437 protein-coding genes, 3 tRNA genes, 3 pseudogenes, 1 CRISPR repeat array and 3 riboswitches (2 of these 447 only partly in view) are annotated in these 461,373 nt (G+C 47.9%); of the genes and pseudogenes, 150 read left to right on the top strand and 293 right to left on the bottom strand.

The features are described 5' to 3' along the window. The 4 genes from AOA63_RS14510 to AOA63_RS14495 form a co-directional block, all read right to left on the bottom strand. Positions 1-700, bottom strand: partial view of an SLC13 family permease gene (locus AOA63_RS14510; protein ID WP_053960375.1) — the 5' portion only. 794 nt of this gene lie to the left of the window's left edge; the window shows 700 of its 1,494 coding nt (coding positions 1-700); its start codon is at positions 698-700; the stop codon falls past the left edge of the window. A 325-nt stretch (positions 701-1,025) separates the two neighbouring features. Further along, positions 1,026-1,955: a carbohydrate kinase family protein gene (locus AOA63_RS14505; RefSeq protein WP_171822731.1), complete on the bottom strand. Its 930-nt coding sequence runs from the start codon at positions 1,953-1,955 to the stop codon at positions 1,026-1,028. Next, complete coding sequence (locus AOA63_RS14500; protein ID WP_053960374.1) at positions 1,948-3,351, bottom strand: purine-cytosine permease family protein; 1,404 nt, start codon at positions 3,349-3,351, stop codon at positions 1,948-1,950. Before AOA63_RS14500 ends, AOA63_RS14505 begins: the two co-directional genes overlap by 8 nt. A gap of 265 nt (positions 3,352-3,616) precedes the next feature. Continuing rightward, the gene (locus tag AOA63_RS14495; protein WP_053960373.1) at positions 3,617-4,888 is read right to left on the bottom strand and encodes a PLP-dependent aminotransferase family protein; all 1,272 of its coding nucleotides are present in this window, start codon (positions 4,886-4,888) and stop codon (positions 3,617-3,619) included. Positions 4,889-5,527: 639 nt separating this feature from the next. Here AOA63_RS14495 and AOA63_RS14490 point away from each other — a divergent pair. The 8 genes and pseudogenes from AOA63_RS14490 to AOA63_RS14455 all read left to right on the top strand — a co-directional run bounded on the left by AOA63_RS14490 (position 5,528) and on the right by AOA63_RS14455 (position 14,851). After that, positions 5,528-6,961, top strand: a complete 1,434-nt coding sequence (locus AOA63_RS14490) for a PLP-dependent aminotransferase family protein (RefSeq protein ID WP_053960372.1) — start codon at positions 5,528-5,530, stop codon at positions 6,959-6,961. A 93-nt stretch (positions 6,962-7,054) separates the two neighbouring features. After that, positions 7,055-8,184: pseudogene (locus tag AOA63_RS20465) on the top strand (trans-sulfuration enzyme family protein). A gap of 368 nt (positions 8,185-8,552) precedes the next feature. Then, positions 8,553-9,347, top strand: a complete 795-nt coding sequence (locus tag AOA63_RS14480; RefSeq protein WP_197648400.1) for an SDR family oxidoreductase — start codon at positions 8,553-8,555, stop codon at positions 9,345-9,347. 904 nt (positions 9,348-10,251) lie between these two features. After that, positions 10,252-11,487, top strand: a complete 1,236-nt coding sequence (locus AOA63_RS14475) for an ABC transporter substrate-binding protein (protein ID WP_242848345.1) — start codon at positions 10,252-10,254, stop codon at positions 11,485-11,487. An 85-nt stretch (positions 11,488-11,572) separates the two neighbouring features. Beyond that, on the top strand, positions 11,573-12,448 hold the full coding sequence (locus AOA63_RS14470; RefSeq protein WP_053960370.1) for a branched-chain amino acid ABC transporter permease: 876 nt from the start codon (positions 11,573-11,575) through the stop codon (positions 12,446-12,448). Continuing rightward, positions 12,441-13,397: a branched-chain amino acid ABC transporter permease gene (locus AOA63_RS14465; RefSeq protein ID WP_082343998.1), complete on the top strand. Its 957-nt coding sequence runs from the start codon at positions 12,441-12,443 to the stop codon at positions 13,395-13,397. Before AOA63_RS14470 ends, AOA63_RS14465 begins: the two co-directional genes overlap by 8 nt. Next, positions 13,387-14,100, top strand: a complete 714-nt coding sequence (locus AOA63_RS14460) for an ABC transporter ATP-binding protein (protein ID WP_053960369.1) — start codon at positions 13,387-13,389, stop codon at positions 14,098-14,100. The genes AOA63_RS14465 and AOA63_RS14460 overlap by 11 nt, the downstream gene beginning before the upstream one ends. Positions 14,101-14,146: 46 nt before the next feature. After that, positions 14,147-14,851, top strand: coding sequence for an ABC transporter ATP-binding protein (locus tag AOA63_RS14455; protein WP_053960368.1), 705 nt, complete (start codon positions 14,147-14,149; stop codon positions 14,849-14,851). Positions 14,852-15,008: 157 nt separating this feature from the next. Here the strand turns inward: AOA63_RS14455 and AOA63_RS14450 are convergent, their stop codons facing one another. The 6 genes from AOA63_RS14450 to AOA63_RS14425 all read right to left on the bottom strand — a co-directional run bounded on the left by AOA63_RS14450 (position 15,009) and on the right by AOA63_RS14425 (position 21,538). Continuing rightward, positions 15,009-16,256 carry an amidohydrolase family protein gene (locus AOA63_RS14450; RefSeq protein ID WP_053960367.1) on the bottom strand — a complete coding sequence of 416 codons (1,248 nt, stop codon included), beginning with the start codon at positions 16,254-16,256 and terminating at the stop codon, positions 15,009-15,011. A gap of 194 nt (positions 16,257-16,450) precedes the next feature. Beyond that, positions 16,451-17,284 carry a 2Fe-2S iron-sulfur cluster-binding protein gene (locus AOA63_RS14445; protein ID WP_053960366.1) on the bottom strand — a complete coding sequence of 278 codons (834 nt, stop codon included), beginning with the start codon at positions 17,282-17,284 and terminating at the stop codon, positions 16,451-16,453. A gap of 29 nt (positions 17,285-17,313) precedes the next feature. Beyond that, entirely contained in the window at positions 17,314-18,537 is a 1,224-nt protein-coding gene (locus tag AOA63_RS14440) for a complex I 51 kDa subunit family protein (protein ID WP_053960365.1), read from the bottom strand. Then, positions 18,534-18,983, bottom strand: coding sequence for an NAD(P)H-dependent oxidoreductase subunit E (locus AOA63_RS14435; RefSeq protein WP_053960364.1), 450 nt, complete (start codon positions 18,981-18,983; stop codon positions 18,534-18,536). The genes AOA63_RS14440 and AOA63_RS14435 overlap by 4 nt, the downstream gene beginning before the upstream one ends. Positions 18,984-19,000: 17 nt before the next feature. Beyond that, on the bottom strand, positions 19,001-20,959 hold the full coding sequence (gene fdhF, locus AOA63_RS14430) for a formate dehydrogenase subunit alpha (RefSeq protein ID WP_082343997.1): 1,959 nt from the start codon (positions 20,957-20,959) through the stop codon (positions 19,001-19,003). 198 nt (positions 20,960-21,157) lie between these two features. Further along, a complete protein-coding gene (locus tag AOA63_RS14425) occupies positions 21,158-21,538 on the bottom strand; it encodes a zinc ribbon domain-containing protein (RefSeq protein ID WP_082343996.1) in 381 nt (126 codons plus the stop codon). A 214-nt stretch (positions 21,539-21,752) separates the two neighbouring features. Between AOA63_RS14425 and AOA63_RS14420 the strand changes: the two genes are divergently transcribed. Further along, positions 21,753-22,097, top strand: coding sequence for a rhodanese-like domain-containing protein (locus AOA63_RS14420; RefSeq protein WP_053960362.1), 345 nt, complete (start codon positions 21,753-21,755; stop codon positions 22,095-22,097). 103 nt (positions 22,098-22,200) lie between these two features. Here AOA63_RS14420 and AOA63_RS14415 read toward each other — a convergent pair whose 3' ends face one another. Next, entirely contained in the window at positions 22,201-23,547 is a 1,347-nt protein-coding gene (locus AOA63_RS14415; RefSeq protein ID WP_053960361.1) for a GH1 family beta-glucosidase, read from the bottom strand. 267 nt (positions 23,548-23,814) lie between these two features. On the opposite strand from AOA63_RS14415, the gene AOA63_RS14410 reads away from it, so the two are divergent. The 7 genes from AOA63_RS14410 to AOA63_RS14380 all read left to right on the top strand — a co-directional run bounded on the left by AOA63_RS14410 (position 23,815) and on the right by AOA63_RS14380 (position 32,790). After that, the gene (locus AOA63_RS14410; RefSeq protein ID WP_053960360.1) at positions 23,815-24,648 is read left to right on the top strand and encodes a class I SAM-dependent methyltransferase; all 834 of its coding nucleotides are present in this window, start codon (positions 23,815-23,817) and stop codon (positions 24,646-24,648) included. Positions 24,649-25,260: 612 nt separating this feature from the next. Then, on the top strand, positions 25,261-26,556 hold the full coding sequence (locus AOA63_RS14405) for an MFS transporter (protein ID WP_053960359.1): 1,296 nt from the start codon (positions 25,261-25,263) through the stop codon (positions 26,554-26,556). A gap of 170 nt (positions 26,557-26,726) precedes the next feature. Next, complete coding sequence (locus AOA63_RS14400; RefSeq protein ID WP_053960358.1) at positions 26,727-27,518, top strand: DeoR/GlpR family DNA-binding transcription regulator; 792 nt, start codon at positions 26,727-26,729, stop codon at positions 27,516-27,518. A gap of 106 nt (positions 27,519-27,624) precedes the next feature. Beyond that, positions 27,625-28,818 (top strand): four-carbon acid sugar kinase family protein, encoded by a 1,194-nt coding sequence (locus tag AOA63_RS14395; RefSeq protein ID WP_053960357.1) that lies wholly within the window; start codon positions 27,625-27,627, stop codon positions 28,816-28,818. A 2-nt stretch (positions 28,819-28,820) separates the two neighbouring features. Beyond that, entirely contained in the window at positions 28,821-29,837 is a 1,017-nt protein-coding gene (gene pdxA / locus AOA63_RS14390) for a 4-hydroxythreonine-4-phosphate dehydrogenase PdxA (protein WP_053960356.1), read from the top strand. A 289-nt stretch (positions 29,838-30,126) separates the two neighbouring features. Then, entirely contained in the window at positions 30,127-30,777 is a 651-nt protein-coding gene (gene pdo / locus AOA63_RS14385; protein WP_053960355.1) for a protein disulfide oxidoreductase, read from the top strand. Between the two features lie 150 nt (positions 30,778-30,927). Then, positions 30,928-32,790, top strand: a complete 1,863-nt coding sequence (locus tag AOA63_RS14380) for a WD40/YVTN/BNR-like repeat-containing protein (RefSeq protein ID WP_053960354.1) — start codon at positions 30,928-30,930, stop codon at positions 32,788-32,790. Between the two features lie 43 nt (positions 32,791-32,833). On the opposite strand, the gene AOA63_RS14375 is transcribed toward AOA63_RS14380, so the two are convergent. Next, a complete protein-coding gene (locus AOA63_RS14375; protein WP_053960353.1) occupies positions 32,834-33,733 on the bottom strand; it encodes a LysR family transcriptional regulator in 900 nt (299 codons plus the stop codon). Between the two features lie 127 nt (positions 33,734-33,860). Continuing rightward, complete coding sequence (locus tag AOA63_RS14370) at positions 33,861-35,132, bottom strand: MFS transporter (RefSeq protein WP_053960352.1); 1,272 nt, start codon at positions 35,130-35,132, stop codon at positions 33,861-33,863. Between the two features lie 263 nt (positions 35,133-35,395). Here AOA63_RS14370 and AOA63_RS14365 point away from each other — a divergent pair, with 263 nt between their 5' ends. Continuing rightward, positions 35,396-35,626, top strand: coding sequence for a DUF2249 domain-containing protein (locus tag AOA63_RS14365; protein ID WP_053960351.1), 231 nt, complete (start codon positions 35,396-35,398; stop codon positions 35,624-35,626). Positions 35,627-35,730: 104 nt separating this feature from the next. Here AOA63_RS14365 and AOA63_RS14360 read toward each other — a convergent pair whose 3' ends face one another. The 4 genes from AOA63_RS14360 to AOA63_RS14345 all read right to left on the bottom strand — a co-directional run bounded on the left by AOA63_RS14360 (position 35,731) and on the right by AOA63_RS14345 (position 39,876). Continuing rightward, positions 35,731-36,762, bottom strand: a complete 1,032-nt coding sequence (locus AOA63_RS14360) for an alpha/beta hydrolase (protein ID WP_053960350.1) — start codon at positions 36,760-36,762, stop codon at positions 35,731-35,733. A gap of 196 nt (positions 36,763-36,958) precedes the next feature. Beyond that, entirely contained in the window at positions 36,959-37,300 is a 342-nt protein-coding gene (locus AOA63_RS14355) for a DUF6582 domain-containing protein (RefSeq protein WP_053960349.1), read from the bottom strand. 130 nt (positions 37,301-37,430) lie between these two features. Beyond that, positions 37,431-38,432, bottom strand: coding sequence for a cytochrome d ubiquinol oxidase subunit II (cydB, locus tag AOA63_RS14350; protein WP_053960348.1), 1,002 nt, complete (start codon positions 38,430-38,432; stop codon positions 37,431-37,433). A 40-nt stretch (positions 38,433-38,472) separates the two neighbouring features. Next, positions 38,473-39,876 (bottom strand): cytochrome ubiquinol oxidase subunit I, encoded by a 1,404-nt coding sequence (locus AOA63_RS14345; protein WP_053960347.1) that lies wholly within the window; start codon positions 39,874-39,876, stop codon positions 38,473-38,475. A 679-nt stretch (positions 39,877-40,555) separates the two neighbouring features. Here AOA63_RS14345 and AOA63_RS14335 point away from each other — a divergent pair. Continuing rightward, positions 40,556-41,917, top strand: a complete 1,362-nt coding sequence (locus tag AOA63_RS14335) for a DUF2079 domain-containing protein (protein WP_171822729.1) — start codon at positions 40,556-40,558, stop codon at positions 41,915-41,917. A 41-nt stretch (positions 41,918-41,958) separates the two neighbouring features. Here the strand turns inward: AOA63_RS14335 and AOA63_RS14330 are convergent, their stop codons facing one another. Next, positions 41,959-43,089, bottom strand: a complete 1,131-nt coding sequence (locus tag AOA63_RS14330; RefSeq protein ID WP_053960344.1) for an anhydro-N-acetylmuramic acid kinase — start codon at positions 43,087-43,089, stop codon at positions 41,959-41,961. A gap of 191 nt (positions 43,090-43,280) precedes the next feature. Between AOA63_RS14330 and AOA63_RS14325 the strand changes: the two genes are divergently transcribed. From AOA63_RS14325 to AOA63_RS14305, 5 genes are read left to right on the top strand one after another with little or no spacing between them, the layout of a single operon-like run. Beyond that, positions 43,281-44,894, top strand: a complete 1,614-nt coding sequence (locus AOA63_RS14325; protein ID WP_053960343.1) for a spore germination protein — start codon at positions 43,281-43,283, stop codon at positions 44,892-44,894. After that, positions 44,887-45,978: a Ger(x)C family spore germination C-terminal domain-containing protein gene (locus tag AOA63_RS14320; RefSeq protein ID WP_053960342.1), complete on the top strand. Its 1,092-nt coding sequence runs from the start codon at positions 44,887-44,889 to the stop codon at positions 45,976-45,978. The genes AOA63_RS14325 and AOA63_RS14320 overlap by 8 nt, the downstream gene beginning before the upstream one ends. 50 nt (positions 45,979-46,028) lie before the next feature. Then, positions 46,029-47,096: a GerAB/ArcD/ProY family transporter gene (locus AOA63_RS14315; RefSeq protein WP_053960341.1), complete on the top strand. Its 1,068-nt coding sequence runs from the start codon at positions 46,029-46,031 to the stop codon at positions 47,094-47,096. A gap of 48 nt (positions 47,097-47,144) precedes the next feature. Beyond that, entirely contained in the window at positions 47,145-48,620 is a 1,476-nt protein-coding gene (locus AOA63_RS14310) for an FMN-binding glutamate synthase family protein (protein ID WP_053960340.1), read from the top strand. Then, complete coding sequence (locus tag AOA63_RS14305; RefSeq protein ID WP_053960339.1) at positions 48,613-49,785, top strand: NAD(P)/FAD-dependent oxidoreductase; 1,173 nt, start codon at positions 48,613-48,615, stop codon at positions 49,783-49,785. The genes AOA63_RS14310 and AOA63_RS14305 overlap by 8 nt, the downstream gene beginning before the upstream one ends. A gap of 79 nt (positions 49,786-49,864) precedes the next feature. Here the strand turns inward: AOA63_RS14305 and AOA63_RS14300 are convergent, their stop codons facing one another. After that, on the bottom strand, positions 49,865-50,809 hold the full coding sequence (locus tag AOA63_RS14300) for a hypothetical protein (protein ID WP_053960338.1): 945 nt from the start codon (positions 50,807-50,809) through the stop codon (positions 49,865-49,867). Further along, entirely contained in the window at positions 50,790-51,449 is a 660-nt protein-coding gene (locus tag AOA63_RS14295) for a cytochrome b N-terminal domain-containing protein (protein WP_053960337.1), read from the bottom strand. Before AOA63_RS14295 ends, AOA63_RS14300 begins: the two co-directional genes overlap by 20 nt. A 279-nt stretch (positions 51,450-51,728) precedes the next feature. On the opposite strand from AOA63_RS14295, the gene AOA63_RS19420 reads away from it, so the two are divergent. Next, positions 51,729-51,983: a DUF2249 domain-containing protein gene (locus AOA63_RS19420; protein WP_053960336.1), complete on the top strand. Its 255-nt coding sequence runs from the start codon at positions 51,729-51,731 to the stop codon at positions 51,981-51,983. Positions 51,984-52,080: 97 nt separating this feature from the next. After that, positions 52,081-52,794 carry a hypothetical protein gene (locus AOA63_RS14285; protein ID WP_053960335.1) on the top strand — a complete coding sequence of 238 codons (714 nt, stop codon included), beginning with the start codon at positions 52,081-52,083 and terminating at the stop codon, positions 52,792-52,794. A gap of 3 nt (positions 52,795-52,797) precedes the next feature. Here AOA63_RS14285 and tnpA read toward each other — a convergent pair. Next, a pseudogene (gene tnpA / locus AOA63_RS19070) lies at positions 52,798-53,213 on the bottom strand (IS200/IS605 family transposase). A 53-nt stretch (positions 53,214-53,266) separates the two neighbouring features. Between tnpA and AOA63_RS14275 the strand changes: the two are divergent. From AOA63_RS14275 to AOA63_RS14265, 3 genes are all read left to right on the top strand, one after another. Further along, on the top strand, positions 53,267-54,577 hold the full coding sequence (locus AOA63_RS14275; protein WP_053960333.1) for an RNA-guided endonuclease InsQ/TnpB family protein: 1,311 nt from the start codon (positions 53,267-53,269) through the stop codon (positions 54,575-54,577). A gap of 23 nt (positions 54,578-54,600) precedes the next feature. After that, positions 54,601-55,107 (top strand): GGDEF domain-containing protein, encoded by a 507-nt coding sequence (locus tag AOA63_RS14270; protein ID WP_347474806.1) that lies wholly within the window; start codon positions 54,601-54,603, stop codon positions 55,105-55,107. A 134-nt stretch (positions 55,108-55,241) separates the two neighbouring features. Continuing rightward, positions 55,242-55,892 carry a Crp/Fnr family transcriptional regulator gene (locus AOA63_RS14265; protein WP_053960331.1) on the top strand — a complete coding sequence of 217 codons (651 nt, stop codon included), beginning with the start codon at positions 55,242-55,244 and terminating at the stop codon, positions 55,890-55,892. 53 nt (positions 55,893-55,945) lie between these two features. Here the strand turns inward: AOA63_RS14265 and AOA63_RS14260 are convergent, their stop codons facing one another. Together AOA63_RS14260 and AOA63_RS19065 are read right to left on the bottom strand one after the other, a co-directional pair. Beyond that, the gene (locus AOA63_RS14260) at positions 55,946-57,346 is read right to left on the bottom strand and encodes a glutamate decarboxylase (RefSeq protein ID WP_053960330.1); all 1,401 of its coding nucleotides are present in this window, start codon (positions 57,344-57,346) and stop codon (positions 55,946-55,948) included. Between the two features lie 247 nt (positions 57,347-57,593). Further along, a complete protein-coding gene (locus tag AOA63_RS19065) occupies positions 57,594-58,100 on the bottom strand; it encodes a DUF2249 domain-containing protein (RefSeq protein ID WP_082343992.1) in 507 nt (168 codons plus the stop codon). 346 nt (positions 58,101-58,446) lie between these two features. Here AOA63_RS19065 and AOA63_RS14250 point away from each other — a divergent pair, with 346 nt between their 5' ends. Then, positions 58,447-59,712: a hypothetical protein gene (locus tag AOA63_RS14250; protein WP_139061623.1), complete on the top strand. Its 1,266-nt coding sequence runs from the start codon at positions 58,447-58,449 to the stop codon at positions 59,710-59,712. Positions 59,713-60,116: 404 nt separating this feature from the next. Here the strand turns inward: AOA63_RS14250 and AOA63_RS19060 are convergent, their stop codons facing one another. The 3 genes from AOA63_RS19060 to AOA63_RS14240 form a co-directional block, all read right to left on the bottom strand. Then, complete coding sequence (locus AOA63_RS19060; protein WP_082343991.1) at positions 60,117-60,884, bottom strand: RNA-guided endonuclease InsQ/TnpB family protein; 768 nt, start codon at positions 60,882-60,884, stop codon at positions 60,117-60,119. Beyond that, positions 60,877-61,149 (bottom strand): helix-turn-helix domain-containing protein, encoded by a 273-nt coding sequence (locus AOA63_RS19055; RefSeq protein ID WP_197648397.1) that lies wholly within the window; start codon positions 61,147-61,149, stop codon positions 60,877-60,879. Before AOA63_RS19055 ends, AOA63_RS19060 begins: the two co-directional genes overlap by 8 nt. 79 nt (positions 61,150-61,228) lie before the next feature. Continuing rightward, positions 61,229-62,554 carry a hypothetical protein gene (locus AOA63_RS14240; protein WP_053960328.1) on the bottom strand — a complete coding sequence of 442 codons (1,326 nt, stop codon included), beginning with the start codon at positions 62,552-62,554 and terminating at the stop codon, positions 61,229-61,231. Positions 62,555-62,892: 338 nt separating this feature from the next. Here AOA63_RS14240 and AOA63_RS14235 point away from each other — a divergent pair, with 338 nt between their 5' ends. Together AOA63_RS14235 and AOA63_RS14230 are read left to right on the top strand one after the other, a co-directional pair. Further along, positions 62,893-63,813, top strand: coding sequence for a hypothetical protein (locus AOA63_RS14235; RefSeq protein WP_053960327.1), 921 nt, complete (start codon positions 62,893-62,895; stop codon positions 63,811-63,813). A gap of 288 nt (positions 63,814-64,101) precedes the next feature. Next, the gene (locus AOA63_RS14230) at positions 64,102-65,133 is read left to right on the top strand and encodes an NAD(P)-dependent alcohol dehydrogenase (RefSeq protein WP_053960326.1); all 1,032 of its coding nucleotides are present in this window, start codon (positions 64,102-64,104) and stop codon (positions 65,131-65,133) included. 39 nt (positions 65,134-65,172) lie between these two features. On the opposite strand, the gene AOA63_RS14225 is transcribed toward AOA63_RS14230, so the two are convergent. The 5 genes from AOA63_RS14225 to AOA63_RS14205 all read right to left on the bottom strand — a co-directional run bounded on the left by AOA63_RS14225 (position 65,173) and on the right by AOA63_RS14205 (position 70,018). Next, complete coding sequence (locus tag AOA63_RS14225; protein ID WP_053960325.1) at positions 65,173-65,949, bottom strand: enoyl-CoA hydratase/isomerase family protein; 777 nt, start codon at positions 65,947-65,949, stop codon at positions 65,173-65,175. Positions 65,950-66,190: 241 nt separating this feature from the next. Next, entirely contained in the window at positions 66,191-67,120 is a 930-nt protein-coding gene (locus AOA63_RS14220; RefSeq protein WP_053960324.1) for an NAD(P)-dependent oxidoreductase, read from the bottom strand. A 306-nt stretch (positions 67,121-67,426) separates the two neighbouring features. Continuing rightward, positions 67,427-68,812 (bottom strand): APC family permease, encoded by a 1,386-nt coding sequence (locus tag AOA63_RS14215; protein WP_053960323.1) that lies wholly within the window; start codon positions 68,810-68,812, stop codon positions 67,427-67,429. A gap of 322 nt (positions 68,813-69,134) precedes the next feature. Next, positions 69,135-69,575 carry a cyanase gene (gene cynS / locus AOA63_RS14210; protein WP_053960322.1) on the bottom strand — a complete coding sequence of 147 codons (441 nt, stop codon included), beginning with the start codon at positions 69,573-69,575 and terminating at the stop codon, positions 69,135-69,137. Between the two features lie 77 nt (positions 69,576-69,652). Next, the gene (locus AOA63_RS14205; RefSeq protein ID WP_053960321.1) at positions 69,653-70,018 is read right to left on the bottom strand and encodes a group I truncated hemoglobin; all 366 of its coding nucleotides are present in this window, start codon (positions 70,016-70,018) and stop codon (positions 69,653-69,655) included. A 351-nt stretch (positions 70,019-70,369) separates the two neighbouring features. Here AOA63_RS14205 and AOA63_RS14200 point away from each other — a divergent pair, with 351 nt between their 5' ends. The 4 genes from AOA63_RS14200 to AOA63_RS14185 all read left to right on the top strand — a co-directional run bounded on the left by AOA63_RS14200 (position 70,370) and on the right by AOA63_RS14185 (position 74,966). After that, positions 70,370-72,505 (top strand): molybdopterin oxidoreductase family protein, encoded by a 2,136-nt coding sequence (locus tag AOA63_RS14200; RefSeq protein ID WP_053960320.1) that lies wholly within the window; start codon positions 70,370-70,372, stop codon positions 72,503-72,505. A gap of 18 nt (positions 72,506-72,523) precedes the next feature. Continuing rightward, entirely contained in the window at positions 72,524-73,102 is a 579-nt protein-coding gene (locus AOA63_RS14195; protein ID WP_053960319.1) for a precorrin-2 dehydrogenase/sirohydrochlorin ferrochelatase family protein, read from the top strand. A gap of 116 nt (positions 73,103-73,218) precedes the next feature. Beyond that, a complete protein-coding gene (locus AOA63_RS14190) occupies positions 73,219-74,457 on the top strand; it encodes an MFS transporter (RefSeq protein ID WP_053960318.1) in 1,239 nt (412 codons plus the stop codon). Between the two features lie 188 nt (positions 74,458-74,645). Beyond that, a complete protein-coding gene (locus tag AOA63_RS14185) occupies positions 74,646-74,966 on the top strand; it encodes a transposase (RefSeq protein WP_053960317.1) in 321 nt (106 codons plus the stop codon). A gap of 63 nt (positions 74,967-75,029) precedes the next feature. On the opposite strand, the gene AOA63_RS20240 is transcribed toward AOA63_RS14185, so the two are convergent. Beyond that, a complete protein-coding gene (locus AOA63_RS20240) occupies positions 75,030-75,206 on the bottom strand; it encodes a hypothetical protein (protein ID WP_242848344.1) in 177 nt (58 codons plus the stop codon). A 219-nt stretch (positions 75,207-75,425) separates the two neighbouring features. Here AOA63_RS20240 and AOA63_RS14180 point away from each other — a divergent pair, with 219 nt between their 5' ends. After that, the gene (locus AOA63_RS14180; RefSeq protein ID WP_053960316.1) at positions 75,426-76,484 is read left to right on the top strand and encodes an anthranilate phosphoribosyltransferase; all 1,059 of its coding nucleotides are present in this window, start codon (positions 75,426-75,428) and stop codon (positions 76,482-76,484) included. On the opposite strand, the gene nirD is transcribed toward AOA63_RS14180, so the two are convergent. Both nirD and nirB read right to left on the bottom strand, forming a co-directional pair. After that, a complete protein-coding gene (nirD, locus tag AOA63_RS14175; protein ID WP_053960315.1) occupies positions 76,472-76,837 on the bottom strand; it encodes a nitrite reductase small subunit NirD in 366 nt (121 codons plus the stop codon). The genes AOA63_RS14180 and nirD overlap by 13 nt on opposite strands. Before the next feature lie 53 nt (positions 76,838-76,890). Then, a complete protein-coding gene (gene nirB, locus AOA63_RS14170; protein ID WP_053960314.1) occupies positions 76,891-79,296 on the bottom strand; it encodes a nitrite reductase large subunit NirB in 2,406 nt (801 codons plus the stop codon). 338 nt (positions 79,297-79,634) lie between these two features. Here nirB and AOA63_RS14165 point away from each other — a divergent pair, with 338 nt between their 5' ends. The 3 genes from AOA63_RS14165 to AOA63_RS14155 are packed head-to-tail and all read left to right on the top strand — an operon-like array spanning position 79,635 to position 82,971. Next, positions 79,635-81,116 carry an HlyD family efflux transporter periplasmic adaptor subunit gene (locus AOA63_RS14165; RefSeq protein WP_053960313.1) on the top strand — a complete coding sequence of 494 codons (1,482 nt, stop codon included), beginning with the start codon at positions 79,635-79,637 and terminating at the stop codon, positions 81,114-81,116. Further along, positions 81,113-81,802, top strand: coding sequence for an ABC transporter ATP-binding protein (locus AOA63_RS14160; protein ID WP_053960312.1), 690 nt, complete (start codon positions 81,113-81,115; stop codon positions 81,800-81,802). The genes AOA63_RS14165 and AOA63_RS14160 overlap by 4 nt, the downstream gene beginning before the upstream one ends. Beyond that, complete coding sequence (locus AOA63_RS14155) at positions 81,799-82,971, top strand: ABC transporter permease (protein ID WP_053960311.1); 1,173 nt, start codon at positions 81,799-81,801, stop codon at positions 82,969-82,971. The genes AOA63_RS14160 and AOA63_RS14155 overlap by 4 nt, the downstream gene beginning before the upstream one ends. A gap of 618 nt (positions 82,972-83,589) precedes the next feature. Here the strand turns inward: AOA63_RS14155 and AOA63_RS14150 are convergent. The 20 genes from AOA63_RS14150 to AOA63_RS14060 form a co-directional block, all read right to left on the bottom strand. Next, positions 83,590-85,041 carry an APC family permease gene (locus AOA63_RS14150; protein WP_053960310.1) on the bottom strand — a complete coding sequence of 484 codons (1,452 nt, stop codon included), beginning with the start codon at positions 85,039-85,041 and terminating at the stop codon, positions 83,590-83,592. 62 nt (positions 85,042-85,103) lie between these two features. Continuing rightward, positions 85,104-86,222, bottom strand: a complete 1,119-nt coding sequence (locus AOA63_RS14145; RefSeq protein WP_053960309.1) for a DUF1641 domain-containing protein — start codon at positions 86,220-86,222, stop codon at positions 85,104-85,106. A gap of 70 nt (positions 86,223-86,292) precedes the next feature. Beyond that, positions 86,293-86,793 carry a hydrogenase maturation protease gene (locus AOA63_RS14140; RefSeq protein WP_197648396.1) on the bottom strand — a complete coding sequence of 167 codons (501 nt, stop codon included), beginning with the start codon at positions 86,791-86,793 and terminating at the stop codon, positions 86,293-86,295. After that, positions 86,790-87,107, bottom strand: coding sequence for a hypothetical protein (locus AOA63_RS14135; RefSeq protein WP_053960308.1), 318 nt, complete (start codon positions 87,105-87,107; stop codon positions 86,790-86,792). The genes AOA63_RS14140 and AOA63_RS14135 overlap by 4 nt, the downstream gene beginning before the upstream one ends. Then, positions 87,097-88,077 carry a hypothetical protein gene (locus AOA63_RS14130; protein ID WP_053960307.1) on the bottom strand — a complete coding sequence of 327 codons (981 nt, stop codon included), beginning with the start codon at positions 88,075-88,077 and terminating at the stop codon, positions 87,097-87,099. The genes AOA63_RS14135 and AOA63_RS14130 overlap by 11 nt, the downstream gene beginning before the upstream one ends. Before the next feature lie 4 nt (positions 88,078-88,081). Next, positions 88,082-88,732: a DUF6084 family protein gene (locus AOA63_RS14125; RefSeq protein ID WP_053960306.1), complete on the bottom strand. Its 651-nt coding sequence runs from the start codon at positions 88,730-88,732 to the stop codon at positions 88,082-88,084. Then, positions 88,729-89,349 carry a DUF5947 family protein gene (locus AOA63_RS14120; protein ID WP_053960305.1) on the bottom strand — a complete coding sequence of 207 codons (621 nt, stop codon included), beginning with the start codon at positions 89,347-89,349 and terminating at the stop codon, positions 88,729-88,731. The genes AOA63_RS14125 and AOA63_RS14120 overlap by 4 nt, the downstream gene beginning before the upstream one ends. Before the next feature lie 12 nt (positions 89,350-89,361). Beyond that, complete coding sequence (locus tag AOA63_RS14115; RefSeq protein ID WP_053960304.1) at positions 89,362-90,264, bottom strand: NifU family protein; 903 nt, start codon at positions 90,262-90,264, stop codon at positions 89,362-89,364. A 54-nt stretch (positions 90,265-90,318) separates the two neighbouring features. Then, positions 90,319-91,131: a hydrogenase nickel incorporation protein HypB gene (gene hypB, locus AOA63_RS14110; RefSeq protein WP_082343988.1), complete on the bottom strand. Its 813-nt coding sequence runs from the start codon at positions 91,129-91,131 to the stop codon at positions 90,319-90,321. A 56-nt stretch (positions 91,132-91,187) separates the two neighbouring features. Then, a complete protein-coding gene (locus AOA63_RS14105; protein WP_053960302.1) occupies positions 91,188-91,580 on the bottom strand; it encodes a hydrogenase maturation nickel metallochaperone HypA in 393 nt (130 codons plus the stop codon). 9 nt (positions 91,581-91,589) lie between these two features. Next, entirely contained in the window at positions 91,590-92,684 is a 1,095-nt protein-coding gene (gene hypE, locus AOA63_RS14100; RefSeq protein ID WP_082343987.1) for a hydrogenase expression/formation protein HypE, read from the bottom strand. Positions 92,685-92,742: 58 nt separating this feature from the next. Continuing rightward, the gene (gene hypD, locus AOA63_RS14095; protein ID WP_053960301.1) at positions 92,743-93,867 is read right to left on the bottom strand and encodes a hydrogenase formation protein HypD; all 1,125 of its coding nucleotides are present in this window, start codon (positions 93,865-93,867) and stop codon (positions 92,743-92,745) included. 15 nt (positions 93,868-93,882) lie between these two features. Next, positions 93,883-94,566, bottom strand: coding sequence for a D-sedoheptulose-7-phosphate isomerase (locus AOA63_RS14090; RefSeq protein ID WP_053960706.1), 684 nt, complete (start codon positions 94,564-94,566; stop codon positions 93,883-93,885). Continuing rightward, positions 94,566-94,823: a HypC/HybG/HupF family hydrogenase formation chaperone gene (locus AOA63_RS14085; RefSeq protein ID WP_053960300.1), complete on the bottom strand. Its 258-nt coding sequence runs from the start codon at positions 94,821-94,823 to the stop codon at positions 94,566-94,568. Before AOA63_RS14085 ends, AOA63_RS14090 begins: the two co-directional genes overlap by 1 nt. Further along, positions 94,820-95,404 carry an SIS domain-containing protein gene (locus tag AOA63_RS14080; protein WP_053960299.1) on the bottom strand — a complete coding sequence of 195 codons (585 nt, stop codon included), beginning with the start codon at positions 95,402-95,404 and terminating at the stop codon, positions 94,820-94,822. Before AOA63_RS14080 ends, AOA63_RS14085 begins: the two co-directional genes overlap by 4 nt. A 31-nt stretch (positions 95,405-95,435) precedes the next feature. After that, the gene (locus tag AOA63_RS14075; RefSeq protein ID WP_020375840.1) at positions 95,436-95,708 is read right to left on the bottom strand and encodes a HypC/HybG/HupF family hydrogenase formation chaperone; all 273 of its coding nucleotides are present in this window, start codon (positions 95,706-95,708) and stop codon (positions 95,436-95,438) included. A 47-nt stretch (positions 95,709-95,755) separates the two neighbouring features. Continuing rightward, entirely contained in the window at positions 95,756-98,068 is a 2,313-nt protein-coding gene (gene hypF / locus AOA63_RS14070) for a carbamoyltransferase HypF (protein ID WP_053960298.1), read from the bottom strand. A 41-nt stretch (positions 98,069-98,109) separates the two neighbouring features. Further along, positions 98,110-98,223, bottom strand: a complete 114-nt coding sequence (locus tag AOA63_RS20610) for a DUF6893 family small protein (protein ID WP_020375838.1) — start codon at positions 98,221-98,223, stop codon at positions 98,110-98,112. Between the two features lie 85 nt (positions 98,224-98,308). Next, complete coding sequence (locus tag AOA63_RS14065; RefSeq protein ID WP_053960297.1) at positions 98,309-100,120, bottom strand: nickel-dependent hydrogenase large subunit; 1,812 nt, start codon at positions 100,118-100,120, stop codon at positions 98,309-98,311. A 19-nt stretch (positions 100,121-100,139) separates the two neighbouring features. Further along, positions 100,140-101,156, bottom strand: a complete 1,017-nt coding sequence (locus AOA63_RS14060) for a hydrogenase expression protein HypE (RefSeq protein WP_028963327.1) — start codon at positions 101,154-101,156, stop codon at positions 100,140-100,142. A gap of 722 nt (positions 101,157-101,878) precedes the next feature. Between AOA63_RS14060 and sor (AOA63_RS14055) the strand changes: the two genes are divergently transcribed. After that, on the top strand, positions 101,879-102,799 hold the full coding sequence (sor, locus tag AOA63_RS14055; protein WP_053960295.1) for a sulfur oxygenase/reductase: 921 nt from the start codon (positions 101,879-101,881) through the stop codon (positions 102,797-102,799). Positions 102,800-103,040: 241 nt separating this feature from the next. Then, positions 103,041-104,534: a CRISPR direct-repeat array (repeat unit 30 nt; unit sequence GTTTCAATTCCTCATAGGTAGGCTACAAAC). 309 nt (positions 104,535-104,843) lie between these two features. On the opposite strand, the gene AOA63_RS14050 is transcribed toward sor (AOA63_RS14055), so the two are convergent. The 5 genes from AOA63_RS14050 to AOA63_RS14025 form a co-directional block, all read right to left on the bottom strand. Then, positions 104,844-106,601 (bottom strand): EAL domain-containing protein, encoded by a 1,758-nt coding sequence (locus AOA63_RS14050; protein WP_053960294.1) that lies wholly within the window; start codon positions 106,599-106,601, stop codon positions 104,844-104,846. A 288-nt stretch (positions 106,602-106,889) separates the two neighbouring features. Next, positions 106,890-107,732 (bottom strand): Dam family site-specific DNA-(adenine-N6)-methyltransferase, encoded by an 843-nt coding sequence (locus tag AOA63_RS14045; protein WP_053960293.1) that lies wholly within the window; start codon positions 107,730-107,732, stop codon positions 106,890-106,892. Between the two features lie 504 nt (positions 107,733-108,236). Beyond that, entirely contained in the window at positions 108,237-108,842 is a 606-nt protein-coding gene (locus AOA63_RS14035; protein WP_053960291.1) for a LutC/YkgG family protein, read from the bottom strand. A 20-nt stretch (positions 108,843-108,862) separates the two neighbouring features. Further along, positions 108,863-110,329 (bottom strand): lactate utilization protein B, encoded by a 1,467-nt coding sequence (locus tag AOA63_RS14030; protein ID WP_053960290.1) that lies wholly within the window; start codon positions 110,327-110,329, stop codon positions 108,863-108,865. Then, a complete protein-coding gene (locus tag AOA63_RS14025; RefSeq protein ID WP_242848343.1) occupies positions 110,330-111,169 on the bottom strand; it encodes a (Fe-S)-binding protein in 840 nt (279 codons plus the stop codon). It abuts the gene before it with no gap. Positions 111,170-111,491: 322 nt separating this feature from the next. On the opposite strand from AOA63_RS14025, the gene AOA63_RS14020 reads away from it, so the two are divergent. The 3 genes from AOA63_RS14020 to AOA63_RS14010 all read left to right on the top strand — a co-directional run bounded on the left by AOA63_RS14020 (position 111,492) and on the right by AOA63_RS14010 (position 114,147). Beyond that, positions 111,492-111,860 (top strand): VOC family protein, encoded by a 369-nt coding sequence (locus AOA63_RS14020; protein ID WP_053960289.1) that lies wholly within the window; start codon positions 111,492-111,494, stop codon positions 111,858-111,860. Between the two features lie 260 nt (positions 111,861-112,120). Continuing rightward, positions 112,121-112,429, top strand: a complete 309-nt coding sequence (locus AOA63_RS14015) for a hypothetical protein (RefSeq protein ID WP_053960288.1) — start codon at positions 112,121-112,123, stop codon at positions 112,427-112,429. Between the two features lie 53 nt (positions 112,430-112,482). Then, the gene (locus AOA63_RS14010) at positions 112,483-114,147 is read left to right on the top strand and encodes an IS1634 family transposase (RefSeq protein WP_171822757.1); all 1,665 of its coding nucleotides are present in this window, start codon (positions 112,483-112,485) and stop codon (positions 114,145-114,147) included. A gap of 296 nt (positions 114,148-114,443) precedes the next feature. Here the strand turns inward: AOA63_RS14010 and AOA63_RS20065 are convergent, their stop codons facing one another. The 8 genes from AOA63_RS20065 to AOA63_RS13970 form a co-directional block, all read right to left on the bottom strand. After that, complete coding sequence (locus tag AOA63_RS20065) at positions 114,444-114,701, bottom strand: hypothetical protein (protein WP_053960286.1); 258 nt, start codon at positions 114,699-114,701, stop codon at positions 114,444-114,446. Between the two features lie 622 nt (positions 114,702-115,323). Further along, positions 115,324-116,208 carry an ABC transporter permease gene (locus AOA63_RS14000; protein WP_053960285.1) on the bottom strand — a complete coding sequence of 295 codons (885 nt, stop codon included), beginning with the start codon at positions 116,206-116,208 and terminating at the stop codon, positions 115,324-115,326. Further along, positions 116,201-117,154, bottom strand: coding sequence for an ABC transporter permease (locus AOA63_RS13995; RefSeq protein ID WP_053960284.1), 954 nt, complete (start codon positions 117,152-117,154; stop codon positions 116,201-116,203). Before AOA63_RS13995 ends, AOA63_RS14000 begins: the two co-directional genes overlap by 8 nt. A 19-nt stretch (positions 117,155-117,173) precedes the next feature. Continuing rightward, positions 117,174-118,784: an ABC transporter substrate-binding protein gene (locus AOA63_RS13990; protein WP_053960283.1), complete on the bottom strand. Its 1,611-nt coding sequence runs from the start codon at positions 118,782-118,784 to the stop codon at positions 117,174-117,176. Next, positions 118,774-119,487, bottom strand: coding sequence for a DUF1028 domain-containing protein (locus AOA63_RS13985; RefSeq protein WP_053960282.1), 714 nt, complete (start codon positions 119,485-119,487; stop codon positions 118,774-118,776). The genes AOA63_RS13990 and AOA63_RS13985 overlap by 11 nt, the downstream gene beginning before the upstream one ends. A gap of 37 nt (positions 119,488-119,524) precedes the next feature. Continuing rightward, positions 119,525-120,688: a M20 metallopeptidase family protein gene (locus AOA63_RS13980; protein WP_053960281.1), complete on the bottom strand. Its 1,164-nt coding sequence runs from the start codon at positions 120,686-120,688 to the stop codon at positions 119,525-119,527. Between the two features lie 326 nt (positions 120,689-121,014). Next, on the bottom strand, positions 121,015-122,652 hold the full coding sequence (locus tag AOA63_RS13975; protein WP_053960280.1) for a helix-turn-helix domain-containing protein: 1,638 nt from the start codon (positions 122,650-122,652) through the stop codon (positions 121,015-121,017). 641 nt (positions 122,653-123,293) lie between these two features. Next, positions 123,294-124,784 (bottom strand): PucR family transcriptional regulator, encoded by a 1,491-nt coding sequence (locus AOA63_RS13970; protein ID WP_053960279.1) that lies wholly within the window; start codon positions 124,782-124,784, stop codon positions 123,294-123,296. A gap of 157 nt (positions 124,785-124,941) precedes the next feature. Between AOA63_RS13970 and AOA63_RS13965 the strand changes: the two genes are divergently transcribed. Continuing rightward, on the top strand, positions 124,942-126,228 hold the full coding sequence (locus tag AOA63_RS13965) for a cytosine permease (RefSeq protein WP_053960278.1): 1,287 nt from the start codon (positions 124,942-124,944) through the stop codon (positions 126,226-126,228). Then, positions 126,225-126,956: a biuret amidohydrolase gene (biuH, locus tag AOA63_RS13960; protein ID WP_053960277.1), complete on the top strand. Its 732-nt coding sequence runs from the start codon at positions 126,225-126,227 to the stop codon at positions 126,954-126,956. Before AOA63_RS13965 ends, biuH begins: the two co-directional genes overlap by 4 nt. A 410-nt stretch (positions 126,957-127,366) precedes the next feature. On the opposite strand, the gene AOA63_RS13955 is transcribed toward biuH, so the two are convergent. The 4 genes from AOA63_RS13955 to AOA63_RS13940 are packed head-to-tail and all read right to left on the bottom strand — an operon-like array spanning position 127,367 to position 133,397. After that, positions 127,367-128,944 carry a hydantoinase B/oxoprolinase family protein gene (locus tag AOA63_RS13955; protein ID WP_082343984.1) on the bottom strand — a complete coding sequence of 526 codons (1,578 nt, stop codon included), beginning with the start codon at positions 128,942-128,944 and terminating at the stop codon, positions 127,367-127,369. A gap of 37 nt (positions 128,945-128,981) precedes the next feature. After that, positions 128,982-130,964, bottom strand: a complete 1,983-nt coding sequence (locus AOA63_RS13950) for a hydantoinase/oxoprolinase family protein (protein WP_053960275.1) — start codon at positions 130,962-130,964, stop codon at positions 128,982-128,984. Positions 130,965-130,987: 23 nt separating this feature from the next. Further along, entirely contained in the window at positions 130,988-131,794 is an 807-nt protein-coding gene (locus AOA63_RS13945; protein WP_053960704.1) for a putative hydro-lyase, read from the bottom strand. 46 nt (positions 131,795-131,840) lie between these two features. Next, the gene (locus tag AOA63_RS13940) at positions 131,841-133,397 is read right to left on the bottom strand and encodes a purine-cytosine permease family protein (RefSeq protein WP_053960274.1); all 1,557 of its coding nucleotides are present in this window, start codon (positions 133,395-133,397) and stop codon (positions 131,841-131,843) included. Between the two features lie 608 nt (positions 133,398-134,005). Here AOA63_RS13940 and AOA63_RS13935 point away from each other — a divergent pair. Both AOA63_RS13935 and AOA63_RS13930 read left to right on the top strand, forming a co-directional pair. Continuing rightward, positions 134,006-134,818: an SPFH domain-containing protein gene (locus AOA63_RS13935; protein WP_082343982.1), complete on the top strand. Its 813-nt coding sequence runs from the start codon at positions 134,006-134,008 to the stop codon at positions 134,816-134,818. Between the two features lie 769 nt (positions 134,819-135,587). After that, on the top strand, positions 135,588-136,520 hold the full coding sequence (locus AOA63_RS13930; RefSeq protein WP_139061619.1) for a hypothetical protein: 933 nt from the start codon (positions 135,588-135,590) through the stop codon (positions 136,518-136,520). 94 nt (positions 136,521-136,614) lie between these two features. Here the strand turns inward: AOA63_RS13930 and AOA63_RS13925 are convergent, their stop codons facing one another. From AOA63_RS13925 to AOA63_RS13875, 11 genes are all read right to left on the bottom strand, one after another. Then, a complete protein-coding gene (locus AOA63_RS13925) occupies positions 136,615-137,544 on the bottom strand; it encodes a tetratricopeptide repeat protein (protein ID WP_053960273.1) in 930 nt (309 codons plus the stop codon). A gap of 463 nt (positions 137,545-138,007) precedes the next feature. Further along, positions 138,008-138,607: a glycosyltransferase family 2 protein gene (locus tag AOA63_RS13920; RefSeq protein ID WP_053960272.1), complete on the bottom strand. Its 600-nt coding sequence runs from the start codon at positions 138,605-138,607 to the stop codon at positions 138,008-138,010. Positions 138,608-138,627: 20 nt separating this feature from the next. Beyond that, positions 138,628-139,602, bottom strand: coding sequence for a glycosyltransferase family 2 protein (locus AOA63_RS13915; protein ID WP_053960271.1), 975 nt, complete (start codon positions 139,600-139,602; stop codon positions 138,628-138,630). A gap of 276 nt (positions 139,603-139,878) precedes the next feature. Further along, positions 139,879-140,613, bottom strand: a complete 735-nt coding sequence (locus AOA63_RS13910; protein WP_139061618.1) for a CatB-related O-acetyltransferase — start codon at positions 140,611-140,613, stop codon at positions 139,879-139,881. Between the two features lie 192 nt (positions 140,614-140,805). Continuing rightward, positions 140,806-142,470, bottom strand: a complete 1,665-nt coding sequence (locus tag AOA63_RS13905; protein WP_171822756.1) for an IS1634 family transposase — start codon at positions 142,468-142,470, stop codon at positions 140,806-140,808. 175 nt (positions 142,471-142,645) lie between these two features. Further along, positions 142,646-142,894, bottom strand: coding sequence for a hypothetical protein (locus tag AOA63_RS20060; RefSeq protein ID WP_053960268.1), 249 nt, complete (start codon positions 142,892-142,894; stop codon positions 142,646-142,648). A 536-nt stretch (positions 142,895-143,430) separates the two neighbouring features. After that, on the bottom strand, positions 143,431-143,703 hold the full coding sequence (locus AOA63_RS19830) for a hypothetical protein (RefSeq protein WP_053960267.1): 273 nt from the start codon (positions 143,701-143,703) through the stop codon (positions 143,431-143,433). After that, positions 143,704-144,555: an aminoglycoside 6-adenylyltransferase gene (locus AOA63_RS13890; RefSeq protein WP_082343981.1), complete on the bottom strand. Its 852-nt coding sequence runs from the start codon at positions 144,553-144,555 to the stop codon at positions 143,704-143,706. Positions 144,556-145,154: 599 nt separating this feature from the next. After that, positions 145,155-145,230: transfer RNA gene (locus AOA63_RS13885), tRNA-Lys, on the bottom strand. A gap of 10 nt (positions 145,231-145,240) precedes the next feature. Then, positions 145,241-145,317 (bottom strand) — tRNA-Met (locus AOA63_RS13880). A gap of 1 nt (position 145,318) precedes the next feature. Next, positions 145,319-145,395 (bottom strand) — tRNA-Met (locus AOA63_RS13875). A gap of 165 nt (positions 145,396-145,560) precedes the next feature. Here AOA63_RS13875 and AOA63_RS13870 point away from each other — a divergent pair. Both AOA63_RS13870 and AOA63_RS13865 read left to right on the top strand, forming a co-directional pair. After that, the gene (locus AOA63_RS13870) at positions 145,561-145,776 is read left to right on the top strand and encodes a hypothetical protein (RefSeq protein ID WP_053960266.1); all 216 of its coding nucleotides are present in this window, start codon (positions 145,561-145,563) and stop codon (positions 145,774-145,776) included. Positions 145,777-145,869: 93 nt separating this feature from the next. Continuing rightward, positions 145,870-146,070, top strand: coding sequence for a Spo0E family sporulation regulatory protein-aspartic acid phosphatase (locus tag AOA63_RS13865; RefSeq protein ID WP_053960265.1), 201 nt, complete (start codon positions 145,870-145,872; stop codon positions 146,068-146,070). A 22-nt stretch (positions 146,071-146,092) separates the two neighbouring features. Here the strand turns inward: AOA63_RS13865 and AOA63_RS13860 are convergent, their stop codons facing one another. Next, positions 146,093-146,293 carry a hypothetical protein gene (locus AOA63_RS13860; RefSeq protein ID WP_053960264.1) on the bottom strand — a complete coding sequence of 67 codons (201 nt, stop codon included), beginning with the start codon at positions 146,291-146,293 and terminating at the stop codon, positions 146,093-146,095. Positions 146,294-146,514: 221 nt separating this feature from the next. On the opposite strand from AOA63_RS13860, the gene AOA63_RS13855 reads away from it, so the two are divergent. The 6 genes from AOA63_RS13855 to csrA are packed head-to-tail and all read left to right on the top strand — an operon-like array spanning position 146,515 to position 150,313. Next, complete coding sequence (locus tag AOA63_RS13855; RefSeq protein ID WP_171822728.1) at positions 146,515-146,850, top strand: DUF327 family protein; 336 nt, start codon at positions 146,515-146,517, stop codon at positions 146,848-146,850. A 19-nt stretch (positions 146,851-146,869) separates the two neighbouring features. Then, the gene (locus AOA63_RS13850) at positions 146,870-147,199 is read left to right on the top strand and encodes a hypothetical protein (RefSeq protein WP_053960262.1); all 330 of its coding nucleotides are present in this window, start codon (positions 146,870-146,872) and stop codon (positions 147,197-147,199) included. Between the two features lie 18 nt (positions 147,200-147,217). Next, complete coding sequence (gene flgK, locus AOA63_RS13845; RefSeq protein ID WP_053960261.1) at positions 147,218-148,621, top strand: flagellar hook-associated protein FlgK; 1,404 nt, start codon at positions 147,218-147,220, stop codon at positions 148,619-148,621. A 48-nt stretch (positions 148,622-148,669) separates the two neighbouring features. After that, positions 148,670-149,569: a flagellar hook-associated protein FlgL gene (gene flgL / locus AOA63_RS13840; protein ID WP_053960260.1), complete on the top strand. Its 900-nt coding sequence runs from the start codon at positions 148,670-148,672 to the stop codon at positions 149,567-149,569. Positions 149,570-149,601: 32 nt separating this feature from the next. Continuing rightward, the gene (gene fliW / locus AOA63_RS13835) at positions 149,602-150,063 is read left to right on the top strand and encodes a flagellar assembly protein FliW (RefSeq protein ID WP_053960259.1); all 462 of its coding nucleotides are present in this window, start codon (positions 149,602-149,604) and stop codon (positions 150,061-150,063) included. Continuing rightward, complete coding sequence (gene csrA / locus AOA63_RS13830) at positions 150,044-150,313, top strand: carbon storage regulator CsrA (protein WP_053960258.1); 270 nt, start codon at positions 150,044-150,046, stop codon at positions 150,311-150,313. Before fliW ends, csrA begins: the two co-directional genes overlap by 20 nt. On the opposite strand, the gene fliN is transcribed toward csrA, so the two are convergent. From fliN to AOA63_RS13815, 3 genes are all read right to left on the bottom strand, one after another. Further along, the gene (gene fliN / locus AOA63_RS13825; RefSeq protein ID WP_053960257.1) at positions 150,261-150,662 is read right to left on the bottom strand and encodes a flagellar motor switch protein FliN; all 402 of its coding nucleotides are present in this window, start codon (positions 150,660-150,662) and stop codon (positions 150,261-150,263) included. The two genes, csrA and fliN, sit on opposite strands and share 53 nt — an antisense overlap. A 42-nt stretch (positions 150,663-150,704) precedes the next feature. After that, complete coding sequence (locus tag AOA63_RS13820) at positions 150,705-151,619, bottom strand: flagellar motor switch protein FliM (RefSeq protein WP_082343979.1); 915 nt, start codon at positions 151,617-151,619, stop codon at positions 150,705-150,707. A gap of 83 nt (positions 151,620-151,702) precedes the next feature. Beyond that, positions 151,703-152,179 carry a flagellar basal body-associated FliL family protein gene (locus AOA63_RS13815; protein ID WP_053960255.1) on the bottom strand — a complete coding sequence of 159 codons (477 nt, stop codon included), beginning with the start codon at positions 152,177-152,179 and terminating at the stop codon, positions 151,703-151,705. Between the two features lie 89 nt (positions 152,180-152,268). Between AOA63_RS13815 and AOA63_RS13810 the strand changes: the two genes are divergently transcribed. Next, entirely contained in the window at positions 152,269-152,826 is a 558-nt protein-coding gene (locus AOA63_RS13810) for a lytic transglycosylase domain-containing protein (protein WP_053960254.1), read from the top strand. Here AOA63_RS13810 and AOA63_RS13805 read toward each other — a convergent pair. The 11 genes from AOA63_RS13805 to AOA63_RS13755 form a co-directional block, all read right to left on the bottom strand. Beyond that, the gene (locus AOA63_RS13805) at positions 152,823-153,599 is read right to left on the bottom strand and encodes a flagellar hook-basal body protein (protein WP_053960253.1); all 777 of its coding nucleotides are present in this window, start codon (positions 153,597-153,599) and stop codon (positions 152,823-152,825) included. The genes AOA63_RS13810 and AOA63_RS13805 overlap by 4 nt on opposite strands. 93 nt (positions 153,600-153,692) lie before the next feature. Further along, positions 153,693-154,421, bottom strand: coding sequence for a flagellar hook-basal body protein (locus AOA63_RS13800; RefSeq protein ID WP_242848342.1), 729 nt, complete (start codon positions 154,419-154,421; stop codon positions 153,693-153,695). 86 nt (positions 154,422-154,507) lie between these two features. Beyond that, the gene (locus tag AOA63_RS13795; protein ID WP_053960251.1) at positions 154,508-155,416 is read right to left on the bottom strand and encodes a MinD/ParA family protein; all 909 of its coding nucleotides are present in this window, start codon (positions 155,414-155,416) and stop codon (positions 154,508-154,510) included. Beyond that, positions 155,409-156,515, bottom strand: a complete 1,107-nt coding sequence (gene flhF / locus AOA63_RS13790) for a flagellar biosynthesis protein FlhF (protein ID WP_053960250.1) — start codon at positions 156,513-156,515, stop codon at positions 155,409-155,411. Before flhF ends, AOA63_RS13795 begins: the two co-directional genes overlap by 8 nt. Continuing rightward, positions 156,512-158,548, bottom strand: a complete 2,037-nt coding sequence (flhA, locus tag AOA63_RS13785) for a flagellar biosynthesis protein FlhA (protein WP_053960249.1) — start codon at positions 158,546-158,548, stop codon at positions 156,512-156,514. The genes flhF and flhA overlap by 4 nt, the downstream gene beginning before the upstream one ends. A gap of 3 nt (positions 158,549-158,551) precedes the next feature. After that, positions 158,552-159,649, bottom strand: a complete 1,098-nt coding sequence (locus tag AOA63_RS13780; protein ID WP_053960248.1) for an EscU/YscU/HrcU family type III secretion system export apparatus switch protein — start codon at positions 159,647-159,649, stop codon at positions 158,552-158,554. Then, positions 159,646-160,422, bottom strand: a complete 777-nt coding sequence (locus tag AOA63_RS13775; protein WP_053960247.1) for a flagellar biosynthetic protein FliR — start codon at positions 160,420-160,422, stop codon at positions 159,646-159,648. Before AOA63_RS13775 ends, AOA63_RS13780 begins: the two co-directional genes overlap by 4 nt. 54 nt (positions 160,423-160,476) lie before the next feature. Beyond that, entirely contained in the window at positions 160,477-160,749 is a 273-nt protein-coding gene (locus AOA63_RS13770) for a flagellar biosynthetic protein FliQ (RefSeq protein ID WP_053960246.1), read from the bottom strand. An 11-nt stretch (positions 160,750-160,760) separates the two neighbouring features. Further along, complete coding sequence (fliP, locus tag AOA63_RS13765; RefSeq protein WP_053960245.1) at positions 160,761-161,525, bottom strand: flagellar type III secretion system pore protein FliP; 765 nt, start codon at positions 161,523-161,525, stop codon at positions 160,761-160,763. Beyond that, positions 161,522-161,881 carry a flagellar biosynthetic protein FliO gene (fliO, locus tag AOA63_RS13760; RefSeq protein ID WP_171822727.1) on the bottom strand — a complete coding sequence of 120 codons (360 nt, stop codon included), beginning with the start codon at positions 161,879-161,881 and terminating at the stop codon, positions 161,522-161,524. The genes fliP and fliO overlap by 4 nt, the downstream gene beginning before the upstream one ends. Before the next feature lie 544 nt (positions 161,882-162,425). Next, entirely contained in the window at positions 162,426-162,626 is a 201-nt protein-coding gene (locus AOA63_RS13755) for a hypothetical protein (RefSeq protein WP_139061617.1), read from the bottom strand. 147 nt (positions 162,627-162,773) lie between these two features. Here AOA63_RS13755 and AOA63_RS13750 point away from each other — a divergent pair, with 147 nt between their 5' ends. The 4 genes from AOA63_RS13750 to AOA63_RS13735 all read left to right on the top strand — a co-directional run bounded on the left by AOA63_RS13750 (position 162,774) and on the right by AOA63_RS13735 (position 166,628). Then, positions 162,774-163,514, top strand: a complete 741-nt coding sequence (locus tag AOA63_RS13750) for a GntR family transcriptional regulator (RefSeq protein WP_053960243.1) — start codon at positions 162,774-162,776, stop codon at positions 163,512-163,514. 190 nt (positions 163,515-163,704) lie between these two features. After that, positions 163,705-164,394, top strand: coding sequence for a carbohydrate ABC transporter permease (locus AOA63_RS13745; protein ID WP_082343978.1), 690 nt, complete (start codon positions 163,705-163,707; stop codon positions 164,392-164,394). 4 nt (positions 164,395-164,398) lie between these two features. Further along, a complete protein-coding gene (locus tag AOA63_RS13740) occupies positions 164,399-165,217 on the top strand; it encodes a carbohydrate ABC transporter permease (protein WP_053960241.1) in 819 nt (272 codons plus the stop codon). A gap of 100 nt (positions 165,218-165,317) precedes the next feature. Next, positions 165,318-166,628 carry an ABC transporter substrate-binding protein gene (locus tag AOA63_RS13735; RefSeq protein WP_053960240.1) on the top strand — a complete coding sequence of 437 codons (1,311 nt, stop codon included), beginning with the start codon at positions 165,318-165,320 and terminating at the stop codon, positions 166,626-166,628. A gap of 112 nt (positions 166,629-166,740) precedes the next feature. On the opposite strand, the gene AOA63_RS13730 is transcribed toward AOA63_RS13735, so the two are convergent. From AOA63_RS13730 to AOA63_RS13635, 20 genes are all read right to left on the bottom strand, one after another. Further along, positions 166,741-167,031 carry a hypothetical protein gene (locus tag AOA63_RS13730; protein ID WP_053960239.1) on the bottom strand — a complete coding sequence of 97 codons (291 nt, stop codon included), beginning with the start codon at positions 167,029-167,031 and terminating at the stop codon, positions 166,741-166,743. Between the two features lie 46 nt (positions 167,032-167,077). Next, positions 167,078-167,413, bottom strand: coding sequence for an ArsR/SmtB family transcription factor (locus AOA63_RS13725; protein ID WP_053960238.1), 336 nt, complete (start codon positions 167,411-167,413; stop codon positions 167,078-167,080). Between the two features lie 632 nt (positions 167,414-168,045). Next, positions 168,046-169,308: a flagellar hook protein FlgE gene (locus AOA63_RS13720; protein ID WP_053960237.1), complete on the bottom strand. Its 1,263-nt coding sequence runs from the start codon at positions 169,306-169,308 to the stop codon at positions 168,046-168,048. Between the two features lie 58 nt (positions 169,309-169,366). After that, on the bottom strand, positions 169,367-169,864 hold the full coding sequence (locus AOA63_RS13715) for a hypothetical protein (protein ID WP_053960236.1): 498 nt from the start codon (positions 169,862-169,864) through the stop codon (positions 169,367-169,369). Beyond that, positions 169,864-170,286 carry a flagellar hook capping FlgD N-terminal domain-containing protein gene (locus tag AOA63_RS13710; RefSeq protein WP_053960235.1) on the bottom strand — a complete coding sequence of 141 codons (423 nt, stop codon included), beginning with the start codon at positions 170,284-170,286 and terminating at the stop codon, positions 169,864-169,866. Before AOA63_RS13710 ends, AOA63_RS13715 begins: the two co-directional genes overlap by 1 nt. Before the next feature lie 68 nt (positions 170,287-170,354). Continuing rightward, positions 170,355-171,518 (bottom strand): hypothetical protein, encoded by a 1,164-nt coding sequence (locus AOA63_RS13705; RefSeq protein ID WP_139061616.1) that lies wholly within the window; start codon positions 171,516-171,518, stop codon positions 170,355-170,357. A gap of 225 nt (positions 171,519-171,743) precedes the next feature. After that, positions 171,744-172,370, bottom strand: a complete 627-nt coding sequence (locus AOA63_RS13700) for a PilZ domain-containing protein (RefSeq protein WP_242848341.1) — start codon at positions 172,368-172,370, stop codon at positions 171,744-171,746. Further along, the gene (locus AOA63_RS13695) at positions 172,294-172,803 is read right to left on the bottom strand and encodes a flagellar FliJ family protein (RefSeq protein WP_171822725.1); all 510 of its coding nucleotides are present in this window, start codon (positions 172,801-172,803) and stop codon (positions 172,294-172,296) included. Before AOA63_RS13695 ends, AOA63_RS13700 begins: the two co-directional genes overlap by 77 nt. Next, a complete protein-coding gene (locus AOA63_RS13690; RefSeq protein WP_053960231.1) occupies positions 172,796-174,151 on the bottom strand; it encodes a FliI/YscN family ATPase in 1,356 nt (451 codons plus the stop codon). Before AOA63_RS13690 ends, AOA63_RS13695 begins: the two co-directional genes overlap by 8 nt. Next, positions 174,138-174,803, bottom strand: coding sequence for a hypothetical protein (locus AOA63_RS13685; protein ID WP_139061614.1), 666 nt, complete (start codon positions 174,801-174,803; stop codon positions 174,138-174,140). Before AOA63_RS13685 ends, AOA63_RS13690 begins: the two co-directional genes overlap by 14 nt. 19 nt (positions 174,804-174,822) lie before the next feature. Continuing rightward, entirely contained in the window at positions 174,823-175,830 is a 1,008-nt protein-coding gene (gene fliG, locus AOA63_RS13680) for a flagellar motor switch protein FliG (RefSeq protein ID WP_053960229.1), read from the bottom strand. Further along, positions 175,823-177,385, bottom strand: a complete 1,563-nt coding sequence (gene fliF / locus AOA63_RS13675; RefSeq protein ID WP_053960228.1) for a flagellar basal-body MS-ring/collar protein FliF — start codon at positions 177,383-177,385, stop codon at positions 175,823-175,825. The genes fliG and fliF overlap by 8 nt, the downstream gene beginning before the upstream one ends. 15 nt (positions 177,386-177,400) lie before the next feature. Then, positions 177,401-177,703, bottom strand: a complete 303-nt coding sequence (fliE, locus tag AOA63_RS13670) for a flagellar hook-basal body complex protein FliE (protein WP_053960227.1) — start codon at positions 177,701-177,703, stop codon at positions 177,401-177,403. 7 nt (positions 177,704-177,710) lie between these two features. Beyond that, positions 177,711-178,124 carry a flagellar basal body rod protein FlgC gene (gene flgC, locus AOA63_RS13665; RefSeq protein ID WP_053960226.1) on the bottom strand — a complete coding sequence of 138 codons (414 nt, stop codon included), beginning with the start codon at positions 178,122-178,124 and terminating at the stop codon, positions 177,711-177,713. A 3-nt stretch (positions 178,125-178,127) separates the two neighbouring features. Continuing rightward, complete coding sequence (locus AOA63_RS13660) at positions 178,128-178,490, bottom strand: flagellar basal body rod protein FlgB (protein ID WP_053960225.1); 363 nt, start codon at positions 178,488-178,490, stop codon at positions 178,128-178,130. A gap of 117 nt (positions 178,491-178,607) precedes the next feature. Then, positions 178,608-179,357 (bottom strand): flagellar motor protein MotB, encoded by a 750-nt coding sequence (locus AOA63_RS13655; protein ID WP_053960224.1) that lies wholly within the window; start codon positions 179,355-179,357, stop codon positions 178,608-178,610. Next, positions 179,354-180,187 (bottom strand): motility protein A, encoded by an 834-nt coding sequence (locus tag AOA63_RS13650; protein WP_053960223.1) that lies wholly within the window; start codon positions 180,185-180,187, stop codon positions 179,354-179,356. The genes AOA63_RS13655 and AOA63_RS13650 overlap by 4 nt, the downstream gene beginning before the upstream one ends. Positions 180,188-180,228: 41 nt before the next feature. Continuing rightward, on the bottom strand, positions 180,229-180,804 hold the full coding sequence (locus AOA63_RS13645; protein WP_139061613.1) for a hypothetical protein: 576 nt from the start codon (positions 180,802-180,804) through the stop codon (positions 180,229-180,231). Positions 180,805-180,901: 97 nt separating this feature from the next. After that, the gene (locus AOA63_RS13640; protein ID WP_053960221.1) at positions 180,902-182,074 is read right to left on the bottom strand and encodes a tetratricopeptide repeat protein; all 1,173 of its coding nucleotides are present in this window, start codon (positions 182,072-182,074) and stop codon (positions 180,902-180,904) included. 14 nt (positions 182,075-182,088) lie between these two features. Further along, the gene (locus tag AOA63_RS13635) at positions 182,089-182,547 is read right to left on the bottom strand and encodes a FliM/FliN family flagellar motor switch protein (RefSeq protein WP_053960220.1); all 459 of its coding nucleotides are present in this window, start codon (positions 182,545-182,547) and stop codon (positions 182,089-182,091) included. A 443-nt stretch (positions 182,548-182,990) separates the two neighbouring features. On the opposite strand from AOA63_RS13635, the gene AOA63_RS13630 reads away from it, so the two are divergent. After that, positions 182,991-183,614 carry an SCO family protein gene (locus AOA63_RS13630; protein ID WP_053960219.1) on the top strand — a complete coding sequence of 208 codons (624 nt, stop codon included), beginning with the start codon at positions 182,991-182,993 and terminating at the stop codon, positions 183,612-183,614. Between the two features lie 42 nt (positions 183,615-183,656). Next, the gene (locus AOA63_RS13625; protein ID WP_053960218.1) at positions 183,657-184,583 is read left to right on the top strand and encodes a hypothetical protein; all 927 of its coding nucleotides are present in this window, start codon (positions 183,657-183,659) and stop codon (positions 184,581-184,583) included. On the opposite strand, the gene AOA63_RS13620 is transcribed toward AOA63_RS13625, so the two are convergent. From AOA63_RS13620 to AOA63_RS20235, 3 genes are all read right to left on the bottom strand, one after another. Continuing rightward, complete coding sequence (locus AOA63_RS13620) at positions 184,580-184,960, bottom strand: FxsA family protein (RefSeq protein WP_053960217.1); 381 nt, start codon at positions 184,958-184,960, stop codon at positions 184,580-184,582. The two genes, AOA63_RS13625 and AOA63_RS13620, sit on opposite strands and share 4 nt — an antisense overlap. A 75-nt stretch (positions 184,961-185,035) precedes the next feature. Beyond that, entirely contained in the window at positions 185,036-186,214 is a 1,179-nt protein-coding gene (locus AOA63_RS13615) for an MFS transporter (RefSeq protein ID WP_053960216.1), read from the bottom strand. Between the two features lie 104 nt (positions 186,215-186,318). Continuing rightward, positions 186,319-186,672 carry a hypothetical protein gene (locus AOA63_RS20235; protein WP_242848340.1) on the bottom strand — a complete coding sequence of 118 codons (354 nt, stop codon included), beginning with the start codon at positions 186,670-186,672 and terminating at the stop codon, positions 186,319-186,321. A 235-nt stretch (positions 186,673-186,907) separates the two neighbouring features. Between AOA63_RS20235 and AOA63_RS13605 the strand changes: the two genes are divergently transcribed. Continuing rightward, a complete protein-coding gene (locus AOA63_RS13605; RefSeq protein ID WP_053960215.1) occupies positions 186,908-187,213 on the top strand; it encodes an MTH1187 family thiamine-binding protein in 306 nt (101 codons plus the stop codon). 265 nt (positions 187,214-187,478) lie between these two features. Continuing rightward, the gene (locus AOA63_RS13600) at positions 187,479-188,543 is read left to right on the top strand and encodes a hypothetical protein (protein ID WP_053960214.1); all 1,065 of its coding nucleotides are present in this window, start codon (positions 187,479-187,481) and stop codon (positions 188,541-188,543) included. Positions 188,544-188,828: 285 nt separating this feature from the next. On the opposite strand, the gene AOA63_RS13595 is transcribed toward AOA63_RS13600, so the two are convergent. From AOA63_RS13595 to AOA63_RS13585, 3 genes are read right to left on the bottom strand one after another with little or no spacing between them, the layout of a single operon-like run. After that, on the bottom strand, positions 188,829-189,962 hold the full coding sequence (locus tag AOA63_RS13595; protein ID WP_053960213.1) for a hypothetical protein: 1,134 nt from the start codon (positions 189,960-189,962) through the stop codon (positions 188,829-188,831). Beyond that, on the bottom strand, positions 189,959-190,576 hold the full coding sequence (gene dcd / locus AOA63_RS13590; RefSeq protein ID WP_053960212.1) for a dCTP deaminase: 618 nt from the start codon (positions 190,574-190,576) through the stop codon (positions 189,959-189,961). The genes AOA63_RS13595 and dcd overlap by 4 nt, the downstream gene beginning before the upstream one ends. Continuing rightward, positions 190,570-191,349, bottom strand: a complete 780-nt coding sequence (locus AOA63_RS13585) for a hypothetical protein (RefSeq protein ID WP_053960211.1) — start codon at positions 191,347-191,349, stop codon at positions 190,570-190,572. Before AOA63_RS13585 ends, dcd begins: the two co-directional genes overlap by 7 nt. A gap of 182 nt (positions 191,350-191,531) precedes the next feature. Here AOA63_RS13585 and AOA63_RS13580 point away from each other — a divergent pair, with 182 nt between their 5' ends. Together AOA63_RS13580 and AOA63_RS13575 are read left to right on the top strand one after the other, a co-directional pair. Continuing rightward, positions 191,532-192,179 carry a DUF1054 family protein gene (locus tag AOA63_RS13580; RefSeq protein ID WP_053960210.1) on the top strand — a complete coding sequence of 216 codons (648 nt, stop codon included), beginning with the start codon at positions 191,532-191,534 and terminating at the stop codon, positions 192,177-192,179. After that, positions 192,176-192,586, top strand: a complete 411-nt coding sequence (locus AOA63_RS13575; protein ID WP_053960209.1) for a thioesterase family protein — start codon at positions 192,176-192,178, stop codon at positions 192,584-192,586. The genes AOA63_RS13580 and AOA63_RS13575 overlap by 4 nt, the downstream gene beginning before the upstream one ends. Positions 192,587-192,590: 4 nt before the next feature. Here AOA63_RS13575 and AOA63_RS13570 read toward each other — a convergent pair whose 3' ends face one another. Then, the gene (locus AOA63_RS13570) at positions 192,591-193,580 is read right to left on the bottom strand and encodes a LysR family transcriptional regulator (RefSeq protein WP_053960208.1); all 990 of its coding nucleotides are present in this window, start codon (positions 193,578-193,580) and stop codon (positions 192,591-192,593) included. 171 nt (positions 193,581-193,751) lie between these two features. Here AOA63_RS13570 and AOA63_RS13565 point away from each other — a divergent pair, with 171 nt between their 5' ends. The 4 genes from AOA63_RS13565 (at position 193,752) to AOA63_RS13550 (ending at position 198,805) form a co-directional block, all read left to right on the top strand. Then, complete coding sequence (locus AOA63_RS13565) at positions 193,752-195,500, top strand: 2-oxoacid:acceptor oxidoreductase subunit alpha (protein WP_053960207.1); 1,749 nt, start codon at positions 193,752-193,754, stop codon at positions 195,498-195,500. Beyond that, positions 195,500-196,363 carry a 2-oxoacid:ferredoxin oxidoreductase subunit beta gene (locus tag AOA63_RS13560; RefSeq protein ID WP_053960206.1) on the top strand — a complete coding sequence of 288 codons (864 nt, stop codon included), beginning with the start codon at positions 195,500-195,502 and terminating at the stop codon, positions 196,361-196,363. The genes AOA63_RS13565 and AOA63_RS13560 overlap by 1 nt, the downstream gene beginning before the upstream one ends. A 105-nt stretch (positions 196,364-196,468) precedes the next feature. After that, positions 196,469-197,491 carry a radical SAM protein gene (locus AOA63_RS13555; RefSeq protein WP_053960205.1) on the top strand — a complete coding sequence of 341 codons (1,023 nt, stop codon included), beginning with the start codon at positions 196,469-196,471 and terminating at the stop codon, positions 197,489-197,491. A gap of 33 nt (positions 197,492-197,524) precedes the next feature. Beyond that, positions 197,525-198,805, top strand: a complete 1,281-nt coding sequence (locus AOA63_RS13550; RefSeq protein WP_053960204.1) for a hypothetical protein — start codon at positions 197,525-197,527, stop codon at positions 198,803-198,805. Positions 198,806-198,877: 72 nt separating this feature from the next. Here AOA63_RS13550 and AOA63_RS13545 read toward each other — a convergent pair whose 3' ends face one another. The 4 genes from AOA63_RS13545 to AOA63_RS13530 form a co-directional block, all read right to left on the bottom strand. Beyond that, on the bottom strand, positions 198,878-200,104 hold the full coding sequence (locus AOA63_RS13545) for an MFS transporter (RefSeq protein WP_053960203.1): 1,227 nt from the start codon (positions 200,102-200,104) through the stop codon (positions 198,878-198,880). Between the two features lie 77 nt (positions 200,105-200,181). Continuing rightward, positions 200,182-200,889: a DUF6062 family protein gene (locus AOA63_RS13540; protein WP_139061612.1), complete on the bottom strand. Its 708-nt coding sequence runs from the start codon at positions 200,887-200,889 to the stop codon at positions 200,182-200,184. 376 nt (positions 200,890-201,265) lie between these two features. Next, positions 201,266-201,799 carry a TQO small subunit DoxA domain-containing protein gene (locus AOA63_RS13535; protein ID WP_053960201.1) on the bottom strand — a complete coding sequence of 178 codons (534 nt, stop codon included), beginning with the start codon at positions 201,797-201,799 and terminating at the stop codon, positions 201,266-201,268. A gap of 41 nt (positions 201,800-201,840) precedes the next feature. Next, a complete protein-coding gene (locus AOA63_RS13530; RefSeq protein WP_053960200.1) occupies positions 201,841-202,407 on the bottom strand; it encodes a TQO small subunit DoxD in 567 nt (188 codons plus the stop codon). Between the two features lie 330 nt (positions 202,408-202,737). Between AOA63_RS13530 and AOA63_RS13525 the strand changes: the two genes are divergently transcribed. Further along, positions 202,738-203,388, top strand: a complete 651-nt coding sequence (locus tag AOA63_RS13525) for a helix-turn-helix domain-containing protein (RefSeq protein ID WP_053960199.1) — start codon at positions 202,738-202,740, stop codon at positions 203,386-203,388. Positions 203,389-203,435: 47 nt separating this feature from the next. On the opposite strand, the gene AOA63_RS13520 is transcribed toward AOA63_RS13525, so the two are convergent. Both AOA63_RS13520 and AOA63_RS13515 read right to left on the bottom strand, forming a co-directional pair. Beyond that, positions 203,436-204,704, bottom strand: coding sequence for an amino acid permease (locus AOA63_RS13520; RefSeq protein WP_053960198.1), 1,269 nt, complete (start codon positions 204,702-204,704; stop codon positions 203,436-203,438). Continuing rightward, on the bottom strand, positions 204,701-205,639 hold the full coding sequence (locus tag AOA63_RS13515; protein ID WP_053960197.1) for a GntR family transcriptional regulator: 939 nt from the start codon (positions 205,637-205,639) through the stop codon (positions 204,701-204,703). The genes AOA63_RS13520 and AOA63_RS13515 overlap by 4 nt, the downstream gene beginning before the upstream one ends. Before the next feature lie 184 nt (positions 205,640-205,823). Between AOA63_RS13515 and AOA63_RS13510 the strand changes: the two genes are divergently transcribed. Further along, positions 205,824-206,282, top strand: a complete 459-nt coding sequence (locus tag AOA63_RS13510) for an HAD hydrolase family protein (protein ID WP_053960196.1) — start codon at positions 205,824-205,826, stop codon at positions 206,280-206,282. 4 nt (positions 206,283-206,286) lie between these two features. On the opposite strand, the gene AOA63_RS13505 is transcribed toward AOA63_RS13510, so the two are convergent. Then, on the bottom strand, positions 206,287-206,784 hold the full coding sequence (locus tag AOA63_RS13505; RefSeq protein WP_053960195.1) for a GAF domain-containing protein: 498 nt from the start codon (positions 206,782-206,784) through the stop codon (positions 206,287-206,289). A gap of 116 nt (positions 206,785-206,900) precedes the next feature. Between AOA63_RS13505 and AOA63_RS13500 the strand changes: the two genes are divergently transcribed. The 3 genes from AOA63_RS13500 to AOA63_RS13490 are packed head-to-tail and all read left to right on the top strand — an operon-like array spanning position 206,901 to position 211,386. Beyond that, positions 206,901-208,619 (top strand): DNA repair helicase XPB, encoded by a 1,719-nt coding sequence (locus AOA63_RS13500; RefSeq protein ID WP_053960194.1) that lies wholly within the window; start codon positions 206,901-206,903, stop codon positions 208,617-208,619. Next, on the top strand, positions 208,616-210,349 hold the full coding sequence (locus tag AOA63_RS13495; RefSeq protein ID WP_053960193.1) for a helicase-associated domain-containing protein: 1,734 nt from the start codon (positions 208,616-208,618) through the stop codon (positions 210,347-210,349). The genes AOA63_RS13500 and AOA63_RS13495 overlap by 4 nt, the downstream gene beginning before the upstream one ends. Continuing rightward, positions 210,346-211,386 (top strand): hypothetical protein, encoded by a 1,041-nt coding sequence (locus tag AOA63_RS13490; protein WP_053960192.1) that lies wholly within the window; start codon positions 210,346-210,348, stop codon positions 211,384-211,386. Before AOA63_RS13495 ends, AOA63_RS13490 begins: the two co-directional genes overlap by 4 nt. A 10-nt stretch (positions 211,387-211,396) precedes the next feature. On the opposite strand, the gene AOA63_RS13485 is transcribed toward AOA63_RS13490, so the two are convergent. Beyond that, entirely contained in the window at positions 211,397-212,437 is a 1,041-nt protein-coding gene (locus AOA63_RS13485; RefSeq protein WP_053960191.1) for a rhodanese-like domain-containing protein, read from the bottom strand. Further along, positions 212,412-213,605, bottom strand: coding sequence for a thiolase family protein (locus AOA63_RS13480; RefSeq protein WP_053960190.1), 1,194 nt, complete (start codon positions 213,603-213,605; stop codon positions 212,412-212,414). Before AOA63_RS13480 ends, AOA63_RS13485 begins: the two co-directional genes overlap by 26 nt. Before the next feature lie 60 nt (positions 213,606-213,665). On the opposite strand from AOA63_RS13480, the gene AOA63_RS13475 reads away from it, so the two are divergent. After that, a complete protein-coding gene (locus AOA63_RS13475; RefSeq protein ID WP_082343974.1) occupies positions 213,666-214,190 on the top strand; it encodes a flavin reductase family protein in 525 nt (174 codons plus the stop codon). Here AOA63_RS13475 and AOA63_RS13470 read toward each other — a convergent pair. The 3 genes from AOA63_RS13470 to gmk are packed head-to-tail and all read right to left on the bottom strand — an operon-like array spanning position 214,187 to position 216,145. Then, positions 214,187-214,453, bottom strand: a complete 267-nt coding sequence (locus AOA63_RS13470) for a hypothetical protein (RefSeq protein WP_053960188.1) — start codon at positions 214,451-214,453, stop codon at positions 214,187-214,189. The genes AOA63_RS13475 and AOA63_RS13470 overlap by 4 nt on opposite strands. 15 nt (positions 214,454-214,468) lie before the next feature. Next, the gene (locus AOA63_RS13465; protein WP_053960187.1) at positions 214,469-215,545 is read right to left on the bottom strand and encodes a glycosyltransferase family 4 protein; all 1,077 of its coding nucleotides are present in this window, start codon (positions 215,543-215,545) and stop codon (positions 214,469-214,471) included. Next, positions 215,546-216,145, bottom strand: coding sequence for a guanylate kinase (gene gmk, locus AOA63_RS13460; protein WP_053960186.1), 600 nt, complete (start codon positions 216,143-216,145; stop codon positions 215,546-215,548). A gap of 409 nt (positions 216,146-216,554) precedes the next feature. On the opposite strand from gmk, the gene AOA63_RS13455 reads away from it, so the two are divergent. Then, positions 216,555-218,450: a glycosyl hydrolase family 18 protein gene (locus AOA63_RS13455; protein ID WP_053960185.1), complete on the top strand. Its 1,896-nt coding sequence runs from the start codon at positions 216,555-216,557 to the stop codon at positions 218,448-218,450. 227 nt (positions 218,451-218,677) lie between these two features. On the opposite strand, the gene AOA63_RS13450 is transcribed toward AOA63_RS13455, so the two are convergent. The 7 genes from AOA63_RS13450 to AOA63_RS13420 all read right to left on the bottom strand — a co-directional run bounded on the left by AOA63_RS13450 (position 218,678) and on the right by AOA63_RS13420 (position 225,558). Next, entirely contained in the window at positions 218,678-219,634 is a 957-nt protein-coding gene (locus AOA63_RS13450) for an NAD(P)H-dependent flavin oxidoreductase (protein ID WP_053960184.1), read from the bottom strand. Beyond that, positions 219,631-220,020: an HIT family protein gene (locus AOA63_RS13445; protein WP_053960183.1), complete on the bottom strand. Its 390-nt coding sequence runs from the start codon at positions 220,018-220,020 to the stop codon at positions 219,631-219,633. Before AOA63_RS13445 ends, AOA63_RS13450 begins: the two co-directional genes overlap by 4 nt. A gap of 169 nt (positions 220,021-220,189) precedes the next feature. After that, a complete protein-coding gene (locus AOA63_RS13440) occupies positions 220,190-220,960 on the bottom strand; it encodes a glucosamine-6-phosphate deaminase (RefSeq protein ID WP_053960182.1) in 771 nt (256 codons plus the stop codon). 22 nt (positions 220,961-220,982) lie between these two features. Further along, the gene (locus AOA63_RS13435) at positions 220,983-222,587 is read right to left on the bottom strand and encodes a glycoside hydrolase family 3 protein (RefSeq protein WP_082343972.1); all 1,605 of its coding nucleotides are present in this window, start codon (positions 222,585-222,587) and stop codon (positions 220,983-220,985) included. Between the two features lie 21 nt (positions 222,588-222,608). Beyond that, positions 222,609-223,799 (bottom strand): exo-beta-N-acetylmuramidase NamZ family protein, encoded by a 1,191-nt coding sequence (locus AOA63_RS13430; protein WP_053960180.1) that lies wholly within the window; start codon positions 223,797-223,799, stop codon positions 222,609-222,611. Between the two features lie 53 nt (positions 223,800-223,852). Next, positions 223,853-224,554: a PIG-L deacetylase family protein gene (locus AOA63_RS13425; RefSeq protein ID WP_053960179.1), complete on the bottom strand. Its 702-nt coding sequence runs from the start codon at positions 224,552-224,554 to the stop codon at positions 223,853-223,855. Between the two features lie 38 nt (positions 224,555-224,592). Continuing rightward, positions 224,593-225,558 carry a GNAT family N-acetyltransferase gene (locus tag AOA63_RS13420; RefSeq protein ID WP_053960178.1) on the bottom strand — a complete coding sequence of 322 codons (966 nt, stop codon included), beginning with the start codon at positions 225,556-225,558 and terminating at the stop codon, positions 224,593-224,595. A 294-nt stretch (positions 225,559-225,852) separates the two neighbouring features. On the opposite strand from AOA63_RS13420, the gene AOA63_RS13415 reads away from it, so the two are divergent. Continuing rightward, positions 225,853-227,058, top strand: coding sequence for an IS110 family transposase (locus tag AOA63_RS13415; protein WP_053960177.1), 1,206 nt, complete (start codon positions 225,853-225,855; stop codon positions 227,056-227,058). A gap of 159 nt (positions 227,059-227,217) precedes the next feature. Here the strand turns inward: AOA63_RS13415 and AOA63_RS13410 are convergent, their stop codons facing one another. From AOA63_RS13410 to AOA63_RS20385, 6 genes are all read right to left on the bottom strand, one after another. Beyond that, positions 227,218-228,279, bottom strand: a complete 1,062-nt coding sequence (locus AOA63_RS13410) for a GNAT family N-acetyltransferase (RefSeq protein ID WP_053960176.1) — start codon at positions 228,277-228,279, stop codon at positions 227,218-227,220. A 100-nt stretch (positions 228,280-228,379) separates the two neighbouring features. Beyond that, positions 228,380-229,426: a serine hydrolase domain-containing protein gene (locus tag AOA63_RS13405; RefSeq protein ID WP_053960175.1), complete on the bottom strand. Its 1,047-nt coding sequence runs from the start codon at positions 229,424-229,426 to the stop codon at positions 228,380-228,382. 419 nt (positions 229,427-229,845) lie between these two features. Beyond that, the gene (locus AOA63_RS13400) at positions 229,846-231,174 is read right to left on the bottom strand and encodes an ABC transporter substrate-binding protein (RefSeq protein WP_082343970.1); all 1,329 of its coding nucleotides are present in this window, start codon (positions 231,172-231,174) and stop codon (positions 229,846-229,848) included. Between the two features lie 193 nt (positions 231,175-231,367). After that, positions 231,368-232,111 carry a carbohydrate ABC transporter permease gene (locus AOA63_RS13395; RefSeq protein WP_242848338.1) on the bottom strand — a complete coding sequence of 248 codons (744 nt, stop codon included), beginning with the start codon at positions 232,109-232,111 and terminating at the stop codon, positions 231,368-231,370. A gap of 474 nt (positions 232,112-232,585) precedes the next feature. Next, entirely contained in the window at positions 232,586-233,494 is a 909-nt protein-coding gene (locus AOA63_RS13390; protein ID WP_053960173.1) for a carbohydrate ABC transporter permease, read from the bottom strand. Positions 233,495-233,580: 86 nt separating this feature from the next. Further along, complete coding sequence (locus tag AOA63_RS20385) at positions 233,581-233,715, bottom strand: hypothetical protein (RefSeq protein WP_278276982.1); 135 nt, start codon at positions 233,713-233,715, stop codon at positions 233,581-233,583. A gap of 236 nt (positions 233,716-233,951) precedes the next feature. On the opposite strand from AOA63_RS20385, the gene AOA63_RS13385 reads away from it, so the two are divergent. After that, on the top strand, positions 233,952-234,845 hold the full coding sequence (locus AOA63_RS13385; RefSeq protein WP_053960172.1) for a MurR/RpiR family transcriptional regulator: 894 nt from the start codon (positions 233,952-233,954) through the stop codon (positions 234,843-234,845). 515 nt (positions 234,846-235,360) lie between these two features. Beyond that, entirely contained in the window at positions 235,361-236,719 is a 1,359-nt protein-coding gene (locus AOA63_RS13380; RefSeq protein WP_053960171.1) for an O-antigen ligase family protein, read from the top strand. Between the two features lie 90 nt (positions 236,720-236,809). Here the strand turns inward: AOA63_RS13380 and AOA63_RS13375 are convergent, their stop codons facing one another. Both AOA63_RS13375 and AOA63_RS13370 read right to left on the bottom strand, forming a co-directional pair. Then, a complete protein-coding gene (locus tag AOA63_RS13375; protein ID WP_053960170.1) occupies positions 236,810-237,406 on the bottom strand; it encodes an alpha/beta hydrolase family protein in 597 nt (198 codons plus the stop codon). 402 nt (positions 237,407-237,808) lie between these two features. Further along, positions 237,809-238,375, bottom strand: coding sequence for a hypothetical protein (locus AOA63_RS13370; protein WP_053960169.1), 567 nt, complete (start codon positions 238,373-238,375; stop codon positions 237,809-237,811). A gap of 85 nt (positions 238,376-238,460) precedes the next feature. On the opposite strand from AOA63_RS13370, the gene AOA63_RS13365 reads away from it, so the two are divergent. Next, the gene (locus AOA63_RS13365; protein ID WP_053960168.1) at positions 238,461-238,841 is read left to right on the top strand and encodes a hypothetical protein; all 381 of its coding nucleotides are present in this window, start codon (positions 238,461-238,463) and stop codon (positions 238,839-238,841) included. A gap of 8 nt (positions 238,842-238,849) precedes the next feature. Here AOA63_RS13365 and AOA63_RS13360 read toward each other — a convergent pair whose 3' ends face one another. Together AOA63_RS13360 and AOA63_RS13355 are read right to left on the bottom strand one after the other, a co-directional pair. After that, on the bottom strand, positions 238,850-240,004 hold the full coding sequence (locus tag AOA63_RS13360; RefSeq protein ID WP_053960167.1) for an aminotransferase class V-fold PLP-dependent enzyme: 1,155 nt from the start codon (positions 240,002-240,004) through the stop codon (positions 238,850-238,852). 23 nt (positions 240,005-240,027) lie between these two features. Then, positions 240,028-241,713: a M14 family metallopeptidase gene (locus AOA63_RS13355; RefSeq protein WP_053960166.1), complete on the bottom strand. Its 1,686-nt coding sequence runs from the start codon at positions 241,711-241,713 to the stop codon at positions 240,028-240,030. Between the two features lie 237 nt (positions 241,714-241,950). Here AOA63_RS13355 and AOA63_RS13350 point away from each other — a divergent pair, with 237 nt between their 5' ends. Genes AOA63_RS13350 through AOA63_RS13340 form a run of 3 tightly spaced genes read left to right on the top strand, consistent with a single transcriptional unit; the run spans position 241,951 to position 245,019 of the window. Next, positions 241,951-242,805: a deoxyribonuclease IV gene (locus AOA63_RS13350; protein WP_171822724.1), complete on the top strand. Its 855-nt coding sequence runs from the start codon at positions 241,951-241,953 to the stop codon at positions 242,803-242,805. 50 nt (positions 242,806-242,855) lie between these two features. Next, complete coding sequence (locus tag AOA63_RS13345; protein ID WP_053960165.1) at positions 242,856-243,746, top strand: diacylglycerol/lipid kinase family protein; 891 nt, start codon at positions 242,856-242,858, stop codon at positions 243,744-243,746. Positions 243,747-243,783: 37 nt separating this feature from the next. Then, on the top strand, positions 243,784-245,019 hold the full coding sequence (locus AOA63_RS13340) for a glycoside hydrolase family 1 protein (RefSeq protein ID WP_053960164.1): 1,236 nt from the start codon (positions 243,784-243,786) through the stop codon (positions 245,017-245,019). On the opposite strand, the gene AOA63_RS13335 is transcribed toward AOA63_RS13340, so the two are convergent. From AOA63_RS13335 to AOA63_RS13310, 6 genes are all read right to left on the bottom strand, one after another. Next, a complete protein-coding gene (locus AOA63_RS13335) occupies positions 244,976-245,488 on the bottom strand; it encodes a hypothetical protein (protein ID WP_053960163.1) in 513 nt (170 codons plus the stop codon). The genes AOA63_RS13340 and AOA63_RS13335 overlap by 44 nt on opposite strands. A 157-nt stretch (positions 245,489-245,645) precedes the next feature. After that, positions 245,646-246,617: an NAD(+)/NADH kinase gene (locus tag AOA63_RS13330; protein ID WP_053960162.1), complete on the bottom strand. Its 972-nt coding sequence runs from the start codon at positions 246,615-246,617 to the stop codon at positions 245,646-245,648. 12 nt (positions 246,618-246,629) lie between these two features. Further along, positions 246,630-247,070 carry a MarR family winged helix-turn-helix transcriptional regulator gene (locus tag AOA63_RS13325; RefSeq protein ID WP_053960161.1) on the bottom strand — a complete coding sequence of 147 codons (441 nt, stop codon included), beginning with the start codon at positions 247,068-247,070 and terminating at the stop codon, positions 246,630-246,632. Positions 247,071-247,275: 205 nt separating this feature from the next. Then, positions 247,276-248,055 carry an ABC transporter ATP-binding protein gene (locus AOA63_RS13320; protein WP_053960160.1) on the bottom strand — a complete coding sequence of 260 codons (780 nt, stop codon included), beginning with the start codon at positions 248,053-248,055 and terminating at the stop codon, positions 247,276-247,278. 75 nt (positions 248,056-248,130) lie between these two features. Next, positions 248,131-249,195, bottom strand: a complete 1,065-nt coding sequence (locus tag AOA63_RS13315) for an ABC transporter substrate-binding protein (protein ID WP_139061609.1) — start codon at positions 249,193-249,195, stop codon at positions 248,131-248,133. Between the two features lie 198 nt (positions 249,196-249,393). Next, positions 249,394-250,248 carry an ABC transporter permease gene (locus AOA63_RS13310; RefSeq protein ID WP_053960159.1) on the bottom strand — a complete coding sequence of 285 codons (855 nt, stop codon included), beginning with the start codon at positions 250,246-250,248 and terminating at the stop codon, positions 249,394-249,396. Between the two features lie 90 nt (positions 250,249-250,338). Further along, a riboswitch (cyclic di-AMP (ydaO/yuaA leader) is annotated at positions 250,339-250,462 on the bottom strand. A gap of 210 nt (positions 250,463-250,672) precedes the next feature. Here AOA63_RS13310 and AOA63_RS13305 point away from each other — a divergent pair. Further along, on the top strand, positions 250,673-251,314 hold the full coding sequence (locus tag AOA63_RS13305; protein ID WP_053960158.1) for a histidine phosphatase family protein: 642 nt from the start codon (positions 250,673-250,675) through the stop codon (positions 251,312-251,314). Positions 251,315-251,354: 40 nt separating this feature from the next. Here the strand turns inward: AOA63_RS13305 and AOA63_RS13300 are convergent, their stop codons facing one another. Further along, on the bottom strand, positions 251,355-251,651 hold the full coding sequence (locus AOA63_RS13300) for a hypothetical protein (protein ID WP_053960157.1): 297 nt from the start codon (positions 251,649-251,651) through the stop codon (positions 251,355-251,357). 199 nt (positions 251,652-251,850) lie between these two features. On the opposite strand from AOA63_RS13300, the gene AOA63_RS13295 reads away from it, so the two are divergent. Further along, positions 251,851-252,816 (top strand): ABC transporter substrate-binding protein, encoded by a 966-nt coding sequence (locus AOA63_RS13295; RefSeq protein ID WP_053960156.1) that lies wholly within the window; start codon positions 251,851-251,853, stop codon positions 252,814-252,816. 150 nt (positions 252,817-252,966) lie between these two features. Here AOA63_RS13295 and AOA63_RS19405 read toward each other — a convergent pair whose 3' ends face one another. Then, on the bottom strand, positions 252,967-253,275 hold the full coding sequence (locus AOA63_RS19405; RefSeq protein ID WP_206742831.1) for a hypothetical protein: 309 nt from the start codon (positions 253,273-253,275) through the stop codon (positions 252,967-252,969). 23 nt (positions 253,276-253,298) lie between these two features. After that, positions 253,299-253,586, bottom strand: a complete 288-nt coding sequence (locus tag AOA63_RS19400; protein WP_139061607.1) for a hypothetical protein — start codon at positions 253,584-253,586, stop codon at positions 253,299-253,301. A gap of 326 nt (positions 253,587-253,912) precedes the next feature. Here AOA63_RS19400 and AOA63_RS20230 point away from each other — a divergent pair, with 326 nt between their 5' ends. Then, positions 253,913-254,158 carry a flagellin gene (locus AOA63_RS20230; protein ID WP_278277072.1) on the top strand — a complete coding sequence of 82 codons (246 nt, stop codon included), beginning with the start codon at positions 253,913-253,915 and terminating at the stop codon, positions 254,156-254,158. Positions 254,159-254,220: 62 nt separating this feature from the next. On the opposite strand, the gene AOA63_RS13290 is transcribed toward AOA63_RS20230, so the two are convergent. The 10 genes from AOA63_RS13290 to AOA63_RS13245 all read right to left on the bottom strand — a co-directional run bounded on the left by AOA63_RS13290 (position 254,221) and on the right by AOA63_RS13245 (position 264,535). Next, positions 254,221-255,063 (bottom strand): SDR family oxidoreductase, encoded by an 843-nt coding sequence (locus AOA63_RS13290; protein WP_053960155.1) that lies wholly within the window; start codon positions 255,061-255,063, stop codon positions 254,221-254,223. A 56-nt stretch (positions 255,064-255,119) separates the two neighbouring features. Further along, a complete protein-coding gene (locus AOA63_RS13285) occupies positions 255,120-255,458 on the bottom strand; it encodes a NifB/NifX family molybdenum-iron cluster-binding protein (RefSeq protein ID WP_053960154.1) in 339 nt (112 codons plus the stop codon). 15 nt (positions 255,459-255,473) lie between these two features. After that, positions 255,474-256,412 (bottom strand): MBL fold metallo-hydrolase, encoded by a 939-nt coding sequence (locus tag AOA63_RS13280; RefSeq protein ID WP_053960153.1) that lies wholly within the window; start codon positions 256,410-256,412, stop codon positions 255,474-255,476. Positions 256,413-256,529: 117 nt separating this feature from the next. Further along, entirely contained in the window at positions 256,530-257,759 is a 1,230-nt protein-coding gene (locus AOA63_RS13275) for a helix-turn-helix domain-containing protein (protein ID WP_139061606.1), read from the bottom strand. 51 nt (positions 257,760-257,810) lie between these two features. Next, the gene (locus AOA63_RS13270) at positions 257,811-258,770 is read right to left on the bottom strand and encodes a glycosyltransferase family 2 protein (RefSeq protein WP_053960151.1); all 960 of its coding nucleotides are present in this window, start codon (positions 258,768-258,770) and stop codon (positions 257,811-257,813) included. Beyond that, positions 258,757-259,815, bottom strand: coding sequence for a glycosyltransferase family 4 protein (locus tag AOA63_RS13265; protein ID WP_053960150.1), 1,059 nt, complete (start codon positions 259,813-259,815; stop codon positions 258,757-258,759). The genes AOA63_RS13270 and AOA63_RS13265 overlap by 14 nt, the downstream gene beginning before the upstream one ends. Before the next feature lie 56 nt (positions 259,816-259,871). After that, positions 259,872-260,963 carry a glycosyltransferase family 4 protein gene (locus tag AOA63_RS13260; RefSeq protein WP_053960149.1) on the bottom strand — a complete coding sequence of 364 codons (1,092 nt, stop codon included), beginning with the start codon at positions 260,961-260,963 and terminating at the stop codon, positions 259,872-259,874. Next, entirely contained in the window at positions 260,963-262,171 is a 1,209-nt protein-coding gene (locus AOA63_RS13255; RefSeq protein WP_053960148.1) for an ABC transporter ATP-binding protein, read from the bottom strand. The genes AOA63_RS13260 and AOA63_RS13255 overlap by 1 nt, the downstream gene beginning before the upstream one ends. Beyond that, positions 262,172-263,032, bottom strand: a complete 861-nt coding sequence (locus AOA63_RS13250) for an ABC transporter permease (RefSeq protein ID WP_242848336.1) — start codon at positions 263,030-263,032, stop codon at positions 262,172-262,174. A gap of 117 nt (positions 263,033-263,149) precedes the next feature. Then, a complete protein-coding gene (locus AOA63_RS13245; RefSeq protein ID WP_053960147.1) occupies positions 263,150-264,535 on the bottom strand; it encodes a DUF2079 domain-containing protein in 1,386 nt (461 codons plus the stop codon). Positions 264,536-264,816: 281 nt separating this feature from the next. Here AOA63_RS13245 and sor (AOA63_RS13235) point away from each other — a divergent pair, with 281 nt between their 5' ends. From sor (AOA63_RS13235) to AOA63_RS13210, 6 genes are all read left to right on the top strand, one after another. After that, entirely contained in the window at positions 264,817-265,737 is a 921-nt protein-coding gene (gene sor / locus AOA63_RS13235; RefSeq protein ID WP_020375642.1) for a sulfur oxygenase/reductase, read from the top strand. Positions 265,738-265,907: 170 nt separating this feature from the next. Beyond that, positions 265,908-267,062 (top strand): aminotransferase class I/II-fold pyridoxal phosphate-dependent enzyme, encoded by a 1,155-nt coding sequence (locus AOA63_RS13230; protein ID WP_053960145.1) that lies wholly within the window; start codon positions 265,908-265,910, stop codon positions 267,060-267,062. Between the two features lie 153 nt (positions 267,063-267,215). Further along, complete coding sequence (locus AOA63_RS13225) at positions 267,216-269,045, top strand: M61 family metallopeptidase (RefSeq protein WP_053960144.1); 1,830 nt, start codon at positions 267,216-267,218, stop codon at positions 269,043-269,045. A 56-nt stretch (positions 269,046-269,101) separates the two neighbouring features. Beyond that, positions 269,102-270,247 carry a glycosyltransferase family 4 protein gene (locus AOA63_RS13220; RefSeq protein WP_053960143.1) on the top strand — a complete coding sequence of 382 codons (1,146 nt, stop codon included), beginning with the start codon at positions 269,102-269,104 and terminating at the stop codon, positions 270,245-270,247. A gap of 13 nt (positions 270,248-270,260) precedes the next feature. Then, entirely contained in the window at positions 270,261-271,637 is a 1,377-nt protein-coding gene (locus tag AOA63_RS13215) for a UDP-glucose dehydrogenase family protein (protein ID WP_053960142.1), read from the top strand. A gap of 49 nt (positions 271,638-271,686) precedes the next feature. Next, on the top strand, positions 271,687-272,640 hold the full coding sequence (locus AOA63_RS13210; protein ID WP_053960141.1) for an NAD-dependent epimerase/dehydratase family protein: 954 nt from the start codon (positions 271,687-271,689) through the stop codon (positions 272,638-272,640). A 106-nt stretch (positions 272,641-272,746) separates the two neighbouring features. Here AOA63_RS13210 and AOA63_RS13205 read toward each other — a convergent pair whose 3' ends face one another. The 6 genes from AOA63_RS13205 to AOA63_RS13180 all read right to left on the bottom strand — a co-directional run bounded on the left by AOA63_RS13205 (position 272,747) and on the right by AOA63_RS13180 (position 279,386). Further along, on the bottom strand, positions 272,747-274,039 hold the full coding sequence (locus tag AOA63_RS13205; RefSeq protein WP_053960140.1) for an arsenic transporter: 1,293 nt from the start codon (positions 274,037-274,039) through the stop codon (positions 272,747-272,749). Between the two features lie 38 nt (positions 274,040-274,077). Beyond that, entirely contained in the window at positions 274,078-274,419 is a 342-nt protein-coding gene (locus AOA63_RS13200; RefSeq protein WP_082343964.1) for an ArsR/SmtB family transcription factor, read from the bottom strand. Positions 274,420-274,491: 72 nt separating this feature from the next. After that, on the bottom strand, positions 274,492-276,054 hold the full coding sequence (locus AOA63_RS13195; RefSeq protein ID WP_242848335.1) for a S53 family peptidase: 1,563 nt from the start codon (positions 276,052-276,054) through the stop codon (positions 274,492-274,494). Positions 276,055-276,156: 102 nt separating this feature from the next. After that, on the bottom strand, positions 276,157-276,633 hold the full coding sequence (locus AOA63_RS13190; RefSeq protein WP_053960138.1) for a hypothetical protein: 477 nt from the start codon (positions 276,631-276,633) through the stop codon (positions 276,157-276,159). A gap of 123 nt (positions 276,634-276,756) precedes the next feature. Continuing rightward, positions 276,757-278,160 carry a sugar transferase gene (locus AOA63_RS13185; protein ID WP_053960137.1) on the bottom strand — a complete coding sequence of 468 codons (1,404 nt, stop codon included), beginning with the start codon at positions 278,158-278,160 and terminating at the stop codon, positions 276,757-276,759. Between the two features lie 143 nt (positions 278,161-278,303). Beyond that, a complete protein-coding gene (locus tag AOA63_RS13180; RefSeq protein WP_139061603.1) occupies positions 278,304-279,386 on the bottom strand; it encodes a DUF3048 domain-containing protein in 1,083 nt (360 codons plus the stop codon). 175 nt (positions 279,387-279,561) lie between these two features. Between AOA63_RS13180 and AOA63_RS13175 the strand changes: the two genes are divergently transcribed. Next, the gene (locus AOA63_RS13175) at positions 279,562-280,695 is read left to right on the top strand and encodes a geranylgeranyl reductase family protein (RefSeq protein WP_053960136.1); all 1,134 of its coding nucleotides are present in this window, start codon (positions 279,562-279,564) and stop codon (positions 280,693-280,695) included. Here AOA63_RS13175 and AOA63_RS13170 read toward each other — a convergent pair. The 6 genes from AOA63_RS13170 to AOA63_RS13145 all read right to left on the bottom strand — a co-directional run bounded on the left by AOA63_RS13170 (position 280,684) and on the right by AOA63_RS13145 (position 287,532). Next, complete coding sequence (locus AOA63_RS13170) at positions 280,684-281,814, bottom strand: glycosyltransferase (protein ID WP_053960135.1); 1,131 nt, start codon at positions 281,812-281,814, stop codon at positions 280,684-280,686. The two genes, AOA63_RS13175 and AOA63_RS13170, sit on opposite strands and share 12 nt — an antisense overlap. Then, positions 281,814-282,740: an NAD-dependent epimerase/dehydratase family protein gene (locus tag AOA63_RS13165; RefSeq protein ID WP_053960134.1), complete on the bottom strand. Its 927-nt coding sequence runs from the start codon at positions 282,738-282,740 to the stop codon at positions 281,814-281,816. Before AOA63_RS13165 ends, AOA63_RS13170 begins: the two co-directional genes overlap by 1 nt. 53 nt (positions 282,741-282,793) lie before the next feature. Then, complete coding sequence (locus tag AOA63_RS13160; RefSeq protein ID WP_053960133.1) at positions 282,794-283,897, bottom strand: glycosyltransferase family 4 protein; 1,104 nt, start codon at positions 283,895-283,897, stop codon at positions 282,794-282,796. Positions 283,898-284,003: 106 nt separating this feature from the next. Continuing rightward, the gene (locus tag AOA63_RS13155; RefSeq protein ID WP_053960132.1) at positions 284,004-285,110 is read right to left on the bottom strand and encodes a glycosyltransferase; all 1,107 of its coding nucleotides are present in this window, start codon (positions 285,108-285,110) and stop codon (positions 284,004-284,006) included. Then, positions 285,110-286,570, bottom strand: a complete 1,461-nt coding sequence (locus AOA63_RS13150) for an O-antigen ligase family protein (protein WP_053960131.1) — start codon at positions 286,568-286,570, stop codon at positions 285,110-285,112. The genes AOA63_RS13155 and AOA63_RS13150 overlap by 1 nt, the downstream gene beginning before the upstream one ends. A 23-nt stretch (positions 286,571-286,593) precedes the next feature. Then, positions 286,594-287,532: a glycosyltransferase family 4 protein gene (locus AOA63_RS13145; RefSeq protein ID WP_053960130.1), complete on the bottom strand. Its 939-nt coding sequence runs from the start codon at positions 287,530-287,532 to the stop codon at positions 286,594-286,596. Positions 287,533-287,987: 455 nt separating this feature from the next. Between AOA63_RS13145 and AOA63_RS13140 the strand changes: the two genes are divergently transcribed. Both AOA63_RS13140 and AOA63_RS19990 read left to right on the top strand, forming a co-directional pair. Further along, on the top strand, positions 287,988-291,284 hold the full coding sequence (locus AOA63_RS13140; RefSeq protein ID WP_053960129.1) for a glycosyl hydrolase family 18 protein: 3,297 nt from the start codon (positions 287,988-287,990) through the stop codon (positions 291,282-291,284). An 82-nt stretch (positions 291,285-291,366) separates the two neighbouring features. Further along, positions 291,367-292,029, top strand: a complete 663-nt coding sequence (locus tag AOA63_RS19990) for a hypothetical protein (protein WP_197648395.1) — start codon at positions 291,367-291,369, stop codon at positions 292,027-292,029. On the opposite strand, the gene AOA63_RS13130 is transcribed toward AOA63_RS19990, so the two are convergent. From AOA63_RS13130 to AOA63_RS13045, 18 genes are all read right to left on the bottom strand, one after another. Further along, a complete protein-coding gene (locus AOA63_RS13130; RefSeq protein WP_053960127.1) occupies positions 292,006-293,082 on the bottom strand; it encodes a glycosyltransferase in 1,077 nt (358 codons plus the stop codon). The two genes, AOA63_RS19990 and AOA63_RS13130, sit on opposite strands and share 24 nt — an antisense overlap. Further along, complete coding sequence (locus AOA63_RS13125; RefSeq protein WP_053960126.1) at positions 293,079-294,317, bottom strand: glycosyltransferase family 4 protein; 1,239 nt, start codon at positions 294,315-294,317, stop codon at positions 293,079-293,081. Before AOA63_RS13125 ends, AOA63_RS13130 begins: the two co-directional genes overlap by 4 nt. Before the next feature lie 297 nt (positions 294,318-294,614). Then, complete coding sequence (locus tag AOA63_RS13120; protein ID WP_053960125.1) at positions 294,615-294,989, bottom strand: hypothetical protein; 375 nt, start codon at positions 294,987-294,989, stop codon at positions 294,615-294,617. A 113-nt stretch (positions 294,990-295,102) separates the two neighbouring features. Beyond that, on the bottom strand, positions 295,103-297,004 hold the full coding sequence (locus AOA63_RS13115; RefSeq protein WP_053960124.1) for a PrkA family serine protein kinase: 1,902 nt from the start codon (positions 297,002-297,004) through the stop codon (positions 295,103-295,105). 1 nt (position 297,005) lies between these two features. Then, entirely contained in the window at positions 297,006-298,355 is a 1,350-nt protein-coding gene (locus tag AOA63_RS13110) for a SpoVR family protein (protein WP_053960123.1), read from the bottom strand. 39 nt (positions 298,356-298,394) lie between these two features. Further along, positions 298,395-299,435: a DUF444 family protein gene (locus AOA63_RS13105; protein WP_053960122.1), complete on the bottom strand. Its 1,041-nt coding sequence runs from the start codon at positions 299,433-299,435 to the stop codon at positions 298,395-298,397. A 440-nt stretch (positions 299,436-299,875) separates the two neighbouring features. Further along, entirely contained in the window at positions 299,876-301,354 is a 1,479-nt protein-coding gene (locus AOA63_RS13100; RefSeq protein ID WP_053960121.1) for an MFS transporter, read from the bottom strand. Further along, positions 301,351-301,812 (bottom strand): MerR family transcriptional regulator, encoded by a 462-nt coding sequence (locus AOA63_RS13095; RefSeq protein ID WP_053960120.1) that lies wholly within the window; start codon positions 301,810-301,812, stop codon positions 301,351-301,353. The genes AOA63_RS13100 and AOA63_RS13095 overlap by 4 nt, the downstream gene beginning before the upstream one ends. 112 nt (positions 301,813-301,924) lie before the next feature. Continuing rightward, positions 301,925-302,458, bottom strand: coding sequence for a chromate transporter (locus AOA63_RS13090; protein ID WP_053960119.1), 534 nt, complete (start codon positions 302,456-302,458; stop codon positions 301,925-301,927). Positions 302,459-302,485: 27 nt separating this feature from the next. After that, entirely contained in the window at positions 302,486-303,622 is a 1,137-nt protein-coding gene (locus AOA63_RS13085; protein ID WP_053960118.1) for a hypothetical protein, read from the bottom strand. Positions 303,623-303,715: 93 nt separating this feature from the next. After that, positions 303,716-304,309, bottom strand: coding sequence for a sugar transferase (locus AOA63_RS13080; RefSeq protein WP_053960117.1), 594 nt, complete (start codon positions 304,307-304,309; stop codon positions 303,716-303,718). 1 nt (position 304,310) lies between these two features. Then, positions 304,311-305,468, bottom strand: a complete 1,158-nt coding sequence (locus tag AOA63_RS13075; protein ID WP_053960116.1) for a DegT/DnrJ/EryC1/StrS family aminotransferase — start codon at positions 305,466-305,468, stop codon at positions 304,311-304,313. Continuing rightward, positions 305,461-306,522 carry a non-hydrolyzing UDP-N-acetylglucosamine 2-epimerase gene (wecB, locus tag AOA63_RS13070; protein ID WP_053960115.1) on the bottom strand — a complete coding sequence of 354 codons (1,062 nt, stop codon included), beginning with the start codon at positions 306,520-306,522 and terminating at the stop codon, positions 305,461-305,463. Before wecB ends, AOA63_RS13075 begins: the two co-directional genes overlap by 8 nt. Positions 306,523-306,525: 3 nt before the next feature. Beyond that, positions 306,526-307,641: a DegT/DnrJ/EryC1/StrS family aminotransferase gene (locus AOA63_RS13065; protein WP_139061601.1), complete on the bottom strand. Its 1,116-nt coding sequence runs from the start codon at positions 307,639-307,641 to the stop codon at positions 306,526-306,528. A gap of 58 nt (positions 307,642-307,699) precedes the next feature. Continuing rightward, the gene (locus AOA63_RS13060) at positions 307,700-308,425 is read right to left on the bottom strand and encodes an acyltransferase (protein ID WP_053960114.1); all 726 of its coding nucleotides are present in this window, start codon (positions 308,423-308,425) and stop codon (positions 307,700-307,702) included. Continuing rightward, on the bottom strand, positions 308,422-309,456 hold the full coding sequence (locus AOA63_RS13055; RefSeq protein ID WP_053960113.1) for a Gfo/Idh/MocA family protein: 1,035 nt from the start codon (positions 309,454-309,456) through the stop codon (positions 308,422-308,424). Before AOA63_RS13055 ends, AOA63_RS13060 begins: the two co-directional genes overlap by 4 nt. 54 nt (positions 309,457-309,510) lie before the next feature. Continuing rightward, on the bottom strand, positions 309,511-310,857 hold the full coding sequence (locus AOA63_RS13050) for a nucleotide sugar dehydrogenase (protein ID WP_053960112.1): 1,347 nt from the start codon (positions 310,855-310,857) through the stop codon (positions 309,511-309,513). Beyond that, a complete protein-coding gene (locus AOA63_RS13045) occupies positions 310,841-312,742 on the bottom strand; it encodes a polysaccharide biosynthesis protein (protein ID WP_053960111.1) in 1,902 nt (633 codons plus the stop codon). The genes AOA63_RS13050 and AOA63_RS13045 overlap by 17 nt, the downstream gene beginning before the upstream one ends. A gap of 304 nt (positions 312,743-313,046) precedes the next feature. Between AOA63_RS13045 and AOA63_RS13040 the strand changes: the two genes are divergently transcribed. After that, positions 313,047-313,307, top strand: coding sequence for a hypothetical protein (locus AOA63_RS13040; RefSeq protein WP_053960110.1), 261 nt, complete (start codon positions 313,047-313,049; stop codon positions 313,305-313,307). Between the two features lie 41 nt (positions 313,308-313,348). Here AOA63_RS13040 and ftsH read toward each other — a convergent pair whose 3' ends face one another. Next, positions 313,349-315,151 (bottom strand): ATP-dependent zinc metalloprotease FtsH, encoded by a 1,803-nt coding sequence (gene ftsH, locus AOA63_RS13035; RefSeq protein ID WP_053960109.1) that lies wholly within the window; start codon positions 315,149-315,151, stop codon positions 313,349-313,351. 173 nt (positions 315,152-315,324) lie between these two features. On the opposite strand from ftsH, the gene AOA63_RS13030 reads away from it, so the two are divergent. Beyond that, a complete protein-coding gene (locus AOA63_RS13030; RefSeq protein WP_053960108.1) occupies positions 315,325-315,855 on the top strand; it encodes a hypothetical protein in 531 nt (176 codons plus the stop codon). A 27-nt stretch (positions 315,856-315,882) separates the two neighbouring features. On the opposite strand, the gene AOA63_RS13025 is transcribed toward AOA63_RS13030, so the two are convergent. Continuing rightward, complete coding sequence (locus AOA63_RS13025; protein ID WP_053960107.1) at positions 315,883-317,202, bottom strand: transglycosylase SLT domain-containing protein; 1,320 nt, start codon at positions 317,200-317,202, stop codon at positions 315,883-315,885. Between the two features lie 258 nt (positions 317,203-317,460). Between AOA63_RS13025 and AOA63_RS13020 the strand changes: the two genes are divergently transcribed. The 4 genes from AOA63_RS13020 (at position 317,461) to AOA63_RS13005 (ending at position 320,863) form a co-directional block, all read left to right on the top strand. Further along, a complete protein-coding gene (locus tag AOA63_RS13020) occupies positions 317,461-317,904 on the top strand; it encodes a MarR family winged helix-turn-helix transcriptional regulator (RefSeq protein ID WP_053960106.1) in 444 nt (147 codons plus the stop codon). 225 nt (positions 317,905-318,129) lie between these two features. Further along, positions 318,130-319,020, top strand: a complete 891-nt coding sequence (locus AOA63_RS13015) for a glycosyltransferase family 2 protein (RefSeq protein WP_053960105.1) — start codon at positions 318,130-318,132, stop codon at positions 319,018-319,020. A 265-nt stretch (positions 319,021-319,285) separates the two neighbouring features. After that, on the top strand, positions 319,286-319,897 hold the full coding sequence (locus AOA63_RS13010; protein ID WP_053960104.1) for a TetR/AcrR family transcriptional regulator: 612 nt from the start codon (positions 319,286-319,288) through the stop codon (positions 319,895-319,897). A gap of 54 nt (positions 319,898-319,951) precedes the next feature. Next, positions 319,952-320,863, top strand: coding sequence for a glycosyltransferase family 2 protein (locus AOA63_RS13005; RefSeq protein WP_053960103.1), 912 nt, complete (start codon positions 319,952-319,954; stop codon positions 320,861-320,863). Between the two features lie 26 nt (positions 320,864-320,889). On the opposite strand, the gene AOA63_RS13000 is transcribed toward AOA63_RS13005, so the two are convergent. Both AOA63_RS13000 and AOA63_RS12995 read right to left on the bottom strand, forming a co-directional pair. Continuing rightward, on the bottom strand, positions 320,890-321,864 hold the full coding sequence (locus AOA63_RS13000) for a Gfo/Idh/MocA family protein (RefSeq protein WP_053960102.1): 975 nt from the start codon (positions 321,862-321,864) through the stop codon (positions 320,890-320,892). 232 nt (positions 321,865-322,096) lie between these two features. Beyond that, a complete protein-coding gene (locus tag AOA63_RS12995; protein ID WP_053960101.1) occupies positions 322,097-323,320 on the bottom strand; it encodes an MFS transporter in 1,224 nt (407 codons plus the stop codon). Positions 323,321-323,425: 105 nt separating this feature from the next. On the opposite strand from AOA63_RS12995, the gene AOA63_RS12990 reads away from it, so the two are divergent. Then, positions 323,426-323,914, top strand: a complete 489-nt coding sequence (locus tag AOA63_RS12990) for a hypothetical protein (protein ID WP_053960100.1) — start codon at positions 323,426-323,428, stop codon at positions 323,912-323,914. Between the two features lie 93 nt (positions 323,915-324,007). On the opposite strand, the gene AOA63_RS12985 is transcribed toward AOA63_RS12990, so the two are convergent. Next, positions 324,008-324,934, bottom strand: a complete 927-nt coding sequence (locus tag AOA63_RS12985) for a hypothetical protein (RefSeq protein ID WP_053960099.1) — start codon at positions 324,932-324,934, stop codon at positions 324,008-324,010. An 85-nt stretch (positions 324,935-325,019) separates the two neighbouring features. After that, the gene (locus AOA63_RS12980; protein ID WP_053960098.1) at positions 325,020-326,120 is read right to left on the bottom strand and encodes a hypothetical protein; all 1,101 of its coding nucleotides are present in this window, start codon (positions 326,118-326,120) and stop codon (positions 325,020-325,022) included. 153 nt (positions 326,121-326,273) lie between these two features. Here AOA63_RS12980 and AOA63_RS12975 point away from each other — a divergent pair, with 153 nt between their 5' ends. After that, the gene (locus tag AOA63_RS12975) at positions 326,274-328,046 is read left to right on the top strand and encodes a cation:proton antiporter (RefSeq protein ID WP_053960097.1); all 1,773 of its coding nucleotides are present in this window, start codon (positions 326,274-326,276) and stop codon (positions 328,044-328,046) included. On the opposite strand, the gene AOA63_RS12970 is transcribed toward AOA63_RS12975, so the two are convergent. Both AOA63_RS12970 and AOA63_RS12965 read right to left on the bottom strand, forming a co-directional pair. Next, positions 328,047-329,015: an N-acetylglucosamine kinase gene (locus tag AOA63_RS12970; protein WP_053960096.1), complete on the bottom strand. Its 969-nt coding sequence runs from the start codon at positions 329,013-329,015 to the stop codon at positions 328,047-328,049. It abuts the gene before it with no gap. Beyond that, positions 329,012-330,334, bottom strand: a complete 1,323-nt coding sequence (locus AOA63_RS12965) for a 6-phospho-beta-glucosidase (RefSeq protein WP_053960095.1) — start codon at positions 330,332-330,334, stop codon at positions 329,012-329,014. The genes AOA63_RS12970 and AOA63_RS12965 overlap by 4 nt, the downstream gene beginning before the upstream one ends. A gap of 222 nt (positions 330,335-330,556) precedes the next feature. Between AOA63_RS12965 and AOA63_RS12960 the strand changes: the two genes are divergently transcribed. The 4 genes from AOA63_RS12960 (at position 330,557) to AOA63_RS12945 (ending at position 333,394) form a co-directional block, all read left to right on the top strand. Further along, positions 330,557-331,072 (top strand): NYN domain-containing protein, encoded by a 516-nt coding sequence (locus AOA63_RS12960; RefSeq protein WP_020375586.1) that lies wholly within the window; start codon positions 330,557-330,559, stop codon positions 331,070-331,072. A 321-nt stretch (positions 331,073-331,393) separates the two neighbouring features. Beyond that, positions 331,394-332,590, top strand: a complete 1,197-nt coding sequence (locus AOA63_RS12955) for a transglutaminase-like domain-containing protein (protein ID WP_053960094.1) — start codon at positions 331,394-331,396, stop codon at positions 332,588-332,590. A 77-nt stretch (positions 332,591-332,667) separates the two neighbouring features. Continuing rightward, on the top strand, positions 332,668-332,949 hold the full coding sequence (locus AOA63_RS12950) for a hypothetical protein (RefSeq protein ID WP_053960093.1): 282 nt from the start codon (positions 332,668-332,670) through the stop codon (positions 332,947-332,949). A gap of 115 nt (positions 332,950-333,064) precedes the next feature. Beyond that, the gene (locus AOA63_RS12945; protein ID WP_053960092.1) at positions 333,065-333,394 is read left to right on the top strand and encodes a hypothetical protein; all 330 of its coding nucleotides are present in this window, start codon (positions 333,065-333,067) and stop codon (positions 333,392-333,394) included. Positions 333,395-333,400: 6 nt separating this feature from the next. On the opposite strand, the gene AOA63_RS12940 is transcribed toward AOA63_RS12945, so the two are convergent. The 5 genes from AOA63_RS12940 to AOA63_RS19825 all read right to left on the bottom strand — a co-directional run bounded on the left by AOA63_RS12940 (position 333,401) and on the right by AOA63_RS19825 (position 337,465). Next, positions 333,401-334,153, bottom strand: a complete 753-nt coding sequence (locus tag AOA63_RS12940) for a glucose-6-phosphate isomerase family protein (protein ID WP_171822721.1) — start codon at positions 334,151-334,153, stop codon at positions 333,401-333,403. 59 nt (positions 334,154-334,212) lie between these two features. Continuing rightward, complete coding sequence (locus tag AOA63_RS12935; protein ID WP_053960090.1) at positions 334,213-334,506, bottom strand: hypothetical protein; 294 nt, start codon at positions 334,504-334,506, stop codon at positions 334,213-334,215. 370 nt (positions 334,507-334,876) lie between these two features. After that, positions 334,877-335,041 (bottom strand): zinc ribbon domain-containing protein, encoded by a 165-nt coding sequence (locus AOA63_RS19040; RefSeq protein WP_278277071.1) that lies wholly within the window; start codon positions 335,039-335,041, stop codon positions 334,877-334,879. Between the two features lie 504 nt (positions 335,042-335,545). Beyond that, the gene (ylbJ, locus tag AOA63_RS12930; protein ID WP_053960089.1) at positions 335,546-336,799 is read right to left on the bottom strand and encodes a sporulation integral membrane protein YlbJ; all 1,254 of its coding nucleotides are present in this window, start codon (positions 336,797-336,799) and stop codon (positions 335,546-335,548) included. Positions 336,800-337,288: 489 nt separating this feature from the next. Continuing rightward, positions 337,289-337,465: a hypothetical protein gene (locus tag AOA63_RS19825; RefSeq protein WP_171822720.1), complete on the bottom strand. Its 177-nt coding sequence runs from the start codon at positions 337,463-337,465 to the stop codon at positions 337,289-337,291. A 152-nt stretch (positions 337,466-337,617) separates the two neighbouring features. On the opposite strand from AOA63_RS19825, the gene AOA63_RS12925 reads away from it, so the two are divergent. Beyond that, positions 337,618-337,857, top strand: a complete 240-nt coding sequence (locus AOA63_RS12925; protein WP_053960088.1) for an AbrB/MazE/SpoVT family DNA-binding domain-containing protein — start codon at positions 337,618-337,620, stop codon at positions 337,855-337,857. Beyond that, positions 337,854-338,243, top strand: coding sequence for a type II toxin-antitoxin system death-on-curing family toxin (locus tag AOA63_RS12920; RefSeq protein ID WP_053960087.1), 390 nt, complete (start codon positions 337,854-337,856; stop codon positions 338,241-338,243). Before AOA63_RS12925 ends, AOA63_RS12920 begins: the two co-directional genes overlap by 4 nt. Before the next feature lie 100 nt (positions 338,244-338,343). Here AOA63_RS12920 and AOA63_RS12915 read toward each other — a convergent pair whose 3' ends face one another. The 11 genes from AOA63_RS12915 to AOA63_RS12870 form a co-directional block, all read right to left on the bottom strand. Beyond that, positions 338,344-338,538, bottom strand: a complete 195-nt coding sequence (locus AOA63_RS12915; RefSeq protein ID WP_053960086.1) for a hypothetical protein — start codon at positions 338,536-338,538, stop codon at positions 338,344-338,346. Positions 338,539-338,776: 238 nt separating this feature from the next. After that, complete coding sequence (locus AOA63_RS12910) at positions 338,777-340,036, bottom strand: NRAMP family divalent metal transporter (RefSeq protein WP_139061600.1); 1,260 nt, start codon at positions 340,034-340,036, stop codon at positions 338,777-338,779. Between the two features lie 190 nt (positions 340,037-340,226). Next, positions 340,227-340,403: a hypothetical protein gene (locus AOA63_RS19820; RefSeq protein ID WP_171822719.1), complete on the bottom strand. Its 177-nt coding sequence runs from the start codon at positions 340,401-340,403 to the stop codon at positions 340,227-340,229. Between the two features lie 87 nt (positions 340,404-340,490). Then, complete coding sequence (locus AOA63_RS12905; RefSeq protein ID WP_053960084.1) at positions 340,491-341,840, bottom strand: NRAMP family divalent metal transporter; 1,350 nt, start codon at positions 341,838-341,840, stop codon at positions 340,491-340,493. Positions 341,841-342,049: 209 nt separating this feature from the next. Next, positions 342,050-342,221: riboswitch (M-box (ykoK) riboswitch) on the bottom strand. A 122-nt stretch (positions 342,222-342,343) separates the two neighbouring features. Further along, the gene (locus tag AOA63_RS12900; RefSeq protein ID WP_053960083.1) at positions 342,344-343,126 is read right to left on the bottom strand and encodes a hypothetical protein; all 783 of its coding nucleotides are present in this window, start codon (positions 343,124-343,126) and stop codon (positions 342,344-342,346) included. Positions 343,127-343,162: 36 nt separating this feature from the next. Next, on the bottom strand, positions 343,163-344,137 hold the full coding sequence (locus AOA63_RS12895) for a GGDEF domain-containing protein (protein WP_053960082.1): 975 nt from the start codon (positions 344,135-344,137) through the stop codon (positions 343,163-343,165). Positions 344,138-344,199: 62 nt separating this feature from the next. Next, on the bottom strand, positions 344,200-345,057 hold the full coding sequence (locus AOA63_RS12890; protein WP_053960081.1) for a patatin-like phospholipase family protein: 858 nt from the start codon (positions 345,055-345,057) through the stop codon (positions 344,200-344,202). Positions 345,058-345,115: 58 nt separating this feature from the next. Then, positions 345,116-345,463: a hypothetical protein gene (locus AOA63_RS12885; protein WP_053960080.1), complete on the bottom strand. Its 348-nt coding sequence runs from the start codon at positions 345,461-345,463 to the stop codon at positions 345,116-345,118. Between the two features lies 1 nt (position 345,464). Further along, positions 345,465-346,130: an endonuclease III gene (gene nth, locus AOA63_RS12880; RefSeq protein ID WP_082343960.1), complete on the bottom strand. Its 666-nt coding sequence runs from the start codon at positions 346,128-346,130 to the stop codon at positions 345,465-345,467. Continuing rightward, positions 346,123-346,584: a peroxiredoxin gene (locus AOA63_RS12875; protein ID WP_053960694.1), complete on the bottom strand. Its 462-nt coding sequence runs from the start codon at positions 346,582-346,584 to the stop codon at positions 346,123-346,125. The genes nth and AOA63_RS12875 overlap by 8 nt, the downstream gene beginning before the upstream one ends. A gap of 116 nt (positions 346,585-346,700) precedes the next feature. Beyond that, positions 346,701-347,789: a M24 family metallopeptidase gene (locus AOA63_RS12870; RefSeq protein WP_053960079.1), complete on the bottom strand. Its 1,089-nt coding sequence runs from the start codon at positions 347,787-347,789 to the stop codon at positions 346,701-346,703. 255 nt (positions 347,790-348,044) lie between these two features. On the opposite strand from AOA63_RS12870, the gene AOA63_RS12865 reads away from it, so the two are divergent. The 8 genes from AOA63_RS12865 to AOA63_RS12830 all read left to right on the top strand — a co-directional run bounded on the left by AOA63_RS12865 (position 348,045) and on the right by AOA63_RS12830 (position 356,607). Further along, a complete protein-coding gene (locus AOA63_RS12865; protein ID WP_139061599.1) occupies positions 348,045-348,827 on the top strand; it encodes a hypothetical protein in 783 nt (260 codons plus the stop codon). 54 nt (positions 348,828-348,881) lie between these two features. Beyond that, complete coding sequence (locus AOA63_RS12860; RefSeq protein ID WP_053960077.1) at positions 348,882-349,412, top strand: TetR/AcrR family transcriptional regulator; 531 nt, start codon at positions 348,882-348,884, stop codon at positions 349,410-349,412. A 62-nt stretch (positions 349,413-349,474) separates the two neighbouring features. Next, positions 349,475-351,547, top strand: a complete 2,073-nt coding sequence (locus tag AOA63_RS12855; protein ID WP_053960076.1) for a YhgE/Pip domain-containing protein — start codon at positions 349,475-349,477, stop codon at positions 351,545-351,547. Positions 351,548-351,685: 138 nt separating this feature from the next. Beyond that, complete coding sequence (locus AOA63_RS12850) at positions 351,686-352,951, top strand: EAL domain-containing protein (protein ID WP_053960075.1); 1,266 nt, start codon at positions 351,686-351,688, stop codon at positions 352,949-352,951. A gap of 317 nt (positions 352,952-353,268) precedes the next feature. Continuing rightward, complete coding sequence (locus AOA63_RS12845) at positions 353,269-353,817, top strand: macro domain-containing protein (protein WP_053960074.1); 549 nt, start codon at positions 353,269-353,271, stop codon at positions 353,815-353,817. Between the two features lie 11 nt (positions 353,818-353,828). After that, on the top strand, positions 353,829-354,833 hold the full coding sequence (locus tag AOA63_RS12840; RefSeq protein ID WP_053960073.1) for a hypothetical protein: 1,005 nt from the start codon (positions 353,829-353,831) through the stop codon (positions 354,831-354,833). Between the two features lie 47 nt (positions 354,834-354,880). Then, positions 354,881-355,087 carry a hypothetical protein gene (locus AOA63_RS12835; RefSeq protein ID WP_053960072.1) on the top strand — a complete coding sequence of 69 codons (207 nt, stop codon included), beginning with the start codon at positions 354,881-354,883 and terminating at the stop codon, positions 355,085-355,087. 53 nt (positions 355,088-355,140) lie between these two features. Next, positions 355,141-356,607, top strand: a complete 1,467-nt coding sequence (locus AOA63_RS12830; protein ID WP_053960071.1) for a sodium:solute symporter family protein — start codon at positions 355,141-355,143, stop codon at positions 356,605-356,607. On the opposite strand, the gene AOA63_RS12825 is transcribed toward AOA63_RS12830, so the two are convergent. The 4 genes from AOA63_RS12825 to AOA63_RS12810 all read right to left on the bottom strand — a co-directional run bounded on the left by AOA63_RS12825 (position 356,573) and on the right by AOA63_RS12810 (position 360,484). Further along, positions 356,573-357,106, bottom strand: coding sequence for a mismatch-specific DNA-glycosylase (locus AOA63_RS12825; protein ID WP_053960070.1), 534 nt, complete (start codon positions 357,104-357,106; stop codon positions 356,573-356,575). The two genes, AOA63_RS12830 and AOA63_RS12825, sit on opposite strands and share 35 nt — an antisense overlap. Positions 357,107-357,141: 35 nt before the next feature. Continuing rightward, the gene (locus tag AOA63_RS12820; RefSeq protein ID WP_171822718.1) at positions 357,142-358,014 is read right to left on the bottom strand and encodes an NAD(P)/FAD-dependent oxidoreductase; all 873 of its coding nucleotides are present in this window, start codon (positions 358,012-358,014) and stop codon (positions 357,142-357,144) included. A gap of 168 nt (positions 358,015-358,182) precedes the next feature. Continuing rightward, positions 358,183-359,055 carry a hypothetical protein gene (locus AOA63_RS12815; RefSeq protein ID WP_053960068.1) on the bottom strand — a complete coding sequence of 291 codons (873 nt, stop codon included), beginning with the start codon at positions 359,053-359,055 and terminating at the stop codon, positions 358,183-358,185. A 109-nt stretch (positions 359,056-359,164) separates the two neighbouring features. Beyond that, positions 359,165-360,484, bottom strand: a complete 1,320-nt coding sequence (locus AOA63_RS12810; protein ID WP_053960067.1) for a cytochrome P450 — start codon at positions 360,482-360,484, stop codon at positions 359,165-359,167. Positions 360,485-360,780: 296 nt separating this feature from the next. On the opposite strand from AOA63_RS12810, the gene AOA63_RS12805 reads away from it, so the two are divergent. Together AOA63_RS12805 and AOA63_RS12800 are read left to right on the top strand one after the other, a co-directional pair. Beyond that, entirely contained in the window at positions 360,781-362,520 is a 1,740-nt protein-coding gene (locus AOA63_RS12805) for a WD40/YVTN/BNR-like repeat-containing protein (protein WP_053960066.1), read from the top strand. A 141-nt stretch (positions 362,521-362,661) separates the two neighbouring features. Beyond that, positions 362,662-363,096: a hypothetical protein gene (locus AOA63_RS12800; protein ID WP_053960065.1), complete on the top strand. Its 435-nt coding sequence runs from the start codon at positions 362,662-362,664 to the stop codon at positions 363,094-363,096. 190 nt (positions 363,097-363,286) lie between these two features. On the opposite strand, the gene AOA63_RS12795 is transcribed toward AOA63_RS12800, so the two are convergent. Both AOA63_RS12795 and AOA63_RS12790 read right to left on the bottom strand, forming a co-directional pair. Beyond that, on the bottom strand, positions 363,287-364,594 hold the full coding sequence (locus AOA63_RS12795) for a PQQ-binding-like beta-propeller repeat protein (protein ID WP_053960064.1): 1,308 nt from the start codon (positions 364,592-364,594) through the stop codon (positions 363,287-363,289). Between the two features lie 134 nt (positions 364,595-364,728). Next, positions 364,729-366,768 carry an ATP-binding protein gene (locus AOA63_RS12790; protein WP_053960063.1) on the bottom strand — a complete coding sequence of 680 codons (2,040 nt, stop codon included), beginning with the start codon at positions 366,766-366,768 and terminating at the stop codon, positions 364,729-364,731. Positions 366,769-367,383: 615 nt separating this feature from the next. Here AOA63_RS12790 and AOA63_RS12785 point away from each other — a divergent pair. Together AOA63_RS12785 and AOA63_RS12780 are read left to right on the top strand one after the other, a co-directional pair. Next, positions 367,384-367,725, top strand: coding sequence for a winged helix-turn-helix transcriptional regulator (locus tag AOA63_RS12785; protein WP_053960062.1), 342 nt, complete (start codon positions 367,384-367,386; stop codon positions 367,723-367,725). Positions 367,726-367,910: 185 nt separating this feature from the next. Further along, positions 367,911-368,249 (top strand): DsrE family protein, encoded by a 339-nt coding sequence (locus AOA63_RS12780; protein WP_020375550.1) that lies wholly within the window; start codon positions 367,911-367,913, stop codon positions 368,247-368,249. 173 nt (positions 368,250-368,422) lie between these two features. On the opposite strand, the gene thiC is transcribed toward AOA63_RS12780, so the two are convergent. Both thiC and AOA63_RS12770 read right to left on the bottom strand, forming a co-directional pair. Next, positions 368,423-370,168, bottom strand: coding sequence for a phosphomethylpyrimidine synthase ThiC (gene thiC, locus AOA63_RS12775; RefSeq protein ID WP_053960061.1), 1,746 nt, complete (start codon positions 370,166-370,168; stop codon positions 368,423-368,425). A gap of 90 nt (positions 370,169-370,258) precedes the next feature. Continuing rightward, a riboswitch (TPP riboswitch) is annotated at positions 370,259-370,366 on the bottom strand. A 594-nt stretch (positions 370,367-370,960) separates the two neighbouring features. After that, a complete protein-coding gene (locus tag AOA63_RS12770) occupies positions 370,961-371,413 on the bottom strand; it encodes a signal peptidase II (RefSeq protein ID WP_053960060.1) in 453 nt (150 codons plus the stop codon). A 142-nt stretch (positions 371,414-371,555) separates the two neighbouring features. Between AOA63_RS12770 and AOA63_RS12765 the strand changes: the two genes are divergently transcribed. Both AOA63_RS12765 and AOA63_RS12760 read left to right on the top strand, forming a co-directional pair. Continuing rightward, on the top strand, positions 371,556-371,870 hold the full coding sequence (locus tag AOA63_RS12765; protein WP_242848334.1) for a BlaI/MecI/CopY family transcriptional regulator: 315 nt from the start codon (positions 371,556-371,558) through the stop codon (positions 371,868-371,870). Then, a complete protein-coding gene (locus AOA63_RS12760; RefSeq protein WP_053960058.1) occupies positions 371,839-372,717 on the top strand; it encodes a M56 family metallopeptidase in 879 nt (292 codons plus the stop codon). Before AOA63_RS12765 ends, AOA63_RS12760 begins: the two co-directional genes overlap by 32 nt. A gap of 61 nt (positions 372,718-372,778) precedes the next feature. On the opposite strand, the gene AOA63_RS12755 is transcribed toward AOA63_RS12760, so the two are convergent. From AOA63_RS12755 to AOA63_RS12745, 3 genes are all read right to left on the bottom strand, one after another. Then, complete coding sequence (locus AOA63_RS12755; RefSeq protein ID WP_053960057.1) at positions 372,779-373,702, bottom strand: hypothetical protein; 924 nt, start codon at positions 373,700-373,702, stop codon at positions 372,779-372,781. A gap of 137 nt (positions 373,703-373,839) precedes the next feature. Next, positions 373,840-374,457: a hypothetical protein gene (locus tag AOA63_RS12750; RefSeq protein WP_053960056.1), complete on the bottom strand. Its 618-nt coding sequence runs from the start codon at positions 374,455-374,457 to the stop codon at positions 373,840-373,842. Between the two features lie 117 nt (positions 374,458-374,574). Next, positions 374,575-375,483 carry a LysR family transcriptional regulator gene (locus AOA63_RS12745; protein ID WP_053960055.1) on the bottom strand — a complete coding sequence of 303 codons (909 nt, stop codon included), beginning with the start codon at positions 375,481-375,483 and terminating at the stop codon, positions 374,575-374,577. Positions 375,484-375,728: 245 nt separating this feature from the next. On the opposite strand from AOA63_RS12745, the gene AOA63_RS12740 reads away from it, so the two are divergent. Beyond that, positions 375,729-376,541: a hypothetical protein gene (locus tag AOA63_RS12740; RefSeq protein WP_053960054.1), complete on the top strand. Its 813-nt coding sequence runs from the start codon at positions 375,729-375,731 to the stop codon at positions 376,539-376,541. A 496-nt stretch (positions 376,542-377,037) separates the two neighbouring features. On the opposite strand, the gene AOA63_RS12735 is transcribed toward AOA63_RS12740, so the two are convergent. Beyond that, a complete protein-coding gene (locus tag AOA63_RS12735; RefSeq protein ID WP_053960053.1) occupies positions 377,038-377,736 on the bottom strand; it encodes an alpha/beta hydrolase family protein in 699 nt (232 codons plus the stop codon). A gap of 200 nt (positions 377,737-377,936) precedes the next feature. Between AOA63_RS12735 and AOA63_RS12730 the strand changes: the two genes are divergently transcribed. Next, the gene (locus tag AOA63_RS12730; RefSeq protein WP_053960052.1) at positions 377,937-378,806 is read left to right on the top strand and encodes an alpha/beta fold hydrolase; all 870 of its coding nucleotides are present in this window, start codon (positions 377,937-377,939) and stop codon (positions 378,804-378,806) included. 27 nt (positions 378,807-378,833) lie between these two features. Here AOA63_RS12730 and AOA63_RS12725 read toward each other — a convergent pair whose 3' ends face one another. Further along, entirely contained in the window at positions 378,834-379,223 is a 390-nt protein-coding gene (locus tag AOA63_RS12725; protein WP_053960051.1) for a hypothetical protein, read from the bottom strand. A gap of 238 nt (positions 379,224-379,461) precedes the next feature. Here AOA63_RS12725 and AOA63_RS12720 point away from each other — a divergent pair, with 238 nt between their 5' ends. Both AOA63_RS12720 and AOA63_RS12715 read left to right on the top strand, forming a co-directional pair. Continuing rightward, a complete protein-coding gene (locus AOA63_RS12720) occupies positions 379,462-380,208 on the top strand; it encodes a G1 family glutamic endopeptidase (RefSeq protein WP_053960050.1) in 747 nt (248 codons plus the stop codon). 188 nt (positions 380,209-380,396) lie between these two features. Then, positions 380,397-380,813, top strand: a complete 417-nt coding sequence (locus tag AOA63_RS12715; RefSeq protein WP_053960049.1) for a universal stress protein — start codon at positions 380,397-380,399, stop codon at positions 380,811-380,813. A 96-nt stretch (positions 380,814-380,909) separates the two neighbouring features. Here AOA63_RS12715 and AOA63_RS12710 read toward each other — a convergent pair whose 3' ends face one another. The 10 genes from AOA63_RS12710 to AOA63_RS12665 form a co-directional block, all read right to left on the bottom strand. Continuing rightward, positions 380,910-381,140 (bottom strand): hypothetical protein, encoded by a 231-nt coding sequence (locus tag AOA63_RS12710; RefSeq protein ID WP_020375533.1) that lies wholly within the window; start codon positions 381,138-381,140, stop codon positions 380,910-380,912. Between the two features lie 18 nt (positions 381,141-381,158). Further along, positions 381,159-381,737 carry a hypothetical protein gene (locus tag AOA63_RS12705; protein WP_053960048.1) on the bottom strand — a complete coding sequence of 193 codons (579 nt, stop codon included), beginning with the start codon at positions 381,735-381,737 and terminating at the stop codon, positions 381,159-381,161. Between the two features lie 12 nt (positions 381,738-381,749). Then, complete coding sequence (locus tag AOA63_RS12700) at positions 381,750-383,681, bottom strand: cytochrome c oxidase subunit I (protein WP_431607702.1); 1,932 nt, start codon at positions 383,679-383,681, stop codon at positions 381,750-381,752. 69 nt (positions 383,682-383,750) lie between these two features. Continuing rightward, positions 383,751-384,569, bottom strand: coding sequence for a cytochrome c oxidase subunit II (locus AOA63_RS12695; RefSeq protein WP_053960046.1), 819 nt, complete (start codon positions 384,567-384,569; stop codon positions 383,751-383,753). Positions 384,570-384,593: 24 nt separating this feature from the next. Beyond that, positions 384,594-385,241 carry a twin-arginine translocation signal domain-containing protein gene (locus AOA63_RS12690; RefSeq protein ID WP_053960045.1) on the bottom strand — a complete coding sequence of 216 codons (648 nt, stop codon included), beginning with the start codon at positions 385,239-385,241 and terminating at the stop codon, positions 384,594-384,596. Positions 385,242-385,683: 442 nt separating this feature from the next. Further along, positions 385,684-386,205 (bottom strand): sulfocyanin-like copper-binding protein, encoded by a 522-nt coding sequence (locus AOA63_RS12685; protein WP_053960044.1) that lies wholly within the window; start codon positions 386,203-386,205, stop codon positions 385,684-385,686. 155 nt (positions 386,206-386,360) lie between these two features. Then, the gene (locus AOA63_RS12680) at positions 386,361-387,578 is read right to left on the bottom strand and encodes a hypothetical protein (RefSeq protein WP_053960043.1); all 1,218 of its coding nucleotides are present in this window, start codon (positions 387,576-387,578) and stop codon (positions 386,361-386,363) included. Positions 387,579-387,655: 77 nt separating this feature from the next. Then, complete coding sequence (locus AOA63_RS12675; RefSeq protein WP_053960042.1) at positions 387,656-387,868, bottom strand: hypothetical protein; 213 nt, start codon at positions 387,866-387,868, stop codon at positions 387,656-387,658. A 102-nt stretch (positions 387,869-387,970) separates the two neighbouring features. Next, positions 387,971-389,035, bottom strand: a complete 1,065-nt coding sequence (locus tag AOA63_RS12670; RefSeq protein WP_053960041.1) for an AIR synthase-related protein — start codon at positions 389,033-389,035, stop codon at positions 387,971-387,973. Between the two features lies 1 nt (position 389,036). After that, positions 389,037-389,267 carry a hypothetical protein gene (locus tag AOA63_RS12665; RefSeq protein ID WP_053960040.1) on the bottom strand — a complete coding sequence of 77 codons (231 nt, stop codon included), beginning with the start codon at positions 389,265-389,267 and terminating at the stop codon, positions 389,037-389,039. A gap of 333 nt (positions 389,268-389,600) precedes the next feature. Between AOA63_RS12665 and AOA63_RS12660 the strand changes: the two genes are divergently transcribed. Beyond that, positions 389,601-389,987, top strand: a complete 387-nt coding sequence (locus AOA63_RS12660) for a hypothetical protein (protein ID WP_053960039.1) — start codon at positions 389,601-389,603, stop codon at positions 389,985-389,987. Between the two features lie 17 nt (positions 389,988-390,004). Continuing rightward, entirely contained in the window at positions 390,005-390,541 is a 537-nt protein-coding gene (locus AOA63_RS12655) for a manganese efflux pump (protein WP_053960038.1), read from the top strand. Positions 390,542-390,548: 7 nt separating this feature from the next. Here AOA63_RS12655 and AOA63_RS12650 read toward each other — a convergent pair whose 3' ends face one another. After that, positions 390,549-391,229 (bottom strand): HAD family hydrolase, encoded by a 681-nt coding sequence (locus AOA63_RS12650; protein ID WP_053960037.1) that lies wholly within the window; start codon positions 391,227-391,229, stop codon positions 390,549-390,551. Positions 391,230-391,323: 94 nt separating this feature from the next. Here AOA63_RS12650 and AOA63_RS12645 point away from each other — a divergent pair, with 94 nt between their 5' ends. Continuing rightward, entirely contained in the window at positions 391,324-391,902 is a 579-nt protein-coding gene (locus AOA63_RS12645) for an HPP family protein (RefSeq protein ID WP_171822715.1), read from the top strand. Here AOA63_RS12645 and AOA63_RS12640 read toward each other — a convergent pair. Further along, positions 391,899-393,038, bottom strand: a complete 1,140-nt coding sequence (locus AOA63_RS12640; RefSeq protein WP_053960035.1) for a hypothetical protein — start codon at positions 393,036-393,038, stop codon at positions 391,899-391,901. The two genes, AOA63_RS12645 and AOA63_RS12640, sit on opposite strands and share 4 nt — an antisense overlap. A 432-nt stretch (positions 393,039-393,470) precedes the next feature. On the opposite strand from AOA63_RS12640, the gene AOA63_RS12635 reads away from it, so the two are divergent. Together AOA63_RS12635 and AOA63_RS12630 are read left to right on the top strand one after the other, a co-directional pair. Further along, positions 393,471-394,919 (top strand): cryptochrome/photolyase family protein, encoded by a 1,449-nt coding sequence (locus AOA63_RS12635; protein ID WP_347474805.1) that lies wholly within the window; start codon positions 393,471-393,473, stop codon positions 394,917-394,919. 83 nt (positions 394,920-395,002) lie between these two features. Next, positions 395,003-395,227: a hypothetical protein gene (locus AOA63_RS12630; protein WP_053960033.1), complete on the top strand. Its 225-nt coding sequence runs from the start codon at positions 395,003-395,005 to the stop codon at positions 395,225-395,227. A 13-nt stretch (positions 395,228-395,240) separates the two neighbouring features. Here the strand turns inward: AOA63_RS12630 and AOA63_RS12625 are convergent, their stop codons facing one another. Further along, the gene (locus AOA63_RS12625; RefSeq protein WP_053960032.1) at positions 395,241-397,580 is read right to left on the bottom strand and encodes a penicillin acylase family protein; all 2,340 of its coding nucleotides are present in this window, start codon (positions 397,578-397,580) and stop codon (positions 395,241-395,243) included. A 179-nt stretch (positions 397,581-397,759) separates the two neighbouring features. On the opposite strand from AOA63_RS12625, the gene AOA63_RS12620 reads away from it, so the two are divergent. From AOA63_RS12620 to AOA63_RS12605, 4 genes are all read left to right on the top strand, one after another. Continuing rightward, a complete protein-coding gene (locus AOA63_RS12620) occupies positions 397,760-398,329 on the top strand; it encodes a DUF2231 domain-containing protein (RefSeq protein ID WP_053960031.1) in 570 nt (189 codons plus the stop codon). Between the two features lie 195 nt (positions 398,330-398,524). Continuing rightward, positions 398,525-399,184, top strand: a complete 660-nt coding sequence (locus AOA63_RS12615; RefSeq protein ID WP_053960030.1) for a DnaJ domain-containing protein — start codon at positions 398,525-398,527, stop codon at positions 399,182-399,184. Between the two features lie 183 nt (positions 399,185-399,367). Next, a complete protein-coding gene (locus AOA63_RS12610; protein WP_053960029.1) occupies positions 399,368-400,120 on the top strand; it encodes a glycosyltransferase family 2 protein in 753 nt (250 codons plus the stop codon). Between the two features lie 91 nt (positions 400,121-400,211). Next, a complete protein-coding gene (locus AOA63_RS12605) occupies positions 400,212-401,255 on the top strand; it encodes a GGDEF domain-containing protein (RefSeq protein WP_139061598.1) in 1,044 nt (347 codons plus the stop codon). Positions 401,256-401,266: 11 nt separating this feature from the next. Here the strand turns inward: AOA63_RS12605 and AOA63_RS12600 are convergent, their stop codons facing one another. The 3 genes from AOA63_RS12600 to AOA63_RS12590 all read right to left on the bottom strand — a co-directional run bounded on the left by AOA63_RS12600 (position 401,267) and on the right by AOA63_RS12590 (position 403,985). After that, positions 401,267-402,574, bottom strand: coding sequence for a hypothetical protein (locus AOA63_RS12600; protein ID WP_053960027.1), 1,308 nt, complete (start codon positions 402,572-402,574; stop codon positions 401,267-401,269). A gap of 209 nt (positions 402,575-402,783) precedes the next feature. Continuing rightward, on the bottom strand, positions 402,784-403,410 hold the full coding sequence (locus AOA63_RS12595) for an anti-sigma factor domain-containing protein (protein WP_053960026.1): 627 nt from the start codon (positions 403,408-403,410) through the stop codon (positions 402,784-402,786). Beyond that, positions 403,398-403,985 carry an RNA polymerase sigma factor gene (locus AOA63_RS12590; RefSeq protein ID WP_053960025.1) on the bottom strand — a complete coding sequence of 196 codons (588 nt, stop codon included), beginning with the start codon at positions 403,983-403,985 and terminating at the stop codon, positions 403,398-403,400. Before AOA63_RS12590 ends, AOA63_RS12595 begins: the two co-directional genes overlap by 13 nt. Before the next feature lie 287 nt (positions 403,986-404,272). On the opposite strand from AOA63_RS12590, the gene AOA63_RS12585 reads away from it, so the two are divergent. Continuing rightward, positions 404,273-404,503 (top strand): capping complex subunit for YIEGIA, encoded by a 231-nt coding sequence (locus AOA63_RS12585; RefSeq protein WP_053960024.1) that lies wholly within the window; start codon positions 404,273-404,275, stop codon positions 404,501-404,503. On the opposite strand, the gene AOA63_RS12580 is transcribed toward AOA63_RS12585, so the two are convergent. The 4 genes from AOA63_RS12580 to AOA63_RS12565 form a co-directional block, all read right to left on the bottom strand. After that, positions 404,500-404,922 (bottom strand): c-type cytochrome, encoded by a 423-nt coding sequence (locus AOA63_RS12580; protein ID WP_053960023.1) that lies wholly within the window; start codon positions 404,920-404,922, stop codon positions 404,500-404,502. The two genes, AOA63_RS12585 and AOA63_RS12580, sit on opposite strands and share 4 nt — an antisense overlap. Further along, entirely contained in the window at positions 404,919-405,893 is a 975-nt protein-coding gene (locus tag AOA63_RS12575) for a metallophosphoesterase family protein (RefSeq protein ID WP_053960022.1), read from the bottom strand. Before AOA63_RS12575 ends, AOA63_RS12580 begins: the two co-directional genes overlap by 4 nt. A 105-nt stretch (positions 405,894-405,998) precedes the next feature. Next, positions 405,999-407,687: a sulfocyanin-like copper-binding protein gene (locus AOA63_RS12570; RefSeq protein WP_053960021.1), complete on the bottom strand. Its 1,689-nt coding sequence runs from the start codon at positions 407,685-407,687 to the stop codon at positions 405,999-406,001. 216 nt (positions 407,688-407,903) lie between these two features. Beyond that, positions 407,904-408,743 carry a hypothetical protein gene (locus tag AOA63_RS12565; RefSeq protein WP_053960020.1) on the bottom strand — a complete coding sequence of 280 codons (840 nt, stop codon included), beginning with the start codon at positions 408,741-408,743 and terminating at the stop codon, positions 407,904-407,906. Between the two features lie 302 nt (positions 408,744-409,045). Here AOA63_RS12565 and AOA63_RS12560 point away from each other — a divergent pair, with 302 nt between their 5' ends. Continuing rightward, positions 409,046-409,435 carry a response regulator gene (locus tag AOA63_RS12560; RefSeq protein ID WP_053960019.1) on the top strand — a complete coding sequence of 130 codons (390 nt, stop codon included), beginning with the start codon at positions 409,046-409,048 and terminating at the stop codon, positions 409,433-409,435. On the opposite strand, the gene AOA63_RS12555 is transcribed toward AOA63_RS12560, so the two are convergent. After that, on the bottom strand, positions 409,383-410,996 hold the full coding sequence (locus AOA63_RS12555) for a sensor histidine kinase (protein ID WP_053960018.1): 1,614 nt from the start codon (positions 410,994-410,996) through the stop codon (positions 409,383-409,385). The genes AOA63_RS12560 and AOA63_RS12555 overlap by 53 nt on opposite strands. Before the next feature lie 77 nt (positions 410,997-411,073). Continuing rightward, a complete protein-coding gene (locus AOA63_RS12550; RefSeq protein ID WP_171822713.1) occupies positions 411,074-411,940 on the bottom strand; it encodes a sensor histidine kinase in 867 nt (288 codons plus the stop codon). Positions 411,941-412,131: 191 nt separating this feature from the next. Here AOA63_RS12550 and AOA63_RS12545 point away from each other — a divergent pair, with 191 nt between their 5' ends. From AOA63_RS12545 to AOA63_RS12535, 3 genes are all read left to right on the top strand, one after another. Further along, positions 412,132-413,151, top strand: coding sequence for a hypothetical protein (locus AOA63_RS12545; protein WP_053960016.1), 1,020 nt, complete (start codon positions 412,132-412,134; stop codon positions 413,149-413,151). Positions 413,152-413,206: 55 nt separating this feature from the next. Beyond that, positions 413,207-414,700 carry a nitrilase-related carbon-nitrogen hydrolase gene (locus tag AOA63_RS12540; RefSeq protein ID WP_053960015.1) on the top strand — a complete coding sequence of 498 codons (1,494 nt, stop codon included), beginning with the start codon at positions 413,207-413,209 and terminating at the stop codon, positions 414,698-414,700. 238 nt (positions 414,701-414,938) lie between these two features. After that, complete coding sequence (locus AOA63_RS12535; protein ID WP_053960014.1) at positions 414,939-415,532, top strand: HNH endonuclease; 594 nt, start codon at positions 414,939-414,941, stop codon at positions 415,530-415,532. A gap of 20 nt (positions 415,533-415,552) precedes the next feature. Here the strand turns inward: AOA63_RS12535 and AOA63_RS12530 are convergent, their stop codons facing one another. Next, the gene (locus AOA63_RS12530; RefSeq protein WP_139061597.1) at positions 415,553-415,963 is read right to left on the bottom strand and encodes a hypothetical protein; all 411 of its coding nucleotides are present in this window, start codon (positions 415,961-415,963) and stop codon (positions 415,553-415,555) included. A gap of 442 nt (positions 415,964-416,405) precedes the next feature. On the opposite strand from AOA63_RS12530, the gene AOA63_RS12525 reads away from it, so the two are divergent. Further along, positions 416,406-418,058: an APC family permease gene (locus tag AOA63_RS12525; RefSeq protein WP_053960012.1), complete on the top strand. Its 1,653-nt coding sequence runs from the start codon at positions 416,406-416,408 to the stop codon at positions 418,056-418,058. 62 nt (positions 418,059-418,120) lie between these two features. On the opposite strand, the gene AOA63_RS12520 is transcribed toward AOA63_RS12525, so the two are convergent. The 3 genes from AOA63_RS12520 to AOA63_RS12510 form a co-directional block, all read right to left on the bottom strand. Then, complete coding sequence (locus tag AOA63_RS12520; RefSeq protein WP_242848333.1) at positions 418,121-419,734, bottom strand: L-lactate permease; 1,614 nt, start codon at positions 419,732-419,734, stop codon at positions 418,121-418,123. 123 nt (positions 419,735-419,857) lie between these two features. Beyond that, on the bottom strand, positions 419,858-421,432 hold the full coding sequence (gene aceB, locus AOA63_RS12515) for a malate synthase A (RefSeq protein WP_053960010.1): 1,575 nt from the start codon (positions 421,430-421,432) through the stop codon (positions 419,858-419,860). A gap of 253 nt (positions 421,433-421,685) precedes the next feature. Beyond that, positions 421,686-422,123 (bottom strand): MarR family winged helix-turn-helix transcriptional regulator, encoded by a 438-nt coding sequence (locus tag AOA63_RS12510; RefSeq protein ID WP_053960009.1) that lies wholly within the window; start codon positions 422,121-422,123, stop codon positions 421,686-421,688. 446 nt (positions 422,124-422,569) lie between these two features. Here AOA63_RS12510 and AOA63_RS12505 point away from each other — a divergent pair, with 446 nt between their 5' ends. Next, on the top strand, positions 422,570-423,691 hold the full coding sequence (locus tag AOA63_RS12505) for a hypothetical protein (protein WP_053960008.1): 1,122 nt from the start codon (positions 422,570-422,572) through the stop codon (positions 423,689-423,691). 167 nt (positions 423,692-423,858) lie between these two features. On the opposite strand, the gene argS is transcribed toward AOA63_RS12505, so the two are convergent. The 4 genes from argS to AOA63_RS12485 all read right to left on the bottom strand — a co-directional run bounded on the left by argS (position 423,859) and on the right by AOA63_RS12485 (position 427,740). Further along, a complete protein-coding gene (argS, locus tag AOA63_RS12500; RefSeq protein WP_053960007.1) occupies positions 423,859-425,526 on the bottom strand; it encodes an arginine--tRNA ligase in 1,668 nt (555 codons plus the stop codon). Positions 425,527-425,542: 16 nt separating this feature from the next. After that, the gene (gene speB / locus AOA63_RS12495) at positions 425,543-426,400 is read right to left on the bottom strand and encodes an agmatinase (protein ID WP_242848332.1); all 858 of its coding nucleotides are present in this window, start codon (positions 426,398-426,400) and stop codon (positions 425,543-425,545) included. After that, positions 426,397-427,209, bottom strand: a complete 813-nt coding sequence (gene speE, locus AOA63_RS12490) for a polyamine aminopropyltransferase (RefSeq protein WP_053960006.1) — start codon at positions 427,207-427,209, stop codon at positions 426,397-426,399. Before speE ends, speB begins: the two co-directional genes overlap by 4 nt. A 69-nt stretch (positions 427,210-427,278) precedes the next feature. Beyond that, on the bottom strand, positions 427,279-427,740 hold the full coding sequence (locus AOA63_RS12485; protein ID WP_020375487.1) for a pyruvoyl-dependent arginine decarboxylase: 462 nt from the start codon (positions 427,738-427,740) through the stop codon (positions 427,279-427,281). A gap of 330 nt (positions 427,741-428,070) precedes the next feature. Between AOA63_RS12485 and AOA63_RS12480 the strand changes: the two genes are divergently transcribed. Further along, on the top strand, positions 428,071-430,131 hold the full coding sequence (locus AOA63_RS12480) for a transglycosylase domain-containing protein (protein WP_242848331.1): 2,061 nt from the start codon (positions 428,071-428,073) through the stop codon (positions 430,129-430,131). On the opposite strand, the gene AOA63_RS12475 is transcribed toward AOA63_RS12480, so the two are convergent. From AOA63_RS12475 to AOA63_RS12460, 4 genes are all read right to left on the bottom strand, one after another. Continuing rightward, entirely contained in the window at positions 430,128-430,988 is an 861-nt protein-coding gene (locus tag AOA63_RS12475; RefSeq protein ID WP_053960004.1) for a PhzF family phenazine biosynthesis protein, read from the bottom strand. The genes AOA63_RS12480 and AOA63_RS12475 overlap by 4 nt on opposite strands. Positions 430,989-431,033: 45 nt before the next feature. After that, positions 431,034-432,122, bottom strand: a complete 1,089-nt coding sequence (locus AOA63_RS12470; RefSeq protein WP_053960003.1) for a molybdopterin-dependent oxidoreductase — start codon at positions 432,120-432,122, stop codon at positions 431,034-431,036. A 61-nt stretch (positions 432,123-432,183) separates the two neighbouring features. Continuing rightward, entirely contained in the window at positions 432,184-432,378 is a 195-nt protein-coding gene (locus AOA63_RS12465) for a hypothetical protein (protein ID WP_053960002.1), read from the bottom strand. Beyond that, a complete protein-coding gene (locus tag AOA63_RS12460) occupies positions 432,375-433,097 on the bottom strand; it encodes a VIT1/CCC1 transporter family protein (protein WP_053960001.1) in 723 nt (240 codons plus the stop codon). The genes AOA63_RS12465 and AOA63_RS12460 overlap by 4 nt, the downstream gene beginning before the upstream one ends. A gap of 229 nt (positions 433,098-433,326) precedes the next feature. Between AOA63_RS12460 and AOA63_RS12455 the strand changes: the two genes are divergently transcribed. Then, on the top strand, positions 433,327-434,772 hold the full coding sequence (locus tag AOA63_RS12455; RefSeq protein ID WP_171822712.1) for an MFS transporter: 1,446 nt from the start codon (positions 433,327-433,329) through the stop codon (positions 434,770-434,772). Here AOA63_RS12455 and AOA63_RS12450 read toward each other — a convergent pair. From AOA63_RS12450 to AOA63_RS12420, 8 genes are all read right to left on the bottom strand, one after another. After that, complete coding sequence (locus AOA63_RS12450) at positions 434,738-435,346, bottom strand: GNAT family N-acetyltransferase (protein WP_053959999.1); 609 nt, start codon at positions 435,344-435,346, stop codon at positions 434,738-434,740. The two genes, AOA63_RS12455 and AOA63_RS12450, sit on opposite strands and share 35 nt — an antisense overlap. Before the next feature lie 87 nt (positions 435,347-435,433). Next, a complete protein-coding gene (locus tag AOA63_RS12445; protein ID WP_053959998.1) occupies positions 435,434-435,820 on the bottom strand; it encodes an Hsp20/alpha crystallin family protein in 387 nt (128 codons plus the stop codon). A 322-nt stretch (positions 435,821-436,142) separates the two neighbouring features. Next, on the bottom strand, positions 436,143-437,057 hold the full coding sequence (locus AOA63_RS12440; RefSeq protein ID WP_242848330.1) for an acetamidase/formamidase family protein: 915 nt from the start codon (positions 437,055-437,057) through the stop codon (positions 436,143-436,145). Between the two features lie 179 nt (positions 437,058-437,236). After that, positions 437,237-437,623 (bottom strand): Hsp20/alpha crystallin family protein, encoded by a 387-nt coding sequence (locus tag AOA63_RS12435; protein ID WP_053959996.1) that lies wholly within the window; start codon positions 437,621-437,623, stop codon positions 437,237-437,239. A gap of 267 nt (positions 437,624-437,890) precedes the next feature. Beyond that, entirely contained in the window at positions 437,891-438,370 is a 480-nt protein-coding gene (locus AOA63_RS12430) for a universal stress protein (protein WP_053959995.1), read from the bottom strand. Between the two features lie 183 nt (positions 438,371-438,553). Next, positions 438,554-440,152, bottom strand: coding sequence for an APC family permease (locus AOA63_RS12425; protein ID WP_242848329.1), 1,599 nt, complete (start codon positions 440,150-440,152; stop codon positions 438,554-438,556). A 126-nt stretch (positions 440,153-440,278) separates the two neighbouring features. Next, positions 440,279-440,452 carry a hypothetical protein gene (locus tag AOA63_RS19815; protein WP_171822711.1) on the bottom strand — a complete coding sequence of 58 codons (174 nt, stop codon included), beginning with the start codon at positions 440,450-440,452 and terminating at the stop codon, positions 440,279-440,281. Between the two features lie 2 nt (positions 440,453-440,454). After that, entirely contained in the window at positions 440,455-440,754 is a 300-nt protein-coding gene (locus AOA63_RS12420; RefSeq protein WP_053959994.1) for a hypothetical protein, read from the bottom strand. A 314-nt stretch (positions 440,755-441,068) separates the two neighbouring features. On the opposite strand from AOA63_RS12420, the gene AOA63_RS12410 reads away from it, so the two are divergent. Further along, positions 441,069-441,647 (top strand): hypothetical protein, encoded by a 579-nt coding sequence (locus AOA63_RS12410; RefSeq protein ID WP_053959992.1) that lies wholly within the window; start codon positions 441,069-441,071, stop codon positions 441,645-441,647. Positions 441,648-441,724: 77 nt separating this feature from the next. On the opposite strand, the gene AOA63_RS12405 is transcribed toward AOA63_RS12410, so the two are convergent. From AOA63_RS12405 to glpK, 4 genes are read right to left on the bottom strand one after another with little or no spacing between them, the layout of a single operon-like run. After that, positions 441,725-442,111: a PTS-dependent dihydroxyacetone kinase phosphotransferase subunit DhaM gene (locus AOA63_RS12405; protein ID WP_053959991.1), complete on the bottom strand. Its 387-nt coding sequence runs from the start codon at positions 442,109-442,111 to the stop codon at positions 441,725-441,727. Positions 442,112-442,113: 2 nt separating this feature from the next. After that, a complete protein-coding gene (gene dhaL / locus AOA63_RS12400) occupies positions 442,114-442,737 on the bottom strand; it encodes a dihydroxyacetone kinase subunit DhaL (RefSeq protein WP_053959990.1) in 624 nt (207 codons plus the stop codon). Next, on the bottom strand, positions 442,727-443,740 hold the full coding sequence (dhaK, locus tag AOA63_RS12395; protein ID WP_053959989.1) for a dihydroxyacetone kinase subunit DhaK: 1,014 nt from the start codon (positions 443,738-443,740) through the stop codon (positions 442,727-442,729). The genes dhaL and dhaK overlap by 11 nt, the downstream gene beginning before the upstream one ends. Positions 443,741-443,751: 11 nt before the next feature. Then, positions 443,752-445,260 (bottom strand): glycerol kinase GlpK, encoded by a 1,509-nt coding sequence (gene glpK, locus AOA63_RS12390; RefSeq protein WP_053959988.1) that lies wholly within the window; start codon positions 445,258-445,260, stop codon positions 443,752-443,754. Positions 445,261-446,588: 1,328 nt separating this feature from the next. Here glpK and AOA63_RS12385 point away from each other — a divergent pair. Beyond that, positions 446,589-447,053, top strand: coding sequence for a hypothetical protein (locus AOA63_RS12385; RefSeq protein ID WP_053959987.1), 465 nt, complete (start codon positions 446,589-446,591; stop codon positions 447,051-447,053). 621 nt (positions 447,054-447,674) lie between these two features. On the opposite strand, the pseudogene AOA63_RS12380 reads toward AOA63_RS12385, so the two are convergent. Beyond that, a pseudogene (locus AOA63_RS12380) lies at positions 447,675-449,339 on the bottom strand (IS1634 family transposase). A 103-nt stretch (positions 449,340-449,442) separates the two neighbouring features. Further along, positions 449,443-449,715 carry an HPr family phosphocarrier protein gene (locus AOA63_RS12375; RefSeq protein WP_053959986.1) on the bottom strand — a complete coding sequence of 91 codons (273 nt, stop codon included), beginning with the start codon at positions 449,713-449,715 and terminating at the stop codon, positions 449,443-449,445. Between the two features lie 308 nt (positions 449,716-450,023). Here AOA63_RS12375 and AOA63_RS12370 point away from each other — a divergent pair, with 308 nt between their 5' ends. Next, positions 450,024-451,646, top strand: coding sequence for a putative PEP-binding protein (locus tag AOA63_RS12370; RefSeq protein ID WP_053959985.1), 1,623 nt, complete (start codon positions 450,024-450,026; stop codon positions 451,644-451,646). A gap of 57 nt (positions 451,647-451,703) precedes the next feature. Here the strand turns inward: AOA63_RS12370 and AOA63_RS12365 are convergent, their stop codons facing one another. The 3 genes from AOA63_RS12365 to AOA63_RS12355 are packed head-to-tail and all read right to left on the bottom strand — an operon-like array spanning position 451,704 to position 454,736. Beyond that, on the bottom strand, positions 451,704-452,531 hold the full coding sequence (locus AOA63_RS12365; protein WP_053959984.1) for a carbohydrate ABC transporter permease: 828 nt from the start codon (positions 452,529-452,531) through the stop codon (positions 451,704-451,706). Next, positions 452,528-453,475, bottom strand: a complete 948-nt coding sequence (locus tag AOA63_RS12360; protein ID WP_242848328.1) for a carbohydrate ABC transporter permease — start codon at positions 453,473-453,475, stop codon at positions 452,528-452,530. The genes AOA63_RS12365 and AOA63_RS12360 overlap by 4 nt, the downstream gene beginning before the upstream one ends. After that, positions 453,465-454,736 (bottom strand): ABC transporter substrate-binding protein, encoded by a 1,272-nt coding sequence (locus tag AOA63_RS12355; protein WP_053959982.1) that lies wholly within the window; start codon positions 454,734-454,736, stop codon positions 453,465-453,467. The genes AOA63_RS12360 and AOA63_RS12355 overlap by 11 nt, the downstream gene beginning before the upstream one ends. Before the next feature lie 180 nt (positions 454,737-454,916). On the opposite strand from AOA63_RS12355, the gene AOA63_RS12350 reads away from it, so the two are divergent. Further along, entirely contained in the window at positions 454,917-457,859 is a 2,943-nt protein-coding gene (locus AOA63_RS12350; protein WP_053959981.1) for a substrate-binding domain-containing protein, read from the top strand. Between the two features lie 125 nt (positions 457,860-457,984). Here the strand turns inward: AOA63_RS12350 and AOA63_RS12345 are convergent, their stop codons facing one another. The 3 genes from AOA63_RS12345 to AOA63_RS12335 form a co-directional block, all read right to left on the bottom strand. Next, complete coding sequence (locus AOA63_RS12345; protein ID WP_053959980.1) at positions 457,985-458,860, bottom strand: patatin-like phospholipase family protein; 876 nt, start codon at positions 458,858-458,860, stop codon at positions 457,985-457,987. Between the two features lie 98 nt (positions 458,861-458,958). Further along, positions 458,959-459,609, bottom strand: a complete 651-nt coding sequence (locus AOA63_RS12340; protein ID WP_053959979.1) for a hypothetical protein — start codon at positions 459,607-459,609, stop codon at positions 458,959-458,961. 380 nt (positions 459,610-459,989) lie between these two features. Then, a protein-coding gene (locus tag AOA63_RS12335; RefSeq protein WP_242848327.1) for an MMPL family transporter crosses the window boundary here: on the bottom strand, positions 459,990-461,373 show its 3' portion. It continues 776 nt past the right edge of the window; the window shows 1,384 of its 2,160 coding nt (coding positions 777-2,160); the start codon falls outside the window, past its right edge — the gene reads right to left on this strand; the stop codon is at positions 459,990-459,992.

Genomic DNA, 461,373 nt, shown 5'->3' with positions numbered 1-461,373 from the left:
CGCCAGCCTGATGATTTAATTGGTGAGCGACAATGACATTGGGCATCGAGCCCGTCAAAAACAAGGGACCTGCAAAGACCGCGGCGAATCCCACCGCGCTCATCGTCATCGCCTGCCGCGCCCGGTGCCCTTTGTCCCCGGGTTCTAATAACGCATTGGTACCTTGCACAATTGGCAAAAAGATCGCCGCACGGGCAACGATCGCCGGAATGATCACGGCCGTTGCCGTTTGCGCAAGAATATAGGTCTTCAGAAAACTCGAGAGCTTGGGTTTAGCCCACGACATAATTGTCAAGGCGATGCGTCGGTCCAAGTGACGGGCATTGAGAGCAGAAGCAATCAAAAATGACCCAATCACAAGCAGTGAGGTATTACTCGTAAACCCCGCAAAAGCCACAGATTTCGATGTTGCCCCACTCAGATAAAGTAACACCGGAATACTCAGACCCGATATGGCCTTGGGTAGCGCACCCGTAATCCACACCGTACAGGCCCATAAAGTGACAGCCAACGTCGCCCGTTGATGAGTATCTAGTTGAGAACCGAGAGGAAGCCATTCCAACACAGCAAAGAAAATGGCGAACGCTGCCGCCAATCCCAACCACGTCGTCCACGCAACCTCCACATGTCGAACAGGAAGCATTTCCACTGTTCCCGACTCTTGCGGGACTACTTCTAACTCTGGCGACAGTCCTTCCATTTATACCCCTCCCAGGACAACCAAAATGATCTATAGATTATCGGCATTGTATGGTTTATCGATAGATTGGTTCGCTTCTGCTGTCTCATGAGATGTTATCTTTATAACTAGTTCTTTGTTACTAGTTATGATTCTAGTTATACTTGTAACATGTATTCATGTTTAGTCTCAACCTTTTTTAAAGTAAAATTTTTAATTAACCGATTTGACAGAATATCATTACATCAATTGAGGCTTGTATTGATTAATGGATCAACGCATATAAAAACGAGAAACATAACGTTTCTCGTCGTCGCGGGCCTGATGAAACTGTTTGCAGCAAAATTTAGTTTGACATGAGCCTTTCAATGTCCTGTCGCCGAGGAGATGTTGCTGGTCCCCGCTGTTCAACTGATAGGGATGCGGCAATATTGGCAGCCCACATAGCTTTATTAACCGGCCATCCCCACATCAAAAACGCAACCAGCACGCCTGTATGGGTATCCCCTGCTCCCGTCAAATCTATGACTTGAGCGGGACGTGGGGGCACGTAAACAAGCTCCTGATTGTTGATAAACCACGCCCCGTTCTCGCCATCTCGAGCCACGACCATCGAATGGGGAGGACGTCCTGCTGCCAAAAGAGCAGTAGCTCGGGTCATTTCACGCTGATTCATCCACTGACAAATTTCCGCCCGGTTCGCTGTGATAATCCAGGCGCGGCGACGCATAAATTCAAGGTGTTCTCGCGCAATATCGCCGATCAAAGGACCCGGATCAAACACCAAGCGAATATCTTCATGCATCATTCTTAGATACTCTGCAATTGTCGCACCCGACACCGGATAAAGCAGATCATAACCGGATACATAGACCACATCTTGGCGGTTTAAATTAAGCGCCGCCAAATCCTCTGGCCGGATATGACTTTCAATACCGGGACTAGTGACAAATGTCCGCTCCCCAGAGGGCTCAACCATGGTGATAACAAAACCGGTATCACCTCTGCCATCCTCATAAACAGGAAGACAAGTAATGCCTTCTTGCCGCAATGCATCCCTGATGCGTTTGCCCATGGGTCCTGAACCGATGCGCCCAGCATATAAAGCCGGTACTCCTTGCCGTGTCACGGCCGATAACACATTAAAGCCGCCACCTGGGTAATACATCGTGTCTCGGGCCATCACATCCTCTCCAGAGAAGGGAATATGACTCACAAGAAGTTGGATATCCACAATAATGCTTCCAATAAGCACAAACTGCATATTTTTATCCATCAGTGTCCCTCGTAAATGAACTCTTCCATGACCAAAGTCCATATCCCAGCAAGCTGATAACAAAGGTCATAAGAATTTCTAAATTCGAATGCGCAAAGATCCCTTGCGCAAAAGGACCGGAAAACCACGGCGAGGAAGTGAAAAGAAGACCTACCCCAACTGAAATGATCCAAATGAACGTAGCCGGCCACTCGATAAGGTGCAGATCGGCGTCATCCCTATATAAGGGCAATCGATGGACATAGACAACCAGTTGATAGGCTAAAAAAATCCCCGCCCATGCCGCCAATCCAACCCCTAAAAGGACCACAAATGCCTCAAACGAAACGAGGAAATTCTTGGCAATAAACACGATATAAATTGTGCCAGTCACCATGATGACGGCGTCAAGCATCACCGTTTGATAACGGGCAAAGGGAACAAACAAATTCAACAAATTAAGGCCCGAAGAATATAAACTGAGATCGGCCTCTACAACTAATCCTCCAGCTGCAGTTAAAAAATAAGGAACCGTCATCCATGAGGGCATTTCCCGGCCTAGCACAGTCAAAGGATTTAAAGCCGTAGGTAATTGCGGCTCAGTAGTAGCCGCTAACATTCCTACTCCCATTAAGAAAACAAGTGGAATAAAAGCTCCCAATGTCGAGGTGGCGACAATTCTTCGGGCAGAGGCACTTCGAGGAAGATAACGGCTGTAATCGGCCGCCGTATTCGTCCAGCTTAATCCGGTACCTGCAATAATAATCGATACCGCGGGCACAAATCCCGTAATCCACGGTCCCTCCGGGTGGTGAAACACGTGTGCCCAATCCGTATGGGATAGCAGAAGTCCAGTCACCGCCAGGGTTAAGATGCCAAATACGTAACTCGCCCACTTTTGGATAATCACTAACGTGGCCTGCCCTAACAATCCGGCAACAATGCTCGCACCCACCATAATCAGGAGTGATATCCCGGCAGAAATATCCGATTGCACACGACCCCCGTCTCCAAACAAGACCATTAAGGCCAGCGTACCGATGATAACCGTAATGGTTTCCCATCCCACCAACGAGATCCAGCTGACCAAATTCGGCAGCACATTCCCATAAATACCAAAAACCGAACGGGACAATGTCATCATGGGAACCCCCCCATCACGTCCCGCCACAGAAAATGAACCAACCAATAAAAATGACAAAGACCCAACAATAATAGCCAGAAGGCTTTGCCAAAAATTGAGTCCAAAGCTAAACAGCATCGCCCCATATACCACACCGAGCAATCCCAAATTGCCAGCAAACCAAATCCAAAATAAATCTTGAATTTGACCATGGCGCTCTGAATCGGGAATAGGATCAATTCCTTGTAATTCAATATGCCAAGGGCGATTCGATACTGAATCTTGTCGATCCATGAATGCTACACCGTCTTATCAAGAAATAATGAGATGAGGGTACCGATTGTTCATAAAACGTAGCTTCACGTTCTGTCTTTGCTTATCTTGCCACGGACAGAACAGGCATCGTAAGATCTAGTCAATTTCCACAAAATTCTTTAAATCCCTAAATCAGCAAAAACTCTTGGCTTGACGCAGTATAGCATTGGCAAACGAGTTCCCAAAAAATCACAAGCGAAGACACGAGGGCTCCGCTTGTTCAAAGGGATTCTATAATTTCTTATTATTGTTGGACAGATTCTATTAATTGCTTAAGCCGCTTCATGCCTTCCCTTATGGCAACAGGAGGATACAGCGAAAAGCTGAGTCGAATATGATTTTGCCCGCCGTCTCCCACATAAAATGCTGTTCCGGGGACAAAACTGACACCCATTTTTTCACTTAACGCCATCATTTGAGAAAGGGTGGTCAGGCTTGGTAATGTCAGCCAAACAAAAAATCCTCCACTCGGTTTAGTCCACGCACACAGTGTTGAAAAATCGCGTTCCAAAGCTTCTAACATCGCATCGCGCCGACTTTGATAATGTGTTTTGAGATGGGCAATATGCGCATCATAGTCGATAGACTCTAAAAATCTGCTCAGAACTTCTTGAACAAATCCTCCATTTGCCCCTTCCGCCTTCACTTCCCGGATTTTGGCCACCGCTTCGGCAGGAGCTATAATCCAGCCCACCCGAAAACCGGGTGCGATAGTTTTGGACAAAGTATTCAAATACAGCACATGATTGGGAGAAAGTTGGCGAAGAGTGGGCAGCGTGTTCCCATCAAAACCCAAATCACCGTAGGCATCATCTTCAACAATCAGAAAATGATATTGCTGGGCTAAATGAATCAGTTGCTCTCGCCTCGATAACGTCATCGACCGGCCACTAGGATTTTGGTAATTGGGAATGGTATAAAATAACTTGGGTAAAGGTTCACCGTTTCGGCGACGATGGGCTAATTCTTCTGCGACAGCATCCACTATTAGACCATCCTCATCCATAGGAAAATCTCGTTCGACAGCGCCCCGTAGGCCAAAAATTTTAATCGCACCGAAATATGTCGGTCGTTCAAACCAGACTTCATCTCCAGGATTTAAAAAGACCCGGGCAATCAAGTCCATAGCTTGTGACGAACCATGAGTCAATACCAACTCCTCAGGCTGACAAGGAATATGGCGCCTCGCTGCTTGAATGGTTCGAATCCATTCTGGCAACCGCCTCATGCCGGATCCTCCGCCATATTGTAATGCCCTCAGCCCATCGGTCCGTAACGCCTTATCCGCAGCATCACGCAGATCCTCAAGCAAAAACAGCTCCGGATCAGGCAATCCAAAAGCCAGGGCGATGACATCCGCGTCGTTATTGACAGGTTGGGACGTAAAATCACTTGCGGCAATGCCCTTGGCAAAATCTAGGCCTCCGGCAAAAAGATTCGAAACCTGAAAGTCCAATGGGGATCGGGACAACAAGGGGTTGTGCGAAGAGGAGGATTTCATTTCTGAAACAGACATTTTCTGCTCACGCCTTTCTAATCCACGCTGTCTTTGAGTTCATTCCATGGTCTAAAAGATGATCCTGTTTCCAACTGTTTTGACATGGTACCGACACGTCAGCATATGATTTATTACAGGGATTACTCCATCATACTGCCCGTGCTCCATCACTTTTCTTTTTTAGTCTATCATTCCTCAACGTATTTCGTGCTTGTATGGAACCAAGCCTGCTCGACTTCTTCATAGGTTTCCATGTGCCACTTTGCCTATGTGTTACTAAAAACATCATGCATTTTAGCTGACTGGCTTCCCGCATTCGATTGAATGAACTTCGGACGTAAATGGGTTAACCCGACTCTTTTTGGCGTTTTACCGCAAGGTTCTTGTGATGAACGCTGTAAGACAGATTACTTGTCATAGCCCATCAATCCAGGACCCAGATCAGACGCCATACCAGAACACGGGAGCAACAACAATCTATTGCGTCTTCATGCCATGGTACCATTTCCCATGTCATCATTGCGACGTACTGGCCCCGTACGGCAGGATTTTTGTCTAAACAAAACGAATTATGTCCTCAAAGCGACAGCCTGATCACAGCCCAGCCCAACATCTCAATCCGTAATCCCTTGATTTTTGAACGAGAGGACGAAGCGCATGCGAGCATTTCAAAAAGTTGCTGAAAAAATTCGGCTAGACATTGAAAATGGTGTTTGGCGCATTGGAGACACTTTGTCCTCCGAACGGCAAATGGCTGCTCAGTATCAGGTTAGCCGGTCAACAATTCGGCGTGCGTGGGAAGAACTCGAAACAATGGGTTATATTAAATGGGATGCCTTTTCACCTCCTCAAGTCATCAATATACCGCAGTGGCCAACGGCCATCGTTCGCTCCCGGCTGACCCAATGGAGCCACCCTCAGTCTCAGCCGATATCGACTTTCTTAAGCGATTTAATGTCGGCAGCGGCCAGTCAAGCTCGCTTTAATTTTGAAATCGGGATGCCCGATGCGTCACTGCTGCCCATTTTTGAACTCGAAAGCGTTATCCGGGAACTGTTTACGCAAAGAACCCGTGAAGTTTTTTCTTACTCACCAACCGCGGGGATCGACCGCGTCCGAGAAGCAATTGCCGAAGAATTTTTAGGCCGACGAAATCTTCATCTTTCGCCAGACCACCTTCTCATCACATCGGGATCATTACAAGCCCTCGATTTATTAAGCAGTTTGTGGATACGGCCCGGCGACATTATCATCACTGAGTCCCCAACGTTTGCTGGAGCACTGCAAATATTTCGGGCACATGGCGCACAAATCATTGGGATTGACGTGGGAACTGAAGGCATTAATCCGGCGCAAATAAAAGAGGCCCTGTCACGTCATGATACGCGTTTGATGTATTTACAGCCCTATTATCAAAATCCGACCAGTGTGAGCCTGAGTGAAAAAACTCGACAAGCGATATTAGATCTCGCAATCTCCTATCATGTCCCCATCATTGAAGATGACGCCTATGGTTTTTTAGCTCCGGGTTATTCGTTACCTTTAAGAGCCTATAAGGGTGCGGAAGACCATGTAATTTATATCAACACCTTCTCCAAAATTTTGGCGCCTGGTCTTCGCGTTGGATTGATTGCGGGGCCGCCGGATCTCATTTACCAACTCACCCAAATCAAACAGTTAGGAGATTTACATACCGGGACGGTGAGTCAATTATTAGTGGAAGGGTGGTTAAGGAGCGGCAACATTGACCGGTATATAGGTGAGGTCCGTAGAGTCTATGCGGAACGCATCAAAACCGCCAAACAGCTGTTGGGGGACCTAGGCTTCCCCATTTGGGGAAATCCTCATAATGGTTTTTATGTATTTGCCCAACTTCCCGCATCCCTGAGTGCCCTCGCTTTTCATCAATACGCCGCCAAACGCGATGTTCTCTTCGCCCCGGGTCTGGCGTTTGGTACCGATGATCAATTTCGCCATTGGATAAGACTATGTGTCAGCACCGCAAATCCTATGGCTATTCACACCGGTTTTGCCCGCCTCTCAAGGCTCGTCAAAGCCTATCAAAGCACAGCTGTTTCTTCTGGTCTTTGAAAACAAACCACTTGTCACAACATGGTTCTTGTTGTGATTGTCTTTAACGCGTAAAGTGCACCCTAAGAGTTAAAGGAGGAAAAGTCCGTGGATATGTTAACGAAACTCATTCACAACCCCGCCTTGATGGACAAACACACAGGGGCCAGCAGCATTCCCATTTATCACGGCTCAACATTTCATCAGGATTTGGCGGATACAGATCCCCAATGGATATATAGCCGTATTGGCAATCCCACCCGCCGAGCTTTGGAAGATACGATTGCGGAATTAGAAGAAGGCGTTCGGGGTTTCGCCTTTGCTTCCGGTATGGCAGCTATTGCCGCCGTCTTCATGTTACTGAGCCAAGGCGACCATATTATTTTGCCTTACGATCTTTATGGCGGCACTTATCATCTGATGACAACAATGGTGGAACGATTTGGTCTCTCAGCGAGTTTTGTCGACATGACAAACTTAACGGATGTTGAAAACGCCCTTACCCCGCGCACCCGTGCATTGTATATTGAGACGCCATCCAATCCTCTTATGAAAATTACCGATATTCGCGCCATTGTGCAGATCGCTCAACATCACCAGTTATTAACCATTGCTGATAATACGTTTATGTCTCCCTACTTGCAACGGCCTTTAACGCTGGGATGCGATATCGTGATCCATTCCGCGACCAAGTTCTTGGGCGGCCATAGCGATGTGGTGGCAGGACTCGTGGTCGTAAAAGATCATCAACTAGCCGACAGACTTGCCCATATCCAAAAAGATTGGGGCGGAATATTAGGCCCCGATGACAGTTGGCTAGTGATTCGCGGGATGAAAACATTAGGCATCCGCATGGATCGGGCTCAGCAAATGCACAATATCTTACCCGATGGCTAAAAAGCCAACCCCAAATTGCGAAGGTATATTACCCCGGATTGCCTGGTCATGATGGGACAGCGCTTCACCATTCCCAAGCACTGGGACCAGGATGCGTATTTTCCTTGCGTTTTCAGGATCCTGATTATTGGAAGACATTTGTTAACCGTCTCCATTACGCCTTATATGCTGTAAGTTTAGGCGGTGTGGAAACTATCGTGAGCCATCCTGCCACTATGTCCCACAGCAGTCTTACAGAAGAAGAACAGCGTCAACAAGGCATTACGGATGATTTATTGCGCGTATCTATGGGTATCGAAAGCCTTAATGATTTACTCGCGGATTTTCAACAAGCGTTAGAGGGTTAGAGGTTTGTCAAAAAATTTCATTAAGCTTCGCCTCTTCAAACTCAACTTTCGCAGGGGAAAACTTCTAAAACATTATTATCACGCCATTTTTTGGTGTTTATCTGATCGCTTGACATCAAAAATTTGCGAGCGGAAAAAGCATGGAACCTTAATGGACGATATCCTTTAATGGCTGGGCACAGTTGAATTCTTGAATCGAACGGTCAATGGTGTTCATATTTTTTCTCTACCATTATAGGAACGCTGGGTTGATGCACTATGATCACCAAGCGAATGTCTATGCCGGTGTCGCTATTTTTTCTGTATGGGGTGAACACACTCCATCTCTGATAGTGCGTGTTCAGCATTTCCGCAAAGGGGATGTTTAAATGCAACGATTAACCAAAAAGATTGCGATTGTGACCGGTGCGAGCCGAGTAAACGGGATCGGCACGGCCATTTGTCGTGAGTTAGCCCGAAACGGAGCTGATATCTTTTTCACGCATTGGACCAGATATGATCGCCAGATGCCCTGGTTCATGGATGAGGACGTCGCGTGGTCACAACATCTGATGCAAGAGATCCGTAGTGCGGGCGTGCGATGTGAGTCAACGGAATTGGATTTGTCGGAACCCGATGCACCCCGTTTGCTCCTCCATGAAGTTCACAAGAAATTGGGCTCTCCATCGATTCTTGTGAACAATGCAACACATTCCGTTGATGTGGATTTTCGGTCGATGACGGCGGCCATTCTCGATGCGCATTACCATGTGAACGTCAGAGGAACGTGTCTATTGGCTGTAGAGTTTGCTCGTCAAATCGAGGGTAAACATGGTGGGCGAATCATTAACATGGTATCAGGGCAAGACAAGTCCCCGGAACCCGGCAATTTGGCATACGTGGCCACGAAAGGTGCGATATCCTCTTTTACCAAATCCATCGCCCTCGAATTAGCTCCACTCAAAATTACGGTGAATGCGGTCGATCCTGGGCCGACAGACTCTGGGTGGATGAGTCATGAACTGAAAACATTGTTATTGCCTAAATTCCCGATGGGTAGACTTGGGGAACCGCGTGATGCGGCCAAGTTAATCGCATTTCTTGCGAGTGATGATGCCGAATGGATTACTTACTGGTCAAATCATTCATTCAGATGGTGGTTTCTGGGACTAGCCATGGTGTAGTAGGGAATCATATTTTTCACGCACGGAGGTCTTCCCCACCTTGTGGCGTTTAGAGGCACTGCACTAGAATTTCGCCCGCTCTACGCGGTGCAGGCACTAGGATCTGCTGTCGCTTTGCCCTAACGTGGGGTGCTGCCTGGAAAAGCCTTCAATCAACAGTCTAATCCGGAGGTGCGCTCTGGCTTGGGATCACAAGGACGGTTTAATTACAAGGGTGCCGTCTTGATCTGGCCTGCAAAAAGGAGAAACCGGCCCCGGGTGTGAAGGTTGCCGCAAACGAAGCATACAAAGTCATCGAGCAGCCGTCGACGTCTGATTGACAGATGGTGTACGGCCTGGCCCACTTCCTTCTCGCCCACCATCAGACCGTGGTCAAGGCATGGTGCGATATTGAAGCATAAGAACCTGATACCAAAGCATTGAGCCCGGAGCAATCCGCACAGTTGTGCGTTCCCGCGTTTGTCTCCTCGCCGTCAGTTGACGGCGAAAAGCGGCTTCTGACGGTTTCCTCGCCGTAGGATTCGCTTGCCATGCACGATATTGCTGTGGCACTGATCCCCAAAGCAAGTTGTACGCAAGCCACCAAGTCTCGCTGCCTTCCGAAAATATGTTTCCTACACATCGTTCGGATCGAACGCGACCATATGGCCGACGATCATGATAACGTCTTCAGGACGGCGTGTTTCATTCTCTCCAATAATTTTTGGTTCTTAAGGACGCGGCTCCTTTTTGGCGCATGCTAATTTAATTGTCGCTAATTGTCGTTTTTTCACACTTCACGTGTTCACTCTATCAATATTTACATAAAGTGCTGAATAATTTTTCAATATTGTCTTATCGGATCAAGTCACTCATTTTGCAGTATTATCATCTTGTCTGTCGATTCATATAATAGGAGGCACATATGATGATTAGCCGAAAAAGCACTGCCGTCTTAGGCATCTCGGCCGCTTTGCTTTCCGCCTCATTGGCCGGATGCGGCAGCAGTTCACCCACATCCGCACCGAGTTCTCAGAACATTAAAGATATTACTATCGGCACATTGTATGCGGAATCTGGACCTTTTGCCACCTCGTCGATGCCTGAATATAACGGGTTAAAATTTTGGGCTTCCCAGGTTGACAAAAATGGCGGGGTGTTTGTTAAGGCACTGAATAAAAAGGTGCCGGTGAAAATCGTCGCCTATAATGATCAAAGTTCCCCAACAACGGCCACAACCCTTTATTCCCAGTTAATTTCCGTGAATCACGTCAACATGTTAGTCGCAGACTTTGGTTCAGTGCTAACCTCAGTAGCCGTCCCAATTGCCGAAGAAAACAAAATGCTGCTGTTTGATCAAACAGGAACGGGTGCTTCCTTTTTCACGCCATCTAATCCCTATATTGTTTTGACTTCCTTACCGACATCCGGTTTATGGCCCGACTCGTTGGCACAATATTTAATCAAGAAAGGCTATTCACGCATTGCGATTGTCTATGCAACCAACGATTTTGACCAATCTCAGGATCAAACGCTGGTCAGCAAATTAAAAGCGGCCAACATCACCCCCGTGTATAACAATGGAGTTCCAACTAGCACCTCCAGTTATTCGGTGCTGTTAAATAATATGGCCAACACCCATCCGCAAGCGGTCATTGAACTCGGATATCCCAATAATGACATCGCTTTCTTGCAGGCCCTTAAAGCCAGCGGTGACCATTTTAAGATGGTGTTTACCATATTCCCGGGTCAATTGCCACAACTTTTCCTGACGAGCAATGGCCCGAGCTCTATCAACAACATTTATACGTATCCCGCACCTCCGCTTCTCTCGTTTTCACAGGTCAATTATGGACTGAACACCAGTCAATTTGAGCAAGCCTATAAACAAGCAACAGGCCAAAGTGCAAACTTTTTAAGCATTGCAGGCTATAACACCGGGCTCATCATCCAAAAAACATTAGAAACGGCCAATAGCCTCTCCCAATTGTCGTTACGACATGCTGTTAGCCATTTTTCCGGTTCGCTGACCACATTGGATGGGACTTTCAAGATTAATTCCGAAGGGGCTCAGGTTGGGGAAACATTGCCAGTCGGCAAAATCACCACGACACCTCAAGGACAAGTTTCGGTCAAGTTTGTCACATCCCCCAATTCTTAATGGACCAAAGGGTTCCTGCAATCATCCTATCAAATCGCAATATCTGCGCACTGGGGATTGCAGGAGCCCTCAGTAGGAGGATTTTATGTTCACTTACAGTCTCATTTCCGGAATCCTATTCGGCCTGTTTTTTGGATTTATGGCCTTAGGACTCAATTTGATCTTTGGCGTCATGCAAATGGTCAATTTAGCTCATGGCGATTTTGTGGTATTAGGGGGCTATTTGGCCGTGGTTCTTTATTCTTCACTGCATCTGAATCCGGTTGTGAGCTTAGTGGTTGCGCTGCTGTTGTTTTTTGTTGTAGGCCTTCTCTTGTTTTTCCCGCTTATCCCACGTCTATCAAATTCCCGGGATCCCGAAATGCTTTCATTAATTTTGTTTTTCGGCTTGTCCCAAGTCCTCGAAGCCTTAATGGTTATCGGCTTTGGCGACAATCCCCGGTCGCTGCCCTTGTCGATTTTCGGAAATGCCCCGTGGCATTTTCTCGGACAAAGTTACCAAATCGTTTGGGTTATTACCGCGGGTGTCAGTCTTTTGATGATTGCCCTCACTTATCTCTTTTTATACTACACGCGTACCGGGCAAGCCGTCCGCGCTGTCATGGGTAACCGTGACGAAGCCATGGCTAGCGGATTGCCCGTCAAACGGACATCGGCCATTATTTTCTCGTTAGGTCTAGCTCTCGCTGCGATGTCCGGGGTACTCAGCCCTTTTATGATAGGAAGTCTTGATCCTACCTCGGGACTCGGACTTACAACCATTGCCTTTGCCATTGTGGTTATCGGCTCCTTGGGCAATCCTTTGGGATCCGTTCTCGGCGGGCTTGTTTACGGCATCTCATTAATGTTGATGCAAACCTATTTATCATCATGGTCCGTTCTCGTCCCTTATCTACTCTTACTCATCATTGTGTTAGTGAAGCCCTCAGGCTTATTAGGTAAGGGGGTACGCCATGCTTAATTCGTTAGCTTCCCGTTCAAAACAAAACGCCTCCAAAAGACTTTTGGCAAACAGCCTTGTCCCTTTGCTAGTCTTGGCAGGATTTTCTTTATCCCCTTTGGTGTACGCAAACCATACCATTTTATTTCAAATGATGGCCTTTATGGCGCTCGCACAAGGGGTAAATTTACTTTATGGTTTCACAGGCTATTTACCTTTTGGATATGTTGGATTCTTTGGTATTGGGGCTTATGGCATGGCCATGAGTATTCAATTGTGGCATTTTCCCGGCCTCTTGGCCGTGCTGATGGGTGGCCTCTTATCGGTTATCATCGCGATTATCTTTTCACCGCTTTTACGTCTATCAGGAGCCTATTTCGCGATTAGTTCTTTAGCAGCTTCAGAAGTGCTGAGCAATGTCGTGTCCAATTCGCAGTTGACGCATCTCACCGGCGGCCCTTATGGGGAATCTCTGACACAGAGTTATCATCCTCTTACTTCGTATGTCGCCATGGTAGTAGTACTAGTATTAACAACTGTTCTGTTAATTGTGATACGTAATGCACCTTTTGGTCGCGCCCTCATGGCCATTCGCGAGGATCCAGTAAGCGCGGCTATGGCGGGAATCGCTGTAGTACGCTCGCGATCTGTGGTTTGGCTCCTTTCCGCCTTAATCGCCGGGCTCACCGGAGCGATATTCGGGTGGCATTTGTCCGTCTTTTACCCCAGCACGGTATTTGATTTGAATATTAGTATTTTGGCGATTGTCTTCACATTATTTGGGGGTTCTGGCACCGTAACCGGTCCTGTTTTGGGGTCTATTGTCCTTTATGGGCTCTATAACGCGATCGGAATTTCTGAACCGCAATATTTTCAATTGATCTATGGGCTGCTCATTATGGCGCTCGTTTTGTTCTTACCAGGCGGCGTCGTATCGTTAATTCAGCGGAGGGGAAATTATGTCCCATGAACCCTTAATGACCGTGACCAATATTATTAAGAAGTTTGGCGGTTTTCGTGCGTTAGATGGCATTAGCCTGGACGTGCAACCCGGAGAAATTCTGGGACTGGTCGGACCCAATGGTTCGGGAAAAACCACGCTGATCAATGTCATATCGGGGCTTTACTATCCGGATTACGGGTCCATTCTTTTTCAAGGGGTTGACATCGCGCGCGTTCCCATGCATAAACGCGCGGGTTTAGGCATTAATCGGACCTTTCAAATTCCCAAACCTTTTAAGTCCTTGACAGTGCAAGAAAATGTAAATTTAGCCTATCACTATAGTAAAAAGTCCGTCATGACTCCGGACGAGGCGCTCGAATTCGTCAATTTGATCGATTACCGGGATCATTTGGCATCCCAATTGAACAGCAGCCAGCAGAAATTATTAGATCTCGCCCGCGCATTGACGACGGGACCGAAATTGCTTCTAATCGATGAATTGGCAGCAGGACTTAATCATCAAGAACTCGAGACTGTCGCCAATCATTTAAAGAGTTTATCAAAGCAGGGCATCGCTTTGATTGTTGTTGAACATCACCTCGGATTTGTTAATCAATTAACGGAGCGCGTCATTGTCATGAATGCTGGCAAAGAAATTTTTCAAGGTTCATTAAGTCAAGCAGCTCAAGATCCCACGGTAGCTGCCGTCTATTTGGGAACGGGAACGTAAAAATTTTCTGCTCCGGTTATTTTTCTAAGAAAGGCGTCGATGCAAAATGGCCCTCTTACAGGTTTCAGCGCTTCATGCTGGGTATCATTCACTGAATGTGTTACACGACATTCATCTAGACGTGCAACCCGGACAACAAGTGGTTCTGTTAGGAGCCAACGGCGCAGGGAAAACCACACTATTAAAATGTCTTATTGGTCTTATTCCCACCTCATCCGGACACGTCACCTGGTCCGATCACGATATCACCCATTGGGCTCCCAGCGAACGGGTCAAAGCGGGACTCGCCTATCTTTCCGAGGTAGGGGTCATTGCCAGTTTAAGCGTGGAAGACAACTTAAATATCGGCGGCTACTATTTAAGCCGCCAAGAACGCCGCAAGCAACGGCAAAGACTCCTTGAACAACTACCGCTGTTATATGACAAACGTAAGGACCCAGCGGGGAGTCTCAGTGGTGGCCAAAGGAAAATTCTAGGCTTTGCCAAAGTCTTAATGGGCAAGCCGCGGCTTATATTGATGGATGAACCGTCTTCTGGGCTGGCTCCGGTCATGGTGAATGAAATGATTAACATGCTTAAAACCTACCGGTCTTCTGGCCCGGCGTTTCTCATTGCCGAACAAAACATTAAATTTTTAGAGGGAACCGATGATGTTTATGTTTTAGACAACGGGCAGATTCGTTTTCACGGCACTCCCGGGGATCTGGATGCCGATGCCCATGTGAAATCGGCGTACTTTGGGTTGAATTAACCTCGTCGTTACTATTTTTTCGGAATAACAAGACATCGCGCAATAAAGAGTCAGATCTCAGCTATCGGGATCTGACTCTTTATGCCGGATGGTGACGCGGCATCTCATGGCAGAACCTTATTAGCCATGACAGCCTCGGGATTGCTGATGCGAAGGGTTAATCAACAATGACCCTGCGGCGGCTAATCAAGCGTCCTTGTTTAAACACAGCCCGTGCTGCTGGCATGTCTGAGAACACTTGATGAGCTGAAGAGACAGGCAAAACCAGCAAATCGGCTAGGCGAGAGGGTACAAGAGGATTTTCATCACCCTTTAACCACAGGCGGGGAATATAAGAAATAGCCCGTAACACATCGATTTCATCTCTCGGCTGTAATTGCGCCGCATAAAGAGCCAAAGAAGCAACCTGTAACAGATCCCCATTACCCCAGGGATGAAACAGATCTTGCATATTATCAGAAGCCAAAGCCACATTGACCCCCATGTCTTTCCACACCCTCATGGGCGTTATGCCTCGCCAGGTTAAATATGGTGACTCGCGCCCTTGGAGATAGCAATTGGTTTGGGGCAAACTCACAATGTGAATTTCCGCTTCGCCCACAGCACGGGCAATGCGGCGTTGTATGGCCTGATCTTGGGTTCCTATGGCCAGAACATGGCTCGCCACGACAGATCCGGAAAATGATCGCCGCAAGACCTCATCGGTTAGCCATTCTAACGTCTTGACCTCAGGATCCAATGTTTCATCAATATGCAAATCCACTCCTAAGCCTAACCGGGTCGCTTGGTCTAAAATCCACTGGATATTCTTCACCGGATCGGGAGACAGCCAAGGAGCTCCCCCTAACGCCGACAAATTACCCCGCATCTCACATAAATGTTTTGACCAGGTCGCATCGATTTCACCGGGGCACATTAAGACGAATTGTACCTCAATTTTGTCTTTCATGGCCTCTTTGGCGGCCATCATCGCACTGAATATTCCACTGAGCCGAACCAAATCCGGATAATAGGAATCAATATGGGTTCTGACGAGGGTGGTTCCATAGGACACCATTTGTTTAAGAATGGACATCACGCGCTCATAAACACCGTCTGGTGTTTGGGGAGGCACTTGCCTAAATTCGCGAATGGCCGCTTGTACCGTGCCATCTGACGTCATAGAAGCTTGATAAGTTTTCGCCTTATCCAAATGCGTGTGAGCATCCACCAGCCCAGGAAGTACGAGCCCTTCTTCTCCATCCCATATTCCCTCGCCTTTGATATCTGAAGCCCATATCGAGGGCACATTTTCAGGCTTTTCATGGTAAGGCTCAATCTGGGTGATCTGCCCGTCATCATTCCACCGAATATTCACCAATTCTCGGGGATTATCCACTAAATGAACCCGATATAACACGGGCATGGGTTATTTCTCCTTGTCCTAAGCTTGCATACTAGGATCATGATAGACCACCATCCTTTAAAAGGATTGGTCTATTCACCAATTTTTCTCCTAGCTTTAAAGTAATGGACACGGTGCCTGCCCCGAAATCACAAAGCTTGATGCCACAACACATTGCAGCATCAAGCATTTTTCAAGCGATATATCCTTTTTAGTCAGTCTTCCTGCTGCACAAAATCATACCCGTAGCGTCCTTTAACACACAACATGCCGTGGGTCACGGGATGATCAAATGGTGATGTCACTTTGACGATATCATTACCTAAAACATGTAACTCCAAATCACATCCGACCCCACAGTACGTACAAATCGTTTCGGTCACATGGATTTGAGCTTCATCCCATTGTCCCTCTTGGCGCAGTTGCCATTCCTTCTTGCCCATCAGGGCACCCGTAGGACAAACCGCTACACAATTTCCACAAAAGACACAATCAGAATCCGTAAGCAGTCGGTCCGTACCCGGATCGATATGGGCATCGAGACCTCGACCTGCGACAGCAATGGCAAATGTGTTTTGGGCGTCACTTCCACAGGTGTTAACGCAGCGGTAGCATAAAATACATTTATCGAGGTCGCGGATATACAAATCATTGTCATCTTTGAGACCGACATGTTCTTGTTGGGCATCGTAGAAGCGGTGGATATCAGCTTGTGTTTGAACAATCAAATTTTGTACATCCGGAGCCAACCCAATATCCACCGCCGATGCTAATAATTCAGCAACGGTTTTGCGAGCATTTTTGACCCGTTCGGTATCGGTATGAATCTTCATCTGATCTTCGACAGGTCGTGAACAGGACGCCACAAGCGCCCGTGAACCCTCTACTTCCACCACACAGGCGCGGCAAGCATTGGCGGGCGTGAGATTAGGATGCCAGCACAAAGTCGGAATGGATATGCCAACCTGTTCACAGGCCGCACGGATGGTCGTGCCGGCTAAAACTTCTACAGGTTGTCCATCAATCACAATCGAAACGGTGTTTGCCATAAACGTTGATTCCTCCTTCCCCGTCTGAATTACAGGGTCTCGGCATGAATTAATTGGGGTCGGTCCAGTAGCGATAGTAATGCTATAGGAGCCGTCTGCCCTAATCCGCAAATCGAGGCATCCCGCATGGCCATGCCTAATGAACGGATATTTTGCGCCTCCTCGAAAATTTGCGGATGACGAACGAACTCTTTGATGCGCTGTGTGCCAATCCGGCATGGCACACATTGTCCGCAGGATTCGTCGGCAAAAAAACGTGCCAATCGTTCAACCACGCCAAGGAGATCGACGGTGTCATCAAAGACCATCATGGCCCCAGAGCCAATACTTGCTCCGTAACGGGCCAACGAAGGATAATCCAAAGTCGCTTCCGCAATTTCATCCGGAGTCAAAAATGTTCCAGCAGCTCCCCCAATCAACACAGCTCCCAACTTTTCGCTTCCACCTACACCACCACCGAGTTCTGACGCCAATAAAATATCAGACAAGGCCGTACCAAATGGCACTTCATAAACGCCAGGATGTTTGATATGCCCACTTAAAGCAACCAACTTGGTTCCGGGATTTTGTTGGGTCCCTACTTCACGAAACCAGTTCACATCATGACCCAACAACAAAGCAACATTCGCCAACGTCTCAACATTTTGAATCAGCGTGGGAGCGCCAAAGACACCATGCACCGTAGGAAATGGTGGTTTCACGCGCGGTTCTGGCCGTTTTCCCTCAATGCTGTTAAAAAGGGCGGTTTCTTCTCCCGCTACATAGGCTCCAGCACCGCGTCGAATCTCAATATCCACGCCGCTCTCTGGCCCGACCCATCCATGTTTTTGCAACAGGTCGACGGCCTCCGTTAACAGTTTTTCCTCTTGGCGATATTCGCCCCGAATATAGCAATAAGCGTGAGTGGCTCCGACGGTTTTAGCCGCCAAAATGAGTCCCACCAACGGTCCCAGAGGGTCTTGTTCAATCAGCACCCGATCTTTAAATGTTCCTAATTCACTTTCATCTGCATTCATGATGGCATATTTGATTGAACCCGGTGCCTCTTTCACACTGCGCCACTTGCGGCCGGTCGGAAATGCAGCTCCTCCTCTTCCCGTAATTCCACTGGCTTCTAGTTCGGCAATGACTTGGTCGACATCGGCTTTCAATATGCGCTCATAAGCCTTATCAAATCCACGCTCTCTCAGGCGTTCAATACTGACAGGGGGCGTCTTAGGATTATCCGGCAGTAACCTACGTACCGAGATCATGCTTGCCCTCCTTTCAGTTGAGACTGAATTTTTTCCACAGTGGCTTTTGTCATCACATGATCGCCCACCAAAGCTGCAGGCGCATGATCACACTGCCCTAAGCACAAGGTGGATGTGACCTTAACAGTGTGCGGGTCTACCCCTTCCGCCACCTTTTGGCTTAAGGCATCTGCCCCATATAACTGACAAATCACATCGTGACATATTTGTACCGGTACACGAGCCGGCTGCTCCCAGGAAAACAGTGCATAAAAGGATGCAACCCCATAGACTTCTGCATAGGGAATTGACATCTGGCGAGATAGTTCGCCAATGATGTCAGGATTTAAATAATGAAAATGCTCATAAACGCGCCATAAAGCCGGTAATAGCTGGTCACGTGTTTTGGGGATAGACTCCAAAAGCTGCTCAATCTTGATTGCCACAGATAATTCTTGGTCTCTCATAACCTGCCACCTCGATTTTATCTATCCTGAATTTGTGCAGGCACCACGGCATGGATCTGATGACCCGACTCTTCAACCCTATCCACGGGTTCGACGCGCACCGCACAGGCTTTAAATTCCGCGGTACCGGAAACCGGATCGGTCGCATCAATGGTTAACTGATTGGTGTCGACAATATCGGGAAAATGAAATGTCATAAAGACCGTTCCGGGCTGTACCGTCTCGCTAATCTGAATAGGCACGTGAACTTGTCCTCGTCTGGATGTCACGCGCACCATCTCGTTATCGGTTAACCCAAGTCGGTTCGCATCATCTGGATGAATTTCCATCCATTCTCCACGGTGGGGATGGGGGTAAATTTCTGATTGCACGCCAGTATTGAAGAATCCTAGACGCCTGCCTGTGGTCAGTAAAAAGGGGTAATCCTCCGTGGGGAGTTCCACAGGAGGTTGCCAGTCTACGGGAGTAAATGGCGCCGGATTTCCGACGTTCTCTTCCCATAAACGGGTGTGTAATGTGCGGGTCCCAGGATGATTTTCGTCGGGACAGGGCCACTGAATTCCTTTCTCCTTGGTGAGGCGCGCATAGGTCATACCATGAAAATTCGGGGCCAGTTGACGCATCTCATCGAACACTTGCTCAGCGGTCATCTCGGCCCAGGAATAGCCCATAGCATTAGCTAAATGGGTCACAATCCATAGATCATCTTGAGCATCACCAGGTGCCTTTCGTGCGGCACGCACGCGCTGCACCCGCCGTTCACTATTCGTATAAGTGCCATCGCTTTCGGCAAATGAGGCCTTGGCTGGCAGCACCACATCCGCCATTTGTGCTGTCGCCGTTAAAAAGATGTCCTGAACCACCAGCATGTCTAACTGCTGCAGTAACTGACGGACATGATGGCCATTGGCATCCGAATCGACAGGATTCTCGCCAATAACGTAGAGCCCTTTCAGTTCTCCTTGTTCCATCGCTTCAAACATCTGCGTTTGATTAAATCCCGGAGTGCCAGAAATTTTTACTCCCCAGGCGCTTTCAAACCGTGCGCGCACAGCATCTTGACGAATGTCTTGAAATCCGGGTAAACGGTCCGGTAAGGCGCCCATATCTCCGCCGCCCTGGACATTATTTTGCCCGCGCAAGGGATTCAAACCGCATCCTTCTCGCCCCACATGGCCTGTCAGCAAAGCCAGATTGATCAAAGCAAACACATTATCTACGGCATTATGATGTTCGGTAATTCCTAAAGTCCAACCGATCATTGCGCGATGAGCTTTAGCATAGTCTTTAGCAACACGTTCAATCTCGTCAGCAGCAATACCGGTAATGAGTGAGGCCCTCTCTGGGGTCCATGAAGCCACGCTAGCAGCGAATTCCTCAAATCCTGTGGTCGCCCGTTTGACAAAATCTTGATCCCATAAACCATCGCGGATAATGACATGGGCCATCGCATTGAGCAAGGCAATATCGGATCCAATCGCAATAGCCAAATGCGTATGGGCTTTTTGAGCCGTTAAGGTCCGTCTGGGATCGACCACGACCAATGTCGCACCATTATGAACCCCTTTCATAATATGGTGAAAAATAATCGGATGAGCTTCCGCCGCATTTGACCCCACCAACATAATAAAATCGGTATGATGAAATTCATCATACGAATTCGTTCCCGCACCACTGCCAAAGACTGTCGCGAGACCCGCGACGGAGGGAGCATGTCACGTGCGGTTACACGAGTCTACATTATTCGTACCAAAGACCACACGAGAAAATTTTGAGGCTAAGTAGTTTAATTCATTCGTAGATTTCGAACAACTAAACACCCCCAGACCTTTTGATCCATATTGCGATTTAATCTGTTGGAATCCTTTCGCTGCCACATTCAAAGCCTCTTCCCATGTTGTGGGTTCAAGATGTCCGTTTACACGAATCAAAGGCGTGGTCAGTCTCGTCAATATTTGCCGTGAAACAGTTGCCATTTCTATCACCTTCCTTAGTCTCCCATAACAGCCTAAGAGCCCATTATTTGAGAAGTGTCATGACACTTGCTTTTAATAATGTAATGTCCTACGAAATACCTACGAACATCATACCATTCACATAACACTCGGTATTTTCAAAATTTTTTCTTGGCGCCCATATAAATCGTCTTAAATGTCTACAGTTCATCACAAACCTTAGGTAAGAGGATTGCCACAACTCGGGCAAAAACGAGCGGATTGACTGATTGCTGCACCGCAGGCAGGACACGTGGTTTTGTTCTCGACTGATAATGCATCTTCTAATGATTTTTGGGATTGCTTCAGGGTTTCTTCACACTGCGCAATGGTCATGAGAAGGGGTGCAACTGTTTCGCTTTGTCGACTCACACTTCCCGTTTTCACTAAAAGTTCATGACAAGCCCTGCCTAAGTGTTGATAGGCTTCCGCCAACCTATTTTGATCGGACTTTACTTGGGCTCGCAATTTGGTCAACGTAAGTTGATAGTCGACTTCTTGCGCTGCATTGTTAACCGCTGATAATGCTTTGTCTTTCAGGCTCTTCCAGTCGGGCATCATCGACAACCCCTCTCATCAATTGTTAGGACTCAGCGCATATTATTGGTACTATTGTTGATCATGATCTCGAAAAAGGCGAGAGACAATGGGGGGGATTTTTCTGAAAATATTCCCGCCTTCAGTGACCTGCCGTCAACAGGAATAAAAATAAAGTTGAAAATCTCAATGAACCATGTATGGATAGACCAGACTCAACGGAAAGGATATCAAAGTCGTGAATCTGTTGAACCTATTTCGCCATCCCAAGAACCTCGCCGATTTAACTCCTGATGAGCTCGAAGTGCGTTTAAATGATCCGGACACCATCATTATTGATGTGCGCACTCCCCGTGAATTTCAATCAGGGCATATTAAAGGCGCTATCCCTATTCCCCTAGGACATGAAAGCATTATCGCCAGCCGGTGGCCGCAAGATGCTCCTTTGATTTTCATCTGCAAAACAGGGCACAGAAGTCAAGCGGCTGCAGCGACGGCCTTTAAACTGGGTTACACAAATATTTCTCATCTTCAAGGCAGTATGGATCGTTGGAAACGTGAGGGTAAGCCCGTCACTAAATAAGCGCCACAATGTTTGTCATAGCCTCGATTCTTTTTCGGAACAGATGAGTTAAACCATACGCATCAATGCACTACTCATAAACAAACCATGATACACATCCGGCTTAACGATGATGATATTCTTGGAAATCGCGAAGAAACCGGCTATAGGCCAAACCGCTATCCTTGACGATGCGTTGTTGCGTCGGATAATCAACATAGACAATACCAAAGCGTTTGGAATAACCTAAAGCCCATTCGAAATTATCCAAAAATGACCACAAATAATAGCCTTCAACTGGCACACCTTGGTCAAGACTAGCCGCTAGAGCATTCCAGTGCATCTCTAAATAGTGTTGACGCGAGGTATCATGAACCTGTCCATCTTGAACCACATCATCATAAGCGGCGCCATTCTCCGTGATGACAATGGGAATGGGTCCATAATCGTGATGGATTCGGGTAAGAAGATCCGTTAAACCTTTTGCGTCCACCGGCCAGCCCATCGCGGTAATCGGCTCTTCAGGTAATATTACTAACGAGGTATGAGAGATTTCTTCCGTATTCCAGCGAACGCGGTGGGGAGCATAGTAATTCACACCCAAAAAGTCTAAAGGCTGCCGAATGAGGTTAAGATCACCCTCCACAATAAATTTGTCGTCTGGCGGTAAGATTTCATCAAGTTCTTGAGGATACGTCCCTTTAAAAACAGGGTCTAAAAACCAGGTATTATGAAATGCATCATGCAGTCGTTGCGCTCTAAGGTCCTCCTCTTGAGAAGAAGCGGGGTAAACGGGATGAAGATTTAACGTAATACCAATACGCCCTTTGCCCATGCCGCGGTAAGCTTCGACGGCCAATCCATGAGAAAGCAACAAATGATGGGCAACTTTACGAGCTACATGTGCTTGCTTGAGACCTGGGGCATGCCGCCCTTGAACATGCCCTGCGACAGTCGTCACCCACGGTTCATTATGGGTAATCCAAGCGTGAACCCGGTCGCCTAATTTATCAAATACTGCCTCGGCATAATCCCTAAAATAAAAGGCCGTATCTCGGTTCATCCATCCTCCTTTATCTTGAAGGCCTTGAGGTAAATCCCAATGATATAACGTTACTAAGGGCTCAATATTTTCCTGCAATAACTGGTCAATCAATTGATCATAAAAGTCTAGACCCCGACTATTTTTCTGGCCATATCCCATAGGAAAAACGCGGGGCCAACTGATTGAAAACCGGTAATGCGCGATGCCTAATTGGCTCATCAAATGGATATCCTCGGGCATACGGTGATAATGGTCGCAAGCAATATCGCCGGTATCTCCATGAAGAATTTTACCTGGCGTATGGGAAAATATATCCCAAATAGAGGCTCCTCGTCCGTCTTCAGTCACAGCCCCCTCAATTTGATAAGCGGCGGTGGCGACCCCCCAAACAAAGTTTGCCGGAAAGCGTTTCACTAATGATGTCATGATTCTTAACCTCTCTACATATTGCTATATTTTCCCCGGAGGCTAACGCCCAATTGGTTATATAATGCCATAATCCAGTCATCCAAATATCACAAGCGCTGTCTCATTTGGGGATTTTAAACGAAGAACTAGATATTGATCATCAACGTCTCATATCACGCTCAAGATTGCTACGAACATTCGTCATTTCATACATATTATCCGGCTACCATCGCTATTGTCTGAAATTTTTTGGTAACATGAAAAAAATTAGGGGGTTGTGGTATTATGTCCTATCATTTTTCAGATCCTGAATTTCTTCGAGAGGCGTATGGTACCGAAGAAGGTCTCATGATTCGTATTGAGGCTCAACAGCGATATAATCTTCAGCCGCGCAATATTTTTGACTCGATGACGGAACATGCCATAACCCTAGTTCAACCGCAAAGCATACTAGATATTGGCGCCGGAACCGGGGCATGGTACCCATGGATTAGGAAATATGCCGGTACTTCCTGCCTTTATGAAGCTATCGATCAAGCCCCGGGTATGGTAAAGCATCTTGAAACAAAACTGAAAAATGACCCACTTAGTAAAGTTTACATCGCCGACGTGGCCACTCTTTCTTATGCCCCCGAATCTTTTGATTGGATCGGAATGCATTTCATGTTATACCATGTTCCCAATATCGGCAGCGCCTTAGAAACAGCATGGAATCTCTTACGTCCTGGCGGTCTACTATTAACCGCCACGAATGGCGCCAACAGTTATTCTGAAATGATTCATTATCATGAAAGTGCGGTAAAGACATTATTGCTACCCTATTGGCCTGATAGCCGTGGTGATCGGTTTTCTCTACAAAATGGGGCGGATTTTTTCCCGCTCTCCCCCAAGAAAGTTGAATTGATGGGCGGACTTCGTTTTCCGACTTTGGCGCCGTATTTAGCGTATTATGGCTCAGGATTTTGTTGGAGTGGTATCCCCATTGAATATCATCGTCCCGAAATACGTAGCCAATTGCTTGAGATTATGGCTGAATTAGTGCGACCTCATTTTCAAAATGAAGGATATCTCAAATTGTCACAAACCAGCGGATATTTTTGGATACAAAAACATTCATAGACTAACTAGAAAACACAAATGACAGCCTAATCTCATCGTCATCATTAAAGAGCTTCAAAAAACATCATCCAGCATCGTGCCATCATATAGGAGTATTCAATCTTAATCTATAAAGTCACCTCGGTTTTAGCCTTCATAACTCCTTGCTAAAAAAGCGGCAAAGATATTATCCCTGCGTCGATATCAATATCGAAAAATGTTAGAAACCACAACCTCGAGAAAATTTCCAACTTCAAGAAAACAAAGGCCAACATATGATTATTAATCACAGCATTCCAAATTAGTTAAGATTAGAGTGATTTCCCTACATTTTTCAATTAAATCATCCTCGCCCAAAACTTTTTACGATGCCTACACCTCCTTTGATTGTCAATCAGCACTTGTTACACGATAAAGATTTAATAGTCGATTCGAAACAACACTCTTCTCATTTTTCGGATTATTTTCTTTTTAATAGAATATATTTTATTGACTCACATTGATTGTTTCAATTATGATGATGATTGAAACAATCACCAAATTTTTCTTGACTCGACCCATGATGATTCATTCGTTATTGTTTTATGAATTCTTCCAACAGATAGAAAGAGTCTTTAATTAAGGAGGGATATCATGACCAACACGGCTAATGTGACATCATCATCCGGACGCACTCGATGGCGCCGCATTATTCCTGTCGCATTTTTAATGTATACCATCGCCTATATGGACCGGATCAATGTCGGATTTGGTTTTGACGGGATGGAAAAAGGTCTTCATATCTCCGCATCTACCGCAGGACTTGCAGGAGGTATTTTCTTTTTCGGTTATCTCTTTTTGCAGATTCCAGGGGGCTATATCGCTTCAAAATTTAGTGCCAAAAAGTTTGTTTTTGCCTCTTTATTAGTGTGGGGTGTTTTCGCTGTGCTAACGGGTCTCGTTCAAAACAAGACCGAACTGCTTATCGTGCGCTTTTTATTAGGCGTCGCAGAAGGCGGAGTATGGCCTGCAACGCTTGTTCTTCTTTCGCATTGGTTTCCTCAAGATGAAAGAGCTCGAGCCAATATGTACTGGATGTTCTGTTTACCCGCTGCTGCGATTATTATGGCACCGTTATCCGGTCTCATTGTGCAACATCTATCATGGCGTTATCTTTTTGTTTTAGAAGGCATTCCTCCTTTTATCTGGGCTATCGTATGGTGGATCTTTATTGACGACTCTCCTGAAACCGCATCATTTATCAGTCCCGAAGAGCGTGCATACCTCCAAAAGAAATTTCAAGAAGATCGGGCTGCCGCTCAAGATATTTCCCCCAGTTGGAAGAAAGCTTTTAGCAATCCCAAAGTCTGGTTATTAGTGGGAATTTATTTCTTGGTTCAAGTCGGCTTTTATGGGTTTGCTTTATGGCTACCCACCGTCATTAAAAATTTAACCAAGACAGGATTTACCGAAACGGGCCTCGTCACGGCTTTACCTTATTTAGCCGCATTGATTGTGATGTGGATTAATGCCAATCATTCGGATAAAACAGGTGAACGTAAAGCTCATGTTGCCTTACCGCTCATTTTTGGCGGGTTGGCGTTGTTAGGTTCGACGTTGACCACCCAAAATATTTTCATTTCATTAATCTTTTTGATTCTGACTGAAGCGTTTATGTTGCCGTATATTGGTGTTTTTTGGACCCTACCTCCCTTATTAGTCACAGCCGAAGGTCTTGGGCCCACAATGGGGCTTATTAACGGGATTGGCAATCTCGGAGGGTTTTTTGGGCCTTTTATCGTAGGTGCATTAATCACAGCCACCCATTCCACGTTTGCAGGACTTGTCACGTTAACCGGTGTGTTAATTGTGGCCGGACTTTTGGTCTTTTCGTTACCCGTTCATGCCCCCCGTGTAGGTAAAGTCACAACAAAACCTGTTCTCCATTAAGATGTCAGGTGATTGCCTTAACTTTTAGGGCAATCACCTGTTTTGCCGTCACTCTTGTGAAATTTTTATCGAAGCGCACGCAAGCTATCCAGCTATCCAGCTATCCAAAGGATAGAATCATGCATAAACAATCAAGAGCTAATAAGTCGAGAACGAGTGAGGGAAAAGCGATGAATCAAGAGCTGAGGCGCGCACGCATTGTGGACATCATCATGAAAAATTCGGCAGTCAAAGTTGAGGACCTGGCGCAAGAATTACATGCTTCCCTCGCCACCATTCGCCGCGATTTGACCTATCTAGAAAAGCAAGGGCAGATTCTGCGCACTTTTGGAGGAGCCGTTTCAGCCCCTTCCTCCACTGAATTGAGTTTGCAAAAACGTGCGTTAACCCATCTCGAGGCCAAAGAGCACATTGCCCAAGCAGCCCTCCCGTTATTGTTAGCATCACAAACCGTCATATTAGATGCCGGAACAACCACAGGACGCTTAGCTCGCTTAATTCCCAGCGATGTTTCTCTGACGGTGATCACTAATGGTCTCAATATTCTCATGGATTTAGCCTATCAAGACCAAATTGATTTAATCGCGTTAGGGGGGAGTTTACGCCATCTTAATCAAGCTTTTATTGGTGATAGCGCCATTATGCAGCTTCAAACCTATCACGTGGATGCCTGCTTTTTGGGGGCCTTTGGACTTGATCCCGGGGTAGGTCTCACCTCACCTACAGCACCCCAAGCGTTTCTAAAACGAAAAATGGCGGAGGCAGCTAACAAAGTTTATATTCTCGCAGACAGTAGCAAATTTTCGGTGAGTTTTTCGCATGTTACTCCTTTGCCCCATGGCGTAACCGTGATTACGGAAAAAACCGTCGATAGCACTATCGCCAAAAAATTTCATGATAGGCACTGGAATATTGTCTCAGCCGATGAATTATTAGATGCACATCACGAAGGGTCTGCGTAAACCGATTGATAGCCTATCCTTATGCTTAGGCGCAAACGTTTAAACCGGGGCAAGAACAACATAAGGACAGAACAACAGTAAGCATAGAGAAAGAAGGAATCGAGAAATGGCAGCCATCGCCGTCTTTGCCGATGATTTAACTGGAGCTAATGCTTCGGCCGGTGCGCTTGCTGAGGGTCTCGGCAGACCTATTCGAGTTTATCATGATTTACCACCCCGCCCCCACGGTCCTGTCGTGTTAAATACCCAAAGCCGGGAAGATCCTTCACGGAGTGTGCTAGTATCAAAATGGACTCGGAAATTGTGGCAACACGGTTATCGTCATTTTGATAAACGCATTGACACCACACTACGCGGGCCATGTTCTTTAGAATTGGAACTCCTCATAAAGGCCCTTCCCGAACGTCCCTGGTTGGCGGTTATTGCAGCGTATCCTGGGGCCGGGCGCACCACAAGGCAAGGTCGCCAATATCTTTATGGCCGTCCCTTAACGGAGACTCTACCGGAACTAACAACCGACGTTTTAGTGGACTACCTTTTTGATGGAGACCAAAGTGTGCATATTGTAACACAGCAAGAACGAGAGATAGCGAATACTACATGGGTTAAGGAGCTTGTTAAAACCTATTCCACCGTCATTTTTGATGCCGCTTCGGAAGGCGACCTCTGTCACATTGGCGCTATTCTTGACCAAATTCGCGGTTATCTTTCTGCGCCTCTTGTGACTGTTAGCAGTGGAAGCATTTTGCCCTATTATATGACGAGCCCGCCAACAACCACCGCGATCATCATGGGAAGTCCCACACCCACCAACATTCGTCAAGTCAACTATATCCAAAATCATCATGTTCATTCCGTTCAGTGTATTTCTTTAGAAAACTCGACGGATTATCACCGGCCACAAAGCTCCATTGTTGTCCTACACTCGGGTCTTGAACCCTTAAAGGAGATGCAGCGCCAACCCATCAGTCAATATTTAGCCGAACGAGCCCTGACCCATCTCAGCGCGTTACAAGATAGCGGATGGATTCCTGAACGCTTGATTGTTACCGGCGGAGAAATGGCGCAAGCGTTTCTGATTAAATCCCAAGCACTTCATGTGAATAACTACAGGCTTGTCGCTCCCTTGGTCTCCCACGGCATCATCGAGGGTGGGATATTCGATCACTGCGAACTCATCACCAAAGGTGGACTGGTAGGAGAAGACAACCTCTTATACCTATTATCCTTAAGTCCCAAATTAGTGGCACACAAATATCCAATAAGAAAAATGAGGAAAAAAAACAAAAGGAGAGTTTAATCATGAATCAATTGACAATGCGCCCCATACGGGTAGGCATCACGATGGGCGATCCAGCAGGAATCGGTCCCGAAATTATTACCAAAGCCTTAACCGACCATTCTCATTATGAAGGGATGATTCCTGTGATTTATGGGGATCCCCTGGTTTTTAAAGAAACCTTAGCCCGGACAAAAACTTCGTTGCAATTACGCGTCATCAAAGACCCTCTTTCCGCTCAAGGACTGCACGGGACATTAGAGATTGTGCCGACCACACAGGTGAATTCCACGCCTGAATTAGGCCAAGTGAATCCCAAAGCGGGAGAGATGGCGGTTCAAGCCATTGGCGCCGCTATTCACGCGGCATTACGCGGAGAGATTGATGCAATCAATACCGCACCCATCAACAAAGAAGCGGTACGCACGGCAGGTTACCATTATCCTGGCCACACTGAAATGCTGGCTGAACTATTTTCTGCCTCCCATGTGATAACCATGTTTGTGGTAGGGAATCTTCGCGTATTTTTTTTAACCCGGCATCATCCTCTAAAAGATGCCATTGAGCTTTTAACAGTGGACCGGGTATATGAGGGAATTCGCCAAAGCATCCAATACCTAGTGGAACTCGGATTTGCTCATCCCATTTTAGCCGTTGCTGCGTTAAATCCTCATGCAGGAGAAAACGGGTTAATTGGGTCAGAAGAACAAGAGATCCTCATTCCCGCTATTAAAAAAGCACAACATGACGGTCTTTCGGTGGAGGGTCCCATCCCCGCCGACGCGGTCTTTTATCAAGCCCGCATGGGCCGGTATCATGGGGTCTTATCCCTTTACCATGACCAAGGTCATATTGCCACCAAAACCTTAGATTTTAACGGCACCGTTAGTGTAACATTAGGTTTGCCTGTGATACGAACGTCAGTGGACCACGGTACGGCTTTTGATATTGCGGGACAGGGCATTGCAGATGCTCATGGACAATCCGAAGCGCTCCGGGTCGCCAAGGAATTAACCTTGCTCAAACTCTCTCGTATTTAATCTTCTAAACAGCAGGCCAAAAGACCGTTTTAAGTTCCGTCGAAACGGTCTTTTTTTCATTCATAACCCAGTATGCCTTCCCATGGTTCCATCCACCTACTTTCGTCAAATTCCCACCAGACATCTTTTCACCCTATTTTAATCATCCTTTCTGACTGTAAGACATCGCGTATTCCACGATGTGCTAGCTTAGGCCTAATGATGCATTGACTCTTTGAGCTCAGGTGTTACCGTAACAGCATCGGGCTTATCATGACCTTGACCGAAATCTTCTCAGTGGGTGACAGATATGGCATATTTAGATGAAAAACTTCAACAACAAGTTTCTGAATTTCTTCAAGACCTCCAAGATCCCGTCCAACTTTTCATTTATCCTGGCCCCCAAGCCGAGTATTTTCAGGTGTTTTGGGATATTTCTCAAGAAGTCGCCCAGCTGACCCCTCTGTTCTCGGTGACTACATTGGAAAGTGCTCCGGAACTAGAACCCGGACATGAGACGGGGCAAAGTATCACGGGTCCTATTGGCATATTGGCCAATAAAGATCATCAGCAAACGGGCATTCGCTATGTCGGAATTCCTAGTGGTCTAGAATTTGGCACGTTTTTAGAAGATATCAAGGCACTTTCCACTCATCATGTGACGCTGAGCGAAAAGGCTCAAGAAACGTTAAAACAACTAGGGCAACCTGTCCATATTCAGGTTTTTACGACGCCGACATGCCGGTGGTGCCCCAGAGCGGTCCGCCTGGCCCATGACATGGCGCTCGTTCAACCGCAAATTACCGCCGACCTCATCGATTCCGGAACCTTCAACGAGCTTGCAGCCCGGTATGACGTCTCTAGTGTGCCGAAATCCATTTTCAATGGTCATGTAGAAATTTTGGGAGCCGTTCCCGAAAATGACTATCTTAAAGGCCTATTGAATGCCGCGTTGCACTAAGGCAATTTCCCAATCTGAAGGATTGCTTTTTGATAGGGTCATCTTAAACGAGGTGACCCTCATTTATTGTTTGAAAATGTGACCTTTTGACGCGCATTACGTTAAGTTAAGTAGGACTGAAGTGGGGCGTCGTTGAAGGAGAGTCAAACAATGAAGCGTGGGCAGGTTCTCATTTTTGGCAGTATCAGTTTACTGACTTTGGCCAGTTGTGGCATCAAACACTCGATGTCTAAACCCTTATCGTTTCAGGTTCAGCCCTTTCGTCTCAATCAAACGGCCTCAAGTATCCGGCCAGTCCTTGCACATGCAACACTGTCCCTAGCCTCAGTGCAATTTTTCACTGTCCAAGACGGCGAAGCCATTGGGGTCATTGGCCCAGTTGACGGGATATTTCAAACCACCAATGGTGGCCATACTTGGCAACAGATTTTTCATCATCCTCATATCACTCACCTCAATATGCTTAATCCTCAAGATGGATGGTTAACCACATGTTCTGATACCGCATGTTCAAATGCCAATCAATTAATGAAAACCTTAAACGGCGGAAAAACCTGGCAACTCATTTATCAGGCTCCTTCTGATGTCAGTTTAGGCGCGCCCGATTTTCTTTCGGCGACCACTGGATACATAGTCGAAACGGATTATAAGACTTTAACAACGGATTTAATGCGCACCAACAACGAAGGAAAAAATTGGTTCCCTCTCAATTCACCACTTAACCATCCAGGCATCCTGATAAATGCCGTGGATTTTCTTACAGCCCATACCGGTTGGCTTTTAGTAGGACACCAAATGGGAGCTGGAGCTGAAAGCAAATCCTTGTATTCCACTCATGATGGAGGTCAAACCTGGCAATTGTTAGCCAGTACAGGATCTTTATCCATGCCGTTATCACATCCCCCTATTCCTTTAACGGGGTATGTAGATGGAGAAGGAGCCGGTCTTCTTTTCCTCAGCCATCTTGTCGGCTATTTGCCATTAATCCGTGGGCCAATCTTGATGACAAGGGATGGAGGACGTCAATTCACACCGGTTTGGTCGAAAAATTTTGTGCCTGGTAATCAAATCATTCTCTCGATATCATTTCCCTCACCCCCAACCGGGTTCGTTCTTTCCTCTTTTCAAGGGATGAATATGTTATGGCGAACCAGCAATAGAGGGAAAACCTGGTCCGCCATTTATCCTCCCGTAACTCCTAATGGACCGATAGTATTGACTTCCCATATGGGCGTAGGCATTAGCACTCAAAGTTACCAATCCGATCTTTTAATCAGCCACAATGACGGCATGTCATGGTCGATACAACACAAATTTCCTACACTAGTGGGAACGCTAGACTTTGGACCTCATCATAGCTTATGGATGACAACTCTTAAGGGCAATTTGTGGTATAGCCTTAATCAGGGACGCACGTTTTATCACATCACGGCTCTACCTCATGACCGCATTAGCACACTCACAACCAGTGCCCAATCGATCTTGGCTGCGGTGAAGACACCGCATGGCTTTGTTCCGATGCGTTTTAGATACCCAGTATATTCTGGCGCAAAATTTCACTGGCAAATTTTGCACTGGCCGGTCAGTCCCCAGTGGATAGCTGAACCTCGTGCCCATGATATTTGGGCATTAGGGACGAACCTGGCGCAGTCCCAAGCGTCGGCACAATTTAGCCAGTCCCATCCCAGTCCCAAAGCGATTGCTCTTTATAAGATGCAGCATCCTTTACAGTTATTTCTCTATCATAAGAATACTCGGGGTCAGTGGATTCGTTACAACCTTCCTGATACTGTATCCACGTTAAATCCGCCACGCGGTCTATTTTTCCGTTCTCCGCAACTGGGATATTTTTGGACTGCCAATAAAATTTTCGTGACAGACAATGGCGGAAGGAGTTGGAATCAAATTTCTTTTCCCCAGAGCACAGCCCTGTCCTTTGTCAATTTCTTATCGTCTTCTGAAGCTTGGATGAGTTTTGACAATGGTTCCCATGCACTATTTGAAATACCTTAAACAATAATCCCCATTAGGTCGCGTACCCTTCCCATTCGTTACATCAAGGGCTTTTCAAGATGTCATGTTGCATAATATGCTGCAGAAATAACTGTGACGCACTATCGTTATCCATATCCTGTTTGCGAATCAAGTATAGATGACGCAATATCGGCCCTCCTTCCACGGATAGAATTCTCACGTGGCGATTAGTCATCATTGCCGCAATTTGCCGGGAAGCAAAACCCACTCCAATACCCGTGGCCACCGTTTCAATCAAGGCTTCATGAGAATCCACTTCGCAGACCACACGCCAATCCTGTTCTAATCCCCGCTCTCTCAAAGCAGTAATCGCTGTCAGTTGAGTGCCCGATCCCTCTTTACGCTGAACAAAAGGCAGCTGCGCAAGATCTTTTAAGGGAATGGATGTCGACCATTTTTCATATTGTGGCAGATTGGGGACAACCAATATCACTTCGTCTCGGCCTATCAATTCACTACGCCACGATTTAGACAGGGGTTCAAGTCCGACAAAACCCATTGCAGCACGGTCCTGTTCAAGGGCGTGAAAAACCATCTGGGAATTCATGATGGATACGTGGATGTGAATGTGAGGATATTGACGCAGAAAAGTTGCTACCGCCGGTAACACCAGGATTTTCGCAGGCACCGTACTGGAGGCGATTTCTATGAATCCCCTAATAGGTTCATAGTGATTAAAAGATTGCTTTAAGGCCTCCCATTCCCCCAGAACCCGTTGCGCAAACTCCAGCACTTGCATTCCTGCCGGGGTCAACTGAATAGTACCGCTAGACCGATCCATTAATGTCGTGCCTAATTCCTGTTCAAGATGTTGTAAATGACGAGAAATCGTCGGTTGACTGGTTTGCAACAGCAAGGCCGCACGGGATAAATTTCCGGTCATAGCAATCGTGCGAAAAATATGCAGATCCTCATCGGTCATTAAGGTCGTCCTTCCCTATGCAAAAAATGCATAGTTCTCAAGCAATATTTTACCTAATCCAACGAATGAGGAAAAGTTTATCAATCCTGATCAAAAATGAATCCGATCACAGTTATTGCTGACAATTTCAACGCCGGCCTTGAGCTAACCGCACGGCTTCGGGACGCCGTCTCAATCGCGCCATGGCCCACACTCCTATTGCCGGACCGATTGCAAGAACCGCCAGTACATAATGCCAACCCCAAACCGGCTCAAGCATGCCGACCAATTCAATTGAGCCAATGGTAATGAGAAATCCGACCGCCATTTGCAAGGTTAAGGCGCTCCCCTGCAAATCATGGGCACTTAATTCTGTTACGGCTGCGGAAAATTGGGCTGAATCGGCAATCACAGTAATGCCCCAAATAACAGCGATGAGAAATGTCCAAGCAGGCGCCCTGTGAAAGGTAAATCCAATGAGAATCGCCATCGTGCCACTGAGGGTCATGGCTCCCATTGTGGCGCGCGTTCGGCCAAAGCGGTCAGCTGCCCATCCTCCAAATAGGGCTCCAGCAAATCCGGCCAATCCAATAGCGATAAAACTGGCCGTTCCCGCTAATCCAATCAGAGTATTGCCATTCCAATCACGAGACCAACTGGCAACAAAAAATACAGGTAACCAGGTCCACATGGCATAAAGTTCCCACATATGACCCCAATATCCCAAGTTCGCCCACATCACCGGTCTGTCACGCAGTACTGCACCGATGCGGTTCCATCGAAATACGGGCGCAGGAAAGGTTCCAGGATGTTCTGGAACCACCCACAAAATCACACCCCAGGCAATAATAGCCAGTGTTGCGCTTCCCATTAACACCGCTTGCCAGTGCCGTAATAAGGGAAAACCCACTAGCAAATGAGGCATAGCTGATCCCATTGTTAAACCGCCAATGAGAATCCCCACGGCTAATCCGCGTTGGCGGGGAAACCACCTCGCAATCCACTGAACAGCTGTAGGATAGACAACAGCCAAAAAGGCTCCCGTTAGGATGCGTAAAGCAAAAGGTTCCCAGCCACCGTAAGGAAAAACTACCAAAAGCGCGGTGGTTGTTGCAGCGCCGAATGCTCCCCACGCCATCAAGGTACGTAAACGAAAGCGATCCGCCAAACCCAGGGTGGCACTAATTAAAGCACCTCCGACAAAGCCAAGTTGTACAGTAGCTGTAAGCCAACTAAGCAGCGTAGCCGACAAATGCCACTCGACTTGTAATGTTTTTGTTACAGCGGATGCACTAAACCACACACTCATCGCCAGCAATTCGGCAAGCGTAATCCAAAAAAGGGCTGCCCACCTTGAGTGATGGGGGGGTTGGTGCTGCGTACTGTAATCGGATTTTTGGAACTCTGTTTTTGTGAGCATGAGGCATCCTTCCCTGGGTGAAGCCGTGTGATTGTGTTACTATAAAAGTTATAGTAATTAAAGTCATTGTGCAAGGCTTTTCTAGCTCTTAAGAGATCGACAATTTTTGCTAAGCCCACAGATCAATAACAGTGAACAGCTCCGCCTTGTTGTCCAGAGGAAAATTCCCCAGGGGAAGCATAGTGTCTCGTTGCCGCTCCCGATAATGTAAAAGCCGTGGACATCTTCTCACATCAAACCTCATGATTAAGGAGTTCTGGACTATGGTCGTATTAGATTTAAAAGGGCTTCCCGCAAGCGAAAGACGCCCACGGATTGCGGAAGCAGTCAATCAACTTCAAACAGGAGAGTCAGCCATTATAGTTATTCAACATGAAGACTTTTGGACGGCTATTCCAAAAACCATTGAAGGATTTTCCGGTCAAGTCGATTTTGAGTCAATTACGTTCGAAAACAATTATCAAACCTTTAACGTCCTCGTACACAAAAAATAAAGACATCTCATAATTCTGGCCAAGAGCGAATAGTCTCTTGGCTTTGTCGTTCATCCTTTGCCGTGATACGAAAAAGATATCCCATAAAATCCGATATATTATTATCACCTTGAAAGACCTGACAAAACATATTGCGTCGCTATCCAATGTATAATCATGGTGTTGTACTCCTCTTCTCCTAACACGTCTTGTAATTCCATGTGATGACCATGACGAACCGGGATCCAAAGAAATTGGGTATGGCTTTGACGTGTCGCCAATTCTTCCATAACTGTAAACGGAGCATCCTGGTCATCGGTTCCATGAAGAAGCAAGATAGGAATGCGAAAATCCGTGTCTAATACACCTTCAATGGGATGATGCTCCCATTTGTCTCCTAAAAACTTCTTCCAGAAATGTGGCAACAACAGCCGAGACAACCACCGAGGTAATCCGGCAAACCGTTCTAGCATGTGTTCCAGTACTCTTTCACGGGGAATAAACGCCGAATCACAAACTAAAGCATCCATACCATGATGCGGCGCATTTATGGCTAACAATAAAGCCACTCCTGCCCCATAAGAAAAACCCCAGACGATTACAAAGTGATGACCCTTTTGATGTCGTGCAAAATCGATAGCGGCCTTCAAATCGAGACTCTCTAAGACGCCCGCTGATACTTTATGGGCACCAGGTCTATTTCCATAAGGATAATCAAAAGTCAGGATAGCGTAACCTTCATGATGAAGTCGAACCATTTGTCGATATGTGACGTCTTTAGCCAATTCACGAGAGTTACCGAAGCCATGAGAATAAATGACAACCGGACCTGTCAATGCCGGATCTTGCGATCCATCGTCTGGACGTGCCGGGATATACCATCCTTCGATTGGGGAACCATTCTCACTTTTCAAATGGACCGTTTCATAAAAAAGATTAGCCGCAGCAAGGGGATTGGATTCGGCACTTTCTGGTTCGGATCGCTCTATATACCACCGCATTGCATAATTGTAAACATAATAAATACTGCCACAGAGAAGAGCAAACCAGAGAATACTCCCCACAATCCACGTTGTTAATGAATACTCCATCCAAATACCCAGACCCGTGAAGAGGATGGCAATTATCCCAAAGAATTTAAATATCCGTATCAGCATACGGCGCTCCCGAAATATCTCACATTTCAATTATCGTTTTATACGATATTTATTGCACATCATCATGTCCCAATGCATTTAACTCCATGAGATTTATGATAAAGCCCTAAAAGATGCTGCCGACGTTTGATGCAAAACAAAAGCGTCCGACCGGCCATAATAGGTGGCGACGGACGCTCCAATCCTTCAACTTATTTCATTCTGAATATCCGGCACGCTCTAACACTTCACGGCTAGGTTCAATCCCAAACACCCGTTCGGCATCCACAATGCGCCGCCAAATCCGCTCTTTTGCCGCGCGCCCCAATTGATCATAGACATCCATTTGAGGAAAACGGCTAGCCGCATTTCGAGCATGTTCTGGCGTATCAATTGGTAAAGCATACCATGCTGGAATAGCGTATTGATTCCGATCAAGAGGATACCCTTTGGGTGGCGTGCGGTGTGCTCCCGGAGGTAAATCATCTTCAATTGGCGGAATTTCTTCGGGATCGAAAGATTCCCATTTGCCTTTTGCGTGCCTGTGCTCCTCGTTCATTCTGGCCACCTCTTTCTCTACGTGTTAAGCAACCCTATCATTACCTCAATCGCCCAATCCCTTTACGTTGACCGGGTTAAAATCCTTGAGCATTTCATCACGAACCGCCCAAGACGTAATAACCTGTCTTTTAATATTCTAAATGTTCTTGTGGCGTTATGCGTTTACGAAAAACCCAGTATGTCCACACTTGATAAGCGAGGACGATGGGAACCATGGTCAATGCGACGATGGTCATGACATGCAATGTATAAGGATTAGCTGCCGCGTTATAAATCGTTAAGTCGTCGTGAGAGGAAACACTTGAAATCATAACATGCGGAAACAAACCAACAAAAAATCCCGAAGTACTCAGTGCAATCATGAGAGATTGCAGTAAAAATGCCCATTGTTGGCGGTTTTGTATCATCCACCGTGCAGCAAACAGACTTAGCCATCCAAGTCCCGTCAAAAGGTCGTAAGTTGCCCGGTGATCAAGCGTCGGTAAATTTGCCGTCCATATCCCAAACGCCAGAGCCACAATCAAGACTGATGTTAACAAGGTTTTTGCCATACGTAATGACGCAGCGCGCAATTCTCCAGTCGTCTTCAACGTTAAAAAAGACGCTCCCTGTGCCAGAAAGAGAAGAAGGCTTAGCACACCCCCTAATATGGTATAAGGCGTAAGTAAACTCCAAAAGCCACCGACATCGTTCATCTGGGCATTAATGGGAACTCCTTGAAGCAAGTTGGCGAACGCGACTCCCCAGAGCAACGCCGGCAAAAAGCTGCCTGTCCTTAATAAGATGTCCCAGATTCGATGCCAACTTTCGGTGGCCATTTTACTACGATATTCAATAGCCACACCGCGAAAGATCAAACCCACTAGCATCAATACCAGGGCCAGATAAAATCCACTAAAGAGCGTGGCATACCAAAAAGGAAATGCCGCAAATAGTGCTCCACCCGCGGTAATCAACCACACTTCATTGCCAGACCATAAAGGTCCAATGGTGTTAATGGCCATGCGTCGTTCATGATCGTTTCGACTGACTAGGGGATATATCATCCCCACGCCGTAGTCAAATCCCTCGAGAATAAAATAACCGACGAACAGCACCGCGATTAAAATAAACCAAAATACATTGAGCATCGCTAATCCCTCCTTGTACCCCTTGTACCAGTACTACCTGTCATGATTTTGATCCCGCCAGTAAAATGTCTTTATCCGTGACCGATTCTGGTTGATTCGTTGTGGGATCTAAACCCATGAACGTGTACTTGCGAAATAGGTAAATCGCGGCGATCGCCATAGATCCGTAGACCAATGCAAACGCACTAAGAGACAATGCAATATCGGTTGCTGAAACACTTTGGGGTGAAGATACCCCATGGGCAGTACTGAGTAAACCATATACGACCCACGGCTGACGCCCAACTTCTGTCATAATCCATCCCGCAGAATTGGCTAAGTAAGGCAGAACCAGACTCCATTCCAAAACCCGAAGAAACCACCGTTTTTCAGCAAATCGGGACTTCTTCAACAAATACACTGCATAGGCCGCTAACGCTAACATCGCTGTTCCCGCGAAAATCATCAGACGGAACGTGTAATAAACAGGAGCTACAGGCGGCACATAATTGCCCGGACCATATTTTTTCACGTATTGGGCTTGCACTTGATGAATGCCTTCCACGGCACCACTTAAACGTTTATAGGCCAAAATAGACAACATATCAGGAATTTGAATTTGTGCATAATCCTTTTGCGCCTTTGCATCCACAATCGCAAAGACACTCCACGGAGCGTGCTGCGATGTGGTATTCCACAGCGCTTCTGCTGCGGCCAACTTCATAGGCTGCGACGTTTCAAGGTGTGTTGCTTGCAAATCCCCCACAACAATAACCAACACGGCTGAAATTAATCCCACAATTGATGCCAGTCGAAATGAAAATTTGAATAAATCGGGATAGTGATGGCGCAGTAATTGATAGGAACTAATCGCCAAAACAAAGAACGATGCGGTTAAATACGACGCCAAAATCGTGTGTGGAAATTCCACCCATAACTGAGGATTGGTCAATAGCGCTCCAAAACTCACCATTTGCGCCGTTCCATGGACCATTTGATATCCAACGGGCTCTTGCATAAACGAATTCGCCGTTAAAATCCAAAAACCGGAAGTCATCGTGCCGATAGCGACCAACCAAATGGCAAGCAAATGCACTTTTTTCGACAGTCGATCCCATCCGAAATTCCATACACCGATGAATGTCGATTCCATAAAAAAGGCTAACAATGCTTCGACAGCCAAAGGTGCTCCAAAGATATCTCCCACAAACCGGGAATAATTAGCCCAGTCCATACCAAATTGAAACTCCTGCAATAAACCTGTTACAACCCCTACAGCAAAGTTAATCAAAAATAGCCGACCCCAAAATTGAATGAGCGGTCGATATTCTTCTTTGCCCGTTCGGACATAAATCGTTTCCATTATCGCGATAAGAAAAGCCAATCCAATGGTAATGGGAACAAACAAGAAATGATACACTGTGGTGACCCCAAATTGGAGACGGGCCAAACCCAACTGATCCATATTCTCCCTCCTTACATTGGGATCTGCCTTGATAGGCAAATCCGGATATTATTAGCGTAAGATTTCGCGAGAGCAAGAAATACGGGCACCTGGGGCGGCTTCGCGTGTCCGATTGGTCCTCAGCCGTTCCTCCAAAGGAACTAGGATAGCTTGGTTTGAACACATTTCGATTCGGTAAACCAGTAATAAAGTCCGAATATGGCTTAACGAATGAAGTAGATGAATGACAATTATGTTTCCTTCATTCCAATCACCGTGTCGATTATGTTCAGCACCGTTTCGCTATCAACGGTTATTCACAACATCACAATTTCTTTATGGTGTTTGGGAAAAGCACAAATCATCAATGCCCTTTTTATGAAGGATTATCACACTGCAACACAGTCTTGTGTCGGTGATGATTGCGTCAGTGCATTTGTCGTTCACCAAAATCCAAAAGATTTATAGGTCATCGTGAACATTCAACACATCACTTCATCCTTCGAGGCTTTGACATGCAATGCGCTGAATCTTTCCACAGAGATCATGTAAAGTTTTGACAAACTTTTCCCTTTATGAAAGGGTTTTTGCCTTAATTTGTCGTATGTTAGGTAATTAAACAACATTTGTGAAATGAGGAGGTCAGAACACGGTTCAGACATTTTATACAAATCCTAAGACAACCCAAAAAATATGGTTATTGACACTCATCGTTTTCATAATCTATTGGACAGCAGCGCTTATTCGTTTGTATTCGGAGCGAGCCACGACATGGGATTTTGGGTATTATTCACAAATTCTGTGGCTGATTAATCATGGACATTGGCTGGCAAAATCGACCCTCAACGGACACGACGCACTGACGGATGCCGGATCGTGGATTCTCTATCCTATCGGTTGGGCTTATTCAATTCTTCATTCTCCGGGGATCTTATTCCTTCAATCCGCAGCGTTAGCATCAGGAATTCCTTTTTTGGCGTGGTGGATGAAAAAATATCCTGTGGGTTCCATACCCTTTTGGGGAATTCTATGTCTTTATTCAGTCTATCCGGCGGTATTGGGATCGGCGCTATTTGATTGGCATCCCGATACCTTGGCCATTCCGGCATTTTTTTATGCCGCGTGGGCCATCGAAACGCACCACACCCGCCACTTTTGGCTCTCTTGTATGTTGATGCTGTTAACTAAAGTCACGGCCGCACTGATTATAATAGGTTTGGCAGCGCCATGGCTTTTACGGCGACAATGGAAAATGGCTCTAGCCACTTTCTTAATAGGAGTTCTTCTCGCCTATGTTGAGGTCGATGTGCTCTTTCCCGCATTGGCCGGTCATCAAATGGCGCAATGGCAACAATATTACGGATGGCTTGGTCCAACGCCATTGTCCGGCATAAAAAATCTAATCCTCCACCCCGAGATTCTTTTGACCGCAGCCTTCCGGCACGTCGATATTCTGTATATTTTGCTGCTAGGAGCACCGCTAGCCTTTCTCCCGACAATATGGGGTCTCATTCGAGGAGGGTGGGCTTGGCCGGCATGGATTATGGTTGTCTTCAATGGGCTTTCGTTATTCTCTGCGCAAATGAATGCTTTTAATCAATACTCGCTACCCATTGCTCCATTTTGGTTTATCAGCCTGATTTTATTGTGGAGGCAGCTGCCTTCTCGTCCGGCCACATTTCTGATTCCCTGGGGTCTTGCCGCATTGAGTGTGGGTTTATGGGCGAAGGAAGAAAAACCCCTTATTTGGTATAACAAGAATCCGACCAGAGCCTTGGTGGATTGTCTGAGCAAGATTCCCCCTGGAGTACCGGTCTATGGGCAAAACAGCACCTTGGCAACGGTATCATCACGTTCGGTTGTACGGTTCCTTCCCTTGCCTCCTCGGCCCGCTCTACAGCTTCATACTGTCGTCATTCTTAACCAAAATGTCAATCCGGCCAACCGGTTAACCCCTCTATCTGTAGTTAACGCAACACTAAGACGTCTCAAAACCCATCCGCAATATTGGATGCTGATAGTCCATCAGGGTCCTATTTGGGTCTTTCAGCTTAAAGATTAGCATCGCGATCTCTAAGAAACCTACCACCATCATTGACATTTCTAGGGAAGAAATAAATTTCCCAAACATACTGCTTTCTTGGCACCGGTAACAGACGGCACATTGGTTGGCCGTCCTTCAAGATATTGCCAAGCGAGATAGGCGAAAGCCATCGCCTCTTTGGCGTCGCCCGGAATGTAATAATCATCCGTCTTCTGCCAATTAATTCTTCCGAGCCTAGTGGATAATTCTGTCATCAAGGTCTGATTGTGCATTCCGCCTCCGGCAACAATGAGATCATAGGGATCGAAAACGTACTGTCGAATAGATTGAGCGATACTTTCCGCGACGAAAGCTGTTATTGTCCTGAGACTATCCTCCTGGCTCATGTGCTGGCGCTGCATTTCACTGACAAGTTGCTGACAAAAATCCAAGCCAAACACTTCCCGTCCGGTACTTTTAGGAGGCGCTTGTTTGAAATATGGATGACTCATCCACTTTTTTACCAACACCGCATTGGCCTGACCCAATCCCGCAATGTGTCCGCCCTCATCAAAGGCCTGCTTTCCGTGAGAAATTAATGCGATCGTCCCGTCTATTAGCATATTGCCTGGACCTGTATCAAAGCCTATGACATCTTGGATAGCTGCATCCTGAGGAATGATGGTGATATTCGCTATGCCCCCAATATTCAAAAGGACTCGTGTTCGGGCTTTAGATCGAAACATGGCGTAGTCAAAATACGGAATTAATGGTGCGCCTTGACCTCCTACAGCCAAGTCACCCGCTCGAAAATTCGAGACGACAGGAATACCGGTCAAAGCCGCTAAGAGCGTTGCATCGCCAATTTGAAGACTAAAACCAATTTCTGGGAAATGAGAGATGGTCTGTCCATGAAACCCAATAACACGAACATCCTCTGCTTGAAGTCCTTGATAATCAAGAAGTCTCTGAACACTGTCAGCAGAATCCCGGGCCAACTGAGAGTGCACGTATCCCAATTGCCATAAAGAGATGGAAGTTTGAAAAAGCGAAAAAATGTCATGGCGCAATTTCTTCGAAAAGGGATGATAGTCAAACGCAATCAGCTGACATGTTGGCCATGGATCATCTCCCATAATCTTCACCAAAGCGGCGTCTATGCCATCAGCAGAAGTTCCCGTCATCAGACCAATCGCCCAAAAAGAGTGCACGATTATTCCTCCTAACGCGGTACATCAGATACGTCGACAAAATGCGCTTCAGATCCTTCACCAAGAGTCCTCGAACTTCTTTACTCCCACAAACTCTCATTGTTAATGGTAGCAAAAGTCTGTAGTGATTATAGTCATTGCATGGAAAAATCTTTGGGCGATCACACTAGGATCGAGGTGACAACAAACTGGTGGACGAACCGCTCAATGCTGATGCTGTAAAAGATGTAATCAAATTAGCGAAGCCGCTTCTCCAAGAATTGGAAGGCTGGACCACGTTATTATCCAAACCTCCTTATTCGCTCGTCCAATATTCGCCGGATTTGTCAGCGGTCTATGACCGTCTCAAATCGGGATTCGGCTCTAGTCCTGATGTGTTATTGCGCTGGATTATTGTGCCGGCTTGCGCCCCCAACAAAGTACTAGTGGCCAGCATTGACGGCCTGTCAGATACACAAATGGTCGATCAAGATATTATTGCACCTTTGTTGAAGACAACGGCCCCCCCTGAGTCATGGGGCGAAACCACCATCACCCCCGGACACATTCATTCGGAAACCCAGTGGGATAAGATTATTGAAGCCTTAGCGGCAGGTAATACCATCATCTTTGCCCCCGGACTAGATAAGGTCTGGGTAGTAGACACCGTAAAATACCGTCAACGCAGCATCGGACGGCCTCAAACTGAACTCAGCGTAAGAGGACCAGAAGAAGCTTTTAATGAAGTAATCCTAACCCAAATGAATCAATTACGTCAGCGTATTTTAGATCCTCAATTGCGTTTTCACAAACTGACGGTAGGAACCCGCCAACACACCACGGTGGCCCTGGCCTATTTAGAAGGCGTGGCCAACCCGTCTTTGATTGAAACCTGCTTGAATCGCTTAGAACACGTCAAAATCAGTGGTCACGCCAATTCCACATTGATTGCGGGGCTCATTCGCGACCATCCCCGCTCTATTTTTCCGACCATTCGCGCCACCGAACGAGTCGATATTGCCTGTTGGAGGCTTCTCGAGGGTAAAGTTGTGATTTTGGTCGATGGAGATCCCTTTGTCCTCATTGCTCCTGCCCCCTTAGGCGATTTTTACCGTACAGCCATGGACTATTCAGGGGCCTGGTATGATACCTCGTTTGTGCGAACAATCCGCTTATTGGGATGGATTTTGGGGATTTATTTTCCCGCGTTATATATTGCCCTTACTGAAGTCAATCCCAATTTAATTCCTTCCACGTTGCTCGTCATTACTTTAGGTGATCATGCTGCCCTGCCCTTTTCACCATTTGTCGAAGCCATCTTAATGGTGGTCATTGTTGAGATCTTACGCGAAGCGGCTTTGCGCCTTCCCAAATCGATGAGTACCACGATTGGGACGGTTGGGGCAATTGTGGTGGGAACCGCTGTAGTCAAAGCCGGATTCGTGAGCCCTCAAATTATTGTGGTCATCACGTTAACCGCATTAAGTTTTTATACCGTGCCCGTTTATGAGCTCACGGGTACGTGGCGGATTGTCAATGTGGTCATGCTTCTGGTATCGGCTGTCATGGGAATTCTGGGCATTGTGTTAGTCACGCTACTCTTAATTGGCATGTTAAGCGCCATGACTTCATTTGGCACCCCCTATTTTGAACCGGCAACACCTTTTAGACGAACTGACTGGAAAGACTACTTGATCCGCGTTCCCTGGACTTTATTGCGGACCCGCCTCTCGGCCGCACGTCCCTTGGTCATTGTAAGCAGCGAGCATGAAAAGGTGAAGGAACCAGCACATTTACAGCGGGGGCGCATGGAAGCCGGTGAATAAGAGAATTCTGAGTCATTTTCTCGTTGTCATCATGCTGTCTCTTTCCTTAACTGGTTGTTGGGATTCGAAAGCGCTGGAACACCGTGGTATTGTTTTGGCTGTTGGTGTCGACAAAACTCAAGCGCCTAATGAGTACCAATGGATCTTTGTGTTTCCCAACGTCACCTTATCTCCTAGTTCACTCAGTAGCATCAAGCCTAATCAGGAATATTACACCGTCAGCGTTCATGCCAGCACCTTTCCTCAAGCCCTCATGCGGGCCCAAGAAAAATCAAGCCGTGCGCTATATTTAGGGCAATTGCAAACTCTGGTCTGGTCCTGCCATCTTTCTTGGCCACAACTGTGGCCCATCATCAATGCCATCAATGCGGAAGGCACCGTTCCCAAAACCTATTGGACAATGGCTGCCAAAGTGCCACTGGAACCGATCGTGGAATATGTTTCTCCCCAAGTGGTTCCGCCCCGCACCTTCTTATCGGCGTACTTTGAATGCAAAAACTGTCAGCCCATTCGTCTCCGACAAAGCGGTTGGCAATTTTGGTCTAATGGCGTGAGTGCCGGAATCAGCCCCTTCACCCCATTAGTGTCTCTCACTGGAAAAGATTTTCGGATTCGGCACATCGCCGTTTACCCGACTGAAGGACGTCCTGTGATATTTACCCATCAAGAGACCCAAGGATTTGGCTATTTAACCGGACGGGTGCAAAAAACGTCTTTGTCCTTTTCCTGGAATCACGAAACAGTCAACGTAACCACGATGCATGAGCACCGCGCATTAAGTATTCACCAAATGGGACATACTTTGGATGTCAAAGAAAATATTCGCTTATCCGGATATATCGACGAGGTGTCAGGACATCAAATCATGCAGCTGTCTAGTCAACAGACGGTGATTACGGAAGCAGAACATCAGATTCTCCAGTCCTGTCTCGATGCTATTCACCGGGCCAATGTCACCAAGGTCGACCCATTTGGCTACGGCGAACGAATTTTGTGGTTTGGCACACATTCTTCATCGTTTATGCCTATTCAGGCACAAATTACGGTGACGATTTCTGTTAAAGGAGAAGGGATTTTACGGTAAGCACAGCGATTGAGCCGATTGGGGCTACAGAATATGTTCTTTATATTGCCATGTCCATTGTCACAGGGGCCATCTTCATTTGGCCCCAAGCCATTTTGCTGTTGGCAGGAGATGACACGCCGTGGGCCATATTAGCCAGCATTGCCATGGCTATCGTGATGAGCTCCTTGGCACTCATCTGGATGAAGATTACGCCCCCGGGGATTCTTACGGACCGGATGCGTCAGACGTGGCATGGTTTTGCCTGGCCGATTTTGTTCATTCATATCACCTTATGTTTGATTCTTGATGCCACGATGCTGGCACTCTTTGCGCAAATGCTGTCCGCTGTTTTCTACCCGCTCACCCCGCTTTGGGCCATGAAATTGATGATAGCTGCGGAATCCGCCTGGTTTGCCAGTCGCTCCTTTCACGTGCTCGCTCGTAATATTCAGTTTTGGTTTCCTGTGCTGATGCTGCTCCTGTTTTTGCTCATTACGATCGAATGGACAAATGTCCATTGTTGGTGGGCACTCCGTCCCTCCACTCATATTGTCGTCCATCCCCTCCTCCAAGCCATATTGAGTACTTGGTTTTTGTGGAAACAAAATGAAGTCTCGGTGACCGTGGCTCATTTTGTCCGCTCTCCCACTCAGATGCTCATTCGTAAACTAACGTTAGGAGCGATTCTCTTCCAAGGGATAGTTATTTCTTTGATTTATGTGATTACCGTAGGATCCATTGGGCCTTATGCCGTTCTCCGTCTGCGCTGGCCGCTTGTTTACGTCTTGAGCAACCAATCAAGCCACACATTTTATTTGAGCCGGCCGGGACTGATAATTTTGCTGATTTGGACAGGCGCCATTGTCTTTTATTTGGCAGCCCATTTATTTTGTATGGGCGTCAATTCATCTAAATTATTTACGAAATCCTATAATCTGACTCCCATGGCGGTATGGATTTTTTCCATTTTGGAAATCCTAATTACCTTTTTTATTCCCACACCGACCACCGCAACCCATTTATTATTAGATTTTTTCAATCCCGTCGACTTAAGTGTCAGCTTGATTGTCCTGGTGAGTTCCATTCTCATTCGGTTGATTGCTAACGCCCTGCACGCCAAACATCATCTGGCCTGATAAATCGCCGAAGACTTCAAATGACAGGGCTCTAAAGGAGAATTTATTATGTTACCAACAGTGATATGGACCGTTTTGATCGTTATCATGGTGCTGTTCATAGCCGGAATCGCTGTTTTATGGTGGCTCATTCGCTGGGTGGGGCATGGAGCAGAAAAACTGGCGGGTTCTTCCCCCCGCACCCATCTGACCGAAGTGTTTTTTGCTCTCCAAGCCTGGTCTTGGCGAGAAATTTTCTTACTCCTGCAACGTGCCCAGAATGGCAAAGCGGCAGAACATCCTATGGGGTCATTTGTTTTTCAGCCAAGCTTGCTTGATCAACTAGCCTTTGATCCGGCAACCCTGGAATTTAGGGAACCACGCACTCAAGACATCTCCTTGGCGGTAACCATCGGGCCTCGCGCCAAAAAACCGCTACAACTGGAATTGCCGGTGCTCATTGCCCCCATGGCATATGGCATGGCTCTTAGTGCCGATGCTAAATTGGCCTTGGCTCAAATTTCATCGTTAGCCGGAACTGCCACGTCTTCAGGTGAAGGTCCTTTTCTCCCTGAAGAACGGGCCTATGCTTACCGCTGGATTCTACAGTGGTCACAAGGTCCTTGGAACCATCAAAATCCGATGATCTTTTTAGCCGATATGATCGAAATTCACCTCGGTCAAGGAGCGGAAGCCGCTATTCGCATTTCGAAACACAAACACTTGCCCAAGCGTCTCAAACGCATAGCCCATAAGCAGCATATCGTGATTCATTCGGGGACCCCGTCCCTTCCCCAGATGTTATATCACATCAAATCTCTTAATCCTGATATCCCTGTTGGAGTCAAACTGCCCGCGACTAACCACGTTGAACGGGATCTGGCCATTTTAGCCTCGTGGCCGATCGATGTCATTACCTTAGATGGCCAAGAAGCCGGAAGTTCAGGAAGTCCCGCGGTAATTTCTGACCACTTTGGCATTTCCACAGCCATTGCCATCAAAAGAGCAAGGAGCTGGTTAGATGACCATGGCATTCATCATATCTCTCTGATTGCGTCAGGGGGCATCAAAGGCGCTGCCGATATGGCCAAATTACTTGCACTCGGTGCTGATGCCGTAGCAGTGGGATCGGCCATTTTGTTTGCGATGAGCCACATGCAGCTCTCCCCTTTCATGTCAACGACGCTTGAAGGAGCTAGCGCCCTGGTTTTTGCCGACAGTTCCCATCACACAAAACCCCGGTTTGACGTAGGCGAAGCCGTAGAACATGGCGTAAATTGGTTTAATGCTACGGCCTCGGAATTACGCATCATGTTAGAAGCCATGGGCCTCACCAACGTCAAGCAATTACGAACCGTGTCATTGATACCCAAAACCGAAGAGGCGGCCAGGTTATTAAATCTGAATTTGCCCTTGAATCACAAAAACCATAGTCTGGCTGCGCAATTAGACCGCGTCGTCGCCGAATATCAAGTGCTCAACCAGTTACTACTACGACAATATCGTTTATTGAATGCCCCTCAAGAGATGATGTTCCATGCATAAAGTCGTCGTTCTCGGTTCCCGTTTTGGCGGCTCTGCCACCGCCTATTGGTTACACAAACTGTTTTCCCATCATGAAATTGATGTGACCATTGTGGATCAATGGCCCATGATGACATACCGGCCTGCCATGGTGATGGCAGCAGCCGGTCATCCTCACATTGCGGATCAATGGCACATTCATATGGCCAGAAAATATGAACAAGCAGGGTTTCACTTTATTCGGGACACGATTTTCAAAATTGATCCGAGTTCGCAGCAGGTCATTTTAACGGGACATCCCCCACTGACCTATGACACCTTATTTGTGGCCACAGGGTCCGATCCCGGTTGGGCAACCATCAAAGGGCTAGGGCCCCAACGAAGCGGGGTGTGCGAAGATTACCTGGCCCGCAACACGGGATATGCCGTGCACAATCCCATTCATCATATTGTCATCGGGATTGGCTGTTTACATCAAAGTCCTTATGATCCGATTCAACTGCAAGCATCTTTAGACGTGCCCGGTTTTGAAGTGGGATTTTTGCTCGATGCCTGGTTAGCCAAGCAAAACCGCCGGAAAGGCACAGCGATTACCATACTGACGCCAGCCGGCGTACCAGGAGAATCCCTCGGGCCAAAAAGTCAAGAATTTCTGCTAAAGGAATTAAAACGGCGCGACATTCATCTTATCACCCATGCCCAATATGACCGGGTGACCCGGTCGAGCATAATCTTAAAGAATCGAGTGACCCTGGAAGCTGACCGAATGATTTGGGTCCCCCCTTATCCCGGATCCGAACTCCTGCGTTTAAGTGGACTTGATGATGGTTATGGATGGATGCCAACCAATGAATACTGCCGTCACGAAAGGTGGCCTAACATCTATGCGGTGGGCGACGTGAATCGCTCCGCATTGCCTAAACTGGGTCATATAGCCATGTTGCAAGCTAGGACTGCTGTCCATGCCTTTTGGGCAGAACGCAAACATAAAACCAGCAAGCCTTACAACCCCTATATTCTTCACGTCATGTGGCTCGGACACGGTAAGGGTATTTTCACGTTAAGTGATACCCTCTATGGAGGTAAACGACAATGGGTCAATGTCGGACGGATGGCTGCCGCCTCGAAATCCGTATTCAATTGGAGTTACCGCATTTTTGCGGGATGGATGCCCATCATGCCTTAAATGGCGAAGGTCAAAAACGGGGAGAAATCCCACGGCTGAACGATTTCTCCCCATCCATTCCCAAATACTGTGGACTCGTTTACAATTGAAAATCCTTAGCATGATATTTTTTGTAATAATCCCGCCATATCAATCGGTGAACACCTAAGTACCTCGGAAGCCGGTTCAATACAGGAATCCATGGGGCAAACATAAGAAATAAGAAGAGGACTAAACCGGATCCTAAAGCCAAGGCGTCAGCTGCCGAGGCATTGGCAATAAAAGGAATCTGATAGATAGCGGTGACAATTGTCATCCACCAAGGCCCCGGATATGGCGCATCTTCTTCATGAATAATGCCCCATTGGTTGCCTTTGAGTTCCAATTTTGCCGCGGCATCATGAAGCGGTTTGCCTTGCAAAAACAGCAGCGAGTTCTGATTATCAAACTGGTAGTCTGCCGGGCTCCGGTCTAAGGCTCCCGTCATTAATCCACTTTGTCCCAATTGCAAAAGATCCTGCATTAACGATGCAACCGGACCATAAGGAGCTGGAGGTACAATGATCTGACCATTGATGTATTTTGCTTTAGGCAACACCTGATTGTAAGCCCTTTCCCACTGTGTTTGTTGACTGGGACTGGCCGCTAAAAATTGCTGCAGTGGCGGATTGAAATGGGGATTGATAGACGCAGCATATTGTAATGGTTTGAGAATAAAATCTTCCCGCGGATAAACGGGGTGCAAGATGCCGACCCATCGTTGCACAAAATCCTGGACTGAACCATTTCCATTATTGTAAGGCGGCCCATAATTGGCAATTTCGCCTTGCCCATCTAAGTCACCCATCGCCACCTTGACGAAACCTAAGGGATGCTCTCTGGCATATTGGCTAATTTTTATCGCTGGTCGGACGGGTTCATGAAAAATTGCCGACAACAAGATGGTCAAAATCGCTATTACAATCGTGGTGCTCAGCAAGTGCTTGGCAAAATCGGCCGGAATATATTTATAGCGGTGAGTTACATCAATGTCCGGATGGTACATGAGGCACCTCCTTAGGTGAGGATGGTTTAATAACCCCTTGGGCGATCAACTCTTCATGAGTCGGATAGGGCGGCACGACGCCTTTAATACGCACCATAGCAATATGCACCGCGATGATGTAGCCCAAAACAAACGGAAACACAATCACATGCAGTCCATACATTTGACCGGCATTTAAGGTGTTAAACCAAGCGAAGCCCAACGCATTGAGCCCGTCTTTAGCCTGAACCGCATTCCATTGGGAATAAAAATCACCGCGCATAAGATAGCCTGTAAATGCCGTAGGTATCGCAACAAGAAGAGCAAGGGTACCTAATAACCAGGTTCTCTCCCGTCCTCCTCGCCAGGCTCCGGAAAAGAATACGCGCAATAGATGCATAACCATAAAGAAAAAGAACGCTTGCACAGACCAAAAATGAACACCCCGGACAAAAAACCCCAGATGAGAAATAGTCCACCACTGTGGTCCATTCGCTGCCATCACAATCCCAGAAAGCAAGAGGATCACAAAACTGGAGGCGGTTAAAGATCCTAAAGTATACATAAAGCCCGTAGCATACTCTGGCAATTCTGTGGGAAGCCAGGTATCAAGCGAAAACAATTTCCCCATCTTTTGTCGTAAAATCAGTGTTAAATTCATCAGCTTCCCTCCCTGCCATCATTTTTGCATTCATTATCGATATCAGAACAAACTTGGCGCAGGCCGACTTTTTTGAAATCGAATCATCGTGCCGAGATAGTTATAACGTATCAAATCTTGATAACAAATGTATTATTTTTACGAAATTTTGGTAGCTCTTTGGCATTGCTTCATTTAGGCATCCCAAATGGCCGATGTGTCCAGGCACAACAAGACATAAAATTGAAAAGACAAGGGATGAGAAAAACTTCCCACAAATTACCAAAGAAGGGGTGCTTCATGATTTACCAGAAAAAAGTATCTCAATTTCCCGCTAAACACCGTCATTGGCATTTACTTAAAGCCTTTGACAATCTCACAATTGGCGACACGCTCATTTTAGAAGCCAATCACAATCCCGCTCCCTTCATCCAGGAATTTCAACAACTGCGGCCAGGTGGACGTGTTCATATGGATGAAGAAGGGCCTAAACGCTGGATTTTTCGTCTTGTAAAATGGCAAGAGGATTTTGAAAAACCCATGCCACTTCTTTGACATCAAGAATGTTTCAACATTTTTGTGATTGTGTAGTAGATGTTTATTCGAAAGAATGGCATTATGAAAACGATTTGATAGACGCGGGAGAAGTGTCATGGATCACTTATCGATGCCTTGGGCTATCGTTCCTCTTTGGGCGACGTCTTTGGTTTACTTAGTATCCGGAGCCTTAATTTCAAGCTATTGGGGTAGCTTTTGGGACCGTATCGCCAGGCCAGTGGTTCTGATTATGTTTTTAGGGAGTATCTTTTGGGCGGTATTCGCCTTGTTGTTGATGAGCCAAGACGAAGAGAGTGCTCGCATCTGGAGCCGGTTTTTTCTCCCCACTGCCTATCTTACCGAAGTCGCTGTCATTGATGCCCAACTGGCATTATTACACCTGCGTAAATGGCGCCATTTTGCTGTCCTCTGGGTTATTGGCATAGCTTTTTTCATTCTCCTTAATCTCCCCGGACTTGCATGGAATCCTGTTCTCAAACCCATTCCCGACGGGTTTTGGATCGCCATCGTTCATCCTAGTTGGGCGATTATCGTCGTCAAAGTTCTGATTTATGGTGGCGGTGCCACAGCCATTGTGGGGTTGAGTATCTATTCGTTTTGGAAACGGCCACGGAAACAAAGCGTAATCTACATGTTAGCTGGATTATTGACCACTGCACTTTTCGTGCATGACATTTGGTGGATTCAACATCACCGTACTGATTATCCGACAATTTGGATTGGCGGATTATTTCTTTGGGCGATTTTATCGGGATGCGCCGTAAAACTCCGGACTGCAGGGCGGAGATATCAGGCGCTGACCCCGTAGGGGTCAATCCGGGGTTTCCTGCTGTTCGATGTATTGTTTGATGATCGACAAAGGTGCTCCGCCTGCGGATCCGGCAAAATAACTGGGGGACCAGAGGCTGCCGCCCCATAGCGCTCGCTCGATAGGGGGTCATGTTTTTGGCGGATCAGGCGGGATGAGACGCCTTGGAGGCTATTCACCCGTCGAGACAGGGCGACCTTAGGTGGGTAGGTGATCAGCAAATGCCCATGGTCCCGCTCGCCGTCGAATTCCTCTCAAGGGGCTTCAAAGTCCCGGCACACATCGGCAAACATGGTCCGCAGGTCCTCCACGATGTCTTGCGTCAAGACCCACCGCCGATACTGGGCCACAAAGACCCAGTGAACATGTCAGTGAAACACACCATGCCGGCCCGTTCGGTCATCGTTTGTTTTCACCATAGACCACGCGTATAATTACCGTAACGGTTCGTCAAGAAAGGGGGGGGTGCTCCGTGCAAGAGACGACGGTCTTCACCTATCGGGTTGCTCTGTCCCCCACGGAATGGGACAAAGCGTCGGCAGCGCGCCGCGCCGCGGGGGACTTGTGGACGCGTTTGGTCAAGATTCATCGTTTCTGTCGGCGGCGGCATTGGCCGTGGCCGACGGAATCCCAACTCAAGGCGCATTTCAAGCAACGCTTCCCGCTCCACTCGCAAATCGTCCAAGCCCTCATCGAGAAATTCTGCGCGACGATTGACGGCGTGCGCACCAAACGGCAGAACGGGGATCAGCAGGCCCGGTATCCCTGGCGGTTCCGCCGATACTTTAACCCCATCTTTAAGGGCCAAGCGCTTAAGAGGCAAGGCCCGCATCTGCTTTTACCCCGCGGACGGGGGCGTGAACCCATTCGGGTGCATCTTCCGGAGGCGATGCCTCCCGGGCGGGTGGTCCAGGCCGAGTTGGGCTTTGGGGAACTCTACATCACCATCACCCGTGAGATTCCCGATCCCGTGCCCATGGCGTCTGGCAAAGCCGGAGGGCTGGATATCGGCGTGATTCATTTGGGCATGGTAACGGATGGCCAAGAAGCCTTGGCGATTTCCGGGCGGGGCTTGCGGTCCGTGAAGCAGGGTCGGGCCAAGGCCCAAGCCAAACTCCGCAAGAAACGGGCTCGCACGCAACCCGGGTCACGACGACGCCAGCGTCTGAACCGCGCCCAATACCGCACCAGCCAGAAAGCCGAACGGGTCGCCCGCAACGCCTTGCATCATGCAGCCAATCAGATCGTCGCGTTTTGTCTCGCTTACGGCATCACCCTCTTGTACGTGGGGGATCTTGGGACCCTCAACCACCACCAACGACACCGTCGATCCCGGCGGACCAACCAAGAGGTGGGGGCGCTGGAGTTCGGGCGGTTAGAACAATACTTGGAATACAAGCTTCGTCGACATGGCATCCAGCTCGTAAAAATCCGTGAGGCGTACACGTCCCAAACGTGTCCGCATTGTGGCCATCTCACCAAGGTGGCGGGCCGCACCTACCGTTGTCGCGCCTGTGGCTATCGGGCGCACCGCGACGGCGTCGGGGCGGTGAACATCCTCAACAAGGGGATGCATGGGGCGATTCGCCCCGGGGAGTTCTTGGTACCCCAACGGATCACGTATCGCCGTCCCGTCCTTCTCAAAAGGGCGTTAAGGCGTAGTCCGGCTGAGCCCCGGGAAATTGCTGGCGGGATAAGCGGTGGCGAGTCAGGAGGGTCACTCCGAGGGTCTCACGACCCGCGACGCAGCCACGGGGGTTCCCCCAGAATCTCCGTCCTTTAGGGCGGGGAGGTTCAAGGTTTGAACTGCGCCAACAAGTCAAACGTACCCATCAACAACTGACAGTCGACGAATTAACCGGGGCAATGACTCGCAGCTTCGGACAGATTTATGCGACATCCCTACTCCAATCGACATCTCTAGGACTTTTGTTTTGTGATCTCGACCGATTTAAAGAGGTTAACGATCAGTTTGGACATGCAGCCGGCGATAATATTTTGCGTCAAACCGTTGCTCGTTTAAAAAATATTTGCCGCCCAGAGGATCAAATCATTCGCCTTGGCGGTGATGAGTTTGTGATGATTTTTCCTGGCACAGACTCTGATGATGGTGCCCAAATCCTTTCGCGTATTCAAGAGGCTATTGAAACAGTCCCCTTCACCATCTCTCCAGGGCATGTTATAAATCTCGGCATCAGTGTGGTTTGGAGTTGGGAGCCCATGGGTGGGCACTTTGATGAAGCGGTAATACGCTCGGATCATGCCATGTACCAGCAAAAGACTGGACACCATCACTACTCGACAACCTTGTGATTGGTAAACGACCCATCCTGCGCAATCGTCGATTCGCGTGTTATTCTTAAAAGCAAGTCCTGATAAGGGTATCAAAACTGATCCGCTCGCTAATTATCGCATATCAATGGATATAAATGCCGGAGGGATGACGCGTGTTACCGAATCAAATCCCGTTATTATCTTCTATCCCTGTTCCCATCTTAGAAGCGTCAAGCCTGACCCGAAAATTTACCACAGGAGAAGTAATATTTTATCAAGGAGAGGAAACTACTGGTCTTTGGATTGTCTTAGAAGGACGGATTTCGGTGGAACGAACTAGTTCTGACGGCTACGTTTTTGCGACTGGAATTTGGTTACCCGGAGACATTATTGGCATCGCCGGTCTTTGGGATAAAAGTCCCTACCCTGCTACGGCCAAAGCGATGGAAACCCCAACGAGCATCTTGTGGATATCAAGAGATCACGTAACGAATCTCCAACATCAAATCCCTGAATTTTCCATAGCCCTGTGCCGCACGCTAGCAACACGTTTAAGACTTGTTCAAGAAACCATAGCTGATACCAAAGGCCGCCCGGTTGCCGCCCAAGTTGCGGGCATTTTAAGTCTCTTGACAGAACGAATGGGTCCACATATTCGCATTACACACGAAGAACTTGCACGGATGCTTGGTGTTCAACGAGAAACGATTACGCGAACGCTCCATTTACTCTCCTCCAATCATCTCATTAGCCATGGTCATGGTTACATCACCGTTCTTGATGCCACACACCTCAAAAATTGGACAGTTCTTGATGGCTTATAGAGCCGGGACGATTTTCTACACTTACCCATTGACCTCCATCTGACCAGGACTATCTAAGGATGAAATGCTTTGTGTTGTCGCAGTGCTTGCGGAAACGGATGATCGAGCCCTTCCAAATACCCCACAGCCCGTTTTAAATCATCTAAAAAGAGCTGTGCCATGTCCATGGAAAAACTGTTTCGAACCACAACGCGCATAATCGTAATATCTTGCATCTTTGCGGGTAAGGGATAAGCGGGAACTTGCCATCCTCGTTCGCGCAGCACAAAAGACAAGTCTTCCAATGTCCATAAAGGATGCTCTTCCGGTTTTTTTCGCCATGCGAAAACGGGTAAATCTGATCCGTCAGTTATTAGTTCAAAAGGATCCATGGCTCCAATTTCTTGTGACAAAAAATGGGCCACATCCTGACAGGCCTTTTGCACCATGTGATAGCCCTGACGTCCCAAGCGCAGAAAATTATAATATTGCAGGAGAACTTGGGCACCGGGTCGAGAAAAATTGAGCCCAAAAGTGGGCATACTCCCTCCTAAATAGGACACATTAAAGATTAATTCTTTTGGTAATAGCGTCTGATCACGCCAGAGAATCCATCCTAATCCGGGGTAAACTAATCCATATTTGTGGCCCGAAGTATTGATAGAATGCACTCGAGGAAGTCTAAAATCCCATAGCAGATCGGGTTGCAAAAAAGGCGCCACAAATCCTCCCGATGCGGCATCCACATGAATGGGAACAGACATGCCCGTACGTTTCTCTAAATCGTCTAAAGCATGCGCAATACTGGCAACAGGTTCATAACTCCCCGTATATGTCACCCCTAAAATTGGTACCACGCCGATAGTATTTTCGTCTACTGCATCCAGCACACCTTCTGGCGTCAAATAGGGATGTTCAGGGGTAATATCGACATAACGCGGTTCCACTTCAAAATAATTAGCAAACTTCTCCCAAACCACTTGCACCGCAGAACTAAAGACAATATTAGGATGAAGGGTATCCTTTCCCTGTTGCCGACGAGATAGCTGCCATCGTCTTTTTAGAGCCAAACCGCCTAACATACAGGCTTCTGATGAACCGGTAGTGGAAACCCCAAGACTTTCTTCAGGATTTGGAGCATTCCACAAATTAGCAAGGATCTTGAGACACCGTTCCTCAATGGCCGCGGTTTCAGGATATTCATCTTTATCAATGATATTTTTGTTGGCCGCTTCCACATACAGTTTCTGCGCTTCCACTTCCATCCAGGTGCCCACAAAAGTTGCTAAGTTTAAACGGGCACTGCCGTCTAACGTCAATTCATCATGGACAATTTGATAGGCAGTTTCCGGCAATAGGCCTTCTTCCGCCAGATGGTATCGGGGAACCGATTCTTCTCCCCGGCGCGCAAACAGGGGGTTGATGGCGACTTCCTCTGAGATGGTTTTGCTCTTTCGTTCGGAACGCCAACTCAAGACATCCTCTCCTTTTCTTCGGTACAATGGCACGGGGAAATTTTTCTGAAAGGGATTATTTTCTAAATAATATTATAACACCCCGCAAGGCCGACAAAGGCCATCTTTACTTTTTCGCCACGGCGACAAGCAATGAGCACGCCGGAACCTGATTGCCTAGAAGCGAGGTTCAGGCGATAACAGAATTGGCCCATTTCCCTTTCAATATTTGTGATATAGCGTTTTCCGTCACCGTGATGTCTTGGGTTTAATGAACTTTGAGTATGCGGACTATCGCCGAGTCATCGTCTTGGGCCATGGTTTCATACGGAAAACCATGATCATCGAGATATTCCAATAAGAATACCGGAATGCGATCATTGTGAATAACAACGACACTGTTTAAAGGCACTTCCTCAAGAGTCGCCAAGGTTCGCTGCATGGGTTCTGGTGGAACCAGTCCCCGGTTGTCTAACAATACTTCGGGTCCATCCACACGGATCTCATAGCGTGATAAGTTACCCGAATGAGAACGATTCTGATCATGACTCAGATTTTGGGGAATAAAAGTGGTAATCATCATTTTGCCAATCTTTTCTTGCTCAATGCGATAGCCGCGTCGACGCATTTGGGAAACCAAAGGACGCGGATTAAACGAAGATTTAACAATCAAACTTTGGCCGGGCTCAAGCTGATTAACGGTATTCATCATATATCCAAATAATGACAGACCTTGTTTTAAAATACTTTTAACTTCGACCACCACGGGTTCCATAACCTTTCCCCCCATTATTCTGAAATGCTATCGATAACTCAATAATCTTTACGACAACATTACACGAACATTGCGCACGCGGTTGTGACTCTGATCACAAGGCTAAAGATACCTCAATTCACAAATTCAGAGCACTCAAATAAATTTCTAAAAAAGAGCAAGCGCTATCGCTGACCATTTAGTCTCTGCTTTCATTCGCAACGAATAGGCTGTTACATCAGAATTCATATTTTTTGTTTTCCATCTAGCAATGTGATAAATGACACAGTCTCCATCGCTTCAGACAATAAGATAAAAGTAGTCGAATACTGAAGGAAGTTGAGGTTAAGTCATGGACATTGAGACAATGAAGAAACATGCTGGAGAATATAAACCGACCATCAATATTCGCCAGTCCCCTCACTTAATAGGACCCGCCTTATTTTTTGTGGCCGCATGGTTGAGCATTTGTGCGGTGGGCTTGAGTTTATGGTTAAGACCTTCGCAGTTGTTGGAGAACGCTTTAACGACAAATTTTACCATTGTTACCGTACACATGCTTACATTAGGATTCCTCACCATGACCATGTTTGGAGTGCTCTATCAATGGTTACCGGTCGTCTTTGACGTGGTATCTGCATCGCCTTCATTCATGATTGCTCACTTTCTTGTCTATGGAGTTGGTCTGCTGTTGTTTCTCTTAGGCTTCTCTGCTCATCACGCAATGCTGCTCCCTTTCGGAGCATTGCTGATGGCTCTTAGTATTGTGATTTTTACGATTTTCGCTCTAAATCGCATCATGAGCTCAACACGTCCTTGGGATGAGTTAACATGGACTGTCTGTATCGCATTATTTTCGATTAATCTCACATGGATTTTCGGCTTGGCCATGGTTTTAGGTTTAAGTGGGCTCACGAGCTACCTACACCTATTGCCAGAGCACTTGAATGCAGCCTGGGTCGGCTGGATTATTATGCTCGTATTAGCCGTTCAAATCAAATTACTTCCCATGTTTTCTCTGGCCAAAATGCATACTCTCAGACCGTGGCTACCCATCGTTCTTGCTTTAACTGGATGGATTTTGCAATTTGCAAGAAGATGGATACCGACTCTTGCACTCCCCATCACTCTGATTTGGACCCTTACCGCACTTGTGGTATTGTGGCAAATCTATTCTTTGTCGAAACACCATCAATCTCCTAAGTGGGATACGGTTTTCATCGGCGTCGCATTAGGATGGCTTTTGTGGCTAATGGCCGCAATAGAATTATTATACGACCCCTCCTTAACAATTGCCCTACTAGTTCTCGGTGCAACCACTTTCGTTTTCACTTATCAATCGCGCATTGTTCCATTTCTTCTCTCCCTTGTCATGGTCAGGCAGATTCGTCATAAAGAATTTTCCGCATTTTTTATGGCCCAGCGATTTAATTCCCATTTACTGCCAATTATCAACGCTTCATTGGCATTTGTCATCAGTGCCCTAATAGTTTGGGGCATGATGCAACAAATCCGGGAACCTATAGCCATCGCGGGAATTGTAATTGTTTTCTGGCCATTAATCCATGTAGCCTTAATGGGATACCAGATTATTGTCCAACGAGGCTTCTTCCTCTCCCGTCATCGAGCGTAATTTAAGGAATATCGCCAAGGCCTATTGCCCGATAACCATCTCTTTTGTCTTCGCTTTAACTGACTTATCGTACTGAAATATCCTAACTTATCGTACTGAAGTATCCTACAAGATGAATTTCCGATTTTAAGGTGTCAATGTCATCTGACTTTCAATAGGCACTCGATATTAAGCCCCTAATCTCCATAGACCAAATTTCTTTGTTTTACCTCACGAAAGAAACATAACAGATGAGAGGCTTGATGCCACAATCCTTCGTACCGTTCCGATGGACTTATTCATTTCTGACCATTCCTGATCAATTCTATTGCCACCTTTCTGGTTCATCGCGCCACGGCTTCTTAGGGTCATTGGCCGGTCGTCCACCGGAGGGCGCTCCCCAGACTATCACCGAGCAGTCCGGCTTACGCCGGAACGGGTGAGGAGCCCCTCACCGAACTCTCGGCCACTCGACGTAAATTGATCGCCGCGTTCACGTCGCGGTCGTGGCGCGTATGACATTCTGGGCACGTCCACTCCCGCATAGCGAGCGGCATTTTCGGCAGTTTGTATCCACACGACGAACACGTTTTGCTGCTGGGATACCAGCGGCTCACCACAACCACCATCTTGCCGCGTTGGGCCGCTTTGTATTCGAGTTGGCGTCGGAATGCGCCAAAGGCAATGGACCGGGCTAGCGGGTGATTTTTGAGCATCCCGGCCACGTTCAGATCCTCGATGGCAATGACATCGAAACGTTCGACGAGATCGGTCGTCAGTTGATGCAACGTATTGGCCCGAATATTCGCAATCCGGGCATGGAGCCGAGCGATGCGCCGTTGGGTTTTCCGCATGGTCTCCGACCGGGGGATGCGCATTCCTTTCGGAATGGGTTCGCCGGGCTTCAGTCCGGCGCGGACTTTAGCGGCTTCCATCTGGCGACTGAAGTGTTGAGATACATGGCGGAGTTTCTTCAACGTCGCGGCATAAGCTTTCGGTCCCACAACCTTCTCTCCGGTCGAGAGGGTAGCCAACGCGGACGCACCCACATCCACTCCGACCACCGCTTGGTTTTCGCGGCGGACACTGTGCCGATCGGGAATCTCCACGGTGATACTCAGAAACCAGCGATCCGCGGTGCGTGAGATAGTTCCCTCCACGACTTTCCCGACGAACCGCAACGTTTCATGCATTCACACCCACCCCAGCTTCGGGATATGCGGCTGTCCCGGCGAAGAAATTCTTAAACGCTTGGCCCAAGTGGATGATCGCCATCTGGGGCGCATTTTTGGTGATATCTAGCATCCAAGGAAACTGCTCGCGCTGAATCGCATTCAGTTGACGCCGTAAAGCGACGTCCGACGGCTTGGGCAACGAGGAATCCGCCTTCCATGCCTCAGACTGCTGCTGCCATTGATTCAAGGCCCAGTTGTAAGCAAAACGGGCCGTTCCCGCCATCCGTGAGAATTAGACCACTGGTAGATTGTACTTGAATAGTTGCCGATGACAAGGATCGCTGCTGCCAAGGCTCTCGTGATTAGAAGAACGATCTTGATAGCGAGTTTGTCGAATCATTTTTCCGTTTGGCATTCCGATAGGGCAAAGATGCATGATATAACGCACGAGTGATATCCAAGGTTGCAATCCACATTCCAAACATGAAAATCCGAAAAAGCGCAAACCATCCCAGTGCGAGAGCCACAGCGGCCACAAATGTCGCAATGAAATAGAGAAAAAAGGCATAATGATCACGCTTCTCGTCAACTAAATCTTGAACCCGCGGCATCTTCCCTTGACCTATTTGGTTTCCGAAAACGTGTATCCAAGTGAGAAACGGCACAATTTTATAGAGCTGGGTCAAGACTAGTCCTCCTAACCAGCCATAAAGCCCTAGAAATACCACACCCAAATCAAAGGCGGTAAACTGACCACTTATGGGAATAAAAATTGCCGATATTAGCAAAATACTCAGAAAAATAAATGGACCCACAGCATAGCGCGCGTTTAACTCTAATTTCCGACGTTTACGTCGATGATACAACCTTCCAATATCCACCAAGTAAGTGGCTAAACCCACAAGCACCACAAGCCATGCCACTTCGGCGACGATATTCGCGCCAACCCAACGGGATATCCACACAGCCAAAATCCCTACTGCTGTGAACACGTAGGCAGTCCATCCCCACCATCCCCTAGGGTCATTGGATAACGTAAACATCCCTAACAGTCTATAGCTTACACCCATGGCCGTTAATGTTAACCAGCCGCCCATGCCTCCGATCACGTGAGCAGCCAACCCTCTCCCACCGATTACGTATAGAGCCGAAGAGCTAAACCATGAAGGAACCACTAGAGAAAAGGATAAAAACACGCCAGCAAATATCGTTAATATCAAAAATCCTAGTCCCGTAGCCACAAACCACGTAGGCAGTGTCCAAGGCCATGATCGTTGGAGAATGGTTCCCAGAGTTTTTAATGCTACAAGAACGCCAATAATGACGATGGTCCCGCCTAGGGGTAAAATCCAGGGAACTTGAGGCAGCGTTCCGCCGGGCGATGCTAAAAATCCCACAATCATTACGGCTAACCCCAATATGATGCTCCCTAGTGTGAAAGCGGAACCGCGTTGACTGGATAATTCGGTTTGCGTGATGATAGGCAAAAACTGATGCAAAGCGCCTAACATAGCTAGACTCAAAAAACCAATAGTAGTCAAATGAACTAGAACTAATACTGAGGGCGTCCCCAAATTCTTAAGAGGATTTCCCCAGCCCATAAACCAGCCGATCTCAGCCAGCAACAATGAAATCATACTAACCGTAAAATAATGCATGGTCCATTGAGATTCAGGAAATCGATGCATATTAATCCCTTCCCTTCAAAGAGCGCATAAGGACGTTTGATTTCTCCGGGTTCTTAAAATCCTTCATCAGTCGCTTCGCAATCAATGTACAGGTTCACGTACCAATCAACTGTGACAAAAATCACTGGCCCTCATATTTGGCATAAATCAAAAAATCTTGGCTTGTCCTTCAACCTCAATTCAGCTAGGATTTGGTGTTAAATCCAACGAAAGGAAGAGCAAAGGAAGAAAAGTCCATTTTCGTTGCAACAATTCCTCGGAGTCTTTCATCCTGAGAGATCTGTGTCACAACACGTTACGTATCTTTCTACAAAAAGGCATTGAAGGACGTGGGATTGATGCAAGGACGTTTGCTTATCAAGTACGCTGTCAGTGGTTTGTGGATTTTCGATGGGTTCTTGCAATTAAAGCCCGCCATGTTCACAAACTCTTTGATCACTCAAGTCTTCTTACCAAATCTTTTTGACCAGCCCAAGTGGCTTCATCCCATTATGCATTGGGGCATCAATCTATGGGCCCAACATGCCGTAATCGCCAATCTGCTCGCTGCCATTATCCAAATTATTATTGGGCTCCTCATCGCATTGCCGATAAAACATTGGGAAAAAACGGGCTTAGGACTATCTTTGGTGTGGAGTCTAGTTGTATGGATTTGGGGAGAAGGCATGGGCATGATTTTGACTCCCTTAGCGAATGCCATCACCGGCAGTCCCGGATCGGTATTTTTCTATGCCCTCTTTGCCTATTTGTTATGGCGCCCCGATTCCGATTGGACACAAGCCCGCTTCCTATCCCGCACACGCTGGATTCTGATTGGTCTATGGACATTGGCTAGCATCATGCAAATGCGCATGACATTTGATTATCCCCGGCAACTAGCTTTGAGTCTGCAAATGAATCAAACGTCATTGCCGATTTCCTCACTAAACACCCTGATTCAACATGTCATCATCTTCACCAGCCATAATCCTCAACTCAGTAACGCACTGCTTCTTACCGCATTTCTTGTGTTCACGCTCTTATGGTTGGTCATGCCCCTATCTCGTTTACTCATAAGCCTCTCCGTCTTATGGTGGGTATTATGGTGGGTGGTCGGAATGGATTTTGGATTTTGGGGCTCCGTTGCCACCGATCCCAATTCAGCACCTTTATGGATACTTTTAATCCTTGCGATGAACCTGTCTTTTACACCTCACGCGACAGCCTCAGACTCGGACATCTCCAGGGAGTCGGTGCTCTCTCATTCCCGCGGGGCTTAATGATTAATTAAAATAATGGGGTGTTCTTCACTTGGGTTAGATGATTCCCCTGTATACTCATGAAGATTGTTTGATAAAAAATGTTCCTTTATTTTGTATAATGATCGTAGGTGGGTTTGGGAGAAAGGCATTTCTTTCAACCCTAAGCCTTTTAAGCAAAAATAAATTTATTGAGATTCTCACAGACATATTGATTTGTCAACCATTGTCGCAATTCATTGAATTGTTTGTCGTGAAATAGGCTAATTATCATCGTTCACATCTTTCACGTAAAGGACGGGGCTACAAATGAAAGCTGGACGTATTCATGCCTATCATGAACCCATTACCATCGATGATATCGAAGAGCCGCGAATTGAGTCTGACACCGACGTCATTATCAAAATCGGCGGCGCAGGAGTTTGTCGCACCGACCTGCACATTGTCGATGGGATTTGGAAAGATGCGTTGGGAAATCCTCCCCTCCCTTACACCATTGGACATGAAAATGCCGGATGGATTGAAGCGGTAGGTTCGGGAGTGAAACACCTGCACAAAGGTGATCCCGTCATTTTGCACCCACTCATGTCTTGTGGCATTTGCCCAGCGTGCCGGGCGGGACAAGATATGCACTGTACGAATAGCCATTTTCCGGGACTGGACGGCACAGATGGCGGCTACGCAGAATATTTGAAAACTTCGGTGCGTGCCGTTATACCCTTAGCGCCCGGAACCGATCCTGTTCCTCTAGCCCCCTTTGCCGATGCCGGCATCACAGCATATCACGCCGTAAAAAAATTGGTGCCGTTAACGGTGCCGGGAACCCGCGTTGTTGTCATCGGTATCGGCGGATTAGGTCATTTTGCGGTACAAATTTTACGCGCCCTCACCCCTGCAACCATTATTGCGGTAGACAGCCAAAGAGACCGCCTGCAATTCGCCGAAGAAATTGGAGCCCATTACACCGTCTTAGCCGGAACGGATGGTGGAGTATCGGGCGTGCGGTCACTGGCCAAAGATGGTGTCAATGTCGTATTGGATTTTGTTGGAGAATCGGGGACGCCTCAAACTGCTCTCGCTATGCTCGCCAAAGGGGGGACTTATTCAGTAGTGGGTTATGGCGGTTCCGTAAACGTTCCAACCCTAGAATTTGTCAACCGGGAAATCAATATTGTTGGAAACTTGGTGGGAACTTATAACGAGCTGGCTGAACTGATGGAACTCAATCGCCAAGGAAAAGTCAAAATTACGGCCACACAGTTTCCTTTGCAAGATGCTCCCCATGTTTTAGAAATGTTAGACCGGGGACAAATAATGGGGCGTGCCGTGCTCGTTCCTTAATTGTGATTAACACTCGGTGAACAACTTTAGATGCTGATTCTAAAATCTTGTTTTCTCCAAAAATGATTGCACCGCAATATGATGCGCTTGGGTGGACGCAGCTCGGTCTTGTAGCTCTTGTTCAATTTGCAGTTGTTCAGACAAAGAATGATCGAGACTGTGGTGAATGGCCTCTTTAATCATGCCTAACGTGACGGATGGCAGTTGAGCCAGACGCTCCGCCCAACTCCAGGTCACACTATCTAACTCCTTACCAGGAATCAAGCGATTCAATAACCCCATGCTATATGCCTGTTCTCCACTAATGATATCTCCAAGGAGAGCTAATTCCATGGCCTTGGACAAGCCAACCAATTTAGGCAAAAAATAAGTCGATCCGGAATCTGGAACAAGGCCAATTTTCACAAAGGATTGTGCAAATTGCGCATTCTCCGATCCTAGTCGAATGTCACAGGCCAAGGCTAAAGACATTCCCGCTCCGGCAGCAATACCCTGAACCTTGGCGATAGTCGGTTTTGGCATGTGATATAACGTCATGATGACAGGATCATAATAACGGGTTAAATGCTCTCGAATATTGACCTCACCGCCGCGGGCAGCGAGTTCCTTTAAGTCCTGACCTGAGCAAAATCCCCTTCCAGTTCCTGATAAAATAACAACTCGAACATCATCATCATTACGGGCTTGTTCGAGTGCTTCGGCTAATTCCTGTAGCATACCATCGTTGAGTGCATTAAGGTATTGGGGACGATTGAGACTAATGTCCAATATGTGATGGCGAATATCAACAATCAGGTATTGATAGGAAGATGTCATCGGACTAAATCCTTTCGTTAGGGACAAAAAGCAAATTATTGACAATGGGGTGCGGATTCATAAACGGAAATAATCCATTGTTTCAATGACTGATTCATTGCCATGATGATAAATTTTCTCCTCAATGACCCATTAGTAACATGGGCTAAAACCGCAAGTTATCACTAAACCCGCATAAAAAGGGTGATACATCCTCATAATCTTTTGCGTGGCTTCTCTTAATTATTAGCGTACACCCAATTCACTTGTCATTCCCGTCTTTTCGCGCCATATGTCCTTCCGGTGAGCCGACAAGGGCTGACATATAATTGATCAGTTCGGCTAAATCTTCATCTCCTACGCGGTGACGCACGGCCAGTCTCAGGAGATCGGCGGTCATACTGGTTAAAGGTATAGCCGTCGCATGCTGATTGGCTAGTTCTAATGCGAGATTCAAGTCTTTCAACATCAGTTTGATCGTAAACCACGGTTCATCAGGCGGATTCTGAGCCAATGGTACTCGGTATTTCAATGCCGGAGAGGCAATAACCGAATTGAGCATGAAGTGCATGACTTTTTCACGAGGAAGTCCCGCACTTTCCGCAATCATCATTCCCTCCACAAACCCTTCTATTTGAAGAGCCAGGTTCAAATTCATTCCGAGTTTTAACGCTAAAGCTTGCCCCACCTCACCAACCCACTCAATGCGTGCAGCTAAATGCTCTAATGCGGGTCTAACCTGTTCCAGAACATCTTGGGATCCTCCGATAAACATGAGCAACGTTCCAGCCCTGGCCGCATCCACACTGCCAGCCACCGGTGCCTCTAGCCGCACTGCACCCCTTTGGGCCACCATGTCCGACATTGTGCGGCTTAAGTGAGGACTAATCGTGCTCGAATCAACCCAAATATGCTGAGGACCCAGAGCTGACAAAAGACCGTGAGCATCATGCTGCATCCCGGCAATCTGTTCGACCGCCAGATCATCGGTGACGACCGAGAATATCCACTGGCTCTTTTCGGCGAGTTCACGGGGAGATGAGGCCACTTGCACCTGCGAGGGATACTGCTGAGCAAATTTTTCTGCTTTGGGCAGCGTACGATTATACACGACCAGATTGTATCCGGCTTCAACTAAACGGGTTGCCATAGCTCGTCCCATCGCACCCAGTCCGATCATCCCATAAATCATATGATGGTCCTTTCCGCTTTAACCAGTACTGGACATATCCTTCATCTACTTCAATCTATGTTCGTGTAAGCTAGCTGACATAGAAATCGAAAATCTCCCATTTTGCGGCCCCGTATGGCTTCTCAATTACACTGACGACCAGCACGATAGGCGTGAAGGTTCTCTAATATATCTAGTTAACCATATTGTCGGAGTCTTGTCACAACTTCCGCTCAATCAATATTTAGCCCCTTCCTCGCAGCCAACAACAAAGCCTCTCACGGAATCATGGTGAGAGGCTTTGTTGAGACGTCTATCGGTATTCCATCAGCCTGCTTCTTCTTCCAATTGCAACATGCGTTCAGCATGAGCGGGATCTTTTTTGAGCTTAAGATGGACAATCCCATAGCCCAGCACACCCCAGACTAAGGCGATATAGGGCAAAATATTATAGGGATAGGCTGGAACCGGATAGAGTGAACTGTAAATGGGCCAGAACATCGCCAAGGCCCCGAGCACCGGAATAATCCGGTGACGAATCCAACTAAAGTGGGTACGGAAATAGCGGATGGCCGAAATATTGATCAAAACATATCCCACTAACAACATTAATGTGCCTAACGTTGCGACTTCTCCATAGATATTGCTCGGACCCACATTATACATCGCCGTGATAATCACAAAAGAGACAGCACTGACAAGAAAAATCGCTTTATAAGGGGTTCGGTGCACTGGATGCGTTACGCTAAAAGATGTTCCTACTGTGCCGTCCCGTGTCAGAGCAAACAACACACGCCCCGAGGCATTTAGGGACCCCAGCACACACGCAAATGCTGAAATGGTCGTCCCCACATCGACCGCAATGGCCGCCACATCTCCTAAATACCGATGGGCAAGATCATTAAGCGGCGCTCCTGACGTTTGAAAGGCTTTAATATGATTAAGTCCGAATCCAATGGTCTGCGCATAGCTGCCGAACGTAAAAAATGTTCCAGCTACGATAACAGTTCCAAAGAGTGCCCACGGCACCAATTTGCGCGAGTTTTTAGCCTCTTCGCCAAGTGTCGCCCCGCCTTCAAAACCGGCGAATGACAAAAGACCAAAAACGGTTGCGAAGCCGACACCTGACCATCCTTTCAAATTCGGCTCGAATGGTTTAAAGGAATTGCCCCCAGCACCCCCGTGCACCACAATGACAAGGGATAAAGCCGTAATAATAAGTACCGAAAGGCCTTCCATGATCAAGGCAAACCGTGCCGATAAGCGAATATCTTTATAGGCAAGATAAGTTGATAAACCAAGAGCACCCAAAGTCATTAAATACCATGGCGGCTTCAGGCCAAAATTTTGTAAGAGAACTTGAGCAATATAGCCAAACATCGCCGCCGTGCTTGCAGTAAACGTCACATAGGTTCCTAAAAGAAGCCATCCCGACAAAAATCCGGCCTTTAATCCCAGACCTAAAGAATTATACGCATATAGAGAGCCAGCATGAGGCCGCACTTTTGAAAATTCGAAAAACGACACCGCCACTAAGCCAATACCGACAAAAGCAGCGAGAAAGGCGAGAGGCACCGCTGCGCCATCAGCTTGGGCGGCATACGGCGTGTTAAAGGAAATCGCCATGGTGGGAGCAATCATCGCCAAGGACAGAGCCGCCACCTCAAAATAACCGAGATAATTCGATTTCAATGTCGAAGACAATGACTTCATAGATCTCCCTCTTTCGTGTTTTGCTAAACATCACTGTCTTATTCGTTTTTCTTTCACCGTTAATGTTATTTTTTTATCATAATCGATAACATTTTGTAATATCGTTCGTGAAACTCTGTAATAAATAACAACAATCATCGCGATCGGTGTTATATCAGCGAGGGTGTAACGATCCTGTCTGTGGATTCGTTACAGAGGACCGCAACCGGGTGTATTAAGGACAAAAACGTATTTTAATCAGACTGCCGGAATATAGACGGGAATGAACTGAGACGATTCGGGTCGTGTTATTGATTGTCTTGATGAGAGCACTGAAATCACATTACCATTTTTTATACGGCAAAAATTTACCGTTCATCGTTAACACGACACGATCTCCTGCTGGATCGGGCTTCCGGTCAATATCCATCGTGAAATCAATCGCACTCATGATGCCGTCCCCAAATTTTTCATGAATGAGCTCTTTGATGGTGTCGCCATAGACTAACAAAATTTCATAAAAACGGTAAATAGTCGGATCTTGAGGAATCGTGGGAACATTTCCTCTGTGGGGCACGATAGTCATGGCACGTAAATCTTCTGGTGGGATGTCTAAAATACCCGCTAATCGTATTACTTCATCGTCAGAACATGTCGCTTGTCCGAGACACGCAGCCGTTGTCCACACCTCTGAACGTCCGAGGGCATGAGCTATGTCAGCCCAAGTGAGTTTTAAGCGGCATTTCGCATCCAAAATTTTTTGGGTTACCATATTCCGATCCATAGGCCCTTACCTTTCCTACTTGTTCCCTGAGTGGTTTTAAGGTGTCTCAACAACAAAAGACGGAATCGGACAGACGGTTACGCGGTTACAATAGCTTCGCGCAATTGGTCGATTGTTGACAATATAATCATTCTATCGCTGTCTTCCACACCAAATTGTTCTAACGAGTCGGACAAATGCATGCTCACTGCGTGAAAGTGGTGATTATTTATTTTCAATTTTCGGTGCGCCACTTCCATATTTTTACCGTTATAGTTATTCGGTCCTCCTAAGGCGTAGGTAATAAACGCGGACATGTGCTTTTTCTGACGCTCCATGTTTACGCCTAGGAAAAAGGGTTGTAAATCTTCGTCATCAAGAACCTTTTGATAAAAAAGAGAAACTACCCCGTCTACAGCCACACCATATTTTTCATAGAGTGTTGGTGTACCTTCGCGATTCATGGCAATTCCTCCTTAATAAAAAGTAAATTGGGATAATTATACTGACATAGGAAATATTTTTTCAAGAACTTGTCAGAAATAATATGGATTATGTTATATATTTGTCAGACATCACAATTTTCTAATTGCCTTCATTTCGTTGTATTTAATTAAACATCTTAGATTGAAAAATATACTTCCCTTCGTTAAATAGCTAACACAATAAAATTTACTCTGACATAATTTTATTGAATTTATGTTAGACATTGCTAAATTTCTGTGATATTATACGCCCATATCTTACACCCCCATTGCATAAGAACACACCAAGCGCTCTAACCGTGTATATGAATCATTTAGAGGGAGGAGATTATGTCTACCGTTTATACCCCCTGCCCGTTTTGCGCCCTGCAATGCGGGGTAACCATTAAGCAAAGCCCCAAGGGACAGCGCATTGTGGGTAATCCCCATGATCCTATTAGCGAAGGACATCTTTGCCGAAAGGGATTGGCTAGCCTCGAGGTTCTCAACCATCCCCAGCGAATCGAGGCCCCACTGCTTCGTCCCCATCGTAAACATCCCCTTACGCCGACCAGTTGGACGACGGCCCTCGACGCCATAGCGGAACGTCTGCAATCTATCAAAAAAAATTGGGGACCGGACAGCATAGCTGTTTACGGTAGTGGAGCCCTGACCAATGAGACAGCTTACCTCTTAGGAAAATTTGCCCGTTTGGCCCTGGGCACTCGCGAAATCGATTATAATGGAAGATTTTGCATGTCATCAGCAGCAAAAGCCTACATTACCATGTTAGGCCTCGATCGTCCCACCGGTACTTTTGAAGATATTCGTCAAACAGAAACTCTTTTGATCGTGGGCAGTAATCTCAGTGACGCTCACCCTATGGCTATGCGTGCGATTCAACACGCCAAAACCCGTGGTGCAACCATTATTGTCATTGATCCACGGCGCACACGATTAGCCAAATCAGCCGATTATCATCTGGCCATCCGTCCCGGAACCGACGGATTTCTTGCGTGGGCGATGATGCATAGCATCATTCAACAAAACTTAGTCAACCATGATTTCGTCGCCAATCGCACACGAGGATTTGAAGAAATGGCCCAGCAAGCTCGGCATTATTCGCCCCATGTGGTCTCTTTACTAACCGGAATTTCCCCAAAAATCATTGAAACCATTTCGCGTGTCTTTGCCGCATCTTCCCGATCGATGTTGCTTCATGGTCGTGGAATGGAACAGTATCAGCACGGAGTCGAAGCGGTATCAGCATTTTTGAATGTTGTTTTGGTCACAGGGCAAATTGGCCGTCCCGGGACGGGCGCGGTCATGTTAACGGGACAGGCGAATGGACAAGGTGGACGAGAACTCGGCCAGAAATCTGACCAACTCCCAGGTTCCCGCCCCATAACCGATCCAAGTCATAGACAAGCCGTTGCCCGTGTATGGGGCGTTGATCCACAATCAATCCCTCCTGCTGGACGCTTCACTGCCAGCGAATTTTTTCCTGCGATCAATCGAGGGGACATTAAAGCTCTTATGGTTGTTGGAGCCAATCCGCTACTATCGGCGCCCGATACTTCTGAAGTCCATCGAGCCATGAAAAATCTTGAGTTTTTAGTCGTCATCGATCCCATTCTTACCGAAACCGCACAAGAAGCAGACGTTGTCGTTCCTGCTGGAGGGTTTGGCGTTGCTGAAGGCACGATTACCAATGTCGAAGCGCGGATTGTTCCAGTATTCCCCCTTTCTTCTCATCTCCAGCCACTAAATTCATGGCAAGATTGGCAAGCATTTCAAGAACTGGCCAAGCGACTAGGCTGTGCGGAATATTTTCCCTACCAAACGACGCAAGAGATTTTCGAAGAAATGCAAAAAGCGACACAAGGTGCCCCTTCAGATTACTCCGGGACATCTTGGGAAAGGATTATGGCTGGCCAAATTGCCCATTGGCCATTAACCAAGGATGCTCCTTTGGGAACCCCGCGTCTTTATGAAACCGCTTTTGCATTTCCGGATGGGAAAGCACGATTCAGTACACTCGTGCCTGGCCCCGCCACGGAACTGACAAATTCTGAATATCCGTTTCATCTGATTACAGGCCGTTTAGGCGCTCACTATAATAGCGGCGCGCAAACTCGATTCATGCCAGCTCTCAAAAAGATTCCCCCTAACACCCTATCCATACATCCAAAAACAGCTCAACAACTAGCGATTTCTGACGGTTCACCCGTGAGAGTCACGAACTCCCATGGCACAAGTCTGACATTGACTGCCCACATTACGCAAGACATACGCCAAGACACGGTATTTGTCAGTATGCATAACGAGTTGGACACGGCTGTCAATCATCTCATTCCTCTCGGCCCTTTAAGCTTATCCGGCATGCCGGAATTCAAGCACACGGTTGTATCACTAAGCCCCTTACAATCCCTCAGTGAAGAAGCGTCCACAATCATTGAAGACGTCGATCTTGAAATCACTCTTTAAGCCTTAGGAGGTGGTGACATGGCTTTATTTCCAATCATGTTGGAGATGAATCGACTCCCTGTTCTTATCGTCGGTGGAGAACAACAAGCTGAATGGAAAATCAACGTTCTTCTGGCTTCGGATGCCAACATCACCGTCATAAGCCCGATAGTCACCCTGCCTATCGAACAATGGGCAAAAATCGGAAAAATTACATGGATTCCTCGACAAGTTACGCACTCCGATTTTCAGTCTTTCCAGATTGTTTTTATCGCCACACCTGACCCCACAGAAGCAGAACAGGCATGGCAATGGGCTAAACAATATCGCAACTTAGTCAACGTCGTTGACCGACCCACGATGTGTGATTTTTACTCAACAAGCCACTTTCGTCGGCAAGACTTAGTCATCGGCATTTCAACATCCGGTAAGGCTCCTGCCTTGGCACAAGCCTTACGGCAACAGCTAGAAGATATGATTGGACCTGAATGGGCAGAGTTCATTCAGGAAATTTCTCAACTACGCAGGGCAGGCTATCCGATCTCAGCAATAAAACACCGAGCACAGGAGTTATCGGAAATCATTGCGCAAACCCCCTCTAAAAATATTTCCATATAACTTCACTAGTTCGTAATACTTCGCTAGGTCCGACAATCTTTAGAGATAAAACCTCAATCTGTTCGTGTGGAAAACGAAGAGTATCCTGACTTTTCTAATTTTGAGGAGGACGGTTCATGGTGAACCAAAATTCATTTGCCAAAACGTTAGCGTGGCCGACTTTAGGATTTTTCATAGGATTTGCCGGGTTATCCATCTATGGCCCTCTTGTTCCGAAGTTCGTTCACCTCATGCATCTCACCCCATTAGACGCGGGGCTTTTGGCGGCTGTTGCGAATTTATCGGGTTCTCTCCTTCGTTTACCTTTTGGAGCATGGGCTGATCGTCGCGGCTTTAAAATCCCCTTCTTAACATTGCTGACAGCGGCAGTTCTCGGACTATTAGGTATTGTTTGGGTCATGGCCACACACTATCCACATCATATGAACGGTCTGTTTCCGTTATTATTAATTTTAGGATTTCTTGTCGGCGCTGGCATTGCCACATTTCCCGTAGGTATTGCCCAAGTATCACAAGCGGCACCACACACTCGCCAAGGAACAGCTCTCGCATTATATGCTGGCCTCGGTAATCTCGCCCCCGGCATTTTTGCCCTGTTATTGCCGTTTGCTTTTGCCCATATTGGACTGATTCCTGCCTATAGTCTTTGGGCGCTATTGATGGTTATCGGCATAGGGATTTACGCGCGTGAATCTCCCTCTGTCGCATTGCTTAAGCCCAACAAAACCACCAGTCCTTTCTTAACAGCATTGCGCACAGCAGCCACATGGCCTCTCACATATCTTTATTTCATTAGTTTTGGTGGATTTCTAGCTCTCGTCGCCTGGTTACCATCCTTCTGGGTCGGCACATTTCATGTTCCATTAGTCAAAGCAGGGCTATTTACTTTACTGTTTACTTTAACGACATCCCTAATCCGAATCGTAGGAGGTTGGTTAGCTGATCGAATCTCTCCCATGTTCGTTATTGCAGGCTCGTTATTGGCTATCGCATTTGGTGCCGCATTTGTTACACAAAGTGGAACCGTAACGGATGCCATGATAAGCATTCTGATTATTGCTGTAGGGATGGGAATTCAAAACGGAGCTGTTTTCAAAATTGTTCCCTTCCGAATTCCCCATGCCGTGGGCGGAGCCGCCGGGATTATTGGCGGACTCGGTGCACTAGGAGGATTTATTATCCCACCAGTGATGGCGATGGTCGGTGGTGTGCATCACGCCCCTACCAGTTTTATCATTCTCACAATTTTAGCGCTGATGGGTCTTGGAGCGTTGGTCTACCTCAACCGGCCATCCCTAAACGCATCACCTGTGTTAAAATCCGAAACGGCATTGGATCTCGATTTAGAATCGTAATATCCCGCATACTGACAAGGTGTAAATTTGGGGATCCTGCCCCGAATGCGCAGCCGAGGGGCAGGCGCGGACTGAATCACCTGCGTTTCCAGATTTTGTTTGGACAATACGGCATCCCATTCGGTTTCCTAGAGATCGGTGAAAATCTATAAGGAGATTCCGAATGGGATGACTACCCCTAGTGTGCCATGACTCGATCTATTACGCAAGGCGTCTATCCGACCATACGGATTCCTGCGCGAGGCGTTGGAACGCTGCACATGGGCGCCGGTCCGCATGAGCGGACCGAAACCCGCACCAACCGTCGAAATGGCTATCGCTCCCGGACGTGGGATACCCGCGTCGGCACGATTCGATTCGCCATTCCCAAGCTCCTGCAGGGGACCGACTATTCCGAATTTCTCGAATCCCGGCGGCGCAGTGGGGAAAACCCTCGTCGGGATCATTCAAGAGACCTACGTGCGTCAGGACACGCACAGGGGATCAGTTGGTGCAATTATTGGGCATGATGGGCATCAGCCAATCACAGGTGTCCTCGCTGTGCCAAGGTCTCGACGAGTGCCTCACTCAGTTCAAACAACGTCCTTGGGAGGGGCCGTACCCATCTGAAAGTGCGCGACGGCGACCGTGTCGTCAGCATGGCCTTCGTAGTCGCGACTGGCGTCACCCCGTCGGGGGGCCACGAGAACTTGGGGTTTGACTTCGGTCTCCGTGAAGAGGGCCCCATCTGAACCGCCTTTCTGCGGCATCTTGTCATCCAAGGCCTCCGCGGAGTCCGCCGCGTTCCCCGGGGGTATTTCAGTCAAATGTCTATGGAAAAACTGTAGTCCGAGGCGGACGCGCGGCAGAAATTACCTGCAGAAGCCGAAAAACAACGCACTGAGACAGCTCTCAGGAAACGGCGCTTTTCACACCCATTTGACAAGACGTGATTTTAATGTTTTTACCTATCCCAGAAATGAGGAACGATGCGAACTGTGGAGTTACAATTTTCCGATCTACTAAAAGAAATCGCACGGGGACGAAAAGGTTCTCGCGATCTCACGTTAGAAGAAGCCCACTTGGCTGCTCGGTATATCATTGAGAACAAAGCTACTCCTGCCCAAATTGGTGCATTTTTAGCTAGCGAACGCATTAAGACGGAATCTTCTGAGGAGCTGTTCGCCTTTTCTAATGCATTGCGCTTACATGTTGTGACACTTAATTCGGATTCCGGGCGAATTGTTCAAGGTCTTGATGCGGCTGGCCCGTTCGATGGTAGACAAAATAGTTTTTTTGCAACCATCCCGGCCGCTCTGATTGTTCGTGCTGCAGGCGTTCCCATATTACTTCACGGCGTCAAAAGCCCCCTGCCTCCTAAAAAAGGCACAGGGCTTTTTGATGTCTTAACGGCTCTTCACTTGCCGTTGGGTACCAGTGCACAAGATATTCAGTGCACTTATCAACAGCTTGGCATCTCATTTCTCGATGTGGAAGCCGTGTGTGCTCCTCTTCGACGACTCCGGCCAATCCGGGAAGAACTATACTTTCGGACATTATTGAATACCGTTGAAAAGACGTTAAATCCGGCCAATCACGCGCGTCTTATCATAGGAATTTTTCATCTCACACAGCGTCGAGCCATTTTCGGTCTGTTATCCCGGATCACATATCAAGAAATTTTGATGGTACAAGGAGTAGAAGGTTCCGAAGATCTCTATGTTCACCGTCCCAGTGTTCTATGGAAAGTCACACGTGACCATACGGAAGAAATAACTATTAATCCCGGGGAAATGGGATTAATGCCAACAATAAATCGCATAAACCTTTCTCCATCCGAACAAGCTCAGGCGATACTCCATATAATATCCGGAAATCCTCATCCCTTGCGTGATCTAGTCGTGTATAATGCCGGAGTGCGGTTATGGTTTTCGCGCTGTACATCCACTTGGCAGCAAGGCGTGGAGTTGGCCCGCTACCTCTTAGACACAGGGCAAGCCCAAAAGATACTCCAAAGGTGGCAAGCATGGAAACCTTATTCAGATTGAGAGAATACCGGTTGTGAGACACCTGTGCACATAGCCAACGCCATATCGTCTAATTCAATGTAAACATGATCCTCAACGACTTTTACGGCAAAAATACTAGTCTCCCCCTGATCGGGAGCTTCAGCACAACCGCTATTCAAATTGATTTTCCAATCATGGAGCGGACAATACACGTGGTGCCCACTAACAATCCCATCAGCCAGTGACCCTTGTCGATGGGGGCACTGATTAGCGATGGCTCGAAGGGTACCGTCCCGTAGCCGGAATATGGCAAGATGGCAATTTCCTACAACCACCTTCCGTCCCGTTTGTGGTGCCACGTCAGAAACCCGCAAGACTTTAATCCATGCCATGGTGCAAAACATCTCCTTTACCAAGAGATTTTGATTATCCTGTTGCTTACTTTTTAAAATGGTTGAATGTGCACAGTCTGGAAGTAACGACGCTCTTCATCCGTACTCACAATCCTTTGCCACGGATCACGCCACCGTGATAACGTGTCTCGTAACCGCTGGGCATAAGCAACGCGTTGTTCAGTGTTTTCTAAAGTCTTACGAATTTCTTCGATTCCTACTCGTTCAACCCATGTTGCGGTTCGTTCCATATACCGGGCATTTTCCCGGTAATACTGTAAAAAGGCCAATGCCCATTCTTCAACTTCATCTTCTGTCCGTACACGTATAAGAAAATCGGCCGCACGCACCTTAGCTCCGCCATTGCCCCCGACAAAAAGATCAAAACCGCCTTCGACCCCTATGACTCCAACATCTTTGACGGTCGACTCCGCACAATTTCGTGGGCAACCCGATACAGCCATTTTGACCTTATGAGGCGTATCTAGTCCTTCTAAGGCATGTTCGAGGCGAATTCCAGCACCTATGGCATCTTGTGTCCCGAAACGGCAAAATTCGGTTCCCACACATGTTTTCACGGTTCGCATGGCTTTTCCATATGCGTAGCCAGAAGTCATACCAAGATCTTCCCAGACAGCCGGTAAATCTTCTTTGCGAACTCCCAACAGGTCAATACGTTGACCCCCCGTAATCTTGATCATGGGAACATGATATTTATCAGCGACGTCAGCAATTTTCCTTAATTGTTCGGAATTAGTTACCCCACCATAAATTCGGGGAACGACAGAAAATGTTCCATCTCGCTGAATATTGGCGTGAAGACGTTCATTAACAAGACGCGACTGGGGATCGTCGTCTGCCTTAGCAGGCCACACCATGCGTACATAATAATTCAGAGCGGGGCGACATTTTGAACATCCTTCGGAGTTTTTCCATTTCAATTGTTTCATGACGTCATGAACCTGATAGAGATGGTACGAACGAATTGCTTCGACAACCATCTCATGCGTTAAATCCGTACAGGCACACAGCCGGTTAGAATCTTCGACTTGATTCCCCGTCACATACGTCAGTAATTGGCCAACGAGAGAACGACAACTTCCACATGACCGCGAAGCTCCGGTATTTAGCCGAATCTCGTCAACAGAACTCAATCCTTTTGTCTTGATCGCATTCAAAATGGTCCCTTTAGTAACGCCCATGCATCCACAAACAATATCGTCATTGTTCCATGTCTCTACAGTCGATACGGATGCGGATTCCGCCTTATCTCCCCAAAGGCCAGCCTTTTCGAGGTCTTCCCATGTTGCCCCTTGACGTATTAATGAAGAGTATCTAGCACTATGCGTCGTATCTCCGTAGAGGATAACTCCTGTAAGTTGTTTCTGGCGGAACACCGCTTTTTTGTAGCGATTCCTCAAACCATCCATCATCACCAATGTGTTAGAGTGGTCATCGTCTTGAAAGTCACCAGCCGAAAATACTTCGACGCCCGAGACCTTTAATTTGGTGACTGGCACGGATCCTTTATAGGACTCTACGGGAATTTGCGCTAGTTTTTTCGCCAATACTTCAACCTGTTCATAGAGCGGTGCAACAATCCCATAAATGACGCCAGCATGCTCGGCACATTCTCCGACGGCCCACACATGAGCCTCCGACGTTCGCATGAAGTCATCGACTACAATTCCACGATTCACAACAATTCCTGATGCTTTAGCCAAATCCACGTTGGGTTTAATCCCCACTGCCATGACAACTAAATCCGCCTGAATCCTACGCCCATCCGATAACTCCACGAACTCAACATGATGATCACCATGGATCGCAGTGGTCTTTGCATCCATGGCTACCTCAATGCCCTGATTACGCAGTTCACGCTCTAATAGTTTGCCTGCGTGCCAGTCCAATTGGCGTTCCATGAGTGTGGAGACGGCGTGTACGACCGTGACGTTCATTCCCAATGCATTCAGACCATGAGCAGCTTCCAAACCCAATAATCCTCCACCAATCACAACGGCATTTCGTTGCTGTCGCGCCATTTGAATCATCGTTTCGCAATCATCTAAAGACCGAAAAGTCATCACTCCGGGAAGATGAGCACCCGGAACGGGAATCCGTAAGGCTGATGATCCCGTTGCCAGTACTAACTCGTCATATGCAAATTCAAAACCTTGCTCCGTTCGTATCTTTTTGTCTTTCAGATGCAGCTCGATAACTTTATGGTGGGTTTTCACAGTAATGCCATGATCGTGATACCATTGTTCGTCTTTAAGCAATAAACCGGTAGGATTAACATTTCCAGACAGTACATGAGACAACTGGATACGATCATATCCAAGAAATCTTTCTTCACCAATGATGCTTATTTCATACATATTGGGGGCAATGTCCACAATTCGTTCAGCAAGACGGGTTGCTGCCATACCATGTCCAATAATTACCAAACGCTTCATCATGCAATCCCCCAATGTTTATTTTATTAACTCATTATAACTAGCGCGATTTCCTAAATTTTTGTGCACCTTTACAAATCATTGCTCTTTTTGAAAGTTGACACGTATCGCATTAGGCCGTCAACAATTTTTAATTGTGACTTTTATTCTCGCCTTTTAATTACTGTCAATTGAGTGCATGCTGGATTATTCGTTCGATTGGCGAATTAAATTCAGTGTTTCTTCAGGATTCCCTTGTAGTTTTTTCAATCTGATGAAAGTACCCTTATGAATAGGTTTTCCATTTTTGTATGTTGTCAGTAATTTTATGAGACCCTTATAGGGCCTAGGGGAGCTTGATTATGATCCATCAGAATATACCCGCATCATCTCTGAAAAAACGTATTCTCCCATACCGGCGTGTCGTGATATTAGCTGGGGGAACCCTATTGGTCCTGTCGGCTCTTACCTACATTGTCATTCGGTCAACCCGTCCGCCGGCTCCCGCAAAATTTCTCACAGCAATGGTGCAAAAAGGCAACTTATCGCAAACCGATTCGGCCACCGGAGAAATCGTGCCGGTTGAAACTTATACTGTCTCAATTCCGGCTAACGCCTCTTTAAGCCAACTAAATGTGAGCTTAGGACAAAGTGTAAACTCGGGGCAAATTCTTGCAACCTTCAGCGATCCGGCCCTGGCCAGTCAAGTGGCCGCGCAAAATGCTGCCGTTTTAAATGATCAAAACCAAGTGAATCTCCTATCCTCTTCCACCTATAGGGCGGCTCAACAAGCCAGTATTACCCAAGCCGAAGATAATCTGCAACAAGCTGAAGACCAGTTAGCTCAGGCAAAGTCCCAAGGTGTCATCACCTCCCCTGTCGCAGGAACCCTGACGCAAGTCGCTCCCGTGGGCGAAAGCGTTTCGTCAGGACAAGTGCTCGCAACTGTGGGAGGTAAGACAATTGTCTCCCCGTGTCAAGGAACTGTTCAGAGCGTGAACGTGACCGTAGGCCAACAAATCACCACGGGCACAACGATTCTGACGCTTTCGTCCCCCAGTTTAACCAGCAAAATTTTGGGTGACGAAAGTCAAGTCGCCGGCTTACAAGCGGCGTTAGACAAAATCATGTCACAAGATAGCCAATCGCAACTTGCAGCGAGTTTAGATCAAGCTAAAGCCCAACTGGAACGGGACCAACAAACACTTCTGCAAGAACAGCAGGCGTTAGCGAACCTGGTGATCAAGGCGCCTTTCTCTGGCGAGGTCACAATGTTAAATTCTTCCGCCCAGGCCGGCGCTAAATTATTGACCTTAGACAGCGAGACCAAGATGGTTACCGTCCCCATCCCAGAAACCCAAATTAATTTGATTCATCCGGGTCAAAGCGTCTCAGTAAGTTTACCGGCCCTGGTTGGAAAAGCGGTTTCGGGCACTGTTCAAAGCATTGCCCCTATCGGCAATTACAGCAACGGGGTTGCCAATTTTCCTGTAAATGTGACATTGAACAATGTGGGCGGTATCCGCTACGGCATGAGTGCACAAGTTTCCATCGTGGTCAAAACAGTGCATAATGCTCTATTAGTTCCTCTAGCCAGTCTTCATAGCCGGGGTTCCCACAATTTTGTCGAAGTATTAGCTTCAAGTGGACAGGTAACGCGCATCCCCGTCCATGTGCTTTTGGAAAATGCCACCACAGCTGCCGTCAAATCCAAGCGGTTAAAAGTGCACGACCAGGTCATTACCGCCGTATTGACCTCACCCAGTGGGAAACTCCATCTCAAAGCCAAAGGCAGAGCTCTTCATAAAGGGAAAGCCGCGGGAAGGAAAGGCGGATCAAAATGATTCGTCTCATCTCAGTTTATAAAGACTATCATCTCGGCAAAGAAGTCTATCCGGTCCTTAAAGACATCACATTTGAAATTCCCAAAGGCATGCTCGCCGCGATCGTAGGACCATCCGGTTCGGGCAAAACCACCCTCCTCAACATTTTAGGAGGGCTCGATACCCCCACTCGCGGAGAATACTGGTTAGGAGGTGAAGATGTCAGCCATTTTAGCCGCGAACAATGGGCCCACAAGCGCAATGACACCATTGGCTTTGTGTTCCAATCGTTTCAGCTGATTCCAGGATTAACCGCTCTAGATAATGTGGCATTGCCCCTGGTGTACCGGGGTGTGCCCTTATCCCGGCGCCGACAACAGGCCAAAACGGCCTTAGAGCAAGTTGGCTTAGCTCATAGACTTCATCACCGCCCCTCGCAATTATCCGGGGGCCAACAGCAGCGTGTGGCCATTGCGCGGGCGCTGATTGGGGACCCTCCGTTGATTTTGGCCGATGAGCCCACTGGCAACTTGGATCATGCGACGGGCTTAGAGATCATGGATTTGCTGACACACTTAAATCATCAGGGAAAAACTGTGGTCATTGTCACACACAGCCAGGAAATCGCCCAAAGCTGCCATCAAAAAATCCAGATCGCAGATGGGCAAGTGATATTGACGACACGTGAGGTGAAACAGACACCATGACATGGCGAGATGGATTGATTCTAGCTTTCTTAGGATTAATGAGCAATAAACTACGGGCTATTCTCACAATGTTAGGCGTGATTATCGGAGTGGCTGCCGTGATTGTCTTAGTGGCCATTGGTCAAGGTGCATCGTCTTTAGTCACCTCCCGGATTGAAACCCTTGGAACTAACGTATTGTTTGTGTCGCCAGCCTCCGGCACGCCGTTCCCGATGAGTGAAACGACCCTGATACATCATGTCTTGCCATTTTCGGACGTGGTCGTTCCCGAGATGACAGCAGGCGCCAAAATATCAACCCTGTCCCCATCCACTCAAGTCAGCGGGCCCATCGACGGCACGACCGCCGGCTATCTTGAGCTAGGTTCTGTATCGATCGCAGCCGGTCATTTTCTGACATCACTTGAGGTCAGCCAGGATCAACCTGTCGCCGTCTTAGGGGCCAATCAAGCCACCTCTTTATTTAATGGAGAGAATCCTATCGGATCATCCATTATGATCTTAGGCCAGCAATTTCGCGTTGTCGGTGTTCTTAATCCCGTTGGTGAGGGCCCTGGCGCCAGTCAAGACAACACCATATTTATCCCGATTACCGTGAGTGAATCCTTGTTGGGAACCAATCAATTGAGCCAGGTGATCGTGAAAGCGCAAAACCCCGACCAAGCCAACTTGGCAGCCAATTATCTCACCAATCTCTATAGCAACCAATTCGGATCAACGAGTGCCGTCAGTGTTGCCTCCGAGGATCAAGTGCTTCAAACTTTACAAGCCACACGGGCCACTTTCACGGACTTGTTGGCGGGCACCGCAGGCGTGGCGTTGATTGTCGGGGGCATAGGCATCATGAATATCATGCTCGTTTCGGTGACGGAACGAACGAGAGAAATTGGTATCCGCCAAGCACTTGGCGCCACCCGCGAAGATATCCTTCTTCAGTTTCTTTTAGAGTCCATGGCAATGAGTTTGGTAGGCGGGTTAATGGGTATTCTCTTGGGTCTCGGCGTTATGCGTGTTATCCCGGTTATTTTGAAAACCCCTGCCATCTTCTCTCCGGCAGCTCTAATGCTGGGCTTTGTCTTTAGTACGGCAGTCGGTCTGATTTTTGGCCTTTATCCCGCCATCAAAGCTTCAGCCTTAGATCCCATCCATGCCCTCCGGTATGATGGTTAGATCAAAAAACTGGTGCCTTCTGCCAATGGCTTGTCTCTGTTATAGGACACGTGCAATATTGCACCACCCGTCGACTTAGCTCATTACCCTTAAGATCTTTCGCGTTCTATGGGTTATGCCATGCAAGTCCTGTCCTGTCACAGCCCATCGTCTCTGAGTAGATAACGCTTCAAGATCCCATGACTTAAACAAGTTGAGAAAGGTTGAGATTCTATATGCTTTTTCGTCGCTTGATAATTTCTATTCTATTTGTTTCCCTCCTGCCTTTAAGCCTGGCGGGATGCGGTTCGACCCAGTCGAGCCCTCCTCAGCCATCTACCAAGACCTCTATTGCACACAAATCTTCAAAAAGGCCAACACATCACCATGCTCATATTCTTCGCGTCACAGGAACAGTGTCAGAAATCTCGTCGACACAACTCGTACTCAAAACTGCCAGGGACACCATCTGGACATTTCTTTTGATGTCTCATACGAAATACCGCGCGCAAAAGACTCCAATAAAGCTCAGCCAAATCAAGGTCGGTTCGAAGGTCAGCGTGCGTGGTGTGCACAAAAAGACCAAGAATGTCGCACGAGTCGTGCACCTCTTGTGATATGAGAGGGAAAATCCTCGATCTATTGTTTGGGAGACGAGGTTTTCATCATCACCGTTTCGGGCTCAAAAATGAACAGAGTTTCTAAGCCCTCATGTTTTCTTTGAATCAGCACGAATACAAGCCCAGCTAAAAGGAGGGTTCCCACGACGCCATCCATCCCTTTGCCAATGACTTGCCCTCCATATATTAAGAAAAAGCCGGTCATCGTCAGTAACCATAGGGACGTTATCCAAGAAATGATTTGAAGAAAGCGGTGCTGATGCCCATCGAAACCGTGGGGCAAACTCATCCTATGTTGCCGGCTTAAGAACACCGATGCGGTAATACTGTCAAAAAGAAATTCCAAAACTAAGAAAAACCCCGCTGAACTTAAAACCAAGTTGAACCAGCTGGTGATCGACGTCCATAGCAAATTCACACAGACAATCCCAAACGCCACAAAAGAAGGAGTGATGACGGCCCAAATCGGTGCCTTAAAGCGGTTGAACCGCGTCAATACGGAGGGCAAGATATGATCTCGCCCCATCGCGAATAAAGCCCGGGACAAAATAAAGGTTGTTAACCATAGTGATCCAGCAGTGGATGCCAAAATGGGGATTAAGGCCCATCTTTGCACAGAGGGAATCACCATTTGGGCCCACGTCATCAATACATCCCGATGGCTTTCGAGGACAAAGAGAGGCACATTATGCAACATCACTGACCATGATAGTCCATAATAGGCTAACACCATCAAGGCCCCAATGATTCCCCCCGTCCCTGGCGTAATCCGAGGTTTTGTCGCCTCTTCGGCCGCATAACTATCGATTTCCCAGCCATCGACAATGGTTGCCGCCACCACCATGGCAATGACGATGTGTTGCCATCTGACGCTCAAATGAGCCGTATTGTCGGCGGGGGTCATGATCACCGGGTGCCAATGCCCAAGGCCTATCACCATCATTGCCGTCACACCGAGCACTTCAGCCAACAAAAACATTTGCGTAACGCGTGCTGTAACCCGGCTTCCCAAAAGCAGAACAGTAGCGGCAAAACTGATCCATAAAAGGCTAAAACCCACCACATCCCATGCGCCGGGCCGCGCAATTCCCAATAAACTGAGGCTTTGTTCAGCAGCTGGAATCATGATAGGCGGGATGGACCAAAAATAGGCCATCATCAAAATCCAGGATTGGAATTGCGAAACTCGTCTCCCTAAGACCCGCCTTGACCAATGATAGGAAGCCCCGGCGTTGGGAAAATGATGGTTCAAGAGGCGAAAAATCCAGGAACTAAAAACAAAGGGAATGGCGACAGCGAAAATGGCCCAAAGCACCTCGGCCCCTGCGAGTTGAACCAACAACTGACCGGCTGCCGCCATACTAAATAGCGGCGCCACACTGGATATAGACAAGCTTGATAGATCAGGAAGGGTTAATCCCCACACGGCAGGGCGCGTTGATTTTTTCAATAAGCCCACTCTTTTTGCCATCTTCCCCCGTAAAATCTCCCTTGTTATCCTCTTATTTTGTCATCGTGACCCCATTTCGGCGATTAAATTTCCGTCGCGGCAACTTCATGTTCTGACGTATGAGTATCCGCTTTTGGTTGTGATTTTGGCGGCAGCGTTAAAATATTGGGTAAATGGCGTAAAAACGCCATTCCCACTTTAATGCCGTCTTGAATGGCCGGATCTTTTAAGGCCCCGACTAGACGCATCGCACCATATTTGGTGGTGTCTTTTTTGGCTTCGGCTAAACTGACGTCGATAGCGAGTAACATATTTTGGGTCAGTTCCGGTAATCCGCTGTTCAAAGCCCAATCCGCAAACTCAATGCCCTTATTCGTAATAGCTGGCAATTTCGCTAACGTCTCCACATTGACGTCATCACCCGAAAACGCATCCATAATCCGTTCGATAACTTGCAAACCTCCCCGTTCTTCAAACCGGCTGAGATAATTCAGTAATTGATTGGCGGTATCGATATGATTTTCCAAAGTTTCAAGCAGGGTCAGAAGTTTAGGGTTTTTCATGGCCCGTTGGCTAAATTCCACCACTTCCGCAAATTCTTTTTGGGATAACAATTCGGTCAGTCGTAAAAGTGCGGGGGTGGCCTGTTTGACTTGTTCCGCCAAAGCCATGACTTCTTGGCTCAATACCAGCTGCATCAAAGACTCGGCCCGGGCTAAAAGCAGGACGGCATTCATCACATGTTCACTTTGCGCCCATTGCACAATTTGATCGACCATCTTATCTTGCCATGGGCTCACCTGCATGGATAAATTACGAAGGAAAGCGGCAACTTGCTTGTTGTCAGACATTTTAGCAATTTGAGCCAACAGATCGGAGGATAATTGGCCGGAAGCAATGAGATTTAAAATATCCTGAAATCCTTGAGAACCCAATATTCCCTTCGCCCAATCTCCCAAACGCGGCGACAAACTTTGCCACATTTCCCCAATCAACGTCGTGGTCCCTGCTAAGGGGAAATTCCCCTGGGTCATTTGTTGCTCGAGGACCCCGGCAAATTCCTTAACATTTTGCGCGAGCTGGTGTCCTCCTAAATCATCGATGGCATGGACCAAACTTTCAAAAATATTTTGGGCCATATCCACTAACTCAGCCTTTTCCACAGTGGCTACATCCTGCCAAGTCGATGCGGATTCTTTCATCTTCTATTCCTCCTATTCGAATGATTAAAAATTACCGAAATGACCTGGCTGCATCTTCTCCTAACAGGTCTTATTCTTCTTGTGCCAATTGATGTCCTAAGGTGGTAATGAGATGGCACGCCCCCTCTATTGCCGCCTCAACCGGAGCACTAAGCTCCATCAACCCTTCTTCAGGGCCAAATGTCAGGGGTTGACAACCCACGAGATAAACGGGAGGAAGATCAGGAACTTGCTGTTTTGCCATGACCAGGACGATTAAGGGATTAAGACTATGACCATCCATCACCGGAGCTGACGTGGGAATATCCTCCTCGGTGATATGAATAACTTGTAAATGTCCCGGTTTCTCTCCATGAGCATACGCATCCACCAAAATCACGGCTTTCCAAGGTTTATGCAAGGCATAGACGAGATCGACACTGCGAATACCAAAATCCTGAAATACCAACATCGGCATGAGAGAGGGTCGCCCAATCAAACGTCTGATGACTTCGACTCCAAATCCGTCATCGCCTAAAAAAATATTCCCAATCCCGGCAACCAAAATGGCCGGTTCCATAGAAGGGGTCATGGCCACGACACCTCATCCAAATCAAAGAAGAAACGGTGCCCCACCAATTGTTCTTGACCCAAATCACGGCCAGGATCTTCGTCGACGGTGACAACGACATAAATACGCCCTTCCCAGTCCTCTTGAATAGACTCCACCGTCGCCAGCTTGCCCGCCAGCACGGCATCAAAAATATCCTGATGCTTTTTGGGATGGAGCAGAACGTGCGCTCCGGGATGAAGTGCTCGACCGTCTAAGAAAGCCTTGATAGGAGCCTCTTTGGCATCTTGCCAAAAATCAAAGGGATTTGACGCTTCATCTCTTTCACTCATCATGGCTATTCTCCTTATCCCTCATCTTCCCGCCTATCTCACAAGACGGGGTGGACGAGTTTGGTGATACGCGGTAGGCCATACCATGTAATTGGTAAAGATCATCACGGGAGAGATTTTGGGTACGCTCCAATAACGCCTGAACTTTCGGATCGGCACGCATTGCTTCCTTTTTTTCTTCGTCGGTTAAAGTCATGATCCGCAGTGCCAGCATTTCATCAATTTCCGCACCATCAAAGAAATCTCCGGGACTGTTTTCTGCTATCGTGGGATAATCGTACAAAATAATTGGCGAGACCAAGCAAATTTTTCCATCTTGCTGATCACCGGCCAACACGGGCCACACCCCCTCTTGCGTTAATGCCCCCACTGTGTCTTCCAGAAAGCTCGGGGGATCGAGCAATGAAATCCATTTGCCCGTATCGGTCGATAAAAGCCAGTGCGTCGCAATCAGGGAGTGCCGTAGGGCTGAAGCTTCATCAAATGCCGAAATATCTGGTGTCACATTGCGAATTGTTGTGGTCAAAATCCATACGGGCTCTGGGTCGCTACGGAACAGATCTCCATCAATTTCGACGCGAAAAACGATATTTTTCACATCGCCCGCCTCCTCCAATGACGAGGGGATCTCCATCGTTTTGGCCCACGGCAATGAGGTAATAGTCCAGGTAAAATCTCGTGGCAACGCTTGTTGCCAGGGCACGGACGGGAAACTTGGCGAAAGCGGCGGCTCAGCAATTTGCAAAAAGCGTAAACGCACGGTGATGGCTAAAGAGGAGGCTTGTAATAAGGTTGTGGCCCGGCGAAACCAGGGATCTGTCGACTGAGTTCGTTGGTGATAAATCTCGGGAACAATGCGTCCAAATGTCCATCGCTGTTGATTTTTGATGGCACTGGGCCTATAGGGATATAAGGCATATCCTTCATAAAGCACGGCATCAGCAATTTTTTCGGTGTTTTGCCATAAGTTCATGAACTTAAGATCTCCTTTCCGTTTCTCGGTCAAGCAGTAACCTTAAGGCATCATCCCATGTGGACACTTCATGTTGGCTGCGGAATAGATTAAGCCGATCAAAAAGATCTTGATCAATCCGAATCCATGCCTGATGAGGATAATAAGCAGCCATGAGTTCGCGCCAAATGGTCACCGGTAATTGGAAAGCGGCTTCACAATTCCAGGAAATGGGCTGCACTTGCACCCCCAGCTGGGCATCGTGATAAAATAACGTCCCGCTAAACAAAAATTCCATGGGAATCATCCCGGTATCCAAAGACTGTAAGTATTTCACGGCTAACACATCAAAATCATAGGTACACACAACGGGCAACTCGATGGTGGTTTGATGTTCAAAGCGCGGAACAGACAAAGAAGATTGCGCCCACAAAAAATTATGCATGGTTTCATGCCATCTCTCGGGCGTGCCAAAAACATCCAGCAAGCGATTTTGCACAAATTCGGAATAGGATCTGCCCCTCGGGGCGATTTGTATTTGCACGCGCAAGATCATCGCGTGCACATGATTAACAGGTGGTGTGGTTCGAATATTAATCAGAAATTGTAGCGTCGGCATCGCCGCATTGCGGACCAATGATACGCCATCAATGGCAAATTGAACCGATTCCGTCATACTAGACCTCCTCGGGTTCCTGCCTGTTGGGCCAATTGGTCAAAGAATTGGTGAATACGGCGGGACACCTCATTTCCTCCGGAAAGGCCTTGCCAACTTAGCCGGAGCAGCCCAATGAGTTCATAAAACCGGTCCAATGGGATAAGGAATCCTTCACTCATTCCGGCAAGATCCGCGATCAGCAGGACTTCAACCTCATCGCTCACAGAGCCCAAAGCCTGTTGCAAGGAAGGTGTTAGAAACCCTTGAGAAATGGGGCCGCCACTGACGGCGCCTGCCGGACTTGGATAGAAAATCTCCGCTTGGCCCCCGCGCCGTTTAATGATACCCACGAGATGCACGGGAACCTTCATAACATCCCAAAAATCCTGACCCAATATCGCCCTATCCAGTTTCTTGATCCGAGTGGGGATGGTTTGATACTGATTTTGCCCCGGTGCATCAAAGAGAAGAGCACAGTGTGGGCACGCACAAACCACTTGAGCCGTTTGTAAACGCAATAAATGGCGGTGGTCGTGAGCAGGAATCAGACGATTGCACACTTCACAAACCTCATCCTCTCCCTTAACCGGCTCTTCGCGCACCCAATTTTTCACACGCAAAATCGATCGTCCCATATCATTTCCTCCCTATTCGGCTACAGGTATGGCAATGCGCGCGGTATGTCCTTCAAGCAAAAGCGGCAATGGCTCTAGATGCAGCGACGCTTGGGACACGGCGCGCCCTGCCTTTTTCGGCTCATACTGCGTTTGACACGACTGGCATTCTAAAATACTGGCGGATAGATCATCATTCGTGATGAGAACCAACACATTCAGACGGTGACACTGGGGACAGAAATCGTGATAGGCAAAGAACTCGTCGCCAAGACGGGCAATAATGAGAGGATGGTCCTCTAATTGGCTCTTATGCGTTTGCCCGGGCAACAAGCTGGTAATGTTGTCTAATTGAAACCATCCTTTGGGCCGTTTATTCTCGGTTGTTACTCCTTGCACTGCGCTTAATGGAATCACCACCCGCCGGGCATCATCCGGATCAATGCTTAGGACATTGTCCTCCCCTTCGACTATGAGGTCTAACATATCGGGAGCCCAGCGCATCAATTCTTGTTCAATAGCTGTCTTAATCGTGACCCTCGATGACGGGCACCCGTGGCAATGCCCTTCTAAGGCGAGTTTCACAATGCCTTGTTCCACCGAAAGTAATCGCACATTGCCGTCATGCGTCTTTAAATAAGGTCGCACGTTATCTAAAGCTTTGTGAACCCGCTCTTCAAAAGACAGTGGATGCATATTATGAATCATCAACAAGGGTCCTAACACGGGATCGTCGGCGAATTTTTGTGGCAGGTCAGGATACGAGCGGGCGTAATACATCACTTGCTCGAATCCCATGCGGTACATTTCTAGTAAATCATTCACCAATTCACCAACCTGCTGACGAAATCCAGGTACCGAGGTCTTTTCTATCGACTCGAGTCGTTGGTCAACCGCTTCAACGAGTGCTTCAAACTGGGTCGTCATGGCGTCCATTATGTCTCCCCCCTCTAATCTGTAAGCCATTTGATTCTCGGGATTTACGTCCCATTAATGGGTTGATAGCGGGTGGGTCAAGCGCGCTCGCTCTTTTTGCCATAAAAGCCACGCTATCCATTCACCCATTCCCTCACCCGTTTTCACCGAAATCGGAAGAATCTTCGCTCCCGGGTTCACTTCTTGAATCACCTGATAAAAACGCTCCCAGGACACATCTAAATAGGGAAGCAGATCGACTTTTGTGACCAATACCAAATCCGCAGTGACAAACATATCGGCATATTTAACAGGTTTATCCTCGCCCTCGGTCACACTCAATAACACAACGCGAGCATCTTCCCCCAAGTCAAACAGCGCCGGACAAATGAGGTTGCCAACATTTTCAATAAACAAAATGTCAGGCCAGGAGCTCAGATGCTGAGCCGCATGCGCGACCATATGGGCATCCAGATGGCAAACACTGCCGGTGGTGATTTGCTTGGCTTCACATCCCGCTTGCCGCAGGCGTTCGGCATCTTGGTCAGTTCGTTGATCGCCGACTAAGACCCCCATGGTGATCTGATCTTTCTGCAAACGTCCAACTGTGTGCTCTAATAAAGTGGTTTTGCCCGATCCCGGCGAACTGAGCACTTGAATCGCCGTGATACCATGCGCGTGAAAAGCCTGACGGTTTTTCTGGGCATTTTGGTTATTAACCGATAACACATCAATTTCCAGAGTTTTATGGTCGTGCCCTCCCCCTTCCTGATTTGTCGGACGAGAGCTTCCCTCTGTCCAAAAAGCATGCTCATGCTGGGCAGTCAGTTCCTGACCTTCAATGCCCACATGTTCCGCATCATTGCCACAACCACATGTTGCACACATCGTCAATACCCTCCTTGTTTTTTCTTTCTCCTCCTGCTTATCCTGGTTTATTGCGATCAGGAATTGTTGATTGTCATTTGGGTGGTGTGTGTTTCTTCTGGCGATGTATCAAGACGGGGAGCAAAGCGAAGACCTATCAAGCGAATTTGGGTACCCGCTAAAATCTTCGCGCCCATTTGTCCGCAGTCTGGACAAACATCTAAGACGTCCTTCATAGAAAAACGGGTATGACAAAAACGGCATTGTCCTTCACCGTCTTGCCATTCGTAGGTAATACAGGCCTTTTCCGCACAGCTGGCTTGCAGCACCACTTGCAACGCCAAATCCAAGGCCTCCGGCACAATTCCGCTCAGTCTCCCCACCTTCAGAACAATTTCCTCGACATTTCGCCCTTGTGATTCCTGCAAGACATATTCGCCAATGGGAATAGCCAATGACAATTCGTGCATAGTGTCCTCCTAGCAAATCCGGGGTAAGGGATCACCGACGAGCATGTCTAAGACACGCATCCCGCCAATATCGGTATGCATAAACACCATGCCCTCGGGTTCTGGTAAAACCTCTCCAATAATCTGGGCGTGGTGTCCTGATTCGTGAGAACGGATAATGGCTAATGCCTCATCTGCCACGTGTGCGTCGACAATCGCAATCAGTTTGCCTTCATTAGCGATGGTTAAAGGATCGAGACCTAATAATTCACAAGTGCCTTTGACCACGTCCTTGACGGGGATCGTCCGTTCTTGCAGTCCTATGGCCAAGCGGCTGGATTGGGTCAATTCATTTAATGTGGTCGCCAACCCGCCTCTCGTCGGATCCTTAAGGCAGTGAATAGAAGATCCTAAATGGGTGATGAGGTCATAGACGATGTGGTGCAGAGGTGCGCTATCACTTGTGATGTCGGCATCAATATCGAGACTCTCGCGCGCTAACATGACCGCAATGCCGTGATCTCCCAAATCGCCACTCACAATCACCTTATCGCCTACCCGAATGCGGTCATAGCCCAAAGAAGCCTCAGGCAATAACCGCCCAACTCCAGCGGTATTAATGTAAATACCATCCCCTTTACCGCGTGGAACGACTTTGGTATCTCCGGTAACAATCGGAACATGGGCCCGTAAAGACGCCTCGGCCATGGATTTTACAATGTCGCGTAATTCTTCAATAGGAAATCCTTCTTCTAATATGAACCCGGCTGATAATGCCAAAGGCATCGCTCCAGCCATGGCTAAGTCATTGATAGTCCCATGAACCGCTAACGAACCAATGTCTCCCCCGGGGAATTTAATCGGGCTCACTACATAGGTATCGGTCGTCAACGCGATCTTCGAAGAAGACGTATCCCACGGCATCACCGCGCTATCTTCCATCCGGTCTAAATAGGCGTTGCTTAAGGCTTGAGCAAAGACGGCATCAATCAGATTATGGGTGGCTTTCCCCCCGCTGCCGTGACTCATCGTCACGTGAGTTTCCCGTAACACCGCTCTTTTGCGTCGCGCTTCTTGGGCTTTTTCAATTTTCGCGAGAACATCGGACGCGTTCGATTCGGCCATGTTTGTTTCCTCCTCCGTACTGAGGTTCTAGTCGCCTTATCACAAGCCGGTCAAGGCATCACCACGATAAATTTTTGCGTTCTTGGGCCATGGAAAATCGGCCATAGTTGTAATACGCGGCACAAGCCCCTTCGGGAGAGACCATGCATGTGCCAATGGGTGTCTCAGGCGTACACGCCGTGCCGAACACTTTACACTGCCACGGTTTGATGACTCCTTTGAGGACCTCACCGCATTGGCACGCCTTGGGATCCGCAACGCGGACACCAGGAACATGAAACTTGATTTCCGCGTCCCAGTCCCGAAATGCATCCCGCAAGCGAAATGCACTGTAATTAATGAACCCAAGCCCTCGCCATTCAAAAAACGGCCGCAGTTCCATGGTTTCGGCCATCGCTTTTTGGGCCATGACATTGCCTTCCGGACGCACCACGCGTGTATACTGGTTTTCTACCTCGGCCCGGTCTTCGGCAATCTGTTTCACCACCATATAAATTGACTGGATAATATCGAGGGGTTCAAATCCGGCAATGACTACGGGCTTGTGATAATCACGTGCCACAAATTCATAAGGACGCATACCCACCACCATGCTGACATGTCCCGGGCCTAAAAATCCATCAAGCCGAAGATCGGGAGAATCCAGTAGTGATTTCAACGCCGGGATAATCAAAACGTGGTTGCAAAACACCGAAAAGTTCTTAATGCCTTCAGCTTTGGCGCGTAACAATGTGGCCGCAGTGGACGGCGCGGTGGTTTCCATACCCACGGCAAAGAAAACAACCTCTTTGTCCGGATGTTGTTTGGCAATCTTAAGCGCATCTAAGGGCGAGTACACAAAGCGGACATCGGCACCATCAGCCTTGATATCCAAAAGGCTGCCATGAGAACCCGGCACCCGCATCATGTCGCCAAAGGTGGTAAATATGACATCGGGCTGGCTGGCAATGGCCATGGCATCATCGACTCGGCCCATAGGCAGAACACAAACTGGGCATCCTGGCCCATGCACTAAATCGACGTTTGGCGGCAATAAATCTTCAATGCCATGCTTAAAAATCGTATGCGTATGCCCCCCGCAGACTTCCATGATTTTGATGTCGCGCCCTTTGGCCAATCGCGCAATTTCATTCGCAGTTTTCTTGGATAATTCTTCGTCTCGGTATTCATCAATAAATTGCATCAAACCACTCCCTTCCTAGGACCTTGATGTCATGAGGGCTTTGACGAGTCGGACAAGAATGTGGGCAATGGTCGCTTGTCCTTCTTGGATACGCGGTGTGTGTTCATTGCGGGCAACAAAGCAGTAGTCAATGGCCGCATTCTGGGCAAGTTTCCCGCCATCATACCCCGAAATGGCGATGGTTAAGAGACCTTGACGCTTGGCTTGAGCCAGACCCAACACGACATTTTCTGAATTACCACTTGTGGAAAATCCCATCGCGATATCCCCGGGTTTCCCGAAAGCAATCACCTGGCGGACAAACACATTCTCAAAACCCACATCATTAGCGATCGCAGTCATCGCAGCCACATCATGGGTCAACGCCAATACCGGCAAAGACAGCCCGGATGATTTGTCAAGATCCATAAAATCCGCCACCAGATCTTGACAATCGGTACTACTGCCGCCATTGCCCATGGCTAGCAACATAGCACCTTGAGCAAAACGCTCGGCCATAGCTTTAGCCGCCGTAACCAGTTGATGATGGGCATTTTGATGAATTTCGCGGCGTAAGGCGATTGTCTCTTGGCATTTTTGCCGAGTAGACATCGTGACCTGCTGCAAAACGTCGGCGACATTCACGGAAGTCTTGGGACTGGCAAACAACCCTGGATAAAATAACTGATCAAATTCCGAACCGGATTGAGACTGGCTCATCACTTGTCATTCCCTTCTGTCACTTTAGCCAGGGCAGTACCCCCATGGCATAACACGTCATCGCCCACTTGAAGATCGGGAACAAAGGTGATATCTATCCAGATGTCTTCGTTGTCTCCCCTCACGTGGGCTATCCATTGATCGGTATCAATCGCAACCACGCGAAATTTCTGCAATTCATCAGAACAGGTCACACAATGAGCCTCGTAAATCGGCAGTCCTGGAACTGCCACAAATAGAGGTGAGGAAGAGTTCATAACAGCACCTCCTGATCCAAAAACACATGCACCAGTTCGTAAAACACGTGGCATACGAGTTCATGGGTCTCTTGAATTAATAACGGATCAGGGCTATTAACCGTGAAAATAAAGTCGGCCGACGACTCCTTAAATCCCGGTGCACCCGATAACCCCAACGTCAACATCCCCATCGCTTTAGCTTGGGCAAGTCCTTGCAAAATCGATCGAGTTTGCCCATCTGTGGAAAAACCCAGCGCGATATCCTGGGATTTTGCCAAGCGTTTTAGCCCATACGCGTATTTCATATCCGAATCCGGACTGGTGAGTAAGGCATTGTTATTGCTCAGGGAAATGCCCGGCAACGCCTTATTTCCCACAATCGCCGGATGCACAAATTCCACCGCGACATGTTGAGCATCAGTGGTCCAAAAGCCGTCACCAAATGTCCAAATCCTTCCCTGATGATGAAATCGTCGGGCCATTTGATAACAAGCATGGGCAAGGCGCTCCGATTCCTTGTCAAAAAAGGCTTGAGCAATCCTCTCGGACTCGTTAAAGTACCGATCCACTATCGCGTCTAATTCCTGGTCGGTCATCATGGTCTCACCTCATCACGGAACCCTTGAGGGTTTATTCAATTTGCGAGGTATCCCACAAATCAAATTCATCATCGAGTGACGTTCCCAATTCTTGCAGCATCGCTAATGTTTCTTGGGCTTCTTGCTCATCAATTTTGCTCATGGCAAATCCGACGTGAACGAGGACCCAGTCTCCGGGTTCAATCCCCAATGACTTTAATAGCGTAATACTCACATTGCGTTTAATCCCGGTCACATCGACTTTGGCAATGTCTCGTTCCCGGTCAACAATCTCCGTAACCCGCCCAGGAATTGCTAAACACATCACCCATTCCTCCTCTTTACATTTGCCTGTATTTCTGTCTTGCGCTGTTAATTACGGGCCATCATGCACCCAATGCCAATTTGTCCTAATGCTAATCCACCGTCATTGGGGGGAACGATGTGGTTGAGATACACTTTTAATCCTCTTTCCTGTAAGTGGTTTAAGGTAAGGCGTGTCAACACTTGGTTTTGCCAGACACCCCCAGTTAGCACTACCTGATCGATTCCGTAATAGTGATGGACGAGATCGGCCGTATCAGCCGCCATGTCAGCGATGGTCTGATGAAAGCGGGTCGCCATGAAAGATAAAGATTCCCGGCGGGTGATATCGATCAAGAGTTCTTGAATCATGGGTATTGGATCCATGCGCCAATGGCCAGGACTTTCACATAAAATGGCATAGGGATAAGAAGAAACGTCTTCGTCTTGCACAGCCATCTCGCACATAATCGCCACTTCTCCTTCATAGCTGGCCCTAGGCCCTAACCCCATAAGGACACCCGCGGCATCAAATAACCGGCCCATACTCGATGTTAAGACAGAAAAAGAAGAGTGAGTTTTTCTCGCCAAGGCATCAACCTGCCACCATGGAGCGCCAATTTGCTGAATCACGGCCAGGTCTTCTGGATAATTGTCCCGGGTAAAGATTTGAGCTAACAGTGCTGACGCTATGCGCCACGGTTCTTTAATCGCCCGGTCGCCTCCAATCAAAGGCATTGGTTTTAAAGATGCTACACGCTCAAATCCGGATAAAGTAGCTAATAGCACTTCTCCACCCCAAATGGTTTTGTCCGGACCATATCCGGTCCCATCGAAGGCTAGTCCTATGACGGGACCATCTACATGATGTTCCATCATGACACTAGCAACGTGGGCATGATGATGCTGGACGGCAATGGTCGGTAGACCCATTTGTTGGGCAAAAGTCGTTGACAAGTAGCCCGGATGCAAGTCATGCACAACATATTTAGGCTTCAAATCAAACAGACGCTGAAAATGCTGAATGCCTTGCTCAAAGGCTTCATAAGCCTTCATATTTTCCAGATCACCCAAATGATGGCTCAAATAGACTTTGCCCTGTTGGTAAAACGCAAAGGTATTCTTGAGTTCGCCACCGACAGCCAGAAGAGGGGGACCTTGGATGTCACTTTCAATAATGTCTGGCACGTATCCCCGTGAACGCCGTAATAGTTGAGGATGATTGTCTGCGGCTAACTTCACAATGGAATCGTCACAGCGGATATAGATAGGTCGGTTATGATGGACAAAAGCATCAGCCACGGTTTTGAGCCTGTCTTTGGCTTCCGCGTTATCGGTGACAATGGGCTCGTCACTGAAATTGCCGCTGGTCATCACAACCACAGGTAATGGCAACAGACCGTCTAACGCCTCTAGTAACAAGACGTGCAGTGGGGTATAAGGCAGCATGACACCTAAAGTTCGATAAGCACCGGCCACATCTTGGCTTAGCAACCCGAAGTCCAACCGCTGCAATAACACAATAGGCCGTTCGACCGACGCTAATAACGCTTTTTCGCTGGCGCTGACGTGGCACAAACGCTCAACCACCTCAAGATCTTTCGCCATTACCGCAAAGGGCTTGCCGTAACGCCGCTTGCGCTGACGTAAGCGCTTTACAGCCTGCTCATCAAACGGGTTGCAGGCTAAATGATAGCCTCCTAAACCTTTGACAGCGACGATTTGGCCTGACAAAATGGCTTCAGCCCATAGTCGAAAAGGATCGCCAGAAATTTCTTGTTCCCTCTCAAAGACCACCTGCGGACCACAACGGGGACACGCATTCGGTTGAGCATGAAAACGGCGGTCCAAAGGATCGTCATACTCCCTTTGGCATTCGGGACACATCACAAAACCTGCCATCGTCGTCATGGCCCGGTCATAAGGAACACCTTGAATAATCGTGTAACGGGGCCCACAATTCGTACAATTAATAAAGGGATAGCGATAACGGCGGTCTTTAGGATTATGCATCTCTTGAAGACATTCGGGGCAGACACAGGCATCCGGTCTTACCAATGCTAAGGGATCTTTTCCCTGGACACTTTGCTGAATGACGAAGTCCTGCTCTCCCACTTGAATGGCGACAGGATCTTCCTCAATGTGGTCAATACGGGCTAAAGGCGGAGTCTTAGAAAGCAAGTGTTCGTGGAAACGCTGCAGGGCCCATGAAGGCCCTTGGACCTCAATGCACACCCCTTGACTATCATTGTAAATCCAGCCGGTAAGTCCTAAGTGTTGGGCTGCCCGGTAGACAAAGGGTCGAAATCCCACGCCTTGCACAAATCCGGCAATACGTAGACGTCGCCTTTCTGTAAAGAGATCGTCAGGATACGCTTCCATCGGCTCGCTCCCCTCACTCCGTCTTTAACCGTTTTCATGAGCTACATATTGCGCATTCGCACATAACGTTGCATATCCGGTAATGACTGCAAAATGAGTTTCCCTAGCCATATCACGAGCGCTAAAAACGCGAGCGTGAACATCATTTGGATCATGTGCGCACCTCCTTCTCCGTGATATGTCTCATGTCCCTTCAATCTGAGCTATAGCGTGATGCCGTGAGAAAAATCCTGGGAGCTTTTACTCTCCAGGGGCACAGCCGACACCATAAGTGGGAGAATGATTCACCTCAACGGTTTTGCCATTGCCCACATACATATGCACGCCACAAGGCAAACAGGGATCAAAGCTCCGGACAGCGCGCATAATATCTATGCCTTTGAAAGAATCCGGTCCATTTTCTTCGAAAATGGGTGTGCCTTGCACCGCATCTTCATACGGTCCCGGAGTCCCGTAAATGTCCCGGGGATTGGCATTCCAGGGCGTGGGAGGATAGGGGTGATAGTTCGCAATTTTCCCGTCACGAATGACGACATGATGCGACAGCACGCCCCGCACAGCTTCATGGAATCCGCAGCCGATAGCCTCTTCTGGCACTTTGAAAGGTTCCCATACCGTGGTATGGCCAGCTCTTACTTCAGCTATCGCTTGATCTAAGAAGTATAGGGCCGCCCCTGCCGCATAGGCTTGGAAGTACGTGCGGGCTCGGTCTCGTTCAATCGCGTTACTCCACTTCGGGATTTTCCATTCCAGTTGCATTTCGCCAAACGATGCCGTCTTGGGGAAATTAATTTGGACGGAGTGACCCGTAGCTTTCACCGTCCCCATATCCACAAGTCCCGCGAGTGCGGTGGCCCATAAACGAGCAATGGCCCCGCCCCCGGTATCTAATGCGAGATGATCGCCCGAGGATTTGTCATACCACCTGGGCGACATCACCCAACTGTAGTTCTTGTTAAAGTCGCGTTTTTGCGGCTTCGGAATCGTGGTTTGATTCCACGGGTGATTCTTATCAACGGGATTGCCTAAGGGATCATGGGTCACAAAGCGTTCTTCATTTTCCCAACTGCCATAATAGGACGATCCCAACAAAATGCGCATCCCGAGATTAATTTCGACCAAATCCGTGGTCAGGAGTTTGCCGTCGACGACGATACCCGGCGTCACAAACATCTTGCGGCCCCAGTCGGTCATATGCTTATAATCGTAATCGCAGGCATTGGGATCTTGGAAGGAGCCCCAACAGCCGAGCAAAATCCGGCGTTGCCCGACGGCCTCATAGCCGGGCAATGCCTCGTAGAAGAAATCAAAAAGGTCATCATGAAGAGGAACCATTTTCTTCATGAAGTCGATGTATTTCATGAGCCTTGTCATGTAGTCGGTAAATAACTGGATGGTCGGCACAGTTCCCACACCACCGGGATATAACGTGGAGGGATGAACATGCCGACCTTCCATTAAGATAAACATCTCCCGGGTGTATCGGCTTACCTGAAGCGCCTCGCGGTATAATTCCCCCGTAAAAGGATTGAGCGCCGTCATGATATCGGCAATGGTCTTGTATCCATGAATATCAGCGTGCGGAGCCGATGTTTTTTGGGCTTTTGCCCAAACACTCGGGTTGGTTTCCCGGACCATTTGCTCACAAAAATCGACACCCACCAAGTTTTCTTGGAAGATGTTGTGGTCAAACATATATTCCGCAGCTTCTCCAAGATTGATAATCCACTCGGCCAGCGATGGCGGTTTGACCCCAAACGCCATATTTTGCGCATAAACAGCGCAAGTGGCATGATTGTCCCCACAAATGCCACAAATACGACTGGTGATAAAATGGGCATCCCGGGGATCTTTGCCTTTCATGAAAATACTGTAGCCTCGAAAAATCGAAGACGTACTATGACATTCCACCACTTCACGGTTCTCAAAGTCGATTTTGGTATATATCCCTAAGCTTCCGACAATGCGGGTAATCGGATCCCACGCCATTTCGACAAGTTTCGCATTGGTGCCTGTCTGTTGACTGCTCACTTTGTCTTCCGTTGTAGCCAAATCATTGTCCTCCCTTCAATTACCATACTTTTTGATATCCTGTGGTCAGTTCAGCCCGGGCATGCCGCCAAGACGGTTCATGATTCAACGTGTCATTGGTGACAGAACGCAAATTCCGGAACAATTTCCCGTAGAGAGAGATGACAGATGACGACATCTTTCCTCCAGGGGGTTCGTCCATAAAGGGCATAAACTTGTCCGGGAAGCCGGGCATGGTACACCCGATACAAATGCCTCCGACGTTAGGACAGCCCCCAATACCCGCCATCCATCCTCGCTTGGGCACATTGCAGTTCACAACCGGACCCCAGCATCCGAGTTTGACAATACATTTGGGTGAGCCATATTCGGCGGCAAAATCGGCTTGCTCATAATAGCCAGCGCGATCACACCCCTGATGCACTGTCCGGCCAAAAAGCCATTGCGGTCGTAATTGATCGTCAAGAGGAATCATGGGAGCAGATCCCGCGGCTTGATAGAGGAGGTAAAGAATCGTTTCGGAGAGGTTATCAGGTTGAATGGGGCATCCCGGCACACACACAATGGGTACGCCCGCCTTCGATCGCCAATTCCATCCCAAATAATCCGCAATTCCCATAGCGCCCGTAGGATTGCCTTGCATGGCATGGATACCGCCATAACTCGCGCACGTGCCGGCTGCCAAAACCGCCCATGCTTTGGGTGCCAGCTTATCAATCCATTCATTGGTCGTCATAGGTTGACCGGTTTCGGGATTATTCCCCATCGCCGCCCAATATCCTTCGGCATGAATCTTCTCATTGGGAATCGAACCTTCAACCACTAACACAAAAGGGTCGAGCTCACCATTCGCGGCTTTCCACCACCATGCCATGAGTTCATCCCCATTATCGTAATCGACTAAGGGCCAGTGAAAGCGAACATTAGGAACTCCCGGCAAATATCCCAGCGCTAAATCTTCCACGCTGGGCTGGGTTGCCGCGGTTAATCCTACGGAATCGCCGTCACAGCTCAAGCCTGCATTAATCCATATCACATGGACTATCGGATCGGGCACAAAAAGTCCCCCCTTAATTTGTTAAGGTTAATGAAAACGGGATTAATCGAAGTAATAATATTGACATAACCGGATCACTAATTCATGCTAGTTAAACTTAGATGGGAGATCCGTTAACACTAATATAAACTTATCCTGAACTGTTTATCAACATCGTAAATACAATTTTCTATATTTTTTCTCTATATTGGCGATTCTCACGCATTAGTTATCACGACTTATATTTCGCTCATTTATTTCTTTCATAAGTACAGTAAAAACGACAACATTTTTCTTGTGTTATCACACTATAGTTTTTCTTCAGGCGCGGATAATTCAAATGTCCACAACGCATTCACATTGCTCAGACGAGACCCCGACGCTATCTCTTCCGTCCGAACTCCTTCTTTCCTATTACTCCAATCAGTTGCTGTCGTTTTATACTTTATTTCGACAATTCTTATGAAAGCTTCATCGGCTTCTCCTATTTGTGCGGTGTCATCAATAGACAATCTCCAATCATAATCCCCAACACCGTTTCAAAACCTTTAACATCGGCCTTAATCGGGACTTCCAGATAATATACAACTGATATGACTAGTTATCATTGAATTTCTGTATTGCACAGTTATTCAAACTTTTAAACATTAAAGTACTTATGAGATATTGTCTAGATACTACAGTCGATCAACACTGTACTCGGGTTTAGGCCCAACTTCACCAAATATGAAAGGAGACGCACTATGCCAAAACCTTTTATCGCGATTAATAGCGCAAAAGTTGCAAATCACCCCGATTCTTTTCGGCTATTCGAATCGGTGGGTCCCAAGGTTTGTATGGTCACAGCCAATCATTCCGGGTTTGTTGGGTTTCAAAACCATGTGCAAATTGGTGTTTTCCCTATGGGAGGACGATATGGCGGAGCCGAAATGGACATGCGCCAAACTCTCAATCCTCTTGGAATTCGCCAATACACCATGTGGAAGCGGTGGGAAGACCACGAGGAAATGCATGTACAGCAATTTGATTCGATTTTCCGGCTATGCTCCAGTTGTTTAGGCATGGTCATTGAAGGTCCATGGGAACCAATTTATGAAATTGTCAGCAGTGACTTGCCCGAAAACATGGCGTTAACAGATGTGCCCGCGACATTAGGCAGTCAGTTCATGGCAGGACAACCTGTTCCTGCGGTATCGATGCCCTATGGCCAACGTGTCATTGCCGCATCTGAGCACACCATTATTCCCGGGATGGAAAACGCCTTCGAATCGGCTATAGAAGATCTTATGCAAATGTTTAAGAAGGCTCCGGGATTCCTCGGCTATATGGTCCTGAAGCAAATTGGCGCATCAGCCATTGGTAGTTTGCAGCTAACGCCCGAAGGAATCCATCAAGCGTTGCAAACCCTTGGCGATTATCCACCGCGTGCACAAGCAGGAAACTTTGAGACCTTACAAGCCGCTCCGACACCCCGGGAGTATGTCGTGCACATGGAATGGCAAGACCTCGCTACCGCCCAATTCGGCATCTCCCGAGTGGTCGTCAACACGCGTTACCGAGCTCAGCATGATAAGGTATTAAAGACATTGATTAGAGGACCATACGTCACTTTATGGAGCCCGATGATGGAAGACACGTCATGGCGGGAGTACTTGCACTCGTAATATCTTAATATTGTTAATCGCAAATAGCCCCGGTTCCGTTGGGAACTGGGGCTATATACCTTCAATCTGGCAACTACACAGAAGGGAATCCCTAACTCGGCAAGTTTTTGAGAAATTGCAAGAGACATTTTGGTCAATTGACAAAGATAAGGCCGTTAACAATCAATCCGCCCACAATCACACCTCTGTGCTGATCACAAAAAAGAACGCAAATTAAGGACCACATTTTTTAAATCCCATAGTTTCAATTCCTCATAGGTAGGCTACAAACTTATATGCGCCTGATGCTATGATTTCGGACGTGAACGGTTTCAATTCCTCATAGGTAGGCTACAAACTTCCGGAGCTGGCCGCCCGCATGCAGCGTGCCGTCGAAATGTTTCAATTCCTCATAGGTAGGCTACAAACTCAGTATGGCTAACTTTATATCGTTCACTTGAGCAGGTTTCAATTCCTCATAGGTAGGCTACAAACACGTATGCGGCGGTCGTGGATGCGCGGCGGTATGCGTGTTTCAATTCCTCATAGGTAGGCTACAAACACGTTGACTTATGCGGATGTTCCCATGGATGGGCGGTTTCAATTCCTCATAGGTAGGCTACAAACGAAGAAATTCGTTGTAGAATTGCACCCCGGAAATGTGTTTCAATTCCTCATAGGTAGGCTACAAACTCAAGTTTCGGCTGCGGGCGATGTTTCGATGACGGGTTTCAATTCCTCATAGGTAGGCTACAAACTTGCTTTAATCCTAATAAGGTTTCACGCGAAATAGTGTTTCAATTCCTCATAGGTAGGCTACAAACACGGATTCCGGGCGCCATACGCGCCGCTCGACTGCGTTTCAATTCCTCATAGGTAGGCTACAAACCGCATCTACCGCGAAGTCCTGTGCCGGACCAGGACCGTTTCAATTCCTCATAGGTAGGCTACAAACGGTTCGAGGTCGCGTGGGACCCCACCGACGCGGCGGTTTCAATTCCTCATAGGTAGGCTACAAACGGCGGTGGGTTCATGAGGAAACTGGAACTTACGATGTTTCAATTCCTCATAGGTAGGCTACAAACGTAATCACGACCTCTTTTTTCTTTTGAAACACTTGCTTGTTTCAATTCCTCATAGGTAGGCTACAAACGAAAAGGCTTGTCCATGTCGTATGCCGCCGAATCCGTGTCGGTTTCAATTCCTCATAGGTAGGCTACAAACGAAAAAAGGGAACCAGTTCAACCTATGTTGAGCCGAGTTTCAATTCCTCATAGGTAGGCTACAAACGAGTTTTTTCCGCGATAGCCGGGGGCCGCTCCTGTTGTTTCAATTCCTCATAGGTAGGCTACAAACGGCGTTCAGTGTTATCCGTCGTGGAGTGAAGGCGTGGTTTCAATTCCTCATAGGTAGGCTACAAACCAGGGATATTATTGCAGGATTTGCGGGGGAATTTAGTTTCAATTCCTCATAGGTAGGCTACAAACTGGGCGGCGCCCGAGGCTTTTTGCGCGTCGGGGTTGTTTCAATTCCTCATAGGTAGGCTACAAACATGGTGTATGGTTCTATATCTATATTACATCGTCGTCAGTTTCAATTCCTCATAGGTAGGCTACAAACTTCCGCAAACTCGAAGAAAAGGGGCTTCCCGAAAAAAGTTTCAATTCCTCATAGGTAGGCTACAAACCGACCATTCGGAACGCGATTCGACGTTCCGGATGGCTCCGTTTCAATTCCTCATAGGTAGGCTACAAACCCATTTTGCTGCGCCCTGTCTAGAGTGTCAACCAGTATTTATTTGGGAATAAAAGGAAATAATATTTGTAGATTCTTCGAAACGCTTTCCCCATAAGGATTTTCGGGTTTTTCGATGTGTCGTCGATCTCCGGGGGTTTTTGCGCTACTGCCGATCGACGATAAAATTATGGTAATCGATTGGAACGAGAATCGATGTGCGTTTGACAATTGCGATGGTAGAGGGTTAAGAACTTTCTATATTCATATTTATTTTTTAGCATTGTGGTAATGTGAAAGCTAGTGACGAACCATTAATACCCTGCGCTCCCTAGTTATCACCCACCCACTGCCAAAAAGGCACATGGTTCCGGTCTCGTGCGGGACTATAGAGCCATCCTTGCGCCAAGGTGCATCCCCAAGCGCGTAAGGACTCATGTTGTGCCAGTGTTTCCACGCCCTCGCCAATGGTCTCATAACCAAAGGGCTGCCTCATGCCAATCATGGCTTGAATCAGGCCGCGTCCTGCGGGTGATTGCCAATCCTGAATAAAACTGCGATCAATTTTCACATAATCAATCGGCAGACGTTGAAGATGACTGAGGGAACTATATCCAGTCCCAAAATCATCCAAGGCGATCCGGTAACCTTGTTGTCGCAGACTCTGCAAAACAGCTCCCATATGTTCTGGATTGACTAACGCCGCGGATTCCAGAATTTCTAACCCGAGATGGTCGGGACGTACGGAGGGATAGTGGGCATGCCATTGGTCTAGCTGAGAAAATAAGTCCGACAGTAAAAGATCGGCACTCGTCACGTTCACTGACACCCGCGTGATATAACCGCAAGATGCCCACTCTTGTAGATCACGGAACACCTGTTCGATGACGGCCCAATCCAACAGGTGTAAGACATGATGATTGTGAATCGCTGGCAAAAACTCGCCCGGATAGTGTAAGTGACCATCCGCATCCCGGTAGCGCACCAAGGCTTCCCATTCGTGGACTTGTCCGCTTGCCCAATCGATAATAGGTTGATAGTTGACAACAATATCAGCAGTTCCTAAGGCCTGCTGAATGCGGTACACCCATTGGACCGTTCCCGTCAAACCTTTGACGGGATATTCAACCCAACGCTGACGGGTTCTTTTCGCCTCATAGAGCTGTTGATCGGCCCGGTGAATGACCTCCCCAACCGTGACCCCGTCACGCGGAAACAGTGCGCTCCCAAAAGAAGCCGAGACACTCATAGGAGGATGTCCCGGTATCACAATCGGCGTCTGTAAAACGTTTAGCAACTTATCAATGATGTGCGAAGCCGAGGGAATTGCTCCCCCTCCGGGTAATGCCAAAAGAAATTCATCACCCCCCCATCGTCCAAGGCAGTCACTTGCCCGTAAAACGGATCGCCATCTTTTCGCGACTTCCTGTAACACCTGGTCGCCTGCGTCATGCCCGTAGGTATCATTCACCGCCTTAAATCCATTCAAATCTGCAAATAACACTAGGATGTCTTCACGCTGGCGCATCAGCGCGAGAAGCTGTTGTTCTGTCGCCCAACGGTTCGGTAAATGGGTAAGAGGATCATGTACCGCGAAATACCCGGACTGCGTACTGCTCATCACCAATAAATCCCATGCCATCCGTTTCGCGGCAGTTTCGGCCCATAGCCAGCGGACATTTTCGGGAGTGGATGTGGAAACACTTTGGATCACATCATGAAACAGACTCCAATAAGCCGCTAAAAAGGCCAGAGAGCTCAGTCCCATCTGCACGTGTAAGGTACCAATGCGTTGCGCGATATGAATCGCCAGACGAGTAGTCGGGGAACGGGATAAACTTTTTAAATAGCGGGACACCAGACGTTGGAGTTCTGGATAGGAACTATGCGCCAAAACCAGACGGTCAAAAGTCGGATGTGCGGCTAACGTTTGAATAAAAGACGGCACGACGGACATGGCGACTTGGGTCCATGGGATCTGAGCAATTTGACGGGTATCCTGATCGGTCCACCCAATGAGTGCCAAACCCTCCGCAAGATTTTGGTCATTCAAAGACATTGGAGAACCTGTCAAAAAGATTTCGACCATGAAATCTCTCCTTAAATCAAAATAATCTGACAGCCGATGCAGACGAAATCGCCCGAATCCCGTCGAATTAACTTTAATTCTTGGTCTTGTGATAATCCGTGTCAACATTTTACGAGGATAAAGACTTGGTAACTACAATTTTTATAGTCAATTGGAAGCATTCCTATAAGAATGATAAACAACCCTGCTATTCTTCTGTTTGGGACATGACAAATCTGATAGTCTCTTCTAGTGGCGACATAGATATATGCAATGGCAATGGTTTTAGGGGATTTGTATAGAAGGATTCTATGAAACGCGACCATTTTTATCGGTTAGGGGGGTAAACAATGCTAAAAGTTCTTGAGCACCATGTCGATTATTACCGTCACAACTGATAAAACGTTGAACAGTAAAATAATCGACTGCGGCATGCTGATAGGCTTTCTCGGTGAATACGGTGGCATGATTCGAAATCAGCACAGGAATACCGTGCTCGGACAATTCTTCAGCCAAAAGGGCCAAATCCTCTTGATCACGGGACGAAAAACCTCCTGCTGCATAGCCCGTGAAGTTAGCGGTCTCAGATAGGGGCACATAGGGGGGATCACAATAAATGACGTCCCCAAGATGAGCCTGAGCCATCACCTGTCTAAAATCGGCGTGAATGAATTGGGCATCTTGGGCTTGGGCCTTCATCGCAAAATAGCGCATCTCCTCTTCGGGAAAATAGGGATGGGCATATCGGCCAAACGGCACGTTAAAAGCCCCTGCGGCATTATAGCGGCAAAGACCATTATAGCCATGACGGTTCAAATACAAAAATAACGCCGCTTTTTCCCACTCGTCATGAGAGTCCAATTGGTTAAAGCGGTCCCGTAACGTGTAATACCGTTCCGCCGCATTGTTCGCAGGAATAAAAAAGGTTCGGCAATACGCAATAAACGATTCTCCATACTGTTTAAGAGTTTGGTAAAGACGGATCACATCCCCATTACTATCGGCTAATAAAGCTTGCGGGTAGTTGGTATTGAGCCATACCGCTGCCGATCCAACAAAAGGCTCAATAAGACGGGTGCCTTGGGGAAGCCGGTCACGAATCCGGTTAATCAAGCGGTATTTTCCTCCCGCCCATTTCAGAAAAGGCTTCATAAACCACCCCAATGATTGATCGTCTGTTGTTGCTCTATCTTATCATGCTCAAGCTCTCTTCATCACTGCAGACGAAAAGAGCCCGAACCATCACACTTATTTGCCCTTCTCTCATAACGCCTGGTTTAAATTTGAAAGATGGGAATGATGATTGTTTTCTAAGCCGCCAGCTGCAAATGTTGATATGACATCCCAAAATAATGGAAGCTACCGGCATGAGGATCTGTGAAGAGCTGATCCGAGAATATGGGAAAAAGATTAATAAGTTTTTGTGCCCCAAAAAAACTTCCTACGCAGAAACACATTTCTGCGTATCGATCATCGCCCCGATCCTCATTATCACAAGAGTTTGCTATAAAAGTACTGAACTCTCTATATCTTTCACTCGAGACACAGGGCTTCATGCCGTATTTTCCTCAGGATTTTTTCAAGACAGCACCGATTGTTACTCGCCCCAATTCCGCCCTGTCACAGCGGTTTACCTCGGCTCCCATCCTTTTCGGTTCAAGGCTCTTCTTCATCCACGACAACCGCATAAACATCTTGGGGACCGTGAACACCCATAATGAGCTGTCCCTCAATATCCCCAGTCATACTGGGACCCGCAATAATTTTAAGCAAAGACGGCCAGTGTTTTTCGGTCTGTGCCTGCTGATACATCTGTGCCATCGCTTCCTGAAATGTCGGCACAATTTGTGATGCACGTAACAGGACGATATGAACCGGCGGGAGTAACGTGGGCAGTAAACTGGTGTCCTCTGTCGCTGACACCGCGATACTGCCCGCATCCGCACTAGCCCAGAGGCAAGAACTCATGCCGATGACAGCTTGCGCACAGCGTTCGCGAAAAATGCGTGGATCGTCTCCTTGCCTCCAAAAAAAGACTTGGGCGGAAGGAAGCAGGGATTTCATATCATCCTCTGTCCACCCGGGAAGATATCCCGAGACCGCAATCGGCATCAATTCTTGCCGGGACGATTGCTGCTCATCAGTATAAGCTGCAATGATCCCCTCCAGTTCACGGGACAACGCCCAAGCGTTGTTGACGTAGATAAACTTGCCCCCACCGCCCTGCCACCGTTGCCCAAATTGTTCAATGACATTATCCATAGCCGGCACTCCCCTCTCGATTACGGATTTGGCAATCCCTTTGTGGTGGATGGCTGATGATTTTTCCACCACTCATGAAAAGTTTCCGCAGCGACGGGCGGCATATCCCGGGTTTCAAACCATCCCCCAAATATTCCCGGCGCATTGTGAAGGCTTGCTTGCCCAGGCTTTTGATACCATTTTTGTCCTAACCGGGCAATGCGAATGGAGCGGTGATATCCTTTTGGCGTCATCCAAAACCGCGCCCATGTTCGCATTGTCCAGTCCTGAATTCCCTTATTCATTTGTCTTTTGACTTTAATCTGCCGGAGGGTAACGATATGCTTGGGGAGATTTATCTCCATCGGACAAGCTTCCTCACAAGCATGACACAACGTGCATAATGAGGACGGCAACTCTGGCAAGATTGTCAAGTCTGTCAATAACGGCGTTTCTACAATTCCAATGGGCCCTGGGTACACACTGCCGTAGGCATGTCCGCCCACTTGCCGAAAAACCGGACAGACATTCAAACAGGCGCCGCAACGAATGCAGGTTAACACCTCTTCAAATGGGGTATCGCGTAATGCCATCCGGCCATTGTCGACCAAAATCACATACCATTTCTCCGGTCCATCGGCCATGCCCTGCTGTTTGGGACCATGAACCATAGTGGTATATGATGACAGGTGCCGTCCAATGCCACTCATCGCGGGCTGCTGAATGAGATCGATCAATGACGCCCAGTCCTCAACAATTTTTTCGACGCCGACAATCGATACTAAAACGCGCGGCAACGAGGTAACCATATCGGCATTGCCTTCATTAGTAATGATGACGAGTGTGCCAGTTTCCGCCACCAGAAAATTACCCCCCGTGACGCCCATCTCAGCCTGTAAGAATTCTTGACGCAATCTTTCCCGGGCATAGTGCGTTAAATCTGCAATCCCATCACTAACAGGGGGTCTGATGTGATGCATGCGCGCATCTTCTTGAAACAATGCATCGATTTGCTGACGGTTACGGTGAGCAGCCGGCGCCAAAATGTGAGACGGCTTCTCGTGGGCCAACTGAATAATATATTCGCCTAAATCGGTTTCGCGCACCGTAATCCCGGCCGCTTCGAGAGCGGGATTTAACGCGATCTCTTCTGTCACCATCGACTTACTTTTGATGACCAACGAGACATGTTCTTCTTGCGCAATCTTCACAACCTTCTCTACGGCTTCTCGGGCCGTCGCAGCCAAATACGTATTCCCCCCATGGTCTTCAATGCGCTGTCTTAATATGTCTATCAGTTCCGGCAACTCATGGATCGCCTTACGCTTATGCCAGGTAGCCCGTTCTCGTGAAGCTTCAATGTCTGGATTTTTGCGGTAGGCTTCACGCTTTGCCGCCGAAAACCGTCGGGTCACCCGTCCAATGGTCTTCCGCATAATCTGATCGTTCAGGGCCTGATCCCGTCTTTCGGCCCACGGTCTGACATCATAGGGCAATTCACCTGCCATTTATTGTTCCTTCCCTCCGTATAGCATTTTTATGGTGTCGACTGTTAACCGGTTTTGATCGGCGAGGTCAATCAATTCCGCCACATGACAGACGGGAAAAGAGGAAGACGTGCGTCTAAGACGCCCTTCTAGGTGCAAAAGGCAGCCCAAGTCTGCACTCGTTAGACAGATAATCTCGTTCTTCTGATCCTGAAGCAGCTGCTGTACCGCGTCTAATTTGGCATCGGCTAGTGCTGTCGAAATCAAGGGTTCCGTAAAACTATAAGTACCGCCAAACCCACAACACTGATCCCCATCTTTGGGTTCCACTCCTTCTATACCGTAATCGCGCAGGGAAGACATAGCGTCTTCACTGTGAGCTAAAAGGCGTCTCATATGACATCCCATGTGATAGGCAGTCTTAACCTTAACTTCTGAGCTTTCTTCACTCGGTACATTGGCATGGAGCCATAGACTCAATTCATGGGTGCGTTCGCCCAATGTTATCGCCCGTTCTTTCCACTGTTGAGCAATGTCGGGCGAATCTCCATGCTCCAAGGCATCTCGATACAAAAGTTCAGGATAGGTATGCTGAATCATCGCCGCACACGATCCAGACAAGGCCACAATGTCTTGTGACGGCTCCTTCTTCTTATTTTCGAACACCTCGATGAAATGGCGGGCTAATAAAGCCGCTTCATGAGCGTAACCGGCATTATAGCTGAATTGTCCACAACAGGTTTGATCTTCGGGAAAGTCGACAGCAATCCCCCGGCGTTCTAACACATGCACCGCAGAAATAGCGGCTTCAGGCCGCACCATGTCAATCAAGCAGGTGACAAATAACTGGACCGACTTCAAAGAATGTTCACCTTTCTTTTCCAATGGGATCTATTCATCCTCCATCTTTTTATCATCTTTGTCCGTGTCATAGTCTTTATTTTCACTATCAAATCATGACGGCTTTTTTATTGGAATACCTCACTCAATACCTCTCTATTCTATCTCCCCTTATCCTTTCCATCGGTGTTGTTGTCTTACACCTCTGAGAGGCAAACACAGACACATCCACCAATGCCAGTTTACTTTTTCATTCTAGAGTTTCTCAAAGAATCCTCCATGAAATGTTAAAATATTTTTGAAGATTTGATTGTCTGTCAGTCGATGAGAGGAAAGATGCATTATGTCTTTTTCTTTTGTAGGAATTGATCACATTCAATTGGCTATTCCCGAACACGGTGAGGCAGAAGCCCGCCAGTTTTTCGGACAAATATTAGGATGGCAAGAGATACCCAAACCGGACATTCTTCGTAAACGCGGCGGCATGTGGTTTCAGTGTGGCTCTCAGCAAGTTCATATCGGCATTCAAAAGGACTTTGTCGCTGCCACTAAAGCCCATCCTGCCTTTTACGTGAAGAATCTCGACCAATTTCGTCAATATCTTGAAGCGTCCGGTATTCATCCCATCGAAGGTGAAACAGTCGCCGGAACTAAACGGTTTTACTTGTTCGATCCGTTCGGCAATCGCCTGGAATTTCTCGAATCACTCTAATCATCAATCTCACATAACGTTTTGCACAAAAATCAAGGGAAGGCCGACGATAGCATGGGGTCAGTCCACATTTAACCTTGTTGATCATGTCTAGTTGACAGCTGTGGCCAGGACAGGGACATGACTGTGTCTTTGCTGTCCCCAAAGGGCATAGTGTGCATAAAAAGAAAAGAAAGTTATCGAGTCAAATAGCCAGCCGTCTTCTCAAAGTCGGTCAACTTCTATTTCGAAAACATGAGAAAAGGAGAACAATTGCAGCCGTGCGCGATTTGGTGGAAGCCGTGTGTGTGGTGGTTTTGGAACAACTGCAAGAGTCCACAAACAGTCGATTAGGCCTTCCTGCCTATACCATCATGACGGTCTCGCCCATTGGAAATAGTATTTGTGTGGCATTTAGGCAACAAAACATTGATCCCAACCGTATCTTTGTCTGGGTCATAGAGTTTCCACCCATGCCGCAAAATCTTTGGAGTGCTGAGGCTATCATCACGGAGAACTTTCTCGAGGACATGTTAGAACTTACTTTCCGCACGTGGCGGGAACAAAAAAAATTATTTTTTTTGGGCTGATCGCAAAGGAGATTGTGTGTCGCATGGCGAAGTAATCTCTTATGAACACACCCATGCCGACACCCGTTGTTGTGGGGGCTGGACCGGTCATCCGAGCCCTCTGTGAAGAAATTGGATTCGTCGAGGCCATAAATCAGACCGTTGCGTGGGATTCGCAGCGTTGCCACCTGTCGCCCGGCGAACGGATTTTCGCGCTCGTCGTCAATTTGCTGACCGCTCGTCGACCTCTGTATCGCGTCCACGAGCCATTGCAGTTAACCGATGTGCCCTTGTTGTTTGGATCCGGCCGCACCGCGGCCGATTTTACGGATGATGCCCTCGGACGGGCTCTGGATAAAGTTGCCGCCGCCGGTGGCGCCACCGTCTTCAGTGCCGTTGCAACGCGAGCGCTCTTGCACGACCACGTGTGGACGCCCGATAGTCCGGTGTTTGTCCACTGGGATAGTACGACCCGCTCGGTCTATGGCACGTATCCGGACACCGGATCCGAGACCGGAGTGCATCCCACCTATGGCCATTCCAAGGATCATCGTCCCGATCTGCGTCAAATTCTCCTGACGCTGTTGGGGACCCGAGAAGGCATTCCGGTGGTAGGCACGGTGCAAGACGGGAATCTGAGTGATAAAACCCTCAATGCCGAGATGATTGCGGCCTTAGACGATTACTTTTCGCCTCAGCAACTGCAACAACTGGTCTACGTGGCCGATTCCGCTCTCATCACAGGTCCTAACTTAAAGGCAATGGCTGACCGTTCACTCCGCTTTCTCTCGCGTTGTCCGGAGACATTTCGAGCCGCGCACGATGCGAAGACGGCCGCCTTGGCGGCCAACGCCTGGGTTCCCCTCGGCAAAATCGGGGAGCGGGCCGATGCGGCCACCTACGCGGCCGCAGAACAGACCGGCGAAATTGAGGGCCGATCCTATCGGCTCGTGGTTTATCGCTCCGATCATCTAGCTGAGCGGAAAGCTCACACCATCGCCCGCCAGGTCGAACGGGCCCATAACCAGTTAACCCGGGCGGCGACTCGCCTCGCGGAGACCGTGTTTGCCTGTGCTCATGATGCCGAAGCGGCCGTGGCCGCTTGGCGGGCCACCGCCCAATGGCATCATGTCGAGGCGACGGTTGTCGCGGAAACGCAGGTCCCCAAACGCACAACCCGCGGGCGTCCCCGCCACGATGCCCCCGAACCGGCTACCACCACGGTATACCGGGTCCATCCCACCATTGGGGCAGTCGATGCGCAACGCGTGCAGGCGGCACAGGACCGGGCGGCGACGTTTGTCTTAATCACCAATCTGCCGGCCTCCTCCTTTGATGCCCGCCGATTACTCGAAGAATACAAAGGCCAGACGGTCATCGAACACCGTTTTCGCTTTTTAAAAGACCCGGCCTTTGTGGATGCGCTCTATGTGCAAAAGCCGGAACGGGTGGAAGCCCTAGGTTATGTGCTCTTGCTCGCCGCCTTGGTGCTCAGTCTCATCGAACGTCGGGCCCGGCAGGCCCCGCCCCTTCCCACGCCGACTCGCGGTCTGTTGGCGCGGCCCACCGGGCAGGAGGTGTTACATCATCTGCGCGGACTGATTGTCGTGCCGCTGGATGCCCAGACTCGTCAACTCTTTGTTCCGGCGGTTCATACCCAATCGGTGGCGGCCATTTTGGCCGCATTAGGTTTTACGGACACGATTTACACGCAGGTGCCCCCTAGACCCTCGGGATAAATTCCACGGCTTTCACCCATCACGTGCGGAAGAGGAGTTAGAATACGGCAGTCAAAGATGGGCTAAATATCATTGGATCGAAGCCGGGTCCTTAACATTCCTTCTCCCCCCAAAATAGCCTGTAGCCTCGTTTCATCATGACGACAAGACTCAATAACCTCATGATTGCAGTTTTTTTAAGGCTTGCTGATGTTCCGACATGAGCCTCATCATTGCTTTCTTATTTATTATGGAAGGCAAGGATTGAAAGTCACTCCAATTTCTAGGATAGACCTTAGGAAACGGGATCTATTATTTCAAGAAACAGGATATTCTTTTCGAAGTGTTTCGCATGTCCGCAATTCCGACAAAGTATTCGGCGAAATGTAGTTGTCGGAAATCTTCCTGGAAATCATGTTCAACGCCAGGATCAATCGGTCACGATCGCTAGCTTCAACGCAGATAGCCATAAGAGCCGATTCAATGGCAATGTTACCGGCCTTGACAATGTTTTCTATGGTATCAACATTCTGAATAACCGTGTTAATGTTTTCTTTAAAACGTTTTGCGGTCATGGGATTTCTCTATTGCAGTTTTTCGACGTGCTAATTGCTCAGTGGCACACGTCAATTCCTCAATCAGCATGCTCAACCACCTCTAAGTGTTCCAAATAATTACTTGACTTACCGCATCGAAGTGCTCACATGCGTGGATGTTCCTTCCCTCATCTGATTACTTATTACGCACTTCAGAAGACTTATATCTATTGGTAACCCCTTTACAGAAGAACGGAAAGGAATTTCAACATTTTACCCGGCAACATAGAAAACCGAATTGGGTTTTATTCAGTTCATCGAAACGGACCAGGCGTTAAATACCGCCGTCGATAAGACTATTGACCCATCTCAAAGATTTGTTGGAATATCTCAGGATGAAGTCACAAACCAAGAGACAGTGACCAAATGTCCAAATCATGGGACTCTCTCTGCTTAGTTATTTCTTTTACTCCCACACAAGCTTCTTCAAAACAAAGGGCTTTGGGCAGGAATAAAAACCTCATACAACTCGTAAATTCGCCCCGCGTCAATATGACAGTGGGGCGCGCAATACCACATTGATAAATTTTCACGAAGTGACTGCCTAATCATCTCGGAGCTATCGAAAGACCCCCCCCTTTACAATGCGCCTTAAGTTCTTTTAAGAATGAGAGGAATAAAGAAGTTGTTTTAAACCCAAACCGAGTAAATTGAATCCCACCACAGCGATTACGATAGCAATACCTGGAACAATGGCAACACCCGGCCGCACAGACAAATAGGTTTGTGCCTCGGCCAACATGGCCCCCCATTCAGCGGTTGGCGGTTGCGTTCCAAATCCGAGAAAACTCAGAGCGCTTGTTTGACTTATCATAAAACCGACATTCATAAACAAAGTGGAAATAATATAAGGGACTAACATCGGAAACACGTGCCGAAATATTATCCTCCATTGCGTAGCACCAATGGCTACAGACGCGGTAACAAACTCGAGTTCTTTAACCTTTAAGACTTCTGAACGAATCAGCCGGGCAAAAAACGGAACATTTGCCACCGCGATCGCCAACAATGCATGAAATGTGGATGGCCCCCAAAAGGCAACAATTAAGATGGCGAGCAAAATGAACGGAAAACTCATCAGAATGTCCATCGAACGCATGATGACCGTGTCAACAATCCAACCGGAATATCCGGCAATAACACCCATGATAACCCCCACAAAAGTTGAGATAGCGGATGCCAAGATTCCCGATAACAAAGTGGTTCGTCCCCCATAGAGAACACGTGTCCACTGGTCACGGCCTAGTTGATCCGTGCCCAACCAGTGATGCGGAGTTCCTACAGGCAGTAACGGTGCACTCAATTCTGTGATATTGGGATTTATATGGCTAATCCAAGGCGCTAAAATGCTGAGCAGGATGAGAATCACCACGATACTGCTCCCGACCACGAAATATCCATTCCGCCGAATACGCCGTGCCGATGTTGTTTCCTGTTCTAGTAAGGTCGTTTCGGGAATATTACTCACTTCTAGTCCATTAGCCATTGGCTTTCACCCGGGGATCAATTAACGGGTAAACCGCGTCAATCGCAAAGTTGACAAGAACGAATATCGTAGCCAATACAACAGACGCACCTAGAATCGTTGGATAATCCCTGGCTAAAACGGACTGCACCAACAACTGACCGATTCCAGGCCAATTAAAGATATTCTCGACCAACACATCTCCTCCAATTAAATAGTTCACTTCTAATCCCAACGTGGTAACAATGGGAATCCATGCATTCCGGAGAGCATGACGAACGGCCGCTTTATTAACGCTCAGGCCCTTAGCGATGGCTGTTCTCACATAAAGTTGGTGCCTTTCTTCAATGATGGCCACTCGGGTGAGTTGCGCAATCACGGCCCCTGGCGCCACCGCTAAGGTGGCGGCAGGAAGCACTAAATGACTCAGCAATTGTCCCAATGATCCCGACGTTCCCAACGCATACATGCCCGTAACGGGAAACCAGTGTAACTTTAAGCCGAAAATCAAAATCGCCACTAATCCCAGCCAAAATACCGGTACGCTCAGTCCGGTAAAACTGGCTACATTCGCCATCACGTCAATCCACGAGTTTTCCTTAATTCCCGCTATCACGCCCACACTGATTCCGACAACTGAGGATAAGACAAACGCGCCACTCGCTAAAATCAAGGTGTTTTTCAATTTTGCAAACACTAGGGGAGTTACGGCCTCATGTAGTTGAATCGATTGGCCCATATTTCCTCTCAGCAAATCAATTACCCATTTGCTATATTGCACAGGCCAAGGTTGGTTCAATCCCAATTGGACCGTTATCGCATGAAGCTGACTCGGCGTCGCCATGGGACCGAGTAATAATTGCGCCGGATTACCGGGGGCCAAATGGAGTGCCAAAAAGATCAGGACGGTGACGCCAAACATCACAGGAATCAACAAGAGAAAGCGACGAATTAAAAATTGAGCCATGCCTTCTCACCTCTTTCCGCTATTTCATAGAGACTCCGCGCAGATTAATGTAGAACGGAAATGTCGGATTAAGGTGAAATCCTTTTACGGAAGGGGAATAAGCCACAACCGCTTTAGCGTGGTCCACAAAAATCCATGGGGCATCGTGATTGATTAGCGCTTCGGCTTCTTGATACAATTTTGCCCGTTCGCTATCGGAAGGTGTTAATTCCGCTTCTTGCAGCAAGGCATCGACCCGAGGATCTTTATAGAAGCCCGTATTAAATCCCGGGGGCCATGACGAGGAAGCCAGCAAAGGATTTAAGACCAAAGACGGATCGACAGCAGAGTCCATCCACGACAATTCCCACATTTGGAGATTCGCCGCTTTTGCTCCTTCCGCAATTTTATTTAAAAATGTACCCCAATCGATTTGTTCAATGTTAATTTTTACTCCAATCTGAGCTAATTCACCCTGAATGGCTGTCGCCATGGATACGGGATTTTGCATACCGGATCCTGAAGTCGGAACTAGTAGTGTAGCTGTGAAGCCATTGGGATATCCCGCTTCTGCTAAAAGTTGTTTGGCTTTTTGCGGATTATAATGATAGGGATTGACATGAGGATTGTATCCCATTTGATCCGGTGACAAGGGTTGATCGGCTGGAATTCCGGTGCCGTACAAGATATTTTTGGTGATCGCTGTACGATTAATCGCATAATTCAACGCTTGACGAACTTTAACGGAGGAAAAGGGTGCTTGTAACAGATTCATCCCAATCCACCAAATATGCGGACCAGCTTGCATTTGCACTACATCACCCGCCGCACGAATTTGTGACAAATCCACGGGAGCAGGATTGACCACCATATTCACCGAACCGGATTCGAGGTCGGTCGCACGTTCTGATGATTGAACAATAGGGACAAAAACAACTTTGGATAACTGGGGTTTTGGTCCCCAATAATAAGGATTGGGTTTTAAGACAAGTTGTTGCCCTCTTTGCCATGACTCCAGCATGTATGGTCCTGTTCCAGCGCCATGCAACGAAAAAGTTTTTCCATCTTGGAGAGCGACCTTCGGATCCACAATGGCGCCAGTAAGGACGGTTAAACTTTGAAGAAATGAGGCTTCTGGCTGTTTCAGACTAAAAATTACTTTATCGTTGCCATCCGCGGTGACATTTGAGATATCCCCATAGAAAAATGCGCCAAATGGATAAGGGCCGTATTTATATCCTGGATTTTGAGGATTCAACATCCGTTCAAATGAATAGACAACACTGGCGGGAGTCAATGGATCGCCATTAGAAAATCGAACACCTTTACGTAACGTAAATGTATATTGAAGATGATTCGGAGATGACGACCACGATGTGGCCAAATCGGGAATGAGCTGTCCTTGAGAATTATACTGAACAAGTGTATCGTACATCTGATTAAGAACTTGTCCAGAATTGATATCGGTGACTTGCCCCGGGTCAAGGCTTGTTGCATCCGCTTCGTAACCAATAATTAACTTGCCATTGCTCGTCCCGCCGCTTGGAGAAGATGACGACGTTGTTGACGTGGATCCGCATCCAGCGGCAAGCAGTGACAATGACAAGATTGTCGCCATTACAATGACCCGCGATTTTGTTTTAACGTCCATCTTGCAATAACCCCCGTTTTCGAGATTCTTCAAAATCAAAGTGTCCAGCTGGACTTTCACGTGTTGGCAACATAGCAATTAAGGGAATTAACGATTCTTGGGCTACCTGGTATATTCGCCATAATTCCTGAACGGGGTCGGGATGCTCATCTACGCGCAATTCTAAGAGCGGGTAAGACTCTGTTCCAAAGACCTTAAGAGCTGCAGACTGCTTTCCACGCTTATCTCCCCCCGCCTCTTGTCCCGCTAAAAGTGCCTTAATGAGACGTTCAGCCAAACTTTCGCCTGCTGTACGCTGAAAACTTTGCTCCATGGCTAAAATCGTGTCTTCATTGACGAGCATATTACCCGCTACGGCATAGTTGGGCCCAACACGATGGCCATACCAGGTATCGCAGGCATTTCCCGAAAAAGCCGCCGCGTTCCCCCATCGATCCACAATCGCAAGCTGTCTGTAGTCAAACCCGGGGTCTAGCGTTTTAAGGAATTCGAGGGTTTCTTCCGCATTGTGATTTTGCCGCATATATTCAAGTCCCCAAATTCCCAAATAGGGATTCACAAACGATTGTGTCGCTATAGCACCAACTCCGCTTTCTACAAATGGGCACAACATGCCCACCGCGGGAACTTTTGTGGACACCGCAATACCCAATTGGCCTGTTTCAGAACATCGTGCGGTAATTGAAAACGTATTAATCTTCATCGGGTTCCTCCTTGTAATAAAGACAACCTGATTTCACTCACGGCAAAAGCAAGTACTGCAAGGCAGTTTCCGAAAGTAGTGATACCCCCAAGGGCAAAGCGTTTTCGTCGAGTGTAAAGCGGGGATGGTGGTGAGGCCAGATAGCTTCTTGTTCTTCGTTGCGGCACCCTAACATGAAAAAGGTTCCCGGACAGACTTCTTGGTAATAAGAGAAATCTTCTCCGGCCATAAGAGGCTCAATGTCCATCCATGATTGAATTCCGGGCAATCTCGCAGCAACCTCACGGACAATTGAAGTTTCACGTTCACTGTTTGTGACGCTGGGATAGCCTTCAACATAGTCTAAGACCGCATGCGCACCGTGGGCAGCACTAATATGCGCCACCAATTCTTCGAGACGGCGCCGGACTTGGCGGCGGTCTTCCACACTAAAAGTCCTGACTGTACCCGTCAGACGAGCGCGGGGAGCAATGATGTTAAAATTCGCTCCACTGTGAAAGGTGCCGATCGTCACGACAACTGGACTGCGAGGATTCATACTGCGGCTCACAATGCTTTGAATGGCCAATGTCAGTTCGGACCCCACGATAATAGGATCAATAGATAAATGGGGTTGGGAACCGTGCCCGCCTTGACCCTCAATATCAATAGTGAAACTGTCGGCATTCGCAGTCTGAGCCCCCACAACCGCTCCTACTGTACCAGTAGGCATGTCTGAAGAAAGATGCAATCCTAATACACGATCGATCCCGTCTAATACGCCATCTTGGATAAGAAGCTTTGCGCCTCCCGGTATCTTCTCCTCAGCAGGCTGAAACATTAATCGAATTCGTCCGGGTAATTGATCTTGCCTTGAGGCTAATATCTTGGCGACGCCAAGAAGAATAGCGGTATGACCGTCATGTCCGCAGGCATGCATCACGCCGTCATTTACGGATCGAAACGGCCAGTTAGATTCTTCCTGGATGGGCAAGGCATCAATATCCGCCCGTATGGCCACACCTTTCGATCCTTCACCTATATCGACAGCTACCCCTGTTTGGCCTATCCGGTAGGGTTTCAGACCTAAACTCTCTAATTGATCCAAAAGATATTTTTGGGTTTCGAATTCTTGAAAGCTGACTTCAGGATGAGCATGGAGATGTCTTCGCCATGTCGTTAACTGGGTGGATAATTCAGAGGCCTCATGGTGGATAGACATTCTGACTGAATCCTCTCCTTCATGTTGGATATGCATGAAGTATAAGGATTGTCCCCCAGTGACCGATATGGAATCCCATATAATAATGTCCCGAGTTATTTGTATGAAATTACAAGCAACATTTCTCTAAAATTGTTTGATCTGCTAATCATAATTAAAACTGCAATGAAAAATCTTAATGCATATTTATGAGACATGAGGGTTGAATGGCCTTCCATACCCTTCAATCAGTCAGGCCATTTTTTATCACATCCCTTGAAGTGGATTGAATCGGTCAAACTCCGCGGGTTTCACCGACCACAAATACAATCATAATGCCGGAAGCGTCAGCGCACCGCATAGTTGAGGGATTCCCAGTCTCCTTCCCATATCAGTGCCATCCTTAATAGCATCACATCCCGGTCGTTATCCAATGATCGTCCAAGAAGATGCGAGATTTTATCCATACGGTACCTGACAGTATTGGGATGCGTTTGCAAGACTTGGCTGGCCGCCGAATAAGAACGGTTTGAGAAAATCCAGGCGCGCAATGTCGAAAGCAGGATCTCATCGTGCCCAATAGGGCCCAGAACTTGTTGCACAAATTCATCACGCAATATTTTGGGTACGGATTCCCAGATTTTCACTTCCGGAAAATCACGCACTCTAATGGCTCGAGTATGTGATGGCACTAATAACGGATATCGTTGAAAAAAACGCCAAAGCCGTAATACGGATGCAAATTCATCACTCATGGCTAACACATGATGTTGACGTTCACTCCAAATACTCAGCCAAGAACCTTGCCGCCTCTCAAAATAATGCTGAAATCTTTCTTGATTACTAGAAGTTAAAATCAGCACGATCGTGTTTTGCATCACACTATGAGGAATGTGGAAATGATTTAACCAATCCATCCATTCTTGTGCTATCGCATCAGATAATTCGCCGTGTTGAGAAAGCATCCCAATTAAGACAAATTCCCACACCTGATTACTGAGGTGATATTGATTGGCCAAGGCATTAACCGAAAATTGGTCCCCCTCCAAAATGCGGTGAAAGAGATCCGTTTGGATGTGTCGACGTTCGCGTTCTAAAGATTGTTGGCGCAAGAGCTCAATAGCATAGAGCAGCAATGCCTGATCTACCGCAACCCGTTCAAGTCTCGTCAGAGGTCCTCCCCCAATATCCAGCGTACCGAGTTTTTGCCCTCCCGCTTGCACAATATAACTCTGGGAGGTCGTCGGCATCTCCCCCATTCTTGCGACCAGCCGGTGATTCCAATCATGCACGCTAATCGACCGGTGGTTTATTTGCCGCCATAGCGTTTGGGTCAATCCCGTGAGTCCCTCTTTTTCCGTTACCAAACTGGCTAAAAGTTGCTTTTGAATGTTGAGAGTTTTTTGCAGTTCCTGGGAAATGGCTTTGCGACGGGCATGTTCTTGCGCATTCGCCACCGCCACGGCCGCATGATCGGCCAGTGCCGTCACCACCGCTAAATCCCGTTCATTAAAATCGCGATCCGTATCATAGTTGTCGACGACAAGCACACCCACTGTCTTTTCACCGATTATCAGCGGCGCAGCCACTGAACTCCGCACCGGATTTGACGGACGCCCGACGGCTTGCCGGACCAATTGGTCATGCTCTGGACTTAAATTGCTTTGTGCGCGTCGAATTGCTTCGGGCGTAGGCAAGAGAACAGCCCGTCTTTGCGAAAAAGCTTTGCCCGTTAACGATTCCCCAGGTTTTAAGCGCACGGCTTTCATAATGTTGAGATCAAAACCGACTCCGCCCACCGGGATCAAAGCATTCTCATGGGGATCATACAAAAACACACAAGCAAAATCCGCTCCCGGAATCAAGTCCAAACTGCTTTGCAGCAAATCATGCAGTACACCGTCTAAATCGCGATGCGAGGTCAGGGTTCTGGCTACAGCCAGTAATTTCTCCATCGTCGCCGGAGGAATATCATATGGGACCATAGCGATCGCTCCCGAAAAACATCCGAATATTAATGAAATATTAATATTACCTTATCACGCTTTGCCCAAAACAACCGTAAAAATTTTAGGCAAGGATACAAATCCCTAGAGAAAAATAAGACCCGAGGATTCATTGGGAAGACTCCTCGGGTATTGTCAACAGCACTTCTTAACGACCATGTATGCTGAAACGATTAGGACCGATTTCGGCTTCTTGAAAGTGATCCACCGCCAGGAGACACGTTGCTGGTTAAAAGCTACTATTTGCTGATAATTGGGCGGTTTCGTCGTATTGGCCGCTTGGACTAGATGTTCAAGACATACTCCATCATCTGCATTGAGCCATGGATTATTGTCGTACCAATTCTCGAGTCGACGTCCCACAATGCCTTGTTTGTTCATTTCGTTCCAATGATTCTAATGAGCCGCTAAAATCCATCTCGCGAAGGGAAGCGATTTTATTTTCTTCATAAAAGCTCAGGTCTTATCCCTATTCTTGGCATAGCCACCCAAATTCGGCACGGGCAGCGCCATTTACAATGGTGTTAGCATGGTAACCACTTTACTAGAGGATACCGCCGCCGTGATTCTATCCGGACAACTTATACGTCGAGAGTCATGTTAAGAAAAAACGACCACAACTACGAGTCAAAGTATGGCATCATCCGAATGCCTAACTGCAGAACAAATTGAACTTCGGGATCATTTAAATCCATGCCCAATATTTCCTGAATACGTGCCAAACGGTATAAGACAGTATTATAGTGCGTATAAAGTTTTATGGCAGTATCCTTGACTCGCCGACATTCAAGATATGTTTTTAACGTCAATAAAAGATCTGTATTATTCTGATGGTCATATTGCAATAACGGAGCAAAGAGATTTTGGCAAAATGACGCAGCTTGTGAACTTTTGCTGAGTTCATGCAGGATCAATTCAGCTCCCAATTGATCATAAGCTAGCAAACCTGTCCCTTGTTTTTCAACAGCAATGATTCGGCTTGTTCGCGCCTCATTTATTGCCGAAGACACTTCCTGCCAGTCTGCATGTTCTGCACTCCATCCGCCTACAAACGAAATGTCTAATGCATCCAAAATACCACTAAGACGAGATGATGCGATTTCATCAGCACGCTCTATTAGGAGGATGTCATCTCCTGCTAAAGTTCCCTTCGCTGCGAGTGAAGGTTCCATTTTGACAAGTCGCGTCCACGTATGCCACAAAGCTTCATTGGAAGAAATAATGGATATCATACGGAAAGGTCGAGGCAAATAGATACCTAACCGCCTCGACCACGATTCGATTTCTTGGTTATCATAACGATGACCGTGAAACCAATCTCGAAAAAACATATCACGATATTTTTGCTCAACAGACGAAGTAATCTCCCGTTGAACGAGGATAGCCGATAGTATATTGCGAATGATATAAACGTCCCCTTGATGTCTAGGATCATTGTCTAATCGCGGGCCGAGAGCCAATAAAATCGAGCTTCCATCTGATTTCTCAGGCATCGATATGACCTTCACCATATTTTCTGAATACTTTGTCTGCACCTCCTCATGCATCCAAAGTGGCAAACTCATGGTCGATTCACCCAACCTACTACTTGCTAGCAAGTCTCCACCGGAGGAAAAGAGCCCCACAGAACGGTTAAAATGACGACTAAGTTCATGCACCACAGCTTCCAATCCATGATCGAGTCCCATCCGCATTATAGTCATTAGGTGATAATCGGAAGCGAGCCGTTCACTTAAAATATATTCAACAATTTCAAATACCGCACGAGAAAATATCACGTGCTCAGGAAGCCAAACAATTGGCAGTTGAAACTTTTCGGCAGCCTGAAGTAATTCCTTTGGTATTTCATCAACAAATCGTCCCGGTTTAAACGCCAAGGTTGCTACGCCAACATCAGCCAATTGCTGGACCAAACTAGACCACACATGAGGTTGATCCTTAAAAATGAATCCGGTCGTTATAAGGAAATCGCCAGGTTGTGCCCACATTGCGATGTCAGGAACAGCCATAACATTTGCGCTATAAACGGGACGAGTTTGTCCCCCACTGCCCACGGCAATGGTTGCTCCTTCTAGACTTGGCAAATTCAAAAGATCCCCAACCCGAACCATTCCACAACCCCCATCACAAACCTAACAAATATTTTACACAACATGTTACACATATTTCATTGTAGTCGACTAATAAATGTCACGTCTTTGATTTAATACACCGATACAATGACATGTTTATGTAATTGTGTGTAAGATTTTTGTGGAGGTGAATTCCATGGTGAACGAAGAACGAACACTGTTAGAAAACGAATTTGAACATCAACCGGTCCCGATTCCTCGACGCAAATCGCTACTATCTGTATCGTTGGTTTGGATCGGGTTTCCAATGGTCATAACTGGCGCATTGGTAGGGGGAAGTATTGTTAATGCATTAGGATTTCGCACTGGCGTTTTGGCAATGTTAATTGGCAACTTAATCCTTTTTGCTTATGTGGCTATGCAAAGTTCTATTGCTGCCAAAACTGGTATGTCATTTGCCTTGGTCGCAACACGAGTATTTGGGGCTAAAGGATATCGAGTAACATCCGGGCTATTGTCCACGATCGTTATAGGATGGTTTGCCGTACAAACTGGATTGACAGGCGCGAGTTTACATGGATCTCTGGGGACGAGTGTTTTGTGGGTTGATATTCTTGCAGGCATTCTGTTCATGATTATCACTATTATTGGTGTCCGGGCCTTGTCCGTTATCGGCGCCTTATCCGTACCTTTTTTCCTAATTATGGGCAGTTACGCAGTGAAAATTGCCCTAACCCACACCACGTGGGCCCATGTCATTCAATATTCGGGGCACGCAACGGACGGCATTAGTTTTGGTCTCGCGGTTACTATGGTGATTGCGTTATTCATTGATTCGGGAACCATGACTCCTGATTTTACTAGATGGGCTCGATCTTCCAAAGATGCTGTAATAGCAACATTTACGGCTTTCCCTTTTGCAAACTTCTTATCGATGTTTTTCGGAGCAGTTGTCACCGCGGCCGGAGCGTCTTCTAATGGAGATTTTTCCGCTGTCATAGCCCATCTCGGTCCGTTCGCGGGAATCATCGCTGCAGCCTTCTTATTTATCAATTCAGGATCCGTCTGTTCGCACTGTTTATATAATGCCGCAGTCGGATGGTCCCATATTTTAGGTAAAAAGTTACGGTGGATGGCATTTTTCCTTGGTATTGTGGGTATTACAGCTGCCGCTGCCGGAATGTGGAATTTATTGGCAACATGGTTGTCGTTTCTCGGGGTTATTATCCCCGGCATTGGAGGAACGATTATTGCTCATTTTACGGTGTTTAAGAATTCTGACGTGACGGTACCCAAAATAGCATTTATCAGTTGGGCTGCTGGAGCGATTGCATCGTTGACAGCACATTTAACTGCCCCTGGTCTCTCCGACGCGGTTATTGGAATGGTTGTGTCTTTTGGAATTTATGCACTGGCTGCTCCACAATTTGTTCGCGCTCCATCTTTAGCACAAAATATGGCATTAGAGGAGGATTTGCCATGACATATCCCACGCATCTAATTCGATCTGATCCTTATGCTTGGCCCTTTGATGCATCTCTTAGCCCGACAAATACCGCACTACTCATTATCGATATGCAACGAGATTTTTGTGGTAAGGGTGGCTATATCGATATGATGGGCTACGATATCACCTTGACCGCCCGTGCAATTCAACCTATTCAGCGAGTCTTGACTACTGTGCGACAGATACCGGGTTTTACAATTATTCATACACGCGAAGGTCATCGAGCAGATTTGTCCGATCTTCCGGCCAATAAATTATGGCGAAGTCGCCAAATGTCTGCGGGAATTGGCGATCCAGGTCCATTGGGTCGAGTTCTGGTTCGAGGAGAACCCGGATGGGATATAATTCCGGAGCTCTATCCTCAGCAAGGAGAAATGATTATTGATAAACCCGGAAAAGGAGCATTTTTCGCTACAGATTTAGATTTATTGTTAAAATTACGCAACATTAAGAATCTCATCATTACTGGTATTACAACCGACGTATGTGTCCACACAACGATGCGTGAAGCTAACGATCGAGGATACGAGTGCGTGATACTGGAAGATTGCACCGGTGCCACAGAAATCGCAAATCACCACGCTGCTATTAATATGATACGTATGCAAGGTGGTATTTTTGGAGCAGTCAGTGATTCCGACGCCGTAATCGAAACTCTTAGCGCATTTATTCCCGCAGAAAATAAAAGCCAACAAGTAGGATAAAAATCCCTAGACGTGAGAAACCGGCGGAGTAACCCATCCATTTCCCCGGTTTCTCACCATAAATACTCTAAAATCGTCATTAGGCACATTAATCCTAAGGTGACCACATGTGTTTCGAAGCAATTTGAAGAGAAGTCCATGCCACTTCGGTGTGTTCCCGACGTCCACAATGGCTGAGGAGCACTGCAGTTGTTGAAGACTGATAGATTATCTGGATACTGCAGTCGCCATCCATCTCCCATATCTCGCGCTTATTTCCAATATCCGTTTCAGATCATTCCATTTGTCCCCAACAGTCCCATGTTTTCCCGCATTGATGTCAAATATTTTCCTCGACAGGAATAACTCTTTAATTCGTTTTCATTATTCAACTTATTCCATAATATTACACACTTGCTGATGCTATTACCTTAATCCGCTTTGCCCCATCCGCCACCTCCGGGAGTAAAAATTTCCAATCGGTCACCTGTCTGCATAGTTCCCTGCCACTTACCAGGTAATGAGATGGGCTCATGAGAACCCATGGGAATCAGTTTCGCTTTTCCTCGTTTCCCCGGTTCACCTCCCCCAAGTCCATAGGGAGCAAATTCCCGGCGTTCTGATAACAAAGTGACCGTAATGGGCGTCAAAGCTTCATAGATGCGGACAATACCGTCCCCCCCCCGAAACCGTCCTTGGCCGCCACTGTCCCGACGAAGACGGTAGCTTTCGATGCGCAAGGGTAATTCACGTTCCAATACCTCTATAGGCGTGTTCATCGTATTACTCATATGCACATGAACCCCGTGAGCTCCATCCCAACCAGGACCCGCCCCGGCCCCTCCTCCAATGGTTTCATAATAGGCAAATGCGCGGGCTCTGTCGCCCTTTCGAGTGTCAAAGCCGCCTAGGGTAATGTTGTTCATGGTCCCTTGACCTGCCGCGGGAATTTTTTCCGGCAGTGCTTGGGCTAAGGCCCCGAGCACGACATCAACAATGCGTTGGCTGGTTTCCACATTACCTCCTGCCACCGCAGCCGGCACTGTGGCATCCACCACGGTGCCGGGACGGGTAACAATCGTTAAAGGCCGAAACCCTCCTTCATTGCTGGGGATATCTTCATAGACCACGGCGCGAAACGCATAAAAGGTGGCACTGACCGTAATGGCTCGAACAGCATTCACACTCCCTGCAACCTGGCCATCGCTATCCGAAAAATCAATCATCGCGTGATCTCCTTGGATCGTGATGCCGACGCGAATAGCAATATGATGATGTCCTTGGCCATCGTCATCCAAGAAATCCTCAAAGCGGTAATAGCCATCAGGAATATCTTGGATAAGACTACGAGTAACCCGTTCGGCATAATCCTGAAGACCTTTGGCATAGGCTTGCACTGCATTTAACCCGTGATCTTGGATATATGAAAGAAGGCGACGTGCTCCCACCTGGTTCGCAGCCAACTGCGCCGACAAATCGCCAAGACGCTCGTCAGGTGTTCGCACATTGCGTAATATCAGTTTCAAGACGTCCTCGTTCATCTTCCCTTGCCGTCGCAATAAGATGGGGGGAATAATCAATCCTTCCTGGTACATTTCGGTAGCCAAAGGAAGACTGCCGGGACTGATACCACCGACGTCGGCATGATGAGCGCGGTTAGCCACATAAAAGACTGGATGGTCATCTCCCTCGACAAATACCCCTTCAACCAACGTCACATCCGGCAAGTGGGTTCCTCCGTGATAAGGATCATTCAGAATCACGGTATCGCCGGGTTTTAGTACGAATTGCTCAAGGGCTGCCGCCACGCTCGCAGGCATGGATCCTAAATGAACAGGCATGTGCTCGGCTTGTGCAATAATCTTGCCATCGGTGTCAAAGACCGCACAAGAATAATCTCGCCTTTCTTTAATGTTTGGACTGTGAGAGGTGCGTTTTAAGGTTTCGCCCATTTCTTCCGCAACAGCTTGAAACAGGTGCTTAAAAACTTCTAACTTCACGGCATTCACTTCGTAGCAGCCTCCCTTCATAGGTCCAAGATGTCTGTCACTGTGGGGTAATATGAATAATCCCGTAGGTATCAACCTGGGCTTGAAACGCTGGTGGCACTAAAATCGTTGAGGTCGGCTCAATGATTAACGCCGGCCCTTCTATGTGCTGTTCTGGCCCAAGGTCTGTACGCTGATAGCATGGAGCACTCATCAGTTCTCCTGAAAACCGCATCTTGCGGGTGGTAAATGCTTTGCCCGCTGCATGATTAGGCCAAAGAGGCAAGGGTAGTGGGTCATCCAAAGACACTGAACGCACATACGCATTGACGCATTCCACCGGTAAATCTCTTTGAGATTGAAGATAATATTGTTCGTGGAGCTGATGAAAGCGCTCGGCCGTATCGGCTAAACTCCCTTGCCACGGAGTTAGAATTTCATAGGATTCTCCCTTATAGCGAAGATCTAAGAAAAAGGATGACTGAATTTGGTCACTCTCATACCCTTCACTTTGCAGTTGCCGGACGGTATGTTCTTGCAAATGATTCCATATTCTTGCCATATCTTCGGGCTCTATCTCATCCATGCGCTCTAAAATGCTCACCAAGGAATCCGCATAGGCTTGGGATCTGGCAAGTCCCTGAGCACTTAACGTACCGGCATCTAAGGGCACAAGCACTTCCTCAATGCCGAGCATATTCGCCAACTGGACTGCGTGCAGTCCCCCTGCGCCACCAAAACTAAAGAGCACAAACTGTGCGGGATCGACCCCTTTCATGGCCGTTACCCGTCGAATGGCACGTGCCATCGCCGCATTCACCACCTCAAGAATGCCTTCCGCCAACTCATCCGGGGACGTCTCGATTCCCTGTTGGCGTCCGTCATCTACCAGCAGCTCAAAAGCCTTTTCGCAGGCCCTGACATCCAAGGTCATCTTGCCCCCGAGAAAATGATCCCCGTCAAGTCGGCCCAGCAATAAATTGGCATCGGTTACCGTCACATGATTTCCACCGCGCCCGTAGCAAGCAGGACCTGGCAACGCCCCAGCCGATTGGGGACCCACTTTAAGATTTCCGCCCCGGTCAAACGATGCAATCGAACCGCCTCCCGCTCCCACGGTATGAATATCGACCATTGGTGCCCGAAGGGGAAGATGATCAAAGTGCATCTCGCGGGTAATAGGAATCCCTCCCGAAATCATCGCGACATCCGTACTGGTTCCGCCCATGTCAAAAGTAACAATCTTTTCATAGCCCAGCGCCCTGGCAATTTCCCAAGACGCCACGGCCCCGCCTGCGGGACCGGATAGCATCATGGAAGAAGGCTGATCCAAGACCCGGGCAGGGGACATATGTCCCCCAGCAGAGGACATGACCCGAAGAGAGGGTCCGGTGGCCTGAGACAACTTGTCTAAATAGCCGGAGACGATGGGTGCCACATAGGCGCTAATCACGGTCGTACTCGTTCGTTCATATTCTCGATGTTCTGGATTAACATGGGCCGAGGCAAAAATATAGGGATATTCCGTCGCAAGAGCTTTCACGATCTGCTCTTCGTGAACCCGATTAACATAAGAGTGCAAGAGGACGATGGCCAGTGCATCCGGCCTGTACGTCTTAAGACGTTGGACGAGATTATCCAATTCCCCTGAACTAAGGGATATCAGAACTTGCCCATCCCACGTTATCCTCTCGCTGACGCCAAAACGTCCGTCCCTAGGCACGAACACATCAGCTTTTTTCACGTGAAGATCATAAATACCAATCCGGTTCTGCCGGCCAATCTCAAGCACATCTTCAAACCCCGCCGTGGTAACGAGTGCGACGCGCGCTCCTTTGCGTTCTAAAAAGGCATTGGTTGCGACCGTCGACCCATGAATAATCAACGCCGAATCCACTATTTGGAGATCTTTTAATCCTTGCAACACGGCTTCTTCCGGATTTTTCGGGGTGGATAGCACCTTATGCTGACGGACATCGGTTCCATCAAATACCCAAAAATCGGTAAAAGTACCGCCAACGTCAACGCCGACACGGATCACACCATCACCATCCTCTGACCTTGTCAACCGAGAGCCATGAACTCGCAATCACGAATGTCATCATCCCGCAAATCGGTAATAAACATATGCCCAGGCGCATGGGTTATGGCAATGTCCGGTTTGATCTGCTCAATCACCGCTTGCGGAGTGACTCCGCAAGCCCAAAACACCGGCACCTCATCATCCTTTAGCTCAATGCCGTCGCCATAATCCGGATGGCTTAAATCCCAGATCCCGAGTGCGGCCGGATCGCCGATGTGCACAGGAGCTCCATGAGCCAACGGATAATGGGACGTAATATCCTGAGCTCGTGCGACCTGGTCTTTGGCAATCGGCCGCATCGAAACCACCAATGGTCCGTGAAAATCGTGTGATGGCTGACACAGTATTGACGTTTTGAACATGGGCACATTTCTTCCTTGCTCCAAATGCCGTAACCGAACCCCATGGTGCAGCAACTGCTGTTCAGTGGTAAAACTACACCCTAAAACAAAAGCCACAAAATCATCAGCCCAAATGGCCCTCAAATCAGTGGGTTCCTCCGTGCATACCCCCTTCCGGTAAACACGGTACCGGGGCAGATCGGTGCGCAAATCCGCTGTCGGTGCGACGGTGCGGGGAATAAAATCGCCGGGTTCACACCGGTCCAAAACAGGCATGGGCGCCGGATTTTTTTGACAAAATTCATAAAAGTCATCGGCCAGGTGTTTTGGCAAGATCACCAAATTGGCCTGAACATAGCCTAAAGCCATACCTGAGGTAGGACCGTTAAAAGACCCTTTGCGGATAAGATCTCGGGCTTCAACGGCCGTCAGGGAAGCCAAATCCATCATGTCATCACCCCTCAGCTTACGATTACCCCAGACGCCTTAGAAGTTAAATCGAGGGTTGTTCGACTTTGATTGTCAACTCCATATTGGGCTCAGCTTTGCACATATCATGACATTCCGCGTTCGATCCGCAGCACACAGAACATAAAGCCCCTTCATGAAAAGGACACATCACCATGTCAATCGTCTCAAAATATTCATGACACCGTATACACTGAAGCGTTGTTTCGGAAGTCTCGGGAACCGTCGCCGAAGAGGCGGTGTGATATGGCCTTCCTTTTAATGCCAAAGCAATAATGGGCGGGAAAATCAGCCCAAGACCCGCTGACACAAATGGCGCTAAACTTTCTCCTTCAGGACCTGCTATCCCAAATGCTAAAGGTGCGGCAAAAACAAGCGCCAAGAGCAGTGTTCCGACTCCCACTGGGTTAAAATGAGGAAGAAAGGCTCGCTTGTATTCATAAGGACGCGGATTAATTTTGAGTAACCACTTATTAAAGATCGTGTCCGATACCACGCTCATAGCCCAGGCAATAATAAACACACCTTCAAACGTTAGGACCTGAAGCATGTGCGCAAAAATGTTGCCCATCATCAGCAATGTGCCGAGCACTGCCGTCAGGATTCCCCACCACTGGCGTCCCGGAGTAAAGTGAAATACCCGCGAAAAGAAGTTCGAATAGGCTAACGATCCGCTGTAAACATTGATCGTATTGATTCGCAGTTGAGTAATGATGACGGTCAAGACGCCGCCAATTCCTAAAACCCCACTAAAATACGTTCCTGGATTCGTTTGATGAAATTCCAATCCAAAATATGAACCAAGAAGAACCACTCCGAGAAATGTGACAATCATCACCACATAGCCATTAAAGATCGAGCCCACGAGTTGATCTTTTTTCCGCACAAAACGTCCTAAATCGGCGCCTTGCGTCGCCATACTAATCAAGGCGAATACGGTCGCGCCCAATTGCAGAAAAATGGGTCCAGCCGACGTGGATGGGGCGTGGGCGGGCTTATAGGACAGCCAGGGAACCGGATGACTCACATGGGCCGCATGAGAAAAGACTAAGGCCACAGCTATCACATAAATGGGCAATGTGACCCACATCAGCCAGCTGAGAAAACTCATTCCCCAAATCGCTAAAACCAAAAACGTTACGCCGATAAGGAGTTCCCACACGAGAATGGGAACATGCGGAGCGGCTGTCTGAAGTGCCGCTACCAAAATCGACCCTTCAAATGCAAAGAACATAATATAGTTAAAGCTATACACCAAGGATGCAATGGCGGACCCCATAAATCCATAGCCACTGCCTCGGGTGATAAGGTCGCTATCAAGTCCTGTGCGGCTGCCGACCCAACTGAAGAAGAAACCCACGGAACCAATTAACAGGACCCCAAAAACCATTCCCCATATTGTGGGCCAAGTCCCGTATTCCAAGGTGAGCTGTCCACCCCAAGCAAGAAAAAACATCGCGGTTGACACGCCGATAAAAACGCTAAAGATACTCGACCAGTGCCAAAGGCGAAAACTTTCGGGAACATAACGCAATGCGTAGTCTTCACGGCGATCTTTAGCCGTAATTTGTTTTTGTGCCATGAAAATCTCCTCCGATGTCAAACGACATGTTGTCTATACTCATTGATTGAATGGACGTGGTACCACAAGAGGTTGTATCATTCCTCTTTAACTGTATACTTATTTAATATTGAGTATCAAGAGCCGCGTCATAAATTTGGTTATGTGAACAAAATACGCCCACCAAAAACTGTAAATATGTCAATTATCTCCATTTCCAACCAGACTCCATCGTGTTGCGGTATGCATACCATATGAATATTAATTCACTCATGGAAAATAGAGCGAGTGGGTTATGGGGCAGAGCAAACTTCAGCACGTATTCACACGGTAATCTTCTTGGGCATTCTCACCTTAATCCCCGAATCCGATCAATAATGAGTCATGTTTGTCGTCATTACGTTTCGTCGATTTTCATCGACACCTTAACCATAAACTCGCATGAGCTCTTACTCCTTAGAATTTATCAATACCCTTCGCATTCATTATTATTAGATCGCAATATTTTTAATTTTTACATCTTTGTGGCAAAAAGACGTATACTCAATGTATCTCCGCGAATGTGCGTGACGCCTCAGGAAACCCAAGATCTCATTAGAGTACCGAGTTCATATAGAAGGAGTTATCCGATGATTGATATCGCCCTTGCGGCTGTTAGTGTTGTTCTCTTGATTTATGCCATCACCTCGGTCAAAATCGTGAAACAGTGGGATGAAATGCTCGTTTTTACGCTTGGCCAATATACTCACAATCAGGGACCCGGTCTTCATATTGTGTGGAGCGGGTTTCAGCGAGCCGTTATCGTCGATAAGCGCATAACGACGACAGAATTTCGCACAGAGGGAACGCTTTCGAAGGACAAAGTTCCCGTTACATTATTAGCTGTCCTGTTTTGGAGAGTGGTCGATGTCAAGAAAGCCATGATCGAAGTGAAAAACTATCAAGCCACCATTGACTTGGCAGCACAAACCACCCTTCGCGACATCGTCAGTCGCAGTGATTTAGAACAACTGTTGTCCGATCAAAGGCGCCTAGACGAAGATATCGCCGCCCAAATCCGGGCTCGTGCCGCATCATGGGGGATTGAGGTGCAAAACGTAGAGATTCGTGATTTGGAAATTCCTGCTTCACTGCAAGACATCTTAAGCCGGAAGGCCCAAGCACAAGCCGAAAAAGGTGCGAGACGCATTTACGGAGAAGCCGAAGTCGTCGCGGCCGAGGAATTTGTGAAGGCGGCAAAATTATATGAATCGTCCACCGTTGCCTTTCGTCTACGAGGTCTTAACGTGCTGTTAGAAGCGGTCAAGTCAGATAAAAATACCTTGTTATTTTTACCTACGGAGTTAATGGATATGATGCGCTCGAATGACATCATCCCGACCGAAAATGCCACAGCCATGGCAACTGAACTGCTGAAAGAAGCTCTCGTTCAGCCTGTCTAGCATATTCGGTAGACGCCCGGCATCATTGCCATTTCCATTTATTTTATGTGGCTAAGACCTGTTGGTGGTGAACAGGTCTTCTTGTTTTGTCAGCCAATACATGATCTCAACCACTCGATTAATCTCCTGTGCAACCCATAACCTCAATGTTATTCAGGAATTCCGCTCATCAAGAACTTTATATTTCGCATCGCCGAAACTTTTCGTAAGAACCCGACCTGAGACGACAACAATGGGTAGACGATAACTGTTCATCTCGACTTACTCTCGCATTGCCTCCTGAAGATTGATTCGACTAATCTTTTAGGAACCTAATCCGGCGCAATAGCATTTGTTATTTGGGAGATGGCTGATCCCACGGCAAGTCCCGTAAATACAGATCCAGCCCACGTCCCCCATAAAATAGGAATTATTCTCATCTCCTTAGAGCCACATCCATTACCAAGGCTTTTAGTCCTACGGTTTTGCAGACAAACTTGCTATCGCCCAGAGTCGTAGCATTGTCAGCTCACGGTATTGACTTTACAAAAGCAAATTTAAGATTTGCGCTATATTTCTAAGTCTACTAGATAGGGCTTCTGTTCCAAATGGTTATGGACATCAAGATGGAACTGTTTTTAAGCGATTCCCGAGAATGACTTGTAATCTACCGGCAAAAATAATAGATTTTTCCAAAAAACTTCTTTAGCTCGATAAACCCATAAAGATATAATGATCATGTCAAATTTGTAAAAATCCACATTTTATTTTGAAGGAAAGGGAGGTCACTATGTCAATCTTTTCCACATATAGTCAACCTGAAAACCAAATCACATCCACGTTATTGGCGGTATTAAAACAATTAAGAATGCCAGTTATGCAATTTATTATCCAAACGCTCATTGAGGAACCGGAAACCGATTTGATAGTCTTTGAAAATCAACCCCAAGGAAACACGTCTCGCCCTGATGCCCGAATATCGAGCTCATTTAGCTACTGGTTCGAAGTCAAACGCGTCACAAATGCGGTAAATGAAAAACAAATTCAAGCACATATTCAACTCTTAAATAATACGGCAACAAGTCTTCAACGCCTTATCGTTCTCACACCGGATGCCACTGAACCAGCCGCGTTAGTCAAGTACCATCACCACGGTGTGGTCTGGAGTAACTTTAATACCTTGTATGATGTCCTAGTCGGTCTTCTGGATCCACAAGAATCACCATTGCGATTAACATCAACTGAACGGTATTTGCTCGTCGAATTTACCGAATTTCTTGAAGAAGCAGGGCTGATTCATCACTCCGAACCGATGGTGGTCATTGTGCCAGCTCGAGTAGCATGGAAAGACTATCATGACTATCATGCATACATTTGCCAACCAAACCGTACATTTCGAGAGGCTTCCCATATGGGATTTTATTTGAACAAAACGATTAAAAACCAAATCCCCAAGATTCTTAATCATTTGTCCAATGTGGAATTGACCCCGAGCCCTAATTCATCTGCCTCTTTGAATACTTTGATAAACGCAATGCAAAATCAGAACGATTCGCGTCTTGGCGAACGACATGACATATATTTTCTGTCGTCACCAAACGATCAAGACACGTTGACTCTTGCTAGTGATGTGGTTCATCATGGTAAACCTTTTCAAAATCAGCGATATTTTTCACTAAGAAGTTTTCGTAAACCCGATCTTACCGATACGAGCCAATTGTAAATGTGTCAAGATGCAGACGTTTTAAACTTTAAATGACACATGATTCTCATCGCCGAAGGTATGCGAAAAAAAGCATGAGATCATGTGTTTTATTCTAGGTTCGCGGCCAATGCGTCACAACCCAGGCTAATATATCTTGGCGTTTGAGCCACCACGGTACCGCCATATCAAAATAGGCCGCCGCTTCGTCTACACTGCCAACTGTGAGATAAGGCGAATCCGAAGGCAATACCCTATTAGTTATCACCTCGACGAAGTAGGGATTGGCCTCGTAAGCGTGATTCAATTGTTCTAACATATCATCGCTTTGATAATAGACAGCAACCCATAATCTTTCATAGGCCATAAACGTCGTCGTGTCTTCAGCAAATTGATCGAGCAACGCAACTAACCTATCAATATCATCCTGGTCATGAAAGAGTTCAATCAAATCGTAACGCACGGCCAAATGATCCTCAGGATCCCATTTGAGCATTTCGTTATAAATGTCTAAGGCTTCACTAAAAAATCCGCCCTCATACAAAATCCGAGCCAAGGCCATTTTGCTACGAAACCAGGGCCGCGTTTCGACGATGCCATATAATGAAGCCGGAGCGCCTTCTTTTTTTAGGGTTTCTTGATAAGGGCCAATCCATGCATCACACGCAGCCACTGCTTGTTCAAAATACCGGCGTTGTTTGCGCCATGTCGATGTGGTTTCAGCAAGAATTAAATATGCATCACTACAATGCGGATCAATCGTTAGAGCCTGTTTCGCCCATTCATACCGAGTGGGAGGCTGAAGAGACCAAGCTCCCATGACCATTTGTTGGGCCTCTTCACGGGGGCTTTCTGGCGGTATATTATTGATGGCTTGCTGTCCTTTAGGAGATAAAAGTAATTGGTTCATCTCCTCCAAAGAATCCCCAGTCCTCCCTGATCTTTCAATAAATCGAGTCATATTCGCCATCATCGCTTCCGTAGACATCGGTGCAGGTGCCAAAGACAACGAAAACGGAAGAGCAGGCATAAATTTTTTCGACATATGGCATCACTCCGTGTCATCTCATTGAATGCGTTGAATACGTTACCGATACTTAAATATCATCGCCGTAAACATGAAAACGTCATTTCCTGGTGATATGGATTTCTGAGTCTATTATCGTGGCCCTTGATTGTCATTTCCACCGACAGTCACTGCTTCCGAGAAGTTCAATATTGTCACGTCCAATGTAACAAATTATCCCAATAATCGTTCCCTGGGGACCAGAGCCTTACAGATTATGTATGGGTTTAGCGAGAATCCCAATCGATTGATTTCCTTATTAGAAAAAGCTTTGAAGAAGCTTTCAGCACCGATTTTGATCGTGCCGCATGAACTCGTATCCATGTCGGAAACATCAGCCCATGAACAAAGAACCATAAATCGGTGATGCCTGCATGCCAATCTGTCTTCATAATACGGGATAGTCCCGTTAACCACTATCCCTACTATCTTTCACGGTAAATTACTTCCCGTCAGGGTAAAATCCCCACTTTTGAAAAAATCGCTCGCGATTTTCCTTGAAATATCGACGATTCATGCGTCGAATATCCCGGAATTGACTTAATGTCGAGCTCACCCAGTGATGGAACACTGCGTCACTATCAAACCAGGTTTTCCAGCGGTTCGTATTGCGAATACGTTGCAACATGTCATCATCTTCAAAATATGCTGGCCAAAACGATTCGTCAAATTCCCCAATTTCATCAAAAAGTCGGTGATCACATAAAAAGGCACTCATTGCAAGCCGCCTTGTGGGCGGACTCACTTCGACGTGATCAGGACGACCACTCGCCAAAATCACGTTATCCCGTTGCAAATCTTCCACCAATCGTTCGATAAAGCCTGGTGCCAATCGGACGTCATCGTTAAGCACTAACACATACTGGGCCCCATCCTTTAATGCTTCACGAATTCCCCAATTCCAGCTTTTGGCGACTCCCCAGTTCTCCTCCCGGTTATCCCGAAGATAAAGAGGGAGTCCCGGGGGCAAACTAGCCAGCGTATCCACCAAGTGCGTCGCACCCATCGTCGGAATTGTCACAGCAACTGTCGCATTATCCATATTTCATCTCCCGTCCATTGCTAGTGAGTTTCCACTTTGGCGGTGGATTTGCGTAATTCTTGCGGAATCGGGGGAGGTTTTAAGATGCCTAACCAGTGATAATAAAACTCTACCGGGACTAAAAGCAGCGTTAAAATCCATGCGATGAGGTAATCGCGTGCGTTATATTTACGACCATCTAACCAATCCGCTAATCTTTTGGGTAACCCAATGAGCAATGACAAAAGCCCCAAAATCAATGCCCATGATCCGAGCCATAGGCTTAAGAGAGACAACAATTCACCTAGGATGATAAAAAGTTCCGTGGGTTGAAAACGTGGAAGATACTGGGGAGCAATATCGGGATGATTGCGAAAGAGAAATCCTTCATAGCGTTTGCGGTGCGCCTTAGAAAAATAAAAGCGCCAGCTTTCTTGCCTCGGCGGATGAAATACAACCGCGTCCCGTACAAAAATAATCCGGTAACCTGCACCTAAAACCGAAAACGCCAAATCAGAATCTTCTCGGTACGGCGATTTAAATCCCCCAACTGCTTCAATAACCGAACGCCGGTAAAACATATTAGCGGTCATAAATTGTCGTCCAAAACGATTATGAACTTGATGCGTAAAAATCGTGGCATTGCCGCTGCTTTCTACAGCGCCTTCCACGCCACCAACCCGCTCATCTGTAAATCCCTTCAATCCCTGCTCTAACCAATCCCGTGCCGGGACAGCATCCGCATCCGTAAAAGCGACGATGTTACCCCGCGCAGCTTTCCATCCCGCTTCCCGTGCCCGTCCGGGACCTCCATGGGGAACTTTCAACAACCGGATAGTCAAAGGACTATTAGTCTGAAATGACCGAATGGCTTCTTGTACATCATCTGTCGATCCGTCATCAACAATGATGATTTCATCTGGCTGCCTGGTATTCGCCGCTAATGATTCAATCGTACGCGCCACTAGGTGTGCCTGGTTATAAATAGGAATGACGACACTTACGGATTCCACCATCAATTCTCCCCGATGTTCCTAATTCACCGCATTATGACATAATATCTCAGTCATGATTAATATTCCTAACATCCCGTTGAATTCAGCATATCATCTTTGAACGACTTTACCCGCCTGAGTTTGCTCTTGGCCTAACTTTATACGACAAACAGTCATAATATCAGTATTCATAATACACTAAAGCACAAGGCAGAATCCAATACAATTCGTCACATGCCTAATTAAGCGACGGAAACCATGATATAAAATGTCATAAATTTACAGGACTAATCCCTGTTAGTCTGTTGGTCTTCGCCGTGGCAGCTTTCCCAACTGGACAAGCGTGTCTTCGGTGACGGGAGCAGTAAACAGACTCGAATGTTCTTTAATCAACTCATCATCTAACTGACTATAGTCGATGGTTGATAGGATAGCGATGATATGGTCAGGAAAGCGGTAGCGTAGAATACGAGCAGGATTTCCGGCCACAATAGCATAGGGAGGAATGCTTTGGGTAACCACGCTACGAGCCGCCACCACAGCGCCTTGACCGATCGTCACACCGGACAGGATCATCGCATCCATTCCCAGCCACACATCATCTCCCACTTGAATCGGACCTTTCGTCAAGGCTTCAAAGGACCGCAAATGAAGCACCATGGTTTCCATGGGATAAGTCGAGAGCCGCCTATAGTCGTGATTGCCACCCAAAAGAAACTGTACTCCACGTGCAATGGAGACGTAGTTGCCAATCGACAATGTTTCTGACGGATCGCCCCATGTGTGAATTTGAAGAGAACCATAAGTATGATGTCCTACCGTAACCCGATCGATTGGAAAAACATTAACCGGTAATGTAAGATTGTGCGCGTTGCGCCGTCGCCATTCGACTTGCATCGCGAGTAATCGCAAATGACTCAAAGCCTTACGGCGTATGCGCTCCCATGTCAGTGCCCAGCGTCCCATAGCATCTCCTTGATCGATTCCTCTGAGGGCATCTTGCCGCAATTTTTGCGAAAGATCAACCTTCACGGATGATGGGCCGGTGATAATTGATTACGGTCAAGTGGCTATGAACACCATGTAAGAGGACCACACAGGTGTGAGAACTACAAGAATGAATTAATTCCCTTTTGAAGTTACCAGAGGCTCGCAGAATATTCACATCTGTATAAGAGGGTATATGACTCCTCTTCCGCACGTGATGGGTGAAAGCCGTGGAATTTATCCCGAGGGTCTAGGGGGCACCTGCGTGTAAATCGTGTCCGTAAAACCTAATGCGGCCAAAATGGCCGCCACCGATTGGGTATGAACCGCCGGAACAAAGAGTTGACGAGTCTGGGCATCCAGCGGCACGACAATCAGTCCGCGCAGATGATGTAACACCTCCTGCCCGGTGGGCCGCGCCAACAGACCGCGAGTCGGCGTGGGAAGGGGCGGGGCCTGCCGGGCCCGACGTTCGATGAGACTGAGCACCAAGGCGGCGAGCAAGAGCACATAACCTAGGGCTTCCACCCGTTCCGGCTTTTGCACATAGAGCGCATCCACAAAGGCCGGGTCTTTTAAAAAGCGAAAACGGTGTTCGATGACCGTCTGGCCTTTGTATTCTTCGAGTAATCGGCGGGCATCAAAGGAGGAGGCCGGCAGATTGGTGATTAAGACAAACGTCGCCGCCCGGTCCTGTGCCGCCTGCACGCGTTGCGCATCGACTGCCCCAATGGTGGGATGGACCCGGTATACCGTGGTGGTAGCCGGTTCGGGGGCATCGTGGCGGGGACGCCCGCGGGTTGTGCGTTTGGGGACCTGCGTTTCCGCGACAACCGTCGCCTCGACATGATGCCATGGGGCGGTGGCCCGCCAAGCGGCCACGGCCGCTTCGGCATCATGAGCACAGGCAAACACGGTCTCCGCGAGGCGAGTCGCCGCCCGGGTTAACTGGTTATGGGCCCGTTCGACCTGGCGGGCAATGGTGTGAGCTTTCCGCTCAGCTAGATGATCGGAGCGATAAACCACGAGCCGATAGGATCGGCCCTCAATTTCGCCGGTCTGTTCTGCGGCCGCGTAGGTGGCCGCATCGGCACGCTCCCCGATTTTGCCGAGGGGAACCCAGGCGTTGGCCGCCAAGGCGGCCGTCTTCGCATCGTGCGCAGCCCGAAATGTTTCCGGACAACGCGAGAGAAAGCGGAGTGAACGGTCAGCCATTGCCTTTAAGTTAGGACCTGTGATGAGAGCGGAATCGGCCACGTAGACCAGTTGTTGCAGTTGCTGAGGCGAAAAGTAATCGTCTAAGGCCGCAATCATCTCGGCATTGAGGGTTTTATCACTCAGATTCCCGTCTTGCACCGTGCCTACCACCGGAATGCCTTCTCGGGTCCCCAACAGCGTCAGGAGAATTTGACGCAGATCGGGACGATGATCCTTGGAATGGCCATAGGTGGGATGCACTCCGGTCTCGGATCCGGTGTCCGGATACGTGCCATAGACCGAGCGGGTCGTACTATCCCAGTGGACAAACACCGGACTATCGGGCGTCCACACGTGGTCGTGCAAGAGCGCTCGCGTTGCAACGGCACTGAAGACGGTGGCGCCACCGGCAGCGGCGACTTTATCCAGAGCCCGTCCGAGGGCATCATCCGTAAAATCGGCCGCGGTGCGGCCGGATCCAAACAACAAGGGCACATCGGTTAACTGCAATGGCTCGTGGACGCGATACAGAGGTCGACGAGCGGTCAGCAAATTGACGACGAGCGCGAAAATCCGTTCGCCGGGCGACAGGTGGCAACGCTGCGAATCCCACGCAACGGTCTGATTTATGGCCTCGACGAATCCAATTTCCTCACAGAGGGCTCGGATGACCGGTCCAGCCCCCACAACAACGGGTGTCGGCATGGGTGTGTTCATAAGAGATTACTTCGCCATGCGAGACACAATCTCCTTTGCGATCAGCCCAAAAAAAATAATTTTTTTTGTTCCCGCCACGTGCGGAAAGTAAGATATGACGTTTCTGGGCTTGTTCATTCGGGGGAACTTTCACCTTTTCAGCGATCCCTAGGATCCGTGAATCTTAGGCTTTCTCTAAGAAAATTGAACCTGTCCAGGGAAAGTGAATCACTTCTAGCGCCATCGTCCTCGAAACAGCGGTGCCAAAGATGACCGGCCCCATACCAATCGCTACAAGCAGAAGTGGGGCTATGCGCCGCCGGGGAATGATTCTGCTGCTGCGAAAGGTGGCGATAAGGTTCCCTCCCTCGTTAAAGCCTGACACCAAGGCAAACACCGATAGACAGAAGAGCAGCACGATTGTTCCAGTCAAATGCCTTCCCGTCCCTATTCCCCTCAATGGGTTGAGGTCGCCCCTTTCAGGTTGCTATGAGTATAGAATTTTTTCGATGGTTCCTTCCAGGTTCTCTTAGCATCGAATCCTCTGCTCTGATGCTCTGAAAGACCTGCATACACACTATGTAGTATACTCAACTCTTTCTAGGTACTACCCGTTGATGTGCTCGATAGATGCGCAAACCTACTCAGAGATCGCCCCACGAAAAAAATGGCTACCTCTCGTTTCGACGATAGCGGTCGTCGGCACGTTCACCGCCTTCCCACTCGCTAGATGCCGGAATACGCCGGTCCGCTCAAGATCATCTAAGGACCTCGACTCTGCTCTACGTGCTCTCCGAAGAGGCGACAATCTGTGGCTCCCGAAGGCGTTCGGGTCAAACTGCTCCCGCAGGCGCGACCGGGGGACCCTCTTTTCCATTACCTGGAAGGTTCTTAGCCAGACGGGCCCAACATTTTCATGACCTGGTCATTGTAAGCCCGTTCGACCCACGCCGTCATTGGACAGTTCTGCTATCGCTGGAAAAGAAGCGCTATAAGGTGAAAATCATCGGCATCCGCCACCGTCTTCGCCTGACCCGACACGCGATTATAAGTGACTAAATGCACGGTCGTGCCTTCCACCTCGGTATTGTCCAAGTCCACTCCGATATGCATGAGTTCCCGCGGTCCGACGCATCCGAGAGTCGTGCGTTCCTGCTTGCATTCGATCTGTCGCTCCCAGAATCCTTGCAGGAGACTTGCAGCCGAAAATGCATTAGCAAGGCGTAGCGGATTCTCGGCCAATTATGTCACCATGTCCCACCCTTGCTGCCATACCTGGTGGTCCGGATCGCACCCGGTCCATTCGCTGAGCCGATCATTCAGGCGGGACAGTTCCGGTTCCATCGTGGCCATGATGTCCATCATAGCCGGCCCGCTCCACGGTGGATGCCACGCGCTAATCCAGGCTTGTTGGCGCGCAGTCAAAACCGACCGCGGACCTTCCGCTTTCGCCCAGTTCGCCCACAGGTCGGGCCAACGTCCGGCTTCCATATGCCATCCCGCCATCGCATACCCGGCGAGTCCAATGAGCATCTCCCGCGCATAGGATAATTCATCGCGCCGGCACCCCCGGTAGACCTCATGAGCGTACGCCAGCACTTTATAGCGCCAGCGTGCCACTTCAGCTGCCGACGGGTAGTAGGTGAACGACTGGGAGCGACGGGTTACGTCTCGTACAAGACCGTCGGGATCGTGGAGAATGCGGACGTTTTGCAAGGTGAAAGATGGCGTCAACTGGGCCACGCGGTAATAGAAGCAATCGACCTTGATGAAGCCTTCAAAATGCGCCACTGTATGGGCGACGTGCGGACCCAAATCTTCGTAGAAAAGGACGGACCCCCACCGCTGAGGGCGCACCATTTTGTTCGCCACAAAGTTTTCGATATCCTCAGCATCTACCACAACCCGCAGGTCAATGTCCGAGTAAAGGTCCGTATCTCCTGTCCCCAGTGAGCCTCCCACGAACGCCGCACGAACTCGGGAATCGCTGGTCACGTCGCGGGTAATAGCGGCAAGAAGATCCTCCCGATATTGCGGCAACGCCAAATCGCGGGCGCGATGACGGTTTAAGGACATGGCAACCACCTTTGTCATTGATAGAAGTCTCTGCCACCTATTTTGTCATGATCTGCCTCTGCTGTCACCGCTAGTGGGGACGAATGTATATCCGATGCGCGAGCATTCTTGTAGTTTATTGATTATGTCAACTCTTGCATAATACAACCGAATACTGCCTTCGCCGAGCCCCACCTGACGTGTTGAGGCTGTTCTTCCCTAACCTTGCCGAGTTCCCATTTCCGATAGAAATGCAGAGCCATCTCGTTCGTAGGGATTACGCGCTGACGCCATGGCGACGAAATACACCCTGCGCCATATCGGGTTAATTATTCTCCATACCCGTGGGCGCGACACTCAGGGAAGGGCTGCTTATTTTGGTTTTCTGGTCCAATGAAGACATGAAGACAGCTAACAAACATACATGCATGCACTCCCAGATTACCCGGAGAGCCAGCAAACGGTCTGTATTCTTAGCAATTTGTGGACAAGTTGATGCCATAAGAGAGTGTCACGACATATCCGTAAAATGGCTCTTGAATCACCTTGCTCATCCGCTCATGTCGATGGATTGGTTTTCGAGGCCAATCCGCGCAAAATAAAAAAATCCGCAATCGCTTGCGGTGTTTTGTTTTGTATGGTGGGCGCGCACGGGCTCGAACCGTGGACCCGCTGATTAAGAGTCAGCTGCTCTACCAACTGAGCTACGCGCCCAAAGCATTTATGGTAGCGGCGGGTGGATTCGAACCACCGACATCACGGGTATGAACCGTGTGCTCTAACCAACTGAGCTACGCCGCCATGGTTGCGGGGACAGGATTTGAACCTGTGACCTCCGGGTTATGAGCCCGACGAGCTACCTGGCTGCTCTACCCCGCGGCAGATATGTCTTCAATGCACAACGATCATTATAGGTAGAGAGCCTTAAAATGTCAACAACTTAAGGTATCAAAATCATCTCACACAATCTAGGATCTTCTATGTTACACTAATTATTATCAACAGTCGACCTCATGAATCCAAAGCTTATAAGGAGGGAATTCTATGATCCGCAAGGCACGTCTTGCTGGCTATGACTTTAGTATAGAAAAAAATCCTGAAGGTATTCATGTGTCTGTCAAACCGACAGAAGGACATGCAGAAGCTCAGGCGGAAGTCTTTAAGATGTTCGATCAATTCCGCAAGACGGCACGTCAAAACGGCGTCGGACCAGCCGAAATTTTCGCATACTGGGTCAAGCAACAACTCGGCATGAAATAACTAACAGATTATACCAAATATACCACGATCTTGCTTATTACCGGGATCGTGGTATACTCTTTTCAGTCAATAATTCGAAAGGAGAGACAAGCCGTGTATCCCTTGCGGAATTCCAGCGATTATCGCCGGGCTATTGAGCATATCCGGTTACTACAAGGTGTGCTAAGTACCTTAGCTAAAATTAAAGGCAATCTCGATCCTGATGTCCTCGCTGTAAGCCAGGAAATCGATGAATATGTTGTATCTGTCCAACAATACTGGCAAAAGCATGGTCAAGAAGCCCTTTTGGGGTAGCCATTCCCCAAATTAAAAGACATTAGTCACTAGCCATTGATTCTGTTTCGTCGGCAATTAACGGCTCCCTACGCAGGTACCGTACCAATAATTGATCAACTTCATTGCTCACTGCTATCAAATCACGATTATATATGTCCAAAGTCCTGGCATAAATTCGATCGAGTTCTCGTTTAAGTTTTGCAATGCGATCGAGAATTATCTGCTCGGCTTCCTCTCTCATCGGAATTACCCTCTTTTTATGTTGTAGTGTTGTTCATTAACCTTTAGAATTCGCGATTTTTTGACAGATTTCCTTCAAAAATCTACCATTCACCAACTTTTTTTACCCCAAATTCCCCGCTAAATTTCGACTCTCCTTATGGTTACCCGTACAATGAATCTATGCAGGCCAAAAGACTGTCGATGAATTCACGAATGACTCAATCTCAAATGACAGACAAAATGGTTTCGAGACCACTCGCGTCGTCTAATGAATCATCCATCTGGGCAAGACTGGATGCCCAAGAAAAACAAGTCATTGCCCAGTTGAGTCTTGAGAGTGTGAACCGGTATGTGAAGACGGTGAAGGATCTTTTGGAAGAAGCGTTAAAGGCACATCAGGTTAAAGCTGGCGCCTATTTTTCTCCATTAGGCCAGTTTCGCTACCTAGTGCGCGTTCAGGTCGTCAATAAGGAATTAGAGCGTTTACGTCAATCGTTAATGAGCCCGTCACCTCTTCACATTGTGATGAAACGGTTAGAACTGATTCGCGGTTTATTATGTGACATTTTGATGTGATTGTCAGGACAGGAGAGCCATGAACGAATTCGATGCCTTAATGAAACATCTCATGACCTTAGAAGCCTTAACTGAACAAAAAATTGATGCAGCGACAAGTCGTAATTCAAATCGCCTGGTCCAGTTGTTACAAGAGGAATTAGATTCCCTTAATTACATCAACCAACATTTGTTAGATCTCGCCACATTAAGCCCGGCACAACGGAAAGTTATTGGTCAACATGCCATGCGGTGGCAGGAGCGGACAAAATTTTTGCACGACGTTTTGCAAACCCAATTAGGATATTGTGACTTTGTGCGAATGCTCATCGGGAATTCCCATACTCAAGCCATTAATATCGATTTGTAAAAAGGAGAAGACCTCGACATGTCCTTTACCATTTTGAATATTGCTGGTCGCAGTTTGGCTGCAGAACAACTGGCTATGGAAGTAACCGGCAACAACATGGCTAATGCCACCACGCCCGGTTATCGCAGGGAGACAGCCGACCTGGTTGAAACACCCCCTATTCCTTCCGCCAATCTAAACGGCACCTTACAAGGTCAAGGAGTCAGTGTCGATGCCATTTTACGCGCCCAAGATGCATTTTTATCGCGGAGCGTTCGAACCCAATTTGGGTCCATGGGTTATTGGAAAAGCCTGAATACTGCGCTGTCCCAAATTCAAAATGTCTTCCAAGAGCCTTCGGCTAGCGGTTTATCGGAAGCAATGACAAACTTCTTTAATGCTTGGCTCACCTTGTCCCAAACGCCGAGTAGTCTCTCCGCACGTCAAGCCGTTCTCGAACAGGGAAAATCTTTAGCCAGTACATTTAACACCATGAGTAGCGAATTGAATCAAGAAATCCAAAATCTTAATAATTCCGTGACTAGCATGGTGGGAAAAATCAACACCATCACGACCCAAATTGCAAAACTCAATACGGAAATAGCTAACGTTACGGGATCAGGGGGAACTGCCAATGCATTACTTGATCAGCGTGGGCTTTTAATGGACCAATTAAGCCAATTGGTCAATATATCGTATACGGTAAATCCTGATCAAACGGTAAACATTTACCTAGGGAGCAATGCGTTAGTTGTTAATCAAAAGGCCTATTCCCTTTCCACTGGACCTAGTGCCTCACCCCCCGGGGTCGATCAAGTTTATTGGAATAACACGACTCAGCCTCTAAACAGTTCAACAGGGCTCACCAATGGTGAATTAGCGGGTCTTCTTCAGGCGGGAGGAACCGACATTCCCAACTATTTATCTCAATTGAATACACTGGCCGAATCCGTGGCCAATGCTGTCAACAGTCAACAAACCCAGGGCTATCAGCTTAACAGTAATCAAAAAGGTAGTGATTTCTTTGTGGTTCCTGCTTCCGGAATCATTACGGCCAGTAATATTCAAGTCAATCCCCAACTGACCATTCAAGGGATTGCAGCAGCGTCAAATCCCAATGCTCCCAATGATGGCAGCAACGCTGAGGCCATGGCCAATTTGGTCTATGATACCCAATCATCATTGGGCAATTACACTTTTAGCCAGTATTACACGAATCTTGTTGGACAAGTGGGCAATGACGGCCAACATGCCGAGACCCAATATAACAGTGCCAATGCCACCTTACAGGCATTAAGAAATGCTAGGCAGTCTGCAACGGGGGTCGATCTCAATCAGTCGTCGGCGCATCTCATTCAAGAACAACAAAGTTACCAGGCCGCCGCACAGCTGGTCAGTGTCGAACAAACGATCATGACCAGCTTACTACAAGCAGTTGGCTAACTTTCATACACGTGTCATGCGAAACCATTCTGATAGGAGCGATGTGTCATGGAAATTACCCCCATCGTTTTAATGAACACGTTACTTCAAAACGTGCAAACCCAATATCAACGGATTGGGCAATTACAAGAAGAAGTGTCCACCGGTCAAAGATTTCAAGTCCCATCAGACAGTCCAAGCCGGGTGACAGCCACCATGAATTTAAATACTGCTTTAGCTCAAACCAAAGCCTATGAAACAGCGGCGACCCAGGCTCAAAATTGGCTTAACACCACCAGTGGCGCATTACAAAACATGCAGACAATTTGGCAAAAAATCTTAAATATCGCAGTGGAAGCTTCTAATAACACGCTGACAGCAACAGACCGGGAAGCGTTAGCAATTCAAGTTCAGCAAGCTCAAAAGGCACTCGGGCAGCTTCTCAACACGCGTTATGAAGGAACATACATTTTTAACGGTTACAATGGCCAAACAGCCCCGATTTCTTCTTCTGGAATAACCAATTTTCCTACCACCCAGCAACTTCAAACATTTCAAATCGGTGAAAGTAGTTCGGTCACAGTGAATCTAACGGGGAATGAAAACGTCGGCCAGCCCAGTGGTTCCAATTATTTTGCTACCATCTATAACGACCTCAGCGGGCTACAATCTGCCATTACCCAAGGAGCATCTACCTCTCAAGCTTATATCAGCACACTAAAAACTGATCAGGGCTATCTTTCTACCGCTCAAAGCATTGTTGGGGGACGATTAGAACGGGTTAACCAGACGAAAACCCAGTTACAAAGCTTGAGTTTCAATCTCAATCAAACCATTGCGCAAATTTCTGGGGCTAATATGGCGTCTGTGACAGTTCAGTTGGCCCAAGAGGAACAAGCCTATCAGGCTGCGTTACAGAGTGGTGCGCAAATTTTGCCGTTGTCTCTGCTCAATTTCATTCATCCCTAAAATTCAGGGGATGCCAAAAGGGAGTCTTACAGATGATTACCAAAGAGACCATTCAAACCCGGTTTCATGGAGAAATAACTATATCCGCATCAGATATTTTGGTGATGGACCAAGAAATATTAGGCTTTGCTAAACATCGCCAATTTGTATTGTTGCCCCATCATCCCGAGAGTCCCTTCCTGTATTTGCAATCGGTGACCGATCCTCAACTCGCCTTTATTGTGATAGATCCGCTCACATTTAAACCCGATTATGTGGTACCAGAGGAAGAAGTTTCCGGATTGGGCAATCCCGAATTTTGGGCTATTCTATGTATATGTACGGTAGGTCAATCAAAAAATGGCCAAGGACTTTATGCCACTGCCAATCTCAAAAGCCCTTTGATCTTTAATCGGCAGACACGGCATGGCGGCCAATTTGTGTTATCCTTACCGTATCCGTTTGAATATCCCTTGTTTGGGGAGGCCCAAAATAATGCTGGTGCTCAGCCGTAAAATTGATGAAGCGCTCATAATTGGCAATGCAGAAATTCGCATTATTGTTTTAGGCATTCAAGGCGATCAAGTGAAATTAGGTATTGAAGCTCCCCGCCACATCACCGTGATGCGCGAGGAGCTCTTTCAAGCCCAGCAACATAATCAAATGGCGTCGTTGTCTGTGCCTCCCGAAACTTTAAACGATTTAACGGCTTCTAATCCGAAGACTCCTCTTCGTCCCCAGGAAAAGAAGCCAAAATCTCCGTAATCTTCACACCAAATTGTTCGCCGATAATGACCACTTCACCCTTGGCGACAATGCGGCCATTTAAATACACATCAACCGGTTCCCCGTAAGCCCGCTCTAACTCAATGACCGATCCCGGACCAATTTCCAAGACGTCTTGTACGGATAAGTCGGTACTGCCTAAGACCACCTCAACATCCATAGGAACATCCCAAAGGAAATCCACGGGCGAAACAGGCCGGTCCGGTTTCGGAGGCACATCTAAATCCGCAAATTCTACCGGGCGGGCCTCAAGCCCTGAATGATCGTCCAATCCTTCGGTTAATGCCTGCAATTCTTCTTTGGTTAAACGTCCCTTATTCTCACTCATATGAGATAATCTCCTTTATTCTGTTGCATCCCCGTTTCGCCATCATTCTTGGTCATTTGGATTAACGCGTCCTGTCACTCGGACAGCTAAATGGCCTCCCACTTTACCCGCCACAACATGGAATTTTTCTTGATTGGCCAAAGACAAGGTTAACGGCTTGTCATAACGATTTTTTAAAATGATAACATCACCCGGTTTCAACTGGCGAAATTCGCCCAAAGAAATCGTGGTGCGGCCCAAAACGACATCGGCGCGAACCGCACTGCGGCTCAAGAGCTTTAGCATCTCTTGGGTTTTCGGCTTGACATCTTGATCGTCTTCACGTCCCAAGGCATGGCGTCCCAGCATGAGAGCAAAAGGCTCAATGGCCGGATATGGCCACACCCATGACAAAATCCCTTTGTGGCTGTCAATAGAAATTTGTTGTTGCTGCACGACCACTAAATCCCCTTCCGAGGATATTTGGGTAAACGCCGGATTATATTCAATGGTATCGATACGGGCTTCAAACGGCATCAAAGACGACCAACTTTGACCCAGCAAGCTCAACAAGCGTTCCATAATCCGCCGGTAAATCGTCTGTTCAATCTCGGTTAATTCCCGAGTGGGAAAATGACCGAAACCCGGGCCTCCTAAAGCACGATCAATAATCGCTAAAGTCACTTCCGGTGAACTCTCGAGGAGTCCAGAACCCGATTGATTGATAGTAAATAAGGCCAGCACGCTTGGAATAGTAACCCCTTCGACATACTGCTCATAAGGCATTTGTTCAGTACTGATATGTTGGATCTGCACGGGTGTCCTCAAATAGGTGGAGAGGAAGTTCGAAGCCATCCGCAGGTACGATTCCATCATTAAAGTAATGGCGTCAAGTTGTAGGCGGCTTAGCTGGTGTGGCCTTTGAAAATCGTAGGGACGTACCTCTTTGAGATCTTTGACCAGTCCCATCCATCTCATCCCCTTCTATTGCAGGTTCTCCCCATGATTTTATTCATTTGCGGGTTCCTCCTGAAAAATCACTGTTCGGTGATTGAATAAACTTATTGCGTCATCAGTGATGAAAAATAAATCGGCCCAATGGTTCCCGGACCAAAAATGGACTCCAAGACCTCTCGCACCTGATTTTTGAAAGTCGAAATCCCACCGGATTGCGTAAATTCTTGATACGAAGTGCTCCGAGCCAAGGTAATCAGATCATTGCGAATCTTGGCATCCAGTTCTGGAGAACCGGTTCCCGTTCCCCCTGTAGCTGCCGTAGGCGACCCACCTTGAGCCGTTAACGCCTGTTTGGTCACGTTGAATTCCACATTAAAACTCACATAATGCCCTGAACTGCCGAGATTACTTTCAATCCCTGTCTCGGTCACAGAAATTGCCGTAAGCGGATTGTAAGGCAAAGACGCCACCACGGGCTTGGGACTATGGCTTAACAATGAGGGATCACCAAAAATCAGCGCGGCCGCCCCCGAACCGGCACCCAAAAGAAAAATTAAAAAATAGCTCAATATTTTTTTCACAATGAAATCCTCCTTGAAAAATCCATCTAAAATTTACAGGTTCCGTCATGACTCCCTGTACACTGAAACCAAGGAGGAGTAGACGTATTATGGAACCATTATTGTTTTGGGCTTTGGAAACATTATTGTTTAACGAGTTTCAGCCATCCTCATCGAATTCCAATTCCCCCTTTCAAAACCTGTTATCCGATATCACCAATCAGGTCTTGCCACCATCTCCCCAAGCGAACCTCTCAGGAGCCAATAATTCTGCTGGGATTGACCAAGCCATCCAACAAGCGGCTTTAAGTACCGGATTATCGCCTGCCTTGTTAAAGGCCGTAGCGATGGTGGAATCGTCGTTAAATCCTGCGGCAATAAGCTCAGCGGGCGCCATTGGGGTCATGCAACTCATGCCACAAACTGCTGAGTCCTTAGGCGTTAATCCCTATAATGCTGAACAAAATATTTTAGGCGGTGCCGAGTATCTCAAGAGCCTTTTAGACAATTTCCACGGCGATTTGACCTTAGCTCTTGCTGCTTATAACGCCGGTCCTGGAGCCGTAGACCACTTTGGAGGCATTCCGCCTTACCAACAGACCCAAGATTATGTGCAAAAGGTCTTGTCCGCCTATCAAGCCTTGGCATCCTCGCCAGAAAGCACCTAAGTGATAATTTGGGTCAACCCCTTATCTAAACTTTGGGAGATGGCGAGAATTTTGGCATTCATTTGATAGGCCCCTTGCGCTTGGATTAAATCGGTTAATTCCGAAGCCATATTGACCCCACTGGCATTCAGTGCAGATGTTTGCAAGAGCCCCGCCCCATTTTGGCCCGGTTTGACCAGCACCGGCGTACCGCTCGCCACGCTTAAACCATAGAGATTGTAGCCTGAGCTAATCAACCCGGCCGGATTGGGTATCAAAGCAACTTGCAGCTGCCCCACGGGTTTAAAAGCTTGACCCGGCAACCCCGCCATCACCGTGCCATCTGGGGTCACATACCAACTCGACCCAGCGGGAATGGTGATGGGGGGATACATCACATTGCCGTTAGGCAATTCCAAATGGCCTTGACTGTCGATTTGCAGTGTTCCTGCCCGCGTGTAACCTAAAGAGCCATTGGCGGTTTTCACCACAAAAAACCCGTTACCATCAATAGCCACATCATGGGGATTGGATGTCGCCATTACCTGATTGGAAAAAACGGGTACATTTTCTTCAAGGTGGGCTCCTGAGGTCAGGGACAATGACGGCTCAATGATTTGATTACCCACGGATCGAAATGCCGATCTAAGCTTTTCTCCCGAACTGGATGCAAGAACGCTAACGCGTTCACCAAATCCCGGCGTCTGGTTATTGGCGATATTCGTAGCAATGGCATTAAGCCACAAATTTTGGCTTTCTAGACCACTCGTGCCCGCACTCATGACACTAAACACGGTTGATTCCTCCTTCAACTCCCAAGATCTGTTACGGCTTGACAACAACAGAACCTTTAAGAACTGGGCGTTCTCCGCCTTAATTCCTCTTCACTAGGCAATAATGCTGAGAGACGCCGCCGTCTTTAAGCGACTGCTTTCTTCGTTAATGAGGGTGGTTAAAGACTGGTAAGTCTGTTCAGCTTCCAACATCGTCATAGTTTCTTGCGTCATATTGCCATTGGATGTATTAACCGCTCCTTGCATCACTTGACCGGTAAAAGGCAAGCGTCTAGGCGCCTGGTACAGACTATTGCCGAGCGCCTTAATACCTTGATTGGGCAAATCAACCAATCCTAGAGTGGCCACCACCTGACCGTTTTGCGTAATTTGTCCTTGAGCATTGACCGAAAACGGCGTAAGGCCCACGTTAATCGGCTGTCCATTAGAGGACAATACAAAAGCGCCCGAAGCCGTAACCAGCTGGCCTTGAGCATTGACCGAGAACCGTCCGTCTTGGGTATAAGCCAATCCCTTTGGGGTCTTAACCACAAAGAAGCCTTGGCCCATAATCGCCAAATCCGTATAATGGCCCGTCGTTCGCACCTGACCCGGGGTCAAATTCACTCCCGATACAACAGCCTGCTCGGTAATCACCTGCCCAATGGGGACCATACCCAAGCGCCCTTGCCCCATCACCGTTTCCGGTAATAGACCGACCACTTGACTCTGCTGGGCTAAATATCCCAAAGAATTTTGATTGGCCAGATTACCTGCCACCGTTTCGAGCACTTGATGCTGCGTTAATAAACCAGCGGCACCGGTATAGAGCGCATTCATCATCCTCACAACCTTTCATATCCGTCTCGTTTTTCTGGTTTCCCTTGCTATCGCTGTGTGAATTTCTCATAACCAGCTCTATTCGCCCTTTATCCGAATTCCTTCGGCAAGGAAGACCACAACGAGCTCATGCGGTGGACAAAGTGCCCCCAGCGTCCCCGTTTGGGCGGCTTAATGCGGTAAATCATCTGATCGGCTAAATCTCCAATATCTTGCGCAGCCATAGAATTGGGGTACAAGAGAATCAAGGGCTGCTGGCGGGACACAGCTTGTTGAGCATGCATATCTTCCCGGACAACGCCAAAGAATCCCACGGGTTGATTTAACATGCGTTCCGCCAAGTTAATCACACGCATTCCCATTTCTTCTCCGTGTTTTAAGGACTTGCTGCGGTTCATCACAAGTTGCAAGCGAACATGTCCTTGTGACTCCCAAATCGATTTAATCAAGCCATAGGCATCGGCCAATGCTGGAGGTTCAGGGTTGGTTACCACTAATGCTTCATCCGCAGCTAGCACAAATGACAGCACATTAGCAGCAATGCCAGCCCCTGTGTCCACCAATAACCAATCACATTCGCCCTCCAGGTCCTGAAATCCTTCTATGATGTCGGAGATTTCCACCTCATCGAGCGAGGCCAATTGACTTATGCCTGAAGCTCCAGGAATAATGCGCAGTCCTAGCGGCCCTTGTTGGAGCACATCTTTCATATGCACGCGTTTTTGCACCACATCCCATAAAGTAAAGCTGGGTTCATAGCCCAAGAGAATATTGATATTGGCAAGGCCCAAATCGGCATCTAATATCACGACCCGTTGTCCTCTTTGTTGTAAGGCGATAGCCAAATTCAAGGTCAGTTGACTTTTTCCGACACCTCCTTTTCCCGATGTCACAGCCACAATACGACCACCTTGACTCCGCCGCTCGAAGACCTCGTCTTGCACTTTGGCGCTTTGGCGTTTTATCCAGGCGCGCAGCTGGTCGGCCTGCTCAGCCATGATAAGCGCCCCCTTTAACCAACCACGACATTAACTGACCTTCTTCGGCACTTTCAATGTCATGAGGAACTTGTTGACCGGTGGTGACATACATCACCGGTTTTTTCAACTCTAATAAAGCGGAAAGGATGGGACCGGGAACTAAGGCCTCATCGACCTTGGTTAAGCATAATGAGACGGGAATATCTTGGGACAGTTTTTTCGCCGTATCCACAAACAATGAACGAGAATAGGTTGCGGGCATGCACAAGAGAACTTCCGTCGCTTTCGCATGTTTCACCACACTGAGTCCCGAGCGTATCCCCATCGGTTCACTAATGCTATTTCCGGGCGTGTCTATCAAGACCACATCGGCCGGATAATCTTGAATAAACTTGGGAACATCTTGAGGTCGTTTGGCAATCACCACGGGAACATCTAAAATGCTGCCGAAGGTCTGGAGTTGTTCGGAGGCTGCAACCCGAAAGGTGTCTGTCGTGATCAGAAGAACGCTCTTGCCCTCTTCTAAACCCAATTTGCTAGCAAGCTTAGCAATCGTCGTGGTTTTTCCGGCTCCTGTCGGGCCAATAAACACGACAATATGTGGGGTATCCCCAGTTAGAGGAGGAGCGAGCACAATACGCTCTTTCAAAATCTCTAGTAACTTGCTTAACTGCGCATCTTTTTCGCCCTTAGGCAGGAATCCCGTTAATTCTCTCGCCCATTTCTCATCCACTTCCAGCGATAACAAATGCGTAAAAAGCGGATGTTCTTTGCCTTTACGGGGCGTACTAACCTGGGATATTTTTTTATCCATTTGTGTTAATAAAGCCATTATTTCTTCTAACCGCTCATCACGAATTTCTGGTTCGGACGATGTGCTGGTTACAGCAATTTCCGGCCGGGAACTCTCGGTGTCCCGCACGCGATCAGGTGCCGTTGTTGACGAGGGCAGAGGATAATCAGTGGCTGCTAACACCTGATAACCCCGTTCCCAAAATTTCCACCAGCGATCTTTGGCCGGACCTGAAGATAATAGCACGGCCTCATCGCCTAATTCCCATTTTGCCCGGATGAGGGCTTCTTCGACAGTTTGGCCCGTAAAGCGTTTCACAATCATATTTCTACCACTCCCATTGTCTTAATTCCGACATCACTTTGAATTTCGGCATAGGACAAAACGGTCAAGTCCTTAAAGAGCCGTTCAGTCAAACGCTTAAAGTACAAGCGCACATAGGGTGATGAAATCACCACTTTGGGAACGCCTTGCGGCAACTTCGAAAGCTGGGTATTGAGAGCATTTACGACTTTTTGGGCAATCGTGGGATCGAGGTTCAAATAAGTCCCCCGGTCGGTTTGCTCTAAGGCCGCTTTCATTTCTTGCTCAATTGCCGGGGATAACACCACCGCATGCAAAAATCCTTGCTTAATTAACGGTTCGGTAATATGACGGGATAGCTGCTGCCTTACCTGTTCGGTTAAGAGATCGATATCCCGTGTCGTCCTCGCTCCATCCGCCAAGGCTTCTAAAATGGTCGGCATATCGCGAATGGACACTTTCTCCCTCAGTAAATTGGCTAAGACACGTTCAACTTCACCCAGTGTCAGGAGATCAGGAATCAGTTCGGAAACAACGACAGGATGCGTTAATTTAACGTAATCCACCAGTTTCTTGACTTCTTCACGGTCAAGAATTTCATGCGCGTGGTGACGAATCACTTCGGCTAAATGTGTCACCAAAATCGATCCCGCATCAATGACGGTGGCTCCAGCCAATTCCGCCCGGTCGCGGGCGTCCTCACGAATCCAATAGGCGGGCAGCCCAAAAACCGGATCCTTGGTGAGAATCGCGCCATCGATGCCAAGTTCCTGGCCTCCCATTGCCAAAAACCGATCGGGCCGGACTTCAGAGGTGGCGACACTCGCCCCCCGAATGCGGATGCGGTATTGATTCAAGGTGAGTTCTAAACTGTCGCGGACCCTGACAGGGGGCACAACCAGGCCGAGTTCGGCCGTGATTTGCCGTCTCAGCGCCATAATCCGGTCTCTTAAGTCTTGACCGGCTTGGCCGCCGACTAAGGGCACCAAACCCACACCGACCTCGAGCTCAATCACATCAAAGCCAATTAATTGCATGACCGCTTCCGGTTTCTTGGCCAATTCTTGATTTTGCTGATTTTGCCGCGCAATTTCTTGAGCTTTTTGTGCTTTTTGCCGCTGTTCGATTTGCCATCCGCCATAAAACGCTATAGATCCTAACAAAAGCGGAACAAACGGCGGCAGTCCTAAGGCGGCCATTAAAAACAGCACAATGGCGACAATGTATAAGACCCGCGGCAATTGCGTCAGCTGATTTAAGACATCTTTGTTGAGGGTCCCTTGTGATCCCGAACGGGTGACAAGAATTCCTGTCGCGGTGGATAATAAGAGCGCAGGAATTTGGGTGGTAATACCTTCCCCAATCGTTAATATCGTATAAGTGTTAAGTGCGGTAGCAATAGCTAAATGTCTTTCCGAAAGACCAATAATCAGGCCTCCGATAATATTGATAAAGACGATGATGATTCCAGCGATGGCATCCCCGCGCACAAATTTCGAGGCACCATCCATGGCCCCGTAAAAATCTGCCTCTCGCTCAATATCCTGACGCCGTTTTTTAGCCTCTTGCTCACGAATTAAACCGGCATTCAGTTCCGCATCCACGGCCATTTGTTTCCCCGGCATGGCATCGAGTGTAAACCGGGCAGCGACTTCACTCACTCTTTCGGCCCCTCGAGTAATGACCATGAATTGGATGACGATAAGAATGATGAAAATAATGATACCGACCACCACGTTATTCCCCACAACGAGCCGGCCAAAGGTCTGAATGACCGAGCCGGGATCGCCTGACAGTAATATGAGGCGAGTCGCCGTCACCTCAAGGGCCAACCGGAATAACGTGGTCAAGAGCAAAAGAGAAGGAAACACGGACAAATCCAACACTTCATTAATAAACATCGTCGACACGAGTACTGCAATCGATAGAGCAATATTGATAATGAGAAAGAAATCAAGAGCCCAGGGAGGGATGGGAATCACCAGCATTAAGATGGCAATGACCGCAGCGACCGGCACGAAGGCTTCTTTTAACAACGCTCGACTTTTGGCCATGGATTAACGCCTCCTCTCCATGCGGTGAGCCTGGCGTTTCCGGATTAAAAACGCCAAAATATCGGCCACCGCCTGATAATGTTCTTCTAAAATCACATGGCCAATCGGCACGTCGTAAAGTGAACGTGCCAGAGGAGGATTTTCCACCAACGGCACCCCATGGCGGATAGCGATTTCGCGGATGTTGTAAGCCATTTCATCTGCCCCTTTGGCAATCACCACGGGAGCCGGCATAATCTTCTCATCCCATTTCAATGCCACGGCATAGTGGGTCGGGTTGGTGATGACGACTTGTGCATTTTTCACTTGCCGCACCCCGGAACGCCAAATGCGGCGCGCCATTTCCCGCCGTTTGCCTTTAACTTGGGGATTGCCTTCCGTTTCTTTCAATTCATCCCGCACCTCTTGGGTGGTCATGCGAATTTTCAATTGAAAGGCATAGGCTTGATAAGCCATGTCTAAGACACCAATGATGAAAAAGGCGACGGACATCACTAACAGGACCTGACTTAACATATTGAGTGACGTACTTAACGCTTGACCGAGGGATTCCACCATGAGCCCCGCGTAATTGGCCAATTGTTGGCGAATAACCCAGGCGGCTAAGGCCCCCATGATTCCCACTTTTAATAGACCTTTAAAAAGCTGCCAAACACTATCTCGAGAAAACATGCGTTTGAGTCCTTCAACCGGGTTCAAACGGGTCATATCCGCTTTAAGGGCGCTGAATGACAGTCTAAAGCCTTTTTCTAGACTACTAGCGAATAATCCCGCCAGAAGTAAAGGAAGCGTCAGGGGTAATAGAATGCGGATCATTACCGAAAATGCTAAAAGCCATGCCGAAGCCATGGCCCCTTGCGGATTTTCGGCTAGTTGCAGTACCGTCGATTCCATCTCGCCTAACCTGGTTCCAGCCCATGGCAAATAGTGACGAATCACGACAAAACCCACGGCTAAAGCTAAGGCCGCCTGAAAATCTGGGCTTTTCCAGTGTTGTCCCTGTTTTTGTAATTGCTGCTTTTTATGGGGAGTGGCTTGTTGACTTTTTTCGCCAGCAGACGCGAAATAAGGACGAGGAAGGTAAAGACTCAAAACCATCATGATTTTCCCTCCAAAATCGCCAACAGCCGACTCACGTCGACAAACGCATGATTCCAAAAGTTTGGCAAGATACCCACTAATATAGGAATCATCGCCGCAAATACCAGGAGACTGACCCCGAAATTAACGGGTAAAGACAAGAAATAAGCGTTCATTTGGGGAAAAGCGCGTGACAAAATTCCTACAGCCATGTTCACCACTAACCCTGCTAACATCAAGGGGAACGCCACCAGTAACGTCATGGTCAACGCGCTTGACATCAATCCGACCACAAAGGACAAGGCAGGGATAGGAAAGGTTATAACATTAAGACCAATCGCCTGAAACGAGGCATGGAGCGCAATGACAGACAATTCCAAACCTCCTGAGCCCACAAATACGAATAAGGCCAAAAGCGTTTGCCATTCAGATAGGAATGACCCGCTCGTATCCAACGAAGGATTTGAGGTAATGGCGAGCCCTAAGCCCAGTTCGTAGGTGACCACCTGTCCTGCCATACCGAAAACAGAAAGGAATAGGGATAAAATCAGACCAATTAAAACCCCAATGGCAAACTGAATCACGAGTCCCAGAGTCCACAATAACGAGGGCATGACTGTAATTTTTAGGGTCGGCGCCAGCACGGCTGCGAGCATAATAATAATGGCCACTTTGAGCATCCTCGGCAAGTAGGCGGAACTGAGTACGGGCGCGCTAAAAACCAAGCCGCTAATGCGCGCCGCAATCAAAAAATATTCTTGGGTTAAAGTTTGAGCACTCACCGTTAATGTCATTGCGTTCTCACAGACCTTGCCTATGACCCCTTTGTCCTTGTCTCTGTACGTATGTTAGGGCAGATATGCCACATGCCAAAACGTTGATAAATCATTTTGGGTAAAGGTCACCAAAAGTCTCAGAAACCATGGTCCTGCCAAATAGAGCATGATTCCCACAACAATCAATTTGGGCATAAATGACAGCGTGAGTTCTTGAATCTGCGTGGTCGCTTGAAAAATTCCGACTAATAGACCAACGACAAGTGCGGCAATTAATATCGGCGCCAAAATAATCCCCGTCGTCATCATGGCCGACTGGCTTAAGGCAATGGCATGGTCAAACATCGATATCCCCCCTACCTAACCCCATGAAAGGACATGACCAAGGACTGCACCACTAAATTCCATCCATTCGCTAACACGAATAACAATAATTTCAATGGCAGTGAAATTAACGTGGGCGGAACCATCATCATTCCCAACGACATCAACACGGTCGATACCACCAGATCGACAATCATAAAAGGAATAAAAATATACACACCAATTTCAAAGGCTGTTTTCAATTCGGAAATGATAAATGCCGGAATAAGGGCCACCGTGGGAACCTGACTCAGGTTCTTTGGGGGCGGCACATGGTCTAGATGCAAAAATAGGGCCAAATCACTGGGACGAGTTTGGTGATACATAAACACACGTAAAGGATCTAAAGCTTTGATGGCCGCCCGGTTAAGTCCAATTTGTCCATGTAAGTAAGGGATTAAGGCTTGGTGATCAATTTGGCCAAACGTCGGGGCCATAATAAAAAAAGTCAGAAAGAGAGCCAAGCCGATTAACACTTGATTAGGAGGAGTCTGCTGGAGTCCTAAAGCACTGCGCACAAAAGCCAATACCGTAATCACCCGCGTAAACGCGGTCATCGTCAGCAAAATAGCGGGTAGAAACGACAACAGGGTCAAAAGCGCTAGGATGCTAATGACCTGAGACGGCGAACTTGCCCCGTGGGTGCTCACTGAAATTTGTGGAATCAGGGGACCTTGAGCAAAAGCCAATGGTCCCGTTGAAATGGCTAAGGTGACCGTAGCCAGCACCCAAAGCGTTCTTTTGATGCGTGTTTTCATGACTTTCCCTCGTTACGCCGAATCTTATGCCACAAATCCTCCGCAAATTGCGATAAGGTCGTTTCTTGCATGGCAATAATTGCTGGGGCTTGCTGGGCAATAACCTCTTCGTCTACTTCCAGCAGTAAGGAAATGTTTTGCTCGGTAATACCTAAAGCCACTGTCTTGTCCGCAATTTGGACGAGGGCAATCCCTCTTTTGGGACCCAGTGGCAGATAGTCAATCTGTTGAAGATAATGGGCCTGACTGACCCGCCCCCAGCCAATTTTCTTTAATAGCCGGGCCGCAAAGTAAGCCAAAGCGACCACTAACGCCATCGCCCAGAGAAAATTTAAAAAGACTCCAACAGAATTCACAGCCCTAATCCCCCTAACTTCATGGGGTATTATATAAATTTCCATGGTTCGACAGGAAATAACAAGAACGATTTTATTCAAAAAAGTTTTGTGTCCATTAGATGTTGTTGCATGAGGCACATGGGAAAATAACCACGACAAGCAATCTCTTTGCTAATTCTTAAGAGTGGTGAAAAATGTCTGAAGTGCTGATAAACCACAAACACCAAATACCTGGCAATATAATCCGAACCTCTGCACGGGAGCGTCTGCCAAATTTATTGTCCCGGCCACAATAAGGATGAGATTATGGAAATTTCATTGTGAAAGTCCTTATGCGCGGCCCAAGCAGGAAGTGCGACAGACAGCAAGTGAGCTCCTGGATACATGACCATCAGATGAGCTTGAGTACCGTGATGCTAAATTAATTCGGGGAGTTGTAGTCTAGATTGCTCCCCTATGCCCAAAAGAGATCCAGGCCTTCCGCCATCAGCAGTCCCGGCCACCCCGGACGCGGAAGATCGTAGCGTATTGGCGCGTCAGCACCCAAAGCCAGCGACCGGATTTAAAGAACCCGCGGTTGGTGTTGGAACAGTTCTGCACCGCTCGGGGACTGGCCACTGTCGAGTTCGTCGAGAAAATCGGCGGGGGCATGAACTTGTGACATATCCCGCTTGATCCCCTCTTGGCCATCGCCTAAGAAGAGGCATGCGTCGAGCTTATGATCCACCCGTGTCGGGATTTTATCATGTTCCTGATAAACCATCCCCATATTTCTTAAACTGTCTCGATGCTGCCCGAAAAAATCCTAGCTAACATTTGTAGAATTTGACAGAAATGTTGTTGCACCATTTTCAACAAAACTTGCTATAATCTGAAGACGTAAAACGTCTTACCTTTGGGAGGAAGAATTGTGACCAGTCGGTTCATTCCCCGCCAACGCCTCGCCCGGGAAAGCATTGAGGAAATCTTGATGGCGACAGCGCCGGGGGAGCGATTGCCCTCGGAAGATCAACTAGCCAAGCAACTCGGCATGAGTCGCCCCACCATTCGTTCTGCTCTCAGTGCCCTCGAGCAAGAAGGTTTGGTGATTCGAAAGCATGGAGTCGGCACATTTGCGAGTCGTCCTCCCAGAACTATGAATGCTTCATTGCAAATCCTGAACAGCGTAGCTGATATTGTGCGCGAAAATGGATATGAACCCTCAGTCATTGACATTCATATTCAACCCTTAGATTTACCCAAACATGTCTTAGAAGCCTTGTCATTGTCTCAACCCACATCCGGTTACCGGGTCACTCGCACCGTCCTCGCGGACGGCGAACCGGCTGTTTTCTTAATCGATTATTTACCGACACACATCGGGTCAACCGTCGTCGATTTATCAGGTTTTTCAGACAAAATGATGCCCGCATTAGCACAGTTAGGGATTGTCATCGCCTATGCCACAACCCGTATTTCGATCAAACGCAGTAGTGAGGAAGCAGCTCAAGCACTAGGCATTGAGCCTCATGAAGCGGTACTCTTTCTCCAACAGGTGGCCTATACACAATCGCAAATCCCTGCCATCTATAGTGTGGGATATCACCGGGAAGGTTTCATTTCATACACCATCACCCGACACACAGAATTCAAAGAGAGGTCAGAACCGTGAATGCCAAGGCGTCTTATATGCCTCGTCTAGGATTTTGGTATCTGGTACCGTCACTCAGTGTATTCACCGTGTTTTGGATTATTCCGCTATTTCTCGTCATTGGATATAGCTTTTTCCATTTCACATATGGCACCCATCCCCATTTCGTCGGGCTCACGCAGTACCAACAATTATTTGAGACGGGACTTTTTTGGCAATCGCTGAAAGTGACCTTTCTCTTCGCGATAGGCGTTGTGATTCTCGGGAGTGCTGTGTCACTATTTTTGCGGTGTTGTTATATCAAGGCATTCGCGCGGTCGGGCTATTTCGCGCATTGTTCTTTCTGCCTTATGTCATGCCCGTTGTTGCCACCTCGACGGTTTGGTTGTGGATGTATCAGCCTAATGTTGGAATAATCGACCGAATTTTCGGTCTCATTGGTCTTCCTAATAACATTGGCTGGGTTAATGAACCCACTTTGGCGCTGATTAGTGTCATTATCTACACCATCTGGTTTAGTTTTGGCTTTACCATGCTACTCTTCTTAGCCGGTTTGACCAATATCCCCAGGGAATTGCTTGAAGCAGCTCAAGTTGACGGTGCCAGTGGCTGGGCCCAGTTTTGGCATATCACCTGGCCTTTATTGTCGCCTACAACACTCTTTGTCATTGTCATTAACACCATTAATGCTTTTCAAACGTTCACCCAGATCTATGCGTTAACACGGGGAGGACCCTTAAATGGCACGACGACCCTGACTTATCTGATTTACGAAACGGCGTTTAATTATTTTCACTTTGGTGAGGCGTCTTCACAGGCTGTGATATTCTTCGTGCTCATTTTAGGCCTGACCGGACTGCAGTTTTGGGTATCACGCAAGTCCATTTATTATGGAGGCTAATACCGTGAAAAAAGGCGCACGACTTCTCATTTATCTCTTTTTAAGCGTCTGTGCGGTAATCACCATCTTTCCGATATGGTGGATCTTTGCCACATCATTAGAAACATCAGCGCGGGCCTATAGCTTTCCTGGAGCGTTGATCCCCCAAGGTGTGTTGAGTAATTATATTGCGGCATGGCATTTAGCCCCATGGTTGCGATTTCTTCTCAACTCTCTCGGCATCGGCATCGTGACCACTGTGTTAGCCTTATTGACCTCACTCTTGGCGGCATACGGTATTGTCTTTTTGTCCAGCCGCCTAACCCAATATCTCTTGGTGGTGATTTTGTCGACAATGATGATACCATTTTATTCCATCATCGTGCCGGATTACTTAATCGTCAAGGATTTGGGCTGGCTCAATACCTATACGGCACAAATTGTGCCATTTGCCGCCAATGGATTCGCGGTCTTTATGCTGGTGCAATTTATGCGCTCTCTTCCTAAAGAGCTGCGTGATGCCGCACGTATCGATGGCATTACAGATTGGGGTTATCTATGGCATGTCGTCGTCCCCAATTTGATGCCGGCCATTGCCACCGTCAGCATTTACTTGTTTCTCCTGAGTTGGAACGCATTTTTATGGCCTCTGATTGTCACCAATGGCCCACAAGTTCAACCCATCCAAGTGGGTCTGGCCAACTTTTTATCCACCGCTAACGGTACGGACTGGACGGTTTTGTCCGCTGCTGCGGCCATCACCACCGTGCCCGTGCTGATTCTTTACATGATTGCCCAAAGACAAATTGTGGAGTCAGTTAGCCGCAGCGGTATCAAAGGCTAATTTTCAATCAGTATCCGTTCATGCACGTTATCGGATGATAAGCAAACAAAGAACGAGAAATCAAAAAGCGAGAAAAACACGAATAAGGAGGAAGTCATTGATGATTAAGAAATCACATATTGCGGCTCCACTTATCAGCGCAGTGCTTTTATCTTCATTTTTAGCGGGTTGTGGGAACCAAACGGCAACACCTTCGGAACCCTCTTCCTCTAGCAAAGGGCCTGTCACCATAACGTTTTGGAATGAAATGACGGGACCTTATGAAACGGCCCTATCGGGTGAAATTCAGCAATTTGAAAAACTTCATCCCAATATTACCGTCAAGGATGTGGTCGTACCCAATGATGCCGCATTAGAACCCAAATTATTAGCCGCAGTGGTGGCTGGTGATCCTCCGACATTATCCCAAATGAATCCCCCCTGGGCGACCGGTTTCATCCAAACTGGCAGCTTGGTCAATCTCAATCCCTTCATTTCTGGTCCCCATGGTTTCTCTTTGGCTTCGTTTTATCCCAATATGCTCAAACCGGGAAAGTGGCCCAATGGCGATCAGTATTTGATGCCCTTTAATCTTGGCGCTGCCATTATGTATTACAACAAAAATGCATTCACCAATGCGGGCATTACGACACCACCCACAACTTGGACACAATTTGCCCAAGATGCCAGCAAATTGTCGGGACCGGGTAAGCAAGCCTTTGCCATCACCCTGGTGCATACTTATCCCTGGCTCGCCTTCTTTGATCAGGCCGGAGGCAATTTCGTAGGCTCAAACGGCATGCCCAATCCAGCCGCATTCGCTTCCAACGGCCCTGCCGTCAAGGCCTTAACGCTGTGGAGTAATATGGTGAAAAATGGTTCGGCAATATTAACCCATGGATATGCATCTCAAACCGATTTTGCGAACGAAACCAGTTTCATCTTAATCGGCACAACCGGATTTTATCCCTATCTGCAACAAGCCGTAGGCAACAAATTTACCATCGCGGAAGCCCCGTTACCTCACAACGTGAAACAGGCAACATCTCTTTTCGGCGGATATTTGGGTATGTTTTCTAAAGCGACTCCTGCCCAGCAACAAGCGGGATTTGCCTTTATCAAATATCTCACATCGAAAGCCGGACAGACGTATTGGATGGAACACAGTGAAGGCTATCTTCCCGTCCGCAGTGATGTGGCAGCCCAAGCTAGCCAGTTTTTGAGTACCCATCCTGCCCAACAAGTGTCACTAAGTGTCCTCAATACCGCGATTGCCGAACCCAAAGTAGCTTGGTGGGATCAATTCTCCCACGAGGTTCTCCTCAATGCCATTATCGCGGTGTTGCTCAATAAGGAAACGCCGGTCCAGGCCATGCATAGTGCTTATCAACAAGCCGTATCTCTCGCACAAAAAGACGGCACCTATCAATAATAACAGGGACAAAACGCGCCGATAGCAAACTTCTAGATCCTTACTAGCGGAGCCTCCTCAGATCCTGTCATCATCTCAGCGAGGCTTCGCTTTGTGGTATTGGAGCTTCTCTTTAATCGTTTTCTGGGGCAAGCACTTCTTGATCGCAATCGTTGAAACAGGCCTCAACGATGTCGCGCGATAAATTCTCGCCTTTCACATGAATACGCACTTCTCCATTATGATCTCGAACTTCAATATCCTTGATCTTGTCCCAAGCTTCGGAATCATGACAGCTACACTGCCCGTCTTGACACGCTTCCACCGCCTCTTGGATGACGTTGAGCGAAAAGGCATGGGGGAAAACAATCTGAACTTCGCCACCTTCTTCGATGACCTTACCGGCTTGTTTGATCTGACTCATGATCATTCTCCTTATATCGATATTTATCGATTTATCATCCAAAAAATTAGATGCGTCCCTGGGGTGGACACGCCGGATTGCCACAATTCAAATTGAGAGTGCTGAGATAATCGCGAAAAGCATTCCACATGTTCACGTTGACATGATAGTAATGATAGGTACCATAAGTTTCTTGCTCCACTAATTCCGCCTCAACCAAAATCTTTAAGTGGTGCGAAATTGTGGATTGAGACAATGGATATTTCTCCATCAAATCCGTGACACAGCACGCTGGCACTTCGTCTTGTCCCTCACATGTCGAGGTAGACGGCCCAAACAGATCACAAAATAATCGATATCGCATGTCATGGCCGAGCGCTTTAAAAATCGCTACGGGATTCATAAACCGCCCTCCTTCATCGATATCTATCGATATAATAACATAATCTGTTCATCAAGAGGACGTTAAAATGCGACTGGCAACAAACACTATGTTGATGAGCAGCAAATAAACGCCCACACGGCATCAGGCCGTGTTCGAAGATGCCTAAGGCAACGATCTCTTCCATTACTGGGACCTCAAAAATAGCTGCTGAAGACTCGTTTGAGCTACAGAATACAATGCTTCCCGATTATCCACAAAGTCCTTGGTTTATCATAAGATGTAGACGAATGTGTTTCGAACGATGTGACTTTATCTTCCCATCTTTAAAATAAGGAAAGAGATGGATTCTCTCCTGGCTCATCTTCCGAGGAATTGGAATCACATAGGTCACTCTCTTGTTATGTTAAATCTGCGGCATAATCTAGTGGATCGTTTATTTGGGATCGGTTATTGATAGACCGTACTTGTCCCAATTGGCACGGCTTCTAGTTTTCTCTTCTTGAAAACATCACTTTTTTCTTGAAGAAATCCCTTGCAGCTGAATCGTCTTGTCCCACATTAGCCATCCACTTGCACGATAATAACAAAAGAACTCCGCCAAAGAATTTCTAAGACGGAGTCCTTCTGTTTAAAGTAGAAAAAATAGGGAGTTAGGGTGCAATCGTATTCACTAAGGTGGTATCTAAGGCTTGATCAACAGAAATGACCTTGGCATTAGCTTGATAGCCCTGTTGCGCCATAATCATACTCACAAATTGATTGGCCAAAGACACATTGGATTCTTCAAGAGCACCCGATGCAATAGAACCAAATCCACCTGAAGCGGGTTGTCCAATCTTAGCAGTGCCTGAATTTGCAGATTGCTGCCATAGACTGTTACCAATATTCACAAGTCCGGCATCATTATTGAAGTTTGCCAAAGCGACTTGTGCAATAGGTTGCGTCTGCCCATTGGAAAATGTCCCGGTAATGACGCCATTTGACCCAATCGTGTAATTAGCCAAGGTTCCTTGAGGATAACCATCTGCTGTTCCTGATAATGACGTAGACGCGACATCAGACGTTAATCCTTGCAGGTTTAACGTTATTTGTTGAGGCGATGTTGACCCATCCGTTGTCGTCAGTTGCACAGTCACAGTACTACCACTGGCAATGCTACCATTACTGTTAAAGGTGACCGTTCCCGATCCCAATGAGGTGGTAGACGGCGGATCGGTAACATTTACCGTCCAAGACACTCCATTGTTGGTCGTCGCCTGAGGATCAGAGAAGGTAACATTCAAAGTGACCGGGTTTCCTAAAGAATCATAAACCGTTACAGGAACTGTTCTGCTAGTCGTATTTGAGGTCCCCGCTGGAGTCGCCAAAGACGCATTCAGATTACCTGTGACGGTCATCGTGGTCGTTGCAGATGGCAACATGGTCATATCAGGCTGAATTGTTATGGGGGCGATGTTTCCAGCCGTTTCTCCTGTCAACTTCCCATTTTGTGCGGTCCACCCCATCACAAAATAGCCTTGTGGATTAACCAGTTGCCCTTGCGCATCTAAAGTAAAATCGCCACTCCGGCTATACGCATAGCCCGTGGGCGTTTTAATCACAAAAAATCCATGCCCAGAAATCGCCATATTGGTTTTGATGCCCGTCGTTTGAAGACTTCCTTGACTCATGTTGACATCCACAGCCCCAATACCTACGGCGGCGCCTGCAGACAATTGTTCGGGATTAGTTCCTCCTAGAGTTGCCGTGGGACTTGTTCCTCCCGATAACGTTTGTTCCATAGTCTGGGCAAAACTCATGTTGCTGCTCTTATACCCTGTAGTGTTAACGTTCGCGATATTTTGGGACACAACACCCAAAAGCGCTTGTTCGGCATTAAGTCCTGATATAGCCGCATAGAGTGTTCCGGACATAAAATCTTCCTCCTATTTCCAAATTTGATTGCACGCTGATCCCCCAAGAGAGAAAGGATCACTCTTCGGCGTTTGGCATAGACAACAAACTCCAGTGCAACGGGGTGGGAGTACTCGCAGTCTGTCGAGTACTCGAAGCTTCCTCTAAATTTAAATGCCTTGCGCTATTCGCTATATCCGAGGTCCGGCTTACATAAACCACCGCGTCCACTTGCGTAATGACTTTCATGCCATTTTCAGGAGATTCAAGACTCGTAATAATCGTTCGTGACGGCGGCGCCACAATAAAGATGTGAGATCCCATGATAATAGCGGCCTGCCGTGATCCTTTTTTGTTCACCTCGTCAATGGCTTGGCTGAGTTGATTCGCATCCCTAGCACTAAGATGAATATCCCGGGTCTGCATCCGGTCTTGAGCATGCTGGCTGACTATCAGTTTTTGCTGCAACAGCGTGTCAAATCGACTAGGCTTTTCTGAAACAGCTGGCCTCCGGGAAGTCTCGGTGATACCTGGAATACCGTGTGATGAACCAATTGGATGAGGTGAGTCCGACATTATGCTTGCACCTGGGTAATGTCACTAACCGGTACACTGCCGAGCCCTTTAACGTCCACCAACAAATTTTGTCCTTGTTGTGACACCGCTGTCACCACACCGCTTCCCTGTTGGGTACTCACCGTCTTGCCAATCAGTTGCGACAATTGCACCACCGGATTTTGTTGCTGGAGGGTGGAGAGAATGTCGTTCAGTGTCGTCGATTGTTTGGTTACCGCAGCAAGGCTAGAAAACTGTGCCAATTGCGCTACGAATTGTGTGTTATCCATGGGTTGCAAAGGATTCTGATACTGCAATTCTGCCGCTAACAGGGTGAGAAACGCCGACTCCCCTAAATTTCCTCCCGGAGTCGTTGACGTCGCCTGTGATGCCAAGCCAGAATTCGTTCCCGAACTTAATAAGTTGGTTAACGGTGTACTCATTCGTTCTTTGCCATCCTTTCTCACTAAAACTCTGCGATCGTTGATGATCTTTGTCACATTGTCTAGAACTACGCCTGATAATCCACCACGGTATTGGCCGAAAGCAGTGGCCGTCCAAGAACAGGGGACGATAACGGAGAATGACGCCACGGCCTCGAAGGCGGGGACGGATCTTGAGGACGTCCAAAGGAGCCACTATTCCCCGAAGAATTTCCTTGACCCATGGCATGCTGTCCCATACCTAAAAATATCGAGACTTGAGAGACCGGAAGTGACGCCGCGGTCATGTTTTGCACTTGTCCCAAATTTTCCGCCAAGGCCCCAGCCAGTCCTAAAGAACTCACCTCCAAATGAACCTTCCAACTATTTTGCATGTGGATGAGCGTGAGAATTAAAGGTCCGGATTGCTTTGGTGCCGTCAGGGTCCATTGACTCACAGGCATAGCCCCCGGAGATTTCCAGTGGATGGGTTTGATGACCCAACCGCCTGGGTGTTTTTGCAATATTCCCCGGTGAACCGCGTGAGCTAATACATTTTGTACGGGCGAGGTGTTTCCTGGAGATATTTCGCCGGTTTTGGAGAGGGCTGCAAAGGAATTGGCCTGCATGACGTTCATCAGGCCGTCAATTCCGTGAGAGGAAATTCTCTGTTTTTGATTGCCTCCCAAAGATTTTGTTGCCTTGCTTCTCAATCCTGATGAAATCCCTAATGCAGTCTTCCGTGCGGACGATAATCGGGACTTCACCGTCTTCATCTTGAATTCACGGGCAAACACCAGTTTATGGGACGGGTTTATAGCCGCAATCTCCGATTGACGCCCCCGGGCGTCGGCCTTTTCTGAATAGGTCATCGCATGCGTATTCATCGCGGAACGCAACGAGGTAAAGGGAGGAACTGCATGCCCCAATTTTTTCGTGCTTTGACTCATTACCCCACTGAGTCTGGTATTCCTCTTCGACACCCTCAAGGATTGCTGGAGTTTTTTCACGTCCCCACTTTTTTGTAATTGACTTCCCATCGAGATAGGCTCTATGAATGCGGCTGCCGTAATGACACCCGCGATTCCCGCATGAGACGAAAGATGCCGTTTGTGGCGGTGACGATCTTTCGGATTTCCTTTTGAAAGTGTCGTATGAAGACGGTCAGTGCGATGCAAATCTGCTTGAGTAGGCACAAACTGGTGATGTGCTTGGCTTCTTTTGCGTTTTAAAGCGCCCGCGGCAACTTTCAAATCTTTTTTGCTCGTCACAACCTTCTTGAATGATCCGCTTAAGCGTAGGATACGCGGCTGTTTTGTTCTGGTCAGCTTGTGCGCAACAACCTGGGAGAATGACGACTGATGGGGACGAGATTTTCTCCGTGAATCTGCATTTTTTTCGCTCGGTGTCATGCTCATTGCTGACATGTGGATGGGTAGCATATCGTATTCACCTCCTTGTCGTGAATCTCATCAACCTTAATCCCGTCGCGTTTGGTGCCGGTGATGTTGTCCTCTGACAAACTGCTCAATCAAAACCCGATCTTTAGGCTTTACTTGAATAAAGGTCACAGCACTCTCCCACGTTTTTTTCCCCCGAATTTCACGCGGCTTCGGTGCAACCCGCGTGACTTGGGACAAAAGAATGACTTCATGAGTTCCAAGCCGCAATCGCATCTTCAAATGTAATCCCCGCCACAGCTCAACGGCACTGGGAAAACGCAAACCCGTTGCCGAGAGGTCAAAAGTTGTGGTCATGAGGATTTCGGAATCAGGACGAACCAACCCATACTCCAATGGGACTTGCACCTTGACCCGCAAACTGCCACGTTGTTCAATGACTTGCGAATGTCCCTGCAACTTCACCACAATGATTGGCACGGGATCTAAGACTTCCGTGATGACCCCTTGTTGTTCATACAATAAATCGTCATAAGGCCAGCGTATGGCAATTGTCGTTCCCGGTAAGGGCGTCAATTCCATATCATGGTCTTTTAAGGCATCCAAATAGACTTCTTGGCGTACCCGTCTAATGACGCGCGTGCTGACCAATTTTCCGGGCCGCACGACGAGATATACGGATTGATGTGACTCCAAAAGGGACACGGAGCAAAGAGTCCTCCCTACTTATGAGCTTGTGGGAGAGTCCTAGTGCCAAATTCCCTTCGGCCTGCAGGCGATTTTGTCGGTCGATCTGTCGAGCTTTCCGACGGGCCATCAGGCGCTCAACTTGTTTCAGAGATTGGCGTAAGGAGATAATTTCCTCCCGATATTTTTCAATTCGCTGTAAGATAAGCAATTCCTCTTTTTGTAAACTAGTAATTTGCCGCTGAATTATCGCGTAATGTGCATAATAGGCCTCCAAATCAGCGATGCTTATGACTTCTTGGCCCATATTCAGCGGTACATGCTCGAGGTCCGTACGTGTCCTTTGCAAAACTTGCAATCTCTGTTCCCAACTGTCTATCTCATGAGTCTTTGTCTTTATCGTTTTCATGACGTTACTTAAATACTTTTGTAAAACCTTTTGACTAGCCATCGTCTTCTCCTTCATTGGCGTGATTCTCCTCTTGCCAATGCGTAATCGTCTCATCAATGCTCTCCATCTGACTAAAAAGCTCTGGCGGTGAACAACGCTCCCCACGTTTTTGATCCAAAAATGCTTGAATTCTGGGGTAGAGATGAAGTGCTTTATCCAGTAACACATCCCGTCCCGGAGTATAGGCCCCGACATCCAATAAGTCTTCCGCCTCTTTGACCCGCGCGACAATTTCTTTGAAGGATCGAGCCATTTGCAGGTGCTTATCAGAGATGATGTCGGGCATTAGACGAGAGAGACTGGAGACCACGTCAATGGCTGGAAAATGACCACTATTGGCTAATTTCCGAGACAAAATAATATGGCCATCTAATAATCCTCGAAGGATATCAGATAAGGGATCTTCATAAGGATCATCCCCATCAACCAACACCGTATAAATGCCTGTAATCGACCCCGTTTCGGTCGCGCCCGCCCGTTCAAGCAATCGGGGCAACAAATGCAGCACCGAGGGGGTATATCCCCGAGCCGATGGGAGTTCTCCCGTTTCCATTCCAATTTCCCGCTGAGCTAACGCCACACGGGTCAAGGAATCCATGACCAGCAACACCTGATGTCCCTGATCACGAAAATCTTCCGCAATTAATGTCGCTGACCAGGCCGCTTTTAACCGCATGATGGCCGGCATATCTGATGTCGCCGCAATAATAACCGTCCGTTTTTTGGCCTCAGGCCCGAGATGTCGAAAGAATTCGGCGACTTCCCTGCCCCGTTCGCCGATTAAGCCGACGACCACGATATCCGCTTCGGTACCATTTAAAATCTCTTGTAATAACGTGGTCTTCCCAAAGCCTGCCCCCGCAAACACGCCAACGCGTTGTCCCTGGCCTAATGTTAAAAGCCCATCAATGGCTTTAATTCCCGTCCATAAAATTTTTTCGACCTTGCGGCGGCTTAATGGCGATATCGGGGTCGTCATCAAAAGACGCCGGGGTCCAATCGGCATAGGTCCAGCATCCAAAGGCTTGCCAATGCCGTCAAGGAGGCGTCCTAACACCTCTTGACCCGTGACCATGCTGAAAGGCCGTCCTTTGGCAATCACGGTAAGACCTGGCCTTATGCCTACGACATCATGATAGGGCGTCAATAAAACCCGCTGATCTTCAAGAAATCCGACGCATTCCACATCAACCGTCTGGGATTCAGCGAGCTGAATTTTTCCGACTTCCCCTACCGCCATGCGGACACCTTGAGCAATAAGGCTTTGCCCCCGCACGGCCGTAATGTGTCCGATGGGCACCAGTAGGTGTGACGCCGGAAATTGTTTAATCTTTTCACACACTTCCATAGAGCACCTCATCGAGCATCTTGCTCAATGCGTGAATGGGACCCGCAAGAAATTCCTGGCCGTCTCCTGTCTCTATGCGCATCCCGAGATGCTCTAAGGACCGGTCAACGGCCACTTTGACCTGCGACCACAAATCCCCCCAATTTTTGGTCAGGTGTTCAAGAGTATTGTGAAATTCGGGCGATAAAAACAGGGTCACTTGATGATCGGACAAACTCTCAATAACGTCAGTCAAATACGTCCGTAACGAATCGGGATGATTTAATCCCTCATTTTCGACAAATTTTGCGGCGAGTGCCGCCGCTTGAGCCAGTACCAATTCCGGCTCCAACAGCCTAGTGAATCCCTTGAGCTGTTCTATTTTATTCAATACTTGCTGAACCTGCTGTGCCATCTCGGACCACTGATTCATCACCTGATTCTTGCCTTCCTTCACGCCCTGTTGGCGGCCTTGTTCATATCCTTGAGCCTGGGCTTGCTTTCGAATCTGATCGGCTTCAGTTTCCGCTTCCTCAATAATGGCCTGAGCTTCTTCTTTGGCCCGGGTCACAATATTCAGGGCAGCTTCTTTTGCGTCCGTTAAAGCGACTTGCACTTGGCCTTTGCCATCATCTTGCGGATCAAGTCGAATGGGTTGAGTTCCATTTTTCACAGTCCATGCTTTAAGCACGTTAGACGACAAAGTCATCACGCTCCCCCCGAGAAATGACCAATTCTCCCTGATCTTCTAACTGACGAATGACATTGACAATTTCCCGTTGGGCTTGTTCCACATCACGAATCCGCACGGGTCCTAAGACATCAATGTCTTCCTTGAGTAACTCTGCAGCTTTTTGCGACAGATTGCGCATAACTTTTTGCGAGACATCAGGCGGCGTGCCTTTAAGGGCCAGTGCTAAGGTCTTGTTATCGACACGCCGCAGCACTTTTTGCATGGCCCGGTCATCAATTTGCACAATATTCTCAAAGACAAACATGCGGTTTCGAATTTCATCAGCAAGTTCCGGATCAAATTCTTCAAGGCGCTGTAAAATCAAGCGCTCGGAGGTGCGGTCTGTATTATTCAAAATCGGCACAATCGCATTAATCCCTCCCGCACCTGATATTTCCTCAGCAGCCAGATTGGTTAGTTTTTTCTCCATGAGTTGTTCAATCTCTTTGATCACTTCCGGGGCAGCTCGGCCCATGACGGCAATGCGCCGGGCCACATCACTTTGTAATTCAGGATCCAAAGACGACAATACCTGGGAGGCTTGCGTAGGATCCATATAGGCTAACACCACCGCAATGGTTTGAGGATGTTCATTCATCATTAAGGTCATCACTTGACTGGGATCGGCCTTGCGCAACACTTCAAAGGGCCGCCGCTGCAAAAATCCCGTTAACCGCTGCAAAATTTCTTGGGCTCTCGGACCATCAAACGCCCGCTCCAGCATATCTCGGGCCATGTCAATCCCGCCCTCTGCCAGTTGCTTCTCGGCTTTGGACATCTCATAGAATTCGGTCACAACCTCATCGACCACTTGGGCATCCACCCGCTTAAGATTGGCAATTTCCATGGTAATTGCTTCCACTTCCGAGCGTCTGAGATAGCGTAGAAGCGTCGCGGCCTGTTCAGTTCCCATCGACATCAAAAGCACCGCGGCTTTGCGAGCACCTGACATCCGCAATTTATTCATCCTCCTGAATCCAAGCCCGGATTAAGCGTGCTGCCCCTTCGGGATCTTTTTGTAACATGTCTTGCAAGTAACTCTTGGCCGTTTCCGCCAGAGTAGGTTCCTTGGCCTGGCGAATTTCATTGAGCAAATCGGTCACGGATAACGATTGGCCCCCTGGGCTTGCCAAGGCCGGTTCGAAACTGGGAGCCGGAGTTTGTCGCCTAATCTTAGCCAATCCGCGCCACACAATGATTGCGAGGACAATGCCTAACAAGGCCAGAATTCCTTCCATAATATCGCGCCGAATTTGCTGAGCTTTTTGCGCCTGCGCCATTTGTTTTAAGGCTTGATTCACCTGCGACCGGTTGAAGGGTTGGCCTAAAATCGTCACCACATCTCCCCGTGCGGGGTTAATACCCGCTGCTGACGCCACCAAATTTTTAAGCGCGGTGCGCTGGCTGGCACTGAGGGGCTTGTCGACGGCAACCGCCACGGTCATTCGGCTAATGCTTCCTGAGGGAATCACTTGATGGGTGTTTGTGGTATCGACGAGCCAATGCGACGTGGTGGAATTGCTTTGGGATTTTGAGGGTCCCAAAGCCCCTGTGGTGACCGGGTATGTTGGCGTATTGCCTGCAGCCCCGGCCGGGGTGGCGTTACCAGCCGCTTGCGAGCTACTTTGGGTCGTAACAGACTGCGAAGACAAAACCGCTTTCCCATATTGAGTCGAGTTCACCGTCGACTGGTCAAAATTCAACGTGGCATTGACCCTAACGACCGCGGCACCCGGTCCTAATACTTGATCCAACATGGACGTCACATTTTGCGCAATCTGGTTATCAACCTGATCTTCGGCTTGCAGTTCTGCTTGATTCGTGCCCGTGATTTGCGATCCCGGTTGATTATTCAGGGCATTTTGCGACAGCAACGTCCCTTGTTGATCGACCACCGTTACTTGATTGGGCGACAAACCGGCCACAGAGTGCGCCACCAAATTCATAATCCCCCGCACTTGCGAAGGACTCAATGAAGCACCTGGATTCAAATCTAAAAAGACCGACGCCGTGGGACTCGCTGTGCTTTCGCCAAATAGAGCCGGAGGTGGTTCATTAATGAGAACACGGGAATCGTGTACGCCATTAATCGAATTAATGGTTTGCGCCAGCGTCGCTTCTAAATCCGCCAATTGCGTCAGAGTAATCTCCTGATTCGTTTCTCCCAAGCTAAAATTTAGCGGCTGCGGTAAACCGACCGTGCTAGATGGGATATTCAAATCCGCTAGATCCACCCGTACCTGGTCTACATCTTTTTTGGGCACCAGCACCGTCCGTCCTTGGTCAGCGAGCTGATAGGGAATTTTCATCTGCGTCAATTGCGTTGTGATTTGTCCTGCACTGCGAGGACTTAAATTGGTATATAAGGGCTGCCAATCGGGACTGGTTACCAGGTGCACAGCCACTAACAGCACACTGAAGACCAACGCCGCGACGACACCAAGGCGCAGGCGCTGGGTCAGGGTCTTTTGTTGCCACCACTGAAGAGCCTGTTGACTATATTGTTTGACTCGTTGATTCATTGTCCGCCCCTAATCTTATCCCACAGACATATTCATGATGGTTTGATAGGCTTGCACCACGTTGTTCCGGATAGATGTTGCCACATCTAATGTGCTTTGCGCTTCGGCAATCGCCACCATGGCTCCGGTAATGGTCACTTGGCCGGTCATGGCTCCGGTAATTTGCTGATTGGCCTGGGCTTGAGTCGATTCTAATTGGTTAATCGCTCCTTTTAATAGCGCCCCAAACGTCGTGGAACCAGCACCATGGCCACCTAAAGATGACCCAGAAGGATTTAAATTAGCCAGATTGGTTAAGGTTAATCCCACAGGATTCATATCAAATCTACGCTCCCAACGTTAAGGCTTTTAAGATCATGTTTTTGTCGGCCGAAAAGGCATTCGCATTCGCTTGATAGGCTTGGGATGCTTCGGCCATATCCACCATTTGTGTCGATAAGTTGACATTCGATTCCAAAACATAGCCTTGTGCATTCGCCAAGGGACTGGTGGGATCATAAACTTTGGGAAAGGGCGCTTGGCTGGCTAAAATGGCTTTGACCACCACACCTTGGCCAATGCCACGGTAAGGCCCATTTGATGGTGCCGGGATTTGTGCCAACACCGCCGATTCACTTTGATACGGGAAGCCCGTCACCGTTTTGGTCGTAGTCGCATTGGCTAAGTTATTGGCCACGAGATCTAAACGTAAGGATTCGGCACTAAGAGCTGAGGCGGTAATATTCAAGGCATCAAACATGACTTATAACGCCCTTCCTTCGCTAACAATTTTGATTTCTGTGGTTTTATAATTAAATGCTTGCACCGCGGTTTGGTACAACAGTTGCGTCTTAGCCAAGTCCGTGGTTTGTTGCGTCATGGAGACACTGTTCAAATCGGGCTGTAAGGACATGGTGTTGACCACCACCTGGCCTTTCACCTGGGCAATGGCTGCTGGACCTTGGGCGATAGCGGCCGCTAACTGATGCTGAAAAGACAAGCTCTCACTTTTGTATCCTGGGGTGTCATAATTCGCCAAGTTATTGGCAATGATGGTTTCGGCTTTTTGAGACAAATTTAAGGTCGTGATAATACTTTGTGATGCGGTAGTGTCAAATAATCCCATGATGTCATCTCCTTACCTCAGTAACCATAACCGAATGACAATAACACAATCTTTTCCTGTGTCATGCTCCAAGAAGTCTGAAAGACTTTAAATTTGAAGGGTCAAGATGTTTAACATTTAGGGACCATTGCCAATCGCCACTTGGCCAACCGTCGAGCGAAGAATTAAGATATTCACTCGGCGATTAAGTTGGCGCCCCTGAGGCGTCTTATTGGTCGCAATAGGGTGGTAATGACCAAAAGCCGCGATCGATAGGCGACTAGGATTAATACCCGGCACATGCGCCAAAATATAGACGACATTTGCCGCCCGCGCTGCCGACAATTGCCAGTTGCTGGGATACTTGACCGTGCGAATAGGGGTCGAATCGGTATAGCCGGCAACCTCAATATCATTGGGCACAGTTTTTAGGATATTTCCCAACTGCAATAATAACGACGCCGCTTGGGGTGAAACTTTAGCCGATCCAGGCGCAAAGAGCAGCGAGGCATTCAAGCTCACTTCCACTCCCCGCTCATTGCTGGTCACAGATACGGATGAACTTAAGTGGGCCTGATTGATTTTCTGCTGCAATTCATCTTCTAGCCGGTTTAAACTCGCAAGTTCGGCATGCGTCCCCGATAATCCATTAATAATGGAAGGACCGGGCGATTTGCCAATAATGCTTTTGGAGTCAAACTGGTTTGCCAACGCTTGAGACACCAAGGAAAACTTGACCTGTTCGGTCCGGTTCATGGCATAAAGCACAATGAAAAAGGCCAGCAACAACGTAATTAAGTCGGCATAGGTAATGAGCCATCGCATCATCCCGGCATTTTCATTGCCACCGTCTTCGTTTTCTGTCTCCTTTTCCCAGATTTCGTTCATGATGCCTCCTGTGCTCCCGATTTTGCCTCGCTGTCACCCTCAGCATGAGCCGAACTATCCTGGGCTGCAGGGGATCCCGATGGACGAATAATCGTCATGAGTTTGTCTTTTAGCAAGCTAGGAGCCATGCCTTGACTGATGGCTAACAGGCCTTCAAGACTAATTTGCCGCATCAACAGATCGTGTTTGGCCTTATTCTTAAGATTCGTAGCCATGGGAAGCCACAATAAATTGGCACTCGAGACGCCATAAAGCGTGGCAATAAACGCTAGACCAATAGCTGAAGCCAAGTCGTTGGGATTACCTGATAATTCCCCTAACACATGGACTAATCCCATAATCGTACCCACAATGCCCATCGTGGGAGCATATCCGCCCGCTTGCTCAAAAATACTCGCTCCCATTTTCTGTTGGGAATAGCGGGCATAAATATCAGATTCCAGCATTTGCCGCATTAAGGTCGGGTCCGCGTTATCCACGATGAGTTGTAAGCCTTTACTCAAAAACTCATCATGGGTTAATTCAATCTCAGGCTCTAATGCCAAAGGTTGTTGACGCCTGGCAATGTCTGCATACCTGGCCAATTGGTCAATCAGGACAATGGGATCAAATTTTTTTCGCGTCAATCCCATACGAAATAATGTCGGGACTTTTTTCAATTCATCGACGGAGAAGGACACGGCAGTGGCACCGATTGTGCCTCCAAACACAATCAGTGCTGCGGTCCCTTGGAGCAAAGCCCCAGCGCGCCCGCCTTCCAAGACAAATCCGGTAACGAGCGCCAGCACTCCGAAAATAATGCCGCCTATGGCCGTGACATCTAAACGCATAGCTCCTCCTTGGGTTCATTCGTGGTCTATTCCATCCTGTTTTACATCCAAATACCGCGTTGAGCCTTTGCGATCGCCATGCGCCGTATCGAAGCATAGGGACTGGCAAACCAGTCATATTCGTCGGCCGTTACAAATTTCCGGCGAATAATCTCGCGCCGTAAACAAATGGGATCCAGCTCAATACCATTCAAATTATCGACCCCGATAAAATTTCCCGGCGACACCGTAATCTGGGGAAGCCATGTTCGTTCTTCGGGGACATATTCGGCATGAATGTCAAACATCCGGCGATTGCCAATAACTTCCCAGACCCCGGTCCATGATGGCGGTCCGAGGACAACGTGATACATACTTTCCCGATTCCGTTCCCGGTTAGGTTTGATAATGTGCTTGCAAAAAATGGGTTCCCCTAACACCGGATCGATTTGGTAGAGGACATGGTTAAGAATATATTGAATCAATTCTTCACGGGTTGGAATTAATTCACCACTGGGAAAATAACGGTCTTGTTCACGTCTTCGTCCGCGGCGCCTCGTCTTAGGCCCTTGAAAAATGGGTGTGGTCAACGGAACGACTTGACCATTTTGGAAAAAGGCCAGCGTTTTATTAACCAATGTCACCCCCCCTTCCATTCTCTTTGTCATGCACGTTTCGACAGTCTCTTTCCAATTCCTTCTTTTGCTGACAACAATTTACGAGCGAGACATGTTTTCACCGAAACAGCCATTGTTGAAACGCTTGCTCTGGCCCTTCGGTCTCTCCCATCCGTTCAAACACTTCATGGACCGTTTGCGGGGAAACAATTTGCGTCATTAACTCATATAATTCCTCCGGCTTGGCGTCGCCGAGTAAGGCAAAGAAAAATTTCCAGCCCTCACGAAAAAATGGGAAATCTTCTAACAGACGAGTCACCATCATAAAACTATCTTTGGGCCGTTTAGCAAGATGCAGTGATTGGGCCGCCCATAACAAGGCCCGGTACCCATCAGCACCAGGTTCCTGGGATTCTCGTAACCCGTAAGCTCCTGTGCCGGCTTGATAAAAATAGGTCGACGCTTCGTCAAACCGGTCCAATGCATAGAGCACGCGTCCCATGAGATAAGATCTGTCGGCATTCGGAAAACGGGCCATCAAAGACGCCAGTACTTGTAATGCCTCCTGCGGTTTCTTTAAGCCCATAAGTGCCTCGGCCATCATTGTACGTACAAGAAGGCTTTTTTCATTGTTATAAAGACTTTTCGTCCCGTCCTTTTTCAGTAATCGTAAAGCGGTCTGGAATTCCCGTGTGTCAAGAAGCCACCGGGCTCTTACCAACAAATCGATATCTTTAGCTTCACGCATAATCCCTTCAAGCCTAGGACCATGCTTTATACCCTCGCCTGTTCTCACAATAGGTATTTCGCCCTCAAGGATAGGTTCACTGAAAGCGGTGAGTTCGGGATAAGGATCGGCTTTATAAACCCCGTGAAACCCATGCCAACGCGAGAGTCTTAATATGCGAAGTTCTTTTTTTGATTCATCGCTTCCTGAACGCAGGACGGGCAGCCGGTAAGCCGCCACATGTTTACTGGTGTAATGATTCAAATCATGAAGATCCATACGGCGAATGATTTCATTTCCTTCCAGGAAAAGAATCATGTCCGTGTCTAAATCTTGTTCTCGCCGTAAAATCTGGTCATATTGCAAACGAAAAGATCCTGGCCAGTCCTGGACAATTTCAACTCCTTCACTCCAAAGCGAAAGGTCAAGTTGACGATGCCATGGCCCTAATTCCACGAACACAATCCGATTCGCCCACCCAATAAAGGGAGCACTTGTCTCTTCGATTTGGGTCTCGTCATAAGCCCAAGTATTGACAATAACCGTCCATTGATACTCGTCCATCAAATCTCCGCCTTTTAGTGAGTCAGGCGTCCCCACTTCGTCACCTGAACGCCAAACTTATTGCCAACCAGAACAACCCGTCCATACCCGACCGTTTTGCCATTCAGTTTTAACACTAAAGGCTCCATCCACCGTGTCTTAAGCGGTACCCGGGAACCAATGCCAATCTGCATAATATCCCCAACCTTTAATGGGGCTGTCCCAATTTCGGCCGTAAATCGTAATTGCAGTGAACCCAGTGGTGCCCATTTCTCAAGAATTTGGGCAGGCACCTTTACTGTATCGAAGCTGTCATGCGTTCCTTGAGCAGGAGTAGGTGCCACAGGTGTTTCAGGAACTGTTGGTTCCGTGGCAAGGTGCTCTTCCGGCACGGATTCCTTCTCTTCTGTTTCCGGCGATTTTTCATTTTCCTTAGACAAGACAGCCTGAAGCAACTTGTCAATTTCTTCTTGTGATAAGGGTTCATCACTCATCATCATCCCTCCTTCCGATTCCCTTGCGAGAAGAACATCAAGATATCTTAAAATGCGTTGTTCTTCCTAAAAATCTTGGGATTGTTTGTTTTCTCTGTGTCTGCAATATCCTAGAACATCCCCGAAAGTTTGCTTTCTCTCTAATTCGACAAAATTCCTCTTTTTACCTCAGAGAATTTCTTCATTTTTGCCTTACCGAAACGGTTTGGGTACAATAGACTTAGAGAAGAATTGTGGACGGAATCTATGTCAAGCAGGCTATGAGAGAAAACCCGGTCAAAGACCGGGTTGATCCTGGATAGCATCACAACGACTTTAGGGACGTGAAGAGAATGCAAACACCGACAGATGGTGCGAATCACAACACAGCGAATAAAAAACTCACGTAATGGATAGCTGTTGCGGGATCGCTCTTGGCGCTCTCGGCAGGATTGTGGTGGGGAATGAGAAGGACACCCCCTCGTCCTGCCACACACGCCAATGTACAACTCACGTCGCTAAAACCCTCGCAGAAGGCTAAAAAAGCGGCTAACGCGGGGATCTTAACGCCATTACAAGGAAAAATAGCTCCCAATTTCGCGCTGCCCGATCAAAACGGACAAATAATTCGTTTAAGCCAATTTCGCGGAAAAGTTGTGGTCCTTACTCCGATGGATCCCACCTGCACCACAGTATGTCCGGTGTTAGCAGGAGAAATTGTGGCAGCTAATCAGCAATTAGGCTCTCTCTCAAATCATGTTGTATTTGTGGGTTTCAACGTCGATCCGTATTGGGAATCCATCCAGTCCTTGCAAAAATTTGATCAAGAACATGGTCTAACCACCATGAAAAACTGGTATTTCGTAACCGGGACGACACCGGAGTTAGAAGCTTTGTGGCGGAAGTATTATATTTGGGTCCAGCGCTTACCCAAACAAAAAAGCGTCAACCATGCCAGCTATATCTATTTTATCGGCCCTCACGGTCATGAACGGTGGTTAGTCGGCGGATCGGCCGATAAGTCCTTAAGCACGTCATACACGGCACTCATTGTGCAATATGCTAGAGCCTTGGCCCAACATTCATGATGGTTCACATTTCATTCGTTCAAGAGTGTAGGAGGATTATCTATGACAATGCCATTTGACCGCAGACGCGCGTTAACTTATGGACTCGGAATTCTATGGATTTTTGATGCCCTATTGAAAATCCAGCCTGATATGTTTCACGCGCTGCTCATAGCTAACGTCCTAGCTCCTGCTGCCACAGATTCCCAACCTCCGTGGCTGTTTCACATCATGACAGAAGGAGCCCGTCTTTGGATTTCATTAGGCATGTTATCCAATGTCTTATTATTTATCATCGAAGCCCTCATTGGCATTCTCATTCTCAAAGGCCCCGATAGCCGAGCAGGAAGACTGGGACTGTGGGTATCCTTATTGTGGGGTGTAGTCGTCTGGATTTTTGCCGAAGGTTTAGGAGGATTGGTATCTGGTTCGCCAAGTTTTGTTCAAGGATCTCCAGGGTCTATTCCTTTTTATGCCATGGCCGCCATTTTATTGTTACTTCGTAAGGATTGGTGGACCGAAGAACATGTTTATAATCTGGCGCGTTACGGGTTAGCCATCTTTTGGTTTATCACTTTCATTTGGGAAGTGCTCCCTTCATCAGGTTTTTGGACTCCGCAGGGACTCGCAGCCCAATTTGGTGACATCACCATGAACGGTAATGAACCCACTATTCTCCAAATGGCCATAAATGCGATGGTTATTACCAGTCAATTACATCCCGTGCTGGAAAATGCCATCTACAGCGCCATCTTGTTAACATTGGCGCTCTTAAGTTTGTTCCGGCCGCAATCCCGGTGGACATGGATATTAACGGGTGCATGGCTATTCTTTATTTGGGCTATTCCTCAAGCTTTTGGTACGCTATTTAGTGGGACAGGGACCGATCCCGGAATGATCTTGCCCTTTGCCCTGCTCATTTGGACCTTACTCGGTTCGCAATTCCCTTTTATGCGGCAAAATTTTACCCACTCCAAACAAGCATCTTAACGCCAGAGCCGTTCTATGAAACGGTTGGACACCCAGCGGGCGATGAGTCTGGCCGCGCCCAAACGAATTTTCGGAATCATAAATAACAAGCCTATAATACCGGTTAGGGGTCCCGGAGTAATCATAAATGCCATGGAAATTAACAGCAATGCCCCTTCTCCTAACCGGTGAACAGGGAAACCTTCAGACGCCCATTCTCGTTTGACGGTTTCCCACCACTGTTTGCCGCTAATTTTGGCCAAGTACGCCCCTAACAGCGATGACACCAAAGTAATGCCAATGGTCCAACCCCAGCCAAGGTAATGGGCAATGAGAAATAACAAAAATAATTCCACTAACGGGACAACTAAGAAGAGAGCCAAAAGCCGTTTGAGCATTTTCAATCTCTCCTTCCCTTGTGCACATGCCTTCACGATCTGCGTCAAATGGTATCTTCTTCTAGTGTACCACGCTTAAGACTCTGTCACAGGAGGTGGAGGTAAAGGACGTCCTGGTAATCCATTAACAAGCCACCATGCAATTAATCCGGTCAAGAATGTGGCCAAGATTAATGGTGCATAAGGCCAATGCGTATAAAGAAGCCCGCCAGGTAAGGGAGCCAAGGCTCCCGCACTTTCTGTCACCAAATTAAACAGGCCATAAGCCGTTCCCGCTTCTTCACGCCGCACGACCCTTCCGACAGCCACCCCTTGCAAACCCCGTGCGGATTCGCCAGTTCCCCGAAAAATTCCGGAGATGAAGGCCCAGGTCACACTCGTGGGGGACCATAAAATGGCGAGCCAACCTAAAGTCACCAACCCGAGTCCCCATCCAATAGTGTTGGTAATCCCATATTTTTCACCGATTTTTCCCCAGATTGGTCCCGTTAAAGTTCCGCACAAAATGCCCACGCTTCCTAAATAGCCAATAGTCTGCAAGGAAAAATGACTCACTGATTTCCAAAACGGTACCACATAGGGAAAAGCCATGCCTTGAACAATCGCCAATCCCGCGGCAAACATCATCCATTGAAAAAGTCGGGGACGCCCTTTGGGAGTCCATCTGGGTCGCTGGGGCTTGAAGGATTTTTGAGGCGGATGGCTCTTAACGGGTACGATCGCCAAAGTTGAAAGGAAATATAAGAAACCGCTAAGAATAAAAACCGTCTGGTATGACCAATGCGTGGCCAAATAGGCACCAATAGGCGGTCCGACAACCATTCCCGCGCCAAAGACACTCATCACGATATTGTATGCTGTGGATAGGTGGTCGGTTTGTGCTTCTTCGACTACCACGGCTTGCAAAGCGGGTGTCGAAAACGCCGATCCAAAATACAATAAGACGCCGGGTATAAGCCATTGCCATGACGGCGCCCACGCAAATAAAAAAGGCACGGGCACCCCCAAAATCCAACCCCACAAAACAATTGTCCGGCGATCGATGCGGTCGGCCAAATATCCGCCTGGAAACACGACGAGCGCCGTGGCAATCCCGGCTATTGTCGACATGATGCCAACCGAAACGGCATTGCCTCCCAATTTCTCGATATATAATGGCCATAGAATCCCATATAATCCAAAGCCTAATCCCCACAACCCCATGGAGAGAGTTAACCACCACAGGTCATGGGTCATTCCCAATTTTTTGCCCATGTCTGTCCCTCCCCGGCATAGACAGACGTAAGATCCATACCGTCCACGTCGTGTCCTTACACCTCTACGCGGGGATAACGGAGGCTAGACCACTTCAAAAATTGTTAACGACCTTTTTGAGAAAAATTTTCTCCGAAAGCTGATTGCAACATTTTTACCGGAACCCGGGCCATGCCCTCAAGAGCCCATGTCAGTTCATCGAGACTTTTTGCCCAAGGGGAAGATCCTGCTCCCATCGTGCGGCGAACAGCACGGAACGGTGTCGCAATCACGATATCTAAATATCCCAGTTCTTTGCGAATAGCTTCATTGAGCGAATTCACCGATTCGGTAGCATATCGGTCTTGAGTTTGTGAGGATTGATGAGAAGATTCTTTGTGAGTTTGATCTTTCTCCTCATTTTGGTGCCCTTGGTTCTGATTCCCATGCTCTGAATGATATGACTTATCTTGTTCCATCTTGGTCCCTCCTTGTTCTGGGCTTATTGTCCTTGTTATAGGTAGTATGATCAGGGTCAATAACTACCATACCTAAATCCCTAGGCACCAACATTTCCCTGCGTTGAAAACCTTTGATCAGGGCAAGGTAATTTCTGATCTCTTGTCCCTATCGTGAATCTGCTCCTGGATAACAAAACAGACCAGAACAGCAGAAATCACCAACAAAAACGTGATATTAAGGAGGTATTGTCCTATGGCTATTGCGGAAATAAAGGTTTGGCCGGTCGGGACCGATGATGCCAGTGTCTCTTCTTATATTCGCCAATGCTTTCGTATCGCTGAAAATAATGAAGATGTTGAAGCGGTCTTAACGCCGACTTCAACCATTTTGGAAGGTCCTCTACCGTCAATAATGTCCGTAGCCCGAGCTATGCATGATGCACCTTTTGATCTCGGCTGTGAACGTGTGGTCACAACCATCACCATTGATGAACGCCAAGATCGTGAGGAGCACATGGAAGATATGGTTGACAGTGTTATCAATAATTTGGAGGCGTAATAGCGCTTAAGCCTTCTCTTACCGTTCCGGATATTTCGGAACGGTTATTTTACCTGCACAACTTTTTATTGTTTTAATTCTTTAACTATTGTCATCAACATTACTAGTGATAATTCACCATGTCCTTAAGATGATAAGTATGCTACCGTGGCCATAAACATTGAATTAACCTGTGAAATATAGTACTACGCGAACTTTTTCATGTCATCATAGATTTTTGGTAATGGGAATCTAAATCATGCCTAATCGCGGAGGTGGGTCCAAGATGGGATCTTTTCTGCCACCGAGCCATGAGCAAGCGACATTTTACACTCTTTTTTTAATCATTGCCGCCGTAGTTTTCATCATCGTGACCATCATATGGCTCACACGAAAACGACAACTCCTTTCCCCATTGCCTCAGAAAAACACGTTTCCTCCTGCCTATGAATGGCTAGCACGTGCATTAGGCTCGTTATGGCTGTTAGATGGCTTTTTGCAGGCCCAGCCGTCGATGATTACGCGCTTCCTTGGTGGCGTATTAGCCCCTTTAATTAGCGGACAGCCATGGCCTCTCAATATCGTGATCAAATGGTCCATGACCTTGTGGTCGTTTAATCCCGTCTTGTGGAATGAGTTGGCGACATGGCTACAAATCGGCATTGGGCTCGCCATTTTACTTGGTGGACATGGTCCATATCGTCGGATTGGTTTGTGGATCTCGGTGTTTTGGGGCACTGCCGTATGGGTTGGCGGCGAGGCCTTGGGTGGCATTTTTGTGGGTGGCAGCATACTGGAAGGCGCACCTGGTTCCGTATTACTCTATGTGCTCGCCGCCATCTTTTTATTGGCTCCGGAGCAATTTTGGCATTCCCCGCGGCCCATTAAGATGCTGCAACGGTTCATGGCTGGCCTTTGGTTTTTTGTTGCCCTGTTGCAAGCACTTCCCTCCTCTGGTTGGTGGAACCGCGGGATGTTGTCGTCTTATATTCTTAGCATGGCGGAAATGCCCCAACCTCATCTCTTTTCCTTACCTCTTTACATATGGGTTCACTCCTTGGCACAATACCCCTTGTTGTGGAATATAACACTTACTCTCACATTCTCCCTACTCGGCTTCCTATGGACATTTGCGCCAAGCTCACAATTGACCTGGTGGCTAAGTCTCTTGATCACCTTTAGTACCTGGTGGTTCGGGCAAGATTTTGGCGTTTTAGGCGGCATGGGCACCGACCCCAATACGGGAGCGATTCTCCTGGTCATCTTAATCACTTATGCACAATTGCTGAGACTTTCTTTATGGCACCGTGCAGTCGAGCAGCATACTCAGTTCAAAAAATCCGCAGGCTAGAATTAACAATCTTTCCATGACATTGAAGCCTGGCTCGGTTTTCACAAACCTCCAATGCACAAACCATTTCACGCATTGGAGTTATGGCGTTGTCAACAAGAATGTGTGGTGATGGAGATTTGTTTCGCTGGACATGGGTCACAGGCCCATCACAACCCACTATGCCACTATCACGTCATTGCCTCGACACTTGGCATTATTCCTTCTTATTATTCATTTAGCATTCCTGTCCAAAATGTTCCTGTAGAAAATCTGCCCATACCATAATCAGAACTTTTCTCTACGTTATCGGGTAAGACTTTGCTTAAGCATAGTTGATGAAACAAAATGTATTTGTCTCCAGACAAATAGAACAAATCCTGATGTCAGCAATAAATTGCGTGCCGCAAAAATATAAATGACCCAAGGAAACAATCCCGGGATCGCGTAGCCTACCGGATAGCCCAATGAGGTGAGAAGATAAGCTAAGACAAAGGATAGATTCCCTGGTTTCAGCGCTATTATGGGCGCTAACCAAATGAGGTACTGGGCGGAAAACACCTTGGTCGTGAGTAACAAGATACCCAATGTTAAAATAGCTGCCTCTACCATATCCAATGATCCCCGCCACTGAGCCCAAAACACCGCTAACCAGCTGATAATACCAACAACGGTTAGAGTGTCTCCTATGATATGCGCTAAACCGTGCGCTTTCACATCGACCGAACCAAAGGCATAAAACAGATGCGGGTGCGATAACAAAGCGGTTAAACTCGCTGCTAACGAGCCAATTTCCACAGGACGATTTAACAAGTACCGGTAAGAGGTAAAAGCTTGATGGGAAGCTAACAAGGCTTGAAAGCCGACCATAGCAAGACCAGCTAACAGGCTTAAAACCAACCTGTCCCACCGAATGCGGCGAGTCTCTCGCCATTCCGCGATAAGAAATACCGGCCAAAAAACCGCAGGAAACAATTTCAACAAAAATCCAATAACCGAAAACGTCCAGGCCCAAGACCAGTGTTTTTGTAAGGCTTGGTCAATAGCCAAAAATCCAAAAAGCGCCGCAAAAATATCATAGCGTTCGGAAAAGAGGCCAATTGTACCCAAGCTTAGATACCCTAATACTCTAATACCCCATTGTGTGCCATAACGTTTCATGCCCTTACTAAGTAGTAGAGCGAGCGCCACCAATGTCAGAAGCGCAAAACTGAATCGGTAGGAAAACGGCAGAAGCAAGGGCAACAAAAAAATAAATTGCGACATCGCGGGGTACTCTTTGGGCCAATGGTGCAACAGCGGTGGCGTTAAAGCGAGAAGGGCGTAACGGTGGTATTCGCCTACATCATTTTCTCGAAAATGGATGGCAAGCCACAATTCGACCAGGCTAAAGGCTATATAGGTAATCCAAACAGCAGTTGGTGTTTTGAGGACCCTCATGCCCTAACCCTGTCAGCACCCATGAGTTTAATAGCACGCCAATCTTGATCCAGTGACAATTTGGAGAATTCGGGACCAACAGGCCCGGTATATTTCCCGCCTTGTTGAGCGTAGGCGGCATGGCTGCCTTCCACCTGGTGAAACACGAGCTGAGCCACCCGAGTTCCTGGATATAAGTAAACCGGGGTGTCAGCCAAATTGGCTAATTCCAGAGTCAAACTGCCACGGTATCCTGGCGAAACCATTACCGCTGTCGCTACCATCAAGCCCAACCGTCCCCACGATGACCGTCCAATCACATAGGCCATCAAATCCGCTGGCACCTGGATAAACTCTAAGGTCACCCCCAAGACTAACTGGTTAGGGTGCAAAATCATTTTGTCGCCGACATCTACATGCACTCGTTCCTGATAATCGCCCGAAGATCCTGTATCCATATTCATCGGGTCAATAGGCCCCCGTGCCGATCGTTTCATCAAAATGAATTCCGTCCCTAAACGAACGTCCACCGATCCTCCCTTGATCTGCTCAGGACTCAAAAGGGGGGTAACAATAAGACGTTCCGGTAAAGATTTTTCCATACGCTCTTTTAATACTTGTTCCCCAATTACCATCGGTCCACCCCATCTCGTTTTTCCATTAGCGCCGCTCGTTGCCATTGGTCGGTTAAAATCCGTCCCTCAATGGCCTTAAAGGCTAAAAGGGCCGCTCCTGGGCGCTCAGCAGCCGGGACATAATGAAGAGCCGTCAAGACCGCCGGGACATCTTTGGGACTCTCACCGGAGGTTTCATGTGGCACGACGCCATAGGTAAGTTCCTCTAAATACATGGCGTACGCGGGCATTGACCCCAACGAAATCGTAACAAAGGGCGTCTCCGTCACGGTAACCTGCGAAAAAAATTGTCGCACCTCAGATCGGATTTCATCAAGTCCAAAATTCTGGATGTAATTTTGCCATAATACGCCGAAGAGCGTATGCAACGACGACGGCAACTGTCCTTCATAGCATGCATACAAGGCCGTCGGGCCCAGTTTTTTGACAATAGCCTCAATCCGCGTAACGTCTGACGATGCCCATAATAAACCAATAGCCGCCATGGCTAAGGGATCTTCCCCCAAATATTCGGGATAGGCGATAAACACCATGTGAGCGGTTTCCACAATATCCCATTGTAATCCGGGAGCAATCACCCATGGCTTGTCACCAGTTTTCAGATATTGCGCCATAATCTTGGCACAGGGAGTGATATTGTGCCGGAGGCGCGCTATCCACTTGGCCCTAGAGGATCCATCCATTTCCTCCAACGCGTGACGAACATTTTCGGGTAATCCGCTCGTCATGTCATCCTGCCATTTTTGCCATGCAATTTCATGCCATGATTCCACACTGATCCTCCTCAACCTTGCTAATTCGCCATCTTACCGCGATAATCCTTCCCCTTAGAATGTCACATCCTGGCAGGATATCTCGAATTTTGTGTCATCTGCCCTGCCACTGTCATTTGGCCGAGCGATCAAGCTGTGCTACCATTACCCTATACAATCTAAAATTGTAGAAAGGATCCAACATGTATCAATTCACAGGATTTACTCAAGATGATTTTAATATTTTTCTCATTCCCGAATTTCACGACCGTATGAGCGCTGTTCGAACCCGCATCCGTCCTAAACTCGCCATGATTGGAGACGATTTAGCGCCCAAATTGTCAGAACTCCTGCACCATCCTATATATCCTCATACAGCGTCTCATGCGAGACGACGGGTGAATCCGCCAGATGATACCTGGGTCTCGTTTTCGCGCAATGAACGCGGTTATAAACGGTTTGCCCATTTTGAAGTCGGCATTACCTTAGATTATGTGTTTGTCCGCTTTGTCGTCAAGCGCGAAGGCGAAGACGACAAACCCATTCTGTTACAATATCTTAAAAGTCGTGGTCGAGACGCCTTCCAACTATCCGATCCGTCGACAATTTATTGGTATAAAGACGACCACGGCGTCGACCCGTTTCCTATAGAACATATCACGGCTGAAAAAATGCAAGAGATCATTCGTCATACAGAAGTCAAAAGTCATGGGTTTACTGTCGGTGTCATCTTTGAACGAACCAATCCTATCGTCGGCAAGGCCGAACTCGTCACCCGGGCATACAATGCCATTGTCCATCTCTCTCCATTATACTTGGGCTCTGTGCCCAGCGAGGCGTTAAGCAAATGACCTGTTCATTAGACAACATCCCCGAGAACCTGACCCATGACTTAACAGCTCAGGTAACAGAGAGCATGACAGCCCAAGCCGTGGGAAATCCTACGCCAGTCCCAGTTTTGGCAACCCCGGTGCTGCTAGGACTGTGCGAAAAGGCAGCCGCCGAAGCGTTGCTCCCGTTTCTGGATGACCAATGCCTCATCGTCGGCGTCAATGTGTCCCTCACTCATCACAGTCCGACTCCTGTGGGTTCGACAGTCACCATTCACGTGAGACTCGCCTCGCGCGATGGCAATAAATTCACTTGGGACATTAGCGGCCATGATGGTTTTGGCGACATTGTCCAGGTCCGTTTAACATCGGCGGTCATATCGCAAAAAGCATTAGAACGTCGGCTCCAAGCGAAAATGCATCGGTAAGATCTTACGGTTTGCGCTCTTTGGATTCCTTTTGATGCGGGTTCCAGGGCAAAGCCGCTTCATAAGCCCGGGTTTCCCAGTACCACGGCGGCCATAACCGAGGCTCTACCTGATAGTGATCAAAAAAGGTCGTCAACAGAGCCATCAATCCCCCGCTCCGAGGGGGATCTTTGGCCAGGATTAACGATGTTGTGCGGGCCAACGGCGGCAAATTCTTCACCGTAATGGTCTCCAAGCTGCCATTGGCCAGATCCTCGGCGACGACCGATTCCGGCACAAAAGCCACCCCGAGGCCCACTTTGACCATACTTTTCACCAAATCGTGACTATTAAATTCCATCAGGACATGAGGAATAATCCCATGTTGTTCGAGGACCCCGTCCATGAAGGCTCGAAATCTCGATGGAGTTTGATAGGAAATAAACTCCATATGAGCCAATTCTTCTAAATCGAGTTCCCGAGGTAGCTTTTTCGCTTTCTCAGGACTTACCACTAAACGTACCGGATCTTGGAACAGAGGCACCGAATCGATCTGGGGATGGACAATAGGTATAGTCACCAGGCCAACGGCAATATCCTGGCGAATGACTTTGTCTAACGTATCTTGAATTTCCCCGATATGAACGCGTACTCTAAGACTCGGGAAGTTCCGGGTAAAAATGGCCAGAACTTTCGGCAGTGAAAACACGGCAATAGTAGAGACCGCTCCAAGATCAATTTCTCCCTGCCCCGGTCGTTCAATTTCAGCAATCGCTTCATAAGTTTGGTCAACCAAGGCTAAAATGCGTTTAGCATAATGGTATAACACCTCACCACTCGGAGTCAGACGCAGTCTCCGACCTTGCCGGATAACGAGGCGGGTCTGAAAAGTTTCTTCCAATGCGGCTAATTGCTTGGTCACTGCAGGCTGGGTCAACGATAATTGTTCCGCAGCTCGGGTCAAGCTGCCCGCATCAATAATCCGCACAAAGGTTTTGAGATGGGACAAAATCATGCGCGACGCCTCTCTTTAATTTATCTTCGTCATTGTACTCCAAGCGATTTTGATATTCCAATGGGTTATGTCTAGGATAAATATTTTTCATTTTCAAACTTTTTGTACCAGGTCTACAGTAAAGACAGCGCCAAATGCGTTCGACGCACCCTATTGGAGGAGGCATCTATTATGTTGGCTTGGAAGATTGGTGGAGATCAAGGCGAAGGCATTGATTCCACGGGAGACATCGTCATTCACGTCGCAAATCACTTAGGCTATTATGTGTACGGGTATAAATCTTTTTCATCCCGGATCAAAGGCGGTCATACCAATTACAAAGTGCGTATTGCCAATCATCCTATCCATGCGACCACCGAGAGAACGGATATCTTAATTGCCTTAAATCAAGAAACCATCAATCTCAATCACCGTGAACTGCACGGAGGCATTATCCTCGCTGACAGTGCGTTTTCTCCTCAACTGCCCGAGGACTCCAAGGCTTATTTAGTCCCTTTAGCCATGAGCCAAATGGCCAAAGATGCTGGCTCATTATTAATGCGTAATATGATTGCAGTGGGCGCTTCGGCCGCCCTTCTTGGATTGCCGTTAGCGGCATTTGGCCAATATATTGCCAGACGTTTTGCCAAAAAGGGAGAGAGTGTCGTAAACGCCAACCAGCGCGCTCTTTCGATGGGATATGACGCCATCATGGCACAATTTGACCAAATTCCGTCGCTTCCCGCTTTGGGTACACCTATTCCCGGTGACCGCATTGTGCTAACCGGCAATGACGCCACGGCTCTTGGAGCACTGGCTGCTGGCTGCCGGATTATGTGCGGTTACCCAATTACTCCTGCCACCGATATTATGGAAGCCCTAGCGAAGTATTTTCCCTTGGTAGGCGGCGTGGTCATGCAAATGGAAGATGAGCTGGCTTCCATCACGGCGGCCATTGGCGCCGGCTTTGCTGGGGCTCGGGCCATGACGGCCACTTCAGGCCCTGGCTTGTCGTTAATGCAAGAAGCCATCGGGCTTGCCGCTATGACCGAAACTCCGGTGGTAATTATCGATACCCAACGAGCCGGTCCGAGCACGGGAATGCCCACCAAACAAGAACAATCCGACTTGTTGGCTTTGATCTATGGAGGACATGGGGAAGCACCACGGATTGTCATTACCCCATCGTCGGTGGAAGAAGCGTTTGAAGATGCTTATGAGGCCTTTAATCTAGCCGATCACTTTCAAACCCCTGTAATCATTGCCACCGATCTTTCTTTGGCCTTGTGGCAACAAACTGTAGACCGCCAGGCTGTCGACGGGCCTCATGTCCCCATTGACCGGGGTGCCATTTATTCGGCGCAAGATCTCAGTGCCATGGCCGATTCGTTTAGACGTTATGCCTTTACCCTCGACGACATTTCTCCTCGAACCCTGCCTGGTATGTCTCACGGACAATATTTAGCAACGGGTGTGGAACATGGACAAAATGGAAAGGTCTCTGAAGATCCTATTAATCGTCAACATATGATGGACAAACGACTCAACAAAGTGCTCCAAATTCATCAACTCAGAACCCCAGTGCGGTATGAGGGGCCAGAAGATGCCGATGTGGTCTTATTAGCCATTGGATCAACCGTCGGCATCAATAAAGAGGCGAAAGAGATATTGGAAAAATCGGGGGTGCGTGCGGCGGTCGCGTGGCTACGAACCCTTTCTCCCTTTCCCAAAGATCAGTGCCAAAAACTCTTCGCCAAAGCGCGCCATATTCTCGTGGTCGAACAAAATGCCACGGGCCAAGTTGCCCATCTCCTTAAGAGCGCAGAATTATTTGATGGGCGTTACCACTCCTTATTGAAATATGATGGTGTGCCCTTCTTACCTGAAGAAGTCGCAGAAGAAACCCAAAACTTATTAACCCAACTCGAGGTGAATCACTAATGGCGACGTTACACGACTTTAAGACCCAGGAAAAGTCATGGTGGTGTCCAGGCTGTGGCGACTTCGGCGTACTCGCGGCGTTGGAAAAAGCCTTGGTAGAGGTGGGGGCTGATCCTTCGACAACCGCCATTATTGCGGGTATTGGATGTTCGGGAAAAATTGGCAATTACATCAATTCTTACAATCTGCACGTGACGCATGGACGCACCTTGCCCTCTGCCATGGGCGTCAAATTGGCCAATCGCGACTTAACGGTTCTGGCCGTCGGCGGCGATGGCGATGCTTATGCTATCGGAATGGGCCATTTTATGCATGCCTTAAGGCGCAATGTCAACATGACCTACATCGTGATGGATAATCACGTCTATGGTTTGACCAAAGGGCAAACATCGCCCACATCCGAAATAGGGTTTCATACCAAAACCTCACCCGATGGCAGTATTGATACACCTGTGCACCCTTTGATGCTAGCCGTCGCCGGCGGTGCCACTTTTGTTGCGCAGGGGTTTTCAAGTTGGCAACCCCAGTTAGCCCGTTTAATTGTCGAAGGCATAAAACATCCGGGGTTTGCGATGATTAATGTTATTTCACCATGTGTGACCTATAACCGCATTAATACTTATGAGTGGTATAAGAAAACTTTAGTCAATTTAGATGACGATCCCAGTTATCGTCCCACATCCCGGGCCATTGCCCTAGCGCGTTTGGAAGAAACCGATGAACTGGTGACAGGTCTCATCTATCAAGAACCTTCTGTTCCCTATGAAGATCAAATCCCGGGTTTTTCCAAACAACCCATTGTTCATCAAAATTGGCATGTCGATTCCACATTATGGAATCAAATTCTTGAGCATTTCGAGTAAAGCAGTTAGGACCATTTGGTCACCATCAGGAGATCCTAATGGTCCTAACCCCCTCCCGGTTTTCCCGTCATAATACAATTAGACCGCCAGGGGAGGGAACACATCATGAATTTTAATGAAGCACCACACATCATTACCTGGGAATTAACCCGGGCTTGCCAATTACATTGCCGACACTGCCGAGCTCGGGCTATTCCACGCCGTGACTTTCGAGAATTAACTTTGTCACAAATTGAGAATGTTTTAGATGATATCGCGACTATGCGGCCTAAACCCATGATTATTTTTACGGGAGGAGACCCGCTTGAACGCGACGATTTATCCGACATTATTAAAGCATCTGTTAGCCGTAAGATTCGTACGGCCATCGCCCCCAGTGTCACGCCCTCATTAACCCCACAAATTATTAAAATTTGGAAAACCCTTGGTGTCCAAGCGGTTTCCATTAGTCTCGATGGCGCGACACAAGCCGTACATGACCGTTTCCGCGGCGTGTTAGGGACGTTTGCTCGCAGTGTAGAAATCGCCGAAGCTGTGGTCAATCAAGGCATGGATCTTCAAATTAACACGTCGGTCTCCCCATTTACCCTACAAGATTTGCCCAAAATGGGTCGTCTGGTACAAATTCTCAAAGCCAAAAGCTGGGAAGTCTTTTTTGTCATTCCTACCGGCCGGGCTCGTTTATCAGAAAGCCTCGATGCCAACCATATCGAATCCTCCTTGGAATGGCTAAAAGATTACGCAAAACGCGTGTCGTTCCGGGTGACAGCCGTAGGAGCGCCGCAATTCTCCCGGGTGATGGAAAGGCCACTGGATCAAAGCCCGACCATTCGGGAAGCGCAGGGATTTGCTTTTATCAGTCATTATGGAGATGTGTTCCCATCAGGTTACTTGCCGGTATCAGCGGGTAATGTGAAACGCCAACGTTTTAGCGAAATCTACCGGGAATCCCCTTTATTCTGTGATTTGCGCAATCCCGACAAATTAGAAGGACGCTGTGGTCAATGTGCCTATCGTGCGATTTGTGGTGGCTCCCGGGCGAGAGCCTACGCCGTAACGGGTAATTATTTAGCGGAAGATCCCGGTTGTCCCGGAACCGAGCTCGCACAATCCATGCAAACCGTATAATAAGAGATAAAAAGAACACAAGGAGCGAGAGTTATGCAACTCAGACCGACATTGATATGGGATTTAACCCATGGGGATATGAAAACCCCATGGCAGCTTGCCGACGCCTTCCATATCATTTCTGAGTTGCGCCGAATTGACCATGCGATTTTGTGGGTCATCGTGCAAGATCCTTGTCCCATGTATCAAGACCTAGGTACCGTATTGGATTATGGTTTAAGTCACGGTTCCGATGAATCACCGCTTGAAATCATCTTGCAATGGCAGGGATCGCCACAAGAAGATAGTCACTGGATGCATTTTATATCGAAGCCAGTGACGATATTAATCGACGAACAGTTGCCCCTAAAGGGTCATGCTCAGGTGCTGCATGCGGTTCCCAGTCAATTGGCCTGTGAACAAGAACTCAACACATTCTGGGTGAAAAACGTCCAAAGTGACGAGAATAATGAAGTTCTTTGTCATTTCGCCGATAACAAGGTTGTCCGTGTTGATTTAGCGCACACGCCCGTTGTCGAAGCCAATGGAATCGTGCATCCATCATTACAGGCCATGGATATTCGGATGGGTGATATTCGTCTACGATCGTTAACCGATATTTTGTCTCGTCCCAGCGAATCCGCCGCCTGGACTTATTTGCCCGCGCAACTGGCGTTGCCCCGTACGCCCTGCCATATTTTGAAAATGCCTTTTAATATGGCGAGGGGAAGTCATGCCTGGATTCATGAGGCCATTTATCCATTAGTGCAAGTCAACTATGAAAGATTACTAGAGCAATCGGCTCTCACCGTTCGTTTATTATATGCTCTACAATGTTCTGATGATGTGATTGCTCAAATTTTCGAACCGGAAATTCCCGATTTAGAACACATTCTCCGGCTGATCGCAGATAAAGGATCTCGCAGTACGCGTTTATTACGCTTTGCCGAGGATAGCGCAGATTGGGAGCAAAATTATAATCTGGGGGCATTTCTTCTCTTTATTACCGGTCAAGAACCCTTTGTGCCCCGCTGGATTTATGATCCTGAGTCCCATGGCGGCATCATTCAAGCACAATGGTTACATCAATTGATCAAACCATGGAACGATGGAACCGCATTAATGACCGATGAAGGTGTCAGCCGTTACCTGGAACAAATTAATCACTGGCTAGAACAACAACACCTCGATGCGTTTGGCATTTGGACCTTACCCTTATGGTTATCCATAATGGATGCGAGCGGACACATACACCCCGCCGAAACCATTGAAGAGCATTTCGCTTCGATACTTAATATTATATGGCCTTATGATCTGATTGTCTCTCACGAATAGCTTGGCTGAAGAGACACGAAATATTGATGCTATCTTTTTGTGCACGGACTTATAAGTGGTGGATGACTCTTATCAGTCAGCAGATGACATTCTCACCAGCATCATATTCCCAATCCCTAAGGCGGCCGCCACGCTTAAAACTAGAAATCCCCAGGCCGGTTGCTGCAGCGTCCACAAAGCGCCAATCACGAGAGTTCCTATCAGTTGACTCAGTCCTTTAAGTCCCGCAATTTGTCCAAGCCCCACCCCGCGGGCCTGAGATGGTAACATGGCTACTGTCATGGTTTTTTGGCCCGTTTCGATAAGGCCCGTGGCCAAACCAGAAAAGATAAACAACACGGGCCAGAAAAGGACCGGTAAGGCGTGAAAATCTGCAAAGCCTAACAGACTTAGCGTCCACAAAATGTAGCCGGTCACCGTCGCCAATTTTGGATGCCCGTGATCAGCCATTAATCCGGCGGGATAGGACGAAGCGGCGTAAAAAATATTATGAAGGGTATAGAGGGCAAATCCTAAGACGTCGGTAGAAAAAGGCAAACCGTGGGGATGTGCTAACAGCACTCGCAAGATAAAGAACGTCGGGGCAGCCTGACTAAACCAAAACACAATCACCGCCCGCCGAAAAATCCGGTATTGTTGGGGCCAGGAAATAGCTTCTCCTGGTTTTAAACGAGAAGCCTCATGCCCGCTATCCGCTGACAACGGCTTAGGTTCCCGGATAAAGAACACAATCACCAGAATCGTCAGGACAGCTGGAATCGCACTTAAAGCAATGAGCGTTCGCGACGGGATGATCGCGATGAGCAACGTGGCCGCTAAAGGACCTAGGATGGCGCCGAGTGTATCAAATGTTTCCCGAAAGCCGTAGGCTTTGCCCCGGTCGTGAAAAGGCACTTCATCGGCAATCATGGTATCCCGAATTGGACCTCTTGCTCCCCGGCCAATCCAAGCCAGCGTTCTCAGGACGACAATCCAGGGCCAGTAACTCACCCAAGCAATTAAAGCTTTTACTCCGGTCAGAATATAACCGACCACGACAATAGATCGTCGTGACTGGGTGTTATTTGCCCATTTCCCTCCTAACAAGGCAGATAGAGACTGGCTAAAATTCGATACGCCTTCAATGACAGCTAAGGCAAAAACCGGTGCCCCGATGGTCAACAAAAATGCTGGTAACACTGTGGTGACTAATTCGTGCCCCATGTCCGAAAACAAAGACGCTAAAGAAAATCCCCAGACATTACGGCTGCGCCACGATACTAAGGGTAGTCCTTCGTTATCTCTATTGTGAGGTTCCATCCCATAATCCCTCCTGGTTCCTATTTTCTCGCCACCTAGAATTCGTCACATCCTAAGCTCCTACATGATTTCGAAAACTAAGGAGATGTTTCGTGTGATGAATCCAGCCTGGGCGAGATACTTGATGATTCAGGGGATAGAGCATTATCCGACCAATAGGCTAAAACTTGACGCCAGACTAATAATGTGTCCCGGTCCTGAGGATGCAAATAATCGGCTTGAGCCGCCTTGTGAAGCGGCTCTAACCAGGCTTTCCATCGCTTCTGTTGAGCCGTCCACAATTTTTGCCGGACATCACGGGAAATATCCGTGCTGGTTACAAGTTCCTTAAAATGTGACCAGCACAACGAAATGTCTTCATGTCCCGTCCTAACCAGCTGAATAACTAAGGGCGTATAACGCTGGATGACTTCTTTTTCAACATCACATGCTGGACACGGCGCAGGTTTTTCGTAGGGAAAGGACATTTCTGAGAGATGATTTAATACATCGTCAACAATAATCGACCCACCTAAGGGATCCCCATAGGTTGCCAGCTGCGTCACGTGGCGGGGACAAAATCCCCACGCTTGCCGTATGATTTGACGCTGCTCAAAGTCATTCACCATTTCATAAAACAGCATATCAAAATATTTGTCTAAGGCATGGGCCTGTGCTGCACAAATTTTACAGTGATCGGAAGTTGCTGATTGCGTCTCTTGAACAAAAAATTCAGAGAAGTTCTCACGAGTTTCTTTGCGATGAAATAAGCCGAGTCGAGCTTTAATCCATGGCCATGGTTTCATTCTTGGATATACGATCCCATTCACAGGGTGAAAAATCCCCCTCGAGAATGAAAATCTTGCTCCCTTCCTTCAGCGATTTCAATCGTAGCGAAAAAATAACACCCATACATCTCAGCACCACTGATTGTATAGGTGTTATTAGCGAATAATCCCTCGCGATTTGGTTCTCATGACCCCGGTCAACACCATGACCTATTAAGGATATTGTGCCATGAGACAATCCTTACGGTCAATCTTTCATGACGGCAACATTGCGTGGAATCTCTTCTACCGACAATAGTATGAAAAAAGATACGCGGTATTATGCAAGTTTCTTAGTTTCTTGTGTTGAACTAGCCGATAGATTTTAAGCCTGCATGTATCGCCACACACCAATTTATTTTACCGGCACCGTGGTTTGCCATTTCAGGCCGCTGACATCCTCGACCGTGACCACAGCTCGTGATTGTCCTCGCAATTGGGCTTGAGCCGCTGGACTCAACGGTAAGTGAATTGTGGCTTGGGCTGACAACGGAACCACAAATCCCCATGGCCCTTCGGACACCTTCTGGAAAAAGTATTTGTTGTGAATGGCCGACGGATTCACTGCAGCCAGTTGTTTTGGCCCCCACACTTCGGCGGGACTTGATTCCGTCTGACCTTGCACGCTCACTTCCACCACAAAGTTGCCATAAGTATCCGGCCCATTGGGCCGATAGATGTCTAAGTTTAAGGCCTGCGGACTCACTGTCGTCCCCGTTAACACCAGTTTGGGCGTCTTGTTGTAATTAACCAATTTTCCCCACAACCCGTGGTGTTCAAATTGGTACGCCCATAAGGTCAAAAACATGGCGACGACCAACATCCCAATACTTTGCTTTTTCAACACGGCCGCGGTGGTCGGCTGTGGCAGATCTCTGTGCACTTGCATGATCTTACGCCTCCTTAATCTCCCCTCAAATGCGTTGCCTATTAGGTCAAGTGGATATCTAATTTTCCTAACCGCACATGTCCATCCCAGTATTTGTGAATCCAGTGATCCACACTAAAACTGCCGGCCCCAATAAAGAGAAAGATCATAGCGCCAATCCCTTCGACCGTCCCAATTTGAAACTCATCAATACATGCGGTGCCTAACCACCCATTCCCAAACAACATACCGAATGACAGCAATGTGCCGCCTAACGCCGCCAACCGTGTCATGGTCCCGGTTAAGAGAAAGAGACCGACCGTAAATTCAATCCATGTAAACATAATTAAAAATGCCCACGCCAAATGGGGATGCAGTAGCAACCATTGCATCATCGCCCGAATCGGGGGCAGGGCATGGGGCATCATTGTGCTAAACTTATGGGCAATATTACTTTTCGCATACCAATCGAGCTTCGCTGGCGCGTTAATATATCGGCGAGCCCACGCTGAGAGAAATTGAAACCCTAAAATAAAACGCAACGGCCACAAATACGATACGGGAATCCAATTCGTTTCCACCGGATCTTTCGCAACGCCTGTGGTCGTCGGTATTTCGGTTTGTACCATCTTTCTCACTCCTCATCACAAGCTGAATCGCTGCACAATGTGCAGCGATGTGGAATACTTCACAGAATTATTACGTTGTCATTGATACATCGTTGACATCATTTAAGATAATCCCACCAGACTTAGTTCCCAAGAGCAACAACGGATAGTCTTTGTTCCAAAAGATTTCCTGAAATTTAACGATTTTAAGAGATGCCAAAGAGTAAGTGAGAAAGAATCAGGATAAACACAGGACCATGTGACATATCGCTAGTGGAACAACTTATAATTTTTATAGGATTTTCTTGCAATATTGCGCAATCTATTCTATGATGACAACGAGGTGAGAAAATGCTTGGCCATTATTTACGCGTCCAAGAAGTTGCCATGTTACTCGGCGTCTCGCCGGCGACGGTCCGTTGGTATGCAAATCAATATCATCTACCCAGCTACCGCATTGGACAAGGACAAATTCATCACCGCCGGTTTAAATATGACGATGTTCAGCGTCTTGCGCTCAAATTGGGAAAGGTTCTTCCACCTGAACCCAAGTGGGATGCGACGCATCCTTTATCACTCCAAGACGCGGCCTTATACTTGGGCCTCTCCGTCAAATTTTTAATGACTGGCGGTTATCTTAAAGCGGGCGAGCCGATCACCCGCGAACGTTTAGAACAGGTTGAAGCGGCCATATACCACCTCGACACCAATCATCCAAGCGCGGATGGAGATTTTCTAAAAACCACCAAGGAGGAAGAGATACCTATGATGATGAACAAAATGGGATGTCAACACCGGGCCAACCACGGGATGCATGCCATGGGAGGAGCGATGGGTCGTCGTCCGGGAATGATGTCAAATCCTTTTTATGATCCCGAAGATTTACTCAGCCTCAAAAGCATGAAGCGTCACCTCGAGGCGCAGAAAGCCGATATTGAGGACCGGATTGCAGAGATCGAAAAATTAATTGCATCCCACCCCGACAACGAGCAACCCCAATAACCAATGAGTCCCATTTATCCCGTCAAATTTCACGCCTGAAGACCAGCTTACGCGATTTCTTCAGGCGTGGTCGCTTTCTCCGCAAAGGAGCCTTTCAGCCACCACCCGAGAAATGCTAACCCGATCGGCAAAATCATCGCCCAGCCCACAAAAATCAAGGCAGCACAACTGATTAGCGCCCCAAGCAAGGCAAATGCCTGGGCTCTGTATCCCGGCAACAAGCGCCATGCGGACACCATCGCCACAATATAAAGCACGATGAAAACGGCCGAAGGCCACGCAATCAATTGGGCCAGGGATGTATGAAACGCCAACACACTTCCTAGTATCACCACATCGGGCAGCAGCAGCGCAGCAAACACGCGCGCAGGTGTTCGCCTCTTGGGATGCAAATGCGCAAAAAAACGCGGTAAATCACCTGTGCGAGCTTGGGCATAAACGAGTCGGGAAAAACCGGCAATATAGGTATGTATCGTTCCATAGGTGATCAGCAGTGCAATAACTGCAGCAATAATGGCTCCTGGGTGTCCCAATTCCATGCCAATGAGGACCGATAATCCCGCTCCATGAGTATGCATACGGTAAGCCATGGTACCAATACTCACCGAAGACACTGCGAGATACAAAATTCCCACCACCGCTACGGCAACCATTAAGGCTCTTGGAATATCGCGCACAGGGTCAACGAATTCTTCGGATAAATGGCCAATCATTTCCCAGCCTACAAATGCCCAATACAAAAGCGCCACCGACTGTCCAACAGGCCACCACCCATGGGGTAAAAAAGGGACGAATGCTAGAGCCTTCATATGTGGCAGGGCACTCATTACCGCCATTAATAAAAGCGCGCTAATCGCGACAACTACCGCCGTCGCCGCCCATCCGGAAAATTGAATGCCAAAATAATTGACCAAAAGGGCCGTCGCTAATAGTCCGGCGGCCACCAATACAACATCAGCTTCCGGCCAGTGACACAATGCGCCTAAATATCCGGCACCAATCAATGCCGCCGCTGGCGCGGCGACAGGAACCGTTCCCAGATAAAGTATTCCCACCAACTTACCGGCTCTTGGTCCAAAGGCTAACCGCGCATAACTGGCGATACCACCTGCATTAGGATGGTAAATGGCCAGTTTTCCAAATGTTGCCGCCATAGGGATAGCCATTATCGTCATGAGCAGCCATGCAACGATCGCTGCCGGACCGGCTAACTGAGCGGTAACCGTTGGCAAAATAAGAATACCTGAACCTAAGACTCCAGCAATGGTCATACCGGCGCCTTCTCGCCATGTCAAGACACGTTTTAGAGTGGTCATGAATTTTTCTCCAATCGTGAACGGATTTCTCGCAAAGTGCCTTCTGTAAAAGTTCGGTCATCCACAATGACCGGTGCGTCCGGCTTAAACGCTTTCAGAATTTCTGCCACTTTGGTGGCGGCTACGATGAGCGGCACATCTTCTAACAACCGAGGCAGTGTCTGAGGGTCATCTAAAGAGGCTTCAACCAGATTAATTTCTTCGAATCCTGCTTGATGAATCATGTCTCGCAAGCGGTGGGTTCCTTCCCAATTCACACAAGCAATGCCTATTTTGTCTCCTGGAGAAAGATTTTGTAACGCCTTGATCGTCTCTAAATGGGCACTGAGAAGGCCCGGAATCACCGCATCTGACCGCCCTGGCAGAGCTTGTTGCACTTCTTCAACATGTTGAAACGTCGTCACAAACAGGGCAAATTGATTCAAATCCGCTTTATTCCATCGCCCCAAGGCATCTAATACGATGGGCTCAACGTCGGCGTCAAGTGCCCGCGCCAAATCCCGTGCTAATAATGTCGTTTGTTCCACGGTGCACTCGATAACCGCTAGGCGTACTCGTGGCTTTTCTTTGGCATGCTCACGCATGGCCCGCGGCAATAAAGCTTGGGCAAAAAGGACAGGATCTTCGCCCAAATCCCGAATCCGCTCCAAGGTTTCTTTAATCAGTTGCTCCATCTCATTGGACAGAGGCTTTTTCCGGGGCGGGTGAACAAAAAACCCCTTACCGCTATGGCTCGATACATACCCTAATTCCTCAAGGGCTGCATAGACCTTGACCACGGTGTTGCGGTGAATCCTTAACACAGCCGCCAATTCCCGCACACTCGGCAGTCTTTCCCCGTCCTGCCAACAACCATCTTCGATAGCAGCCTTCAATTGACGAAACAATTGATCATGAATCGGCCATTCCCACTCGGGATTCACAAAAACATCCATTCATCTGTACCTCTGTTCTATATTTGTAGTACAGTTTATCAACAAAACCTCCCTTTGCCAACAAGATTTCACGGATTGGGATGAATTTAACTATTGTCAAGTTTTCCTGACTTAGAGAGAATAAAACCGTAATCATCCAGTTCATCACAAATATTAGTTAACCCGTCAAAAGGAGCAATTCCGCGTGGCAATCCATATTGATATTCCAGGCCTCGGCCTTAAAGAATATGACCATGTCGTTTTTGATTTAAATGGCACATTGGCCACCGATGGCCGCATTAGTGAAACCATGGCGCTCGCTTTGCAAGATCTGAACAAACTGCTTCACGTTCACATTCTGACAGCTGGCACTCATGGACAAATTGATACCATTCGGCGGATAACGGGTATTGCTCCGGTTCTCATTCAAGTCGCTGAAGATAAAACGCAGTACGTCAAAAATTTACAGCGGGTGATTGCCGTGGGGAATGGGGCCAACGACACCGAAATGCTTCAAGCAGCCGATTTGGCCATTTGTGTCATTGGCTATGAAGGGGCTTTTACCAAAACATTGCTGGCATCAGACATTGTCGTCCGTAAAGGACAAGACGCCATAGATCTCTTGCTGAAACCCAACCGGTTAAAGGCGACGTTGCGTCTTTAACCGGCTAATAATTCGTCATTAATGTCCAATTCTCTCCCAATAATTGGGCCACGGTTTCCAAAACCGCCTGTTCGGGTTCGTGAAACCGATCAAATTCCGGGGAATCCACATCTAAGACCCCAACAATTTGCTGACCTGAATAGATAGGAACGACAATTTCCGATCGGGACTGGCTGTCACAAGCAATGTGGCCGGGAAATTCCAACACATTAGGCACCACAATCGTCTGCCTGAGCTTCACGCAATTCCCGACCACACCTTGTCCGACAGTAATGCGGGTGCACGCCACCAGCCCTTGAAAAGGTCCTAAAACCAGGGAATCTGTTTTCGGAACTAAGAGGTAAAAACCGACCCAGTTAATCTGGGAGAGATATTGGTTGAGCAGAGCTGAAATATTTGCTAAAGTCGCAATACGGTTTCTTTCCCCTTCAATAATCGAACGCGCAAACATTTCGACCTCGTGGATGGTAGCTCCTTGTTGCAGCATGTTTTCGAATTCCATAGATCTCGCTCCTTGATGCATATGGCGTTTATTTTATCATATCGGCGTCGTGGCGGATCTTGTCGCAATTCGATACAATGAATTTAACTATATGCTGGAATCGGGGAGGCTCATTCGTGGATCGCCTGCCACTTATTGTTCAATCAGATCGTACTTTGTTACTCGAAGTCAATAACCCTTTATTTGAGGAAGCCCGCGACAGTCTTGTTGGGTTTGCCGAGCTCGTGAAGAGTCCAGAACACGTCCATACCTATCGTATTACTTCATTGTCCTTATGGAACGCCGTGGCCTCTGGCTTAACTCCTGAGGACATGTTAGCCCGGTTAACCCGCTATGCCCAGTATCCCGTGCCCACAGAAGTTCAGCAGTTCATTGAAGATCAAGGACGACGCTACGGCAAACTGCGGTTGGAAGTGGCTCCAGATGGCCATGGATTATGGCTTACCAGCGATGATTCTTTACTGCTGACCCAGATCAATCATCACAAAAATGTCGAGCCATTTCTCGGTGAAGAGCTCAAGCCCGGTTACCGGATCGATCCGGCTCACCGTGGCCTCTTAAAACAAGCTTTAGCCAAAGCAGGTTGGCCGGCTGATGACCGGGCAGGTTATACCCCGGGTTCTCCGTTGGCATTCTCTTTACGGAATCAGGATCGACGGGGACAACCTTTTCGGCTCCGCCCTTATCAAATTGCGGCGGTTCAATCGTTTTGGGGTGATGGGGCTGTTGACCGGGGTAATGGTGTGATTGTTCTTCCCTGTGGCGCGGGGAAGACTCTAGTGGGATTAGGCGTTATGGAAAAGGTCCAAGCCCATACGCTGATTTTGACAACGTCAGTCGCCTCATTACACCAGTGGCGCGATGAATTGCTTGACAAAACGTCGTTAAACCCCGACGACATTGGGGAATATTCCTCACGGACCAAATCCATTAAACCGGTCACCCTGACAACCTATCAATTGTTAAGCCACCGGCAAAAAGGCGAATACGTGCATTTTTACCGCTTGGATGATCATGACTGGGGTCTCATCATTTATGATGAAGTGCATCTCTTACCGGCTCCGGTCTTTCGCTTAACAGCCAGTTTGCAAGCCCGCAGGCGTCTAGGGCTGACGGCCACTCTCATTCGCGAAGACGGCCGAGCGGATGATGTTTTTTCCCTGATTGGTCCCAAACGCTTTGACATGCCCTGGAAAGATCTCGAACAACAAGGGTGGATTGCTGAAGCCTCATGCCGCGAAATCCGGGTTTGTATGCCCGAATCATGGCGCGAACGCTATGCCATGGCCGAAGACAACGAACGCGCCCGTATTGCGGCCTCTAATCCGGCCAAAATTGGCACAATCCATGAGTTACTTGCTGATCACGAAGGCGACCACATCTTAATCATTGGGCAATACCTTGACCAATTGGAACAAATCCGCCAAGAGATTCATGCGCCCATGATTACCGGACAAACGCCTGTCGCTGAGCGGGAGAAATTGTATCAACAATTTCGGGACGGCGACATCCCTGTCCTCATTGTCTCCAAAGTCGCCAACTTTGCTATCGACCTCCCTGACGCCAACGTCGCCATTCAGGTTTCCGGAGCTTTTGGCTCCCGGCAAGAAGAGGCCCAACGCTTAGGCCGGATTTTACGTCCGAAAAAAGATGGTGGACCGGCAACCTTTTATACAATCGTGTCAGAAGATACCAAAGAACAAGATTTTGCCCAAAAACGCCAGCTCTTTTTGTGCGAACAAGGATACCGCTATGAAATCGCCCATGCTGATGAAAAAGGAGCACCTCGTGAAAAATCTGCTCCCATTATCCGCTTTCCAGGAGGAAATTTGTGAGCACATACCATTCCTTATCCCTCATTTTGGATGGTTTAGGACCAGAACCTTTATGGCATATGACGGCCTTTGGTCAATATTCAAGGGAATTCGTATGGGAAACTTTATTAGATCCTGAGCGCATTGCACAAGTTCTGGACACCTTAAACAAAAAAGAAGGGCAAGTCTTATTACAATTTCTTGCCGAGGATCTGGCCGGATATCACCCCCTGTCTGCACTTCACCGCGATGAGAAACTCATCGAGAAGTTAAATCAGGGATTTCTTCTGTTTACTCTAACCGATGGCTACGTTAGACCGGTTATTCCTTTTGATTTTTATCCCGCGATTTTAGAGACCTTGTTAATAGACCGTCCCTTAGTTTTAACGAGCACGGTGACAACGCCCAGGCCTCCTTTAACCAACGGCTTTGAAGCCATTTTGCCCCTGTTTCATTTGCTCAGCCAAGCCCGAAAAGAACCATTGCCGATGACCACCAACGGCCAAATCTATCGCCGCAATCTGGGCAAAATGAAAAAAATATTGCCCGCCACGATTTCTGATGACATGATCGATGCAGCTATGCGAGTGGGGTTCTATTATCATCTTCTGCAACGGGGACCAGAGCGAACCTTAGAATCTTCGTTAGATGTCGAAGATTTTTTTGCCCACGGCTTTTCAGAAATTTTGAGCCGGTATCTTCAGTTTGCCCTCGAACACGGCACACCTTTTCAAGTCTTCACCATAGCCCTGGCGGCCATGTTAGCGCCCGACGAATGGCTTGATACGGAAGCCTTGCTAAAATGGGCGAAAGCTCAAAGACTTCCCGGTGCTTATGACCTCTATAGTCTGTCCTATTTTCTCGACCACTTGGTCCAATTAGGCATATGGGAAAAACATAATAAATTCTTAGGGCGGTTAACGAATCCCTACTATTTTGGCTGGATTCGTCATGAATTCGAACCTCTCAGTGATCAAACGCTGGTCATTGAGCCCACCGGTGATGTGCTTGTGCCCCCCAACACGTCCCTATCGACTTTATGGGACCTGGATGGAATGGCCGAGATTAAAAAATATGACCAAATGCGTGTCTACCATATTAATCGCCACAGTATCACGACGGCGGTATTAGACGGCTGGGAGCCCGATACCTATTTACAGCGGCTGCAAGAAATGGCGCGCGTCCCGATTCCTGGCAACTTAGAACATAATATTCGTGATTGGTTTCGGCAACTCACCCGTCATAGTGTCATTCACGCTACCATTCTTCACAGTGCCACCGCGGAAGATTCCTTTAATGCCGAACGGGTGTTAGGTCCATACATCATAAAACGCCTCTCACCCACCGAATTGATTGTGAATCGCACCGATCTGAAAGGAATCACCCAAGCTCTGGACAAATCGGGAGTTCCTCTTATCCCGATTGTTCATGAATTAGATACGGATAGAGAAGCCAAAATAAAAGTCCACAATCCCTATGACTACTATTATGAAGATGATGCGGGAAATAGCCGCCGCCATAGCGTTCAACAAGGAAATCCTTTAGGGCTGAGCCGGAAGATCCGCAGCCTCGTCGGAACGGGCAAAACCGTCCAGATCCGTTACCGGCCACAAGGAAGAAGCGAGTGTGAAGTTGTCCGTTTACGCCCCATTCACATTGATCCTATTGCTTTAGACGGCGTCCTCGATAATAATCAGGTCTTAACCTTGTATTTGAACCAAATCGAAAGTTATGAGGTTGAGACGTCATGATCATCCAGTCGCGTTGGCGGGTACGTCCCCGGTTCTTTGTTTTCCTCACCACCCTTTTGGTGATCGTTCTCTGGTTCATTGTTGGGCACGCAGGGTCCTCAAACTCGCATGAGTCTTCACCGCTCACAACAAAAACACTGGCGTCCCACAGAACCTCGTTGCCCGTGAGATCCCTCACCCACTATCCGCCTTTTGCTTTGCCTTTCCCGTTAAAAGATATACAAGGCTTCACGGTTGGCAATAACATTTTGATTGCGGGAACTTCACTCAATAATTCCCAAAGTGCAGGGGTATCCTACGCCATCAGCCCTGAAGGTCTCGTACAAGGTCCTTCCCTGTCCCTTCCTCTCGGGGGCACGTTAGTCATTTCCCAAAACATGACATGGTGGGCAGGAGGCACCGCCCATAACGCCCCAAGCACAGGTGCTATCAACCTACAAAGTCATCAAACCGTATCCAATTTTTTGCCTGTTCCTCTAAGCAATGCTGGAGTCTGTGTTACTTCCCGCTCTAACTTTTTAGTAGGCGGCCAAAACGCACACGGTCTGTCTGCCCGCATCTACCAGCTCTCTGCCACCAACGGAACCGTCCAAATCTGGGGATTACTCCCCCAAGCGGTTAAAGACCCCTCCGTCCAAGCGGGAAACAATATGCTAGTTGTCGCGGGAGGGATTTTACCGAACGGATCGTTAAACTCATCGATATGGATTTACCAGTTGTCCTCACATCGCCTGATCAGCACCTTACAATTGCCTTACGGTATCTGGGGCGCGCAAATGGTCTATCTTAACCATCATTTTTGGCTCTTAGGAGGAGAAAGAGGGCCTCATCACCTTCTATCCACCATATGGCTCATCACATCCCGTTCTCTGACGCCCATCACAGGTCATCTTCCCATAGCCCTCTCCCAATTTGCCGCGGGCATCATGAATCACCAAATTTGGATCATTGGCGGACTCACGCCTAAAGGCCCCACCGCAACCATCAGAGTCCTGAACCTGATTTTAAGTTCACCTCACCAAACGAAATCCTCTTGAGATGCGGTCTTTAGCCTTGAACCAGAGGAAATCGATGGGAGCCTGGCCCAGAAAAGGTTGCCGGCTGCCATCCGGCCATGCCCATTTTCAACACATAACTGTGATACCCTAGCAAGCGCAAAATGGTATTCGCTTGAGATGCCGTTTGCAAAGTTTGGGACACCAATACGATTTTTCCCTTAGGATGAATGAGATTCAAGTGTTGCCCAAGGGTCTCAAAAGGAATATTGATACTCCCAGCAATATGATCGTGTCGAAAGGCTTCGGCTCCTCTTAAATCAATCACTTCAGGCCTGTCGGCACTGTGTAATGCCGCATACAAAGCTCCTGGATCGATGGTCCAAGGATAGCCGTAGCCTAAAGGATAGGGATGGTAGAGGCGGGTGAATATGGTGCGCACAGAGCGCACGAAATGCGCAGGCAAACGATCTGGTCCGGGCTTTGGAGAACTGGTTAGCGCAAGCTCCTTGCCATTTCCAGAAGCTGTGGGCCAATTGACTGGAGCATTGTGCCGCCAGATTGCCATATGCTGATTCCAACTGCCGATGCCTCCCCGCAAATTCCATGCGTGAAAGCCAAAAAGTCGCAAAATCACGGTAACGAGGTTGGCTCCATCACCGTCATAACACATGACCACAATCGGTTCGTGCCATAAGGGAGAGGTGGGCGACGCATGAACCCACTTGCTCAATTCAGGGCCAAAATTTTGCAATGGAATGTTTTGAGCCCCCGCAATATGTCCTTGCCGAAATCCTTCCGGACCGTTTGTTTGCCGCACGTCTAATAACAGCAAGGGTTGATGGCGCCTGTAACGGTGAGCCATTAACGCTTTAAGAGTTGACGCATTCAGTTGATACGCATTATGGATGGCCGCATCGCTAAAATAGTGCATCAAGCGTGTGCGCCACGGGCCATTTAACCCATAGGGACTGTCCGGGCCCATGACATGGTGCGAGATAGGCCGAACAATCCCTATGGCGCCAACACTTACGAGAACACTCATGACACCGATCCCGAAAATCGTTTTAGACCGCTTCAATAACGGCCGCAATCCCCTGGCCTCCTCCAATGCAGAGCGATAACAGTCCAAATTGTTGTTGGCGATGATGTAATTCCAATGCCAAAGTCAAAAGCAACCGGGCACCTGACGCGCCCACGGGATGGCCAAGCGCAATGGCACCACCATTCACATTAGTTTTCTCACGGTCCAGTTGGAGTTCTTGTTCTACCGCGAGATATTGCGAGGCAAAGGCCTCATTAATTTCCACCAAACCCACATCCTCAATATCTAATCCAGCCTGTTCTAAAGCAATCCGTGACGCTGGAACAGGTCCAATGCCCATAATCTTGGGATCAACCCCGGCAATGCCATAACTCACAAGTCGCGCTAAAGGTTTTAGGCCATGGGCGGCGACAAAATCTCCCGTGGCCAGAACCACCATCGCACTACCGTCGTTAATTCCCGAGGAATTTCCTGCCGTCACAGTCCCCGGATTCTTAAAAGCCGGTTTGAGCCGGGCTAATGTCTCCACGTTGGTCTCTGGACGAATATGTTCATCGTGCAAAACCATTTCAGTTTTCCCTTTTATGACAACCGGTACACCTATAATTTCTTCGTTGAAACGTCCCAAGCGTTGTGCTTTTGTGGCCCGGTGATGACTCAAGGCGGCATAAGCATCTTGGTCTTCGCGAGAAATTTGATATATTTCCGCTAAATTTTCTGCGGTCATGCCCATGCCGAGGCCACAGCCCATGTCCGTCAACACATCAAAAAGTCCGTCCGTCAATTCCGGTGGTCCGTCCTTGATGCCAAAGCGGTTATTCCGTAAGTGAAAAGGAGCTTGACTCATATTTTCGGTTCCGCCAGCCAGCGCGGCATGTCCCTCCCCTAACAACAAGGACTGGGCTGCCGATATCGCAGCCTGAAGGCCCGAACCACACAAACGGTTAACCGTTAACGCTGGCGCATGCTCTGGTACCTTAGCACTTAAAGCGATATGCCGGGCGGTATAAGCCGCATCGCGGCTCGAAGGAATCACATTGCCAATGACGGAGAAATCAATCGCCTCGGGCATGAGACCCACCTTAGCGATAGCCGCCTCAGCGGCAATCCGCCCTAATTCCGTGGAGTCCACCTTCCTAAATGCTCCCCCATAGGTGCCAAAAGGTGTCCTGGCACCCCCCAAGAGATAAATTTCTGTGGACCGCGATACTAACATTCTCATTAACCCCCTTGGTCCTGACGGTCAAGACAATCTGGTTTTCTTTTTGCTGACCTCATGATAGCATGGAAGCGTTACCTAGAAAGGAAAATCCCAGTGGAAAGCCAACAATATCGCCAAACCTTAGGGCATTTTGCAACCGGGGTCACCGTGGTTATCGCTGAACTTGAGGGTTCTTTGCATGGCATGACCGCAAACTCCTTTACGTCAGTGTCCTTACATCCCCCACTGATTCTTTTAGCTATTGACCACAAGGCCCGGATGAAAAATGCCATGATCCCGAGTCGCCCGTTAACCATTAGTATTTTGAAAGAATCCCAAAAAATCTTGAGTCAGGTCTTCGCCCAGCCCCATCCCCCGAGCGATCCTTTTGATGGCTTACGGTTGGAACGGGCTGGAAGCGGGATCCCCTATTTGGCCGACAGTTTAGCCTACCTGGCTTGTCACGTTACGGAAATATCGCCTCAAGGGGACCATGACCTGGTTATTTGCCATGTCGAAGAATTTAAGATTTTAAGCGAAGATGGGCCCTTAATTTTTTATCAAGGACATTATCACCAACTTGATGGCCTTATCCCTTAACCTTCATAACGGGGAAGGCCATCAAGATCGGTTTCATCCAGCACAATGCCGCCCAAAGGCAAGGTCCCATTATGGCGTTCAATTTGTCGCATAATAATGGCATCAATTAAGGGCCTTAAGACTTTGGGGCGAAATACCGAGTATCCTAAAGCCTTCAAGGCGGTTTTTGGCATGGTTATCCGGCAATGCAAAAGATCAACCGAAGTATTAGCGATCACGACATCCGGTTTGGAACGGTCCACGCTGACCACAACGATATCCATTAATAATAATCCCCCTCATATTTTGGTTTTCCTCTTTTGTGATATCTTTGTCAACCTGAGCTGTTCATAAAGTGCGATCATGCTTGTTAAATTCTCATCAAAATTGTAGCGGCTGGCAACCCATCCGGGACCCTGTTCACCCATCTGCCGAATGCGACTGGGATCGTCGACGATCTGTTGCAAAATTTGTTGCCAGGCTTGAATGTTATCCGGCTCCACTAAAAAACCTGTCACATTGTCATTTATAACTTCCGTGAGTCCCCCCAAACGATGAGCAACCACCGCTCGTCCTAAGGCCATCATTTCTAAGGGTGCCACGCCAAAGGACTCACGGCGTGACGGGTAAAGACCGACATCGCCCCACGCCAAGACGTCCGGGAGTTCATCTAGGCCCACTTTCCCGACCCAGATTATACGGTCCTCCAGGTGGTATGTTTTTGCTAACGATAACAATGTCTGCCGCTGGCTTCCTTCACCCAAAATGCGTACCACATAATCTCCTTGGACGTCTTTTAACGCGGTTAGAATGAGATCAATACCGTAGACGGGCTCTAACGCCTTATTGATTATAAAGCGCACAGGCCCTTGATTGGGCGGATGAGGACGAAAGCGCTGTAAATCAATCCCAAAGGGAATAACCCTAAGAGGTTTTTTGGTATAGCGTGCACTAATCGTTTTTAAGTAATGACTTGAACAGGTAATGGCATCGGCTTGTCCTAAAATCCATTGGGTCAGTCTTCGCGATAACAATCCATGGCGCTTTGGAAAACATTCGATATCGGCTCCCCATATTGACATCACTAAAGGAGGAGATAGCCGAGCTAATGCGGCTAATAAGCCGTAATGAGAAATATAATGGGCATGAATGATATCTGGCGAAAACTGAGGGATTTCGCGGCGCAGTTGCCAAACCGCCACGGGCACGTCGCGTCTGAATCGTAATGCTTTGGGCAAAAGGTGCACCACACCGTGATCAAAATCATCCCACGCTCTTTCCGACCAGATCCGAATGTCGTGACCGTGTTGTTTGAGACCCCAGACCCAGCGCCTGGTATGGACACTGCCTGCGTCAGCAATGATGGCTATGCGCATTTAGTGATCATCCTGCAGCTGATGAATCATCTCATCTAATTGATACTGTCCGTCGCGCCGTAAGCGTTCCACGCGAATGATATCTTTGACGCGTGCAATACATGCATCTAAATCATCATTTTTGACAATATAGTCATAACTTTTGGCATGACGTAATTGTTCTACTGCGTTGTCTAAGCGTGCCGCCAAGTTTGAAACCTTCGAGCGGGAGAGAATACGTTTTTTAAGTTCTTCTAAGCTCGGGGGTAACAAAAAAATCGAAACCACGCGTCTGAGACGTTCTTGATATTTCAGGCGCCCTTTGTAATCGAGTTCCATAATTCCGTCCTGGCCTTCCACAAATAGTTCACGGGGTGATCCATAATAATGGTCGCGGTAAACATTCTCATATTCAAAAATTTGCCCTTGCTCAACGAGCTGTAAAAATTCCTGAACCGATACAAACCGGTAATCAAATCCGTCGACTTCCCCTTGGCGAGGTGCCCGGGTCGTAAATGTCACGACTTTATGCAGTGTCGGATCATCTTGTAATAAGGCACGCATCACTGAACCCTTCCCTGCGCCCGATGGTCCAGTGAAAATAAATAAGATCGGTTCCACCTTGTCCTCCGTCGTTATCTTCCCTTTCGTCTATTGTAACCAATTTTCCAAAACTCGGGGTCTTTCTTATTCTACTGCCGGACAGGCCGTCGTGCCATGGCAGAATCAGGGGCTTTGCGAGTTTTCCGGCAGAAGATTATTGAATCAGTCCCAAAAGGCAGAAACGCATCTCAACAAACCAACCATCATTTAATATCTAATCCTTTTCCTTCGCGTCGGCTATGGCATGACAAGCGTCCTTAAATTTTGGGTCATACTGAGATGGTTCATTATAATGGGGAAAGAAACACCATGGGAAATCTTTCTAAATCTTATATATAATAATGTTTTAGATGTTTCCCATCTCAATTGATTACGGATCGGGCTTTGGGTTTGGTATCATCTGTTCCGGATTTTGAGGAGGTCATCCATGAAGAAACGTCATCTAATCCCCCTATTCGCGAGTTTTTTGACCATTTTTAACATATCTCCCCTAACGCACGCGGCGTCTGCCCCTTATGCGAGTCAACTGGTGATTCATGGTCCCCAAGGGAATTTAAAGCCCGGTACCAGCGTCACCATCACCGCACAAGCCGATGGTCACGGCAGCACACCACAATTTCAATTCTGGATGGAGTCAACAAAAGGATGGACGCTCCTGCGTAATTACTCGACAAATAACACGATCAATTTGGGAGTTTTACCGGCGGGAAGCTATATTATCGCCGTTTATGCGCTAGATCCCAATCAACTCCAACAAGGACAATATTCTCATGCGGCTCAAAGCTCTGTTGTCCTCAATATTGGAAGCCAAGTTAGCCTCTCTGCCCCATCAACCTTACTGGCGGGACAATCCGAGCTGCTTCAAGCCGACGCCACAAATCTTATCAGTCCTGTCTACCAATGGTGGTGGCAAAATCCCGAAGGTCAATGGAAATCTAGTGGGCCTTATCAAAGTACTCCTACCTGGAATTTTACACCTCACCAATCGGGTCTTTACCACCTCATTGTTTATGCCAAAGATCCCTTAGCGCCGAATGACGCCCAGGGCGCTGTCTGGTCTCAAACCGTCAGTATTAATGTTCAACCCATTTCACTCGCATATGGATATTTTCATGTCTCTTCCAACAGCCCGGGCCACGCCTGGTATGATATCCAGCAGCATGCGAGTGCGTTTAATGTCATCGCTCCTCTGTGGTACACTTACAATCCAACAAGCAATAATCCTTTTTCGGCGACTGTCTCTTCCCAAAGCTTGCAAACCGTGATGGCCTATGCAACCTCCCATCGTCTGTTGGTCTGGCCAACCATTCAATTGACAGGCACCTTCCCAAACGGATGGTGGGCGAGCTCCGAACCGCAAAACCTGATTAGCACGCTGGTCAAAACCGCTGTGCAAAACGGGTATAATGGTTATACGCTGGACTTTGAGGGTATTTCTGCGGCTCAGGGACCTGATTTCACTTCATTTGTCAAGCAATTGGCGCAGGCACTGCATCAGGCCAAGTTAACCCTCACCGTCGACGTTATGCCCTTGCCCAATAGCGCTTATGACTACGCTCGGTTAGCTAAGTCAGCCGATTATTTGGACCTCTTAGCCTACCCAGAATATAGCACGACCACGCCCAGTGCACTGGCTCCCAATCCCGGTCCCACGGCTGGAGCACCGTGGGTGGATAACGCCATTCATCTCGCCCTTCAAACCGGGATTTCTCCAAGCCAACTCTTATTGGGCGTAGCCCTTTATGGGCAAAGTTGGACATACACCAATCAGGGATTTCAAGGAGGGGAGGCAATTACAAGTCGGACAATTGCCGCCAACTTAAGCCAGCAATCAGGGCAATATGTTTGGGACCCGACTCAACAGGCTCTCGAAATTAATACGGGTACTCTGGCCGTCGCGCCGCCAGCGCCTTTATCGTTCAACCCGACAACCTTTAATCCCCTTGTCCAAAATTTACAATTTCTTCTCAATGCGGTTTTATTACGCTATGCCATATCCCATCAACAAACGCCCCCGGCCTTATTGGCGACCGATGGAGGTTATGGACAGGACACGGAGAAAGCCGTCGCCCAATTTCAACAAGAGTTTAATGTAGATCCCCAAAATCTTGGTACCTATGGTCCTCATACAGCTCAAGCCTTACAAAGCGCCATTGATATGTATAACATTGGCCAGAATATGGCTTGGGATGAAAACACTGAATCGATTATCGATCTCTTAACGACAGCATCGACCGACCATTTAGGGGGCATGACTCTCTGGCGGTTAGGATACCAGTCCCCTCATTTTTGGACCCAATTCACCGGGAATTGGCCATCTTAAAGCGCTCACAGTCTGTTAAAACGCCATGGGCGCCATCTAAATATGCCTGCTTGATCCTCTCTTATCCACAGACATGGCTAAAGAATCAAGCAGGCATAATATGTTTGCCCATAATGAAATGTTGTGTGAGACAATCAACGATCCCCGGGACATTGTAAAGACTCACTGCACGTTCTCAATTCATCGAGTTTAGCCCTAACACACCTGGTTGTCAGGAAGATTCTGCCTCAACGATCAAACATCTTTCCCAGTGTTTTCCACATGTTAAGGGCTTCCTCTTCCATTCGTTCGAGAAGCTCTTGAACAGATGGAATATCCGAAATGAGTCCCGTCACTTGCCCACCCCAGGCAAACCCTTCATTCCACTGACCATTTAAAGCCGCGGCACGGTTTTTATCACCGGAAATATACGGCAATAATTCGTCAAGCGATGAAGCTGGCTCGTGCGCCAAAATGGTTTCAACATAGGGCGAAGGCAGGACCCGCCCGGGTCTTCCAATCGAGCGCTCGATAATGCGTGTTTCGTTTTCCTGGGTGTTGATAAGCCGCTCTTTATAAGAAGGATGGGCAGGGCACTCTTTTGTTGCCACAAAACGCGTACCCATTTCGATTCCTTGAGCCCCGAGCGCTAACGCCGCCAGTAAGCCGTAACCATCCCCAATACCGCCCGAAGCCACGACCGGAACCTTCACCGATTCTACGATTTTTCTTGTTAAGACCATGGTTCCCACGTCATCCCGGCCCAAATGACCACCACCTTCGACTCCCACGGCCACCACTATATCGGCTCCTAAACTTTCCGCGTTCTTGGCAGCACGCACACCAGCGGTTAATACCAGAAGACGAATCCCTGCATCCGTAATACGTCTAGCATACGGTTTGGGATTTCCCCCGGTTAGCGAAATGACTGGGACCTGTTCTTCAATAGCCACATCCAACAAATCATCGATCGGCCGATGACCCAAAGCAAAATTGACACCAAAGGGTTGCGTGGTACGCTGACGCACCTCGTGAATTTCTTGTCGCAATTCGCGCTCATTTCCCAAGGTTGTGGCTGTAATTTGTCCTAGTCCTCCTGCTTCAGAAACGGCGGCAGCCAAAGGTGCTCGAGCCAAATAGGCCAATCCCCCTTGAATAATTGGCCGGCTGATATGTAATAACTCCGTAATTCGTGTTTGAATCATAATGCCCGCCGAATTTCTTCTGCCATGCTCTCTAATTGCTCCGGAGTGCTTGGGGTAGCTTTGGTAAAATCTAAATCCGACATGACAAAAGCCGGAATAAGATGCAAGTGAGCATGGGGAACATCAAAACCTGCGACCACCGCCGCCACCCGGTCACACCCTGTCACCCTTTTTAGGGCCCGCGTAATCGGTTTGGCGAAAATCAAAATTTCCTGCAAGAGTTCATCATCCATATCGAAAAAGTGATCCACTTCTTTTTTGGGTACAACCAAGGTATGTCCGGGCATTACCGGCCGAATATCCAAAAAGGCAAGAAAATGGTCGTCTTCCCGAATACGGAAACTAGGGATTTCCCCCGCAATAATTTGTGAAAAAATGGACGCCATGTCACCCTCTCCTCTGTTCCCCTCATATTGGGACGTATCGTTGATCCTGATAGCTAGCAGGTTGGTTTTCCTTCTGATTGTATTCTCAACGTTCTTGTAAAAATGGTCAACACAAAGAACACTGCCACAGCGACTTGGCATGATTCATCATCTTGAGGTAATGACGGGATTAAACGTCAAATTGCCGGGAAAGTTTAGAGGAATTTAAGGACGGGCCAGGGCGTAACAAGTTCCCGGCCTCCTGATCACAAATGATGTAAACGCGTGGATGATATTGTAAGATTGATGCCGGCACCTCAACACACACGGGCCCATGAACTGCCTTGGCTAAAATCGCGCTTTTGCTCGCGCCAAATGCCGCCAACACAATGGTACGTGAGCGCATAATGGTCTTGAGCCCCATGGTTAGAGCCTCTTCGGGAACATGACGCCAATCCCCATCAAACCAGTTCCGGTTTGCTTTGCGGGTATTCTCCGTCAACTTCACAACATGCGTCTCACTATCAAAAGAGGTGCCTGGTTCGTTAAAGCCAATGTGGCCATTGTGGCCAATGCCCAGAAGTTGCCAATCTATACCTCCATGTTGTTCGATCAGACGATCATATCCCGGTGGGTCTTGTGAAAATTGGGGAAAAGGAAAGAAGGTTTGATCGGGACTCAAATGCGCCGGATCAAACAAATAGTGTCGCATAAAAGCGTGAAACGAATGGCGATTAGGATCTTTTAACCCCATATACTCGTCCAAATTGAATGTATGGACGCGGCTCAGATCAAGATGTGCGTGATTAATCCGCTGTATCATTTCCTCATAGATCGGAATGACCGTCGCACCCGTGGCAAGTCCTAAAACCGAATACGGATAAGCCGATAATTGACGTGCCACTAAATCCACAATGCGCCGACTCGCTGTTTTCCGATCATTATAGACTTCCACGTGCATAACTCTCACCATCCTTGGAGCTTTATGATGCGCATCCTTGGTAACCCCTGGGATAGTGTTTGACCTCTACGGGCAATGAACCCCATGTTTTCTGGCCGAGAAGGGCCCCAAGAGCTGCGTGAATCATCCATGGAGTATTTTCATACAATGCATAAATTCGCTTGGCTCCCATCTCTTTGAACAAGGGAAAGAGATAAGGCGTGCGCAGCAACCATACCACGGAATAGGGATGGGACTGCAATAAAGGGCTTATGTCTTGCTGGATTGGACTCAGTGTACGCGATAGATAGATTAACCAGTCATATTGCAATACCTCTTCCGCATTATCTAATGCCTCATTGACTGAGAATCCCCTTACCTCGACACCTAAAAGACCGGCTTGAATGTTTTGCACGACACTGGCATTCACCGTTTCTGGTCCTGCGGCAATCATTGGAGAGGCTCCGGTGTCGAAGATGGCAGCGACCTTTTGGGGAATGGGAAAATCTTGGGTTGGTCCAAGCTCTGTTTTTAGACCAATCCCATCATACAGGCAGGTCAAGGCATGCTGGGACACATCTTGTTGCAAGTCTAGGGCTTGGGCACGCAAAAGGGGCAAACGGTCTTCAAGCGCATTAAGCGGGGCACGTAAGCTATTTTTAAGGCGTTGAATACGCCCATAGGCTTCTTCGAGGCGGGCTACCGGCAATTGGCCTTTAACCACCGCATCATAAATCGCATTCATGGCTTCGATTTGCAGGTCAAAGTGATGAGAAACCATGATCATATCCGCCCCGGCCAAAAGGGCCATGACCGCTCCTTGTCCTACCCCGACGGTGCCTAAGATTGCCTGCATTTCAAGACAATCGGTGGTAATCACCCCAGTAAAGCCTAAGGTTTCACGCAACAAGCCTTGGAGAACCTTAGGAGATAAGGTGGCGGGATAATCTGCGTCAAGTTGCTCAAAAACAATATGGGCCGTCATAATGGCGGGAAGTCCTTGATTAATGGCTTGTTCAAAAGGGTGCAATTCAATCCTTTTCATGCGCCCGAGATGATGGGGAATCCGGGGCAAATCCCGGTGAGAATCGACATGAGTATCACCATGTCCGGGAAAATGTTTGCCGCAGGCAATCACGTTGGATTCTTGTAACCCGCGAATCATTGCCACGCCCATTTCGGCCACCCTCTTTGGATTGTCACCGAATGATCTCACGCCAATTACCGGATTTAAGGGGTTATTATTGACATCTAAAACGGGTGCTAAATTCATATTGATACCCGCCAATGCCAGAAATGCTCCGGTCATATGTCCTACCGAATAAGCCCATTTGTCGTCCCCTGTTGCTCCCAAAGCCATATTGCCGGGAAATCCGGGGACATCTTTACTGAACCGCGAAACCATACCATTTTCTTGATCAGTACAAATCAAAAGCGGTTGAGTTTGTCCTGAATCCTGGGCTAATTGCTGCAATTGCTGAGTTAGGTGCCTCGTTGAATCAAACGACTCGATATTCCGGGAAAATAAGATCACATTGCCCACATGATACTCACGAATCAATTGTTCCACATGCGAATCGACATAGGGACTAGGAAACCCACAGACCATCAATTGACCAATTAAGCGCCTGAGATCGTAAGACATCATGACACCTCACATTTTTCGCAATTATTTTTGGGGATATAACAAATCTTGGGAGACTTCATCACGAAATTGTTCTAATTGCCCCGCCTCATCCTCAAGGAACTCAAGACCATGACCCGATTCAATCGCATGCCGCAATCCATCAGATCCCGCCAACAAATCAAAGAACCAACATTTCGCATAATGATCGTTAGTATCAAGAGGATCGTTATCAGCTGCTGGTCTAAGAAAAGCAAAGTGATCAGGATAGGTGTCATGAATTAACTGCACCAAGGAAACACCTATTCTGAACGGAGTTAGAAGTTTGCGGTCTAGCACATGAAGTTGGATCCCTTGACAAAGAGTCTTAGCATAAAGAGACCGCCACGGCAAAAAATACACGGGTCTTGCGTGGATTCCCGGCCACTGTTGCTGATTGAAGCGCTTGGCTAATGTAAATCCGTCGATATAAGGCGCGCCAATAATTTCAAAAGGTTTAGTTGTTCCCCGGCCAACGGAGACATTGGTTCCTTCGAACAAACAAGTTCCTGGATATAGTAGCATCATATCGATGCCTGTAGTATTGGGCGAAGGAGGCACAAAGGGCAATGAGGTTTCATCCCAAAATTGCTGACGTTGCCAATTGCCAACGGGCACCACATTTAAATCCAAAAGAGGATAACGTGTGCGTTGCAGCCACCGTGCGATTTCGCCTAAAGTTAATCCATGACGGACGGGAATTGGGAGACTTCCTACAAACGAGTAATATCCGGGTTCGGTTAACCGTCCTTCCATAGATCCGGAAATGGGATTAGGTCTGTCTAGCACCAAACAGCGCACGTGATTCTCGTCACAGGCTTCTAAGACACCTTTTAAGGTACTCACGTGGGTGAAATACCGCGTGCCAATATCTTGTAGATCAACAATCAGTAAATCCAGATCGGCTAACATCTCCGCCGTTGGTTTTCGGTTTGAACCATAAAGACTAAACGCCTGCAGTCCGCTATGCGCATCCACCTCGCTGTCAATATGCTCACCTTCCGGACTCGCTGTGCGAATCCCATGCTCTGGGCCGAACAATTTGACAATATTGGAGCCAAATACTTGAATGAGGCGATCAATAACCGGATTCAACTGGCCATCGGTCATCGCGTAATTGGTCACCACACCACTTCGGCTGCCTGTCACCCATGACGGATATTCGCTAATCAAACGATCGATACCCAGTTTTACCATTATGATACCTTCCTTTGTACAATTGTGTATAATTTTGCAATTATGTGTGGTGATTATGCCTGCGGTCCTAAATATGGTACCTTGCGGTGTAAATCACCGGCTGGAACCATAAAAGCTTGGGCTCGACCCAAGCCTTTGGGAGCACCCCGGACCTGCATTAACGCTTGATAGTAAGCGATATAGGGAAAGCGGGTAATTTCGCCGCGGGCAAAAGCGTAATGTGAAATAGCTTGCAACCACAATTCATAGGCATCTGGATGAATTTCGACAAAAACTTCAGGGACAAATCCCTCACTATCTTCCCAATTGTCTGCATAGTAAACATAGGGAACAAAATGCGAAGGTAAGGCTCGCTCATGCCATTTCAAACTGGCATAAAATAAGGCTTGCTCCGTGATGCGGTGTGCGGCGGCATGATCAGGATGAATACTTTCTTTCCAATGAGTAATCACCACTGCAGGTCGAATTTCGCGAATAATGTCGGTCATTTCGTAAATGGTGTCGGCATTCACGGTCAGTTCACCATCGTGATAGGGTAAAAACCGGACATGCGCACCGATGTGTTGTGCAAATAACGTCGCTTCCTCAATTTTTTGCTTTGCATATTCCTGGGGATGTAATCTAGGATGTCCTTTTTCTCCTGGATTAAAATGGACGAGTGTGACTTCGTCGTGGTTCAATACATGCTGTGCGAGTACAGCCCCCGCCGTTAAATCCATATCGCCGGCATGGGCTCCAACAGCTAAAATCCTCATGATAATCTCAACCTCCCCTGCATCAATTACGAGGTTTTTCAGTGTTCATGGACGAGAGTTTTCACCATCACCTGAAAACGTCTTGTCACAGTAAAACCGGCCTGTAGATAAAGCTGTCCCGCTGGCTCTTCCTCTCCGGTCCATAGAAACCATGCGGAATGTAGACCTTGACGCTGCATAGCTTCTAAAGTACGGTACAACAACACTTTCCCAAGATGATTGCCTCGCAAGGCTTTCGCCACGCCAAACGGGCCAAACCGTTCGGAAATATCATCATATCCGCCATACATGGCAAATCCCACAATATGGTCTTCGCGGGCTATAACCCAAATTTGCGATAAGGGTAATGATCCTAAAAGTGCCGTCCTCACCGCTCTTTCCCAGTCTCGGTCAAATTCTTGGTGTAAAAACAATAACAAGGGCCAAATCTGAGAGGATTTAAGGGGTCCAATGACAAACCCTTGTCGCTCTAATTCTTGTTGTTGGAGATGAACGTCTTTAGGCACCGAATATTCCACAAGATTTTTGTCCATGGCTACTGGAGAATAGAGCACTGTAAAGCCTTGCTTCGACAACCAGTCATAAGCCCGGGGATACCGATTCGCATCCAGGCCAGGAAGGAAATAATGCGGGGTATAGGTCGAAAAAATCACCTGGTAGCGGTGATGCGCCAAAAAATATTGTTCGGCGTGCTTTAATAATTGATGCGCAATCCCTAATTTTTGATATTCAGGTGCGATCCCAAAGGTGGTGATCCATCCTTGTTCCTCTGCTCCAGAAGCTGATTGACTCGTTGAGGTGTCCCGATACTCAATCACAGCTAAGATCCAACCCACAAGGTCACCTTCATGCTCTGCAACCCACAGCCCTTGCGGACGAAAATTGGGATCAAGCAAGACTTTTTGAGTAAATCGCTCTAGGGTTATACCATCTTGCGGTAAAGTCCTATTCCAGACATCAACCAAAAGGACTTCATCTCCGGGACGATAAGAACGAATGAACATGCCACGTTCTCCTTATTTGTTAGTCTCAGTGGTGGATAACTTTGTCAAAGATTTGTGACGAGCCACTGGATCTCGTCGAACCTTTCATCCATGATCAAAAGGAATAGATGGTCACCTTTTCCGGAAAAGGCCTATTCTCCTCGCGATGCGATCGCTACAGAAAGAGTCACCTTTCCGGGACACTTTGCCCCCGAGGAACCACTCATAGACCGGTTGATTGGTGGGTCCCTGCCACATCTGGTGATAAATAAGGCTAGTGCGTCCTGCGGGCATCTGATTAAGGAGGCGGTAGACATGGAAATCGTCGTCGGGTGGGATTGGGCCGATGACCATCATGATGTGGTGGTCCAAGATCGGCCTGGACATACGCTGTGGGTCGGCCAGGTGAATCAAACACGCGACGCGTTGGAAGCCCTGGAAGCCCAGTTGGTGGCATGGGCCCAGCACGTCCGGACGGACGTGCATGTGGTCATTGAGACGTCTCAAGGACTGGTGGTCGATTGGTTGAGTACCACAGGGTTTTGGGTGTATCCTGTCAACCCGAAAGTCTCTGATGCGCGTCGCAAACCGTCGGGAGCGAAAACCGATCGCTTGGATGCAGCGATTTTGGCCCGCTTGGGCTGGTATGAGCGGGATCAATTGCGGCCCCTGCGACCTACGGATGAAGACTGGGTCGAACTGCGTCAATTGACGCGGATTGATGAGGACTTGACTCAGCAAATGACGCGCTTGAGCAATCAACTGACGGCCGCGCTGAAGAGCTATTACCCGCAGGTGCTGGCCGCTTTCGCGGAGATCAATCGTCCTGTCGCCTTGGCCTTTTTGGCCGCTTGGCCCGATCCCGTCGAGGCCCGCAACATCGCGCTGAGTGATCTGATCACCTGGCTGCGGCAACACCGATACGCGCGGGCCGCGCAAGAAGCGCCGCGCATCTGGAGTGCATTGCAGCAGCGAGCCTTGGAGGCTTCTCCCGGCAAGCGCCGAGCCCAAATGTGGGCGGTGCGGGCATGGGTGGCTCAGTTGCAAGCCTTGCAGACCGAGCAACGGGCTTTGCGCAAGCACCTCGAAAAGCTTTTTTTGGCGAACCCGGATGCTGACCTCTGGACGAGTGTGCCCGGCGTGGGCGTGACCTTGGGCGCTCGCCTCCTGGCCGGGTTCGGTCCCGATCGGGACCGGTTTGAGCGGGCAGAGGCGGCTCAAGCCTTGGCCGGCACGAGTCCGGTGCTTTACCAAAGCGGCAAGCTGAAACGGGTGCATATGCGGCGTGCGTGTGACAAGCATTTTCGCGCCACGGTCCATCAATTCGCCTTCTCCTCCCTCTCGCATTGTCCCTGGGCTCGCCAGTATTACGAGCAATATCGCTCCCGGGGTCATGGCCATCATGCCGCCTTGCGCGCCTTAGGCAATGTCTGGCTTCGCATTGTCTTCCGTATGTGGAAGACGGGCCAACACTATGATGAATCCCGATTTTTGGCCGACCGCGCGCAGCATGCCTCCTAGCCCGGGACGGATTCGCATGCGCCCCGGCGATCGCCAATCGGCCACCGCTTCATATCCCATGGCCTAAATCATCCCAACACGGAAAAATATTGGTTATCCACAGGATTGACATAGACCGTCTTTCCGTTCTTGTCTTCGTATTCAATCAAGGACCAAGGGCTAGATATAATTCAGATCGTCAGTCAAAATAAAGGGAAGATTTAAGCTGTCTTCAAAGGGTGGTCCAAATAAACGGCTTAAAAGCGCCTCGCCGGAAAGATTCTGAAGACTGATAATGTCTTGACCGTGTTCCTCAAGATACGCGGCATATGCATGAACTAACACCGCAGCATTGGCCACTTTAACGGTGCCTTGAATGGGTTCTTCCTGCATCACCCAGTTTTGCGCCATCGCTACCGATTGCATCCAATAATCCATCGCATGAATATGAAAGGTGATATGTTCGAGATCCATTTGCCTCTTGACTTGCGCTAAAGCCCATGGCATTCGCTCACGGTTCCCAGCCCATTCCATAATCACCCCATGCTGGGGTTCGGATTCTCTGACGAACACCACAAGGTACCCCTCAATAGAAGATTCTGATTCGATCACAAACAGTTCTTGACGAAAATGCGGGCGCTTAAACCACAGGGCATCCAATAATATCGCCATCTGGTCGACACGGCGTTGAAACCGGTAATTTTCCTGTTGGTAGATGTGCGCCAAAATGGGAGCATAACGCTGTCGTCTATGGGCATCTATGATCCGCACAGCACCATCTGATGAAGATTCGCGGGCCAGGGCCGCAGTATCGATATGGACCGTATACATCCGGCCGATTTTTCTTGCGCCTTGTCTGAGGTACAAATCCCGGTCACCTGAAATCAAACATAGGGCTTGGCCTTCTTGCTCCATGACATCAAAAACCGATTGTAAAATCGTCGTAGCCAATTTTTGGCCACGATATTCCGGCAAAGTCACAACACTGCCAATCGATGCCACAGGAATATGGGCTCCGGGAATAATCGCCGTTTGTTTCAATACAGCAACCATGCTCACTGGGATAGAATTTATTTCGGCATAAAATAAATTGTGCGCATTATCCGGATGAAAGAGATGCGGAAATTCCTTGGGCATTCCTTCTCCTGGCGTTTTCTCGGGTCGGTACACACGATCAATCATCTCTCCCAAAATTTTTACCATCCCCGGTTGGGCTCGCTGAACTGAAATTGGCCGAGTCATTTTTATTCATCTCTTTCCTATTTGGGATTATGATTCATAATGACAAAAGGTGAGATTACCCAAAATCCACCGCGGTTTAAATGGATTCTCTAGCGTGGATTTAGCCGAACAAGCAGGCTGCTGCAACATTATGGAAACGACGGCGAAAATCATTAATCTCTGTTTGCCTGCCAAAATGCACTCGGTTGGTCAATAAAATGGCCCAATACCCCGAAGCCCTGTCAAAAACCAGAGATGTTCCCGTAAATCCACTGTGGCTTACAGTGGTTTCCGGCCATAAATCTCCGGCAATATCGTAGCTATCACGCCGCAAAACCCATCCTAAACCCCGGACCCCACCAAGTTCAGTGGTATACGAATCCAGCGCACGGTCTTTGACAATCTCCTTAAGAGGACCTTCTCGACCGACCCACATGGCAAGATATCGGCTTAAATCCTGAGCCGTAGAAAATAACCCCGCGTGACCCGCAATCCCTCCCATCGCCCGAGCATTTTCATCGTGCACAATTCCTACCAAAGGGTGGCTGTCCACCACTTCCGTCGCAGCAAAATCTATTTTTTCCCCAGCAGGCTGAAAGCGCGTCTGGTGCATTCCCAAAGGTTCAAAGATTTGCTGGGTACAAAAATCTGATAACGACTGTCCACTGATCTTTTCGACTAAAGCTCCTAACAGCATAAAGCCTAAATCACTGTAAACAACGCGAGTGCCAGGTTCATAACGCAAAGGCTCGCTCGCAACCCGATTCACAATTTCTTGAAAGCCCTGAGCTTCCTCGTAAAACGGCCTATGGGAGATCAAGCCGGCGGTATGCGTTAACAAGTGGATAACGCGCACTTTGGATTTCATGCCGTCTTGAAAAGCGGAAAAATATCGAGATAAAAATGCTTCTAAGGACAATTGACCGGTTTGCACGAGCAATAAAACCGCGGGTAAGGTCGCTACGACTTTGGTCAATGACGCCAGATCAAAAACGGTCTCAGGCGTCATTTCTCGCTTTACGCCATAAATCTGGGCATAGCCATAGTGATAACGAAACAGTACGTTGTCATATCGCCCCAGCCAGGCCACCACACCAGGAACCTGTTGGTGTTCAATGCTGTGATTGAGAAGGTGTTTGACCTCATAAAATCTCTCCGTAATGCTCACCTCCTTATTGTCGTCAATGTCCTCTCAAAATGGATTATTGATCTCACGCCAGGGGATCTTATGCTTTATGCGTCCCAAAGTTCTCCCAAATTCAAGACCTGTCTGTTAGCGATGTTGGGACGACGCGCCGAATGGTAGGAAAATGGCATGCATGAGCGTGCCCATCCCCTTGCAAACGGGGCCGTGTTTGCCGGCATTGATCCTGGGCAAAAGGACAGCGCGGTTCATACAGACACACGCTGTCTTGAATCTCTACATCCTCATCAGTAGTTAGGGAGATGGGTTAACGCTAAAAATACTCAAAACACAAGAATAATCAAACCTAAACCAGAAATCATGTCGCTACTTTATCGCCTTCAGCATAATTTGGGACTCTGACAGAAAATCTCCAATTCATACAACCACAGTAGTCTCAGCGTCTATTTTTTCTGGTCAAAATACCAAGACACCATCCGCTGAATTTTTTTGGCAGCTTGCTTGGGGGTTAACTTATGCTCTAGCAACGGCAACATGTACGTTGATTCTGCAGTAAAGATGCCTTTGTCGAGGGTGGGATTCTTAGAGGTTTTTGATGTAACACTTGCCGCATTCACGGGTGGTGTATCCATTGCACTACGAATGTCGAAAATAGGGTTAATCGGTCGGGACTGAAACCAGTGATAAGCCTCAACTGACAAGGGATATTTTTGGGGAATTTGCACGCCTTTTACGGCTGAGATTTCCCCCGCAATGTCGGAGAAATCCTGGCCAAAAGCCCGTGTAGCTGCATAGGTCAAAATCATCTTAGACGCCTTGACGACTGACGAACTAGTAATATGACTGTTCATAGCTAAATCCGCATCTTCATACCAGTCAATGCGTCGATGCTGATGGCTATTAACAGGAGGAACCAAAAACATTCCTAACTGCAAATGAGGATTATATTGGAGTATAGTTGGTACATCAAAAATTCCGTCAAAAATCATTCCAGCCTTACCAGTCGCCAGAGCCACCTGCTGTTCGTTGTCCGCAGATCCTACTGCTTGGAAATTTGGTTCCATATATTTCGATAGCGCTTGGTAATGGGATAGTGCATTTACATACGGAGCCGACTGAAATGTTGCTTGCCGATTCACCAATTCTCGTGTAAAGTGATTGCCCATCATTGTTGCACCAATTTCATCAAAATCCAGTGCTAGCATCCAACCTTGCAGACCCATAGAATAAATTGGTGTGATACCATGACTCTTCAATACTGTGCAAATATGAATTAATTGAGACCAAGTATGTGGAACAGCTAGCCCATAACGCTTAAACATGGCCTTGTTATAAAATATTCCCATCGTCTCTACATCCAGAGGAACCCCATAATATTGTCCACGGTAGGTAACTGCCCCGAGCGTAGCAGGATTTATTTCAGAAAAGTTAACAATCCTATTAAGCGGTCTAATCATGCCCGCTGCAGCATAGTCCATCGTTCCTATCCCTGCCCGACCGTAGAAAATGTCGGGGCCCTGGCCGCCATCCATTGCCGTTTGAAGCACAGAATCATAGCTCGTGGGACTAATTGCACGAAATTCGATCCGAATATTAGCTCCTTCTTTATTCAACGCGTTCTGTACTTTTTTCCACATTCCGGCGTCTTGAGAACGCCATGACCAAATTGTTACAGTCGTAGGACCTTGGGCAAAAGATGATCCACAACCCGCTAATCCAGATATTAATCCGAGAGAACTTGCAACAATAACCCCTTTTCTAATTCCGTTCATACTGAATTACCTCCTCGATTAAAATTTATGACTCTTTCACCAGGCACATGGTCTGTGAGCTAATTATTTCCAAATCGTCTAATCGAAAACAGACTGCATTTTCGCTTTCAGATTCACAATTCCCATCTCCTTGATTGAGATTGATTCAATCTGAATTTCTAGATTTGTTTTTGCACGAAATTAACGGGATTTTTTACAACTTAATTGCTCCACCCATTATGTTTCGAATAAACTGTCGTGACACAACAATAAATGCCAACATCGTAGGCAACGTCACGATAACCAAGGCTGGAAGGAGCAAATTCCATTGTGTGGCATACTGCCCCACAAAAAACATCACACCAACAGCTACCGTCATGCGTGACGGGTTGGTTAACAAGATGAGAGGAAAGAAAAAGTTGTTCCATGCCGCTATGAAATTTAAAATAGCTACTGTAGATAATGAGGGACGAATGAGGGGCAAGACAACATGCCAATAGATTTGCCAATAGCTGGCACCATCCACCAAAGCTGCCTCTTCCAATTCTCGCGGGATATTACGAATAAAATTGACTAACAAAAACACACTAAAAGATAGTCCGCTAGCAATATACACGATGGTAACTGAAGCCAAATGGTCAAGCAAATCCAATTGTCGCATCAGAATAAATAATGGTATGGCAATCATTTGAATAGGGAGCGCTAATCCAGCCAAAAACATCAAATAGATGAATTGGTTCCCGCGGAAATGAAAACGTGCAATCGCATAAGCTGCCATAGATGACAGAAATGAAATCACAGTAACCGAAATCATGGCCACAAATGTAGTGTTTAGTAGATAATCCAGCAAATTTCCTTCTTGCCATGCTTCTTCATAATTGGATACATACCAATGACTAGGCCACCTGAGTGGATGACCTACAATACCACCAAGGCTTTTGAAAGATAATAAAATCATGTTTCCAAGAGGAAAAATAACAAGAATGGCATATAAAATTAGAATAGCGTACACAACGATGGATCGATTCACAAAGTTCCTCTCTTTCAATAGGCGCAAGTTCAACGTTTCCAGTAGTTGGCCAATATTAAATCGCATGTCTGACGCACTATTGTGATTTTTCGCCTTTCATCATGGCTTGGGCAAGTGCACACAATCCTCGAAGACAATTGTGAATGCGTATGTGCATCAAGCTTTGGAACACATCCGTCCAAATAGACGGATCAAATGCTTTTGATCATTACGCTATGTTGCACACTTCGCAAAATATGATCTGCTCGTACCCTTGGTTCCATAGTGACCCGAATATTTACTGAAGTCCCGCAGACGAAAATGACTTACATCAAATTGCGGCTTTACGCTCAGATTCACAATTTACCATCTCCTTGAAATTTAGTTTCCTAATTTATTCGCATCCGGTATTAACAAAATCTCTTAATACTCGATAACAGCGTGTTTTTGCAAATATACAAATACTGTGGATGCTATCATAACCAACCCAAATCCCACCACAGCCAGTGCTGCTGCTAAACCCATATTTTGTGCCGTGGTACCAAATCCTCCGAAGGCGGTACGATAAAATAATGTGCCAAGTACATCTGTCGCATAATTTGGTCCTGCTTGCGTGCCTTCTAAAATGTAAATAAGATCAAATGTGCCGAAACTGCCAATGAAGTTTAGTGTCATAATGGTATAAATGGTTGGTCGAATAAGAGGCAGAGTAACCGAAAAGAAAGTATGAAACGCGTTTGCTCCGTCAATAGTTGCTGCATCATATAAATCTTTAGGTATATCGATTAACGCCGCTAAAAAAACCAAAATAGGAAATCCCATTCCTGCCCAAGCCGTAATTACTGCAATGGTCGGCAGAGCTAAAGACTCTGATCCCAAAAATGGTAGTTGGAGAAGGTGGAGGTGGAGCATCGCCCCTAAGTCAGCTATCAACCCATAATTCGGCTCTAAGTAAATGGCCCACAAATAGGCCACTACCACCGGCGGAATCACAAGCGGTATAAAATAAATTGACTGAAACCACCGAGCTCGTCGTTCAGAAATTGCCATTAATGCGACAGCAAGGCCCAATCCAATTCCCAATGTCAAAATCATTGAGAGCGCAAAGAAATATAGATTGTGGAAGACAGCCCGCCAAAAATATCCCGAAAACTGCTTGGACAGTAAGACATAAGCATAGTTGCGGAGGCCAAGAAAATGTGTGAGAGCGCCAACACCAGTCCAATTATATAAGCTATACCGAAAACTTTCCAAAAATGGATATACTATGAAGAGTAGATACACAACAAATGCTGGAGTAATGAAACTTAACACGACATACTTTTGACGCACTAATCTCCCTCCTTCTCAGCCGAACACTTCGTGAAGTTAGCGTCTGCAGGTTGAAGAGCTTCCTGGACTTTTATTGCCAACCAATCTTAGAAACTAATGCCATGGCTTTCATCAATTGTCGTAAACGTACCGGAAGCAGCACTTTGAGTTGGAGATGCGCCAAAACCGGCTGCCATAACACCAACACTCGCCACTAATACTAGCCCGATGGCTTTTTTCATCAGTCTCGCTCCTCTTAAGAATTCTCGTGGGTACGCATTTATCCATAATTTTCAGAATACCTGGAGCATAAAAATCTATTTCGGCGTAAATCAATCAAGAATAATCTGTAAGCTTTTCTAATTTTATGTTATCATATTTCAAAATTTGAACCAATATGCTGAAAAAATAATTCATCACAGCTGACAAATTTTCATGTTTATCAAGGCTATCCGATCAAGGTAGGAGGAATTCTTGAGTGGCTATTTCTGGCGTTTTGGACCGCCTCAGCAGTACACTGCCCACGCTGGCCAATTCTGAAGCACGGATTGCTCGCTGGATTCTTGAAAACCCTCAACAACTCGTCGATCTTACCGTTAAGGATTTGGCCCGCATCACGGGGAGTAGTCAAGCAGCCGTTATCCGGTTGTGCAAATCCATTCAGGTCTCGGGTTACCAAAGTTTGAAAGTTGCAGTGGTTGCCGACATAACGCGTGAAGAGCGTCCTCCCACATCCCGGTTTATGGAAATTGATCCGTCCACGCCGTTGTCTCGTTCCATCCAATCATTAAAACGCAACACCATCATGGCCATTAATCGCACTCTCAATGACATGCGTGAAAATGATATCGACACCATCGTGCAACGACTTAAAAAAGCCCGGTGGATCGTCTCTTATGGAATTGGAGCCTCAGCAATTGTGGTGAAAGATTTCCAGCAAAAATTATGGCGCCTCGGTTTCCCAGTTTTTTTTGCCGAAGACTTTCATGTCATGGCCACTATCGTTGGTCAACTCACTGCTGATGACATATTTTTAGCTGTATCCTATTCGGGAGAAACGTCTGAAGTGCTAGAACTTGTTCAATTAGCCCGAAGACGCCAAGCTTTTATTGCTGCACTGACCCGTTTTGATCGTAAAAATCCTCTGTCACGACTGGCTGATTTACCGATTTATGTTTATGCCTACGAGGCATCTCCCCGAATCGGTGCCAGTTCTTCCCTCATTGCTTCCTTAACCGCCATGAGCGCTTTATTATTCGCTTTGGCCAATACTTTAGCAGAAGAAGCCGAAAGCAAACTCGTTGACACCTTAGAAGCCGTCCGTCCTCACCGCGTTTCTCCTCCCGAGACGGCAGAAGATACCGATGCGTAAAAAATATGCCCTCATCACATTACGGGCGACCGGAAGATTTCCTCCAACTGGCTTTGATTTTTGCGTAAAAACTGGGTATGATGAGAACAATCTAATCGGGAGGGTACGATTATGTTATGGATATTAGGCGGGATTGCCATGGTGATTTCTTTACTCATTGGCATCCGCTTCATGGCTGACCACAAAGAAGAACCTTAAAACACTGCTGGATTTCCCGGTTACCCTGGCTCCGAATCTTGGCCGAGTCCCATAAGAGGATGACTCGGCTTTTTTATGGGATCATACGTCGGCGCCGCAACCGATATTTTATCCTATTCCCACGGGATTTTTTGAAGAAGCCACGGGACAGAAAAAGAAAATTCTCACACGGCACAAACTCTCTCCACGTTTTGATTGTTGTATTAAGGCGATTTGTGTAGTTTCATGGTTTTATGGCAAAACGAGCGAAGTTTTGAGACGTTGCTTTTGTGTGTCATAGGTTTAAATGGCTGTCGATGGTAGGAGGGTTTGGTTTATTGCTCGCGCAAAATAAATCTCTACACTGGATCTGGCTAATTCTTATCGCGCTGTACATTCTTAGTGCCCCCTTTGAAGGTTACCTAGTTGTTCCGGGCTTTCATGGTCATTCCCTTGTATCCTTGTTGCAACGTCTTCTTTTCATTCCGCTGCCAATCATCACCATCTATACCATTACCCGGTATAAAGATTATCGCACCATCTGGCCACTGGGAATCATTACTCTCTGGCTCATGTGGGTGCTCATCACTTTTCTCGCATTCAGTCCACACACGTATTATTATCTGTATTACACCTGGGAACAAATCGCCGGCGTCTTGCTGATTTTAAGTTTTTGGTATCTCGCGCGTTTCCCCACCTTTTCGCGTTTGACGACCATCAGCAGTTTACTGATTTATTATGTCGTGACCTTAATCGTCAGTTTCTGGGAAATTCGCACAGCACATCATTTGGGACACTCTAGTGAAGGAGGGATACATCCCCAACCGATTCCCACCGCCTTTTTTTATGGGCCAAACCACCTGGGGGCAGCGTTAGCGCTGATGTTTCCCTTCATTCTCTTTCTATTTATATTAAAACCCTCAGCCCGATCCATTTTTTTGAGTATCGTCATGGCTTTAGCAGGGCTCTACGTCCTTTATAAGACGGGAAGCCGGGGCGGAGAACTCGCATTATTCATGGAATTTTTCGGTCTTGTTATCATTTTACCGCGCCGGTACAAACCCTATGCGATTGTCAGTCTAGGCGTTTTGCTCGCAATATTCGCTGCCGGCTTGTGGTATGTCACGCATCTTCCTATGCAAGACAAATTGCCATTTGCGCTCGAGAAGTTCCGTCACCTCGCCCATTTATTCCATCCGACCATCCATAAAGTGACGCCAACCAAGGGACCGGGTTCCTTACAAATCCGTCTGGCGTTATTGGAAAGCGGATATCACGCCTTATTGCATCACCCTTGGGGTTTAGGTCCTCGGGGTGCTGAGCGGTATTATTTATATTATGTTCATCACAAAAGTCCCTTTAACACGTATGGTGTCATCGACGCCCATAACATGTGGTTAGAAATCGCGATGGATTTCGGCTGGTTAGGAATCGGGCTTTATGTCGTTTTTTATACGCTGCTTTTACGGGGCCTTTACCGCTTGCGCCAACATCCTGATCCGGTAATGCGCTATTTCTCTTGGGCAGGATTTATTTCGTTAATCGGTTTTTTGGTTGGATCTGTGTCGCCCTCTAGTGTGATGATTGGCTTCAATATTATGTGGATCGTCTATGGCATAGCCATTATGGCCATGTATCAAGGAACCATGTTTTCGCCCAAATCATCCCGTTCAAATTTCCCAAACCGCCCGCATTAAAATGAGAAAGAGAAGAATCACCAATAATAAAGATGGCTCTTCTCTTTCTTGTCGTAATCCCAAGATGTCATAATATTTGTCGTCATGTCCTTATAATGCTTTCAAAAATTCACGGACGTATTGTTCAATGAGATCGCGATCAGGGCCTTGCCAAATTTTTTGAGCGTGACGGCCGCCTGGGATCTGCTTGAGCATTTTGGGTTCGGGTGCTTCCCGGTATACCGCCAAAGTTTGATCGTGCATCATTTCGCTCTCACTAACGATAAACAATTTGGGAATATTGCCTAGCCGGCTAGCGACCTCATCGGATACCGCCACCGTGGACCAGGTAATGACTGCGCGAAATTGATTCGGATTTAATGCAACGGCGCGAAGGACACCGCCGCCGCCACGAGAAGCTCCTAAAGCCACGGCCGGATGCCCTTTGGCTTCAAGTTCTTTGGCTACGGCAATGACATCATATTCAATAGCATCGACGCCCTCTTGACCCACGGTCGAACGACCGTAACCTCGAAAATTAGGAATAGCGACGGTGTAGCCTTCTTCTTGCAAGGTTTGTCCATATTCGACAAAACTGTCCCGGTCAAACGCCTTGCCATGACATAAAATAACGGCCAAGGGCCCTCCGGGGAGAAAATATGTTTCAATTTCTGCTCCATCTGAAGTTTTCGCAATAAATTCTTCCATTTTTCAAACACCCCCCAATAACTTCTAATTTTAGCACACCATGGATAAGACGGTGACATGACACCATGTCCTGTGTTATTTCGTCTCAATGAACCCACAACACAACGAAGCAGCTCCGTGGTGGCGGGGAGCTGCTTCGTTATGGAAGCCAGGTTATTCGGTTACATCAAACCATTCACGCATCACGTCAAACCATTCTTCCAATTTCTCTTCGGTGTCTTGGCGTGTTTCTTCTTCCATATCGAGCACCTCCTAAATCTGAAGTCCGTTGGCTGTAGTTTTATTTTGTGCCTCAAGTCTTCAGGCGGCTATGCTCTTTCCGCGAATGGCGGGAAATTAACAGTGAATGGTTTCTTTAGCTCCATGAAGTGCATACAGAGCAAATAGCGCCCATGAAAGGATTCAGCCTCTCGCGGCAGCGCGCAATTCGGAACGGATTTTGGCCATCACCTTATCCGCCCATTTAAGTTCCTGGCCCCATCCCATCAATAGGAGATGGCCAGCGATACGCACTCCCCGCTGCCATGACCAGGGCCTAAGGGAACTTTGTCCTTCCCAAATTACCTGATTGACATGCCTTATCACCCGCGCCGCAATCCATTTTTGGATGGATAAACGCTCCAAGTCATGCCCATAGATCCATCCCATATCGATACTCCACTTAAATAAAATCACCGTCAAAATAGGAATGCCAATAACGGGAGCCAAAGGGCCGCTTAGGGTACTCATTCCCATTTCTGCGGTAATGCACCACCGGTAATGCTGGCGTAAATGACTTGCACACGCTTCTCGTAAGGTTAAGGGAATGCAGCGCACATCCTCGACATGTTTTACAGGATATCCCGCTTGCTCATAAAATTTCCACAATTCCTGGGGATGAGACCACCGGACGGCGGTAGCAACCATCTTATCTCGATAGCCTTGTGGATTTTGGGCAATAAGCTCCCATTCCAAAAAATGTGCAGGCATAGCGATCCCCCTTTTCGTGTTACGATACGGGTAGAGGATTTGAAAGGTGAAAATATGCTCAAGGCAAAACGAAAAGGAGGAAATCATGGGCTTTGGTCCAAGTACAGGCGACCCTCAAAGTGGTGTCAAAGCTGTCATTGATCTGATTGATCTGTTATATCCGGAACGAAGCACGCCTTCGTTGAAACGCTGGCTAGAAGCCATTTGTGAGCCGTTACTCACAGCCCATGCGCCGCTAGCCTTTGATACCATCGCTCGATTTTTGTCCCAGCCGGAGTTTCGCCAGTATATTCTCGCTCAACCAGGGATTGCAGATAAATGGCACACGCTCTGGTATGCTTATGAAGGGTCTATCGATCCCGAAAAGCTCGATCCGGATTTGGCATGGCTTATCCACGACAGGATGGCTGTTCTCAAAGACACCACCCTGGATATGGACAATCCTCCACCATTATCGAATTCCTAAAGGATCTGTTATTCAGACAGGTCCTCCAAATGACTAACTAATTGATTAACATCGTCAGGAACATTAAATAAACCCAATGCCACCCGAATCCCTTGGTAATCGGGCACCGCTTTCACGACAATATTATGATCCCATAATTTTTCAGCCAAGTAGGTCCCAAATTTTTTAGATCGTAAGGTAACTAACGCTGTCAGACGATAATCATTTTGGGGGGGCATGACCACCTCAAACGCATCAAGATGGCCAACGGCTTGCACCAGCTGTTGCGCCAATCCTAATTGGTAGCGGCTTTGATGGGCAAATCCCTCTTCTTCAAAATAGTCCCAAGTTATAGACCATCCGACAACCCGGGGCCATGCCCGACTGCCAAACTCAAGTCCTTGGCCGTTATCCAAATCTAGAGGCCAGACTCCATGCTCCAAATCTTTGGGATTAAATACATGATCATCAATAGGCCACATGGTGGCTAATTCCCCCAAGCGGGTGGTCCGAACCCATAATCCCGCCCATCCTGGTGGCGCCATCATCCATTTATGTCCACAAAACACATAGAAATCTGCTCCGGTATTAAAAGGATTTATCAAAATATTTCCTAAGGCCTGAGCTCCGTCCACCAAAAACCGTGTACGCGGGTAACGATGAATAATCGGCGCCAGCTTTTCTACCGGAAGTTGCCATCCCGTTAAATAGGAAACATGACTTATGGCCACAAGCCGGGTCTTAGGCGTGATGAGGCGTTGTAACTGGTCTTGAAGCGATAGAGCACTGTCTACCGTCATCACTTTGACCTTAATCCCAAATCGGCGTATCAATGAGGATAAACTGAAAAGCATGGCAGGATGTTCGTGATCGGTGGTAATGACTTCGTCCCCTCTCTCCCATGGTAATCCCCACATCACTCGCAAAATGGCTTCACTATTGTTTTCCACCAGACTGACCGTGCCTCTAGGCATATAGTGCTCAATCCGCTTGGCAAACTGACGCGCTTTTTCTCGCGCTTCTAAATAGTAGGGAACATGTCCAGGACCGATTTCTTCCCATTCCAATTCGGCCGCACAAGCCGCGGCGGAAGCCGGTGTGGGAGTCGGGCCGAGCGTTGCGGTATTCAAATAGGTTTGTCGTAACGCCGCGGGAATCAATAATCGCAAGTCATATCCAAACACGCTAATCCTCCGTTCCCTACTCGTTATTCTAAAACCACAGGCACCGTGACTTGACCAGCCTTAGGCGTACTCACCGTGAGCGTCAAAGTACTGTGGGGCCTCGCTTGGATGACCCATTCCAGTTGGACCCTATTGGATGCTGGCGGTTCTCCCGCATCTAAACTGCCATACCCGCTTAAATGCCCTAAATATTGGGGCGACTGCCCCGCAATCATTTGATAGTCCCCGTCAAGACGTGCTGTAAGTCCCCGGTTACGTTTCATCGTGCGCCCTTTTTGCGTGCTTGAAGTCGGTAAAAAGCCTTGGTTCGTCACTAAGGCAACAATTCGGAAGATCTCGTTCCCGGTTTTCTCAACCGTCAATTTCGAAACCGCCAATTGAGGCGTGGTTAATCCCAACGTGGTGAGAAAACGTCCGACGCGTTCACATTCTTCCTCCAAAAACGTAAGGGGAGGATTTTGAATCACAAATTTCGGATCAATACCCCCGATTTCTACAGGACCTAAATCAGGATGGTTAAAAGGTGTCCAGGCAAAAAATGCTTCCGGCCCAATTTTTTCATCGATAAAGGCCATAATTTTTCGCATGTCCTCTTCTTTTTCGCTATCCGTTAATTTCATCAAGCCTTGCACGCCATATTCGGCATATCCCCGTGCCCCGGCATGACGAGGCAAATCCCAAATTTCGACGGTGAAACTTAAGACACCTTGATGATCATACATCCAGTCATCCGCCGCCCCCGGCATCAACACGTCATCGTGCCCATTATGAAAGGTTTCATAATTGGACTTGGCAAAATACCCGCTCACTTGAGCTCCCTCATGAGCCACCCGGGTAAAGAGTGCCCGGTCTTCCAGTGACAACACGGTATCAGGGCCTGTAGACGGCTGTCGCAAGATCACCCCGCCGGAGGTATGAAGAGCCGCATATCCTGCAATATTGGGATGCTCGGTGACAAATTGGGCTAAAGCATACAGTTCCGGCTCTGATAGGGGAAATGGTCCTGCCCCCTTTTGCTTGTCTTCTCCGGCCCAGCGGATCGGAAAGTTCCGGTTAAAATCCATGGCATTAGGAACTGTGAGATTTAAGCGACCTCCCATCAAGTCTTTCCCTTGATGCTCCGCAGGCAGCACCCGTCCTTCAGGAAAGACATGATAATATTGACCGCCAAATTCACCAGGGCGACGCCTGCGCATAATCCGGGGATCTTTCTCATCTACGGCAAATGCCCCGTCATCCGCGGGCATCCGTATCGTCAAGATATGCCCGTTGTCATCAATATCTTCTAATATCCACCCCGGTAAAACTTCTGAATACGGATAAAGATGAGGACTCGAACGCATCCGAAGCGGGGTGGTTAAATATTCTTCCGCACCATCGACAGCAATTCGAGGAATCACATACACAGTACGGGTATCAAGAAGCCAGGTAACCGCGGGGGATTTTCCGTAGTTCTCTAAGAGCGTAGCCATCCAGTGCATGGCCACCGCATTCCCAGCCACTTCACCAGCATGAATATTGGCATCCACGAGCACCGCGGGTTTGCTTTTTGCCTCTTTGACGGGTGATGATAGTGTGGCGGCCCATAGATCCCGGCCCATCCGGCTTTTCCCGATGGCTTCCAGCGCAAAAAGACTGCCGTACTGTTCTTGCCACTGTTGCAGGGTTTCTGTCATTAACGCATAGGTATAGTAACGTGCTGCACTCATGAGTGTTGCCTCCTGGTTTTTCGTTCAATATGCGCTGTGACAACTGGCGAATTTTCACGGATCCCTCAAATAATCCAGCGCATCGTAAAATTCCGTCATCATGATGCGTAATGTCTATGTTAGTTCGATTTTGACAAGCAAAATTCCTTTAATTTTTTCAGGGATTTACACTTTGCTTGACGTCAAATCCGATTTTCGTCATCATGGACCATAGTGATGGAATGAGGCGAAATAACAATGATACGTATAGGATGCCATTTGAGTGTAGCCAAAGGATTTGTCAAAGCGGTGGATAACGCGCCGAAGTTGGGCGCCACCTGTTTTCAATATTTCACAAAGAACCCGCGGGGGTTTCGCGGTGCGAAACCCCTCAATGTGGTGGATGCTGAAGAAGGACGTACCCGAATGCAGGAATTGAACTTGGTTACGGTAGGACATACCCCCTATCTCATTAACCTGGCAACTCCGGATGAGGAACTGTTTCAGCTGTCTGTAGACGCGTTAGTCCAAGATTTAGTGATTGGGGAAGCGCGAGGATCCTACGGCGTCATCGTCCATTGCGGCAAACCCAAGGATAAAGGACTTAACTACGGTATTGCCCGTATGCAAGAAGCCCTCTCCCAGGTCTTAGAGCGTAATAAGACGGAGCATGTGATGATTTTGTTAGAAAATACCGCGGGACAAGGATCGGAAATTGGCACAACGATTGAACAACTATTAGCGATAGCCGATCCCTTTCCTAAAGACAAAGTGGGATTTTGCCTGGATACCCAGCATGCGTTTGCGGCAGGCATTCTCTCTTCGGAAAACATCGGGGATTTTGAAGGATTTCGACACCCCGAATTTATGGATGGACTAAAAGCCATTCACTTAAATGACAGTAAAGTGCCCTTTGGTGCTAAAAAGGACCGCCATGAGTTAATTGGGCAGGGATTTATGGGGATCAATATGATCCAAACGATTTTAAACGAACCCCGCTTCCATGCGATACCGTTTTTTTTGGAAACCCCTGTCGAATCTGAAGCGCAGTATGCCGACGAAATTCGCACATGTCGCGAACTGCTAGGAAGTGATCAATCATTGGCGACATAGGCGAAAGATTTACACAGGCATCTTCATTTAATGGGGGAATCCCGTAACATATGGCAGCGCGGATCATATATAATCCCACAGCCGGTAATGGCAGAGCGGTTCATGTTTTAGAAAGTGTTAAACCGTTTCTCGAGAAATTCGATGTGGAAATTGTTGAAACACAGGGCCCGGGTCATGCCACCCAACTGGCTCAAGAAGTTGCAGATATTGAAGACATGACGGTCGTATCTTTAGGAGGCGACGGAACTCATCACGAAGTGATTAATGGTTTGATGCCTTCTGGCAAAGCCATCTTTAGCGTTATTCCCGCTGGCACCGGCAATGATTTTGTTCGCATGCTGAGATATCCCAAATCCCTGGGAGAAATGGTAGATACCGCTTTGAGGGGACCCCATCAATGGTTCGACTTGGGGCACATTGATGGCCAGTATTTTCTGACCGTGGCCGGTGCTGGATTTGACGCTGAAGTCGCTGGCTGGGTCAATCAGCGCAAGAAGCAAGGAAACGGCACATGGGTGTTCATTCGGGGAATTTTATACAATGCCTTTGGATATCGCCCACAACCGATGACGGTCACCTTGGAAGAAGCCACGCGATCGCAAAATACCTTTATGATTGCCATTGGGAACACGCAATATTATGCTGGGGGAATGAAAATCTGTCCGGAAGCCAATCCGCACGACGGTGAATTCCAAGTCGTATGGATTGAAGGGATTAGCCCCTGGCAAGTATTTCCGTTATTAGCGCGCGTTTTTCGGGGAAGCCATGTCAGCCGCAAAGTGGTGAAAACCTTTCCCGCCGCCTCCTTGACCCTCGAAGGACCCAAAGCGTTGTGGGTCCATGCCGATGGGGAATTGATTGGTCATTTGCCCGTCACCGTAAAAACCATCCCCAAGGCCATTCGCGTCCGTGTGGGTTCGATCGAACAGGACGTACCATAAAATTTTCAAGCGTATGCGTAGAAAGGCAGAATAACGGATGATGTCTTGGCCTCTTGATACCACACCGTTTTTATGGGGTGTGGCAACATCAAGTCATCAAGTAGAAGGCAACAACCATAACGATTGGACACAATGGGAAGACACGGGCCATGTTCCCGAGAAATCGGGAAACGCCTGCCTTCATTACGAAAAATATCCTGAGGACCTTAATCTGTTTTCTGAGATCGGCATCAATGCGTACCGCTATTCACTAGAATGGAGCCGCATTGAACCGAAGCCTGGGTATTTTGATGAGAACGCTTTACAGCATTACCGGGCTATGACTGAAGCTGTTATTAGCCACCATATGGAGCCCATAATCACATTGCATCACTTTACGTTGCCCCTATGGTTTGCCGCGCAGGGAGGGTTTTTCCATCCTCAGGCTCCTCAGCTATTTGCTCGCTATGTCAAGCAGGTTGTTAGCCATCTAGGCGATTTGGTCCGGTTTTATATCACCATCAATGAACCCATGGTCTATGCCGTGATGGGTTATGGTAATGGGCAATGGCCGCCTGGACATAAAAATCTCAAAGAAGTGTGGCAAATCGGTCCCCGCCTTCTCGCGTGTCACAATGCCGCTTATCACCAAATAAAACAGCAAAACGCCCATGCCATGGTAGGACTGGCTCACCATCTTCTGGCTTTTGAACCCTATAACAGTCGCTCCCGGCTAGACCGTTACAATGCCCGTCTTCTTCATTCCTTGTTTAATGGCCGCTTTATTCGGTGGACCCGGCATACATCCGATTTTATCGGAATCAACTACTATACCCGGCAATATGCCCGTTTCCGTCAATTTCTCACCCCGGTTCCACACAAACCGGACCAAATTCTTACCGACATGGGATGGGAAATTTATCCTGAGGGTCTCGAAAAATTATTGGTGGCCATGAAACGCTATGATAAGCCTCTGATCATTACGGAGAACGGAATAGCGACGAATGATGACCGGCTGCGGCAGCAATTTCTGAAAGATCACATAGCGGCAGTAGGCCGGGCCCAAAATCAAGGAGCTATTGTCCGCGGGTATTTTTATTGGGCCGGACTCGATAATTTTGAGTGGGCCGAAGGCTATAGACCCCGCTTTGGTCTCATTCATGTGGATTATGCCACGCAACAACGCACCCTTAAAGACAGTGCCTTGTTATATCGCCGTATCATTGAGGCCAATCAAGGCCGGTGGCCCATTAGCGTACCACCAATACCGGAACAACCGGTTTCTGGTCTTTGAAACAGCGAGCATAGCTTGCTTCATCCAGAGCCTGTGACTGAAAAAGATGCGCCAACCATTCCGTACTGAGTGTGGGTCGAAACTGAATGGCTTGTTGAAAGAAGCTGGATAGTTGCTGTTGGGTATCTTGAGGCATACTGAGTTCCGATATGGCCACGCGTAAGGCAATCAGAGCATCTTGATCTGAAACAATCCCTTCGGCAGGGGCTTGATTTAATAATCCCTGAGAATCCAAAATATGCAAGGCTTCCTCATAATCAATGCGTCCACTCCGTTGCTGTAGACGTAATTCCACTTCTCCAACTCGGATCGGAAAGGCATGAGGCGGCCAATCCTGAACGGTCTTTAAAAGTTCTTGGCGAATGACGTGCTCTTCCGTTTCTAGTTGTCTGATTTCCCGACGAATGGTCGCAAGGCGCACGATAACCTGAGCCATATTGGCACTCACAGCATAATCTGACGAGCCCATAATCTCCCTCCTGACAATTTTGCCTGTTGCCCTATACATAGGTCAGAGAACGAGATTTAGACCAAAAAATGCTTTTCATGGGGACTATTTTCTTAGGCTCTCTTTCTTCAGCCAAGATGGGTATGAAAATGATTGGAGACGTGTTGTTCCATAGACTTTAATCAACTTTTCTCAGGATTTTGCTAGGATCTAACACAAAAGGTCCGTCGCGAATAACACGCAGCATCACCGGTTCCCCAGGTCGTAACACCACGCTTCGCTCGCCGTCCAAAGCTAACGACCCACCCTCTTTTCGTCTCCACGTCACCGCTTGTCCTAAAGCTAACGGTTCAACCTGTTGAACATAAAACGGCGTCATCAGACCTGGTGCCATCACGGCTAAAGTAGCTTGTCCAGGAGGTCCTCCTTGCAAAATCACTTGAAGAGCGACATCATCATCGGGAAAAACAGGATAAAGAAAGCCTCCTACATTTGATAACCCCGGCCGAACTGGATCCGCCACTGTCAAGAGCAGACGCTCCACATCATCGGCATGCCAGACCGCCAAAGCACCGGTGTAAGCCTGACGCACAAGGGCTACATCAATTAATGCCAGTTCTTCGTGGCCATTTTCCAGCTGCACATGGATCAATTTGGCTTGAAAACCTACTTCCAATGGATCATCGCCGCGTGCGAGATATAATGCGCACGCATAACCCGCTGCGGTTTGATCTCCCGTCCAGCAAGCGACGTTATTGGTTCCGCCGGCAATCGGCAAAATGGGAATCCCGAGATGAGCCTGGGCAACATTGCGCTGGGTACCATCTCCGCCCACACTCACGATGACCCGCGCTCCTGCCTGCTCAAGGCGCTGGGCCCAATCAATTGTTGAGGCCCCATTACTCGGTTCTTTTTCGCCGGCAATGAGTTTTACAGGCAAGACGTCATTCAATTCATGCAAAGCATAACGCCCAAATCCTTCATAATCATCTATCATCATCACTTCTGTGCCGGGAATCCCAGACATCCCGGAAAAGAGTCGCCGGACCACTAACATTTTTTCGGGAGCCGACTGCAAAGACGCAGCCGCTACTAAGCGTCTGATGTCACGTCCAGCCATCGGATTAATAATTAGGCCAATTGTGGGCATTCACCATTCACCTTATTGTTTTTCGGACGATGCCGGGGGAATCAGCTTATTGAGTAAGGCAATCAATTGATCTTGCTCATCCCTACTCAATTTGTCATCGGCCTCTTGGGCTAAGAATTTGACATGTTCCGCGCGTTCTAACGACAACAAGCGGATACCTTCATCGGACAACCGCAACCACACTAATCGCCGATCCTGGGGATCACGTTCTTTACACAACAATCCTTTTTGCACTAACGCATCAACCGCCCGGGTGGCTGTCGGTGCAGACACCTGCAAGTGTTTAGCCATATCCATAAGCGTCAGGGTCCGCCGATCCCGAATCAAATATAAAATATGATATTGCGTTGGTGTAATGTGCCATGGCGCACGATCACGCGCAAACTGACGTGCCATCATGCGCAAAACACGAAATGCGGCATCAAACAATGCTTCTGCCTTTTCCTGGTTCACCGTCTTCTCCTCTCCACGGGATATGACAAGCATACCATCAAAGATTGCCCATCGGGTAGAGTCAGTTTCACCAGGGGACTATTTTCGCACAGCAAAATCCTTTTATGCTGAATAATGAACGTGTCATCAGGCGAAAAGGACCTTGGGATGTCACAATTAGCAACTCCCTGGTCCCTTATATGCCTAAATCATGTACGACAAGCCGTTAATGTCGGGGTCTTGATGTTTGTCCTGGTTTAAGAATGTTTAATACGGATTTCTTGTAATGCAAGAAATCCGAAGACAGGGTAACATCCCACTCGCGAGGTCTTCCTAAATTAATCGCAATATCCGCTGCAATTTTGCCGGGCCGTGGCGTCATCACCACCACCCGGTCGGCTAAGACAATCGCTTCCTCTACATCGTGTGTAATGAAGAGAACGGTGGGTTTAACCCTCTGCCATAGAGAAAGCAAAAAGCGTTGCATGTCTGCTCGGGTTTGGGCGTCTAAGGCGCCAAAAGGTTCATCCATCAATAGAATTTGCGGTTCAGTAATCAATGCGCGGGCAATCGCTGCCCGTTGTTGCATGCCTCCAGAAAGTTGATAGGGAAAATGCTGTTCAAATCCAGACAATCCCACAGTGTCAATAATGGACTGAACTTTTGGGACATGATGAGATTTTTTCCCTTCGCGAATCGTGAGTCCCAAAGCTATATTGTCGTAAACGTTCATCCACGGCAACAAAGAAGGTTGCTGAAACACGACTCCCCGTTCCGGTCCCGGTTTATCCACGACCCTCCCTTCCAGTAAAATCTTTCCCTGGCTCGGTTGTTCAAACCCTGCCATCATGTTGAGAATTGTGGTTTTCCCACATCCCGACGGTCCAACAATACAGACAAATTCTCCGGGATGTAATGATAGGTTCACATGATCGACGGCTAAAACGGGCTGGCCGCCTTTTATAGTCGGTGGATAGAATTTCGTCACATTGTGAAGTTCAATCACCCGCAAATGCTCCTTTTTGATTACATCTGATAAATCACACCGGGAACATAGGTCATATAGACCGGATTTCCTGTGTTAGGTCCCACTTTTCCGCGAATGATCGTAGACCGTTTGGCAAAAAGAGGGATCAACATATTGGCTCATATTTGCTGGAACAGCACTGATTTGCCCCGTCTGTTTCAACCACTGGGCTGCTGACGTTAAGGATTTTGTGACCAAAGAGTCAGCAACCGTGCTGGAAGTTCCCAATCTTCGCAGGGTTAATTCCTGGGACAAGGTCGTAAAGTGCAAACCTTGCGCTTGCGCTTTGGCATCAGCGGCTGAAATTCCATTTAATTTGCCAATATCTTGGAATGACTGGTTAGGATGGGCATAGAAAAATTTGACACCAGCTTCTTCCGCTTGGATGAATTGATCCACCAATTGAGGATATTTGCTGGCAAAGTGCGAATTGACAACGGCCAAATTAAAAATTGGTGCTTGGTTGACCTGGTTTTGATCGTAAATGAGGATATGACCATGGTCTTGTTGCATTTCGTTTAAAAAGGGGGCCCATACGTAGGCGGCATCAATTTGATTGGTTTTCCAGGCAGCCACCATGTTGGGCGGAGCCATATTATCGATATGAACAGAAGAGACTGGAATGTGGTGCATTTGAAGAGCGGTATCTAGTTCAAAAGGTGACGTCGAGCCTTGCACCAAAGCTACCGTTTTCCCTTCCAAATCTTTAAGGGATCGAATATGAGACCCATTTTTAACCACTAATCCTTCGGCCGTGGTATACCGCTCCATAGCCCATATCACTTTCAAGGGAACTCCGCGGGCAATCGCAGAGGCTGTCGGGGGATTACCTAAGGTGGTCATAAAATCCAAGGAGCCGGAAGCCAAGGATGTCAGGGCCTCGGGACCCGATGAAAAATATTTCAAGACCACATGCGCATGCATATATTTTTGAAAGAAATTCTGCTCAATGGCCACGGATTCGGGATCTGGCGCATTTTCATAACCGATGGTGACCGTCGGTTCTTGCTTCGCTGCCGTAGCACTGCCGCACCCAGCTAACCCCACCAGGATAGGTAGGATGAAAACTCCCATCATAAGAGACTGCCGAAATTTCTTGGTTTGAAGAAATGCACGCACAAAACATCCTCCTTTGGTATTTTGTCATGGTGTTATGCGCCTCATGACTCACGATGACGGCATAAAATATATGCTCCACTGAGGTTAAGATCGTGACGTTACCCTTTCTTAGGACAAAAAGGTGACACAGCATCCCCGAGCATGACTACTTCCAGTCATACGAGAACGTGCTCTGTTTTAGAGAACAATCGGTAATGTTTATGCTTTCCCTTTCCATGGTGTGACTCGGTGCTCAATGCTGCGGATAATCAGTTCCATCCCGTAACCGAGAAGTCCAATGATCACGATACCGACAAAAACCACTCCGATCTGCAGTTCGTTTCCTGCTGATTCAATCATCCAGCCCAGTCCCTTGGATGCTGCAATCATTTCGGCAGCGACAAGACAGGTCCATGCAATGCCGATACCAACTCGCATGCCCGTAAAAATTTCCGGAAGTGCCGATGGCAAAATGACATAACGGAACAACTGTCTTTTGTTGGCTCCAAGGCATTGGGCTGCCCGAATACGGGTCTCTTGTGCACTTTTTACCCCGCTCATGGCGCTAATGATAATAATGGGAATGGTACAGAAAAAAATCAGGATGACTTTTGAGGTTTCGCCAATGCCAAACCAGACAATCATCACAGGAATATAGGCTAGCGGGGGAATAGGACGAAGGAATTGTAATAACGGGTCAATGGCTAAAAAGACCCAGTCTGATGATGCCATCCAAAATCCAATGGGGATCCCAACCACAACGGCCGCTAAAAACCCTGCCGTAATACGGCCCATGCTATATAACGTGCTCGTTAATAAGGGAACACCGCTATAACCTATTGTGGCAACCGAAATGAAATCATGAAAAACAGATCCGGGTGAGGGGAGGGCTGTGGATGAAACCCAGTGAAGAGCGGAAATTAACCACCATACCACAATGACCAGGACCGCCACTAACCAGGGAACGTAACCTTTATACGGTTTTTTTTGCATCGCCCCCGTCAGGCCTTCTGGCGTTTGACTCACCACGCCATTTTTTTGTTCCTTCTCAGGCGTCACCCATGAATAACCCATAAAGCGTACCTCCTTAAAAACTGAGGTTCTCATCTCCTATCAATCGAAAAATCACCAAATCGATAAAAAAACCGGGACGAGCCCGGGCAACTGTCCAAGCTTTCCATGCCGACGAGGTAAGCTGACGGGCTAGGGCGGAAAGCTGCCCCCTTACGTACGCCCCGAAAATTGGGTCCCCCGTTCGTGTTTGCACACGATTTGGCGATTAATTCAATTGATTCCACTAAGCCCTAGCGTACTATATGTACAAAGGACTGTGTGTGTTCCTTTTCAGCCTATCATGAATTCGGTGCTTGGTGCAATTTTGTGGATGATTGACAAATTTGCGAGAGCGCAATAAATTCTCCCCATGACTTCGGAATTTCAGTAAGATAAAAAGCGCCTAGTCCGTTGTGCTCAACTATTTCTCACAGGAGGTTTTCTGTTGCCCTCATACGCTGATGTATTATTGGTCCGGCATGGTGAAAGTGAAGCCAATGCAGTAGGCCGCTTCGCGTGCCGCACATGGGACCCACCCTTAACTCCCGCCGGTTCTTTAGAGGCCGAGCGACTCGCTCGGCAATTGCTCAATGCTCCCATTCGCTATATTGTCACGAGTCCTTTGTTACGCGCCAGGCAAACCATTCTGCCCTTGGCACGGATCCATCAGATTGATCCCGTCATCTTGGATGACTTGGCAGAAGTTGATTTAGGACAGTGGGATGGTCACCGACTGAAAGATTTAGAAAACGCCAATTCCCCTGCTTTCCAGGCATGGCGGCAAGATCCGGAGAATAATCCCCCTCCCGGCGGAGAAAGTATCATGACCGTGGGTCAGCGTGTGTTGTCCGCGCTCTCGCAGTTCCTTCAAACTTGTGAGCCCAGTACCTTAACCGTAGCAGCAACACACGCTGATTGTATTAAAGGGGCCCTGCTCGTTATTTTGGAAGCCCATGGACCGGCTGCCCGCCATATTTGGGTACCGAATACCGGGCAACTGCTGCTACGGTGGTTTGATAATGGACGCTGGGTCATCATTTTCTCGCCGCTGTGTAATGCCCGGGAAGAAGAGTGCGACTTAGATTAGATTAACCATCATGACTCCACTCTTACGCACTATAAGTCTTTTATAGCACATCGTGATGGTTTAATGGCAGATCCCAAAGCAAGCGGTGCATTAATTCCGCTGTTTTAATCATGTCCTGATCTTTAGGCCGTGCCCAAAAATACAACGAAGGCTGTCCTGCGGTGTGATACACTTCGATCCATTTTTTCGCTGCCAAGCGTTCAAGAATCGGGGTAACAATGTGGGGTTCGAGACGAGCATCCCCACAGATAGTCCCGATTGTCACCGCCCGGCGCCGGTACCATAAGGACCATAATACGCGTTCAGTATAGTCGTTGATGTCTTTAGGATGATCCATCGTCACAACCTCCTTAGATGTGCCTCGTTTGGAAAATGCCCCCACTTGTTCTACAATATTCCCGAAATTTACAAATTGAGTCCTGACCGAGTTTTACCTTGTCAATGAGAGCGCATCATCATACACTCTCATTATGGCAAAGGTCCTGGACGGAAACATTGTGTAATTTCATCAAGAGTATCAGTCTAAAGGAGAAAACATGTTGAACCGTTTTGCAAGAGTCCTAAAGGTATTGGGGCTCGGTCTTAGCCTTGGTCTCTTGGCGGGCTGTGGACAGACTGTAACCCACGTGAAATCGGCCGAAGTCCATAGAATTACGATAACGGATGATACTGGACGTACTGTTATTCTCCCGCATAAAGCCACCCGCATCGTCACGATTGCCCCAAGTAATACTGAAATCGCTTTAGACTTGGGACTCAAAAATGAGATTGTGGGCACCGATACCATGACATTTGAGTACGCGCCGCCTCCATGGGCAAGCGAATTGAAGGGGCTCCACAATATCGGTTCGTCTTTCCCCTCCATCAATATCCAGCAAATCGTGGCGACGAAGCCCAATTTAGTGCTTGCGATTCCCGGCATTAAGGGATTATCCGCTCTACAACACTTTCACATCCCCGTTATCATTTTAAGCCCGCAAAATATAAACGGCGTCTATCATGATATTCAAATTGTTGGAATAGCCACGGGTCGAACGCAACAGGCCAAAACGTTAATTTCCCAGTTAAAAACCGAATTAAATACTCTTCAGCGCCTCGTGCGCAAAAATATCCATCATACTCCCACCGTCTTTTTGGATTTGGGACAATTATATTCCGCGGGACCCAATAGTTATCTCAACAACCTCATTACAATGGCTGGAGGGAAAAATATTGCTGATCAATTTGCTCATACGGCCTATCCTATACTGACGCCGAAGCAAATTGTCAAAGCCAATCCTGATGACATCATTTATGACCCAAGTGATGCGACGGCGCATGTTATTGCCAGTTTACCGGGATTTTCTCATGTCCGTGCCGTCCAAGACAATCATATTCTGGCCATGCCCGAACCTTCCTATATTGATGAACCCTCCCCAGCCATTGCTATGGGACTTGCCGAACTCATCCATCTGCTTCATCCTCATGTGATGTTACCCAATAATCTCCTCAAGGATTTTTAAACTAGTAGATTGTATGAGTCGGTGGCAAAACGGATTGACGATGGTCCCATGATGAAAAGAATGTACTTACGTATACACTGCCCCATTGACCAATTACAAAGACTGGTGGCAACCGAATTTGATGCTAATTCCGCATACCATTACGATGCCCTAATCGCAATAGCTGAATATGTTGTACGTGATTACGGGCCTATCGTTAGTAGACAAGGATAACGTCACGTTGGGAATCAAATTGTTATAGATATTCGTCGCACTGGAAACAGTAGATCCCTGGTAGGACACTAACGCAACCGGAGCAGCTTGCACTTGGTTAAGTTGATATCCACTGGACGTACTGGAAAAAATGCCAACATCCGACAAGACTACGGTCCCGTTAATATTAAGAAATAGCTTGGTCAGTTTGAGTCCCGTAGAGCTTAAGATAGTAATTATCGCCAGACTCGGCGGCCTGAGCATCAACAGGGGCACCACTTTGATTGATATCACTCACTAAATTGGTTCAAGGTAGTACTGGTATTAACGCCAATGGACACGGTAACCCCACCAACGACAAAGGCGACAGTCGCAGTGGAGAGATTAAGGGCGACACTAGAATCGGTAATAGAAATAGCTGTGGAGGCCGTTCCGTCGATTTCCGTTTGAGCTAATTGTAAGACATCGACCGAGTAACTTCCTGCTGGTGCACAGCCTGCATAGCTTGTAGTCCCGTCAATCCTAACGATTGCAATCCCAATAAAAAGGAACCAGCATCTCCTTGTAAAGTCGTCCACGCGGAACTATTATTCTGCAAAGCCGTCAATGCATTAACGAATCTCGAATAGCTAATGTCACGGGTTAACAGATTAATTCCCCCGGAGACAATCCGGCAGGCTTAGCCATTGCCACTTTAATGAGTGGAGAATTAGGTGGAATCAATCTGCCCTCAATAATGCCAACCAAGCCTTGAACTAGTTAGATACAGCCAATGGTGGTATCCAAAATGACGTACAAATTGTGACTCAGATTCAGGAGTTAGCTACCCAAGCCTCAAGCATTCCCGAAACAACACAAGACCAGCAAGACCTCCAAAAAGAAATTCAAAGCCTATGTTAACCCAATTAAACAGCAACGCCAATTCCGTAAATTACAAACTGGTGCACAACAAGATCAATTGAATAACACGATTCAGAATCTGAACACAGAAAACACCAATCTGCAGGCGGCTAAATCAACAATTATGGACGCCAATATGTCGCAGGTCATGAGTAATTTCTCACGAGAACAAATTCTGCAGCAGACGGGACTTCAGGCACTGGCTTCGGCCAACCAGCTACCCGGACTCGTTTTGAAGTTACTCGGCTAGATTCATAAAATAATATCCCGCTCAGATCGTCTCTGGGCGGGATATTTTCGTTTTTTAAAGAACTAGAACAAAGGCTCAAAATCACGCCCTGCGACCAAGCGATAAGAAGAATGCTGTGTCTTTAAGCCCCCATTCAAGGGTCTCTTTGCAGGCAAATGAAATGATTCCGTCGTCACCGGTTCCACTAAATCCACAGCATAGCCAAAAGCCTTGGCAATACGCTTCGTCAATTCATACCGCGTTAAACGCTCCGGTCCTACTATATGTAAAATGCCCTCAAATTCATCTTGTAGCGCTTTCCATGCCATGTTCACTAACCCATCACTGGGAGTCGGCGTATTCCATTGGTCCGTCACTGCTTTAACCGCATGTCCCCTTTTCAGTTCAGATAACACCCGGTAGACAAAATTTCGGGGGTTATCATCCCGGCTATAAATCCAGGCTGGCCGGATTACCAGACTATGGGGCACTTGCGTCAACAAGTACTGTTCCATCTCCGCCTTGTGTTGACCATAAACCATGATGGGATGCACAGGGTCCTTCTCTTGATAAGGTCCATTCATCCCATCAAAAACATAGTCCGTAGAAAAAAAGACAATCCGTGCGCCTTGTTTTGACGCCAATTCTGCCACTATTTGAGGCGCACGGACATTGTGTTCGTAGCTCAACTCAGGATTTTCTTCACAAAAATCCACATTGGCCATTGCCGCAGGAATCCACACAACATCCGGTTTAATAGCCGATAAAAGGGACTCGACAGCCTCGGTATCACTCATATCTAATGCCTTATACCCCGTTTGGGGATGACGATAATAGGTCCCTGTCACGTCTTCCCCAACCTGACCTAATTTTTGATAGAGGTATGTCCCCACTTGACCCGAGGCTCCAATAATCACATGTTTCATTTTGTGATGTGAACTCCTTTATCAATTCCCCGAGACATCCCAGAGAATCGTGACGCTTACAATTCTTGAGCGAGTCTTTCAATGACTTGTCGTGCGTCACCTTCGACGCCTAAATAGGTGTGCAGTCGCATGGAGGCCAACATCCGGGACATACCGGGACCCATATGGCTCGCTGCGACATCACTCACGTGATGATCCATCAGAAATTTCGCAATCCGTGCATGATGCCGGCCTTCACCGTCCTGGTCATGTAATGTATCCCAATGGACATCGAATTCTTCCCAGTTGGTAATTTGATGATCCTCAATCGTCGCTAACGCGACCCGTGGAGCCCGTCCCCACCGGGGCTCTACCTGACCAGCCTCATCAACCGGAATACAGATAATATGTGCCATCTCCCTCACCTCTTTCTATAATTTCCCAGCTTTTTTCTTCTGTATGTACACCAAAATGCCTTGGCTATCCAGCATAATGTCCAAAGCTAATGGATCCACAGTCTTTACCGGATGGCCTAAGCGTTTTAAATCTTGGGCAATAATTTCCGATAACGCCCGGTAGATTAGCTCATAACTAGGATTATCCGGCAATTGTTTAATCAGCTCGTTGATATAGTGCACCCCTTTGCGGGAAAAGTCAAAAGCCTCTCGCGCTGGTTCTGACACTCCAAAATGGGTGTGATAAATCCGGTGGGCTCCGAGCGCTTCCATTCGTTCAAGGGATGCAAGCATCACATCTGGATCAAAATCCACGGGAGACGTGGTAGGAAATCCATAATCAAAGTCCCATCCGGTATATCCCGGAACATAACGAATGCCGATCATATCCCCACTGAAGATTCCCTGCGTGACATCGTCCATAATACACATGTGATGTTTGGCATGTCCTGGCGTATGGTAAAAACTCAACGTATGCTCACCCAGATGCAAGGTTCCTTCATCTTCTTCAATGACCACCCGGCTTGCATCCACGGGGATTAAGGCGCCAAACATCTCATCCATACGGTCTCCATACACGGCGCGAGCACCTTGATCCAGTTTGGAGGGATCAATTAAATGTCTAGCCGCCCGAGGATGCGCATGTAATAGAGCATGAGGACTTTTCTGCATCATTTGACCCGCTCCCCCTGCATGATCTAAATGCACGTGGGTCACAATAATATGATCTAAGTCCGTCGGACTCAGGTCCAACTCTTTGAGACCTTGAAGCAATGCCTCATGACTTCTGGCCGATCCCGTCTCAATTAACGCAATCTGGTCATCTTTAATCACATAGGCACTGGAGCGAAATGGTTTTCCTTCCTCGTATAAATCAATAGCATAAATCCCATGGCCATAATCAATGATTGACATACACCAACCTCCTCCCTTCTTATTTTCATCTGTTATCTGGAATCTGGCAATTCACGAAGTATTCAAGCAAATCGTTCACAAACTATTCTAACGAAAGAAAAAAAGAGAGGAGACGTATCACGAAGACTGAGACCACAGTGCCAATGTTTGTTGAACTTCAAATTGATGACCAATCTGATTAAAAACGGACAAGGCACGATAAAAATATTCGGCCGCCTCATCTTTTTGTTGACGAGACAAGTGCCACTGCATTTGACGCCGGTGGGCTAATCCCTGGATGCGTTCGTTATGGATGAGCCGCGAAATTTTTAGCATGCGTTGAATTATTTTCTGCGCTTTACGCCAATGTCGGCGATGAATGTATAGCTCGGCTAAGTCGTCTAAAATAAAAGCATAGGTCGTGCTATCATCCCTCAAATAACCGAGGGCATCAATGAGACAGGTCTCAGCCTTTTTCCATTCTCGTTGATAAAGATAATATTCGCCCCGGTCATGAATAACCGCAGCATAAGCCGCTTGGTCATGGGCCGCGAGCGCGAATTCCTCGGCTTGCTGTAAATGATCGAGGGTTCTTGGCTTCGCTTGATGTTGCATGAGATCACACGCGGCCAGATCAATATGAGTCCAAGCCAGCCAGTAAGGTTCTTCAAGCTCCTTGCCAATTTCCCAGCATTCTTCAAAAGTGCGATATGCTTGATGAAATTGACCCATATTCAAATGACAAAGACCGGTATTTAATAACATTTTTATAATAATCCGCCTATCCCCAGCTGCCTCAGATATCACGTGATCATAAAGCACAGCAGCCATGGCAAAATGATTCATTTGATAGAGCGCATTGCCTGTGCGAATTAATATGTGACGCCGATGATTGGGATCGATTCGAGCAGGGAGTGACAACAAAATATGCAAGCCAAAATCGGCCGCTTGCGATATATGACCCGTTAATTGCAAGGCTTGGGACAAATCGGGACCAATGGACGCGAGTAAGTCATGCCACTGGTAAGCCCGGGTGAATTGATAGGCTTGGGTTAAAATTTCTGCAGCATCCTCATGACGTCCTGTTAAAACGGCATCATGTCCTGCAGCACATAAAGTCTGTGCTGCTTGCCTCAAGGCAACCTTTTGTGGACAAATTAACGCGCTCATGTCCACTCCGAGAACGTGAGCAAAGTGCCGGATCCAATCGTCAGGAGGCACACATTGATTGGTTTCTATCAACTCAACCACTGAAACAGGAATACCTGGGGTTGCCAGCGCTTCCAACGACAGCCCCTGCAACAGACGCAGGTTCCGAATCCGGTCACCTACCGTAAGGGACGCAGGCCGAATTTTCACGTCCTCCACGACCGACACCTTTACCTTCTACAAAATCTCCTGCCATAATAACAAACTCCATCACAGCAGGAAAGATTTTCCGACCATATTGCCTTTATTTCGCCATCGTTGGCGAATTGCCCAAATTTTTTTACGTTCTCCCCATAATTTCGACCATGTTTTCCATAAATCTTTTGTATACGACAAGTGGTATCGAGAAGCTGTGAGGGCAAAAAAACTATAATGCAGCGTCACGGTAATGGCTCTCGTTAAGGGATAATATTTCCACACCAATAACAGTCGCGCTGTTTCGGCCATATGCTGGCGTTGCCGATTGTCCTTGGGATCAGAATGGCCTGGATGATGTAACACGCGGGATAACGGTTCAAAGATCACGTGATACCCTAATTGCCGGATACGAATTCCAATCTCGGTATCGTCATGCCATTTAGGCATTGTCTCATCTAATGGCCAAATGGCCTCAAGTCCCTGACGGCGTATAACCATGCCACACCCCATCGGATAATCTACTGGCTGTCCACGCCAGGTCAGCACAATGCTTTCATGCTGGGCCAAAGGCTCTCCCCAAAGACGGTCTCGGCCGTGACCGCTGCTATCAAGGAAGGAGCCTGCCCCGTTAATAATTTGCCCGTGTTTCATCAACACTAATGGCGCAATGGCTCCCGCCTCTTCTTGCTCCACCAGATCCTCCACGGCCCTAACAAGCCAGCTCGCAGTCGCCTCTCCATCACTATCTAAAAACGCCAAAATTCGTCCCCGGGCGTTAGCCACACCAACATTACGACCACCGGCAACGCCACGGTTTTCCGTTAAAGAGACCAAGCGTAATAGGGGATCGGAAAACCGGTGAAGAATATTCACGCTTTGATCAGTCGATCCATTATCAACCACAATGCATTCTAATGGTCTTGGGCGAAGAGCCAGAACGGATTGAACCGCTTGAGCAATAACTTTTTCCCCGTTATAATTCACAATAATGACAGAGACATCTTCAACTCGCAGCCTGTCACCGTTTTTCATGGCTCACCTCTTGATAAAGAGCCACGTGCTGCGCATAGGTCTCATGCCAAGTCGGCAACGCTTGTCGGTCAACATCCACCCGGTGTGTTACGATTTCCATAATTTTTTGAGCCCATGATTCGATATCGTCCGGGGCTAAGACATAAAGCCCAGCCACGGCATAATCCCTCACCCCTCCCGTCGGCGAAGCAATGACTGGACAACCATGCCACAACGCCTCAAAACTTCCCAACCCAAAGCCTTCATAACGGGATGGGGAAAGATATATCGCCGCATCATGATACAGTCTTACCGTCTCACGATCTGACACATAGCCCAAAATGTGCACGCGGTCTTTCAGTGGGAAATTCTCATAAGCCCGCCAAAATGATTCGTTGTTCCAGCCATTTGATCCGGCCAACACTAAATGATGGGGCAAATGGCCTTTTGTGACGGTCTCATTGAACACTTTTAGCAAAAACTCCAAATTCTTACGGGGCTCTATCGTTCCCACATGAAGAAAATAGGGTGCCGCCAGGAATGATTCGGGGGATGGCGGAACATCTCTTAACCGATCACTGCCGAGCCCAATCACCGCAATACGATCGGGACTCAAAGTCGAAGCCATTTTCAACAAGTCGTCTCGCACTTCCCCAGAAGGAACGATAATCTTGGTCGCATTGCGCATTGAACGCGGCACGACCTGCATCAGATAGCGAACCGTATCCGACCTAACGACCTCAGGCATACGGTAGAAGGCGGCATCATGGATCGTCACAACAGATGGGATGGGACTGAAGGGCGGAATACTAAATGCCGGGCCATGAAACACATCATAGTGATGACGCCGTAAATGCCACGGCAGTAAGAGACTTTGCCAGGGGATTCCTTTGATACGACGAATGACACGAACGCCTACCCCATCCAATTCACTATCATTCTTTTCATAGGACAGAGGGTACAAGGCTACATCTTGGCCATCATGTTGATATTCAGCCAATAAACGCGCTATATATTGAGCAATTCCAACGCGTTCACGTTGGCCAGACAAAACTCGCACATCCATAGCAACAACCGTGGCTATTGTCTTTCCCCTCCATTGCCTAATCGCTTTCCATTACCCTAAATCCCTAGAACACGCCGATATCCTTCATCAGTCAGTGAAGCCGTCTTATTCCAGTCAAACCGTCCCGCACGCTGTTGTCCCCGTTCCGCCAAATCTTTTTGTTGATCCGGATGGGTGATGACCTGCCATATTGCATCGGCCAAGTGAGAGGGATCGAGTGGATCAACATAGAAAGCCGCATCACCCCCGATTTCAGGCAATGAACTATTGGTTCCAGTAATCACCGGACAGCCCAAGGACATCGCCTCCAAAATCGGTAGACCAAACCCCTCGTAAAGGCTAGGATAAACAAAACAGCTGGCTTCAGCATATAAATCCGCTAAGGCAACGTCATCAATCATTGTGCATAATTCCACATTCTCCGGGACCAAAGCATCCTGCATTACCCGGGATAAGTGACGGGATTCAATTCCCACGACTTTAAAGGACACCCCACGGCTAACTAACAAAGCCGCCGTTTTCATCACCAAGGCCAGATTTTTTCTGGGGTCCATGGCTCCCAACACTAAGACAAAGGGCTTTTTGGGCCATTTGACCTTGTCAGCTTGATATTTAGGGGCCAAGGGCGTCACAATGATCTGATCGATGGGAACGTGTAACGTCGACGCAATGTCTAATGCCGCATGATGAGACACCGTAAAGATCAGCGCGCTTTTGTGCACTAAATACTTGAGGGCATTCATCCGGTATAACCGGCTCAAATGATGGCGTAAGGGAATTTGACCTCCGAAATCCTTGCCCCGGTGCCATTCAATGACGTCATGAACCGTCAGGACTAAAGGTTGTCTAGTGCGTAACGGGCCGATGTTGGCCGTCCCGTGAATGAGTGACAAAGAACGCGCCGCATGCGGCATAGCAAATTGTTCCCACCAAAAGAAATTGGGAGCCTTCAAAATCTCTATAGGAAATGCCGAGCGAAATTGTTTGATGATCTCCCTATCTGCTCGTTCATCAGCATACAGGAGAAGATCATAGGATCTGGGAATATCCGCTAAATGGCGAAGCAATTGGTAGATATATTCCCCAATACCTCGGCGGGGACTGTGCATTCCGTAACGGGCATCTATACCAATAACAGGCTTTGTCACTATTCCACCTGCCACGTGTGGGGAAGCACCAAAAGTCCTGGGCTTCTTGCCATCGATTGTACAGCCAAGGAAATGGCTCCCGGCCATTCTTTCAACCGGCGACCATTATCATCATATAAAGTCACGCTCATTTCATATTGGCCCGCCGTTAAGTACAATTCCGGCATATTCAACGATACCCGCACCGTTCCTTGTGGGAAGAGCACTGGTGTCCCGTCCAGTAACGTCGAGAAACTGGCAATTTCAAGCCCATCCGGCCGTCTTAAGGCCAAGCTCAAATGTCCCCTAAACGCCTGGTCCCCATGATTTTCCATGACGACAACAACATTTAAGGAGTCCCCCGATAACAAGGTATCAATAATTTTGTCCCGACTGCGTACAAAAGCCTGTTGCAACTGCAAAGGGCCTTCAGTATCCCGTCTTGCTTCAGAGGAGGAGAATTCCTCTACAGGATTTGGTGGATTTTGATCCAACACGCTTTGACGATATGCTAAGACCACGTCGCGAGGAAGACCGGATTTTTGCATGACACCCTTATTAATCCAAATGGCTTGATCCATAAGCCGTTCAATGGATGAGAGATCATGAGACACCAACAAAATACTCGTGCCTTCCCGTTTCATATGAAAAATACGGTCCATACATTTTTGTTGGAAAGCTTCATCACCGACTGCAAGAACCTCGTCCACAATAAGAATTTCGGGCTCAACGCTGGTCGCTACGGCAAATCCCAAACGGGCATGCATTCCGGATGAATAATACTTGACCGGGGTATCAATAAACGGTCGAATTTCCGCAAAATCAATAATATCGTCCATCTTTTTTTCAATAGCCCGGCGGCTGATACCTAAAATCGACGCGTTCAAGTAGACATTTTCCCGACCAGTAAAGTCGGGATGAAAACCAGCACCCAACTCCACCAGGGCCGAAACCCGGCCTTCAATATGAATGTGACCGCGCGTCGGACTCATCGTGCGTGTCAAAATTTTTAATAATGTGCTTTTCCCCGAACCGTTGTTGCCCACAATACCAAATGAGGTCCCTGCAGGCATGTTCAACGAGATATCTTTTAAAGCCCAGAAAGGTTCTGCCGGTGCCTTTTTGCGGCGCTTGGGAATCATACGGGTCAAAAGTTGCCCCACACTATCGGCCCGGTCCCGGCGCAGCATAAATTGTTTCCAGACATGATCCACAACAATGGTCGCCACCTACATCACCTCAGCAAATAGCGGTTCGATTCGTCTGAAAAGACTAATCCCGGCCAAAAACACAAAGACCGTCCAGGCCAGAGCTACCCAAGCGAAAATGGGATATTGCAAATGACCGGTAAAAATCACATCGCGTTCCATTTGTAAAAGACTGCCCATGGGGTTCATTAATAAAATACTGCGGAGGCTCGGTTTCAAATTGGTCACCGGATACATGACGGGAGAAAAATACATCCAAACCAAAAGAATAAGACCCATAAGCTGGTTGACATCACGGTAGAGCACATTTAAGGCCGCCACTAAGTAGCCAATCCCAAGCGTAAAAAATATCTGCAGCACTAAAATAACGGGAATCCATAAGCTCGTCCAATAAATCGGGGTGTGATAGATGAAGATAAAGACAATGAGCACAAGTAATGAAAACAAAAAATCAATAAAGCGCGCCAACACTGATGCCGTCGGCAAGACAATACGAGGAAAATAAATCTTCGCCAGTAAAGCGGCATTACCGGAAATGCTGCCAACCGCCGACATCACGCCATTAGCAAAAAAGTTCCAAAATGTGATTCCCGTCAACATAAAAACCACATAGGGAATCGGCTTGCTCGAAGCATGAAAAATTACCCCAAAGACAAACCCAAAAATCGCCGCCGTGACTAAAGGGTTAATAATAGCCCAATATAACCCCAACATGGAATGTTTGTAACGGGTTTCCACATCTCGTACGGCCAAATTGCGCGTTAACTCGGCCCATAATCCGATTTGATGCAACCGCTTTTGCCACTGGTTTTTCCATAATGACATAGAGGGCGAAGACGCACTCTCTTGTGATGATTCTTCCACACGGACAGGCTTTGACACGCTTTTTTCGCTCCTTATTCCACCCTAAAATCCGGTCGCCGGCACAAGATATCCTTCGCTCATTTTAGACATCTATGGCTAAAATGCCAACAGGCGTACGCCTTGGGCCCATGGCGATTAATGTCGCGAAGAAATTTTTAACACGATGACGCCAGAATCTTGAAACACAATGCTGGCCTTTTGGGAGTGAGATAGGGTACGCAAAAATGCGTAGACCTGTGATGACGTGGTTTGATCCCTAAACTGGGTATCCCAAATCACCTGCACCCCATCAGTCAGGTGCGAGGGATTAAGACGACTTAAGGGCACTGCATAAGGGGTCATGCCCAAATGGGGTAGCACATTATTTTGCGCATAAATTTCATGGCGGAGGGAAACATGAGCAATAGCACTGGTCAGTGCCTGCGTATTTTCAGGCCTGACGCGCCAAGCCGAATGATAAAAATCTAAAGCCATTAATGCGAGCATGCCCAAAAGCACCGCATTGATCAATCCGTGTGCTTTTTTTGACCTGGCAACCCAAGAACAATGTCTTAACGTGTCCATCACGGCCCACAATAAAAACGGTACCAACCAAGCAGAGTCTTGGTCAAATGGTGAGGTTTGGGCCAAATTGCTTGAGAACAGATGAACACTTAAGGCGATCAGGGCCACAATCCAATAAGGACTCAAGTAAAATACCTTTTGCCGAACAATCAGCATCCCTACAAACAAAAAGGGCGCTAATACCCAAATGCTATAAAGCACCGTCCGAAACGAGAGATGAAGGGTTAGCGGATAAACCCCTGGCAAAAGCCAACGAGCCCAGGGTAGGTGAAATCCCATGTGCAATACGAGAAACCACACGACGAGCATAACAAACGTCAGAAAAGCAAACCGCCGGTCTTTTTGCAACAATAAAACCATGATGAATAAAGCCATAGTCAATGTCCCGTGGATTCCAAATCCCGTGAATAGAAAAAGAGTCACGGTAAACGCTGTTAACCGGGATTGTTGAGCCAAGACAAAAGCCCACAATAATACGGGAATAGCCAAGAGACTCATATGAAAATCATAAAGATTACCGGCAATCAATAAGGGATTGAGAAGATATAATCCCCCTATTACGGTCAAGGTTTTTGGGGATAAGCCCCATATCTTGGCCAGTTTTGCCAAGGGAATATATCCTAGTGCCAAACCCAGGGTTTCTATAAAAAACAGAAAACCCGTACCGAGCCAGGTAGCGGGATACGCGAGAAGAATCATCAACCAGGCGTCATTGTGTGCTAATACGGGTCCCGGAAAATAAGTCGACGCAGCACGAAGTCCTTCATGAACCCATGCCGCCAAAGCTTGCTGGTAAAATCCCAGGTCAAACCCATGTGCGACATATAAGCTCCACCGAAAAATCTGCGCAGACAGGACAATTGCCACGTAAGCGAAAATACGACTATATAGCGTGACGCTGAAATATTGGGCGTCACGATTCTCCACTTCAGGTTTTATCCACACACTTTCCGTCATATTCGGCCTCTTTCGAGAATCTTCATCATAAATGGTGTTCCATTGTGTCGATTCTGGCATAGGTCAGTCTGAGGAGCAAGGACTGGTTCTTTTTTAAACTGCTTTCGATTTTTTTTGAAACAAGTTGATCCATTTCGAAATCAAAGGTGTACAATACGAATTGACCGAGGTCAATGGTCACGCGACCAAAAGACAAATTAAAACGACCCGGGAACAAAAAATTGCCATCATTTCGTACTCTGTGCCCAAAGCAGAGTCATATTTAAGGAGGGTATACGAAGATGCCTCGTCCATATATCGCAATTAATGATGCTAAAGTGGTTAATGCTGAATCTAGTTTTCAAGCTTTTCAACAAGTTGGACCAAAAGTTTGTATGGTTACCGCGAATCACCCCGGATTCGTTGGATTCCAGAACCACGTCCAAATCGGTGTGTTCCCCATGGGCGGTCGTTACGGCGGCGCCAAAATGGACATGCATGAAGAATTAAACCCCATTGGTATTCGCCAGTACACCATGTGGAAGCGCTGGGAAGACCATGAAGAAATGCACTACCAACAATTCGACAGTATTTTCCGTCTCTGCTCCAGCTGCTTAGGCATGGTTGTTGAGGGACCTTGGGAAGATGTGTATGAAATCGTCAGTTCCGATTTGCCGGAAGTCATTGCGATGACTGACGTTCCTTCGAAGCTCGGAGCAGCCTTCATGGCCGGACAGCAACCGGCTCCTGTAGCCATGCCGTACGGTCAGCGCGTGATTGCGGGATCGGATCACTACATCATTCCCGGCCGCGAACAAGAATTTGAAACCGCCATTACTGATTTGATGAAGATGTTCCAGAAGGCTCCTGGTTTCTTAGGTTACATGGTCTTAAAGCAAATCGGTGCATCCGCCATTGGAAGCTTCCAACTGCAACCCGAAGGGATTCACCAGGCGTTGCAAACGTTGGGAGACAATCCCCCCAAGAATAAAGAAGGCAATTTCAAACTCATCGAAGCCAAGAAGACCCCAACCAAGTACCTTGTTCACATGGAATGGATGGACTTAAACTCGGCGATGTTTGGTATTTCCCGTGTGGTCATCAACGGCCGTTACCGTGCCCAGCACGACAAGGCATTAGCCACCTTGGTACAGGGACCTTACGTGACATTATGGAGCCCGATGATGGAAGACACATCATGGCGGGAATATCTCAACGAGTAATTATTCCTCTTATCCTATTAAAAAATTATTTAAAAGACTTCCCGTTTCGGGAAGTCTTTTTTCCGCTCTTTTTAGATTTTCCGTATAATGAGTAACAAAATCCCTCTCGACCGAATTCTTTTCATCGAGATCCGAATATCATCCCAATATTATAAGGAGTGTTCTCTTTCATGGAACCCGCACAGCGTCTTAAGCGCCTGCCCACACAATTTTTTGCTCAACTCATTTCCCGTGCTGAACAACTCAAACAAGCCGGTTATGACGTGATTAATTTAGGACAAGGCAACCCTGATCAGCCGGCTCCGGATTTCGTGATTAAAAAATTGCAACAAGCGGCAGAGAATCCCACTTACCACCGCTATATTTCTTTTAAAGGCCTTCCCGCCTTAAAACAAACCGTAGCACACTACTACCACGTGCATTACGGTGTTGATCTCGATGCGGAAAAGGAAATTGCTATCTTAATCGGAAGCAAAATTGGTCTACAAGAAATTTCTTTGGCCTTGTTAAATCCGGGCGACCATGCTCTCGTCCCTGATCCCGGCTACCCCGATTACTGGTCAGGAATTCAACTTGCCGGAGCCAAAATGAAAAAATGGCCGCTTCATCCCCAAACAGGTTATCCCGATCCGGATCTCTTGACGGCCGATATCCGTTTAGCGTTCTTAAATTATCCCAACAATCCGACAGGTAAACTGGCTTCTAGAGAATTGTTTGATGCAGTCATTACCAAAGCCATGGATACAGGAACCATTTTGGCCCATGACTTAGCCTATGGCGACATCGTCTTTGATGGCAGGCGATCGGAAAGTCTTTTGGCCCGTCCCGGGGGCAAAGCTGTGGGCATTGAATTTACGACGATTTCCAAGTCATTTAATATGGCCGGATTTCGTTTAGGCTTTGCCGCCGGTCATGCCGAGATCATTCAGTATTTGGAAACCCTGCAAGATCATCTCCATTGCAGTCAATATGGGGCCATCCAAGAAGCCGCCATCACAGCGCTCACAGATTCCGAGGAATTTGTGGGTGCACTAAGAAGTTTATACCAAAGACGGCGCGATGCGTTTCTCGAAGCCTTACCACCCTCTTACCGTCCCCCCGCAACGCAAGGATCTATTTTTCAATGGATGGCTTTACCGCAGACCTTTCCTTCTTCCTTAGACTTTGCAAAAGACTTGGCGGAATCCCTTCAGGTGATTGTCGCTCCAGGTATCGGGTTTGGTGAGGGCGGCGAGGGGTATATCCGTATTTCTTTAACGGAAAGTGAAAATCGCCTTAAAGAAGCGGCAAAGCGCCTCGCCGTATTCATGGACAAAGCGCGCTAACTCGCTAGCAAATGGATATGCTAACATAGGTTTGACGCTCAAAAAGCCGAAGCTTGTGGGATATTTTACGGAATCTGTCGTGTCATGCCAAAACTAAATCGTGGCAACACAACATGCAACCGAGAAAAATTGTAGGATGTAAGGGGGATTTTCGTGCAACAACCTATTTGTTATTTTACGGTCAGCTTTCTCGAGCCGGGCAGCCATGTTTACCATGTGACGCTTGATATTGACCAATTGCCCCAAGGACGCCATGAACTGTCCTTGCCAGTATGGACACCCGGGGCGTATAAAATCGAAGATTTTTCCCGTCACCTTTTTGATTTATCGGTTAAAGCCGGACAGGAATCCTTAGAAGTGATCCACGCCGCCAAAAATCGCTGGCTTTTTGAAACCACGACGGAGGCTAGTATACATATTGAGTACCGGATCTATGCTTTTGAATTCGGTGTATCGACTTCTCACCTGGATCAAAGTCACGCTTATTTCAATGGCGCTCAGCTCTTTCTTTTAATCGATGATTATAAAGAGATTCCCTATTACCTCAGTTTGGAGAAACCCCCATTATGGAAGATTTCTACCGGTCTTGATGAGGATCATAGTGGTATCGCCCAATTTAAGGCGGAAAATTACGATATTCTCATTGATAGTCCGTTTGAAGTCGGCACACAGAGTATCACAACCTTTGAAGTCGATAACAAAAAACATACGCTCGCCGTATATGGCCACGGGAATGAAGATCTCGCGCAACTAACCCGTGATGTCGAAAAAATTGTATTGTCCCAGCGCCAAATATTCGGATCTTTACCATATAATCACTATACTTTTATCCTGCATTTGTCTGATAAATCTACGGGCGGACTCGAACACCTCAATTCGACGACCTGTGGAGTCGAACGCTTTATGTTTCGCCCTTGGAAGAATTACAAACGGGTATTGGGACTTTTGTCCCACGAATTTTTCCATCTCTGGAATGTGAAACGCATTCATCCTGACATGCTGGGACCTTTTGACTATAACAAAGAGGTTTATACGCATTTGCTCTGGGCTATGGAAGGATTCACTGATTATTATGCCTATTTAACCTTACGGCGGGCTGAGCTCTACTCCGTCAAAGACTACCTGCATAGTTTAGGCAAAAAACTGGCGGATTATGAGAAACGTCCTGGCCGATTCGTCCAGTCGCTAGCCGAATCGAGTTTTGATACCTGGATCAAACTCTACAAACCGGATGAAGATTCCATTAACCGTACGATTTCCTATTATCTCAAAGGGGATTTAGTGGGAACATGCTTAGACCTCGAAATCCGCAAACGGACCCAAAATCAGGCGTCGTTAGATGATGTTTTGCGCAAACTTTATGAACGCTACGGCGCTAAAAACATGGGATTTCCGGAGTCGGTCTATCAAGATACGGTCGAAGAAGTCGCCCAAAGTTCTTTTCAGGAGTTTTTTGACAAGTATATTTATGGGACGGAATCCATTCCCATCGACGAAGCCTTACGGGTAGCCGGACTGGACATACAGCGCCAATACACTAAACCTTCACAAGATGATGAGGACATCTCCCCCAATAAAACGACGCAGATTCCTTTGCCATGGCTCGGCATTGACACCAAAATTGTCGATGGCCACCGCATTGTCATTAGTCAAAGTTATACCAGTGGACCTGCAGCGACATTGCTCAATGCGGGCGACGAGATTGTGGCGCTCAATGGATACCAGTTGCACAAACCGGAGGACCTCACTCACCGGCTCGAATATGATCATCAGGTGGGTGACACGGTTACGGTCGCATTCTTCCGTCAAGGGCAATTGCAAACCGTTTCTATTGTCTTAGCCCCTAAACCCTTTGACAAAGTGACCATTGCCCCGGTTAAAGATCCCACGCCGCTTCAACAAACGATTTTTGAATCCTGGCTTCACACCTCATGGAATTTTGATGAAGAACATGACACCTCAGATTCCGAATCGTCATCTTGATGACGATTCGGGAAACGACATCACAAGGCACCGGTTTATATAGGAGGGTCATCCCCATGCGTGTCCTCATGATATCTAAGGCCTGCGTTTCTCAGAGTTACCGAACCAAAGTCGAATATATGAACCAACTCGACCCCACTGTAGAGGTCGGGTTGGTTGTGCCTCCCAAATGGGGATCGCTGGATTTTGAACCACGAGAACAAGATTATACATATCCCTTGTTTCTCACACCCATTCGCTTAAACGGCCGCAATCATTTTCATTTCTACCCGGAATTAGGTGCCATTATCCGGCGTTACCGTCCTGACTTATTACATATCGATGAGGAGCACTATAGCACCGTGACGTATCAGGCCACACGGATTGCGACACGGCTTAAAATTCCTTCGCTTTTTTTTACCTGGCAAAACATTTACAAACACTATCCATGGCCTTTCTCGGCCATGGAGCAAGAGGTCTTTCGCCAATCCTTGGCTGCGATGGCAGGCAATCAAGAAGCCAAGGATGTCTTGCGCCAAAAAGGATTTCAGAAGCAGATTTGGGTTGTCCCCCAATTTGGCACGGATGTGACATTATATCAGCCGTTAGATAAACGGGAAATCAAGAAAGATTGGAATATGTCCGGTCGATTTGTCATCGGGTATGTGGGCCGGCTGATTGAAGAAAAAGGCCTTGATGATTTATGGCAGGCCTCTGTCCCTTTATTATCTCAGCATCCGGAAGCCGTTTTATTATTGGTGGGATCCGGGCCCTGGGCTGAAATCATACAAAAACGCGCCGAATCGGTGCAATTAACGTCACAACTGCAAATTATCCCCTGGGTCAGCACACAAAAAATGCCCGAAATCATGAATATACTCGATGTGTTAGTGCTTCCCTCGCGTACCACGTCCCGCTGGAAAGAACAATTTGGCCGTGTTTTAACCGAAGCCATGGCCTCAGAAGTTGCCGTGATTGGTTCAAGTAGCGGAGAAATTCCCCAGGTGATTGGCCAAGCGGGACTTGTCGTTCCCGAAGGGTCTCCCACAGCCCTATTCAAAGCGTTAGAGTCGCTGTATGATAATGCGGGGTTGCGGTTCGCCTTAGGGCGGGAAGGGCGCCAGCGTGTCCTTCACCATTATTCCCAAGATGTGATCGCGCAAGAGACCTTGAAAGTTTATCATCATTTGATGTCAGAGCGATCGACAAATGACAATGGATAGGGATGGAACATCTATGAATGTTGTCGTATTTGGAGCTGGGTATGTTGGCTTAGTGACGGGCGCAGTATTGGCACAGTTAGGGCATCATGTGACCTTGATTGACGTTGACCCGTCCAAAGTCGCTATGATCAACCAGGCACAGCCTCCTATTTTTGAATATGGACTGGAAAATTTATTACAACGCGTGAGACAATCCCAAACGCTTGAAGCCAGTATGGACCCATCCTCAGCGGTTCAAAATGCTGATATTATCTTTATCGCAGTAGGAACTCCTCCCCTACCAGATGGAGCTCCAAATTTGGACTATGTTCACCAAGCTGCTATGACGATTGGTCAGCACTTAGGCGAAAATCGCACGTACGTGATTGTGAATAAGGCGACGGTTCCCATCGGCTCAGCCAATTTGGTCGAAATGTGGATCGATGATGGGTTTGCCCAAAAATGGGGCCATCCCATTGCGGATGGCGTCTTCACGGTCGCCTCCAATCCGGAGTTTCTTCGAGAAGGCACGGCCATTCATGATACTCTCTATCCCGATCGAATCGTTCTCGGAGCTGATCATGCTTGGGCTTTGGAACGTCTCACAGATCTTTATCAGCCCATTTTAGACCAAACGTTTGAACCGCCCCAAGATGTTCCAAGACCCGTGGGAATCCAAAGAATTCCATTAATCACCACCGATCGGCTATCCGCCGAGATGATTAAATATGCGGCCAACGCCTTTTTATCGACCAAGATATCATTTGCGAATGAAATGGCAAATATTTGTGAGCGCGTGGGTGCTGACATTAACACGGTCATGCAAGGCATTGGACTCGATACACGCATTGGCCCCAAATTTCTCAATGCAGGCATTGGTTGGGGCGGAAGTTGTTTTGGCAAAGATCTGGCCGCCTTGATTTATACGGCTAAAGAATATGGATACGAACCCGCGTTACTCGAATCCACCCAACACGTCAATACTCAACAGCGCAAGGGAGTTATTAAACGCCTCCAAGAAGAATTAAAAACGCTTAAAGGTCGGCGGATAGCTCTGTGGGGTTTAGCCTTTAAACCAGGAACCGATGATTTGCGTGATGCGCCTGCGCTCAGCGTGATTCAAGAATTGCTGCATTTAAATGCCCGGGTCATTGTTTATGACCCCGTAGCGATGGACAATATGCGCAGGCAATATCCGCACTGGGACATTCGATATGCCTCGAGTGCCTTAGCCGCGGTAGACGGAGCGCATGCGCTTTTAGTCATGACGGAATGGGACATCTTTCGCCAAATCTCTCTAACTGAGATTATTAGCCGTCTAGATTTCCCCGTAATCATTGATGGTCGTAACATCTTTGATCCGGAGGAAGCTAGCCGGCTCGGGATCCGTTACCGGGGAATCGGCCGCTAAGCCTATCACAAACTGAGCAACGTTGGGATAAAGAAAGGGACGAAAATCGATGAAAACGGCTATTGTGACCGGTGCTGCAGGATTTATGGGCAGTCATTTAGTGGACAAATTGGTGGCAAACGACTATTTTGTGGTGGCCATTGACAACCTGGCCACCGGAACATGGGATAATTTGAAGCATCATCGTGATGATCAAATCAGGCGCCTAACATGGGATATCACAGAATATCCCCCTGATGATGTCTTGGGTATTGACCAAGCAGACGTTGTTGTCCATTTGGCTTCTGCCGCATCTCCCATTCATTACCGCCGCCTCGCTTTAGAAACATTACGCGTCAATTCCATTGGTACGGAAAACGCGTTGAAACTCGCCCGAAAATTTCAAGCCCGTTTTATTCTGGGATCGACCTCGGAAGTCTATGGCGATCCCCAAGTGTCACCCCAAAGTGAGACCTACTGGGGCCATGTCAATCCCAACGGTGAACGTGCCTGTTATGATGAAGGCAAGCGCTATGGTGAAGCCATCGCCATGGAATATCATCGCCAATTTGGGCTTGACCTGCGGATTTTACGATTTTTTAACTGTTATGGACCACGCATGCAATCAGAAGATGGTCGCGTCGTACCTAATTTTGTGCGTCAAGCCTTAGAAGGCAAGCCTTTAACGGTCTATGGCGATGGGCAACAAACACGCAGTTTTTGCTATGTTTCTGACGAAGTGGAAGGGATTTATCAAGCCATCATCCGCGACGGTTTGTCTGGTGAAGTGTTTAATATTGGTAATCCAGAAGAACGAACCATCTTAAACTTTGCTCAAGCAGTCGCCAAGGTAGCAGGAGTTCCTCTCTACACGGAATTTCGCCCATTGCCGGCCGATGATCCCACAAATCGCTGCCCGAATATTGACAAGGCCAAAAAGTATTTAGGTTGGTCTCCTAAAGTTTCTTTGGAAGAGGGACTCGAAAAAACCTTTGCCTATTTCAAAGAACAGTTAGGCCAATAATCCCCATCAAAGGTTAAGCATTCTCTACGAGCTCTTGGATCGCATCGGCCCAAGAGCTCTTTCTTGTTTTTTCTCGTATGCTAGAGCCCAAAATCACACTATCATGTTAAGCCCCAATCACGCTGGTCCAAATCGCTAATGCAGCTAAAGTCGTCAACAGCACGGGAATCGTGAGGACAAAACCGACTTTCATGTAATAAAGATAGCTAATCCGAACCTGGCGCTGCTCTAAGACGTGAAGCCATAACAGCGTCGCCAAAGACCCAATGGGTGTGAGTTTCGGACCCAAATCCGAGCCAATAACATTAGCATAGGCCATTAAATGCGTCATGGACGCAGAAAGATGGGCATGGTGGATCGCTAAAGCATCAATTAAAACCGTCGGCATATTATTCATAACCGATGAAAGAACGGCCGCAATAAATCCTGTGCCCACGGCGGCTGTTAAGGTGCCTTGCGCACTGAGCCCGTTAAATTGGTGACCCAAAATCGCTGTCAGCCCTTGATTTCTCAATCCAAAAACCACAATGTACATGCCAATGGAAAAGACGACAATTTTCCATGGAGCCTCTTTAACAAGCTGAAGCGATGAAATATAAGGGCTTCGGGCAGCCCCCACTAATAACGCGGCCGCTGCCGCCATCGTAAAAATTGAGACCGGCCAATGAAGAAACTGGCTAAGAAAATATCCTAGGAGTAACAGGGGAAGAATAATCCACGCCAGGCGAAATACCCGAAAATCTTTGATCCGGCTTTTGGGGTCAGGTAAGGCACTCGTGTCAATGTTTACGGGAAGTTGCTGGCGGTAATAGATGAATAACGCCGTTAAACTCGCACTGAGGGCGACAAGATCGACAGGAAGCATGTGTACCATGTAAGATAAGAAACCGAGATGGAAATAGTCAGCAGACACAATATTGACTAAATTGGAAATCACAAGCGGAACCGAGGTGGTATCAGCAATAAAACCGCTGGTCATGATTAACGCCAACGTCGCTTTGGGGGACAATTTTAAAATGCGCGTTTGTTCATAAACCAATGGGGTCAAAATGAGGGCAGCCCCGTCATTGGCGAAAAACATCGCCACGACCGCGCCCAATAGTCCTATCCATACAAACAATTTATACCCACTATCTTTGGCGAGGCGACTCATACTCAGCGCCGCCCATTCGAAAAAACCAATTCGATCCAAAACCATCGAAATGAGGATGAGCGCTACAAACGTTAAGGTGGCATCCCAGACAATATCCACCACTTCAATCACATTGGCTAGGGACACAAGTCGGAGTAATAAAGCGATAACCGCGCCACCCGCTGCACTAAAGCCTATGGACAGCCCTTTTGGCTGAACAATCACTAAAACCAGAACGATAACAAATAAGATAATCGCCAGCAACACACAGTCCCCTTTGTACTCATCTTGCAATAATGTTCATGTCACTCATGCTCTGGCACAGGACATCCCGGCGCTTGTTCTAAGGTTCTGAGAATGACAGAATCATGTCTCCCCAAGTCCTCAAGAATTTGCGCAAAGGAAGGAAGACTCTCCCACGTAGCCGGATTCAAGGAGTAATATATCCATTGTCCCTGCCGCCTTTCATGGATTAAACGTGCCTCTTTGAGACGGGCAATATGGCGAGAAATAGCCGGTTGTGAAATCCCGAAAATTGCCACAAACTCACAGTTGCAATACTCCCGGCGGGAAAGTAAGGTGACCATGCGCAATCGGGTCTGATCACTCAACGCTTTAAATAAGATACTGACCTCTTCCGTGGTCATTTGGCCTGCTCCCCTCCCTGATACATTAATAATTATATTATTATGTTTAAGATCATAAAAAAAGCTTGCCTGTTAAGACAAGCTGTTGACCACGGAGGCCACGATAGGACTTCCCCATCCCGTCACAGCATCCCATCCCGGGGTGCAATCATAACCTCTCACCCCATCATAAGAATTATTCCCCACGGTAATATCATGAAAGGTCGAGGCATGATCCAATGCATAAAGACGGGGATTCATATACCCGATAAGAGATTTCCCCTGCAAGGCCCGATTTTGATTAATCAGCGCGGTTATAGCCGCCCAAATGGGGGAAGACACGGATGTTCCTCCCACAACAGTCCACATCCCTTGAAAAAAGACGGCGTAGCCTGTATCCGGATCGGCATTCAACGCCACATCGGGAACCCCGCGTCCCGGGTGATAACCCGCTTTCACCGGCAGGTTCATACCCTCTTGATAGGTTGGCACCGCGAACACCTGACTGATGCCCCCACCCGATGCGCCGTTATTATTCACATCCGTCCAACCCGTTTCTTCCACAATCTGCCCCTGGCTATTTAAGAGCAAATGCGTACCGCCGACCGACAGCATATGCGGACAGTTCGCCGGCGCATCCACATGGCAAATTTTTCGTCCGGGTCCATGTAGACCGTAAGCGCCCTGATCCCCAGAAGCCACGAAGATCGTCATGCCAATCAAGGCGGCATTTCGGGCCACCACATCCCATGCTTGCATAGTAGACACGGGAAACCGTGTTTCTCCATCCCCATAACTAATCGATAAAATATCAGGACAATTGACCATATCGTTATAGGCATATTGCAACGCCTTGAGTACGGATAAAGCAAAAGAGGTATCTGACGAGCCCGCGTTTGCTTCATAAACCACCAAGTTCGCGCCAGGAGCCATGGCCCCCGCCCATTCAATGTCTAGTGTCGCTTCCAAATCGTAGGCATTCACCCCTAGATCATTCGGGGTGCCATCAACCGATACAAATTGCACATTCGGGCAAGCAATACCAAATTGGTTCCAGAAGGTCATCACATCTTGGGGATTAAAGCCATTGGAAAATTCGAGAAGGCCAATCGTAATCCCCGAACCATTAAGCGAAGCGGGAAACGCGTAAGCTGTTTGAATATCAAGGGGAAAGAAGCCTTGCGCATTATTGGCCAATTGTTCGGGGCGCGTCGGGAATCGAAACCGGGGATATAACCGGGACACGTTTTCCAAGCCCACAAATCCGACAAGATATGGAGCCAACCACTCGGGCACAAAGGGCTCACTCAGTGGCATAAACTGGCCATCTTGTTCTCCGAACCGCATGTTCAACGTCTCTTCAATCTGTCTCAAACTCCCCCGCAACCACAAGATAAAGCCATCTTGTTTCAACAGGGTTACCCCATGGCGACTTAGCCATTGGCAGGCCCGGTCAATAAGCTGGGGATCTGGTCCATAAAGTTGGAGGACTTCCTCACGTGTTAACACGCCAGAATCCGAGGCTAATCGTCTTTCAAGATCCGTTTCGTGACGCGATTGGAAGACACATGCCCACTCGATAATCCGCTCCTTATGGGCCATATGCGGATAATTCTGAAGGATTTCCTCCGGCAACAAATGTCCTATGGCCTTCACGAGCTTCCCCTGCATCGTATTCCACTCACCTTTCTCGTGAACTGCTCCCGCCTTCATTTCGCTTAGAGGCGCGCTCTTCTTTGCGCAAGACCGTTAAAAACTTTACCGCGTAATCACTCCCCACGGATTAAGAACATGGGATGTTTGCACCATACAGGATGGACAGAGCACTTCCACGGTGATTTGTCCCCGCGAATTAGGTGGCAAAGCATTGGCTAAGGCCTCAAGAACTTCCCCATGAGGGACCATCTGCTGACACTGTCCACATCGCCGTAAGGTCATATACCAGGGTTCTTCAGCATCCTGCCATAATTCTTGAATATCACTAGGGTCCACGACAATAGTCTCTAGAGACTCTGAATGTTGTAAGCGGTGCAAAATTGCCATGCGTCCGATTCGTTCAATAAGTGACAAATCAGAAGAAAAGGGATCGCGCTGACTCAATTCGAGCCACAGTGAGCGCGGGATAATCACCGAGACCATGGCTGTATAATCTCCCGTAGGCAATGAAAAAACGCTCCAGGGTCCTTCGGGTGCATCTCCAATCACATGCAAGAGTTGGGGCTCTAATTCCGGCATGTCGGGCCTCCCTTATAATCCTTTGGAAAAACTTTCATCCATCATAAGATAGGCAGACTTCAGATGCAAAGTCGAATAGGGGAGAATAGCTTATGCTATCCTCCCCTATTCGCTTATATCCGCCTAGTGAGCACCTTTTTGTTGAAGAACAGCGGGAATAGTTTTCAAGAGAATTTTAAAGTCTAACAAGAGGGACCATGAGTCGATATATTCCATATCCAACTGCATCCATTGCTCAAAATCGATCTCGTTTCGCCCTGAAATTTGCCATAAACATGTAATACCCGGACGGACCGATAAGCGTTTACGGTAATCCGCACCGTAACGTTCGACTTCTGAAGGAAGAGCCGGTCTCGGTCCCACTAAGCTCATATGTCCTAATAAAACATTGAGTAATTGGGGAAGCTCATCAAGACTCGTTTTACGTAAAAATTTGCCGATACGGGTGACACGAGGATCATCTGGAACCTTAAACACGGGACCACTCATCACATTCAAATGGGCAATTTCCTCTTTAAGGCTTTCAGCATTGGGAACCATGGTCCGAAATTTGAAACAGGGAAATAAGCGCCCATTGAGGCCCACGCGTTGTTGAACAAAAAATACGGGGCCATCAGGACTGTCCCATTTGATTAACAAGGCTACCAGTGCCATAATCGGCAATGTGATAATGAGTCCCAAAAACGAGAAGATAACATCCATTATCCGCTTGATGGCTTGACGGGCGGATTGTTGACCACGGCTGGAATTGACCACTAAAACGGAATTCCCGTAAAAATCATAGAGCACAGATTTGTAGGCGAACGCTCCCACTTCGTCTAACACTAACCGCACTTCTTTACCTTGCTGATGGGCCATGCGAATAGCACTCATCATCACGTCATCGGCCATGGGCAACGCTAAGACAACCGTATCCACTACTGTAGAATGTAGTAATTGCCGGAGCTTATCAATTCCCTGCTGGCCCTTTTCAACAGATCCCAAGGGGATTTCCAAACGGTCAATGACTTTCATGCCGGCTTCCGGGACAGCATCAACCGTCCGGGCAAAAATTTTCACTCGCTTAGGATAACCCATCACAATAAGGCGCCTAACATCTATGCCTCCCAACCGAAACCGGTTCACGCCCACTTTGGTCAAAGTGTGCACCGTTAACTGCAAGATTAAAGAAATCGCCGGAAGCAGCACGAAAATGAGGCGGGAAAACCATGTCGCTTTGACAAAGAAAATTAATAGGGCCAATGCTAAGGTACTCTCCAGGTTGGACAACACGAGCATCCTCGCTTCGGCGGGAAGCTGATTCCATCGTCTTGAGTATCCCTTGAAGTTAAATTTAAGCACCAGCCAATTTAATGCTAACAAAACCGGCGAAAAGGAAAAATAAAAAGTGACTAATTGCACCGTCGTCACATGAGGATTAATCCACGTTAAATACACATGCACCGCAATGAGATAGGCTAAATAGGCAACGCCGGTATCGACTAAAACCGCCAACTCATCCCATCTATTGGTCCAGTGTTTGAACACCCTATCACCCCAGTTTCAATATCCTCATTATATCAGCCCAGTAGCTGTCATGAATGATAAAAATTCATGACGATGACCTAAAGGCATAGCTCATACAGGGGTGAATTCTTCAAATTTTACCATCGATCTCATCATTGATCGCATTATTGCAATTGCAATTGAAAAGGATTAGATGCCGATTGGCTATTGGGCACGACTTCGATCCAGGTTTGACCGGGAGCAAATTTGGCCGGTTCCCCATTATTTAAATAAAATTTTGTGGGCATCCCAGGTCCTTGATTACGCCATGTTCCCTGATAAATATGATTGCCTAAAATCAGAAGAGCTTTGCCCTGACCATGGGTTTGAATTTGAATCCATCCCGTATGAGCCGGATCAGGTAAATACTCTTCTTGGGTATATTGAATGATGATATTCGATGCCAAAACAGGTTTATGACTATTTTCGCCCATTACCTGCACATATTGGTTATCCGGACATTCCGGACACATTACCCACCGGGTCCATCCTCTTTGTTGTTCATCCCAACGCCATTGTTCAATCGTATTATGGGTATTCCATGTCAACGTAATCGTTTGATAGCGGGGTGGCGTTTTTCCCGGTCTGGAACCAAATTGCCAATGAGGAGTAATCCTCGGATTTCCCCAAGATGCTTGTGCCATCTGGGCTGCTTTAGGAATACTCACAAATAAATTATGGGGAGCCGGCCGGTAGCTAACCCGGTAAGCGAGTCCATAGGCATTCGCATCAACGTCCAAATTGTGAATGTGATCTTGGTTAATGCTCACATATCCTGGATCGGACGCCCCCGCATGCACATAAGCCGCCCCGGGCCATCCATGAACCCAACTGACGAAATACGGCCTGGCAGATCTTACCGGACCGACTTGAGGCGGTTCTTTTCCATAAAACAAAAGCATAAACCGGGAATAATAAAAGAATTCGGTATAAGCTTCATAAACCACATCCGCGGAGCGAAGACCATATTGCGGGCGCCCATATTCACTATTTTCTACCATTACCGCTAATAACGGACCATGATGGGCAGATGGCAAGCCTGTTAACGGATCAAGATTTTTTAACGAGGCTTGAGACGGGGAAACCGAGCCACCTTGGGAAGGAGGAGAATTATGAGAATGAGACGGAGTCTTGGCAGTGGTTCCACAGCCTGCAAGGATTAAAGCGGATCCCAAAATCACAACATGTTTGCTTTTAAAATGCATCATTCAATTAATCTCCTATCAGCATATATGGTTGATGCCGGTAATATCACCCAATTATTCATGGGCTTGAAATCGATTTGATTATAGTTTTCTGCCATATTCAAAAAACCTCTCATGTTACACTAAAACGGAATGGGGAAATAACGCAAGGTTTATGTCTATTTTAGGGGGTTAAGTCATGGAGGACATCATTATTATTGGAGCCGGTCCCGCGGGTTCTACTGCAGCCAGGCTCCTTGCTCAAAGTGGTAAGCACGTGTTGGTGTTAGAACAGGCAACATTTCCCCGCAAAAAACCCTGCGGAGGAGCCATAACCTCTCGGGCAGTGCCATTACTTCCCGACCAATTTATGAACCAGGTGTTATCTTCCCCCACATCCTGGACTTTTCGAGGCAAAAAAGGATCGCGCACGCTCACAACCCCCAAGCCGTTTTGTTATACTGTGGACCGGTCCCAGTTTGATCACTGGCTCGTCCAAGAGGCACAAAAAGCCGGAGCCCAAGTCATGTTTAACACCCCTGTAACGGCCTTAGCCTTTGATGGAGAACAGTACATCGTAAAAACGCCTAATCATTATTATTACAGCCGCTATCTCATCGGGGCCGATGGTGCCAAAGGTGTCACGGCCAAATATTTAGGATTGGCCCGGCCCCATAATGGGGCCGCCGTGGAAACGGAAATTCCCTTTCCCAGCTCTTTGCTCGATCATCATAAAGACTTGGTAGAAATTGACGTATCGCGCTATCCATGGGGCTATGCATGGATTATTCCTCATGGATCTATAGCCAATATTGGCGTGGGATCCTTCAAAGCCAGCAAACTTCCCTCGCTGAAAAGGTTATTGCAAGAGTATGTCATGGCGTCTTTTCCCAGTTCAGCCTTGGATACGATATTGGCTCATCCTTTGCCTTACCGTATCCATTTTAGTTCTTTGGCCACTGGCCACGCCGTTCTGGTCGGCGATGCCGCAGGACTCATGGATAGTTTTTCTGCGGAAGGTATTTTTTCCGCGCTCTATAGTGCGCATATCGCCAGTGAGACCATTAATATCGCCTATCAACATAATACGGGCACCGAAAGTTACAATGCCCGCATCCGTGACGATTTCTGGACGCACTTACGCCCTGCCATCAAAATGTCCCATCTTTTTTATCCTCTCGCCGGGTTCTGGACCGAGTGGTTTTTACATCATACAGAATTACTCGAAGAGTATCTAGCTCTGACTCAAGGCGAGTCAAGCTATGATCAACTGCTGGCAAAAACCCAAGCCACCCTGCTCGCTAAACTTCATCTTCGCCCCTTAACGCGTTAACGCATCCATCCACTTTGTTTGCATAGGCAAACCAAACAGCTGGTCTGTAACCTCATTGTGGGGGAATCGATAACGCTCGCGTATTTGGGGCTGGCTGAGCCACGCTGCGAGTTTGTCTGCCATCGCCATGGGATTTCCCATTTCCACTAATTCTCCCATCTTATGGGCCGATATAAGCTCGCTCACGGCCGAAGGACCCTCATATCCCAAAACCGGAACGCCAGCAAACATGGCCAGCTGAACATCGATCCCACTGCCATCTAAATATTGAGGAGCCACGATAATGTCACAGGCGCGAAACCACGCCAAGACATCGGATGGCCACTTTGGAAAAAGGCAGTCTAAGGACAACGATTGCGCCAATTGTTCCAGGCTCCGCCTAGATGGCCCATCTCCGAGAACCACCATATGAAAAAACAGGCCTTGGTCATAAAGCGTTTTCGCTATCATCAAAAGGCCCTCAACCCCTTTAAACACATTCAGCCAACCAAATATCCCCACAACGGGAGCTTTGGGGGCAAATCCTCCTGGCCATAGAAACGAATTCGTTGTAGTTTCGATGGCCGATAGAGGTAATGACAAGTGGATAATGTGCGACGACGGCACAGCAAACTGTTGCCTTAACTCCTCCCCGATGTGACTTGATAGAGTGATAACGCGGGAGATTTGGGGATACCACCTTTGCATTAATTGCTTGATCGGAAGAGCTTGATCACCCCGTGTCGCCATTAATTCTGATAATGAGCGGTGGGCAATTAGGGTAGTACGAGCATCAACATGATGTTTTCCACTTGCCATAATGGCCTTCAGCTCGAAATCCAGGTTTTGATCCAATATGACCCGGTCATAATAGCTATAAAGCCGGCGAAACAATCCTTTATATCCTTTCAATCCTTTTAACCCTGTCAATGGCGCAACTCCACTCAAGCGGTTAACATAAGGGCAATCAAGGATTTCCACATTGTCTGGGAAAGGATAGGGCACCGATTGTGGTGGTAAAGGATTTAATGGCAAAACATCAAGGGCAAATCCGTGATGCAAAAGAGCCGACGCCACGATAGCCGCAGTCATCGTTCCTTCTGTTCCTTCCAATGAGGAAAGAACCCATAATACGCGCATTAGGGCTTAAGCTCCCGGTTGAGGAAATATTGCCATGTTTGCTCTAAGCCTTCCTCTAACGAAGTCTTAGGAACAAATCCCCAAGCTCTCGCCTTTTCTTGAGACAACACGCTATCATGGATATCCCCAAGCCTCATAGGCGCCAAATGATAACCATCTTGCGGTTTTCCTGCTATTTTGGCCAGTGCCAGAAACAGATCATACACGGACGTGCGTGTCTCGGTACTCACGTTATAAACCGTTTTGGGCCCGGGATTCTCTAAGCGGTGCAAAAAAGCTCGTGCCACATCTCCCACATAGATAAAATCCCTGGTTTGCTGTCCATCCCCGTGAATTTCCAGCACACGGTTTTGGGCCATGCCTTCACAAAAAACCGCTACCACGCCCCCTTCGCCCTGGGTACGTTGTCTTGGCCCATAAACATTGGCTAAACGAAATACGACGGCATCGAGTCCATGCATCTCAGCAAAATGAAACACATATTGCTCCGCCGTATATTTCGACCATCCATAAAACGAAATCGGATGGACCGGGCCGTCCTCTTGAAGGGGCAAATGCAGCACATCACCATAGACAGCGGCTGAGGATGCTGTCCGGAACTGAGTCGCGCCTAAGGCCTTGGCTGCCATCAACATTCGGAGAGTACCCTCCAAATTGAGACGCAAATCGGTTAGCGGATCAATTTCGGATGCCGGAACGCTAATTTGTGCAGCCAAATGGATGACGACGTCCACGGGCCCAATTTTATCTAGCCACACTTCTGGTTGTAAAATGTCACCATAAACAAACCCTGCCGCTTGAGGAATATTTTCCCTCAGACCTTGACTCAGATTATCGACAACCGTAACGCGGTGGCCGTAGTCGAGCGCCTTTTCACACAGATGGGATCCAATAAATCCTGCACCGCCTGTGATTAATAAATGCATTGTCCATTTACCTCGATTCCCAGTTTGTTGGTAACCTCCTGATGCCCCTAGGGCTATTCCCGGGCTAAGCGATGATAAAGTTTTTGATATTGTCGAGCAATATTTTCCCAGCTAAAATCTTCCGCACGGGCCCGTCCCCGTGCCGCCATTTTTTGCGCCAGGGCGGGTGTTTGAATGACTTTCATAATGGTGTCCACCCAGGCATCAACCTCCTTGGGGGGCACTAATAACCCGGAATCGCCTACCACCTCGGACACAGCCGAAATATCACCGGCAATAACGGGAATTCCCATGGCCAGAGCTTGCGCCGGGGGCAGGCCAAAGCCTTCATACATTGAGGGATAAACAAACAAATCCGCCGCTTGGTAGAGGGCTACCACATTACGGCGAGTCAAATAGGGTGTTAGAATCACCCGATCTTCCATACCGAGTTCCTTCACAAGCCTCGTCGTCCCTTCATGATTTAACGCCCCCACTAAGACCAATTCCCCGTCCTTCAAGCGTGCAAAAACTTTTTGGCAGGCTTCAAGCAATGTCTGAACATTTTTTCTCGGATCATAGCCTCCCACGTATAAAAGACGCGGACGCTTAACCAGCCCATAGGTGCTGGTCAGTTGTTCCATTTGTTCTACCGCAACCGGGCGAAAATAATCGGGATGCACGCCATTGGGGATTACCGTGACCTTTGCAATCCAGCCGGGAAAAAAATCTGCAATATCGCGGTACGTGGCTTGAGATATCGCAACGATTTGACTGGCCAAAGGAAGATATTTCCGAATCTGACCGAAATACAATCGTTCCCGCAGGCGACCATGATAGGCTTGAAGACGGTAAGGGATCAAATCATGCACGGTGACCACTGTCGGGACGGCTAAGGGCCTGGGTGGATGCATCATATAAGGAATATGCACCAAGGATACATCTTTGGGGCTGGATAAAATGCCAACATTCTCCCACCACCATTTATGCCACAAAGACCGTTTATGCCGAGGAGATAAGCCCAAACAAGTTTGATCGGGCAATAAAGCCTGACCTTGACGTCCGACTCCTAAGACTTGGGTTCCGACCCGATTCAGTCCCCATACCAGACCTTCTGTATATTCCTCGGTACCCGTTCGGCACTCTTCCATAATCGAAATATCCATAGCAATCTTCATGAAGGTTGGAGTTATCCCCTCTAATAGTGTTTCTGTCTAAAAATGTCTAATGTTATCATACCGCATCAGTAAGTCAGGTGATATAGACCCTCTATTTCGCTCTGTGTCATTGAGATTTAGGACTCGGTTCATGATGAGACAACGCCTCATCGATAACCAAAGACATGGCTTCACGAAACCGTTCTGGCCGAAATTTTTCACTGTGACGGCGAATCTTCTGGGCGTCCCATGCCATATTTTCCGCTGTTCGAATGGCCTGGATAAGGTGCTGTACATCCTGGCTATGAAAAAACACGCCGGTTTCCCCATCGATAACGGTATCTAACACGCCGCCTCGCCCAAAGGCAATAACGGGGTGACCGGCTGCCTGCATCTCTATGGGCACAATTCCAAAATCCTCTTCCCCCGGAAAAATTAAAGCTTTAGCATTTTCGACCAGTTGCTTGGCCACGTCATCGCTGACAGCGCCAGTGAATTTAATAGTGTTTCCCGCCATGTGTTTTAAATGAACCCGTTCTGGCCCATCCCCCGCCACGACTAAGGGAATTCCCATCTGATTGGCCGCTTCAATAGCTAAATCAATCCGCTTATAGGCAACTAAACGGGATAAGACCAGGTAATAGGACCCCGGCTTTTTTACCTCAAAGCGATCAATTGCCACCGGCGGATACACAATTTGCGCGTGCCGGTGATAATGCTTTAGAATTCGGCGTTGCACCAAATGGGAATTGGCTACCAACACATCAGGCCGATCAGCGGCTAGCCTGTCCCACATTCTCACATAATGAAAGACAGGACCCATCAGCCGTTTTGTGATTCCCTTGGCTTCCCGATTGCGGTAATCATGATACAAATCCCAGGCATAACGCATAGGCGTGTGCACATAGGCCACATGCACCGTATCTACCGGAGTAATCACTCCTTTAGCCACGGCCGCCGACGATGAAATCACCAAATCATATTGCGATAGATCGAATTGCTCGAATCCATAAAGCAGAAATGGCAAATAACGATTATACCATCTCTTAGCCCGGGGCAATCTTTGTACCAGGGAGGGAATAATGTGTTTTTGCCGCAATCCCGGCGATAAATGATCAAAATCCACTACCCCTGTGTAAATGGGAGCATCAGGATACATCTGGGCTAAAGCCTCTAAGACCCGCTCTGCCCCTCCCATGGTCACGAGCCAGTCATGAACTAAAGCGACCCGCATTAGGAAACCGACCCATTTCGATAACGGTCATATTGTGCGGCAATAAAAGCTAAGGCGATTAATAACGGGACAATCACTCCTTGATCAATTAAAAAATCGACCCAATTATGCACAATAAAGGCCACAGCGGTGCCAAAAGATCCCATCAAGGCCGCATATCCATATGCACTCAGACCCATTGCCTTTTGCCGGATCATTCGCACGGCCTTACTAATCCATGACCATTCAAACCATAGTGCCGCGATGATTCCGCCCACGCCTAAATCCGCTCCCCATTCCAGATATAGGTCATGCGCCATCGGAGGAACGGCGGCAAGTCCTTTGGGAGGATGTTGTTGGATAAACAAATGAAAGTTCCCTAACCCCACGCCTAAGAGGGGATGCTGCCGAATCGCTTGTAGGGCTGATTTCCAAATTAATAGCCGTTGGTCCGTATCAAAATGCCCTTGGGGATTTAAAAGCGCGGTAACAGTGGTTTTGAGCCGTTCGATGGTATTTTTATGGGCTCCGATGAATAAAGCCGTATGACTTAAATCGGTCTTTCCCAAGAAAAATACCGTAATAAACATGATGATGGGAATGCCAATCCCGTATGCGGCGAACGTTTTCATCTGTTTGGGTTTTGTCACGGCTACCAACACCAACATGAAAAAGACAGCTGCCGCATCGGCCACCCATGACCCCCGGGAATAGGACAGGACAGCTCCTAAAGCTGTGAGGACCGTAGCAACCACCAGCCATCCCTTCTTGAGATAGCGAGGTCCTAAAGTCAATAAAGCCACTGCCAAGGGAAAAGTTTCATCGTTAAACGCCCCAAATACATTGGGCTGTCCAAAAAATCCGGTCGCTCTCACGTGATGGCCATCCACAATGTTATAAACCGGTCCCAGCTGAAACAAAAATTGATACAGTCCATATACCGTCACCGCACTCACCGCCACAAAGAGCGCGGTAAAATATCCGTTCCAGATTCTTTCGTCGGTTCCCGCATTCCGAAACACGGCGACCATAACGACAAAGAACTCAACATACTCAAGAATTTTAATGACGGTGCCAAAACGACTGAGGCTTTCCCCTAACGATAACACGGACAGAAACAAAAGAAAGAGAAGGGGTAAGCGAAAAGCTTTCGGTAAAAACGTGTCCACAAGACCGTTGAATCCTTTATGGACATTCGCCATGAACAATTTGATTGCCAGCACAATGGCCATAAAATCGGCGACATAAAATTTATGATGGTGTACAATCATGCCGATGGGAAAGGGAGCCGCCAGAATATAAAGCAAGGCGGCAAGAGGCAAAGATAATGTGGCCAACCAAATGTATCCCGCAAAAAAGATAATGGCTCCCAACATTCCCCAACGAATAGCGATGACGGCACCCAATGCAACAATAATCAATGGAGCCCACATCGTTTTAGCAAAAATTTGTTCCCGGATTTTGGTTACTTCGGCTCGCATAAAACATCCTCCCGCCTGGCAATTTATAATTGGGCCACGTGCTGGTAAACCTCACGGGTCTTTTGTGCTGCCTGAACCCAGGTATAAGACTGTGCCCGCTTTTGCCCTTTTTGCCTTAACGCTTCCCGTAATGTCGGCTTTTCCCATAAATCCAGCATATATTGCGCGAGCTCGTCAATATTTTTGGGATCAACAATGAGTGCGGCGTCGCCGCACACTTCTGCTAACGCTCCCTGATTCGAAGAAATCACCGGTGTCCCCTGAGCCATCGCTTCTAATATAGGCAAACCAAATCCCTCATAAAAGCTTGGATAGACCAGCGCTATGCTATGTTGATACAGCGCTTGTAATGTCTCATCTGAAACGTATTCTAACAAAGAGACGGACTCTTCAATGTTCCATTTTTTGGGAGCCTCTAACACAGGGGCATACAACCATCCCTTTTTTCCAGCAATAACTAAATCGACCTGCCCTTGCAAATGATTGGCATGAACAAATTCGGCAAAGGCATGAATCACCCCTTCAAAATTTTTTCGGGGTTCGATGGTTCCCACCGCCAAGAAATAGGGGCGGTCGCGCACATTGTCCAGGTTTTTGCGGATTTGGCACGTTACACCATGCGCGATCACCGAGATTTTTTCCCGGGGCACATGTAAAATTTCTTGCAGATCCCCCGCCGTGGCCTCACTCGGGACAATGATATGGTCGGCAATTTTCACCGACTGTTTCATCAATTCTCTCTTCACCACAGACTGCGCCCACGGAAACATCTGGGGATATTTAAATGCCACAAGATCATGGACGGTGATGACCGTATGCTTGAGTGGACGCAAGACAGGCAATTGATAGTCGGGAAAATGTACCACGTCATAGGAGCGTGTAGATAGCCACAGAGGTAATCGCCACTGTTCATACCAAATCCTTTTACGACTGCTATCCAAAGAGTCCGGAGGATAGATCATCTCTACACCGGGAATCTTCTGCCCTGGCAAAACCAACACGTCAAGGTAATCTATCGCGTTATATTGGCTTATATACGCAGCTAATAAAGATCCGATGTAACGCCCAATACCTGCTGACTGGGGTTGATAAAGCAGGGCATCGACTATAATCCGCAGACCATTCCCTCCTTCTATACCGTCTTACCGGTCCTTGTATCTAAACCGTTCTTTATCATACGACAAGACCAAGCAATTGTCTTAAAAACCGCCCAAGCATTTAAATCTTTGTGGACATTTTGGTCGCTGTCTTCCAACACTCTGAAAATCTCTGATCCATTAGCCCACACAATACGGAAATAAATTCCGGACCAAAGGAGGATATTTCGCGAAGTGTGCCGTATACAGTAGATGTTATTGTTAAAAGTTGTCGGTTTTAGGCACAGCCTGTTGAGCACATCCTAGGAGGATTTCCACGTATGAGACAAACGCGGGTCAGGCGCCATCGCCGATCTTTGTTTCGCAAATCTCTTTCCCGAACTGCCGGGCCAAAAATGGCCCTCATTTCATCCGCACTGATTTTAAGTCAAATCGCCATGTCTGGTGCATTTGCGCAAAGCCCGGTCAATATCAGTGGGTATGTATTATCCCAAAGTCAAAATGATTTGACCATCAATGGGCAAGGATTTGGCACCACTGCGGCCACGGTAACGATTGACGGGCAATATGCGCCCATTTTATCGTGGTCCAATACCGCAATTACCGTTTCCATTCCGCAAACGGCAGATCCTGGTCCCATTACCGTCACCACATCGCAAGGTCTTACCTCCAATAGCATAACCTTTTTAGGCATCAGCCGTGGTTCTTATGCTTTGTCTTCTAATGGACAGGTTACGGTGAATGGCAATGTCCCGTTTTATGGGGATTTGACCACCATTAATGCCTCCACCTCATCACCAGCCATCCAACTTGTTCCAACTCCAGACTACCGTGGATATTGGATTTTAACGCAGGATGGTCATATTTACGCGTTTGGTGATGCTACATCGTTCCCGTCCTTACCATCCGGTAGTGCCCGAGCTCTGTCCATGGCAGTGACCCCGTCAGGTCAAGGCGCTTATGTATTAACCCAAAACGGCACTGTCTATGCTCTGGGCAATGCTACGAGTTATGGCAATGCCACGAATTCAAATGTCTCAAGTATTGCCACCACACCAGATGGCCAAGGTTATTGGATTGTCAGTCAAAATGGACAAGTCGAAGCATTCGGGGATGCGAAAAATTATGGCTCTCTGAGTACATCAGCCACCTCGACAAGCAATGCCACCACCAATTCAACAGCATCCTATCCCAATGGAACACTTGTTCAACAACAAGGCACGGCTCCTGTCTGGGTAGTCGAAAACGGCACCCTGCATCATATACCTAGTGCGGCCATGTTTCTTTCCATGGGTTACCAGTGGAATCAGATTCAGGTCGTGCCCTCATTGACAGGTATGAATATTGGCAACCCTCTCGTAACGCCTTATCCGTCGGGCACATTGCTTCAAGTGACGGGGCATCATGCTATTTATTTGGTGATGCAGGGCGTTTTGCATCATATTGGCAACTGGTCAACATTTGTGCAAATGGGTCTGATTGGACAGCCTATTGTAAGCGTTAGCCAATTAGGGGCTAACTGGCCTATGGGTCCGACATTGAATACTCCCGTGACGTATTATCCATCGGGAACTTTAATACAACAACAAGGCACGCCCCAAATCTATATGGTTAATAATGGGGTTCTTCAACATATTGCCAATGCGAATGTATTTTTAGAAATGGGGTATCAATGGAATCAAGTCCTCAAAGTCCCCTCGCTGCCCAACTTGCCTATAGGACCGACTTTGACGACACCTTCCCGGGCTTTCCCCACAGGAACTCTATTACAAGTTCAAGGTCAAAGTCCCGTCTATCTCGACCAAAACGGCGTATTGCGGCACATTCCCAATCCTACCGTTTTGTATAATTTAGGTTACAGTTTTCAAAATGTCGTGACCGTTCCATCATCCCAAGTCATTGCCGGACTTAAAATGGGCAGCGATTTAGAAAGCACCACAATACCAGGAATATCGTCGCAATCCCCTGATCCATCTAGTCCGTCTAGTCCACCGCCTTCCCCCGCGGTGCAAATCGTGCCAACATTAGACGGGCAAGGATATTGGATCTTACAGTCTAACGGTACCGTCACGGCATTCGGGGACGCCAAAATTTATGGCGAACCATCCCCAAATGCCACGGGTGCGGAAGAACTCCTTCCCAGTTTTGACCAACAAGGCTACGATATTATTACCAGCCAAGGCCAAGCCTATAGTTTTGGAGACGGGCCGTCTTTGTCCATCCCGTCCAATGTGGTAAGCGTGATCGAATCGCCTATCACAGCCACGAGTTCCACGGCTCCCACACCGTTACAGCAATTTAACGGGTTTCTCTCAATGGGTTATGGCTTTTTTGTGGACAATTTCCCTAATGGTGTCAACAATTCGTCATTTGAAGATCTTCTTCAACATGGCAACGAATTGTCGGTGATTAATCCTGCCTGGTTTAATTTGTCTCAAGACGCCAGTGGTAATTGGAATATTACCAGTTGGTCCACCCAAGGCTCTTACGCAGCCCCGTTGATCAACGGACTAAACAACGTCCAATATGTGACCCAACAAGCCCATCAAGAAGGGGTCATGGTGTTACCCTCTATTGGCAACTATTACAGTCCTGGTAATGGTCCCATCTCCACACCACAAGATGTGTCATCACTTGTCCAGCAAATTGTCAACCTGGTCAATCAATATAATTTCGATGGAATCACCATCGATTTTGAAAACAACGGGGATGGCGGTCTTAGCTTACAACAGGCGTCACAGCAATATACGAATTTTATTCAGCAACTCGGGACTGCCCTGCATCAAGACAATAAACTACTGATGGTCGCTGTTTATCCATCAAGTTATCCGGACACCATCTACAACTATCAGGCCATAGCTCCCTATGTCAATTTCATAAATATGATGGCTTATCCCGAGCATAACTCGAGCACGTGGCCAGGACCTACCGCGGGATATCCTTGGGTCAGCCAACTAGTACAAAACGCCCTAGCACAGGGCGTCAATCCCAGTCAAATTATTTTGGGAGTGGCTCCTTATGGACACGAATGGACCGTCACCAATAACGGTGTGGTGGGACAAGGAGCCGTGAGTTACCGCGCCATCCAAAGCTTATTACAACAACAAAATATCACTCCATTATGGGATCCCGTGGAAAAAGAGATCGTATTTACGGCGGGTCCTTTGGCCCAAGCACCATCCCCTGGGCTGTCTATCCAAAATGGGAATGCCTATTCCCCCGAAGTTGCAAACTTACAAAATCTGTTAAATATTGTGTTGCTGCAGTACGCCCTCCAAAACGGTCAAACCCCAAGGCCCTGGCTATGGACCGATGGGTATTTTGGCTCGGCCACTCAAAGTGCCCTCGAGGCTTTTCAACAGGATTTTTCGGTAAACACCCAAACGCCCGGAGTCTATGACGCAGCAACAGCCCAAGCCTTGCAGCAAGTCATTAATCAGTGGAATATTGGCCAAAATATTTATTGGTCCGAAACATCTAGGTCCATTAAAGACCGGATCGAATTGGCATTAGCCAATCATTTGGGCGGCATTGCTGCATGGCGCTTGCCGTTTGAAACGACCGGATATTGGACAGATATGGCCCAATTAACTCCGGTATTTCATGGCCAGCCATAATTCGACATTCGTGCTATGATCGAATGCGTGAAAAGATTCAGCTATTAGCCTACTCAGCATCGTTACAGAAAGGTGTCTTGCTATGATACGTGTGTCGAAACGCTCTTACCGGTTGTTAGCAGTGCCTCTACCTCTGATGATGATTTTGGCGGGATGCGGCTTTCACAGCGCATCCACCACCCATCACACAGTTCAAACCCATTCCTCGGCAGTGCCAACATCGTCCCCCTCGCCCTCTTTGAGCCCCTCACCCAGTGTGGCGCCAAGTTCTCTATCTTCATCATCAAGTCCCTCATCCACCACACCAAGCCAAGAACAATCGGTAACCCCGCCTCCGCCGCCGGGAGCCGGATCGTACCAGGAGCTTCACATTGTGGTTGAACACGCCACAAATGAGGGGACCACCACAATTAATGGGCAATCGTTACAAGTTGATTTGCTTACCCTTAAGGTGGAAAATCCTACCTCAGGGATAATTGGTCTTGCCTTAAATGACGTCAGTGTGCTAGCTGGCAACAGATCTTATAGCTGGAATGATTTTTCCTTAAAGGGTTTAAATGAAAATAACTCCTTATTCCCTTATCCTCCTACACCAAAAAGTCCTAGCGCCGACGTAACCCAAATACTGCCAGATAGACCTTTGACAGGAGACATCACCGTTCTTGTCCCGGCCCGGTCATCCTATGAACTGGTGTTTAATGGCACCACTGACCCGACCAGCTCACAGGCCACGTTTAGTTCCTAAGGATTTCTTAGCCAGCAAATCTGCCACTAATGTTTGCGCCCGGTGATCCCAACTATGTTCTTGTTCAATAACCCGGCGCGCATTGTGAGCATAGAGATCCAGCAACTGGGGTGAACGCAAGCAGCTTTCTAGGGTCTTAGCTAAAGATTCGCTATCAGGCTGGCTCATTTGGCCGACCTGATAGCGTTCCACAAACCGTGCTGCTTCGGATTGATCGGTCACTATTACGCCAAGCCCATGCGACAGATAATCCATCAATTTAACGGGCCATGCCAAGCGGGTATAGGCCGTATCGCGCCGGGGAATGACAGCCACGGAGGCACGAGCATACCAATATTCGAGACCCTGACCGTGAGCTTCAACCAGTGTGATATAAGAAACTGGGGATAATTTAGGCCATTCCGCACGTCGCATCACCAATGCCAGATGCACATCCGGCATCGATTGATGAAGTTTGTGCACGGCTTTGATTAATAAATCAACTCCATCATAAGGACCGCCTGCGCCCACATACAAAATCCATGGTTCGGGTTGTTGGCTCGGTTTTATTAAGGGCGGCACAGGATATAAAACCCCACCAGGAGGAAGAAGACGAATCTCTTTTCCTCCGACCAACTGACCGAGTGCTCTTGAGGGCACATAAATGATATCGGCAAGATAGCGGTATGCGAAAAGCGTGAGCACATAAAGCCATTTCATCACGCGTTCACGATAATTTTTGGGTGGATATAATTTGGGAAAACGTTGGTAGTAATCCCGAACGTAAATGGCCAGCGGGATCGCTTTGCGTTTGACTGCCCAAAGAAATCTTATATCAGCTGGCGTTGCGAAGGAACTGGCACTTTCCACATAAACCGCATCAATCGCGTCCAAGACTCCGCGTTTCAATGCCTCATCAAACCATATCGCTCGCTCTTGACGCGTGCCGGCGATAATGGTCAGAGTACTGATTTTCGCGAGTGATTCAGCCATATGCATAATACGCACTTTGGGGGCACGGTCAAGCGTATCTAAGGGGTAATGGCCGATGAGTAGAAGACGGGGTTTGGTCATAGGCCCGGACGGGGTTGAATCCCCTTTAACCATTCATCAGCAATATGTTGCCAGGTATAGTGGTCATGAACAAATTGCCAGCCCCGTTGTCCCATTTGTTTCCACGACTCCTCCTCCATATGCGCTAAGTGCATTACCGCATTGGCTAAACCCTCGCCATCTTCAGGCGGCACCACCATCCCTCCTGCTGATTTGCGAACCAGTTCCGCCATTTCCCCTTCTCCGACATAGATAATCGGAATTTTAGCGGACCAGGCCGGAAACACTTTAGAAGGACGGGCACCAAGAAATAGCGGGTGCTTGCGCAACGGCACCACAACCGCTCTTGAAATTGCAAAATATTCCGGCATTTTTTCAACTGGTTGCAATGCCTCGAAAAAAACATTAGTCAGGCCTTCCGTTTGCACTCGCTGAAGCAAATGTTGTTTTACGGGTCCTTCCCCGACCAGGACAAAAACAATATCCGGTTCGTTTTTAAGATGTACTGCGGCATCAATGATAACGTCCAACCCTTGCGCATAACCTAAAGTGCCCGGATAAAGAAAAATTTTCGTCTCCGGTCCACCAAATTTTCGCCGCAACGACTCTTGAGCAGGCAATTGAGGAAACTGATCCAAGTCTACGCCATTGGGAAAAAATAGCACGCGGCTTGGCTCGATAGTCTGAGTATCAATCACCGCCTGTCGAATGCCCAGGGTAACCGTAGAAACATAATGGGCATGGCGATACAACGACAGTTCTAACCCCTTTGTTACCCGGATTAACCAAGGATTTTTAACCAGGCCCAAAGCAACAGCCGATTCTGGCCAGAGATCGGAGATCGATAAGATATAAGGCACATGATAGAACTTGGAATACAAACGTGCTGTAATTCCCAAAAATAACGGAGGGGATTCTACCAGTAAATAATCCGGGGGCGAAAATTGGCGGAGTCCCCAAAAACTTGTTACCACAAACGAAAAATAATTGAGCAGACGCCACCAAAATCTTTTGGTGGGTGAAATACGCCAAATCCACATACGAACAACCTCAATGCCGCGAATCGTTTCGCGCACCATAAACGGTTGGCGTTTTGCCCCGGTGCCCAGATGATGAGGCAATGCCGTCACCACCACCACCGAATGTCCTCTTCGGGTCAGTTCCTGAGCCATAGCTTCTAACCGCAATGATGCAGCCCCAGGTTCTGGTGGATAATATTGGGTCAAAAAGATAAAACGGAGCGGTTTGAAATCCATGAGCTCGGTAATCTCTCCCCTAAATTCTTATACCTTGTATCCGCTATTATGAGATGAATTAATAAACGCTGTGATAATTTTTGACATACTCTTTTCACATCATCACACCGTATTACAGCATAGCAAATTTAAAATTGGGTGAGAAATGTCTCGCTCGCCCCATGTCTTTTATCTTACACGAGAATCCATAGAGCCTGCTGGGAAAAACCGCTGATGAATCATCACACAAAACCCCAAGAAGCCATAAATCCGGTCTCTTGGGGTTTTAGGTGGAACCATTATAGGGATAATGTCGAATTATTGAGGAATAAACTGCGTTAATGGTCCTGCCGACGGGCCTTGAGTCCGCTCTGGAACATTCAATTCTTCAACCGTAAAATTCCCTTGGTCCTTCGAAGAAAATGTTCCTAAGTTTACCCACCGTGCCGTCGGTTGTTCATTCACGGTCACTTTATTAACAAGACCGGCATGATTGATTTGATAAGTAATTTGACCGTTTCCGGCTGGCACATAGACTTTGACTTCATACGCCGAAGCCGATCCGGCCTCGGGATTTTCGATGCTGACGGCATAGCGCTGGTTAAGTCCCCAAACATGCACAGCATCGGTCATCAAAAATGACCCCACCACTACGACAAGGCCGCCTAGAATCCAGGCAATGGACTTTCCCATAAAAAATACCCTCCTAAACCCAATGATTCTTGAAGCCATGGATTAATCCATGGCTTCATCTCTTACGGAATATAGTATAGCGGAACTAGTCTTTAGTGGCGATAACAAAATCATTATTTGGTCAACAAATAGCCTACATAATCCAACAGCTCTTGAGCACAATGCTCGCAATATCCCATATCATCAATTAACCGCCGCTTAACCTCCATGACCCGGTTTTTTTGTTGATCGTTCAACACTTTCGTGGACGTCGTGACTTTGACAAGGTTGGCCACATCGGCAAATAATTTCTTTTCAATGGCCTCCTTCATTTTGGGATGGGAATCCCAACTGAGTGATTGGCCTCTGCGGGCCATGGCTCCTGCCTTATTCACCATCTCTTGGCGAAATGCCGTGGCCGCGGCATCACTAATGCCAAGGGCCTTCTCCAGATCTTGCAAAATCTTTTCGTTGGGTTCGACTTCTTCTCCCGTAACCGGGTCTTTAACCGTCGAATGCATGATACGAGCTTCAGCATGTTCCAAATAGTTGTCATACAATAACTGCGCCGCATCTTGAAACGAATCGACAAAGGCCCTTTGAATCTCATTTTTGGCGGCTTCATCATATAATTCATGGGTCGCTTTCAGCGCTTCCAATAAATCTTGGTTTTTGACCTGCGTAATGTGCTGCTCAAAGCTTTCCCGAATAGCCCGCAACATCGCAGTAGGGGTGACGCAAGGCTCTTTATCACTCGCCATAGCATAAGACAAGGCATCTAGAATATGCCGGGGCGAAATGCCTTGAAATCCTTCACCTTGCTTACGAGCCAGTTCCCGAACCCGGTTGATTTCCCGTTGCTGCACATCAGGTAACTCTTTGCCATCATAAAGTGTGAGTTTTTCCTTGATGGAAAATTTGGCATCTCGCGCGAGTCTTGTACCGACGCCAAACATTGCCGCCACTTTGAGCGTATTCGGCGCAATGTGCTTACCGAGTTTTTGTCCTCCCAGGTTCATCATCTTTTGATAGGTCCGGATTTCTTGACTGACGGTCAGGTTATACGGCACTTTAATTAACAGGACCCGGTTATGCAACGCCTCATACGCCTTGTTGCTGACAAAACGTTCAAATTCATTTTCATTGGTATGGGCAATAATGGCTTCATCGGCATCAAACAAGCCAAAACGTCCCACTTTAATCTTTCGCTCCTGGGCCAATGTCAATAACCCATGCAGAAAATCTGGTTGGGCTTTTAACATTTCTATAAACTCCATAATTCCCCGGTTAGCCGCATTGAACGCTCCATCAAACCGGTACGCACGGGGATCAGATTCCGAACCATAGCGTGAAATTGTCGAGAGATCCATCGAACCTACAAGTTCGCTAATGTCCTGAACCTTGCTATCCGAAGGAGCAAAAGTCCCAATGCCGATTCTGCGCGATTCAGAAATTAAGACGCGTTTGACGGGCACTTCTTGTAAGCGTCCTTGATATTCATGATCAATCATCCACTGGCAATAAGGACATAAATCGCCTTCAATCGTCACACCGGTTTCTTGCATAAATTCGCGGCGGGCAGCCTCCGGCAATAAATGTAATGGTTCTTCTTGTTGGGGACAAAAACTAATGGCATAAAGGGCCCCCTCATCGGTCCGGGAGTATTCTTCCAATCCCTTTTTTAAAATTGCGGTAATGGTCGATTTTCCGGTGCCGGGACTCCCCATCATTAACAAAATCCGGCGTCTAATATCCATCCCACGTGCCGCAGCCGAAAAATACTCGACGATTTCATTAATGGTGTCGTCAATACCGAAAATGTCTTGACTAAAGAATTTATATCGGGGAACTTCTTGTCCCTCAAGCTTCTCAACCCCGTGCGACATAATCATCCGGTAGATGCGGGCATGGGCCAAATCGGCGATGGACGGCGTTTGTTGCACCTTAATCAGGTAATCCGCAAACGTGCCTTCCCATGTCCATGCCCCCTGAGGGGGTTGGTGTTTGGTTAACCAATCTGTATCAAATCGTGCCATATTAAGCCCTCCTTCTCCAATCGGCTTCATTGCCATACCAGATTTTGTGCGCACTGGTCAGCATCACATCTCCACCCCACAAGTAAGCAATCGCATTCAAAACATCCTGGGTGTAATCTTTGTGCAGGGGTTTGTCACCATGGTATATCAAGTCCAGCCGATGGCTTTGGGCATCAATTTGCTCCACAAATATTTCGGGAGTATCGGGAAGAAAAACCCGCTGGACATCTCGCATCAAATCCTCAACTGGATAATATTCTGTTCCTTTGTTTGGATCTTGCGGGTCAATAGGACGCTCTAACGGCCACAAATTTTTGTCTTGTGCCAATCGCACCAAGTCTGGCGTAATCCACTGGTTGATCCACTGCAAATCTGTTTGTTCCGCAACAATCTGAAAGCACGTATCGAGTCCATGAAGTTCGCTAATAAGCTCCCACAATGTCCACCCAAAGTAGTACGGATTAAAGAAATTGCGGCTTTGCGTGACGAGAGCATGCATACGCATGGCTTCAATATGATCTTGGGCGTCCCATTGCGAAAATTCCCGGGTGAGGCGAACATGCCAAAATGTTGCCCATCCTTCGTTCATGAACTTCGTCCGCGCTTGGGGCTGAAAATACAGCATTTCCTCCCGCAACATCCGTAAAGCCATGCGTTCTTCATCTGCCAAATGGCCGAAATCTGCAACCAAAGCCAAAACATCCTGAGTATAAGGCCAGATCTTATACGCCGGCACATAGCTCACGTCATCATCGTGGTCGAGGGCTTTGGGTTCATACAGCTCTTTCACCCAATCAAACGAACGTTGTTGGCCTTTACTCTTTTCTTTATCGGGAATACGGACAAAATCCGGTGCTCGGTAATACGGGTCAACCAATTGATAGAGCGTATGAGCGGCATCAATAAGCTTCTCCACGCGGGAAAAGCTGCGCTGACGGTGAAGATCTTCCAACCACTCGGCATGTTCGCGAAACCACATCCCGATATTGGGCCGACGCACGGCACTGAGAAATTGGTTGCGAGCAAAAAAATCGGTATGGCCTAAAACATGGCCGATGACAAGAACGTTATAAGCATCCGCGTTCTTATCCAGCAAGTAGGCTAAGGCCGGGTCGCCATTAACCACAAGCTCATAAATCCTCCCGAGACCTTGTTCATCCCGCTGTTTAGCCATCCAATACCGTTCTCCATGGGTCCAGTGACGATACCGTCCTGGCGCAAAGTAAGATGATAAAGTATAGATATCTTCATCGGATACGAGGTGAAATTCGGTCGGCAGAGGAGTGAGTCCATGAGCATGCACTAACTCATCCATCTCTTTGACCCAGTCGTCTAATGTTCCGTGGACCATTGTTATCACCTCCAGGTCCTTGACACCAAAAACATGCTCTTAGCTGCCATGGCCATCGATGACAGCGCGAATCGCGGGAAGAATATGCTCCTTGCTATCAATCTTGGCCATCCGCATGGCCGGATGAAAATGACCGCCGAGTTCGGCGCTCTTGCGGAACAAAGACCACAGGGGCGATACGCCTTTGTGTCCTTCCACTTCGAAATACCCCAACAGCGATGAGGTGGATAACAGGGTCTGAATAATTTCTATGAGTTCCCGGCCGTAATCTGACCAAATATCACCATCAGAAAAATGTAATAAATACCGATTCCAATCCTCATGAGGAAAATCATGATCCCACAATTGCAAAATCGTTTGATAGGTCGATAAAATCGCGGTTCCCCCAGTAATTTCTCGGTTGAAAAAATCTTTTTCATCCACTTCTACCGGCACGGTTGTATGCAAGAAATACCGAATTTCGGCGTAACGGTATTGACGGCGAATCCATTGAACAAGCCACCACGCGGCCGATTTGGAAAGATAGCGTTTAGATTCGTCCATAGAGCCCGACGCATCACGAACGAGAGTAATCACCGCAGCGGTGACCGGCTTGGGATACGTACGCCAACTCCGGTAACGCAAGTCATCCTGGGTTAAATAATCGCGGCCTTGCTTGGCCGCTTGATAGAGGCTCCGCCGTTTATCGATATTAGACCACGGTCCGTGTGTTGAGATGTCGTCATAGCGATCTTCTTCCCCATGTAACACACCTCGTGGCTTGTCATCTAACCGGGGGAGTTTTAAATCCTCAAGCAGCAAATCCATGATTTCTTCTGTGGTCAATTCAATCCAGACCACATCGTCCCCGCCCTCTTGACCGGGTCCAAGACCATTGCCTTGTCCGGCGGATCCCTGGGGCTGGTAACGAAAATCGGGTTCTTCCAGTTTCCGAACCGCGACACGAATGCGTTGATCTGGCGCACTTCCCATCACGGCTTCTTGCGTAATCAGTTCTGGCAATTTTGCCTTAATCGCTTGACTCAGTTTCCTTAAATACCATTGGCGATCCAGTTCGCCTTTGTGGTCATAGAGATCCATGGTCATCCCTCCGTTCATGGGAACGAAAACAGAGACCGGCAGAGATAAGTGGGAAAGGAGAAATTCGTAGGGAAGGTGCTTCAGGTTGAATTTAGTATAGCATACTCCCGATTATTCCGACAGTAAGAATCGCGCGAATTCAGCCGGATGAACAAAGGTTTGATTGCATTTTGTGTGTTTTTCGTTTAATATCCTATTTTATCGTGAATTTCATGTCACCTCCACTTTAAGGACGTACTTCTGTATCGTTGATGTCATATCTAATGCAAATCCTCGCCACACGATGAAATATTTAAGATATGTTTACTATATCCTAGACCAAGCCTAGTTTAGAATGATAAATTTGCATGTCCTGATGAAATTTTATTCACAACCAGTTGTCCGGTTCATGTCAAATATAAAATCAAAATGCCATGGGTCTATGAAGAGATAGCGAGACCTCAAGGGCCCGTATGTTTGATCGAATCCAACGACCGGGAAGGGTGCAGTCTCACGGAGTCGGCACGAAGAATAGACAAGACGGTAGCCAATAAAGCAATAAATGCCATGACCAAAAATGCCAGGTGGAGCCCCTCAATAAATCCGGCAATGGATCCCCGGGCTTCATGCGGGGGAATGCCGCGGACAGTTCCGGCAAAGATTGCTAACATAGCGGATTTTGGAATGCTTTGAGTAACCAACACGAGGGAAAAAGCTACGGAAACAAGCATACCGGTATTGGTGGTCAATGACCTGATGCCGGAGGCTTCTCCCCGCCTGTTGACCCCGGCCGCGTTCATGATATTGCTGGTATTCGGCGAATTAAAAAGGCCTGAGCCAATGCCAGCTATGATCATCCACAAGGCCAGCTGCCAGTACGGGGTTTGTACCTGGATATCTAAGCCTAGACCCACTAAGCCTACGACAGTCAAGACCGTTCCTAACGTGGTGGGCAGCAATGCCCCCAAAAAATCCGCCATCCAGCCCGAAATCGGGGCGAAAACCAGCATCCCCGCTGCTAAAGGAATAGACAAAATCCCGGCCTTAAGGGCACTATCACCTTTCGGGCCCTGAAAATAAAAGATGAGCAAAAACAAAATCGCCATACGCGATATGGCTAAAAGGGCAGCAGAGATGTTGCCAAAACCAAAGGTACGGTTTTTAAACAAGCTCAAATGTAAAATAGGTTCTTTGGCACGCATTTCGTTCCAAAGAAATACGGGCATGAAGATGACAAAAGCTATAAAGCCAAGATAGACAGCCCATTGATCCCAATGTTTGATAGATCCCCACGTGAGCGCGATCAATAAACCACTCACAGCCAGAACATAGCTGACCACCCCTAAAGCATCGAACGATTGGGCAGGCGATTTCATAGGCTGGAAGGATAAGCCTAACACTTTTACGGCAAAAAATACCGCTATAATCCCAAAGGGCACATTAAACCAAAACGTCCATTGCCAGCCGTAATCCGTCGTCAGCCATCCCCCTAACACGGGACCAATAATTTGGCCCACAGCCACAACCATCACATTAATGCCGAGCGCACGGCCTAATTCGTGAGGGTCAAAGGCATCAGCCACAATCGCCGCGCTATTCGCCATTAACATGGCTCCACCCGTTCCTTGCAAGACTCTTAAAGCGATGAGCCATGGAGCCGAATGCACGAAGCCCGCGATCAAAGAGACTACGGTAAAAATAAGCATGCCTAAAATATACAGGCGTCGGCGGCCAAAGCGGTCCGCTAAACTTCCTGCCATCAACACGATGACGGTTTGGGCCACCATATAAGCCATCATGATCCACATGGCCGATAATAGTGAGATCGACAAACTGCGGATAAGATCGGGCAACGCAATAATCAGCGTGCTGAAATTCAATGCAGAAAGCAGTGCCCCTAAACTCGTTACCGCTAACACGGCGTATTTTCTCGCCGTCATGATTCGCTCCGGTGATCTTTGATTTGTTGTTTGAGATCTTGGGATAATTGGTCATATCGCAGTAGCTTTTGTTCGAGGGCTTGTTTCATCTCACCAAGCCGGTTCATGCGTTCATTCACTAATTCCAGCTCACCTTGGACCACAATGGCTGCACGTGCTAATACCTCTAATCGTTCCTGGGGCGAATGAGACCTTTGATATTGGGTGCGAAGATTTTCAATAGCATCTTCAGCCTGGATGACCTGCCGAATTTCCTCAAGAGACCAGCCCAACAACTCTTTTAATTCCTGGATATGCCGAATGCGTTGAATGGTGCGCCCATCATACACCCGAAAACCTCCGTCAAGCCGTCTAATCGGTTCAATTAAACCCACATCCTCGTAATAGCGCAGTGTGCGCGTTGTGGTCTGACACAGTTGCGCTAATTCACCAATTTGCATTTCATGAGGAATATCCACGAACTCATCACCTCACACCGAGTGCTTAAGGTTAAAGTGCAATTTAATATAACTCTAACGTAAAGGTAATAGTTTGACTAGAGAATATCTGATGGCTAATAAATAGCTTTTTTCAGCGCAGCAACAAGGCTCCGGTAATCATTGAGCCAATAATCACTAAAACCGGCGAAATTTTCATTTCTTTAATGGCGACGAGTCCCAGAATAAAAATCACCAGAGGAATAACGTAGCGATGAGCCGGAAAAGTTCCCGGAATTAAATCTAAAATCAATAAGACCAGTAACACAATCACAATGGGTTTGACCCCGCGAATCAGTCCAATTACGTAGGGATTAGACTTGTGTGCCAGAAGCACTTGATATAATCCCAACATTAAGACCAAAGAGGGCAAAACCACTCCCACCAAGGCACTGATGGCTCCCATCACACCGCCGACCTGCCATCCAATGGCCGCAGCCAATTTTGTGGCAATGGGTCCGGGCAGAGCATTGCCGATAGCGAGCATTTCCGCAAACTGCGTATTGTCCATCCAGTGATAGCCGTTCACCGAGATAGCCTGGATTAAGGAAATAGAACCGGGCCCACCCCCATAGCCCAAAATGCCAACTTTAAAGAATCCCCAAAATAACTGCACCCACTTAGCCACACCATGGCCTCCTTGATGTCATAGCATCTAAATAATGCGAACAGATACCGTCTTACTCTGTTTTTCTTTGGCAACCAGATAGCGAATATACCCATCGAGTAAGACGTAAGCTGGGCGACCTTCGCTATCCAAATCCCATTGTTTCACCAACAATGGTGCGGCTTGCTCAGACATGTTGCGGGCTTTTTCTATTTTTGCCGCGCGTGGTGGGTGCATTTCAAAGGCTTTAGGGATATAGATTTGATCGATGGCAATATCGGTCTCGATGTCTTTCGTAGCACGCGCCTCAACTTTCGCCCGGTTTTCCCAGCGGACAATTTTCGGCGAAATAGGCAACACTTCACCCCGGAACACGGCGCCCGACGATCCACTCCCTTTTTCTGGATGCCAATACCCCTCGGATTTGATCAAGGCGAAAAAAATGCCGCCCACTGTGCGCAAAGTCCCATCTTGCCGATAAACCCAATGAGACTTGCGCGCTGCTCTGGGATTTTTATAGTAGTGCCACGCCTCATCAACGCGCGCGGCCATCATTTTCGTCCCGTAATCTAAAATTAATTGCGCGAGAACATCACTGAAATACTGGGGACTTTCTTGCAGTTGCCATAAAATGCGCTTGCCTGCTTGCAACGCGACCGGGTAAGCTGAAACAATTTGGGGCAGTAACCGCAAGGAAATTAACTCCTGATCAAGACGAGCCTGAGGACCTATGACGTAGACGGGACGTGTTCCCTTTTGTCCGGCAAAACCGCTTAACGCAATAACGCCGGGCGATAGCGAAGGAGCGGTGATATGGGATAGCAGTCGATCTTGGCGTAAAACATCGTATAAGGATACCTTAATCGTTTCGCCTCGGTACAGGGCACTGTGAGCAGCTTTCCATGAAGTGGACAATGGAGGTCGAACCGTGAGGGTGGGTCCATCATCTTCATCTTTCGGTTCCTTCCGGGATGTATTGCCCAGATTTTCTGCAACCAATCGATAAGAGTCCCGCTTCGATGCCATGAGATCTTCTAAGCGAATGATTGTCTTACCCTGGATCATGGTTCCCGACAAAATGCCATTTTGCAAATCTGACCAAATAACAGAAACGGGTAATCCTGTGACTTCCGACAAGGTCATGACTGACCATGACGGGCTTGATGTGGCTCGGGGGCGCCCCACACCGCTCATCCTTTCTCCATTCGACTGTTTCCACACGTCAACACAGCTTTTAGAGTTTATTCGCTATAAAGTGCCAAAATTCCTCTATATTTTTTAATATGCGCCTTGACGACGCAATACTGACGTCATCGTTTTCCATAAAATGACCAAATCCAGCCAGAATGTCCAATGTGTACAATAATCCAAATCCCATTTTAAGCTTTCTTCAAGCGTTAAATCTCCCCGTCCCATAACCTGGGCTAATCCTGTTATGCCAGGACGCATGCGGTGCCGTTCATGCGCATAAGCCGGATATAATGCCACCATTTCCGGAATTTCTGGCCGTGGACCGACCAGGGACATCTGACCCACCAAGACATTGAAAAGCTGGGGCAACTCGTCAAGAGAAGATCGACGCAGAAATCGTCCAATTTTAGTAATGCGCAGATCCCCTTCATCTTGAAATTTGTAATGCAGAGCTTCCTCAGGAGCCGGCGGTTGCCATCTTTTCTCGGCTCCATAATACATGGTGCGAAATTTCCACATGCGAAACGGTCGTCCATCTTTGCCAATGCGGGTTTGCACAAAGATCGCTGGTCCCGGCGAATCCAGGCGAATCAACAAGGCAATGAGCACCAAAAGCCAACTAAAAACAACCAACAAGATGAAGGATACCGTGATATCAAAAAGACGTTTAATGTAACGCATATCAGCGGCTATGACTCAATACAATATCCCGAACAGCTTCAATGACATCGTTAACATCGTCATCGCTCATAGACGGATATAACGGGAGAGAAACTTCCGCCTCAAAAAACTGCTCTGCATTAGGAAATTGTCCCGGTTTCCACCCATACCGCATTTGATAATATGGATGCAAATGAATGGGAATAAAATGGACCGACGCCCCGATATTGCGCATTTTTAGCTCTTCAATAAACTGATCGCGACTTAATGACAAGGCAGCGGTAACAAGACGTAATGGGTATAAGTGCCAAGCATGTCCGGCATATTCTTTTTCAATGGGCAAAATGACAGGTAAATCAGCCAATCCTTCCGCAAATTGTCTGGCAATATCTTGCCGGCGTTTTTGCATGCGGGTCAACTTATGCAATTGCACGAGTCCTAAAGCGGCCTGCAAATCGGTCATGTTATATTTAAAGCCAGCCGCTTCGATTTGATAGACCCACGACCCTTGCGCACTGTAGCGATTCCATGCGTGTCGTGACATGCCATGAAGGGATAAAATCCGAATTTTATCGGCTAACTCCGGATCCGGCACAACCAAGGCCCCGCCCTCACCTGTTGTCAGATTTTTGGTGGCGTAAAATGAAAACGCAGTGAAATTTCCAAAAGTGCCTATCGGTTGCCCCTGATACGAAGAGGCCATTGCATGGGCTGCATCTTCCACCACCACCAGATGATACACATCACGCAGGCGATTTAATTGCCGCATGTCCACAGCATGTCCCGCATAATGTACGGGTAACAAGGCTTTAGTTTTCTCCGTGATAGCCTGTTCAACCAGGGCCAAATCGATATTCCCGGTATCTTTTTCAATGTCAACCAATACCGGCGTCGCTCCGGCATGAATAATCACATTGACCGAGGCGGCAAATGTATAGGGCGTGGTAATCACTTCATCGCCCGGCCCAATGTCATTAGCCAATAATGCTAAATGCATTCCCGCCGTGCACGAAGCTAATGCCAGAACAGTTTCTCCATGCAGTTGTGAAGACAATTCTTCTTCAAATTTCTGGGTTAAAGGTCCCCGGCTAATCCAATGGCTACGTAAGGCTTGTATGACAGCATCCTCTTCTTCCGGCCCTAAATCCGGTAAGTTATAAGGTAAAAAATGTTCACGCATGAGAAGTATATCCCCTTTGCAAATCCTCTACGATACATCTTACCGGATCCGCAAGTGGTAATGTGGGCCGGTTTCCAACCCGCTGATGCTGCACCGCATCAAGAATGTGCTCGTAACGAGTGCCACAAAGCACCGCTTGGCCGCTTTCAATAAGTTCCGTCCACTCAGTTTCATCGCGCAGAATATAGGTGGGGGTCCCTGCCCGGCACGCTTCTCGTTGAACGCCGCCGGAATCTGTCAATACGGCTTGTGCATGCCGCTCCAAGGTTACCATATCTTGGTACCCAATGGGTTCAATAATTTGGAGATGAGGGACGTCTATTAACGCCTGCAAATGAAACTGCTCGATGCGCTGCCGAGTCCTTGGATGCAAAGGCAATACAACTGGCCACGGCAAATCGCCGAGTGCCTTTAACACGTTCCTTAATTTTTCCGGGTCATCTGTGGTTTCTTGCCGGTGCACTGTGGCCAAGGCGAAGGACTTTGACGGCAGTTTTAGACGCGCCAATACGTCGGGATTATCTGGAGTCTTGTCCCATAACACATCCATAACATCCCCGCACAGCACGACGCCTTCAGTAATGCCTTCTTGAGCCAAGTTCTCTACAGCCTGCTGGGTGGGACAATATAATTTGGATGCCAAATGGTCTGTTAACACCCGGTTGATTTCTTCCGGCATAGCCCGGTTGAAACTTCGCAACCCCGCTTCAATATGGGCAACAGGAATATTGAGTTTACTCGCAGCCAAAGCTCCGGCTAACGTCGAATTGGTATCTCCATAAACAACAACCCAATTTGGATGCTCTTTTTCTAAAATAGGATCTAGAGCCATGAGCATTTTTCCGGTTTGAATGCCGTGAGTGCCTGATCCGACGTGCAAATCATAATCGGGACGGGGAATGGTCAGACCCTCATAAAATATCTGAGATAATTTCTCGTCGTAATGCTGACCCGTATCAATAAGCACTTCTTGAGCATATTGACGCAGAACCGGCGAAACAACGGCTGCCTTGATGTATTGTGGGCGGGCTCCGATGATGCTTACCACTTTCATCCGTTAACCCACCCGTTTCCCATAAAAATGACCGATCATTTCAATCACATAATCCACTTCCGAATCTGTCAACTCCGGAAACATCGGCAAAGACAACACTTCCTGTTGCACTTGCTCACTTATAGGAAAATCACCCCGGTGATAGCCCAAATCCTGCAAAGCGGGTTGAAGATGAAGTGCCAAAGGATAATAGACCGTTGTTCCGATGCCCTGACTTTTCAAAAAGGCTTGCAAGCCGTCCCTGTTCTCGACGCGAATCGTATACTGGTGAAACACATGGGTAAAACCCTCGGGAACAAGAGGAATATGCACGCTTTCAAGGTCCAGCGCGCTAAGCCCTTCACTATACCGCTTGGCAATGTGCTGCCGCTTTTGGGTCCACTTGTCCAAATAGGGAAGTTTGGCAGATAAAATGGCTGCTTGCAAGGCATCTAAGCGCGAGTTCATTCCTAAGACTTCATGATAATATTTCTTGCGGGAACCGTGCGCCCGCAGTGCCCGTACAGCATTCGCCCACTCTTCCCGCTGGGTCGTGACTAACCCGCCGTCACCCAGTGCTCCTAAATTCTTTGTCGGAAAAAAACTAAACGCCGCCAAATCACCCACACTGCCTGCTGATTTGCCCCGCAATGTTGCGCCGATGGCCTGGGCAGCATCTTCAATAATAATCCCGTCAAAATCTTGTCGTAATGCCTCAACATCCGCCATCAGCCCAAAAAGGTGGACCGGAAGCACGGCCCGGGTCCGGGGGGTTATCCGAGTCCGTGCTTGTTCCGGGTCCATATTAAAAGTATCCACTTGGATGTCAGTAAAGACCGGTTTGGCCCCGGTTCTCAAAATACTTCCGGCTGTAGCAAAAAATGTAAAAGGTGTCGTGAGAACCTCATCACCCGGTCCAATATTGACAGCCCGCAAAGCCAGATATAAGGCATCGGATCCGTTTCCTACTCCAATAGCAAAACGACTGTGGGTATAATTGGCCATTTGCTCTTCGAAGGTTTTGACGACATCACCTAGAATAAACTGCCCTGATTCCATGACCCTTTCTATGGCAGCAGACAATTCTGCTTCCATTTCTTTCATCTGCCGTGTTAGTGTAAAAGACGGGACTTCCATCATCCACTCATTCCCTTCGTTCCCTTCGTTCCCTGAATATCATCGAGTGATTCTGTAATCCTCATTCCATTGGTTGCCCATCGGGTAAGAATAGCCATTGTTCTTCTGGAACTTGTCTTACTACACGCGCAGGAACCCCCATCACTAAACGATAGGCTGGGACATCCCGGGTCACTACAGCTCCCGCTGCCACCAAGGCTTCTTGACCGATATGAACCCCGGGCAACAAGACCGCTCCGCCGCCGATTCGGGCCCCACGGTGAATAATAGGTCCCTGCATGGCCGCATGGCGGGCTTCTGTTCGTGCGACATAGGGATCATTCGTGGTGGTCACCATAGGGGCAATAAATACATGGTCTTCAACGATGGTCGTCGCCGTCAAATAGACTGCGGTTTGCAATTTGGTATAATCCCCGATTTGGCAATCATTCTCTACCGTGCTGCGCTGGCCAATAACCACGCGCGTTCCCAGTTGGCAGCGTTCCCGCACAACAGCTTGGTCGGCAATAAAACACTCCGGACCAATAGTGCTACCCTGGTAAAGAATGACTTGCGCGCCCAAGGTTGTACCTTGACCAATCTTAAGGGGCATTAAATTCCCCGTTTTCAGCGTACTCGTTTTACTCTTTGATGGTGTCTTTCCTAAAATCGTTCCATCGCCAATCACCACATTATCTTCAATAATCACGTGGGGATGAATAATGACGTGATGACCCAAAATCACATTCCGCCCTATTTCAACATCTTCTGCAATCACACAGTGCATTCCTTGTTCAATGGGTTTCATGCGTGTTCCCCTGTGATTTCTGACATGCGAACAATACGTCCTTCCCGTCCCGAGAGCATAAGGGCCTCAATTACGGCAATATCACACAGTGCCGTCGCCGCATCGAGACGGGGTGTCACTCCATTTTCTATGGCGTCTGCAAAGTCCTTCAACGCATCATGATGACTCTGCCAGCTAGGACGTGCAGGCAAATCCAAGATGGCTTGGCGCACCTCTTGTTCGTTATCATTGCCCACGCGCCAGGTATGAATCTGATTGACCGTGGGGCCAATTACCACCACACCATTTTCCCCCACAATAGTTAATCGTTCTTCTAAATTCGTTTTGGGCACACATGTGGTCGCAGCCAAGGAGGCTAAAGCTCCCGAATGAAAACGTATCGTCCCCGACACGCTATCTTCTGCTTCAATCTGGTGAGTCAAGGTCGCCGTATAAGCAAAAACTTCGTTCACAGGGCCCATCAATTGCAATAACACATCAATGGCATGAATGGCCTGGTTAAACAAGACGCCCCCATCCATCGCATAAGTGCCCCGCCACGGAGCTTCATCATAGTAAGACTGGGGTCTGGCCCATCTCACAGCCACACCCCCATTGACAATACGCCCCAACCGGCCATCTTGATGAGCCTGAAACAATTGCTGAATCGCGGGCAACATCCGGTTAAATTGCGTAACAACGGCGACCACGCCCTGGTGTTTAGCGAAATCGACAATGGCCTTCGCATCGTGATAGGAGAGGGCAAGGGGCTTTTCCACCATCACATGCTTTCCCCGTTCCAGTACCCGAAAAGCGAGTTCACGGTGAAGACCAGAAGGTGTCGCAATAATTGCCGCATCAATGTCCACCTTATCTAACATCACATCGGTTTGATCAAAGGCCATAGCGTCAAAAGCCACCGCAGCCGCTTCCGCCCGTTCCAAGTTGACATCCACCGTGGCCACTAAATCAATAGCGTCTTGATGGACAAGGGCTTGCAGATGACGTTGTCCAATCTTGCCACACCCTATCAACGCCGCTCGTATTGCCATAAATAATTGTCATCCTTCCTTTTCCCGAATCATAAGGCTCCAGGCAAGATGCGCTTACAACCGGACAATATTATCCCGCCCGCCGAGCTTCTTGGTCGCGTTGCGCGAATCCACAACCAAGGCGCTGTGATTAACCACCCATTCATAATCAATGCATGAATGATCCGTTGTTATCACCACACAGTCTTGGGATTCCAATAGCTCTTGGCTCAATTCCACAGACCGAATTTGACGTGAGAAAAACGTGTGGGGTTTTACAACCGGCACATAGGGATCATGAAATTCCACATGCGCCCCTTGCTGCTCCAATAATTCGAAAACTTTTAAGGCCGGCGATTCTCGTTCGTCATTGATATCCTTCTTGTAGGCAATACCTAATAACAAAATTCGGGATCCATTAATCGCTTTTTTGCGCGTATTCATCGCCCGCGTCACTTTGTCGACGACAAAATATGGCATGCGCAGATTTATTTCGCCCGCCAATTCAATAAACCGCGTCGGAAAATCATATTCGCGCGCTTTCCAACTCAGATAAAAGGGATCAAGTGGAATGCAGTGCCCTCCCACCCCAGGACCTGGTTGAAAAATTTGGATGCCAAAAGGTTTGGTTCCGGCAGCTTCCAACACTTCCCAGACATCAAGCTGCATTCGGTCACACAATAACGCCAGCTCATTTACCAAAGCAATGTTGACAGCCCTGTACGTATTTTCAAAGACTTTTGAGAGTTCCGCAACCCGCGGGGAAGACACCGGAATGACCTGGGTAATAGACTGTTGATAGAGGGCTGTGGCCACTTTCCGGCACTTGTCGGTAACCCCTCCGACTAATTTCGGGGTATTGCGCGTTTTGTAAACCGGATCGCCGGGATTCACTCGCTCAGGAGAAAAAGCCAAGAAAAATTCTTCCCCGATTCTTAGGCCACTGGTTTCGAGGATTGGTTGAAGCACTTCCTCAGTGGTGCCAGGATAGGTAGTGCTTTCGAGCGCAATTAACTGGCCAGGACGCATAATTTTTCGCACCTTGTCAGCCACGGCCAAAATATAGGACAAGTCCGGTTCTTTATTGGTGGTTAGAGGAGTGGGGACACAAATGATAATGACATCAGCTTCCGTTAAATCCTGGTAATCCCCCGTCGCTTTCAGCCGTTTGTCCCGGGTTAATGCCTTTAATGTCTGACTATCCACATCCGGAATATAGTTTTCGCCCCGATTTACCCGCTCGACTTTGCTCAGATTATCATCTAAGCCGATGACCGAAAATCCGGCTAACGCATGTTCCACTGCCAGAGGTAACCCAACATAACCAAGTCCCACCACCCCAATTAATGCGGTGCGGTTCGTTAGGCGGTCCATTAAGCGATCGTAATAGGTCGTAGTCGGATGATTAGTGAGCACGAGCATGTCCTCCTGTGGTCAGCAATTCCGGCGTTGTAAGCGAATACACATTGTCGGATTGGGGTTGATATTCGGGAACAATCTCCTTTAATAATTTCCTAATGCGCGGTTCATCAGCTAAACGCCCTGCTTCCACCAATTCGCTGAGCAAGGGCAAGACCCGTTCAGGATCTGGTGTCTCCCCAACATGGATAAAAATTCGCGAATTTTTGGTCGCTTTCGTTTGATCTTCGGGGGTTAATAGTTCTTCGTAGAGTTTTTCCCCTGGTCTTAACCCGGTGAAGACAATGTCAATATCAATGCCTGGGCGTAATCCGGAGAGGCGGATGAGATTTGTGGCCAGGTCCATAATCCGTAAGGGCTCCCCCATATCCAAAACAAATGTATCGCCGCCTTCCCCCATGGCTCCGGCCTGAATGACCAATTGGCAGGCTTCTGCGACCGTCATAAAATATCGCACCATATCAGGATGCGTAATCGTCAAGGGCCCTCCTTGGGCTATTTGTCTCTGAAAGGTTGGTAAGACACTGCCCCTTGAACCTAGCACATTGCCAAAGCGCACGGTTACGAAACGCATCCCGTAACGCTTGGCATAAAAACTACCCAGAATTTCTCCAATTCGTTTCGTCGTACCATAAACGCTGGTCGGATTCACAGCTTTGTCGGTAGATATGAAGACAAATCGCTCGACATGCATTTTTTGACAAATATCTAAAAATCCCCACAATCCTTCCACATTGTTGCGGATGGCCTCTGGCGGTTGAATTTCCATTAAGGGAACATGTTTATGAGCAGCGGCATGAAAAACGACCTGAGGCCGGGTCTGTTGCATGACTTGCTGCATACGCCCTTGGTCGCGAAGATCCGCAACTACGGGGATTATGGGCAAATTTGGAAATTTATTGCGCATTTCTTGTTCAATATCAAATATAGAGGTTTCATCAAGTCCCAACAACACCAGTGCACGTGGGGTAAATTGCGCGACCTGCCGACATAATTCCGAACCAATAGTTCCGCCGGCTCCCGTCACCATGACCGTCTTATTAGTTAAATAGCTCGCAATTTCCCCTAAGTCCACAATCGCTGGTTCTCGTTGTAACAAGTCTTCGATTTGCACGTCACGAATTTGATTGACGAGCACTTGCCCACCAATCATTTGATTTAAGGCAGGCAGCATCCTGGCTTTCACATTGAGGTCTCGGCATTGATCAACCAAGGGCCGTAAAATTTTACCTGATGCCGAAGGAATCGCAAACAAGACTTGATCCACGTGATAATCATGAATAACGTGCGCTAAAGTTTTCGTTGTGCCTAATACTTTTAATGAGCCAATTTGCATGCCGTGCTTGGCTACATCATCATCTAAGAATCCGACAGCAATACCGACTTCCGGATGGCGGCTGAGTTCTTGAGCAACTAGTTGGCCCGCTTTCCCCGCCCCCACAATGAGCACTCTAGGAGCGGCCTTGCTCCGCGGCACCCAGGTAAAATCATAATAGGAACGAATGAGAAAACGCCATCCGCCTACCAATGCTAACGCGAACAAAACATACAAAAGGTAAACCCCGCGAGGATAATGCGCCACGCCATCGAGCAATAAATAGCCATCCAAAAAGACCGTGCTTCCTAAAATGGACCCGATTAGCACTTGGGCGTCCCGCGGTCCCGCATATTGCCACATCCGGTGATAAACCCGGGTAAACCACATCAAAAGTATTGTTGTTAATGTGAAATAGATAGCAATATGTTGATAAGGGTGTAAATATTGCGCAGGAATATAAGGGACGTCAAAACGAAGGTATAGGGCCATATAGACCGATGCATTGATCATAATGGCATCAATCAACATCGCGAAGGCTATTTTTAAATAAAGACGTAACCGTCTTTTCAATCTATTCCCCTCTTTCATTCGCCAGCGTCCGGTAGCTTCGGACAAGACCTCCAAGCGCCAGCATTATACCATGTTTCCCGATTATCCGACGATGGTATCCCTTGGGTCTACCCTACTTCATTCATTGGTGAAATAGGATGAGCAATATTCGACGTTATTTACTAGACAAAATCATTTTCGTTCTCTATAGTAACGCGGGCAAGGTGTTTGGCGTTTAATATAGAGATGGAATACAAAATCATGGCGGTTTTGTTGCTCGTCCCGAATAGGACTGGCAGCAGGATATTCCGGATGGGGGATTTATGTGGCATTAAGAGTTGATAAGTCTCAAGGATCACAATGGCTGAGCGTGCCTGTACCTGATGACAAACAACCCAGAACACAACACCGGGTACAAATTGATCGTGAAGTACTGAACTTGATTATGCAGGAGGATCCCCGTCCTCCGGAGCTTATCCTTGACTTGATTGCGCGGCGGGCAGTCAAGCGCATGCCTGTACCTAATAGTGAGGAGGGCGACCGGTTAATCACACGCCACAACTTAGAACTGGTCTGGCCCAAATAATGCAAAGGGACGCAGTCCGTCTGCGTCCCTTTATGCGAGCCTTATGTCGTAGCACGCAAGATTTCTTGAAGATCCTTAGCATCTAAGGTTTCCCGTTCAATCAGCTCAATGGCAATCCGGTTCAATGTGGCCCGATGTTGTAACAAAATATTTTTGGCCCGCTCGTATTGCTGCAAAATAATGTGACGCACGGCTTGGTCAATTTTTGAAGCCACCTCTTCGGAATAATTCCGTTGGCGGACTAAATCGCGGCCCAAAAACACTTGATCTTGGCGGGTTCCATACGTCATCGGCCCTAGTTCCTCAGACATACCATATTCGGTAATCATCTGTTTAACCATTTTGGTCGATTTCTCTAAATCATCCGAGGCGCCCGTGGAAATTTCACCAAAAACGATTTGCTCAGCCGCTCTTCCCCCTAGTGACATCGCCACTTTATCCAGAATTTGTTCTTTGGTTACAAGATAGCGATCCTCTTCGGGTAAGGGCATCGTATAGCCCATAGCCATGCCACGCGGAATGATTGTCACTTTGTTTACTGGGTCCCCATGGGGAACCAACATCCCGACCAACGTGTGTCCGCCTTCGTGGAAAGCGACGACACGCTTCTCAAATGCCGATAATACCCGTGTTTTCTTTTGAGGCCCAGCCATAACGCGTTCTGCGGCTTCTTCAAAATTCTTCATGGTGATCTTTTTCCGCCGTTCCCGCGCAGCGAGAAGGGCCGCTTCATTCGCTAAATTGGCCAGATCCGCTCCGGTAAATCCAGGCGTCCTACGGGCAATCACGTCGAGATCAACATCCGCGTCAAGAGGTTTATTGGCCACGTGCACTTCCAAAATCTTTCTTCGTCCTGCTTGATCAGGTCGGGGCACCATAATTTGACGGTCAAAACGTCCCGGACGCAATAATGCCGGATCTAAGACGTCAGGGCGGTTGGTCGCGGCCATAACAATAACACCCTCATTGACACCAAATCCATCCATTTCCACAAGTAATTGGTTTAAGGTTTGCTCACGCTCATCATTGCCGCCGCCATAACCAGCTCCCCGCATCCGACCCACAGCGTCTAATTCATCGATAAAAAGAATACATGGTGCATTCTTTTTTGCTTGCTCGAAGAGATCGCGAACCCGGGACGCTCCTACACCCACAAACATCTCTACAAATCCCGAACCACTTTCCGAGAAAAAGGGAACCCCGGCTTCGCCGGCGACTGCTCGCGCTAAAAGAGTTTTTCCGGTACCAGGAGGACCAAATAATAAAACTCCCTTGGGAATTCTTGCCCCCATATCTAAGTACCGTTTGGGATTTTTTAAGAAATCCACAATTTCTTCGAGTTCTTGTTTCTCCTCATCGACCCCCGCAACATCGGCAAATGTCACCTTCGGTAAGTTATCTGCCTGTAAACGCGCCTGGCTCTTACCGAAAGACATCATACGGTTGCCGCCTTGACTTTGTCTAAAGAAGAAAAACACAAAACCGATCACAATCAACACGGGCAAAAAGTCCCCAATGAGACCAATCCATACAAAGGAACTGGAAGGCTTTTCTACCGTGACATTAGCGCCTTCCTTATTAAGCTGCGCACTTAATGTATTCGTTTCGCCTGGCGCATATACAGTCTGATAATGCTGACCCTGTTTGTTAGTCCAACTCACCACATGTTGAGATGGATTGACATCGGCGCTAGTCACCTGATGTTTGAGGCTCGCTGTGATCAGCGAACTGTAAGGAAGTTCCTGAACTTGTGCTGTGCGGGCATTGAGGATGTCCATCAATGTCGAAATAAAGAGCACCACCAGGACTATTGTGATGACGCCTCGAAACCACCGGTTTTGCATCGGATCCCCTCCGCTGTGAAGCTAATGCTCCGTAAATAAAAATAAAAAATTTTTGCCTGATACATTACAATAGCACTTTTCGTCAAGATTGCGCTATAGGTTCTAGCTCTCGGGCTAGTTTTGCTCTAAAACGGGCATACTCATACCAAAATTTGGTGAAAGGAGAAACGATAGTGTTTTGGAAACAACGTCTCCCTTGGCTTCTTCTGGCCGCTTTGTGGCTGGAATCTGCTCTTGTCCGTCCTTACCTTTCTCCCATGGTGCCCATCTTTCCGTTTTTCCGTTCATGGCCTGCGGCCTGGGGGGTATGGCTGCCCCCGTTGAGTGTGGCCGTGTTATATCTCATCCTTGGACGAATTTTTCGTCAGAAATCGTGGTTGCCATGGTTAATGGCGGCATTCTCTGGCCTTTACATTACCGTCGACACCATCATTTTTTCTACCCATTTGGGACCCCATGCTAGTAGTTTATTTTACAGAATACCAGCCTCTCTATTCGTGCTTGCTCTCTTTATTGTGGCGATGGACCCCAGACATTCCCGGCCCAGTTCGTGGATTTCCGTAATTGCTGGCGTAGGCATGATTGCCGCGTTTTGGGGAAATCCCTGGTGGGCCTTCATCATGGGGATCATTTTAGCCATCCTGATATGGAGGCGCCATCAGGCATCACAGCAGCCCAATCCAGACATGGAAAAATCCCGCTAGCTGCGGGATTTTTGCGATCACTGGTCATTACCACTGGCTATACAAAGCATATAACGCTTCCACATTGGCAACGTAACCTTGAGTAGCTGGAACGACTTGATCCCCATACGCTTGAACGGCACCAGGACCGGCATTATACGCTGATAAGGCTAAAGATAAGTTACCTCCAAACATATTTAACATATCACGGAGATATAAGCATCCTGCTATCAGATTTTGTTGGGGATTATAGAGTTCACTGGGAGGAATTCCTAGAACTTCTGCAGTTCCAGGCTCCAACTGCATCAGACCGATAGCTCCGGTAACACTCACGGCATGCGCATTACCGCCCGATTCTTCCGTAATTACTGCAATCACTAAGGCGGGAGGTAGATTATCTTGTTCAGCAATGGGAGTAACGAGGGGCAACATGGCGTTGTATAAAGCTCTTCGGGATAAGGTACCTTGAGAAAATTGCCCTAACAATGATTGGATTTGCGAAGCAATTTGGTTAATTTTTGAACCCAATTGCGCCATATTTTGTTGGATCTGGGCCTGCTGATTTTTTAATGTTGCTTCGACTTGTTTTTGTTGAGCCAATGTGCTTGCGGCATTTTGAGCGGCACTGATGGCTTGATTATGTAGAGCAATGGCCTGGCTTTCTTCTTGCGCCAACATGTTTTGTTCTTGTTGTAATAAGGCTTGGTGCGCTGCCAGCGAAGCACGCGTTTCCGAAAGCAATGTCGCCTCCGCTTTTAAGCTAGCTTTTTCTTTGGCTTCTTGCGCTTCTTCTTCTTTAATCACATTAACCTCTGCAGCCGCTTGTCCCGCAATCTGGCCCAATAAAGACAGACGACTGACAAAATCGGTAAAGGAATGGGCACCTAATAGAACATCCAAGTATCCGATGGATCCGCGCTCTTCGATTAACTGTAATTGCCCATTTAACAGTTTGCTTTCCTGAATTAAACTCGCTTGCGTTTGTTGAATTAAGGCCTCAGTTTTTTGATAATTGGCCTCTGTAGCATTCAACTCGTTTTGCGTTGCATTCAGTTGTGCCTCGGTACTACTTAATAAGGCTTGGGTTTGCTGCATCCGCGCCTGGGTTGAGGCAATTTGTTGATTGGCGGATCCGACCATCGCTTGATCTTGCGCCAATTTTTGATTAAGAGAACTAATCTTTTGCTGCGCCTGATCGATAGCAGCTTGGGTTTGTTGGTACTGACTCTGTTCCGCCGCTAGCTGAGCCTGTGCTTGGGCTTCTTCTTGTTGCAACTGTTGGAGCGAAGCCCCGTAGGTCATCACGACCGGTCCAGCGAATACAAGAAGACTAGCTCCTGTCAGCGCCAAGGCGATTTTGCCTCGCATGCGTCCAAAAACCCCTCCTTCTTCTATCGGCAGTCCGCAGAAAAAAATCGAATCCTGCCTAAATTCTTTCTTGCGCACTGCCACACTGCCATAATATATTCGCGATACATGCTCTTTTTCCTGCTAAACTGCTAGGATATCGATGATATTCCAGGTTTTTCTGGTATTGCCGTCGGATTTTGTCAAAACATAATAGGACAAAGAGAATACTCGGCCTTGGGTCGAAATGACGAGTGATAACGCTAAGGAGACTAGACCGTGGAAGACGATGTAAAAGCCGCTTTACGTGCGTTTTTTGATGCTGTACTAACCGCAGAACCCCTATTAAATGAACTGCGCACCGAATATGGACTGAGTTTAGCGCAAATCCGTTGTTTGTTTCAATTACGCTCCGGTGAACAAACAGCCGGAGAATTAGCCAAGTCCTTAGGAATTCGAGCCACGTCACTTACCCGCATGATCGAACGTTTGGAAACAGAAAATTGGGTCAAAAGACAAAATGACAAACACGATCGGCGCCGGATTGTTTTGACGTTAACTAGGGAAGCTGAAGACATGCTTTCCCACCTGGACTTTTTCTTAGATAGTCCCGCAGCAATAGGAATAAAACGGATGAATCCTGAGGAACGTGTCGAATTCACCCGGGCCTTACAACGATTTTTACAGCACGTTTCGGATACACAAAATCTGCAGCGAGATTGACGCATCCTATCAACAGACAAATAATATTGCCAGCTAATGTCAGGGGGAAGATAAGACGATTGACTGGGCCTCCATTTTATCTGTTAAAAGCTCAGTTACCTTCCTAAAGTGGAGAGTTTGGTGCACCAACATCCAAGCGTCTTACATTATAACGGTGCAGCCCATAGAGCCATCTCTCCCTACTGCCCAGGAATTACCCTGGAAAACCAGTTATGGAGTGAATTCATGAATTTTGGCATCGTTATTCCTGTCTATTTTGGCCGGTCATTCATCCAGCGGGCATTAGACAGCGTCTTTGCGCAAGATGGAGTTTCGGGCCATTTAACTGTCTTTGTTATTGAAGATGGTACCCCGGAACCAGAAAATGTAGAAAACCTTATTGCCGCCTATCCTGTTCACTATGTGAAATTACCGGAAAATCACGGCGTATTTTATGCACGCTGGGTTGGATTCTCTCAACTTCCAAATACCACAGAATTTTGTGCGTTCTTGGACCAGGATGATGCATGGCATCCAAAATTTTTGTCTCATCTCGCGGCTATCCTCATGCAAGATGAGACCTTGGGATTTGCTGCCTGTAATGCGCGCATCTTTAATACCCACGGTAACTATGTTCTATACCGCGATCGCCGGCCCAATTTGTTGTTCGCCGACTTAAAGGTGGCTAATCAGCTGATTTCACCGAGTCAAGTCTTGATCCGCCGCGATGCATTAGAAAAATTAAATTGGAACATAGACCTTCCTTTCCTTCCTTACCCCGTCGCAGATGATTGGCTTTTGTGGTTATCCATATTATCCCAAGGCTATCAAGCCGCTTATACCCATGAAGTACTTCTCGATTATTATGATCATGCCGACGGAGCCCATCACCGCAAAGATATTATGGCCCAAAGCGAAGAATACATCGTTGAACACTGGTTCCCCCGTTTACAACTGACAACATGGGATCAACGCCTCTATAAAGGGCGCATCGGCTGGGATCATATTGTGCAGGGATTACGATCAAAAAACCTTCATGACTTCGTAAAGGGCTTACATTATCTTGTTCGAGATCCAATTGCCGTCAATGCAGCTCGACAATTCCGCCGACGTCACCGGAAAAATCACATTGTTTAAGCAGATTAGCCGGAGACGAGATGCTTGGAAAACTCACATCATTGAAACACGGTCATGCAGTGCATCGTACCATAAAGGATTATCTTAACCACAACAATCTGGGGTACGAGCTTTGGTATAATGCCCGAGTAACCTATTATTGCGTCGGAACGATCAATGACATGGGGTTAGATCACGACCAGAACGAGCGGATAATTAAGACAATCAACGTGATTGTATATGACATTCGCGTGACAAATCTCAGTAGGGAGGGTTATTGTCAACCGTGGCCAAAGATCTGCACACTAAAGCCCAAATCCTAAAAGGTGCCCAAAGGGTATTTGCCCAGAAGGGATTTCAAGCATCCATTAAGGAAATTGCGTCGGCAGCCGGGATCTCAACCACAAGCCTTATTTTTTGGTATTTCAAGGATAAAGAGAGCCTTTTTTTAGAAGTCATCAAAAGTGCATCTCCTTTAGGGCAAGTGCAAGAGGTCTTAACGACAAGATCGCCCCATTCGGATACGGTCACTTCACCACAAGCCATTGCAGCCGTAGTCGAGAAATATTTTTCTGTTTATCACGACCCTCTCAATCGTGCGATACTGTTTCAAATGCTCGCACATACCGATAGGCATACCGAAGTTCGGGCGTTATTACATGAGCAGTTAACGACCGTGATGAGTGGACAAATGACCCATATTATCAAAGAAGGACAAGATGCTGGGCATTTTCGCCACGATTTGCCTGCAGAATTTTTAGGACAAACCTGCCTTGGCCTCTTGTTTGCTTTAGTCACGCGGTGGCATGTCGAAGGCATCCTGCCATGGTCGGCCCATGATGTCACGCACAATCTCCTCGCTCTATTAACCCCTCTGCCAGAACTTCCATCACCGTGAAAGATTTTTTTGAAAACGCCCATTCCCTATTAAATAGTAAGGTGTGAAACCAGGATGATGGAATCCTTGCCTTTTGTATCGATAATTATTGCAACCTATCACCGGGATGACAGTTTGATTAACACCATCACCGATTTACTTCATTTAGATTATCCATCTTTTGAAATCTTGGTCATTGATCAAGATCCATACCATAGTCGTGACGTCCATGACCTGCTGGAAACATGGCATAAAAATCACGCAATCCGCTGGATTCAAACGCCAAAACCTGGTCTGACCCGAGCCCGTAATGTGGGCATCACCAAGAGCCGGGGAGATCTCATCATCTTTGTTGATGACGATGTGCGAATTCCCGACCAACAATTTCTTCATTGTCATGTCAATCTTTTCTTAGAAAATCCCCATGTGGGAGCCGCAGCCGGAAGAGTCCTAGAACCGGGAAAACAGCCGTTAGCGGTTCACCGTCACATCGGATGGATGGGATATTGTGGAATGCGCGAACCCGGTTTCGGGTCCGATTTTTCCGCTCCTGCCTATAGTGTCCGGGGCTGCAACATGGCATTTCGCAAAAGGGTCTTACTGCATGTCGGTGGATTCGATGAACGCTATACCAGGTCTGCGTTTCGTGAAGATACCGATATTTCTTTTCGAATTAGAAAAGCCGGCTATGCGATTTGGTTTAATCACAAAGCCTGGCTTTACCACTTGTCGGCACCTAGTGGAGGTACCCGTGACGAATCGATTGCTGTCGAATCCGATATCATGCTCAATGACTGGCGGTTTGCCTTATTTAATCTCCCAATGGGCCAACAATTTCTTTGGATCGCCAGACTTTATGCCTCTCGGGTAATTAAAGCCAGCCTAAAGCGCGGTTATTTTTCCGAACGTCATCGGGCCTTTTGGCAAGGGTACCATCAAGCCAAAAGAGATCGGGATGCGGGCCCTCGGGTCAGTCTTCTCTGTTAATAAGATAAGGCATGATCATTAAATGCTCATGCCAAAGTGGACAGTTCTTGCCATGAACGACGCACGCGTTCCATGGTTTGTGCAGTCGGTAAGCCAACGTCTGCCACCAATTGAACCGGTTGACATTCTTGGCGAATGACTTGATGAATGTGGGAAAGCATATCTGTAAAAGGCAATTGTCCCTTCATCGGGTATTCATAGATAACCCGATTCCCTTGCCGCCATTCGATAGCGTCGCGTGCACCGGGATGATACATTTTCGTAATCCGTATTTCCCCTTCAGTTCCAACAAAACGGGTAAACGTGTCATAACGGCGGAAAAAGGACACATTCATCATCAGCTGTATTTGACCAGGATAGGTCAAGATTCCCCACATAGCGCCGTCTACTTCGCCCTTCATCAAGGCTTGGGCAATGATATGATTCGGTGTGTTCTTCAATAGGAGTGAGGTAATGTGTACAGGATAACAACCTAAATCATTGAAGGCACCACCGTCAAAAGTTTTTACCCACCGAACATCATCCGGTCGTGCCAGCACGGTATTAAAGGTTCCATGAATCTCTTGGGGAGCGCCAATCGCTCCTTGGTGAATCAGTTCTTCTACTCGTTGCCACTGAGGCTGGAATTGAAATGCATAAGCCTCCCATAATAAAGCGTGCCGCTGTTGTGCCCGTTCGATAATCTCTTGGGTTTGGGCTAGCGACCCGGTTAGCGGTTTTTCGCATAAAATGGCTTTACCCGTTTCTAAAGCTTTTAATGTCCATTCATAATGCAAGTGATTGGGTAAGGGTATGTAAATGGCATCTACCTGATCGTCATCTAAAACAGCCTGGTAACTGCCACTCGCACGAGTCACATTATAGTCCTTGGCAAACTGTTCTGCCCGTGCTAAATCCCGACTGCCAATATGCCATGCCACGCCATTTCCAGTTTCATGCAGCGCGGGTAAAAACGCACTCTTTACAATCTCAGCGGTTCCAAGAATTCCCCAACGAATCATTGAACCATTCACTCCTTTACCTTCTCCAGCTGCTGTATCATTATCTCTGGTATCCCTGAGATCTGTGATCTTTATTTTTTACTGCCTTATTGGCTCTACAGCATTTTCATCTATCAAAACATCCTAGAAGGACATTCTGCACAGTGGGAATGCCTTAAGTTATAGACAAAACGCTTAGGTTAAAAGATTCGTGCAAATCTTGCAGCATCCTATGCCCTTATTGGCAAGCTCGTCAAGAAATATTCGAGGCCTGAGAATGCGTTCCATTTTGTCTTCCCGCATGCCAAGCAACGGCACTGGCCAGCAGTAAAATAGCCATCAATGTCGCCCATGCTCCCGCGAAATGTTTGGTCCAGTCAATTAAGGATCCTAGTAGCGGCGGAAAAATAGCCGAACCCAAAAATATGATCGTGCCAACGAGTCCCATGGCAAAACCCGCTTGCTGAGAGGCGACAGATTCCGCTGCCCAGGTCAAAGACAAGGCATTCCATCCAATCGTTCCCATTCCCGTCAAAAACCAAACTCCCACGATGAGCCAATAGGGAACATGAGCCGGTAAGAGCAAAATCACTGCGATCATGCCACTCCCTAAAATTCCAGTGAAAGATATCACCCGTGGACGGTTCCCCTTTAACCGGTCACTGATTCGACCAAAAAGAATGCGGCCCAATCCTCCCCCAATTTGGGCCATGGCCAAAGCCCAACCAGATTGCCCTAAGGTCAGATGACGCTCATCATGGAGATACTCCAAGGTGAACGTCACCAAAAAATATTGCCCCGCCACCATCAGAAAGGAAACGATGGCAGGCCATTTCAATGGACGAAAAGAAGAGGAGTGCTTAGGTGTTTCCCGCACCGATGATTTAATGTTAGGTATCACTGCGCTAAAGATCCCATTGAATAACACAAGTTCTGCCATAAATAACAAATACACCGCAGATAATCCGAAATGTATCACGATAACCGGTAATATCACTGCGGCTAGCGCAGCCCCTAAAGGCACTCCGGTTTGCCGAATGCCCATAGGCATTCCCCGGTCGCGGTCCTGAAAAGCGGTGAAAATGGCTTTACTGCCTGACATCGGCACAGCAGACAAGCTCATTCCCAGTAAAAAGAAGCACACCAAGACTAGCACAAAGCCTTGGACCCAGCGTAATCCCAACGCCAATAAGGCCATGACCCATGTTGCGCGGAACAACAACCGTTTCGGACCCCACGTATCGGCAAGAATGCCCATAAACACCATGCTGGTCATTACGCCCAAACTCATAGCCGACGTAATAAAACCAATTTGTTGAAAATTTAAGGCGTATTTTGTCGCCAAGAAAAATCCTAGGACAATGACACCTTGCTGCACGAATGTCATTCCGGTTTGCGATAACATAGCCCAAAGAAGATACCATTTGGGTTCCACCTTGCCTAAAAAACTCTGCGTATCATCAAGGAGTTTTTCCATCGGTTTCCCTTCTTAGCGAAAATTACCGTACATGACCATGGTTGGCAGTGCGTACATTTTTTCGAGCTGTCCTTCAAGAAAGGACTGTATCAGGAGGGACAAAGTATGCTTAAGCTGCCATATCAACTCAACCGAGCCGTTATCATGGGCATACTGGGCACCATTCTTTTTGAAGCGCTGGTCGCGTCGGCTCCTATGATAGGAGCCCCCGTGCTCAACGTGGCTTTGTGGGATGGTAGCCTTTTCACATTAAATCTTCGACTCGCCACCATCTTGGGATTTGGTTTAGAAATCATGTTAGGAACAGTTTTAGCGTATATTTACCAACATTGGATTGGCTGGCGTCTTAAGGGCTCTTTCTTGCAAAAAGGTCTGATATTTGGCACCTCCCTATGGATATTATTAATGGTTTTCGGTCTACCTTTATTCGACCGCATTAGCCCTTTGGTGAATAACGGTCTAATGCTGGCCCCAGGACTGTTTGCAACACGTTTTGGCCTCAGTACGGCGTTTACCTTCCTTTTCGCCCTATTAGCCTTTAGCCTGAGCCTGAGCTATCTCGATGAACATGCAAAGAGCTTTCCGTTTCACTAACAGCAAAAAAGATAACGTATTCTACAGCATATCTAATGGAACCGAAGGCCCAAACGGGCCTTCACACGTCTCTTTGAGCTTTTATCTTTACCTTTAGGCTTCATGACGATCTTCCTGACCTTGCGAGTCTTCCAATGCTACAGAAAATTGTCCTTGTGTCGCCATAGACCGGGTTAAGGTCCAAAATCGAAAAACTGGACCATTATGTAAACTGCGTAAAAAACGTTCTGCCTGGGCAATGGCCCCACTGCGGAAGTCATGTGGCGCAAATAAGTACCCTCGTGCGGTACCGCTATGTGCGGTGACCACTCCCCATCCATGTTGGTGAGCTTGTTCAATCACCTGGGCAAGGATCTGGTCATGAGGATTTCGCTCCCATTGCACTTCTGCAGATATAAGGCCAGCTTGCCCGAGTCCCCCAACATCATGGGCATAAGCCGCTTCTCTGGCCATGCGCAAGGCTTGCGCAAGCCGAGCTTGTTGAGCAGGCGAATAGGGTTTACGAGATTGATGATGCAGTGCGGTATTGACCCGCCCATGCCCGATTAAACCCACAATCACGGCATGAGGAGCCCTGGGCCATTTCTCTAACAGGATCCCCTTAACGGGCTCGAACGCTACCATCTGTGGATACATGACACCGTCAGATGGTTCAATTTGTGCGGCTATCCGCGCAATCATCGATGGTAATAATGTCCGGCCATAAGCTGCGGCTACTGCCCGAATAGATGCTACGATATCCGCAGAACTTGATGCCATACCCTTACCGATGGGAATTACTGAGGAGATACTTAATGTTCCTCCTGGTTTCTTCAACGCACGGCATGCTAACGTCGCAGCAATTTGTGCTTTTTTACGGTGTCTGGGATACACCACAACATCCTGATTCTCCCCCGGAATGAATTTGGCCCGGGTTCCCCACCGGATCGGTATTGTTACCAAAAACGGAGTTTCATCAATAACCCCTTGAACAAGTTCGCCAAATGTTCCGGAAGAGAATCCCCAGCCGGCCTGCTTCATAGGGGCCCCCTCCTTGAAACTCCCCTTTATTGTATCATGCCAAGGCTAAGGCGTCAGGCTCCCGAGACTCGCTTGACTTTTCCTTTTAGGGAGAACTGGGAGTGCTGCCACTACTGGCTAGGGCTGATGAGGTTAAAGACGGAAGATTTCCCCACTGATTTAATAAACTGTCCACGGTGGAGGCATTGCCCTCCACAATCACTTCGGTGTTGTGGACGGAAAACGCCGCCTCTTCCATGTTATCGGGAAGATTTGCGACCACCACGGTCAAGGAGCCCACGCTTTGTGTCGTCGATGTTAAATTGCTGTTCGGTAATGCGGTGACAGGATGATGAGTTGATTTTTCCGTAATAATGACCGAACTGGAGTCTTGCGCTGTGAAACTCAGAATCACCACACGTTGTCCTTGGGTATTGGTGCCCGTATTAATCGCATCGAGTGTCATACCTGCACTCGAGGGTGGTAAGACAATGGGAAAGTTCAGTTGACTTTTGGCCAGGTTCAAAGCCGTTCCGGTCTGGGTCAGTGAAATAGCTGGTGTTACTCCTTGGGGCGGCGAAAATGAAAATGTACTGGCCGGGACATTCGGATTCACCTGAAAATGGCTAAAGGTTTCCGTAATCTTGGTTTTACCGACCTGCATGCTAAAAGATTCTGGGGTATTGGTGCTGGTATCATAGATCAACAGGGCATCCACCGGGCTCTTAGAAGACGGGGGAACCAAGGTCATCATTAAACTGACCTTGTCACCCTTAACCCGCACGCCATGTACTTGACTCTGGCGAAGCCACTTAGGAAGCTCCGCGGCAATCATCCAGGGCGCATCGGTTGCAGGAAGACCGGCTAAGACCGAATAGTGCTTGGAATTTTGGGGATACCAAATGGTTTCATGGGAATTCACATAAACAGATACGAGACGGCTTCCCAAAAGATTGATGACATATTGACCGCTTGGCAGATTACTGGTAACTTGATAATTCAAAGTCTTAACCTGGTGCGCGGACGTGATTTCGGTCTCCTTCACCGTGGCACGAACATTTTGCCACGAAGACATCCGCGACAAAATTTCACTGGCAACAGCTTTGGGCTTAGAATTATGGGTGATGGCCTCAGGGTGACCAAAGCCACATCCTGCGAGTACTATGACCCACCCTCCAGATATGAGATATGCATGCCAACGTTTCATGATTCTATCGTATCGTGTTTAGTCCGTTCGGGCAATCTTTGTGCACTGGGATTAACGGACTGGCATGGAATCCTCAAGCGTTGTGTATCATGAAAAGTGCTCAAAGAAAGACTTTGTGAGATCTATAAAAATACGATTTTTTTGCGGAGGACTATGTCAAACGTCATTCTCTCAATTCTTGTGGTCTCCATTGTGGCCTTAATGGCACCGTGGATTTTATTGCGCACCAAAGTCAAAATTCCCATAGCCGCGGCGGAAATTTTATTAGGAGTCGTGTTCGGCAAAAGCGGATTGGGTTGGATTCAAATTTCCGGGCCTATTAGCTTTTTGTCACTATTTGGCCTCTCTTATATTATGTTTCTCTATGGATTAGAAACCAACCTAGATTCATGGCTCAATCAGGATCATGCTCAACTCCAACACGCTCGTTGGTTGTGGCCCATTATTGTCCTGTGGATTGGTTTGGGTTTTGCCGAAGGGTTTCTTCTTTTGACTTTTCATGTGATTCACAAAGTGATTCCGATTTCCTTGCTACTAGCATCCAGCGCTCCGACCGTCTTGTTACCCACGTTAAAAGAACGGGGACTCGTCAACACCAATTTTGGCCAATGGATTTTGTCTATCGGGCTGCTGGTCGATTTCACGACGTTAATGGGTGTCACCGCATTGGCCGCTTTAGATCATCATGGTGCCATCTTGCGCATCTTTTTGGTCGTGTTAATGTTTGTGCCCCTGGTGATTGCTAAGTCCACCTCAAGATTTTTGCACCGGGCCTGGTTTGGCAACGGTCAAGATACGGTCACCAGTCAAATTGGGGTCCGCGGAGTGATGATGATTATTACTCTCTTTATTGCCCTAGCCGAAACCTTGGGAACTATCACCGTGTTGGGGGCATTTTTAGCAGGGGTTGTCGTATCCCTAATCGTCGGCAAAGACCGTGAGATTCTACAAGATAAGTTGGATGCCTTGGGATTTGGCTATTTCATTCCCTTTTTCTTTGTGACAGTCGGGAGCAATCTAAATCTTCGGCCGGCTTGGCAATCCAGCCATGTTCTTTTGCTAACCGCGTCTTTCCTCTTAGGCATTATCGTCATCAGTGTCGGCATTTCCTTTCTGTTAGCGCGCTTATTTCCACGAAGAGAAACCATTGCCATGGCGACGTTATTAGCCACCCGCTTATCGGTAACGGTGGCGGGATCTTTGATTCTGTTTCAGGCGCACATTATCTCGCAATCCGTGTATTTAGCGATGATTATCACCTCGATTTTGTCCGCCGTACTGTTTCCCCCGATTTTTCACCGGTTCAGTCCTCAAAAACCGTTGCCGAAGCAAGATATTATGCTCATTGGTCCCGCGCACTGGGTCAAGCCCATTGCTAGTCATTTAGCCGCCCAAGACTATCCCGTCTTAACCTATGACAATGGCTCTGAGGCCTTGGCAAGCGCGGCCATTCATGCGGGAACTGTGCGCGTCGTGGCGTTATTGGGCTCCGCCCAGTGGCAAAAAAATATTATTTGGGGCAATCAGTTACAGCATATTTTAAATCCCGATCATGTCATCGTGGATGTCCCCACAGAAGCCCGAGAACAAGCAAATGCTGCGGGTTTGATACCCTTTGTTGCGCCTCTGGCCTCTATGCAGCTACTGGAAACCCTCATCCGCTCGCCGTTATCAGGATTATCCGACGCAAATATGTGGTCATCCATGATGGAGTTGGAAGTGACCAGTCCCTATGCCATTAATGTCGCGCTCAAAGATTTAAAACTCCCTGAAGACACGCTCGTTATTGGCATATCACGTCACCGGGAACATTTAATTCCCCGGGGTTCCACGGTGCTTCGCGCAGGCGATGTGATTACTATTGTGTGTCCTGGACCAAGGCGTAGAGAAATCCGACAAATATTTGAAGTCCCGCCGCCCTTTTAATTAAATTCGCTGGGCCTCGGAAGTCAGCTTCGAACGCCATTCTTCAACAGGCTCTCCCCCCAATTGAACCGCCTCGAGTAAGGCCCCGAGCACGGGAGGCAGGAGGGGTAAATGAATATCACTGTGCGGAAATTGCGCTTGGACGAGTTCCCTAAAATGATTTTGCAAAATCGGCGAGACGCCTTCCCATAAGGATCCCACTAATATGACTTCGAAAGGATCATTATGCCACGGCAATTGATTGGCAGCGGCGATAACTGTTTGGGCCAGGGATTGCGCCATGTTCTGCAACAGGTTTATCGCCACGTCATCATTGTGATTCGCTGCCTCAAAGCATGCGGGAACCAGAGCCAAAAACGCAAATGGGTGAATCGTGTGAAAATACATCGCGCGTTTTAAGTCTTCATAACTATTCTGGCCCAGCCGACGCAACACTTCCTGTTCCAAAATGGTTTTTGGCCCGCGCCCTTCGTGACTGCGAAAGGCCACATGAAGAACTTCGCGGGCCAAATCGGCTCCCCCGCCGAAGTCTCCCATTTCATATCCTAATCCACCAATTTGACAGCGCTGACCGCTTGGATGTATGCCCAGGACATTGGTCGAGGTCCCGCAAATTACCGCGATACCATAACCTTGACGCGATCCTCCCAGCAAAGCAATTTCGGTATCATTAACGATGGTATAAGACAACCATGGCAACAGATGCGTTAGTTGTTCAGACATCGCGGCAATATCTTCAGGAAAATCGGCTCCGGCTAATCCCAAAACGGCTCCTTTTATGTCCTTCGGATCATATCCTTGGATGACAGCTGTAAGACTTTGAGCGAGTTGATCCATTGCCCCCTCTAGTCCTAAGGGGCCTTGGGGATTGGATGGCCCTCCATGCACAATATTGAGGAGCTTCCCATCTTGAGCTAACACAACATCCGTTTTACTCGCGCCGCCATCGACTCCAATATATAATGTCATGAGGCAAACTGCGGCAAATACGCCGCGTTCTCCCGCAAAATATCTTCCAAGATTTTATGCGCAATCTCACTTGAAGGGACTAAAGGATTGGTTAATAAAGCGGCTAAAGCTTTTCCCCGGTGACCTTCTACGGCCGCTTCAATCGTCAGTTGTTCATAAGCTTTCACTTGTTGGATCAGCCCTTTCACTTCCAAAGGTATAGGCTCCATGGTGATCGCACGCGCCCCGCGCCCATCAATAATGGCCGGGACCTCAACAACGCTATCAGCCCCTAACGCATCTAGTGCCTGATCATTTTTAACATTAACAATCATTTCGCGCCGTTTATTGAGTGCCAGGGATTCGATTACCATGACCGCCACCGTACTGTAGTAGGCTCCTCCTCGCTGCATTAGCATATCGGGCAATGTGATTTGCTGGGGATTTTGATATTGTTTAAACAATTCCGCCTCAATCGCCATCACTTGAATGGCCCGAGTACCTTTGCCATTTTCGATATCGGCCAGCTGCTTTTTCAACATCACGTCCGTATTCCAATAGTACTGCAAGTAGGGATTGGGAATCATCGGCACAGCGTCTAGTATATAGGGAGCCCAGGTTTCCTCAGGAATATTGGCCATGGTACTTTTCACTGCATCATTAGACATGTTTTTTAAAAATTCTATAACCCCAGGCGTTATATCTTTCCCGTGAACATAGACATGCCGGGCAAAGGACAAATGATTGAGCCCCAAAAAATCTAAACTAATGGCCTCTGGTGCCACATTAAGGGCTCGAGCAATAGTTCGTTCAATGGTAATGGGCACATTGCACAGGCCGATAGTCCGGATCCCTTGATAGCGTAATAAGGCTTCGGTAATCATGCCCGAAGGATTCGTAAAATTAATTAACCATGCCTGGGGATTAATCTCTTCGAGTTCCCGGGCCAATTCCAGGGCAACGGGAATCGTCCGCAGCGCATTAGCAAAACCGCCCGCGCCCACGGTTTCTTGACCGATCGCACCATATTTGAGCGGAATACTTTCATCACGGGCCCGCGCCGTTAATCCCCCCACACGAAATTGGCTCAACACAAAGTCGGCGTCGGCCAGCGCTTGATGGCGGTTACATGTAGCTTGAAGAATAAATTTTTTATTGCTATGATCGATAAGTCGTTGACAAAACGTCCGGATTATTTCCATTTTGTCGCGGCCTTCGGGAATGTCGACCAACGTCACCTGCTCAATCGCTAAATCATCGACATCCAGAAGACCAGAAATAAGTTCCGGGGTATATGAACTGCCCCCGCCTATAACAGCGATTCGAATTCCTGATTTCATTGGGCTTCTTAACCCCCAGCCAGTAGAATTACCTTGATCATACTCGATTTTTTGGTCTTCCAACACAAAATTCTTTTCCAGAACCCTGATAAAGATGTCTTGTTTCGCACAGGATTAAGTATGATAAAAGTGGGTTAGTGTCTCACCACGACCCAAAGCCGGATAGGGATTTCGAATTATGTAGGTGTAATAGAAAACAGCGAAGATTATAAGGAGGACAACGTGGATTATAGTAATGAACGGGTGGCCATATTTGTGGATGGCGCCAATATGTTTTATGCTCAACGCGTCTTAGGATGGCATTTAGATTTCGCGCGGGTTATCGAATATTTTACGCGCGGACGGGAAATCTATAATGCCTTCTACTATACCGGAGTGCAAGTCCCTCCCGATAATAGTCAGCGGGATTTCCTTACCGCCTTGCGCCATTTAGGGTTTACCATACGGGAAAAATCTATAAAAGAAACATTGGACCAAAGTTCCAGTTCCGTCATTCGCCGCGCTAATTTAGATATTGAGATTGTCATTGATATGTTTAGTACGGTAAATCGCTATGACGTTGCCGTACTGATGTCTGGTGATGGCGATTTCGAGCGGGCCGTCGAATTAATTCGATCTCGCGGCAAAGAAATTGTCGGGGTAGGCACGCGAGGAATGATTTCCTCGGAACTAGAAAATGCCTGTGATCGTTATGTGAAGCTTGAGGATATTCGTTCCGAAGTCGAAAAAGTCCGTTAGCTAGTGCAATGGTTGTGACGGGTTATCCCAGCCTGCTTGTCCAAAAAGCAGGCTGGGATTTTCTCCCTGTCCTCCACCCTTGGCCGCGCTCTCATGTGTCTTCTCGCTCCAGAAGCTTTTCATTTCTCTGAAGCTCATCAATCCAGATGGACACCATCGAGGAGAGTCTGGTATCTCAAAGCTAGAACAACGCGATGCTTAGCCAGATGGATGAAAACATGTCACAATTGAAGGAATCAGGCAATCTGATCCGAACTTATCATTGGCGGGTGAGGCGGTCCACATTATAATAACTATGGTAATTCAGTAGGGGGAGACGCAGTGCATTTGAGATTATGGCTAATTCCCAGTACCATCATTGCTTTCTCCGCCATTTTCATCGGGGAACCTGAAGCATTGGCTGCAGTGACTAATTTGAGTATTGCATCGCCAGACGCTATTCCCACGTTACCGGCCAATTACACATTCACCCAACAAATTACCCTATCAAATAAAACCGATGCCACGGCTTACGATGTCAAAGCCTCCGTGGTGTTATTAGCTCCTGAGACAAGTTATTCCGAAGTCGCATTGGTCCAGGAAAGCCAAACACCCGTAAGCACTTATCATGATCAGTACGGAAATCTCATTGGAACATTTTTATGGAATGCCATTGCTCCTCATACATCTGTCAATTTAACTTTGACATATACGGCAACGTCTTCGGAAGTAAATTATCATTTGCCCACGACCTATCCGCCGTATAATGCCCATTCTTCTGTGTATAAGTTCTATACCAATCCGCAATTGGAATCACAGCAGGTCAATACGGATTCGCCGGTTCTAGAACAAATTGATCAATCCGTAATCAAACCCGGCGAAAATCCCGAACAAAAAGCTCAAGCTCTTTTCAACTGGGTAGTGCAGAATATTCATTATAATTACTCATTGCAAGCTTCAGGAAGTGCTGTGGCCACTGCGGAAACCCATTTGGGTATTTGCAGCGATTTTGCCGACTTATATGTGGGGTTGCTTCGTACTGCTAAAATTCCTGCTCGCTTTGTGGGAGGATATGTCACAAGCAATGGCAGTGGACAAGGCGGCTTTCATCAATGGGTAGAATTTTACCTGCCCAGTGTGGGTTGGGTGGTTGCCGATCCCACATGGGGTGCCTATGGCTATTTTGCCTCTTTGCAAGATCATTGGCATATCGGCTTATATGACGGTATTCGCAAAGATATTACCGTCACCTGGAATTATTCCCCCTCGGCGTTAACAGCCACTCAAGCTAAGAAGCAAATTACCATTAGTTATCAGTATCAGTTTCACAAAACTGTTCCGATCGCACCGTTAAAGCCGGTCATTGCGCCAAAACACAAAGCCGCTAAAAAAGTTCGGCCGATTTTAGATCCGCCAATTATTTCGCATAAAGTTCAGAGCGTGCCCTTAAATTTTTGGCAACAATTGTGGGTCAGTGTCACCCAGTGGTTCTCTAACGGCACAAGAACGCTGGCCCATTGGTTGGCTAAATATTTCTAAGACTGCCTAAAACTTTTCAGAACCCAACGCATAAGTTTGGTCAATCAAGAGAGGCTACTGATGGAGGTGGGCACATTATGAAGAATCATGACATCGAGATTCCAACCACTTTGGATACGGTGTGGAGTTACGTTCAAGACCGTTACGCCAATCAGCAAGCTGACCATCTGGACTCATGGCTCATCGACTTGGGTGAGCGCGTCACTCAAGAACAACAAGAATGGCAAAAGCCCGATGACTGGCTAGCCTACCAAGCATGGAGCGTAGCGGAAGACAACGAAAAATCCCAACTGGCCCATCTTTTTATGCGGACTGTCGGACACAATACCTTTGACACCGAATCAGATGTCAAACACTAACAGTCCCAGTTCCCGACTCCGCGCTCCCTTTTGGGAACGCGGAGTTTTCAATTCTGGACTCAATTACCATCATGGAAAAACGCGGGAAGCAGATACTAGGCATGGAGGTGGTTTGATGCCAAGAATTTTTGGATGGTTCAATAACTCCCAAACCCTGCTATCCTGTATCGAAAAAATTCGTCACTCGGGAATGGTATCCGTCCTGTTACGTCAGCCCAACGAAAGGGTGCTAGTTATGGGCCCTTTAACCAAAGACGTGGGCCCCTATCCATTTTTAGACGTGCAGCACCATATCCGCCGTTTGGGTCTTTCGCGCCCATGGGCCGAAAAATATACCCGAATTTTAGAAAAAGGCGGCGTTGTTGTTTGCGTGGACGTAAAAGAACCCTCTTTTACCGATATTTTAAGTCAGTATCAAGCTCGTGATCTCACCCTCATCCCCTAAATCTACTTACACCCACGGCGATGGCACTTGGGGATCAACAAGAAAACGAAACTTATCCGGTTGTTGACCAATTAATTGATATAATGGCACATTCACGGGATTCTTGATCAGATCGCGCGCACGGAGTTCACGAATCACGCCAATTTCGGCATAACTTGGATTGAGCCGGGATCCTTCCGGTCCAATCCATAATCCGGCGCCGCGGTGGCGTGCCAGATCTTCATAATCCAAATAGATATCTTGCGCATGGACAAACGTCAAGGCCAACACGTCTTGCCCCGTGTTCATGCTCACATGACTATAACCCGGCGGGATCATAACCCAGTCGCCTTTGGCGGCAGAAATCAGCAAAATTTCCGAAATGCGGTCGTGATTCGCCGCTTGAAGCAAAAATAATGCCTCGCCATGAACCACTTCCACCAATTCTCCAAATAGATCTGAGCGGTGAACGCCTGTATGAATGTGTCCAGCCGTCTTACTCCATTCCCAGGTTAAACAGCCGGGCCACAACATGGTCACATCCACCCCAAAACCTAAACGCCGAAATTCTTCTTGTTCACTTTTCAGATGTACACCTTCATAAACATGGTAAACATATAAAGGACCCTTGGCATCCGGATCTTCTAAAAACGGCCGCAGTTCTTCCAAACTTCGGGCAACATGATGGTCATATCCCGCATCAATTAACGGGTAGAGCGGATCGTCCAAATGTCCCGTCCACGAAAAAGGAATCCCTAAATGCGTTGTTAAATCAAACAAGCATGTCACCACCATTTGCTTCTGCCTGTATGATAGCAAAAATCGCAAATGGTTAATATTTAATGAATGGCTAAAGCCATCCACACCCAGGCGACAAGTTCAATAACATCGATGAGACGGGTTTGTGTAGGCCGTTCTGCAGGATTTTGAAACCACAAGACAACCGTTATGATGGCTCCTAGCAAAAATAATATCGCTCCAAAGATCGGGACAATTCGTGTAAAATAAAGGATTTCTCCAGCGAGGGCCACAATACGAAACAAGGAGCCGGGGCTTAATGGTTGACCGCGAAAATCTAAACTGATTCCCAGCATGGCAATTGCTGATATCGTCAATCCAATTTCATTGACCACTTCAATCTGCCCCCTTTGCCCTGGTCTACCATATTCAGGGTCCCAAAAGAGGTGACTCTCAAAGCGTTCACGTGGTCAAATATGAAGGGAATATTTATTCTACGCGGCAAAGGATTACGACGTTTCTCTATTGCCTTAAGCGAATCATTCGTTAAAAGCCGATTGAGCCTTAATAAGACAATCTCTAATCTCCCTAACAGCATACAGGGAATCCGTTTAAACCGTTCTGATGGACTTATCCAAATCTGACCACTTCTGACCAAATCTGTCGCCACCTTCCTGGTTCATCGCGTCGCGGCTTCTTAGGGTCTCAAGGACCGGTCGTCCACCGGAGGGCCCTCCCCAAGCGAGTCACCGAGCATTCCTCCCATCAGGCAGGAATGGATGGGCGGCTGCCCATCGAACTCTCGGCCACTTGTCGTAAATTGTTCGCCGCATTGATGTCCAGGTCGTGATACATCCCACACGCCGGACACGTCCATTTCCGCACCGATAAGAGCATTTGTGCCATGCGATATCCACACACGGAACAGATCTTGCTGCTCTTAAGCCCCCAAATGCTTCTAGACAGGATCTCCTTGGTACGTTACACAGCCACCATCTGAACAATAAGAGAAGAGGTCATGACCATCTCGATCAATTTGCCTTGGGGATGGTCATGACCTCTTCGCCAGGTGCATCTATGAGGGCGCTCGATTTGTTGTTATTAGAAGTAATGCCTAGAAAATTTCCCTAGGTACAAGATTACATCGTCTTTTTTCACAACTCATCATGCCTGTTGACTGACTCGCAAAGATTTTTGTCGGTTCAAAAAATGTCGCAGTGGCAACGAATACCTGGGTTGTGGTCTTTATTTCGGCGTTTTGGGTAGGATGGGACCACAACCTCAATCAAGCAGCTCCTGCGTCCCGATATCGAGGAAAGCTGCCTCGTGTTTTGACAGGCAGTATAAGCCACAAAACACCCCATAAGAAAGTCGGTTCCGGATTCTCTGTGATGCCATGACGCGACGCAATCACGAAAGCAATTGCTCAAAATCTTAACGAAAACGCATGAGCCATCTTAAGCGGACAAAACGCAACAAACTAACCATCACCACCCCCAGAGCCAGACTCATCAACGTCACCACCATAACCAACATTGTGACATGAAAGGCATCTAACATTGTCGGCGCAGTGGGAGCCATAATGAGAAAATCTCGATCGGCAAATGCTGGGAGGGTAAACTGTCCCAAAGTCGCCTCAACGGGCTTAAAAAACACCATGGTCATAATCCCTGCGTAGACGGCATGAAGAAACCGGGCCAAAAAATACGGTTTCATCGAAATATCGGTGTCGGCCAACACCGACGCAACTTGCCCATGTACCGACAACCCTGACCAGGCCACAATGGCCGACACCAAAATGAGTTGTTGCAGCAAAGGGGCCGAAGCATGGACAGCCGCAGCTGATCCTAAATCGATTTCAAAAAATCCTTGAACGGCAGCTGGAACCAGATTAGGTGACAACCCTAAAAGATGAAACAGTGCTTGAAAGGGTGTGGTCAAAATCACCATCAGTCCACTCTGTGTTAAAACACGTAAAAGGACTGCAAAGAGCACCATAAAACTCATGATCATAAACAACGTTCCCATCGATTCGGAGATGGCTTCATTAATGACTTGACCATATGGTCTGCCGTCTTCTTTTCGTCCCCGCATCATCGCATCTAATGCCCGTTTATGGATTCCCCGGAGAACAATCCCCTCGTCCGAAATGGGTTTATCGTGCCGGCGCCCATAAAATCGATACGTCAAACCCACCATAATCACCGAGGAATAATGAGCTAATGCCAGTACCGCGCCTAAATCCGGCTGACCGAATAATCCTACCGCGACCGCTCCAAATAAGAATAAAGGGTCTGCACTATTGCTGAAAGCCAACAACCGCTCCCCTTCGATTTTGGTGCATAATTCCTGCCGACGAAATTTTGCCGTTAGCACAGCATCCATGGGATATCCGGCCGCGAGCCCCATCGAAAAAACAAACGATCCAACTCCTGGGACATTAAATAGCGGGCGCATTAAAGGTTCAAAATATACGCCAAGGTAATGTACCATCCCCGTCGACAGCAACACATCCGACAGAATGAAAAATGGCAACAATGAGGGAAAGACCACTTCAAAAAACAGCTTTAAGGCGCTGACCGTAGCATGATATCCATGCTCGGAAAACACGATCAACGCAATTGTCAACAGGAGCATAGTAAATCCGGTGATGACCACCGCAACCCGATTGGGTTCCCGTTCCTCCATACACGCCACCTCGTCCTTAGGACTTCCCTCCATACTATGTCCCAGACAAGAAGAGTATGACGCCACGCCGTGGTCTATGGTACGGGTGACACGTCACTGGGATAGAGGTCAAGGCCACCAATCTGCGAACAATGATCATAGGCGACGCCGCCGACTCTGAGTCTTGGGTCCCGTTGCTAGGGTACTAACGCCCCGTTACTATCATAGCCCCTCGAAATCCCGTTTTGCATGGGCAAGAACTTGTCCCAACCCGCCATGGTTATTTGTCCGGTAGAGTAGGAGGGTCTCTTACGAAGCCCGGGCCCTCATCAAACCGGACTTGTGGTTTTCCCACATCCTGCTCTCCGATAATAGTTGCCCCGCGCTAGAGGCGTGGAAGCACCCTTAGCACGGGTTGGCGCAGGACGATTAAGGACGGTAGGCCGAGGTCGAAAAACCGTTGGTTGGGCCATTCGCGGTCGAGAGTCGCGCTCCGATTCCATGGTTTGTTCACAAAATCCCGAGGCGTTCCACGATCTCCGCGGCTTTGAGGTCCCCAAGCCAAGTCGCGCTGCAGACAACCCCGGCATCGATGTTGTTAACGACACCACAACTATCACCCGGCAATCCCCATTGCCAATCCGTATACGCCCATAGAATCGTGAGGTTGTTACTAATGTACGGCATAGTTAAAGGATAAGGATGACTGTTAATGACGTTACAGGAAGCGATACCGGAGCACCGAGAAGGAATGAACCGCGGCGACCCGGCGAGCTAGGTTGCTACGTACGATTTTCGTCGTTATAATTGTTATAACAAAGTTAAAGGAAGTGACGGGCATGCAAGTCCGCAAAGTCTTTAAGGCCGGCAATAGTTTTGCCGTGTCGATTCCTTCTGAATGGGTACGCCAGATGAACCTCGAAGATCAGCTCGTGGAACTGCTGCGAAACGACCGGGGAGAAATTATTGTGAAACCCTTGCGGGAGGCGTCGCCAGATATTACACCGGACTTCGCGCAGGCCCTCGATAGCTTTATGTCTGAATATGCTGATGTTTTACGGCGATTGGCTGACCGATGAGGTACCTGACCATCCAGGAAGTCCTCTTCATTCACTTTCAAGTGATTGACCGATTCGGGGGCATGCATGGGGTATTGAATCTGGGAGGACTCGAATCAGCGGTCGCCCGACCATTGGCGACGATGGGGGGAGACGACCTCTATGCCTCCATGCTCGAAAAAGCCGCCGTACTCCTGCACTCGTTGGTTCTGAACCATCCGTTTCAAGACGGTAATAAGCGGACCGCCTTTACCGCGTTGGGTTTGTTCCTGCATTACAACGGCATGGCGCTTGATGTCTCAAGCACAGATGCGGAGAACTTCGTTGTAAACGTAGCGGACAAGCATGTGGACGTGGAGACGATCGTGGAATGGCTTCAATCTCATACCCGTTCGACAAACAATTAATGCTTTGCTATTGGGTGTCTCGAATGGCCCACTTCGAAATTCTGCAATACCGCGTTTGCTGTTAAATGGAGTTAGACTCACTGCTCATTTCCACTCTGAGCTATTCGCGTTGCTCTTTAATTTCTCGAACGCCGTCTTCCGTTTCATTAATGTCGTCATGATTATTGTGTGCTTGGGCCTGTTCCTCAGCCTCTTTTTCCAAAGCTAACGCGTGAATCGCCGCTTGTGCTGACAAACCAGTGGTTTCGCTAATCCATAAGAGATTTTTGGTCAGTCCATTGCGCTTCTTGTCCATGGTATCTCCTTGTGCCTCAACAGTCTCGATGGAATTGATGTTTGTTAGTATCCCCATGGCCAATATTTCTATTCATAGGGTATGGTCGCAATTCCCAGACTATTACAAAATATTCAGAAATTATTAACCCTCATTGTCCTTTTATATCTTTAGTTATAGAAATATTAACGATTAATGGCTTAGGTTTTAATGGGTTGTGAAAGCTGACGGTCCGTTGCTATCAACAAACATATAACGACTAGAGCGTTAATAACCCCAGCAATATCGTAACAATACTGGTGATAATGACAAGTACCCGGCGGCGATGACTCATTTTCCAGTGGTGCGGCAATGCCCGGTATTCCAAGGCAATCAAAAATCCCAAGACGATCGGCAATAACATGGCATTCATAATTTCTACATCGATGCTTAGTGACACAAAGTGAATGGCGACCAAGACAAATATGACCGCAATCACGTGCGAGACGGCATAAATAATATGAAACTGAGGTGTCTCTTTAAAATCACTATTAAGACTATGTTTCCAGCCAAAAACTTCCGCCATTCCCCATGCTCCTGCCAACGAGACCACCAGGGCGGCTACCGTACTGGCCCCGAAAAGTCCCGCCCCAAAGATGATAATCGCACTGTGACCTAATAAAGGCACCAGGGTTTGCGCCAGAGAGGCGATTGAGGTTAACGTATGATGGTGGGGAAATGCCTCTGCTGCGGTCAACATCACCGCAATCATCACGGTTTGGGTGAGTACCGCCCCAAGCAATGTATCTCGCCGGGCGATTTTTAACTGCTCAGGGGTCAAACCACTATCAGATACCGCTTGCTGCTGAAAGAAAATCATCCATGGCATCACGACAGCGCCTACGTTGGCCGCAACCATCCAGGCAAAATCTTCATGACCAAAGGGTAAAATCCAAATACTCTTAACGTTGCCGACGCCCTTGAATAATCCGAAAAATGCAGCAGGAATAAAAGCCAATTCTAATAAACCTAAAATAATGCCAAAACGTTCTGCTCGCCGGTATTTACCCAAGAAAGCCGCACTAATCAATGCTAAGGCTACCAAAGGAACAAACCAGAATTTACTGGCACCTAAAAGTTGACCAACAGTCGCAATGCCCGCGTACTCAGTGACTAAGGCGCCCACCGCGCTCAAAAATAACGTCAAAACCGATAAACTGGCCCATTTGCGGCCAAAATATTTTTCGATTAATTCTCCATGTCCCTGTCCCGTAACCAATCCTAACCGTACTGTCATTTCTTGAACAAGGTACAAGACCCCAATCAGCAAAATATCGGGAATGAGCAAAGACGCTCCAAACTGCGCTCCCGATTGGGCTGCGGTCACTACACTGCCCGCATCGGTATCCGCCAGCATTACAATAATTCCTGGCCCCAAAAGCTTTAGCCATTGCCATGTTGTTTTTGGCATTCCATTGCTTATCGCTGATCGTTGAAGTTCCATAAAATCTCCATAATAGATAATGACATTCGTTCTCATTTACTATAACGTTTTTTTGATATCTTGGTCAGATTCTCTGCTATTAAGCGTATTACTGGATACCTGTTTGATTTTCTCACAATAAAAAAACCTGGTCGAGTTTTTATTTCTCTCGACCAGGCATCATAACGGCGGACATTCGCTCCATGGTTATTCCTCCCTTTGTGTCCCATATTGTCATCCTTGTCACTTAATGCAGTCCGCGGCTAAAGCCAATTATCACCAAGATCAACATGACTACAATATAAATTCGCAACCCCCAAAAAACCAAACGAATCGAGCCTTTTGGAACAATGCGGGTTAATTCCACCGGTTGCTCGGTCTCCATGGGCGGGACCACTTGTAACGGCGTCTTCTTGTTGCTCATTGACTTCTCCTCCTTTCTTTATCTCACCACGAGATAGACTGGCAGTCTTTGGCCAATGCTCCCATTTTGAAACCGCTGTGATTGACTTCATTGAAATAGATGTGGGAAAACGACTGATACCCCATAAAGACCATTGAGAATAACGAGCAATCCAACAATGGCGTAGGCCGAAAGATTTTGCCACTTGCGATTGACATAATCACCCATAATTTCCCGGTCATTAAGGAGCAACAAGAGAAACAACAGGGCAGCTGGCATAAAGATCGAGGCAACGACTTGAACAGTCAAGTTTAAAAATCCCAATGGCGCATTCGGTATCAAAACAATCGCTGCAGCAATGGTCGCACTTAATAGCCCCGGGACATAAAACCGCCATGCCTCACGAACTGGCAGGTTAATGCTCTTCGGCCAATGAAATGCTTCGCCCATAGCCCACGATGTGCTAGCCGTCAAGGCAATGGCTGCAATTATTCCCGCCTCGACCAACCCCAAAGCAAAGAGATCTTGCCCAACACGGCCTAGATGCTGCCCAATCAATTGCATAATTTGCTGAATGTTGTAATTGGCTGCTCCGGGGTGACCATAAGCAATCGTCCCGGTTAAGACTACCAGCGCCACGGCCACCACCACCATAGCAAAGGCTCCCAGTGCCGTATCAAACTGACCATGGCGGATATCTTGAACGGTCAATCCTTTATCAACGACAGACGACTGTTGGAAAAATAACATCCAAGGTGCAATCGTCGTCCCAAAATTGGCCAACACCACAAACAAAAAGGCTGCGGTAAAACCACCGGGAACTTGCCAATGACTAAAAGCTCCCACGACCTTGTTCCAATCAGGATGTGCCATTAAAGCTAAGGGAATAAAGATTAAATTCCCTGCCGCAATCCACAAAGACACCCGTTCCCATGTCCGGTAACGCAAGACCAACAAAATAGCCGCATCTAAAATGAGTCCACCTAACGCACTGAAAACCGGCGGCACACCAAAAACGGACATACCTACGGTAATCCCGATGAATTCGGTAATCAACGTCAACACATTCGCGATCACTAAATCCACCAGGGAAAACCAACCCCAAAACGCTCCATACCGTCCCCAAATCATTTCAGCATGGCCACGGTGAGTCACCGCGCCCAGTCGTACCGTCATTTCTTGGACGACATAAGCAATCAAGCCCCCAATAACTAGGGCCGGGATGAAAAACCCAATCCCATAGGTTGCCCCAGTTTGGGCATAGGTAATTACACCACCGGCATCATTGTCTGCAATCATGACAAGAATACCGGGGCCAACTAGCGTTAATAATAGGAGAAGCCGTTTTGTCCAACTCGGAGATTGACGCAAAGCCGCCACACGTGCCTGATCCTCTGCACGAATTCGTGCATCATCGAAGACCCGGGTGGCTGCAGACACATTCTTTTTCGACATCATATATCCCCCCTCGGCATCTTCCGAGGGGGTCATAGCAACAGCTAAGGACAGCCCTCGGAAGAGCACAGAACAGTGTGTGATTTTCGTGAACGCAAGAAACTACTATGGCCTCCTGGGTCTGTACTCACCCAATGCACCCTCCTTTTCCGTTGCGCCACATAAAATTGTCCTCTTGCAGCCCAGCAAGAGGACGTGGTCGTTAAAATACCCGTCATCCCCCTGGTGGAGCTTCGGCACTACATCACGTGAGAACCTTAATCAGATTCAGCCACCTTGGAAGAAGCCTTAATCCGGCAACCTCTGTTCTACTCCTTAGCGTCTTTGGACGGGTCGGAGCAGTGGCCTATGTTGATGTAGACGCCTCGCCTAACGAGGACTTTATTTCATTTGCAATCTAACTATATGCAAGTCTTCGCATGTATGTCAATGGAGATCGCCGTAAAACGTAAAAAATTTATGGGAAATGGGGTGCCAGTGCCGAAAACTGCTTAAAATCGCTGGAATTAAGCTCGCGCCGTAATTCCTTGACGTTCTGCTATCATTTGCGCCTGCGGCACGGAAATGCCTACAGTATGCGCGTGCGCTAAGAAACGTTCCAGACGCCTTTTAGCACTGCGTCCACCCGCATTATGCAGAGGATCCGACAATAATGCTTGATTCACACGTGATGAAATTTTAGCTAAATCGAACGAGCGGCCAATGATCGCTTCTTGGACTGCAATGGTTTCCTTAATCAAACTGTCCACTAATGAGGCATGCTTTTCATGTAACACGCCCGTTGTTAACGGTCCGACAAATAGGCTAGAAATATTCGTGGTCCAAATATAGGCATTCTTGATTACGAGTTGTGTCAAAATATCATTTTCGTCAGCAGCAGTCTCGCAGGGAATGCCTAAATGATCCATGGCGGACTGAATGATATGTTGTTGCGGTCCAAAGACAACAGAAGGTAAAAGCGGGGTAATTAATTTCCCAGGTTTTCGTTCAAACCACACCACAAAAATGGTCGGTTCAGACACACCCTGAGTTTGCCATTGAGGCGGCAACAATTCATTTTGCAATAAGACGATAGTGGGTCGGCTTTTCCATGTTTGGGGAATCCGTTTCAAGGCCCCAGCCAAATCGTCTTCACCTGTCGCCACAATGACCGTTTCCGGATTGAGCGTTGGGTCAATAGGAGTTGAACGCAAAATAGGAGTCACAGTGATTCCTTGCATCAAGAGTCCTTCCCCTAACGTTCTCCCTAATTGTCCTAATCCCACAATCACAGCATGCGGCGTGTTCATGATTCACCACTCCTACCCGTTATTTTTATAAAGTTATCAAGAAGATGTCTTTTTATCTTGATATAACCGGCGATCAGCCACATGATAAACTTCATCGAGGCTCGTCCCATCTACACCCCAAATGGCCCATCCTGCACTCACCGACACATTGCGCAGTGTCTCCGCCACTTTGTTTTTAAGCCGGGCAACAATTTCGGGTGCTTGGGCCCCACAACTGTTTAACAGAACCACGAACTCGTCCCCACCCCAGCGCCCACAAATATCGCCTTCACGTAAGCCTAATGAGAGTATCTTTGCAACGTTCTTCAAAACCTTATCGCCTTGTGGATGACCTTGCCGATCGTTAATCTCTTTAAAATTGTTGACGTCAAAAATAACGAAAACCCAAGATGCATGAGCTTGACGCACCCGCACGAGAGTCTCGATGCGCATCATAGCGCCACGGCGATTAAGAACGCCGGTCAGCGGATCTTGTTGGCTGACTTCTTCTGCTGCACGGCGGTACCGCAATAATTCCATCACTAAGGACACTTGCCGTGCAACTAAACTCATTAGTAATCCATCATCGGTTCTAAGAATGCGCCGGCGCAGTACCATGAGGCCGACGGGGTCTTTGCCAATGTAAAGCAGCCACGATCCCCCTGTTTGGACGCCCCAAGTTTGCCATCTTTTTTGTACAGACAAAGGCACTTCTGCAAGACTTACCCAGTTTTCTGTGACGTGCTGCAAAGGATTGGGACTCATAAGAAGCTGCCTGTCGACTTCTTCCTGCAGGGTTTTTTCACAGCCCGGCAGCACTCCCCATGGTGCATAGACACGAAATTGTTGCTCGCTTTTGGTTCCCCATCCTGCCGTTTTCTTGTAAACAAAATAGCCGCTATCAACCTGGTAGTACTCCTTCAGCAAATCTCTGGCCCGGTAAAATAATTCCAATCCGCGATGAACCGATGCCCAGTGACGGGATTCGCGAATCAATGTCGTCAACGCAAATTGAAGATCGCGATCTTCCATGATGAACAATCCCTTCGCACAATTCTGCTGCTATCGCCATGGCTTTTCACGGGTGATGGACATCAATCAAATGCTGCTAAGATTTCATTCTGCCGTGCAATGGTTTGTTCATAGCCTGTACGAATAATTTGAGGAATCCGCGCCATATCGGCATGGTGATCCATTTCCAGCCGAATCAAGATGTAAGGGATTGTCACGGTATTCTTCTTCAAGACCGTCATATGATGGATTGTAGCGGCCACACTTTCGTTCAACACCTGCAAAAGATGGGGCCTGGGACTAGGCACTTGCCAGCGTACGGGTTCATCAATCCAAAGTCCCAAGGCATGACTCGCGCCTGCCGCTTGCGCCACATCCAACGGAAAGTCATCGGTCATGCCCCCGTCTACTAATATCATATCGGCAATACGCTCGGGTGGAAAGAAGCCAGGAATAGCAGAAGACGCACGAATCACAGAAAAAATTTCTTGTTCTTGACCATCGACCCATAACACATGGGGCAGTTCGTGAAAACCCGGGGGTATGGTCGATCCAAAAACCACACTTGTCCGGTGTGTCAGTGACGTGGTGACAACGTAGAGAGGAATTTTTACATCAGCAAATGTTTGGTCGCCCACGTATTGTCGCAATTTGCTCCAAAAAGGTTCCGGATCCAAAATCGATTCGGCTAACGTATGGCGGGTTAATAATGTCCGGCCCATGCGCCGCCAATTCCAAATCATATCTTTACGCCGAACTTGCAGAGCCAAATCACGTAAGTCTTGAGCACTCCAACCCAAGGCATATAAGGCGCCAATAATCGCACCCGATGAGGTGCCGACGATGACATCGGGACGTACGTGCATCTCTTCTAATGCTTGTAAAATCCCGATAGCCGCAACTCCGAGAATCCCTCCGCCTCCAAATACCACAGCCCGCATGATCTAACCGTCCCTTCATCCATTGCCCTCATCCCTGTTTACCTCCGCCTTTGCTCCCTTATTGAAGCAGGTCCTCGCTATTTCGCAGGGAAAGTAACCAAGGACCGAGTTTTTGGGTTAAGGCGGAGTTTGCCCACAACGGGTGAATTCCATAGGTCCGGGCTTTGGCAAATCGATCACGATCGACATGTGGCCCATATCCGGCTACATGAGGAATTTTTGCAATCCATGTGAAATCCCTATCATCTAACAGTGGCAATTCCACAATCGCTACAGAAGGCTGTTCCGTCATCACCGCCTTTTTAAATTCCTCTCGGGAATGATAAATATGCACCTCTTCATTCACCATCTGTCCAATTTGCATAATACGGTCGGCAAAAAACAGATCAGAAACCAGCGCTACCATATCAACCCGACTCCTTTTTCCCCTGAGAAACCCCGATTTGGGGACATAGGCTTTGAATAGGACACCTCTCACAATCCGGATGTTTCGCTGAACAAATGCGCCGTCCATGAAATATCAACCAATGGTGGGCTTTAGCCCATTGGTTCTGCGGGATGGTCCGCATCAAATCTTCTTCGGTTCCCTGAACATCTTTAGCTTGAGACCACCCTAAACGGTGAGCTAAACGAAATACATGGGTATCCACCGCAATAGCATCAACGCCAAAACAGTTCGCTAAAACGACATTCGCAGTTTTTCGCCCCACCCCCGGCAAGGTCATTAATGCCTCACGGTCCGGCGGAACCTGGCCGCCATATTCCTGTGCAATCCGTTTTGCTGTGGCGATGAGATTGCGGGCTTTATTATGAAAAAGCCCGCAATCTTTAATGAGCCCTTCGACTTCTGTGAGACTCGCCTTGGCCAAATCCTCTGGAGCAGGAAAACGGGAAAAAATGCGAGGAGTAATCATATTGACCCGCTTATCAGTACATTGCGCCGACAACATGGTGGCAACAAGAAGTTGCCACGGTCCATCATGGATCAATTCCGTCGTGGGATTCGGATAAAGTTCAGAAAAGATCCGTAAGATCGTATCGACCTGTATTCTGGAATCGGGCAAATTACTCACGCGTTAAATTATTCACCAACTCTTTCACTTGCTCCACATGTCCTGGCACTTTCACCTTGCGAAAGACATAGCGGATAATCCCGTCTTGGTCAATGATAAAGGTCGAACGCTCAATGCCATAAGAAATTTTTCCATACATGTTCTTTTGCTTATAGACCCCATAAAGATTCGCGACTTCAGCATTGGGATCCGACAACAAGTTAAAGGGGAGTTGATATTTGGCCGTAAATTTTTCATGGCTCGTCAAAGAATCCGTGCTGACGCCAAGCACGATAGCGTTCACTTGCGTAAATTCGTGAATCATGTCACGAAAATCACAGGCTTCGGTCGTGCATCCTGGCGTGTTATCCCGCGGATAGAAATACAACACCACCACTTGTCCACGGAGGTCTGACAAATGCACTGGACCATTCGTACCTTCTAATGTGAAATCGGGAGCCAATTGGCCTACCATATTATCTTGAGTATATGCTTCGGTTTTTGCGGCCACTACTCATCATCTCCTATTCCTGGTCTTCCTTTGACCGATTACATCGCTATTATCACAAATTATCCGGCACTTCCCTGCCGTTATCTTTTCACCTGGTAAATATCACGTGGAACAGCGGATAAGACCTCGGCATGATCGGAATATGCAATGACAACTTCTTCCAAACGCACTCCAAACCGTTTGGGCAAATAAATGCCCGGTTCAATGGAGAATGCCGAGTAAAGCGGCACCTTAATCGGATTGCCTGCCATAATCGAAGGCGGTTCGTGGACAGACAACCCAATGCCGTGTCCTAACCGGTGCACAAAATATGTTCCGTAGCCCGCATCTTCAATAATACGCCTAGCCGCATGATCAATACTTTGGGCTTCGGCAAAGGCACGAGCCTTCGCAATTCCAGCTTCTACGGCTTGATTCACAATACGGTGAACATGAACAAAATCCTCTGAGGGCGTGCCGACATAAGCTACCCGGGTCATATCTGACGCATATCCATCCTTAAAACATCCGATATCCAGCAAAACCGGTCCTTCTGCTATCACCGTTTGATCGGGAGTGTGATGAGGCAGAGCGCTATGAGAACCAGCAGCCACGATAATAAAGGCATCACGATCGGCACCATTAGCCATAAACGCCCGGCGAATAATATCTTGCAATTCCATCTCCGTCATACCCACGCGGATGGCCGCCAACCCGGCTAACATCGCTTGATCATTAATCGCTTGACACGCTTTTAACTTTTCGATTTCATCCGGGTCTTTCGCCATACGCCAAGGAGCCATCAGTTGAGAGGCGGTCCGCAACGGCTTATTCAACTGCAGGGCATGCCTTAATTGCTCCACATGGTCAAAGCGGGCATCATCGGAAATATAAACGGTTTGTGCCCTCGAGGCAATCTCACCAAAAACCCTCTGCAATGTGGCTTCAGGCCCTTCCTGGTCTGTAAACGCATATACCGAAATAGCCGCTGCCACATGTTCCCGTGCCTCTTGTGCGTTCACCGACGCGATGACTAAAGCCACCTCATCTCCGGATACCCCGAGAAATGTTAAGCGTTCATCCGCTAACGGAGACCATGACAAGAGATAACGAAAGTCATCGCCGGGAGATAAGAACATCACGGCATTCTCTTTGCCGAGGCGCTCTTTAGCCCTGGCCAATCGATGCATACCCATCCTCCTTACCAAATCCGTTCTCTATTAATGGTATCACAAACTCTTGAACCCTCAGATTGTGTTAAGGGAATTTGCCAGATGCCTTAAGCCTTTCCTTCCTTTTCCTAATCCAATAGTTACCTGAAGAAATAAGCCCTTGAGCCATCTGGATGACCGGCCGTGAGTTTTCATAAACTTATTAGAAAAATCCCTGATTATCACCGAACTTCCTGATACCATGAAACAAGAAAAACTCACGAATCGAGGGATATGGTGTACCCCCAAATTTATCGTCTTAGCTGGAGCAGTCTGTGGAAACATCCTCAAATTTTTTGGATTTATTTATGGCAATTCCTGTTCATCGTTGTCATGGCTATCGTTGTGGCAGCTTTAAGCGTCAATGCACTCGCAAACATGCTGGGTGCAAAACCTGACACGTCTCATATTGCCCCGGAAATGATCGCCACTATCATTGTATTTGTCCTATTTCTTTTTCCCTATTACCTGGCTGCATTCTATGGCACCTTAGCTCAAGCCATTATGGGAAAATCCCTTCATTTTTTGACTTTCCCCAAGAACGGGTTTCGGTATTTCGCCCAGGGATATGGATTTATTTTTTCGAGCGTTATAGCCCTAATAATCTGGTTATTCATTACCGGACTTATCTATCTCGGGATTCATTCGGCCATGACCCTCTCTCAAACTGTTATCATCTTGGCGATCGTTGGCAGTGTGATGGCCCTCAATTTAGGCGCTTGGCTCCTATGGATGATGAATCTTTTGTTTTTGGCAAAACTGTCCTGGATTCGTGCCTTACGACAATCTATGACTTTGATGAGACGGTATGCGCTCTTGACTCTCGAAGTTGTTGCTACTGCAGTCATTGGGCAACTCCTGTTGATCGCCTTCATTTTATGGGCGACCCACACCTGGGGAATGACTGGACAAATTATGAATTACCTGATAGTCACCATCACGGGCATCTTTTGGACTCTCTCTTTTTTGGCGTTGTACCGCGTGACTTACTCAAACCAACTTGCCCAATCATCTTAAAACAGGTTAGGTTATCTTCAGCAAGAATATGACACGACAAGGAGATGGGAAGATATGGCCAAACCCAATGCACGCGATGCCATTTTATCTGCGGCCTTGCAGGAATTTGCTGACATGGGCTATGACCGTGCCACTGTCGATAGTATTGCTCAGCGATCTCATGTCGCCAAAGGCTCCGTTTATTATCATTTTGCCTCGAAAGAAGCTATGTGGATCGCGCTATTCGAATCTCGTGCCCAGCGCCTAAGACAAATTACGGAATCGTCTCTAAAGGAAGATGGCTCATTGGAAACGATGCTGTGTCGCTGGATTGACTTTTTTTGGGATGAAAAAGATTTTCTTGGTCTATTTTTGAGCGAAGCGTGGCGGGACCACGAACGGGAAAAATTAGTCGGGGAATTCCTTGACCAATTACTCGAACCCGTTGCTGCCTTTATTCCCGAACCCTATCGCCATAAGGAATGGCTCGCCTATGCATTGTTTGGTGCAATTGCCGTACCGACCTTACATGCTCTAAAAAGCGGTTCGCAAGACAAAGACAGCCTGTATCAAATTGCCCAGGTGATTGTGGCACGGTTCACTTGACCGAATTTCTTTTGCTCCGTATTATACTGACTAGTCAGTATAATACGAGAGGAGGTTATCCCTTGCGTTCGCCATTATTACACACGACGAAAGGATGGCTTGCTTTAGCCGCCGTCGCTGTCGTTCCCTTACTATATAGCGGCTCTTACCTCAGTGCATTCTGGAATCCCTATGGTCATCTCAATGATCTCCCCTTAGCTATCGTCAACGAAGACCATGGCTATCATGGACAGCATGAAGGACAAAAATTCATTGACAGTCTGCCTAAAAATTGGCATACCAAAATCCTATCGGCCTCTCAGATGAACCATGCGAAAAATCTGTTGCAATCTGGCAAAGTCGATATGATCATCACGATTCCCCCCGATTATACTCGGGACCTGTTAAGAGATAAGGCTCCGACCTTGAACTATGCGGTTGATCCTGGTACCAACTATCTCACCGGCATTTTAATGACCCGAGAAGCTGATTCCATTACGCAAGATGTCACGAGCCAAATTCAAACGAACATTGCTCATCAAGAAGAACACGCGATGAACGGTTTACAACAGGGGGCTGTCAAACTCCATGCTGGCACTCAGGCATTAGTCCAGCATGTGCCAGGACTCATTCAAGGAGGGCAAGCCATAAATCAGGGGGTGACCCAACTCACCACAGCCAGCCAGAAACTGGCACAAGGCACCCATGCCGTCTATACCGGATTCGCCCAATTGTCCCAAGGTATGAATCAGTTAGCAATTCAGTCGGGCCTGTTTAGCCAAAATATGGATGATGTTGCTCAACACACTCATCAATTAAGTACAGGATTGATGCAAGAGCAACAAGGTCTCGATACATTTCTTGGTTCGTTTAACCAACTTGCCCAAGGCAGCACAACATTGGCGAATGATGCCACTAAGTTATCCCAAGGCGCCTCTCGTTTACCCCAAGTGCTCAATCAACAACAAATGTTGATTGCCAAAGCCCAGAATTTAGCCGAAGAAGCCCAACACAATCCTGCCGACCTCAGCGAATTGGAGGGTATATTAAATCAATTAAGTGCCTCTTCGTCCCAAATCACCCAGTTATCCACGACGTTAGCAACACAAAACAGCCAGTTAAGCCAAGGACTCAACACATTGTCCAGTCAATCTCAACAACTCTCTGACGCTAGCAATACCCTCAAGCAAAGCGCCGCGACACTCACGCAAGGGGCGGCTTCGTTAAGCACGGCGACAACTCGGTTGGCTCAAGGTGCTCACACCCTAGACCAGGCCAATCAAAAATTAGGTTCGGGCAGCCAACAACTACAAAGCTCCTTATCCCAGTTGGCCCAGGGATCGACGTTCATGAATCACTCGTTAGCATCTTTGGGATCACATCTCAATCAATACACACACGCTGTGAACCAATTTACGAGCCCACTACCATCGATTAGCCATAACTTATCGAAATTAGCGCAGGGCTTAGAGCAAACACAAAAGCCTCTAAATTGGGCCAGTCAACCGATTTCAGCTCACATCACCAATATTGGCGGGGCAGGGAATTATGGCACGGGTTTATCTCCCTACTTCCTGGCATTATCTTTATGGGTGGGAGCATTGGTGGTTACCGTATTAGTACCTGGTGGCGACAAAAAGGGCCTTGGGACACGTCAATGGGTTTCACTCGGGCTAGCCTTCGCTCAGATTGTCATTTTGACCACGGGCATTTTATGGCTATTGCCGTTAAATCCCCAATACACTCTGACCTTTTGGGGCATCATGACCCTCGTGGGTTTGACCTGGTGGGCCGTTATGCGCCTTCTCGTGGAAAAATTCGGAGATGGGGGACGCTTATTTGCAATTGTTTTACTGGTCATCCAACTCTCGGGTTCTGCCGGCACATATCCTATCCAATTATCACCACATTTTTTTGCCGTCATTCACCCGTATTTACCAATGACTTGGGCCATTCATGTCATGCGCTATGCCTTATCCGGAAGTTACCGCACTGTCCTTATGCCTGATATTATCCGACTCACACTGACCTTTCTTGTGGCATGGATTATTGTGCGATTTGTGCCAGGACGTCTTGCTTTTGATGCTCCACCTTTGGCATCGCCAGAAAGTCTTGATGCCCAACAACCATCCCCCTCTACCTCGTTATCACTGTAATTTTTTGATCCCCGGAGTTTTTTCCGGGGATTTTCTTTTTCCAAAACTCGACAAAAAATGGACAAAAACGACACGGATCCGGCACAATGGACCTAGTACATTTTCGGCGAGGAGAGACAGGCTACGTCAGCTGCAGATATGATGCCAACAGCACTACCTAATATCGCTCAATGGATTCAAGATTCACGGTTATATCTTGTATTTCAGCCGCTGGTATCACTTTCTAGCGGTCATGTCATGGGTTATGAAGTGTTGACCCGCCCTCTTGATGAACACAACCAGCTCATTGCTGTTGAACCGTTCTTTCAGCAAGCCGCTACCCAGGGTTTAGCCGTAGATATTGACCGCATCATTATCCGCAAGATTCAAGAATTCATCCAAGTCCACGACGTACTCACCCCTTTATTCGTTAATCTTCATCCAGATTCTCTGATAGATTCTGAGATTAATGAACTCATCCAATCTTGTCCGAGTGGGTCCCTAATCATTGAAATTACGGAGCGTGGAAATTGGGTAGGGCACGTTGTCAATCAGGTTGTGGAACGTTTTCGCCACCAAGGCGGCACCATTGCACTGGATGATTTCGGCACCGGCTACTCGGGCTTAGAAAAACTGGTGGCGGTCCGGCCTAACTTTGTCAAATTGGACCGCTCTCTGATTGCCCAGTGTCACATGTATCCCATTAAACGGAATTTAATCGCGTCTGTCAGTCATATGGCCCGATTCTTAGGATTTCAACTTATTGCAGAAGGCATAGAGACGCATGAAGAACTATTAACTTGCATTGATCTCGGCGTTGAAATTGGCCAAGGATTTTATTTTGCTAAGCCTGTCACGTGGGAGCAGATTATGTCCCCATCCCAAGAAATCATCACAGCCATTCAACAACGTCAACAAGACATTCTCGAATCTTCCAGTCTGACCTTAAGTGGGTTGGATCCTTTCCGTACCCATTGGGCGCTCATGATGGAACACTTGGCAGAAACTGACTTAACGCCCAAAGAACAAATGATGACCATGATGGCTACCGCCTTTAAAATCTTGCAGCCGACGGCCATGACCGTTTTACGTGCTACGGATGAAGGTCTTTTGCCAATATTCAGTTTGGGACATTCCTATCAAGACGTTATTCCCTGGGACTCTCCGTCTTTAGCGATTAAAGCTTTTCAACAAAATAGTCCCGTTATCTTACAAAAGAAAACCGATGTCCCTGAAAGTATGCATGGGCCGATTATGCATGTTCTCAGTTTTCCGGAATCTGTGGCATTGTTTCCCATCGGAAAACCTACTTGGGGTGTGCTCGGCGCGGATTATATGGGACCCTATAAATGGAGTGATGGAAGACTACAAATTCTCAAGGGCTTAGCATATTTGATGAGTTTGTTACTCCCTAAACCCTATTGAGATTTTGAGATGTACGCCATTATCAATTGATACTTATTGTCCTGTCTTCTTGTCTATCTTGACTTTATAGTTTAACTACTATATCATAATACGTGATGGAACGCACGGAAATGGATTGTGGCCGTGCCACGGAATTGGTTGAGGGATCGGATTCCATAAAAAGAGAGAGTTCATACTCTCTCTTTTTGCATTGTCAAGCGCTTTGATTTTCTAGAAATTTTTTCACTTATCCTGTATCCTTCATACCACATAGAGCCAGAACATTCGTTAACAGAAAAAGATGATGGCGATTACGTTCACGATCAGGAGAGAAAGTCATGACCTTAACCCGCCATAATATCTCCAAAAAATTTGTGCTGTGTGCGCCCGATTCGAAAATGGTGGCGGCTTGGCATAAATATTTTGATTCGGATGATCGGTTTGAAATTAATCAGTCAACTGTTTTGCGCTCCGATGTCGACGCCTGGTCGACGGCATCGGATAGTCATATGGGGATGGGTGGCGGACTTGATAGAGCAATCGCCCAACGCTTGCCAGGTATCGACCGGATCGCCCGCAAATTTATCGCGGAGCTGTATCATGGGTTTATGCCCGTCGGTCAAGCGGCTGTCATCCCTAGTGGCTACAGCCTGCCTCAATGGCTGATTTTAGTGCCAACCATGCCGTATCCTACTGTACTGGAATCCGAAGAACCCATTTATCTCGCAACGATGGCGTTCCTCAACGTAGTCTACAAACATCCCAGTATTCTTCGTGTCAGTGTTCCCGCATACGGCACTGGGGTGGGACGCGTCCCTCCAGATAAGGCAGCTGCCGCAATGTACCAAGCTGTGGTAACCTATGATCAACAAGTTCACCGTGATTGAGGAGGCTATTTGTGAAACGCTGGTGGTGGATAGGGTTTGGGGTTATGGCGATCGCCATAATGATCATTGCTGCGATCATACATCAAAATTCGATGGTGCCCGTCACCAGGTGGGCCACCGCCAATCCCCTGATTCGCCCTCAGCACAGTCAAGCCATGTCTTTGGCATCACCGCTAGAAGACCAAACCGAGACAATATCTCTTCCCCCGCACCATCTAGATGGTACGGATTGGTACTTACCCATCACACAGCATTCGCATATTACCTATATTCTGCATGATGGGCAGGCCCGGTGGATCGTCAATAATCATGTCCTAACCTTAAATAATGCGCCAACTGACCCCGTGGGCCAATTAATTTATGCCCCTAATGGTCAAATTCTTGCATGGAGCACTCCTCAAGGCCTGGTTGTCCTTCATGCCAACAACACACAAACCCTGATTCCCCATGCATTAGCCGGGTATTTTACCTCCCATAATGTTTTGGATTATGTGATTTCAATGGGAAGCCATCTTCAAGTCCATACCCCAGATTATACTTTGTCTTTGCCCACCACCTTCACTTTTGGCTATCATCCGTTTGTTTTCCATGCTCACGCTTTCATTGTCGATAATCAAGGCCACTTAGAACAATATTCGCTCATCACGGGACACGCCGTGCCCATTGCTACAGTCCGTCCAGCAAGGTGGCCTGATGTCATCGATTCCTTATCTTATAGCCATAATATTGTCGTCTTGTTAAAACGCCCGACGGCGTTGCCGGCTTACCTGCTGATTGTTAAAACTCCACATGGCGTGTTGTGGTACCGCTGGCAAACAGGACTTAAACCCCAAATTGGGATCTCATCGGGACATCTTGTCATCAACAATCTTGACCCATCCGGACAACTCGTCACCTTGGCCCACGATAATCTCCATCCCTTGCCGCAAAGTACGGGCCTATTTAGTCAAAGCCCTCGGGGTATCATTTTCCAAACTTCCCAGGGATTTATTCTCTTGTCCCATATCATTTCCTAGCAACAATGTGCACGCTCCTCATACCCTAATCACCGGGGGGATAGTCGATGCGTGTACAATTTCTCAGTTGGCTTATTGGCGTATTTCTGGTGGCATCCTTATATTTACTCGGTCCCATTTTCTATTTTAACCGGGTCTATCCCTATATTCTGGGGATGCCTGCCATCCTCTTTTGGTATACTTTGGTACCGCTGTTAACGCCTATCATCTTGGGAACGCTTTATCTTATCGATCGCGCCCAGAACCGTCATTAACCACCCGTGATGGTCCCTCCAAGAGTTTGCATGGGAAAGGAGAGGCATTGTCCATGGAGACTGTCATTGTTAGCGCCGCCGTGGCAGTCATTCTGCTAACCATTCTCGGCATGGTGACAGGCGCCAAAGAGTCACAAGCGTCCTTAGCAGGTTGGCTGGTTCATCGCCGTAATATGGGGCCATGGTTGATTTGGTTTTTACTGGGCACCGAAATTTACACCGCCTTTACCTTCCAGGGACTTGCCGGCTACGCTTACGTCAAAGGAGGACCCGTCTTTTACAATGTTGCGCTGAATGATGTGGCCTACGCCTTGGGATTTATGATTTTGCCTTTAATTTGGATTTTAGGCCGCAGGTTTCGGTACGTGACCCAGGCCGACTTCGTCGCCGGCCGTTACCAGTCCAAGACTCTAGGCAGCTTTGTGGCCTTGACCACAGCCATGATTATGATCGCGTATATTGACTTAAATATTACGGGTCTAGGCGCGATTTTTCATGTGATTAGCCATTCCCGCCTGTCGGTGAGTGTATCTGACATCTTAGGATTTTTCATTTTAGCTCTCGCCGTCTATATTGGCGGCATTCGCGGTAATGCCTGGCAGTCGGTGGTTAAAGACATTTTCATGATTGTGGCGTTAGGTACGCTCTTTATTGTCTTTCCCTATAAAGACTTTCATGGATTTGAGCCCATGTTTAAAGCGTTTGGAACACAATTAGGCCAGGTCATGACATTACCGGGAAACACCCATAACGCCGGACTCTTGTGGCTCGTGACCACGGTGATAATGACCGGTTTGGGACAATGGATGTGGCCCCAATGGTTTGGTGTGGCATATACCGCCAAAAGTCCTCGAGCGTTAAAGATTCAAGCCGTCTTTATGCCCTTATACCAACTCGTTAAGGTTGCCGTCATTATTATCGGGTTTGGAGCCTTGATTGTGTTAGGTCGTCATCAAAATGGCAATGATGTCGTCCTGATCCTAGCTCGTCGTCTGTTCTCCACTCCGTTTTTTTCCTTCTTTGTAATCGCCGCCATATATGCGGCCTTAGTTCCGGCTGGGCCCATTATCATGACCTCTGCCTCGCTCATCGCTAAAAACGTATGGGGTGATTTGACCTTTCGCACGGAACAGCAAATCTATCGCCTAACCAAACTGCTCGTATTTCCGCTCACAGCATTGGCGTTGTTTTTGGCTTTAGCCACCCCATCTTTATTAGTGGCTATTTTATTGGTGGCTTATGACATTATCGCACAACTCTTTCCGGCCATAGTTATTGGAGGTTTATTCTGGCGTGGCGCCACGAAGTATGGGGCATTTTGGGGCATGATTGTGGGATGGGTTATTGACGGCTCGTTATTGCTTTCCCATCACAGCATCATCTGGGGTATGAATGCCGGTTTTATTGCATTAGTTCTGAACACCATTGTCTTTTGGTTGATAAGCCGTTTGACCTACCATCCCCAGGAAGCTGATATCCAACATTTCACGGCATTATATGGGGATGCGCCCCGTACCTAACGATATTGGCTAAAGAGCGAAAGTAATATAGGCGTAATCCATAAGGAATCGTCGATCGGCGTGACGGGTTGGGAGCCACAAAAAATCCCGGCCCGTCCATATTGTTGCCCACAACATAGCCCCAAGACACAGGTATTGAACGCTTATAGCCCATAAAGGCCCGGTAAATATCTTTTCCTAAAAAGCAGACCATCTTGGGTTGAAATTGGCGAATTTTCGCTTCCAGCGTCTGGGCCCCGAGTCTCATTTCCCGTAAAGACAAATCGGTAGAAGATGGTGTCATTCGCTCCACCATATTGGTTATTCCGAGGCGAAATAACAATAATTCACGATCATTCTCCGGGCGCAAGCGATAAGGAGTAAGTTGGCTATCCACTAACAACGCCCAAAACAAGTTACCCGGGCCCGCAAAATGATGGCACTGACTCTCTGAGGCCACTCCGGGATTATAGCCGACAAATAGCACATCAAGACCTTGAGCAATAATATCGGGTACCATGGCATGTCCCTCCTTTACCCATCTTTATCACGAGATTATGCATGATGGCGGAGATTCATGACCAGCTCTTTCGCCGCCATCATCCCCGAGGCATAGGCACTCACAATCGACCGAAACGGCACGGGACTGATGGCATCGCCTAAACAACGGACATGGGGCCGTGGCCATAACGGTACGACATCCGATAGCGGCAAAGGGCATAGGCCGGGTTGAATATCGGGTTCCATGCCGATGCGCACCATGACCACGGAAACAAGAAACGAGAGGTCTTTGCCATTTTGTTCGGCGTGAGCAATCAGGCCCCCCGGCACGGACTCAATCGACTGCAAATGGGTATGAATATAAATGGGAATGTGGAGTTGTTGAACCTTGGCTTGAAAATCAGGCCGAGCCCGGAAATGATCGCGCCGGTGAATAAGGATGACAGGACGTTTAGCCTGAGCCAAACGAATTGCCGCCTCAAAAGCGCGGTCTCCCCCTCCAACTATCAAAATGGGAAGATCGGTGTTCGTATTAAGAATTTCTGAGGTCGATTGCCTAGTAATCCATTCTCGACCGGGAATATCCAGTTCCCGGATTCGAAGTCCAGGTGCATAGGCAATATGGGGATAGTAGATCTCTTGCCCGCTCTTCAATACCAGAATTTGATCATCACGGTAAAGGACAGCCTCTTGTCCTTCAAAGACGGGAATTTGCCAGGTTTGTAGATGGCGGCGGAGCCGTTCGATGAGCTCGCGCGCACTCATTAGAGGTTGCCCAGGCAAATCTGGGATGGGCAAAGAAATGTCATGGAGTTGTCCTCCAATATGTCCTCGCTCATATAACACCGGTTCTAGTCCCAGGCGTTTTAACCAAATGGCACACGAAACTCCTCCGGGTCCCCCGCCAATTACGGCAACCTGAGCCATAAAATCCATACGCCTCCAGCCATATCATAGAGTCATCCTATCACATTCCAAAATCGCGAGAAAAAGGGGGGAAGGAAAGTCTAACGCTCGTCTATTTCACATCAGAGTCAACCTGACAAAAAACAAGAGCGAACGGGCCAGAACCATTCGCTCTTGTTAAACCCCCTGTTAAATTGCCGGACGAATTTCATCGTCATTCCACGGTTCAATCCGTTCCTTGAGGGCTAGGAAAAACGCGTAAACCCGTAGCGCCGCAAAGAATGACACGAAACTTCCCAAAATGAAGAGTTCTGGTTGCCAATTGAAGAACGGCGGGGGAACAAATTGACCATTGAACACCACTAGCGTGGTATACGTTAGAGTGGAGGTTAAAGCGGCCCAAATTTGCCAGGTAATGTCGCGAAAAGCCATAGCAATCGATCGTCGAAACACATAATAGGGCCCCCACGCAGCCAAAGCAAACGAGGAAAGTCCTAAGAAATCCGACACCATCACGGGGTGAAACACGGTATTGGGCACAAATTCCCATGGCAAACTGCATAAGACCGCTGCCAAAATCCCACTGATCGCAGACACCGCAATAATGCGTGCTTTTTGTCCCCATGTGACCCATGTCAACGACAGCCGCCAATTCCTTAAAGCAATTTTCAAGTTCGCCCACAGTTCTTTGTGGTGGTACGTGTTAAATCCCGTGGTCGCAAATCCCCACAACGTCAAAACCCGTCCCACAGCCATGTCTGCTAAAGACGCGGTGCGAAAGGAGACAAGAAGCAGTCCCAAACCCGCCATCAACTGGGCAAAAGAGACCAGCCAGAGCCATCCCCGCTGTTGGCGCAGAGGCGTGGCCAGCTTTTCGGTCAAATGTCCCGCATCACCCAACATCTCCATGGCTTGCACCATTGCCCGCGTTGATTCCATTCCGGCATGAGTTAATTCAGCCCAAATAGAAAGTAATTGCTGCCGGATTTTTGCCTGGGCACGGCGGCGATGATATTTGTTGGCAATGCTTGAGGTAGCCTGCTCCAAGTAATCTTCCCACATACAATCACCTCCTATTCTTTGCTGTCAAGTGCCGATGCTTCATAACTTGGTGATTATAGCACCGGGGACTTGTCCCTCGCAATGGGAAAACCCGGCATAACCTTCTTTTTTATCCATTTATTGGATGACACGACCGTGGTGAAATCACTAAGGGCATTCCGTTAGCTGGAACCAAACTTAATTTGGGTAGAGGACGCATCATAACGTCTTTGGGCACAGATACCGAATATCTCTGCGCTATAACAGCCACAATGAGAGCCATTTCCATAAGGGCTAAATCGCGTCCCACACAGCGCCTAGGACCATGACCAAAGGGGAGATATGACATGAGATGATCCATACGCCCCGCCTGATTGAGCCATCGTTTGGGGTTAAAGGTATCCGGTTCAGGATAGAGTTCAGCTAAATGATGGGTCACGTAAGGACTTATCAAAAAAAAGGTATCAGCTGGATAGGTGTGTCCAAGCACCGTTATAGGTTGAGGATTTTTCCGGCTGATGAGCCACACAGGAGGATACAAGCGAAGAGCCTCCCGAATAACAGCGTGCAGAAAAGGCAGTGCATCCAGATCGTGAATTGTGGGAACTCTTGTCCCCAGTACCGTCTCTAACTCTTCGTGCAAAATCTGTTGCACCGCGGGATTTTGGGCTAGAAGTCCTAAGGTCCAGGCCAAAGCATGGCCAGTCGTCTCGTGCCCTGCCATCACCACGGTAAGAGCTGACTGTATAAGAGCTTCGTCATCTGTTCCCAGGTACTCTTTGAGTCGCCTTACCATCAAACTTTCCGGCTCTTTGGCGACAAGTTGCTTAATCCAATGAGTCAATTCCTGTTGAGCGTTGTGATAATTCCACGGAAACGGCCAATGATAGGGAATACGAATAGCACTACGCGAGCGGCGGAAAAAATAGGTCATGACGGTTTGCACATCGGTAGAAATATGGCGTAACCGATCCAGATCTTGCTCATCATCTAATAAGGTGCTCACAACAATTTTCAAGGTCAAAGTCAGCATCTCATCATCCATCGTCACCCACTTAGGACCGTTGGAAAAGGTCTTGGCATAATCGGTTACGATCTGCACAATTTGCTGAGCATAATTTTCAAAATATTGGTGATCAAAAACCGGTTGTAATGCCCGTCTTTCTTTCCGCCACAATGTTCCTTCAGCAATTAGCGGCCCGCGGCCGATTAAAGGATTTTTATGGTCCATGCCCGGACCTTTCTCGAGCTCCTTGCCGTGATGAACCAGGATTTGATAGACAGCGTCTTCTCCCGCTGCCAATACAAAGGGCCAAGGGCCCATACGAAAATGCGTCAATGCCGAGTCGCTGTGGGCGAGATTCAACAACAATCCCAAAGGATCTCGGTGAAACGCCAAAAGACGGGTAATATTTGTGGGAGGAAGTCTGTTTGTGCTGGAATGCCTCATGTCTCTGACCGCTTTCTCACCTGCCCTCAACTCCTATATGCTAACAGATACTTGATAAAAGAACACTTTGACCTTTTGCGAGACGGAATATTTTCATTTTGTCTCGAGCACATCTCACAGCTCACGACACAAATCCCAAATATTCTTGGCTATTTGACAAAATGCCCTTTCACTACCTGCTCTGAACCAGTAACATACACTTATACAGGTGTGGTTAGGAAGAGAGTCCTTGGTATGTTTAACATGCCACAAAAATCTTGGGCATGAAGATCTGGTTGTTGGAGGGAAAAGCCACGATGCAGCGTCGGCATAGGCTCTTTGGATGGATCAGCCTGTGCATGGCGTTGTCAGGATGTGGCCTGGATGCGCATTCAGCAGCCAGTTCTACTTATGATCCCGTAAAAATTACGCCATCTCACATGGTGCTCTCGCCAACACAAAATCTAAAGCAAAACATGCGCCAACATTCATGGAGAGGAACAACCTTCGTTATTCCGCGTTCATGGACGTTACAAACCGGATTATCCTCTGCTTTTAGAAGAATTTATCAAGGAACATCGGGGAAAGTGATATTAACTAGTGCGTCCCCCCCTTCCCTAACAGCTTGGCTTCCCATCAATTTCCAAAGTCTGGCCTCTCCATACCAGCTCAAAACACTGATAACGGACTTAGGATCCCGTACTAATGGCTCGAAAGAGATAATGACCAAAAACGGCGATATCTTAACGCTCACGGTCACTCTCAAAACATCCGATAAGGGATTAGCCAAAACGATTCTCAACAGTTGGCACACAAGATTATTAGCGACGCCAACGGACAGCGTCATGCATTTAATCCATTATCCCCAAAGCGTTGTGGCAAAAGTCGGCCATCAAAAATGGTTGTTGGCTGCGGGAAGCATTGCTACAGATAATGAGATGTTCTATCTCTTTCATTCCTCTGACAATGGTCAGCACTGGACTTTGGAAAAGATGTCGCAGTGGGCCGCTTCTCCGAGGTCCTTTCCCTCCTTTCCTAACCAAACCGGCAATGTATCCATGCTCTTTACCAGTTTGAAAACGGGGTATATTGCCGAACTGAGTGCGGTCTTGCCTGAGCTTTTCGTTTACCAAACCCATGACGGTGGACGGATATGGTCTCAACAAAAAATCCCGTTACCGCCGTCTTTTTGGTCCGGACATCAAAGCCCCATTATCCATTTCTCTACAGCACGATCGGGTCAAATTTTTGCTCCCCTATCTAGTTCTCATCTAGAAGCCGTCTATGTGACCCGTGATCAGGGAAAGCACTGGCATTTTGCTTACTTGGCTCCCATCAGCCTCTACCTATCGTCTCATCAGCTCATTGCCGAGGCACTTCAAGAGGTGGCCAAACGCACGACACTGCCCTTATGGGGGCCGCGGCAAATTCCCTTACCCTCATCCCTTATCTTATCAGCAACCACCGCTGTCAATACTCAGGGAACAGCATATCATGTGAGGTTATGGCCCACCCAGCAAAGTTATCCCATTAACAGTCCAGAAATTTTGCAAGATCATCTCGCCCAAGTGCCCCTGATCACATGGTCCCTGAACCAATATCCCGTTGAACAATCACAGGCAATCCCCCAGCTATTAGTCCAGCACAATGATTTCTGGAAAGCACCTGAAGGACAGCCCACAAAACTTTCTCTTATCACCGGTCTGACCGGACATTTCTATTCCTCAAGCGTTCCAACTATTGCGGGCGAAAGTCCACAAGGCGCGGATTTCCCCATTTTAATCTGGCATGAAGGGGAGTGGACCGTAGAAATTGTGGGATATCATCAGGCACTGACTGAGCGCGTAATTAATCCCCTCATTCTTTATTTACATACCCACTTTCTTCCGCCCTTTCCGGGTCTTATTGTTATCCAAAACCAGGGACACGATAATATGCCAACTCAACTCGATTGGCTCGATAATTCGATTCTTATGCGCCTGACAAACCGCAGCAGCGGATCCCACAACCCTGTGGTCACGGCACAAATGGCTGTCTCTTGGCACCACTATTCATGAAATATCCCGGCAAACTCCCCAATTTGTGGTTTAAAATTCTTAAGAAAATCAAGACAGAAACAAAAGCTGTGATTTAGGATAAGACATAAAGATATCGTCCTTGTTGCCATTCCATATTGTCGATGTTAAGGAGAGAACACCGTGAGTACCTTATCGGTTAATGATGTCGCCCAATTTTCCTATGCCGATCAACGCATTGACGTCATAGTGAAATTCCGGTTAAAAGAACAAGTTTTTTTAGAAATTCAAACTCCTGTAACGGAGCTTAGACTGCCGCCTCCTAAGACGCCGATATTTTTGCAATGGCAATGGTATGCGACACATTGGCAACAGCAAGGAATTATTGAACGCATTGATCTCAGTCCCTCTCCCATGATTATCGCAGCCATGCAAGATCAGCCTCAAGCGGTGGAAAATCGACGTACAAGGCGATATCAGTTGCGCATCCCGCTTCTTATTCCCCAAGGACCTTTGAAATGGAAAAAAATCGCGACCGAAACAGAGGATGTTTCGGTCGATGGGCTTAGATGTCAAGTGCCTATGGCGGAGAAGGAACAACCGTGGATTTTATCTTAGAGCTGCCCACGCGCGCCATCAAGATGAATGGGACTGTTTTGCGGTGCCGCGAAAGTGGACAGTCTGGTATCTTTGAGATGGCATTACGGGTAAATACGGTTCTAGGACGTGACTACCAAATATTTCGGGCTTATCTGGATTCCCAGCCTTAACATGCTGTTCTCATGACAGGATAAGTCGCACAAAAGTCTTATGATGCAAATTCCGATAACGGAATCGCCATAAATTGGCCTGCTTTATCGCCAATGAAAAGGGTTTGCCCCACTAACACTGGCGTAGAGGGCATAAAAGCCCCTTGAAAGTGGAGTTTTCCTTGAATTTGTCCGGTTGTAGCATTAATGGCATAAAAATTCCCGTGTACATCGCCCACATAGCAGACGCCTTGATAGATCACAGGACCCTGGGTCATTTGACTCTTAAAGTGCACACGAAAATCTAATGCGCCTGTTTGTAAATTAAACGCGTAAAAAGAATCCGTTAAAGGACTACTAACATATAATCTGTTGCCATATATCGTGGGAATCCCGGTCTCATCCCGCGGTCCCCCATTGGGTCCCACCGGGATTGTTCCCGGTCCTTCATCAACGGTCCAGACGGTATGGCCATTTTCAGCATTTAGCGCGTAGACCACTTCATGCGGTTGATTATGCACTTGTTGAACATAATCAAAATAGATCATGCCATCTCCTGCCGCCGGCGGTACATCGTCCGATCCCCCTAAAGGATGGGGTAAGGTGTGCATCCATTGCACTTGATGCGTTTGAAGGTTAATCGCATATATGGCAGCGGGATGCGTTCCGCCAAAATACATCATGTTGCCCACGATGGTTGGGGAAGACATGCTCACATAAGAGGGCAAAGACAGTTTCCATACGGTTTGTCCTGTAAGTGGGCTTAAGGCTAATAATTCATCGGATCCATTGGCCACATACACTAAGTGATTGGCGTAGACAAAAGTGGGCATGTCTTCGCCTTGCGTTTCATGTTTCCACAAGATCGCGCCCGTTCGTGCATCGAGTGCATACACGGCACTCGGACCGCTACCTCGAATAATCTGTACACCATATTGGGGAACATGAGATATAGGAAAATTATGATTGCCTGATCCCACAAAAACAATGCCATTATGAACGACTGGGGTGGTCATGACCTGGTTATTGACATCGGTTTTCCACAAGGTCTTGCCTGTTTTGGCATCAATTGCATAGACAGCCGGTTTGTTCCCAATTCCCCCAACATAGACCACGCCACGAACCACACTGGGCTGCATGAGTGGCTGGGAAAATTGACGCGTCCACTGAACGCTGAGATTCTGGTTCGGACCACTTTCAATGACCGCATCATGCGAAGGACCCGTGCCAAACATGTTCCATTGAGACGCCCCAATTTGCTGATCAGAAACTTGTGGCCACATATTTTCCGAATGGGTAATGCCGAATGTGCCTAACGTTCCAATTGCCGCAAGTCCTAAGACAAGAGCAGGCCAATGCCATTTCATCCGCTACAAGATCCTTTCATAATCTTTCTCATAATGGTTAATACTCATTATAAAAGAGCAGAAAGATTCCAAGCCTGAAGTCTAGCTGAAAACGACAGGGTGTAAGCCGGCCGAATTTAAGGTTGGGCTCCTCGTTACTCTAAAGCGGCCGACAAAAAGTCCCCCGATTGCAAAACGGTGCACAAGTTTACCAGGCTTTGTTTCAACATGCGGTAATAGGTGGGTCGCGACAAATGTAGGGCTAATGCGATGGAATCAGCATTGCCGATACGTTCGACGAAAGTTAACCGCAACAAATTTTGTTCATTTTTGGAGAGAGGCGGAATTGGCGCTTTAGTCAACAAGGATTGCAAGATATACCGGGCCTCTTCGGGTTGGCATCCTAAAATTTCACCAATCCCCGTTTTCCTAAAGGCATTGGGATCATGGAGTTCCTTTAACACTCTGCGCAAAAGATTTTCATCAATAGGATACTGCATCCGTATCGCTGGACGGTTCAAAGTTTGTACGATAGAACCCACCCATAGCAAAAAATCACGCTGGCGCATATCTAAGGTAAAGGCGTCAATTTCCTTTTGAGCATCAATGGGGTGAGGAATAAATCCTAAGAGTTCCAGCAATTGTTTCAAATTCGGTTCACTGACCCCAATGACGCCGCGAAGTCCTCGCCCGAGATGAGACAACCCATCGCGGATTAAAATCCCTAATAAATCATGAGCATGGTAGCGGGGATCATCGGGTTTGACGCCCACAAGAACACCAAAGAAGGTGTCCACGTGCTCCGGATCAAGGGGAAAAGATGTATCATGGGGAAAATATTTGGCAAGACTGCCTGGAACATATTGCTCGATGAGTTCTACAGTCATTTGGTACAGAGGTAGGCTTGCAAAAAAAGCGACCACTTCTCCACTTGGTGCCCGAAATAACCGGATTCCCCCATCAATATTGCGAACGATGTCATCTAAAAAGGCATGAGCCACCTCTAAATTCGGCATGTCCAAACTTTGCCGTCCCCAATGCTCGATCATGGCATGAAGGCACTCGAGATCACCCTCCTTAAGCTCGTTTTCCCGCACAATCTCATCGATGGCTGCGATATTGGCATAGGGGCTCGAAATTGGCAAAGATTGTGCCGTAATTTCCAATAACAAATAACCCAAGTGATTTTTTTCGCTGCCGGATTGACTCTGGCGATATAACGAGCCTAAATAATCCAAAGCTTTTAGGCGCAGGTGTTTTAGTGTCATTGGATGATGTTCCTGCATGGATGCTAAAAGCTGGGAGCGGATCACATCATGAAGCGCCAAGCCCCCTGGCACCCGCCGCACAAAGGATAGGCGGCTTAAATCCCGGTACTGTTGCATGCTGATCACCAATGGCTCGGCAATAGCCGTGATCATATCTTGGTTGGCCGAGGGTAATACCGTCAAAATATCCAAAAAGGGATGCAGTTCGGGATCTGTGACTTCACGCAATAATTCTGCGGTAATCGTTTCCAAAAAAGAGTAGTCGCGCTTCTGCATAACAGTGCCCCGGCGGGAAAAATATTCTCCGGCTACTGCCATGGACAAAGGATGTCCGTGCAAGGGCCGCAGCACCTGTTGCAATTCCTCCGTCATTTGTAATCCGATACGGTGGAAGTATGTCCGGGCTTCATGAAGCGTCCATGGCGATAAGGGCATCTTTTGCACCCGATGTGCCCAAATGGGATGCACATGCCATTGTGCGGACAGGCCCCGCCGGGAAGCAAATACCAAGAGCCCTCCTTGTTCGGGCAGTCGCGCAATGAGATCTTCTCGCAACCAGGGTTCGATTGACTCCATATCGTCAAAATTGTCGATAACCCAAAAAAATCGATCAGGCCATGGCATTTTTTTGCGGGAACTAATCGGCAGAACATTTTCCGTGGTGTCAAAGAGGTGGTCAAGAAATTGCACCGGTTGCTTAGGGCAGGAGCGACCGTCCATCCACACCGTCGGCAATTGTTGACGGCGTGCATAGGCCATCCATTGCCATAACAACGTCGATTTTCCCATCCCCGCAATGCCGTGCACGTCCCAAAGCTGGGTGAGAGGCTGTGCATCATGAAGCCACGCCTGAAACTGTTGTAATTCCTTTGAACGTCCTACGAATCGTTCTGATTCTTCAAATGCTGTATCCGCTAACCATGTCATAGGAGCACCTAGCCTTTGTAATCACTTTCAAACCATTTCGATATCGATGTCTAGAGGGAGGACGCTACCCACTTCGAAAGAGTCCTTATCCAACAGTTCAGTTTATGCTGAGAATCCTCAGCTCGTTTCGGTAAGAAGATAAAAGGGATTAGCAACACATTCCCCTCACCGTTCCCCAATCCCTTTCATGAGAGTTTGAAGACAATCACGTGAAATACCATCCATGCGCCGTAACAAGTGTAGTCAATCAAGAAACGTCCTTTTGAGTTATTTACTTATTCTGGTTTTAATGATGTTATTGATGCCTATTGCTTTTTATGGATGTTGCTCCATCTGCCAAGCTTCAATCAATACCTTGTGATTTCATTCACGATACAAATGCTCGGATAGCCTTTCTAAAAAACCGCGGATTTTGATGAACAAACTTGCTCTTTGGATAATTATTCTCCATTTATTAACAAAATTCCTGCCGAATTTCACCAAGATCCTTTATAAACGACAAAAAAATGAAAATAACAGGACGTTACCGTTCTGCCAACGGCTGATCATCAATCAAAAAGGAAATGGTGTATAGTGAGCATAAGAATATCCTTGTCGATTATTGAGGTGAGGGCGATGGAATCGTGGCGTGAGGTTGCCTGTCCTATCCAAAGGACAGCCATGCTATTTGCAGATGTCTATATCATTATGATTTTACGAGATTTGGCCACGGGAGAAAAGCGCTTCACAGAATTGCAACAAGCAGGAATTAATCCGAGAATTCTTAGCCAGCGTTTAAAAATGCTAACCCGTGAAGGGGCTATCAGTCGCACCCGCTATGCCGAAAAGCCACCCCGGGTGGAATATGCTTTAACACCCAAAGGTTTGGCTTTAATGCCCATCTTAGACGCCCTGAAAACATTCGGAGAACAATATCTGCCCCTTGATGACAACGCTTCCTCGTCCTCGCCATCATAGACTCCCAAACCCAGGACAGGATGAAGTCTTTCTAAGACGCGGTTCTGCCCTTGTTTTGTTTTACTTGTTATTGTATAGTAATAGCAAGCGCTATGATGAAAATTTCATCATCCCAATGATTTAGCGCTTTGAATTTTCGTCAAATCGTGCCTGACAATTACAACAAAAATCAGAGGAGGCTTACCATGGCAAAAATTGCATTTTGGATCACCGCTGGTCCTGATTTACGTGACAAGGCGCTGGCCAACATCGTCCTCGCCGGTCGTCTCAAAGCCAATCGCGGGCAAGATATTCAAGTCTACTTCTTTGGTCCTGGTGTTCAACTCGCGGGACAAGCTGACGAGCAAATTGAACAGGCTCTTAAGGCCTTAACCGATGGGAGTGTTCCTATGGCCGCCTGTCCTTTCAACGCGGATCAATATGGCGTGACCGAGCGTGTCGGGGCCAAAGGCATCACGATGGAACCAGCCGGCGAAGCACTCATTCGTCTTGTTGAACAAGGCTATCAAATCGTTGGGGTATAATCTCATTTCCTATAACCTCTGGACTGTGGATGCGAAATCATAAAGCCCATGAGATGGTATCCCTTACAAGAAATGTCTGACCAATACACGACCTAGAAAAACAAAAAAGATCCGTGATATGACTCAATACCACGGATCTTTTCGTGACGCGGGAGCATTACCCTCTGAAACTCTTATTTCACCGGGGGATAGAGATTGCCGCCTTGTTGTTTAAATTCTTCGGCTTTTGCTTGAAGCCCCACGGCAATAGCTTCTTCTTCATTCACATCGTGAGCCTGAGCCCATGATCTGATATCTTGGGTGATACGCATGGAACAGAATTTGGGTCCGCACATGGAACAAAAATGTGCGGCTTTCGCCGGTTCGGCGGGTAAGGTTTCATCATGAAAAGCCACCGCCGTCTCGGGATCTAAGGACAAATTAAATTGATCCCGCCACCGGAATTCAAATCGCGCCATCGACAATGTGTCGTCCCATTCCCGGGCACGGGGATGGCCTTTGGCCACATCCGCCGCATGGGCCGCAATTTTGTAAGCGATCACTCCCTGTTTGACATCCTCTTTATCGGGTAAACCTAGATGTTCTTTCGGGGTGACATAGCAGAGCATGGCCGTGCCAAACCATCCAATCATTGCCGCTCCAATAGCCGAGGTAATGTGGTCATAGCCTGGGGCAATATCCGTGGTCAAGGGCCCTAAAGTGTAAAATGGCGCTTCATGACAAATCTCCATTTCCTTTTCCACGTTTTCCTTAATGAGGTGCATCGGAACATGCCCCGGTCCTTCAATCATCACTTGGACATCGTGCTTCCATGCAATTTCCGTCAGCTCTCCCAGTGTTTCTAATTCCGCAAATTGTGCGCGGTCATTGGCGTCCGCCAAGGATCCTGGACGCAGACCATCCCCCAGGGAAAAAGTAATATCGTATTGTTTCATAATCTCGCAAATCTCTTCGAAATGCGTGTATAAAAAGTTTTCCTTATGGTGGTACAAACACCATGCCGCCATAATCGAACCGCCACGCGACACAATCCCGGTTACCCGGTTGGCCGTGAGAGGAATATAAGCAAGCCTGACCCCGGCATGAATCGTAAAGTAATCGACACCTTGTTCGGCTTGTTCAATTAACGTATCGCGGTAAACTTCCCAACTCAAGTCTTCCGCTTTGCCTTTAACTTTTTCCAAAGCCTGATAAATCGGCACAGTGCCAATGGGCACGGGCGAATTTCGCAAAATCCATTGCCGGGTGGTATGGATATTTTTTCCGGTAGACAAATCCATCACCGTATCCGCGCCCCACAAGGTGGCCCACCGCATTTTGTCCACTTCTTCTTCGATAGAGGATGCTACAGCCGAATTTCCGATATTGGCATTAATCTTGGTGTGGAAATGACGGCCAATAATCATCGGCTCTAACTCAGGATGGTTAATATTGGCCGGAATTACGGCGCGTCCCCGAGCAACTTCTTCGCGGACAAATTCTGGGTCGAATCCCTCACGCAAAGCAATAAATTCCATCTCGGGAGTAATAATGCCTTGACGCGCATAATGCATTTGCGTGACATTTTTGCCTGCACGCGCACGTAAGGGTTTGCGGTGAAGACCCGGTGCCGTCTCTTGCGCTCGAATATCTTCCGGCGTTTTAAGCCCGTCATCGATAGGCTGGACCTTGCGGCCTTCATATTCTTCCACATCTTGTCGTTCAAGAATCCAGGCGCTCCGAATTGGTGGTAAACCTTGCCGCACATCGGCTTCATAACTGGCATCGGTATAGGGACCTGAGGTGTCGTAGACACGAAATGTTTGACTATTCGTGAGGCGAATTTGGCGCATCGGCACACGAATATCGGGTCTCGAACCTGTCAAATAAACTTTTTGACTTTCCGGAAAGACATGATACGCATTCGGTGTTGTTGCCATAAAGCTCCCCCTTTTTTTCACACGCCGCCAGTCGCGGGTTACCGGTCACATATGCCAGGCAGTAGGGAAAGTTTATGAATGGATGGGCTAAAAGGATCAAAAATCTGTTCCCTCCGCTGGCATTACCCAGATCAGGTTGACGGTCGGTGGCCAATCCACCCTCTCAGCCCGGTTAGCCGAGCTCCCGTTATGTATTACTATGAAGGTCCTTGAATGATATGGCAAGAGGAATTTTGCAAAATTGCGCAAGATTATTGAAGCAATTCAGGAGAAAAATTTTAGCCGGCCAGCTGATGCGATAATATCATAATCTGCATGTTCTAGTGTCTCAGATTTGTCTCATAGACAATTACGGACAAACCCGTCGACATTTCTCGAAATAATTTCCGGCAAATTTTTTCTCATATTTATCATATTTCGGCAAAGATCAAGCGTTGTCGAACATGAGATACAGCTAATTTGCCGAACAATAGAACATTACGCGATCGATTCTTTGGCAAATTTGGCAAATTTCTCGGCAGATTTATGGACTTTTTGGCAATTACGGCCAATAATAAATCACAGTTTTATGATGAATAAAAACCGTTTTGCGAGAAGTTTAAACAGGCAATATTTATGATCTCATCAGTAAAAGTAAAAGAGGGTAAGCATGTTTAAACAATGGATGAGGAAGATTCGCGTTCGATATACGCGCTTGGTTTTGGAATTTTGGCGTTGGCGGATGCTCAATACAGACAACACGACGCTACGTCTTCATTACAGCCAATTATGTGATCAATATATTGTGCGTTATCATACTTTAGAACGTGATGCCCAAAGTGAGTCTTCTTTCCGAAATTGTCTATAAGCTTGAATGACTAACCAGATAAAGCCGAATCGAATTACCAAATCGGCCAAGTTAAAAATATAAGGATAGGGCCTAAGCTGCCAATAATCAACAACACCGCCCCACAATAGCCGGTCGGTCCAGTTCCCTATGGCCCCAGCCAGGATCCAGGCTACTGGCAAGCGCACAGATGGCATGCGCCACAGCATTATGACAAGCAGTCCAATAACAGCTGCGGTCGCCATAATCACGCCAAATTGAGGAAAGTGCGAAAACAGCCCAAAGGCGATACCGTGATTGAGAATAATGCCCGGCTGTCCAATTCTTGGGTAGTAATGCCATGCCAGGCTCATAATGACTCCATAAATAGCCAAACCTGAACCCATAGCTAAGCGCGTAACATTGTGAACAGACCTCATAAATTACCTCCCATGAAATGTTACAATAATATGAGACTTGGAGGAACTTTACTGATATTGTGAGGGTTGTATGCCATTGGCTCCAAAAAATCATTTGCGCAATCAAATTCTTCAAATTATTAGGAATCAAGGAGAGTCGACGGTGAAAAGTGTGCACCAGGCCATATCACAAAAGCGCCCGGTGTCCATTAACACGGTTGCAACAGTCATGAACCGCTTGGTTTCCCAAAAAATCTTGGTTCGTGGTGGCAGCGTTCGTCATTATGTGTACAAAATTGCGCCAGCCGAAAGCGTGCTCAAAGCCCGGGCGATGGAATCCGTGGAAACCTTGATTTCCGAATTTGGCGAGTCCGGATTAGTGCACTTTGTTGATGCCATTGATGAGCTCGATCCTGAGGCTCTGGCTAAATTGGAGGCTATTGTCCGTGCAAGAACCCAAGAAAAATCTCACCAGTAAAGTAGCACAATCCGCATATGCCTGGGCAGTTGCTCTTTTGGGACTATCCCTTTTACCGGGCTTTCTTCTCATCCTTGCCGCCCTCGTCACTTACCGCCACATGATGTGGAGTGTGATGCAAAGACCGGACACGTCCTCTAGCGGGCTAACCTTTCTTTTGGCCGTGTTTATTCTATTGTCTCTCGCTTATTTTCTTCGCCTGGGATATGCCACCTTTTCTGTCGTCAAAAACAGTCGTCAGACCATTCAACGGATGGCACCGCAACTTGTACCATTCCCCTTACAAGATCTTCCAGAAATTTGCGGTGACCAAAAAATTGCTTTCCAAATCGGATTATGGGATAGTCCGGACGCATTTACCTACGGCGTTATTCATCCTACCATTGTGGTTTCGAGACGCCTTAAGCAAATTCTAGATGTTCCTGCGTTAACGGCGATTTTAGCCCATGAAGTGCATCACGTGCGCGCTCATGATTATGCCTTACAACAAATTTTCTTGGTGATTTTACGAGCGTTTCCCTGGCTACCACTTGAGTCACTCTATCGGTTTTATCTGACCACCCGTGAAATTCGTGCCGACCAATTTGCCATTAGCTGGCAACACACAGCTGATTATTTAATGCAAGCGATGGTCACAACGATCCATGCATTACGCGAACAACCCCATTCCCAATTTTCCGGAGAAACCGCGTGGAATAGTGTCTGGCAGGCCCGCATTAATGCCTTAATCAATTCCGAGAGTGTGCCCTTGTCGCCTGAAGCCCGGACTCTCTTTTCCGCTGCCCTGATTCCCTTCGCCACGTCTGCAGTGCTAGCGATTACCTCATTAAGTTTGTTCTGTCACTAAGCTCTAAAAAATGACAACGCTTCGAGAAGGCCGTTGTCTCAAAGCGTTGCCATAAGATTCATTATTGCGCAACCACGTCAGCATTCATTCCTCCGGCGACCCGTTCCATGTTGTCCGACACCACAATGCGAACCGGCAAACTCGCCATTGATGTCGAAGGTGCCGTCACAGTGTAGCTCACTTGTCCTTGTGAATTCGTCGTCATGGTGGTGCCTCCAGAAGAACTCATGCCACCACCCATTCCCGAATTTCCACCCATTGATGAAGATGCTGATGGCGTTTTAGGAATAATATCCACCTTAGCCCCGGAAATGGGCCCTTTTGGACTCATAGCCGTTATCATCAAGGTCTCTTTCTGACCGGGTTTTACTGCCTTAGCAAACGGTGTGACCTCCACATAATCGCCGACAGGGGCTGTCGGAGAGGTTCCGGATGTCGTCCACCATGCATCTAATAAGCCCGCGCCTTTCATAGCGGTGGGGTTAAAAGTACTAAAGTTTCCAATTTTTACCCCAACCATTTCCATGCTTTTCGTCGGTTGGGCTGTTAATGTGAGAGTGGCTTGTCCTTGACTATTTGTCGTTTTAGAATAACTAGCGATATATTTGGCCGCTTGAGCCGTCCCTGATGTATACCAGGTGCTAACCCCTTTCCCACTTAACGGCACCATCGGACCTATATAAAATGTGACAGGTAAGTCTTTAGCGGGTTTCCCGCTCGCGGTTGTCGCAGTTAAGACAAATGTTGCCGTATTGCCAGCCTCAACCATTTGGGCCGTTTTATTGGTTTCTATTTCTGCTACCGTCTGAGTGGTCATCGCCGATGAGGATGACGACATGGACGACGATGGCGAGGTACTGGACATTGACGAAGATGAGGGAGAGGTTTTGGACATCGACGGCGTCGATTTTGCCGCTTGACTCGTGCCACATCCCGCTAAAGCTACAGTGAGTCCCGCAGCAATCATCACAAATGTTCTTTTCATAAAGGCCCTCCTTGTATAAACTACATATTGTAGTCTATACTTCCGTTCGCCTCATTTCAAGTGATGCCTCTTATTTTGATGATGGCTGATGAAAATTCCTTAAGAAAATGGCAGAAGCGAATAGATTTCAGGGAATTTTAGGAGACAGGGGCAAATTGATCGGCAATCTGTTCCGCATTTTGGAGTCCCGCGGGAATATAACCGTGAAAGAGCTGCAACCGTACATAGGTTCCGTCTTCTTCAAACAATAGACGATACGCCCCCCCGCCTACACCATAAATGAGCAGCCACTGCGCCGGCACCCCATTTGCCAGGGTGACATTGACCGAGGCACCTGGCTGATAGGAGGACACCATGGGATTTTTTGATTCCATCGCCACCATATCATTAAATTCCAAATTCAGGACGGAATGATCTATATAACTCTCGACCAAAGTCGTCCCCGGATACGCTTGACTGGGCAAAAGCAAATGAATATCCAAATCTTTTGCCAGGGTCAATGCTGTTTGCTTGACAGTAGGATTGTAGCTTAAGGTGGTCAGGCCGTTCGGACCTGTCCTCACTCTGGGAACGGTCTTGGATAGGACGCGGTGACTTTTATCAATATGATGATGACGAATCGTCGACACGGTTTGACTGGGCGATGATGGTGCCGGAAGAATAGGAGGCAGAATAAACGAAATACCCGTATAAAGAAGTCCTATGGCGAGCAGCCCGCCACCTATCACACTAATCGTTCTCGCCGTGGTGTTCATCTCACAGATTCCCCTTTCATCACACCCGCTATTTTACGGGACAAGCAAGGGGAATGGCGACAGGTTTAGAAAATTTTATCCGCGCCGTGAATAACACGAACAGAAATTCTTCAGGAGTTAAGGCTTGGCATTGGCAAATCCATTCGGGACAGTCATGACCGCATGGATAAAGCGTTCTCCGGTTCTCGTCATTAAATCCCTTTGATACACCACAGAAAAATTGCGGTAGAGATTTAGACCTTTGACCCGCAAGCAGTGAAACAGTTGTTCTTCCCCTTCGTTTAAGGTCAGCGGAGATAAAACACTAACGCCAAAGCCCTTGAGCATCATCTGTTTAATCGCATGGGTGGTCCCTAAGACCAGGCGCACATTGAGTTGTTTCACATCGATGCCTAAATGATCCAGGCCTTCCTCCAAGGCCATACGAGTTCCTGACCCCGGTTCCCGTAAAATGAACGGCTCATGAAGGAATTCATCGAGAGACACTTCGTCCTGTCCAAACCACCGGTGACCGCGTGGAACCACGAGTGTTGGGTGATCATCGAAAAATGGCCGCACCACCACATGTGGATCGGATAACGGGGCTTCGATAAGCCCAATGTCGATGGTATGGCTTAATACCTGTTCAAAAATCATCCGCGAATTTGCCATGGACACGGTCCATTGCGCATTCATCAGGTTTTTTGCATATTCCGCCAAAATCCCGGGCAATAAGTATTCGGCAATCGTTAAACTGGCGCCAATGGCCAAGGTCTGGGGCCGGCTGTCACTGAGTTCTTTAATCGCTCCTTGAGATTCATGAATTAATCGCAACAAAGAGGTCACATACCGGTATAAAACTTCCCCGGTTTCAGTAAGATGCACTCCTTGACTAGTCCGCACAAATAACGTGGTCGCATAGGCTTGTTCCAGCATTTGTATTTGTTGGCTGACTGCTGACTGAGACAGGTTGAGCGTCCGGGCCGCTTGGGAAATCGAGCCGATCTCCGCGACGATTTTAAAGGTGGTCCAGACTTGTTCGTTCAACCTCAAAACCTCCTGCCTAATATCATGGATTATTCTAACCGCCATAAATTTTCCTGAAATGCAAAGGCTTTTATCCCGTTCTGATTTCTTGTATCATACATAATTATAGATAAGAATATTGTGAACAATTTATACTATTTACCTAGTCCTTTTCACCTATTGTACATTGTGATGACGTTTTCGCGAAGTAGTCAGTTTTAATGATTTGCGAAACCTATTAGCAAATTTCTTATGGGAGGGGTATTATGCGGCCCGCGTTGCCACCATTTTTATTTACGGCGCTGTTAGGGATTTCCGGGGGCATCATGATGCCCATTGCTTTAGCCATGAATCTTCCGCTAACCCAAACTCTTTGGCCCACCCTAATCCATGCGGAAATTGTCAGTTTTGCCTTGGCCATGGGAGGCATGTTAGTCTGGCGTTGGATGAAAAATTCACAACCCGGCCAAATCGGAGCCCGTCCGCTCTTTACTGATCTCTATATGACCTTATTAGGCCTAATGGGATTTACCGACGCTTTAGAGCCCCAAGGAAGCTGGCAGCTTACCATTTTAGCCATTATCGTCTCATCCCTAGGTTTGCTTTCTCATTTTCGTTCGGTCACATGGAGTCTGTCTTATATTGCTCCCCATTGGGATGCTAAAGCCTCGACGGCTTTCGCCGTGATGGGACCCAGTCTCGTTTCAGGATTCAGCATTGGTCTTGCCATGTTAGCCGGCGTCAGTCATCATCCGGTTGTCTATTCGGCCTTATCCATTGTCCTATTTTCGCTGATCAGTGTGTCGTTTTTCTTTACCCTTTCTTTACGGTCATCGCTTCCCTTAGGAATATGGACGGGATTAGTCATTTTCTTATATCTGATACCGACGATATGCATTACCTACAGTCTGTTTTCACAAAACGCTTGGATGGCCTCCATTGCCGCCATCAGCACGATCATCGGGCTGATTTGGCATACCAAAGAGTTGCTTAATAAATTACCCATCACGCCTTACCCAGGATTATTTTTCTTTCAACAGTCCCATCATTCTGAACAGATCCGGGGGTCGCGTTTCTAAGCGAAGAACAGTTCATGATTCACCACGCGCTTTGACATAGAGTGAATATATGCACCTAATATTCTTACATCTCTATCAGATTATCTGCCAATTTGTTAAAATACTAACGGCACGACCTTACATTACTCTTACTGCTTCACCCCAACGATTTCAACCGGATTGATACCGCAAGGGAGGCTTCACGATTAATGAGCGATACCGTCAAATTAAGTGAATACAAATGCTTCGATTGTGATCAAGTGTTTTTATTGCCGGCGGGATCTACCGCTACGGTCTGTCCTCGTTGCGCGTCTGACCGTATTCAACATGGCGGGGAAATGCAAGTCACCGTGGTCTCTCAAGGGAAAGATGCATGAACCTCAAGAAGGCGCAATGTTATTGCGCCTTCTGCCTTTTTGACGACATTGATATTTATCCCAATGGTTTCGGTAGGGAAACATTATGTCGCCGGATATGTCTTCATTCGCAACTCATTTAGCACAACACAACGAATCTGTTATCCTCGGGGACTTGCAGATCCCAATGCTTCGGTAAACCATTTGAGGGTCGTCTCTCGCAAGGCTAGCACATCCTCTTCTTCCGCCGAACTTTCTGCCCACAGCCGATGTTGCAAGGAGGGATATGTCACCCATGACACGTGTTGGGGATATTTTTCAGCAAGCGATTGTGCCCACGGTTTAATCCAATCGATTTGCGCAACCGGGTCGGAAATCCCGTGTTGGATCAGCACATGTTGTCCCTTGAGGGAGAGGGGACGCCGACTTAAATCGGTTTCTTCCATCAACTGAACAGCATGAGGGGTGGAAAAATCATAATCCGGATAATAATAGCGGAGATAGTCGAAGGACGGTACACCGCCGACAGCTACGACAGCCTGAATGCGTTCTGGATGGTCGACTAGTCCCGCCCATAGTGCAATGTATGCTCCAATCGAAAAACCAAATAATCCGGTACGTCGTTGTTCGTTTTCGGATTGTATGCGGGTAGTGATTTCTTTTAAACTTTCTAAGAATACGGCCGCATACAAATCGCGAAAAATATCGTGTTGGGTTAATGTCCTGACGAATTCCGGACCCTCTCGCAAAATAGGCAAAGCCATATATTCAACATCAAAATCGCGAGTCTCGCCCCAAAAATTTTTCAGGTGTCCAGGGCCTGTACTCATGCCATGGAGCATTAAGATCAAAGGTTTCATGCTCACTCAGGTTCTCTTCTTTCTATTGTCTATTTTTTTTCACGAAGACTATACATTGACTATTCGCAAGAAGTTTTGAGAATTCCTTCTGAAGCGGCGTAAATCCGGTCAAAATTGAAAATCCTAAAATCCTAATGATGGACTATGTTCACGACTAGGCAAAGAGGTTATAGTCTAAGAAGATGATAGAAAGGATAATTATGACACACGCGATTACCATGGATGCCGAGTTTCTTTCAGACGGACAAACGCCTCTTTTTATTCGCCAGGTGAGTCCTGAAAAGTGGAGAGCTCAATTGATTTTCATTCACGCCTCTCTCGTTCACAGTGAATATTATCTTCCCATCGCAGTAAAATGGGCTCAGGCAGGCATTCGTGTCATTTTACCTGATTTAGAAGGGCATGGGCGCTCTCACGGCACAAGAGGCCATCTCCGTCATTTTAGCCAGCACATCAATAACATCCAGCGCATTTATGCGCATTTGCATCAACAGTATTCCTCCCCAATTTTTATTGGCGGAGAAAGTTACGGGGCACTAATGGCTTATTTGGCGTGCCAACAAGAGCTTGAAGATGTGCTCGGAGCGATTTTAATTGCGCCTGCTTTTGGACTCCAGCTAACCCTTCCCCCCTGGCTATACGATGTCATGACCCACATTGTTCATCCCTTATTACCAAAACTTAGACCGCTGCGTCCCCTTCCTGTCCAGGGTGTCTCGCTCCATCCTGATATTAGTCGTATCATCATGGAGGACAGAAATGTTAACCGTCATTATACATTAGGCTTTCTTGTTAACCTATGGAAGGCACAAAAAGAGGCTAAACAAAAACCCCTTCCGCATTTACCCCTTTTAACCTTGTTAAGCACCCATGATGCGGTAACCCGCAATGATGATACCGAGGGCCTCTTAAAATCCCATCATAACCTAGAATTGCACTACCATAATGCCAGCGGCCATAGTTTGATTGCAGACCAACCTGATTTCGTTTTGCAGAAGTCCATCGCGTGGATAGCGCGTCAACTTCGTGCTGAATCCCTGAGACCTCGCCCAATGGGCACCCTATCCTAAAACCATCTTGGTCGTAGGTGTCGTAGGTTAAGACAAGCTCAAAACATCGAGAAGAGGCAAAACAGCGCGGGCCAAAAGACCGCCTGGCGGCACAGGCGCCTCGATTTTTTCACCATTCTGTGTTGTCCATAGGACAGCAGCGGTGGGTGAAGATGGGAGGGGAATATACGCGACGAATAAGATAGTTACCTCAGGTATGGTACGCGCGATGCGTTGTGCGGTGTCAAAATCATCCTGAACGAGAAATGGTCCCATATTCTCTTCTTGGAGATTCCATGAGTTCAGGTGATAGCGAACCGTGGAACCGGATGAAGGGGACACAGGAAGATATTCCGCGGGATCATTCGTGACCTTCACAACTTTATATCCATAACGCAATTGGATGGCTGGATATTTCTGCAATTCCTCATACGTCATGATATTTCAGGCTCCTTTCCCTTATGGGTCTCTTGATGGGATACGGAAGAGACTGTGCGAGAGATCCTCATGAAGTTTCCAAGAATTGTACATATGAAGCGAGAATACAGTTTATTATAGACGTTTTCAGCGAGCACGCGAGTTGCACCTCCACAAAACAACGCTACAATTTGAGTAATGAGTTATGCGGTGTTTCATGTATCCCGGAACAAATTTTGGAGGGAGGGATAACGTTTTTATGCGGCCCATGTATTGGATTGTGGCGATAGGCTTTGGACTCTTGGCGATTAATGCCAATCCCTTAGATTCATGGCCTGGTCTGCCCATCCACTCGCATCCTGTAACCTTACCTCTCCCTGAACCGTTTTCTGTCCAAAGCCCTCCTGAAGGACCTTTAGAAATCAGTCGCAATTGGGCAGGATATGTTAGTAATCATGGGACGTATCAATCCATTGAGGCCAGTTGGCGCATTCCCAAACTGACCTCACCCGGTTCATTAGCTGTTTGGGTAGGACTAGGGGGAGCGCCTCAACAGCGCCTTTTACAAGCAGGGACGTTAACCAAGAACACGGCAACGGGATCCCAAACGATTTTGTGGATCGAAGGTCTACCTGAACCCTTAAAACCGATTGCCCAAAACTTGCCAAGCGGAGAAGCTGTCCATGTGGCCATTTATCATGTCAAATCTCAAGAATGGGCCTTAGACTTGCAAGCCGGCAGTTACCGACAGACTTATAATGTGCAATATTCTTTGAATCCTCATTCGGCCGAATGGATTGTGGAAGATCCGCTAATCAACAACCAATTTGCCACCTTTCCGCGTTTTCAAGATATCGAACTATTTTATGCCAAGGCCAAGACCCAAGCAGGTCAGATGGTGACCGTCGAGCAATCAGTCCCCATTGATTTGCGAATTGATGGGATTATCCGCGCCGCTCCCGCTCTCATTAACGCCACCACATTCGCTGTCACTTCGTCCTCTTAACAGTAATGTGTTAACGCTCCATGGGCCAAATGGCAGGAATGGTCCATCTGGTCCACAGCTTTGGACCACTTGTCCCTAACCTCCGCTAAGAGTCAGGATCCATAATCAAATTGTCGGAACCATCCAGTTCCGATACCGAAGGGACTGGTAGATAATGTAGACCTTCGGAACGGGGGAGGGGGTAAAACATGCAGATCATTTTGTGGGCAACTGATGGCTCAGAAAGTGCATATGCGGCCGGAAAAATGGTCCAACATCTAAAGACCGGGTTTCCTGAGGCCAAAGTGATTGCCCTTTATGTTCGGGAGGTATTTGCATATCCACCACAGGCCCTCGTCCCTTCGGGTTTTGAAGATTTGGCATACAATGAACAGCGTAATGTGGAGAGGCAGATTCACGATTTGTTTGGCAATTCCCATGATGTGGAGTTAGTGGTCGTCGAAGGTCATGCCTCAACGACGATTGCTCAGGAGGCTGAACGTTATGGAGCCGACGTTATTGTGGTAGGTAGTCATGGCTACCACGGTTTCGATAGACTCGTTCTGGGGAGCGTCAGTCGCCATCTTCTGGACCATACTGTGCGGCCGGTATTGGTTGTGCGATAAACGAATCACTGGGGTAAATGAACGAAAGACGAGGAAAACGGGCCCTCGTCTTTCGTTGTGTTATGCTTTACAGTCAGTTTTTGTCTTTGTTCCTCGTTAACCCGGTATATTGGGTGGAGGAGTTCCCGGTGAGCGCCTTCGGGATACTCTTTGCTCTTTTTCCACTTTTTCCGCCTGATCAATACTCATCGCGACTTTACGTAAGGTGAGCAACAAAATCGACATGACCACAATCTGAAAAATCCACCAGGCAGGATCCCACCAATGGGGCATCCCCTCGCTGTAGGGCATTTTCAACGGCAGTGTCGGCCAAAATCCGCCTCCCATACCCATCCCCTCCTGTCCTCAAATGATGTAGATGGCGAGCCAGCTCGCAATCCACGCCAGAGCCACATAAATCCAGAAGTACACGCTTGCTTCCGCTGTCCAAAACCGTTCGGGCGCCATGTTTTGACGCACATTGCGGATAATGCTAATACCGAGCATAATCAGCCCAACGACGGCATACACGAGATCGGCGCCCAAAATGATGTAATACATTTCGCCAAAGCGGGACTGGGGCGAAACATAGCGCATTCCCCACTGGTACACCACCCCTAACATCGCAAGGAGGCCTAACCCCGCCGCGATCTTGAGGCGGGATCCCACCTGATCCCGGTCCTGAGCATGACGGCCTGCGGTTACCGCGCCCCAAGCGACCACAGCACTCACCGCCATCAAGGCCGCGACCACCACGCCAAAGCCTTGATTGGCTTGCGGGGCCACATACGTGCCGTCATAGAGATACTTCGCCTCAAACAAGACGACAAAGGGCACAATTTGGGTGGCAATAAAGACCAGCATACTAAAACGGACCGCCCGGTAATTATGCGGGGTAATTGCCTCACTGCTACGCTCTGCAGATATTTCGGGTTTGTTCACCATCGTTTTTCCCCCCTATTTGTTGTGTGGTGGCGTAGGCATGTAATCATGCCAATCATAGTGGGGATCCGTGGAGGCCCGGCTTGTGGCGGCCAGCTCATCATATGCGGTCGTCACTACCGGAACTTTGGTTCCTTCCCCATACATATACAGGCTAGCTACAATTTCTGGCTGTACCGGGAAGTTGTATCGCGGTGCAGGCGACGAGGTAAACCACTCGGGGGTTTTGGCATTCCACGGATTCTCGCTGGCTTTTTCGCCATTCGCCCAGCAGTAGCCAATGTAAATGATATTGGCCACAAAGGACGCCCCTAAGATAAAGGCGAAAATCGACACCTCAAAGTTCATCGGTTGCAGATATGCCGGGTAGGCTGGGACCCAGCGGTTCATTCCGTGGAGTCCTAAGAGGAAGAACTGGCTGAACGTCAAGTTAAAGGCAAAGAAGGTGATAATCGCCAAGGTCTTGCCCCAGGTCTCGTTGTACATCCGCCCCGAGAGTTTCGGCAGCCAGTAATACATGGCGCCAAACCCACTGAAGACCATCGATCCGATAATGGTGTAGTGGAAGTGCCCGACCACCCAGAAGGTGTCATGGAGCTGCAAGTTGACAATCGGGTCCGCCAAAAACACGCCCGTGAGTCCGCCAATGAGGAAGTTGAACATGCTCATGAAAATCCAGATCACCGGCGTGGTCAGCCGAATTTTCGACTTCCATAAGGTCCCCACTGCCGACATGTAGGCAAACCCGGTAGGAATGGAAATCATCTCGGTAAAGAAGGAAAAGGGCAAGATCTCACTGTTGCGCAAGTTGGTGAACATGTGATGCGCCCACACGAGCCCGGAGAGCATCATCACGAACACTAAGCCAATCACGGCCCATTGCCGGCCAAACAGCGATTTCTGCGCCATCACCGGAATAATTTCATTCCACAGGGCGAAGGCTGGCACAGCAATGATGTACACTTCGGGGTGCCCAAATAACCAGAAGAGCATCAAATAGGTTAACGGACTGCCCGTGGCCGTAAAGAAGTTCAAGGGCACGATTTTATCTAACAGCCCCATCACGAAGGTGGTCTGAATTTCCGGGAACCAAATCAGCATCAGCAAATTGACGGTGACTTGGCCCCACACGAACAGCGGCAAGCGCCCCCACGTCATGCCCGGCGCCCGCCGAAACATCACCGTGGCCACCAGGTTCAAAGCCACAATGAGTGAGGACATCGTTATCGCTAACACACCCAAGTAGTAGAAGATAATGCCGTTGGCGTCTTGGCCCGCTAAGGGCTCATAACCCCGCCATCCGGTTGACCATTCCCCCAAAATCGGGCTAAAGAGCACGGTCAGAATTCCTGCCGGGACCAACCAGACCCCAATGCCTGAGAGCTTGGATAACACCGTTTCACGGGCCCCAATCATGAGCGGCACAAAATAGTTGCCTAAACCGCCAATCATGAACACGGTGGCGAACGAAAACATCATCAAGGTGCCGTGAATGCCCACCGCCGTTAGATAGTTGCTGGGGTAGTGGAAAATCGTCAAATACGGCGTCATCAGTTCATAACGCATGAGCATGGCAATAGCGCCCGCAATCAGGAAACCGCCAACCGCAAACATCATATACTGGATGCCGATGACTTTGTGGTCACTGGCAATTTCCCAGTAGCGGCGCCAGCCTTTGTCCCGTTCCACCCAGCGGGTGTCAAATCCCATTAAGGGCAATAACACCGCGTCATAGACACCTATGCCTAAGAGCCATCCAATCACGGCGCCAAACCACCCCAGCGTCACCGAGGGCCCGGTCACAAAGGGATGCCCCCGAAACGGATCCACGGCAATCACAAAGGTGTTGACCAAGAGAAAGCCTATAGCGGCCCATAAAAAGCCCCGCAGCACCGGAGGCATCATGGCCTTCTTCGGGCGCGAAAGCGGTTGGTGTTCGGGCGTCATTACAGCATGTGCCACGATTATCCCTCCTTCAAAAATCTCCCTAACCTTAGTCAATCGTCCCAGACGGATTTATCCCGCCCCATTCGCTAACGATTTTTCGTATCGAATCCACTGCGCAAATTGCGCTGGCGACACCACTTTCAAGGGGGCTTCCATCCACGGATGACCCGGTCCACACACTTCAGCACATTGCACCCGCACCATGGGATTGACGCGGAAGGACGTAATCTGGGTGGGAGTCAGGTACTCATAGCGGGTTTCCCCGGGAATCACATCTTCTTTAATCCCAAAGGCCGGAATCCAAAAACTGTGAATCACATCGGCATATTGGTCGTAGGTGTGATAAGGGTCGTAGGACCGCAACACAAATTCTACGGGCTTGTTCACCGGCAGTTCCAACAGGTCTTGCCCGTTGGCATTCACGGTTTGGGTTAGCCCATATTGGGGATAACTGAAGATCCATTCCCACTGCCGGGCCGTGACATCCACAATTAAGTCGTGGGTGTTGGCCGCGGGTTCATCTAAGGCAAACATTTGCTCCATGGCGGAGGTCGTCGGATGGAGGAAAAAGAGCAAGTTGATAATAATACTGCCGCCGACCCACACCACCACAAACGCTTTGTTGTCCACCGCGAACCGGCGGTTCGCGGGTGGCATTTCGCCCCGTTTGGTGTGGAAGCGCACCATCGTAAAAAGCAGGAACAAGACGACAAACACAAAAATCGGGGTTAACACCACCATGATGAAATTAAACGCCTGCAGTGCCAATTCCCCTTGGTTGGAGACAATATAGTACATCGGGTCATGGTGAATCAGCACCCGGTCCCCAATCTCTGCCAACACACTCAAGACGACCCACAAGATCGTAAAGAGAACATTCTCTCCCATGACGGGCGTGCTCCTTTCTCAGCCTCAGGCCGGCAAAATCATGACTTTCCCGCGCATGCCCGTGCGGTAGTGAATGTACTGTTGCACAAAGCAACCATAATCCCAAATGCCCGGTTTGTTGGGCACGGTAAAGGAAATATGAATGCTGCCGCCGGGTTTCAACGTCGGACTAAAGTCGCCACCAGTTTGGATGTTAAAGAGCGCCTTCGGCCCGTCATAGGTCACAATCGCTTTATTGGGCACGAAGTTATCGATGTTATAGGGATCACTTAAGGTCACAGGGACCCCATCCCAGAAGTCTTCTGCCCAGGCATCCGCCGGCAAATTGCCAAAGGCTTGGAAATAGGCCTCATTCACATGGCGGCCCATGGTCCATTCATGCCAGTGGGTATGACTTTGATTTTGGAAGATAATGTCCATCTGGTCGCCGACGCGCCAGGTCATGTAATTGGGAATGTAATAATAGTCGTACGCGTAAAGATGGACCGTCCCCGAACTCACGGGCGATCCAAACAGACCGCGGGCGGCATCCACCAGCGCTTGGCGGCCAAACAACGTGACCGCGCCCGCTACCCCTAAAGCAGCACTCCCCACGAGGAACTGACGGCGACTCCATTGTTGTTCTTCGGGAATCTCGGGTTCCACCGGGGGCTCATTTGGTAATTTGTTCACCCAAGTTCCTCCTTCCAATCAGTTATTCATAATGTGCATTGGTGAGGAAGCGGGAACATAGTCAGAATATTTTAACTATATATAGCTGACGAGGCGTCTTGGAGTTATACCAACGCGCTCGGGTTTTGCGGGGGATAGCAATCACTAAGATGTTGTGCTGTCGTCGTGCCGGGGCAGATTAGTCTCGGTTGGCGGCAGGGATTATTGACCTCGCATAAGCCCAGGACCTGTTCCCTTTCCAAACACTTGCACGAATCACTTGCACGAACTGTGGACGTTTTTGCCTATCGGGGAATCCCCGATTACTCATCAAATTAATCTAGTTAAAGAGTGCTGTCAAGTTATATTTGATGATAATTCTTAATAGTTGTCCTAACTAACAATAATGAACTATCAGCCATTGTTATCATGGGTTTAAGACTTACCAATTTCAAAGCTATTCTTAAGATGTCGACATGGAAGGGGTTCCGGAGGGGACAACCTTCAGAATATCCCACAAATCGCTCGTCGGCGTATTATCGGGATCTCCATTGAGCATATCGCCTAAGATAAACGTTCCGAGCTTCGAGGCCGTAAACGTATAGGACTGGCTTTGTCCCGGCAACAACCCGGCTGATGGCGAAATGGCTACTTGAGAATAGGGCTCTCCGGCACCCGGAAAAGCTAAATGATGATCATGATAAACCCCAATGGATTCCGGGATCGGGCCATTATTAATAAAGTCCATATTGACGTGGTAACCTAAGGGGATCGTGATAATCAGCTGTCCTTGGGTAAACCCATCAAACACATTCGCCTGTTTGGCACTTGAGTAGGTGCTTTCAATCTTTAAATCGACCGTCTTGGTTGCCGGATGGACAATCATCCACTGCGAGGCATTGATGCTTTGTGTGCCGCAACCTGCTAATGCCAATGCCAACACACCCAAAGCTGTCACCCCAGCCCATTTACCGGCTTTTGGCATGCCTTCATTCCTCCTTTGCTAAAAAATACAAATATACATTAGCACAAATAGGACGGAATGATGATACTCTATTTATCTTTTGACAAAAAATATTAAATTAGATCGTTATAACTTTACTAGTTGTATAGTGGATTTTATACTTTATGGATATTAAGTTAAGCCACCCAATGTGCTGTCGCAAATAAGGCGGTTAAGAGGGCTCCCAAATACAATGATCCCAACCAGTATCCCCTTCTCCAGAAGGGCTGTCGCGTCAAACCGATCGCTGTTGCTAAAAGAATGGGAAAATCTTCAAAGATTAAGCGGGGAAAAGACATGAGAGGTTGTTTGTCGGAAGGAAAAAACAAGGTGACACAAAGCGCGGGAACAAGATAGGCCCATAAATATAGCGGCAAATACCGGCCATATATGACAATAATGACCAGGCTAAAAAACATAAACACAGCATCGTAAAAATTAATATCAAATCCATGGGCTGGTCCTGTGGCAAATAATTGCGGGAAATTCCATAACGCCTGATGATGAAGCCAGGCGTCGTGCACCGCTTGATCTAACGTTACCCAAGGCCATGCAAAGTGCCGTCCCCAGTTCGATTGCACCGATTGAAAAATTAATGGATCATGAAAACGCCAGGTGAGAAAACCCATATAGATACTAAGACCCAGTATGGGTCCTAAACTGTACACGGCAGCGCGCCAAAAATCCTTTTCACGCTGCCAAATCCGAACGAAGAGCAAGGCCGCTAATAACAGCCCGTAAATACTGGTCAATGTCGCCAGCACCGTCGTGACAAAAGCCAGTCGGTAATGCCTGGCTTGGACGAGATAGAGGGTGAGAAAAACCCAGGTCATGTACAGTGACTCGGTATACACAGCACTCAGATAATACGCTGTGGGGAAAAAAGCATAGACCACCACGGCCATCCAGGCAACATGGGAATCCCATTCTTTTTGGGCCCATAAGAATAGCACCAGGGTGGAAATGGCAAAGAAGAACAAGCTGAGCGCAATGCCTGCCCACACCGTGGCCCCAAAAAGATGAAGAAGCCATGGATATAGAGGAAAAAACGCCGTAGCCGTAGGACGTCCTTGATATCCATATTGCGCGATCGATAAATACCAGTAACCATCCCAATGTGCCCAAAATCCCACAACACTCTGAAACCATAATCCTCCATGCGGTGGAATTTCCCCTTGGGGAGCATCCACCCATGCGTGAGGTAAATAAATATAGGCTAAAGTGCCAATTTCCTGGAAAAATGCTCGAGACAAGACAACAACAAACATCAATAAAGCAATTTGTGATAATCCTACATGCGACGATGACGCATGATCGACAGCTGACTCATCCTGCCGCGTCAGTTGTTGTCCCATTGATCGTCCTCCCATTTGAACACTACGAAATTCCGGTCCGCTGACCGGACCGGAATTCATCAAAGATCACGACGGGTTTAAGATACACGAGCTACTTGAGGATAGGTTGTTGAGTGAACCGGAAAGCCGAGTTGTCGTTTACTTTGAATAATATACTCATTTAATGCATCTAAAGCTTGGGACAATTCTTGGTTAACCTGATCGAAATGATCACTATCGGCCTCATTAAACCGGTCTAATGCCAATTGATAACGCCATATTAATCTTTCGAACTCATCCGGACCTCCCATGGACCATTCCTCCTCTTTTCTTTGTTGTACTGAAGATTTCTTAAAAAATGATGAAAATCCTGTCTCATTGTGCCATTCCGCATAACCGGTTTCGCGGAAAGTTTACAAAGAGACAGATTTTTGACGTAATGTGTTCATCAGTTTCCAATAGGGATCAGAGCCGGGATGATCAAAGGGCCTGCGCTCGTGATTTTGTGTAATCCAGTAACCATGGGCTTTATCCGTCATATGGCCGATTGACTGGCACAAAATGCCTTCCTCACCGAGAGCTTGTTGAATCATGGGGACAGAAGACGGCCGGGCTGTCATGATTAATGTTCCTTCGCTAATCACACTCAATGGATCAATGCGGTAATGATCAAAAATTTTTTTGGTCACCGGATACACAAAAACGTTATCCGCGTTGAATTCCACACCCAAATCAGAAGCCACCGCGATTTCATAGACTGCCCCCAAAATCCCTCCTTCGGTGGCATCATGCATCGTCCTCACGCCCTCTTCTTTCACCAAATTATGCCGTAACAAGGCACGGACATCTTGCAATACGCCAATCTGTACAAAAAGGGATTGAGCCGCCTCGATTTCCTTTACGCTTAAAAATGTGCGGAGTTCTGTGGGAAATAGCCGGGCTAATATCGCTGTGCCCTGGATGGCAGCACCTTTGGTACATAATACTTCATCCCCTAATGACGCATTAGCCGGCGTGACATAGTGGGTGTGATGCCCCTGAGCGATGGCTGTGGCGGCTCCTACAACGGGAAATGTGGCCTGGTCTGAATACATTACATGCACGTTGGCGATCTGTATATGGTCCTTGTGGCAGGCATCGGACAATGCCCGCCATAAATCTTTCAAATCGGAGTCGGCCAAAGATGACGGCAAAACCAGTGAAAAAGTCATGATCATAGGCATCAGTCCGGAAACAGCCACATCTGACGCAACCACCTGAACGGCAAACCAGCATGCGTCGCGCCAGCCTAACTGGGGACGAATCACAATGGGATCCGTACTGGTAACCAGCACGTCCTCTGCGCTGACCGCAACAACTGCCATATCCATACCGGTATTAGGTCCTACTATAATTTGAGGATTGCGTTCTCCTAAAGCCGGATAAATAATGTCACGAAACAAACTCGGGGAAATTTTTCCAATGGGAAACTTCTCCATATCAACTCCGTCCGCGCCGCATTTTTTTGGTGAAATCTGCTACGATCATATGCCTTTCCTCTTCCAATGTCCCAATCCAAGATGGCCACAATCCAAAGATCTTGTCTAATGCGGGTCCCGCATACATGATCCATTCCTGCCATGGACGCCCTAAATCCCTGATTTCGTCCGTAAATAAGGCTTCGGCCGCTTGTTCATAACACAAGATCATTGGTTCATGATCTGTGATCACATAAAATACTCCAGGTCTTATTACTGCGCATTGCCGACAAATCCCCATGGGGGTGATGGTTCCTTGTGCAAGCATAATTGAAATTCCCTTTCTATCCATTCTATTCCTATAACGCCATTCAAGGGTCATAGGTCACAGGCAACGATTACCGTAGCGACCGCTTATTAATCATGTCTTTTCATTGTGGATGCAAAGAGTCATGGGATACCTTGTTGACTTTTTTGCCAATCCCCTTAATCATCATGAGCAAGGGGAAAGTTCTCAGACATCCCTTGACTGAACAATGTCCTGCTGACAGGGCAAGTCCGGAGCTTTAAATAATGGAGGCACACCATGAGTAACGCGCTATCCTTATATCTTCAGTTACATCAGTTACTTGATGAGCCCGGAGTCGAAGAAATTGTTTTAGGATCGCAAGTGGCCAATACTTTTCATTTTGATGCTCAAGATCTTCAAAATCTGCATGCGGAGGGCGCACTCAATCGCCTGGTTTTAGGCGATGGTCCAGATATTGCCCAGGTTCAACCCGAAGATGTCAGACAGATTGCCGATTGGATTAGACAAATTCCCATGTCGCTCGATTGGACAGTGAAAGATCGCAAGGAATTTCTTGAACACCGTATTTTATGGGTCATTAGGCAGCTACAACTCGGAAAAACACAAGATCAAATTTTCCATTCGACGCCACCATGGAGTCGAAATTCACCTGGTCAACATTGACAATAAGGCGGTGCCCCATGCTCATGAAATGGTTGACGATCCCCTTTGCCCTCGACATCTTTTTCATCAGCCTTATGTTAGCCAAGACTCAGCCACGAAGGGCCCGGACCATCATCCCTGTGCTGGTGGTATTTGAAATCAGTATGTTATGGATGGGATTATGGTTCGGCCACACGATATCAGCTTTCATCCAACCATGGGCACCATTCATCAGCCCCATAAGCTTGATGGGACTCGGCATATATTTGTGGTTCGAAGATGACGACGAAGACGTCGCATCATGGGCAAACCGTCCCATAGGCTCTTTTCTCTGGATTGTTTTGGGACTTTCTGTGAGCCTTGATGAGGCCATATTGGGTTTAGCCATTGGTTTTGTCAGGGTCCATCTGATCTCATGGTTTATTTTTTTCAGCCTTACGTCTCTTTCTTCGGCGCTGTTGGGATTTATCACCGGTTCCTTGGCACAGCAATGGTCATCGCCTCACATCATCAATCGGCTGATTCCTCTCTCTCTTTTCGCCGTGGGCAGCCTTCTTCTCATTCAGCAAATCTGAGACCTCGTCAAGGCAATATCTCGAGGACATCGGATAATGCAAAGATGCTTTGAGGGGGAGACGATAGAGGGCCGTACCAAGGTCTATCATAACGCCGCAGCCAAATTGCTTGCATGCCAGTACGTATAGCCCCATAGATATCCATCACCGGATTATCGCCGACAAATACGGCGTCTTGAGGCGCCACGGCTAAGAGACTCAAGGCGTGATGGAAAATTTCCGGATCGGGTTTCTTGACACCGACCTCCCCTGAAATACTAATCGCATCGAGATAGGGGCGAATTCCCAAGGTATCGATTTTTTGGTTTTGGCCAGCAGCCTGGCCATTGGTCACGACCGCTAATTTTAACCCCCGCTGTTTTAAGGTTCGGAGTGTGTCTTCCATCTCCTGGGTCCAGTGACTACACAAAGGAAAATAGGTGAACCAATGCTTCATCAACTGTTGCCATGCCGGGGGCGGCGCTTTCCACGGCAACACACGTTGTAAAGCATGCATGGCCTCTTTTCCAGAACGAATAGGCCCTCCATCTGCTTCCACGATTAAATCCGCCAATTCTTGCTTAGGCAAGGGCTTCAACAGATCATGAAAATCTCTGAAAAAATAGGTTGTAGCATAAGTCCGAATTGCTGGAATCCGGTCATAAAGCGTGTCATCGAGATCAAACAAAACCGCTTGTATCGGCTTCACACCCTTGTGATGCGACTTTTCGTTCTATGATAACCTTAAGACAGTATAGGGAAAAGCTAAAAATCAGGAAAAATAATGGGCAATGTGGGGGTCAATGATATTGGAAAAAGGCGATCATTCATTATTTTGGGAACCTCCTGGGCATAATCATCACCCCAGTCCCCCGACTTTAATCGAAGGCATATCGGGATTTATCGGCGGTTTTGTTGTCGTCATGTTATTACGCTATGGCAACCACATGACCAATTTTCTATGGTTTATCCCACCTTTTGCGGCATCGGCCATGGTCTCTTTTGAGTATTGGCGTTCCCCGATTGCGCAGCCTAAAAACATCATTGGTGGACATGTGCTGTCCTCATTTGTTGGACTTCTCGCCGTGCGCATTTTAGGCACCGCACCTTATTCCCTAGGATTAGCCGTCGGTACGTCAATTTTCTTGATGACGGTGCTACGTTTTAGTCATGCCCCAGCGAGTTCTGACCCCATCATTGTCATGGTAAATCATGCGTCATGGATGTTCCTCTTAACCCCCGTATTCGCCGGCGCGGTTACCGTCGCCGCCTTTGCTCTCTTTTATAACCGCTATATTCGCCGTAAGCCCTATCCGGTATATTGGTGGGACGTAAAAAAACCGGAAGGACATCCTTCCGGTCGCAAGCAGGTTATCCGTTAATACAACATATCAAGCGTATTGGTGTTGTCGTCCGTGAAGTATACCACCAGATGCCCTGATGCCGATTTTGTCGCATAGACACCAAAGAGGGCCGAACCCGCACCTGTTTGGGGATTGACTGGAGTTTTATCAAGCCGTTTCACCGCAACCGGGTGGGCTTTTATCGTGATTTCCTTGTGGTTTTTGGTTTCTATGGTTTTAGGCAACCGAATTTCCACCAAATTGTTGTTTTGTTGGTTGACAACCAGCAAATCGCCATTAATGGGGTCGATGGTGATTCCCGCAGGCTGGCGCAAGGGTCCACCTTGATAAATTAACTGACCCTGCCCTTGATCGGGTGTTGTGGGCCCGTCCCATTTAAAAGCCCGAATCGAGTTATCCGCTCCGTCGGTCACGTACACTTCACCCGTCGCTGGGTCATAAACCATACCTTGAGGCCCTACCGCATTATTGGCATTCGTCCCGGTGTGGGCTAGTCCCTGGCCAATCGTGAGGAACTGGGTATCCGTGCTGAAATTGGGCGGTTCGAAACCGTACATCGCTTCAATTGTGCCGTTTAAGACGTTGGTAACCAAAAATGCGGGCGCGTTTTTATTAGGCACAAACACCTGACCCCACGGCCCGTCAAGTTTAGCTTCAGAATTCACCTGGTTGGTAATGAAGCTCCCGCCATTGGGGAAGATGCCTCCATTAGGAGCCAGAACCGCATCATTTTGCTGGGTGGGATATAATCCTCCGAAATCCGCAATCCATAGCGGCCCTTTCGGGCTCACTGCGAGCGCGACGGGTCCATATTGCGCATAGTGTGAGAAAAGAGAGGTTTGACCCGTCGCTGGGTTAATCGCCACAATACTGCTGCCCTCACCATTGACACCTTGGGCATTAGAAAAGTCCGAAACCAGAAAATCTCCGTAATAGGGATTGGGGTGTGATGAAGAACCTGCAAACGTGTCCAACGTTAGCCCATAAGGGTTTTGATCACCATTTGGCGCGACAGTACTCGCGACCACGCGAATGTGATGCAGATGATTAATGTCTCCTGTTGTCGGATTGACATGTGCTGGGCTTGCTGCCAAAACCGGCGCAGCCATTAACATACTCGTTGAGGCCAGTAAAGCTAAAATCCCTTTGTGCATCGTTTTTTCTCTCCTTTAATTGCTCGATCTATCAAGTCCAAAATCACATGATACCAAACCCATTCCTCTGTCTCCCTTGCTCAAGTCCTACATTGTTTTTCATTATGGTGTACGCTGACGATCAGCTCTTTGGATGCAAAAGATTTTTAATAAGCACGGGGGTTTCCAAGAAATCAAGGACATGACAACGTAATCGCCAAGAGCGACAATACCATGGCTGTTTTTATCGTTCTATCCCGGGCTTCTAGAGGCTCGCAAGAAAAGTCGTCATGTGTGATGTTTTTTGGTTAGATGCTCACAACAAACTCAAGGCAAGCGGCAGATCAGTGTCAAAAATTCGCTATACTCTTAAATAGATGAGAAAGGGATTGCTTCACTTTCTGTCGAGTCATCTCGTAAAGCGCGAAAGGAGTCGTCTTTACGTCGAAACCCATTATTGTCCTGTTTCGGCGGGATTTACGTTTAGCGGATAATCCCGCTTTGTACAACGCGAGACACGGTCAAGTCATCCCGCTATATGTATTTGATGAGTCCTTGACCCCGGAAAATCCCCGGACTGCCAGTGAATGGTGGCAGATACAAAGTCTTTTGGCATTATCTTCAGCCTTGAATGATCTTGGGGTCTCATTAATCTTGCGCCAAGGACCTTATGCCAAGACCATTGCCGATTTGGCCAGCAGTATCGGGGTCGAGTATGTTGCGTGGAATGAAGGAATTTTTCCCGAAGAAAAAGCGCAGGATGATGCCTTAAAGCATCTGTTAATGGAACGGGGTATTCATTACCGCATTTATGCCGCAAATTATTTAACTCCTTTTCAGGAAATCATGACACAACAAAAGACCCCCTATCATCTATTCACTCCATTTTTTAGTCAGATTCGGTCGTTGTTAACGGAACAAGGCATCCCCCCGCTCCTACCTGCTCCCAGCGCGCTGAGAGGATTTGGCGTGATCCCAAGCAAAGGTCTCAAATCATGGACCGATGCGACGATTCAAGCCATATCTCCTCATCTGGCCTCAAATTGGAAACCGGGAGAAGTCGCCCAACAAAAAATATGGCAAAATTTTTTGACGCAGCATTTAGAACAATATCATGACAGCCGAGATATTTACCAACCCAAGAATTCTTCCCAACTCTCGGCAGCACTCCATTTCGGCGAAATCAGCATTCGCCAAATGCTTCATGATCTCCTTGAGCGCTACCCACTCTTTAAGGGGGACAAGGCTGTGCCATCAGGTGTTCAACATTTTTTTCGCGAACTAATCTGGCGCGAATTTTCCGCCTACCTACTCTATCATTTTCCCTTTTTAACAGAGCATCCGGCTGACAATGCCTTTACCTTTTTCCCCTGGCGCCATGCGGCCAAGGCTTTAAAAGCCTGGCAAGAAGGGGAAACGGGGTACCCCATTGTCGATGCAGGCATGCGGCAATTAAAGACCATGGGCTGGATTCCTAACCGCATTCGCATGATTGTCGCAAGCTTTTTGGTTAAAGATCTGTTAATTTCCTGGACTGATGGGGCCCATTGGTTTCTCAATCATTTAGTAGATGCTGACTTGGCGAATAATAGTGTATCGTGGCAATGGATTGCCGGTACAGGCTTTGATCATGCCCCCTTCGTTCGCATTTTCAATCCCGTGACCCAATCTCATAAATTTGATCCGGATGGTCAATACATTAAGACATGGCTTCCGGTGTTATCAAAGTTGCCCTTATCCCTGGTCCATGCCCCCTGGCAAGCGCCATCTGACGTGTTAGCATCCTTTGGGGTTTTCTTAGGTGACAATTATCCCTACCGAATTGTTCGTCATGACCAGGCCCGGGCTCGCGCCCTTAAAGCGTACACGGCGTTGAAAAATGCCTCTTCGACTTCTCCCTAAGACACCAAGGGTTCCAGGGGTGTGCATAAGCCAAGGAAGCTCTAGGCAATTTTAGCCCTATGATAATAAGACATGAGTGGTTAATGACTTGGGCCATCATGGCCGCAATAAGCGGGGTATCTACCACTGCCCAGGTTCACCTGATTCCCCTAACCCCGCAAGAACAACAAATCAAGCAGGTCCTGTTAAAGCTCGTGACAAAAGAAGGTGAGGCCATTGTCACAGACAACAAAGAGGTGCTTCAATCCGCTTTTCCGCCTCATTCCCTGGTTTTCGGCATGTCCATTATCCCCAAAGCCCAAAAATAGCGCCACATCCCTCTTAAGATGTGGGAACCTTATCTTTCACCTGTGACAAATATGGCTCCATCATAAACCATAAATGAGTCAACATCCCGGGACCAATCGGAAAATACTGCCCTAAAAGATAGGGCACAATCAAATTATCATAATGAGAGGACAAGGGATGGCCTGATTGTCCCGTTAAATGAATCCCAATAGATTCCACAGGGGAAGCCACATCGAGAATCTCCCGGTAACTTGGCATAAATGCCACTGTTCTGGGCCAAGGCAAGTGCGGATCTAAAGCAAACGCACTTTGTAAGGGACTGTAAAGATCTCCGGGCATCGGAAGTAGCTGGCGGGCAAATAAGGGAGCCAAAATTTTCACATCCGCAAAAGGATGGAAAAGACGTGCCTTGTGAGCTCGTCCCCATGCCCAATGCTGGGGTGTTGCGCCAAAATGCCGGTGCAATTGCTCGGTAGTTTCCTTGATAGCCTGAGGGATGTCAATATCCTGCCAATGGCTTAACACCGCGGGAATCAACCGCTCGCCCATGAGATTCCACAACGTTTCGGGAAAGGGATGACTCCCCGGAACACCCGGCGTGTTACCCGGAAAGAAGGCGGTATCTAACCGCTCGCGAATGGCGGGCGGAACACAAGCTACCGCAAAGATATAAAGCAAGGTCGGTGCGGGACTCTCAACACTCGTCATCCCATCAAAGTCTTCTAAAATATGGCGCCATTGTTCTGGCAGATTATCTGTATCCAACAACTTTTTGGCCAATTGATCCAAAGGTTCCGAATAAATGTCCAGTTGAATGGCTTTGAAGGTTTCTTTCGAATGTTTGGGGACTTGTTCAATGAGTTCTTGGATGCGTTTGGCCCGGGCTCCCAAAGAATAACGGCCAAATAAGCTCACAGGAGCTTTATCACCGACAACGGGATTATTCGCACTAACAATATATCCGCGAGCAGGATCAAAAATTCGGGGCATTTCGGTCCATTCAATCCAGCCCGACCAGCGGTATTTGAAGGTGTTGCCATCGACAACCCCGCGCCACGGAGCATTTTCGCGTGTGGGCACACGCCCCGCGGCAATATAGCCAATGTGTCCTGCCCGGTCCGCATAGACAAAATTTTGAGCAGGAACCCACCACTCCGCCAACGCGGTGTTAAAGGTTTCCCAGTCATGAGCCCGATTAATGCGCAAGACTGCCTGCACCATGGGTAAGGGTTGAAATCCAGTCCAGGCCATGGCGATATGTTCTGTCTTTGACTCCGAATAAATGACCGGCCCCCAAATCGTATCAAGGCATTCCACGATCTCGTCGATTTGTCCCCGGATATGGATGACTTCTTGACGTTTGACAATTTCATGTACGGTCTCGTCAACATGATAATGGTGGTAGTCCGGATCCAAATGAATCCGGTACAGATCTTGCACATCAGGATCAATATTCGTCATGCCCCAAGCAATATGCTGGTTTTGTCCAATAATAATGCCCGGAGCTCCCGGCAACGAGGCTCCAAAGACATGTAAGGCACCGCCTTCAATAAACATTTCATACCAAATTGAGGGTAATTGGGGCATAAGATGAGGATCATTGGCTAATAAAGGACTGCCTGTTTCTGAGTGCGCCCCGTCAACAACCCAGTTATTGGATCCCACCCCAATAGTCCCCCAGGCATCATAGGTTCCAGAATCAGGAACGATGGTGGGAGTCACCATATTGAGCATGCCAAACAACCATTCCCGCACGTCCGCGTCTCGCTCATTTTGCAATTGATCGTAGACCCACTTGCTATGCCAAATGGTGTTGAGCGACCATGCTAATTGATAAATAATGGCATTGGTATCCTCTATGGTCCATTTTCTCAAGTCCATCTTCAAAAATCGGTATTCAGGAGGTAAGGGCTGTGAGGTAAATGCATAATTGACGCCATCCACATAAGCTTGCACATATTCTTTGGTATTATCCGACCACGTTGAACTGCTTTCTTTAGCCCAATGCTTGACATTCAGTTTGCGCATAAACCGGTCATACTCTAATGCTTTTGGGCCGAGCAATTCGGCTAATTGCCCTAAAGGCAAGCGCCTGGACAAATCCATTTGAAATGCTCGCTCACGGCCGTGAATAAATCCTTGCACAAACAACGCATCTTTCATACTGCTTGCTTGGATATGCGGAACCCCAACGTCATCGCGAACGACCTCAACTGGCCCCTCTAAATGGTCGGTAAAAATCTCTTGGGGTAATTTCTGAACAGGCTTGACCATGCCTAGCCACCGAAATAAATGGCTAGCCCGCCTAAATCCCTTAAGGGAAAATGGATAGAGCGATGACAAATCTTTTTCATTTAGATGAGTCTTACGCATTCTTCACCTCAAAATCCCTGAGAATCTTCCCGTTATCCATTACACTTAGCTTGTAGTGTACAATGCTCTAAGCAAAATTACTATGGACAATGACTTCGTAAAATCGACATTCTCATCGTCCTTTCATCGTAAGTGTGTTTACTAATGTTCAACGACAATGCACCAGTGTGGAGGGGATCATGCATTTTATAGCTGGATTATGGAACGCATTTCTTGGAACATGGATTCGCATCGGTATTCATCTCTTTCCTCATACCATTCATCCCATGGTTGTCCATTTTCCCATCGCCTTATTGTACTTGGCCTTAGCCATTGACATCTTGGGCAAGTTCGTCAAAACTCCCGACCGTTTTTTTGACCGGGCCAGTTTTTGGTTAACCATTTTGGGCTTTATTGCTGGCGCCATTGCCGCGGCTATGGGGGTCATTTCGGAACAGTTTGTTCGTTGGAATGCGACCACCTCGGTCCTTCTCAGTGCCCATCAACGTGATGCGGTTCTCACCGGAATTTTCGCTCTGTTGGCGATTATGGTGAGATTGTTCTCACGCTATCCCGCGCCCACCATGGGCCGCAATCAAGCATGGTCTTTTTGGAATACCGGACGCGGTCGCTCAAATGGTTTATCCACCCTATTTCTTTTGTTAGCTGTCATTATGATTACCTGGACAGGCTCCCTGGGGGGAACTATGGTTTACCACTATGGGGTCGGAATCCGTCATGTGACCTACAAAAACCCTTTGAAACCTTAAATTCCCTAGAGAATATCAGATCTCTTGCCGAAGGTTAACCTTCGCACCCGAGTGCGGAGGTTTTCTTCATGGCACCCTCGTTATCTTTCAGAGATATTTCAAGGCTTTGGCGCATAAAGATAAGCCAGATTCCGGGTACATTAAGAGAAACGATTAAACCTAAAAGGCACCCGCACAAAGGAGTTTCTTGGGACCATGACGGAAAAAAATCCGTGGACAATTTTAGGCATTGGGCCAACGACCGATGAACAAAAAATCCGCCAGGCTTATCTAACCCAAGTCAGACAACATCATCCCGATTTATATGCCAAGAATTCCCTCGCCCGTCATGACCACGAAGAACACATGAAGTGGATTAATTGGGCCTATAGCGAAGTCATGAAAAATCGCTTTGTTGTTGAGATTAACAAAGAAGATGCCCCGGATCCTCGTGAACCCTCTCATCAGGAACCACCACCCCTGTCGTGCCGGATGCATCACCGTCCGGTTGTGAGGTATTGCACAAAATGTCAATCGCCTTTATGTCCATCTTGTATCGGTTTTTCCCTGTCGTTATGTTCAACCCATTTTCGCCAATGGGTGAATGCCAAATTCCGTCGGCGTGTATATCGCGAATGGGGCCTCCTCTTTATATTGATTGCAATCAGCAAGTTATTATCGTGGTCCTTTCCCACCCTCCTTTGGAGTCTATTAGGGTATTTAGCGATATTAGGGATTATTGAACTCCGTCGTCTCCGCTATTTTGGGTGCATGGCCTGGCTTTTCATTCCCTATAGCCTGGTGTTGGCTGGCCTCTATAGTCTCTATGAAGGTCTTAGTCGTTGGAATAAAGAGCTCGGCGATTTTACCGATTAACGTTCGAGCGTGCCCTAGTTGGTCTATTCCACGAATTTTCATGGCGCCACCTTGCCGCAGGTTTTAGCCAAAGAGTATGGTAATGTTATGCTAAAAGAGATGACGGGATAATCCAGGAAAACAGTACAATATATTCAGGAACATGGCGCTGGTCAGACACCGGGATCAGAAAAGGAGATGGCTATGCCGTACTCGAAGATATCCGTTATTATTCCGACCGTGCACACTCACACCATTAAACGAGCTCTAACCTCGATTGCTACCCAGAATCCTTCGTACCTGTCCGCCGTCGAAGTTTTTGTGATTCGCGATGGACAAGCTCCTTTTTCCCGCCAAGAACTCGGCGCGTATCCCTTTAAACTGCACTTGCTGGGTCTTTTACCGGGACAAGGCGCGGCCGGGGCGCGTAATGTCGGCCTACATTTTGCCTCTGGGCAATATATCGCCTTTTTGGACGACGATGATGAGTGGCTACCCAATCATCTCGCCCTGACGATTCCTTTAGTAGAATCCACTCAAGGCATTGTCTTTACCGACGCGGAATTATACCATGTTCAAGAAGGCTGGCATGAGCCGTTTCGGTTTCAATATCAACCCTCCATGTTAACCAAGACTAGCCCGGTGATTCCCTCTACGCTCGTCACGACCCGGACTATATTTGAAGATGTCGGATATTTTGATACGCAAATTCCAGCCTACAGTGATTGGGACTGGATTTTGCGGGCCAGCCGACGCGGCGTGCCGATTACTCGGTTACCAGAAATCACCGCGAACTACTATTTCTCCACGGACTCGACATCCTCGCGTCCATGCAAAATGGCTCCCGAATTGCGAAAATTGCGCAGCAAGCATCATTTAGGTCCGGTACCTGTCGCCAACTTTGCCAAAATGATGACCGATCCCTGGTTTGCGAAATGGCGCATCCCCGGTCCCTAAACCGGACAAGCTCACAAAGACATTGACCTGTGTGTCAGAATATGAAGTCTGCGTGGAAAAATTCTACCGGCGCAAAAAAGGATCCCGCAAAATGACCGCGAAGTTATCACAAATGAATGATCAGACACCCCCGATTCGTCTCTTAAGACGTTATGAACATGATCCACGCATTTTCGCAGATGATGCACGGTGGTTGTATTTGGCCCTCACGTTCATCATCACAATCATCTATTGGAATCGCCCGGTGTTTATGCCTTTTCGTCTGGATGCCCTGTGGTCTTTAGGCGTCTGGCTATTGTATCTGCCGATTCGGACCGTCATTCGCTCAACATGCCGAACCCCCAAATGGCTGGTATATGTCGATGCCCTGATCATGATTATCAATATGTACTGGTGGAAATGGCTTCCCGTATCAGTGCCCTTATTATCGGTTATCATCACCTGGGAAGCTGTGTGGTCTCTGCCTTTTATTCAAGCCTTGATCGTTAGCGGAGCGTTAGGTTTGGGTTATATCATCACAACGTTCGTGACACCGGTTATTCCCGAGGAAATTCCCTCAAGTCTCTTTATCGCCCCGTTTTATCCATTAGTGACCATTTTGTCATATTTCTTGCGCCGTCAAATGGGACTATATGAAAGTCTAGCCGGCACTGATTATCTCACCGGGCTGTTTAACCGCCGCCAGCTCCTGCAAACCTACCGCCAGCACACAAACTCCCGGTGGTGGGTGGTTCTGCTCGACCTAGACAATTTTAAGCAAATTAATGACCGCTTTGGGCATTTGATGGGGGATATGGTTTTGCGGGATTTAGGGCGTCTAATCCGGCAGTTATTTCGAGCCGGGGAAATAACGGCACGCTATGGGGGTGAGGAATTTCTGATTTTGCTGCCAGCAGAATTAGATCGCAGCGTGATTTCCGAACGACTCTTGCGCCTCAATGAACGACTCAAAGATTTATCTCTACGGTATCCCACGCCCATTACCGTAAGTGGCGGCATTGCCCTCTCTCGCGAAGATCACGAACCTCTTGCGGACATTATTGCCCGGGCCGATCAGGCGTTATATCAGGCCAAATCCCAAGGCAAAGATCAAACCGTCTGGGCCCAAGATATTATGGCGTCACCGCCTGCTTAAGGTCTTTTCCCTTATGACGGGCTCGAGGACGGCGATGAGGTTGGCGAAGACGAGGAAGAGCTAGGTGAAGTCGGCAAATTCACGACCTGCGGCCCGTTTTTCCACCAATACCAGCCAATGGGTAAATATACGGTGTGTTGCTGATCCGGGGCTTGATAGGTCAAAGCTAACAACGTTTGTTGCCCTTGTTCCACAATGATTTTGGGTGCTCCGGGATAAAGCGTCTCATACCCACTTAAATTAATCGGTAAAGAGACTAAAGCCCCTGTTTGGCTATCCATAGCGGTATAAGTAAGGCTCTTGGCAAATTGGGTCAAATGCTGAATTTGGGTTTCGGATAACGCCACATTCACGGCCTGGCCTTGAGCATTGATCCCAATATGATAGGTCAAGATTTGTCCTTGCCACGACGTGATGACCTCTTCGGGGATAGGAATCCCTTCGGCATTTACCCGAAACCGGACGACGCGCCACCTTCCGCCTGTCACATGAACCAAATGTAAATGGTTGCCTCGTTGATTAAGGATGACGGCATTTAATGGAACCTGGGTATTAAAAAGCGTATTGGCTTCCCTGAGGCATTGCTCGATTAAGGGCGCGGACGCCGGTAACGGAGCAAAATTCCCAGCTGGTGAAGAAGGCGGGCCCGGATTAATTTCTGGAACCGCATATAAGGTCGGAATGCCTCCAATATACGGGGAGAGTTCCGCGGCTAAGGGCATAACTTGCGATGTCGTCATTTGACCCGTCATCAAGTTCGCGGTGAGCCATGTCGTATGTTGACTGCCCAAGATAGAAAAATAGACATTATTTCCGCTCAAATTCGTCAGTTGCACTGTCCCGTTAGCCACATAAGTTCCCGTAATGTGATGATCCCACGATGCTGCAATGATCACATTTCCAGGACCTTGAAAAAGCTGGAGGATAACATGATGTCCTTGCAGGAGGGCTTGCAGCTGAAATGCTAGCGTATAGACTCTGGGTTGGTAAAATGCGATGGGATTTAAGCTTAGAGGATAGTCAAGCGGCAATATGCTAGGTGCTTGGTTTCCCGCCAGGATCTGAACCTGGGTGCCAGCAAATACGGGCGTGGTGGTTGTGGTAATGGTCGTCGTCGAAAGACTCATCGTCGGGTTTGATGCGGCTTTAGAATGCACCGGCCGTTTGGGCACCCCATGAGTTTTGGATAGAACGGTTGTGGATGCGGCCGGCGAACTTTTAGCTAAAGCCGATCCGAAATATGGACGACCAACCAATGTCACCAAGGCTCCGGTCGTCACCACCGCAGCCAGCGAAACCAGCGCTATTTGGACTTTCATCGCTTATACTCCCCTAGATTCACTCAAAATCTCTTATCCCTGGCATAACGCCAAGATTCATCATTAGGTTACGGCTAATCCCACCTAAAAATCTAGGGAAATATTTGTCTGGCCTTATCAGTAGCGGCTAAGAATTATAGTTCAGGCAAAAACGCCTTAAACTATTTGAAAGATCTTTCTGTAAAAATATCCCATCTGAGGCATGGTCATTAATGAAACTTATGATAGAAAACCCTGGGCCCTGTGGGTTTGGGCATATTGGGCGAATGTTCTAAGGTGATGCCAATGGCCCCGGCATTTCGGGCTTTTTCGGGTACAGCAAACATCACCGTTTCCTCATGGCTCGATAACGGAATAATGGCTACTGGTATGTGCTTGCGGTTTTTGATTAACCAGACTTCTAATACCGAATTGGGAATCACTTTGAGTTGGGATGCAAAAATCTTACCCATTTTATGCCCAGGACTCCACTGCACCATAATCCGGCTCGAGGCAAATGGAAGAGAGGTGGATGCCATCTGCACCGGAGCGGGCAAAACGGGATGTTGTAAAGAAGGGGAGAGTAAGGCCAACGATGACAACATCAAGGCTACGGCCACTCCAGCAATTCGCCGGCGCGAAATCACCTTGAGGGTTTGTTCGCGTGACGCCAGGCGCGATAAAATTTGAGTGGCGGTGAGGGAGGGTTCTTGGGTGGGTTCTGGCAACACCGATGTCACAACGGTCAAAAGGGCACGGCGCCGCGCCTGACAAACAGGACAGGAGTTGATATGATCTAATCCATCTCCATACCGGCGCCAGGATGCTAGCAATTCTTCGTCATTTAAATGTGCCATTTTTCTCCCTCCCCTCCTTCATTAGCGGTCTCGGTAACGATTCGCTTGAGTTTGATGAGTCCTCGTCGAATCCAGCTTTTTACCGTGCCTGCTGGCTTATGCAATAACTTGGCGATTTCCTGCTGAGTAAATCCCCCATAAACTGTCAGTTCTAAAGCCCGTCTTTCATCCGCGCTTAAAGCCTTTAACAAATCATCCACCACGACATGACTCACTTGATCCAGTTCGATGGGATCGGGCTGGCGATCCTCTTCTTCCATATCCACTAACACGTCATCATGATGTCGGTGGCTACGCAGATAATCAATCATTCGCGTTTTAGCAATTTGGAAGATAAAAGCTTGAACACTTCCCCGCTCTCGCTCGTATTGATGACACTTCTGCCATATACTTAAAAATACGATCTGTAACACATCTTCGGATTCATTAGCATCAAAAATTACGCGCCGAATCAATCCCAGAACGCGTGAGGCATACCGGTTATAAAGTTGCTCAAATGCCTTATCGTCCTGCCGTTGAATGCGCAGTATCAGTTCTTCATCGGAGCAATGATCGACGTCATCCGAATAGCCCATGGCTCTCTCCTAGACTTGGTTAGGTAGGACTCTACCCACTTTGTCATTGCTATCCATTAAACTTCTTCTTTGGCATGTTAGCATATTTCTTCACAAATGGGAGAGAACTATGTCTAAATGCCAGCAAAAGTATTTTTTCGCAAAATCTTCGCGCGAGGATTTTTCTGGATTCCTACCAATGACCAAGGAATTCGGCAAACTCTTCAACGAGATGGCGAGATTGAACAAGAATAGTTGAGAACACGACTCTTCACACAAAAAATTCAGATGCATAGGAGGTGAACCCATTGGCTGATGCCCCACAACCTGTGATGTTTGCCGTCGTCACCGTCAACCGTAAAGCTATTGGCGGAGGAATGGCGCCTATTTTCTTTGCTGATGATGTAGCAGAACGTGACCGTATTGCCATGTGGCTATCCCGTATAACCAATTGTATTGTCCATGATTTGCATGACGGTTCCTTAGCCCTGACGGTGAATGCTTCTCCTCCGGCTTCGTCCTCTTCCACCCAGGACTAATGGATGTCCTGGGTGTTGAGGGACCGGAGATATTGGACCAGGCTTTCGATCTGCACCCGGTTGAGCACCAAAGACCACTCAGGCATCATGCCTTTTCCTTGGGCAATCATTCGGGTTAAAAATTCTGGTGTGTTTTCGCTGGGGCTGAGGTGATCGAGCGCCGGCGCTTTATCCCCGGTGGGCAGTCCCCAAAATCCTTCCCCATTTCCTTTAGGACCATGACATGATTCACAGGCTCTGACATAGAGTTTTTGGCCTAATGCCCACGACGGCTTAATCGCTTTGGGGACTTGAGGTTTCACCGGTTCATGATGCTCAAAAAAATGCCGAAACGGATTCAGCACGGAAGCCCCCGCAACGGGGCCCATAAATGCCCATGTTCCGGCTAGGACCACGACCGAAAACAACAGCTTTCTCACGGTGACGAACGCCTCCTCAAATTGACAGCATCTTGCAGCCAGACATTTTGGATTTCCACCATGCCTGAGTTTTTCATGTCGACAATCCGAAACCCGAGTCCCATATAGGGATCTGAGGTACTTTGGGGCCAGCGCTCCAAAGTCGTCAAAAATCCTGGTTCCGGCAAGGGCCAGGATGTGGGCATGGCCCCATATTGGGTGATGGAGGGCGCTTGATGCCTAAGCAGTTGATGAACATGACCAAAGAAAACCGATAAGTCGTGAAAATGAGCAAACAAATGCAGGACTTCCCGGGCATCATAGGTGTACCAGTTCCAGGGACTAAACACATCATACAGGGGTGCATGACAAAAAATCACCGTCGGTGCCAGGGGATTGGCCTGTTCCAGACGCTGTTTAAGCCAACGGCGCTGCTTTTCTCCCACGAAGAATCCCCGGGAAACATTGTCTAAGGCAAAAAATTGCACACCGTTTAGGCGAAAATCATAATACAACGGCCCCATCACTTTTTCATAAGTTTTCCCCTGATCCATTAAGGCATCATGTTCACCCGCTACCGTATAGATTGGGATATGTAACGATAACAGATGCCTGCGGAATGTCTGAAATCTTTTCAACCGTTCGCTTTCTTGACTTGTGCCCTGCGTGAGATCCCCTGTCACCACAATAAAATCTGGCTTCGGATCCAACAGGGCAATGGCACCTAAGGCAATCGCCAAAGATCCCAAGATATCGCGGTTAGCATCTCCTTGATAGCCAATATGGGTATCGGATAACTGCACAAATCGAAGAGGTTTTGAAGGACCTGTCGAAGTCGCAAACACTTTGTCACGCATCCACATGCCTCCCGCAACCCAAAAAGACGCCCCAACAAACTGGCGCAGGAACTGCCGGCGTGAGGTCAACGAATCTTGGAGATGCTTATCTGGAGAAATTTGTGAAGCCCACGATGGCTGTTCTGGATTGGCCATTGTCATTCCCTCCCGGATTCACTGTTCCCCACAAAAAAGCGCCCTATACCGTGCCTCGGGCGCTTTTATAACAATCAAGGGGAATGAAGTGAAGGGGGCCGATCGCTACTTCACAGTAATTTTCGGTTTTGACACATTTTCTACCAGGAAATATGCCCACATGCCAGAATCTGATTGACCGTCAGGAACAGCGCTGACAACGGCATATTTGCCGTCTTGACTGGCCACAAAATGAAAATGTTGAACCACCCCATGATTGGCCCCTGTGATCGGATTGGGGCTTGTTGCTCCTTGGAATGCCGGGGTAAATGGTCCTCCTTGTTGGAGCTGGGCAAAGGGAACAATCATCGCACTGTTCTTTAAGAGAACTTGTTCATTAATAAAGGTGGCATCAACCGTCCATCCTTTGGGGATGGTAATCGTCATAAAACCATTAGCATAACCATCAAATGCCAAAGATCCGAAACGGTTAACGGAGGCTTCTAATAATAAATGGACAGTTTTGGCCTGGGTATTAAATTGCATCCACTGATGCGGGTTAAAAGTTGTTGGACTGGCAGCTTGGCGATAATGAGGGGTTGGAGCCGGTTTGTCTCCTTGCGCCACTACCACTTGCGGAATAGCAAAACCAAAGAGGAGAAACACGGCCGTGATAACGCTGGTGGATACCCAACCCAATTTCTTGACCATAGAACGCGCTACTAACGGTTTAACGGTTTGGGGCCGGTTGCTCTCGACCTTTCTGGCATACCACCAACCGCCCACCATCATCAGCAGAGCTAAAGGAGCCGCTTGAGGATCGGTTCCGACGCCGCCAACAATACCAAAATCTTGGCCTAACCACCAGCTCGCAAAGATCCATAAAACCGTTACGGTCCAAAATAGTTTGCCAGTGCGTTTAATCAGCATCATCACGCCTAAATAGGCCATAACGGCAACAATTATGCTATTAAACAAGACCGGGTGAAGAGAAGACTGGTGCATCGCCCAGGTAATGGGATCGAGCAATATTGCGGGCTGAGGCATCAGCGTATTATAACGGAATACGTTATAAAGTCCTTGCGAAGACCAATATCCTGAACCAGGAAGCGCCTGAAAGAACGCTAATAACAGCCAGATGCCTGCCATCAGATAGCGGGTCCACTCCGCTATTTTTCCTGATGTCCAATATTTAGGAGGCAGCAATAACCAAATCGCACCGGTAATATAAAAGATGACGGCACCAGGCGTTCCCGTTAACCACGAGGCGCCTGAGGCAAATAAGTTGCCCAGTCCTTCCCCATAAATCCATACAGGAATACTCCATAACAGGGAGACATAGAGCGCAATCCGTCCAAGTGGGCGGCGATATCCCAATAAAATGCCCACTCCAATGAACATCTGGATTAACACGGCAAAGACTGCTGAGGCAATTTGATGGTCTGTCCATGCCTGAATTCCTGCCCCTAAGAGAACTAACAGCCAATGAGGTTGTCCCGTAACATTTGTGGCTACGTCCATATCCACAAACATACTGGTTGCCATCGGCGGCTGGGCTTGTAACAGTCCATCAATCAACCATAAAATCCCTAATCCCCACCATAAAATATTGTAACCCCTCGGATATTGTGGAGAGTCTTTCACCGCTGCATTCTCTGTCTCTGATCCCAGGTTGTTAGGGTTTTTACGCACCATATGCCTTATGCCTACGCCCAAAAGTACCAGCAACAAAATAACGCCCGTAGCTTGAAATAAACTTACATAGAATGTGTGAATCGTCACGGGATTAATGTAATTTAATAGTGAATAAGGCATTGTCCCTATCTCCTAACCATTTTTGTGCCATGAATTTTCCCTGCCATTAACATAACACGTTTTTATGATATATTCATGAAAACTTGCATTCGGTGCCGATCGTTCCATCCATATCGGTAGGCCCATCAAAAAAGACGCCCTTGGCATAGGAAATCCTATGCTCTGGCGCGCCTTTTATCTTGTGATACGGCTATCACCGGTGATCAGACAAGCGTTTTAGATTCGATAAATGGGCGGCATGTCGTGCCGAGTTGCTTCCCGGTAAAAAACGTTCGCTTCAATCGCGATAAGAGTGAGAACCCCTGCATAGAGCATAATCGCAAAAAATTGACCGATAATCGGGACTAAACTAAACAACGAGAAAAATATGGTCGCCACCAAAACAATGACGGCGGTTAACAACAAAAGGCGCAAGCTTTCGGCTTTATGGTGCCATACCCACTGTAAGGCCTCGGTAAAAGCCGGCCAAATCCGCTCTCCCCCGAAATAGACAGCGCCGAGCCAAAATAGCACCACCGCAAACCATAAGAACATGATTGTCAAGGTAATGATAGCGGCCACCACGCTCGTTATCACGCCGAGGACTTGGGAATGGCCACCTAAGAGCGTAAACAAAAGATTAATGGCAATACCCACGCCCAGCATAATGGTCGTCCCTACAACAATCCCCACAAAAAGACCCATACTTTCCCAGAACAGCCGGGATCCATAACGGAAAAAGGCAAACAGGCCCACCTGGTTATTTGCAGTCTTAAGACTATCCGCGACTCCTCCATAGAGGGCACCAATCACAAACGGGAAAACAATTAAGATCATCGTCAGATAGGTGAGTGCCAGTTTTAACGCCACCCCATGAGGTAACGGGGGCAAATTCGTCATGGTCATTTTGCTCGGGTTAAGGGCTTTCAGCCAGTTCTGAAAGCCACTGCCCAGTCCACGCATAGCAAATAACTGAAAAAAGAACAAAATAAACAGGTACCAAAAAGACAACACCAAATTGCCCGGTTTGCGTAAGAGGTGTCGCCAAGCATGGCGCAGAATATTCGTGGCTGACAAAATTTCCCCTCTTCTCCGAAGTTAGTCATGTATTTTTAATTCGTGAACTTCCCACACACTGCCGATATTGAATATCCCTACCGAAAGCATTTCCCTTCTGCTACCTACGATCAGGATTCTACCGACGATATCCGCCTCAATGCATTTTCATTTCAGACCATTTTCGTAAAAAGTTCAATGCCATCCGTTATTTCTACAGGCATTATATAACACTTGAAGAAATCGCATCCGGGAAGTCTTGCAATCCCTGGTGAGTCTGGCGATAATGAATGGGCACAAATTTCTGAAGAAAGGTCTACCGCATGGCGACTATTCTTATTATCGATGATGAATCAGGGATACGCTACATTGCCAAAACTATCCTCAGTCAAAATCCTGGTGCGGATCCTTTAACCATCCTCGAAGCATCCAGTGGATCACAAGGTTTAGAACTTTTGACGCAATATCACCCCGAACTCGTCTTATTAGACTACCGGTTGCCCGACATGGACGGGAGCGAATGGTTGCACCAAGCTCAAGAGCTGAGACCTACTGCTGTCATTTTAGTCTCGGCCTCCTCCGAACTTGAACATATCGCGCATAAGCATTCGTTAGTGGTGGGGACTTTGGCCAAACCGTTTAAATTAGATAAATTACGGATTACGGTGCTAGACGCCTTATCGCGGGGGCTTCCCGGGGGAGTCTCACCGTAAAAATCGAACCACCCCCACACCGGGGCTGATAGTGAATGTCCCCTCCCATCATTTTCACAAACGTCGCACTCACATAAAGTCCTAATCCCATGCCTCCAGAACCTGAACGGTGGGCGGGATCAGGCACCCGGATAAATAATTCTTCGGCGATGGCCTCATCAACCCCTGGCCCCCTATCCATAACCCGTAATGTCACTGACTGATCATTGTTCTCGACTTCCACTGTGACCTGAGAAAATGGCGGCGAAAACCTTCCTGCATTGCCGATAAGGGCTTGTAAAATGGTCATGAGGATTTCATAGTTCATCCGCACCGGTACACTCACCGGACCAACATAGTCCCAGTGACAGTCGGGCCATAATTTTTTGGCCGTTGCCATTTCCGATTCCACCACTTTGACAAAATCAAGCGATTCCGAAAAATGGTCCCAGCCTCTTTTCCTGGCTTCACTCGCTCCCCAGATTTCCCGAATGAGACGGGATAAGCGCAGCGCCTCACGCCAAATCAAATGGATATGTTTGTTCCATGACTCCAAATTTTCGGGCAGGGGCGTCGACTCCATTAATTCCGCCAATCCCTGAATAATCGTCACGGGAGTGCGAAATTCATGGGCCACAAGCGATAAAAAAGATTCGTGATATTGCTCGGACAAAATCTGCGAGGTCACGTCATTAAAAACGCAAATGCGGCCTTGATACACCCCCCTTAAATGAACCGATCGTGACATCCACCGCAAATACCGTGTCGGTACCCCTTTTAATTCAAGGATCGCCTCGAAATTATCTTGTGGGGAATCGTGAAGCTGCTGCATAACTTGCTCAACTTTGTCTTCATCGAGAAAGATTTTCTGCATGTACTGAACTAATTGTTTAACCGAGCGGTCCCTAAGAGGTGGATCGAGGTGAAAGAGTTCTAAAAATTGCTGGTTACAAAATTCAAGACGGTCTTCATAAACATACGCATACGCAGACTGGGTCATCGACGTGACCGTTCGCGCCACCACTTGCCGCAGCGAATTGCTTTGCCATAATTCCGTCCACTGCCAGGCCAAAGCCAAGGTCCGAGCCACATTTTCCCACCGTTCGAGAATCACTTGATCCATGGGCGGCGGATCAATCCACATGACAGTCAATACGCCCAATAAACAGGTGGGAACGCCAAATAAGGGAAAACTGGCCGTCCTCTCAATTCCCGTTTCTTTACACCACTGACGAAATGGCGCATAGGAATGCTCGGCTAAATGATCTAAGATGACGGGGTTCCCTGTCGTCCGGACTTGATTTAAATGCTCATAAGCCTCCGGAGCTTGAAACAGTTGTTTATGGACGGCAGCATCTAAGCCTACGGAGGCAGCCAAAGTCCACGACTTGGTCTCATCATTGTTGAGCCATAACGATAACCCGGCAACGGGATAGATATGAAACACTTCGTTTAATATCCACTGGGCGGTTTGATCTTTAAGATGCACATGATCAACCTGTGTTACGAGAAACTGTTGCAGACGGGCAATAAAATCGAAGGCGTCGTCGCCCAACGATGCCTTCGAAGGGGAGCATTTCATAACATCCTCCTTCAAATCTCGACACCCAGCAGATCTTCTCATCGTAAATATTCCGACGATGATGAAGCCACAGATTGTTACCTGTTATTCTTCTGAGTTTTGGGTAATGACACCACAAACGCCGTCCCCGGCGATAGATCGACAATATTAATAGTACCATGATGTTGCTCAACAATCCGCTGGCAAATGACTAATCCGAGTCCATGACCGTCGATTTTTGATGTATAATACGGTCGAAATAAAAAAGGACGAATTGTCTCATGAATTCCGGCGCCATTATCACTGACACGTAAAATTGCGTGATCGTCCCTGCTATCCACCCTGATAGCAATGTCTCCTCCACAGAGAATGGCATCGGCAGCATTATGAAGCAGGTTACGGATGACCTGGCGAATTTGTTTTTGATCACCATGAATTTCACAAGGTTCCCCATGAATCGTAAGAGAAATTTCTCGCCGGCTAAGAAAGACTTTGTACTCTTCCCCTACATCATGACACAATGCTGTTAAATCAAATGTTTCTAGGCGCGGGGTTCGGGAATAGCCGCTTAACATATCATCTAAACGCTCGGCGATACGCATCATCAGTTCGTCCATTTTTTCCCACATCGGATCGGCATATTTTTGAGATAACAGCTCTTGATATCCGGACAAAACCGTAAGCGGATTACGAATTTCATGAACGGCAGCTGCGACAATCAGGTCATCTTGGTGGTCATGCACCATGTGCGCCAAAAACGCCGCCATCAAATGGACCCACGAGATTTTTACTGGTTCACTAAAACCAAAACTGATAGGGCCTACATTGGTCTCTTCGCGGTAGACATACCCTGGTCCTTGATGTTCACCGTGCGTCCATTCTCCCCATCTAACAAAATTAATTGGAATACAGAACTGCCGACAAAGTCCCCAAAATGATTCGACCACCTGCTGTTGTGAACTCACGATTAATCCCATCTTCCTTTGTGTAATTGCGAACCCGTGACGAGGTGATGAGATGACACGAGATGAGTCTCTTGACGTATCACATCCTTTGATGATAATGACAGTAAATCCATCGTCAGTTTGCGATTCGGGGTTCTTTGAACTCCTCACACTTTTATCTTTTGAGAACCGTAAACGTTAAGGAGAGCTTTATGCCTGTTTTGGATATGTTTGCCGTGCAACCTTACATGGATCTCAGCGATTATGCCAATGTAAGCACATTTTACCACAAAATGGATCTTTTATTACAGAAGGTCTCTGTATTTAGACAGGATGATGTTCCTGCACTGGTAGTCTTTCCGGAAGACTTAGCCACTTTCTTAGTGCTTGCAGACAGCTTGCATCTCATCGAAGGAACAAAGACCATGTCCCAAGCCTTTTCTCGCATAGGCCAAAAACTGTGGCCGTCTTTATTGGGCACCATGTTCAGGTACCAAACCCTGTCATTACGCCAGGCATTTTTTCTTTTGAATGCCCCCAAAGTTTGGCGGATTTGGCATACGACCATGCGTGAGCTGGCCCGCCAGTACCACACCTATATTGTCGCGGGCAGCGCCTTATTGCCCATGAATGCCTATGGTGAGCAATCGGCAAGATTTCATCCGGCAAGCAAAAACATATTTAATCTGAGCATGACACTCAATCCTTTAGGCGAGGTGATTCATATCACCCGCAAAGTGAATTTAGTTCCCACTCAAGAAGATGTATTAGATCTCTCCCCGGGACCTTTAACCGAAGCTCTTGAACCGGTTTTGATCGAAGGAATTCCCTGTGCAACAGCCATTTGTTACGACGGCTTCCGCATTCCCCATACGAATTCAGAGCCCCAGTTTACCTCGCTCCTACCCTTAATGGATCAAGAAGGTGTACGCATTATTGCCCAACCCTCGGCGAACCCCTGGTGGTGGACAGAACCCTGGCCGTTTAATCCCCAGATGACTCGCCAACAGCAATGGACAAAGGAAGGGGCTTTTAGCCTGCTGGAAACCTTCGAGAATATTTCTGTGATTATCAATCCTCAAATGCTCTTTCGCGCTTTAGACATCCATTTCGATGGTCCCTCTGCCATCTATGGCCGGGTGGACGGGCGGGCCCAAATCCTGGCACAAAGTTCTTTCGTGGCTCCCGAACCCTCTTCCGAAGATATTGTGCATTTTCGCTGGCAGGATTGAATTGCCAAAATTTGTCTTTTAAGGTATGATATTCCTAGTACAAGGGGGAATATCCATGTCTATTCCACGCATCGCCATCTGCCAAATCGCTTATATGCGGGAGTTGGACAAGGCTCTGACACGGGCTGTGGAATGCATTCGCCAGGCGGCGAGCCGGGGAGCAGAGATTGTTGTGTTTCCAGAATGGTTTCTTGGATTAAATCCTGTAGAAGTCATTCCTAATCGATTTACCAATAATTTAAGTCTTATGGCTCGTGAACTTGGGCTCATGATCATCACTGGCAGTTTGAGGGTTCTAGATAACGAATCCGTGAAAAAACAACAAAAAGGGCTCGTTATCGAACAAGATGGAACGATTGTGGGCACGCAAGCCAAAATAATCTTTCACCCCACAGAACGGCCTTGGTTTGAGCCAGGATCGGGTATTTCCGTCATTCATACCCGTTTTGGGCGTCTCGTGATTTTACTCGGTTTAGACGCCTTAGACGGCGACTTATGGGATAACGCTCGCAGTTATCAACCCGATATGGTGGTGATGGCGACAAGTCCCCGCAATGTTGCAGAGCGCAACCAGCTACAAGAATTAGCCATCCGTCATAGTTTGGATATTCAAGGCACGGTCATGGTATCCCCATTACTCGGGCGTTTTGCGGGGCAAAATTATATTGGTGGCGCGGTGATTTCGCATAAAGGGCGCCTTCTCAGCATGGCGGGCGAAGAACCCACCTTATTATTAACCGAGGACCCCCAAGCTCCCTTAATCCAGCTAGGCGTAACCGATGTTTCGTATTATATTCCCCTCACTTCCGCCCCCCCGGGCCTTGCCTGCCACCCCAAACGCGCCATTGAGCCGGAGGCCGAGAAAAAACTTTTGCTGGACTGGGGCGCTCTAATGACCCATGAACCTTCGCATATTGGCCAGCAATTATTGCATGTGGCCCAAGACAATCCCCGTTGGCTGGCTTTAGCTCCGGGCATCCCGGGTCAGAGTGGGGAACTAGAGTCTCTTCTCGAACAGGGAGCTGCCGGAACCTACCTTTATCCAGCACTTCATCATCATCTCCCCTATGATCCGGAAGTATTGGCTCTTACCCCCGTGATTTCCCGATTTAAACGGCCTGTTGTTATCCATACCGGACCTGGTCCCATGCCGCTTAGATGGGAATCGCCCATTTTTTGGGATGAGTTCCTACAAAAAATTCCCGATGTCCCCGTCATCATGGTACACGCAGGAACAATGTCACCCTTTTGGGACGAAGTCGTTATGTTAGCCAGCCGCTATCCCCAATTATATTTAGAAACTTCTTTGCTTTCTGTAGAGTTGTTACAACGCACTATTAGCCTTTTAGGTCCCAGTCGTCTCATTTTTGGCAGCGGCGGAGCGGAAAGTCATTTTTTGGAAGAATGGCAAAAACTTGAGTCGCTCAAACCTTTAGTCTCGGCGATAGAATGGGCAGAGCTCTCGGGTCAGCGCGCTAAAAAATTGTTTTTCGATGCCGCCAATGCCGTGAGTCAAAACAAATTAACCGTGATCAGACGGCAAGGATAATATCCTCTCTCGCGGCCACGAACATATTTTTCCACAGACTTATCAACATTTGTCCACAGTGGTGTGGATATTCTTGCGGATTCTTAGTCATGGCCGCGGTATGATCACCTTATCAACACACGACATTCTCTAGTTCTAAATAGCTAGACTCAACGAATCATTCTTTACTGTCCGAAGGCTCCTCTATTTTTAACCGTCAAAAAGTTGCGGTATAATACTCCTGTAAGGAGGATTCCAAATGGAGGAGCCGGTCCTAGATAAAGTTCCGGTCGTCGATTTGCGGGGACAGATGTTATCACCGTGCAGTTGGGCAAAAGCGGAGCAAAATCTTCGTGATGGTTTAGCGCGCTTCATCGACGGTGTTCTCCATCTTAATTACCGTCCTCTCGCTTACCGGAAAATTTACCGGTTAGTTCGCCAACGTGATGGATTTACGTGTGCATGGTGTCACGGTCCCGGATCCACTTTGGAACATGTTCTCCCTATTTCCTGGGGTGGTCGAACCACCTTGGATAATTGTGTGATTGCATGCCGGTCTTGCAATCATTCCCGTAACAATGCTCTACCTTCACAATTCATTGCCTGGACAGGTTTTAAACCTACTCATCCAGTGATATTGAAAATTTTGCGCAATGAATCTGAGGCCCTGTTAAAAGCCAAAGTGTCTTTAAGTTCCCGCCCTATCCAATCTTGTGCGAGTAAAGAGGAAGCGCAGATCTGGGTATCGTTTCGGCAAGGTGTCTTTGACACCGCAAGACCCAAGCCCCCTCAAGAACCCTTGAGCCGGTTTCATCCTGATCCCCGGCCCTTTTTACAATTCTTCGTGCCCTAAGGACCTTAAAGGTCTATCGTCTATCCTGGTTGCCAACTTCCTAGAACCGCTTGGGCGAGATTTTGTTGGGATTTTGGCACGTGGATTTTAATGGCTTGGGTTTGGTTATGCCCTGTCCAGACAGCATAATAGGTAAAATGATTCGCCTCATTGATTTGCCATTCATGAATATGCGGGCCGACCTTGGGCAATTTTTTGGCGGCAGGCGGCAGGTCTTGTGACGGAAATGCCTTCAAAAACCACAAGCCATCTTGCGGATGCCCTTGTTCTAGGTAGGCTTGTCCATGATCCGTTTGATGCCACGTTGCCGGAATGGTTAAACTTTGTCCCTGATCATGCACTACTTGCCAACTGCCACTTTGTGTGCCAATCCAGATCGCTCCAATGACAACAATCCCGAACACTGCAGCACTGGCGCTGATTATCGTCATCTTTTTCATCAGTCAGTCACGGTGGAACATCCTCATCACACAAAACGGGGACAAACACCGCATCCTCCTCTCATTTTTGCCGGTCCCTCACACCGCCTTCATGTTTCCTCTCCTCAAGAGGATCTCTTAAATCGTTACCATGGTCATGATAGCACGTTCCCAAAACGGACGAAAACCCAAAAACCGGCAAGAGATACCACGACCCTACGGATGGAGCGAATAGTCCAAGACATCTCCCCACCAAAAAACGGATGAATGGGAAGTATGAGCCAAGTTCCACATGCATGAAAATAGCGATTAAAAAAACAGTAAAAATTAGTCGGATTCGCGGATAGGCACAAGATATCACTGCGTACTAAGATAAAAAATTGGACACGTTATCCTTAAGATTTCGTGTCCGCTGATCATGTCCAAATGATTGTGACAATAAGATATGGGAGTGATGACACTGCAAACGCATTTAAAAAAGGAATTATCATTGCTTGATTTAACTATGGCTTCCTTAGGTGCGATTATCGGCTCAGGATGGCTTTTGGCGTCGCAGAGTGCGGCCCAAGGGGCGGGACCTTCTGCCGTGTTAAGTTGGCTTATTGCGGGTCTTGTCGTCATGCTATTAGGTTTGGTCTATGCGGAATTAGGTAGCTTTTTGCCCGAAGCGGGAGCGATAGCCCGCTATCCCCAATATTCCCATGGTCCCTTAGCCAGTTTCATTATCGGCTGGGCCGCGTTCGTGGCCTACTCGGCATTACCTGCCGTGGAATCCGAAGCGGTTGTGACCTATGCTCAAAGTTATATTCCCGCATTTAAAGGTGCTCACGGGACAATTTCTTTACTGGGGCTCATGACGGCGGCAGGTCTGATGATCGTGTTTTACACGATTAACTATTTTGGCGTCCGGACCTTTGCCCGGGTTAACACACCCTTAACTTTACTGAAATTTTTCATGCCATCGTTAACAATTGTGCTCTTCTTTATTTTTGGCTTTCACGCCCGCAACTTCCATGTTGATGGATTTATGCCCGGCGGAAGTGCCGGCATGATGAAAGTCGTGTCGACTGCAGGTGTCGTCTTTTCATATCTTGGATTTCGCCAGGCCGTCGATTTAAGCGGAGAAGCCAAAAATCCAGGACGGGACGTGCCTTTGGCCGTGGTCTTGTCGCTCATTATTGGTATTGCTTTATATACCCTGTTGCAGGTGGTATTTATCGGTGCAGTGCCCTCATCACTACTCGCACACGGTTGGCAAAGCCTGTCCTACAGCGCTCCTTTTGCCCAATTGGCTCTCACCTTAAATTTGGCTTGGTTTGGCGTGTTAATTTTTGCTGACGCCATCATCTCTCCCTTAGGCACAGGCAATGTTTATATGGCCACGACTCCTAGAGTACTCTATGCCTTGGCTCAAAATCGTCATGTTCCCAAAATTTTTCGGAAAGTGGATCCATTAACCGGCGTACCCGTCTCGGCATTAACGGCGGGACTCATTGTCGGCATTATTTTTCTCGCGCCCTTCCCCGCCTGGCAGGCATTGGTTGCGGTCGCATCATCGGCCGCCGTCTTAACCTATATTACCGGCCCGGTATCAGCCGCGGTATTTCGGCGCACAGCCCTCCACGAGAACCGTCCGGTACGCCTTGGCTCCTTAGGTCTCATTGCTCCTTTAGCCTTTATCGGAGGATCATTAATTATTTATTGGACGGGTTGGAACACCAATGCCCCCTTATTAGGGATCATTTTGGCCGGCCTGATTCTTTACCTGTTAGCTGGATTCACCGCTCCCCAAGAAATTGCCCGGCCGGATAAACAATCGGTTAAATCGGCTACTTGGCTCATTGTCTTCTTATTGTTTATGCTCATCATGTCTTATATCGGATCCGGTATTTTCGGTTCACCGGCGAATCACGGAAAAGGCATCATTCCCTATCCATGGGATCTCGTCGTCGTCGCCGTTTTTTCTCTCGCCTTTTATTACTGGGGAGTAAAAAGCGGCTATCACACAAAGGACCTTGCCGACCGGCTACAGGAGTCTTCCTCTTCCAGAAGAGAACAAGAAAATCACTCATCACCTGTGCCCCATGCTCGTCCTCATCGCCAATAAGAAGACAAACGGGCCTTAAGAAAAAGCTTAAGGCCCGTTTGATTTTTGTGCCATTGATCTGTTTAGGACAGCCGCATCAATCCCGGAGCCAAAAAGTAATACAAGAGTCCAACCACAATTAGCCACGCTAACACCACTAACGTCCAGCCCAAATTATGGCGAATCACAGCGCCTTCGCTTCTGACATACTGACTGGTCGACACGCCGACACTGGCTGTTTGTGGCGCTATCGGCTTGCCAACTTCAGCTCCCACAGAATTCAACGAAGGAAGCAGCAAAATGGGAAATCCAAGCAGTTTGCCGACTAAGGTTTGCATCACGCCAAACATCGCATTCGTTGAGGTGTTGCTCCCTGACAGCGCCACTCCAATCCATCCCAAAATGGGCGCTAACAAGATAAAGGCTGGACCGATTCGACTAAAGGCATAAGCTAGAGAAGCCGCCATTCCCGAAAAGTTAAAAACATCCGCTAAGCCGAAGATAAAGATTCCGACGACAATAGCTCCCCACATCTGATATAGCGTTTTTTGAAAGATTTGTTTCAACATGGAGGCTTTAGGCCGCACAAAGAGCAAGATGACGAGCCACGAAGCCAAAATCGAAGTGCCCCCAACAAACGGGGTAAAGCTAAATTCGACATCTGTCACCTTGTGAGAAATCGAAGAAATTCCGGTCACTTTTAACAGCAGCCAGCTAATTTTCGGTAAAGGCGACCAGGGACCCGTCCATAAAACCACCACGACAATTAAGACAATAAACGGCATCCACGCACGCCACACCTCGTTGGCACTGAGCTTGGGTAAATCGGGACCTGCTGCGGCCACTTCATCGAGTTCGACACCGCCATAGCCCAAAATATGACGCGGACGCCACACCCGCAAGAAAAGCAGCAAGGCCCCGAAGGAAACGAGCGATCCGGTAATGTCGGGAAGATAAGGGCCGACCCACTGCGATACAGGAAATTGTCCCAAAATATAGGATAAGGATCCCACAACTGCAAGAGGCCATCCGTCGCGCAAACCTTTTTTGCCGGTGACTAAATAAATCAAGAGCCATGGGGGCAGAAGAGCTAATACGGCCACGATTTTACCAACAGAAGCTGACAAGCTTAACAAGGGCAGGCCAGTGACTGCGGCTAGCGCGATGATCGGTACTCCTAATGCGCCGTAAGACACCGGCGCATTGTTGGCAATGGCGGCTACTCGGATAGCATCTAATTCGACAATGCCAAATCCGATCAGAATCGGCGCCATGACTGCCCAGGGATAACCAAATCCGACCAATCCCTCAAGCAGCGCTCCCAAGGACCACGCTAACAAAATGGTTTGAACCCGGATATCGGCTGTAGCTTGACTAATGAGCCATGTTTTGAAGGTATCAAATATGCCCGTTAAGGTGAGCGTATTGAAAATCACCACACCCCACAAGGTAATCCAATCAATATCCCAAAATCCGGTGAGACTCCCCAAAAAATAGGCATGAAGTCCTGTGACGAACGGCATTTTCCATACCCCAACTGCCATGGCGAGGGTTACAACGGATCCAATGATGACAGACAACCAGGCTGTAATGCGAAAACCGGCCAATAAGCTGAGAAGCACGGCAAAAGGAATTAACGCAAATATCGCGGTCAAAGCGACATGATGCGCGGGATTTAAGATTTGATGAAACACCATTGTGCCTCCTCGTATCATGATCCAAGTGATTCATGCGCTAGGAATAAAGCCGTAAAGAGAGAATTTAGACGATACCGATTGTTCTCAATTTTGTGTAGCTGATGAAAGAGGGTCTCCCCTCTTTCAGCGTCCTGCCTTCAATAGCTTTTCATAGGCGGGTTGTGTCAAAAAGTCTATCCACTGGGGGGACAAGGCGACTTCACGAAAGAGCTCCACCGCTTGAGGTAGGTACTCCCACTGCTCTCCCCATTCCTGCATCCCCTGTTGAATGATTCTATCGACCGTCTCATGGGTCAGAGGACTATGATGATCTAAAGAGACCCCGTGTTGAATCCAGTGCCACACCTGCGCCCTGGAAATTTCCGCTGTGGCCGCATCCTCCATGAGGTTATAAAGTCCTACGGCCCCATTACCAGCGAACCACGAGGCGAGGTACTGAATACCGACAGCCACGTTATTAACCAGCCCTTCTTCGGTTCGCTGTCCTTCTGGTACGCTAAAGTCTAACAAGTCCTGGGCATTCACCTGCACATCATCCCGTAACCGGTGCCTTTGGTTTCTCTCCTCGCCAAGTGCTTGGTTGAAGACCTCCATCGCCACTGGCACTAAATCGGGATGCGCCACCCAGGTGCCGTCATAGCCATCATGAGCTTCACGCTCCTTGTCTTCGCGCACCTTGGCTAAGGCGACTTGGTTAATTTCGGGATGACGCCGGCTGGGAATAAAAGCGGCCATTCCCCCAATGGCATAAGCCCCATGACGATGGCAAGTCTTGACCAAAAGTTCCGTATAGGCCCGCATAAAGGGAACTGTCATGGTGATCGATTGGCGATCGGCAGCCAAGACATTGCTTAGATGGCGAAATTTTTTTATGATGCTAAAAAGATAATCCCACCGTCCCGCATTGAGGCCCACGACATGATCTTTTAGCGCCCACAAAATTTCCTCCATCTCAAAAGCCGCTAAGATGGTTTCAATCAGGACTGTCGCCTTGATCGTTCCCGGCGCCAAGCCTAAACGCTTCTCGGTCCAATCAAAAACATCATTCCATAATTGTGCTTCTTCCATATTTTCTAACTTCGGCAGGTAAAAATAAGGGCCGCTTCCCTGGGCAACCAGACGGTGTCCATTGTGAAAGACATAGACTCCAAAATCAAAAAGCGATGCGGATATCCTTTGACCATCCACAAGCACATGAGCTTCGTCTAGATGCCAACCCCGGGGTCTGACAATCAAAGTTGCCAGATTGTCTTTTAATTGATAGTGGTCGCCTTTGGGCGAAGTATAAGTCAGGGTGCGTGATATCGCCCGGGTCAAGTTGATTTGGCCTTGAATCATGTTCTGCCACCATGGACTATTAGCGTCCTCAAAATCGGCCATATACACTTTAGCCCCAGAATTTAGGGCATTGATAATCATTTTGGCGTCTGTTGGGCCCGTGATTTCCACGCGCCGATCTAAAAGATCATGAGGAATATTTCCGACTTCCCAATTCCCTTGACGAATGTCTTCGGTGTCCTTGCGAAAATCCGGCCTTTCGCCCCTAAGAAGGTTTTCTTGAATGGATTGGCGTCGCTCGAGCAGCTTGCGGCGGCGCTCTTCAAATTGGGCATGCAGTTCACTTAAGAAGATTAATGTGTCGTCTGTCAGAAGTTGGTCCCTTCCCGGTACATCCGGACCGTTAATGATCACTGCCATGGAATTTCCCTCCATCAAAGGCCTTGGCACAATGCTATAATGATGAACCATTCGTATATTAATAACACCAAAAGAGGTTCATCTAGTTATTTTGGGCGAAATGCCAAGAGGTTGAGGTCAGAGGAAGGAGAACGGCAATCAATTCCCAAGTTACTTGGGGAAAATAATAACGCGGGTCACCAGTACCAATCGCCCCGCGCTGATTAAATCTGTATGAAGACCTTTTTTGCAACAAACGGTGATAGGTAAGGCGCTATGCTTTAGATGCCAGAGCCGATTCGGAAATCTTTTTTATCAATTTCAGTAAGATGCGCTGTTCATCCACAGACAGCGCTTGAAGATGATCGTGCCAGATCTTGCGGCGAATACCCCGCAATTCTTCCACCATCTGTTCGCCTTTCGGGGTTAAAGATAGTAAATGGCGACGGTGATCATCGGTATCTTGTTCTTGTTGAAGATATCCTTGATGGCGTAGCCGCCGAATGACGGACGAGGTCGCGGGCCGGCCCACTCCCATCTTATCAGCCAAATCGGAAGCACTCATCTGACCATGCCGGGATACAATCATGAGCACGCGCACCTCAGCTCCATTGAGCGAGGAAAAAGATGCCTGAGCACGCCATCGCCAGCCTGTGCGGATAAACCGTTCGACTTCAATGACAAGCTCATCTAAAATGTCTGGTTCGGCCAATAGCTGCCTCCTTGTTTGTCGTCGCGTTTGACATGTTCTTGTATTCTTCTCTTCGTATTATGCCATATTCCTGATTTCCGCTCATGATTATCTCTCAGAACGATGCAGGTAAAGAAATGACAAACTGGGAAACACCCATATTTCTTAGAAAATATCATCGTGACAGACTCAGCCGAAATACGTCGTAGCTATCTACCGTATCATTTTTTGTCGGAAAGCGAAAGATCTTGAGGGAAAAATCTTCGGTCTTGTAGTCCTTATTGACCTGGGTAATGGTTAACCCCGGTACTGCATCAGATTCACGCCATTCTCTTAGAAAATAGTTCACTCTATGAACTTTTTCAGCAATTCTTCAGAGACAAGCAACATCTTAGAAACACTTCTTGGGTTTACTATATAGGGGCGAAGAACCGAACCCCACAAGTTGCTGAGGAGTGTGACACTGTATGATGAAATCCATCACAATTCTAGCCGCTGGCCTTTTAGTCGCGGGAGGCGCTTCCGCCGCGGGTGTTCTTCATGGAGGAACGCCTAATGGCTCAACGCTTCAAAACATTGAGCTGTCGGCTAATGCTAAGGCTCCCGCGTCAAATAGTCAGGGGCATTTTTGGCATCGCAGGAAAGACGCTTTTGCTGGCCGCTTCATGATGCTTGACGCAGCCAAGGCGCTCAACATCTCACCGCACACGCTCAAAACCGACCTCAAAGCCGGGGAAAGTCTTGCCACCATTGCCGACAATCATGGCTCGTCGGCAGCTGCTCTAGAAAATATCCTGCTCACCGATGCCAAAGCCCGGATTAATCTGGCGGTATCCAAGGGCAGAATATCTCAAACCCAAGCCAACAAAATCGAGGCGCATCTTAGCACCCGGATTGATCACATGGTCACTCACTCCGGCCTGCCGATGCCGGGAGCATGGAACCATAAACCTCGCCATTTCGGCTTGATGGGCCCTGTCCTCCCCACCGTGGCCAAAGATCTGAACCTTTCGCCAAGCACTGTAAGAGCCGACCTCAAAGCCGGGCAAAGTCTTGCCACCATTGCTCAGGATCATGGCTCGTCGGCAGCTGCTCTAGAAAATACCCTGCTCACCGATGCCAAAGCCCGGATTAATCTGGCGGTATCCAAGGGCAGAATATCTCAGACCCAAGCCAACAAAATCGAGGCGCATCTTAGCACCCGGATTGAACACATGGTCACTCACTCCGGCCTGCCGATGCCGGGAGCATGGAACCATAAACCTCGCCATTTCGGCTTGATGGGCCCTGTCCTCCCCACCGTGGCCAAAGATCTGAACCTCTCGCCAAGCACTGTAAGAGCCGACCTCAAAGCCGGGGAGAGTCTCGCCACCATTGCCGCAAATCATGGCTCGTCGGCAACAGCTTTAGAAAATACCCTGCTCACCGATGCCAAAGCCCGGATTAATCTGGCGGTATCCAAGGGCAGAATATCTCAGACCCAAGCCAACAAAATCGAGGCGCACCTTAGCACCCGGATTGATCAGATGGTCACTCACTCCGGTCTGCCGATGCGTGGAATGTGGCATCACCACAGCTTCCACAAATAAAAAAAATGCCTCACAACAAGCCATGCCCAGTTTTCGATCCCGCCGTGGCTTGTTTTCTTCAGTCCTAGTACTTGCTTAGCCGAAGGACCTGTGCTTCATGGCCACGAAAACTTGAAGATGCCTGGCACCATATCATAGTGCCAGGCATGCTATATCCGTCAGTGGTCTTACATGCTTTCGGGAACCGAAATCCCTAAATACCCGAGTCCTGAAGAGATCACAATCAATGTTGCTTCGCTTAGGGCAATCCGGGCCATACTGAGTGCAGGATCCTCTTCCAAGATGCGGTGTTGACGGTAGAAAGAATGAAAGGCTGCCGCTAATTCCGTCAAATATTTCGGCAGGTACTGCGGTGCTCGATCGATCGCCGCCCGTTTAAGAATATCTGGAAACCGTGCCAATACAAATAAGAGACGACGCTCTAAAGGAGCTGATAACAAACCAGGATTCCAGGTAAATGGTTCTTGATGGCTTTGCCGCCACTGGCGAAGCACACTATGAATCCGGGCTGCAGCATATTGAATATAATAGACCGGATTTTCATTGCTCTTCAATTCCGCCAGACCTAAATCAAAGTCCATCGGCGTATTCGGGGCGCGCTCTAAAAAGAAATATCGCGCGGGGTCCACTCCCACTTCTTCAATGAGATCTTCCAAGGTCACAAATTGACCACCCCGTTTGGACATGCGCACCACTTGATTGTCGCGAACCAGGCGGACCAGCTGGATAATCATGATTTCGAGATGGTCTTGAGGGAATCCCAACGCCTGAACCAAAGCCCGCATTCGGCCAATATACCCATGGTGGTCAGGACCTAACAAATCAATAACCCAGTCATAGCCCCGTTCAAATTTTTGCGCATGGTACGCGGCATCGGGAACAAAATACGTATAACTGCCATCGGACTTTACTAAGACCCGATCTTTGTCGTCACCAAACTGCGTAGAAACAAACCATTTAGCCCCGTCTTCTTCTTTAACAAAGCCTAACGACTCAAGCCGGGTGACAATAGCTTCGGGGGCTTTTTGATCACGCAGATCCTTTTCATAAGTCCAGTGTTCAAATTCTACGCCAAAGTTCCTCAAGATATTTTCTTGGATTTGCCGCAAATAATTGGCGCCAAATTGACCAAGCTCCTCATACACCGATTCACTGGGTTCGGGTACACTAAAACCGGGGTGAGCGTCAAGAAATTTCTGCGCCACCTCAATGACGTACTCTCCTGGATAGACGCCCTCCGGCCATGATGGGATAACTTCACCGTAAAGCTGTTTAATGCGCAAGTAAATGGCCTGTCCCAGTTTCAAAATTTGATTGCCCGCATTGTTCACATAAAATTCGCGGTCGGCACGAAACCCATTGGCATTCAAGATCCGGGCCAAGCTATCGCCAACAGCTGCTGCCCGCCCGCTGACAATCACCAAGGGCCCAGTGGGATTCGCTGAGACAAATTCAATGAGGACCCGCTGACCCTGCCCCCAGTCGCTGTGTCCATAATCGGACCCTTGCACGCGAATATCATTGACCACTTGCGCTAACCACTCGGTAGACAGGGTAAAGTTTAAGAAACCGGGCCCTGCAGCCTCCACTTCAGTCACCAGATCTCGCAGATCAGACGCCAGCTTTGCTGCCATGTCTTGTGCCAAAAGACGCGGGGCTTTTTTGGCCTCTTTGGCAATCCTTAAACAGATGTTTGATGTTAAGTCGCCATGCCCTTCCTCAGTCGGCACATCCACTTCTACTCGGTTTTTCAGAGCTTCTAGCCCTTGTTGTTGGAGCCACGCCGTAATCGCCCGAGCAATCTGCTCGCGCGCGTTATCCAAACGGGATGTCACGAGTCCTTCCCCCCTGTCAGCCTATTGCCAATAATGCTTCCCGGACTAATTTGGCGGCTAACACAGCCGAACGCTGGGACAAATCATAAGCGGGCATCGTTTCCACTAAGTCCATGCTCACAACATGAAGGCCTTTGAGCAATCGAACCGCTTCAAGTGCCTCGCGCGAGGAAATCCCGCCGGGTTCTGGCGTGCCCGTTCCGGGCATAAATGCGGGATCAATCACGTCAATGTCTATAGTGACATAGACAGGGCGACCCTGCAACTCAGGCAGGACATGCTTTAGGGGATCTAACACTTCATGCGGATACAAATGTCCAAATTCCCGGGCAAATTGCACTTCATCGCGAGTCCCCGAGCGGATGCCGAATTGGTATAGATTTCCTGGTTTGATCCACTCACAGATGCGCCGCATTACCGTAGCATGGGACAATGTTTCTCCCATATAGTCCTGGCGAAGATCCGCATGGGCGTCAAAATGCACAATCACCAAATCCGGATAGCGCTTGACTAAAGCCTGAACCAGGGGAAGACTGACTAAATGCTCCCCTCCCAAAGCAAAAAACCTTTTGTCTGCGGAAATCACCGACCACGCCGCTTGGTGGATCCGTTCCAGGCTTTCTGTCACATTCCCAAAAGGCAGTTCCACTTCTCCCGCATCATGGACCTTGATTGCTTCCAAATCCCGATCTTGGGCTAAAGAGTATGTCTCAATGGCATAAGATGCTTCCCGAACCCGGGAGGGGCCAAAGCGAGATCCCGGCTGAAAGGAAACGGTAAAGTCCATGGGGATCCCAAAATAAATCCAATCAGCCTCATCCCATTGACTATACATACCAAGAAATGTGTCGGTTTTGCTAAATAACGTCGTCACCGGATGAGGTCCTCCACAAAACGGGGCAACTGAAAACAACTGGTTTGAATTTCAGGGGTCCAATAACGGGTCTTAAACGACGCCTGTCTGGGCGCTTGTAAGGGTTTTTTGGAACCCAACGTAAAGCTCCATAGGCCTGAGGGATACGTGGGAATACTGGCCAAATAAAGACGAGCCACAGGAAATGCTTTAGAAACCCCGGCCATGACCCGTTGAATTATATCAGGCTCTAAGAAGGGCGATTCCGATTGAGCGACCATAATCCCATCAGGACCCAATGCGTCATAGATACTTTGATAGAATTCAGGAACAAATAGCCCCTCAGCGGGTCCCACCGGATCGGTTGAATCCACCATAATCACATCATAATCCCGAGCTTGTTTCATCCAGGCAATGCCATCAGTGAAATGTACGTGGGCCCGCTCATCGTCCAGCGCCTCAGAAATTTCGGGTAAAAACCGTTTGCTGGCTTCGACGACTTTTTCATCGATTTCAATGAGATGCGCCTCTTCAACACTCGGATGTTTCAAAATTTCTCGGATGGCACCGCCATCCCCGCCCCCTACCACCGCCACTTTCTTGGGATTGGGATGAAGAAGAAGGGGAACATGGGTAATCATTTCATGATAGACAAACTCGTCGACAATGGTGGTTTGAATGGCCCCATCTAAGACCAGCATGCGGCCATATGCCTCGGTTTGCAACACCGCTAATTCCTGGTACGGGGTCTTTTCATGCCATAACACATCCTCAATGCGGAGCCCTAGGCTCACATTACGGGTTTGAAGCTCAGTAAACCACGTATTCATCACTCATCGTCCTGCCTTTCCCAACGCCAGTCACGGACTGGTGGTCTCACCAAAATTGTTCCGTTCCCCTTAGTACCACAATGCGACGGCGGCAAATGCACAACCAATTGATTGCACCTGGTGTTCTTTTGCTCGCACTATGACGCGTTTGAGTTCTCTTTGCCGTTGCCGAAACGCTGCACGCACCATTTCCGTGACGGTCTCTTCGGCTTCTTGCTGCCCACAACGCCCAGAAAATTCCATGATAACGCCATATTCATCCTGTTCGCCAATTCCCACCGCAACCGCTGCCGAAATTGTCTCGCCAGCAATCTCCGATGTAATGGTGCCGTAAGCTGTCGGCATTAATTGCCCCGGAATAATCTCCAAGTGGGGCACTTCAATAGCATTGGGGGGAAGAATCGAACTGACACGGATCAAGTTGACATTCCCAATACCTGCAGCTAACAATGCATTGTCAAACGCGTTTAAGCGACTGGGTCCTTCAGCCGACCCTGCAATTAACGTAAATTTCTTCGGCGTGTCTAGCACCAGTGTGCCTCCTTATGCGGACAAATTTCCTTGCAAATTATAACAAACGCCGTCAAGAATACAATGTTTCTGACCGCATTGGGCAAATAAACCGTAAATTCTCGTTGGAATGGTGCTGACAATCACATTGTGGCCGTTTAGCATCTTTTCATGCACATTTATGCGTGTTTACGCTATGCCACTATACTCTTCCCTCCATTTAATGGATCAAATGTTTTTTCTGCGTCCAGCAATACTAACCAGGGATATTGGGCTCTTCGGTCAAAAGAAGCTGTCAGGAGGATGATGATGGAAAGCAGGCGGAATCGGCAAAGACACCGTCCTTCAATAGTGAAACGAATCCAACAGAAAATCATCAATATCGCGGCCCTTGTGAGTCTCCCAGCCCTCGTCATTGGCGCCACAGTTCTGGTGTTGCCGGTGGCCTGGTTGGCCTTGCCCGTCCCTGAACTGCCTGCCGATACGATGATTTATGACCAGCATGGGCAACTCGTATCGGTGCTCTACGGCCAAGAAAACCGTATGCCGGTGCCCTATCAAAGCATTCCTCCAACTATGCAAAATGCTCTCGTGGCCATTGAAGACGACACGTACTGGATTGAACCCGCAATCGATCCCGTTGGCATTGTTCGAGCAGCCATCGTCGATATTACCAATGGTCAAATTCTTCAAGGCGGAAGTACGATTACGCAACAACTGGCCAAAAATTTATATTTAAGTAACCAACGCACCTTCTCGAGAAAATTCAAGGAATTATTGATCACACTCAAGCTATCAACAATGTTTGATAAGCGCCAAATTCTCACTATGTATCTTAATGACGTCTATTTCGGTGAAGGAGCTTACGGAGTCGAAGCAGCATCTGAGACTTATTTTGGTCATTCCGTAAAATCACTGACATTGCCAGAATCCGCTTTGCTGGCCGGTTTGGTCAATGCCCCTACCTATTATGATCCCTATATTCATCCTGACGCCGCGCTGGCTCGGCGTAATCTCGTGCTGAAACAAATGGCTAAACTCCACTACATTACGCTTGAGCAGGCCGCTTTAGCCGAACAAGCCCCGTTAAACTTGTGCCGTTCAACACCGATTGGCGACCGGGCGCCTTACTTTACCAAATTTATTGCCGACGAATTGATGAGCCTTTCCCCCAAAATTGGACGCCACCTCTACGACGGCGGTTACCGAGTAACCACCACCATGAATTGGCACATGCAACAAGCCGCGCAAAATGCCGTAGCCTGGTATATGCCAAGTACCACGGATGTGAACGGCGTGCCAGAACCAGAAGTCGGACTTGTCGCCATGAATCCCCAAAACGGCTATGTCGAAGCGTTAGTCGGCGGGGATGATTTTGCTAAAACCTCGCTCGACCGGGCGACGAAAGCCGCTCGCCAACCGGGATCCACCATGAAATATTTTTTATATACCACGGTCATTAACGACGGATATCCCACATCCTCAGTCAAAGATTCCGCCCCCGTGCGTTTCCCGGCTGGCCACGGCAAATGGTATGTCCCCCACAACTTTGGGCATGTGTATAACGGCCCCTTAACCATACGCCGGGCCATTGCCTATTCCGACAATATTGTTGCTGTTAAATGGATGAACACCGTAGGTCCAGAAGCCATGATTCATATGGCCCATGAAATGGGCATTGAGAGCCCTTTGGCAGACAATCTAACCACAGCGCTTGGATCGTCTTCTGTCACGCCTTATGAAATGGCGCGAGGGGTCAGCACCTTAGCTAATGGCGGTAGCCGTGTCAGGCCTTTTGGTATCCTCAAAGTTGTAAATCAAAATGGGCAGGTTGTCTTTCAGGATCACCCGCATTTGACCCGGGTCTTAAGTCCCCAGGTGGCTTATGTTGTCACGAATTTGTTCACAGCCCCGTTATTAAATCCCAAAGGCACCGCGCATGATCTCCACTCAATTATTAACCGGCCCGCCGCAGCAAAAACCGGGACCTCCTCACAACAACGTGATGCCTGGTTGGTCGGTTATACACCCCAGCTCGCTTGCGCCGTCTGGGTGGGCAATGACAATGATTCCCCTTTAGGTCTTACCGGTGATTTGGGCGCTGGTCCCATTTGGGCGCATTTTATGCGCATGGCCCTATCCAACCAACCCAAGTTAACATTTAAACAACCGCCAGGCATCGTCTGGAAATCGGTATGTCTCAGAACAGGCTTGTTGGCCAACGGCTGTTGTACATCCTACCGCGAAGTGTTCATCAAAGGACATACACCGACCCAAATCAGTCCCGGCTGTTCCGGGGATTCTTCTAGCGGGGCCAATGCCAAATCCCGGAAGAAGAATTCCCAACACCAAGGGGCCTCTTCGCAAAGTGAACAATTGCTTAAGCAAATTTTGAAATCCTTAACACCTTAAATAAAGAATTGACCTTCAATCACCGGGGAAACGCGCCCTCCCACTTCCAGGGAACCTAAGGACAGAGCGTTAAGACGAATATGAATTTCCGAAGGACGCCCCATATCTTGCCCTTGTTCCACAATATAGCGGCGAATAGCGGTTTCTCCCGCACTCTGCAGTAAATATGTTCCGAGACCTGCTGCTGCCGATCCCGTCGCGGGATCTTCACCTTCCTGGCTAAAATACCTAGCCCGGTAATGTCCTGCGCCCACCATAGCCAGAATGTACAGACCTTGAACATCTAAATCTTTTTGAAGAGCTTTTATGCGTGGGAATTGCGCATCAAGTTCTGGCAAGATATGAGGATTGTTCACAAAAACAATCAATTGATCTAATCCGGTCCCGCAGGCTGCCGGGGGCATCATGTCATTCAAAAACAAATCATTAACCCCTAAAGCCGCCGCCAACCGGGTCGCATTCACAAGCAAACTGCGGACATGACCCTTGGGCGGAATCATCCACACCCACTGTTGATCATCTTGAAAACACGATGTATCTCCTGCGTGAGTGGTTTGAATTCCTTGGCCATTTAAGAGTCCTTTGGCTTTTAACACAAAATATGTGCCTAATGTCGGATGACCCGCAAAGGGCAGTTCTTCATAGGGCGTAAAAATCCGGATTCGGTAATGACCTTCGTGGTCTGGTTTGGTGGTTACAAACACAATTTCCGATAAATTCATTTCTCGGGCAATGCCTTGCATCGTGTGAACGTCCAGGGAACCGGGAACATCATAAAATACCGCTAGAGGATTTCCCCCTAAAGCACGACTCGTAAACACGTCCACCTGCATAAAAGGCAATTGTCGTTTCGGCACGAATATTCTCCTTCGTCATTTTTGCTCGGGATCTCACTAGGGCTATTACAGCCCATTATACGATCCCAGATACGCATTTTCGGGATATCCACGCTGCTCCCAATATCCTAATACGTCTTGGTCCGCAAAATCTATCTTATACAGCCATTTTATGGATTTATATCCATACATTCCCGGAACCAAAAGCCGGAGCGGAAACCCTTGGGACTGCGGCAAGGGGCGATGATCGATCTGCCAGGCTATTAGAGGTTGGTATTGGTGGATTTGCTCAGCACTTAGGGACTCGGTATAAACCCCATCGGCGGAATAAAAGAGTACCCAGGGTTTTTGCTGGGGATCCCATCCCTTACTTAATAAAAACTTTTCCAAGTCGACCCCTAAAAAACTCACTCCATCAACGGCCCATCCTGTCACGCATTGAAAGTTGATTTTGCGCTCAATCATGGGCAGGGCCTTAAACTGTTCGTAACTGAGTCGTATAGGGTTTCCCGTCACATTCACTTCCAAACGATAGGTGGCGGGATCAATTGCAGGATAGCCATTCGTCACCGTATAAGGCACAAAGCCGGGCAACGCCCCTTGCACTTCGCCTTGCTGAATGGTACGCCCGCTGACCACTTTTGCCAGTGATGGTAAAGACCACAATACGGGTAGCGTAGCAGCCGTACCAATGGCCCATCCTAAGAAATGCCGTCTGGCCAATGACAACGTAAACGGTTTTTTCTTGCCTATTCGGATGGGAATATGGGCCACCAAATGCCAAGTCACCCATCCAATAAATATGAAGGCAAAAATGGCATGGGTCACCGTGGCAATCGACCGTGTAAAAGACGGTCCGACGAGCAAGCCAACTCCGCTGACAAATAGCATAACAATAAAGAAATAGGCCCATTTGGTAAAACCAGGGGATTTGCCTGGGGATTTCGTAGGCCATGGATAAAAGGCTCCGCCGAAACCTAATACCGCCAACCCATAAAACAGTCCTCCCCATTCGTGAACCGTTTGTACCAGCGCAAAGTCATTGCCCGCTGCTTTGCGCCATTCGGGCAAAAATAACCCAAAGCCGGTTAACACAATCAATCCCAAAATAGCGGCATGTCGCCAGTGACGCCGGTAAAATGGACTCATGCTCATCTCGCGCACTCCTTCGGTATTTTCTTACTTAGGAATACGACAAGATGTCATGCAACGGATGTTATTTCCCTAAAAATTGTGGATCGCGCAGAATCCACAATTTGATGGCATCAAGTTCTTGAGCTTGAGATATGTGCCTTATGGCAAGCACCTGAAAAAGGGAGCGCCATTCCGGCCAAAACCATTCGGCGCCAGAGGCTTCTTCTTCCTCTAAGAGATCGGCAAGGCCTTGCAAATACGGGTCATAAATCCTCATGTTAAAAGTGCTCCCAGTCCGTGTCCGGCACCTATTCCGATAACAATAGCTACGGCAGTGACAAAGAAAAACTGCAGGCCTCCTTTAATCCATGACGTCTTTCCAACAATGGATTTGAGGACACCTAAGGAAAACGCTGCCACGGAGGCCAAAACGATAGCCCATGTCAATGCCGTGGTGGTATTGGTATCGATGACAAACGGGAGCACTGGCGGTAAAGAACCCGCAATGACCGCTAAGGTCATAACTAAGGCGGAGGTCCAAGGATTATCCATGCTGTCCAGGACAATTCCTAGTTCTTCTTTCATCATGAAGTCCACCCAGCGGTCTTTGTCTGCGGTAATGTGCCGTGTCAACATTTCTACTTGATCATGAGAAAATCCTTGTGCCCGGTAAATACTTTCAACTTCAGCCACTTCTTCTTGGGGAATCTCATGGACCTCCCTCATTTCCCGAGAACGTTCAGCCAAAAAATACTCGTTTTGGGCCACCGTGGATAAATATTGGCCTAAGCCCATCGCCACCGATGCCGCCACCACCGCCGCGATAGCCGCCACGAGAATTTGATGGGACCCCATATGGGATGCGCTGACCCCGACGACAAGTCCCGTTATAGACACCAGGCCATCATTTACTCCAAAGACTACTTCTCGGATAGAACGTGCTTGCGGCGTATGGCGCACTTTTTCTGAGTGCCCCGTTGTCTTCAACTGTTGCACCAGCTACCCCCTCCTCTCCATTGTCGTTGTCACGGGAATTTGGATGCACTGTTTTTTTCTCTTCCAGCGCCATTATACGGAGAGCCAATGCATTATTCGCCTTAAAGCAAATGAGAATCAGTCTTGACGTCGTCCTGGACTATGTCCTTAGCCTGTTATGACCCATAGGCAAGTCCTATGTCATGGCATGGGAAATTCATCTGCCCTAGAATTCATGACCGGTTGTATAGTGAACAAGGCACGAACCGTGAACCGTGCCTACATCCTCATCGGGAAAGGGTTTGTCATGGCACACCGTTTTGTATCACATCAACACGCGAACCCGTCCAATTCGCACTCAATCAATACTTTGCCGTTTACTTTGGCCATCTTGCTGGGTGTTTCATTGAATGCCGTCAATTCTTCAACCATTTCGATTGCTATCCCCGACATTTTACGGCAATTTCATTTGACACCCCATGCCATCGTTTGGATTATTTCCGGATTTTACTTAGGAAGCGCCATTACTCAACCGATCGCAGGGGATCTCGGTGACATTTTAGGATATAAACGTCTGGTTTATCTCGGTCTTGGCTTACTATTGATCACGGCTTTGGGCGCGCCTTTCGCCCCCTTTTATGGCATACTCGTTTTATGGCGCGTAATTCAAGCCGTGTCCACGTCCATCTTGTATCCTAATGCCATTGGTCTTGTGCGCCTCTATCAAAGCGAAAAACAAGGCCAGTTTCTTGGATGGATCGGCATGAGTATCGGTATATCCGCTGCTATCGGCCCCACGGTTGGGGGATTTCTGGTTAAAACCTTTGACTGGCGAGCCATTTTTTGGCTCAATGCTCCTTTAGTCATCCTCACCGCAGCACTGTTATGGATGGGACTACGTTATGTCAAGCCCACGTCCCGCGGCTCATTACATGCTTTAACGCATTTTGATGCAGCCGGGACCCTGTTATTTGTTGTGACTATGGTGCTTTGGCTCATCTGGTCAAACAGCATAAAAAACTCAACAGACTGGCTCTATTTGCTGGCCGCTATCTTTTTCACAATCCTCTTCATTATCGTGGAGAACCATAGCATGCATCCAGTGATTCCCGTCAAGCTGTTTCGGAGTCAGTCTTTTAGCTTATATAGCGCGTTGACAGTAACCCTTAATGTTGTTTTTTACGCCGGATTGTTTGGCATTCCGACCTTTTTACAAGATTATCGGCACTGGAGTGTAGTGGATACGGCGCTTGCCCTATTCGCCATGTCGGCCGCCATGGCTGTGGGATCCATATGGGGTGGACGTTTTGCTCAAGGTTCACACCGCCGTCTCCCTTTATTATGGGGCACAAGTATTGCCCTATTAGGCAGTTTTTTCTTGGTCGATCTTGATCAGATCTCCATCTTCATGCTCCTTAGCGGCGTGATTTTGTTAGGATTTGGCTATGCCATAAATAATGTGGTCTTGCAAAAAGCCGTGATTGAATCGGTACCCGCTGCCCATACAGGCACCATAGCAGGCACCTATATGTTATTACGCTATCTGGGAGCGATTGTCTCAGCAGCCACCCTTTCTGTCATGTTAGGCACACTGAGCACAAGCAAAACACTTTTTGTCATCCTATCACTGTTGAGCGTGCTTGCCGTGGCGGGTTCTTTTTTCACACCGTTGTCCCAGACACATCAAGACGGCTAAGAAGCGTTTCGCGGACCGCAGGCCATTCGGTATCGATAATGCTATAGAGCAGAGTATCCCGAATGCTTCCGTCGGGGCGGATGCGGTGGTTGCGCAATCGTCCTTCAAACACCGCCCCTAATTTCTCGATGGCGCGCTGAGAATGCTGATTCAAGTGATCGGTTTTGAGAACCACTCGAATAGCTCCCCATTCTACAAACGCATGTCGCAACAACAAGTATTTGCACTCAGGATTGACCTTACTTCCCCATACCGAAGGGTGATACCACGTCCAGCCTATTTCCAAAGTACGGTCATGACGGCTAATATCCAAATACCGTGTACTGCCCACAATACGGCCTGAATCCTTCATGATGACGGCAAAAGTGTAAGACCAGTTTCGCCTTTCCTGTTCCATAGCTAGCCGGATAAATTTTTCCAAAGTTTTGCTGTCAGACAAATCCATCGAAAGCCAAGGCCAAATACGAGAATCTTGCGCCGCCTGTAAAAGACCTGAAAAATGTGTCATGTTTAGAGGCTCAAGACGTACCACCTGGCCTTCTAATGTTAACGGTCCTAAAGCGCTAAGTCCCATGAAAATTCTCCCTCTTTGACATTTTAAAATATCACAAATGATGAAAGAAAAACCCCTGCTACATCTCGGCAGGGGTTAATTGCGGTCTTAGGCTTCCAAACTCTTGGCTGTGTCGACGCTGTGTATCTTGACCGGAATTACTTTTTTGCCTTGCAACGGAATCCGGACGGTTAACAATCCCGCCTTTAATTCCGCACTAATGTGATCAACTTGAGCTCTTTCAGGCAACTCCACCCGGTACCGGAAAGGTAATTGCCGAATTTCTCTGCGCAGGTACACTTCGTTATCAGTCGTCGCACCGCCTTGAGCACGAATCTCCAAAACGTTATCGTCAATGCTCAAGCTCAATTGCTCTTCACTGTATCCTGGCACCGCCAAGACCACAGCAAATTCGTCGTCCTTTTTCACAATGTTTGTTGCCGGAACAAAATCAATTTGTTCCAATGGCCGGAAGAGTTCATCCCACATCGTCATCGTACCTCACCTCACCTTTATGACTTTGTCTTTCGTTGACTTTATATTAGATCCACGATTTACCTCTGTCAAGTAATCTTGGAAAAAATTTTTTCAAACAAGTTTGAGCTTGCGGTCTTAATAAGCATCCCCAATGCTTACGGCCATTTCGTCTCCTTTAGTTTCTGTTAGCTTAGCGTTAAAACGGGCCTTTAGCTGCTAACATCCTAGCATTGCCCGAAGCCTTTTGAGTGTTTAGAGGATAAAAAGAAAAGCAAGAGGGCCGCTATGGTGTTGCGACCCCATACCGACTCTCTTTCCCCGAATTCATTATGGTTGAGGTTCAAGCCAAAAATTCTTTAGAAAGTTTGGCCACGAGACTGTAATAGGTATCGACCATATTGCCCACATATAATTTGCCGGCTTGGCTTACCAGTTGATAGGCATCCCATTTATCAAAGCCAAAATCCTGGATGAGCCACTTAACCAGTTCACTATAGGCAATGCGCGCCGCATCTTCCATAGGTCTCGCACTCCCCACAGTCATGATTTCTTTTGGCGACTCGATACGCGGCCAATTAATGGGCCGGTTTTTAATCAGGTCAAAGGACAGGGTAATTTTTCCGGAAATTTCTAACGCCACCCCACATGCTTCGCCTTCCCCTTGGGCCACGTGGCAATCGCCGGTCGAAAAATAGGCTCCCGGAACGTTCACCGGCAAATAGACCGTATTGCCCGCCTTAACATCGGGCACATCCATGTTGCCCCCATGCATAAATGGGGTTAAGGCCGATAAGGCTTCTAAATCGGGAGCGGTGCCAATGGTTCCCATGAAAGGCGCCGGAGCAATGGAAAACCGATCGGAATAGGCAAAGCGTCCATCGGCCTGTTTGCGGTAAATCCAAACCTTTTCTGGTAATGGCTCTTGCAAAGTGGCAGTCAACGTGGTGGCCGTGAGTCCACCAAAAAACGGAATTTGAGCACTCACCGCCCAGTCCCGTGTTAAGGTGATGTCATGAATATGTACCACCAGCTGATCGCCTGGTTCAGCACCCTCAATGTAAATGGGGCCCGTTTGAGGATTCAGATATTTCCCTGCCACCACACTCGGTAAATCGTCTTCAGACTGGACCCGGCCTTCGAAGCAATCTTCCGTGTACAATACAACCATTTCGTTGAGTTTTACCCGGGCAATGGGTTCGTGATAACGTCCGAATGTATACGGATAGGGCGCCACCGGATAGATTTCCCGCATCATTTTCTCTCCTCTACGTTATTGTCCCTTGCTGTTTCATTCGACAACCCACTCCGCTTTCCCTGCTGTGACTTGGGGATGAAAACTGGTCATAGGTACAAAAAAGTCCCACACCGAAATCTTCAGGCATGGGACTTATCTTAATATGCTTATGAGAGGCTAAAACTCGTCCTTAAAAGTCCTTATGCTTCAATACTCTTCGCGGTGTCACTCCCCAGAATTTTCACCGGAATAATTTTCTTCGGCTGCAAGGGAATACGCACGGTTAATAATCCCGCTTTCAGTTCCGCACTGATGTTGTCCACTTGCGCCCGTTCCGGTAATTCCACCCGGTACCGGAAAGGAAGCTGGCGAATTTCCCGGCGCAAATATACTTCATTTTCAGATGGTGCCGTGCCTTGTGCGCGAATCTCTAAGACATTCTCATCAATGCTTAAACTTAATTGTTCTTCTGTATAGCCAGGCACCGCCAAGACCACCGCAAACTCATCATCTTTCTTCACAATATTGGTGGCCGGTACAAAATCTATTTGTTCTAATGGCCGGAAGAGTTCATCCCACATCGTCATCTTACCTCACCTCTCCTTAATGACTTTGTCTTTCGTTGACTTTATATTAAAATCGTTTGGTCTTGATGTCAAGTAAGTTTTGGAAATTTTTTTGGACAACTATGCGATATCGGCTCTTTTTTTTAAGCTAGTGGCGGCTGTCGAATTCGCCCATCACCGTCTTGTGGGTAAGGCTTTGAAGCAACGCTCTGGATTTCTTCTCTTTGATGCCAACCAAAAAAGAACAAGGCCAAAGACCTTGTTCTATCCTCACCTAAAATCCCCTTGTTATTTCCCAGCAGGCGGCACGATTAACACCGGAAGAGTGGAATGAGTAACCAACCAACGAGGAAAACTGCCAAACATCCCTTCAATGAAACGGGAGCCTTGATGTCTCCCCACCACAATCACATCGGCACCCCATTTGCTTGCGGTATCGAAAAAGGCCTGCGCGGCCGTGCCTTCCCCTTCCTCCACGGTAACAATACGCCATTCAGCCTGAATCTTGGTCGTTTCGACCATTTTTTGGGCCTTTTGGTGGACGGCCTCAGCATTTTTATCCCATTCATCGAGTAATGCTTGCAAATTTTCTGTCGCGATTGGCGTTCCATACGTTGTACCTAACGACATCGGTTGAATAAATGCGGTAATATCTTTCACATCAATAAGAAGAAGTTGTCCTTCTTCTCCCGTCATTTCCAGTGCTTTACTGAGCGCATGATAACTTGCTTCCGATCCATCGACGGCAACAGCCACCTTGGTAAACATCAAACAATTGACCCCTTTCTCTCTCCACTATTTACTCATCATTATGACAGATAGCACAAGCTCAGCAAGCACGATATGGCATTTCGAATCATTCTTGAACCAAAGAGGCGCATATTCCTCTTCCTGGAACGTAGGACAAGATCCCAGGAAGGTTAAGTAGAGGGAAGGTTCATGTGTCTTTGCTTATTCAGGATGTCCTAAAGCCTCTGTCAACTGGGGCGTCGGGTAGCCACTGGCTACGCCCCAATAATAAAAAGCCAGGGACATAAGCGCGCTCACAATCAAATCATAAGGAAAGTGAATCAATCCTTTGTGATGGTTGTAGGGGGAACCAAAGCGGCCGGACCCGCCATAGGACATGGCTAACATCGCCATCAAATACACAACCAGCCAGATTCCTGCTTTCACCGAACGCCAAGAGGGCCGCTCAATTTGTTCCGGCAAGAGCCAGGAAAACAGTGCATAAAGGAGCACCCCCACTAACATCGCTAATAGCAGTTTCCAATCGACATTCCATCCAGTCCAGTAGATGATCCAAGATCCCATCACAAAAGCCACAGGACCAACAATAGATAGCCCCGGCACTCTATAAAAGCGGGGGGCATTAGGCGCTGTCCTACGAAACACGGCGGCTGAAATGGGTCCCATAATATAGGTGAGAACCGTGGCCGAGGAAATCACACTGACCAGTTGATTCCATGCCGGAAACGGGGCCAAAAACAATAACCCTAACAGAAACGCCAAAACTAATGAGGCCACGGGGATACCGGTTTTCGGGTCGACCTTAGCCAACACTTTTGGCAAATAGCCATTTTCCGCCATCGCATAAAGAACCCGGGTGGTAGAGGCTAAATAGACATTACCCGTTCCTGTCGGCGATATGATCGCATCAGCATAGAGCAATGCGGCTACCCAGCCCAAGTTCAGTCCCACCGCCAATTGGGCAAAAGGTGCTGCCATAGCAAGATGATCCCATCCTTGCCGAAGCTGTGCAGTGGGTACCGCCGCAATAAAAACCACTTGCAATAGTGAATACAAAATAATGCCAATCCCAATCGACAACATAATCGCCCGGGGCACATCGCGATGGGGATTTTTTGCCTCGCCTGCCAAATCTACCGCTTGGCGAAATCCTAAATATGAAAAAATAATACCCGAGGTGGCAATCGCTTGGAGAACACCGGCACTGCCATAGGGGGCAAAATGTTGCACATGCATATTATGCCAATGAAGCCCCGTGGCTAAAAATACGATGATAGTCAGTGTCGGCATAATAAACTTGATTAACGTTAATGGGGTATTAACCCGGGCAAATGACCGCACTCCAAAATAATTAATCAAGAAAAATAAGAACATTAAAACAGCTGCCAATAAAAGACCGGGCGGCTCGATGGTATTCGTCGTTGCATTAAATAAGCCGGGAATGTAATGAGCGCTATATTGCACCATGGCTTCGGCTTGAATCGCCGGACTGGCCGCATAGCCAATCCAAATCGCCCATCCCATGATAAAACTCGTTAAATGTCCGTGGGAATAATGGGGATAACGGGCGACACCACCCGACTCGGGAAGCATTCCTGTTAATTCAGCAAAAATTAATCCAATGAAAATGACGGCAATTCCACCCATAACCCATGAGAGAATCGAAGAGGGGCCTGCCACATTGGCGGCATATAATGCCCCAAATAACCACCCCGAACCAATAATGCCGCCTAAAGATGCCATGACCAAATCAATCAAACGTAACTCATGCTTTAACGAAGATCGGTCCACGATGTTCACCTCAGATGTCTTTTTGACTTGCCTTGAAATCTCGATTTCAGGTCATAAAAAAGGGTCGGTTGCGTCATAACCGGCCCATCTTCTCAAACACCACAAGGATTTTTCGAATCACAAAAAAGGGGGAGTCTAATGAAAAATGGCCACGGTGAAGAAGACAAGCGTGATCGCGGCTAAACCTAAATGCGTAATGACCCATGCCAATGGGAAATTGCGTTTAGGAAGCAAATAGACGAAAAATAAGACGGCTCCTCCTAGGACGGTTAGCAAAAAAATCAAATAAGTCCATTCTAATAAGGTCATCGTCATGCCCCCTTACTTGGCGGGATAACGGATTTTTGGTGCAACATATGATCATGCCGTTCCAGATTCAACCAGTTTGAGCTGTGTACTCCCGTGCTAACTGTAGGATGCCCATATTGTTCTTTGAGATAAGGGGCCATCGCTGAACTAAAAAAGATAAACGTCATCACGGTGAGAAAAAAATGTACTGCCAAAAAGCTGGGTGGCAGTTTCTTCTTCTTTAAATCAAAGCGTATAAAGAACACCACTCCTAAAATGAATGTGAGGAGATAGGTGACGTACGCCCAGATGACAAAATGCATGAATATCACCTTCCTTGTCCACGCCACCCTTTACCCTATCCCATTTGAAATAAAAGATCAACCAGTGAGAATGATACCATTCATGGGCGCCAAGAAATTTGTATTGCAAAAAGGCCATGGATCAATCTTTTCTAGTCTTGGGAACTCCTTCTCAAGCGCTATAACCAAATGGCTCATCGCCCCTAACAAGTACTGTCCGGTGAGCCGTATGAAATCTGCGGGAAATTGGCTACACTATCCAGCAATGAGCATCGGATCCAAAAACGCATAAGGCTTATGTAGCGCTGCAGGCTAAGAGGATTAGGAGGATAATCATGACCATATTGATTCGTTCGTTGGTGTCTTTTTCCGCGGTGACCGTGTCTCTGCCGTTCATCGCCGCATGCTCCATGATGTCAGGGCCGAGCCCCGCGAGCCCCTCACCGAGTCACACGGTAATCGCGCGAACGATGGTGATTCGAACCGGCAAAGAAATTCACCGGCCGGGATGGCCACAATATCAGCCCGCTTTTTGGTCAGCACCCCAAAACTCCGTGGTCAAACTGACCATTATCTCCCATGATAGCGGGGCGTCACCTCTAATGATGACTCAAAACGATCAGGTCAGAGGGACAATCGGCGGAACTGAGAAGGTTGACGGCAAAACCGTCTCTCAGATTGCCAATAACGAGATCTCTCATACGTTCACCATTCCTGCCCTGGGCATTAATTTACCCATCCCTGTTGCCCCGCCCGGGAAAACTGTCACAGTCACCGCCGAAATTCCGTTCCACCAAGCCGGTTCTTACTTATGGCAATGTATGGCGCCTTGTGCCACGTCGCCCATGGGCATGGGAGGAGCTATGGTCACACCGGGTTATATGCGCGGCACCATTACAATAACCAACCAATGATGGGACAAGCGGTGATACGAGCTTTTTGGCAACAAAAATCAGGTCCCTATAACCGGACCTGATTTTTGCCTTATCACCTAACGCTTACGAATCTGATATGCCTCTTCTGCTGCCTTAATGGCTTCCTCGGCAGTCGAACCCATAGTCAATACCATACATGCGGCCAAGGATCCTTCCACAAACGGAGCATCCACTACCCGGATGTCCTGAGTGCCTTGCATTAAATCCCGAGCGGTTTCCGCCGCCAAAAAGGCACTGCCCAGATCGCCAAAAATCAGGATGGTTGTACATCCCCAATCTGTCAAATCGTCGATTCCCTCTAGAACCATGGTGGCATCAACTCCTAAGTTCTGAATTCCACCCACGGTTTCGATGAGCAATTCCTCACCCGCCACGCCGTGAAGCAATTGCGCTAAGCCCTCAGCTAATTGTTTAGAATGGGAAACGAGCAATATTCCGGTCATTTCTAGCAAGCCACCACCTTGCTTAAACATTGCCACCATAATGCTGCGGAAAAGGAACCCGGGTCAATGTGTCCAATGCTGCGTGCGCCCAAATATGCCGCACGTCCCCGTTTGGCTTGCAAATCTTTCGTGCTTTCCATCCACTGTGTTGTTAAAGCAGGCAAAGCTTCTAATCGTTCACGAAAGCATCCTGGAGTTTCCATAAGCCAATTGATAGCAGGGCGCATCACGTCCACCATCGTCTTGTCACCCACCTGGGATTTTCCCCGCATCTCGATGTTGTTCACAAGAGTTTCAATCCATAAAATCACCGTATCATCCCCGGCAACATCCTCTTGCGGCAATGCTTGGGCGGCCTTTAACAAGCCCGATCCCCACAAAGCCCCCGAAGCACCGCCGACGGTGCTGAGTAATGTCATTCCCACTTGTTTGCTCATCTCTTGTAAGTCAGGGAGAGAAAGATCCCCATTAGGCCACACAGCGCGAACTTTGTTCAAGCCGCGGGCGAGATTAGTCCCGTGATCCCCATCGCCAATGGCCCGGTCCAAATCATTTAATGTGTCGGTATAAGCCCTCACTTGCTCAGCAAAACAGATCCATAATTGCCGAAATTGGTCACTGGTCATATTTGACCCCCTGGCGCCAGGCAGGCGTATCACAAGCTGCCCACAAGCCCTGTCTCATATCCTCACTTAAACGCAGCACGCTGATAGAGGCCCCCGCCATATCGAGTGAAGTCATAAATTCTCCCATCATCACAAATTTGGGGTGAAGCTCTGCTTGATGAAACCACTCGGCCACATCTTTGGCGAAAACCGCTAACTCCAAAAGTGGCGTCGCACCCATACCGTTAATGATACAGGCCACATCCTCCCCGGGTTTTAACGAAAGATCTGCAGCGATTTGACGAAGAATTTCATGGGCTAATTCCCGGGCTGGCCGCACCTGTTGTCGGTGTGTGCCAGGTTCTCCGTGAATACCAATTCCCATTTCCATCTCAGTATCCGCTAATGTAAAACTCGGTTGTCCCGCCGCGGGAACGGTGCAAGGGGTGAGGGCAAAGCCCATCGACCGCACGTGGTGGATCACCTCTTTTGCCCCGTCCCGGACGGATTCTAAAGAAGCCCCCGCTTCCGCCAGGGCTCCCGCAATTTTGTGAACAAAAATGGTCCCAGCAATGCCTCGTCGTCCGGTGGTATATAAGGAATCGTCGACTGCCACATCATCATTCACCACCACCGCCTCGGTTGGTATTCCTTCTTCTCTAGCCAAATCTTGAGCAATCTCAAAATTCATCACATCGCCCGTGTAATTTTTGATAACTAAGAGAACCCCTGCACCGTGATTAGCGGCCCGAATCCCTTCAAGAATTTGATCCGGTGTTGGCGAGGTAAAAACTTCGCCTGCCACAGCCGCATCGAGCATTCCATAGCCAACGTACCCACCGTGAGCAGGCTCATGACCGGAACCGCCTCCGGACACAATACCGACTTTGCCAGTCCCTTTGGGTTCTACTCGGGCAAGAACATAGCTGCCGGGAAGACGTCTAAGATACTGAGGAAAAGCCCACACGAATCCATCCAACGCATCCTCCACCATGGTTTCGACCTGATCCAGGAGTTTTTTCATTGTTTGCCCTCCTATTCGCCATCATTTCCATCGACCCAGTTTTGCGCACGGCTAACTGCCCTTTGCCATCCCTGATAGAGTCTCTCTCGGGTGGATTCATCCATTGCCGGAGAAAATTCCGCATCAAGATGCCATGCAGCTGTTAGAGGCTCAAAACCCGGCCAGACACCTGTCGCCAATCCCGCAAGAAAAGCGGCGCCCATGGCCGTCGTTTCTGTGACTTGGGGACGTTGTACAAGAAGTCCCAAGATATCTGCTTGGAACTGCGCCAAAAATTGATTGGCAATAGCACCCCCGTCGACTCGCAATGCCGAAATCGAGTGGTTACTGTCTTGTTGCATCACATCTAAAACATCCCGGGTCTGATAAGCAATAGATTCTAAGGCGGCTCGAACAAGATGAGCACGATTACTCCCCCGGGTTAAGCCCACAATAGTCCCCCTCGCATAACTATCCCAGTACGGTGCGCCTAACCCCACAAAGGCTGGCACCACATACACGCCATTGGTGCTATTCACCGACAACGCCAGAGCTTCAGTTTCCTTAGCGGTATGAATTAATTGTAATTCATCCCGCAGCCACTGCACGACAGCGCCAGTGATAAAGATGGAGCCTTCGAGGGCATAAGTGATTTGTCCAGAAATCCCCCAAGCAATCGTTGTCAATAACCCATGATCAGATACAACGGGTTGGGTGCCGGTATTCATCAAGAGAAATGATCCGGTCCCGTAAGTATTTTTGACCGAACCGGGGCTAAAACAGTTTTGGCCGAATAACGCCGCTTGTTGATCTCCAGCAATACCGGCAATCGGAATGTCTTGTCCGAACCAATGCGTGCTGGTATAGGCACAAATCCCCGAAGAATCGACAACCCTAGGACACATTGAGAGCGGAATGTTCAAAATGTTTAGCAAATCCTCATCCCATGACAAGTCATGAATGTTATATAGCAAGGTCCTGGAAGCATTGGAATAGTCGGTCACATGCACCGCGCCATCGGTTAATTTGAATATTAACCAGCTGTCAACGGTGCCAAAAACCAGGTCTCCTTGTGCCGCCAAATCCCTTGCACCCGGAACATGATCTAAAATCCAGGCAACTTTCGTCCCCGAAAAATAGGCATCGATAACCAGACCGGTTTTTCTCCGAAATGTGTCACTGAGATTTTGTTCACGCAATTGATCACAATATCTAGCCGTTCGCCGGCACTGCCAGACAATGGCGTTATAGATGGGTCGACCCGTATTTTTATTCCATACAACCGTTGTTTCGCGTTGATTAGTAATTCCGATAGCACGAATCTGAGAAATTGGTACTTGCGACGTGTTGAGGCATTCTTGGATGGCTTGCCATTGTGACTGCCAAATATCATCGGGATCATGCTCCACCCACCCCGGTTGCGGATAAATTTGGCGTAATTCTTTCTGACCGGCTGCAACAACTTGACCTGCTTGATTAAATAAAATGGCACGGCTACTTGTGGTCCCTTGATCCAGCGCCAAAACATACTGATAACCCATGATAAATTTTTCCTCCTAATATTCTCACTGGGGTCTATTCGCTTAGTCTTGACGTTTTTTGATACAGCGCATTTTTTTCCTATCGCTTTCCTTTATTTTTACCTTTTACTTTGCTCTGTCTTTAACATAATCTTCTCATGAGTTATGCATTGGCTATATTCGAATATCTCACAGTTGTTATCTCAATCGAAAGTTCTTTCATTTACTACATTGGCAACACCATTCACTCATCTCAATATCCATCAAATCCCCAAAATTATGAATTTAAGCGAAATCATCGCTACAAATAAACCGGCGTGATCGGTTTAATGAGAGTCAACACCACTATGTCAGATTAAAGAGAATGAACCCGCCACTTCATTGAACCAGATTAACTTGTCGAATTGAATTAACCTGCAGATGCCTCTTTTGGTAACCCTAACAGCCATAGTCATATTTCATCACAAACCGGTTTTAATGCCGAGCGCCCAGAATGATTTCCCAGACGAAAATGTTTGGGTAGTTATATTTGTAGTTGATCTTAGTTTTTGCATGGCCTTAAATGCCTTTTATAGAGATTTCGCAGCATAGCCATCGTTGTACAGAATTAGTTGGGATTTTAATAGCCATCGCCCATACACGGGATACGTCGACACTGCTGGTGATGCTGAATATGGTGCTTGGACGCATCCGGCAAAATCATCCCGAACCGCTCCGCAATGTAGTCCGTAGCGCTTGACAGTTGCGCCTAGAGACGGTTCCCGATTCTACCAGAACCCCTGCAGCACCCACTCGAGCACCAAGTGCGCTTCGCGACGTATGCGCGAGACTGGGAGGCATCATCATTAAATGGATCGCCTTTTTAGACGTTCATCCTTTGCCAACCACAGATATTTGGCGCCAAACCGCGCTGGCCATTGTGTTCAACAACCCACAGCGCAAAAAGATTGCATTGAAAACTCTTGAATCTTGATGATTTTGTGATAGATATATAAAATATCTACCTTTATAAAAATTTTGTTTTACACCTACAGCCTACCAGAAATGAAGCATGTTTTGTTTTCAAGCAGTCACGTAAACCCCAAGAATCGGCTCCCTGACAACGTTTTTGTACACCTCTGCCGTGCAAAAGTTGAGTGATATCGTGGATTTTTATCGTATCCCAGAAACCCTCTTCGCTTGCCATTGGGACAGAGTCACCCTAAGTCGGTTGGACAAATAATGTTGCTTTGCGGCGTACCGTCCGTATTCCGTGGTCGATGTCATAGCCCACTCAACGCCAGTACCACCATTTTGTGTGGGATACCGCTTATTCATCCTAATCATTTTTGAATATGGGAGAAAACTCTATGGGGACGATGATTTTGCAAGGGTTGCACGTGTTGTTCGGCGTACTCTGGTTTGGCGGGAGCATATTTTCTACCTTCGTAGTGATTCCAGCAACAAGCAAGATTGATGCAACGCACGCCAATCCATTTATGGCGATCTACGCCAAATTGGCTGAACGGTATATGACTCCTGTGAGCACACTGGCGATCATCTTCGGCATTATCCTTGGTTTTCCGCTTCATGCATGGAGCAATATCGGACACACATACGGCAACACGTATCTCATTGCGTTTGTTGTATCGCTCCTCGTATATTGGTGGGGTATTTTCATGATTGGCCGCAATATCAAAAAGGGACTCGCACATGGGTTCGGCACTCCTGAGTTCCGAGCGATCACCAACCGAGTGAAAAAGTATGCAGGCATAGAACTGTTGGGGTTTTTCGCCATCTTCGTTCTGATGGTGCTTTTGAGTTTTGACTATTAAATCACGGAGAGACACTCACGCCCCAAGCCAAGAATTCACATCGGGAATATCGGCCCTAGACGCCGTGTCGGTCATCGCCATTAAGCTATACTGTTCGCAGATTACAATTGATGATTAACAATTGATGATTATTGGGCGTCGTGAACTAGCTGAAATTTTAGGGTGAACAACGACGCCAGTTTCGGTGTCCCAGCGTGTTGCGCACGGGGACTGTCCCAAACGGCATGTTGGCGGTGATCCGTCCTCAAAATATGCCACATTGTCTTGGCCGAGTGAAGGCGGTAGACCACCTTCCTGCTAGTTTTTAGGAGTCGAGTGGGAAAACTGCAACCAGTCGCCGACGCTTTCGAACACAACGACGTCTTTCAAGTTTGAGGATACGCTCAGATGGACAGAACAGACGACGCTGTTAGGAACGAGCTGGAAAGTGACTCATAATTTTTCCAATCATCCGCAGAGTATGTCCCCTATTTAAATAGCAATCAAAATGTGCTTATTTTTTCTCTTATCTGCTCGGGATTGTCCATCACTTGCTCGGACATGAGAACAATAATGGATTATGTCTTGAGACGGTTTTGTTATAACTCCTCTTCCGCACGTGATGGGTGAAAGCCGTGGAATTTATCCCGAGGGTCTAGGGGGCACCTGCGTGTAAATCGTATCCGTAAAACCCAATGCGGCCAAAATGGCCGCCACCGACTGGGTATGAACCGCCGGGACAAAGAGTTGACGGGTCTGGGCATCCAGCGGCACGACAATCAGTCCGCGCAGATGATGTAACACCTCCTGCCCGGTAGGCCGCGCCAACAGACCGCGAGTCGGCGTGGGAAGGGGCGGGGCCTGCCGGGCCCGACGTTCGATGAGACTGAGCACCAACGCGGCGAGCAAGAGCACATAACCTAAGGCTTCCACCCGTTCCGGCTTTTGCACATAGAGCGCATCCACAAAGGCCGGGTCTTTTACAAAGCGAAAACGGTGTTCGATGACCGTTTGGCCTTTGTATTCTTCGAGCAATCGGCGGGCATCAAAGGAGGAGGCCGGCAGATTGGTGATTAAGACAAACGTCGCCGCCCGGTCCTGTGCCGCCTGCACGCGTTGCGCATCGACTGCCCCAATGGTGGGATGGACCCGGTATACTGTGGTGGTAGCCGGTTCGGGGGCATCGTGGCGGGGACGCCCGCGGGTCGTGCGTTTGGGGACCTGCGTTTCCGCGACAACCGTCGCCTCGACATGATGCCATTGGGCGGTGGCCCGCCAAGCGGCCACGGCCGCTTCGGCATCATGAGCACAGGCAAACACGGTTTCCGCGAGGCGAGTCGCCGCCCGGGTTAACTGGTTATGGGCCCGTTCGACCTGGCGGGCAATGGTGTGAGCTTTCCGCTCAGCTAGATGATCGGAGCGATAAACCACGAGCCGATAGGATCGGCCCTCAATTTCGCCGGTCTGTTCTGCGGCCGCGTAGGTGGCCGCATCGGCCCGCTCCCCGATTTTGCCGAGGGGAACTCAGGCGTTGGCCGCCAAGGCGGCCGTCTTCGCATCGTGCGCGGCTCGAAATGTTTCCGGACAACGCGAGAGAAAGCGGAGCGAACGGTCAGCCATCGCCTTTAAGTGAGGACCCGTGATGAGGGCGGAATCGGCCACGTAGACCAGTTGTTGCAGTTGCTGAGGCGAAAAGTAATCGTCTAAGGCCGCAATCATCTCGGCATTGAGGATTTTGTCACTCAGATTCCCGTCTTGCACCGTGCCCACCACCGGAATGCCTTCTCGGGTCCCCAACAGCGTCAGGAGAATTTGACGCAGATCGGGACGATGATCCTTGGAATGGCCATAGGTGGGATGCACTCCGGTCCCGGATCCGGTGTCCGGATACGTGCCATAGACCGAGCGGGTCGTACTATCCCAGTGGACAAACACCGGACTATCGGGCGTCCACACGTGGTCGTGCAAGAGCGCTCGCGTTGCAACGGCACTGAAGACGGTGGCGCCACCGGCGGCAGCGACTTTATCCAGAGCCCGTCCGAGGGCATCATCCGTAAAATCGGCCGCGGTGCGGCCGGATCCAAACAACAAGGGCACATCGGTTAACTGAAATTGCTCGTGGACGCGATACAGAGGTCGACGAGCGGTGAGCAAATTGACGACGAGCGCGAAAATCCGTTCGCCGGGCGACAGGTGGCAACGCTGCGAATCCCACGCAACGGTCTGATTTATGGCCTCGATGAATCCAATTTCTTCACAGAGGGCTCGGATGACCGGTCCAGCCCCCACAACAACGGGTGTCGGCATGGGTGTGTTCATAAGAGATTACTTCGCCATGCGATACACAATCTCCTTTGCGATCAGCCCAAAAAAAATAATTTTTTTGTTCCCTCCACGTGCGGAAAGTAAGTTATAACTTTGATATCGCTTCGATTACCTCCGACAATGATTGTTCGCAAGCCGTCACTTGAGTCAAGTCATCTGTCTCATAATCGATCGTAACCACGTCATGATGTTGGGCTCCCAGTGATAAAATGTGAAGAATACTTTTGCCATTTACCGTTTTTCCGTGACACGAAATCTGCACCGTAAAAGGGAAGGTCGCTAAGGTTTTCACCAATTGCGCTGCAACTCTGGCATGAAGTCCGTCGCTGGCCATAATGGTATATTGTCGTTGAACCATATTCGCACCTCTAATAAAATCCGGTCGCAATCGAGACCATTAGATTGTGAGACGATCAGACTTTTCTTCCTTCGGCTCTCTCACGCTAATCCCGTCCCCTCCCGTCGAATTATGGATCGGCATTAGTCACATGCTTGGCCTGTTTACATTTTATATTATAAAGAGGGTTATTGCCTTTTCAGAAAAACCCCAACAATGAGTCGATCGTCAACATGATACGACCTTGCCTAAGGCCATCGAACAATCCATGATGATCACTGATATCATTTTCTTCATCAGACAAAACGGAAATTCAAGGAGGATCTACGGTGCGCTATGATGCTGAAGTGCTGTCGTCGGGTGTAGCACGGGGCCCTTGGACGATCGTGTCTCCGACCATGCCAGAGAGCCAAGAATCTCAAAGCCAAGACTGGAGAAAAGCTCATGCCCTAGCTATTGCCACCCTCGAAAAACTCATAAGGACAGTGTCTCAAGCCAACGAAAAAGACATTATCGAAGCGCAAATGCTCATGTTACAAGACCCTACGTGGTGGACCCGTGTTGAGGAGTTGACTCGCACCCTTGACCCCAAAACCGCTATCAGGCAATCGGCTGAAGAATTTGCTTCATCTCTTGACCAAATAGCTGATCCCTATTTACAACAACGAGCACAAGACATTCGCGACGTTGCGGCACTGTGGATCCAAACTCTCACAAACCATCACACCGTAAGAATAGAACCCGAGACAATCGTTGTCACAGACAAGATGAGTGTGCGAGACATCATAACCTGGGCGCAAATTCCTGTTCTCGGCATCATTGTTGAAGAGGGAAGTCCCCTCATGCATGCCTCATTGATTGCCCAGAATATGGGGATTCCCGTTCTTAAACTCCCTTCCGCGGTAAAAATTTTATCGCATCATTCCTTACCGTCCCAAATCTTATTAAATGCCCATGAGGGTTATATCGAGCTCTTTGATGAAGCCAGCACAGGTCCTCTGGAAGAAGTGAATCCCAATCGCCCTTCTCCCCGTTATGTGGGTCCCCTCAACATTAAAGGGCAATCTTTTGAAATCATGGCGAATATATCCTCTGTGTTAGAAGCCCGTCAGGCCCGGGATTTTGGTGCTGACGGTATCGGACTCGTGCGTACCGAATTCTTTTTCGAAGCGGCTGATCACCTTCTATCCCTTGACGAGCAAGTGGATTTGTACCGGCTTGTACGAAAGAATAGTCCAGGACCCGTCATTTTCCGCACCGTGGACATCGGCAGCGACAAGCCATTGGCCTTTCTCCCCGTAAACACGGAGACCAATCCAGCCTTAGGTCGGCGGGGAGTAAGACTCTATTACCAATATCCGGATTTACTGAAAACCCAACTTCAGGCCTTGCTTCGCGCACAAGACGACTCCCAGCCTGTTTCCGTCATGTTTCCTATGATCAGCACCCTCGAGGAATGGCAATTTTGCCAGCATATGGCACACGAGGTGATTAATGCGTCCAATCGCCCTATGTCATCATTACACCTCGGCATCATGCTGGAAGTGCCTTCTCTCCTTTTTCTCATCCCCGAACTCGCCACACACCATGTTCAGTTCGCCTCCTTGGGGAGTAACGATCTCTATCAATATATGCTCGCCCAAGACCGTGAACAGTCTTCTGATCATCGGAGTTCTGGAACATTCAGTTTCGCCCGAGCTCTGGCCTTTGCCAGTGAACAAGCCCAAGCTTACCATCTTCCCTTAAGTGTCTGTGGACAACTCGCTGCGGAACCCCAGTGGGCTTTGTTATTCGCAGGCCTTCACATCACCCGCTTAAGCATGGCCAGCCCTCAAATTCCCCGCATTAAAGCCTATCTGCGTGATCATATTGCGAGCCCATCCGCATTGGAAGCCGAAGTGAAAGAGGCATTATCCTCTCTCTCGTCTTTTACAAGTTGGATGACTTCCTAAACATTGATCCACCTTCTACTAAGGACATTACTGAAATTGTGGGCTTGATTATCACCGCTATCCCTTAACACTGCCGGCTGTTAATCCCGATTCAATCCGCTGCTGCAAAAACAGCACAATGAGCGCAATGGGCAATGACGCAATAACCACCCCGGCATAAATCTGGCCATAATGCACGTAATATGCATTGCGGAAGTTGACGAGGGCTAAGGGCACCGTATCCATATTGGGACTTTGGATAAAAGACAGGGCAAACAAAAAGTCATTCCACGATAGAAGAAACCCCAAAATGGCGGCGGTAAAAATTCCTGGCAAGGCAATGGGTGCAAAGACTTTGAGAATGGTTTGAGTAATCGAAGCCCCATCCACCATAGCCGCTTCTTCAATATCAACAGGAATTTGACTAAAAAACGCGGTCAAAATCCAGGTGGTAATAGGTAAGGATAAAATCAGGTAAGGCACAATCAAACTTTGGTAGGTGTTCAGCCAGTGTAAATGCCGAAAAACTAAAAATAAGGGGCCGACCATGGCAATTTGCGGAAAAAAGGACACTAATAACACAAAACCTAAAATCAGCACCTTACCCTTAATCGGCATGCGCGCTAATCCGTAAGCCGCCATGGATCCTAAAATGACGGAGATAATTGTGGTCATGCCGGCCACAAACATGCTATTAAGCAGGGGACGCAGAAAGTTTTCTACCGCGAAAATGGCCCGATAATGCTCAAAAGTCCATTGTTGGGGTAACAAACTCGATGTGGGTTGATTAAGGGCAATGCTAGATTCCATTGACGATTTGAATACCCAGTAAAAGGGAAACAGGGAATACAAAATAATAAACACAATAAGAAGATTAAAGCCTGCCCGTCCGAACCATGTTCTCATGTCATGAATCCTCCCCGTTGCCGCAAGATTCGCACGTAAAAGGCCGCTAATAATAAGGCGAGAAGACTAATCACTACGGCAACCGCCGCCCCAAAGCCAAAATTCAAGGACACCATGTATTTGTACCAATCATAGTAGGCAATGACTTCGGTACTTTGTCCAGGACCCCCACCGGTCATCACAAACACGGTATCAAAGACTAACATGGCGCTTAATGTCCGAAAGATCAGTGCCACTAAAATTGCCGGGCGTAAGAGCGGCAAAGTTAAAGCCCAAAACGCCTGCCAACTGCTAGCCCCATCAATTTTGGCACTTTCATAGATTTCCTGAGGTATTGTCTGCAACCCAGCTAAGAGCAACAAGGCAATAAAGGGGGTATTCTTCCACATATCACTTAATATGATAGGAACCCAGGCCAACGTTGGCGAATTAAACCAGACCAGTTGCGATCCCGGCAAATGCAACGCGCCTAAGGCAAAATCCACAAAACCTGAACGGGTATCAAAAAACATTTTCCACAACAAGGCGGAAACGGCTGTGGGTATTGCCCACGGTATTAAAATGGAGGCCCGCACGAGCCCTCGGGCTTTGAATTTGCGGTGAACCACCAACGCCAAAATCATGCCCGCAATGAATTCCAACGTCACGGAAATCACCACAAAAATGCCCGTTCGCAGCAAATCTCCCCAAAAATTGGGGTCGCTCAATAACTGTTGATAATTTTGCAACCCGATAAAATGCTCGGTACCTGGTTCTGTCAACACATCAAAACGTGTTGACAGAACCAGGTTATATAGCAAAGGATAAATCGCAATCAAAGCCAATGCCACAACCGCGGGCAACACCAAGAGATAGCCGACCCTCCGTCGCTTGGCTAAATACGACGTTCTGGCCTGCGATTTGGGACGATGAGGTTCAGGCTTTACCGCGACTTTAGCTGCCATGACCACTCACGATAGCTTCGACAGCCTTTTGCGCTTGGTCGAGTGCCTGCTTCGGCGTTTCCTGACCAGAATATACCGCAGACAAGGCTTCTTGAATTTTCGCCGAAATCTGGGGGTATAACGGGGTGACAGGACGAGGGGTCGCGTCAGCATACACCGCTTCTTCTTGTTTAAACCAGGGCGCTTGGCTGATTAACGAGGATGTATAGGCATCTGTACGGGCTGGGGGATCTCCGGAAATTAACGCCCTTTGGGTCATGGTTTTAGCCGAGGTCAGAAACTTCACGAGTTCCCAGGCTTGTTTGGGATACTTCGTATTTTTGTTAATGACTAAGACATCGCCGCCTAATGATGCTGTGGGCTTGCCTCCTTGAACGGGCGGGGGAGCAAACCCCACTTTATTCTTAACCGCCGATCCGTTTTGTTCGGCCAAAGGATATAAATACGGCCAGTTCGTCGCAAATACCGCATCGCCTGACAAGAACGCCTGTTGGACATTGCCTTCTTCCCAGCTTGTCACAGCTTGCGGCGAAAGTCCCGTTTTGATCGCATTATCCAGCCACGTCAAGGCCCGGATATTTTGTGGAGAATTTAATACCGGCTGCCCCTTGGCATTTAAAAATTCGCCGCCAAATCCGCCGGACACATCTTGGAAAACTGTCACAGCTCCCTCATATTTATTCCCCTCAAAAGCCAGTCCAATTAGTTTAGGATTCTTTTTCATCGCCGCTTTGGCGTCCGAAACTAGTTGAGTAAAGGTTTTCGGAGGGGTCTTAACGAGATCGGTCCGGTAATATAAGCCTTCCACATTAATAAACCAAGGAATCGCATAGAGTTTTCCTTGGTATTCTCCCGCTTTGACCATGCCTGGGAAGAAGTGGCTGAGATTAGGATGAAATTGATTAAGAGGAAGAATCCATTTGGCCGCCGCAAATGTTGGAGGCCATATGACATCGGAAGTAATGACATCCGGTGTACTCGAACCCGAAGTTAAATCCGTCACCAAGGTCTGATAAGCATCGTTCGACGACGCCGAGAGGGTTTCAATTTGCACATGAATATTCGGGTGCAATTTTTCAAACTCCTTCACGGCTTGTTGCGTTGCTTGCGCTTCTGTGCCCAGTCCTTGTGTGGCAAAAACGAGATTAACCGTCTTCGAGGTCGTGGCTTGAGATGAACCACATCCGGCCAGGGTTCCCGTTAACAACAAGGCGCTAAATATGCCAAGACCCGCGCGCCGAACGTGTTTGGATGAGGCCATGTCGTGTTCCTCCTGTTCTCTTGAAAGATAACGAAATATTCGTTATTGTCAGTTCATTTAGTACAAATCAGGTTTGTCGATTTAGTGATTAGTATTTTGAAAACTTGGTGTATTATGGCATACTTTTGGTTATAATTCAATCGTTTCACTGAAACGTTTAACTGTTTGTGGAGGGATCTTATGTCGCAATCCTCTCGCCGGGCACGGATTGGCGATGTGGCCAAGTTAGCGGGAGTTTCTATCGCTACCGTCTCTTATGTGCTCAATAATCAAGGGCATTTTTCCCAAGAAACGATTCAAAAAGTGCATGATGCCGCACGGATACTAAATTATGCTCCCAACGTCCGGGGACGGATATTGGTGCGAGGAATATCGGAAACCATTGGGATTTTGCTGCCCGCCTCGCTCACTCCGAATGGACCCGAGGGCATTTTCCCCACACTCATGGAAGGCGTGATAGCGGCTTGTCAGGAAAAGGGTTACCATGTCATGGTTCTATCGCCCACGATAGGCGACATCGTCTCATATCTAGAACAGGTAAGCCGCTCGGGACGCATCGACGGCCTTATTTTATTTGATGACCCGGGACTAGAACGTTACCGCGATATTTTGACCCGTAATCACCTGCCTTTTGTGGTCTACGGTGCCCATCATGAACCCCATCTCTCGTACGATACGGATTTTGAAGAAGCGGCGCGGATTGCGACACAATATTTAATCGATTTAGGCCATCAGCGCATTACTCTAATCATTCCGGATGAGCTGACCCCAAACATTGAACGGTACCGGCAAGGATATGCGGCGGCCATGGTTAAGGCGCATCTTAATCCTCACGATGTTCTGGCTCGTGACAAAATGAAGGATGATAGCTATCATCTGACCTATGAGCTCTTAACCCAAATTTCTCCCCCCACTGCTTTATTAGTGACAAGTGGCCATGGGGCACTACAAGCCCGGCGCTGTGCCGGCGATTTGGGCATTCATGTGCCCCGCCAGCTCTCGATTATGAGTTTGGAGCCTCTCTCCCCATCTCTTCACATGCATTCTCCGCTTTCCAGCATGGACATCAATCTGAAAGAGGCCGGGTATCAAATGGCCAACATGCTCATTAATTCGATTCAAGGTCAGCCGGTTCATAGCGTGCGCGTCATCCCTCACCTCAATATTCGTGGATCGACCGGAATTCCGGCCATCTATCAAACCCCCCGGACCAATCTTAAAGAACCTGTCCTTAAAGCAGGCCCGACTTTCGCCATCTTCTCGCCCCAGGGGCGTATTGAAATGGAATCCAAACGTCACGGTATCTATTGCTACGATACGCGTATGGTATCCATCTACCAGTGGCGGATTGGAGAGGAGGTACCCGATCCCTTACATTTTGATGTCACGGCCAATACGTTGACCTGGCATTATGTCATCCAGCAAGATGGGATGACCCGGGTTCTTCAGCGCTGCCTCACGCTTCATGCCGACCATTTTACGGATCACTGGCAATGGCAGCATTACGGATCTTTAGAGCCGTGGAACTTGTCATTAAGCATAGATGCTGATTTTACCGATATTTTCGAATTGCGGGGTACCCCCAAAATCCGAAGCGGCATCAAACGCAAGGCATCTGAGAATGAAGAATACCGTTTAGAATATGAAGGCATTGACGGCATTACCCGCGTGCTCCGCATGAGTGCTGACAAAAGTCCGATTCACGCTCTTGACGGCGACTGGAAATGGTGCATCGATGCTCAAGAAACATGCGGCGAATTGACCCTGAGAATTTCCTGGCACAACCCGGTGCCAGAAATTCCCCAAACCCGTCTTAAGAAGGTTAGGAATCCCCTAACACTCGATCCTCACTTTATTTTCGATGAATATCCCTGGCATCTCGTCATCTCCCAAGCCCATCAAGATTATCACATGCTCTTGACTGACTTTGGCCATGGTCCAGTGCCTATGGCTGGACTTCCCTGGTTTGGCACATTTTTTGGCCGCGACGCGATCATCGCGTCCTATCAATATTTACTGTGGAATCCTGTCATTGCACAAAACACGTTATACACTTTAGCCGCCTGGCAAGGCAAAAAGGTCGATCCCACGACTGAAGAAGAGCCTGGAAAAATGATTCATGAAATCCGTCTGGGAGAAATGGCTCGGAGTCGCCAAGTGCCCTTTGCCCGTTATTATGGTTCGGTGGATGTCACGCCGCTGTTTTTAATATTGCTTATGGAAACGTGGAAACGAACGGGCAATCACCACATGATGGCGGACTTAATGCCGGCAGCTGAAAAAGCGCTGAATTGGCTTCTTGGAGCCCAAGACTCCCAAACCGGCTTATTTTCCTTCCAGAACCATGTTGATCATGGACTCGTTATTCAATCATGGAAAGATTCCTTTGATTCAATGGTGTACAGCACCGGAGAACATGCCATTCCTCCTTTGGCAGTGAGTGAGGTGCAAGGATATGCCTACCGGGCCCTGATCTTAATGAGCCAATATTACCAATCAACAGACCAGTCTCCCAAAGCTCAAGAATTGCTAAAACGGGCCAAACAGCTCAAACGCCAGTTTCATAAACGCTATTGGTTAGACGAAAAAAGTTATTATGCTTTAGCCCTGGACCATAGTGGCCGTCCGTTAGACGTTTTAACCTCCGATGCCGGACAATGTCTGTGGACGGGTATTGTGCCCCATTCACGGAGCCTGGATGTCGCTAAGATTTTAATGTCACCGGTTTTATATTCCGGATGGGGAATTCGCACCCTATCCTCGGACGCCCTCACCTATGATCCGTACAGCTATCACCGGGGCAGCATATGGCCTCATGATACCGCGCTCATTGCCAAAGGGCTCTCCCATTATGGCCTATGGCCAGAAGCCCACATGCTCTCTTGGAGTCTCCTTCAAGCCGCCAGTCAATTCCCTTATGGCCGCTTGCCTGAACTGTTTTCGGGCGAACCGGCTCCCTTTGGGCCCTATCCCTACCCCGCCGCCTGCAGTCCTCAAGCTTGGGCAGCAGGGGCTCCGTTTTTGCTCTTGCAAGTGCTCCTAGGCATGGATATTGACGTGACCCAAAAAACCCTCCACCTGCATCCAGGCGACTTAGGCCCTTTGGGTCCGACATTTCCTTAACCCCGGATTATTCTATAGACGTCGAAATCCGCCAGGGACGAATTCATATTCACAATCTGCCTAATTCATGGCATATTCGCAAGTCTTCTTAAGATATCCACAACGCCTTCATCATTCACCCTCGCCTAGGAATTCGGGGTTCCAGTACTGATGAAGGCTTCAATTTGCGGCCAGGCTTTCAGTGCGGTTTGACGCCCGATGTCTACAAGATGATCATAATCATGAAATCCAAAGAACGGAGTGCCTTCGGTAGGAGGACTAATCGTTAAAATCGGATATCCCCGATTTTCCACATCGGATAAGTATTGGGTAACAAAGGATTCGGAGCGTGAGAGAATATCTGCGATGCCCATATGCTCACCATTGACGACAGTTGTCGGCGCTACATTGACAGCTAACACGGGATAGGGGCTCAACTGGTAAGCCCAGTCACTGGGCAAGGTATTGGCAATGCCCCCATCAACATACAAATGAGTGCCCCGGCGCACCGCGTCAAATAATCCGGGCATGGCCATGGTGGCATTAAGAGCCCAGAGCAAATCCGCTTGGGAAATAATCTGCCAGCCCGGCTCAGGAGACTGTAACCCGGTTACCGGACTAAATGCTACCGGAATCATACGGGCAATATCGACTGAAATAATCGTACACGGCATTTTCCAGTCGCCTATGGTCTCAATACCCGGTGCTAAGCGGATAAGGCTTTTCAAAAACTTTTCGGGATTGATGAGACCGGTCGCGGGCTCATGATCATCAGGCCAAATCTCTTCAACCAAACCTTTAATATTCAAGTCGAAAAAATCCCAGGGATGGGTCGTCACGTCCTTGGCCCATGCAATCATGGTAGACACCGGCACCTTGGAAGCCACAAGAGAGGCAACAAGCCCTCCCGCTGAAGTTCCCGCTACCGCGGTGGGCTCAACATGTTTTTCCGCCAAGACCTCTAACACTCCTAAATGTGCGGCGCCTAATAAACCGCCTCCTGACAATGCGAGCGTAAACACTCTATGCCCTCCTCACTCAATCGTCTTGATTCAACGTATGCCGTAAAGAGGGCTCGCGCATCTTGTCTTATGGCTGCTTTCAAAAATTACCTAATTTATTAACAAGATCTTTTTGATTGATGAGCAGACCGCTCATGACGCCACCAACTCGCTAAAACCACTGCCAATCCCAAAACAGGAAGTCCTGCCGCATAAGGAACTTCTGGAAGTTGACCGACAGGCAGTGTTCCCACAGTCGTTACACCACTAACAATATCATCCGCAAAAGATTGATCGTTACTTGGACCCATCCGAAAAACATACTGGCTATTAGAGAAGGATGAACCGGGTCCCACATTATATGGATAAATCTCAAGAGTATCTGACGATGTCACGTTTTGGGGCATCGTGAGACTGTAGGTCGCCGTGGCAGCAACGGATCCCTTTTCATCTTGATCATACGTTATGCCAGTTGCCGGGGTGCTTGATACCAATGTCGCTTGTAAAGGATGATTTGCCGTTTGATCAATCACATTTCCGTTGGCCGCGCGCAGTACAAGGTATATGGTGTGAGGAAATGCATGAACTTCCTGTTGACTAGCATTTGAGCCGGTTCCAAAATCACTGCCATCGGCACTAGTCTGAGTGACGGTCATGGTTAATTGATAGCTCGTGGATGTTCCACTTGGCGTGGCCGTGAATTTTGTGAGAGTAAAATTTGATCCGGAAGATGGTCCAGGAGGCGAAGCCGCCAAAGTCACAGACCCCATAGTGAGCACTCCAAAACATGTCATGAGGGTAATTCTCGTTGTTTTCCTCCCAAGCCAACTAGGCATCCTATTTAACCATAATTTTGCCATTTTTGAGACCCTCCCCGATCATCCGAATGCGCAAATCCCCACTACATCTCCTGAGACACAGTAGGAGTTGTTGACGATGGCATTAATCATAGCGTCGGGCAGAGATTGATACAGTCTTTCAGGATGTCTCACGCGGCGTCGCATAGAGGATTTCGTGGACGAATGTTCCCCAGGCGATCTGAAGCAGGAGATGTCATTTCTCACGTCTAAATGACTCCATGAGAAAAAACCATGCGTGGGTCAGAAGGCACTGTTGAATAACGAATTCTTCATGGTCGACCCATGAAGTTCTACTCTTCTTCTTCATATTGAGAAGGCGGTATGCTATCTTCTTGATTTGTGGAGACGGAGATAGGAACACGCCATGGCCAATAGGCATTGGTGTTAAGAAGGGTGATAGTCGCTGGGACTAACAAAGACCGCACCACCCAGGTGTCAATTAACACCGCAAAACTGAGACCAATAGCCAGGGTTTTCATCACTTGCAAAGGGCTAATTAACAAGGCCAAAAATACAACAACCATAATCATTCCCGCGCCAGTAATCATCGAACCAGTCGTCGAAATGCCATGCCGCACTGCTTGGCGGACAGATTTTCCTTCTTTTAAGGGCTCTTGAATCCGGTGTAATAAAATCACTTCATAATCCATCGACAGACCAAATAGCAAGACAAAGATTAAGGGCGTGATGGAACTGTCCAGCGGCTGAGCTTCAAATCCAAAATGACCTTGTTGCACGACCAAAACTAATAAACCGGCGGTTGCGAGCGCCACCAGCGCATCAAATAGCACACCTAAGACAGCCTGAATCACGGATCCCGTCGCAACAGCCAATACAACGAGAGCCACTGTCAAAGCTGTGGCAATAATCAAGGGCATACGGGCCTTGGTTAACTGATTAAAACTGCGCAAAATCGGCACTTGGCCCCCAACCCCCGCTTGTGTCCCTGCAGGGAGCCACTTGGGAAGATTTTGATTGATATGATGCACCAAATCCGAAGTCTGAGGGTTATCAGGGCCTGTCGTAGCCGTTACATAAAGCACTACCAAATGGGAAGAGTGAGGCGCAGTGAAATTGCTCAAGGCGGTCTTAAGGGCCGGTGGTTGTAAGGAGGGGTGTTGAAATAAGAAGGCCAGTTGTTGCGCTGTTAGACCCACTTGGGTCGGGGATGCCACGCTTTTTACGCCAGGCAACGAGGCGAGGTGGTACGTGAGCTGAGAAATTTGGGTCCAACTCAATTGCTGGGATAAAGATGACGGTAAATTGATGACGACCGCCAAGGGCGCAATGCTGCCCGGACCTAACAGTTGTTGCTCTTTATGAATGGCTTGACGAATGGGACTCGTCACGGGCAGCATACTGGCTAAATTTGCCGGCGTTTGCATGCGAATTTGCGGTCCAAAGACAGCCAGGGGTAAGAGCAAGACCACACTTATCACAATCGACAGAACCGGTTGGTTGGTTACGAAATCGCCCACACGCCGCCACAATCCGAATTGTGGAACACGTTTAAGACTGCCCCAATTAATATGCCTACCCATCACGGTCATAATTGCGGGGAGCAGTGTATGGGTCGCTAAAAGCACCGAGGCAATTGCTATCGCCCCGCCAAGTGCCAATCCTCTCCAATAAGCGTCCCCACCCAGCAGCAAAGCCGCCACCGCCAGGGCTACC

Origin of the sequence: Sulfobacillus thermosulfidooxidans, from assembly GCF_001280565.1 — a bacterium.
In the GTDB taxonomy this organism is placed as follows: domain Bacteria; phylum Bacillota; class Sulfobacillia; order Sulfobacillales; family Sulfobacillaceae; genus Sulfobacillus; species Sulfobacillus thermosulfidooxidans_A.
The sequence above is the reverse complement of the archived record's forward strand: the minus strand, read 5'-3'. Positions and strand labels throughout refer to the sequence as shown.

Excerpts from the sequence above, each read along its gene's own strand:
- AOA63_RS12860 (WP_053960077.1), top strand. The coding sequence starts at position 348,882 with ATGGCCAAACCCAATGCACGCGATGCCATTTTATCTGCGGCCTTGCAG.
- sor (WP_053960295.1), top strand. The coding sequence starts at position 101,879 with ATGCCAAAACCTTTTATCGCGATTAATAGCGCAAAAGTTGCAAATCAC.
- AOA63_RS13210 (WP_053960141.1), top strand. The coding sequence starts at position 271,687 with ATGAAAACGGCTATTGTGACCGGTGCTGCAGGATTTATGGGCAGTCAT.
- AOA63_RS13150 (WP_053960131.1), bottom strand. The coding sequence starts at position 286,570 with ATGCGAGCCGAAGTAACCAAAATCCGGGAACAAATTTTTGCTAAAACG.
- AOA63_RS13080 (WP_053960117.1), bottom strand. The coding sequence starts at position 304,309 with ATGCGTTACATTAAACGTCTTTTTGATATCACGGTATCCTTCATCTTG.
- flhF (WP_053960250.1), bottom strand. The coding sequence starts at position 156,515 with ATGATTGTGAAACGCTTTACGGGCCAAACTGTCGAAGAAGCCCTCATC.
- AOA63_RS20235 (WP_242848340.1), bottom strand. The coding sequence starts at position 186,672 with ATGGAACAAGATAAGTCATATCATTCAGAGCATGGGAATCAGAACCAA.
- AOA63_RS14475 (WP_242848345.1), top strand. The coding sequence starts at position 10,252 with ATGATGATTAGCCGAAAAAGCACTGCCGTCTTAGGCATCTCGGCCGCT.
- AOA63_RS13455 (WP_053960185.1), top strand. The coding sequence starts at position 216,555 with ATGAAGAAACGTCATCTAATCCCCCTATTCGCGAGTTTTTTGACCATT.
- AOA63_RS12735 (WP_053960053.1), bottom strand. The coding sequence starts at position 377,736 with ATGAAACCTTTGATCTTAATGCTCCATGGCATGAGTACAGGCCCTGGA.
- ylbJ (WP_053960089.1), bottom strand. The coding sequence starts at position 336,799 with ATGGAGGAACGGGAACCCAATCGGGTTGCGGTGGTCATCACCGGATTT.
- AOA63_RS12820 (WP_171822718.1), bottom strand. The coding sequence starts at position 358,014 with ATGGCTCAGGTTGCCGTAATTGGCGGGGGACCCGGAGGAGTTTCGTGT.
- AOA63_RS13330 (WP_053960162.1), bottom strand. The coding sequence starts at position 246,617 with ATGCCCACAATTGGCCTAATTATTAATCCGATGGCTGGACGTGACATC.
- AOA63_RS13415 (WP_053960177.1), top strand. The coding sequence starts at position 225,853 with ATGGAAATCGTCGTCGGGTGGGATTGGGCCGATGACCATCATGATGTG.
- AOA63_RS13945 (WP_053960704.1), bottom strand. The coding sequence starts at position 131,794 with ATGGATTTGGCTTCCCTGACGGCCGTTGAAGCCCGAGATCTTATCCGC.
- AOA63_RS12830 (WP_053960071.1), top strand. The coding sequence starts at position 355,141 with ATGGAGACTGTCATTGTTAGCGCCGCCGTGGCAGTCATTCTGCTAACC.
- AOA63_RS13435 (WP_082343972.1), bottom strand. The coding sequence starts at position 222,587 with ATGATGTCTTACGATCTCAGGCGCTTAATTGGTCAATTGATGGTCTGT.
- AOA63_RS14375 (WP_053960353.1), bottom strand. The coding sequence starts at position 33,733 with ATGACCGATGAGGATCTGCATATTTTTCGCACGATTGCTATGACCGGA.
- AOA63_RS12525 (WP_053960012.1), top strand. The coding sequence starts at position 416,406 with ATGACACTGCAAACGCATTTAAAAAAGGAATTATCATTGCTTGATTTA.
- AOA63_RS13470 (WP_053960188.1), bottom strand. The coding sequence starts at position 214,453 with ATGGATATCGTTGTGGTCAGCGTGGACCGTTCCAAACCGGATGTCGTG.
- AOA63_RS14080 (WP_053960299.1), bottom strand. The coding sequence starts at position 95,404 with ATGATGACCGACCAGGAATTAGACGCGATAGTGGATCGGTACTTTAAC.
- AOA63_RS14305 (WP_053960339.1), top strand. The coding sequence starts at position 48,613 with ATGCATAAAGTCGTCGTTCTCGGTTCCCGTTTTGGCGGCTCTGCCACC.
- AOA63_RS12505 (WP_053960008.1), top strand. The coding sequence starts at position 422,570 with ATGATGAAATCCATCACAATTCTAGCCGCTGGCCTTTTAGTCGCGGGA.
- AOA63_RS19825 (WP_171822720.1), bottom strand. The coding sequence starts at position 337,465 with ATGCCGTACATTAGTAACAACCTCACGATTCTATGGGCGTATACGGAT.
- AOA63_RS13905 (WP_171822756.1), bottom strand. The coding sequence starts at position 142,470 with ATGCCGACACCCGTTGTTGTGGGGGCTGGACCGGTCATCCGAGCCCTC.
- AOA63_RS14240 (WP_053960328.1), bottom strand. The coding sequence starts at position 62,554 with ATGCATCGATTTCCTGAATCTCAATGGACCATGCATTATTTTACGGTT.
- AOA63_RS19060 (WP_082343991.1), bottom strand. The coding sequence starts at position 60,884 with ATGCATGAAACGTTGCGGTTCGTCGGGAAAGTCGTGGAGGGAACTATC.
- AOA63_RS12805 (WP_053960066.1), top strand. The coding sequence starts at position 360,781 with ATGCAGCGTCGGCATAGGCTCTTTGGATGGATCAGCCTGTGCATGGCG.
- AOA63_RS12755 (WP_053960057.1), bottom strand. The coding sequence starts at position 373,702 with ATGAAAAGAACATTTGTGATGATTGCTGCGGGACTCACTGTAGCTTTA.
- AOA63_RS12680 (WP_053960043.1), bottom strand. The coding sequence starts at position 387,578 with ATGGGACAACAACTGACGCGGCAGGATGAGTCAGCTGTCGATCATGCG.
- AOA63_RS14300 (WP_053960338.1), bottom strand. The coding sequence starts at position 50,809 with ATGTACCATCCGGACATTGATGTAACTCACCGCTATAAATATATTCCG.
- AOA63_RS14120 (WP_053960305.1), bottom strand. The coding sequence starts at position 89,349 with ATGGGACGATCGATTTTGCGTGTGAAAAATTGGGTGCGCGAAGAGCCG.
- AOA63_RS13515 (WP_053960197.1), bottom strand. The coding sequence starts at position 205,639 with ATGGATGTTTTTGTGAATCCCGAGTGGGAATGGCCGATTCATGATCAA.
- AOA63_RS13975 (WP_053960280.1), bottom strand. The coding sequence starts at position 122,652 with ATGGTCCCATATGATATTCCTCCGGCGACGATGGAGAAATTACTGGCT.
- AOA63_RS12990 (WP_053960100.1), top strand. The coding sequence starts at position 323,426 with ATGCTTAAGCTGCCATATCAACTCAACCGAGCCGTTATCATGGGCATA.
- cydB (WP_053960348.1), bottom strand. The coding sequence starts at position 38,432 with ATGCTCAATGTATTTTGGTTTATTTTAATCGCGGTGCTGTTCGTCGGT.
- AOA63_RS13335 (WP_053960163.1), bottom strand. The coding sequence starts at position 245,488 with ATGGGCTCGTCAGATTATGCTGTGAGTGCCAATATGGCTCAGGTTATC.
- AOA63_RS14190 (WP_053960318.1), top strand. The coding sequence starts at position 73,219 with ATGGTGAACCAAAATTCATTTGCCAAAACGTTAGCGTGGCCGACTTTA.
- AOA63_RS12720 (WP_053960050.1), top strand. The coding sequence starts at position 379,462 with ATGCGGCCCATGTATTGGATTGTGGCGATAGGCTTTGGACTCTTGGCG.
- AOA63_RS14455 (WP_053960368.1), top strand. The coding sequence starts at position 14,147 with ATGGCCCTCTTACAGGTTTCAGCGCTTCATGCTGGGTATCATTCACTG.
- AOA63_RS14215 (WP_053960323.1), bottom strand. The coding sequence starts at position 68,812 with ATGAAGTCATTGTCTTCGACATTGAAATCGAATTATCTCGGTTATTTT.
- AOA63_RS13725 (WP_053960238.1), bottom strand. The coding sequence starts at position 167,413 with ATGAATCCCGTAGCGATTTTTAAAGCGCTCGGCCATGACATGCGATAT.
- AOA63_RS14250 (WP_139061623.1), top strand. The coding sequence starts at position 58,447 with ATGAAGAAACATGCTGGAGAATATAAACCGACCATCAATATTCGCCAG.
- AOA63_RS13550 (WP_053960204.1), top strand. The coding sequence starts at position 197,525 with ATGCAACTCAGACCGACATTGATATGGGATTTAACCCATGGGGATATG.
- AOA63_RS19065 (WP_082343992.1), bottom strand. The coding sequence starts at position 58,100 with ATGGAACCCGTGGTGGTCGAAGTTAAAAGTATTTTAAAACAAGGTCTG.
- AOA63_RS13655 (WP_053960224.1), bottom strand. The coding sequence starts at position 179,357 with ATGAACGAAATCTGGGAAAAGGAGACAGAAAACGAAGACGGTGGCAAT.
- AOA63_RS12905 (WP_053960084.1), bottom strand. The coding sequence starts at position 341,840 with ATGATGTCGAAAAAGAATGTGTCTGCAGCCACCCGGGTCTTCGATGAT.
- AOA63_RS14115 (WP_053960304.1), bottom strand. The coding sequence starts at position 90,264 with ATGGACGCCATGACGACCCAGTTTGAAGCACTCGTTGAAGCGGTTGAC.
- AOA63_RS13310 (WP_053960159.1), bottom strand. The coding sequence starts at position 250,248 with ATGGGTTATTCATGGGTGACGCCTGAGAAGGAACAAAAAAATGGCGTG.
- AOA63_RS12640 (WP_053960035.1), bottom strand. The coding sequence starts at position 393,038 with ATGCACAAAGGGATTTTAGCTTTACTGGCCTCAACGAGTATGTTAATG.
- AOA63_RS13420 (WP_053960178.1), bottom strand. The coding sequence starts at position 225,558 with ATGTTCATTCGTTCTTATCGTCCCGGAGATGAAGTCCTTTTGGTTGAT.
- AOA63_RS13355 (WP_053960166.1), bottom strand. The coding sequence starts at position 241,713 with ATGAGTGCAGCACGTTACTATACCTATGCGTTAATGACAGAAACCCTG.
- pdxA (WP_053960356.1), top strand. The coding sequence starts at position 28,821 with ATGAATCAATTGACAATGCGCCCCATACGGGTAGGCATCACGATGGGC.
- AOA63_RS13860 (WP_053960264.1), bottom strand. The coding sequence starts at position 146,293 with ATGAGAGAGGAAGCCGAGCAGATAATTCTCGATCGCATTGCAAAACTT.
- AOA63_RS13555 (WP_053960205.1), top strand. The coding sequence starts at position 196,469 with ATGAATTTTAATGAAGCACCACACATCATTACCTGGGAATTAACCCGG.
- nirB (WP_053960314.1), bottom strand. The coding sequence starts at position 79,296 with ATGATGAAGCGTTTGGTAATTATTGGACATGGTATGGCAGCAACCCGT.
- AOA63_RS13445 (WP_053960183.1), bottom strand. The coding sequence starts at position 220,020 with ATGGCGTCCATTTTTTCACAAATTATTGCGGGGGAAATCCCTAGTTTC.
- AOA63_RS13525 (WP_053960199.1), top strand. The coding sequence starts at position 202,738 with ATGCTTGGCCATTATTTACGCGTCCAAGAAGTTGCCATGTTACTCGGC.
- AOA63_RS12750 (WP_053960056.1), bottom strand. The coding sequence starts at position 374,457 with ATGAACACCACGGCGAGAACGATTAGTGTGATAGGTGGCGGGCTGCTC.
- AOA63_RS12835 (WP_053960072.1), top strand. The coding sequence starts at position 354,881 with ATGCGTGTACAATTTCTCAGTTGGCTTATTGGCGTATTTCTGGTGGCA.
- AOA63_RS13075 (WP_053960116.1), bottom strand. The coding sequence starts at position 305,468 with ATGCGTGAACATTTTTTACCTTATAACTTACCGGATTTAGGGCCGGAA.
- AOA63_RS13605 (WP_053960215.1), top strand. The coding sequence starts at position 186,908 with ATGGCTATTGCGGAAATAAAGGTTTGGCCGGTCGGGACCGATGATGCC.
- AOA63_RS13200 (WP_082343964.1), bottom strand. The coding sequence starts at position 274,419 with ATGACCACGGAAGAGGTCAGTATCTTATTTAAAGCGTTGAGTGATCAG.
- AOA63_RS12435 (WP_053959996.1), bottom strand. The coding sequence starts at position 437,623 with ATGACGATGTGGGATGAACTCTTCCGGCCATTAGAACAAATAGATTTT.
- AOA63_RS13290 (WP_053960155.1), bottom strand. The coding sequence starts at position 255,063 with ATGAAACATGTGATTATTGGAGCCTCGGGTCAAGTGGGGACATACCTC.
- AOA63_RS14180 (WP_053960316.1), top strand. The coding sequence starts at position 75,426 with ATGCGAACTGTGGAGTTACAATTTTCCGATCTACTAAAAGAAATCGCA.
- AOA63_RS12560 (WP_053960019.1), top strand. The coding sequence starts at position 409,046 with ATGGCGACTATTCTTATTATCGATGATGAATCAGGGATACGCTACATT.
- AOA63_RS12675 (WP_053960042.1), bottom strand. The coding sequence starts at position 387,868 with ATGGGAGGTCCGGATGAGTTCGAAAGATTAATATGGCGTTATCAATTG.
- AOA63_RS12430 (WP_053959995.1), bottom strand. The coding sequence starts at position 438,370 with ATGTTTACCAAGGTGGCTGTTGCCGTCGATGGATCGGAAGCAAGTTAT.
- AOA63_RS12705 (WP_053960048.1), bottom strand. The coding sequence starts at position 381,737 with ATGGTGAACAAACCCGAAATATCTGCAGAGCGTAGCAGTGAGGCAATT.
- AOA63_RS13940 (WP_053960274.1), bottom strand. The coding sequence starts at position 133,397 with ATGGCACAAAAACAAATTACGGCTAAAGATCGCCGTGAAGACTACGCA.
- AOA63_RS13630 (WP_053960219.1), top strand. The coding sequence starts at position 182,991 with ATGAGAAGGACACCCCCTCGTCCTGCCACACACGCCAATGTACAACTC.
- AOA63_RS12970 (WP_053960096.1), bottom strand. The coding sequence starts at position 329,015 with ATGACATTATATATTGGAGTCGATGGCGGCGCGAGTAAAACGGATGTT.
- AOA63_RS13620 (WP_053960217.1), bottom strand. The coding sequence starts at position 184,960 with ATGCTCAAACGGCTTTTGGCTCTCTTCTTAGTTGTCCCGTTAGTGGAA.
- AOA63_RS12845 (WP_053960074.1), top strand. The coding sequence starts at position 353,269 with ATGACCTTAACCCGCCATAATATCTCCAAAAAATTTGTGCTGTGTGCG.
- flgK (WP_053960261.1), top strand. The coding sequence starts at position 147,218 with ATGTCCTTTACCATTTTGAATATTGCTGGTCGCAGTTTGGCTGCAGAA.
- AOA63_RS13580 (WP_053960210.1), top strand. The coding sequence starts at position 191,532 with ATGTATCAATTCACAGGATTTACTCAAGATGATTTTAATATTTTTCTC.
- AOA63_RS13565 (WP_053960207.1), top strand. The coding sequence starts at position 193,752 with ATGTTGGCTTGGAAGATTGGTGGAGATCAAGGCGAAGGCATTGATTCC.
- dhaL (WP_053959990.1), bottom strand. The coding sequence starts at position 442,737 with ATGACCAGTGACCAATTTCGGCAATTATGGATCTGTTTTGCTGAGCAA.
- AOA63_RS13850 (WP_053960262.1), top strand. The coding sequence starts at position 146,870 with ATGAACGAATTCGATGCCTTAATGAAACATCTCATGACCTTAGAAGCC.
- AOA63_RS12945 (WP_053960092.1), top strand. The coding sequence starts at position 333,065 with ATGCCAAGAATTTTTGGATGGTTCAATAACTCCCAAACCCTGCTATCC.
- AOA63_RS13115 (WP_053960124.1), bottom strand. The coding sequence starts at position 297,004 with ATGGCACGATTTGATACAGATTGGTTAACCAAACACCAACCCCCTCAG.
- AOA63_RS12465 (WP_053960002.1), bottom strand. The coding sequence starts at position 432,378 with ATGAGGATTTATGACCCGTATTTGCAAGGCCTTGCCGATCTCTTAGAG.
- AOA63_RS14395 (WP_053960357.1), top strand. The coding sequence starts at position 27,625 with ATGGCAGCCATCGCCGTCTTTGCCGATGATTTAACTGGAGCTAATGCT.
- AOA63_RS13055 (WP_053960113.1), bottom strand. The coding sequence starts at position 309,456 with ATGGCAATACGAGCGGCGTTGATAGGGTGTGGCAAGATTGGACAACGT.
- ftsH (WP_053960109.1), bottom strand. The coding sequence starts at position 315,151 with ATGCAAAACCGGTGGTTTCGAGGCGTCATCACAATAGTCCTGGTGGTG.
- AOA63_RS13400 (WP_082343970.1), bottom strand. The coding sequence starts at position 231,174 with ATGAACGGAATTAGAAAAGGGGTTATTGTTGCAAGTTCTCTCGGATTA.
- AOA63_RS13060 (WP_053960114.1), bottom strand. The coding sequence starts at position 308,425 with ATGAAACCCATTGAACAAGGAATGCACTGTGTGATTGCAGAAGATGTT.
- fliW (WP_053960259.1), top strand. The coding sequence starts at position 149,602 with ATGATTACCAAAGAGACCATTCAAACCCGGTTTCATGGAGAAATAACT.
- AOA63_RS13345 (WP_053960165.1), top strand. The coding sequence starts at position 242,856 with ATGGCAGCGCGGATCATATATAATCCCACAGCCGGTAATGGCAGAGCG.
- AOA63_RS12985 (WP_053960099.1), bottom strand. The coding sequence starts at position 324,934 with ATGAAGCAGGCCGGCTGGGGATTCTCTTCCGGAACATTTGGCGAACTT.
- AOA63_RS14435 (WP_053960364.1), bottom strand. The coding sequence starts at position 18,983 with ATGAGAGACCAAGAATTATCTGTGGCAATCAAGATTGAGCAGCTTTTG.
- pdo (WP_053960355.1), top strand. The coding sequence starts at position 30,127 with ATGGCATATTTAGATGAAAAACTTCAACAACAAGTTTCTGAATTTCTT.
- AOA63_RS14160 (WP_053960312.1), top strand. The coding sequence starts at position 81,113 with ATGATTCGTCTCATCTCAGTTTATAAAGACTATCATCTCGGCAAAGAA.
- AOA63_RS14135 (WP_053960308.1), bottom strand. The coding sequence starts at position 87,107 with ATGATGAGTGAAAGAGATGAAGCGTCAAATCCCTTTGATTTTTGGCAA.
- thiC (WP_053960061.1), bottom strand. The coding sequence starts at position 370,168 with ATGGCAACAACACCGAATGCGTATCATGTCTTTCCGGAAAGTCAAAAA.
- AOA63_RS12420 (WP_053959994.1), bottom strand. The coding sequence starts at position 440,754 with ATGCATTTTGTCATCTGGGCGTACGTCACCTATCTCCTCACATTCATT.
- flhA (WP_053960249.1), bottom strand. The coding sequence starts at position 158,548 with ATGGCCAAAAGTCGAGCGTTGTTAAAAGAAGCCTTCGTGCCGGTCGCT.
- fliE (WP_053960227.1), bottom strand. The coding sequence starts at position 177,703 with ATGAATCCTGTGGGATTAACCTTAACCAATCTGGCTAATTTAAATCCT.
- AOA63_RS12605 (WP_139061598.1), top strand. The coding sequence starts at position 400,212 with ATGACCGCGAAGTTATCACAAATGAATGATCAGACACCCCCGATTCGT.
- hypF (WP_053960298.1), bottom strand. The coding sequence starts at position 98,068 with ATGGAAGCGTATCCTGACGATCTCTTTACAGAAAGGCGACGTCTACGT.
- AOA63_RS12975 (WP_053960097.1), top strand. The coding sequence starts at position 326,274 with ATGTCAAACGTCATTCTCTCAATTCTTGTGGTCTCCATTGTGGCCTTA.
- AOA63_RS13810 (WP_053960254.1), top strand. The coding sequence starts at position 152,269 with ATGGAACCATTATTGTTTTGGGCTTTGGAAACATTATTGTTTAACGAG.
- AOA63_RS13180 (WP_139061603.1), bottom strand. The coding sequence starts at position 279,386 with ATGATGCATTTTAAAAGCAAACATGTTGTGATTTTGGGATCCGCTTTA.
- AOA63_RS13820 (WP_082343979.1), bottom strand. The coding sequence starts at position 151,619 with ATGAGATGGATGGGACTGGTCAAAGATCTCAAAGAGGTACGTCCCTAC.
- AOA63_RS14085 (WP_053960300.1), bottom strand. The coding sequence starts at position 94,823 with ATGAACTCTTCCTCACCTCTATTTGTGGCAGTTCCAGGACTGCCGATT.
- AOA63_RS13635 (WP_053960220.1), bottom strand. The coding sequence starts at position 182,547 with ATGAGTGATGAACCCTTATCACAAGAAGAAATTGACAAGTTGCTTCAG.
- AOA63_RS13925 (WP_053960273.1), bottom strand. The coding sequence starts at position 137,544 with ATGTCGAAAAAATTTATGCCTGCTCTTCCGTTTTCGTTGTCTTTGGCA.
- AOA63_RS13930 (WP_139061619.1), top strand. The coding sequence starts at position 135,588 with ATGTCAATCTTTTCCACATATAGTCAACCTGAAAACCAAATCACATCC.
- AOA63_RS13535 (WP_053960201.1), bottom strand. The coding sequence starts at position 201,799 with ATGCAAGTGCACAGAGATCTGCCACAGCCGACCACCGCGGCCGTGTTG.
- AOA63_RS13915 (WP_053960271.1), bottom strand. The coding sequence starts at position 139,602 with ATGGTGGAATCCGTAAGTGTCGTCATTCCTATTTATAACCAGGCACAC.
- AOA63_RS12355 (WP_053959982.1), bottom strand. The coding sequence starts at position 454,736 with ATGGCCTCATCCAAACACGTTCGGCGCGCGGGTCTTGGCATATTTAGC.
- AOA63_RS13480 (WP_053960190.1), bottom strand. The coding sequence starts at position 213,605 with ATGTTAGTATCGCGGTCCACAGAAATTTATCTCTTGGGGGGTGCCAGG.
- AOA63_RS13430 (WP_053960180.1), bottom strand. The coding sequence starts at position 223,799 with ATGGTAAAACTGGGTATCGATCGTTTGATTAGCGAATATCCGTCATGG.
- AOA63_RS12900 (WP_053960083.1), bottom strand. The coding sequence starts at position 343,126 with ATGAACACGCCGCATGCTGTGATTGTGGGATTAGGACAATTAGGGAGA.
- AOA63_RS14380 (WP_053960354.1), top strand. The coding sequence starts at position 30,928 with ATGAAGCGTGGGCAGGTTCTCATTTTTGGCAGTATCAGTTTACTGACT.
- AOA63_RS14130 (WP_053960307.1), bottom strand. The coding sequence starts at position 88,077 with ATGAACTTATGGCAAAACACCGAAAAAATTGCTGATGCCGTGCTTTAT.
- AOA63_RS13130 (WP_053960127.1), bottom strand. The coding sequence starts at position 293,082 with ATGACCAAACCCCGTCTTCTACTCATCGGCCATTACCCCTTAGATACG.
- AOA63_RS14105 (WP_053960302.1), bottom strand. The coding sequence starts at position 91,580 with ATGCACGAATTGTCATTGGCTATTCCCATTGGCGAATATGTCTTGCAG.
- AOA63_RS14030 (WP_053960290.1), bottom strand. The coding sequence starts at position 110,329 with ATGGCAGGTGAATTGCCCTATGATGTCAGACCGTGGGCCGAAAGACGG.
- AOA63_RS13715 (WP_053960236.1), bottom strand. The coding sequence starts at position 169,864 with ATGTCGGACTCACCTCATCCAATTGGTTCATCACACGGTATTCCAGGT.
- AOA63_RS13520 (WP_053960198.1), bottom strand. The coding sequence starts at position 204,704 with ATGACCACTCTAAAACGTGTCTTGACATGGCGAGAAGGCGCCGGTATG.
- AOA63_RS13100 (WP_053960121.1), bottom strand. The coding sequence starts at position 301,354 with ATGACGGCGAGAAAATACGCCGTGTTAGCGGTAACGAGTTTAGGGGCA.
- AOA63_RS14020 (WP_053960289.1), top strand. The coding sequence starts at position 111,492 with ATGTCTTTTTCTTTTGTAGGAATTGATCACATTCAATTGGCTATTCCC.
- AOA63_RS19990 (WP_197648395.1), top strand. The coding sequence starts at position 291,367 with ATGATACGTGTGTCGAAACGCTCTTACCGGTTGTTAGCAGTGCCTCTA.
- AOA63_RS13230 (WP_053960145.1), top strand. The coding sequence starts at position 265,908 with ATGGAACCCGCACAGCGTCTTAAGCGCCTGCCCACACAATTTTTTGCT.
- AOA63_RS14185 (WP_053960317.1), top strand. The coding sequence starts at position 74,646 with ATGACTCGATCTATTACGCAAGGCGTCTATCCGACCATACGGATTCCT.
- AOA63_RS14500 (WP_053960374.1), bottom strand. The coding sequence starts at position 3,351 with ATGGATCGACAAGATTCAGTATCGAATCGCCCTTGGCATATTGAATTA.
- AOA63_RS14345 (WP_053960347.1), bottom strand. The coding sequence starts at position 39,876 with ATGGATCAGTTGGGTTTGGCCCGTCTCCAATTTGGGGTCACCACAGTG.
- AOA63_RS13870 (WP_053960266.1), top strand. The coding sequence starts at position 145,561 with ATGATCCGCAAGGCACGTCTTGCTGGCTATGACTTTAGTATAGAAAAA.
- AOA63_RS13365 (WP_053960168.1), top strand. The coding sequence starts at position 238,461 with ATGGGCTTTGGTCCAAGTACAGGCGACCCTCAAAGTGGTGTCAAAGCT.
- AOA63_RS20065 (WP_053960286.1), bottom strand. The coding sequence starts at position 114,701 with ATGACCGCAAAACGTTTTAAAGAAAACATTAACACGGTTATTCAGAAT.
- AOA63_RS14090 (WP_053960706.1), bottom strand. The coding sequence starts at position 94,566 with ATGAGCCAGTCTCAATCCGGTTCGGAATTTGATCAGTTATTTTATCCA.
- AOA63_RS13165 (WP_053960134.1), bottom strand. The coding sequence starts at position 282,740 with ATGCATTTATTAATCACAGGCGGTGCAGGATTTATTGGATCCCATCTG.
- AOA63_RS13730 (WP_053960239.1), bottom strand. The coding sequence starts at position 167,031 with ATGAGTCAGATCAAACAAGCCGGTAAGGTCATCGAAGAAGGTGGCGAA.
- AOA63_RS13285 (WP_053960154.1), bottom strand. The coding sequence starts at position 255,458 with ATGGCACATATTATCTGTATTCCGGTTGATGAGGCTGGTCAGGTAGAG.
- dhaK (WP_053959989.1), bottom strand. The coding sequence starts at position 443,740 with ATGAAAAAACTCCTGGATCAGGTCGAAACCATGGTGGAGGATGCGTTG.
- AOA63_RS13395 (WP_242848338.1), bottom strand. The coding sequence starts at position 232,111 with ATGATTTTATTATCTTTCAAAAGCCTTGGTGGTATTGTAGGTCATCCA.
- AOA63_RS14155 (WP_053960311.1), top strand. The coding sequence starts at position 81,799 with ATGACATGGCGAGATGGATTGATTCTAGCTTTCTTAGGATTAATGAGC.
- AOA63_RS14440 (WP_053960365.1), bottom strand. The coding sequence starts at position 18,537 with ATGATCTCGGTACGTAGGTTACTGCCGGATAATCCTAAGACGCCCCCT.
- AOA63_RS12545 (WP_053960016.1), top strand. The coding sequence starts at position 412,132 with ATGCCTGTTTTGGATATGTTTGCCGTGCAACCTTACATGGATCTCAGC.
- AOA63_RS14505 (WP_171822731.1), bottom strand. The coding sequence starts at position 1,955 with ATGGATAAAAATATGCAGTTTGTGCTTATTGGAAGCATTATTGTGGAT.
- AOA63_RS12555 (WP_053960018.1), bottom strand. The coding sequence starts at position 410,996 with ATGAAATGCTCCCCTTCGAAGGCATCGTTGGGCGACGACGCCTTCGAT.
- AOA63_RS12340 (WP_053959979.1), bottom strand. The coding sequence starts at position 459,609 with ATGGGGTCTGTGACTTTGGCGGCTTCGCCTCCTGGACCATCTTCCGGA.
- AOA63_RS13710 (WP_053960235.1), bottom strand. The coding sequence starts at position 170,286 with ATGAGTACACCGTTAACCAACTTATTAAGTTCGGGAACGAATTCTGGC.
- fliN (WP_053960257.1), bottom strand. The coding sequence starts at position 150,662 with ATGAGTGAGAATAAGGGACGTTTAACCAAAGAAGAATTGCAGGCATTA.
- AOA63_RS12600 (WP_053960027.1), bottom strand. The coding sequence starts at position 402,574 with ATGAAAGTCCAAATAGCGCTGGTTTCGCTGGCTGCGGTGGTGACGACC.
- AOA63_RS14415 (WP_053960361.1), bottom strand. The coding sequence starts at position 23,547 with ATGACATCATTAGTGAAACGCTTTCCGGCAAACTTTGTTTGGGGGGTC.
- AOA63_RS12470 (WP_053960003.1), bottom strand. The coding sequence starts at position 432,122 with ATGAGCATGAGTCCATTTTACCGGCGTCACTGGCGACATGCCGCTATT.
- AOA63_RS12815 (WP_053960068.1), bottom strand. The coding sequence starts at position 359,055 with ATGTGGGAAGATTACTTGGAGCAGGCTACCTCAAGCATTGCCAACAAA.
- AOA63_RS13370 (WP_053960169.1), bottom strand. The coding sequence starts at position 238,375 with ATGCCTGCACATTTTTTGGAATGGGAGCTTATTGCCCAAAATCCACAA.
- AOA63_RS12795 (WP_053960064.1), bottom strand. The coding sequence starts at position 364,594 with ATGAAATGGCATTGGCCTGCTCTTGTCTTAGGACTTGCGGCAATTGGA.
- AOA63_RS20240 (WP_242848344.1), bottom strand. The coding sequence starts at position 75,206 with ATGCCGCAGAAAGGCGGTTCAGATGGGGCCCTCTTCACGGAGACCGAA.
- AOA63_RS14205 (WP_053960321.1), bottom strand. The coding sequence starts at position 70,018 with ATGAATCGCGAAGGTACACCAACACTCTATGAAAAATATGGTGTGGCT.
- nirD (WP_053960315.1), bottom strand. The coding sequence starts at position 76,837 with ATGGCATGGATTAAAGTCTTGCGGGTTTCTGACGTGGCACCACAAACG.
- AOA63_RS12950 (WP_053960093.1), top strand. The coding sequence starts at position 332,668 with ATGAAGAATCATGACATCGAGATTCCAACCACTTTGGATACGGTGTGG.
- AOA63_RS12520 (WP_242848333.1), bottom strand. The coding sequence starts at position 419,734 with ATGGTGTTTCATCAAATCTTAAATCCCGCGCATCATGTCGCTTTGACC.
- AOA63_RS13755 (WP_139061617.1), bottom strand. The coding sequence starts at position 162,626 with ATGGTTTATCAGGAACATGATAAAATCCCGACACGGGTGGATCATAAG.
- AOA63_RS12700 (WP_431607702.1), bottom strand. The coding sequence starts at position 383,681 with ATGACGCCCGAACACCAACCGCTTTCGCGCCCGAAGAAGGCCATGATG.
- AOA63_RS13170 (WP_053960135.1), bottom strand. The coding sequence starts at position 281,814 with ATGCGCGTATTATGGGTTCTTTCCTCATTGGAAGGAACAGAAGGAACG.
- AOA63_RS14495 (WP_053960373.1), bottom strand. The coding sequence starts at position 4,888 with ATGTCTGTTTCAGAAATGAAATCCTCCTCTTCGCACAACCCCTTGTTG.
- AOA63_RS13650 (WP_053960223.1), bottom strand. The coding sequence starts at position 180,187 with ATGCGTTTAGATGTCACGGCCATAGGCGGCATTATTTTCGGAGTGCTG.
- AOA63_RS14125 (WP_053960306.1), bottom strand. The coding sequence starts at position 88,732 with ATGACGGAATCGGTTCAATTTGCCATTGATGGCGTATCATTGGTCCGC.
- AOA63_RS14225 (WP_053960325.1), bottom strand. The coding sequence starts at position 65,949 with ATGACATCTTCCTATCAATACCTGATTGTTGATATTCGCCATCACATA.
- AOA63_RS13795 (WP_053960251.1), bottom strand. The coding sequence starts at position 155,416 with ATGGCTGAGCAGGCCGACCAGCTGCGCGCCTGGATAAAACGCCAAAGC.
- AOA63_RS12695 (WP_053960046.1), bottom strand. The coding sequence starts at position 384,569 with ATGGGAGAGAATGTTCTCTTTACGATCTTGTGGGTCGTCTTGAGTGTG.
- glpK (WP_053959988.1), bottom strand. The coding sequence starts at position 445,260 with ATGGGTTATCAGTATGTTTTGGCGCTGGATCAAGGGACCACAAGTAGC.
- AOA63_RS14425 (WP_082343996.1), bottom strand. The coding sequence starts at position 21,538 with ATGATGCCCGACTGGAAGAGCCTGAAAGACAAAGCATTATCAGCGGTT.
- AOA63_RS14220 (WP_053960324.1), bottom strand. The coding sequence starts at position 67,120 with ATGATTTATGGGATGATCGGACTGGGTGCGATGGGACGAGCTATGGCA.
- AOA63_RS13145 (WP_053960130.1), bottom strand. The coding sequence starts at position 287,532 with ATGATCTATCCTCCGGACTCTTTGGATAGCAGTCGTAAAAGGATTTGG.
- AOA63_RS14360 (WP_053960350.1), bottom strand. The coding sequence starts at position 36,762 with ATGCTGATACGGATATTTAAATTCTTTGGGATAATTGCCATCCTCTTC.
- AOA63_RS12645 (WP_171822715.1), top strand. The coding sequence starts at position 391,324 with ATGATATTGGAAAAAGGCGATCATTCATTATTTTGGGAACCTCCTGGG.
- AOA63_RS13560 (WP_053960206.1), top strand. The coding sequence starts at position 195,500 with ATGGCGACGTTACACGACTTTAAGACCCAGGAAAAGTCATGGTGGTGT.
- AOA63_RS13140 (WP_053960129.1), top strand. The coding sequence starts at position 287,988 with ATGAGACAAACGCGGGTCAGGCGCCATCGCCGATCTTTGTTTCGCAAA.
- dcd (WP_053960212.1), bottom strand. The coding sequence starts at position 190,576 with ATGGTAATTGGGGAACAAGTATTAAAAGAGCGTATGGAAAAATCTTTA.
- AOA63_RS12740 (WP_053960054.1), top strand. The coding sequence starts at position 375,729 with ATGCGGCCCGCGTTGCCACCATTTTTATTTACGGCGCTGTTAGGGATT.
- AOA63_RS12655 (WP_053960038.1), top strand. The coding sequence starts at position 390,005 with ATGCTCATGAAATGGTTGACGATCCCCTTTGCCCTCGACATCTTTTTC.
- AOA63_RS14140 (WP_197648396.1), bottom strand. The coding sequence starts at position 86,793 with ATGACCCCTTCTATGGAACCGGCCATTTTGGTTGCCGGGATTGGGAAT.
- AOA63_RS14355 (WP_053960349.1), bottom strand. The coding sequence starts at position 37,300 with ATGAACGAGGAGCACAGGCACGCAAAAGGCAAATGGGAATCTTTCGAT.
- AOA63_RS13000 (WP_053960102.1), bottom strand. The coding sequence starts at position 321,864 with ATGATTCGTTGGGGAATTCTTGGAACCGCTGAGATTGTAAAGAGTGCG.
- AOA63_RS12810 (WP_053960067.1), bottom strand. The coding sequence starts at position 360,484 with ATGAGGCATTCCAGCACAAACAGACTTCCTCCCACAAATATTACCCGT.
- AOA63_RS14285 (WP_053960335.1), top strand. The coding sequence starts at position 52,081 with ATGGATCACTTATCGATGCCTTGGGCTATCGTTCCTCTTTGGGCGACG.
- AOA63_RS13935 (WP_082343982.1), top strand. The coding sequence starts at position 134,006 with ATGATTGATATCGCCCTTGCGGCTGTTAGTGTTGTTCTCTTGATTTAT.
- hypD (WP_053960301.1), bottom strand. The coding sequence starts at position 93,867 with ATGCAATTTATTGATGAATACCGAGACGAAGAATTATCCAAGAAAACT.
- AOA63_RS12875 (WP_053960694.1), bottom strand. The coding sequence starts at position 346,584 with ATGGTAGGCCAATTGGCTCCCGATTTCACATTAGAAGGTACGAATGGT.
- hypE (WP_082343987.1), bottom strand. The coding sequence starts at position 92,684 with ATGGCCGAATCGAACGCGTCCGATGTTCTCGCGAAAATTGAAAAAGCC.
- AOA63_RS14235 (WP_053960327.1), top strand. The coding sequence starts at position 62,893 with ATGCAAGGACGTTTGCTTATCAAGTACGCTGTCAGTGGTTTGTGGATT.
- AOA63_RS14145 (WP_053960309.1), bottom strand. The coding sequence starts at position 86,222 with ATGAAAGAATCCGCATCGACTTGGCAGGATGTAGCCACTGTGGAAAAG.
- AOA63_RS12530 (WP_139061597.1), bottom strand. The coding sequence starts at position 415,963 with ATGACGATAATCAGCGCCAGTGCTGCAGTGTTCGGGATTGTTGTCATT.
- AOA63_RS14200 (WP_053960320.1), top strand. The coding sequence starts at position 70,370 with ATGTCTACCGTTTATACCCCCTGCCCGTTTTGCGCCCTGCAATGCGGG.
- AOA63_RS13545 (WP_053960203.1), bottom strand. The coding sequence starts at position 200,104 with ATGGAACCTCACAATAGAGATAACGAAGGACTACCCTTAGTATCGTGG.
- AOA63_RS13995 (WP_053960284.1), bottom strand. The coding sequence starts at position 117,154 with ATGGCTCAATTTTTAATTCGTCGCTTTCTCTTGTTGATTCCTGTGATG.
- AOA63_RS12615 (WP_053960030.1), top strand. The coding sequence starts at position 398,525 with ATGACGGAAAAAAATCCGTGGACAATTTTAGGCATTGGGCCAACGACC.
- fliP (WP_053960245.1), bottom strand. The coding sequence starts at position 161,525 with ATGAAAACACGCATCAAAAGAACGCTTTGGGTGCTGGCTACGGTCACC.
- flgC (WP_053960226.1), bottom strand. The coding sequence starts at position 178,124 with ATGTTTGATGCCTTGAATATTACCGCCTCAGCTCTTAGTGCCGAATCC.
- AOA63_RS12925 (WP_053960088.1), top strand. The coding sequence starts at position 337,618 with ATGCAAGTCCGCAAAGTCTTTAAGGCCGGCAATAGTTTTGCCGTGTCG.
- AOA63_RS14450 (WP_053960367.1), bottom strand. The coding sequence starts at position 16,256 with ATGCCCGTGTTATATCGGGTTCATTTAGTGGATAATCCCCGAGAATTG.
- AOA63_RS13190 (WP_053960138.1), bottom strand. The coding sequence starts at position 276,633 with ATGCCGGAATTAGAGCCCCAACTCTTGCATGTGATTGGAGATGCACCC.
- AOA63_RS13015 (WP_053960105.1), top strand. The coding sequence starts at position 318,130 with ATGAATTTTGGCATCGTTATTCCTGTCTATTTTGGCCGGTCATTCATC.
- AOA63_RS12575 (WP_053960022.1), bottom strand. The coding sequence starts at position 405,893 with ATGGCCAATCCAGAACAGCCATCGTGGGCTTCACAAATTTCTCCAGAT.
- AOA63_RS13890 (WP_082343981.1), bottom strand. The coding sequence starts at position 144,555 with ATGACAAAGGTGGTTGCCATGTCCTTAAACCGTCATCGCGCCCGCGAT.
- AOA63_RS12770 (WP_053960060.1), bottom strand. The coding sequence starts at position 371,413 with ATGAGGTCTGTTCACAATGTTACGCGCTTAGCTATGGGTTCAGGTTTG.
- AOA63_RS14000 (WP_053960285.1), bottom strand. The coding sequence starts at position 116,208 with ATGGCTAATGGACTAGAAGTGAGTAATATTCCCGAAACGACCTTACTA.
- AOA63_RS13265 (WP_053960150.1), bottom strand. The coding sequence starts at position 259,815 with ATGGATGTGCGAGTTTTGTCTGGCCAACGTGAACGCGTTGGAATTGCT.
- AOA63_RS14365 (WP_053960351.1), top strand. The coding sequence starts at position 35,396 with ATGGTCGTATTAGATTTAAAAGGGCTTCCCGCAAGCGAAAGACGCCCA.
- AOA63_RS13350 (WP_171822724.1), top strand. The coding sequence starts at position 241,951 with ATGATACGTATAGGATGCCATTTGAGTGTAGCCAAAGGATTTGTCAAA.
- AOA63_RS20385 (WP_278276982.1), bottom strand. The coding sequence starts at position 233,715 with ATGAAAAAAGCCATCGGGCTAGTATTAGTGGCGAGTGTTGGTGTTATG.
- AOA63_RS12685 (WP_053960044.1), bottom strand. The coding sequence starts at position 386,205 with ATGCCAAAAGCCGGTAAATGGGCTGGGGTGACAGCTTTGGGTGTGTTG.
- AOA63_RS13220 (WP_053960143.1), top strand. The coding sequence starts at position 269,102 with ATGCGTGTCCTCATGATATCTAAGGCCTGCGTTTCTCAGAGTTACCGA.
- AOA63_RS12670 (WP_053960041.1), bottom strand. The coding sequence starts at position 389,035 with ATGGAGAAGTTTCCCATTGGAAAAATTTCCCCGAGTTTGTTTCGTGAC.
- AOA63_RS12405 (WP_053959991.1), bottom strand. The coding sequence starts at position 442,111 with ATGACCGGAATATTGCTCGTTTCCCATTCTAAACAATTAGCTGAGGGC.
- AOA63_RS14470 (WP_053960370.1), top strand. The coding sequence starts at position 11,573 with ATGTTCACTTACAGTCTCATTTCCGGAATCCTATTCGGCCTGTTTTTT.
- AOA63_RS12710 (WP_020375533.1), bottom strand. The coding sequence starts at position 381,140 with ATGGGAGGCGGATTTTGGCCGACACTGCCGTTGAAAATGCCCTACAGC.
- AOA63_RS13245 (WP_053960147.1), bottom strand. The coding sequence starts at position 264,535 with ATGACGGAAAGTGTGTGGATAAAACCTGAAGTGGAGAATCGTGACGCC.
- fliF (WP_053960228.1), bottom strand. The coding sequence starts at position 177,385 with ATGAATCAACGAGTCAAACAATATAGTCAACAGGCTCTTCAGTGGTGG.
- AOA63_RS13105 (WP_053960122.1), bottom strand. The coding sequence starts at position 299,435 with ATGGATCTCTATGACCACAAAGGCGAACTGGATCGCCAATGGTATTTA.
- speE (WP_053960006.1), bottom strand. The coding sequence starts at position 427,209 with ATGAATACGTGGTTTACTGAGCTTCAAACCCGTAATGTGAGCCTAGGG.
- AOA63_RS14460 (WP_053960369.1), top strand. The coding sequence starts at position 13,387 with ATGTCCCATGAACCCTTAATGACCGTGACCAATATTATTAAGAAGTTT.
- AOA63_RS13300 (WP_053960157.1), bottom strand. The coding sequence starts at position 251,651 with ATGGATCATCCTAAAGACATCAACGACTATACTGAACGCGTATTATGG.
- AOA63_RS12870 (WP_053960079.1), bottom strand. The coding sequence starts at position 347,789 with ATGCATCGATTGGCCAGGGCTAAAGAGCGCCTCGGCAAAGAGAATGCC.
- AOA63_RS13065 (WP_139061601.1), bottom strand. The coding sequence starts at position 307,641 with ATGATGGAAGTCCCGTCTTTTACACTAACACGGCAGATGAAAGAAATG.
- AOA63_RS13540 (WP_139061612.1), bottom strand. The coding sequence starts at position 200,889 with ATGAAACCATGGCCATGGATTAAAGCTCGACTCGGCTTATTTCATCGC.
- AOA63_RS12660 (WP_053960039.1), top strand. The coding sequence starts at position 389,601 with ATGAGTAACGCGCTATCCTTATATCTTCAGTTACATCAGTTACTTGAT.
- AOA63_RS12895 (WP_053960082.1), bottom strand. The coding sequence starts at position 344,137 with ATGGAAGATCGCGATCTTCAATTTGCGTTGACGACATTGATTCGCGAA.
- AOA63_RS12730 (WP_053960052.1), top strand. The coding sequence starts at position 377,937 with ATGACACACGCGATTACCATGGATGCCGAGTTTCTTTCAGACGGACAA.
- AOA63_RS14010 (WP_171822757.1), top strand. The coding sequence starts at position 112,483 with ATGCCGACACCCGTTGTTGTGGGGGCTGGACCGGTCATCCGAGCCCTC.
- AOA63_RS14165 (WP_053960313.1), top strand. The coding sequence starts at position 79,635 with ATGATCCATCAGAATATACCCGCATCATCTCTGAAAAAACGTATTCTC.
- AOA63_RS13160 (WP_053960133.1), bottom strand. The coding sequence starts at position 283,897 with ATGAAGATTGCTATGGATATTTCGATTATGGAAGAGTGCCGAACGGGT.
- AOA63_RS19420 (WP_053960336.1), top strand. The coding sequence starts at position 51,729 with ATGATTTACCAGAAAAAAGTATCTCAATTTCCCGCTAAACACCGTCAT.
- AOA63_RS20610 (WP_020375838.1), bottom strand. The coding sequence starts at position 98,223 with ATGATCCAAATGATGTTCACGCTCGCGTTTTTAGCGCTCGTGATATGG.
- AOA63_RS14195 (WP_053960319.1), top strand. The coding sequence starts at position 72,524 with ATGGCTTTATTTCCAATCATGTTGGAGATGAATCGACTCCCTGTTCTT.
- AOA63_RS13800 (WP_242848342.1), bottom strand. The coding sequence starts at position 154,421 with ATGATGAATGCGCTCTATACCGGTGCCGCTGGTTTATTAACGCAGCAT.
- AOA63_RS13615 (WP_053960216.1), bottom strand. The coding sequence starts at position 186,214 with ATGGGCAAAAAATTGGGAATGACCCATGACCTGTGGTGGTTAACTCTC.
- AOA63_RS12630 (WP_053960033.1), top strand. The coding sequence starts at position 395,003 with ATGACTTGGGCCATCATGGCCGCAATAAGCGGGGTATCTACCACTGCC.
- hypB (WP_082343988.1), bottom strand. The coding sequence starts at position 91,131 with ATGTGTGCAACATGTGGTTGTGGCAATGATGCGGAACATGTGGGCATT.
- AOA63_RS14150 (WP_053960310.1), bottom strand. The coding sequence starts at position 85,041 with ATGGCAAAAAGAGTGGGCTTATTGAAAAAATCAACGCGCCCTGCCGTG.
- AOA63_RS13270 (WP_053960151.1), bottom strand. The coding sequence starts at position 258,770 with ATGAAAAACGGTGACAGGCTGCGAGTTGAAGATGTCTCTGTCATTATT.
- AOA63_RS12570 (WP_053960021.1), bottom strand. The coding sequence starts at position 407,687 with ATGCCTTATTCACTATTAAATTACATTAATCCCGTGACGATTCACACA.
- AOA63_RS13490 (WP_053960192.1), top strand. The coding sequence starts at position 210,346 with ATGATCATCCAGTCGCGTTGGCGGGTACGTCCCCGGTTCTTTGTTTTC.
- AOA63_RS12540 (WP_053960015.1), top strand. The coding sequence starts at position 413,207 with ATGTCTATTCCACGCATCGCCATCTGCCAAATCGCTTATATGCGGGAG.
- AOA63_RS13965 (WP_053960278.1), top strand. The coding sequence starts at position 124,942 with ATGGTGAACGAAGAACGAACACTGTTAGAAAACGAATTTGAACATCAA.
- AOA63_RS12385 (WP_053959987.1), top strand. The coding sequence starts at position 446,589 with ATGGGGACGATGATTTTGCAAGGGTTGCACGTGTTGTTCGGCGTACTC.
- AOA63_RS14370 (WP_053960352.1), bottom strand. The coding sequence starts at position 35,132 with ATGCTCACAAAAACAGAGTTCCAAAAATCCGATTACAGTACGCAGCAC.
- AOA63_RS12790 (WP_053960063.1), bottom strand. The coding sequence starts at position 366,768 with ATGACATGGTTAGCGGATACAGCATTTGAAGAATCAGAACGATTCGTA.
- AOA63_RS13770 (WP_053960246.1), bottom strand. The coding sequence starts at position 160,749 with ATGTTTGACCATGCCATTGCCTTAAGCCAGTCGGCCATGATGACGACG.
- AOA63_RS19815 (WP_171822711.1), bottom strand. The coding sequence starts at position 440,452 with ATGACCTTATTAGAATGGACTTATTTGATTTTTTTGCTAACCGTCCTA.
- AOA63_RS12625 (WP_053960032.1), bottom strand. The coding sequence starts at position 397,580 with ATGCGTAAGACTCATCTAAATGAAAAAGATTTGTCATCGCTCTATCCA.
- AOA63_RS13735 (WP_053960240.1), top strand. The coding sequence starts at position 165,318 with ATGATTAAGAAATCACATATTGCGGCTCCACTTATCAGCGCAGTGCTT.
- AOA63_RS13450 (WP_053960184.1), bottom strand. The coding sequence starts at position 219,634 with ATGATTCAAACACGAATTACGGAGTTATTACATATCAGCCGGCCAATT.
- AOA63_RS12825 (WP_053960070.1), bottom strand. The coding sequence starts at position 357,106 with ATGGTACCCGATATTATTGCTCAAGGTCTTGATGTGCTATTTGTCGGC.
- AOA63_RS13340 (WP_053960164.1), top strand. The coding sequence starts at position 243,784 with ATGATGTCTTGGCCTCTTGATACCACACCGTTTTTATGGGGTGTGGCA.
- AOA63_RS14295 (WP_053960337.1), bottom strand. The coding sequence starts at position 51,449 with ATGAATTTAACACTGATTTTACGACAAAAGATGGGGAAATTGTTTTCG.
- csrA (WP_053960258.1), top strand. The coding sequence starts at position 150,044 with ATGCTGGTGCTCAGCCGTAAAATTGATGAAGCGCTCATAATTGGCAAT.
- AOA63_RS12890 (WP_053960081.1), bottom strand. The coding sequence starts at position 345,057 with ATGCGGGCTGTGGTATTTGGAGGCGGAGGGATTCTCGGAGTTGCGGCT.
- AOA63_RS13155 (WP_053960132.1), bottom strand. The coding sequence starts at position 285,110 with ATGCGGGTCGCTTTAGTTCATGACTGGCTCGTGACCATGGGAGGGGCA.
- AOA63_RS13505 (WP_053960195.1), bottom strand. The coding sequence starts at position 206,784 with ATGGAATTCGAAAACATGCTGCAACAAGGAGCTACCATCCACGAGGTC.
- AOA63_RS13595 (WP_053960213.1), bottom strand. The coding sequence starts at position 189,962 with ATGAGGGTCCTCAAAACACCAACTGCTGTTTGGATTACCTATATAGCC.
- AOA63_RS13295 (WP_053960156.1), top strand. The coding sequence starts at position 251,851 with ATGTTGAACCGTTTTGCAAGAGTCCTAAAGGTATTGGGGCTCGGTCTT.
- AOA63_RS13660 (WP_053960225.1), bottom strand. The coding sequence starts at position 178,490 with ATGGGATTATTTGACACTACCGCATCACAAAGTATTATCACGACCTTA.
- AOA63_RS12440 (WP_242848330.1), bottom strand. The coding sequence starts at position 437,057 with ATGATGCGGGAAATCTATCCGGTGGCGCCCTATCCGTATACATTCGGA.
- AOA63_RS13980 (WP_053960281.1), bottom strand. The coding sequence starts at position 120,688 with ATGTCTATCCACCATGAGGCCTCTGAATTATCCACCCAGTTAACGACA.
- AOA63_RS19820 (WP_171822719.1), bottom strand. The coding sequence starts at position 340,403 with ATGAGCAACAAGAAGACGCCGTTACAAGTGGTCCCGCCCATGGAGACC.
- AOA63_RS13640 (WP_053960221.1), bottom strand. The coding sequence starts at position 182,074 with ATGGACGAGTATCAATGGACGGTTATTGTCAATACTTGGGCTTATGAC.
- sor (WP_020375642.1), top strand. The coding sequence starts at position 264,817 with ATGCCTCGTCCATATATCGCAATTAATGATGCTAAAGTGGTTAATGCT.
- AOA63_RS13530 (WP_053960200.1), bottom strand. The coding sequence starts at position 202,407 with ATGGTACAAACCGAAATACCGACGACCACAGGCGTTGCGAAAGATCCG.
- AOA63_RS12590 (WP_053960025.1), bottom strand. The coding sequence starts at position 403,985 with ATGGGCTATTCGGATGACGTCGATCATTGCTCCGATGAAGAACTGATA.
- AOA63_RS13005 (WP_053960103.1), top strand. The coding sequence starts at position 319,952 with ATGATGGAATCCTTGCCTTTTGTATCGATAATTATTGCAACCTATCAC.
- AOA63_RS14045 (WP_053960293.1), bottom strand. The coding sequence starts at position 107,732 with ATGAAGCCTTTTCTGAAATGGGCGGGAGGAAAATACCGCTTGATTAAC.
- cynS (WP_053960322.1), bottom strand. The coding sequence starts at position 69,575 with ATGGATCGGAATATGGTAACCCAAAAAATTTTGGATGCGAAATGCCGC.
- AOA63_RS13990 (WP_053960283.1), bottom strand. The coding sequence starts at position 118,784 with ATGGACGTTAAAACAAAATCGCGGGTCATTGTAATGGCGACAATCTTG.
- AOA63_RS12610 (WP_053960029.1), top strand. The coding sequence starts at position 399,368 with ATGCCGTACTCGAAGATATCCGTTATTATTCCGACCGTGCACACTCAC.
- AOA63_RS13175 (WP_053960136.1), top strand. The coding sequence starts at position 279,562 with ATGGAGGACATCATTATTATTGGAGCCGGTCCCGCGGGTTCTACTGCA.
- AOA63_RS12595 (WP_053960026.1), bottom strand. The coding sequence starts at position 403,410 with ATGGCACATTTAAATGACGAAGAATTGCTAGCATCCTGGCGCCGGTAT.
- AOA63_RS13690 (WP_053960231.1), bottom strand. The coding sequence starts at position 174,151 with ATGGAAGTGTGTGAAAAGATTAAACAATTTCCGGCGTCACACCTACTG.
- AOA63_RS13125 (WP_053960126.1), bottom strand. The coding sequence starts at position 294,317 with ATGGATTTCAAACCGCTCCGTTTTATCTTTTTGACCCAATATTATCCA.
- AOA63_RS14075 (WP_020375840.1), bottom strand. The coding sequence starts at position 95,708 with ATGTGTTTAGCAATTCCTGGGCGGGTTACGGAGATTGTTGACCGGGAA.
- AOA63_RS13110 (WP_053960123.1), bottom strand. The coding sequence starts at position 298,355 with ATGGTCCACGGAACATTAGACGACTGGGTCAAAGAGATGGATGAGTTA.
- AOA63_RS13465 (WP_053960187.1), bottom strand. The coding sequence starts at position 215,545 with ATGCGCATAGCCATCATTGCTGACGCAGGCAGTGTCCATACCAGGCGC.
- aceB (WP_053960010.1), bottom strand. The coding sequence starts at position 421,432 with ATGGCAGTGATCATTAACGGTCCGGATGTACCGGGAAGGGACCAACTT.
- AOA63_RS12885 (WP_053960080.1), bottom strand. The coding sequence starts at position 345,463 with ATGGTAGCGCTGGTTTCTGATCTGTTTTTTGCCGACCGTATTATGCAA.
- AOA63_RS14035 (WP_053960291.1), bottom strand. The coding sequence starts at position 108,842 with ATGGATAATGTCATTGAACAATTTGGGCAACGGTGGCAGGGCGGTGGG.
- AOA63_RS12785 (WP_053960062.1), top strand. The coding sequence starts at position 367,384 with ATGGAATCGTGGCGTGAGGTTGCCTGTCCTATCCAAAGGACAGCCATG.
- AOA63_RS14445 (WP_053960366.1), bottom strand. The coding sequence starts at position 17,284 with ATGGCAAACACCGTTTCGATTGTGATTGATGGACAACCTGTAGAAGTT.
- AOA63_RS14310 (WP_053960340.1), top strand. The coding sequence starts at position 47,145 with ATGTTACCAACAGTGATATGGACCGTTTTGATCGTTATCATGGTGCTG.
- AOA63_RS12980 (WP_053960098.1), bottom strand. The coding sequence starts at position 326,120 with ATGAAACGTTGGCATGCATATCTCATATCTGGAGGGTGGGTCATAGTA.
- AOA63_RS13575 (WP_053960209.1), top strand. The coding sequence starts at position 192,176 with ATGACCTGTTCATTAGACAACATCCCCGAGAACCTGACCCATGACTTA.
- AOA63_RS13625 (WP_053960218.1), top strand. The coding sequence starts at position 183,657 with ATGACAATGCCATTTGACCGCAGACGCGCGTTAACTTATGGACTCGGA.
- AOA63_RS12780 (WP_020375550.1), top strand. The coding sequence starts at position 367,911 with ATGGCAAAAATTGCATTTTGGATCACCGCTGGTCCTGATTTACGTGAC.
- AOA63_RS13920 (WP_053960272.1), bottom strand. The coding sequence starts at position 138,607 with ATGGATAATGCGACAGTTGCTGTGACAATTCCGACGATGGGTGCGACG.
- AOA63_RS12620 (WP_053960031.1), top strand. The coding sequence starts at position 397,760 with ATGCATTTTATAGCTGGATTATGGAACGCATTTCTTGGAACATGGATT.
- AOA63_RS12725 (WP_053960051.1), bottom strand. The coding sequence starts at position 379,223 with ATGACGTATGAGGAATTGCAGAAATATCCAGCCATCCAATTGCGTTAT.
- AOA63_RS13025 (WP_053960107.1), bottom strand. The coding sequence starts at position 317,202 with ATGCGAGGCAAAATCGCCTTGGCGCTGACAGGAGCTAGTCTTCTTGTA.
- AOA63_RS12375 (WP_053959986.1), bottom strand. The coding sequence starts at position 449,715 with ATGGTTCAACGACAATATACCATTATGGCCAGCGACGGACTTCATGCC.
- AOA63_RS12410 (WP_053959992.1), top strand. The coding sequence starts at position 441,069 with ATGACCATATTGATTCGTTCGTTGGTGTCTTTTTCCGCGGTGACCGTG.
- AOA63_RS14315 (WP_053960341.1), top strand. The coding sequence starts at position 46,029 with ATGTCCATTGTCACAGGGGCCATCTTCATTTGGCCCCAAGCCATTTTG.
- AOA63_RS13375 (WP_053960170.1), bottom strand. The coding sequence starts at position 237,406 with ATGGAAGAATTTATTGCGAAAACTTCAGATGGAGCAGAAATTGAAACA.
- AOA63_RS14405 (WP_053960359.1), top strand. The coding sequence starts at position 25,261 with ATGACCAACACGGCTAATGTGACATCATCATCCGGACGCACTCGATGG.
- AOA63_RS14400 (WP_053960358.1), top strand. The coding sequence starts at position 26,727 with ATGAATCAAGAGCTGAGGCGCGCACGCATTGTGGACATCATCATGAAA.
- AOA63_RS12535 (WP_053960014.1), top strand. The coding sequence starts at position 414,939 with ATGGAGGAGCCGGTCCTAGATAAAGTTCCGGTCGTCGATTTGCGGGGA.
- AOA63_RS13600 (WP_053960214.1), top strand. The coding sequence starts at position 187,479 with ATGGGATCTTTTCTGCCACCGAGCCATGAGCAAGCGACATTTTACACT.
- AOA63_RS12910 (WP_139061600.1), bottom strand. The coding sequence starts at position 340,036 with ATGAGAACGAATGTCATTATCTATTATGGAGATTTTATGGAACTTCAA.
- AOA63_RS12865 (WP_139061599.1), top strand. The coding sequence starts at position 348,045 with ATGGTGTACCCCCAAATTTATCGTCTTAGCTGGAGCAGTCTGTGGAAA.
- AOA63_RS14490 (WP_053960372.1), top strand. The coding sequence starts at position 5,528 with ATGCGAGCATTTCAAAAAGTTGCTGAAAAAATTCGGCTAGACATTGAA.
- flgL (WP_053960260.1), top strand. The coding sequence starts at position 148,670 with ATGGAAATTACCCCCATCGTTTTAATGAACACGTTACTTCAAAACGTG.
- AOA63_RS13855 (WP_171822728.1), top strand. The coding sequence starts at position 146,515 with ATGGTTTCGAGACCACTCGCGTCGTCTAATGAATCATCCATCTGGGCA.
- AOA63_RS12350 (WP_053959981.1), top strand. The coding sequence starts at position 454,917 with ATGTCGCAATCCTCTCGCCGGGCACGGATTGGCGATGTGGCCAAGTTA.
- AOA63_RS13775 (WP_053960247.1), bottom strand. The coding sequence starts at position 160,422 with ATGACATTAACGGTGAGTGCTCAAACTTTAACCCAAGAATATTTTTTG.
- AOA63_RS12715 (WP_053960049.1), top strand. The coding sequence starts at position 380,397 with ATGCAGATCATTTTGTGGGCAACTGATGGCTCAGAAAGTGCATATGCG.
- AOA63_RS13475 (WP_082343974.1), top strand. The coding sequence starts at position 213,666 with ATGATAGCATGGAAGCGTTACCTAGAAAGGAAAATCCCAGTGGAAAGC.
- AOA63_RS12450 (WP_053959999.1), bottom strand. The coding sequence starts at position 435,346 with ATGGGACTTAGCGCTTTAGGACCGTTAACATTAGAAGGCCAGGTGGTA.
- AOA63_RS13720 (WP_053960237.1), bottom strand. The coding sequence starts at position 169,308 with ATGTCCGGAACACTCTATGCGGCTATATCAGGACTTAATGCCGAACAA.
- AOA63_RS13970 (WP_053960279.1), bottom strand. The coding sequence starts at position 124,784 with ATGGTTCGGGTTGGGGATCTTTTGAATTTGCCAAGTCTAGAAGGAGCA.
- AOA63_RS13050 (WP_053960112.1), bottom strand. The coding sequence starts at position 310,857 with ATGCTCGTGCTCACTAATCATCCGACTACGACCTATTACGATCGCTTA.
- AOA63_RS12965 (WP_053960095.1), bottom strand. The coding sequence starts at position 330,334 with ATGAAATCAGGAATTCGAATCGCTGTTATAGGCGGGGGCAGTTCATAT.
- AOA63_RS12360 (WP_242848328.1), bottom strand. The coding sequence starts at position 453,475 with ATGGCAGCTAAAGTCGCGGTAAAGCCTGAACCTCATCGTCCCAAATCG.
- AOA63_RS12995 (WP_053960101.1), bottom strand. The coding sequence starts at position 323,320 with ATGGAAAAACTCCTTGATGATACGCAGAGTTTTTTAGGCAAGGTGGAA.
- AOA63_RS13215 (WP_053960142.1), top strand. The coding sequence starts at position 270,261 with ATGAATGTTGTCGTATTTGGAGCTGGGTATGTTGGCTTAGTGACGGGC.
- AOA63_RS13280 (WP_053960153.1), bottom strand. The coding sequence starts at position 256,412 with ATGTCAATCATTGATTATGGCCATGGGATTTATGCTATTGATTTATAC.
- AOA63_RS13425 (WP_053960179.1), bottom strand. The coding sequence starts at position 224,554 with ATGAGGATTTTAGCTGTTGGAGCCCATGCCGGCGATATGGATTTAACG.
- AOA63_RS13120 (WP_053960125.1), bottom strand. The coding sequence starts at position 294,989 with ATGGGAAAGTCCATTGCCTGGATTCTAGGCGGCCTTGTCGTAGTGGTG.
- AOA63_RS14230 (WP_053960326.1), top strand. The coding sequence starts at position 64,102 with ATGAAAGCTGGACGTATTCATGCCTATCATGAACCCATTACCATCGAT.
- AOA63_RS13780 (WP_053960248.1), bottom strand. The coding sequence starts at position 159,649 with ATGATGGTTTTGAGTCTTTACCTTCCTCGTCCTTATTTCGCGTCTGCT.
- wecB (WP_053960115.1), bottom strand. The coding sequence starts at position 306,522 with ATGAAAGTGGTAAGCATCATCGGAGCCCGCCCACAATACATCAAGGCA.
- AOA63_RS13410 (WP_053960176.1), bottom strand. The coding sequence starts at position 228,279 with ATGACTCGGCCAATTTCAGTTCAGCGAGCCCAACCGGGGATGGTAAAA.
- AOA63_RS14465 (WP_082343998.1), top strand. The coding sequence starts at position 12,441 with ATGCTTAATTCGTTAGCTTCCCGTTCAAAACAAAACGCCTCCAAAAGA.
- AOA63_RS12365 (WP_053959984.1), bottom strand. The coding sequence starts at position 452,531 with ATGAGAACATGGTTCGGACGGGCAGGCTTTAATCTTCTTATTGTGTTT.
- fliG (WP_053960229.1), bottom strand. The coding sequence starts at position 175,830 with ATGAATAAATTGCGGATGTCAGGTGCTCGCAAAGCCGCGGTGCTTTTG.
- AOA63_RS12445 (WP_053959998.1), bottom strand. The coding sequence starts at position 435,820 with ATGACGATGTGGGATGAACTCTTCCGGCCATTGGAACAAATTGATTTT.
- AOA63_RS13695 (WP_171822725.1), bottom strand. The coding sequence starts at position 172,803 with ATGGCTAGTCAAAAGGTTTTACAAAAGTATTTAAGTAACGTCATGAAA.
- biuH (WP_053960277.1), top strand. The coding sequence starts at position 126,225 with ATGACATATCCCACGCATCTAATTCGATCTGATCCTTATGCTTGGCCC.
- AOA63_RS12920 (WP_053960087.1), top strand. The coding sequence starts at position 337,854 with ATGAGGTACCTGACCATCCAGGAAGTCCTCTTCATTCACTTTCAAGTG.
- AOA63_RS14410 (WP_053960360.1), top strand. The coding sequence starts at position 23,815 with ATGTCCTATCATTTTTCAGATCCTGAATTTCTTCGAGAGGCGTATGGT.
- AOA63_RS13440 (WP_053960182.1), bottom strand. The coding sequence starts at position 220,960 with ATGCACGTGGAAGTCTATAATGATCGGAAAACAGCGAGTCGGCGCATT.
- AOA63_RS19055 (WP_197648397.1), bottom strand. The coding sequence starts at position 61,149 with ATGGCGGGAACGGCCCGTTTTGCTTACAACTGGGCCTTGAATCAATGG.
- AOA63_RS14050 (WP_053960294.1), bottom strand. The coding sequence starts at position 106,601 with ATGGTCGAAATCTTTTTGACAGGTTCTCCAATGTCTTTGAATGACCAA.
- AOA63_RS14480 (WP_197648400.1), top strand. The coding sequence starts at position 8,553 with ATGCAACGATTAACCAAAAAGATTGCGATTGTGACCGGTGCGAGCCGA.
- AOA63_RS13985 (WP_053960282.1), bottom strand. The coding sequence starts at position 119,487 with ATGAAGATTAATACGTTTTCAATTACCGCACGATGTTCTGAAACAGGC.
- AOA63_RS12850 (WP_053960075.1), top strand. The coding sequence starts at position 351,686 with ATGATGCCAACAGCACTACCTAATATCGCTCAATGGATTCAAGATTCA.
- AOA63_RS12915 (WP_053960086.1), bottom strand. The coding sequence starts at position 338,538 with ATGGACAAGAAGCGCAATGGACTGACCAAAAATCTCTTATGGATTAGC.
- AOA63_RS13570 (WP_053960208.1), bottom strand. The coding sequence starts at position 193,580 with ATGATTTTGTCCCATCTCAAAACCTTTGTGCGGATTATTGATGCGGGC.